The sequence below is a fragment of the Lentzea flaviverrucosa genome, assembly GCF_003350445.1.
Lineage (GTDB): Bacteria > Actinomycetota > Actinomycetes > Mycobacteriales > Pseudonocardiaceae > Lentzea > Lentzea californiensis.
In genome coordinates this window covers 229,315-680,982 of record NZ_QQAU01000003.1, presented here as the reverse complement: position 1 = coordinate 680,982, position 451,668 = coordinate 229,315, and the positions used below count along the sequence as shown (strand labels likewise).

The 451,668-nt window shown below is 69.1% G+C and carries 446 protein-coding genes, 1 tRNA gene and 5 pseudogenes (2 of these 452 cut by a window edge); 227 read left to right on the top strand and 225 right to left on the bottom strand.

Features of this window, described 5'->3' with window-relative positions; all coding sequences use genetic code 11:
- Window positions 1-53 carry the final stretch of a hypothetical protein gene (locus tag DFR72_RS13245; protein WP_090062293.1) on the top strand. Its footprint begins 235 nt before the window's first position, so only the last 53 of its 288 coding nucleotides appear in the window; its start codon lies beyond the left edge, outside the window; it ends in the stop codon at window positions 51-53.
- A gap of 109 nt (window positions 54-162) precedes the next feature.
- Here the strand turns inward: DFR72_RS13245 and DFR72_RS13240 are convergent, their stop codons facing one another.
- From DFR72_RS13240 to DFR72_RS13230, 3 genes are all read right to left on the bottom strand, one after another.
- Window positions 163-579: an ankyrin repeat domain-containing protein gene (locus DFR72_RS13240; protein ID WP_090062295.1), complete on the bottom strand. Its 417-nt coding sequence runs from the start codon at window positions 577-579 to the stop codon at window positions 163-165.
- Complete coding sequence (locus DFR72_RS13235) at window positions 576-2,774, bottom strand: catalase (protein WP_090062296.1); 2,199 nt, start codon at window positions 2,772-2,774, stop codon at window positions 576-578. Before DFR72_RS13235 ends, DFR72_RS13240 begins: the two co-directional genes overlap by 4 nt.
- Before the next feature lie 135 nt (window positions 2,775-2,909).
- Window positions 2,910-4,100: a zinc-dependent alcohol dehydrogenase gene (locus DFR72_RS13230; protein WP_090062298.1), complete on the bottom strand. Its 1,191-nt coding sequence runs from the start codon at window positions 4,098-4,100 to the stop codon at window positions 2,910-2,912.
- A gap of 113 nt (window positions 4,101-4,213) precedes the next feature.
- Here DFR72_RS13230 and DFR72_RS13225 point away from each other — a divergent pair, with 113 nt between their 5' ends.
- Both DFR72_RS13225 and DFR72_RS13220 read left to right on the top strand, forming a co-directional pair.
- Window positions 4,214-4,903, top strand: a complete 690-nt coding sequence (locus DFR72_RS13225; protein ID WP_090062299.1) for a HemK2/MTQ2 family protein methyltransferase — start codon at window positions 4,214-4,216, stop codon at window positions 4,901-4,903.
- Window positions 4,845-5,072, top strand: coding sequence for a CDGSH iron-sulfur domain-containing protein (locus tag DFR72_RS13220; protein ID WP_090062301.1), 228 nt, complete (start codon window positions 4,845-4,847; stop codon window positions 5,070-5,072). The genes DFR72_RS13225 and DFR72_RS13220 overlap by 59 nt, the downstream gene beginning before the upstream one ends.
- Here DFR72_RS13220 and DFR72_RS13215 read toward each other — a convergent pair.
- The gene (locus DFR72_RS13215) at window positions 4,994-5,983 is read right to left on the bottom strand and encodes an iron-containing redox enzyme family protein (RefSeq protein ID WP_090062302.1); all 990 of its coding nucleotides are present in this window, start codon (window positions 5,981-5,983) and stop codon (window positions 4,994-4,996) included. The genes DFR72_RS13220 and DFR72_RS13215 overlap by 79 nt on opposite strands.
- Before the next feature lie 7 nt (window positions 5,984-5,990).
- Window positions 5,991-7,046, bottom strand: a complete 1,056-nt coding sequence (locus DFR72_RS13210) for a carboxylate-amine ligase (protein ID WP_211335407.1) — start codon at window positions 7,044-7,046, stop codon at window positions 5,991-5,993.
- Window positions 7,047-7,064: 18 nt separating this feature from the next.
- On the opposite strand from DFR72_RS13210, the gene DFR72_RS44970 reads away from it, so the two are divergent.
- Together DFR72_RS44970 and DFR72_RS47475 are read left to right on the top strand one after the other, a co-directional pair.
- Window positions 7,065-7,466 (top strand): hypothetical protein, encoded by a 402-nt coding sequence (locus DFR72_RS44970; RefSeq protein WP_143086551.1) that lies wholly within the window; start codon window positions 7,065-7,067, stop codon window positions 7,464-7,466.
- 251 nt (window positions 7,467-7,717) lie between these two features.
- On the top strand, window positions 7,718-8,299 hold the full coding sequence (locus DFR72_RS47475) for a LysM peptidoglycan-binding domain-containing protein (RefSeq protein ID WP_090062306.1): 582 nt from the start codon (window positions 7,718-7,720) through the stop codon (window positions 8,297-8,299).
- A 40-nt stretch (window positions 8,300-8,339) separates the two neighbouring features.
- Here DFR72_RS47475 and DFR72_RS13200 read toward each other — a convergent pair whose 3' ends face one another.
- From DFR72_RS13200 to DFR72_RS13190, 3 genes are read right to left on the bottom strand one after another with little or no spacing between them, the layout of a single operon-like run.
- Complete coding sequence (locus tag DFR72_RS13200; RefSeq protein ID WP_245982876.1) at window positions 8,340-9,671, bottom strand: sodium:proton exchanger; 1,332 nt, start codon at window positions 9,669-9,671, stop codon at window positions 8,340-8,342.
- Window positions 9,668-9,880 (bottom strand): DUF2795 domain-containing protein, encoded by a 213-nt coding sequence (locus DFR72_RS13195; RefSeq protein ID WP_090062308.1) that lies wholly within the window; start codon window positions 9,878-9,880, stop codon window positions 9,668-9,670. Before DFR72_RS13195 ends, DFR72_RS13200 begins: the two co-directional genes overlap by 4 nt.
- A 38-nt stretch (window positions 9,881-9,918) precedes the next feature.
- Window positions 9,919-10,605, bottom strand: coding sequence for an ankyrin repeat domain-containing protein (locus DFR72_RS13190; RefSeq protein WP_245982874.1), 687 nt, complete (start codon window positions 10,603-10,605; stop codon window positions 9,919-9,921).
- 48 nt (window positions 10,606-10,653) lie between these two features.
- Here DFR72_RS13190 and DFR72_RS13185 point away from each other — a divergent pair, with 48 nt between their 5' ends.
- Window positions 10,654-11,067: a hypothetical protein gene (locus tag DFR72_RS13185; protein WP_090062310.1), complete on the top strand. Its 414-nt coding sequence runs from the start codon at window positions 10,654-10,656 to the stop codon at window positions 11,065-11,067.
- Between the two features lie 30 nt (window positions 11,068-11,097).
- Here DFR72_RS13185 and DFR72_RS13180 read toward each other — a convergent pair whose 3' ends face one another.
- Window positions 11,098-12,054 carry a threonine ammonia-lyase gene (locus DFR72_RS13180; RefSeq protein ID WP_245982872.1) on the bottom strand — a complete coding sequence of 319 codons (957 nt, stop codon included), beginning with the start codon at window positions 12,052-12,054 and terminating at the stop codon, window positions 11,098-11,100.
- Between the two features lie 169 nt (window positions 12,055-12,223).
- On the opposite strand from DFR72_RS13180, the gene modA reads away from it, so the two are divergent.
- From modA to DFR72_RS13135, 10 genes are all read left to right on the top strand, one after another.
- The gene (gene modA, locus DFR72_RS13175; protein WP_090063522.1) at window positions 12,224-13,000 is read left to right on the top strand and encodes a molybdate ABC transporter substrate-binding protein; all 777 of its coding nucleotides are present in this window, start codon (window positions 12,224-12,226) and stop codon (window positions 12,998-13,000) included.
- Window positions 12,997-13,794: a molybdate ABC transporter permease subunit gene (gene modB, locus DFR72_RS13170; RefSeq protein ID WP_090062312.1), complete on the top strand. Its 798-nt coding sequence runs from the start codon at window positions 12,997-12,999 to the stop codon at window positions 13,792-13,794. The genes modA and modB overlap by 4 nt, the downstream gene beginning before the upstream one ends.
- Entirely contained in the window at window positions 13,791-14,837 is a 1,047-nt protein-coding gene (locus tag DFR72_RS13165; RefSeq protein WP_090062313.1) for an ABC transporter ATP-binding protein, read from the top strand. Before modB ends, DFR72_RS13165 begins: the two co-directional genes overlap by 4 nt.
- An 84-nt stretch (window positions 14,838-14,921) precedes the next feature.
- On the top strand, window positions 14,922-15,053 hold the full coding sequence (locus DFR72_RS47470; protein ID WP_256237061.1) for a hypothetical protein: 132 nt from the start codon (window positions 14,922-14,924) through the stop codon (window positions 15,051-15,053).
- Window positions 15,053-16,144, top strand: coding sequence for a YeiH family protein (locus DFR72_RS13160; protein WP_090062315.1), 1,092 nt, complete (start codon window positions 15,053-15,055; stop codon window positions 16,142-16,144). Before DFR72_RS47470 ends, DFR72_RS13160 begins: the two co-directional genes overlap by 1 nt.
- Before the next feature lie 67 nt (window positions 16,145-16,211).
- Complete coding sequence (locus DFR72_RS13155) at window positions 16,212-16,841, top strand: hypothetical protein (RefSeq protein ID WP_090062316.1); 630 nt, start codon at window positions 16,212-16,214, stop codon at window positions 16,839-16,841.
- Window positions 16,838-18,007, top strand: a complete 1,170-nt coding sequence (locus DFR72_RS13150) for a PrsW family intramembrane metalloprotease (RefSeq protein ID WP_090062318.1) — start codon at window positions 16,838-16,840, stop codon at window positions 18,005-18,007. Before DFR72_RS13155 ends, DFR72_RS13150 begins: the two co-directional genes overlap by 4 nt.
- A 58-nt stretch (window positions 18,008-18,065) precedes the next feature.
- Complete coding sequence (locus tag DFR72_RS13145; protein ID WP_177224478.1) at window positions 18,066-18,842, top strand: HD domain-containing protein; 777 nt, start codon at window positions 18,066-18,068, stop codon at window positions 18,840-18,842.
- Window positions 18,843-18,868: 26 nt separating this feature from the next.
- Complete coding sequence (gene paaK / locus DFR72_RS13140) at window positions 18,869-20,167, top strand: phenylacetate--CoA ligase PaaK (protein ID WP_090062320.1); 1,299 nt, start codon at window positions 18,869-18,871, stop codon at window positions 20,165-20,167.
- 59 nt (window positions 20,168-20,226) lie between these two features.
- Window positions 20,227-21,249 (top strand): LLM class flavin-dependent oxidoreductase, encoded by a 1,023-nt coding sequence (locus DFR72_RS13135; RefSeq protein WP_090062321.1) that lies wholly within the window; start codon window positions 20,227-20,229, stop codon window positions 21,247-21,249.
- A gap of 70 nt (window positions 21,250-21,319) precedes the next feature.
- On the opposite strand, the gene DFR72_RS13130 is transcribed toward DFR72_RS13135, so the two are convergent.
- Complete coding sequence (locus tag DFR72_RS13130; protein WP_090062323.1) at window positions 21,320-22,075, bottom strand: NYN domain-containing protein; 756 nt, start codon at window positions 22,073-22,075, stop codon at window positions 21,320-21,322.
- A gap of 13 nt (window positions 22,076-22,088) precedes the next feature.
- The gene (locus DFR72_RS13125) at window positions 22,089-22,664 is read right to left on the bottom strand and encodes a TetR/AcrR family transcriptional regulator (protein WP_211335406.1); all 576 of its coding nucleotides are present in this window, start codon (window positions 22,662-22,664) and stop codon (window positions 22,089-22,091) included.
- 78 nt (window positions 22,665-22,742) lie between these two features.
- On the opposite strand from DFR72_RS13125, the gene DFR72_RS13120 reads away from it, so the two are divergent.
- From DFR72_RS13120 to DFR72_RS13090, 7 genes are all read left to right on the top strand, one after another.
- Entirely contained in the window at window positions 22,743-23,633 is an 891-nt protein-coding gene (locus DFR72_RS13120) for a DMT family transporter (RefSeq protein ID WP_090062324.1), read from the top strand.
- A gap of 119 nt (window positions 23,634-23,752) precedes the next feature.
- Complete coding sequence (locus tag DFR72_RS13115) at window positions 23,753-24,145, top strand: hypothetical protein (RefSeq protein WP_090062326.1); 393 nt, start codon at window positions 23,753-23,755, stop codon at window positions 24,143-24,145.
- A gap of 30 nt (window positions 24,146-24,175) precedes the next feature.
- Complete coding sequence (locus DFR72_RS13110; RefSeq protein ID WP_090062327.1) at window positions 24,176-25,024, top strand: hypothetical protein; 849 nt, start codon at window positions 24,176-24,178, stop codon at window positions 25,022-25,024.
- A gap of 32 nt (window positions 25,025-25,056) precedes the next feature.
- Window positions 25,057-26,424: a flavin monoamine oxidase family protein gene (locus DFR72_RS13105; protein WP_211335405.1), complete on the top strand. Its 1,368-nt coding sequence runs from the start codon at window positions 25,057-25,059 to the stop codon at window positions 26,422-26,424.
- A 74-nt stretch (window positions 26,425-26,498) separates the two neighbouring features.
- Complete coding sequence (locus DFR72_RS13100) at window positions 26,499-26,744, top strand: Rrf2 family transcriptional regulator (protein ID WP_090062330.1); 246 nt, start codon at window positions 26,499-26,501, stop codon at window positions 26,742-26,744.
- Between the two features lie 265 nt (window positions 26,745-27,009).
- Window positions 27,010-29,262: a cellulose binding domain-containing protein gene (locus DFR72_RS46325; protein WP_245982870.1), complete on the top strand. Its 2,253-nt coding sequence runs from the start codon at window positions 27,010-27,012 to the stop codon at window positions 29,260-29,262.
- Window positions 29,262-30,932, top strand: coding sequence for a cellulose binding domain-containing protein (locus DFR72_RS13090; RefSeq protein WP_090062333.1), 1,671 nt, complete (start codon window positions 29,262-29,264; stop codon window positions 30,930-30,932). Before DFR72_RS46325 ends, DFR72_RS13090 begins: the two co-directional genes overlap by 1 nt.
- Window positions 30,933-30,983: 51 nt before the next feature.
- Here DFR72_RS13090 and DFR72_RS13085 read toward each other — a convergent pair whose 3' ends face one another.
- From DFR72_RS13085 to DFR72_RS13070, 4 genes are all read right to left on the bottom strand, one after another.
- Window positions 30,984-31,445, bottom strand: a complete 462-nt coding sequence (locus DFR72_RS13085; protein ID WP_090062335.1) for a P-loop NTPase family protein — start codon at window positions 31,443-31,445, stop codon at window positions 30,984-30,986.
- Between the two features lie 27 nt (window positions 31,446-31,472).
- Complete coding sequence (locus DFR72_RS13080) at window positions 31,473-32,882, bottom strand: sensor histidine kinase (protein ID WP_090062336.1); 1,410 nt, start codon at window positions 32,880-32,882, stop codon at window positions 31,473-31,475.
- Window positions 32,879-33,550 carry a response regulator gene (locus tag DFR72_RS13075; RefSeq protein WP_090062338.1) on the bottom strand — a complete coding sequence of 224 codons (672 nt, stop codon included), beginning with the start codon at window positions 33,548-33,550 and terminating at the stop codon, window positions 32,879-32,881. The genes DFR72_RS13080 and DFR72_RS13075 overlap by 4 nt, the downstream gene beginning before the upstream one ends.
- A 183-nt stretch (window positions 33,551-33,733) precedes the next feature.
- Complete coding sequence (locus DFR72_RS13070) at window positions 33,734-34,666, bottom strand: EamA family transporter (RefSeq protein ID WP_090062339.1); 933 nt, start codon at window positions 34,664-34,666, stop codon at window positions 33,734-33,736.
- A gap of 87 nt (window positions 34,667-34,753) precedes the next feature.
- Between DFR72_RS13070 and DFR72_RS13065 the strand changes: the two genes are divergently transcribed.
- The 3 genes from DFR72_RS13065 (at window position 34,754) to DFR72_RS45495 (ending at window position 36,005) form a co-directional block, all read left to right on the top strand.
- Complete coding sequence (locus tag DFR72_RS13065) at window positions 34,754-35,308, top strand: CGNR zinc finger domain-containing protein (RefSeq protein WP_090062341.1); 555 nt, start codon at window positions 34,754-34,756, stop codon at window positions 35,306-35,308.
- 46 nt (window positions 35,309-35,354) lie between these two features.
- Entirely contained in the window at window positions 35,355-35,660 is a 306-nt protein-coding gene (locus tag DFR72_RS45500) for a LysR family transcriptional regulator (RefSeq protein WP_170176242.1), read from the top strand.
- 90 nt (window positions 35,661-35,750) lie between these two features.
- Entirely contained in the window at window positions 35,751-36,005 is a 255-nt protein-coding gene (locus DFR72_RS45495; protein WP_090062344.1) for a hypothetical protein, read from the top strand.
- Here DFR72_RS45495 and DFR72_RS13055 read toward each other — a convergent pair.
- Together DFR72_RS13055 and DFR72_RS13050 are read right to left on the bottom strand one after the other, a co-directional pair.
- Window positions 35,989-36,681 (bottom strand): hypothetical protein, encoded by a 693-nt coding sequence (locus DFR72_RS13055; protein WP_090062346.1) that lies wholly within the window; start codon window positions 36,679-36,681, stop codon window positions 35,989-35,991. The genes DFR72_RS45495 and DFR72_RS13055 overlap by 17 nt on opposite strands.
- 55 nt (window positions 36,682-36,736) lie before the next feature.
- Entirely contained in the window at window positions 36,737-38,155 is a 1,419-nt protein-coding gene (locus DFR72_RS13050) for an aldehyde dehydrogenase family protein (protein WP_090062347.1), read from the bottom strand.
- A 66-nt stretch (window positions 38,156-38,221) separates the two neighbouring features.
- Between DFR72_RS13050 and DFR72_RS13045 the strand changes: the two genes are divergently transcribed.
- Window positions 38,222-38,818, top strand: a complete 597-nt coding sequence (locus DFR72_RS13045; RefSeq protein WP_170176241.1) for a TetR/AcrR family transcriptional regulator — start codon at window positions 38,222-38,224, stop codon at window positions 38,816-38,818.
- A 1-nt stretch (window position 38,819) separates the two neighbouring features.
- Here DFR72_RS13045 and DFR72_RS13040 read toward each other — a convergent pair whose 3' ends face one another.
- The 5 genes from DFR72_RS13040 to DFR72_RS13020 all read right to left on the bottom strand — a co-directional run bounded on the left by DFR72_RS13040 (window position 38,820) and on the right by DFR72_RS13020 (window position 43,835).
- Window positions 38,820-40,112: a putative glycoside hydrolase gene (locus DFR72_RS13040; protein WP_114773668.1), complete on the bottom strand. Its 1,293-nt coding sequence runs from the start codon at window positions 40,110-40,112 to the stop codon at window positions 38,820-38,822.
- A gap of 153 nt (window positions 40,113-40,265) precedes the next feature.
- Window positions 40,266-41,063, bottom strand: coding sequence for an ion transporter (locus DFR72_RS13035; protein ID WP_245982867.1), 798 nt, complete (start codon window positions 41,061-41,063; stop codon window positions 40,266-40,268).
- A gap of 54 nt (window positions 41,064-41,117) precedes the next feature.
- Window positions 41,118-42,245, bottom strand: a complete 1,128-nt coding sequence (locus DFR72_RS13030) for a BMP family lipoprotein (protein WP_090062352.1) — start codon at window positions 42,243-42,245, stop codon at window positions 41,118-41,120.
- Window positions 42,246-42,327: 82 nt separating this feature from the next.
- Entirely contained in the window at window positions 42,328-42,852 is a 525-nt protein-coding gene (locus DFR72_RS13025) for a GNAT family N-acetyltransferase (RefSeq protein WP_245982865.1), read from the bottom strand.
- On the bottom strand, window positions 42,849-43,835 hold the full coding sequence (locus DFR72_RS13020; protein WP_090062353.1) for a hypothetical protein: 987 nt from the start codon (window positions 43,833-43,835) through the stop codon (window positions 42,849-42,851). The genes DFR72_RS13025 and DFR72_RS13020 overlap by 4 nt, the downstream gene beginning before the upstream one ends.
- 50 nt (window positions 43,836-43,885) lie before the next feature.
- On the opposite strand from DFR72_RS13020, the gene DFR72_RS13015 reads away from it, so the two are divergent.
- The 12 genes from DFR72_RS13015 (at window position 43,886) to DFR72_RS12950 (ending at window position 59,056) form a co-directional block, all read left to right on the top strand.
- Complete coding sequence (locus tag DFR72_RS13015; protein WP_245982900.1) at window positions 43,886-45,157, top strand: RNA-guided endonuclease InsQ/TnpB family protein; 1,272 nt, start codon at window positions 43,886-43,888, stop codon at window positions 45,155-45,157.
- A gap of 196 nt (window positions 45,158-45,353) precedes the next feature.
- Window positions 45,354-45,932, top strand: coding sequence for a MerR family transcriptional regulator (locus DFR72_RS13010; protein ID WP_090062355.1), 579 nt, complete (start codon window positions 45,354-45,356; stop codon window positions 45,930-45,932).
- The gene (locus DFR72_RS13005; protein ID WP_090062357.1) at window positions 45,929-48,304 is read left to right on the top strand and encodes a VIT domain-containing protein; all 2,376 of its coding nucleotides are present in this window, start codon (window positions 45,929-45,931) and stop codon (window positions 48,302-48,304) included. The genes DFR72_RS13010 and DFR72_RS13005 overlap by 4 nt, the downstream gene beginning before the upstream one ends.
- A 44-nt stretch (window positions 48,305-48,348) precedes the next feature.
- The gene (locus DFR72_RS13000) at window positions 48,349-50,283 is read left to right on the top strand and encodes a GH36-type glycosyl hydrolase domain-containing protein (RefSeq protein WP_090062358.1); all 1,935 of its coding nucleotides are present in this window, start codon (window positions 48,349-48,351) and stop codon (window positions 50,281-50,283) included.
- Window positions 50,270-50,641, top strand: coding sequence for a hypothetical protein (locus DFR72_RS12995; RefSeq protein ID WP_090062360.1), 372 nt, complete (start codon window positions 50,270-50,272; stop codon window positions 50,639-50,641). The genes DFR72_RS13000 and DFR72_RS12995 overlap by 14 nt, the downstream gene beginning before the upstream one ends.
- 64 nt (window positions 50,642-50,705) lie before the next feature.
- A complete protein-coding gene (locus DFR72_RS12990) occupies window positions 50,706-52,103 on the top strand; it encodes a fatty acid desaturase (RefSeq protein WP_090062362.1) in 1,398 nt (465 codons plus the stop codon).
- A gap of 10 nt (window positions 52,104-52,113) precedes the next feature.
- Window positions 52,114-52,719, top strand: coding sequence for a TetR/AcrR family transcriptional regulator (locus tag DFR72_RS12985; RefSeq protein ID WP_090062363.1), 606 nt, complete (start codon window positions 52,114-52,116; stop codon window positions 52,717-52,719).
- 12 nt (window positions 52,720-52,731) lie between these two features.
- Window positions 52,732-53,676, top strand: a complete 945-nt coding sequence (locus tag DFR72_RS12980; protein WP_245982863.1) for an SDR family NAD(P)-dependent oxidoreductase — start codon at window positions 52,732-52,734, stop codon at window positions 53,674-53,676.
- A gap of 950 nt (window positions 53,677-54,626) precedes the next feature.
- Complete coding sequence (locus tag DFR72_RS12965) at window positions 54,627-56,096, top strand: FAD-dependent oxidoreductase (protein ID WP_090063529.1); 1,470 nt, start codon at window positions 54,627-54,629, stop codon at window positions 56,094-56,096.
- Window positions 56,093-57,139 (top strand): hypothetical protein, encoded by a 1,047-nt coding sequence (locus DFR72_RS12960; RefSeq protein WP_090062367.1) that lies wholly within the window; start codon window positions 56,093-56,095, stop codon window positions 57,137-57,139. The genes DFR72_RS12965 and DFR72_RS12960 overlap by 4 nt, the downstream gene beginning before the upstream one ends.
- 28 nt (window positions 57,140-57,167) lie before the next feature.
- A complete protein-coding gene (locus DFR72_RS12955; RefSeq protein ID WP_090063530.1) occupies window positions 57,168-57,764 on the top strand; it encodes a TetR/AcrR family transcriptional regulator in 597 nt (198 codons plus the stop codon).
- Window positions 57,765-58,252: 488 nt separating this feature from the next.
- Window positions 58,253-59,056, top strand: coding sequence for a hypothetical protein (locus tag DFR72_RS12950; protein ID WP_143086554.1), 804 nt, complete (start codon window positions 58,253-58,255; stop codon window positions 59,054-59,056).
- 523 nt (window positions 59,057-59,579) lie between these two features.
- Here DFR72_RS12950 and DFR72_RS12945 read toward each other — a convergent pair.
- Window positions 59,580-59,936 (bottom strand): 5-carboxymethyl-2-hydroxymuconate Delta-isomerase, encoded by a 357-nt coding sequence (locus DFR72_RS12945; protein ID WP_090062370.1) that lies wholly within the window; start codon window positions 59,934-59,936, stop codon window positions 59,580-59,582.
- A 58-nt stretch (window positions 59,937-59,994) separates the two neighbouring features.
- Window positions 59,995-60,759: an SDR family oxidoreductase gene (locus tag DFR72_RS12940; RefSeq protein ID WP_090062372.1), complete on the bottom strand. Its 765-nt coding sequence runs from the start codon at window positions 60,757-60,759 to the stop codon at window positions 59,995-59,997.
- Window positions 60,760-60,860: 101 nt separating this feature from the next.
- On the opposite strand from DFR72_RS12940, the gene DFR72_RS12935 reads away from it, so the two are divergent.
- A complete protein-coding gene (locus DFR72_RS12935; RefSeq protein WP_090062373.1) occupies window positions 60,861-61,700 on the top strand; it encodes a helix-turn-helix transcriptional regulator in 840 nt (279 codons plus the stop codon).
- Here DFR72_RS12935 and DFR72_RS12930 read toward each other — a convergent pair.
- The gene (locus tag DFR72_RS12930; RefSeq protein ID WP_245982861.1) at window positions 61,693-62,169 is read right to left on the bottom strand and encodes a GNAT family N-acetyltransferase; all 477 of its coding nucleotides are present in this window, start codon (window positions 62,167-62,169) and stop codon (window positions 61,693-61,695) included. The genes DFR72_RS12935 and DFR72_RS12930 overlap by 8 nt on opposite strands.
- Window positions 62,166-63,188, bottom strand: a complete 1,023-nt coding sequence (locus tag DFR72_RS12925) for an alpha/beta hydrolase-fold protein (protein WP_090062375.1) — start codon at window positions 63,186-63,188, stop codon at window positions 62,166-62,168. The genes DFR72_RS12930 and DFR72_RS12925 overlap by 4 nt, the downstream gene beginning before the upstream one ends.
- Window positions 63,189-63,241: 53 nt before the next feature.
- Here DFR72_RS12925 and DFR72_RS12920 point away from each other — a divergent pair, with 53 nt between their 5' ends.
- The 5 genes from DFR72_RS12920 to lnt all read left to right on the top strand — a co-directional run bounded on the left by DFR72_RS12920 (window position 63,242) and on the right by lnt (window position 69,314).
- Window positions 63,242-63,823 (top strand): TetR/AcrR family transcriptional regulator, encoded by a 582-nt coding sequence (locus DFR72_RS12920; protein ID WP_090062376.1) that lies wholly within the window; start codon window positions 63,242-63,244, stop codon window positions 63,821-63,823.
- A gap of 46 nt (window positions 63,824-63,869) precedes the next feature.
- A complete protein-coding gene (locus tag DFR72_RS12915) occupies window positions 63,870-64,640 on the top strand; it encodes an SDR family NAD(P)-dependent oxidoreductase (protein ID WP_090062377.1) in 771 nt (256 codons plus the stop codon).
- Between the two features lie 91 nt (window positions 64,641-64,731).
- On the top strand, window positions 64,732-66,318 hold the full coding sequence (locus DFR72_RS12910) for a sigma-70 family RNA polymerase sigma factor (RefSeq protein ID WP_090062379.1): 1,587 nt from the start codon (window positions 64,732-64,734) through the stop codon (window positions 66,316-66,318).
- A 67-nt stretch (window positions 66,319-66,385) separates the two neighbouring features.
- Complete coding sequence (mptB, locus tag DFR72_RS12905) at window positions 66,386-67,837, top strand: polyprenol phosphomannose-dependent alpha 1,6 mannosyltransferase MptB (RefSeq protein WP_090062381.1); 1,452 nt, start codon at window positions 66,386-66,388, stop codon at window positions 67,835-67,837.
- On the top strand, window positions 67,824-69,314 hold the full coding sequence (gene lnt / locus DFR72_RS12900; protein WP_090062382.1) for an apolipoprotein N-acyltransferase: 1,491 nt from the start codon (window positions 67,824-67,826) through the stop codon (window positions 69,312-69,314). The genes mptB and lnt overlap by 14 nt, the downstream gene beginning before the upstream one ends.
- On the opposite strand, the gene DFR72_RS12895 is transcribed toward lnt, so the two are convergent.
- The 4 genes from DFR72_RS12895 to DFR72_RS12880 all read right to left on the bottom strand — a co-directional run bounded on the left by DFR72_RS12895 (window position 69,214) and on the right by DFR72_RS12880 (window position 73,061).
- Complete coding sequence (locus tag DFR72_RS12895) at window positions 69,214-69,894, bottom strand: class I SAM-dependent methyltransferase (protein ID WP_090062384.1); 681 nt, start codon at window positions 69,892-69,894, stop codon at window positions 69,214-69,216. The two genes, lnt and DFR72_RS12895, sit on opposite strands and share 101 nt — an antisense overlap.
- A 57-nt stretch (window positions 69,895-69,951) precedes the next feature.
- Complete coding sequence (locus DFR72_RS12890) at window positions 69,952-70,857, bottom strand: ArsR/SmtB family transcription factor (RefSeq protein ID WP_245982859.1); 906 nt, start codon at window positions 70,855-70,857, stop codon at window positions 69,952-69,954.
- Between the two features lie 200 nt (window positions 70,858-71,057).
- Window positions 71,058-71,516, bottom strand: a complete 459-nt coding sequence (locus tag DFR72_RS12885) for a peptidase inhibitor family I36 protein (RefSeq protein WP_143086555.1) — start codon at window positions 71,514-71,516, stop codon at window positions 71,058-71,060.
- Between the two features lie 99 nt (window positions 71,517-71,615).
- On the bottom strand, window positions 71,616-73,061 hold the full coding sequence (locus DFR72_RS12880; protein WP_090062388.1) for a phenylacetate--CoA ligase family protein: 1,446 nt from the start codon (window positions 73,059-73,061) through the stop codon (window positions 71,616-71,618).
- Window positions 73,062-73,151: 90 nt separating this feature from the next.
- On the opposite strand from DFR72_RS12880, the gene DFR72_RS12875 reads away from it, so the two are divergent.
- The 3 genes from DFR72_RS12875 (at window position 73,152) to DFR72_RS12865 (ending at window position 76,956) form a co-directional block, all read left to right on the top strand.
- Entirely contained in the window at window positions 73,152-74,849 is a 1,698-nt protein-coding gene (locus tag DFR72_RS12875; protein ID WP_245982857.1) for a choice-of-anchor B family protein, read from the top strand.
- Between the two features lie 53 nt (window positions 74,850-74,902).
- Entirely contained in the window at window positions 74,903-75,766 is an 864-nt protein-coding gene (locus DFR72_RS12870; protein ID WP_090062390.1) for a hypothetical protein, read from the top strand.
- Window positions 75,767-75,840: 74 nt separating this feature from the next.
- The gene (locus DFR72_RS12865; protein ID WP_090063533.1) at window positions 75,841-76,956 is read left to right on the top strand and encodes a glycosyltransferase; all 1,116 of its coding nucleotides are present in this window, start codon (window positions 75,841-75,843) and stop codon (window positions 76,954-76,956) included.
- Here the strand turns inward: DFR72_RS12865 and DFR72_RS12860 are convergent.
- The 6 genes from DFR72_RS12860 to DFR72_RS12835 are packed head-to-tail and all read right to left on the bottom strand — an operon-like array spanning window position 76,931 to window position 84,969.
- The gene (locus DFR72_RS12860; RefSeq protein WP_090062391.1) at window positions 76,931-78,205 is read right to left on the bottom strand and encodes a cation:proton antiporter domain-containing protein; all 1,275 of its coding nucleotides are present in this window, start codon (window positions 78,203-78,205) and stop codon (window positions 76,931-76,933) included. The genes DFR72_RS12865 and DFR72_RS12860 overlap by 26 nt on opposite strands.
- Window positions 78,206-78,221: 16 nt before the next feature.
- Entirely contained in the window at window positions 78,222-79,517 is a 1,296-nt protein-coding gene (locus DFR72_RS12855) for a cytochrome P450 (protein ID WP_245982855.1), read from the bottom strand.
- Window positions 79,511-80,497, bottom strand: coding sequence for an alpha-hydroxy acid oxidase (locus DFR72_RS12850; protein WP_211335403.1), 987 nt, complete (start codon window positions 80,495-80,497; stop codon window positions 79,511-79,513). Before DFR72_RS12850 ends, DFR72_RS12855 begins: the two co-directional genes overlap by 7 nt.
- A 5-nt stretch (window positions 80,498-80,502) precedes the next feature.
- Complete coding sequence (locus DFR72_RS12845; protein WP_090063534.1) at window positions 80,503-82,053, bottom strand: NAD(P)-binding domain-containing protein; 1,551 nt, start codon at window positions 82,051-82,053, stop codon at window positions 80,503-80,505.
- An 11-nt stretch (window positions 82,054-82,064) separates the two neighbouring features.
- Complete coding sequence (locus DFR72_RS12840) at window positions 82,065-83,438, bottom strand: class I adenylate-forming enzyme family protein (RefSeq protein WP_211335401.1); 1,374 nt, start codon at window positions 83,436-83,438, stop codon at window positions 82,065-82,067.
- Complete coding sequence (locus DFR72_RS12835; protein WP_090062396.1) at window positions 83,425-84,969, bottom strand: NAD(P)-binding domain-containing protein; 1,545 nt, start codon at window positions 84,967-84,969, stop codon at window positions 83,425-83,427. Before DFR72_RS12835 ends, DFR72_RS12840 begins: the two co-directional genes overlap by 14 nt.
- A gap of 63 nt (window positions 84,970-85,032) precedes the next feature.
- Here DFR72_RS12835 and DFR72_RS12830 point away from each other — a divergent pair, with 63 nt between their 5' ends.
- Window positions 85,033-86,529, top strand: coding sequence for an aromatic amino acid ammonia-lyase (locus DFR72_RS12830; RefSeq protein WP_211335400.1), 1,497 nt, complete (start codon window positions 85,033-85,035; stop codon window positions 86,527-86,529).
- 143 nt (window positions 86,530-86,672) lie between these two features.
- Here DFR72_RS12830 and DFR72_RS12825 read toward each other — a convergent pair whose 3' ends face one another.
- From DFR72_RS12825 to DFR72_RS12805, 5 genes are all read right to left on the bottom strand, one after another.
- Window positions 86,673-87,920: a sensor histidine kinase gene (locus DFR72_RS12825; RefSeq protein ID WP_245982853.1), complete on the bottom strand. Its 1,248-nt coding sequence runs from the start codon at window positions 87,918-87,920 to the stop codon at window positions 86,673-86,675.
- Entirely contained in the window at window positions 87,917-88,606 is a 690-nt protein-coding gene (locus DFR72_RS12820) for a response regulator transcription factor (RefSeq protein WP_245982851.1), read from the bottom strand. The genes DFR72_RS12825 and DFR72_RS12820 overlap by 4 nt, the downstream gene beginning before the upstream one ends.
- A 203-nt stretch (window positions 88,607-88,809) precedes the next feature.
- Complete coding sequence (locus DFR72_RS12815; RefSeq protein ID WP_256237108.1) at window positions 88,810-89,601, bottom strand: glycoside hydrolase family 20 zincin-like fold domain-containing protein; 792 nt, start codon at window positions 89,599-89,601, stop codon at window positions 88,810-88,812.
- 34 nt (window positions 89,602-89,635) lie between these two features.
- Window positions 89,636-91,333 carry a HAMP domain-containing sensor histidine kinase gene (locus DFR72_RS12810; RefSeq protein WP_090062399.1) on the bottom strand — a complete coding sequence of 566 codons (1,698 nt, stop codon included), beginning with the start codon at window positions 91,331-91,333 and terminating at the stop codon, window positions 89,636-89,638.
- Window positions 91,323-92,018 carry a response regulator transcription factor gene (locus tag DFR72_RS12805; protein WP_090062400.1) on the bottom strand — a complete coding sequence of 232 codons (696 nt, stop codon included), beginning with the start codon at window positions 92,016-92,018 and terminating at the stop codon, window positions 91,323-91,325. The genes DFR72_RS12810 and DFR72_RS12805 overlap by 11 nt, the downstream gene beginning before the upstream one ends.
- Window positions 92,019-92,097: 79 nt before the next feature.
- Here DFR72_RS12805 and DFR72_RS12800 point away from each other — a divergent pair, with 79 nt between their 5' ends.
- From DFR72_RS12800 to DFR72_RS12785, 4 genes are read left to right on the top strand one after another with little or no spacing between them, the layout of a single operon-like run.
- The gene (locus DFR72_RS12800) at window positions 92,098-93,132 is read left to right on the top strand and encodes an efflux RND transporter periplasmic adaptor subunit (protein WP_170176240.1); all 1,035 of its coding nucleotides are present in this window, start codon (window positions 92,098-92,100) and stop codon (window positions 93,130-93,132) included.
- Entirely contained in the window at window positions 93,129-93,845 is a 717-nt protein-coding gene (locus DFR72_RS12795; RefSeq protein ID WP_090062404.1) for an ABC transporter ATP-binding protein, read from the top strand. The genes DFR72_RS12800 and DFR72_RS12795 overlap by 4 nt, the downstream gene beginning before the upstream one ends.
- A complete protein-coding gene (locus tag DFR72_RS12790) occupies window positions 93,842-95,011 on the top strand; it encodes an ABC transporter permease (protein WP_090062405.1) in 1,170 nt (389 codons plus the stop codon). The genes DFR72_RS12795 and DFR72_RS12790 overlap by 4 nt, the downstream gene beginning before the upstream one ends.
- 17 nt (window positions 95,012-95,028) lie before the next feature.
- Window positions 95,029-95,565: a hypothetical protein gene (locus DFR72_RS12785; RefSeq protein ID WP_090062407.1), complete on the top strand. Its 537-nt coding sequence runs from the start codon at window positions 95,029-95,031 to the stop codon at window positions 95,563-95,565.
- 36 nt (window positions 95,566-95,601) lie between these two features.
- On the opposite strand, the gene DFR72_RS12780 is transcribed toward DFR72_RS12785, so the two are convergent.
- Together DFR72_RS12780 and DFR72_RS12775 are read right to left on the bottom strand one after the other, a co-directional pair.
- A complete protein-coding gene (locus DFR72_RS12780; protein WP_090062408.1) occupies window positions 95,602-96,624 on the bottom strand; it encodes an LLM class flavin-dependent oxidoreductase in 1,023 nt (340 codons plus the stop codon).
- Window positions 96,621-97,205, bottom strand: coding sequence for an NADPH-dependent F420 reductase (locus DFR72_RS12775; protein ID WP_090062410.1), 585 nt, complete (start codon window positions 97,203-97,205; stop codon window positions 96,621-96,623). The genes DFR72_RS12780 and DFR72_RS12775 overlap by 4 nt, the downstream gene beginning before the upstream one ends.
- A gap of 95 nt (window positions 97,206-97,300) precedes the next feature.
- Between DFR72_RS12775 and DFR72_RS12770 the strand changes: the two genes are divergently transcribed.
- The gene (locus tag DFR72_RS12770) at window positions 97,301-98,053 is read left to right on the top strand and encodes a class I SAM-dependent methyltransferase (protein ID WP_090062411.1); all 753 of its coding nucleotides are present in this window, start codon (window positions 97,301-97,303) and stop codon (window positions 98,051-98,053) included.
- Here the strand turns inward: DFR72_RS12770 and DFR72_RS12765 are convergent.
- Window positions 98,037-98,816 (bottom strand): alpha/beta fold hydrolase, encoded by a 780-nt coding sequence (locus DFR72_RS12765; RefSeq protein WP_170176239.1) that lies wholly within the window; start codon window positions 98,814-98,816, stop codon window positions 98,037-98,039. The two genes, DFR72_RS12770 and DFR72_RS12765, sit on opposite strands and share 17 nt — an antisense overlap.
- A 67-nt stretch (window positions 98,817-98,883) precedes the next feature.
- Here DFR72_RS12765 and DFR72_RS12760 point away from each other — a divergent pair, with 67 nt between their 5' ends.
- From DFR72_RS12760 to DFR72_RS12750, 3 genes are all read left to right on the top strand, one after another.
- Complete coding sequence (locus DFR72_RS12760; protein ID WP_090062414.1) at window positions 98,884-100,353, top strand: ABC transporter substrate-binding protein/permease; 1,470 nt, start codon at window positions 98,884-98,886, stop codon at window positions 100,351-100,353.
- Window positions 100,350-101,117 (top strand): amino acid ABC transporter ATP-binding protein, encoded by a 768-nt coding sequence (locus DFR72_RS12755; RefSeq protein ID WP_090062416.1) that lies wholly within the window; start codon window positions 100,350-100,352, stop codon window positions 101,115-101,117. Before DFR72_RS12760 ends, DFR72_RS12755 begins: the two co-directional genes overlap by 4 nt.
- Before the next feature lie 107 nt (window positions 101,118-101,224).
- On the top strand, window positions 101,225-101,533 hold the full coding sequence (locus tag DFR72_RS12750; RefSeq protein ID WP_090062417.1) for a DUF1540 domain-containing protein: 309 nt from the start codon (window positions 101,225-101,227) through the stop codon (window positions 101,531-101,533).
- On the opposite strand, the gene DFR72_RS12745 is transcribed toward DFR72_RS12750, so the two are convergent.
- The 3 genes from DFR72_RS12745 to DFR72_RS12735 all read right to left on the bottom strand — a co-directional run bounded on the left by DFR72_RS12745 (window position 101,530) and on the right by DFR72_RS12735 (window position 103,567).
- Entirely contained in the window at window positions 101,530-101,955 is a 426-nt protein-coding gene (locus DFR72_RS12745; protein ID WP_090062420.1) for an MgtC/SapB family protein, read from the bottom strand. The genes DFR72_RS12750 and DFR72_RS12745 overlap by 4 nt on opposite strands.
- Window positions 101,956-102,147: 192 nt before the next feature.
- On the bottom strand, window positions 102,148-102,735 hold the full coding sequence (locus DFR72_RS12740; protein ID WP_090062422.1) for an SMI1/KNR4 family protein: 588 nt from the start codon (window positions 102,733-102,735) through the stop codon (window positions 102,148-102,150).
- A 7-nt stretch (window positions 102,736-102,742) separates the two neighbouring features.
- The gene (locus tag DFR72_RS12735; protein WP_090062423.1) at window positions 102,743-103,567 is read right to left on the bottom strand and encodes an aldo/keto reductase; all 825 of its coding nucleotides are present in this window, start codon (window positions 103,565-103,567) and stop codon (window positions 102,743-102,745) included.
- Window positions 103,568-103,597: 30 nt separating this feature from the next.
- On the opposite strand from DFR72_RS12735, the gene DFR72_RS12730 reads away from it, so the two are divergent.
- Complete coding sequence (locus tag DFR72_RS12730) at window positions 103,598-104,239, top strand: TVP38/TMEM64 family protein (RefSeq protein WP_090062424.1); 642 nt, start codon at window positions 103,598-103,600, stop codon at window positions 104,237-104,239.
- A gap of 70 nt (window positions 104,240-104,309) precedes the next feature.
- On the opposite strand, the gene DFR72_RS12725 is transcribed toward DFR72_RS12730, so the two are convergent.
- Together DFR72_RS12725 and DFR72_RS12720 are read right to left on the bottom strand one after the other, a co-directional pair.
- On the bottom strand, window positions 104,310-104,654 hold the full coding sequence (locus DFR72_RS12725) for an RNA polymerase-binding protein RbpA (RefSeq protein WP_030475310.1): 345 nt from the start codon (window positions 104,652-104,654) through the stop codon (window positions 104,310-104,312).
- Window positions 104,655-104,891: 237 nt separating this feature from the next.
- Window positions 104,892-105,647 carry a thymidine kinase gene (locus tag DFR72_RS12720; protein WP_090062426.1) on the bottom strand — a complete coding sequence of 252 codons (756 nt, stop codon included), beginning with the start codon at window positions 105,645-105,647 and terminating at the stop codon, window positions 104,892-104,894.
- 713 nt (window positions 105,648-106,360) lie between these two features.
- Here DFR72_RS12720 and DFR72_RS12710 point away from each other — a divergent pair.
- Together DFR72_RS12710 and DFR72_RS12705 are read left to right on the top strand one after the other, a co-directional pair.
- Window positions 106,361-106,708, top strand: coding sequence for a PadR family transcriptional regulator (locus DFR72_RS12710; RefSeq protein ID WP_342768646.1), 348 nt, complete (start codon window positions 106,361-106,363; stop codon window positions 106,706-106,708).
- Entirely contained in the window at window positions 106,690-107,589 is a 900-nt protein-coding gene (locus tag DFR72_RS12705) for a hypothetical protein (RefSeq protein ID WP_090062429.1), read from the top strand. Before DFR72_RS12710 ends, DFR72_RS12705 begins: the two co-directional genes overlap by 19 nt.
- Here the strand turns inward: DFR72_RS12705 and DFR72_RS12700 are convergent.
- Both DFR72_RS12700 and DFR72_RS12695 read right to left on the bottom strand, forming a co-directional pair.
- Complete coding sequence (locus DFR72_RS12700; protein ID WP_090062431.1) at window positions 107,586-108,998, bottom strand: MFS transporter; 1,413 nt, start codon at window positions 108,996-108,998, stop codon at window positions 107,586-107,588. The genes DFR72_RS12705 and DFR72_RS12700 overlap by 4 nt on opposite strands.
- 54 nt (window positions 108,999-109,052) lie before the next feature.
- Window positions 109,053-109,814, bottom strand: coding sequence for a glycerophosphodiester phosphodiesterase family protein (locus DFR72_RS12695; RefSeq protein WP_245982849.1), 762 nt, complete (start codon window positions 109,812-109,814; stop codon window positions 109,053-109,055).
- A gap of 295 nt (window positions 109,815-110,109) precedes the next feature.
- On the opposite strand from DFR72_RS12695, the gene DFR72_RS12690 reads away from it, so the two are divergent.
- From DFR72_RS12690 to DFR72_RS12680, 3 genes are all read left to right on the top strand, one after another.
- Window positions 110,110-110,451 (top strand): hypothetical protein, encoded by a 342-nt coding sequence (locus DFR72_RS12690; RefSeq protein ID WP_030475304.1) that lies wholly within the window; start codon window positions 110,110-110,112, stop codon window positions 110,449-110,451.
- A 72-nt stretch (window positions 110,452-110,523) separates the two neighbouring features.
- Window positions 110,524-112,524, top strand: coding sequence for a putative bifunctional diguanylate cyclase/phosphodiesterase (locus DFR72_RS12685; RefSeq protein WP_245982846.1), 2,001 nt, complete (start codon window positions 110,524-110,526; stop codon window positions 112,522-112,524).
- 15 nt (window positions 112,525-112,539) lie between these two features.
- Window positions 112,540-113,211, top strand: coding sequence for a VOC family protein (locus DFR72_RS12680; protein ID WP_342768645.1), 672 nt, complete (start codon window positions 112,540-112,542; stop codon window positions 113,209-113,211).
- Window positions 113,212-113,215: 4 nt separating this feature from the next.
- Here the strand turns inward: DFR72_RS12680 and DFR72_RS12675 are convergent, their stop codons facing one another.
- Window positions 113,216-113,680, bottom strand: a complete 465-nt coding sequence (locus DFR72_RS12675; RefSeq protein ID WP_090063540.1) for a PPOX class F420-dependent oxidoreductase — start codon at window positions 113,678-113,680, stop codon at window positions 113,216-113,218.
- 10 nt (window positions 113,681-113,690) lie between these two features.
- Here DFR72_RS12675 and DFR72_RS12670 point away from each other — a divergent pair, with 10 nt between their 5' ends.
- Window positions 113,691-114,533 (top strand): alpha/beta fold hydrolase, encoded by an 843-nt coding sequence (locus DFR72_RS12670; RefSeq protein WP_090062436.1) that lies wholly within the window; start codon window positions 113,691-113,693, stop codon window positions 114,531-114,533.
- Between the two features lie 10 nt (window positions 114,534-114,543).
- Here DFR72_RS12670 and DFR72_RS12665 read toward each other — a convergent pair whose 3' ends face one another.
- The 3 genes from DFR72_RS12665 to DFR72_RS12655 form a co-directional block, all read right to left on the bottom strand.
- Window positions 114,544-115,752 (bottom strand): GGDEF domain-containing protein, encoded by a 1,209-nt coding sequence (locus tag DFR72_RS12665; RefSeq protein WP_090062437.1) that lies wholly within the window; start codon window positions 115,750-115,752, stop codon window positions 114,544-114,546.
- Between the two features lie 258 nt (window positions 115,753-116,010).
- Window positions 116,011-117,210 carry an MFS transporter gene (locus tag DFR72_RS12660; protein WP_090062439.1) on the bottom strand — a complete coding sequence of 400 codons (1,200 nt, stop codon included), beginning with the start codon at window positions 117,208-117,210 and terminating at the stop codon, window positions 116,011-116,013.
- Between the two features lie 3 nt (window positions 117,211-117,213).
- Complete coding sequence (locus DFR72_RS12655; protein ID WP_245982844.1) at window positions 117,214-118,713, bottom strand: carboxylesterase/lipase family protein; 1,500 nt, start codon at window positions 118,711-118,713, stop codon at window positions 117,214-117,216.
- Window positions 118,714-118,855: 142 nt separating this feature from the next.
- Here DFR72_RS12655 and DFR72_RS12650 point away from each other — a divergent pair, with 142 nt between their 5' ends.
- From DFR72_RS12650 to DFR72_RS12640, 3 genes are read left to right on the top strand one after another with little or no spacing between them, the layout of a single operon-like run.
- Window positions 118,856-119,515, top strand: coding sequence for an HAD family hydrolase (locus DFR72_RS12650; protein WP_245982843.1), 660 nt, complete (start codon window positions 118,856-118,858; stop codon window positions 119,513-119,515).
- Entirely contained in the window at window positions 119,512-120,516 is a 1,005-nt protein-coding gene (locus DFR72_RS12645) for a phosphotransferase family protein (protein ID WP_090062442.1), read from the top strand. The genes DFR72_RS12650 and DFR72_RS12645 overlap by 4 nt, the downstream gene beginning before the upstream one ends.
- Window positions 120,516-121,727 (top strand): acyl-CoA dehydrogenase family protein, encoded by a 1,212-nt coding sequence (locus DFR72_RS12640; RefSeq protein WP_090062444.1) that lies wholly within the window; start codon window positions 120,516-120,518, stop codon window positions 121,725-121,727. Before DFR72_RS12645 ends, DFR72_RS12640 begins: the two co-directional genes overlap by 1 nt.
- A gap of 71 nt (window positions 121,728-121,798) precedes the next feature.
- Here DFR72_RS12640 and DFR72_RS12635 read toward each other — a convergent pair whose 3' ends face one another.
- From DFR72_RS12635 to DFR72_RS12625, 3 genes are all read right to left on the bottom strand, one after another.
- Complete coding sequence (locus DFR72_RS12635; RefSeq protein WP_245982841.1) at window positions 121,799-122,161, bottom strand: VOC family protein; 363 nt, start codon at window positions 122,159-122,161, stop codon at window positions 121,799-121,801.
- 205 nt (window positions 122,162-122,366) lie between these two features.
- Entirely contained in the window at window positions 122,367-123,080 is a 714-nt protein-coding gene (locus tag DFR72_RS12630; protein WP_090062446.1) for a poly-gamma-glutamate hydrolase family protein, read from the bottom strand.
- 54 nt (window positions 123,081-123,134) lie between these two features.
- The gene (locus DFR72_RS12625) at window positions 123,135-123,566 is read right to left on the bottom strand and encodes an Hsp20/alpha crystallin family protein (RefSeq protein WP_090062448.1); all 432 of its coding nucleotides are present in this window, start codon (window positions 123,564-123,566) and stop codon (window positions 123,135-123,137) included.
- A gap of 104 nt (window positions 123,567-123,670) precedes the next feature.
- Between DFR72_RS12625 and DFR72_RS12620 the strand changes: the two genes are divergently transcribed.
- Complete coding sequence (locus DFR72_RS12620) at window positions 123,671-124,222, top strand: HSP18 transcriptional regulator (protein ID WP_114773666.1); 552 nt, start codon at window positions 123,671-123,673, stop codon at window positions 124,220-124,222.
- 4 nt (window positions 124,223-124,226) lie between these two features.
- Here the strand turns inward: DFR72_RS12620 and DFR72_RS12615 are convergent, their stop codons facing one another.
- Together DFR72_RS12615 and DFR72_RS12610 are read right to left on the bottom strand one after the other, a co-directional pair.
- The gene (locus DFR72_RS12615) at window positions 124,227-125,075 is read right to left on the bottom strand and encodes a S66 peptidase family protein (RefSeq protein ID WP_090062449.1); all 849 of its coding nucleotides are present in this window, start codon (window positions 125,073-125,075) and stop codon (window positions 124,227-124,229) included.
- The gene (locus tag DFR72_RS12610) at window positions 125,072-126,958 is read right to left on the bottom strand and encodes a dipeptidyl-peptidase 5 (protein WP_090062450.1); all 1,887 of its coding nucleotides are present in this window, start codon (window positions 126,956-126,958) and stop codon (window positions 125,072-125,074) included. Before DFR72_RS12610 ends, DFR72_RS12615 begins: the two co-directional genes overlap by 4 nt.
- A gap of 78 nt (window positions 126,959-127,036) precedes the next feature.
- Between DFR72_RS12610 and DFR72_RS12605 the strand changes: the two genes are divergently transcribed.
- The 5 genes from DFR72_RS12605 (at window position 127,037) to DFR72_RS12580 (ending at window position 130,986) form a co-directional block, all read left to right on the top strand.
- Window positions 127,037-127,603, top strand: a complete 567-nt coding sequence (locus tag DFR72_RS12605) for a DUF3090 domain-containing protein (protein WP_090062452.1) — start codon at window positions 127,037-127,039, stop codon at window positions 127,601-127,603.
- Between the two features lies 1 nt (window position 127,604).
- Complete coding sequence (locus DFR72_RS12600; RefSeq protein ID WP_090062453.1) at window positions 127,605-128,390, top strand: SCO1664 family protein; 786 nt, start codon at window positions 127,605-127,607, stop codon at window positions 128,388-128,390.
- Between the two features lie 642 nt (window positions 128,391-129,032).
- On the top strand, window positions 129,033-129,461 hold the full coding sequence (locus tag DFR72_RS12590) for a hypothetical protein (RefSeq protein ID WP_143086556.1): 429 nt from the start codon (window positions 129,033-129,035) through the stop codon (window positions 129,459-129,461).
- 5 nt (window positions 129,462-129,466) lie between these two features.
- Complete coding sequence (locus DFR72_RS12585; protein ID WP_090062456.1) at window positions 129,467-130,168, top strand: fructosamine kinase family protein; 702 nt, start codon at window positions 129,467-129,469, stop codon at window positions 130,166-130,168.
- 11 nt (window positions 130,169-130,179) lie between these two features.
- Complete coding sequence (locus tag DFR72_RS12580; RefSeq protein ID WP_090062458.1) at window positions 130,180-130,986, top strand: DUF3097 domain-containing protein; 807 nt, start codon at window positions 130,180-130,182, stop codon at window positions 130,984-130,986.
- Window positions 130,987-130,993: 7 nt separating this feature from the next.
- Here DFR72_RS12580 and DFR72_RS12575 read toward each other — a convergent pair whose 3' ends face one another.
- Together DFR72_RS12575 and DFR72_RS12570 are read right to left on the bottom strand one after the other, a co-directional pair.
- Window positions 130,994-131,398, bottom strand: coding sequence for a DUF3592 domain-containing protein (locus DFR72_RS12575; RefSeq protein ID WP_143086557.1), 405 nt, complete (start codon window positions 131,396-131,398; stop codon window positions 130,994-130,996).
- Between the two features lie 8 nt (window positions 131,399-131,406).
- A complete protein-coding gene (locus tag DFR72_RS12570) occupies window positions 131,407-131,847 on the bottom strand; it encodes a DUF3592 domain-containing protein (RefSeq protein WP_090062461.1) in 441 nt (146 codons plus the stop codon).
- Window positions 131,848-131,956: 109 nt separating this feature from the next.
- On the opposite strand from DFR72_RS12570, the gene DFR72_RS12565 reads away from it, so the two are divergent.
- The 5 genes from DFR72_RS12565 to DFR72_RS12545 all read left to right on the top strand — a co-directional run bounded on the left by DFR72_RS12565 (window position 131,957) and on the right by DFR72_RS12545 (window position 136,701).
- On the top strand, window positions 131,957-132,382 hold the full coding sequence (locus tag DFR72_RS12565; RefSeq protein WP_090062463.1) for an NfeD family protein: 426 nt from the start codon (window positions 131,957-131,959) through the stop codon (window positions 132,380-132,382).
- A gap of 35 nt (window positions 132,383-132,417) precedes the next feature.
- Window positions 132,418-133,632, top strand: a complete 1,215-nt coding sequence (locus tag DFR72_RS12560; RefSeq protein WP_177224495.1) for an SPFH domain-containing protein — start codon at window positions 132,418-132,420, stop codon at window positions 133,630-133,632.
- 181 nt (window positions 133,633-133,813) lie between these two features.
- Window positions 133,814-134,236 (top strand): YciI family protein, encoded by a 423-nt coding sequence (locus DFR72_RS12555; RefSeq protein ID WP_090062466.1) that lies wholly within the window; start codon window positions 133,814-133,816, stop codon window positions 134,234-134,236.
- Window positions 134,237-134,265: 29 nt separating this feature from the next.
- On the top strand, window positions 134,266-135,561 hold the full coding sequence (locus DFR72_RS12550; protein WP_090062467.1) for an RNA polymerase sigma factor: 1,296 nt from the start codon (window positions 134,266-134,268) through the stop codon (window positions 135,559-135,561).
- 63 nt (window positions 135,562-135,624) lie between these two features.
- On the top strand, window positions 135,625-136,701 hold the full coding sequence (locus DFR72_RS12545; RefSeq protein WP_090062469.1) for a hypothetical protein: 1,077 nt from the start codon (window positions 135,625-135,627) through the stop codon (window positions 136,699-136,701).
- 36 nt (window positions 136,702-136,737) lie between these two features.
- On the opposite strand, the gene DFR72_RS12540 is transcribed toward DFR72_RS12545, so the two are convergent.
- Window positions 136,738-138,162 (bottom strand): amidase, encoded by a 1,425-nt coding sequence (locus DFR72_RS12540; protein ID WP_090062470.1) that lies wholly within the window; start codon window positions 138,160-138,162, stop codon window positions 136,738-136,740.
- 50 nt (window positions 138,163-138,212) lie between these two features.
- Here DFR72_RS12540 and DFR72_RS12535 point away from each other — a divergent pair, with 50 nt between their 5' ends.
- Window positions 138,213-138,725 (top strand): hypothetical protein, encoded by a 513-nt coding sequence (locus DFR72_RS12535; RefSeq protein WP_211335399.1) that lies wholly within the window; start codon window positions 138,213-138,215, stop codon window positions 138,723-138,725.
- A 40-nt stretch (window positions 138,726-138,765) separates the two neighbouring features.
- Here DFR72_RS12535 and DFR72_RS12530 read toward each other — a convergent pair whose 3' ends face one another.
- Window positions 138,766-139,269: a CGNR zinc finger domain-containing protein gene (locus DFR72_RS12530; RefSeq protein ID WP_090062474.1), complete on the bottom strand. Its 504-nt coding sequence runs from the start codon at window positions 139,267-139,269 to the stop codon at window positions 138,766-138,768.
- Between the two features lie 25 nt (window positions 139,270-139,294).
- Between DFR72_RS12530 and DFR72_RS12525 the strand changes: the two genes are divergently transcribed.
- Both DFR72_RS12525 and DFR72_RS12520 read left to right on the top strand, forming a co-directional pair.
- Window positions 139,295-139,501: a hypothetical protein gene (locus DFR72_RS12525; protein ID WP_090062475.1), complete on the top strand. Its 207-nt coding sequence runs from the start codon at window positions 139,295-139,297 to the stop codon at window positions 139,499-139,501.
- On the top strand, window positions 139,488-140,102 hold the full coding sequence (locus DFR72_RS12520) for a TetR/AcrR family transcriptional regulator (protein ID WP_245982840.1): 615 nt from the start codon (window positions 139,488-139,490) through the stop codon (window positions 140,100-140,102). Before DFR72_RS12525 ends, DFR72_RS12520 begins: the two co-directional genes overlap by 14 nt.
- Here DFR72_RS12520 and DFR72_RS12515 read toward each other — a convergent pair.
- Genes DFR72_RS12515 through DFR72_RS12505 form a run of 3 tightly spaced genes read right to left on the bottom strand, consistent with a single transcriptional unit; the run spans window position 140,056 to window position 142,106 of the window.
- Window positions 140,056-140,700, bottom strand: coding sequence for a hypothetical protein (locus DFR72_RS12515; protein WP_090062477.1), 645 nt, complete (start codon window positions 140,698-140,700; stop codon window positions 140,056-140,058). The genes DFR72_RS12520 and DFR72_RS12515 overlap by 47 nt on opposite strands.
- Before the next feature lie 4 nt (window positions 140,701-140,704).
- Window positions 140,705-141,232 carry a P-loop nucleotide/nucleoside kinase family protein gene (locus tag DFR72_RS12510; RefSeq protein WP_170176238.1) on the bottom strand — a complete coding sequence of 176 codons (528 nt, stop codon included), beginning with the start codon at window positions 141,230-141,232 and terminating at the stop codon, window positions 140,705-140,707.
- A gap of 10 nt (window positions 141,233-141,242) precedes the next feature.
- Window positions 141,243-142,106: a ferredoxin family protein gene (locus DFR72_RS12505; protein WP_090063544.1), complete on the bottom strand. Its 864-nt coding sequence runs from the start codon at window positions 142,104-142,106 to the stop codon at window positions 141,243-141,245.
- A 109-nt stretch (window positions 142,107-142,215) separates the two neighbouring features.
- On the opposite strand from DFR72_RS12505, the gene DFR72_RS12500 reads away from it, so the two are divergent.
- Entirely contained in the window at window positions 142,216-142,587 is a 372-nt protein-coding gene (locus DFR72_RS12500) for a DoxX family protein (protein WP_090062480.1), read from the top strand.
- Here the strand turns inward: DFR72_RS12500 and DFR72_RS12495 are convergent.
- Together DFR72_RS12495 and DFR72_RS12490 are read right to left on the bottom strand one after the other, a co-directional pair.
- Window positions 142,578-142,901 carry a hypothetical protein gene (locus DFR72_RS12495; protein WP_090062482.1) on the bottom strand — a complete coding sequence of 108 codons (324 nt, stop codon included), beginning with the start codon at window positions 142,899-142,901 and terminating at the stop codon, window positions 142,578-142,580. The genes DFR72_RS12500 and DFR72_RS12495 overlap by 10 nt on opposite strands.
- Window positions 142,898-143,485: a PadR family transcriptional regulator gene (locus DFR72_RS12490; RefSeq protein ID WP_170176237.1), complete on the bottom strand. Its 588-nt coding sequence runs from the start codon at window positions 143,483-143,485 to the stop codon at window positions 142,898-142,900. The genes DFR72_RS12495 and DFR72_RS12490 overlap by 4 nt, the downstream gene beginning before the upstream one ends.
- A 42-nt stretch (window positions 143,486-143,527) precedes the next feature.
- On the opposite strand from DFR72_RS12490, the gene DFR72_RS12485 reads away from it, so the two are divergent.
- Window positions 143,528-144,226 carry an SDR family oxidoreductase gene (locus DFR72_RS12485; protein WP_090063545.1) on the top strand — a complete coding sequence of 233 codons (699 nt, stop codon included), beginning with the start codon at window positions 143,528-143,530 and terminating at the stop codon, window positions 144,224-144,226.
- Between the two features lie 57 nt (window positions 144,227-144,283).
- Window positions 144,284-144,913: a class I SAM-dependent methyltransferase gene (locus DFR72_RS12480; RefSeq protein ID WP_090063546.1), complete on the top strand. Its 630-nt coding sequence runs from the start codon at window positions 144,284-144,286 to the stop codon at window positions 144,911-144,913.
- A 12-nt stretch (window positions 144,914-144,925) separates the two neighbouring features.
- Here the strand turns inward: DFR72_RS12480 and DFR72_RS12475 are convergent, their stop codons facing one another.
- Genes DFR72_RS12475 through DFR72_RS12465 form a run of 3 tightly spaced genes read right to left on the bottom strand, consistent with a single transcriptional unit; the run spans window position 144,926 to window position 147,130 of the window.
- Window positions 144,926-145,285: a VOC family protein gene (locus tag DFR72_RS12475; RefSeq protein ID WP_090062485.1), complete on the bottom strand. Its 360-nt coding sequence runs from the start codon at window positions 145,283-145,285 to the stop codon at window positions 144,926-144,928.
- 7 nt (window positions 145,286-145,292) lie between these two features.
- Window positions 145,293-146,042: a ZIP family metal transporter gene (locus DFR72_RS12470; protein WP_090062487.1), complete on the bottom strand. Its 750-nt coding sequence runs from the start codon at window positions 146,040-146,042 to the stop codon at window positions 145,293-145,295.
- Between the two features lie 2 nt (window positions 146,043-146,044).
- On the bottom strand, window positions 146,045-147,130 hold the full coding sequence (locus DFR72_RS12465) for an epoxide hydrolase family protein (protein WP_090062488.1): 1,086 nt from the start codon (window positions 147,128-147,130) through the stop codon (window positions 146,045-146,047).
- Between the two features lie 52 nt (window positions 147,131-147,182).
- On the opposite strand from DFR72_RS12465, the gene DFR72_RS12460 reads away from it, so the two are divergent.
- On the top strand, window positions 147,183-148,127 hold the full coding sequence (locus DFR72_RS12460; RefSeq protein ID WP_090062490.1) for a helix-turn-helix transcriptional regulator: 945 nt from the start codon (window positions 147,183-147,185) through the stop codon (window positions 148,125-148,127).
- 2 nt (window positions 148,128-148,129) lie between these two features.
- On the top strand, window positions 148,130-148,396 hold the full coding sequence (locus DFR72_RS12455; RefSeq protein WP_090062491.1) for a hypothetical protein: 267 nt from the start codon (window positions 148,130-148,132) through the stop codon (window positions 148,394-148,396).
- On the opposite strand, the gene DFR72_RS12450 is transcribed toward DFR72_RS12455, so the two are convergent.
- Entirely contained in the window at window positions 148,397-148,948 is a 552-nt protein-coding gene (locus DFR72_RS12450) for a cadmium resistance transporter (RefSeq protein ID WP_090062493.1), read from the bottom strand. It lies immediately after the preceding gene.
- Between the two features lie 95 nt (window positions 148,949-149,043).
- Between DFR72_RS12450 and DFR72_RS12445 the strand changes: the two genes are divergently transcribed.
- Together DFR72_RS12445 and DFR72_RS12440 are read left to right on the top strand one after the other, a co-directional pair.
- Window positions 149,044-149,910: an SDR family NAD(P)-dependent oxidoreductase gene (locus DFR72_RS12445; RefSeq protein WP_090062494.1), complete on the top strand. Its 867-nt coding sequence runs from the start codon at window positions 149,044-149,046 to the stop codon at window positions 149,908-149,910.
- 10 nt (window positions 149,911-149,920) lie between these two features.
- A complete protein-coding gene (locus tag DFR72_RS12440) occupies window positions 149,921-150,481 on the top strand; it encodes a TetR/AcrR family transcriptional regulator (RefSeq protein WP_090062496.1) in 561 nt (186 codons plus the stop codon).
- Here the strand turns inward: DFR72_RS12440 and DFR72_RS12435 are convergent.
- From DFR72_RS12435 to DFR72_RS12425, 3 genes are read right to left on the bottom strand one after another with little or no spacing between them, the layout of a single operon-like run.
- Window positions 150,470-151,264 (bottom strand): LLM class flavin-dependent oxidoreductase, encoded by a 795-nt coding sequence (locus DFR72_RS12435; RefSeq protein ID WP_090062497.1) that lies wholly within the window; start codon window positions 151,262-151,264, stop codon window positions 150,470-150,472. The two genes, DFR72_RS12440 and DFR72_RS12435, sit on opposite strands and share 12 nt — an antisense overlap.
- A 36-nt stretch (window positions 151,265-151,300) precedes the next feature.
- On the bottom strand, window positions 151,301-152,101 hold the full coding sequence (locus tag DFR72_RS12430) for an LLM class flavin-dependent oxidoreductase (RefSeq protein ID WP_090062499.1): 801 nt from the start codon (window positions 152,099-152,101) through the stop codon (window positions 151,301-151,303).
- 15 nt (window positions 152,102-152,116) lie between these two features.
- Window positions 152,117-152,611, bottom strand: a complete 495-nt coding sequence (locus DFR72_RS12425; protein ID WP_090063547.1) for a DinB family protein — start codon at window positions 152,609-152,611, stop codon at window positions 152,117-152,119.
- A gap of 776 nt (window positions 152,612-153,387) precedes the next feature.
- Between DFR72_RS12425 and DFR72_RS12420 the strand changes: the two genes are divergently transcribed.
- The 5 genes from DFR72_RS12420 (at window position 153,388) to DFR72_RS46840 (ending at window position 158,557) form a co-directional block, all read left to right on the top strand.
- A complete protein-coding gene (locus DFR72_RS12420) occupies window positions 153,388-154,365 on the top strand; it encodes a tyrosine-type recombinase/integrase (RefSeq protein WP_090063548.1) in 978 nt (325 codons plus the stop codon).
- 129 nt (window positions 154,366-154,494) lie between these two features.
- Window positions 154,495-155,316 (top strand): non-homologous end joining protein Ku, encoded by an 822-nt coding sequence (gene ku, locus DFR72_RS12415; protein WP_090062500.1) that lies wholly within the window; start codon window positions 154,495-154,497, stop codon window positions 155,314-155,316.
- Window positions 155,317-156,759: a non-homologous end-joining DNA ligase gene (gene ligD / locus DFR72_RS12410; protein WP_090062502.1), complete on the top strand. Its 1,443-nt coding sequence runs from the start codon at window positions 155,317-155,319 to the stop codon at window positions 156,757-156,759.
- Between the two features lie 7 nt (window positions 156,760-156,766).
- Window positions 156,767-157,621 (top strand): non-homologous end-joining DNA ligase, encoded by an 855-nt coding sequence (gene ligD / locus DFR72_RS12405; protein WP_090062503.1) that lies wholly within the window; start codon window positions 156,767-156,769, stop codon window positions 157,619-157,621.
- Between the two features lie 33 nt (window positions 157,622-157,654).
- Complete coding sequence (locus DFR72_RS46840; RefSeq protein ID WP_090062505.1) at window positions 157,655-158,557, top strand: GrpB family protein; 903 nt, start codon at window positions 157,655-157,657, stop codon at window positions 158,555-158,557.
- On the opposite strand, the gene DFR72_RS12395 is transcribed toward DFR72_RS46840, so the two are convergent.
- On the bottom strand, window positions 158,535-159,506 hold the full coding sequence (locus tag DFR72_RS12395) for a GlxA family transcriptional regulator (RefSeq protein WP_090062506.1): 972 nt from the start codon (window positions 159,504-159,506) through the stop codon (window positions 158,535-158,537). The genes DFR72_RS46840 and DFR72_RS12395 overlap by 23 nt on opposite strands.
- A 53-nt stretch (window positions 159,507-159,559) precedes the next feature.
- On the opposite strand from DFR72_RS12395, the gene DFR72_RS12390 reads away from it, so the two are divergent.
- Window positions 159,560-159,946, top strand: coding sequence for a cupin domain-containing protein (locus DFR72_RS12390; protein WP_090062508.1), 387 nt, complete (start codon window positions 159,560-159,562; stop codon window positions 159,944-159,946).
- Between the two features lie 27 nt (window positions 159,947-159,973).
- Here DFR72_RS12390 and DFR72_RS12385 read toward each other — a convergent pair whose 3' ends face one another.
- Window positions 159,974-162,091, bottom strand: a complete 2,118-nt coding sequence (locus DFR72_RS12385; RefSeq protein ID WP_090062510.1) for a choice-of-anchor P family protein — start codon at window positions 162,089-162,091, stop codon at window positions 159,974-159,976.
- Window positions 162,092-162,249: 158 nt separating this feature from the next.
- Here DFR72_RS12385 and DFR72_RS12380 point away from each other — a divergent pair, with 158 nt between their 5' ends.
- Window positions 162,250-164,982 carry an AfsR/SARP family transcriptional regulator gene (locus DFR72_RS12380; RefSeq protein ID WP_090062511.1) on the top strand — a complete coding sequence of 911 codons (2,733 nt, stop codon included), beginning with the start codon at window positions 162,250-162,252 and terminating at the stop codon, window positions 164,980-164,982.
- Between the two features lie 684 nt (window positions 164,983-165,666).
- Here the strand turns inward: DFR72_RS12380 and nikE are convergent.
- The 4 genes from nikE to DFR72_RS12355 are packed head-to-tail and all read right to left on the bottom strand — an operon-like array spanning window position 165,667 to window position 170,719.
- On the bottom strand, window positions 165,667-167,199 hold the full coding sequence (gene nikE, locus DFR72_RS12370; protein WP_090062514.1) for a nickel ABC transporter ATP-binding protein NikE: 1,533 nt from the start codon (window positions 167,197-167,199) through the stop codon (window positions 165,667-165,669).
- Window positions 167,196-168,014: an ABC transporter permease gene (locus DFR72_RS12365; protein ID WP_090062515.1), complete on the bottom strand. Its 819-nt coding sequence runs from the start codon at window positions 168,012-168,014 to the stop codon at window positions 167,196-167,198. Before DFR72_RS12365 ends, nikE begins: the two co-directional genes overlap by 4 nt.
- A complete protein-coding gene (locus DFR72_RS12360) occupies window positions 168,011-168,961 on the bottom strand; it encodes an ABC transporter permease (RefSeq protein ID WP_256237173.1) in 951 nt (316 codons plus the stop codon). Before DFR72_RS12360 ends, DFR72_RS12365 begins: the two co-directional genes overlap by 4 nt.
- Entirely contained in the window at window positions 168,962-170,719 is a 1,758-nt protein-coding gene (locus tag DFR72_RS12355; protein WP_245982839.1) for an ABC transporter substrate-binding protein, read from the bottom strand. It lies immediately after the preceding gene.
- A gap of 44 nt (window positions 170,720-170,763) precedes the next feature.
- On the opposite strand from DFR72_RS12355, the gene DFR72_RS12350 reads away from it, so the two are divergent.
- Together DFR72_RS12350 and DFR72_RS12345 are read left to right on the top strand one after the other, a co-directional pair.
- On the top strand, window positions 170,764-171,591 hold the full coding sequence (locus DFR72_RS12350) for a M55 family metallopeptidase (RefSeq protein WP_090062517.1): 828 nt from the start codon (window positions 170,764-170,766) through the stop codon (window positions 171,589-171,591).
- A 79-nt stretch (window positions 171,592-171,670) separates the two neighbouring features.
- Window positions 171,671-172,957, top strand: coding sequence for a M20/M25/M40 family metallo-hydrolase (locus DFR72_RS12345; protein ID WP_090062519.1), 1,287 nt, complete (start codon window positions 171,671-171,673; stop codon window positions 172,955-172,957).
- Here DFR72_RS12345 and DFR72_RS47880 read toward each other — a convergent pair.
- From DFR72_RS47880 to DFR72_RS12330, 3 genes are all read right to left on the bottom strand, one after another.
- Window positions 172,934-173,230, bottom strand: a complete 297-nt coding sequence (locus tag DFR72_RS47880) for a hypothetical protein (RefSeq protein ID WP_425459882.1) — start codon at window positions 173,228-173,230, stop codon at window positions 172,934-172,936. The two genes, DFR72_RS12345 and DFR72_RS47880, sit on opposite strands and share 24 nt — an antisense overlap.
- 267 nt (window positions 173,231-173,497) lie before the next feature.
- Window positions 173,498-174,073 carry a pyridoxamine 5'-phosphate oxidase family protein gene (locus DFR72_RS12335; RefSeq protein ID WP_090062520.1) on the bottom strand — a complete coding sequence of 192 codons (576 nt, stop codon included), beginning with the start codon at window positions 174,071-174,073 and terminating at the stop codon, window positions 173,498-173,500.
- Window positions 174,066-174,992 (bottom strand): helix-turn-helix transcriptional regulator, encoded by a 927-nt coding sequence (locus DFR72_RS12330; protein WP_090063551.1) that lies wholly within the window; start codon window positions 174,990-174,992, stop codon window positions 174,066-174,068. Before DFR72_RS12330 ends, DFR72_RS12335 begins: the two co-directional genes overlap by 8 nt.
- Window positions 174,993-175,055: 63 nt before the next feature.
- Between DFR72_RS12330 and DFR72_RS12325 the strand changes: the two genes are divergently transcribed.
- Window positions 175,056-176,126, top strand: coding sequence for an epoxide hydrolase family protein (locus DFR72_RS12325; RefSeq protein WP_090062522.1), 1,071 nt, complete (start codon window positions 175,056-175,058; stop codon window positions 176,124-176,126).
- 94 nt (window positions 176,127-176,220) lie between these two features.
- Here DFR72_RS12325 and DFR72_RS12320 read toward each other — a convergent pair whose 3' ends face one another.
- Genes DFR72_RS12320 through DFR72_RS12310 form a run of 3 tightly spaced genes read right to left on the bottom strand, consistent with a single transcriptional unit; the run spans window position 176,221 to window position 178,131 of the window.
- Window positions 176,221-176,799, bottom strand: coding sequence for a DinB family protein (locus DFR72_RS12320; RefSeq protein WP_090063552.1), 579 nt, complete (start codon window positions 176,797-176,799; stop codon window positions 176,221-176,223).
- Window positions 176,800-176,804: 5 nt separating this feature from the next.
- Window positions 176,805-177,395, bottom strand: a complete 591-nt coding sequence (locus tag DFR72_RS12315; RefSeq protein WP_090062523.1) for a DinB family protein — start codon at window positions 177,393-177,395, stop codon at window positions 176,805-176,807.
- Window positions 177,396-177,408: 13 nt separating this feature from the next.
- Window positions 177,409-178,131, bottom strand: coding sequence for a class I SAM-dependent methyltransferase (locus DFR72_RS12310; RefSeq protein ID WP_090062525.1), 723 nt, complete (start codon window positions 178,129-178,131; stop codon window positions 177,409-177,411).
- 104 nt (window positions 178,132-178,235) lie between these two features.
- Here DFR72_RS12310 and DFR72_RS12305 point away from each other — a divergent pair, with 104 nt between their 5' ends.
- Window positions 178,236-179,897 (top strand): M14 family metallopeptidase, encoded by a 1,662-nt coding sequence (locus DFR72_RS12305; protein ID WP_090062527.1) that lies wholly within the window; start codon window positions 178,236-178,238, stop codon window positions 179,895-179,897.
- An 11-nt stretch (window positions 179,898-179,908) separates the two neighbouring features.
- On the opposite strand, the gene DFR72_RS12300 is transcribed toward DFR72_RS12305, so the two are convergent.
- Window positions 179,909-181,114, bottom strand: coding sequence for an FAD-dependent monooxygenase (locus DFR72_RS12300; protein ID WP_090062528.1), 1,206 nt, complete (start codon window positions 181,112-181,114; stop codon window positions 179,909-179,911).
- 85 nt (window positions 181,115-181,199) lie between these two features.
- Here DFR72_RS12300 and DFR72_RS12295 point away from each other — a divergent pair, with 85 nt between their 5' ends.
- The 3 genes from DFR72_RS12295 (at window position 181,200) to DFR72_RS12285 (ending at window position 183,102) form a co-directional block, all read left to right on the top strand.
- Window positions 181,200-181,733, top strand: a complete 534-nt coding sequence (locus DFR72_RS12295; RefSeq protein WP_090062530.1) for a TetR/AcrR family transcriptional regulator — start codon at window positions 181,200-181,202, stop codon at window positions 181,731-181,733.
- A gap of 72 nt (window positions 181,734-181,805) precedes the next feature.
- Window positions 181,806-182,255 (top strand): hypothetical protein, encoded by a 450-nt coding sequence (locus DFR72_RS12290; RefSeq protein WP_143086558.1) that lies wholly within the window; start codon window positions 181,806-181,808, stop codon window positions 182,253-182,255.
- Window positions 182,256-182,337: 82 nt separating this feature from the next.
- Complete coding sequence (locus DFR72_RS12285) at window positions 182,338-183,102, top strand: alpha/beta fold hydrolase (RefSeq protein ID WP_090062532.1); 765 nt, start codon at window positions 182,338-182,340, stop codon at window positions 183,100-183,102.
- Here the strand turns inward: DFR72_RS12285 and DFR72_RS12280 are convergent.
- The 4 genes from DFR72_RS12280 to DFR72_RS12265 form a co-directional block, all read right to left on the bottom strand.
- Window positions 183,099-183,644, bottom strand: a complete 546-nt coding sequence (locus tag DFR72_RS12280) for a TetR/AcrR family transcriptional regulator (RefSeq protein WP_090062534.1) — start codon at window positions 183,642-183,644, stop codon at window positions 183,099-183,101. The two genes, DFR72_RS12285 and DFR72_RS12280, sit on opposite strands and share 4 nt — an antisense overlap.
- A 7-nt stretch (window positions 183,645-183,651) precedes the next feature.
- Window positions 183,652-184,590, bottom strand: a complete 939-nt coding sequence (locus DFR72_RS12275; RefSeq protein WP_211335397.1) for an agmatine deiminase family protein — start codon at window positions 184,588-184,590, stop codon at window positions 183,652-183,654.
- Between the two features lie 198 nt (window positions 184,591-184,788).
- Window positions 184,789-185,577, bottom strand: a complete 789-nt coding sequence (locus tag DFR72_RS12270) for a pentapeptide repeat-containing protein (protein ID WP_090062535.1) — start codon at window positions 185,575-185,577, stop codon at window positions 184,789-184,791.
- A gap of 6 nt (window positions 185,578-185,583) precedes the next feature.
- Window positions 185,584-185,988 (bottom strand): winged helix-turn-helix domain-containing protein, encoded by a 405-nt coding sequence (locus DFR72_RS12265; protein ID WP_090063553.1) that lies wholly within the window; start codon window positions 185,986-185,988, stop codon window positions 185,584-185,586.
- A gap of 48 nt (window positions 185,989-186,036) precedes the next feature.
- On the opposite strand from DFR72_RS12265, the gene def reads away from it, so the two are divergent.
- The gene (def, locus tag DFR72_RS12260; protein WP_090062536.1) at window positions 186,037-186,615 is read left to right on the top strand and encodes a peptide deformylase; all 579 of its coding nucleotides are present in this window, start codon (window positions 186,037-186,039) and stop codon (window positions 186,613-186,615) included.
- On the opposite strand, the gene DFR72_RS12255 is transcribed toward def, so the two are convergent.
- From DFR72_RS12255 to DFR72_RS45490, 3 genes are all read right to left on the bottom strand, one after another.
- Window positions 186,555-187,529: a coiled-coil domain-containing protein gene (locus DFR72_RS12255; protein ID WP_211335396.1), complete on the bottom strand. Its 975-nt coding sequence runs from the start codon at window positions 187,527-187,529 to the stop codon at window positions 186,555-186,557. The two genes, def and DFR72_RS12255, sit on opposite strands and share 61 nt — an antisense overlap.
- Window positions 187,530-188,107: 578 nt before the next feature.
- The gene (locus DFR72_RS12250) at window positions 188,108-188,287 is read right to left on the bottom strand and encodes a hypothetical protein (RefSeq protein WP_090062539.1); all 180 of its coding nucleotides are present in this window, start codon (window positions 188,285-188,287) and stop codon (window positions 188,108-188,110) included.
- A gap of 32 nt (window positions 188,288-188,319) precedes the next feature.
- Window positions 188,320-188,478, bottom strand: coding sequence for a hypothetical protein (locus DFR72_RS45490; protein WP_170176236.1), 159 nt, complete (start codon window positions 188,476-188,478; stop codon window positions 188,320-188,322).
- A gap of 186 nt (window positions 188,479-188,664) precedes the next feature.
- Here DFR72_RS45490 and DFR72_RS12240 point away from each other — a divergent pair, with 186 nt between their 5' ends.
- A complete protein-coding gene (locus DFR72_RS12240; protein ID WP_143086559.1) occupies window positions 188,665-189,843 on the top strand; it encodes a hypothetical protein in 1,179 nt (392 codons plus the stop codon).
- Window positions 189,844-190,040: 197 nt separating this feature from the next.
- On the top strand, window positions 190,041-191,021 hold the full coding sequence (pip, locus tag DFR72_RS12235) for a prolyl aminopeptidase (RefSeq protein WP_090062544.1): 981 nt from the start codon (window positions 190,041-190,043) through the stop codon (window positions 191,019-191,021).
- Here the strand turns inward: pip and DFR72_RS12230 are convergent.
- Window positions 191,006-192,277, bottom strand: coding sequence for an ArgE/DapE family deacylase (locus tag DFR72_RS12230; protein ID WP_245982838.1), 1,272 nt, complete (start codon window positions 192,275-192,277; stop codon window positions 191,006-191,008). The two genes, pip and DFR72_RS12230, sit on opposite strands and share 16 nt — an antisense overlap.
- A gap of 122 nt (window positions 192,278-192,399) precedes the next feature.
- Here DFR72_RS12230 and DFR72_RS12225 point away from each other — a divergent pair, with 122 nt between their 5' ends.
- Entirely contained in the window at window positions 192,400-192,837 is a 438-nt protein-coding gene (locus DFR72_RS12225) for an Lrp/AsnC family transcriptional regulator (RefSeq protein WP_090062546.1), read from the top strand.
- A 9-nt stretch (window positions 192,838-192,846) separates the two neighbouring features.
- Here DFR72_RS12225 and DFR72_RS12220 read toward each other — a convergent pair whose 3' ends face one another.
- Window positions 192,847-193,338 carry a MarR family winged helix-turn-helix transcriptional regulator gene (locus DFR72_RS12220; protein ID WP_090062547.1) on the bottom strand — a complete coding sequence of 164 codons (492 nt, stop codon included), beginning with the start codon at window positions 193,336-193,338 and terminating at the stop codon, window positions 192,847-192,849.
- Window positions 193,339-193,399: 61 nt separating this feature from the next.
- On the opposite strand from DFR72_RS12220, the gene DFR72_RS12215 reads away from it, so the two are divergent.
- Window positions 193,400-194,593, top strand: coding sequence for an FAD-dependent monooxygenase (locus tag DFR72_RS12215; RefSeq protein WP_090062549.1), 1,194 nt, complete (start codon window positions 193,400-193,402; stop codon window positions 194,591-194,593).
- 2 nt (window positions 194,594-194,595) lie between these two features.
- On the opposite strand, the gene DFR72_RS12210 is transcribed toward DFR72_RS12215, so the two are convergent.
- Entirely contained in the window at window positions 194,596-195,339 is a 744-nt protein-coding gene (locus DFR72_RS12210; RefSeq protein ID WP_090062550.1) for a M15 family metallopeptidase, read from the bottom strand.
- Window positions 195,336-196,307 carry a helix-turn-helix transcriptional regulator gene (locus DFR72_RS12205; RefSeq protein WP_090062552.1) on the bottom strand — a complete coding sequence of 324 codons (972 nt, stop codon included), beginning with the start codon at window positions 196,305-196,307 and terminating at the stop codon, window positions 195,336-195,338. Before DFR72_RS12205 ends, DFR72_RS12210 begins: the two co-directional genes overlap by 4 nt.
- A gap of 62 nt (window positions 196,308-196,369) precedes the next feature.
- Between DFR72_RS12205 and DFR72_RS12200 the strand changes: the two genes are divergently transcribed.
- Entirely contained in the window at window positions 196,370-196,768 is a 399-nt protein-coding gene (locus DFR72_RS12200) for a VOC family protein (protein ID WP_090062553.1), read from the top strand.
- On the opposite strand, the gene DFR72_RS12195 is transcribed toward DFR72_RS12200, so the two are convergent.
- Window positions 196,719-197,285: a TetR/AcrR family transcriptional regulator gene (locus DFR72_RS12195; protein WP_090062555.1), complete on the bottom strand. Its 567-nt coding sequence runs from the start codon at window positions 197,283-197,285 to the stop codon at window positions 196,719-196,721. The genes DFR72_RS12200 and DFR72_RS12195 overlap by 50 nt on opposite strands.
- 67 nt (window positions 197,286-197,352) lie before the next feature.
- Between DFR72_RS12195 and DFR72_RS12190 the strand changes: the two genes are divergently transcribed.
- Window positions 197,353-197,844, top strand: a complete 492-nt coding sequence (locus DFR72_RS12190; RefSeq protein ID WP_090062556.1) for an FBP domain-containing protein — start codon at window positions 197,353-197,355, stop codon at window positions 197,842-197,844.
- A 3-nt stretch (window positions 197,845-197,847) separates the two neighbouring features.
- On the opposite strand, the gene DFR72_RS45485 is transcribed toward DFR72_RS12190, so the two are convergent.
- The 5 genes from DFR72_RS45485 to DFR72_RS12165 form a co-directional block, all read right to left on the bottom strand.
- A complete protein-coding gene (locus DFR72_RS45485; protein ID WP_170176235.1) occupies window positions 197,848-198,024 on the bottom strand; it encodes a hypothetical protein in 177 nt (58 codons plus the stop codon).
- Window positions 198,025-198,120: 96 nt separating this feature from the next.
- Window positions 198,121-198,882 carry an isocitrate lyase/PEP mutase family protein gene (locus tag DFR72_RS12180; protein ID WP_090063555.1) on the bottom strand — a complete coding sequence of 254 codons (762 nt, stop codon included), beginning with the start codon at window positions 198,880-198,882 and terminating at the stop codon, window positions 198,121-198,123.
- 23 nt (window positions 198,883-198,905) lie between these two features.
- Window positions 198,906-199,367 carry an SRPBCC family protein gene (locus DFR72_RS12175; RefSeq protein WP_090062560.1) on the bottom strand — a complete coding sequence of 154 codons (462 nt, stop codon included), beginning with the start codon at window positions 199,365-199,367 and terminating at the stop codon, window positions 198,906-198,908.
- Window positions 199,364-199,726, bottom strand: a complete 363-nt coding sequence (locus DFR72_RS12170) for an ArsR/SmtB family transcription factor (protein ID WP_090062561.1) — start codon at window positions 199,724-199,726, stop codon at window positions 199,364-199,366. Before DFR72_RS12170 ends, DFR72_RS12175 begins: the two co-directional genes overlap by 4 nt.
- Window positions 199,723-200,187 (bottom strand): SRPBCC domain-containing protein, encoded by a 465-nt coding sequence (locus DFR72_RS12165; protein WP_090062563.1) that lies wholly within the window; start codon window positions 200,185-200,187, stop codon window positions 199,723-199,725. Before DFR72_RS12165 ends, DFR72_RS12170 begins: the two co-directional genes overlap by 4 nt.
- Window positions 200,188-200,345: 158 nt before the next feature.
- Between DFR72_RS12165 and DFR72_RS12160 the strand changes: the two genes are divergently transcribed.
- Window positions 200,346-201,392, top strand: a complete 1,047-nt coding sequence (locus DFR72_RS12160) for a M4 family metallopeptidase (RefSeq protein WP_090062565.1) — start codon at window positions 200,346-200,348, stop codon at window positions 201,390-201,392.
- On the opposite strand, the gene DFR72_RS12155 is transcribed toward DFR72_RS12160, so the two are convergent.
- The 3 genes from DFR72_RS12155 to DFR72_RS12145 all read right to left on the bottom strand — a co-directional run bounded on the left by DFR72_RS12155 (window position 201,389) and on the right by DFR72_RS12145 (window position 203,081).
- The gene (locus DFR72_RS12155) at window positions 201,389-201,556 is read right to left on the bottom strand and encodes a DUF397 domain-containing protein (RefSeq protein WP_090062567.1); all 168 of its coding nucleotides are present in this window, start codon (window positions 201,554-201,556) and stop codon (window positions 201,389-201,391) included. The genes DFR72_RS12160 and DFR72_RS12155 overlap by 4 nt on opposite strands.
- Window positions 201,534-202,397, bottom strand: a complete 864-nt coding sequence (locus DFR72_RS12150; protein ID WP_170176234.1) for a helix-turn-helix domain-containing protein — start codon at window positions 202,395-202,397, stop codon at window positions 201,534-201,536. The genes DFR72_RS12155 and DFR72_RS12150 overlap by 23 nt, the downstream gene beginning before the upstream one ends.
- A 96-nt stretch (window positions 202,398-202,493) precedes the next feature.
- Window positions 202,494-203,081 (bottom strand): TetR/AcrR family transcriptional regulator, encoded by a 588-nt coding sequence (locus tag DFR72_RS12145; protein WP_090062570.1) that lies wholly within the window; start codon window positions 203,079-203,081, stop codon window positions 202,494-202,496.
- Window positions 203,082-203,172: 91 nt separating this feature from the next.
- Here DFR72_RS12145 and DFR72_RS12140 point away from each other — a divergent pair, with 91 nt between their 5' ends.
- Complete coding sequence (locus DFR72_RS12140; RefSeq protein WP_090062571.1) at window positions 203,173-204,204, top strand: NAD(P)-dependent alcohol dehydrogenase; 1,032 nt, start codon at window positions 203,173-203,175, stop codon at window positions 204,202-204,204.
- Between the two features lie 25 nt (window positions 204,205-204,229).
- On the opposite strand, the gene DFR72_RS12135 is transcribed toward DFR72_RS12140, so the two are convergent.
- Window positions 204,230-204,589: a hypothetical protein gene (locus DFR72_RS12135; RefSeq protein ID WP_090062573.1), complete on the bottom strand. Its 360-nt coding sequence runs from the start codon at window positions 204,587-204,589 to the stop codon at window positions 204,230-204,232.
- A gap of 57 nt (window positions 204,590-204,646) precedes the next feature.
- On the opposite strand from DFR72_RS12135, the gene DFR72_RS12130 reads away from it, so the two are divergent.
- From DFR72_RS12130 to DFR72_RS12110, 5 genes are all read left to right on the top strand, one after another.
- Window positions 204,647-205,213 carry a TetR/AcrR family transcriptional regulator gene (locus DFR72_RS12130; protein WP_090062575.1) on the top strand — a complete coding sequence of 189 codons (567 nt, stop codon included), beginning with the start codon at window positions 204,647-204,649 and terminating at the stop codon, window positions 205,211-205,213.
- Window positions 205,214-205,296: 83 nt separating this feature from the next.
- The gene (locus tag DFR72_RS12125) at window positions 205,297-206,700 is read left to right on the top strand and encodes a carboxylesterase/lipase family protein (RefSeq protein ID WP_245982837.1); all 1,404 of its coding nucleotides are present in this window, start codon (window positions 205,297-205,299) and stop codon (window positions 206,698-206,700) included.
- A 56-nt stretch (window positions 206,701-206,756) separates the two neighbouring features.
- Window positions 206,757-207,128, top strand: a complete 372-nt coding sequence (locus DFR72_RS12120; RefSeq protein WP_090062578.1) for a hypothetical protein — start codon at window positions 206,757-206,759, stop codon at window positions 207,126-207,128.
- Between the two features lie 52 nt (window positions 207,129-207,180).
- Window positions 207,181-207,777, top strand: coding sequence for a DsbA family protein (locus DFR72_RS12115; protein ID WP_090062579.1), 597 nt, complete (start codon window positions 207,181-207,183; stop codon window positions 207,775-207,777).
- On the top strand, window positions 207,774-208,310 hold the full coding sequence (locus DFR72_RS12110) for a vitamin K epoxide reductase family protein (protein ID WP_090062581.1): 537 nt from the start codon (window positions 207,774-207,776) through the stop codon (window positions 208,308-208,310). Before DFR72_RS12115 ends, DFR72_RS12110 begins: the two co-directional genes overlap by 4 nt.
- Window positions 208,311-208,357: 47 nt before the next feature.
- Here DFR72_RS12110 and DFR72_RS12105 read toward each other — a convergent pair whose 3' ends face one another.
- Both DFR72_RS12105 and DFR72_RS12100 read right to left on the bottom strand, forming a co-directional pair.
- The gene (locus DFR72_RS12105; RefSeq protein WP_090062583.1) at window positions 208,358-208,909 is read right to left on the bottom strand and encodes an HAD-IA family hydrolase; all 552 of its coding nucleotides are present in this window, start codon (window positions 208,907-208,909) and stop codon (window positions 208,358-208,360) included.
- Window positions 208,906-209,643: a DeoR/GlpR family DNA-binding transcription regulator gene (locus tag DFR72_RS12100; RefSeq protein WP_245982836.1), complete on the bottom strand. Its 738-nt coding sequence runs from the start codon at window positions 209,641-209,643 to the stop codon at window positions 208,906-208,908. Before DFR72_RS12100 ends, DFR72_RS12105 begins: the two co-directional genes overlap by 4 nt.
- Window positions 209,644-209,717: 74 nt before the next feature.
- On the opposite strand from DFR72_RS12100, the gene DFR72_RS12095 reads away from it, so the two are divergent.
- From DFR72_RS12095 to DFR72_RS12075, 5 genes are read left to right on the top strand one after another with little or no spacing between them, the layout of a single operon-like run.
- A complete protein-coding gene (locus DFR72_RS12095) occupies window positions 209,718-210,878 on the top strand; it encodes an MFS transporter (protein ID WP_245982834.1) in 1,161 nt (386 codons plus the stop codon).
- Window positions 210,879-210,888: 10 nt separating this feature from the next.
- Complete coding sequence (locus tag DFR72_RS12090) at window positions 210,889-211,560, top strand: RraA family protein (RefSeq protein ID WP_090062588.1); 672 nt, start codon at window positions 210,889-210,891, stop codon at window positions 211,558-211,560.
- A 4-nt stretch (window positions 211,561-211,564) separates the two neighbouring features.
- Entirely contained in the window at window positions 211,565-212,137 is a 573-nt protein-coding gene (locus DFR72_RS12085) for a TIGR03086 family metal-binding protein (protein ID WP_090062590.1), read from the top strand.
- A 44-nt stretch (window positions 212,138-212,181) separates the two neighbouring features.
- Window positions 212,182-212,580: a VOC family protein gene (locus DFR72_RS12080; RefSeq protein ID WP_090062591.1), complete on the top strand. Its 399-nt coding sequence runs from the start codon at window positions 212,182-212,184 to the stop codon at window positions 212,578-212,580.
- 8 nt (window positions 212,581-212,588) lie between these two features.
- Window positions 212,589-212,999 carry a YciI family protein gene (locus DFR72_RS12075; protein WP_211335419.1) on the top strand — a complete coding sequence of 137 codons (411 nt, stop codon included), beginning with the start codon at window positions 212,589-212,591 and terminating at the stop codon, window positions 212,997-212,999.
- A 39-nt stretch (window positions 213,000-213,038) separates the two neighbouring features.
- On the opposite strand, the gene DFR72_RS12070 is transcribed toward DFR72_RS12075, so the two are convergent.
- The 3 genes from DFR72_RS12070 to DFR72_RS12060 form a co-directional block, all read right to left on the bottom strand.
- Window positions 213,039-216,194: a S8 family peptidase gene (locus DFR72_RS12070; protein WP_090062595.1), complete on the bottom strand. Its 3,156-nt coding sequence runs from the start codon at window positions 216,192-216,194 to the stop codon at window positions 213,039-213,041.
- A gap of 96 nt (window positions 216,195-216,290) precedes the next feature.
- Complete coding sequence (locus tag DFR72_RS12065) at window positions 216,291-216,983, bottom strand: aspartate/glutamate racemase family protein (RefSeq protein ID WP_090062596.1); 693 nt, start codon at window positions 216,981-216,983, stop codon at window positions 216,291-216,293.
- Window positions 216,984-216,991: 8 nt separating this feature from the next.
- The gene (locus DFR72_RS12060; RefSeq protein ID WP_090062598.1) at window positions 216,992-217,546 is read right to left on the bottom strand and encodes a TIGR03086 family metal-binding protein; all 555 of its coding nucleotides are present in this window, start codon (window positions 217,544-217,546) and stop codon (window positions 216,992-216,994) included.
- Between the two features lie 231 nt (window positions 217,547-217,777).
- On the opposite strand from DFR72_RS12060, the gene DFR72_RS12055 reads away from it, so the two are divergent.
- Window positions 217,778-218,548, top strand: a complete 771-nt coding sequence (locus tag DFR72_RS12055) for a helix-turn-helix domain-containing protein (protein ID WP_090062599.1) — start codon at window positions 217,778-217,780, stop codon at window positions 218,546-218,548.
- Here the strand turns inward: DFR72_RS12055 and DFR72_RS12050 are convergent.
- Window positions 218,541-218,963 carry a VOC family protein gene (locus tag DFR72_RS12050; protein ID WP_090063556.1) on the bottom strand — a complete coding sequence of 141 codons (423 nt, stop codon included), beginning with the start codon at window positions 218,961-218,963 and terminating at the stop codon, window positions 218,541-218,543. The two genes, DFR72_RS12055 and DFR72_RS12050, sit on opposite strands and share 8 nt — an antisense overlap.
- A gap of 124 nt (window positions 218,964-219,087) precedes the next feature.
- Here DFR72_RS12050 and DFR72_RS12045 point away from each other — a divergent pair, with 124 nt between their 5' ends.
- A complete protein-coding gene (locus DFR72_RS12045) occupies window positions 219,088-219,678 on the top strand; it encodes a LysE family translocator (RefSeq protein ID WP_090062601.1) in 591 nt (196 codons plus the stop codon).
- On the opposite strand, the gene DFR72_RS12040 is transcribed toward DFR72_RS12045, so the two are convergent.
- The 10 genes from DFR72_RS12040 to DFR72_RS11995 form a co-directional block, all read right to left on the bottom strand.
- Window positions 219,675-220,919, bottom strand: a complete 1,245-nt coding sequence (locus tag DFR72_RS12040; protein ID WP_090062603.1) for an RNA polymerase sigma factor — start codon at window positions 220,917-220,919, stop codon at window positions 219,675-219,677. The genes DFR72_RS12045 and DFR72_RS12040 overlap by 4 nt on opposite strands.
- Window positions 220,920-220,926: 7 nt before the next feature.
- Window positions 220,927-221,157, bottom strand: coding sequence for a YciI family protein (locus tag DFR72_RS12035; protein WP_143086560.1), 231 nt, complete (start codon window positions 221,155-221,157; stop codon window positions 220,927-220,929).
- Window positions 221,158-221,237: 80 nt separating this feature from the next.
- The gene (locus DFR72_RS12030) at window positions 221,238-222,077 is read right to left on the bottom strand and encodes an NAD(P)H-binding protein (RefSeq protein WP_090062606.1); all 840 of its coding nucleotides are present in this window, start codon (window positions 222,075-222,077) and stop codon (window positions 221,238-221,240) included.
- Window positions 222,074-222,829 (bottom strand): TetR/AcrR family transcriptional regulator, encoded by a 756-nt coding sequence (locus tag DFR72_RS12025; RefSeq protein ID WP_090062608.1) that lies wholly within the window; start codon window positions 222,827-222,829, stop codon window positions 222,074-222,076. Before DFR72_RS12025 ends, DFR72_RS12030 begins: the two co-directional genes overlap by 4 nt.
- A gap of 62 nt (window positions 222,830-222,891) precedes the next feature.
- Entirely contained in the window at window positions 222,892-223,560 is a 669-nt protein-coding gene (locus DFR72_RS12020) for a hypothetical protein (RefSeq protein ID WP_090062609.1), read from the bottom strand.
- 68 nt (window positions 223,561-223,628) lie between these two features.
- Window positions 223,629-224,138, bottom strand: coding sequence for a YflT domain-containing protein (locus tag DFR72_RS12015; protein WP_090062611.1), 510 nt, complete (start codon window positions 224,136-224,138; stop codon window positions 223,629-223,631).
- 57 nt (window positions 224,139-224,195) lie between these two features.
- Window positions 224,196-224,954 carry an arylamine N-acetyltransferase family protein gene (locus tag DFR72_RS12010; RefSeq protein WP_090062612.1) on the bottom strand — a complete coding sequence of 253 codons (759 nt, stop codon included), beginning with the start codon at window positions 224,952-224,954 and terminating at the stop codon, window positions 224,196-224,198.
- The gene (locus DFR72_RS12005) at window positions 224,932-225,441 is read right to left on the bottom strand and encodes a GNAT family N-acetyltransferase (protein ID WP_090062614.1); all 510 of its coding nucleotides are present in this window, start codon (window positions 225,439-225,441) and stop codon (window positions 224,932-224,934) included. Before DFR72_RS12005 ends, DFR72_RS12010 begins: the two co-directional genes overlap by 23 nt.
- A gap of 45 nt (window positions 225,442-225,486) precedes the next feature.
- The gene (locus DFR72_RS12000) at window positions 225,487-226,743 is read right to left on the bottom strand and encodes a hypothetical protein (protein WP_090062615.1); all 1,257 of its coding nucleotides are present in this window, start codon (window positions 226,741-226,743) and stop codon (window positions 225,487-225,489) included.
- Window positions 226,740-227,318, bottom strand: coding sequence for an RNA polymerase sigma factor (locus DFR72_RS11995; RefSeq protein WP_090062617.1), 579 nt, complete (start codon window positions 227,316-227,318; stop codon window positions 226,740-226,742). Before DFR72_RS11995 ends, DFR72_RS12000 begins: the two co-directional genes overlap by 4 nt.
- A gap of 85 nt (window positions 227,319-227,403) precedes the next feature.
- Here DFR72_RS11995 and DFR72_RS11990 point away from each other — a divergent pair, with 85 nt between their 5' ends.
- Window positions 227,404-227,739, top strand: a complete 336-nt coding sequence (locus tag DFR72_RS11990; protein ID WP_090062618.1) for a hypothetical protein — start codon at window positions 227,404-227,406, stop codon at window positions 227,737-227,739.
- A 493-nt stretch (window positions 227,740-228,232) separates the two neighbouring features.
- On the top strand, window positions 228,233-228,964 hold the full coding sequence (locus DFR72_RS11985) for an SDR family oxidoreductase (protein ID WP_090062620.1): 732 nt from the start codon (window positions 228,233-228,235) through the stop codon (window positions 228,962-228,964).
- Here the strand turns inward: DFR72_RS11985 and DFR72_RS11980 are convergent.
- Both DFR72_RS11980 and DFR72_RS11975 read right to left on the bottom strand, forming a co-directional pair.
- Window positions 228,946-229,449, bottom strand: a complete 504-nt coding sequence (locus DFR72_RS11980; protein WP_090062621.1) for a DUF2087 domain-containing protein — start codon at window positions 229,447-229,449, stop codon at window positions 228,946-228,948. The two genes, DFR72_RS11985 and DFR72_RS11980, sit on opposite strands and share 19 nt — an antisense overlap.
- A gap of 65 nt (window positions 229,450-229,514) precedes the next feature.
- Complete coding sequence (locus DFR72_RS11975; protein ID WP_090062623.1) at window positions 229,515-229,991, bottom strand: hypothetical protein; 477 nt, start codon at window positions 229,989-229,991, stop codon at window positions 229,515-229,517.
- A 48-nt stretch (window positions 229,992-230,039) separates the two neighbouring features.
- Between DFR72_RS11975 and DFR72_RS11970 the strand changes: the two genes are divergently transcribed.
- Window positions 230,040-231,005: a helix-turn-helix transcriptional regulator gene (locus DFR72_RS11970; protein ID WP_090063557.1), complete on the top strand. Its 966-nt coding sequence runs from the start codon at window positions 230,040-230,042 to the stop codon at window positions 231,003-231,005.
- Between the two features lie 43 nt (window positions 231,006-231,048).
- Here the strand turns inward: DFR72_RS11970 and DFR72_RS11965 are convergent, their stop codons facing one another.
- On the bottom strand, window positions 231,049-232,341 hold the full coding sequence (locus tag DFR72_RS11965) for an FAD-dependent oxidoreductase (protein WP_090062624.1): 1,293 nt from the start codon (window positions 232,339-232,341) through the stop codon (window positions 231,049-231,051).
- A 102-nt stretch (window positions 232,342-232,443) separates the two neighbouring features.
- On the opposite strand from DFR72_RS11965, the gene DFR72_RS11960 reads away from it, so the two are divergent.
- Entirely contained in the window at window positions 232,444-233,442 is a 999-nt protein-coding gene (locus tag DFR72_RS11960) for a helix-turn-helix transcriptional regulator (RefSeq protein WP_090062626.1), read from the top strand.
- Between the two features lie 108 nt (window positions 233,443-233,550).
- Here DFR72_RS11960 and DFR72_RS11955 read toward each other — a convergent pair whose 3' ends face one another.
- Genes DFR72_RS11955 through DFR72_RS11940 form a run of 4 tightly spaced genes read right to left on the bottom strand, consistent with a single transcriptional unit; the run spans window position 233,551 to window position 237,770 of the window.
- Window positions 233,551-234,168: a DUF2238 domain-containing protein gene (locus DFR72_RS11955; RefSeq protein WP_245982832.1), complete on the bottom strand. Its 618-nt coding sequence runs from the start codon at window positions 234,166-234,168 to the stop codon at window positions 233,551-233,553.
- The gene (locus tag DFR72_RS11950; protein ID WP_090062628.1) at window positions 234,158-234,697 is read right to left on the bottom strand and encodes a sugar O-acetyltransferase; all 540 of its coding nucleotides are present in this window, start codon (window positions 234,695-234,697) and stop codon (window positions 234,158-234,160) included. The genes DFR72_RS11955 and DFR72_RS11950 overlap by 11 nt, the downstream gene beginning before the upstream one ends.
- The gene (locus tag DFR72_RS11945) at window positions 234,694-235,452 is read right to left on the bottom strand and encodes an SWIM zinc finger family protein (protein ID WP_090062630.1); all 759 of its coding nucleotides are present in this window, start codon (window positions 235,450-235,452) and stop codon (window positions 234,694-234,696) included. The genes DFR72_RS11950 and DFR72_RS11945 overlap by 4 nt, the downstream gene beginning before the upstream one ends.
- Entirely contained in the window at window positions 235,449-237,770 is a 2,322-nt protein-coding gene (locus tag DFR72_RS11940) for a DEAD/DEAH box helicase (protein ID WP_090062632.1), read from the bottom strand. Before DFR72_RS11940 ends, DFR72_RS11945 begins: the two co-directional genes overlap by 4 nt.
- A gap of 41 nt (window positions 237,771-237,811) precedes the next feature.
- Here DFR72_RS11940 and DFR72_RS11935 point away from each other — a divergent pair, with 41 nt between their 5' ends.
- The 7 genes from DFR72_RS11935 (at window position 237,812) to DFR72_RS11905 (ending at window position 245,253) form a co-directional block, all read left to right on the top strand.
- Complete coding sequence (locus DFR72_RS11935; RefSeq protein ID WP_211335395.1) at window positions 237,812-238,567, top strand: TetR/AcrR family transcriptional regulator; 756 nt, start codon at window positions 237,812-237,814, stop codon at window positions 238,565-238,567.
- A 106-nt stretch (window positions 238,568-238,673) separates the two neighbouring features.
- Complete coding sequence (locus DFR72_RS11930) at window positions 238,674-239,915, top strand: hypothetical protein (protein WP_245982830.1); 1,242 nt, start codon at window positions 238,674-238,676, stop codon at window positions 239,913-239,915.
- A complete protein-coding gene (locus DFR72_RS11925; protein ID WP_090062634.1) occupies window positions 239,912-240,865 on the top strand; it encodes a glutamate ABC transporter substrate-binding protein in 954 nt (317 codons plus the stop codon). The genes DFR72_RS11930 and DFR72_RS11925 overlap by 4 nt, the downstream gene beginning before the upstream one ends.
- 13 nt (window positions 240,866-240,878) lie before the next feature.
- A complete protein-coding gene (locus DFR72_RS11920) occupies window positions 240,879-243,011 on the top strand; it encodes a serine/threonine-protein kinase (protein WP_090062635.1) in 2,133 nt (710 codons plus the stop codon).
- Complete coding sequence (locus DFR72_RS11915; RefSeq protein WP_090062637.1) at window positions 243,011-243,979, top strand: PP2C family protein-serine/threonine phosphatase; 969 nt, start codon at window positions 243,011-243,013, stop codon at window positions 243,977-243,979. Before DFR72_RS11920 ends, DFR72_RS11915 begins: the two co-directional genes overlap by 1 nt.
- 58 nt (window positions 243,980-244,037) lie before the next feature.
- Complete coding sequence (locus DFR72_RS11910; RefSeq protein ID WP_143086561.1) at window positions 244,038-244,469, top strand: hypothetical protein; 432 nt, start codon at window positions 244,038-244,040, stop codon at window positions 244,467-244,469.
- A 16-nt stretch (window positions 244,470-244,485) separates the two neighbouring features.
- The gene (locus DFR72_RS11905; RefSeq protein ID WP_090062640.1) at window positions 244,486-245,253 is read left to right on the top strand and encodes an alpha/beta hydrolase; all 768 of its coding nucleotides are present in this window, start codon (window positions 244,486-244,488) and stop codon (window positions 245,251-245,253) included.
- Here DFR72_RS11905 and DFR72_RS11900 read toward each other — a convergent pair.
- A complete protein-coding gene (locus tag DFR72_RS11900) occupies window positions 245,246-246,277 on the bottom strand; it encodes a LacI family DNA-binding transcriptional regulator (protein WP_090062641.1) in 1,032 nt (343 codons plus the stop codon). The two genes, DFR72_RS11905 and DFR72_RS11900, sit on opposite strands and share 8 nt — an antisense overlap.
- Before the next feature lie 144 nt (window positions 246,278-246,421).
- Here DFR72_RS11900 and DFR72_RS11895 point away from each other — a divergent pair, with 144 nt between their 5' ends.
- Genes DFR72_RS11895 through DFR72_RS11885 form a run of 3 tightly spaced genes read left to right on the top strand, consistent with a single transcriptional unit; the run spans window position 246,422 to window position 249,204 of the window.
- Window positions 246,422-247,438 (top strand): sugar ABC transporter substrate-binding protein, encoded by a 1,017-nt coding sequence (locus tag DFR72_RS11895; RefSeq protein ID WP_090062642.1) that lies wholly within the window; start codon window positions 246,422-246,424, stop codon window positions 247,436-247,438.
- Window positions 247,439-247,441: 3 nt separating this feature from the next.
- Window positions 247,442-248,443 (top strand): ABC transporter permease, encoded by a 1,002-nt coding sequence (locus tag DFR72_RS11890; RefSeq protein ID WP_090062644.1) that lies wholly within the window; start codon window positions 247,442-247,444, stop codon window positions 248,441-248,443.
- The gene (locus tag DFR72_RS11885) at window positions 248,440-249,204 is read left to right on the top strand and encodes an ATP-binding cassette domain-containing protein (RefSeq protein WP_090062645.1); all 765 of its coding nucleotides are present in this window, start codon (window positions 248,440-248,442) and stop codon (window positions 249,202-249,204) included. Before DFR72_RS11890 ends, DFR72_RS11885 begins: the two co-directional genes overlap by 4 nt.
- A gap of 95 nt (window positions 249,205-249,299) precedes the next feature.
- Here DFR72_RS11885 and DFR72_RS11880 read toward each other — a convergent pair whose 3' ends face one another.
- Together DFR72_RS11880 and hrpA are read right to left on the bottom strand one after the other, a co-directional pair.
- On the bottom strand, window positions 249,300-249,809 hold the full coding sequence (locus DFR72_RS11880) for a hypothetical protein (protein ID WP_090062647.1): 510 nt from the start codon (window positions 249,807-249,809) through the stop codon (window positions 249,300-249,302).
- Window positions 249,810-249,857: 48 nt separating this feature from the next.
- Window positions 249,858-253,724: an ATP-dependent RNA helicase HrpA gene (gene hrpA, locus DFR72_RS11875; protein ID WP_090062649.1), complete on the bottom strand. Its 3,867-nt coding sequence runs from the start codon at window positions 253,722-253,724 to the stop codon at window positions 249,858-249,860.
- Window positions 253,725-254,133: 409 nt separating this feature from the next.
- Between hrpA and DFR72_RS47465 the strand changes: the two genes are divergently transcribed.
- The gene (locus DFR72_RS47465; protein ID WP_256237254.1) at window positions 254,134-254,268 is read left to right on the top strand and encodes a hypothetical protein; all 135 of its coding nucleotides are present in this window, start codon (window positions 254,134-254,136) and stop codon (window positions 254,266-254,268) included.
- Window positions 254,268-254,606: a hypothetical protein gene (locus tag DFR72_RS44965; protein ID WP_090062650.1), complete on the top strand. Its 339-nt coding sequence runs from the start codon at window positions 254,268-254,270 to the stop codon at window positions 254,604-254,606. The genes DFR72_RS47465 and DFR72_RS44965 overlap by 1 nt, the downstream gene beginning before the upstream one ends.
- On the opposite strand, the gene add is transcribed toward DFR72_RS44965, so the two are convergent.
- Both add and DFR72_RS11865 read right to left on the bottom strand, forming a co-directional pair.
- Window positions 254,522-255,550: an adenosine deaminase gene (add, locus tag DFR72_RS11870; protein ID WP_090062652.1), complete on the bottom strand. Its 1,029-nt coding sequence runs from the start codon at window positions 255,548-255,550 to the stop codon at window positions 254,522-254,524. The two genes, DFR72_RS44965 and add, sit on opposite strands and share 85 nt — an antisense overlap.
- A 54-nt stretch (window positions 255,551-255,604) precedes the next feature.
- A complete protein-coding gene (locus DFR72_RS11865) occupies window positions 255,605-256,312 on the bottom strand; it encodes an alpha/beta fold hydrolase domain-containing protein (RefSeq protein ID WP_090062653.1) in 708 nt (235 codons plus the stop codon).
- A 218-nt stretch (window positions 256,313-256,530) separates the two neighbouring features.
- On the opposite strand from DFR72_RS11865, the gene DFR72_RS11860 reads away from it, so the two are divergent.
- The 6 genes from DFR72_RS11860 to DFR72_RS11840 all read left to right on the top strand — a co-directional run bounded on the left by DFR72_RS11860 (window position 256,531) and on the right by DFR72_RS11840 (window position 261,483).
- Window positions 256,531-256,902, top strand: a complete 372-nt coding sequence (locus DFR72_RS11860; protein WP_090062655.1) for a DUF4180 domain-containing protein — start codon at window positions 256,531-256,533, stop codon at window positions 256,900-256,902.
- Between the two features lie 52 nt (window positions 256,903-256,954).
- Window positions 256,955-258,001, top strand: a complete 1,047-nt coding sequence (locus DFR72_RS11855) for a threonine aldolase family protein (RefSeq protein WP_090062656.1) — start codon at window positions 256,955-256,957, stop codon at window positions 257,999-258,001.
- Window positions 257,998-259,116, top strand: a complete 1,119-nt coding sequence (locus DFR72_RS11850; protein ID WP_245982828.1) for a site-specific integrase — start codon at window positions 257,998-258,000, stop codon at window positions 259,114-259,116. The genes DFR72_RS11855 and DFR72_RS11850 overlap by 4 nt, the downstream gene beginning before the upstream one ends.
- A gap of 365 nt (window positions 259,117-259,481) precedes the next feature.
- Window positions 259,482-260,378, top strand: coding sequence for a M4 family metallopeptidase (locus tag DFR72_RS46310; protein ID WP_211335394.1), 897 nt, complete (start codon window positions 259,482-259,484; stop codon window positions 260,376-260,378).
- Window positions 260,375-260,998 carry a M4 family metallopeptidase gene (locus DFR72_RS46305; protein WP_245982898.1) on the top strand — a complete coding sequence of 208 codons (624 nt, stop codon included), beginning with the start codon at window positions 260,375-260,377 and terminating at the stop codon, window positions 260,996-260,998. The genes DFR72_RS46310 and DFR72_RS46305 overlap by 4 nt, the downstream gene beginning before the upstream one ends.
- A gap of 107 nt (window positions 260,999-261,105) precedes the next feature.
- Complete coding sequence (locus tag DFR72_RS11840; RefSeq protein WP_143086562.1) at window positions 261,106-261,483, top strand: hypothetical protein; 378 nt, start codon at window positions 261,106-261,108, stop codon at window positions 261,481-261,483.
- A gap of 34 nt (window positions 261,484-261,517) precedes the next feature.
- On the opposite strand, the gene DFR72_RS11835 is transcribed toward DFR72_RS11840, so the two are convergent.
- A complete protein-coding gene (locus DFR72_RS11835) occupies window positions 261,518-261,967 on the bottom strand; it encodes a YybH family protein (protein WP_090063562.1) in 450 nt (149 codons plus the stop codon).
- 115 nt (window positions 261,968-262,082) lie between these two features.
- On the opposite strand from DFR72_RS11835, the gene DFR72_RS11830 reads away from it, so the two are divergent.
- Window positions 262,083-262,457: a YciI family protein gene (locus DFR72_RS11830; protein WP_090062660.1), complete on the top strand. Its 375-nt coding sequence runs from the start codon at window positions 262,083-262,085 to the stop codon at window positions 262,455-262,457.
- Window positions 262,454-263,632, top strand: a complete 1,179-nt coding sequence (locus DFR72_RS11825) for an RNA polymerase sigma factor (RefSeq protein WP_245982826.1) — start codon at window positions 262,454-262,456, stop codon at window positions 263,630-263,632. Before DFR72_RS11830 ends, DFR72_RS11825 begins: the two co-directional genes overlap by 4 nt.
- On the opposite strand, the gene DFR72_RS11820 is transcribed toward DFR72_RS11825, so the two are convergent.
- Genes DFR72_RS11820 through DFR72_RS11810 form a run of 3 tightly spaced genes read right to left on the bottom strand, consistent with a single transcriptional unit; the run spans window position 263,604 to window position 266,179 of the window.
- Window positions 263,604-264,296 carry a histidine phosphatase family protein gene (locus DFR72_RS11820; protein WP_177224481.1) on the bottom strand — a complete coding sequence of 231 codons (693 nt, stop codon included), beginning with the start codon at window positions 264,294-264,296 and terminating at the stop codon, window positions 263,604-263,606. The genes DFR72_RS11825 and DFR72_RS11820 overlap by 29 nt on opposite strands.
- Before the next feature lie 9 nt (window positions 264,297-264,305).
- Complete coding sequence (locus tag DFR72_RS11815; protein WP_090062663.1) at window positions 264,306-265,133, bottom strand: undecaprenyl-diphosphate phosphatase; 828 nt, start codon at window positions 265,131-265,133, stop codon at window positions 264,306-264,308.
- Window positions 265,130-266,179: an LLM class F420-dependent oxidoreductase gene (locus tag DFR72_RS11810; RefSeq protein WP_090062665.1), complete on the bottom strand. Its 1,050-nt coding sequence runs from the start codon at window positions 266,177-266,179 to the stop codon at window positions 265,130-265,132. The genes DFR72_RS11815 and DFR72_RS11810 overlap by 4 nt, the downstream gene beginning before the upstream one ends.
- A 72-nt stretch (window positions 266,180-266,251) precedes the next feature.
- Here DFR72_RS11810 and DFR72_RS11805 point away from each other — a divergent pair, with 72 nt between their 5' ends.
- From DFR72_RS11805 to DFR72_RS11795, 3 genes are all read left to right on the top strand, one after another.
- Entirely contained in the window at window positions 266,252-267,217 is a 966-nt protein-coding gene (locus DFR72_RS11805; RefSeq protein ID WP_090062667.1) for an aldo/keto reductase, read from the top strand.
- 225 nt (window positions 267,218-267,442) lie between these two features.
- A complete protein-coding gene (locus DFR72_RS11800; protein WP_245982823.1) occupies window positions 267,443-268,075 on the top strand; it encodes a YncE family protein in 633 nt (210 codons plus the stop codon).
- Window positions 268,072-268,284 (top strand): DUF5703 family protein, encoded by a 213-nt coding sequence (locus tag DFR72_RS11795; protein WP_090062670.1) that lies wholly within the window; start codon window positions 268,072-268,074, stop codon window positions 268,282-268,284. Before DFR72_RS11800 ends, DFR72_RS11795 begins: the two co-directional genes overlap by 4 nt.
- Here DFR72_RS11795 and DFR72_RS11790 read toward each other — a convergent pair.
- Window positions 268,277-269,209 (bottom strand): aldo/keto reductase, encoded by a 933-nt coding sequence (locus tag DFR72_RS11790; RefSeq protein ID WP_177224482.1) that lies wholly within the window; start codon window positions 269,207-269,209, stop codon window positions 268,277-268,279. The genes DFR72_RS11795 and DFR72_RS11790 overlap by 8 nt on opposite strands.
- 69 nt (window positions 269,210-269,278) lie before the next feature.
- Here DFR72_RS11790 and DFR72_RS11785 point away from each other — a divergent pair, with 69 nt between their 5' ends.
- From DFR72_RS11785 to DFR72_RS11775, 3 genes are all read left to right on the top strand, one after another.
- Window positions 269,279-270,001: a helix-turn-helix domain-containing protein gene (locus tag DFR72_RS11785; RefSeq protein WP_090062671.1), complete on the top strand. Its 723-nt coding sequence runs from the start codon at window positions 269,279-269,281 to the stop codon at window positions 269,999-270,001.
- Between the two features lie 46 nt (window positions 270,002-270,047).
- A complete protein-coding gene (locus DFR72_RS11780; RefSeq protein ID WP_090062673.1) occupies window positions 270,048-273,686 on the top strand; it encodes an nSTAND1 domain-containing NTPase in 3,639 nt (1,212 codons plus the stop codon).
- Window positions 273,687-273,855: 169 nt separating this feature from the next.
- The gene (locus DFR72_RS11775) at window positions 273,856-274,317 is read left to right on the top strand and encodes a hypothetical protein (protein WP_090062674.1); all 462 of its coding nucleotides are present in this window, start codon (window positions 273,856-273,858) and stop codon (window positions 274,315-274,317) included.
- Here DFR72_RS11775 and DFR72_RS11770 read toward each other — a convergent pair.
- From DFR72_RS11770 to DFR72_RS11725, 10 genes are all read right to left on the bottom strand, one after another.
- Window positions 274,298-275,398 carry a hypothetical protein gene (locus tag DFR72_RS11770; RefSeq protein ID WP_114773663.1) on the bottom strand — a complete coding sequence of 367 codons (1,101 nt, stop codon included), beginning with the start codon at window positions 275,396-275,398 and terminating at the stop codon, window positions 274,298-274,300. The two genes, DFR72_RS11775 and DFR72_RS11770, sit on opposite strands and share 20 nt — an antisense overlap.
- A gap of 12 nt (window positions 275,399-275,410) precedes the next feature.
- Window positions 275,411-276,502, bottom strand: a complete 1,092-nt coding sequence (locus DFR72_RS11765) for a hypothetical protein (protein WP_090062678.1) — start codon at window positions 276,500-276,502, stop codon at window positions 275,411-275,413.
- 11 nt (window positions 276,503-276,513) lie between these two features.
- Complete coding sequence (locus DFR72_RS11760) at window positions 276,514-277,347, bottom strand: alpha/beta fold hydrolase (RefSeq protein WP_090062679.1); 834 nt, start codon at window positions 277,345-277,347, stop codon at window positions 276,514-276,516.
- 64 nt (window positions 277,348-277,411) lie between these two features.
- A complete protein-coding gene (locus DFR72_RS11755; protein WP_090062681.1) occupies window positions 277,412-278,200 on the bottom strand; it encodes an SDR family NAD(P)-dependent oxidoreductase in 789 nt (262 codons plus the stop codon).
- A 10-nt stretch (window positions 278,201-278,210) separates the two neighbouring features.
- A complete protein-coding gene (locus DFR72_RS11750; protein WP_177224483.1) occupies window positions 278,211-279,536 on the bottom strand; it encodes a M20/M25/M40 family metallo-hydrolase in 1,326 nt (441 codons plus the stop codon).
- A gap of 19 nt (window positions 279,537-279,555) precedes the next feature.
- Complete coding sequence (locus DFR72_RS11745) at window positions 279,556-280,446, bottom strand: glutaminase (protein WP_090062683.1); 891 nt, start codon at window positions 280,444-280,446, stop codon at window positions 279,556-279,558.
- Between the two features lie 26 nt (window positions 280,447-280,472).
- Window positions 280,473-281,066, bottom strand: a complete 594-nt coding sequence (locus tag DFR72_RS11740) for a DUF6801 domain-containing protein (protein ID WP_143086563.1) — start codon at window positions 281,064-281,066, stop codon at window positions 280,473-280,475.
- A gap of 144 nt (window positions 281,067-281,210) precedes the next feature.
- Window positions 281,211-282,368 carry a PucR family transcriptional regulator gene (locus tag DFR72_RS11735; RefSeq protein WP_090062686.1) on the bottom strand — a complete coding sequence of 386 codons (1,158 nt, stop codon included), beginning with the start codon at window positions 282,366-282,368 and terminating at the stop codon, window positions 281,211-281,213.
- 58 nt (window positions 282,369-282,426) lie between these two features.
- Window positions 282,427-283,095: a GAP family protein gene (locus tag DFR72_RS11730; protein WP_090062688.1), complete on the bottom strand. Its 669-nt coding sequence runs from the start codon at window positions 283,093-283,095 to the stop codon at window positions 282,427-282,429.
- Window positions 283,092-283,658: a TetR/AcrR family transcriptional regulator gene (locus tag DFR72_RS11725; protein WP_090062689.1), complete on the bottom strand. Its 567-nt coding sequence runs from the start codon at window positions 283,656-283,658 to the stop codon at window positions 283,092-283,094. Before DFR72_RS11725 ends, DFR72_RS11730 begins: the two co-directional genes overlap by 4 nt.
- A 67-nt stretch (window positions 283,659-283,725) precedes the next feature.
- Between DFR72_RS11725 and DFR72_RS11720 the strand changes: the two genes are divergently transcribed.
- Genes DFR72_RS11720 through DFR72_RS11705 form a run of 4 tightly spaced genes read left to right on the top strand, consistent with a single transcriptional unit; the run spans window position 283,726 to window position 287,115 of the window.
- Window positions 283,726-284,670, top strand: coding sequence for an ABC transporter ATP-binding protein (locus tag DFR72_RS11720; protein WP_342768644.1), 945 nt, complete (start codon window positions 283,726-283,728; stop codon window positions 284,668-284,670).
- On the top strand, window positions 284,667-285,374 hold the full coding sequence (locus DFR72_RS11715) for an ABC transporter permease (RefSeq protein ID WP_090062693.1): 708 nt from the start codon (window positions 284,667-284,669) through the stop codon (window positions 285,372-285,374). Before DFR72_RS11720 ends, DFR72_RS11715 begins: the two co-directional genes overlap by 4 nt.
- The gene (locus DFR72_RS11710) at window positions 285,356-286,513 is read left to right on the top strand and encodes a sensor histidine kinase (RefSeq protein ID WP_114773661.1); all 1,158 of its coding nucleotides are present in this window, start codon (window positions 285,356-285,358) and stop codon (window positions 286,511-286,513) included. The genes DFR72_RS11715 and DFR72_RS11710 overlap by 19 nt, the downstream gene beginning before the upstream one ends.
- Window positions 286,510-287,115 (top strand): response regulator transcription factor, encoded by a 606-nt coding sequence (locus tag DFR72_RS11705; protein ID WP_030475129.1) that lies wholly within the window; start codon window positions 286,510-286,512, stop codon window positions 287,113-287,115. Before DFR72_RS11710 ends, DFR72_RS11705 begins: the two co-directional genes overlap by 4 nt.
- Here DFR72_RS11705 and DFR72_RS11700 read toward each other — a convergent pair.
- Window positions 287,112-287,792, bottom strand: a complete 681-nt coding sequence (locus DFR72_RS11700) for a squalene cyclase (protein ID WP_342768643.1) — start codon at window positions 287,790-287,792, stop codon at window positions 287,112-287,114. The genes DFR72_RS11705 and DFR72_RS11700 overlap by 4 nt on opposite strands.
- A gap of 372 nt (window positions 287,793-288,164) precedes the next feature.
- Here DFR72_RS11700 and DFR72_RS11695 point away from each other — a divergent pair.
- Window positions 288,165-288,247 (top strand) — tRNA-Leu (locus tag DFR72_RS11695).
- Here DFR72_RS11695 and DFR72_RS11690 read toward each other — a convergent pair.
- The 4 genes from DFR72_RS11690 to DFR72_RS11675 all read right to left on the bottom strand — a co-directional run bounded on the left by DFR72_RS11690 (window position 288,229) and on the right by DFR72_RS11675 (window position 293,125).
- Window positions 288,229-289,977: a recombinase family protein gene (locus tag DFR72_RS11690; protein ID WP_090062698.1), complete on the bottom strand. Its 1,749-nt coding sequence runs from the start codon at window positions 289,975-289,977 to the stop codon at window positions 288,229-288,231. The genes DFR72_RS11695 and DFR72_RS11690 overlap by 19 nt on opposite strands.
- A gap of 150 nt (window positions 289,978-290,127) precedes the next feature.
- A complete protein-coding gene (locus DFR72_RS11685; protein WP_090062700.1) occupies window positions 290,128-292,206 on the bottom strand; it encodes a cell division protein FtsK in 2,079 nt (692 codons plus the stop codon).
- Window positions 292,203-292,796, bottom strand: a complete 594-nt coding sequence (locus tag DFR72_RS11680) for a hypothetical protein (protein ID WP_245982820.1) — start codon at window positions 292,794-292,796, stop codon at window positions 292,203-292,205. The genes DFR72_RS11685 and DFR72_RS11680 overlap by 4 nt, the downstream gene beginning before the upstream one ends.
- A complete protein-coding gene (locus DFR72_RS11675; RefSeq protein ID WP_090062701.1) occupies window positions 292,793-293,125 on the bottom strand; it encodes a hypothetical protein in 333 nt (110 codons plus the stop codon). Before DFR72_RS11675 ends, DFR72_RS11680 begins: the two co-directional genes overlap by 4 nt.
- A gap of 790 nt (window positions 293,126-293,915) precedes the next feature.
- Here DFR72_RS11675 and DFR72_RS11660 point away from each other — a divergent pair.
- From DFR72_RS11660 to DFR72_RS11650, 3 genes are all read left to right on the top strand, one after another.
- Window positions 293,916-294,299, top strand: coding sequence for a helix-turn-helix domain-containing protein (locus DFR72_RS11660; protein ID WP_090062704.1), 384 nt, complete (start codon window positions 293,916-293,918; stop codon window positions 294,297-294,299).
- Between the two features lie 128 nt (window positions 294,300-294,427).
- Window positions 294,428-295,999 (top strand): helix-turn-helix domain-containing protein, encoded by a 1,572-nt coding sequence (locus DFR72_RS11655; RefSeq protein WP_090062706.1) that lies wholly within the window; start codon window positions 294,428-294,430, stop codon window positions 295,997-295,999.
- Window positions 295,996-296,346: a signal peptidase I gene (locus DFR72_RS11650; protein ID WP_245982818.1), complete on the top strand. Its 351-nt coding sequence runs from the start codon at window positions 295,996-295,998 to the stop codon at window positions 296,344-296,346. Before DFR72_RS11655 ends, DFR72_RS11650 begins: the two co-directional genes overlap by 4 nt.
- Here DFR72_RS11650 and DFR72_RS11645 read toward each other — a convergent pair.
- Entirely contained in the window at window positions 296,335-297,885 is a 1,551-nt protein-coding gene (locus DFR72_RS11645) for a hypothetical protein (protein WP_090062709.1), read from the bottom strand. The genes DFR72_RS11650 and DFR72_RS11645 overlap by 12 nt on opposite strands.
- A gap of 345 nt (window positions 297,886-298,230) precedes the next feature.
- Here DFR72_RS11645 and DFR72_RS11640 point away from each other — a divergent pair, with 345 nt between their 5' ends.
- On the top strand, window positions 298,231-299,349 hold the full coding sequence (locus DFR72_RS11640; RefSeq protein WP_143086564.1) for a helix-turn-helix domain-containing protein: 1,119 nt from the start codon (window positions 298,231-298,233) through the stop codon (window positions 299,347-299,349).
- Window positions 299,350-299,414: 65 nt separating this feature from the next.
- Here DFR72_RS11640 and DFR72_RS44960 read toward each other — a convergent pair whose 3' ends face one another.
- Window positions 299,415-299,660, bottom strand: a complete 246-nt coding sequence (locus tag DFR72_RS44960; protein WP_143086565.1) for a hypothetical protein — start codon at window positions 299,658-299,660, stop codon at window positions 299,415-299,417.
- A gap of 166 nt (window positions 299,661-299,826) precedes the next feature.
- On the opposite strand from DFR72_RS44960, the gene DFR72_RS11635 reads away from it, so the two are divergent.
- Window positions 299,827-300,669 (top strand): helix-turn-helix domain-containing protein, encoded by an 843-nt coding sequence (locus DFR72_RS11635; RefSeq protein ID WP_090062712.1) that lies wholly within the window; start codon window positions 299,827-299,829, stop codon window positions 300,667-300,669.
- Between the two features lie 53 nt (window positions 300,670-300,722).
- Here the strand turns inward: DFR72_RS11635 and DFR72_RS44955 are convergent, their stop codons facing one another.
- Window positions 300,723-301,529: a hypothetical protein gene (locus DFR72_RS44955; protein WP_143086566.1), complete on the bottom strand. Its 807-nt coding sequence runs from the start codon at window positions 301,527-301,529 to the stop codon at window positions 300,723-300,725.
- On the bottom strand, window positions 301,522-303,213 hold the full coding sequence (locus DFR72_RS44950; protein ID WP_143086567.1) for a hypothetical protein: 1,692 nt from the start codon (window positions 303,211-303,213) through the stop codon (window positions 301,522-301,524). The genes DFR72_RS44955 and DFR72_RS44950 overlap by 8 nt, the downstream gene beginning before the upstream one ends.
- Before the next feature lie 619 nt (window positions 303,214-303,832).
- On the opposite strand from DFR72_RS44950, the gene DFR72_RS47875 reads away from it, so the two are divergent.
- Window positions 303,833-304,126, top strand: coding sequence for a DEAD/DEAH box helicase family protein (locus tag DFR72_RS47875; protein ID WP_114773660.1), 294 nt, complete (start codon window positions 303,833-303,835; stop codon window positions 304,124-304,126).
- A 76-nt stretch (window positions 304,127-304,202) separates the two neighbouring features.
- Here DFR72_RS47875 and DFR72_RS11620 read toward each other — a convergent pair whose 3' ends face one another.
- A complete protein-coding gene (locus tag DFR72_RS11620; protein ID WP_170176232.1) occupies window positions 304,203-307,433 on the bottom strand; it encodes an NACHT domain-containing protein in 3,231 nt (1,076 codons plus the stop codon).
- Window positions 307,434-308,157: 724 nt separating this feature from the next.
- A complete protein-coding gene (locus tag DFR72_RS11615; RefSeq protein WP_090062715.1) occupies window positions 308,158-308,988 on the bottom strand; it encodes a PIN domain-containing protein in 831 nt (276 codons plus the stop codon).
- A 235-nt stretch (window positions 308,989-309,223) separates the two neighbouring features.
- On the opposite strand from DFR72_RS11615, the gene DFR72_RS11610 reads away from it, so the two are divergent.
- Both DFR72_RS11610 and DFR72_RS11605 read left to right on the top strand, forming a co-directional pair.
- On the top strand, window positions 309,224-310,534 hold the full coding sequence (locus DFR72_RS11610; RefSeq protein WP_211335391.1) for an McrB family protein: 1,311 nt from the start codon (window positions 309,224-309,226) through the stop codon (window positions 310,532-310,534).
- Between the two features lie 116 nt (window positions 310,535-310,650).
- Window positions 310,651-311,694, top strand: a complete 1,044-nt coding sequence (locus tag DFR72_RS11605) for an McrC family protein (RefSeq protein WP_170176231.1) — start codon at window positions 310,651-310,653, stop codon at window positions 311,692-311,694.
- Window positions 311,695-311,896: 202 nt separating this feature from the next.
- Here DFR72_RS11605 and DFR72_RS11600 read toward each other — a convergent pair whose 3' ends face one another.
- From DFR72_RS11600 to DFR72_RS11590, 3 genes are all read right to left on the bottom strand, one after another.
- Window positions 311,897-312,202 carry an integrase core domain-containing protein gene (locus tag DFR72_RS11600; protein ID WP_211335390.1) on the bottom strand — a complete coding sequence of 102 codons (306 nt, stop codon included), beginning with the start codon at window positions 312,200-312,202 and terminating at the stop codon, window positions 311,897-311,899.
- The gene (locus DFR72_RS11595; RefSeq protein ID WP_170176230.1) at window positions 312,180-313,343 is read right to left on the bottom strand and encodes a pentapeptide repeat-containing protein; all 1,164 of its coding nucleotides are present in this window, start codon (window positions 313,341-313,343) and stop codon (window positions 312,180-312,182) included. The genes DFR72_RS11600 and DFR72_RS11595 overlap by 23 nt, the downstream gene beginning before the upstream one ends.
- Window positions 313,344-313,453: 110 nt before the next feature.
- Window positions 313,454-313,705, bottom strand: coding sequence for a hypothetical protein (locus tag DFR72_RS11590; RefSeq protein WP_090062722.1), 252 nt, complete (start codon window positions 313,703-313,705; stop codon window positions 313,454-313,456).
- 745 nt (window positions 313,706-314,450) lie between these two features.
- On the opposite strand from DFR72_RS11590, the gene DFR72_RS11585 reads away from it, so the two are divergent.
- From DFR72_RS11585 to DFR72_RS11570, 4 genes and pseudogenes are all read left to right on the top strand, one after another.
- Complete coding sequence (locus DFR72_RS11585; RefSeq protein WP_090062724.1) at window positions 314,451-316,322, top strand: DNA/RNA helicase domain-containing protein; 1,872 nt, start codon at window positions 314,451-314,453, stop codon at window positions 316,320-316,322.
- Between the two features lie 43 nt (window positions 316,323-316,365).
- On the top strand, window positions 316,366-317,793 hold the full coding sequence (locus DFR72_RS11580; RefSeq protein WP_143086569.1) for an EVE domain-containing protein: 1,428 nt from the start codon (window positions 316,366-316,368) through the stop codon (window positions 317,791-317,793).
- Between the two features lie 270 nt (window positions 317,794-318,063).
- Window positions 318,064-318,204: pseudogene (locus DFR72_RS47870) on the top strand (hypothetical protein); the annotation flags it as partial.
- Window positions 318,205-318,221: 17 nt separating this feature from the next.
- Window positions 318,222-319,202 carry a restriction endonuclease gene (locus DFR72_RS11570; RefSeq protein WP_170176229.1) on the top strand — a complete coding sequence of 327 codons (981 nt, stop codon included), beginning with the start codon at window positions 318,222-318,224 and terminating at the stop codon, window positions 319,200-319,202.
- Window positions 319,203-319,388: 186 nt separating this feature from the next.
- Here DFR72_RS11570 and DFR72_RS46830 read toward each other — a convergent pair whose 3' ends face one another.
- Window positions 319,389-319,499, bottom strand: coding sequence for a cyanase (locus DFR72_RS46830; RefSeq protein WP_245982816.1), 111 nt, complete (start codon window positions 319,497-319,499; stop codon window positions 319,389-319,391).
- Window positions 319,500-319,647: 148 nt separating this feature from the next.
- On the opposite strand from DFR72_RS46830, the gene DFR72_RS11555 reads away from it, so the two are divergent.
- From DFR72_RS11555 to DFR72_RS45480, 3 genes are all read left to right on the top strand, one after another.
- Window positions 319,648-320,046 carry a hypothetical protein gene (locus DFR72_RS11555; RefSeq protein WP_090062732.1) on the top strand — a complete coding sequence of 133 codons (399 nt, stop codon included), beginning with the start codon at window positions 319,648-319,650 and terminating at the stop codon, window positions 320,044-320,046.
- Between the two features lie 180 nt (window positions 320,047-320,226).
- Complete coding sequence (locus DFR72_RS11550; RefSeq protein WP_090062734.1) at window positions 320,227-320,619, top strand: hypothetical protein; 393 nt, start codon at window positions 320,227-320,229, stop codon at window positions 320,617-320,619.
- Window positions 320,592-321,287 carry a hypothetical protein gene (locus DFR72_RS45480; RefSeq protein ID WP_170176228.1) on the top strand — a complete coding sequence of 232 codons (696 nt, stop codon included), beginning with the start codon at window positions 320,592-320,594 and terminating at the stop codon, window positions 321,285-321,287. Before DFR72_RS11550 ends, DFR72_RS45480 begins: the two co-directional genes overlap by 28 nt.
- Before the next feature lie 243 nt (window positions 321,288-321,530).
- Here DFR72_RS45480 and DFR72_RS44945 read toward each other — a convergent pair whose 3' ends face one another.
- Together DFR72_RS44945 and DFR72_RS11540 are read right to left on the bottom strand one after the other, a co-directional pair.
- A complete protein-coding gene (locus tag DFR72_RS44945) occupies window positions 321,531-323,537 on the bottom strand; it encodes an NACHT domain-containing protein (protein ID WP_143086570.1) in 2,007 nt (668 codons plus the stop codon).
- A gap of 607 nt (window positions 323,538-324,144) precedes the next feature.
- A complete protein-coding gene (locus DFR72_RS11540) occupies window positions 324,145-325,590 on the bottom strand; it encodes a recombinase family protein (protein WP_245982814.1) in 1,446 nt (481 codons plus the stop codon).
- 794 nt (window positions 325,591-326,384) lie between these two features.
- Here DFR72_RS11540 and DFR72_RS11530 point away from each other — a divergent pair.
- Window positions 326,385-327,197, top strand: coding sequence for an NPCBM/NEW2 domain-containing protein (locus DFR72_RS11530; protein ID WP_245982811.1), 813 nt, complete (start codon window positions 326,385-326,387; stop codon window positions 327,195-327,197).
- 838 nt (window positions 327,198-328,035) lie between these two features.
- Here the strand turns inward: DFR72_RS11530 and DFR72_RS45475 are convergent.
- Window positions 328,036-328,596: a hypothetical protein gene (locus DFR72_RS45475; RefSeq protein WP_143086571.1), complete on the bottom strand. Its 561-nt coding sequence runs from the start codon at window positions 328,594-328,596 to the stop codon at window positions 328,036-328,038.
- A gap of 511 nt (window positions 328,597-329,107) precedes the next feature.
- Between DFR72_RS45475 and DFR72_RS47700 the strand changes: the two genes are divergently transcribed.
- From DFR72_RS47700 to DFR72_RS46295, 3 genes are all read left to right on the top strand, one after another.
- Window positions 329,108-329,761 carry a hypothetical protein gene (locus DFR72_RS47700; RefSeq protein WP_342768641.1) on the top strand — a complete coding sequence of 218 codons (654 nt, stop codon included), beginning with the start codon at window positions 329,108-329,110 and terminating at the stop codon, window positions 329,759-329,761.
- A 159-nt stretch (window positions 329,762-329,920) separates the two neighbouring features.
- The gene (locus DFR72_RS47695; RefSeq protein WP_342768640.1) at window positions 329,921-330,154 is read left to right on the top strand and encodes a hypothetical protein; all 234 of its coding nucleotides are present in this window, start codon (window positions 329,921-329,923) and stop codon (window positions 330,152-330,154) included.
- Between the two features lie 1,425 nt (window positions 330,155-331,579).
- On the top strand, window positions 331,580-332,944 hold the full coding sequence (locus tag DFR72_RS46295; protein WP_177224484.1) for an MFS transporter: 1,365 nt from the start codon (window positions 331,580-331,582) through the stop codon (window positions 332,942-332,944).
- A 203-nt stretch (window positions 332,945-333,147) separates the two neighbouring features.
- Here DFR72_RS46295 and DFR72_RS11500 read toward each other — a convergent pair whose 3' ends face one another.
- On the bottom strand, window positions 333,148-334,362 hold the full coding sequence (locus DFR72_RS11500; protein ID WP_090062741.1) for a saccharopine dehydrogenase family protein: 1,215 nt from the start codon (window positions 334,360-334,362) through the stop codon (window positions 333,148-333,150).
- Between the two features lie 547 nt (window positions 334,363-334,909).
- On the opposite strand from DFR72_RS11500, the gene DFR72_RS47865 reads away from it, so the two are divergent.
- A complete protein-coding gene (locus tag DFR72_RS47865) occupies window positions 334,910-335,119 on the top strand; it encodes a hypothetical protein (RefSeq protein WP_425459881.1) in 210 nt (69 codons plus the stop codon).
- A gap of 98 nt (window positions 335,120-335,217) precedes the next feature.
- Here the strand turns inward: DFR72_RS47865 and DFR72_RS11490 are convergent, their stop codons facing one another.
- On the bottom strand, window positions 335,218-335,619 hold the full coding sequence (locus DFR72_RS11490; RefSeq protein ID WP_090062745.1) for an MmcQ/YjbR family DNA-binding protein: 402 nt from the start codon (window positions 335,617-335,619) through the stop codon (window positions 335,218-335,220).
- Between the two features lie 57 nt (window positions 335,620-335,676).
- On the opposite strand from DFR72_RS11490, the gene DFR72_RS11485 reads away from it, so the two are divergent.
- A complete protein-coding gene (locus DFR72_RS11485; RefSeq protein WP_170176227.1) occupies window positions 335,677-335,928 on the top strand; it encodes an adenylyltransferase/cytidyltransferase family protein in 252 nt (83 codons plus the stop codon).
- A 41-nt stretch (window positions 335,929-335,969) separates the two neighbouring features.
- Entirely contained in the window at window positions 335,970-336,092 is a 123-nt protein-coding gene (locus DFR72_RS47460) for a nucleotidyl transferase family protein (protein WP_256237301.1), read from the top strand.
- Window positions 336,093-336,170: 78 nt separating this feature from the next.
- On the opposite strand, the pseudogene DFR72_RS47860 reads toward DFR72_RS47460, so the two are convergent.
- Window positions 336,171-336,284, bottom strand: a pseudogene (locus DFR72_RS47860) (DUF6892 domain-containing protein); the annotation flags it as partial.
- Window positions 336,285-336,392: 108 nt separating this feature from the next.
- Between DFR72_RS47860 and DFR72_RS11475 the strand changes: the two are divergent.
- From DFR72_RS11475 to DFR72_RS11460, 3 genes and pseudogenes are all read left to right on the top strand, one after another.
- Window positions 336,393-336,644: pseudogene (locus tag DFR72_RS11475) on the top strand (formyl transferase); the annotation flags it as partial.
- A gap of 369 nt (window positions 336,645-337,013) precedes the next feature.
- Window positions 337,014-337,291, top strand: a pseudogene (locus tag DFR72_RS11465) (integrase core domain-containing protein); the annotation flags it as partial.
- Window positions 337,292-337,376: 85 nt separating this feature from the next.
- Window positions 337,377-338,660 carry an IS256 family transposase gene (locus DFR72_RS11460; protein ID WP_425459887.1) on the top strand — a complete coding sequence of 428 codons (1,284 nt, stop codon included), beginning with the start codon at window positions 337,377-337,379 and terminating at the stop codon, window positions 338,658-338,660.
- Between the two features lie 16 nt (window positions 338,661-338,676).
- Here DFR72_RS11460 and DFR72_RS45465 read toward each other — a convergent pair whose 3' ends face one another.
- From DFR72_RS45465 to DFR72_RS46820, 3 genes are all read right to left on the bottom strand, one after another.
- On the bottom strand, window positions 338,677-338,817 hold the full coding sequence (locus DFR72_RS45465) for a hypothetical protein (RefSeq protein WP_170176226.1): 141 nt from the start codon (window positions 338,815-338,817) through the stop codon (window positions 338,677-338,679).
- Window positions 338,818-339,482: 665 nt separating this feature from the next.
- Window positions 339,483-339,746 carry a recombinase family protein gene (locus DFR72_RS46825; protein WP_245982809.1) on the bottom strand — a complete coding sequence of 88 codons (264 nt, stop codon included), beginning with the start codon at window positions 339,744-339,746 and terminating at the stop codon, window positions 339,483-339,485.
- 251 nt (window positions 339,747-339,997) lie between these two features.
- The gene (locus DFR72_RS46820; RefSeq protein WP_245982807.1) at window positions 339,998-340,417 is read right to left on the bottom strand and encodes a recombinase family protein; all 420 of its coding nucleotides are present in this window, start codon (window positions 340,415-340,417) and stop codon (window positions 339,998-340,000) included.
- A gap of 488 nt (window positions 340,418-340,905) precedes the next feature.
- Between DFR72_RS46820 and DFR72_RS11445 the strand changes: the two genes are divergently transcribed.
- Window positions 340,906-341,448 carry an SRPBCC family protein gene (locus tag DFR72_RS11445; RefSeq protein ID WP_090062748.1) on the top strand — a complete coding sequence of 181 codons (543 nt, stop codon included), beginning with the start codon at window positions 340,906-340,908 and terminating at the stop codon, window positions 341,446-341,448.
- Window positions 341,445-342,620, top strand: coding sequence for a zinc-dependent alcohol dehydrogenase (locus tag DFR72_RS11440; protein WP_090062750.1), 1,176 nt, complete (start codon window positions 341,445-341,447; stop codon window positions 342,618-342,620). Before DFR72_RS11445 ends, DFR72_RS11440 begins: the two co-directional genes overlap by 4 nt.
- A gap of 55 nt (window positions 342,621-342,675) precedes the next feature.
- On the opposite strand, the gene DFR72_RS11435 is transcribed toward DFR72_RS11440, so the two are convergent.
- From DFR72_RS11435 to DFR72_RS11420, 4 genes are all read right to left on the bottom strand, one after another.
- On the bottom strand, window positions 342,676-342,966 hold the full coding sequence (locus DFR72_RS11435) for an STAS domain-containing protein (RefSeq protein ID WP_090062752.1): 291 nt from the start codon (window positions 342,964-342,966) through the stop codon (window positions 342,676-342,678).
- A 106-nt stretch (window positions 342,967-343,072) separates the two neighbouring features.
- Window positions 343,073-344,113, bottom strand: a complete 1,041-nt coding sequence (locus DFR72_RS11430; protein ID WP_114773657.1) for a hypothetical protein — start codon at window positions 344,111-344,113, stop codon at window positions 343,073-343,075.
- Window positions 344,114-344,176: 63 nt separating this feature from the next.
- Complete coding sequence (locus DFR72_RS11425) at window positions 344,177-344,719, bottom strand: MEDS domain-containing protein (RefSeq protein ID WP_170176224.1); 543 nt, start codon at window positions 344,717-344,719, stop codon at window positions 344,177-344,179.
- Window positions 344,716-346,404 carry a PucR family transcriptional regulator gene (locus tag DFR72_RS11420; RefSeq protein WP_170176223.1) on the bottom strand — a complete coding sequence of 563 codons (1,689 nt, stop codon included), beginning with the start codon at window positions 346,402-346,404 and terminating at the stop codon, window positions 344,716-344,718. Before DFR72_RS11420 ends, DFR72_RS11425 begins: the two co-directional genes overlap by 4 nt.
- Before the next feature lie 180 nt (window positions 346,405-346,584).
- On the opposite strand from DFR72_RS11420, the gene DFR72_RS11415 reads away from it, so the two are divergent.
- The 13 genes from DFR72_RS11415 to DFR72_RS11355 are packed head-to-tail and all read left to right on the top strand — an operon-like array spanning window position 346,585 to window position 357,493.
- Window positions 346,585-346,992, top strand: coding sequence for an Hsp20/alpha crystallin family protein (locus tag DFR72_RS11415; protein WP_090062758.1), 408 nt, complete (start codon window positions 346,585-346,587; stop codon window positions 346,990-346,992).
- 9 nt (window positions 346,993-347,001) lie between these two features.
- Window positions 347,002-347,532, top strand: a complete 531-nt coding sequence (locus DFR72_RS11410) for a YflT domain-containing protein (RefSeq protein ID WP_211335388.1) — start codon at window positions 347,002-347,004, stop codon at window positions 347,530-347,532.
- Window positions 347,532-349,409, top strand: a complete 1,878-nt coding sequence (dnaK, locus tag DFR72_RS11405; protein ID WP_090062760.1) for a molecular chaperone DnaK — start codon at window positions 347,532-347,534, stop codon at window positions 349,407-349,409. The genes DFR72_RS11410 and dnaK overlap by 1 nt, the downstream gene beginning before the upstream one ends.
- A gap of 5 nt (window positions 349,410-349,414) precedes the next feature.
- The gene (locus DFR72_RS11400; protein WP_090062762.1) at window positions 349,415-349,906 is read left to right on the top strand and encodes a nucleotide exchange factor GrpE; all 492 of its coding nucleotides are present in this window, start codon (window positions 349,415-349,417) and stop codon (window positions 349,904-349,906) included.
- A gap of 6 nt (window positions 349,907-349,912) precedes the next feature.
- Entirely contained in the window at window positions 349,913-350,794 is an 882-nt protein-coding gene (locus tag DFR72_RS11395) for a DnaJ C-terminal domain-containing protein (RefSeq protein WP_090062764.1), read from the top strand.
- Window positions 350,794-351,087 carry a chaperone modulator CbpM gene (locus tag DFR72_RS11390; RefSeq protein ID WP_090063573.1) on the top strand — a complete coding sequence of 98 codons (294 nt, stop codon included), beginning with the start codon at window positions 350,794-350,796 and terminating at the stop codon, window positions 351,085-351,087. The genes DFR72_RS11395 and DFR72_RS11390 overlap by 1 nt, the downstream gene beginning before the upstream one ends.
- Before the next feature lie 7 nt (window positions 351,088-351,094).
- Complete coding sequence (gene clpB, locus DFR72_RS11385) at window positions 351,095-353,722, top strand: ATP-dependent chaperone ClpB (protein ID WP_090062766.1); 2,628 nt, start codon at window positions 351,095-351,097, stop codon at window positions 353,720-353,722.
- On the top strand, window positions 353,719-354,159 hold the full coding sequence (trxA, locus tag DFR72_RS11380) for a thioredoxin (RefSeq protein WP_090062767.1): 441 nt from the start codon (window positions 353,719-353,721) through the stop codon (window positions 354,157-354,159). The genes clpB and trxA overlap by 4 nt, the downstream gene beginning before the upstream one ends.
- Window positions 354,156-354,581 carry a hypothetical protein gene (locus DFR72_RS11375; RefSeq protein WP_090062769.1) on the top strand — a complete coding sequence of 142 codons (426 nt, stop codon included), beginning with the start codon at window positions 354,156-354,158 and terminating at the stop codon, window positions 354,579-354,581. The genes trxA and DFR72_RS11375 overlap by 4 nt, the downstream gene beginning before the upstream one ends.
- On the top strand, window positions 354,578-354,841 hold the full coding sequence (locus DFR72_RS11370; RefSeq protein WP_090062771.1) for a UBP-type zinc finger domain-containing protein: 264 nt from the start codon (window positions 354,578-354,580) through the stop codon (window positions 354,839-354,841). Before DFR72_RS11375 ends, DFR72_RS11370 begins: the two co-directional genes overlap by 4 nt.
- Complete coding sequence (locus DFR72_RS11365; protein WP_090062772.1) at window positions 354,819-356,498, top strand: FAD-dependent oxidoreductase; 1,680 nt, start codon at window positions 354,819-354,821, stop codon at window positions 356,496-356,498. Before DFR72_RS11370 ends, DFR72_RS11365 begins: the two co-directional genes overlap by 23 nt.
- Window positions 356,499-356,538: 40 nt before the next feature.
- Window positions 356,539-357,309, top strand: coding sequence for a cupin domain-containing protein (locus DFR72_RS11360; protein ID WP_090062775.1), 771 nt, complete (start codon window positions 356,539-356,541; stop codon window positions 357,307-357,309).
- Between the two features lie 10 nt (window positions 357,310-357,319).
- Complete coding sequence (locus DFR72_RS11355) at window positions 357,320-357,493, top strand: helix-turn-helix domain-containing protein (RefSeq protein ID WP_170176222.1); 174 nt, start codon at window positions 357,320-357,322, stop codon at window positions 357,491-357,493.
- A gap of 17 nt (window positions 357,494-357,510) precedes the next feature.
- Here the strand turns inward: DFR72_RS11355 and DFR72_RS11350 are convergent, their stop codons facing one another.
- The 4 genes from DFR72_RS11350 to DFR72_RS11335 all read right to left on the bottom strand — a co-directional run bounded on the left by DFR72_RS11350 (window position 357,511) and on the right by DFR72_RS11335 (window position 361,195).
- Window positions 357,511-358,668, bottom strand: a complete 1,158-nt coding sequence (locus DFR72_RS11350; RefSeq protein WP_425459886.1) for a glycosyltransferase — start codon at window positions 358,666-358,668, stop codon at window positions 357,511-357,513.
- Between the two features lie 110 nt (window positions 358,669-358,778).
- Entirely contained in the window at window positions 358,779-359,915 is a 1,137-nt protein-coding gene (locus tag DFR72_RS11345) for a glutathione-independent formaldehyde dehydrogenase (RefSeq protein WP_090062779.1), read from the bottom strand.
- A 22-nt stretch (window positions 359,916-359,937) separates the two neighbouring features.
- Window positions 359,938-360,198: an iron-sulfur cluster biosynthesis protein gene (locus tag DFR72_RS11340; protein ID WP_143086572.1), complete on the bottom strand. Its 261-nt coding sequence runs from the start codon at window positions 360,196-360,198 to the stop codon at window positions 359,938-359,940.
- 25 nt (window positions 360,199-360,223) lie between these two features.
- Window positions 360,224-361,195, bottom strand: a complete 972-nt coding sequence (locus tag DFR72_RS11335) for a S1C family serine protease (RefSeq protein ID WP_090062784.1) — start codon at window positions 361,193-361,195, stop codon at window positions 360,224-360,226.
- A 189-nt stretch (window positions 361,196-361,384) separates the two neighbouring features.
- On the opposite strand from DFR72_RS11335, the gene DFR72_RS11330 reads away from it, so the two are divergent.
- The 3 genes from DFR72_RS11330 to DFR72_RS11320 all read left to right on the top strand — a co-directional run bounded on the left by DFR72_RS11330 (window position 361,385) and on the right by DFR72_RS11320 (window position 365,144).
- Window positions 361,385-363,526 carry an amylo-alpha-1,6-glucosidase gene (locus DFR72_RS11330; RefSeq protein ID WP_090062786.1) on the top strand — a complete coding sequence of 714 codons (2,142 nt, stop codon included), beginning with the start codon at window positions 361,385-361,387 and terminating at the stop codon, window positions 363,524-363,526.
- Window positions 363,514-364,614: a glycosyltransferase family 4 protein gene (locus DFR72_RS11325; RefSeq protein ID WP_090062787.1), complete on the top strand. Its 1,101-nt coding sequence runs from the start codon at window positions 363,514-363,516 to the stop codon at window positions 364,612-364,614. Before DFR72_RS11330 ends, DFR72_RS11325 begins: the two co-directional genes overlap by 13 nt.
- 98 nt (window positions 364,615-364,712) lie before the next feature.
- Window positions 364,713-365,144, top strand: a complete 432-nt coding sequence (locus DFR72_RS11320; protein ID WP_245982805.1) for a DUF1931 family protein — start codon at window positions 364,713-364,715, stop codon at window positions 365,142-365,144.
- Between the two features lie 943 nt (window positions 365,145-366,087).
- Here the strand turns inward: DFR72_RS11320 and DFR72_RS47855 are convergent.
- Both DFR72_RS47855 and DFR72_RS44940 read right to left on the bottom strand, forming a co-directional pair.
- Window positions 366,088-366,225 carry a helix-turn-helix domain-containing protein gene (locus DFR72_RS47855; RefSeq protein ID WP_425459885.1) on the bottom strand — a complete coding sequence of 46 codons (138 nt, stop codon included), beginning with the start codon at window positions 366,223-366,225 and terminating at the stop codon, window positions 366,088-366,090.
- A gap of 18 nt (window positions 366,226-366,243) precedes the next feature.
- Complete coding sequence (locus tag DFR72_RS44940) at window positions 366,244-366,432, bottom strand: hypothetical protein (RefSeq protein ID WP_143086573.1); 189 nt, start codon at window positions 366,430-366,432, stop codon at window positions 366,244-366,246.
- Between the two features lie 88 nt (window positions 366,433-366,520).
- On the opposite strand from DFR72_RS44940, the gene DFR72_RS11305 reads away from it, so the two are divergent.
- Window positions 366,521-367,723 (top strand): DUF1963 domain-containing protein, encoded by a 1,203-nt coding sequence (locus DFR72_RS11305; RefSeq protein WP_245982803.1) that lies wholly within the window; start codon window positions 366,521-366,523, stop codon window positions 367,721-367,723.
- A gap of 361 nt (window positions 367,724-368,084) precedes the next feature.
- On the opposite strand, the pseudogene DFR72_RS46290 reads toward DFR72_RS11305, so the two are convergent.
- A pseudogene (locus tag DFR72_RS46290) lies at window positions 368,085-368,366 on the bottom strand (SDR family oxidoreductase); the annotation flags it as partial.
- 673 nt (window positions 368,367-369,039) lie between these two features.
- Between DFR72_RS46290 and DFR72_RS11290 the strand changes: the two are divergent.
- Entirely contained in the window at window positions 369,040-369,951 is a 912-nt protein-coding gene (locus DFR72_RS11290) for an AurF N-oxygenase family protein (RefSeq protein WP_090062794.1), read from the top strand.
- A gap of 4 nt (window positions 369,952-369,955) precedes the next feature.
- Complete coding sequence (locus DFR72_RS11285; RefSeq protein ID WP_090062795.1) at window positions 369,956-371,455, top strand: FAD-dependent oxidoreductase; 1,500 nt, start codon at window positions 369,956-369,958, stop codon at window positions 371,453-371,455.
- An 84-nt stretch (window positions 371,456-371,539) separates the two neighbouring features.
- Here DFR72_RS11285 and DFR72_RS45460 read toward each other — a convergent pair whose 3' ends face one another.
- Window positions 371,540-372,253 carry an integrase core domain-containing protein gene (locus DFR72_RS45460; RefSeq protein WP_245982801.1) on the bottom strand — a complete coding sequence of 238 codons (714 nt, stop codon included), beginning with the start codon at window positions 372,251-372,253 and terminating at the stop codon, window positions 371,540-371,542.
- A 438-nt stretch (window positions 372,254-372,691) separates the two neighbouring features.
- Entirely contained in the window at window positions 372,692-373,912 is a 1,221-nt protein-coding gene (locus tag DFR72_RS11275; protein ID WP_170176220.1) for a hypothetical protein, read from the bottom strand.
- A gap of 281 nt (window positions 373,913-374,193) precedes the next feature.
- Between DFR72_RS11275 and DFR72_RS11270 the strand changes: the two genes are divergently transcribed.
- A complete protein-coding gene (locus DFR72_RS11270) occupies window positions 374,194-374,484 on the top strand; it encodes a hypothetical protein (RefSeq protein ID WP_090062798.1) in 291 nt (96 codons plus the stop codon).
- A gap of 358 nt (window positions 374,485-374,842) precedes the next feature.
- On the opposite strand, the gene DFR72_RS11265 is transcribed toward DFR72_RS11270, so the two are convergent.
- The 5 genes from DFR72_RS11265 to DFR72_RS46800 form a co-directional block, all read right to left on the bottom strand.
- Window positions 374,843-376,657 carry an alpha/beta fold hydrolase gene (locus DFR72_RS11265; protein ID WP_090062800.1) on the bottom strand — a complete coding sequence of 605 codons (1,815 nt, stop codon included), beginning with the start codon at window positions 376,655-376,657 and terminating at the stop codon, window positions 374,843-374,845.
- A 9-nt stretch (window positions 376,658-376,666) separates the two neighbouring features.
- A complete protein-coding gene (locus DFR72_RS46815) occupies window positions 376,667-376,999 on the bottom strand; it encodes an integrase core domain-containing protein (protein WP_245982799.1) in 333 nt (110 codons plus the stop codon).
- Window positions 377,000-377,021: 22 nt separating this feature from the next.
- Window positions 377,022-377,777, bottom strand: coding sequence for a hypothetical protein (locus tag DFR72_RS46810; protein ID WP_245982798.1), 756 nt, complete (start codon window positions 377,775-377,777; stop codon window positions 377,022-377,024).
- Window positions 377,778-377,984: 207 nt separating this feature from the next.
- On the bottom strand, window positions 377,985-378,482 hold the full coding sequence (locus DFR72_RS46805) for a LysR family substrate-binding domain-containing protein (protein ID WP_245982795.1): 498 nt from the start codon (window positions 378,480-378,482) through the stop codon (window positions 377,985-377,987).
- Window positions 378,482-378,874: a LysR family transcriptional regulator gene (locus tag DFR72_RS46800; RefSeq protein WP_245982793.1), complete on the bottom strand. Its 393-nt coding sequence runs from the start codon at window positions 378,872-378,874 to the stop codon at window positions 378,482-378,484. Before DFR72_RS46800 ends, DFR72_RS46805 begins: the two co-directional genes overlap by 1 nt.
- A gap of 121 nt (window positions 378,875-378,995) precedes the next feature.
- On the opposite strand from DFR72_RS46800, the gene DFR72_RS11250 reads away from it, so the two are divergent.
- The 5 genes from DFR72_RS11250 (at window position 378,996) to DFR72_RS11235 (ending at window position 381,340) form a co-directional block, all read left to right on the top strand.
- Window positions 378,996-379,853: an NAD-dependent epimerase/dehydratase family protein gene (locus DFR72_RS11250; RefSeq protein WP_090063575.1), complete on the top strand. Its 858-nt coding sequence runs from the start codon at window positions 378,996-378,998 to the stop codon at window positions 379,851-379,853.
- A 79-nt stretch (window positions 379,854-379,932) separates the two neighbouring features.
- Window positions 379,933-380,259 (top strand): alpha/beta hydrolase, encoded by a 327-nt coding sequence (locus tag DFR72_RS11245; protein WP_143086576.1) that lies wholly within the window; start codon window positions 379,933-379,935, stop codon window positions 380,257-380,259.
- Window positions 380,260-380,500: 241 nt separating this feature from the next.
- Window positions 380,501-380,662, top strand: coding sequence for a hypothetical protein (locus tag DFR72_RS45450; protein ID WP_170176219.1), 162 nt, complete (start codon window positions 380,501-380,503; stop codon window positions 380,660-380,662).
- A gap of 71 nt (window positions 380,663-380,733) precedes the next feature.
- The gene (locus DFR72_RS11240; protein ID WP_090062804.1) at window positions 380,734-380,922 is read left to right on the top strand and encodes an alpha/beta hydrolase family protein; all 189 of its coding nucleotides are present in this window, start codon (window positions 380,734-380,736) and stop codon (window positions 380,920-380,922) included.
- A 154-nt stretch (window positions 380,923-381,076) separates the two neighbouring features.
- Window positions 381,077-381,340 carry a hypothetical protein gene (locus tag DFR72_RS11235; RefSeq protein ID WP_114773654.1) on the top strand — a complete coding sequence of 88 codons (264 nt, stop codon included), beginning with the start codon at window positions 381,077-381,079 and terminating at the stop codon, window positions 381,338-381,340.
- On the opposite strand, the gene DFR72_RS11230 is transcribed toward DFR72_RS11235, so the two are convergent.
- Both DFR72_RS11230 and DFR72_RS11225 read right to left on the bottom strand, forming a co-directional pair.
- Complete coding sequence (locus tag DFR72_RS11230; protein WP_090062806.1) at window positions 381,337-382,920, bottom strand: CocE/NonD family hydrolase; 1,584 nt, start codon at window positions 382,918-382,920, stop codon at window positions 381,337-381,339. The genes DFR72_RS11235 and DFR72_RS11230 overlap by 4 nt on opposite strands.
- 2 nt (window positions 382,921-382,922) lie before the next feature.
- The gene (locus tag DFR72_RS11225; RefSeq protein ID WP_090062808.1) at window positions 382,923-383,987 is read right to left on the bottom strand and encodes an aldo/keto reductase; all 1,065 of its coding nucleotides are present in this window, start codon (window positions 383,985-383,987) and stop codon (window positions 382,923-382,925) included.
- A gap of 112 nt (window positions 383,988-384,099) precedes the next feature.
- Here DFR72_RS11225 and DFR72_RS11220 point away from each other — a divergent pair, with 112 nt between their 5' ends.
- Entirely contained in the window at window positions 384,100-384,990 is an 891-nt protein-coding gene (locus tag DFR72_RS11220; RefSeq protein ID WP_090062810.1) for an AraC family transcriptional regulator, read from the top strand.
- A gap of 354 nt (window positions 384,991-385,344) precedes the next feature.
- On the opposite strand, the gene DFR72_RS11210 is transcribed toward DFR72_RS11220, so the two are convergent.
- Window positions 385,345-385,596, bottom strand: a complete 252-nt coding sequence (locus DFR72_RS11210) for a hypothetical protein (RefSeq protein WP_211335386.1) — start codon at window positions 385,594-385,596, stop codon at window positions 385,345-385,347.
- A gap of 532 nt (window positions 385,597-386,128) precedes the next feature.
- Here DFR72_RS11210 and DFR72_RS11205 point away from each other — a divergent pair.
- From DFR72_RS11205 to DFR72_RS11195, 3 genes are read left to right on the top strand one after another with little or no spacing between them, the layout of a single operon-like run.
- Complete coding sequence (locus tag DFR72_RS11205; RefSeq protein ID WP_211335385.1) at window positions 386,129-388,048, top strand: acyl-CoA dehydrogenase family protein; 1,920 nt, start codon at window positions 386,129-386,131, stop codon at window positions 388,046-388,048.
- 8 nt (window positions 388,049-388,056) lie between these two features.
- Window positions 388,057-388,935: an alpha/beta fold hydrolase gene (locus tag DFR72_RS11200; RefSeq protein ID WP_090063577.1), complete on the top strand. Its 879-nt coding sequence runs from the start codon at window positions 388,057-388,059 to the stop codon at window positions 388,933-388,935.
- The gene (locus DFR72_RS11195) at window positions 388,932-389,933 is read left to right on the top strand and encodes a zinc-dependent alcohol dehydrogenase (RefSeq protein WP_090062814.1); all 1,002 of its coding nucleotides are present in this window, start codon (window positions 388,932-388,934) and stop codon (window positions 389,931-389,933) included. Before DFR72_RS11200 ends, DFR72_RS11195 begins: the two co-directional genes overlap by 4 nt.
- A 296-nt stretch (window positions 389,934-390,229) precedes the next feature.
- On the opposite strand, the gene DFR72_RS11190 is transcribed toward DFR72_RS11195, so the two are convergent.
- The 7 genes from DFR72_RS11190 to DFR72_RS11160 all read right to left on the bottom strand — a co-directional run bounded on the left by DFR72_RS11190 (window position 390,230) and on the right by DFR72_RS11160 (window position 397,535).
- The gene (locus DFR72_RS11190; RefSeq protein WP_090062816.1) at window positions 390,230-391,255 is read right to left on the bottom strand and encodes a S1 family peptidase; all 1,026 of its coding nucleotides are present in this window, start codon (window positions 391,253-391,255) and stop codon (window positions 390,230-390,232) included.
- A gap of 190 nt (window positions 391,256-391,445) precedes the next feature.
- Window positions 391,446-392,906: a glutamate decarboxylase gene (gad, locus tag DFR72_RS11185; protein WP_090063578.1), complete on the bottom strand. Its 1,461-nt coding sequence runs from the start codon at window positions 392,904-392,906 to the stop codon at window positions 391,446-391,448.
- Between the two features lie 47 nt (window positions 392,907-392,953).
- Window positions 392,954-393,907 (bottom strand): aldo/keto reductase, encoded by a 954-nt coding sequence (locus DFR72_RS11180; protein WP_211335384.1) that lies wholly within the window; start codon window positions 393,905-393,907, stop codon window positions 392,954-392,956.
- The gene (locus DFR72_RS11175; RefSeq protein ID WP_090062820.1) at window positions 393,904-394,215 is read right to left on the bottom strand and encodes an L-rhamnose mutarotase; all 312 of its coding nucleotides are present in this window, start codon (window positions 394,213-394,215) and stop codon (window positions 393,904-393,906) included. Before DFR72_RS11175 ends, DFR72_RS11180 begins: the two co-directional genes overlap by 4 nt.
- A gap of 46 nt (window positions 394,216-394,261) precedes the next feature.
- The gene (locus DFR72_RS11170) at window positions 394,262-395,149 is read right to left on the bottom strand and encodes a sugar phosphate isomerase/epimerase family protein (protein WP_090062822.1); all 888 of its coding nucleotides are present in this window, start codon (window positions 395,147-395,149) and stop codon (window positions 394,262-394,264) included.
- Between the two features lie 20 nt (window positions 395,150-395,169).
- Window positions 395,170-396,501 carry a D-arabinono-1,4-lactone oxidase gene (locus DFR72_RS11165; protein WP_090062824.1) on the bottom strand — a complete coding sequence of 444 codons (1,332 nt, stop codon included), beginning with the start codon at window positions 396,499-396,501 and terminating at the stop codon, window positions 395,170-395,172.
- Between the two features lie 2 nt (window positions 396,502-396,503).
- Window positions 396,504-397,535 (bottom strand): NAD-dependent epimerase/dehydratase family protein, encoded by a 1,032-nt coding sequence (locus tag DFR72_RS11160; protein ID WP_090062826.1) that lies wholly within the window; start codon window positions 397,533-397,535, stop codon window positions 396,504-396,506.
- Window positions 397,536-397,828: 293 nt separating this feature from the next.
- On the opposite strand from DFR72_RS11160, the gene DFR72_RS11155 reads away from it, so the two are divergent.
- From DFR72_RS11155 to adhE, 4 genes are all read left to right on the top strand, one after another.
- Complete coding sequence (locus DFR72_RS11155; RefSeq protein ID WP_170176218.1) at window positions 397,829-398,530, top strand: NUDIX domain-containing protein; 702 nt, start codon at window positions 397,829-397,831, stop codon at window positions 398,528-398,530.
- A 70-nt stretch (window positions 398,531-398,600) separates the two neighbouring features.
- Window positions 398,601-399,332, top strand: a complete 732-nt coding sequence (locus DFR72_RS11150) for a cytochrome b5-like heme/steroid binding domain-containing protein (protein ID WP_090062829.1) — start codon at window positions 398,601-398,603, stop codon at window positions 399,330-399,332.
- Window positions 399,322-400,599, top strand: coding sequence for a PrnB family protein (locus DFR72_RS11145; RefSeq protein WP_090062831.1), 1,278 nt, complete (start codon window positions 399,322-399,324; stop codon window positions 400,597-400,599). The genes DFR72_RS11150 and DFR72_RS11145 overlap by 11 nt, the downstream gene beginning before the upstream one ends.
- A gap of 270 nt (window positions 400,600-400,869) precedes the next feature.
- Window positions 400,870-406,959, top strand: coding sequence for a bifunctional acetaldehyde-CoA/alcohol dehydrogenase (gene adhE, locus DFR72_RS11140; protein WP_143086577.1), 6,090 nt, complete (start codon window positions 400,870-400,872; stop codon window positions 406,957-406,959).
- A gap of 59 nt (window positions 406,960-407,018) precedes the next feature.
- On the opposite strand, the gene DFR72_RS11135 is transcribed toward adhE, so the two are convergent.
- From DFR72_RS11135 to DFR72_RS11110, 6 genes are all read right to left on the bottom strand, one after another.
- Window positions 407,019-408,134, bottom strand: coding sequence for a cytochrome P450 (locus DFR72_RS11135; RefSeq protein ID WP_090062835.1), 1,116 nt, complete (start codon window positions 408,132-408,134; stop codon window positions 407,019-407,021).
- A 160-nt stretch (window positions 408,135-408,294) separates the two neighbouring features.
- On the bottom strand, window positions 408,295-409,482 hold the full coding sequence (locus DFR72_RS11130; RefSeq protein ID WP_245982895.1) for a beta-ketoacyl-[acyl-carrier-protein] synthase family protein: 1,188 nt from the start codon (window positions 409,480-409,482) through the stop codon (window positions 408,295-408,297).
- A gap of 47 nt (window positions 409,483-409,529) precedes the next feature.
- Window positions 409,530-409,760, bottom strand: coding sequence for an acyl carrier protein (locus DFR72_RS11125; RefSeq protein WP_090062839.1), 231 nt, complete (start codon window positions 409,758-409,760; stop codon window positions 409,530-409,532).
- Window positions 409,761-409,769: 9 nt separating this feature from the next.
- Window positions 409,770-410,519, bottom strand: a complete 750-nt coding sequence (locus tag DFR72_RS11120) for an enoyl-CoA hydratase/isomerase family protein (RefSeq protein WP_170176216.1) — start codon at window positions 410,517-410,519, stop codon at window positions 409,770-409,772.
- Window positions 410,516-411,511 carry a beta-ketoacyl-ACP synthase III gene (locus DFR72_RS11115; protein WP_211335383.1) on the bottom strand — a complete coding sequence of 332 codons (996 nt, stop codon included), beginning with the start codon at window positions 411,509-411,511 and terminating at the stop codon, window positions 410,516-410,518. Before DFR72_RS11115 ends, DFR72_RS11120 begins: the two co-directional genes overlap by 4 nt.
- A gap of 123 nt (window positions 411,512-411,634) precedes the next feature.
- Window positions 411,635-412,429, bottom strand: coding sequence for an IclR family transcriptional regulator (locus tag DFR72_RS11110; RefSeq protein WP_256237736.1), 795 nt, complete (start codon window positions 412,427-412,429; stop codon window positions 411,635-411,637).
- 433 nt (window positions 412,430-412,862) lie between these two features.
- Between DFR72_RS11110 and DFR72_RS11105 the strand changes: the two genes are divergently transcribed.
- Window positions 412,863-414,179, top strand: coding sequence for a salicylate synthase (locus DFR72_RS11105; RefSeq protein ID WP_090062844.1), 1,317 nt, complete (start codon window positions 412,863-412,865; stop codon window positions 414,177-414,179).
- Between the two features lie 12 nt (window positions 414,180-414,191).
- Here DFR72_RS11105 and DFR72_RS11100 read toward each other — a convergent pair whose 3' ends face one another.
- Both DFR72_RS11100 and DFR72_RS11095 read right to left on the bottom strand, forming a co-directional pair.
- Complete coding sequence (locus tag DFR72_RS11100; protein WP_090062845.1) at window positions 414,192-417,062, bottom strand: ATP-binding protein; 2,871 nt, start codon at window positions 417,060-417,062, stop codon at window positions 414,192-414,194.
- Window positions 417,063-417,945: 883 nt separating this feature from the next.
- Window positions 417,946-418,677 carry an IclR family transcriptional regulator gene (locus DFR72_RS11095; protein ID WP_170176213.1) on the bottom strand — a complete coding sequence of 244 codons (732 nt, stop codon included), beginning with the start codon at window positions 418,675-418,677 and terminating at the stop codon, window positions 417,946-417,948.
- A gap of 561 nt (window positions 418,678-419,238) precedes the next feature.
- Here DFR72_RS11095 and DFR72_RS11090 point away from each other — a divergent pair.
- The 5 genes from DFR72_RS11090 to DFR72_RS11070 all read left to right on the top strand — a co-directional run bounded on the left by DFR72_RS11090 (window position 419,239) and on the right by DFR72_RS11070 (window position 423,706).
- Window positions 419,239-419,643 carry a hypothetical protein gene (locus DFR72_RS11090; protein ID WP_090062848.1) on the top strand — a complete coding sequence of 135 codons (405 nt, stop codon included), beginning with the start codon at window positions 419,239-419,241 and terminating at the stop codon, window positions 419,641-419,643.
- A gap of 7 nt (window positions 419,644-419,650) precedes the next feature.
- The gene (locus DFR72_RS11085) at window positions 419,651-421,273 is read left to right on the top strand and encodes a PPE domain-containing protein (RefSeq protein ID WP_090062850.1); all 1,623 of its coding nucleotides are present in this window, start codon (window positions 419,651-419,653) and stop codon (window positions 421,271-421,273) included.
- Window positions 421,260-422,018 carry an ESX secretion-associated protein EspG gene (locus DFR72_RS11080; RefSeq protein WP_090062851.1) on the top strand — a complete coding sequence of 253 codons (759 nt, stop codon included), beginning with the start codon at window positions 421,260-421,262 and terminating at the stop codon, window positions 422,016-422,018. The genes DFR72_RS11085 and DFR72_RS11080 overlap by 14 nt, the downstream gene beginning before the upstream one ends.
- A gap of 70 nt (window positions 422,019-422,088) precedes the next feature.
- Window positions 422,089-422,577, top strand: a complete 489-nt coding sequence (locus DFR72_RS11075; RefSeq protein WP_090062853.1) for a YbaB/EbfC family nucleoid-associated protein — start codon at window positions 422,089-422,091, stop codon at window positions 422,575-422,577.
- A 28-nt stretch (window positions 422,578-422,605) separates the two neighbouring features.
- Window positions 422,606-423,706, top strand: a complete 1,101-nt coding sequence (locus DFR72_RS11070; protein WP_143086578.1) for a WXG100 family type VII secretion target — start codon at window positions 422,606-422,608, stop codon at window positions 423,704-423,706.
- Window positions 423,707-423,756: 50 nt separating this feature from the next.
- Here the strand turns inward: DFR72_RS11070 and DFR72_RS45445 are convergent, their stop codons facing one another.
- Window positions 423,757-423,906, bottom strand: a complete 150-nt coding sequence (locus DFR72_RS45445; protein ID WP_170176212.1) for a hypothetical protein — start codon at window positions 423,904-423,906, stop codon at window positions 423,757-423,759.
- A 13-nt stretch (window positions 423,907-423,919) separates the two neighbouring features.
- Between DFR72_RS45445 and DFR72_RS11065 the strand changes: the two genes are divergently transcribed.
- Complete coding sequence (locus tag DFR72_RS11065) at window positions 423,920-439,369, top strand: glycosyltransferase (protein WP_211335382.1); 15,450 nt, start codon at window positions 423,920-423,922, stop codon at window positions 439,367-439,369.
- A 160-nt stretch (window positions 439,370-439,529) separates the two neighbouring features.
- On the opposite strand, the gene DFR72_RS11060 is transcribed toward DFR72_RS11065, so the two are convergent.
- Window positions 439,530-440,063 (bottom strand): recombinase family protein, encoded by a 534-nt coding sequence (locus DFR72_RS11060; RefSeq protein ID WP_090062858.1) that lies wholly within the window; start codon window positions 440,061-440,063, stop codon window positions 439,530-439,532.
- A gap of 16 nt (window positions 440,064-440,079) precedes the next feature.
- Between DFR72_RS11060 and DFR72_RS11055 the strand changes: the two genes are divergently transcribed.
- Complete coding sequence (locus DFR72_RS11055) at window positions 440,080-440,820, top strand: FadR/GntR family transcriptional regulator (protein ID WP_245982788.1); 741 nt, start codon at window positions 440,080-440,082, stop codon at window positions 440,818-440,820.
- 26 nt (window positions 440,821-440,846) lie between these two features.
- Here the strand turns inward: DFR72_RS11055 and DFR72_RS11050 are convergent, their stop codons facing one another.
- From DFR72_RS11050 to DFR72_RS11005, 10 genes are read right to left on the bottom strand one after another with little or no spacing between them, the layout of a single operon-like run.
- Window positions 440,847-441,104 carry a helix-turn-helix domain-containing protein gene (locus DFR72_RS11050; protein WP_090062859.1) on the bottom strand — a complete coding sequence of 86 codons (258 nt, stop codon included), beginning with the start codon at window positions 441,102-441,104 and terminating at the stop codon, window positions 440,847-440,849.
- Window positions 441,101-442,489, bottom strand: a complete 1,389-nt coding sequence (locus DFR72_RS11045) for an alkaline phosphatase family protein (RefSeq protein WP_090062861.1) — start codon at window positions 442,487-442,489, stop codon at window positions 441,101-441,103. Before DFR72_RS11045 ends, DFR72_RS11050 begins: the two co-directional genes overlap by 4 nt.
- Window positions 442,486-443,577, bottom strand: a complete 1,092-nt coding sequence (eboE, locus tag DFR72_RS11040) for a metabolite traffic protein EboE (RefSeq protein ID WP_090062862.1) — start codon at window positions 443,575-443,577, stop codon at window positions 442,486-442,488. Before eboE ends, DFR72_RS11045 begins: the two co-directional genes overlap by 4 nt.
- Entirely contained in the window at window positions 443,574-444,428 is an 855-nt protein-coding gene (locus tag DFR72_RS11035; RefSeq protein ID WP_090063581.1) for a TatD family hydrolase, read from the bottom strand. The genes eboE and DFR72_RS11035 overlap by 4 nt, the downstream gene beginning before the upstream one ends.
- Window positions 444,428-445,756 carry an EboA domain-containing protein gene (locus tag DFR72_RS11030; RefSeq protein ID WP_090062864.1) on the bottom strand — a complete coding sequence of 443 codons (1,329 nt, stop codon included), beginning with the start codon at window positions 445,754-445,756 and terminating at the stop codon, window positions 444,428-444,430. The genes DFR72_RS11035 and DFR72_RS11030 overlap by 1 nt, the downstream gene beginning before the upstream one ends.
- Window positions 445,753-446,532 carry an SCO3242 family prenyltransferase gene (locus DFR72_RS11025; RefSeq protein ID WP_090063582.1) on the bottom strand — a complete coding sequence of 260 codons (780 nt, stop codon included), beginning with the start codon at window positions 446,530-446,532 and terminating at the stop codon, window positions 445,753-445,755. Before DFR72_RS11025 ends, DFR72_RS11030 begins: the two co-directional genes overlap by 4 nt.
- 8 nt (window positions 446,533-446,540) lie before the next feature.
- Window positions 446,541-447,728, bottom strand: a complete 1,188-nt coding sequence (locus DFR72_RS11020; RefSeq protein ID WP_090062865.1) for a substrate-binding domain-containing protein — start codon at window positions 447,726-447,728, stop codon at window positions 446,541-446,543.
- 42 nt (window positions 447,729-447,770) lie between these two features.
- Window positions 447,771-448,754 carry an ABC transporter permease gene (locus DFR72_RS11015; protein WP_090062867.1) on the bottom strand — a complete coding sequence of 328 codons (984 nt, stop codon included), beginning with the start codon at window positions 448,752-448,754 and terminating at the stop codon, window positions 447,771-447,773.
- The gene (locus tag DFR72_RS11010) at window positions 448,751-449,719 is read right to left on the bottom strand and encodes an ABC transporter permease (protein ID WP_342768647.1); all 969 of its coding nucleotides are present in this window, start codon (window positions 449,717-449,719) and stop codon (window positions 448,751-448,753) included. Before DFR72_RS11010 ends, DFR72_RS11015 begins: the two co-directional genes overlap by 4 nt.
- A 38-nt stretch (window positions 449,720-449,757) precedes the next feature.
- Entirely contained in the window at window positions 449,758-451,272 is a 1,515-nt protein-coding gene (locus tag DFR72_RS11005) for a sugar ABC transporter ATP-binding protein (RefSeq protein WP_090062869.1), read from the bottom strand.
- Window positions 451,273-451,547: 275 nt separating this feature from the next.
- Here DFR72_RS11005 and DFR72_RS47455 point away from each other — a divergent pair, with 275 nt between their 5' ends.
- A protein-coding gene (locus DFR72_RS47455; RefSeq protein WP_256237363.1) for a hypothetical protein crosses the window boundary here: on the top strand, window positions 451,548-451,668 show its 5' portion. It continues 11 nt past the right edge of the window; only the first 121 of its 132 coding nucleotides appear in the window; the start codon lies at window positions 451,548-451,550; the stop codon falls past the right edge of the window.

Here is a 451,668-nt window from a genome sequence, read left to right as displayed (position 1 = left end):
GGAGTCTCGACATGGTGATGTGGCCGCTGGTCGTGGACATAGCTCCCAGTTAGTGGTGTGGCTCGGAAGCTCGGCTGGGTGCTTCGCCCCGGAAACCTTCCGAGTCACACCACCAGGTGCCGTGGGCGGGGCGGCGCCGTGCCGCCCCGCCCACGTGCGATCTCACCGCACGGGCGCACCCGTGACGGGCTGCAGCAGCGCCAGCATCTCCGGCAGGTCGAAGTGCCGGGCGACGTCGAGCGCGGACCTCGGCCCGAGAGCGGGGTCCGCCCCCGCGGCGAGCAACAGCTGGACGATGCGTTCCGAGCGCCGGAACACCGCGGCTCCCAGGGCGGTCTGTCCCCGGTCGTTGATCCGGCCGGTGTCGGCGCCCCGCTCCAGCAACGCCTCGACCGCGTCCGGATGGCGGTGGTAGGCGGCGAGGATCAGCAGGGAGTCGCCCGCACCGTTGGTGAGGTTGACCGGTATCCCCGCGTCGACCGCCTCGGCCAGCCGCGCCGCGTCCCCGGCGCGGGCCAGGTCGAACATCGACTGGAGGAAGGCGAGTTCCTCCTCGGTGAGCGCCTCCTGGCTGCTCATCCGATGACCGGGGGGAAGCGGTCCCACACGCGGTGGGCGCCGAGCAGCGTGGTCACCTCGGAGAGGACCTTCGACGGGTCGTCGTCGATCACGATGCCCGGTCCCGTCCCGCACCCGGCGGCCTCCACGGCGGTGCGCCCGGTGCCCCACGCCCCGATGGCCTTCGAGTGGCGGAAGCACTCCTGGATCATGAGGGTGGCGCCTGTGGCGGTGGCGTTGCCCGCGACCAGCAGCGCGTCGAACTCGATCGAGCGCGCGGTGAAGAACGTGCGCTGCGCGATCAGACCGCTGTCGCCGAGCGGCCCGCCGGTCGGCGCGATCAGCAACGGCACCATTCCGCCCGCCAGGACGGTCTCGCGCACCGTGCGGACGCCGTCGAGATCGGCCGGGTCGACCACAATTCCGATGATGCGGCCATCCGTGGGCCACGTCTGCCCGAGCTGCGACAGCGCCGGACTCGGCGTGACCTTCCTCAGCTTCGCCTTCGCCGGCACCGGAAGTCCCAGGCCCTTGGCGACCTCCGCGCACAGGACGGGGTCGACGTTGGCCAGCACGAGCAGTTGACGTTCCTTGATGGCCTGCTCGTAGCACTTGCCCAGTTCGAAGGTGAACGCGTTCACGACGTGTTCCTTCTCGACCGGCGTCAGGCTCTGCCAGAACAGCCTCGGCTGCGTGAAGTGGTCCGCGAACGACTTCGGGGCCTCGCGAACCTTGACGGCCCTGGGCAGCGGCTGCGCCACCTCGACGAGCGGCCGGTCCCCGGCCTTCGCGACGAACGGGTTGCCGCCGTCGAGCGTGTTCGGCCGGTAGGGGGCGACGCCCGCGTGCACCGCCTGCTGGTGGAACCCGTCGCGGAGCATGTCGTTGACCGGCACGTGCGGGCGGTTGATCGGGATCTGGTTGAAGTTCGGTCCCGCGAGCCTGGTCAGCTGGGTGTCCAAATAGGAGAACAGGCGGGCCTGCAGCAGCGGGTCGTCGGTGACGTCGATGCCCGGCACCAGGTTGCCGAGGTGGAACGCCACCTGCTCGGTCTCCGCGAAGTAGTTCTGCGGGTTGCGGTTGAGCGTCAGCACCCCGACCGGCTGCACCGGCGCGAGCTCCTCCGGGACGATCTTCGTCGGGTCGAGCAGGTCGATGCCCTCGAAGGTCTGCTGCGGGTTGTCGGGCATGATCTGCAGGCCGAGCTCCCACTGCGGGTACGCGCCGGACTCGATGGCGTCGGCGAGGTCGCGGCGGTGGAAGTCGGGGTCGAAACCGGCGGCCAGCTGGGCCTCCTCCCACACCAGGGAGTGCACGCCCAGCTTCGGCTTCCAGTGGAACTTCGCGAGCACGGTCTCGCCCTCGGCGTTGACGAGGCGGAACGTGTGGACGCCGAAGCCCTCCATCGTGCGGTACGAGCGGGGGATGCCGCGGTCGGACATGTTCCACATGACGTGGTGGGTGGCCTCGGTGTGGATCGACACGAAGTCCCAGAACGTGTCGTGCGCGCTCTGCGCCTGCGGGATCTCCCGGTCCGGGTGGGGCTTGCCGGCGTGGATCACGTCCGGGAACTTGATCCCGTCCTGGATGAAGAACACCGGGATGTTGTTGCCCACCAGGTCGAAGTTGCCCTCCTGGGTGTAGAACTTCGTCGCGAACCCGCGGGTGTCCCGCACGGTGTCCGCCGAGCCGCGCGAGCCCAGCACGGTCGAGAACCGCACGAACACGGGCGTTTCCACGCCGTCGCCGAGAAAACCGGCCATGCAGACGTTCGACGCCGTGCCGTAGCCGACGAACGTGCCGTGCGCTCCGTATCCACGCGCGTGCACGACCCGCTCCGGGATGCGCTCGTGGTCGAAGTGCATGACCTTCTCGCGCAGGTGGTGGTCCTGCAACAACGTCGGCCCGCGCTCACCGGCCTTCAGCGAGTGGTCGGTGTCGTGCAGCCGCGCGCCGGCGGAGGTGGTGAGGAACTCACCCTGCTGGCCCTGCGTCAGTTTGGGTGCCCCGGTCGGGGCGCCCGTCGGCGACACCGTCTCCGGGCCGGTCTGGTCGTGCTTGGGCGGCAACGGCCCTCGCGGCTCGGTCGGCTCCTCGAGCGACGGCGGTTCGCTGTTCGGAGCTCCGGGGATCGGCGGGTTCACCATTTCGGTGACCTTGTCGACCGCCTTCTCCACCGCCGCCTTCACGAGCTTGCCTGGCTTGTGGCTGGCCACTGCTTCCTCCTACGGCACATGAATGTCAGTCACGCAGTACCCGGTGGTTGACGAGCCAACCACTCGGGCGGGAATTCCCCGTGATGGCGAAACGGTGGGCACCGCGGACGCGATGCCCACCGTCCGGCGAAGTTCTCAGCTCGCCGGTTGCAACAGGACCTTCTGAGCTCCGTGGAGCTTCTTCTGGAACATCTCGTAGGCGCGCGGTGCCTCGTGCAGCGGCAACCGGTGGGTCGCGAAGTCGTCGACGCCGAGAGGGTCGTCGGTGCCGGAGAGCAGCGGCAGGATCTCGTCGACCCAGCGGCGCACGTTCGCCTGTCCCATGTGGAGCCTGACCTGCTTGTCGAACAGTTCCATCATGGGCATCGGATCGATCATGCCGCCGTACACGCCGGACAGCGAGATCGTGCCGCCGCGCCGCACCGAGTCGATGGCGGCGTACAGCACGCTCAGCCGGTCGATGCCCGCCTTCTCGGTGATCAGCGCACCCGCGACCTGCGGCAGCGCGGCCACCAGGTTCTGCGCGATCCGGGCCGCGGGCGCGCCGTGCGCCTCCATGCCCACCGCGTCGATGACGGAGTCCGCGCCCCGGCCCGAGGTGAGTGCGCGGACGGCGTCGCCGATGTCGTCGTGGTCGCGTGTGTCGATCACCGTCGCACCGTGCGCCTCGGCCCGCGCCAGGCGTTCGGACACGAGGTCGATCCCGATGACCTGGCCCGCGCCCTTGTGCAGGGCGACGCGGGCGCACATCTGCCCGATCGGCCCGAGGCCGAAGACGACGACCGAGCCGCCCGCCGGGATCTCGGCGTACTCGACGGCCTGCCAGGCCGTCGGCAGCACGTCGGACAGGTAGACGAACCGGTCGTCCGGCGGGCCGTCCGGCACCTTGATGGGCCCGTACTGGGCCTGGGGCACCCGCAGGTACTCGGCCTGGCCGCCGGGCACCTGCCCGTAGAGCTTCGTGTAGCCGAGCAGCGCCGCGCCCTTGCCCTGACTGGTGACCTGGGTCGTCTCGCACTGCGACTGCAGGCCGCGGTCGCACATGAAGCAGTGGCCGCAGGAGATGTTGAACGGGACGACCACCCGGTCTCCCGCCTTGAGCGAGGTGACCTCCGCGCCGACCTCCTCGACGATGCCCATCGGTTCGTGCCCCAGTACGTCGCCCTCGGTCATGAACGGGCCGAGCACCTCGTACAGGTGCAGGTCCGAGCCGCACACGCCAGTGGAGGTGACCCGGATGACGGCATCCGTCGGGGATTCGATCCGCGGATCGGGCACCGTGTCCACCCGGACGTCGCGCTTGCCGTGCCAGGTGACCGCCTTCATCGAGGCTCCTTCCCGAAAAAGTCACTGTTGTGGGGCGGGTGCCCTCCCGATCGGCTCGCAAACACGTGATTCCGGCTTGTTTCAAGGCGTTGTGGCAGGCCGATTCCACGTCTGTGATGTTGCTCAGGACGCGGGGCGTGTACACGCCCCAAGACGACACCGCGCTTCTGCTCGAAGCGCTCCACGCGGCAGCGATCCCCAGGGGCGCCCGCGTTCTGGACATCGGGACCGGCACGGGCGCCCTCGCTTTGGCGGCCAGGAGAGCCGGTGCCTCCGATGTGACCGCCGTGGACGTTTCCCGGCGTGCCGTGTGGACGGCGCGGATCAACGCGGTCATGAACCGCACGCCTATCCGCGTACGGCAGGGCAACGTGCTCGACGTCGTGCGGAACGAGACCTTCGACCTGGTGCTGGCGAATCCGCCGTACGTGCCCGCGAACTGCGTCGCACGAGGACGGGCGAGGGCGTGGGACGCCGGGCTGGACGGCCGCGAGCTCCTGAACCCCTTGTGCAGCAGGTCGTTCGACCTGCTCGAACCCGGCGGTGTGCTGTTGATGGTCCATTCCGCACTGTGCGGAGTGGACCAGACTTTGCGGCAGTTGCGCGACTGCGGGCTGAAAGCCTCGGTCGTGCAACGGCGCCGGGTGCCGTTCGGGCCGGTGATGCGGTCCAGGACGGCGTTCCTGGAACAGCACGGCCTGATCGATCCCGGGCAGCGAGACGAGGAACTGGTGGTGATCCGCGGTGACCGAAGCCCGCTCGCGCAGGGTGACGATCGTGCCGAACGGCCCTGTGCTGGTTGAAGGACCGGTCGAGCTCGTCACGGAGGACGGCACGACGCACACCAGCGACCGGTTCGTGGTCGCGGTGTGCGCGTGCCGGCGCAGCAAGCGCTATCCGTTCTGCGACACCAGCCACCGCAAGCGGGTCCGCAGTGACGACTCGCCCGAGTCCCAGGACGACAGCAGGTGAGCGGCGAGCCGTGACTCGAGGAGTTCCGTCGCTTGGACGCCGAAGACGACGTCGGCCCTGAGCGACGGTTCCTGCTCCAGCAATGAGCCGATGACGTCGTTGCGCATGATCTGCTCGTGCACGGCGTCGGCCTCGATGTGCTCGGTGAAGAACTCGACGCATCGCGGGTCGGCGCCGAGACGCTCCAACGCCTGCGTCATGCGCCGTGCGCTCGGTGCCGTGGTGATCTCGGCCGCGGCGAAGTGGCCGACCAGGGCGCCGCGCAACGACCGGTGCAGGCCGAACAGGGACATCATGTTGACGATCGCGATGGCGGGCGCCGGCACGTCGTCGAGGTAGTGCAGGTAGTCGGAGGACATCCCCGCGCCGTCGAGCAGGTCGGCGTAGAGCCGGGAGTGCATGCGGTCGGCCCGCCCGCCGCCGAACTCGTCGAACTCGACCGCCACCAGTGCGGCCTTCGCCCTGCCCCGCAACCGGGGGATGACCCACGCGTGCGGGTCGGCCTCCTTGTGGTGGTACACCGAACGATGCGCGAAGTACTCGCACATCTGGTCCCAGGTCCCGTCGTCGCGCAGGTGGTGTGACACCCCGCTGCCGGGAACGTGCTCGACCAGCAGGTCTCCCAGGGTGGCGTCGAGGTCCTCGCCACCGTCCACGTCGGACCGGAGCCGTTCGAGGAAGACGTTCTCGATCCGCGCCCGCAGCCGCAGCAGTTCCGGATCCCACTCCCAGGCCGGGTGCACGCCGTCGAAGCCGCCGTAGTGCAGCTCGTACAACGTGTGCAGGGCGATGGTCAGGTCCTCGCCGTACGGGTCGGCGTCGGAGAAGTCGATGGCGCGTCCGTCCGGGTCGCCCTTCAGCGTGGCGACGACCTGCTCGGACAGAGGACCGCGTGGCGATGGTAGGTGCACTCAGGAGTCATACCCGCGCGGCGACCAGCTCACGCACGAGCGCCAGTTCGCCGCGGTCCTCCAGCGCGGGCGTCACGTGCTCGACCATGTCGTCCAGCAGTTCGGTGGCGGGCACCCGGCACTCGCGCCACGGGTCGACCCCGGCGCCGTCGATGCCGTACCTGGACGCCGTCCACACGGCGGCGGCGAGCACGTCGTCACGCACCGCGGGAGGTTCCACGCCCTTGTGGACGTCCTCATGGGCGGCGTGCACCAAAGCACGCGACAGCGCGGCCTGCAGCACCGCCCCGTCGACCTCCGCGGCGGTGTCCGCCGCGCGGAACTCCACGGTCGGCAGCCGGGACGCCAGCCGCACGAGCCAGAACGACTGCGCCGCGTCCACGAGCGTCCCGCAGGTCACCATCCGGGCGACGTGGTCGTCGTAGTCCCGCGCGTCGCGGAACAGCGGGGGCACACCCGAGCCGGGGAACCGCGACTGCAGCACCATCCGCCAGCTCGCGTAGCCGTGGCCGGGGGAGTTGGCGGACAGGGCCAGCAGGGTCGGCAGCCACGGTCGCACGTGTTTCAGCACGGCCACCGCGGTCTCGCGGTCCGGCACACCGACGTGCACGTGACAGCCGCACGCCTCGTAGTCCTCGACCACGCCCGCGTACGTGTCGAGGACGCGGTGGAACCGTGCGCCGTCCGCGACGACCGAACGCGTCGCGGCTTTGACCGGCGTGCCACGGGAGATCAGCTCCAGGCCTTCCGCGCGAGCGGCCTCGGTGAGCATCGAGCGGGCAGCCGAGAGCGCCTCACCCAGGGCCGCCACGCCGGTGCACGGCCCGGTCGCCGCCTCCACCTGGGTTCCGGCCAGCTCCGCGTGGAACTTCGTCAGCTCGGTGTCCCGCACCCGCGCCAGCACGGCGTCGGCGCGCATCACCGTCCGCTGGGAAGCAGCGTCGACGAGCAGGAACTCCTCTTCCACCCCGACCGTGTCGGCGCACGCATCCGGCAAGTGCCCATCTCCGCTCTCCTGGACGTCGCCGCCGGAGTACCCGCGCGGGATAGGGGTGAACCACAACGGGGTACTCGGCCCCGTATGGACGACAAGACGATCGAGGCGCTCGGCAAGCTCCGCAAGGCCCTGGAGACCACTGAACGGGCCCGAGGTCACCTGTACTCGTTCCACCAGCTCACCGGCACCGCCGACTTCGAGCTCGGTGACGCGGTCGCGGCGCTGCGCGAGGCGGGGCACGCGGAGCACGCGGACCGCGTGCAACGGGACCTGCTCGGCCGCAACGTCCTTCCTGGACGGTGGACCTTCCAGATCGTCGAGGAGTACGACGACATGTACCACGACGTGTTCCGCGACGTCGAGCGCGCCGTGCGGGACGACTTGGCGGACGGCGAGCGGCACGGCTTCGAGAAGCAGCTCAAGCGCGAGCGCCAGCGGCTCAGCGCGGCCGCGTACTCCGAGAACCGCGGAAGGACCGACCAGTGAGCCGGCACGCGTTTTCGGCCTTTTACACACCGATTCCGGGATCTCGACCTATCGGGTGATCTTGCCCGCCTCCGGGCGTGCGGAACCGGCGCGACGTTCCTACGTTCCTGCCAGCGGTCGTGAGACCGCCGCACCACCAGGGTTCGCCGTTCGCTCACCTGTCCAGCGGCGGGCCCTGTCCATGTCATGGACGAATTCCCCGTCGGACAGGCGCCCTCGCGGGCGAGAGCGGGACGGGGTGCAAAAGGGACATGCGTCATCTTCGTGGCAACTTCACCGGTCGCGCCGTGCTCATCGCCTTCTCCGCGGCGGCTCTCGTCACAACGGGCGGCACGATCGCCTCAGCCTCGGCCCCCGTCGACTGGGACCGCATCGCGCAGTGCGAGAGCGGGAACAACTGGTCGACCAACACCGGCAACGGCTACTACGGCGGACTCCAGTTCAGCCAGTCGACCTGGCAGGCCAACGGCGGCTCCGGCCACGCCCACCAGGCTTCCCGCGAGGAACAGATCCGCGTGGCGGAAAGCGTTCTGCGGACCCAGGGGATCGGAGCGTGGGGTGCGTGCGGACGACGTGCCGCCGGCACCGCGCAACCAGTGCGCCAGGGGCAGGTCCCGGCCGGCCGCAAGGCCGCGTCGCGCGTGGTGCCGCTGGCCGCGCCGTCCACGAGCAATCCCGACGGCGACTACACGGTCAAGTCCGGTGACACGCTGAGCAGCATCGCCGAGGAGCTGCGGGTCGACGGGGGCTGGCAGGCGCTGGTGGCCAAGAACGCCCGGTTCCTGACGAACCCGGACCTCATCACGCCGGGCGACAAGATCGCGACGAAGTGACGTCCGGCGCGGGGCCTGTCCTGCGACAGGCCCCGCGCCGTCACGAGGACCGGCTCGCGAGTTCGGGCAACGGGGTCACCACTCCGTCGCGCGCGGTGCGGGCGCCGATGTGCCTGCGGCGCACCAGTTGCCCGACCGCCAGCGCGACGTAGAGCCCGGACAGCACGAGGATCACCACGCGGTTGGCGGCGTCGGACAGCGTGACGCTGGCGGTGAACTGGGCGGCGAACAGGACGAACAGCGTCGTGGCGCCGATCGTGGTGAGACCGAGGTTCGCGAGGATGCTCACCGCGAACAACGACTGGGTGGCGGTGATCAGCAGCTCCAGGCGCTGATGCCCGTCCAGCGGCAGGCCGTGGGTGCTGCCGCTGGAGATCGCGAACACGATCGGGATGGTGCCCACCAGCAGCGTCCACTGGTTGACCTTGCTGGACAGCAGCGTGCCGAGCGAGTGCGAGGCCATCAGCCGGGCGGCGTAGAGGCAGGCGACGATGAGCTCCGGTGACTCGCTCGCCAGCGGCGCCACCCACTGCACCAGCAGGAACTCGTCCACACCGAGGCTCTTCCCGGAGTCCACGAGGTTCTCGGCGAAGTGCTCGGCCGTGGCGAGGATGACGATGCCGGCGAAGGTGAACATGCCGACCACCCACCAGCGGCGCGGCCGCCGGTCCTGCCGCCCCACCCACTCGGACACACCGAGCAGGTTCGGCTCCTCCACGGGCGCCTTGGACAACCGCCAGGCGTACCCCGCGAAGATGGCGAGGAAGACCGCGGCGTCGACCATCGTGAGCGACGTGCGCAGCGGCAGGGTCAGCGAGTACAGGGTGGCCAGGCCGAGGAACACGACCTCGACCGACATGACCGGTGCGAGCGCGATCCGTCCCTCGTGGGTCGATGCGCTCTCCCGGTGCGCCCGCCGCACGGCGAGCGCACCCACGAGCACGACCAGGGGCCAGCCGAACCCGACGAGCACCCGGTTGGCGCCGGTCATGTTCGCGAGCGCGAGCGAACACGGGTCCGCCTCGCCGGGCGGCGGCACGCAGGTGCCCTCACGGGCGAACTCCTGGCCCGCCTCGAACGTGAAGACCAGGTCCACCGCGTACTCGGGCAGCACGGCCACGAGCGCGAGCAGGGCGATGGCCAGCCCGGCGCTGACGTCCACCTGGGCGGCCTCGGCGGCCCAGGCGAGCACGAACGCCGCACCCACGATGGCGATGCCGAACACCAGGGCCGCCAGCGGAGGAGCGACGTCGGGATGCGGCCACCCCAGGTACTCCGCCGCCCCCAGGTAGCTCCCCGGGAGTGTGGCGAGCGCGGCGAACGGGAGCCTTGCGGGAAAACGGCGCCGTTCGTCGTCCGCCAAGGGGGTCACGACCGGGTCGTGCCGGACGACAGCGCGTCCAGCACCTCGGACGGGGAACAGTAGCGGCGGTGGGGGAGGTGGTGCAGCCGGCGGCGGACGTCGGTGCCCAGGTCGTGCACTTCCGCGCAGACGACGATGCGCACCTTGTCGGCCGGATAGGACAGTTCGGCCAGCACCTGGCGCAACTCGGTCTCCTTGTCGTCCTCCGCTGTCTCCATGTCAGCCGAGTACCCAGCACTGAAGTGCGAAAACCAGCTCAGCGGTCGCGCAGCCACGCCGCCAGGTCGTCGAAACCGTTGCGCACAGCGGCATCCACCGGCGTGACGTGTTCCCACGGCGGCACCCAGTGCACGTCCGCACCCAGCGCCAGCAGACGCTCCGCGCACTCCCGCTGACCGCCGTGACACGCACCCCAGAACGCGATGTTCACGTCATCCGGAGTGGCACCGGCGAGGAGGGCGCCAAGTCGGTCGGACAGCCCGAGCGTCGCCGCGTCGGTGAGCGTGACCGCCGCGCCCCGCTCGACGAGCCGGCGCGCCGCACGCCACTGGGCGAAGGCCCGCGCGTCGGCCAGCGGGGTACCGCCGCCGATCACCGCTCCGTCGGCGTTGATGTCCGCACCCGCGTCGAGGAGCGCGTCGAGCACCTCGACGTCATCGGCGCTGGCGGCCCAGTGGAGCGGCGTCTCGCTGTGCGACCCCTGGAACCGTGCGTTGACATCGGCTCCCGCCTCGACCAGCACCGCCACGGTCTGTGCACCGCGTGGACACTTCGCGGGCCAGTCCGTCAGCACGTGCAGCAGGGTCCGTGCGTTTCCTTGCTCGTCGACGATCCGCGCGGTCGCCAAGCCTGCGTTGTCCGCCATGAGCCGTCTTGACGTGTCCAGGTCGCCGTCGCGGACAGCGGCGGTGATGGTCAGGGCCAGCGGGTCGTCGTGTCGCACTGTCGTCCTCTGCGGTCTGGACGGACAAGGCGTGAAAGCCTCACGTCCGTGGCTGCTGAAACCGATGTGGGAGAACTGTTGCACCAGCGCGGCTGGCGCACCGCGTTCACGGTCGGAGAAAGGGTGCGCGCGTGGGCGGCCCTGGTAGGCGTCATCGAGCGTGGCTACGGTGACGACGTCCACGAGTACACCAACGACCTCTACTGCCGGAACTGGCTGCACGAGGCTTGGCTCCTGCTGGACGACCACGTCGTCCAGCTTTGGACTCCGCAGATCAAAGCTCTGGACGACCGGTACGAAGCCGCGACCATCGACGATGACGGCCAAGCACTCGGTCGGTTCCACGAGTTGCCGGGTCTCGACCTGTGGTGGTGGCGACGTCACCCCCGCATCCTCACCGGACACCTCGGGCGTTCGCTTCGTTCGGCCGGCGCCGTCGGCACCGACCCGGACGCAGCATGACCCCGGCCTCCCGGGACCGTCGCGCAACCCTCAGGAGTTCGTCCAGCGGACCATGTCCGCGAAGGTCACGTTCCCGCCGCACACCACGATGCCCAGCCGCGCGCCGGGACCGACCCGTTCGAGCACGGCGGGCGCGGCCGCCACCAGGCACCCGGCGGCGGGCTCGGCCCACACCTTCTGCGTCTCGGCCAGCGTGACCGACCCGCGCACGGCGTCCGCGTCGGACACCACCAGGACGTCCTCGACCAGCGCGACGGCGTGGTCGTACGTCAGCTGCGACACGTGCGGTGCCGAGAGGGTCGAGACGATCGACGTGGGCGCGATCTCGACCGGACCACCGGCGGCGAGTGCGCGGTGCATCGCGTCCGCACCCTCGACCTCGACACCCCACACGCGCACACTGGGCACAAGCGCGTGGAACGCCGTCGCGACGCCCGCGATGAACCCACCGCCGCCGACGCTCACCAGCACGTCGGTGACGTCCGGCGCGTCGGTCGCGAACTCCAGGCCCGCGGTGCCCTGCCCGGCGACCACGACCGGGTCGTCGTAGGGGTGCACGAGCGTCGCGCCCGCCTCCACCAGGTCGTTGAGCAGCGCGAACGCCGCCGCCAGGCCGTCGGTGAGCCGCACGTCCGCACCGGACGCCCGAGCCAGCTCGACCGACCGCGCGGGCGCCGTGGAGGGCATCACGACGGTCGCGGCCACGCCCAGTTCGTTGGCGGCGGCCGCGAGCGCGATCCCGTGGTTGCCGCCGCTGACCCCGACCACACCGGCCGCCCGCGCCTCGGCGGGCAGCGAGAGGATCTTCGCGAACGCGCCGCGCGTCTTGAACGAACCGGTGCGCTGCAACAGTTCCAGCTTCACCGTCGTCGGGGCGCCCAGCAGCGCGGACAGTCCCGGCGAGGGGAGCGCGGGCGTGCGCAGCACCCGTCCGTCGAGCACCTCGGCCGCGGCCCGGACGTCGTCGAAGGTCAGCAGCTCCGCCATGGCCCCACCCTAGGGTGCGCCGTACCGCACGCCCCTCACGGCACGTCACAGCGGCGGTCCGCAGAAGCTCCTCCGGGGTGAGCATTGCATCCGCAGAAGCGGAACCTAAGATGGTCGAGTGCCGAATCTGCGGATCGGTGTCGCGTCGACCGCCTGGAGGCTCGAACCCATGTCCAGAATCGCGAACAGCGTGCCCGTGGTCGTCTCGGCCGCGCTGGTGCTCGCGGGGTGCGGCGGCCAGACGGCGACCTCGTCGGGCTCGGAGACGGTCACGGGGAACGTCACCGTGTTCGCGGCGGCGTCGCTGACCGAGACGTTCACCCGGCTGGGCGAGGACTTCGAGGAGGCCAACCCCGGCACGAAGGTCAGGTTCAACTTCGGCGGCAGCTCGGCGCTCGCGCAGCAGCTCGGCCAGGGCGCGCCCGCCGACGTGTTCGCGAGCGCCGCTCCGGCGAACATGAAGCAGGTGACCGACACGAAGACGATCACGGACGCGCCGAGGACGTTCGCGAGGAACAGGCTCGCCATCGCGGTGCCCAAGGGCAACCCGGGCGGGATCTCGCGACTCGCGGACTTCGCCGACTCCGGCAAGAAGATCGCGCTGTGCGCGGAGCAGGTGCCGTGCGGTGCCGCGTCGAGGAAGGTCTTCGAGCTCGCCGAGGTCACGCCCGCGCCGGACACGCTGGAGCAGGACGTCAAAGCGGTGCTCACCAAGGTTTCACTCGGGGAGGTCGACGGTGCGCTGGTCTACCGGACGGATGTGAAGGCCGCGGGCGACGAGGTGGAGGGCATCGAGTTCGCCGAGTCCACGCAGGCGGTCAACGACTACCCGATCGCCGCGCTGGCCAAGGCACCCAACGCCGTGACCGCCAAGGCCTTCGTGGACTTCGTGCTGTCCGACAAGGGTCGTGCGGTGCTGAGCGCGGCAGGGTTCGACAACCCGTGACGCGCAACCGGGTGCGCGGACGGCTGCCCGTCGTCCTCGTCCTTCCCGCCGTGATCGGCCTGGCGTTCCTGCTGGTGCCGCTCGCCGGGCTGCTCATCAAGACGCCGTGGACGTCACTGTCCACTTCGCTCAGTGCCGAAGTCGGTGAGGCGCTGCGGTTGTCGCTGATCTGCGCCTCGCTGGCGACGGTGCTGTGCCTGGTCCTCGGCATCCCGCTGGCCTGGCTGCTGGCGCGGTCCGGCTTGCCGGGACGAGGATTCCTGCGTGCGCTCGTCACCGTGCCGCTCGTGCTGCCACCTGTCGTCGGCGGTGTCGCGCTGTTGCTGGTGCTGGGCCGGCGCGGGCTGATCGGCGAGCACCTCGAGGCCTGGTTCGGCATCTCGCTGCCGTTCACCACGGCCGGGGTCGTCGTCGCGGAGGCGTTCGTGGCCATGCCGTTCCTGGTGATCTCGGTGGAGGGCGCGCTGCGGGCCGCCGATCCGCGTTACGAGGAGGCGGCGGCCACGCTGGGTGCCTCGCGGTGGCTGACGTTCCGGCGGGTGACGCTGCCGTCGGTGCTGCCCGGTGTGGTGGCGGGGGCGGTGCTGTGCTGGGCGCGGGCGCTGGGGGAGTTCGGGGCGACGATCACGTTCGCGGGCAACTTCCCCGGCGAGACGACGACCATGCCGCTCGCGGTCTACCTCGCCCTGGAAACGGATCCGGACGCGGCGATCGTGCTGAGCGTCGTGCTGCTGCTGGTGTCCGTCGGTGTGCTGGCCGGTCTGCGCGACCGGTGGATCAGCGGGCCGACATGACCCTGGACGCGGACCTGCGCGTCACGCGCGGCACCTTCAGCCTCGACCTCGGCCTGACGATCGCACCGGGCGAGGTCGTCGCACTGCTCGGCCCGAACGGCGCCGGCAAGTCCACCGCGCTCCGCGCCCTTGCGGGCCTGCTGCCGCTGACGTCGGGGCACATCACCGTCGGCGAGTCCACCTGGGACGGTGCGAACGAGTTCCTGCCCGCCGAGGAACGGCCGATCGGCGTGGTGTTCCAGGACTACCTGCTCTTCGCGCACATGTCCGCGCTGGAGAACGTCGCGTTCGGACTCAGAGCCCGCGGTACGCGCCGGAACGAGGCACGGGCCGAGGCGGCGCGCTGGCTCGGACGCGTCGGGCTGGACGGCTACGCGCAGACCAAGCCGCGTTCGTTGTCGGGCGGACAGGCGCAACGGGTTGCGCTGGCCCGCGCCCTGGCCACCGGCCCGAGCCTGCTGTTGCTCGACGAACCGCTCGCCGCGCTGGACGCGAGCACCCGCTTGCAGGTCCGCTCGGAACTGGGCCGGCACCTCGCGGACTTCGGCGGCCACACGCTGCTGGTCACGCACGATCCGTTGGACGCCATGGTGCTGGCCGACCGGCTGGTGATCCTGGAAGGCGGTCGTGCGGTGCAGACCGGGCCGCCCGCGGAGGTCGCCCGCCAGCCGCGCACCGACTACGTCGCCAACCTCGTCGGCCTGAACTTCTACCGCGGCACCGCGTCGGGCACCGAGGTCGGCCTCGACGGAGGCGGCACGCTCACGATCCCACGGCCCGTCAACGGTCCCGTGCACGTCGTGTTCCCGCCGAACGCCGTGAGCCTGCACGCCGAACGGCCGGGGGGAAGCCCGCGCAACGTCTGGCCGGTCACGGTCGACGCGATCGAACAGCACGCGCACACCACCCGCGTCCGCCTGGACGGCGCGCCGAACGTGCTCGCGGACATCACCACCGCCACCCTCGCCGATCTGCGTCTGCGCCCGGGAGACGCGTTGTGGGCGGCGGTGAAGGCGACCGAGACCCACGTCTACCCGGTCTGACCGTTCCACATCGCGGGAGCTCTTGCCGCTGCTGGTGTTCTGCTCCGACCATTGCCGCCACCACCGAGCGGATGGAGGGGCGGCATGAGCGCGGAGGAAGGCGTCGACCGCGAACGCGGGCTCGCGTTGAACGAGGACTGGGCGGCGACGATCGCCGGTCTGGTGCTGCTGGCACTGGTGCTGGCGCGGATCGTGCCCGGCTGGCTGGTGCCGTGATGGCGGAAGTCCAGACGCGGCAACGGTTCCGGGTGCTGTGGGCGGCCGGAGGTGTTGCGGTCGTCGTGGTGCTGGCCGCGCTGACCCGGTACCTCGAACAGCAGGTGCCGGTGTTCGCCAAGGGCACCTGGCTCGGCGGCGTCGCGAAGAGCGTCGAGTACCCGGTCTACGCGATCCTGCTGGGGTTGCTGGGGAACGCGGTGCTGACCGGGCTCGGGTTCCGCGACCGGCTCGCCGCCGGGTTCCGCACCGAGTTCTTCATCAAGACCGGTCTGGTGCTGCTGGGCGCGTCGATCAACTTCGCGGTGATCGTGAAGGCGGCCGGACCGGCCGTCGCCCAGGCGTTCCTGCTGATCACGCTGGTGTTCGGCTTCACGTGGTGGCTGGGCGGCAAGCTCGGCATCGACGCGAAGCTGCGGGCGCTGCTGGCCTCGGCGGTGTCGATCTGCGGCGTGAGCGCGGCCATCGCGGCGGCCGGCGCGGTGCAGGCCCGCCGTGAACAGCTCGCGTACACCGCGAGCATGGTCATCATCTTCGCGCTGCCCTCCATCTTCCTGCTGCCACTGGCCGTGGACGCGCTGGGCCTGCCCACCGCGGTGGCGGGCGCGTGGATCGGCGGCAACATCGACACCACCGCCGCCGTCAGCGCGGCGGGCGCGATCGTCGGTGAGGAGGCGTTGCAGATCGCGACGATCGTCAAGACGACGCAGAACGCGTTGCTCGGCGTCGTCGCGGTCGCGCTGACGGCCTACTTCGCGCTGAAGGTCGAGCGCACCGGCGACGCGAAGGTCAGCGGCCGGGCGTTGTGGGAGCGGTTCCCCAAGTTCGTGCTCGGCTTCCTGGCGGCGTCGGTCGTGGCGACGGTGTTCCTGGAGTCCGGTGGCGACAAGACCCTCATCACGACGGTCAACGACCTGCGCACGCTGTTCCTGATCCTGGCGTTCGTCTCGATCGGACTGGAGTTCCGGGTCGCGCCGCTGCGGGAGGCGGGGTGGAAGCCGATCGGGGTGTTCGCCGGCGCCACGGTGTTCAACCTGCTGGTGGGTCTGGGGCTGGCGAGCGTGCTGTTCGCGGGCTTCAGCAGCAGTTAGCTCGTCGTGCCGGATGCGGTCGTCTGTGGTCGAGTGGTGCCCGTCGTGATCGCGAAAGGGGCACGGGATGACGGACGCAGCACCGCCGGGGTGGGTGCCGGTCGAGCACCGGTTCCTCGGACTGGACCGGCGGACGTTCGCGCCCGCCCTCGGCGTCCTGGCCGTCGCGCTGCTGCTCCTCTACGGGCTGCCCGCCCTGAACGCCGCGATCCCGTGGCGCAGCGAGATCCGCGCCGGCGACGTCCTCGACCTCGGTGACGGCGCGACCGCCGTGCCGCCGGTGGGCTGGCAGCTCGAATCCGGCACTCTGACCGGCACCGGATCGGTGGCGCCGGCGAGCCTGCAGGTCCGGCTCACGACCGGCGGCGCGACGATCGCGGTGGTCGGCGCGTCGTTCGACGGCACCGCGGACGCCTTCCTCGACCAGGTCCTGCGGTCGGAGGGCGGCGCGACGGGCGTCGACGGCTCGCGCGGCACGGTGACGACCGCGTCCGGTCTGGTCGGCGTCGCCCTGGCCAGCACCGCGCCGACGGGGGACGGGCTCGACGTCGCGTTCAAGATGGCGAGCGCGGCCGGAGAGGCAGAGGGCGCCCCCGCGTTGCTGGTCAGGGTGCGCACCGCACCGGGACAGTTCGAACGCCGGCAAGAGGTCGTGGGGACCTTCCTGCGCAGCATCACCCCGGGAGCGGTTCGATGACGACGACGCCCGAGGCGCGGACCGCGCAGCTCGCCGCGATCGAGGAGTCGGGATGGGGCCGGCCGTTCCGGCTGGTGCAGCCGCGCAACCTGGCGTTCTGGGTCTACCTGCTGGGCGTCGGCGGCGGCGCGCTGGCGGTGGTGCGCTACTTCGGTCCCGGCGCGCACTTCTACCGTCCGGCGCTGACCGGCGGCGTGCTGCTGTTCGGCCTCTACCTCGTGCCGTGGCTGCTGCTCCTGCGCCACCAGAACCGCTACACCGCGCAACCGGCCACCCTCCTCGCGGCCGCGTTCGCCTGGGGTGGCCTGGCCGCGACGTTCTGGATCGCCCTGCCCGCCAACACCGCGCTGCTGGAGATCTGGACGAAGCTGGGCAGCACGGCCTTCGCCTCCGACTGGGCCGCCGGGCTGACCGCGCCGATCAACGAGGAGTTCGGCAAGGCACTCGGCTTGGCCCTGCTGATCGGCCTCGCCCCGAGGCTGGTGCGCGGCGCCTACGACGGCTTCATCATCGGCGCGTTCATCGGCCTCGGCTTCCAAGTCTTCGAGGACGTGCTGTACGTCTACAACGGAGCGGCGCAGACCTTCGGCACCGACCAGCTCGGCTCGTCGTTCCAGATCTTCGTGTTCCGCGGCGTGGCCGGCATCGTGTCGCACGCGCTGTTCAGCGCCATCTTCTGCGCCGGGCTGATGTGGGTGCTCGGCCGCACCCCGGGCGAGCGCAACGTGCCCCGCGGCGTCCTCACCATGCTCGCCGCGATGGTGTTCCACTTCGCGTGGGACGACATGGCGGGGCTGAGCGGTGGCATCGGTGCCGTGGCGGTCGTGCTGCCGTTCGCGATCGCGGCCCTCGAACTGATCACCCTGTTCTACGTCCTTCGGCACGCGGCCCGGCAGGAGCGGACCTGGATCCGTCAGCTGCTGCAACCGGAGGCGGACGCCGGCGTCCTCGATCCCGCGCTGCTCGGCGCGGTCAGCGGCCTGCGCAAGGACCGCAAGGCGTTCCGCAAGCTGGTGCACGGCCGCCGGCGGGCGCGGCACCTGCTGGAAGGGGCGTCCGACCTCGCCCGCGAGCTCGCCCGGTCGCGCGGAAGTGAGACGGGTGAAGTCGCCCACGCACGAGCCGAACTGCTCCGCCTGCGCGGCGGCGGCCAGGTCCCCATGTGATCCACACCCCGTAGAACGACGGTGGCCGAGGCGGTTCGCCAGAGCTTACGGTGGACGGGTGACGACCACGGCGGAGGTTGTGAGCCAGGCGGACGAGAAGATCCGGCGTCTGGAGTCCCAGCTGGTTCGCGAGTTCGGCGACGTGCCACCGAGCCTGGTGCACGAGTGGATCGAACGGGCGCGAGCGCGGTTCGGGGGCGCGCGGCTGCAGGACTACGTGCCGTTGTTCGTGGCCCGTGAGGTGCGGGCGTCGGCGCGGGCGTTCCCGGTAGAGGCGACGGCGGGGACGTACCTGTCGACCTGGGCGCGCAACACCGCCCGCCGCCTGCTCGCCGCCGAACTGCCACGGCGCTGGGCGCACACGGCCGGCGTGGCTCGCCGGGCCGAACACGTGGCGCGCGTCCTGCCGGAACAGGAACGCGAGCTGCTCGTCGCCGCGGCCTGGGTGCACGACATCGGCTACGCCGCCGAGGTGCACGACACCGGCCTGCACTCGCTCGACGGGGCGCGCTACCTGCGCCGGGCGGGCGTGCCGGAACGGATCTGCGGCCTGGTCGCGCACCACTCCGGCGCGTCGGCCGTCGCCGAGCTCGTCGGGCTGGCGGGTGACCTGGGGGAGTTCCCGGACCACCGCGGCCGACTGCGGGACGCGCTCTGGTACTGCGACATGAGCACCGGCCCCGACGGCAGCCCGACGACGGTGCAGGGCAGGCTCGCCGAGATCCGGCAGCGCAGGGGGCCGGAGGACCCGGTGGTCCGCGCTCTCGCGATGAACGGCGACGAACGCCTCGCGGCGGTCCGGCGCACCCACCGGCTGCTCCGCCGGACCGCCTGAGCCGGGCGGTCGTCTACGGTGGCGGCATGCTGGACCTGAGCCCGCAGCCGGGCGACCTGGAGGCCGTCGAAACCGCCTCGATCGACGAGCTGCGGGCGTTGCAGCTCGAACGGCTGCAGTGGTCGGTCCGCCACGCCTACGAGAACGTGCCGCACTACCGCGCCTCCCTCGACGCGAGCGGCGTGCACCCCGGCGACGTGAAGTCGCTTTCGGACCTCGCGAAGCTGCCCTTCACGACCAAGTCCGACCTGCGGGACAACTACCCGTTCGGCATGTTCGCCGTCCCGCGCACCGAGGTCGCCCGCGTGCACGCCTCGTCGGGGACGACCGGCAAGCCGACCGTCGTCGGGTACACCTTGGCCGACCTGGACACCTGGGCTCAGGTCGTGGCGCGCAGCATCCGCGCCGCGGGCGGCCGGGCCGGGCACGTCCTGCACAACGCCTACGGCTACGGGCTGTTCACCGGCGGACTGGGCGCGCACGCGGGCGCGGAACTGCTGGGCTGCACGGTCGTCCCGGTGTCCGGCGGCATGACCGAGCGCCAGGTCCAGCTGATCCTCGACTTCGAGCCGGACGTCATCATGGTGACGCCGTCGTACATGCTCTCGATCATCGACGAGATGGAGCGGCAGGGTGTCGACCCGCGCTCCACCTCGCTGAAGGTCGGCATCTTCGGAGCCGAGCCGTGGACGAACGACATGCGCCACGAGGTGGAGCGCCGCCTCGACATGCACGCGGTGGACATCTACGGGCTGTCCGAGGTGATCGGGCCGGGCGTGGCGAGCGAGTGCGTCGAGACCAAGGACGGCCTGCACGTCTGGGAGGACCACTTCTACCCGGAGGTCATCGACCCGGTCACCGGCGAGGTGCTGCCCGACGGCGAGGAGGGCGAGCTCGTCTTCACCTCGCTGACCAAGCAGGCGATGCCGATCATCCGCTACCGCACCCGCGACCTGACCCGCCTGCTGCCGGGCACCGCGCGGAGCATGCGCCGGATCGAGAAGATCACCGGCCGCACCGACGACATGATCATCCTGCGCGGCGTGAACCTGTTCCCGACCCAGATCGAGGAGCTGATCCTGCGCGTACCCGCGCTGTCGCCGCACTTCCAGTGCGTGCTGAGCCGCACCGGCAACCTCGACGACCTGACCGTGCTCGTGGAGCACCGCGAGGACGGCGCGGCCGGCGACGCGGGGGAGGAGCTGCGGCGGCTGGTGAAGAACTCGATCGGCGTCACCGTCGCGGTGGACGTCGTCGCGCCGGGCGGGATCGAGCGGTCCGTCGGCAAGATGAAGCGGATCGTGGACCGCCGGCCGAAGCGCTGATCAGCACGTGACGCACGAGTCACAAGCATTTACTTGAACGTTGAACTATCTTGGACGGCATGAAGAAGATCGGTTTTCTGTCGTTCGGGCACTGGACGGACAGCCCGCACTCGCAGACGAGGTCGGCGGCCGACACGTTGCTGCAGTCGATCGACCTGGCCGTGGCCGCCGAGGAACTGGGCGCGGACGGTGCCTACTTCCGCGTGCACCACTTCGCGCGGCAGCTCGCCTCGCCGTTCCCGCTGCTCGCCGCGATCGGCGCGAAGACCGACCGCATCGAGATCGGCACCGGCGTGATCGACATGCGCTACGAGAACCCGATGTACATGGCCGAGGACGCGGGCGCCGCCGACCTCATCTCCGGCGGGAGGCTGCAGCTCGGCATCTCGCGGGGATCGCCCGAGCAGGTCGTCGACGGCTGGCGGCACTTCGGCTACGGACCCGGTGAGGGCCAGACCGACGCCGACATGGCCCGCATGCACTCCGAGCTGTTCCTGAAGGTGCTGGAAGGCCGCGGCTTCGCGGAGCCCCACCCGCGCCCGATGTTCCCGAACCCGCCCGGCCTGCTCCGCCTCGAACCGCACGCCCCGGGTCTGCGCGACCGCATCTGGTGGGGCGCGGCTTCCAACGGCACGGCGGCCTGGGCGGCCCAGCAGGGCATGAACCTGATGAGCTCGACGCTGAAGTTCGACGAGGGCGGCGCGCCGTTCCACGTCCAGCAGGCCGACCAGATCAGGGCGTTCCGCAAGGCCTGGACCGAGGCCGGCTGGAAGCACGAGCCGCGCGTCTCGGTGTCGCGCAGCATCTTCGCGCTCACCACGGACCTCGACCGCATGTACTTCGGCGGCGACGGCAAGAGCAAGGACTCGCTCGGGTTCATCGACGGGCCGCAGAAGGCGATCTTCGGCCGCTCGTACGCGGCCGAGCCCGACGTGCTGGTCGAGCAACTGGCGGAGGACGAGGCGATCGCCGAGGCGGACACGCTGCTGCTGACCGTGCCGAACCAGCTCGGTGTCGAGTTCAACGTGCACGTCCTGGAGAACATCCTGACGCACGTGGCACCAGCGCTGGGCTGGCGCTGACGAGACCTGACCCGTTCGCCCGCGCGAACGGGTCAGCACTCTCAATTGCTTCAGTGTTGACCAAAAGCAATCATCGTCGGCGGTCTCGCACGTAGACCGCCGACTTCTTGCCCTGAACACGGCGGTCGACCTCGAACAGCGTCGTCGCGGTGATCAGGTCGCTGAGCTTCGAGTAGCCGTAGGTGCGGGAGTCGAACTCGGGGCGCTGCTTGGTGATGATGCTGCCCACCGCGGCGAGCGAGGCCCACCCGTCCTCGTCGGACGCCGCCTCGACGGCGTTGCGCAGCAGCTTGACCAGCGTGGTGTCGCCCTTGAGCTGCGCGACGGACACCGTCGACTTCCGCGCCATCGGCGTCTCGGCGGGGACCTCGGCCTCGGGGTAGGCGAGGTTCTCGACGTAGATGAACTTGTCGCAGGCCGCGACGAACGGCTTGGGCGTCTTGCGTTCGCCGAAGCCGTAGACCGTGAGCCCGGACTCGCGCAGGCGCGCGGCGAGGCGGGTGAAGTCGGAGTCGCTCGAGACGATGCAGAAGCCGTCGAAGCGGTCGGAGTACAGCAGGTCCATCGCGTCGATGACCATCGCCGCGTCGGTCGCGTTCTTGCCCGTCGTGTAGGCGAACTGCTGGATCGGCTGGATCGACTGGGCCAGCAGGTGGTCCTTCCAGCCCTTCAGGTTGGTGCCGGTCCAGTCGCCGTACGCGCGCTTGACGTGCGCGGTGCCGTACTTGGCGATCTCGGCCAGCAGCGCCTCGGTGATCGAGGGCTGGGCGTTGTCCGCGTCGATCAGCACCGCGAGTTTGACGGCGCTCTCATTGGCAGTGGCCACGGTCGTTCGCCTTTCAGGTGTCCAGCAGCCGGCTGAGCCACGTCAGCGAGGCGGTGATCTGGTGCGGGGAGAGGCCGCGGCGCCGTTGTTCCTGGTAGATCTCGGGGGCCAGCGGTGCGAGCAGGACCTCGACCAGCCCTTCTGGACTGGGCACGGCCGCGTCGCGCAGCAGTGTCAGCACGTGCAGCCGCCAGAAACCGTAGGCCCCCGTGCGGAACCGGGCGTCACCGGTCTCCGCTCCGAGCGCCAGGTGCAGGTGGCGCTCCAGCAGACCCGTCATGGCCGTGTAGAACGCCGCGAGGCGCTCTGAGGGCGCAGCCCCCGGTCCCAGCGGTGGCGGGCCGCCCATCAGCTGTTCCTGCAGGACGCGTTCGTGCTCGTCCAGCAGTGCGGCCGCGACGGAGGCCGGGTCGGGGTAGCGGCGGTAGAGGGTGGCGCGGCCGACGCCGGCGGCACGGGCGATCTCGTCCATCGTGACCTGGCGGGCGTCCTTGGCCGCGAACAGGTCCTCGGCGGCGGCCAGGACTCGCGCCCGGTTGCGCGCGGCGTCGGCGCGTTCCTTGGCCATGAGCGGATCGTACTCGATCATCAGGTAACTGGACAGCATGTCCACTTCATGCTTATTCTCGATTAGCGGACACAGTGTCCACTTATTTGGGGGTTTGTCGTGTACTTGGTGCTTCTGAGCTCCGCGCTGCTCGTCGGATGCCTGCTCGCCGTGCAGGCGTCGGCGAACCTGCAGCTCACCAAGGCGGCCGGCACGCCCTACGGAGCGTCGGCGCTGCAGCTCGGACTCGCCGCGGTGCTGCTCACGGTGCTCGCCGCGGCGACCGGAACGATCGGTGCGGTGGCGCTGGTACCGGACGTCGAGCCGTGGCACCTGGCCGGCGGGCTGGCCAGCCCGCTCTACATCACCAGCGGCATCCTGCTGTTCCCGAGACTCGGCGCGCTCGCCGCCGTGGGGCTCTTCGTGACCGGCCAGATGTTCGCGTCCGTCGCGCTGGACCTGTTCGGTCTGCTCGGCGTGCCGCAGAACCCGCTGTCCGCGGGAGTCGTGGCCGGTGCCGTGGCGGTGCTCGCGGGCATCACCGTGCTCTCCCGGCCGGTGCGGGCCGCGCGGGCCGGCTGGATCGGGCTCGGTCTCGCGGCGGGCGCGGTGCTGCCCGTGCAGGGCGCGATCAACGCCAGGCTGCGCGCCGACCTGCACGCGCCGCTCGCCGTCGCCCTGATCAGCTTCACCGTTGCGACCCTGGCCATCGTGGTGGTGTTGCTGTTCCACCGCACCCCGGCGCCGGAGCCGGTGACGCTCAAGAAAATGCCGTGGTGGGGCTGGCTCGGCGCCGGGTGTGCCGCGGCCTACGTCACCGCGACGTTCCTGCTGATCCCGGAGATCGGCGCGGCGACCACGGTCGCGCTCACCGTCACCGGCCAGCAGATCGCGTCGGCGGTGATCGACCACTGTGGACTCCTCCGGATGCCGCGCAGGCCGCTCACTTCCGCGCGGGTCACCGGCCTCACGTTGCTCGTGACGGGCTCGCTGCTCGTCCAGTTCGGATGACCGGCGGGTCTCGATCAGGTCGTCGAGCGGTACGACACGATCGGCCAAAGCAACACCAACGCCCTGTTCCCGCATTACGGTGGTGGCGGGGAACAGGCGTGAGAGAGGCGGAACCGGGCGTGACGTCCTGGGTCGAAGTGATCAACTATGTCCGGCTGCGGTACGAGGTGCTGGAGGAGACGGACGACTGGCTGCGCTTCCGCCTCGACACAGACGGCGAGCGGACCCAGCAGGTCTCCGTGCACCACCTGCCGGACCTCGGCGGAGCGGCGTGGGTGGAGATCTCCTCGCCGGTCGGCCGCGCCGCGGACGTCGACCTGCGCCGTTTCCTCGAGCTCGCGGGTGAGTCGCAGGTGGGCGGGGCGGCCGTGGTGGACGGCCTCGCGTTGCTCAAGCACGTGGTGCCGCTGGAGGACCTGAGCGTGCGGGAGGAGTTCGAGCGCCCGCTCGCGCTGCTGGTCGGCCGCGCGGACGCCATGGAGCACGTGCTGACGAGCGGCGACGACTTCTGATGCGGTGGCTCAGCCCGCCGCCCTTCTAGCGTGGACGCCGCGGACTGGGCCGGGCGGCAGGTGGCTGCGGTCCGCGACGACCCCGCCGGCCGCCTGGCGCTGATCGAACGCTGCCACCACGGCCCGTTCGGCCAGGCGCCGCGGCACCTGCCGTTCCGCCGGGCGGCGAGGTCGTTCATGCGCTGGCAGCTGCGCCGAGGGGTGCTGCGGCCGGCGTCCCACCCGCGGCCCGGCAGCCCGTGGTGGCGTGCGGTGAACGAGCGCATCCTCCGCGACGGGTGCGAGGCGGTGGCCTTGAGCGGCGGCCTCACCGGCCCGCCGTCGTCGCACACGGCCGCGCAATGGCTGGCCTTCGCGCGCGATCCCACGGCATCGGCGTGGTACCGCGCGCACAACGGCAGTGTCGTCGCCGCCTACCTGGAGCACCGCGACCTCGCGGAGGCGGAACGCGAGCCCGAGCGGTTCTTCAAGAACGTCATCCTGTGCCGGGTGCTCTACACGCACGCCCTGGTGGCCGCGCCCGCGCTCTCGCTCGGCCGGCTGCGCCCGCTCGCGCCGTTGTTCGGCGACCCCCGGCTCGGCATGACCGGCATCTTCCTGCAGCTCTCGCGCGTGCTGCCGGACGAGTACCCGCTGCGCGCCGGCGTCCGGTACTACCTCGGCGAGGAGCACGGGTTCGCCCGTCTCGTCGACTTCGGGATGATCGTGCCGCGGCTGCGGCGGCTCTACGAGTGGTCCGCCGCCGAGCTCTCGGCGCCGGGACTGCTCGACTGCGTCCGCGACGGGGCCCTGACCTACGCGTGGCCGTTCGAGGACCGGCACGTCTGGGACCCGCCGAAATCGGTCCTGCTGCCGGTGATCCACCGGCTCCTGCCTTGACTGGCAGGGCGGTTCTGCCCATCGTGTGCGTCGTGACCGAACTGGAGCAGCAATCGGCCGACGTCGTGATCGTCGGCGCCGGCTACGCGGGCCTGGCGGCCGCGTCCCGCCTCTCGGCCGCCGGACTCGGTGTGGTCGTCCTGGAGGCCGCGGACCGCGTGGGCGGCCGTGCCGTCAGCGAGGTGCTGTCGTCCGGCGTGCGCGTCGACCACGGTGCACAGTGGATCGGTCCGTCCCAGAAGCGGTTCCACGAGCTCGCTGCGCAGTTCGAGTGCGCGACGTTCCCGGCCTGGGAGACCGGCCGGCACGTCGAGGTCTGGCACGACGGCACCCGCGCCGACTACTCCGGCACGCTGCCGAAGTCCGGTCCCGGCATCGCCGAGCACGGTCGCGTCACCGCGCTGCTCGACGAGCTCGCGCTGACCGTGGACCTGGACCAGCCCTGGCTCACGCCCAACTTCGACGTCCTCGACTCGATGTCCGCCGAGGAGTTCTTCGGGTCGCAGACCGACGACGAGGACGCGCTGCGCAGGCTGGCACTCGTCGTGCAGGGCGTGTGGTGCTGCGAGCCGCGCGAGATCTCGTTGTTCCACGTGTTGTTCTCCGTCGCCTCGGCCGGTGGCTGCGAGCAGCTGGCGGGCACCTCAGGAAGCGCGCGGGACTCCCGTTTCTCCGACGGCGCGGACGCTCTCGCCCTGGCGATGGCGGCGCCGCTGACCGTCCGGCTGGACGAGCCGGTGCTCACGATCCGGCACACGGCCGACGGTGTCGAGGTGGTCACCGGCAAGGCGGTGGTGCGGGCGCGGCGGGCGATCGTCACCGTGCCGCCGGCGGCGTTGGGACGCATCGGCTTCGAACCTGCCCTGCCGCCCGTGCGCCGGGGCTGGACGGGCCACACGCCGATGGGACGCGTCGCGAAGGTGCACGCGGTCTACGAGGAACCGTTCTGGCGCAAGAAGGACCGCTCCGGCATCGCCACCCTCTACGGCCGCAACCCGGTGGGAGCGGTGTTCGACAACTCGCCGCAGGACGCGTCACGAGGCGTGCTCGTCGCGTTCGTCCACGGCGACCGCGTCGACCGCTGGGCCGCCGCGCCCGACGACGTCCGCCGGGCCGACGTCCTCGCGGCGCTGGCGGAGGTCGCCGGCGCCCGTGCGCGCATGCCCGTCGACTACGCCGAGATGGCCTGGTCCGAGGACGGCTGGACCATCGGCGGCTACGCGTGCTTCGTCTACCCCGGCGGCTGGACGCAGTACGGCGAGCACGGCTGGCGCGCCGCCATCGGCACCGTGCACTGGGCGGGGACCGAGACCGCGTCGGTCTGGAACGGCCACGTCGACGGCGCCCTCACCTCGGGCGACCGCGCCGCCGACGAGGTGATCGCCGCTCTGAGGAGCTGAGCCTCCACTGTGGAACGTCTGCTCCGGTGGCGGGGAAACTTGACGTTCGATGTCCAGGTTCCTGGCATCGGCCGGTGCGGATGAACCAGGGTGTCGAGTGGGCCGTGCACGTGCTGCTCTCGCTCGCCTGGGTCGACAACGACCGCCCGGTCAGCACCGCCGCGCTCGCCGCGAGCTACGACCTGCCGCCGGCGTACCCGCACAAGCAGATGCAGGCGCTCGCCAGGGCCTCGCAGATGATCGCCGACGTGAAGGCGGAGGCGGACGCCCACGCGCCGTCCGCCGCCCGGATCGCGCGGAAGGCCTACGGGCGGGACTGAGCGGAATCCCGAATTTCCATTCCGGGAGTCGCGAAAGCGGTCGGACAGTCTTCTGCAAACGTTGCAGATTTCCTATTTCACATATCTGAAGTTCACATGCTCGAACATTTCTGCGAATTGCGCGCGAATTGTTGACGGGGACTTCGTGGACTATTCACAATTCGACTCCGCGGTGTGAGCCGCCACACAACCGCGGTCCGAAGAGTCCCTGGAGGCATGCGTGTCCCGAAGTCAAGGCCTACGCCGGGCAGCTGTGCTCGGCATCGTGGGCACAGTCGCCGCGGCGGGCATCGCCGTGCTGGTGAACACGGCCGGCGCGGCCCCTGGCGCGGGCGCGCTCACCGGTCTGGACACCTCGGCGGGCAACCGCCGGGCACCCGTGGGCGGCTTGTACGACTGGAGCAGGGCGGGTTATCGCGGAGGCCAGAACCTCCCGGGCCCGAGCGAGATCAACACCAGTGCCGCGTGCCAGATCACCGCCGCCGAACTGGCGGGCCAGTTCGCCGTGAAGCCGAACGACGGATTGGACGACTCGGCGGGTCTGCAGGCGGCCATCGACTCGATCAGGACGACCTGCTCGCCGTCGGCCGGCTATTCCAAGCTCAGCCTGATCACGCTGCCCGCCGGTGAGTTGGCGGTCTCGCGCGAACTGCACGCCGACGCCGACTTCCTGGTCATCCGCGGGGCCGGCAGGGATGCCACGAAGATCACCTTCCGGCCGGACGCGAACACCCTGTACGACTCCCTGACGCCGGACGGCTCGGACTGGGACGAGGACGGCATGACGTCCGGGCAGGGCAAGGGCGGCTGGCTGTGGCCCGGCCGCGGCCTGTTCCGGGTGCAGTCGCGCGGCGTCGACCAGAGCTACGCGAGCGATTACGCGGCGGCACCGGAGAACCGCAAGGACCTGTTCGAGGGCACGGTCAACGTGCACTGGAAGGTCGGCGCGAAGGTGGCGGCGGCCGCGAAAGCCGGTGACCGCACGATCAGCGTGCAGTCGGTGACGAGGATCAAGCCCGGCACGTTCGTCAACGTGCGCGCGGCGAACTCGGTGAAGTTCTACGAGCAGCAGCAGGCGACGGGCACGTCCTACCCGATGCTGAACATGCACATGCGGCAGCAGATCTTCACCGTCACGGCGGTCTCCGGCACGACGGTGACGCTCGACAGGCCGCTGGAGTTCGACGTCCCGGTCAACTCCACCTCGGACGGGTCCGCGCCGATCGGCGGCACGCCGTACGACTCCAAGGTGTCGCCGCTCGTGGATCCGGTCGAGGGCGTCGGCTTCGAGGACTTCGGCTTCACCCAGGCGATGCCCGGCCTGAACCAGCCCGACTCGGTCAACAACTACGGCAACATGGCCCCCGCCGCGGAGATGCACGGCATCGTCTTCAAGTGGGCGGCGAACTCGTGGGTGAAGGGCGTCCGCGCCGAGATGACCGGGTCGCACCCGATCGTCACCGAGGAGGCCAAGAACCTCCAGATCGTGAACAACGAGCTCGACGGTTCGTGGAACAAGGGCAAGGGCGGCAACGGTTACTTCCGCGGCTCGCGCGTCTGGGACTCGCTCTACGCCGGCAACACCTCCCGCAACCTGCGGCACTTCACGTTCCAGTGGTCCGCCGCGGGCAACGTCGTGATCGGCAACGACTTCGACTCCGACCTGAACCTGCACGGCGGCTGGGAGCGCAACAACCTCTTCGAGCTGAACACCGTCCGGGTGCCCTACGCCCACCGGTCGGCCAACTGCCGCGCCAACTGCGGTGAGGAGGGTGGCGGCGGTCCCGACAGCTCGAACTGGTTCCCGATCTGGTGGGGCGCGGGCAAGAAGGCCGTCAAGTGGTCCGGCGCGTCCGGTCCCCGCAACGTCTTCTTCAACAACACCATGACGAAGCAGACCGCGACCGGCGGCCCGTTCACCGGCTTCTACGCCGACCGCGCGCGGATCTACCAGTTCGGCTGGAACGGCTCGGCCTACCAGCACCTCGACATCGGCGGCACGCCGATCGCCGACTGGGCCTCCAACGAGCAGCGCGACTACACCGGCGGCCACGGCGTGGACGCCACGAAGACCGACTCGGCGGCGTCGCTGTTCCTCAGTTCGATCAGCGGCACCCCGCCCACCAGCACCACCACGTCGACCACGACCACCACCACTACGACGACCACGAGCACCACGACCACGACGACGACCCCGCCGCCGGGCTCGTGCCTCACCGCCAAGATCACCCAGACCTCGGTGTGGAGCAGCGGTTACGGCGCCGACGTGACGCTGACCAACGGCTGCGTCACCGCGACGTCGTCGTGGACGGTCGAGTTCGACCTGCCGTCGGGCACCACGGTCAGCAGTTCGTGGAGCTCGGTCCGCACGTCCACGGGCCAGCACCACAAGTTCACCAACGTGGGCTTCAACGGTGCGGTCAAGCCCGGTGCCAGCACGAAGTTCGGCTTCAACGCCTCGGGCACCGGTCTTCCCACCGGCTGCACCGTGAACGGCAACTCCTGCGGAGGCAACTGATGCGCACCAGGGCACTGGCACTGGCCGGGGTGGCCGCGACCGTCGCGGCACTGCTCAGCGGCGCGTCCGCACAGGCCGCGGCACCCGTGCTGAAGGCGGCGGTCACCCAGACGTCGGTGTGGAACGGCGGTTACGGCGCGGACGTGACGATCACCAACTCCGGTGACGCCGCGAGCACGTCGTGGACGGTCGAGTTCGACCTGCCGTCCGGCACCACGGTCACCAGTTCGTGGAGCTCGGTCCGCACCTCCGCCGGTCAGCACCACAAGTTCACCAACGCGGGCTTCAACGGTGCCGTCAAGCCCGGTGCCAGCACGAAGTTCGGCTTCAACGCCTCCGGCGGGAGCCTGCCGACGAACTGCACGATCAACGCTGCGCCGTGCGGCGGAGGCACCACCCCGCCCGTGGACACGCAGGCGCCCACCGCGCCGACCGGCCCGCGGTCCACCGGGGTGACGTCCGGTTCGGTGTCGCTCGCGTGGACGGCGTCGACCGACGACGTCGGCGTCACCGGGTACGAGGTGCTGCTCGGCAACGCGGTCAGCACGACCGTCACCGGCACGTCGGCGACCGTCAGCGGCCTGTCCCCGGCCACCGCGTACTCCTTCACGGTGCGCGCCAGGGACGCGGCGGGCAACAGGTCGGCGGCGAGCACCGCCGTGAGCGCGACGACCAGCCCGGACAGCGGCGGTGGCGGCACCGTCGACGTGTCCACCGCGGCACAGCTCCAGGCGGCGCTGGCCGCGGCCGGCCCCGGCCAGACGATCAGGATGGCGCCGGGCACGTACCGCGGTTCGTTCGTCGCCAACGGCCGGGCGGGCACCGCGTCCCAGCGCATCACCCTCAGCGGACCGCGCGATGCCGTCCTCATCAACGACGGTCCCACCGGCGTCGCCCCGTCCTGCCCCGCGCCCACCGCGGGCTGGGACTCCGGCTACGGCCTGTGGCTCTTCGGCTCCCCGTACTGGAACCTCACCGGGTTCACCGTGCGGGAGTCGAAGAAGGGCATCGTCCTCGACGACTCGCACCACGTCACGATCGACGCGGTCTCGGTGCACCACCTCGACGAGGAAGCGGTCCACTTCCGCCGTTCCTCGGCCGACGGCGTCATCCGCAACTCCACGATCACCGACACCGGTCTCGTCCAGCCCGGCTACGGCGAAGGCGTGTACCTCGGTTCCGCCAACTCGAACTGGGCCTGCCACGGCAACAGCGGCGGCATCGACCGCAGCGACCGCGTCCAGGTGCTGAACAACAGGATCGGCCCGAACGTCACGGCCGAGGCGATCGACGTCAAGGAAGGCACCTACGAGGGCGTCATCCGCGGCAACACGTTCGACGGCCAGGGCATCAGCGGCCAGAACTCGGCCGACTCCTGGGTCGACGTCAAGGGCATCGGCTACCTGGTCGAGGACAACACCGGCACGTTCCGCAGTCCCGGCACCTTCGCCCACGGCTACGAGACGCACAACACCAGCACCACCCCGGCCCTGCCCAACGGCTGCGGCAACACCTGGCGCGGCAACCGTTCGGACCTCGGCGGCGTGGGCCAGTACGCCATCAACATCACCTCGGTGTCGAAGTGCGCGGCGCTGCCCAACGTCGTGCACGCCTCCAACACCGTGACCGGGGCGGTGAAGGGCCTGACCAACGCTCCTGTCACCCCGTGACACCCCTGTCCCGTGCCCGGCGCTCCACTGTGGACGCCGGGCACGGTCGTGTCACGAGTGCTGTGCGAGAAAACGAGCTGTCGCGCGCGGGCTCCGGAACACGTGCAGCCGTGCTTCTCCGGCGTGTGCCGCGATCGCGTTCTGCAGGAGCGGCCGGTACCTGCGGCGCCACGACCACACCCAGCGCCAGAACTCGGCGCTCTCGCGGGACCTCAGCAGCGCGCGCCAGGCGCAGCGCGGGAAGGAGTAGTCGAGCAGCAGCACGGTGTCCGCCCTGCGCAGGCGGACCTCGAGGACGTCGTGGGGGCCGAGGTCACCGTCCATGATCCACCGGTCCTCGGCGGCGAGCTCGCCCTGGACGATGGCCCAGAGGTCGTGCGGGGTCGGCTCCAGGTCCGGTCCCCAGAAGTGCTTGTCGAGCTCGATGACGGGGAGTCCGGTCGCGGTGCCGAGGGCCGTCGCGAGGGTGGACTTCCCCGCGCCGCCACGGCCGAGGATGACGACGCGTTCCATGTCCGTGATCGTGTCAGGCGCCCCGGCTCACGCGTGCACCGGCTGGTGTTCGCCGAAGATGAGCGCCCAGTCCAGCTCCGGCTCGGGGACCGGGCGTGGTTCGGGGATGTGGCCGTGGGCCGGCACGATCGAACCGTTGAGGAACTGCCACACCTCGTCGCCCAGGCGCTGCTGCCCCAGGGCGGTGGCCTTCCTCGGTTGCGGGATGCCGGTGGGAATCGTTGCCACGAAACGGATTCCGCGGAACCCCTCGGCGTCGGTGGCGTCGAGCGTGCCGTGGTGCCGGGTGGCGATGCGGCGGGCGATCGCGAGACCGAGGCCTGCACCTCCCGCGGCACGGGTGCGGGCCTCGTCGAGCCTGGTGAACCGGTCGAAGACGCGTTCGCGGTCCGCCTCGGGGATGCCGGGGCCGTCGTCGATGACCTCGAGCGTGGCGGTCTCGCCGCCGCGCAGGCGCACGACGACCTCGGTGCCCGCGTGGCGTTCGGCGTTGTCCAGCAGGTTGCCGAGCAGCCGCGACAGCTGGGCGCGCCGGCCGGGGACGAGCACCTGGTCGTCGGCCTCCAGGGTGACCGCGGCCCGGCGGGAGACCTCGCGCCGCACAACGGCGGTGAGGTCGACGGTGTCCTGCTTGTCCAGCGCGTCGGCGTCCAGCCGGGCCAGCAGCAGCAGGTCCGTGGTCAGCTCCTGCAGCCGTTCCGCGTCCTCCAGCGCCGACTTCACGACGGTGGGCCAGTCCGCGAGGTACGGGTGCGACAGCGCGATCTCCAGCTCGGCGCGCAGTGCGGCCAGCGGGCTGCGCAGCTCGTGCGAGGCGTCCGCGACGAACCTGCGGGTGTCCTCGACGGTGCGGTGCATCCGGTCGAGGGTCTCGTTCAGCGTGGCGGCCAGCCGGGCGATCTCGTTGTCGGAGGACGGCACCGGGACGCGCCGGGTGAGGTTGTGCTCGTTGATCTCGGCCACCTCGGCGCGCATCGTCTCCACCGGCCGCAGCACCCGGCTGGTCGCGGCCAGCACCGTGACGGACACGAGCGTGGTGATCGACGCGAGCACGGCGAGCAGGGCCAGCGTGGCGCTGTCGAGCTGCTCCTGCGCCCGCGAGGCGATCGCGCGGGCCTCGTCCTCGTCGCGGCGCGGTCCTTCCCCGACCTGCTGGGACCGGGTCGCAGCGCTGTCGCCGAACGGCCACAGCGACAGGGCCGGCCGCACCTCCGTGCTCGCGTACCGGACGAGCACCCCCGGCGTGGCGGCGGTCGCGTACGGCTGCAGCGGTACGCACCGGGTGCTGGAGCACATGTAGTGCACGCGCGAACTGTCCGCGGTCTGCATCGCGATCTCCGCGCGCTGCGACACCAGCATCAGCATCCCGGCGAGGCCGACCAGCAGCGCGGTGGCCACCGTGGCCAGCACGGTCACCCTGGCCTGCAGGGACTTCACCGGTCCACCAACCTGTAGCCGACACCGCGCACGGTGGTGATGCTCCGCCGGTCGAACGGCGTGTCGATCTTGCGGCGCAGCGCGCTGATGTAGACCTCGACCAGGTTGGGGTCGGGGTCCTGCGCCGCGTCCCACACGCCGTCGATGATCTCCGACTTGGTGACGACCTCACCCGCGTGCCTGAGCAGGAAGTTCAGCACCGAGAACTCCTTCGCCTTCAGGTCGATCCGCGCGGTGCCCCGGTGGCACTCCCGGCTGACCGGGTCGAGCACCAGGTCACCGGCCCGCAGCAGCACCGGCTGGGCGGTGCGCGACCGCCGGGCCAGCGCCCGGAGCCGGGCCACCAGCACCACGTAGGAGAACGGCTTGGTCAGGTAGTCGTCCGCGCCGGTGTCGAGGCCCTCCGCCTCGTCGAACTCGCCGTCCTTCGCGGTGAGCATCAGGATCGGCGTCCACACACCCGCGTCGCGCAACGCCTGGCAGACCCGGTACCCGTTGAGACCGGGCAGCATGATGTCCAGGACGATCACGTCGTACGGGTGCTCGCGCGCCCGCCACAACCCGTCCGTGCCGGTGCGTTCCACGTCGACCGCGAACCCCTCCGCGGTCAGGCCGCGGGTGAGCAGGCCGGCGAGGCGGGGGTCGTCTTCCACCACGAGCACGCGCATGGCAGCAGCCTGCCGCATCGATCATGATCGCGTCCTGAAATCCGGTTCAGGATCGTTCAGCGTCCCTTCAGGTTCACCCTGGCAGGCTTCGCAGCGTGGATCGGGGGATTCCACGACAGGGGGAGCAGGTGGCGGTGCCGCTGGGGGGCGGCGCTGCCACCTGCTGGTCCGCGGGGCGACGCCCTAGGCGTGCACGGGGACGGGTTCCACCTTCTGGCGCTCGGCGCGGACCGAGGCGATGCCGCCCAGGATCAGCAGGCCGCCGAGCAGCTGCAACGGCGAGAGCCCCTCGCCCAGCAGGAGCCAGGCGAACAGCGAGGCGGAGACGACCTCCAGCAGTGCGATGAACGACGCCAGCCGTGAGCCGAGGATGCCCGAGGCGGTGATGCCGCTCGCGTAGGCCAGCGCGGTGCCGATGACCGCGACGACGAGCAGCGGCACCCACCAGGCCGTGGGGGTGCCGAACAGCGGCACGTCGCCGAACGTGGCGGTGAACGGCAGCAGGCCGGTGGCTCCCACCAGGGCCAGGACCGGCACGGCGAGCAGCAGGCCGGCGCCGGCGAGTGCCACCGGCGGCAGGCCGTTGTTGGGGCGGGCGGCGATCACGAAGTACACGGAACACCCGATGGCGGCACCGAAGGCGGCGGCCAGGCCGATCGGGTCGACGGCCTGGATCGCGCCGGGGCCGATGACCAGCACCAGGCCGCCGACCGCGAGCACCGAGCCGATCAGGACGACGGGTGCCGGCGTGCGCCTGCTGACCGCCCAGGTGAAGCCGACCAGGATGAGCGGGGCGAGAAATTCGATGAGCAGCGCCGTCGCCACCGGGATCCGCTGGATGGCGGCGAAGTAGAGGACCTGGGTGACCGCCACGCCCACCAGGCCCATGCCCAGCACGGGCCAGCGCGCCTGCCACAGCAACGTCCAGCGGCCGCGCATCAGGACGATGACGAACGGCAGCAGCACCAGACCGGCGGTGAGCGCGCGGGCCGTGACGGCGGCGGCGGGGGACCAGCCTGCCTCCAGCAACGGTTTGACGAACGCGCCGGAGGTGCCGAACGAGATGAACGAGACCGCGGCTGCGATCAAGCCCGTGGACTTCGACGGGGTCCCCATGGTCGCGTGCCTCCCGGATCCAGACGGTGTCATGGCCTAACCTGGCTCATGACCCTGACGCTAGGCCGGTCTCGGTAAGGAGTCAATTTGCGTTTTGCCCCTGACACGGAGGAGTCGCTCGCGTTCGTCGTAGCGCTGTGCAACACGGACCCGTCCGCGTCGCGCGGTGGCGACGACGAGCTGGCCACCGTCGACCAGTTGCTGGCCCTGCTCGGCCGGTTCCACTACTCGGGGCGCATCGACGGCGACGAGGCGGAACTGCGGGACGTCCACCTGACACGCGCGCTGCTCAGGAACGTGTGGTCGCTGGAGCGCGACGACGCCGTCGAGGCCGTCAACAAGATGCTGCGCGACGCGAAGGCGCTGCCGCACCTCGTCCGGCACGACGACCTCGACTGGCACATGCACGCGACCGAGCCCACCTCGCCGCTCGCCGAACGCATGCGGGTGGAGGCGGCGCTCGCGCTCATCGACGTGATCCGGATGAACGAGATGGACCGCCTGCGGGTCTGCGCGGCCGACGACTGCGCAGGGCTCCTGCTCGACCTGTCCCGCAACGGGTTGAAGCGGTTCTGCAGCGTGCGGTGCGGCAACCGGATGAACATGATCGCGTTCCGCGAACGGCGCGCGGACGGCCGGTGAGATCGGCTGATGCCCACTGGGCATCGGACGTGGTCGGCCGGCGGGTGTGGAACTGCGGCAACTGCGTTACGTCGTGGCGGTGGCGGAACACCGGCACTTCCGGCGGGCGGCACTGGCGCTCGGCATGACCCAGCCCTCCCTGTCGCGGCAGGTGGGAGCGGTCGAGCAGGAGCGGGGGACCCGGCTGTTCGAACGGACCGCGCGCGGCGTGGTGCCGACGGCGGCGGGTGCGGTCTACGTCGTGCACGCACGGCGGTGCTGGAGCAGATCGAGACCGGGGCGACCGAGGCGCAACGGGCGGCGCGCGGACTGGCCGGTTCGTTGCGGCTGGGCTTCGTCGGCGAGGCGCTGATCGAACTGCTGCCGTCGTTGCTGGCGCGGTTCCGGTCCGCGCACCCCGGAGTGGTCCTGGAGTGCCGCGAACTGTCGACCGCCCAGAGCGATGGCCGACGGCCTCGCCTTCTACACCCAGTTCGAGTCCTACCGGCGCGTGCTCGCGCTCAACGGCACCGAGAACCCCGCGGACCTGGCGTTGATCGGCGACGAGGACACGGTGGCCGCCGGGCTGCGCGCCTACGCGGAGGCGGGTGCCACGGAGATCGTCCTCACCGCGCACCACGACCTCGACGCGGCCACCCAGAGCAGGACGCGCCGTCTGGCCGGGATGCTCGCCCAGGACGCTAGTCGCCGAACGTGAACCCGGTGCGCACGCGCAGTTCCGTGGTGGCGCAGTCCCCACCCGCGCGCTCGGCGACGAAGGTGTACTCGCGGTCGCTCGTCATCGGGAACTCGTTGCGCACCAGGACATCGCGCGACACGCCCTCGGCGACGGTCCTGCCGTCGAGCACGACGTGCCACCTCACCTCGGACTCGCAGCCGGGCAGCTCGACCGACAGCCCGCCGTGTCCCGTGCGCGCCGGAGTGCGGCCGACACCGCCGAACCGCGTCTCCACCTTCGCCCCGGCGGCCAGTTCGTACACGTGCACGGGAGCGCAGACCGTGGCTTCCCCGCCGCCGTTGCACTCCTGCACGGTCCGGGGAGCGTCACCGCCCACGACCTTGGTGTTCACGTGGTCCGGCAGGTTCGCCAGCATGACGGCGGCGAAGGCGATGGCACCCAGGGAAGCGATCATCGTCACCGTCGACACCACCACGGTGCGCACCCGGCGCTGCACGGCCTCCGAACGCTCGCGCGCCTCCAGTTCGAGCTTCTGCAGCAGCTCCGGCTTGTCCGTGGCCGCCGCGACGAGCATCGTCATCTGGCGGGTGGCGAGCGCGGCGGAGCGGGACGCCATCAGCGACGCGATGAGCGCGATGACGGCGCTGATGATCCCCGCTACCCACGACACCCGTTCGACCCAGTCCCAGAACACCGCGCAATCCAAGCAGAACAACGGGATTCAGCGGACCGGAACGGTGATGATCACGTCACCCGCGGCGCATCACGCGCTGGGCGAGGCGCGTTCCGAAGCCGCCGAACGGGGGCTGGGCGAGGCGGAGCGTGTCGAACGCGAGCGGCTTGCGCAGCACGGGCTTGAGGTGGGAGAAGGCCTTCCACGAGTACTGGCCGTGGTAGGCGCCCATCCCGCTGGCACCGACGCCGCCGAACGGCAGCCCGCTCGCCGCCACGTGGATCAGGCCCGCGTCGTGGACCACGGCACCGGACGACGTGTGCTGCTCGAACAGGCGGCGGGTGCGGGCGGACGACGTGAACACGTACAGCGCGAGGGGCTTGTCCCAGGCGTTGACGACGTCGACCGCCTGCTCGGCCGAGTCGACCGCGACGACCGGCAGGACGGGGCCGAAGATCTCGTCGCGCAGCACCGGGTGGGCCGCGTCCGGGCCGACGGACGGGCGGTCGCCGCTCAGCGTCACGACGGTGGGCGCGAGGTACCGCTCCGTCCGGTCGTGCTCGCCGCCGACCACCACGTTCGTGCCGTCCAGCAGGGACACGAGCCGGTCGAACTGCCGTTCGTCCACGATCCGGCCGTAGTCCGCGCTCGCCCGCGGGTCCGAACCCCACAGGTCCGCGATCGCCCTGCCGAGCGCCTCCACGAGTGCGGGGACCCGGTCGGGGGTGGTCATCACGTAGTCGGGGGCGACGCACGTCTGGCCCGCGTTGGTGAACTTCGCCCACACCAGCCGCCGTGCCGCCTGGTCCAGGTGGGCGTCGTCGTCGAACCAGGCGGGCGACTTGCCGCCCAGTTCCAGCGTCACCGGCGTCAGGTGCTCGGCCGCGGCCCGCATCACGATCCGGCCGACCGTGCCGCTGCCCGTGAAGACGATGTGGTCGAACCGCTGCGCCAGCAGTTCGGTGGTCTCCGGGACGCCGCCCTGCACCACGCGCACGGTGCCGTCGGGGAAGTAGGCGGGCACGAGCCTCGCGATCAGCGCCGACGTCTCCGGCGCGAGCTCACTCGGTTTGAGGACGGCCGTGTCGCCCGCGGCCAGCACGCCGGCGAGCGGGTCGAGCAGCAGCTGCATCGGGTAGTTCCACGGTGCGATCACCAGCACCACGCCGAGCGGTTCGGGCACCAGCCGGGCTCGCGCCGGCCACAGCCCCAGCGGCACCGGGCCGCGCCGGGACCGCGACCACCTCCGCAGGTGGCGCAGCGCGTGGCCGATCTCCGCGAGCACCACGCCGATCTCGGTCAGCTGCGCCTCGCCCGAGCCCTTGTGCAGGTCGCTCCACAGGGCGGCCTCGAACGCGGCCTCGTTCTCGGTGAGCATCGCGCGCAACGCCCGGAGACCGGCGGCGCGGGCGGCCAGGGGACGGGTGGCGCCGGAGTCGAACACCTCGCGGGCGCCGGAGACGGTCGCGGCGATGTCAGCTGTCGTCGAGGGCATGCGCCCCACCGTACCGCATTACGAAACAGATCCTTTTCGTTTCTTGGCTCGAGTATGCTGGACGGGATGACGACGAAAGCCGACGCGGCACAGGGGCGCCCCAAGGACCCGCGAGTGGACGCGGCCCTGATCACCGCGGCGATCGAGGTCCTCACCGAGTCGGGGTGGGCCTCCTTCACCACGACCGCCGTCGCCAAGCGCGCGGGCGCCTCCACCGCGTCGCTCTACCGCCGCTGGCCCTCCAAGCAGGCCCTCGCCGGAGCCGTGGCCCGGCACATCGCCCAGGCCGAGCTGACCGGGATCGACACCGGCGCCCTCGAAAGCGATCTCCGGGAACTCCTGGCGCGCAAGCGGAAGATCCTCGAAGCCGCGACCGGTCCCGCGCTGCTCTCGCTGATGGGCCAGGCCGCACACGACCCGGAACTGCGCCGGATCCTGCACGACGACGTCTACCTGGCGGTCCGCGGCGAGCTCGGCGCCCTCATCGACCGGGCCACCGGCCGCGGGGACATCGCGAACGCCGTCGGCACCGCGCAGGTCGACGTGCTGACGCTGGTGCTGATCGGCACCGCCCTGGCCCGATCGGTCTTCGTCGAGTCCGGCGCCCACGACGCCGCCGAGACGGAACTCCACCTGCTGCTCGCGGCGATCAGCCTCGCTTGATCTACGGCCGTGGAAACAGGTCTGGTGGAAGCAGGTCTGGCGGGAGCAGTGCCCCTGGTGCCGTGGCGGGGCAGTTCGCCCGCAGCAGCACACCGGTGGTGCCCGGCAGGCTCACCGAGGTGACCGTCTTGCCCTCGTGGTCCTGGTACGCGCGGTGCAGCGGCACCTTGACCGCCGGGCTTCCGGTCGGGTTGGCGTTGACCAGCGCCATGCCGCAGGTGAAGTCCCGGCGGAACACCTTGCTCGCGACCGCGCGGTAGGCCCCGACGGGGTGCCCGAGGTGCCAGTCGTACTCGGGATGCCACGGCGTCGGGTCCCCGTAGCCGTCGGTCTTCGCGATCTCGGCGATCGCGGCCTGCCCGCTGGTGGTCATGTACAGGCTGGCCAGCGCGTACCGGAAGGCCTTCGAGTCGCCCACGTCGAAGTGCGGCTGCACCCAGGTCATCTTGTCGTTCGCCTCGTTGACGGCGATCTCCGCGACCTGCCGGCGCCAGCCCTCCGGGTAGTCCTCGAGGAGCCGGGAGCTGGAGAACGCCAGCCACCACTCGTCGAACGCGCCGTCGAGATAGGCGCCGTACGCGTCCCACCCGCCCGCCTGCAGCCGCGCGTTGGTCAGGTTCCCGACCGAGAGCAGCCCCGCGGCCGCGAAACCGCACTTCATCTCGGCGAGCATGCCTTTGTAGGCCGCCTGGAACGACGCGTTGTCCGGGTATTTCGCCGGGCACACGCCGGAGTGGTAGGCGTCGCAGGTGTAGAGGGCGTTGTCGACGAACACGCCGTCGAACCCGGTGGCTTTGGAAGTGGCGACGACGTTGCTCACCCAGGCCTTGCGGTATTCGGGGTTCCCGACGTCCATCTGCCAATGGCCCTCGTAGCCGGAGTAGGAGAGTTCCTTCCCGCGGGAGTCCTCCAGGAACCACTCGGGGTGGTTCTTCCGGACATCGCAGTACCCCAGGCCAGCGGGCAGGTGCTCGTCGTCCCTGCCCTTCTTGCACGCGTAGGAGCGGGTGGAGGAGAGGTCCTTGTAGACGTACACCTTGACCTCGGGGTTCACCGCCTTGATCTTCTTCAGCAGGTCGCCTTCCCAGGCGTTGAGCACGATGTGCGCCCGGCGTTTGGCCTCGACCGCGATCGTGGCGTCGGACACCGGGGTGCTGTTGAGGTGCAGCCAGAAGGACTGGGTGCGGCCCACGGGAGCGCCTTCGCCCGCCTCGGCCGCGGGCGCGGGCGCGGCGAGTCCGATGAGGAGGAACGCCAGCAGAACCCTCGGCAGCCTGCCTGTTTTCTCAAGCATCGCCTCTCCTCGCTCGGAAGTCCTGTGAGCGAGGTACCCGGTCCGGTGCGCGGAAGTGTCGTAGAGGTCGTAAACCACCTGTTGTGGTGCGGGACTGTCCTGAAAGGACACGGTGAGTACCACCGCTGGTCTGGTCGGGTGATCGTTCCCGGCTCAGACCTGCGCCTTGCCGCGCAGCGCTTCCACGTCGGCCCGGAGGCGGCGCACCTCGGCCAGGATCTCCATCGTCGCCGCCATCTCCTCGCGGTCGTGTTCCGCGTGCTCCTCGGTCATCTGGCTCTGCATCGCGGTGACCGCGACCGCGATGAACAGGTTGAGCACCGTGAACGAGGTGACGACGAGATAGCCGACGAAGAAGATCCACGCGAACGGCTTCTCCTCCATGACCTGCCGCGCGACCTCCGACCACGCCTCGCCGGTCATCACCTGGAACAGGGTGAACAGCGAGTCGCCGAGGTCCCCGAAGTACTCCGGCGCGACGGTGCCGAACAGCTTCGTCGCGATGACGGCCGACACGTAGAGCACCAACGCCAGCAACGCGGTGATGGACGCCATGCCCGGCAACGCGGTCAGCAACGCGGACACGACCCGCCGCATGCTCGGCACGACGGACACGAGCCTCAGCACCCGCAAGACCCGCAGGGCGCGCAGCACCGAGAAAGCACCTGTCGCCGCCGGCAGCAGCGTGATGACGACGACCACGGTGTCGAACCAGTTCCACGGATCGCGGAAGAAGCTCTTGCCGTACGCGCCGAACCGCAGCAGCAGTTCGACGACGAACGCCGCCAGCGCCAGCCGGTCGACCACGTGCAGGGCGTCGCCGTAGGACGCGAGCAGCTCCGGCGAGGTCTCCGCACCCAGCGTGACGGCGTTGACCAGGATCACCGCGGTGATCACCTTGTTGAACCACGGGGCGTCGACCACGACGCGCAGCCCGCCACGGGAAAGCACGAAGATCAACCTATCGAGGTGATCTTCGTGCCCGGCGGTTCGCCCGTTCGGCCGCTACACCGCGTCCGCGACCTTGATCTTGCCCTCGACGATCTGGGCCTTGTACCCCTCGAGGATGCCCTGCAGCTTCGCGTCGATCTTGCCGCCCGACGTCGCGTAGCCCATGCCGTCCGACTTCAGGTCGAAGATCTTCGGCAGCGACGCGAGGTCGTTCGCCGCGGCGGCGTGGAAGAAGTCGTAGACGGCGACGTCCACGCGCTTGAGGCTGGAGGCCACGATGACGTCGCGGTTGGCCGCGAGCGCGGGCTGGTTGTACTGGTCGGCGTCGCAGCCGATCGCCAGCACGCCCGCCTCCTTCACCGCCGCGAACACGCCGATGCCGGACGCGCCCGCCGCCGGGTAGACGACGTCGGCGCCCTTGTCGATCAGGCCCTTCGCCGCCTCCTGGCCCTTGGGCGGGTCCTGGAAGCCGGTGAAGTCGCCGGCCGGGGTGATGTACTTCTTGTCGATCGCGACCTTCGGCGCGGCGGTCTTCGCGCCCTGGTTGAAGCCCGCCTCGAACTTCTGGATCAGCGGGATGTCCACGCCGCCGACGAAGCCCACGTGGCACTTCTTGCTCTGGTACGCGGCGACGACGCCCGCGAGGAACGCGCCCTCCTGCTCGGCGAAGACGAGCGGCGTCACGTTCGCCACACCGTCCACAGCGGAGTCGACCAGGCCGAACTCGACGTTCGGGAACTCCGGTGCGACCACCTTGAGCGACTCGGTGTAGGCGAAGCCGACGCCGACGATCGGGTTGAAGCCCTCGGACGCGAGCTGGCGCAGGCGGGTCTGCTTCGCGGACTCGTCCTCGTTCGGTGCCGCGGACAGCTCGCGGGTGTTCTCCTTCTTCACGCCCATGTCCGCGATGGCCTTGTCGAACCCGGCGGCGGCCAGGTCGTTGAACGACGCGTCACCGCGGCCGCCGATGTCGTAGGCCAGGCCGATCTTCAACGCGCTGCCGTCGACCTTCTTGCCGTCGGCGGCGCTGGTGCTCGACGTGGCGGGCGCGGTGGGCGGCGCCGAGAACTCGCAGCCACTGCCCGACGCGGCGGGCGTGGTGCCACCACCGGAGTCCTTCGCACAGGCGCTCACCGCCATGAGGCTGGTCAGCGCGATCGCGGCCACGGCGGTGCCACGCATACGACGACGCACGGTTCGTCTCCTCCAACTCGGCTTTGAGAGGCGGACGCTACCTCGCGCCCCGGCCAAACCGGTTGAGAGTTCACTTACTGGGATCGAGGATTTTACGAAACACCAGGAAGTCGCACGGGCAGGCGAGATGGGGCACCAGGAACGGATAGGCGGTTTCCAGGTCGTCCTTGCGCACGAGCCGGTAACCGATGCGCGTGTACCAGCCCCGGAGGAACTCCTTCACCGGGTGCTCCCACGTCTGCGGGACGAGCAGCTCCAGCTGCATCTGCGCGAAGCCCCGCTCACGACCCCAGTTCTCGGCGAACGACACGAGGTCGGTGCCGATGCCGGTGCCGCGCTCCTCCGGCGCGGCGACCAGCATCCCGAACTCGCCCACACCGTCCTCGATCTCGTGCACGCGCACGGAACCCACGACGCGGTCGCCCGACCGGGCCACCGCGATCTGCCCGGTGGCGATGAGCTCCGCCACCTCGGCTTCGCTCGTCCGGGACTGGCCTTCGAGCCAGATGCCCTTCTCCGCGTCGGAGTACACGCGGTTGATCAGGGCGGCGACCTCGGCGGCGAGCCCGGTGTCGGAGATGAGGACCGGAGTCACCACGGCGACGGCTGGGTGGTCTTGGCGAGCTCGTCGGCGTGCTGGAGCACCCCGAGCTCGCGCAGCATCCGGTCGCGCTGCATCGGGTCGTGCGCGACGTGCGAGGCGTGCAGTGCCTTGCGCAGCCGGGCTTTCCGGCGCGGCGTCCACGGGCCGGCGACGGCGAGCTTCGCCGCGCGCAACGCCGCCTTGTCCCGGGTGCGCGCCAGGGCGTCGCGGCCGTCGTCACCCAGGCCCAGCAACGACAACACGCGTTCGCGCAGCTCCCGTCCGACGCGAGCCCACGTGGTCGTGCGCTGACGCGAGGCGCGGATCTCGATGCCGAGCGCTAGGTGCAGCATCACCAGGCCGAGAACCGGTCCGAGCAGGACGCGGGCGGTGCCGGCGACCGGACCGGACAGGCTGAAGGCCGCGAACGCGGCGAACGCCGTCAGCGCCCACGCCACGAGCCGGGCGGGACCGGGACGGCCGTTCTGGCGCACGCCACCGCGCATCGCCCAGCCACACGCGACGAGCGCCGCCTCCATCACGGAGAACAGGACGACCCGCTCCACGACGTCGGTGATGCCCAGTCGCTGCTCGAAGAACCGCCACGAGGTGTCGACGCTGACACCGATGCTCATCAGCGCGACGGCGTAGAAACCCTTGGCCCCGGCGGGCTTCGCGGGCTCGGCGGCCGGTTCCGGAGCGGGGGAGGAGGTCTCCACCTTGTCGAGCTCGGCGATCAGTTCCGGCGTCAGCAGCGCAAGACCGTTCGTGTCGGCGAGGTTGTTGGCGGCACGCCACTCGTTCACGATCGCCCTGGTGTGGGAACTGGTGGGCACCGCTTGGCCCTGCTTGTGCAGCCAGCGGCGGACGTCCTCGACCGTGCAGTTGCGCGGAAGGCGTTCCAGCGCGTACTGGATCTTGGCTTTCTGAGTCCTCAGCTGGGTCAACTCGGTGCTGTGGCCGGTCAGGGCGCCGACCTCGTCCGTGGTCACCATGGCCTCCAGCGGAGGCCATGGTCTTCAGTCCGGGGCGGTCCAAGTACGCGGTGCGCAGGCCGGCGGTCCTGCGTCGTGGTCGTCATGGTGCTCCCAGTAGGTTGTGGTTCGTGCGAACGGCGTACAGGTGCCGGGCTTACCCGACTCCTGAGCAGGCTGTGGTGTTGAATCGCACGTTCGGGTGTGTGCGTCTGGTGTGGAACAAGACCTTGAGCGAGCGGAACCACCGCTACCGCACGGAGGGTGTGCGCACGTCGTACCGGCAGACCGATGCGGCGCTGACCGGGTGGAAACGCACCGGGGAACTCGCGTTTCTGTCGGACGTGTCCTGCGTGCCGTTGCAGCAGGCGCTGCGTCATCAGCACACCGCGTTCGGCAACTTCTTCGCCGGGCGGGCCCGTGTTCCGAGGTTCAAGTCCCGTACCGGGCGGCAGAGCGCGCACTACACCCGCTCGGCGTTCCGGATGCGTGAGGGTGTGCTGACGCTGGCCAAGACCAGCGCACCGCTGCGGTTCGTGTGGTCCTTCGGCGAGGTGGACCTGGCCGCGCTGGATCCGACGATGGTGGTGGTGTCCCGGGAGCCGGACGGCCGCTGGTACGTGGCGTTCGCCGTGGACGCTGATGCGCCCGTCTCGGCCGAGCCCGCCGGTCATGCCGTCGGGGTCGATCTCGGTTTGACCGACTTGCTGGTGACCAGTGACGGTGAGCGGATCGCGAATCCGCGGCACCTGGCCCGCAAGGCCGCGAACCTGGCCCGCTACCAACGACGGATGGCCCGCTGCGCGCGTGGTAGCGGCAACCGGCGCAAGGCCAAGGCCAAGGTTGCCCGCGCGCATCGCAAGGTCCGCACCGCCCGGCAGGACTTCTTGCACCGCATTACCACCGGCTTGGTGCGTTCGGCCGATGTGATCGCGATCGAGGACCTGTCGGTCACGAACATGGTGCGCAACCGCCACCTGTCCCGCGCCATCTCCGACGCGGGCTGGGGCGAGTTCCGCAGGCAGCTGGAGTACAAGTGCGCTCGCGCCGGCCGCACGCTGGTCGTGATCGACCGCTGGTTTCCGTCCAGCAAGACCTGTTCGGTCTGCGGGCATGTGCTCGCCGAGCTTGCTTTGTCCGCCCGGCACTGGACGTGTCCGGGCTGCCGCACCCGGCACGACCGGGACCTCAACGCGGCCAAGAACATCCTTGCGGCTGGTCGAGCCGCAACCCGAGACGCTGTCCCGGGTGATGCCTGCGGAGCTGATGTCAGACGGCAAGGGCCCTCCCTTCCGCGATCGGCAGTGAAACAGGAACCCCGTGCCGTGAGGCACAGCGCGTAAGCGCTACCCGCCACAAGGCGGGTGGGAATTCCTGTCCGTGTCAGGACAGGAATGAAGCCAATCGTGCTCTCCGTCCTCATGTGGGGGTGGCTTGCAGGGGCGCGCGGACGCGCCGGACCCTACCCGGCTACCACGCGTGAACATCATCAGGTTTCCGACGTTGACACTGTCACGGTTGCAGTGTCAGTATCAGGGGGTGTGGACGCTCGACGAGTTGCTGGACCGCGTCTCCGCCGCGTTGACGGCGGAGTACTCGGGCGCGCCCAACGGCCGCGTCCGCGACGTGCCCGACAAGCGGGCCGTCCGCTGGTACGCGACGACGGGGCTGGTCGACAGACCGTCCGCGATGCGCGGCCGCACGGCGTTGTACGAGAAGCGCCACCTGCTCCAGCTGGTGGCGGTGAAGAGACTGCAGTCTCAGGGGAGGACGCTGGCCGACGTCCAAGCCGAGCTCGCGGGTGCCACCGACACGACGCTGGCGGCCATCGCCCGCGTGCCGGAACACCTGCTCTCCACGGGTGAAGCACCACCTCCGGAGGCCGTTCGCCCGAGGTTCTGGGCCGAACCCGCGGCAGAACGCGCTGCCGCACCGGCCGCGCCACCCGCACCCGCCGAGGCGTTCGCGCTGAACGGCGTCGCGCTCGGGGGAGGTGCCGTCGTCCTGGTGCCGGGGACGCCGACCGCCGCCGACCGCGCGGACATCGCCGCCGCCGCCCGGCCACTGCTCGACCTGCTCGCCGCCCGCGGCCTGCTCAACGAAAGGGAATCGTCATGACCATCTCCGTCGCCCCGATGAAGGCCGCCGAAGCCGACCGCATCGGCCGGACGACCGAGGACGCGGGTCTGGGCGCGCTGCGCACCGAACGAGGCAACCTGCCGCTGGAGCAGCTCGGCGTGCGGGCCTCCATCACCGGTCTCGTCGGCCGTGTGGTCCTGACGACCGGGTTCGTGAACACCCACGACACCGCCCTCGAAGCGACCTACGTGTTCCCGCTGCCGGACCGCGCCGCCGTCACCGGCATGAAGATGACCGCCGGCGACCGCACGGTGGAGGCCGACCTGCAGGAACGCGCGCAGGCCCGCCAGATGTACGACGACGCGATCGCGGCGGGCAAGAGAGCGTCCATCGTGGAGGAAGAGCGTCCGGACGTCTTCACCATGCGCGTGGGCAACATCCCCGCCGGTGAACGGGTGACCGTCGAGCTGACCCTGGTGGGGCCGCTGGTGTTCGAGGACGGCGCGGCCACGTTCCGGTTCCCGCTCGTCGTGGCGCCTCGCTACGTGCCGGGCTCGCCGCTGCCCGGGCCGTCCGTCGGCGACGGGCACGCCCAGGACACGGACGTGGTGCCGGACGCGTCGCGGATCTCGCCGCCGGTGCTGCTGCCGGGCTTCCCGAACCCCGTGCGGCTCGGCATCGACGTCGAGATCGACCCCGCCGGGCTGGAGCTCGGCGAGGTGCGGTCGAGCCTGCACACCGTGGTCGCCGAGGGGAACACCGTGTCGGTCTCGCCGGGCGAGCGGGTCGACCGCGACTTCGTGCTGCGCCTGGCGTACAGCGGGAACAGCTCCGCGGTCGTGTGCGTGCCCGACGAGGACGACAGCGGTGAGGGCACCTACCAGCTGACGGTGCTGCCGCCCGAGTCCGAGGCCCCGGTCCGGCCGCGTGACGTCGTGCTGCTGCTCGACCGGTCCGGCAGCATGTCGGGCTGGAAGATGGTGGCGGCCCGCCGTGCGGCGGCCCGCATCGTCGACACGCTGACCGCGGACGACACGTTCTCCGTGATCACCTTCGACCACCAGGTGGAACGGCCGGACGCGCTCGGTTCCGGGCTGGTCACGGCCACCGACCGCCACCGGTTCCGCGCCGTCGAGCACCTGGCCGCCATGCAGGCGCGCGGCGGCACCGAGATGTACGAGCCGCTGCGCCAGGGCCTGACCCTGCTCGCCGACGCGGGCCCGGAGCGCGCCCCGGTCCTCGTGCTGGTGACGGACGGCCAGGTCGGCAACGAGGACCAGATGTTGCGCGACATCGCGCCGATGATCAACCGGACGCGGATCCACGCCGTCGGCATCGACACCGCCGTCAACGCGGGCTTCCTCGGCAGGCTGGCCGCCGCCGGGGCGGGCCGGTGCGAACTCGTCGAGAGCGAAGACCGGCTGGACGAGGCGATGACGCACATCCAGCGGCGGATCGGCGCGCCGGTCGTCACCGACGTCGTGGTGTCGCCGGGTTCGGACCTGCCGCGGCTGCCCACCGCGATCTATCCGGGTGTGCCGCTGGTCGCCTTCGGCCGGTACCGCGGCGCCGCACCCGACTCCTACGTGGTGCACGGCCGGACCCGGGACGGCGGCGACTGGCAGGAGACGGTGGCGGTGCGGCAGCACACCTCGCCGGCCGTCCGGTCGCAGTGGGCCCGTGCCGCACTGCGTGACCTGGAGGACCGGTACGCGGCCGGCGACCGGACGCTGGAGTCGTCGATCGTGGAGACCTCGCTGCGGTTCGGCGTGCTGTGCCGCTTCACCGCGTTCGTGGCGGTGGACGAGCGGGTCGTGACCGACGGGACGGTGCACCGGGTGGTGCAGCCGGTCGAACAGCCCGCGGGCTGGGAGATGCAGGCTCCGGGGAGTCCGATGCCGATGTTCGCCGGTGGTGCGCCCGCGTTCGCCGCTGCTCCGGCGCCGTTCGCCGCCGCGCCCGCCTACGGCGGTGCGGTACCGCCGCCTCCCTCCGCACCGCGGGCCGTGCGCTCTCGTTCGGGTGCCCGGTCGGTCGCGCCTGAGGGGGCGCCGGTCGCTCCGCCCGGATCGATGCCGGTTCCGCCGCCCGGATCGATGCCGGTACCTCCGGCCGTCGACCCGGCGGACCTGCGCGAGGTCGTGACGCTGGAGATCCAGCGCCTGGAGGCGGACGCGTCCCTGCCGTCGTGGGAACGCCGTGACCTGCTCGCCGACCTGGCCAGCCGGCTCGGCATCCTCGTCGCCGGCCGGACCGGCCCGGCTTACGAGCCGATGCGCGCCCTGTTCGCGGAGATCACGGCCGGCGGTGACGTCGAGAAGCTGTGGGCGCGGACGCTGGAGGTGCTGAGGGAGTTCGTCTCGGACGGGACACCGTCCGAGCCGGAGCGGCGCAGGAGGTTCTGGCGCTGAGTGGGCGATTGCCCGTGTGAGGGTTCTGCCGCAACGCTTCCACTGTGAGCGCGTTCGGCGAATGGACGACAGTCGAGGGCCTGCCCGCGTTCGAGTACCGGGCAGGCCCCCGGCTGTGGGATCCGATCATCGACCCGCCGACGTCGAGGCACTGGGTGCACCTGGGCAACCGGCGGATCACCCTGGCGGCCGACAGCGACGGGTTGACGGGCGTGTGGGACGAGCACCTCGGCTGCCGATGGCTCGCTGAAAGGACGGGCATCGCCCGCTTCGGTGCGCTGGCAACGGACTCCGCGGCGGTGAAGCTGTTCGGGCCGGCGTTCTGCCGGACGGCGGTGGCGTCGGACTCCGTCGGCGTCGAGCGGACCGTGCTGTGCCCGGAAGGCGCGGTGCCGTGGGTGGTGATCAAGATCGACGTGCTCAACCGGGGTGCGGAGGTCGTGCGCGGGACGTTGACCGAGGAGTGGGACGTGCGGCCACGCCTGGTGGACCTCGAGTTCGGGCCTGTGCGAGGTGACGCTCCGCCGGACGCACCCGTGGTCGCGCTGGAGCACTTCGGCGGCGGACGGGCGGAGACCACCGCCGGGCTCCTGGCCGTCGAAGCCGGGCTGGAACTGGCGCCGGGGGAGCGGACGACCGAGTGGTTCCGCTTCGGGCTGCTCGACGGGCCCGCCGACCCCGAGGCCGTCTACTCGACAAGCCTGGCGGGCCTGCGTGCGCGCCTTCCGTCCATCACCCTTCCGCGCGCACCGGAGGCGGCCGCCGAGATCGCGTGGCACCTGGCACTCCTGACCGGTGGAGCCTGCGAGGACGGGGTGCTCGGCGGACACACCCTGAACCAGGGGTCCGCTTACTCGTTCCGCCACGGCTTCAACGGCGCCGCAAGGGATCCGCTGCAGCACGCGCTGCCGTTGGTCCACTTCGAACCCGACCTCGCCTTGTCGGTGCTGCGCAACACCTGTGCCTGGGGCAGTCCCGACGGCGATCTGCCGTACGCGCTCGACGGCCGCAAGCAGCCCTGGACGCAGCTGTTCCGCCCGTCCGACCAGAACCTGTGGGCGCTCTGGCTCGCCGCCGAGTACGCGGCGGTGACCGGCGACCTCGCCGCGTTCGCCGAGCCCGTGCCGTACCACCCCTGCCACGGCGCCGAACCCGTTGCGCTCGCCGAGAACCTGCGGCGCCAGTTCCGCTTCTTCGTGGACGAGGTCGGCGTCGGCGAGCACGGGCACGTGCGGATCCTCAACGCCGACTGGAACGACCTCGCCGTCACAGAGTCCGGAGTGGACCGTGAGGTGATGGTCGAGCGCGGCGAGTCGGTCCTGAACTCCGCCATGGCCGCCTGGGTGCTGCCGGTCTATGCGAGCCTCGCCGAACGCTTGGGTGACGCCGCAACGGCTTCCGAGGCACGGCAACGCGCGGCAGGGTTCCGCGAACTGGTGGCGGGGGAGTGGAACGGCCGTTGGTTCCGGCGCGCGCACGGCCCCGGCGGCAAGGTCGTCGGCGACCACGACCTGTGGCTCGAGGTGCAGCCGTGGGCGATCCTCTGCGGCGCCGCCACCGCGGACCAGGCGCGTGCGTTGCTCAAGACGATCGACGAGACCTGCCGGGCCGGTTCGCCGCTGGGCGCTCGCCACCGCTGGCCCGTTCCCGAAGGCGCGCAAGGACAGGTGTGGGCCTCGGTCAACATGACGCTGGTCTGGGCGGCTTCCCTTCACGACCCGGAACTGGCGTGGGACGAGTGGCGGCGCATGACCCTGCACGCGCACACGGCCGCCTATCCGGAGGTGTGGACGGGGACCTTGTCCGGCCCTGACTGCTACCTAGCGCCGGACAGCGACCGTCCCGGCGAAACGTGGGCGCTACCGGACTTCGGCACCGCGATGCAGGCCTACCCGGTCGCGAACCTGCACAGCCACTCCCAGCCGTTGATGGCCTACCTGCGGTTGCTCGGGGTACCTCGATTCGGTGAACGAGCGTGACGAACCGGGAACCACCGTGGTCCTGACTGTCACCCCGCACGAGTCCCCCGAGGAGCTCCCGTTGTCCAGCCCCAGCCACCGAGTCGTCCAGTTGCGCACGCCCCTGACCGAGGACCAGAGGCTGTCGCTCGTGGAGCAGACCGCCCTGTGCCACCCGGCGGTGCACAGCGCCGAGCTGTCGTCGGACGCCGAGATCCACCTGGAAGTCGTGGTGTGGCGGGGAAGCTCGCCTCAGCGGGCCGTGCACGACATCGCCGCGGCGCTCGACGCCGTGCTCCCCGGCGTGCCGGTGTGCGTGTCGGTGTCGGCCGTCGCCTACCGCAGGCGCGCGACGACCCTGCTCGCGGTTTACAAATAGCGCTCTCTTGTCAAACTGACTTTACGTGCCCTACCGTTCTGTCAACCTCCCGGAGGAGCGTGGCATGAGCGACAAAAAGGCAACGGTGCCCGTCGGCTCAACCGAGCAGTGGACGGACGGCAAGCGGTACCTGTGGCTGCTGGGGCTGGTCGTGCCGTCCCTGGCGTTCCTGGCGATCGGGATGCACGCCGCGACGGGCTGGGGCGTGTGGTTCTGGATCGGCCCGATCGTGGTGCTGCTCATCGTCCCGGCGATCGACCTGGTCGCCGGGCTCGACCGGAGCAACCCGCCGGACGACGTGATCGAACGGCTGGAGAACGACCGCTACTACCGCTGGATCACGTACCTGTTCCTGCCGATCCAGTACGTCGGGTTCGTGGCGGCGTTCTGGCTGATCGCCCGCGGCGATCTGTCCGTCGTGGACAAGATCGGCCTCGCCGTGTCGATCGGGTGCATCGGCGGCATCGGCATCAACACCGCGCACGAGCTGGGCCACAAGAAGGAGAGCCACGAGCGCTGGCTGTCGAAGATCGCGCTGGCGCAGAGCTTCTACGGCCACTTCTACATCGAGCACAACCGCGGCCACCACGTGCGGGTCGCGACGCCGGAGGACCCGGCGAGCAGCAGGGTGGGGGAGAGCTTCTACCGGTTCTGGCCGCGCACCGTCCTCGGCTCGATCGCCTCGGCCTGGCGGCTCGAACGCAAGAGGTACGCGCGGCGCGACCGGCACCCGTACCGCCTGGGCAACGACGTGCTCAACGCGTGGCTGATGTCGGCGGTGCTGTGGGCGGCCATGATCGTGTGGCTCGGCGCCGGCATCGTGCCGTACCTGCTGGTCCAGGCGGTGATCGGCTTCTCGCTGCTGGAGGTCGTGAACTACATGGAGCACTACGGGATGCTGCGGCAGATGGTCGGCGCACCGGGCCGCAGGCGGTACGAGCGGGTCGACCCCAGCCACAGCTGGAACTCCAACAACATCGCCACGAACGTCCTGCTCTACCACCTGCAGCGGCACAGCGACCACCACGCCAACCCGACCCGGCGCTACCAGACGCTGCGCGACTTCGCCGAGTCCCCGGTGCTGCCGACGGGCTACGCGGGCATGATCCTGCTGGCCCTGGTCCCACCGCTGTGGCGGCGCGTGATGGACCCGCGGGTGCGGGGCCACTTCGGCGGGGACATCGGCCGCGCCAACATCCAGCCCGGCAAGCGCGCGAAGGTGCTCGCCCGCTACGGCGGCACCGACTCGGGCTCGACCGTCGCCGCCGACAGCCGAGGTGACGCGACCGCGGGCGGCATGTGCCCCGGCTGCGGTTACGTCTACGACGAGAAGACGGGCGACCCGCGCGAAGGCTTTCCCGCCGGAACACCGTGGGCGGACATCCCGGACACCTGGTGCTGCCCGGACTGCGGGGTGCGCGAGAAGATCGACTTCGTCGCGCCGGGAAGGGTCACGGCCTAGGATCGTGACCATGGGTTCTCCAGCGGCGGCCTCGGGTCGCCGGCAGCCGATCGTCGAGGCGGCGATCGAGATGACGGCCCGCGACGGCTGGGCCGCGGTCACGATGACGCGGCTCGCCGAGCAGGTCGGCGTCAGCCGCCAGACCGTCTACAACGAGATCGGCTCCAAGAACTCCCTCGCCGACGCGATGCTGGCGCACGAGCTCGACCGGTTCCTCACCGCGATCAGCGCCGCCTTCGACCGCCACGCCGACAACCTCGTCGAGGCCGTCCACGACGCCGTGCGCGACGTCCTCGAACTCGCCCGCGGCAACCTCCTGGTCCGCGCCATCGCCTCGGCGACGCACGGCGCCGACACCGAACTGGTGCCGCTGCTGACCACCCAGGCCGAAACCCTGCTCACCGACGTCAAGGCGATGCTCGCGGCACGGGTCGAGTCCTACCGGACCGGCCTGACGGGCGAGCAGGTCGAGGTGCTGGTCGACCTCATGACGAGGACGGTGCTCAGCCACGTCGTCCAGCCGACGGGCACCCCGGCCGGCACCGCCGACGGGCTCGCGTGGCTGGCGTCACGTGTGCTGGACGAGCCCGCGAGGAAACCGCTCCGCTTCGGCTGACGAACACCAGAGGTGAGCGAACTGATCAGCGTGCTCGACACCGTGGCCGACCGGCTCGTGGTCCCCGGCTACTCGAAGTGGGGCTACCGGCTCCGCAGGAGGAGCTGGTCCGACCTGGAACCCGGCGCGCTGCACGGCGCCAGGGCCGTCGTGACCGGAGCCGGTTCGGGCATCGGCAAGGCGGCGGCACTCGGCCTGGCCCGTCTCGGCGCGGACGTGGTGCTGGCGGTGCGCGACGAACGCAAGGGCGAGACGGCCCGTGCCGAGATCGTCGCCGCGGCCCCCGGCGCCAGCGTCCTGGTACGGCACTGCGACGTGTCGAGCCTGGAGTCCGTGCGCCGGTTCGCCGCGGAGATCGACCGCGTGGACGTGCTGGTGCACAACGCCGGGGTGCTGCCGCAGGAACGCGCGGTCACCGCCGAGGGGCACGAGCTGACGTTCGCCACACACGTGCTGGGCCCACTGCTGATGACCGAGCTGCTGCGCCCGCTGCTCGCGGCCTCCGCGGACCCACGGGTCGTGCTCGTCTCCTCCGGCGGCATGTACACCCAACGCCTCCGCGCCGACGACCCCGAATACCGTGAGGGCACCTACAAGGGCGCGACCGCCTACGCCCGCACGAAACGCATGCAGGTCACGCTCGTCCCGCTGCTGACGAAGCGCTACGCGGCCGATGGCATCGCCGTGCACGGCATGCACCCCGGCTGGGCCGACACACCGGGCGTCGCCGGCTCGCTGCCGGGTTTCCACCGGCTGACCGGCGCGTTCCTGCGCACCGCCGAGGAAGGCGCGGACACGGTCGTCTGGCTCGCCGCCACGAAACCCGCTCCCCGCGCCGGACGTTTCTGGCACGACCGCCGTGAACGTCCGGCGCACCTGCTGCCAGGCACCGCGGAGAAGCCGGAGGACGTGGCCGCGTTCTGGCAGTACTGCGCCGGCGCGGCGGATCTCAGATGACGAACAATACTTGCTGCAGTCCATGATCAACGTCAGGGCGATGTCCGGGAAACGGGCCTTGAAGGCAGCCTTGGTGCCGTCCTGCTGGGTCGGTGTGTCGCCGCCGGCGTGGATGACGAGCTTGCCACCTTCCCTGAGCGCGGCCTGGTAGAGCTCGTCGAGCGTCCTGGCCTCCTCCGGCCCGCCGGGGTGCCCCGTCGGGCGAAGCCGCGGCGCCGAAAGCGCTGAAGCCCAAGGCCGCGCCAGCCCCGGCGGCAAGGACACGTCGTCTGCTGAGGGAGCTTGACAAGGTGAGGAAGCCTCTCTGCGGGGGACGTACACGGTCAGGCGACTGCCATCCTCGTGTGACCGAGAGGATTTCCGCGTCATCCGGACGGAGAGAAGAACGCGCTGGAGATGGACGCCGCGTTCAACCGAACGGTTGAACGCCCATGGCAACGGCGTCTCTTCGAGTCACCGCAGGACGTGCTCACCGTCGCGTGGGACGTGGTCGACGGCCTCACCGGAGGAGCGCGTCGAAGTTGCGGAGCCACCGCCGGCTGTCCCAGCGGTGACGGCCTTTCGGCCGTCGCGGAAAGCATTCCCAGACCGAGGGACTCGGTCGCGAACCTCTTGATGTGCAAGGAGCTCGGCTGCAAGTCGTCGGCAGGTGGCATCGCGGCGCGGTGGTCGCGGCGCTGCCACTGGCCCGTGCCGCTGATCTGCCGCAGATCGATCCCGGTGCCCTGTGCGTGCAGGACGGTCAGCACGATGCGGCTGCCGTCGTGGCGGGCAGTGTCGCGAGTGCCTGCCCGATCGCCCGCAGGGCGTCCTCGAGTGGAAGAGGGCCCAGATCATCGAGGGCAGGATCAAGGTCGCGGGCACGGCGTAGCCCGTAAGCCGGATTGACGCCACCCCTCGTCATTCATACATTCGAGTCCTGATTGTATGAATGACGAGGGGTGGTCCGCGTGACGCTGGGCAGAACCGCCGTCGTACTGGGGGGCAGCACCGCTGGTCTGTGCGCCGCCGGGGCGCTCGCCCCCTACTTCGACCAGGTGGTGGTGCTGGAACGGGACGAGCTCCCGGCCGCGGCGGAGCACCGGCGTGGCGTGCCGCAGAGCAAGCACCCGCACTTCCTGCTGAACTCGGGACGGCGCGCGATCGGAGCGCTGTTCCCCGGATTCGAGGACGAGCTCATCGCCGCGGGCGGGTTGCACCTGATGCCGTCTCTGGACGCCGCCTACCTCGACGGGGAGGGCTGGTCGGCGCGCAAGCGCGGGGCGATGACGATGATCTACGGGTCGCGGATCCTCATCGAACGCGTGTTGCGCGACGCGGTTCGAACTCTGCCCAACACGACCATTCGCGAGGGTGTCCCGGTGCACGGCCTCACCACGCGGGACGGGGCGGTCACCGGGGTCGGCCTGTCCACGTCCGCCGGCGAGGAGCACCTCGACGCCGACCTCGTGGTGGACGCGATGGGGCGCGGGTCCTCGGTCAGCGGCTGGCTCGTGGCCGCCGGATGGCCCGAGCCCGAGGTGCGCACGCTCGACGCCAAGGTCACCTACACCTCGCGCTGGTACGAGCTGCCGTCACCGGCCGAGCGACCGGCGTCGTGGTGGTGGCAGCACCTGGTGATCATGCCCACCCCGGACAAGGGGGAGCACCCCGCCGAGCACGAGTTCCTGGTGAACTTCTTTCCCGTCGAGGGGAACCGCGTCATCGCCTGCATGGGCTCGTGGGGCATCGACATGCCCCGCACCACCGAGGCGTTCGTCGAGTCGGCGCGCCGGGTGCGGACGCCGTTGTTCGCGGCCGCGATGGACCGGTGTTCACCCACCTCGGAGGTGCACCTGACCCGGTCGACGGGCAACAAGTGGCGGCGCTACGACCGCTTGAGCACACCTGGTCTGGTGTTCGTCGGCGACTCGATCTGCGCCTTCAACCCTTTCTACGCACAGGGGATCAGTTCTGCGGCGATGTCCGCACTGTTGCTGCGCGAGCACCTGTCCCGCGCGCAACGCCTCGACGCGGAGTTCTACGCCCAGTTCCTCGTGGCGCAACGCAAATCGCTCACCGTGCCCTGGTCGCTGGCCATGGCGAGGGACCAGGGCTACGAGTGCGCGGTGGGCACCGAGAAGGTGCCGGAGTGGTGGCGTCGCGTTCTCGCGGCCATGTCCGGCCCGGCTTTCAGTCTCATCGTCGGTGCGGCGCGTGAGTACGAGGTGGTCGACGAGCACTTCGCGAAGGTGTTCAACATGGACGAGTCGCTGGGCGAGATGATGCGGAACCCGAGGGTGCTCGCGGCGCTCGTGCGCTACCGGATCCGGACAGCGTTGGGACGGCAGCGGATTCCCTTCGGGTTCGATCCCCAGGCGGAGCCGCCGGCCACGGACTACTCGCCGGACGGTGCCGCGGCAACGGTCGCCGCGCGATGAGCGCCGTGTGCGGGCCGGAGGCGGAAGCCGTCGCCCGCGGTCTCGGCTTCGACTGCCACGACGTGTCACCCGTGGTCTCGCTGCGGTCTCCGTGGGATCTCGTGCACTGGACGATGCCGCTGCTCGAGCTGCTCATCATCGGCGGCGCCGTCTTCGCCCTGGTGCACGCGTTGCGCCGCTACCGCCACGGCGACCCGATCAACCTGGCGCTGTGGTGGACGTCGCTGGTGTACCTCGCGGTGATCGAACCACCGCTGTACTTCCCGGAGTGGTTCGGGCTCAACGAGATCTACGGTTTCATCTTCGCCCACAACCAGTTCACCGTGCAGTTCATGTGGGACAGGTTGCCGCTCTACATCATCGCGTTCTACCCGGTGATCAGTCAGCTCGCCTACGAGCTGGTGCGGTCGCTCGGCATCTTCCGGCGCCGCGGCGCACTCGTCGGGTCGGTCGCCGTCGCCTTCGCCTGCCAGGTGTTCTACGAGGTGTTCGACCACATCGGACCACAGCTGAAGTGGTGGTCCTGGAACCCGGACAACCACATCGTCAACCACCCCGCGCTGGCAGCGGTGCCGATGACGAGCATGCTGCTGTTCGCGTCCGTTTCGTTGGGGGCCATGACTTACCTGGTCGTGCGCCTGGTCGGCGAGCGCCGCGGGCGGTCGTTGGTGCCGCGCGTTCTGCTCGCCGGCGTCCTCACGCCACCGACCATGGCGATCGCGGGCATTCCGTCGAGCTTCTTCAGCGGCAACCCCACCGCCCAGGCCTGGGTTCTCGGCGTCGAGCTGGCCCTGGTGTGGCTGGCCGGCGGCTGGATCGTCCTGTCGCAGCTCAGGTCGCCGGGGCCCGGTGAACCGCTGTCCGACTTCGTCCGGATCTACCCAGCCGTCTACCTGGGCGGGATGGCGGTGTTCTGGATCAGCGCTCTTCCTGACGGCCCACCGATCGCAGGCGCGCTCTACGCGCTCGCCTGTTTCCTCGGGGCCGGTCTGTTGCTCGCGGCGCTGCGGCGCGTGCACCGGAAAGCACCTTCCACCGTCTGAGCCGGCGCCCTCAGGGATGATGGTGCGCATGGGGTACCACGGCTGGCAGGGCAACCCACCCGGCACCGAGGACGAGGCACGCCGCCGGATCGTCAAGGCGGCGATGGCCTGTGTGGACCGCGTCGGGCTCGCCAAGACCAGCATGTCCGTGGTCGCCTCCGAGGCGGGCGTGACGCGGCAGACCGTCTACCGCTACTTCCCACGCCTCGCGGACATCCTCAGCGCCGTTGCGCTGGCAGGCGTCGAGGACTTCGCCGCGCGGATGGCACGGCACCTCGCCTCGTTCGGCAGCCCGGCCGAGGTGGCCGTGGAGTCCGTGGTGTTCGGCGTCCTGGAGGTCCCGCGGGAGCCGTACCTGGGCTTGCTCCTGCAGGCAGGCGAATCCGACTTCTTCACCGTCGCGGTGACCTCCCCCGAGTCCTTCGCGCTCGGCGCGCGCATCCTCCGCGACGTGCCCGTGGACTGGGCCGGCGCCGGGATCGCCACCGACGACGAGCTCCAGGGGCTCGCCGAGATCCTGATGCGGCTCTTCCTGTCGTTCCTGCAGCACCCCTCGACGCCGGCGCTCACCGATGACCGCCTGCGGGCTCTGGTCCGCCGGTGGATCGGGCCTGCTCTTCAGTAGCCACCGTGTTCGTGTGCGGTGCCAGAACTCTGCATTCGCTCGCTGCGCTGCCGTGGTCAGGTTCTGTCGTTCGGGCGGCATCGTCGTGGGCGTGGCGCTGCGACTGCTACGGGCGTGGGCTGCCAGTCGGACAAGGGCGCCGGTTCGAGCACCGTGGCCGGCGTCGATCGCGGGCCGACGGCCACGACGAACATTCGCGGGATGTAGAAGCGAGGTGGTGGGCGAGGCCGGTCGTCATAGCTCTCCGAGATACCCGACGGGACGGACTCGTCGCCGTCCTCGCGATGTCGTTGTCCGCTCTGGCTCCGCCCGAGCACACGATCTGCGGCGTGCCGTCAACCGGCTGTTCGACCCACATCATCCGGCGGACGGCGCTGATAGTTTGGGGCCGTGCCGCCGCGGACCGCTGCCGGATGGCGAGCGGGTCCGGGGTGCGGCGCCACTTCAGCTCAGCCGGACCAGCGGCTCGAACAGGGAGAACAAGTCCTTTGCGGAAGCTCAGAACGGCTGTACTCGCCTTTGGCGTCACGGCTGCGGTCGTCGGGGGCGGATCCGCCGGCGCCCCCGCCGCCCAGGCCGCGGCCACCTGGAAAGCCTTCGACAAGAACTGCGTGACCGTCATCGCCGGCGGCGGCGCGATCGCCGGTTCGGTCTGCGCGCAGGTGCAGAAGCGCGTCACCGACACCGGTTCGACCAACGGTTACCGCGCCAGGGTCACCGTCACCCCCGCCGCGGGTCACTCGTTGAAGCCGACCACCCACACCTGGAGCTCGGACGGCGCCACGAACCAGATCTGCACGGGCGGCTGCGCCCCGCAGACCTCCGAGTGGACCTCGGCGTGGACTCCGGTCAAGACCTCCTCCGGGACCTACACCGCCAGGGGTGAGGTCTTCGGCAGCAGTTCCATCTTCTCCGTCTCCGCCTCCTGGAGCGACTGGACGCAGATCGCCAAGAAGTGCGTCAGCGAGGCCGCCGGCAAGCTCTGCGTCTACCGGCATGAACGCGCCTACCGGGACACCTACGAGGAGCGTGCCAAGCTGACGGTCGCGCCGTCCGCCGGCAACTGGCTGGAGCCGCGGTGGGTCCGGGTCGGCATCGTCTCGGACGGCGTCGACAGCCACGAGACCCGCGACCTCTGCGACCCGTCCTGCACCCGGCGCACCGTCACCTGGTCCGCCACCGTGAGCCGGACCATCGGCAACATCGGCAGCACCTACCAGCTCTACGCGTCCGCCCAGGTCGCCCTTCCCTCCGGCGACGTCGAACTGATCAAGGCATCGCTGTCCGGCTGACCTCGTCAGCACAGCGGGGCCGGATGTGCGTGACGACCTCGTCGCTCGAGGCCGGGCGGGCGTGGAACACCGCTCCGGATCGCGTCACGCACCGATGTAGACCCGGTTGATCGTGCCCGGAATGCTTCGGCGGTGTCCGAGCCGAGGCGGCTGGCAGGTCGTAACGCCGTAGCGGCTGCCTCCGAATGTACGAATGCCGGTCCGGGGATCCCTCGCGACGTCCCAACGGAGCGCGTCCCGGACCGGCGCTCACCCAGCAATCGCAATCACGCAGACGTCCGCCAGGCATGTCGGCCACGCACCGCCGCCGGCCGGAATCACGCCGTATGCGTCCTCGGTGTGCGCGTCGAAGGTGCCGAGGTGCGCGCCCGTGTGCACGTCGATCAGGTGATGGCGGAACCAGTGCTCGTCATCGTTCTGCGGTCGGTCTGAAACGCCCCGTCATTACGTCCCTCAACGAATTCGAACGGAGCCGCACTGACCTGCGAGAGTTGCATTTCCGCAGGTCGGCGCGGCATTAGTGCTACAGAACGAACTTCTGGTACTGCTCGCGGTCCATGTCGTACACCTCGAGCGTCACCTGGGTCGGAAGCCCTTCCACCGGCTTGAGGTGATCGCGCGCGATCCCGATGACCACCTGCCCGACCTCCTGCTTGAGTTCGACCGACCGGCCCGTCAGCAGCCCCATCCTGATGTGGATCATCGCCGCGGGGGAGCCGTCGCCGATCACGGACTCCTCGATCGTGCGGAACCGCGTCTTGAACGCCGGCACCTCCGCGCTGACCAGCGGCCCCACGGTCCGGTGCAGCGCGAGGGCGAAGGCGCGGCGGTCGAAGGCCTCGCCCAGTTCGGCGGAGTGCTCGACGGTGATCTGTGGCATGGGCCCACGCTACCGGCGCGGCGACGATGAGCAGCTCCGTCTCAGATGCCTTGAGACGTCACTTCCCGTGCGGGTCCTCGACGTTGATCGCGGCGACCACCTGGTCGTAGTCGCCGCGCGCCTCGCCGTAGCGCAGGAACTTCACGCGCTCGACCTGGATCTCACGGGCGTCGGGCCGGGTCTCGATGATGCTCATGACCTCGGCGACGTACTCGCTGAGCGGCATGGCGTGCTCGTTCTCGGCGTGGCCCGGCAGCAGGTCCGTCCGCACCGCCGGCGGCTCCAGCTCCACGACCTTCACCGACGTGTCGGCGAGTTGGAGCCGCAGCGTCTCGCTGAGCATGTGGATCGCGGCCTTGGACGCGTTGTAGCTCGGCGTGATCTTCAGCGGCGCGAAGGCGAGTCCGGACGAGACGGTCATGATCGTGGCGTCCGGCAGCGTCTGGAAGTGCTCGACGAACGCGGCGATCAGGCGGATCGGGCCGAGGACGTTGGTCGTGACGGTGCCCTCGGCGGACTCCAGGAACGACTCGGGGCGGTGCCAGTCCTCTACGCGCATGACACCCGCCATGGTGATCAGCACGTTGACCGACGGGAAGCGGGCGATGACGTCCTTGGCCGCGGCCTGGACGCTCGCGGCGTCGGCGGTGTCGATCCGGACGGTCTCGACACCGGGGTGCTCGGCCGCGATCCGGTCGAGCAGTTCGGTGCGCCGGCCGCCGACGACCACGGTGTTGCCGCGCTCCCGCAGGGCGAGGGCGAGCGCCAGGCCGATGCCGCTGGTGGCTCCGGGGATGAAGACGGTGTTTCCGGTGATGTCCATGGCACTGAGCTTCTGCCGGTGTCCGCCGGTGCGGCAGAGAGCCCTTGTCGGGGGATCGGCGATCCCTGGTTCACGGCGCGCGGGCCCGGATACTGGGGTTCATGGATCGGGTGGAACTCGCGGGATTCCTCAGGCGCCGCCGGGAGGAACTCAGGCCGGAGGACGTCGGCCTGCCGGTGGGCGCGCGCAGGCGGGCGCCGGGGCTGCGGCGCGAGGAGGTCGCGGCGCTGGCCGCCATGTCCACCGACTACTACACGCGCCTGGAACAGCAACGCGGCCCGCAGCCGAGCGAGCAGATGCTGACCGCGCTGGCCCGCGCTCTGCGGCTGACCGACGACGAACGCGACTACCTGTTCCGCGTCGCCGGTCGCAACGCCCCGTCACCCCGGACGGGCGCCACCCACGTGGTGCCCGCGCTGCAACGGGTGCTGGACCGGCTCGACGACACGCCCGCGCTGATCCTGTCGAACCTCGGCGAGGTGCTGATGCAGAACCGGTTCGCCGAGGCGCTGTACGGCGACTCCTCGCGCTTCACCGGGTACGCCCGCAGCGGGATCTACCGCTGGTTCACCGACCCGGACGAGCGCCTCGTCTACCCCGAGCACGACCGCGAACGGCAGGGCCGCACCCAGGTGGCGAACCTGCGCGCCGCCTACGCCTCGATGGGCCCGCGCTCACGGGCCGGTGAGCTCGTTCGCGCACTGCAGAAGGAAAGCGCGGAATTCGCCGAACTGTGGGAACGGCACGAGGTCGCGAAGCGGTTCGAGGACCACAAGGTGCTGATCCACCCCCAGCTCGGGGAGATCGAGGTGGACTGCCAGGCGTTGTTCACCGAGGACCAGTCGCAGGCGCTGCTCGTGCTGACCGCGCCGCCGCGCACCGAGGCGTTCGACAAGCTGCAGCTGCTCGGCGTGCTGGGCACGGAGAAGTTCGTCAGCTGAGGACGAGGATCGTCTCCTCGATCTCGGCCTTCCGGGCCGCCGCGTAACCGACGTCGGTCCCGACCGGCTTGAACCCCGCCCTCGTGAGCACACGCATCGACGCAGGGTTGTCACTGGCCACGCGGGCGTGCAGCGGCCGGACCGTCACCTGCTCCAGCAGCAACGCCACCGCCCTTCCGGCGACGCCCTGACCCCACACCGCGCGGTCGACCCAGTAGGTGATCTCGGTGTCGCCCTCCATCACGAAGCTGGCGATGCTGCCCACGACCACGCCGTCGCCGAGGATGACCTGGTTCAGGGTCTCGGGATTGCCCCGGATCCTGCGCATGTGCGCGTCGAACGCCTCACGGTCGTCGGGGTCCTCCGCGGTGAACGCGGCCATCCGCACCGATTCGGGATCACGCATGAACTCGAACAACATGTCCAAGTCCGCGTCTTCAACGCCTCTCAGAGCCACTTCGCCGATCATCGAGCGAGCCTAGTCGCGAGCCACGCCAAAGACAGCGGATAGCGATGATCGATCGCGCCGTGTCCCGCGTCGAAGAGCTCGAAGTGCACGCGCTCGTCCGGAATCCCGGCCGCGGCGATCTCTTTGCGGAACGCCTCCGCGCCCAGGTCGAGGAAGTACTCGTCCCGTTTGCCCGCGTCGATCCACACGGCCCTGAGCGAGCGGATCGCCTCGGCGTGACCGGCCACCATCCGCACCGGGTCCCAGTCGAGCCAGCGCTGCCACACCTGGGGGACCGGCGCTCCGGTGACCGGGTCGAACGGCAGTTCCGGCGTCCCGTCCTCCCGTGCCGAGAAGCACGCGGCGACACCGAACATCCCGAGCAGGTCCGTGTCCTCGGGCTTCGTGAACGCGGTCCGGCTGGTGAAGTCCGTCCACCACTTCTGGACGTCGTGGTCGTAGCCGCGCAACGCCCGTGCGGCCTTGCCGAAGTCCGCGAGGTAGCAGAGTTCGTAGAGCGCGTCACCCGCGTGCGTGGCCAACGCGCCGAACAGGTCGGGCCGCAGCATCGGCGTGATCATCGCGCCGAACCCGCCGGAGGACTTGCCCGCGATCGCCCGCGACTCCCGGTCCGGGATCGTGCGGTAGTGCTCGTCCACCCACGGCACGATCTCGTCGCACAAGTACGAGTGGTAGCGGCCGGTGCCGGGGGAGTCGACGAACTGCGACCCTCCGTAGGACGTCCACGCGTCGACGTAGACGACGATGCAGCCAGGGGCTCCTTGAGCGAACACCGCGTCGGCCGTCTCGATGAACGGCTGGCGGAACGGCATCCGGTTCGCCCACATCGCCACGTGCCCGGTGTAGCCCTGGATCACGTAGACGGTGGGGTGGCGCTCGGTCCCCGAGTCGTAGCCCGGCGGCACGTACACCCACAGCGGCCGCTCGTGCGGATCACCGAGCGGGTTGTCGCGCAGCAGCGCCGAGTCGACGGTGTGCCGGTCCAGCCGACCGGCGAGCGGTCCCTCCCAAGGCAGCATTTCCCCAGTCAACCACAGTGGACTCGCCGGTCCAGAAAACTTAGGCTCGGGTCATGGCACTGACGACGAAGGGGCGCGCGACCAGGCAGCGCATCATCGAGGGCGCCGCGGCCTACCTGCGCGGCGACGAGCCCGCGGGCGTGACGCTGGACGACATCCGCGCGATCACCGGGACGAGCAAGAGCCAGATCTTCCACTACTTCCCGGACGGCAAGGAGGAGCTCTTCCTCGCCGTGGCCCGCCACGAGGCGGACCGCGTGCTCGACGACCAGCAGCCGCACCTCGGCGCGCTCACGTCGTGGGCGGCCTGGGAGCGGTGGCGCGACTCGGTGGTCGCCCGGTACCGCGCGCAGGGGCGGCACTGCCCGCTGGGCACGCTGATGGGGCAGGTCGGCAGCACGCCGGGTGCGCACGAGGTGGTCAGCACGCTGCTGGGCCAGTGGCAGGCCCACGTGCGCAAGGGGATCGGCGACATGCAGGCGGCCGGGCTGGTCCGGGAGTCCGTCGACGCCGACCGGGTCGCCGCCGCCTTCATCGCGGGCATCCAGGGCGGGGTCCAGGTGCTCATGTCGACCGGTCACGTCGGGCACCTCGAAGCGGTGCTCGACACGTTGATCGACTACCTGCGAGGCTAGATTTCTGGACTTGCCGGTCCAAAAAAGTGCTCGTAGCGTCGAGGACATGACACAGCGACTGGAGGGCAGGACCGCCCTCGTCACCGGTTCCACCAGCAACATCGGCCGCTCGATCGTGGTCGCCTTCGCCCGCGAGGGTGCGCACGTCGTCGTTTCCGGCCGCGACGAGACCAGGGGAGCGGAGGTGGTCGCGCAGATCCGAGCGGACGGCGGGAAGGCCGACTTCGTCCGCGCCGATCTCGACGGCTCCCCGGACGCGAGCCGCGCGCTCGCCGCCGAGGCCTCCGCGCTGCTGGGAGGTCACGTCGACGTCCTCGTGAACAACGCGGGCATCTACCCGCCCTCCACCACCCCGACGACGGACGAGGAGACCTTCGACCGGGTCTTCGGTGTCAACGTGAAGGCGCCCTTCTTCCTCACCCAGGCCCTCGCTCCCGCGATGATCGGCGCCGGCGGCGGCGTGGTCCTCAACCTGGGGTCGTGGATCACCAGGCTCGGCGTCCCCAGCGGGGCGATCTACAGCACGAGCAAGGGCGCGATGGAGACGCTCACGCGGGCGTGGGCGGCGGAGTTCGGGCCGCAGGGCATCCGGGTCAACGCCATCTCGCCTGGCGTCATCGCCTCGGCGGGCTGGGACGACACGACCCGCGGCATGGCCGACGGGATGATGCGCGGCACGCCCGCCGGACGGTCCGGGCACCCGGACGCGATCGCCGCCGCGGCGGTGTACCTGGCCTCGGACGAAGCCGAGTTCGTGCACGGCATCGTGCTGGACGTCGACGGCGGCCGGACCGGGGTGGCGGTCGTCGCCGTGTGACCCCGGTCACCATCCGGCCCGGTTTCTGTGACCTGAGGTGAGACTCGCCGGTCTCCCATGACGTACAGGACAGTCGGCGAAGGGTGCGGAAGTGACGGGTCGGGAGTGGCTGGGGCAGGTGGACGCGGGGCAGGTGCAGGCCGCGCGGGCCGGTGATCGGACGGCGCTCGACGCCGTGGTCGCGGGTTGCCTGCCCCTGGTCTACAACGTCGCCGGTCGGGCGCTGCACGCCGATTCCGACGTCGACGACGTGGTGCAGGAGACGATGGTCCGCGTGATCCGCGGCATCGACGCGCTGCGGGAGCCGGACCGGTTCCGGTCGTGGCTGGTCGCCGTCACCATCAACCAGGTCCGCGACCACTACCGCCGCCGCGACCTGGCCCCGGCCCCGCTGGAGGAGTACGACAGGGCCGATCCGGGCGCCGAGTTCGTCGAGGTCGCGTTGTCCCGGCTGCACTTCGCCCAGCAGCGCCGCGAGGTCGACGAGGCCGCGCGCTGGCTGGACCCGGCCGACCGCGAACTGCTGGCGCTGTGGACGCTCGAACGCGTCGGGCAGCTGACCAGGGCCGAGGTCACCGACGCGCTCGACCTCGGCGCGCACGCCGTCACGGTGCGCGTGAGCAGGCTGAAGGGCCGCCTGGAGACGATCAGGCACCTCGTCCGCGCGTTGTCCGTGGAGCCGCGGTGCGCCGGGCTCGACCGGGCGGCGCAGGGCTGGAACGGCGAGCCCAACCCGTTGTGGCGCAAGCGGCTCCTGCGGCACGTCGACGACTGCGGGCGCTGTGGACGAGGCGTGGACGACGCGATGCCCGTCGAGCGCGTCCTGACCGGCGCCGCGCTGCTCGTGGTCCCGGCCGCCTACCTTCCCCGGCTGCTCGAGACCCTCACGGACGTCACACCGGACCCCGTCGCGTTCGAGTCCGACCTCGGCACGGTGCCCACGCACCTCGCCGAACCGGCCGGCGTGTTCGGCAAGCTCGCGGGCATCGCCAGCACCAAGCCCGTGCTCGCCGTGGCGGGCGCCGCGGCCGTGTGCGCGCTCGTCGGTGTGGTCGGCACGATGGTGCTGCTGCCGTCCGACCCACCGGCGGCCGTGGCCGGGCCGAACACCACGCAGGGACTGGCCCTCAGCACGTCCTCGTCGCCGCCGGCGGAGACCACGTCCGCGACGTCGAGCGCACCGCCGTCCACCACGACCACGACGACCACCACCACGACGACGACAGCGCCGCCCGAGCCCGTCCGCGCCGCCACGCCGGAGGAACGCGTCCTGGCGCTGATCAACGAGACCAGGTCGAAGGCCGGCCTGGCACCGCTGACGGTCGACCCGGCGCTGGTCACCGCGGCCGACCGGCACACCAGGGCCATGATGAGCAACGGCTGCGGCCTGTCGCACCAGTGCGCCGGTGAGAGCGGCCTCGGCGAGCGCAGCACCGCGGCCGGCGTGAAGTGGAGCTCGGTAGCGGAGAACGTCGGCATGGGCGGCCCGGTCAAGGACAACGTCGAGGCGATCTCCAAGATGGCGCTCGGCCTGACCCAGGGCATGATCGACGAGAAGCCGCCGAACGACGGCCACCGCAAGAACATCCTGAGCAAGTCGTCCACCCGCATCGGCATCGTCGTGATCCGCGACGCCAAGGGAACCGTGTGGATGACGCACGACTTCGCCGGAAGTTGAGCTGAGACGCCGGTTTAAAAAAGATCATCCTCAGGTAGTACGTGGGAACGCGACCACAGTCGGACGCGTGACGATCCGTCCGGAAAGCACTGTCTCCACCGTGCAGACCGTCACCTACCGCTGGCCGACCGCCGTCACCACCGACACCCCGGAACTGCTGCGCTGGACGGGTTCCGGTGGTGCGCTCCTGCTCACCGCCGGTGCCTGGGCCGTGAGCGCCAGAACCGGCGGCGCGGTGGCGCTGGGCGTCGCGATCGCGGGTGCCGGTCTGGTCGTGCTGACGTGGGCGCTGCTCGGCCGCACGAGGCCGGACCCGGGATGGCTGCGCCGGACGCTGGCCTGGTGGTGCGCGCCGCTGCTGGTGGCGCCGCCGCTGTTCAGCGCCGACGTCTTCAGCTACCTGGCCCAGGGCGAGGTAGCCGCGAACGGGCTCGACCCCAACGTGGTCAGCCCGGCAGCCGGCGCGAGCGCGGAGGCCGTGGCACGCGTCGGCGTCTACTGGCGCGAGACGCCATCGCCGTACGGGCCGTTGTTCACCGCGGTCGAGCGGGCGATCACCGAGGTCACCGGCGGCGACCCCGTCCTGGGCATCGGGTTGTACCGGCTGGTCGCCGCGCTGGGACTGCTGCTCGTCGTGTGGGCGGTGCCCAGGCTCGCCGCCATGACGGGTGTGCGGGAGCGCACGGCGTTGTGGCTGGGTGTGATGAACCCGTTGGTGCTGTGGCATCTCATCGGCGGTGTCCACAACGACGCGCTGATGCTCGGCCTCATGCTGTCCGGCACCGTCGTCGCGTTGCACGCGCTGCCCGAACTGAAGTGGTGGCAGTACACGGCCGGCGTCGTCCTCATCGGACTGGGCGCGCAGGTCAAGCTGCCCGCGCTGGTGGCGCTCGCGGTCGTGGGCACCGCACTGGCACGCAGGCTGGGCGGCGGCTGGGCCCGGTTCGTCACGGCGGGTTTCGCCATGGTCGCGGCCACCGGGGTGGTGTCGGTCGTGACATCGCTGGCCGGCGGGTCCGGTTTCGGCTGGGTGCAGGCGCTCGGCACGCCGTCGAAGGTGAACAGCTGGATGGCTCCGACGAACTGGCCCGGCTATCTGGCGGGTGCGGTGTTCGGCCCGCAGGCCGGGCAGGCGATGATCTCCTCGGCACGGATCGCGGGGCTCGTGCTGATCCTGTGCGGCGTGGCGGTGGTGTTGGGCCGCCAGCTGCGCGGACGGATCTCCGAGGTGACTTCGCTGGGAATGATGATGAGCCTGATCGTGGTGCTGGGGCCGGTGATCCAGCCGTGGTACCTGCTGTGGGCCGTGCTGCCGCTGGCCGCGTGCCTGCCGGTGGGGCCGTGGCGGACGCGGGTCGCCGTGCTCGCCGGGGTGTTCGCACTGCTGGTGCCGCCGCTCGCGGGCAACTTCGCGGGCCGCGTGCCCGAGCTGGTCGGCGCCTACGTCGTCGGGATCGCTCTCGTCGGCGGCGCGTACCTCGTCCTGCGCCGGGCGAGGGTGTCCGTTGCGCAAGCCTGATCTCGCCCGCTACGGCGCGGCGGCGGTGGCCGGCGGCGCGCTGGCCCTGAGCTTCCCGCCGCGCACGCTCTGGTGGCTCGCCGTTCCCGCGTTCGTGGTGTTCTGGCTGGCGCTGAAGGGCGCGGGCGCCCGCCGCAGCGCCGGTCTCGGGTTCGCGTTCGGGCTCGCGTTCTTCCTGCCGCACCTGTGGTGGATCCAGCACTTCCTGGGCAACGACTTCGGGCCGTGGCCGTGGCTGGTGCTCAGCGCGTTGATGGCGTTGTTCATCTGCGGTGTCTGCGCGCTGTTCCCGCTGGTCAACCGACTGCCGGCGGCTCCGGTGTGGGCGGCGCTGCTGTTCGTGCTGCAGGAGACCCTGCGCGGGCTGATCCCGTTCAACGGCTTCCCGTGGGGCCGCGTCGCGTTCGGTCAGGTCGACGGGCCGTTCGCGCGCCTCGCCGTGCTCGGCGGCGCGCCGCTCGTGACGTTCGCCGTGGTGTTCACCGGGTTCGGCCTGGCCGCCTGGTTCCCGAGGTGGACCCGCGCCTGGGCGCTGGTGCCGATCGTCGCCTCGCTCGTCGTGAGCCCGTTGATCTCGATCGAGGCGCAGACCGGCCGGCGGACCGTGGCGGTCGTGCAGGGCAACGCCCCCGACCTCGGCCTCGGACTGCTCACCGAGGGCGCCACCCTGCGCGACAACCACCTGCGCAAGACCGCTGAACTGGCCGCGCTGGTCCGCGGCGGCGCATTGCCGAAGCCGGACCTCGTGGTGTGGCCGGAGAGCGCGACCAGGACCCGTGACCGCGACCCGGTGCTCGACGCCGCCATCGCCGACCTCGGCGTGCCGACCCTGGTGAGCGCGCTGCGCGACGGGCAGAACTCCGTCATCACCTGGGACCCGAAGACCGGCGCGGGGGAGTCGTACGCGAAGCAGGAGCTCGTCCCGTTCGCCGAGCACATCCCGCTGCGCCCGCTCGCCCGGATCTTCACGCCGTTCGCCGACCAGCCCGACCTCGACGCGGGCACCGAACCGGGCGTGCTGGACATCGCGGGCACCCGAGTGGGCGTCGGCATCTGTTACGAGGTCGCCTACGACTACGTCCTGCGGGAGAGCGCCGCCGACGGTGCCCAACTCCTGGTCGTGCCGACGAACAACGCCTGGTACGGCCGCGGCGAGATGACCTACCAGCAGCTCGGGATGGCACGCCTGCGCGCGATCGAACACGGCCGCGCGGTCGTGGTCGCGGCGATCAGCGGCGTGAGCGCGGTGGTGCGGCCGGACGGCAGCGTCGTGCGGTCGACCGGGATGTTCACCGACGACCTGATGGTGGACACCGTGCCGTTGCGCACGGACGTGACGTTCGCGACGCGGTTCGGCGCTGCGATCCACGTCCTGCTCACGGGCTTGGCGCTGGCCGCGTGTGGGGTGGCTTTGTGGTCGCGGCAGCGAGCACGACGGGTACCGGAGTCCCGCCCTCGGCGAACCGGCGAGGAGTGAGCCCCGCGTCGAGGAAGGCGTTCAGCAGGGTCGGCAACGGCCAGTGCGACGCGCCGACCTTGTCCCGCAAGCCCTGATCGGTCCACGACTCCCTGGTGTGGTGGACGTCGAGGTAGCCGGGCCGGACCACCACCGCGGCGGGGTCGCCGCGATCGGCGAACCCGCCGCAGAAGCACGGGTGCACGCCGACGTGCACGAACATGCCGCCCGGCCGCAGCACCCTGGCCACCTCGCGCAGGACGTCCGGATAGGCGGGCATGTCGGTGTGCACCATCACCGCCACCGCGGCCGGGACGCTGTCGTCCCGCAACGGCAATCGGCTCGCGTCCGCCCGCACGACCGGCAACCGGGCTCGGGCGTGGCGCAGCATCCCCGCCGACAGGTCGACGCCGACGGGCGTCCACCCCAGCTCCCGCAGGAGCGTGGCGTGCACGCCCGTTCCGCAACCGATCTCCAGGCAGGTCCCGGCACCGTCACCGAGCAGGTCCCTGACCGTGCGGCCGATCCCGAGCGGATCGCCGCGCTGCGCGGTCAGGAACCGCTCCTCGTACCAGTCCGCGATGTCGTCGTAGGCAGCCACCTTCCCAGTGGACCGGCGGCCCGGTCACGTCCGCCACCGGTTCCGCGCGCGGCGAACTCAGTTCTTGCCGAGCAGGGCCGACCCCAGCAGCGTTCGCTGGTGCAGCACGGACAACCCCTGCCTTTCCGTCGTCAGCAACCCCGCCTCCCGCAGCACCGTCGTGTGCCGGCTGACCGACGACGGTGACGCGCCGAGGCGTTCCGCCAGTTCGGTCGTCGTGGCCCCGGCACCGACGGCCGCCAGCACCGCTGATCGGGTCGTGCCGAGCAACGCCGCGAGCGCGCCCTGCTCACGCCGTCCGCTCGCGAGCTGGCGCTGCCACGTCCAGTCGTGGTGCAACGGGTACACCACGGTCGGCGGCAGCCCCGGATCAGCGAACGCGACCGGTGTGCGGCGGCAGAAGTACGACGGCACCAGCCGCAGCCCGCGCCCGTTGAGGTACAGGTCCCGGTCGTGCGCGTACTGGACCTCCAGCACCGGCGCCCGCCAGTTCATCAACGGCCACATGCCCCGCAGCAACCCCTCGACGTCGCACGCGAGACCGTTGCGGTGCACGCGGTCGGTCTCGACCGCCTCGTCGATCAGATCGCCGTACGGCTCGATCACCTCGCGGTGGTACCGGATGAGCGCCTCGGTGAGACCCATCAGGGACTCGCCGTCGCCCGCCGCCAGTGGACGCGTCCACTCCGGAACCGGCCGCACCTCCTCCAGCCGCCCGAACTCCTCTCGCAGCCGGTGCCGGGGTGTGGACCGGATCGCGGCGAGCGCGCTCCCCAGTCCTTGCGCACCCTCGGGCGGTGTGAGGAAGTCCGGGAAGTACGGACCGAGCGGTGCGAGCACGGACAGCATGCGAACGCCGGACGTGATCACCTGCCGGTCCCCGTTGCGGCGGACGTGACGAAGCCACGGCTGCAGCAACAACCCGCTGTCCAGTTCGGTCAGCCGAAGCCAGCTGAACACCATTTCCCAGAGTGGATCCACCCTTTCCGCTACCTGCGTACGCTCCAGATCACCAGTGGAAAAATGGATGCGCAACACAGCAACCTCCCCAGGCCAGGTCACCGCGCATAACGATACTGGGCGTGTCACTCCGCCGAATCGCGCAACGAAAACCGGACGCGAGGCGAGTGCCCCGCGTCCGGTTCTGTGCTACTCGGCCATGATCAGCCGCAGCTGGTGCTGACCCACTGGTGCGAGCGGACCTGGTAGGTGCCGGCGAGGTCACCCTTCTGGCCCTGCTTCGTGCAGCCGATCGATCCGTTGTAGCCGGTGTTGCGGTAGAACCTGACGCCCTTGGCGGAGGACGTGCCGCGGTTGTAGACGGACTTGACCTCCCGGTCCGTGGCCCAGGAGCACTTGTAGGTGCCCGAGGTCCAGTCCGAGTCCGCCACGTCCCACATGCAGCGGCTGCCCTTGCCGCCGAAGCCGTCCCAGAAGCAGATGTTGCCGGTGTTGCAGTCCCAGGCGGCGAGCGCCTGGCCGGTCTCGGAGTCGAAGGCCGCGCCCACGGCGGCGGCCTCGGCGACCGGTGCCTCCGCCTGCGCGCTCGGGGCAGCGAGAGCGACGGTGAAGAGCATGGCGAGTGGCATCAACGCCAGCAAAATACGCCGAACGAACCTCAAAGGATTCCTCCCTAACCCAAAATTAATTCCGCCGGGCGCCACTTTAAGCAGGGAGGGGAAGCGGAGAAAAGCTATTGCTCCGTGGCGCAATAGCGCTTTTCAGGGTCGTCGGGTGTACCTGTGTTTCACCCCGGCCGGGAAGTACTCCGGATCGCCGTGCGGACGCAGCACGACTTCGGGCGTCTGCCGTTCGGCCGGGACGTAGTGGGCGTACTCGCTGTTGAGCCGCAGAAGCTGGGCCCGGACCGCCTCCGCGATCACCGCCGCGTCCGCCGTGGCGCCCGGCGCGGTCTCGACGGTGATCCGCAACAGCCGGTCGCGATCGTCGTCCTCGACCGACTCGATCACGAACTTCCCCGTCACCACGTCGCTGATGCCGGGCTGCTCCAGGCCGACCGCCACGTTCTCCGGGTAGACGTTCGCGCCGAAGAACGACACCGTGAACAGCGACCGCCCGAACAGGAACACGAACGGCAGCTCCGGCCCGGCCGGGGGAGTGAAACCGTTGCGGGCGCAGTACTCCAGCAGCTCCGCGTGCCCGAGGACCCCGCCCTCGTCGGCGATCCGGTAGCGGATCAGCGGGATCCCGCCGTCGGCGGTGAACACCAGCGTGCCGTCGTGCACCTCGAAGAACCGGCTCGCCGGGTCGTACTGCACGAGCGTCGGCAGTCGCGAGTCCCCGAAGACCTCCCGGGCCTTGTCCGGGTGGGCGGCGAAGAACCCGCGGATGCTCGCCGACAACGCGGTCTCGTTGCCCAGCACGCCGGAGTCCGCTGTGCCGTAGAGGGAAGCGACGTCGGTGACGGGGTCCGCGATGCCGGCGCGCCGCGACACCAGGTCGCGCCACTGCTCGCTGAACACCTCACCGGCCAGTACCAGCTTGATCCGGTACGCGGGCCAGTCGACGCCCTGCGCGAGCCCGGTGTCGACGACGTCCTTCACGAACGGCGGGTAGCCCAGCAGCACGACCTGCTCGAAGTGCGGCGCCAGTTCGGGGAGCACCCGCAGGATCTCGGCCTTGTTGTTGCCCGGCGCCACCACCGTGATCGGGCAGCCCTTGGCCGCGAGGTGCCGGACGCACGCCTGCGTGAACAGGCCGCCCACCCACGTGCCGAGCGGGAAGCACACCACGGCCAGCGTCCTGCGCTCGTCCGCGTGGAACCCGTCCACCAGCACCTGCTCGAACCGGCGCGCCACGTGCAGCTCGTCCTCGACACCGCGCGGCCAGATCGTCGGCCTGCCGCTCGACCCCGACGACACGGCGATCATGTCGCAGTTGTCGAGCTTCCCGTCGCGGCACAGCTCCGGCAGCGGGTACCGCTCGTGGTAGCCCGCCTTGTCGAGCAGCGGCAACCGCTGGAAGTCCTCGAACGTCCGGATCGTGGCCGGCTCGATCCCGTTGTCGCGCAGGAGCTTCCGGTAGGCGGGCACCGTCTCCGCCGTGCGCTGGAACAGGTCCAGCACCCAGCTCCCCGACTTCGGCTCACCCGGCGCGAAGAAGTCGTCGAACGCCTGGCGCACGCGGTTCTGGCGGCTGCTGTCCATGGGCCGAGCGTATCGAGCTGATCGACATTCCACCCCGAACCAGACGAACGACGCTTCACGGGGAGTACCTGCCGCTTCTACCGTCTGTTGGTGACCGGGAACCCCCTGCTTCCCGGTGCGAAGGAGTCCAACTACATGAAATCCCTGCGCATGGGGGCGCTGGCCGTCTTGACGGTCTCAGCGGTCGCCCTCTCGATGACGGGCGCCTCAGCCCACGACCCCAACACCGCGGAGGGCCAGGCCGCCGCCAGGACGTTCCTGGCCGACCACCTGCCCGCCGACCGTCACGCCGTCTCCGGCCAGGCCGCCGGCGTGCCGTGCGTCAACGGCAAGGCCGACATCTACCCCTGCAAGAACGTCGACCTGCTCAGCGTGCTGCCCCTGTCCGCGATGGGCGGTGGCAACGGCAACGACATCTGGGGCTGGACCGACCCGTCCTCCGGCAAGGAGTACGCGGTCGTCGGCCGCACCAACGGCACCGCGTTCGTCGACGTCAGCACGCCGACGGCACCGAAGTTCCTGGGCAACCTGCCGTCCAACGGCGGCAGCAGCTCGTGGCGCGACATGAAGGTCTACAAGGACCACGCCTTCATCGTCGCCGACTTCATCACCGGCCACGGCATGCAGGTGTTCGACCTGACCCGCCTGCGGACGATCACCACACCGCAGACGTTCACCGCCGACGCCCTGTACAAGGACTTCGGGCCGGCGCACAACATCGCCATCAACGAGGAGACCGGGTACGCGTACGCGATCGGCTCCAACACGTGCAGCGGCGGCCCGCACATGGTCGACATCCGCACGCCGAAGTCGCCGAAGAACGCGGGCTGCGTCTCCCAGGACGGCTACACGCACGACAACCAGTGCGTCGTCTACCGCGGACCGGACGCGACCTACCGCGGCCGGGAGATCTGCTTCAACTCCAACGAGGACACGCTGACGATCGTCGACGTGACCGACAAGACCAGGCCGGTCCAGATCTCGCGCAAGGCCTACTCCGGCGCGCAGTACTCGCACCAGGGCTGGCTGACCGAGGACCAGCGGTACTTCCTGCTCGACGACGAGCTGGACGAGTCGCGCGGCACCGACAAGCGCACCAAGACCTACATCTGGGACCTGGCGAGCCTCGCGAACCCGGTGCACACGGGCGTCTACAACTCGCCGGCCACCGCGATCGACCACAACCAGTACATCAAGGGCAAGTACTCCTACCAGGCCAACTACCAGGCCGGGTTGCGCATCCTCGACGTCAGCGGTGTCGCCTCGGCGCAGCTGACGGAGGCCGGGTTCTTCGACATCTACCCGGCGGCGAACGAGGCGAAGTTCAACGGGGCGTGGAGCAACTACCCGTACTTCGCCAGCGGCATCGTCCTGGTGAACGGCATCGAGCAGGGCCTGGTCGTGGTCAAGCCCAACCTCGGGGCCGTCGAGCCGCCGCCGGTGGGCGGCAAGTTCGAGAACACCGCGGACGTGCAGATCCCGGACAGGGGAGCGGCGGTCACGTCCTCCGTCTCGGTCTCCGGCGTGTCCGGCAAGGCCCCGGCGGCGCTGAAGGTCAACGTCGACATCAAGCACCCGTACCGCGGGGACCTGGTGGTCGACCTGGTCGCGCCGGACGGGACCTCGTTCCGCCTCAAGGGGTCCGGCAACGACTCCGGTGACAACGTGCTGACCACCTACGAGGTCAACGCCGCGGCTGAGGACGCCGTCGGCTCCTGGCAGCTCAAGGTGCAGGACGTGGCCAGCTCCGACGTCGGCTACATCGACGCGTGGAGCCTTCAGTTCTGACCCTGACGCGGGTGGGCGGCCGTCGCCGCCCACCCGCGCTGCGAGGAGTTGTCATGCGCAAGCTCAGCCTCGTCGACTGGATGTTCGCCCTGCTCGCCGTCGCGGTCGTGGCGGGCGGCGGAATCATGGTGTTCGCCCGGTCCGCACCGCCGATGCAGCACCAGAACATGGGCGCCGTGGTCCCCGCCGCGCACAGCGACGGTCTGTCCGATGTGGAGAGCGGCTACCGCTTCGAGCCGGTCACCACGCCCGGCACGCGAGGCACGGCGGTGCCGGTGGCGTTCCGCATCCTCGACAGCACGAACAAACCCGTCACCAGGTTCCTCGACGACCAGACCAAGCAGATGCACTTCTTCTCCGTGCGCGAGGACATGTTCGTCTTCGAGCACCTGCACCCCGTCCTGGACGGAGACACCTGGCGCACCGAGCTCTCGTTGCCCGACGGCGGCGTCTACCGGATGTTCGCCGAGTTCGTGCCGCTCGACACGCAGGACCCCCGCCACCCGGTGGTGCTGGGCGTGCCGTTCAGCGTTCCCGGTGACACGACGGTGGTCCCGGTTCCCGCCCCCGAGGCCGGCGCGACCACCACCGACGGCTACACCGTGGTGCGCGTGGACGAGGGCCGGCCCAAGCCGATGAGCACGCACGTGCTCCGGCTGTCGATCCGCGGGCCGGACGGCAAGCCGGTGAGCTCGTTGGAGCCGCACCTCGGCGCCAACGGGCACATGACCGGCTTCCACACCATGCTGCTGTCGGCCACGCACCTGCACCCGGTCGAGCTGGCGGGGATCCCGTTGGACAACGGCGAGCTGAGCTTCCAGGCGGTGTTCGCCGATCGCGGCGAGTACCGGCTGTTCCTGGAGTTCGTCCACGGCGGCAAGCTGCGCAGGGCGGCGTTCACCGTCGGTATTGTTTAGCTCTATGACTTCAGTGTTGACCAAAATCAAGCTTCGGCGGTGTGCGGTGCCAGAAGATCGTTAGCCTCGACGAGGTGCGCATCCTCTTCTCGTGCCGTCCCGCCTACGGCCACCTGTTCCCGCTGATCCCGCTGGCGCGCGCGGCACAGCGGGCCGGGCACGAGGTCGTGTTCGCGACCGGTGCGGGCTTCGTGGAGAAGGCGCGTGCGCTGGGCTTCGAGGCCCACCCGTCGGGCATCTCGATCGCCGAGGCCGAGGCGGAGGCCCGCAGGCGGCACGGCGACGCGGACGTCCCGCGGTTGCTGATCACGATGTTCGCGGACCTGGTGCCGCGGGCGACGGTCAGGGACCTCGGCGCGCTCCTGCCGAGGATCCGGCCCGACCTGGTCGTCTACGAGCAGAGCGACACCGGTGCCGCCAAGGCGGCGCGCGACGCTGGGATCCCGTTCGTCGCGCACGTGATCGGCCGCTCGATGCCTCCCGCGATCCAGCGGATGGCAGCGGAGGAGATGGCGTGGATGTGGGAGGGTGCCGCACCCGCCGACCTGATGCTGGGCGACGTCGCGATCGACCTGTGGCCGGACACCGTGCGCGATCCGGTCGTCGCGGCGCTGCCCACCGTGCTGCGGCAGCGGCCGGCGGCGTTCGACCTGGACGTGCCGATGCCCGAGTTCGGTTCGACGAAACCGTTGGTGTACCTGACGCTCGGCACGGTGTCGTTCGGTACGACGGACGTGCTCCGCAGGGCGGTCGACGGCCTCGCCCGGCTGCCGGTGAACGTCCTGGTGGCCGTCGGACCGGGTGATCCCGCGTCGCTCGGTGACGTGCCGGCGAACGTGCACGTCGCCGGTTTCGTGCCGCAGGCGGAGGTGCTCCGGCGGGCCGGACTCGTGGTGCACCACGGCGGAACGGGCACGGTGCTCGGCGCGCTCGCTGCCGGGCTGCCGCAACTGGTGCTGCCGCAGGGCGCCGACCAGTTCGTGAACGCCGACGTGCTGGCCGAGACCGGCGCGGGTGCGAAGCTCGTCGGCCAGGAGATCACCGCGGACGCCGTCATGAGCGCGGCGGGCCGTCTGCTCGACGACCCGTCGGCACGGGAGGTCGCCGTGCGGGTGGCGGCCGAGATCGCGGACATGCCGGCCCCGGCCGCCGTCGTCGAGCGGCTCAGCGCACTGGTGACGGGGTCCTGACGTCGGCTCCGGCCTCGAGGTGGTCGGGCAGCGACGCCCGGTAGATCGGCATCGCCGCGGCCGTGGTGACGATCGCGACGGCGACGAGGATCGCGAACATCTCCGGTGTCACCAGGTCGTAGGCGAGGCCGATGTTGATGAAGATGAGGATCATCAGCCCGCGGGCGTTCATCAGGCCGCCGACCGCGGAGGCGTAGCGCCACGAGTAACCCTGCGCGCGGACCACGAGTCCGCAGCCGAGGTACTTGCCGGCGAACGCGGCCAGCATGATCACCGCGAGCGGGAACCACAGCGCGCCGCCCGAGCCGAAGCCGTCCAGCCGCGTGTTGAGGCCGCTGAACGCGAAGAACACCGGCAGCAGCAGGATGGAGTTGAGGTCGGAGAGCTTGGTCTCCAGCTCGTGGCGCACGACCGGTGACTTGGGCATCGCGAGGCCGGTGATGAAGCCGCCGAACACCGAGAACACGCCGATGAGGTCGGTGTACCAGCCTGCGAGCAGGACGAGCAGCAGGATCACGGCCACCATGTCGCGGCTGAGCTCGCCGTCGCGTTCGGCTCGTTCACCGAGCTTGGCCAGCAGCTTGCGGCCCACCGTGAGCATCAGCACCGCGAAGAGCGCCGCGCCGAGGATGGTGCGCAGGGCGCCGGACGGGCTGCCGGACGCGCCCACGGCGATGATCAGCGCGAGGAACGCCCACGCCACGGCGTCGTCGATCGCGGCGGCGACCAGGGTGAGGCCGCCGATGGGGGTGTTGGCGATGCCGCGTTCCTGCAGGATCCGGGCGAGCATCGGGAACGCGGTGATCGACAGGGCGCCGCCGACGAACAGCATGAACACCCACAGGCTGGACCCCTCGGGGCTCAGCGAGTCGAAGAAGAGCAGTGCCGCGCCCGCGCCGAGCAGGAACGTGGGCACGATGCCGGAGACGGCGAGCACGGACGCCTTGCGCGCGTTGGCTCCCGTGGTGAGGCCGTGGTCCAAAGAGGACCCGACGAGGAACATGTAGAACGTCAGGCCGATCGTGCTGAGGACGTACAGGGTGCTCTTGACGTCGGCGGGGAAGAGCTGGGCCTGCACGCCGGGGGCGACGGCGCCGAGCAGCGCGGGGCCGAGCAGGACGCCGGCGACCATCTCGCCGACGACCCTGGGTTGTTTGACCAGCATGGCGAGCCGTCCGCAGACGGTGGTCGCGGCGAGCACGACCGCCAGCGCGGCGAAGACCTGCAACGCGAAGTGGATCTGGTTCACCGTGGATCTCCTGGGGTCAGTGCCGGACCGGGCAACCCTGCGTGTCGTGCGTGTCGAAGTAGCGCCCGGCAGGCCGGAGCCGGTGGGCGTGCAGCACCATGGCGGTGCCGAGCACGAGCTGGACGACGCTGCGCCAGACGTCCTCCCAGCGGTCGCGCACGCGCATCAGCGCCAGCCTGGAACGCGGTACCGGGCCGTCGCGGACGAGCAGGCACGGTCCGCGGCTGGGCAACGAGCGGGTGTGCGTGACGGAGGAGTGCGGGGTGACGCGGCGCAGCACCTCCCGGGCGGACGCGCGCATCACGATCGGGGACAGGCGCCACGCCGGGCAGGGGCGGTTGGCGGCGACGCCGAACGGGATGTGGTGTTCGTTGCGCGCCGCCGTCGTCTCCCAGCGGCCGGGGTCGAACGCGTCGGGGTCGTCGTAGCCGGTGGCGTGGTAGGCGGGGTAGTTGAAGCACAGCACCGAACCGGCGGGGAAGAACGTGCGGTCGTCCAGTTCGACGTCGGCGGTCGTGATGCGGTGGGCGATGCCGAACAACGGGTAGAGCCGGAAGGTCTCGTCGAGGACGTGGGCGAAGTACCGGTCGTCGTCGACGCGCCGGATCGCTTCGGGGTGCTGGGCCAGTGCGAGCAGCAGGTGCGCCATCGCCTCGGCCATCTGCACGACGGCGGTGTTGAAGTAGGTGCCCTGCAGGTAGTGCACCTGCTCGGTCTCCGACAACGTCCGCGGCAGCGGGTGCACGACGTCCGCGAGCCGGACCCGCAGGTAGCGCGTGAGCCGGGCACGGCGGGCGGGATGGCGCAAACCCGTGCACTTCAACGAGGTCACGACGTCGGTGGCGTGCGCGACGATCAGGTCACGCGCGTGGCGCGGGCACGGTTCGCCGAACACCAGCTCGTAGAAGTACTCGGCCCACACCGGCATCATCAGCTCGCGCAACCGCACGGAGGTGACCCGGCCGGTGATCACCTCGTCCAGCACCTTCGCGGTGCACCGCGTCGCGGCCGCCGCCAGGCTCTCGCTCGACCCCGAGAGGAACGTGCGGGTCGCGCGGGCCACGTCGTCGTAGCGCGGCCCGGCCTCCAGGTGCTCCTGGTGCACCTCGGGACCGGGGGAGAGCCAGTACCAGAACAGGTCCGAGAGCCCGGCGCCCCTGCTGCGGCCGTTCGCGGCGGGGTGGCTGTAGAGCTCCTGGAAGCGTTCGGGGCCGACCTGGTCGTTGGGGAAGGTGATGGCGTTGTCGCCGTTGACCTTCTCGAACACCTTGGCGCGCAACGCGACCACCCGTGCGGGCAACCAGTTCAGCACCGGGCCACCACCATGTCCCTGGACAGTTCGCCGCCGCACATCGCCAGGACGTGCCGGAACTCGTCGCGCAGCACGTCGAGCACCCGCCGCACGCCCTGCTCGCCGTCCGCCGCCAGGCCCCACAGCACGGGCCTGCCGATGCCGACGGCCGACGCTCCCAGTGCCAGCGCCAGCGCGATGTCCCCTCCACTGCGGACACCGCCGTCGAGCACGACCGGGACCCGTCCGGCCACCGCGTCGACCACGGCGGGCAACGCGTCGAGCGACGCCGGCACGAGGTCGAGCTGGCGTCCGCCGTGGTTGGACACGACGATGCCCGCCACGCCGTGCCCGACCGCGAGCACCGCGTCCCGCGGGTGCAGGATCCCCTTCACCCACAACGGAAGCGTCGTCATGTCCCGGATCCGGTCGAGGTGCTCCCACGACACCGCCGGCGACATCTCGATGTTCCGCAGGGCCTCCCCGGCCAGATCGCGCATGTTCTCCGCGGCGAGACCGGCGGGCAGGTCGTGGAAGCCGTGCGCGATGTCTCGCCGGTGACGGCCGAAGACAGGGGAGTCGACCGTCACGACCAACGCCGCGCAGCCCGACCGTTCCGCGCGCCGCACCAGGGCTTCCGTGACGTCCATGTCGGGCTGGACGTAGAGCTGGAACCACACCGGCCCGCCGGCGGCCGCCACGACACCGGCGATGGGCACGGTCGAGGCCATGCTCGACACGAGCGTCGTCGCGCCCGCCGCCCGCGCCGTGGCCAGTTCACCGTCGGGGTGGGCGAGCCGGTGGAACGCGGTGGGCGAGATCAGCACGGGGAACTCGTCGCTGATCTCGTTGCCCCGCAACACCCTCGGCAGCAGGGCGAGGCGCCGGAAGGCGGCCTCGTTGTCCGCGAGCACGACCTCGTCCCCGACCCCGCCCGCGAAGAAGTCGTAGTGGACGGGGTCGAGCACCGCGCGTGCCTTGTCGTGCAGTTCCGCGAGCACCGGGTTCACCTCAGGTACTCCCGCAGCGGCGCCTTGTGCACGGCCTCGCTGTCCCACTCGTTCTCGAGGTTCTCGGTGATGTGGTGCTCGTCGACGAGCACGCCGGCGCGGAACCGCCGCACCACCGGGTGCAGGTAGCGGCCGTCGAGCCCGCTGGTGTCGTCCTGCGAGGTGCGGCCGGCGGTGATGTCGAACGGGTTGACCTTGTCGTGGTCCTCGCCGTACTCCAGCGTCACCGTCAGGTACGAGGCGACGTCGCCGAACTCGCCGCGTTCCACGGCCTCGTGCAGGTGCGCGACCGGCACCTCCTCGACGTAGCGCACCGAGCCGTCCTCGCCGGTCAGCACGGCGTCGGCGAGGAACGAGAACAGCTGCCACAGCGCGGAGGTCCGGTTGACCCGTTCGACGACCGCCTCGGTGACTGCCTCGGGCGTGGGGTCGACGGAGCGGCTGGGCCAGTCGACGCCGTGGTAGCGCTGTTCCGCGATCCGGTGCAGGGCGCGCACGCCGTAGCGGAAGCCGTGGATGAACCCGCTGGTCGACTTCTTGAAGTCGCGCATCTGCGTGATCGTTCCCGCGAAGAACAGGTCCGGGACGTTCACCGACTCCCATGCCGCGGTCTGGTCCGGGAAGCGCGAGTTGATGGTGAGCTGCGGCCGGCACTCCGGGGCGAAGATCGAGGCGTCGAACCGGAACCCGGTCGCGAGGATCACCCGGTCGTAGCGGATCTCCTTGACCACCTCGTCGACCCGCTGGAAGCTGACCTTCACCAGGTAGTCGTCGCCGTCGCGGCGGATGCCCCTGATGTGCCCGTCCAGCACGGCGTTCTGCGACTTGAGCTGGTAGGTGTCGAGGAAGTTGTTGTTCACGGCCCGCAGGTGGCCGACGAAGTGCGTCTGCCACGCCAGCTTCAGCGAACCGGGCCCGGCGACGTGGATGACCGAGGCTGTCTCGACGAGGGCGTCGGCGGTCTCGAACGCCGAGTTGCCGCGCCCGATGATCAGCACCTTCTTGTTCGTGAAGTCCTGCGGGTCGACGGAGACGTCGTAGTAGTGCTCGGCGTGCTCGACACCCTCGATGTCCGGCGTGTACGGCTGCGAGACGCCCGTCGCCACGATGACCCGCTTCGCGCGGTAGGTGCCGCCGTGCTGGTCACGCACCACGAAGTCGTCCGGCCGCGTCACCGTGACGACCTTGGTGTCGTAGCGGACCGGCAGGTCGTTCTTGACGGCGAAGTCGCCGAGGTAGCGGACCATGTCGTCGGCGTTCGGGAAGTAGCGCGGGGTGTAGCCGGTGAACAGCAGCGCGGGATCGTCGGAGAGCAACGAGTTCCAGTCGACGCGCAGGTTCAGCTCGGGGTCGTCCCAGCCGGTGTGGATCTTGTTGATGGAGATCAGCTGCCGGTGCCGGGGGAAGCGGGTGAAGAACGTCCCCGCGGCCTGGCCGGACTCCAGCACCAGGTGGTCACGTCCCGCCTGTTTGAGCAGGTAGGACGCCTGCAGCCCTGCCGGACCGGCGCCGATCACGAGACACTCGGTCGTTACCTCGCTGGACACGACGTTCTCCTTCACGCAGTCAGCTGACGCTTGTCGGGTTTGCCGCTGGGAGCGACGGGTGGTTCGGAGATCGCGGTGACCCGCACGGGAGCGCAGGCCGCGCCCAGCCGTCCGGTCACGAGCGCCTGGAGCTCGCCGAGCCCGGGAACGCGATCGGCTTGGGGGACCACGAAGGCGTGCACGGCCTCGCCGGTCTCGTCGTCCGGTACCGCGACGACGTAGGCCTCGGCGACGTCCGGGTGCTCGGCGATCGCCTGCTCGATCGGGCCGATGTAGTGCAGGTTCGCGTTGACGATGACGACGTCGCGGGCCCGGCCGGTCAGGCGCAGGTAGCCGAAGGCGTCGAACCGGCCGAGGTCGCGGGTGCGGACCCAGCCGTCGACGAAGACCTCGGCGGACTCCTCCGGGTTGCCCCAGTAGCCGCAGGCCTGGCCCGGTGTGCGGACGAACAGCTCGCCGTCGCGCAGTTCCACGTCCACCGGCGGTCTGCCGACCGTGCCAGGAGGATCGTCCGGCGTGGCCATCGAGATCATCCCGGTCTCGGTCTGCCCGTAGCCGTGGAACAGAACCGGTCCCAGGGTGTCCAGTGCCTCGCGGTGCCGATCGGGGGTCAGGGGAGAGCCGGACACCAGCAGGGCTCGCAGGGTCGACAGGTCGGCGGGGTCGCGTTTCTGGGAGGCGACGAGTTTCGCCAGGCCGGGCACGGTGATCACGCGTGCGGTGGCCTTGAGGCGGGTGATCGCGTCGGCGGGGTTGTCCGCGACGACGACCGTGCCACCGGCCGTGAGGGTGAGGACCGCGTACTCGAACATCACCTGGCTCGACAGGGATCCGAACACGAGGTACCGGTCGAGCCGTGCCGCCAGCTCCCGGATCGCGGGAGGCCAGGCAGCGGGACGGGCGGTCCAGGCGTCGGTCATGGACGCGTACGTCTGGGCGCAGGCCTTCGGAGCGCCCGTGCTGCCGCTGGTGTGGATGAGCCGGGCGATGTCGCCGGGACGGCCGTCGCAGCGCAGGGGTGCGGGGGAGGAGGCGAGCAGGTCCGCGAGGTCGGCGTCCCGCAGCACCAGCTTGATGTCCAGGCTCAGCAGGTGCTCGACCTGCGCGTCCGTCAACCCCGGCCGCACCCCGGCCACCCGCGCGCCCACGGCGTGGGCCGCCAGGATCGTCGCGAACGCCTCCGCGGTCACGCCGAGCAGCAGGGCGACGCCGTCCCCGGGGCCAAGTCCCTTGCCGCGCAACCCGTTCGCGATGCGCGCGACCATGTCGAGCAACTCCGCGCCGGTCACCACGCGGGTGCCGTGCTCGAACACCGGCCGGTCCGCGGCGGCGCCGAGCACGTCGAGCACGGCCCGCGGGAACGGCTCGGTGTCACGCGCCGGCAAGGCATTCCTTCACGAACACGCCGAGCGGCTGCTGGTGGACCTCCGGCAGGTCCCAGTGGTTCTCCAGGTTCTCCGCCAGGTGGTGCGTCGCCGCGAGCACGCCGTGCCGGTAGTGGCGGACGACCGGGTGCAGGTAGCTCGCGTCTGCCGCGGTCACGGGGTCGTTCTCGGCGACACGGGGGATGCTGATGTCGAACGGGTCGACGGTGTCGTGCTCCGGCCCGTACTCCAGCGTCGCCACGAACCGGTGCTCGGCCGGGCCGAGACCGCCGTCCGCCACGAACGCGACCGGCACCTCCTCGGAGTACCGGGCGGTGTCGCCGTCGACGCTCACGACGTCGCCCATGACCGCGAACTGCTGCCACAGGCACGAAGACCTGTTCACCCTGGCGATGACGGCCTCGCTGATCGCTTCGGGTGAGAGCTCCAGATCGGTGCCCTGCCAGGGGGTGCTGTGGTTGCGGGCGCTCAGCACGCGGTGCAGCGCGCGGGCGCCGTAGCGGAAGCCGTGGATGAACCCGCTGGTCGACTTCTTGAAGTCCCGCGACTGGGTGATCGTGCCGGCGAAGTACAGGCCGGGGACGGTCGTCGACTCGAACGCCGAGGTCAGCTGCGGGAAGCGGTCCTTGATGACCAGCGCCGGCCGGCAGTCCTCCGCGAAGATCGAGGAGTCGAACCGGAATCCGGTGCACGCGATGACGCGGTCGTACTCCAGCTCGCGGGTCCTCTCGACCGAGCGCGCGTAGCGGAACTGGATCCGGAACCCGCCCTCGGGCCGTCGCTCGACGCGTTCGACACTGCCGTCGATGACCGCGTTCTCGGACTTGAGCTGGTAGGTGTCGAGGAAGTTGTTGTTCACCGCCCGCAGGTGCCCGACGTAGTGCGTCTGCCAGGCCAGCTTCACCGAGCGCGGCCCGGCGACGTGGATGACGGCGGCGTGCTCGACCAGCGCGTCGGCGGTCTCGAAGCCCGAGTTGCCCTTGCCGATCACCAGCACCCGCTGGCCGGTGAACGACTCCGGGTCCGTGTCGAAGGTGTCGTAGCGCTCGGCGTGCTCGATGCCGGGGATCGGCGGCACGTGCGGCTGGGACACCCCGGTGGCCATCACGAGGTTCTTCGCGTGCCAGGTCAGTCCACTGTGGTCGGTGACCGCGAACCCGTCGTCGTCGCGCGCGATGCTCGTGACATCGATGTCGTAGTGGACCTTCAGGCCCGCCGCGCAGTCCTGGAAGTAGCGGACGATGTCGTCGGCGTCCGGGAAGTACCGGGGCGTGTAGCGGGTGAAGAGGAGCTCGGGGTCGTCGAGCAGCAGGGAGTTCCAGTCCATCCGCATCCGCTGCTCGGGATCGGTGGATCCGGTGTGGACCTTGTTGATGGAGATGAGCTTGCGGTGCCGCGGGTAGCGGGTGAAGAACGTGCCGGCCCCGCTGCCGCGCTCCAGGACGGCGTAGTCGCGACCGTCCCGCTCGAGCAGTGCGGCGAGCTGCAAACCGGCCGGTCCCGCGCCGATGATCAGGTAGTCGTGAGCCATGGACGGGGAAGCTACCCACGCGATCTCAGAACTTTCTGAGATCGGCTGCCTACCGTCCGTGCGGTGACCACGACCGCCTCAGACACGTCCGTGGACCTGGGTTCGCCCTTGACCGTTCCGCACCTTCAGCGCGCTTCCGGGCCGCTCCCCGTTCTCGTCGGCGCCGACGTGCTCGACCGAGTCGAACGAGGCCGCGCCTACCTGCGCACGGTCCTGGCCGACGACGAGCGCCCGGTGTACGGCGCCAAGACCGGGTTCGGCGCCCTGGTGGGCTTCGCGGGCAGGTCCTCCGAAGCCGATCAATGCGACAACACCCTCGCACACCTCGGCGCGGGCCAAGGCCCCGACCTGCCCCTGGACATCGCCAGAGCCTCACTGCTCGTGCGCACCTGGTCCCTGGCGCAGGGCCTGTCCGGCGTCTCCGCGCACGTCGTCGAGGGCCTGTCCGCGATGTTCGCGACGACGTTCGTCCCGGCCATCCCGCGCTACGGCTCCGTCGGCGCCAGCGGAGACCTCATCCCGCTCGCGTACGCCGCCCAGGCGTTGCGCGGCCGCGGGCACGCCTACCTCGACGGCGTCCGCCGCCCCGCGGCCGATGCTCTTTCCTCCGCAGGACTCTCGCCGTTGCAATTGGACGGCCGCGACGCCCTGGCCCTGGTCAACGGCACCTCCGTCACGACGGCGGCGCTGGCCCTCGCCCTGTCGTCCGTGCGAGCCTCACACGTCGCTTTGACCGACCTGACGTGCCTGCTGGTCGACGTCGTCGGCGCCGATCCCGGCTTCACCGACCCGCGCCTGATCTCCGCGTTCGGCCACCCCGGTGCCGTGACGGTGGCGGGGTGGATGCGCTCCATGCTCGGCGGCACCACACCCAGCGGCCTGCGCGCTCTGCAGGAGCCGTACAGCATCCGCTGCGCACCCCAGCTCCTCGGCGCCGCCGAGGACGCCCTGCGCTACGCCGACAGCGTCGTCGCCGCGGACCTGGGCGGTGTCAGCGACAACCCGCTGTTCTTCCCCGAAGACGACCTGATCGCCCACGGCGGCAACTTCTTCGGCCAGCCCGCGGCCTTCGCCGCCGACGTCGTCGCCATGGTCACGGCCTCACTCGGCAACCTGGCCGAACGCCAGCTCGACCTGCTCGTCGACCCGGTCCGCAACACCGGCCTCCCACCCATGCTCGCCGCCGGACCAGGCCAGCAACACGGCTTGCAAGGCGTCCAACTGGCCACAACGGCGTTCGTCGCCGAGATCCGCCGCGGCGTCCTGCCGGCCAGCACGCAGAGCCTGCCGACCAACCTGCACAACCAGGACGTGGTCCCGTTCGGCACACAGGCCGCGTTGCGCGCCTACGACCTCGCGGAACTGCTGCGCCTGCTGTGCGGCTCACTCGCCCTGGGCCTGCGCCAGGCCGTGCACGTGGGTGGCCGCCGCCCGACCGCACCCCGGTGCGCGGCGTTGCTGGACGCGCTGGCCTCGGCCATCGAGCCGGTGGACCCGGACCGCCCGCTGGACGAGGACGTCCGGGTGGCGGCGGAGGTGGTGGTCAGCCGGCAGTGGTGAGGGGAGTGCGGCGGCGTTCGAGGGGGAGCGCTGGTGAGGTGAGCGGTGGTGGCGTCGCCTGGGTGGTGCCGAAGGCTCTCGCCGGGCGGCGGCCACGTGACCGCCCCAGCGACCGCCACCGCTGCCACGCGACCGCTGCCGCGTCACACCACCGCTGCCACGCTGCCACCACTCTGCTGCCCAGCCGTCACGCCGACTTGCCCCACCACCGGAATCCGCAGCGTGAACCGAGCTCCCAGCCCAGGCCGCCCCACGGCCTCGACCGTCCCACCGTGCCCGGTCACGATCTCCCGCACCAGCGCGAGCCCCAGCCCGAACCGCCCCTCACCCGCACCCCGGTGGAACCGGGCGAACAACCGCTCCGCCTCACCGGCCTCGAACCCCTCGCCGTCATCGGACACGACGAGCTCCGCCATCCCACCGCCGACCCGCACGGCCACCGAGATCCGCCCGCCCTCCGGCGTGTGCCGGACGGCGTTGGCCAGCAGCTCGTCGACGGCCCGCCGCAGCCCGGTTTCGATCCCGTGCACCACCACCGGGTGTCCGGGGTGGTCCAGGGCCAAGGTGATCCGCCGCTCGGCAGCGCGTTCGGTCTCGCCCACCACCGCGGCTTCCGCGACATCGGCCAGGTCCACGGGCCGGCCGTCGAGGCGTTGTGGGAGCTGCGCGGAGGCGAGCAGGTCGTCCACCACGTCGGCGAGGCCGCGGATCGACCTGGCCAGTGCGTCGAGGTCGGTGCGCTGGTCGGCGGGCAGGTGGGAGGCGAGCAGCTGGGCGCGCAGGTAGGCGCGGGCTATCGGGGTGCGCAGTTCGTGGCTCGCGTCGGTGACGAACCGGCGTTGTCTCGCCAGCGCTTCCGCCAGTGGGCCGACTGTGCGGCGGCTGATGCCCAGGCCGATCAGCGCTGCCACGAGCAGGCCGCAGACCAACGCGATCACCAGTGCCTGCAGCAGGTGCGCGCGGTCGGCCAGCTGGTAGCGCATGTCGAACACCGCCTGCACCGTCGTGCCGTCCGCGCCCGGTGCGGTGAGCACCCGGTACTGCGTGCCGTTCGCGGTGACGTCACGGGGCAGGGCGGTGCCCGAGCTGTGGACCGCGTCGATGTCGTCCCGCAGGGGGAACCCGCCGGGTACCTGCAGATCACCCTCGTGCAGGACGCCGTCCTCCAGCACGAACACCCACGCGCAGCGGGGGGCGATGCCCGGCACGCCGTACAGGGCGTTGTAGCGGAGTTCGCGCGACACCTGGGTTTCCTGCGCGTGCGCGATGACGACGTACGCGATCGCGCCGACGAACGCGATCATCAGCGTGATCGCCAGGCCCACCAGCACGCTGACCCGCAGCCGCGCCCGGCGGACCTCCGCCCGCTCCGCCTCCGCCCACGACCTCACAGCGCCCCCAACCGGTAACCGATGCCCTGAACGGTCTGCACGACCGAACGTCCTACCTTCGAACGCAGGTAGTGCACGTAGGTGTCCACAATGGACTGGGATGGCGCGTCGCAGAACACCGTGCGCCGCAACGCCGCCCGCGTGTGCACCGTCTCCGGGTGCGTGGCGAGCACCCGCAGCAGTGCGAACTCCCTGGTGGTGAGCGGCACCTTCTCGCCGTCGGGCAGCACGACCTGGTGCTGTTCGAGCTCCAGGCGGCCGGCGCCGATGCGCAGCACCGCGGCCAGTTCCGCCGCCCGCCGGCACAGCGCCCGCAGTCGCGCGGTCAGCTCGCCCAGGTCGAACGGCTTGGCGAGGTAGTCGTCGGCGCCGGCGTCGAGGCCGTCGATCCGGTCGTGCACCGACCCCATCGCGGTGAGCATCAGGGCCTGCGTCCGCACGGACCGGGAACGCAACCGGGACAACAGGTCCAGCCCGTCGACGACCGGCAGGACGCGGTCGATCACGACGATGTCGTAGGGCCGGGTGAGGGCGAGGTGCAGTCCGCGTTGCCCGTCGAAGGCGATGTCGACGTCGTACCCCTCACCGCGCAGCACCGCGGCTAGCAACTCCACCAGCTCCCGGTCGTCGTCCACGAGCAACAGCCGGAACCGGTGGACTGCCCGCGACTTCGTTGAGGCCCGCACGACAGCCACGATCGCACGTGATCAGCGTCGATTCAGGAGCCAACAGCCAACGGACAGGTTCACGGACGCGCCGAGAAGGCTTGGGGTGGCGCAACTTCCCCGGTCGGACGGCTTCGGCGCCCACTGAGCGCCCGCTGGTCAAAGATAAACATGTGAACCGCGGTCGTCGCGTGACCTGCGATCACGCGACGACTGTGAACGACCTACCAGGCGGGTGCCACGGCCGAGGCGGTGCGCAGTTCGCCCACCCAGCCCGCGGTCGCGATGGCGCGCAGCACGTCGTCGCCCTCCGCGAGCTTGCCGTGCGGGCCGAGAACGGCCGCGTCGCCGTCGTGCCAGCGCACCGGCAGCTTGCCGTGGCGTTCGAGCAGACCGGCGAACTTCGTCGTCAGCTTGGCGGTACCGATGTGCACCCAGCGGCTCGGGAACAGCTCCAGCAACTCCACCGTCGCCGGACCGAGCTCGGGCACCACGGTGATGCCGTGGTCGCGGCCGTATTCGACGAGGTCGCGCAGCGCGTCGGGGTCACCGTCGGGGAAGACGTGCAGGACGTTGAGCTTGTAGGCGGCCATCCGGTCGATCGCCCTGCGCATCTCGGCGGGCGGGAGCAGCGCGCTCGACACCCCGCGCCACGCGAACGCGGGGGAGTCGCGCACGTCGGCAGCGCGGACCGTGCCGTCGCGGGTCATCAGCTGCCGGAACGTCTGCACGCCGTGCCGCAGCCCGGCCTGGGTGCCCGCGCGCAGCATGATGGCGTCGTTGCTGACCAGCAGCGCGTACCCCTCGGGGCCGAGCCCGCGCATGGCCGGGTCGTGCGACACCATCAGCATGCCGTCGGGCGACTCCGCCAGCAGGTAGCCGGTCTCCCGGAAGACGTGCTCGCGCAGCATCGCCGCCGCGGTGCGCGCCTGCCCGGTCACCCGGACGGTCACGTCTTCGGTCAGTACGAACGAGCCCGTGCGACGGGGCGCGCTCGTGGGCATGGGAACAATCACCGGTTTCCTCTCCAGCGAGCTAACGCTGGGTGTATCAGCTGAGTTCCGGCAATCGGACGCGGAACGTGGTTCCGACGCCTGTCGCGCTGGTCACATCGACCGTTCCGCCGTGCGCCTCGGCGAGCTTGCGGACGATCGCGAGCCCCAGTCCGCTGCCGCCCGTGCTGCGGCTGCGGGACTTGTCCGCGCGCCAGAACCGGTCGAACACGTGCGGCAGGTCGTCCGGCGCGATGCCCGGACCGGTGTCGGTCACGGTGATCACGACCTCGCCGTTCCCGGCCGTGCCCTCCACCGCCACCGACCCGCCGGCGGGCACGTGGCGCAGCGCGTTCGAGACGAGGTTGTCGAAGATCTGCCGCAACCGCAGGGCATCGGCGCGGACGGTGAGCGAGGGGTCGGCGGACACGGTAAGAGTGACGCCGGCTTGTGCGGCTCTTGCCTCGTGCGCGGCTTGGAGCTGCTCCAACGCGGTCGCGACGGTGAGCCGTTCGAGTGTCAGGCGCAACGAGCCCGCGTCGGCGACGGCGAGGTCCTGCAGGTCGTCCACCACGTGCTGCAGCACAAGCGCTTCCTTCAGCAGCAACGCCACCAGTGCCGGATCGAGGTCGCTCACCCCGTCCTCGGCCGCCTCCAGCCAGCCGCGGATGTTGCTCAACGGCGTCCGCAGTTCGTGCGCGACGTCGCCGACCATCTCCTTGCGCGCCCGTTCCAGGTGGGCCCTGTTCGCCGCCATCGTGTTGAACGCCCTGGTGAGCCCCGCGATCTCGTCCTGCCCGCGCACCGGCACCGGCGGGATGTCGCTCCCGCCGGACAGGTGCGTCGCCGCGGCCGTCAACGCCCGCAGCGGCCGGGTGATGCGGGCCCCCGCGAACGCCGCCACCCCGATCGCCGCCAGCAGCACCGCCGCCGCGGCTCCCACGACCTGCCAGCCGTTGCCCGACAGCGAGATCGCGGTGGTCGGCGTGCCCGCCGGGTTCGTCAGGTACAGCAGGACCGGCGGCGCCACGTACGGGGCGAGCTGTTCTCTGCGCGACGCGGCCACGCACGCGGCGACGGCCGGTTCGTCCGGCGGCGGCACGCCCGAGGACTGCTTGCGCGCCGGGGTGAAGTCGGGGTCGAGGTCCACCGGTGGCAACGAGCGGCGTGCCAGGCAGGCGTTGGCCAGGTCCTCCAGGTCGAGCAGCGCGAAGAAGTCGGCCGCGGTGTCGAACGGCAGGTCCCGCTCCCGGCAGTCCAGCCGGGCCTGCTCCTTCCTGACCAGCCGCAGGCAGTACAGCGCCCCGGTCCGGTCCTCCCGGTCGCGGAAGTCGATCGGCGTGCGGAACGGCCCCAGCACCCGCTTGTCGATCCGGTCGGCGGGCGCGCCGGGCACCAGGACCGGGTCGACGGCCAGCGGGTCCACCACGGCCGCGGCCCCGGACGGCAGCTGGCCGCCACTCCCGCCCAGGTCGGCGACCGTGCGGCCGTCCTTGGTGACCAGCGCGACGCGCCGGCCAGGGTGCTGCGACACCAGTCCCTCGACGTAACCGTCCACTTCGGACCAGTCGCGGTGGCCGGCCGCGTAGTCGAGCAACGTCGTGTAGATCCTGTGGTCCGAGGCGAGCTCACGGCCCTGCTCGCGGGCGATCGACGCCTGGGTCAGCTGCGTCGCCAGCCACGCCGTCGCGGCGATCGAGCACACCGCGATCAGCACCGCCACGACGAGCAGGCGCGTGAAGACGCTACGGCGCATCAGCGCGTCCGGCCGTGAGCTTGTAGCCGATCCCGTAGACGGTCACGAGGTGCGCGGGCGCGCGCGGATCGGTCTCGATCTTGCGGCGCAGGTTCTTCACGTGCGTGTCGATCGTCCGGGCGGTCAGGAAGCTGTCGAGGCCGTGCATCCGCCGCAGCAGCTGCTCGCGGCTGAACACCCTGTCCACTTCGGACGCCAGCACCTCCAGCAGCCCGAACTCACCGGGCGTGCACTCGACCGCCTCGCCGCGCACCCGCACCTCGTGCCGCAGCTGGTCGACCACGATCGGCCCGACCTGCAGCACCGGCTCCGGTCTCGCCACGGGTACGCGCCGCAGCAACGTCCGCACGCGGGCCACCAGTTCGCGCGGGCTGAACGGCTTGGTCATGTAGTCGTCCGCGCCGAGCCCGAGCCCGTGCAACAGGTCGTCCTCAGTGGACCGTGCCGTGAGCATCAGCACCAGCACGTCCGACTCGGCCCGCAACGCCCGGCACACGTCCAGCCCGCCCAGGCCCGGCAACATCAGGTCCAGCACCACGAGAGCGGGGCCGTGCGCGCGGACCACGTCGAGCGCGTCCCGTCCGTCGTGGACCACGAGCACCCGGTGGTGGTCCTGCTCGAGGTAGCGGCGGACCAGCTCGGCCTGGTTCTCGTCGTCCTCCGCGACCAGGATGAGAGCGCTCACCGGCCGATCATATGGACGCCCTCACGGCGATCACCGGTTCGACACAGGATCCTCACAAGTGCCTCCGAAGATCCACGGCATGCGCAGGACAGTCATCGGGGCCGCGGTGCTCGTCGTGGTCGTCATCGCCGTGGTGCTGGTGGTGCGGGCCCGGCCGCCGGAGCCCGCCGCGGCCCCGCCACCGGCGGTGCAGACCACGACCGTGAGGAAGGGAGACCTCACGAACACCCGCACGCTGCAGGCCCAGCTCGGCTTCGGCGCCGCCCGCCCGGTGAAGGGCGCCGCGGGCATCGTCACGAAGCTGCCCGCCACCGGCCAGGCCACCGAGCTCGGCAAGGAGCTCTACCGCGTCGACGACCAGCCCGTCGTCGTCTTCTTCGGTGCGACGCCCCTGTTCCGCGCGCTGGACACGCCCGGTCTCAAGGGGTCGGACGTGGCGGTGGTGATGGACAACCTCGCCGCCCTGGGCTATCAGGTCGGCACCCGCCCCAAGGACGTCACCAAGGCCGAGTTCACCCCGCGAGTCGTCGAGGCGCTCAAGAAGTGGCAGAAGGCCCTCGGCGTCGAGCAGACCGGCACCCTGGCGCCGGGCCGTGTGCTCGTCCTGGACCGCCCGATGCGCGTCGGCACCGTGAAGGCCCAGCTCGGCGAGCAGGCCACGGAGGAGCTGTTCGAGGTCACCCCCACCACGCGCCTGGTCACGTTGCAGGTGCCGGTGACCGAGGCGGGGGTGCTGAAGGCGGACCTGCCGGTCACGATCATGCGTCCGGACAACCGGCCGGTCCCCGCCAAGGTGACCTCGCTGACCCAGGTGGCCGCTCCTGCCGAGAGCGGCGGCGGCCCGAAGGCCGACGTCGTGGTCACGCCGGACAACCCGGAGGACGTCGCCGACCTGGACACCGCGCCGGTCCGCCTCATGGTGACCACCGAGAGCCGCACCGGCGTCCTGACCGTGCCGCTGGCCGCGCTGGTGGCGCTGAAGGAGGGCGGTTACGCCGTGCAGCTGCCCTCCGGCGGCCTGAAGGCGGTCAAGACCGGTCTCTACTCGCAGGACAAGGTCGAGATCTCCGGTGACGGCATCGCGGACGGCCTGGAAGTGGTGACGGCCCAGTGACCCCGGTGCTCGCCCTGCGCTCGGTGACCAAGCGGTACCCCGGCGGCGTGACGGCGCTCGACGACGTGTCGCTGCAGGTCGCCTCGGGTGAGCTGCTCGCGATCGTGGGACCGTCCGGCTCCGGCAAGTCCACGCTGCTGCACCTCGTCGGCACCCTGGACCTGCCCTCGTCCGGCACCGTGGAGATCGACGGCCAGGACGTGTCCCTCCTGCCGGACCGACGCCTGTCAGCGTTGCGCGGCAGCCGGCTGGGGTTCGTGTTCCAGCAGTTCCACCTGTCCGACGGCCTCACCGCGACCGAGAACGTGGCCACCGGCCTCCTCTACGCCGGTGTGCGCCGCAAGGACCGACGCCCGCTCGCCGTGGAGGCCCTGAACCGCGTCGGCCTCGGCCACCGCACCGACCACAAGCCGCAGCAGTTGTCCGGCGGTGAACGCCAGCGCGTCGCCATCGCGCGTGCCGTGGTGAACAACCCGGCCCTGGTGCTGGCCGACGAGCCGACCGGGGCGCTCGACACGGTCACCGGGCTCGCGGTGCTGGATCTGCTGCGCGAGCTCAACGGACAGGGGACGACCATCGCGCTGATCACGCACGACCGCGACATCGCCGCATCGCTGCCCCGCCGGGTGGAACTGCGGGACGGCCGGATCGTCGCGGACACAGGAGACCAGCCCACCGTCACGTTCCCGAGCCTGAACGGCCTCACCGGATGAGCCGCCTCTCGCCCGCCGACCTGCTCGCCCTCGGCTCCCTGGGCATGCGCACCCGACGACTCCGCGCCGCGCTGTCCGCCCTCGGCATCGCCCTGGGCATCGCCACCGTCGTCGTGGTCACCGGCATCCCTGCCTCCAGCCAGCAGGCACTGCTCGACGAACTGACCGCCCTGGGCACCAACCTCCTGCGCGCCCAGCCCACCCCGCGCCAGGACGACCCCGTCCTGCTGCCCGAGTCGTCCGTCGCGATGGTCCAGCGCATCGGCCCGGTGACCGCCGCCGCGGCCGTCGCCAACACCCACACCCGAGTCCGCCGCAACGACCTCCTCGACCCCGGCCACAGCTCCGACATCACCGTCCTCGCCGCCACCCCCGGCCTGCTGGACACCGTGAACGGCCACGTCCAGAGCGGGGAGTTCCTGTCGCGGCCGGACTTCCCGGGCGTCGCCCTGGGCCACGTCGCCGCCCAGCGACTCGGCATCCCCGACGCGGGCGACCGTCCGGCGATCTTCGTGGGGGAGAGGTGGTTCACCGTGACCGGCGTGCTCGGCCCCATGCCACTGGCCCCCGACGTGGAACGCTCGGTGCTCGTCGGCTGGGACGCGGCCCGCACGCACCTGGGCTTCGACGGCCACCCGACCGTCGTCTACGTGAAGGCCCGCGAGGAGTCCATGGAGGACGTCCGCGCGATCCTGCCCGCCACGCTCCACGGCGAGATCCCCGGCCTGGTGCAGGTGAGCCGCCCGTCCGACGCGCTGGCGGCGAAACGCGCCACGCAGAACTCCTACAGCGCGTTGTTCCTCGGCCTCGCGGGCGTCGCACTGCTCGTCGGCGGCGTCGGCGTGGCGAACACGATGGTGATCTCCGTGCTCGAACGCCGCAGCGAGATCGGCCTGCGCCGCGCCCTCGGAGCCACCCGCGGCCACATCCGCGCGCAGTTCCTGACCGAGGCGGTCCTGCTCTCCGGCCTGGGCGGGCTGGCGGGCACCGCGCTGGGGGCACTGGGCGTCGCGGGTTACGCGACGCTGCACCGCTGGCCGCTCGTCATCCCGCTCGAAGTGCTGGCCGCGGGCGTGCTCGCCGCGTTCGTCGTGGGCGCCGCCGCCGGTCTCTACCCCTCCATCCGCGCCTCCCGGCTCACCCCGACCCAGGCGCTCGCCGCGTGACGAAAGGAAGACCCACGATGAAGAAGGCCGCCCTGACCCTCCTGCTGCTCCTGGCCGCGTGCTCCAAACCCGAGGCACAGCCCCAGGTCGCCTCGATCTCGACGCCGCCGAGCAGTGCGGCCGCGACGTCGGCCGCCCAGGAACAACGCCCCCGCGAACGTCTCGACATGACCCCGGAGGACCTCGAGGCCCTCAACGTCCCGTACGACCAGTGCATGGCGAGCCACGGCCTGGACAAGAAGGGCCGCGCCGCCGAGGGCAGCGGTCACCCGCAGCCCACCAAGGAGGAGCTCGACAAGGCGCTCCAGGCGTGCGAGTCGAAGACCCCGCTGCCCCCGTGGGAGAAGGACTCCTCCAACCCGGAGGCGGTCGACTTCGCCAACCGCGTCGTGCAATGCCTGCGCGGCAAGGGAGTCCGTTACGTCGAGGTGCACAACGAACCGGGCGCGGAGATGGTCAGCTACGCGCTGGGCGGCCCGAACAACGACGCCGCGTCGATCACGCTCGGCCTTGAGCACGCCAAGGACTGCGAGATCGCGAGCTCCAAGAAGTGACGCGTGGAGCGGGGGCCGCGACGGCCCCCGCTCACCTCAGGCGAGCATGTCCTGCACCAAAGGCACGACCTTCGTCCCGTACAGCTCGATCGTCCGCATCAGCGACTCGTGCGGCAGCCCGCCGATCCCGTACTTCAGGTCGAACCGGCTGGCGTCGAGCTTCTTCATGGTGCGCGCCATCTTCTCCGCGACCGTCTCCGGCGACCCGACGAACAGCGCGCCGTGCGGCCCCACCTCGTGCGCGTACGACTCCGGCGTCGGGGTGGCGAACCCCCGCGTCTTGCCGAGCCGGCCGATCATGTCGAGGTAGTGCGGCCAGAACTCCTCCCGCGCCTGTTCGTCGGTCGGTGCCACGTGACCGGGGGAGTGGATGCCGATCGGCAGCGGGTCGCGGCCGAACTTCTCCAGCGCGTGCCGGTAGAGCTCCGAGAACGGCGCGAACCGGCCGGGGTGGCCGCCGATGATCGCGAGCATCAGCGAGAAGCCGTAGGAGGCCGCGCGCACCACGGACTGCGGGCTGCCGCCTACACCGATCCACGTCGGGAACGGTTCGGTGTAGGGCACGACGTCCTGCTCGTGCAGTGCCGCTCGGGTCTTGCCCTGCCAGGTGATCGGGCCGCCCTTGAGCAGCTCCGCGAACAGGTGCGTCTTCTCCTCGAACAGGTCCTCGTAGTCCGCGAGGTCGTAGCCGAACAGCGGGAACGAGTCCACACTGGACCCGCGGCCCAGGATGACCTCCGCGCGGCCGCCGGACACGGCGTTCAGCGTCGAGAAGCGCTGGTACACGCGCACCGGGTCGTCCGAGCTGAGCACCGTCACCGCCGAACCGAGGTGGATCGACGACGTGCGGGCGGCGATCGCGGCCAGCACCACGTCGGCCGCCGACAGCGGCATGTCCGGGGTGTGGTGCTCGCCGATGCCGAAGAAGCCGAGGCCGACCTGGTCGGCGAGCACGCCCTGCTCGACGACGTTGCGGATGGTCTGGGCGTGCGAGAGCGGGGTGCCGGAGGCGTCCTGGGTGACGTCGCCGAACGTGTCGAGTCCGAACGTGGTGGTCATGACTGCTCCTTGACGAAGTTCTCGAATTCCTGCCTGCGGGCCGCGACGCCGAATAGAGGGCTGCCGGGTTCCAGCAGCCGTCCCGCGGCCAGGGGTCCCACCGGCACCGGGTCGAACCCGATGCGTTCCAGGAACTCCGCGACGGCCCGCACGGCGTCCGGCGAGTCACCGGCGATGCCGACGGCGCGGCCACCGGCGGGTTCCATGTCCTGGTAGGCGACGTGGTTGAGGGTCTTCACGACGTCGGCGCCCGCCAGCCGGCGCGCGACCTCCTCGCTCGTGCCCAGGGGAGCCTCGGCGGGCGGCCAGTGGTTCATGGAGTCGATGACGACCTTGCCCGCGAACATCCCCGGTTCGAGCGCGGGGAACCGGTGCCACGGGATGGCCAGCACGACGAGGTCCGCGTTCGCGACCGCGTCGGCGGCCGGCAGCGCGACGGCGCCGGGGGCGAGGAACTCGGTGATCATCTCGATCCGCGCCGGGTCACCCGACCCCGCGATGCCCACCTCGTAGCCCGCCGCCAGGGCCAGTCGCGCGAGGACGGGACCGACGTGGCCCGCACCGAGAACAGCGATCTTCACAGCACACCCGACCTCGCTAGTTGATGTATCACCTAGCTTAACCGGACCAGCCCCCGTTTATTCCGGTGGGGTGCCGGGCGGGTTATCTTCGAGTCGTGTGGGCTTTGGGTGACGCGTACGAGCGCTACGTCGGCCGGTGGAGCCGGCCCGTCGCGGCGGAGTTCCTGCGCTGGCTGGACGTGCCGCACGGCCGCACGTGGCTCGACGTCGGCTGTGGCACGGGCGCGCTGACCGAGGCGGTGCTGGCGCACGCGCAGCCGGCCGCGGTCACCGGCCTGGACCCGTCCGAAGGCTTCCTGGAACGCGCCCGGGACCGCGTCCCCGACGCCCGGTTCGCCGTCGGCGATGCCACCGACCTGGGCGGACGCACCGCCGACGTCGTGGTCAGCGGGCTCGTGCTCACGTTCGTGCCCGACGCAGCCCAGGCAGTGCGGGAGTTCGCCCGCGTCGCTCCGTGCGTCGCCTCCTACGTGTGGGATTACGCGAGTGGCATGCAGATGATGCGGCTGTTCTGGGACGCCGCGAAGGACGTCGACCCCGCCGCGGCGGCGCACGACGAAGGACTGCGCTTCAGCGACGTGAGCGGTGCCGAGCCCTTGCGCGCCCTGTGGACCGGCGCCGGGCTGCGCGACGTCGAGGTGACGGGCATCGTCGTGCACACGGTCTTCCGCGACTTCACCGACTTCTGGGAACCGTTCCTCGGTGGCACCGGCGCCGCACCCGCCTACGCCGCGAAGCTGCCGCCGGAGCAGCGCGACGCCGTCCGCGACCTGCTCCGCTCCCGTCTCCCGGCGCAGGGCCCGATCAACCTGACCGCGAGGGCCTGGGCCGTCAGAGGGTCGCGCTGAGGAACCGCTCCAGGTGCGGGTTCACGTCTGCGGCGTGCGTGAGGCTCAGGAAGTGCGCGCCGCCCTCGACGAGCACGAGCGGCTCGGCCTCGGGCAGCGCCGCGACGAGTGCCTCGGCCTTCGCCACCGGGTAGGCGAGGTCGGCGGTGCCGTGCAGCACCAGCGCGGGTACGTCGATCCCGGTGACCCGGTCCAGCACGCCCTCACGGCCGACCAGGGCGTTCATGATCAGCCGCAGCCGCTCGGGCTCGACCTCGCTCCACTTCGGCGTCCACTCGGACGGGTCGTACTCGCCCAGGCAGATCTTCGCGACGGCCTCGGTCACCGTCTCCGGGCCCTGTGCGATCCAGACCTCGGCGAGCTGCTGGTAGGCGTCGGAGATCTGCTGGTCCTCGGTCTCGCCGGACGTGCCGAGCAGCACGAGCGCCGTCACCCGTTCCGGTGCCAGCAACGCCATCCGCAGCGCCACGAACCCGCCCTGGCTGGTGCCGGCGACAGCCGCACTGCCGATCTTCAGCTCGTCGAGCACGGCGAGCGCGTCGCGGGCGACGTCCCAGTGGTCGAACGGCGCGGTCGCGGGCGTGGCGCCGTGGCCGCGCTCGTCGATCGCGACCAGCCGGTACCGGTCACCGAGCGCCTCGACCTGCGGCGCCCACATCGACGCGTCCATCAGGAAGCTGTGCAGCAGCACGACCGCCGGGCCGTCCCCGCCGTGGTCCACGTAGGACACCAGCTGCCCGTCCGCAGTGGTCACCGTGGTCATGCCGCACACCCCGTCCCGCATAGTGGATCTTCAGCACCGCCCGCCCGGTTCGCTCTACCCTGCCCGGATGCGACAAGTGTTCAGGAGCGCGGTGCTGCTCCTGCTGCTGGTGATCGTCGTCCCCGCACCGGCGTACGCGCAACAAGAGCAGCCACCGCTGGTCCGCGTCGGCACGGAGGGCACCTACCCGCCGTTCTCGTTCCACGACCCCCAGACCCAGGAACTCACCGGCTACGACATCGAGGTCGTCAAGGCGATCGGCGCGAAAGCGGGCTGGCGGCTGGAGTTCGTCGAGACGCAGTGGGACGCGATCTTCCCCGCCCTCGACGCCCAGCGGATCGACCTCGTCGCGAACCAGGTGTCGCGCAACCCCGAACGCGCCGCGAAGTACGGCCTGTCGAGCACCTACACCTACTCGCGCGGCGTCATCGTCCGGCGCACCGGCGACGACCGGATCAAGTCCACCGCGGACCTCAGCGGCAGGACCACCGCCCAGTCCAGCACCAGCAACTGGGCGAAGGTCGCCCGCGACGCCGGCGCGAAGGTCGAGGCCGTCGAAGGGTTCGCCCAGGCCGCCGCGCTGCTGCAACAGGGCCGCGTCGACGCCATCGTCAACGACAACATCGCCGTGCTCGACTACCTCGCCACCACCGGCTCCAAGGACGTCGAGATCGCGGGCGACGCCGGCCAGGCGGGCAGCGAACAGGTGCTGGCACTGCGCCAGGCCGACGCCGCGCTGCTGTCGCAGGCGAACCAGGCGATCGACGCGCTGAAGGCCGACGGCACGTTGCGCGGCATCTCCGAGAAGTACTTCAAGGCCGACGTGTCCGTGCGGGACGGCGGCGCGGCGGACCTGTCCGAAGGCCGTGGCCCGCGCAGCACGTGGGACGTCCTGCGCTCGACGGCATGGCCGATGTTCGTGGGCCTGGTCAAGGTCACCGTCCCGCTGACCGCGCTGTCGTTCGCGATCGGACTCGCGCTCGCGTTGCTGGTGGCGTTGGCCCGGATCTCGCCGTACCGGGTGCTGTCGGGCCTCGCGCGGGCGTTCATCTCGGTCATCCGCGGCACCCCGCTGCTGCTGCAGCTGTTCATCGTCTTCTACGGCCTTCCGCAGATAGGCCTGAAGTTCCCGCCCTTCACCGCCGCCGTCATCGCGTTCTCGCTGAACGTCGCCGGCTACGCGGCCGAGGTGATCCGCTCGGCGATCCTGTCCGTGCCGCGCGGCCAGTTCGAGGCGGCGTCCACGATCGGCTTCGGCTACGCGCAGACGTTGCGCCGCATCGTGCTGCCCCAGGCCGCCCGCACCGCCGTGCCGCCGCTGTCCAACACGCTGCTGTCGCTGCTGAAGGACACGTCACTGGGGTCGGTCGTGCTGCTGACCGAACTCTTCCGCGAATCCCAGCTGGCCGCGGCCGAGAGCAACGAGTTCCTCGCCCTGTACTCGTTCGCGGGGCTCTACTACTGGGTGGTCTGCGTGGCGCTGTCCGCCGCGCAGAAACGACTGGAGACCAGGCTGAACAGGTACGTGATCGCATGAACGACATCCGCATCGAGGTCTCCGGGCTGCACAAGTCCTTCGGCGACCTGGACGTCCTGCGCGGCATCGGCTTCAGCACCCCGCGCGGCACCTCGACCGTCCTGCTGGGCCCGTCCGGCTCCGGCAAGACCACCCTGCTGCGCTCGCTCAACGCCCTCGACACGCCCGATCGCGGCGTGGTCCGCATCGACGACGTGTCGGTCGACTTCTCCGCCCTGCCACCGGGCAAGGCGGGCCGGGCCGCGGCCGCGCGCCTGCGGTCGCGCAGCGGCATGGTCTTCCAGTCGCACAACCTCTTCCCGCACCGCACTGTCCTGCAGAACCTCACCGAGGGGCCGGTCGTCGCCCAGAAGCGCCCGCTGGAGGAGGTGGTGGGCGAGGCACGGGGGTTGCTGGACCAGGTGGGCCTCGCGGACAAAGCCGATTCGTACCCGTACCAGCTTTCCGGCGGCCAGCAACAACGCGTGGGCATTGCCCGTGCGCTGGCTTTGAAACCTCGAGTCGTGCTGTTCGACGAACCCACGTCGGCACTCGATCCGGAACTCGTGGGGGAGGTGCTCGCCGTGATCAAAGATCTCGCCACGGAAGGGTGGACCACGGTCATCGTCACACACGAGATCCGGTTCGCCGAGCGGGTCGCCGACCAGGTGTTGTTCCTGGACGGTGGCGTGATCGTCGAGCACGGACCGCCTGGTCAGGTCATCTCCGACCCGCGGGAAGAACGCACCCGGCGGTTCCTGCGGCGCGTTCTCGACCACGGCTGAAATGATTCTTGAGGATAGGCTCGCCTAATTCCTTTCGAATTGCGGGGCTCCTGCGGTGGTGGCATCGTCGCGATTACCGAACCTTTCCCACCACGGCAGGAGCGGACATGACCACCCTCGAGAACCCGGCGATGCCCGCAGTCCACGATTGCACCGTGCACGACTGCTCTTACAACCACGACGGATGCCACGCGTTCGCGATCACCGTGCGCGGTGACAACGGGGCCGCCGACTGCGGCACCTTCATCCCGTTGGGCACGAAGGGCGGCCTGGACAAGGTCGTCGCGCAGGTCGGCGCCTGTTCCCGCACCGACTGCACGCACAACGCCTCGCTGGAGTGCACGGCACAGAGCGTGCGAGTCGGTGCCGGAACAGGTGACCACCTCGCGAACTGCCTGACGTACCAGCCGCGTTAGCCCTCGTCGTCCTTGCGGTCGACGGCCCGGCCCAGTTCTCTCAGGCCGACGTTGACCGCAATGATCGCCACCGTGCCGGCCGCCGCCACGACGTGCAGGCCGGCACTGGCGAGCGAGCCCACCGCGGCCGCGCACCACAGCGTGGCCGCGGTGTTCAGCCCGCGCACCGAGAGCCCGTCGCGCAGGATCACGCCCGCGCCGAGGAACCCGATGCCGGACACCACCTGCGCGGCGACGCGCGTGGGGTCGCCCTGGCCGTCGAAACCCTGTGCGGACAGCAGGACGAACAACGCGGCACCCACGGCCACGAGGGCGTTGGTCCGCAGGCCTGCCATGCGTGAGCGGTACTGCCGCTCGAAACCGATCAGCGCGCCGAGGCCCATGCTCTCGGCGATGCGCAGCGTCATGTCGAAGACGTGCATCGTGTGACTCCCCTTGTGTGCAGGGGTGTGCGTCACACGCCAGAACTGGAGCGTGCGAGGTGAGTTGACCCGCGCTGGCTACTGTGGCCTGGCATGTGTCGCTCACCTCGCTTCCTCGTGTCTGGTTGATGGGACCGGGGAGTCACGCTACCGAGCGGGCCGTGAGCCCGGAGTGAGAGTGGGATGCGCGTCTCATTCCCAGTGGAAGTCGTTGTGCGCCAGCACGACGCGGTGCCCGGTCTCGCCGCGCAGCGCACGCGACGCCTCGGAGAACATCGCGGTCACGCTGGGCCACAACGGATCGCCGTCCGCGCCGCTGTACTTCCCCCACTCCATCACGCACCCGTTGCGCGGCCCGCCGCGCAGGTCCACGAAGAGCTCGTACCCGGAACCGTCCGCGGCGACCGGCAGCCACGCGGGCAGCCAGAGGTCCACGCAGGGCGTTCCGGCGGGCTCCCGCAGCGCGGCGGCCTCGTAGTCCTTCTCCTCGCCGAGCGTGGCGAAGGCGATGCCGCTGATCGCCGCCATCATCAGCGTCCGCAGGTGCAACGCCCGGTCCAGGCCGTGCGGCTGCCAGCTCGTGGGGATGAGCGGCCAACGCGAGTACGTCACGCCGACGCCACCGAACCGCCGCCACCACGCGGACACGTCGGGCGGCAGCGCGTACCCGATGGACTCCTCCGCGTCCGCGACGTCCATGGCGGACGACGGCGGGAGCAGCGCGGCGTGCAGCGCCGGGGCGTGCTCGCCGATCCAGCTCTCGATGTCGGTCCAGCTCATCGCGGAACTAAAGCACGGCGAGCGGCGAAGGCCCAGCAGGAGGAGGGAAGGCGCGGTCGAGGTCGGCGAGGTCCTCAGGGGACAGCCGGAGCTCCAGCGCCCGCGCGTTCTCCCGGACGTGATCCGGCGAGCCCGCCTTGGGGATCGCGTTCACGTGCGGCAGCCGCAGCACCCAGGCGAGCGCGACCTGGGCGGGGGTGGCGTCGTGCCGTGCCGCGACCGAGGCCAGTGCGGGGGAGTCCAGCAGCCTGCCCTGCTCGACGGGGGAGTAGGCCATGACCGGGATGCCGGTGGAGGCGTGCCACGGCAGCAGGTCGTGCTCGGGGCCGCGGCGGGTGAGGTTGTAGAGGATCTGGTTGGTCTGGCAGTGGCCCGGCAGCGCGGTGAGCTCGCGCATGTCGTCCAGGTCGAAGTTGCTGACGCCCCAGTGCCGGATCTTGCCCGCGTCCCGCAGCGCCGCGAACCCCTCCAGGGTCTCGGCGAGCGGCACGCCGCCACGCCAGTGCAGCAGGTAAAGGTCGAGCCGGTCGGTGCCCAGACGGCGCAGCGACGCCTCGCACGCGCGCACGGTCGCGGCGGCGGACGCGTTGGACGGCAGCACCTTCGACACCAGGAACACCTCGTCACGCCGGCCTGCGACGGCCTCGCCCACGAGCGTCTCGGACGCGCCGGAGCCGTACATCTCGGCCGTGTCGACGAGGGTCAGGCCGAGGTCGAGGCCGGTGCGCAGCGCGGCGATCTCGGCGGAGCGCCGGCCGGGGTCCTCGGCCATCATCCAGGTGCCCATGCCGAGTGCGGGGACGGTCTCGCCGGAGGGGAGGAGCACGGTCATGCGCTCCAGCTTGCCGGGTACTTTGGTCTGATGCGACGTGCGGGCCTGATCGTGCTGGTGCTGCTCGTCGTCGCGCTGGCGGTCACGGCGCAGCTCGTGGACCTGCCCGACGGCGCGGAGCTCCGCGCCCTGGTCGGCCGTGCCGGGACCGCGGCGCCGTTCGTGTTCGTGGCCGTGTGCGCGCTCGGCACGGCGGTGTTCTTCCCGAAACCGGTCCTCGCCACGGCGGCGGGGCTGCTGTTCGGCGTGGGGTGGGGGAGCGCGCTCGCCATCGCGGGGTTCACGGCCGGCGCGATGATCGCGTTCTCGATCTCCCGCGGCCTCGGCCGCGAGACGGTCGAACGCCGGCTCGGGGAACGGCTGGCGGTCCTCGAACGGGTCTTCGAGCGCCGGGGAGTCGAGGCGACGCTCGTGATCAGATTGTTGCCGATCTTGCCGTTCGCCCTGGCGAACTACGGCGCTGGAGTGACGTCGGTGCGCGGCAGGGACTTCGCGCTCGGCACGGCGCTCGGGCTGGTGCCCTCGACGGTCCTCGCCGCGGTGCTGGGCGACGCCTTGAGCGATCTCGGCTCGCCACGATCGATCGTCGCGTTGTCGATCTGGGCCGTGCTGGCGGCCGTGGGCGTGTGGTGGGGCCGGAACTTGATCACAGGAGCCTTGCGGGCCTCCTAGACGCCCTTATGAGGTGCGCAAAAAGCCGCCCCGGCGGGAGACCGGGACGGCTTGACGCGTCTGGTGTGGATCAGGCCGTGCGAGTACGGCGTCCGCGAAGCTCTTCGAGGCGCTCATCGAGCAGCTCTTCGAGCTCGGGGATCGACCGGCGCTCCAGGAGCATGTCCCAGTGCGTACGCGGCGGCTTGACCTTCTTGATCTCCGGCTCGACCCCGTCGATGATCTTCGACTCGGTGCCGTGGAGACGGCATTCCCAGGTCGGCGGCAACTCGGCGTCGTCGGAGAAGGGGACCTCGAAGTCGTGTCCCTTCGGGCAGGCGTACCGCGCTGCCCGGCGCGGAGCGAGATCGTGGTTGCGGTCGGTCTCGTAGCTGACTGCTCCGAGCCGGCTTCCACGCAAAACGCGGTCGGCCATGGCGGTGTCCTTTCGCTCGGCTCAGGGCCGGGGCCCAGGCTGCTTGCTCACCGTGTGCAACGCCCGGATTGCTCCGTTTGTTTCCGGTTCGCTCTCATGGTCGCCCACAGTGACGTCGTTCACTCGTCAACGAAGGCTTCCTACTAATGGATGCGATCGCCACAGGATCGTGACGCGTTATCAAGCTCCTGCGCTCATGCATCACTCTAATGGCCCAGTGGGCCCTGTGGGTAGTCGCTATGCCAACCGAAGCTGACCACTTTGTGCGACGTCAGGGCCCAGGTCGCCCAACCTAAAGTGACGCCTGCAGAGCACCTGGTAGCGGACAGTAGTTTCCGTGTTGTCCGTTACATTGTCGCTCTCTGTACCCGATCGGTGCTGTTCCGTGTCCGACGCCGTGTCGGCGACCAGAACCGTGTCCCCGGCGCGGATCACCCGTCCGGCCCGCACCCGCGCGTTGAACCGGCCCGGCACCCCGCACCAGCACAGCACCTCGACCTGAATCGCCTTCAGCTCGTCGGCGAGCTCGAACAACCGCTGAGACCCGGGGAACATCTCGCCGCGGAAGTCCGTGGCGAGCCCGAAGCAGTACACGTCGACCTGGACGTCGTCCGCGAGCTCCGCCAGCTGCTCCACCTGTTCGGGTGACAGGAACTGGGCCTCGTCGACGATCAGGTAGTCCACCCGCCGACCCTCGGCCCACTCCGACCGCACCATCTGGCGGAGATCGTCGTCGCTGATCTCCGCTGCCTCGCGGGTGATGCCGATCCGGCTGGAGATCTGCGGCTTGCCCGAACGGTCGTGCCGCACCAGCAGCAGCCCGCGCCGACCCTGGCGCGAGTTGTTGTGGTCGATCTGGAGCGCGAGCGTCGACTTGCCGCAGTCCATGGGACCGAAGAAGAACTTGAGGTGCCCGACCACCGGCGTCGAGCGCCGGGAACCAGCGACAGGGACAGCGGAGAGGGCGTCTGTCGGATCGGGAAGGGCGTCCACGGCGGGTCACCCTAGTGCCTGGATCACGATCATGAGGAATCCGCACGGTCTGCCTCCCTCCTGGTTCCGGTCTTTTCCTTGCGACCTGCTGTTTCGGGACGACATAGCCGCTGCGGGGCCGCCTCAAACCTCACTTTCACTCGGGTCACTCGATAGTTTCAGTGTCGACTGAGGGCCGGACGGTTGGAGTGGCGCGGAACGTCGGGGGAGAAAGACGCATCGGCGGGAGCGCGGGAAGGCCGTGTCGCGCCGGGTGGGGAGTCGGGGTGGACGGCGAAGTGGTGGAGGCGGTCTGCCTCGAGCGGGGCATCGCGCAGCGCGAGATGCCCCGCTCGAGGGGAGTGCGGTGGCCGAGGGGAGTGCGGTGGCCGAGGGGAGTGCGGTGGCCGAGGGGAGTGCGGTGGCCGAGGGGAGTGCGGTGGCCGAGGGGAGTGCGGTGGCGTGAGTACGGCTCCGTCGACCTCCAGTGCGCCGCCACTCGCGATCGCCCCGGCGTCGGAGCGCTGAATGGCCGGCCCTGGAGGAGGGCGCGCCCGGCATTCAGTGCCCCGAAAGAAGAACCGCCATCCACCGCAGGCTCGCCTCCAGCCGACCAGCAGCCCGCTGGACAGATCGTCCTTCGGGCAACTCGATAACTTCAGTGTTGACTAAAGTCAACCTCATCCGGTTGTTCCGCTTCCCGATATAGCTCGCGCCGCGATATATTCAGCGACATGAGTGGTCGGGTCATGTCCGAGCAGACGTTCCTAGTGCTCACCGCACTGGCGGAGGAGCCGTTGCACGGTTACGCGATCGTGCAGGCGGTGGAACAGCTGTCCGAGGGGCGGATGGTGTTGCGGGTCGGCACGCTGTACGGGGTGCTGGACCGGCTGGTGGCGGACGGGTTCGCCGAGCGCGACCGGGAAGAGGTTCATCAGGGGCGGTTGCGGCGCTACTACAAGCTCACCGACTCCGGGGTGCGGGCGTTGCAGGCGGAGGTCGCGCGGCTGAGCGCCAACGTGCGGGCTGCCAGTGCGGTGCTGCGGGGGAGGGGTGTCCAGGCATGGGCGGGTCGGGCGTGAGGAACCTGGAGCGGCGGTACCGGACGCTGCTGAGGGTGTTGCCGCGGTGGTACCGGCGGGACCGCGAGGAGGAGATGGTCGGGATCTTCCTGACCGAGCGGGACGACGACCTCGACCTGGAGCACAGCTGGCCTGGGTGGGGGGAGACCTGGGCGGTGCTCGGGCTCGCGGTGCGCACGCATCTGGCGGCGGGAGCGGCTCTGACGAGTGTGCCGGCGAAGGTGGTGTGGCGCGGCGAGGTCGTGCGCGCGCTGGGGATGCTCGGGTTGTTGCTGGGGCTGTACTACGCGACGTCGGCGGTCGTGCAGGTCTTCACGCTGTTCGGCGGGCCGGAGGCGGTGCCGTGGTGGCGTGTGCTGGAACTGGCGCCGTTCGTGGCTTTTCCGGCTTTGCTGAGCGGGCGGCGGACGCTCGCGAAGGTGGCGGCGGGGGCGCCGGCGTTGTTGTCGGTGGTGGCGCTGGGTCAGCCTGGGCCTGCCGTGCTGATGTGGACGGTGTTCCAGTTGCCGTCGCTGGTGACGTTCGCGTGTCTGTGCCTGGGTTTTCACCGTGAGGCGCCGGTTCCGCCCGCAGGCAGGTTGCTGTGGTGGGGTGGGGGAGCGGTGACGCTCGGGGTGGTCGGTGGCGTCGCGGCCGGGACCGGGTTGTTGTTGCTCGGCCTGGTCACGGCGGGGGCGCGGGTCTTCGCGTTCGTGCGGGGTGATGCGGTGTTCGGGCGGGCGTTGTCGTTGTTCGCGTTGCTGCAGCTGGTTCCGGTGGTGTTGCTGGCGGTCGCGTGGGACGAGGTCGTGATGTCGCGGGCCGTGCTGGCGGTACTGCTGGTGCTGGCGGTGGTGTTGCCGGTGCGGCGCCGCTCGAAAGCGGCGCCGCAGGTGGGCTAGACGAGTACGGGTTCCTTGTTGCCCACGGCCTTGATGGCGCGGCGGACGGGCACGAAGATCAGCAGGACGAAGCCCGCGACGAAGAAGATGATCAGGGCGAGGATGGCGGGCCGCAGGCTGCCGGTGGCCTGGCCGACGCCGGCGAAGACCAGTGGGCCGAGCCAGCTGGTGGAGCGCTCGCCGACCTCGTAGAGCGAGAAGTACTGGGCTTCGCGGCCGGGCGGGACCATCTGGCTGAACAGGCTGCGGGACAGGGCGTTGGTGCCGCCGAGCACGATGCCGATGCCCGCGGCGACGAGGTAGAACGACGTCTCGTCGCCCGCCTGGACGAAGAACGCCGCGGTGATCACGACGATCCACACGACGAGTGAGCCGAGGATGGTCTTCTTGGCGCCGATGCGCTTGGCGACGAAGCCGTGCAGGACGCCGCCGATGAACGCCACGAACTGCACGATGAGGATCACCGTGATCAGCGTCTGCTGGTCGAACTTGAGCTCGACGCTGCCGTACTGGGCGGAGACGTTGGCGACGGTGGCGATGCCGTCGGTGTAGATCAGGTAGGTGCCGAGGAACGCGAGGGTGAGCGGGAAGGCCTTGGCCTGCCTCAGGGTCGTGCCGAGTTCCTTGAAGCCGCCGGAGATCACCGAGGTGCCCTGCTCGTCGCCGTGCGGGCGCTGGTGCTCGGTGAGGGCGCGCAGCGGGATGATCGTGAACGCCGCCCACCAGATGCCGGAGATGACGAACGCGATGCGCGCGGCGTCGCCCGAGCTGATGCCGAGGGAGTCGGCGGAGAGCGTGATGCCGAGCTGGATGGCGAGGGCGACGCCGCCGCCGAGGTAGCCGAAGGCCCAGCCGCGGCTGGAGACGGCGTCTCGTTCGTCGGGGGTCGCGATCTCGGGCAGGAAGGCGTAGTAGACGACGACGCTGGAGCCGTAGCAGATGTTCGCGATGATGAAGAGGAGGACGCCGAGCTTCCAGTTGGTGCCTTCGACGGTGGCGAGCGCGATGGTGGCCGCGGAGCCGGTGAAGGCGAAGAAGCCGAGCATCTTCTTCTTGTTCTGGGTGCGGTCGGCGATGGCGCCCATGACGGGCAGCACGATTACCTGGACCACGGTGGCGATGGAGAGCAGGTAGCCCCAGAGCGAGCCGGAGGGGAACTGCAGGCCGAGGATCGTGACGTCGCAGTTGGTGAAGGCGTTGTCGTTGGCGCACGGGTTGGCCCCGTTGAGCGCGTTGTCCGCCTTGGCCGCGTTGGTCGCGATGCTCGTGAGGTACAGCGAGAGGAAGACGGTGATCACGGACGTGGGGAACACGGAGTTCGCCACGTCGTACCAGACCCAGCCGCGTTGTTCTTTCTTGCGGCGCCCGGCGTTGTTGGCGTCGGCGGCGTCGTCGCCCTTGACCTTCATGTCGGCGGACTGTACTTGTCCGCCGACACGGCCGATGATCGACTGCCCAAGCTGTTACCAGCTGTTGCGCGACTGGAGAACTTCGCGCAGGACGTCGGGCCTGTCGGTGACGAGGCCGTCGACGCCGAGGTCGAGCAGGGTTCGCATGTCGGCTTCGTCGTCGACGGTCCAGACGTGGACTTCGAGGGACCTGCGGTGGGCTGCCTGGACGAAGCGGCGGTCGACGATCTGCAGGCGGCCCTGGCTGACGGGGACCTGGGCGACCTGGCCGCGGACGGCGAGTCCGGCGAGGGGGATGCGGCCGGCGGCCCAGAGGGCGCCGGCGGAGCGGGGGCCCATGGAGGTGAGCAGGCCGGGGCCGGCGAGCTTGCGCAGGCGGGCGAGGCGGTTGTCGGAGAAGCTGGCGAGGCAGACGCGGTGCAGTGATCCGGCCTTGCGCAGCAGGGTGATGATGGGTTCGACGGCGTTCTCGGACTTGACGTCGATGTTGAAGAACGTGTCGGGGAGTTCTTCGAGGACGTCGGCGAGGCGGGCGATGGGTTCGCGGCCGCCGACGCGGGCGTGCTGGACCTCGGTCCAGGGGAGTGCGGAGACGACGCCTTGGGCGTCGGTGGTGCGGTCGAGGGTCTGGTCGTGGTGGACGACGACGTGACCGTCGCTGGTGGCGTGGACGTCGGTCTCGATGTAGCGGTAGCCCTCCTGCACGGCCCGGCGGAAGGAGCTCAGGGAGTTCTCCATGCCGGTGAGGTCGTCGACGTGCCAGCCGCGGTGGGCGAACGCGCGGGGGCGCGGGCCTGTGAGGTAGGGATGTGTCACGTGCTGGAGTGTGCCTTCCGGTGGTGGCTCTGGGGTGGACGGTGGGTGGCGACACACTTTCTTTCTGACTTCTATTACTTCAGTGTTATCTGAAATCAACCCTGTCGGTCTCGGCGTCCCCACGCGACCACCGACCAAATCAGCAAAGGAACACGCGAAAACAACGGAAGTCGATCAAACCTCACCCGAAAGCGACACGAACGGCCCTGCGGGTACTGTCCGGTTCCCTACGAAGGTCTGGCTTTCTGGCGCGTCGCTGGAGACCACCCACCAGCATTCGCTACCGTCGCGCGCCATGGAGCGCTCCATGGAGGCGGATGAGCCCAGGCACTGTGCGTGGTGCGGGAGGCGGTTGCCCGGGAGCGGGCGGATCGGCCGGCCGCGGAGGTACTGCGCACAGCCGTGTCGTCAGCGCGCGTACGAGCGCAGGGCGGCGTTGCAGCGTGGTGGTCTGCCGGAGGACGCGGTGGTGCTGAGCACCGCCGAGCTGGCGGATCTGCAGGACAGGTTGTTCCAGCTGCGGTGTGCCGCGGAGGATGTGGTGACGGCGGCGCAGGACGGGGCCGAGAACGAGGAGCTGAGGAAGCTGGCCGCGGAGCTGGTGGAGTCGGCGAAGGGTCTGGAGCGGCTGAGATAGCCGTTCGCACATCAGCGAACTGACCGGCGTAGCGGGTTGCTTACGTCCGGTGATCGGACGATCATGACGCGCGTGACCTCCTACTGCCGCACGGTGCTGGACCGAGCGGGTGTCGGCTATGCCGTGACGGATTCGCGCGGGAACCTGTTGTGGTGCAACCGCGCGTTGGGTGTTGTGCTGGGAATTCCGGTCGAGCAGGCGTACGGGCGGTCGTTGCCCGCGCTGCTCCCGGGGGTGCCCGAGGTGCCCGCTCCGGTGCGGGAAGTGCTGGTGCCGGGGCCGAAGTGGCTCGAGGTGCGGTGCTCGAAGCTGGGTGACGACCTGATGTACGAGGTCGTGGACGTGTCGGCGTGGCGTGATCGTGAGTTGACGGTGACGCAGGAGGCGGACGCGTTGCGCCGGGCTCAGGCGCTGGGGCGGATGGGTACGTGGGAGTGGTCGATCCGCGAGGACCGGGTGACGTGGTCGGACACGTTGCTGGAGATGTTCGGGTTCGCGGCGGGGACGGCGTTCGACTTCGAGATGTACTCGCGGCTGGTGCACCCGGACGACCTGCCGATGATCGAGGAGACGCTGGACACGGCGCTCAAGACGGGTTCGGTGTTCACGTACACGCATCGGATGTTGCGGCCGGACGGCAAGGAGCGGGTGTTCGAGTGCTTCGGTGAGGTCGTCGTGGGGGACGACGGCACGCCGTTGCGGGCGCTGGGGACGGCGCACGACGTGACGCAGTCGTCGCGGGTGCATGACGAGCTGGTGCGGATGGCGGAGCAGGATCCGTTGACGGGTCTGCCGAACCGCAGGGCGTTGACGCGTGCGCTGGAGCAGGAGCTGGCGAACAACGGTTCCGGTGCGTTGCTGGTGCTGGACCTGGACAACTTCAAGGACGTCAACGATCTGCGTGGTCATGCGGTGGGTGACCGGGTGATGCGGATGCTGGCGAGTGCGTTGCAGTCCCGTTTGGGTGACAGGTTGATCGCTCGTCTGGGTGGTGATGAGTTCGCGGTGGTGTTGCCGGGGGCGTCGCCGAAGGACGCGTCGGAGGTTGCTGACGGGTTGCGGGACGCGGTGGCGGGTTTTCCTCTGGCGGGTATCGGTACGCCGGCGCGGATCACGGTGAGCACGGGGCTGGCGGAGTTCGGTCCGGGTGACTCGTGGGAGCTGGTGCTGGCGAACGCGGATTTGGCGTTGTACGCGTCGAAGGCGGCGGGCCGGGACCGGGTGACGGTGTACGAGCCGAACCATTACGCGGACACGGTGAAGCGGGTCAGTGTGCTGGACCGGTTGCGGTCGGCGCTGGTGGGTGGCGGTCTGGCGTTGTACGGCATGCCGATGGTGGAGTTGGCGACGGGGCGGGTGCTCGGGCACGAGTTGTTGTTGCGGCTGGAGGACGGGCAGGAGCCGTATCTGGGTCCGGCGGACTTCCTGCCGGTGGCGGAGCGGTCGAACCTGATCCTGGAGGTGGACCGGTGGGTGCTGACGACGGCGATCGACGCGTTGGTGGCGCAGCCGGATCCGTTGTTGCGGTTCAACGTGAACGTGTCGGGGCGGACGCTGGAGGATCCTGATTTCGGGGACTTCGTGCTGGACAAGCTCGGTTCGGCGGGGGTGGCTCCCGGCCGGTTGGGGTTGGAGATCACGGAGACGGCGGCGGTGACGAATCTGGACGCGGCGGTGACGCTGGCGACGCAGCTGCGCGGTTTCGGGTGCCGGATCACGCTGGACGACTTCGGTTCGGGGTTCGGGTCGTTCGTGCACCTGAAGCACCTGCCGATCACGGGGATCAAGATCGATGGTGAGTTCGTGAAGGGCATCGAGACCAACGCGGCGGACGCGGTGCTGGTGTCGGGGATCGTGCAGATCGCGAACGGTCTGGGGTTGTCGTCGGTGGCGGAGTGGGTGGAGCGTCCGTCGCAGGTGGACGCTTTGCGCAAGCTCGGGGTGCGGGTGGGGCAGGGTTTCCACCTGGGCAGGCCGGTGCCGTTGCGTGACGTGGTGAGTGCGGAGCGCATGCCGCCGAATGGTGCATTGTCGTCTCAGGTGGTCGGAGCAGAGGATGGGGCGCGCTCCTGATTTCCGCCTGATGGGATGCCCGTGTCGTCTTGTGGTCTTCGTCGTCTCGAGTTGAGTGTTGCCGAGCCTGAGTCGTCGGTGGATTTCTTCGCCGGTGTGCTGGGGTGGACGGTGATCGCGGAGCCGGGTGGGTCGTTCTCGGGCTGGGTGGGTGATCGGCTGGCGGCTCAGGTCGTTGCGGGGGACCGTGGTTGGCACGTGTTCTTCGGTGGTGATGAGCCGCGTGGGTTGACGGATGATTCCTCTGTGGACTCCGGGCGGGTGTTGCACGGTCCGTGGGCGCCGCCGCCGAGGCATGGTGAGCCGTGCTGGGTCGAGTACTTGACGAGCACGCCGGACGAGAGCGCCGGGTACTGGAAGCGTGAGCTCGGCTGGGAGGCCGCGGCCGGGGGCCGGGGTCTGGGGTTGTACACGTCGTCGCGGCACGGTGATCCGCGGCCGGTGGCGGGCAGCATGTCCTCGTGTTCCGAGGGGATCGCCGGCTGGAGCGTGTATTTCGCGGTCGACGACATGGAAGCGGCGTTAGCGCGGGTGTCCGAGTTGGACGGTGTGGTGCGTTCGGGACCGTCGCGGTTGCGGATCGGGTCGATCGCGTCGATCGAGGGGCCGCACGGCGGTTCCTGCGGGCTGTTGGAGCAGCCCGCAGGGTGGGGTGGGGCGTGGTCTTCGAAGCCGGCGCCCAGCTAGCGGGTCATGCGTCCAGTTCGGGTGGGAAGCCGCCGGTGGCGATGGGGCCCCAGCTGTCGATGGTGACGCGGATGAGGGATTTGCCCTGGCGGAGCATGGCGGCGCGGTACTCGTCCCAGTCGGGGTGTTCGCCTGCGATGCAGCGGTAGTACTCGACGAAGTCGTCGAGTGCTTCGGGGAGGTCGAGGACTTCGGCGGTGCCGTCGATCTGGACGTAGGCGTCGTTCCAGTCGTCGGAGAGCACGCACAGGGTGACGTGGGGGTTGCGGCGGGCGTTGCGGACTTTGGCGCGCTGGGGGTAGGTCGCGATGACGATGCGGCCTTGGGTGTCGACGCCGCAGGCGACGGGGGAGACCTGCACTCCGTCGGTGGAGGAGCGGCGGGTGATCAGGACGCCGTGGTGTCGGGTGGAGAGGAACTCGAGCAGCTGCGGCCGGTCGACGAGGTCGGCCGTGGCGATCTTCGGCATGATGTGCAGCATGGCACGCTTCACCTCGTTCGACGGCACGGAACTCGCTTATCGGGAGATGGGTGAGGGGGCTGTGCTGGTGGTCCTCGCGGGTGGTCCCGGGAGAGCTTCGGAGTACCTGGGGACGCTGGGCGGGTTGGACGCGTCGCGGCGGCTGGTGGTGCTGGACAACCGGGGTACGGGGTCCTCGGACGAGCCGGTGGATTCGTTCACGTACCGGCGGGACATGCTGGTGCGGGACGTGGAGATGTTGCGCCGGCACTTGGGGCTGGACGTGGTGGACGTGCTGGGGCATTCCGCCGGTGCGGGGATCGCGATGGGGTATGCCGCGGACTTCCCCGATCGTGTGGGGAAGCTGGTGTTGCTGACGCCGGCGTTGCGCAGTGTCGGGTTGTCGCCGGAGCAGAGCGACTGGGACGTGTTCTTGGCGGCGCGGGAGGATCGGCCGTGGTTCGAGGCGGCGACGGCGGCGCTGGCGCGCAACGCGGCGGGGGACGACTCGGTGGAGAACCGGGTGGCGGCGTCGCCGTTGCTGTACGCGCGGTGGGACGAGCGGGCGCGGGCGCATGCGGAGGCGGAGCTGGGTCAGTGGAAGTACGAGGTGGCGCTGGGTTACAACGCCGAGGGGGCGTTCGTGCCGGGGGTGTTGCGGCGGGCGCTGGCGGACTTCGGGCATCCGGTGCTGGTGTACGCGTGTTCGGAGGACCCGATCTCGCCGGTGCGGCGGTGTGTGCAGCTGGCGGAGCTGTTCTCGGACGTGACGGTGTACGTGCACGAGGGTGTGGGGCACTACCCGTGGGTGGAGGACCCGCAGCGGGTGTCGGCGCGGGTCGCGGCGTTCCTGGGGGCGTGACGGGGGTGGGTCAGCGGGTGGCGGCCGCGGTGGCGACGCGGTCGCGGCCGTTGTTCTTGGCCTGGTAGAGGGCTTCGTCCGCGGCGAGGAGCAGCGGGGACAGGTCGGTGGCGCTGTCGGGGAACACGGCGGCGCCCACGGAGGCGGTGAGTCCGGCGACGACCTGGCTTTCGCCGAGGCGGTCGAGTGCGACGATGTGCAGGCTCGCGATCTCGAAGCGGATGCGTTCGGCGGTGGCGCGGACCTCTTCGGTGCTGACGCCGGGCAGCAGGACGGCGAACTCCTCGCCGCCGAACCTGCCGACGAGGTCGTAGGAGCGCACGGAGTGTTTGAGGGCGTCGGCGACGGCGCGCAGGACTCTGTCGCCGGCGAGGTGGCCGTAGGTGTCGTTGATCTGTTTGAAGTGGTCGAGGTCGAGGATCAGCACGCCGACCGTGGACAGCAGGCGGCGGGCGCGTTCGATCTCGCGGCCGGCGACGTCGTGCCAGAAGGTGGCGTCGACGAGGCCGGTCTTGGAGTCGGTGCGGGCGGCGACGCGGAACTGGGGCAGCAGCAGGCCCATGTGCAGGGCCAGGACGGTGAGCAGCAGCAGCGGGGTGAGCCAGGGGCGGCTGGTCATCATGATCGCGAGCACGGAGCCCAGGCCGATGGAGGCGAGGATGATCAGCTGGTCGGAGGCGTTGCCCAGGGCGGCGCGGGCGGGCTGGTCGCGGTTGGTCATGACGATGGCGCCGACGACGAGGGCGTAGTTGACGAGCCAGTAGACGAGGCCGGCGCCGGTGAGCGCGAGCAGCCCGAGTGGACCGTCAACGTCAAGGGGCCGGTTCGAGAAGAATCGAAGAATGAGTTGCGCCGCGGCGCATGCGAGTACGACAGTGGCCGCGGAGAACACCTTGCGGAACAGGACCGCCCGCCGTTTGTAGACCCGAAGCCATGCGTGCAGGTAGCTGATGCAGATCAGCGCGACCAGCAGCGGCGTCGGTAGTACGAGCACGCCCGCGAACAGCCACACGGACTGCATGTGGGCGTGCGGCGAGCCCTCGCGGGAGATCTCGCGGATCCGCTCGATTCCCTGGGCCGCTTCCAGGTGCAGCACGGCACCGCCGGCGAGCAGCAGGAACGGGGTCCAGGTCAAGGCCTCGGCCGGGGTACGCCATGCGGTGGCGAGCGTGACGAGGGACGCCAGAACGACCACCGTCACGACGTAGGCCAGCACCACCGGAGGAAGCGACCATAACCTCCATCGGCGCGGGTCGAGCCAAGGCACGCTGCCACCCCCACACCACCGTCAGGAAGAAACAACTGTAGCTACCGGGTAACTCAAAGTCGTGGCTCCATGTGGGGGACCTCACCCTGAGTAGTACTCACGATTTTCCGCACCCCTTTTTTTCGAAGGAGATCGTCATGATCGTTCGTTCCGGCTCCCCGCGTCCCGTCCGCCCGAACGACTGGCAGCGTCCCAACGACTGGCAGCGCCCTAACGACTGGCGTTCGAGCGAGACCCGCTGACCCACCAGACGACCGCCGCACCGCCTGCCGCGAGCACGCCCAGTGCTCCGGCGGCGGCGATGACCAGGTGCACCGCGATTCGTTCCGCCGCCACGCCGGCCAAGGCCACCCCTACGCCTTGGGACACCCGCAGTGCGGTGACGGCGAGACCGAACGCCTGCCCGCGTGAGGAGTCCGGAACCGAGCGCACGAAACTCGTGTTCGCGACCAGGTGGTAGGCACTGGCCGCTCCGGACAGAGCGAACAACCCGACACTGACGACCAGGCCCGGCCGCAGCGCGGCCGGGACGAGCACCGCGCAGGCGGCGATCGCGAGCCACGGCATCAGCCGCAGCTGGCGGCGTTCGTCGAGCCGTGCGACGAGCAGCATGCCGGCCGCCGCGCCGGCGGCGTAGGCGCCGAAGATCGCTCCGACCCCGGCGGGTCCGGCGCCGATCTGTGCCGAGTAGGGCGCGGCGAGTGCTTCGCCGGTGATGTAGAAGCCGGAGACGCAGGCGAGTGCGACGAGGGCGCGCAGCCGCCGGTCGCCCCACACCAGTCGTGCCCCTCCGACGAGGTCCGCGGGCCACGCGCGTGCGTGCGGGCTCTGGGGTGCGGGCCGGTCGAGCAGGAACACCCCGGTGAGCAGTGCCGCGATCAGGAAGGTCGTGGCGTCGGCGACGAGGACGAGTGCCGGTCCGAGCAGGGCGACCAGTGCGCCGCCTCCGACGAACCCGGCGACCTGTGCGGCCTGGGTGAGGGTGCCGAGCACGGCCTGGCCCATCGGGTAGCGCTGGTCGGGCAGGATCTGCGGCAGCAGCGCCGCGCGTGCCGCGCCGTGGGGTGCGCCCGCGAGTTGGACGAGCACCAGCAGCGCTGCGAGCAGCCACAGGGGCAGTCCGGGTACGGCCATGAGCAGCAGCAGTGCCGCGCGCACGAGGTCGGCGGCGACCATGACCTCTTTGCGGGCGAAGCGGTCGGCGAGCCCGGAGAGCAGGGGCCCGCCGATCAGGTCGGGCAGGAACGTCAGGGCGTAGGTCAGGGCGGTGAGGCTCGCGCTGGCGGTGCGGTCGTAGACGTGCACCGTCAGCGCGACCCTGGCGAACTGGTCTCCGGCCACCGACACCACGTGTGCCACGACCAAGGCGCGGAACTCGCGGTCGCGGGCGAGGTCGCGGTAGCCGGGCATGCGCTACAGGATGGACGACCAGAACCGGCACTGGTGGTCGCGGGCGAAATCGGCGGGGCCGATCTTCCTGGCCGCCAGCGATTGCACCTGTGCCCGCCATCCCGGGTCACCGGTGCGGGCGAAACGCCCCCACGCCGTGACCATGTAGTCCGACAGCTGCTGCTGGGCGGGTGTCAGCGGTACCCCGAAGTCGAACAGCAGTGGCAGCTCCGAGGCGTGGAACGCGCCGTAGCCGCCGGGGAACGGTGGCATGCCGGGCAGGAACATCGGTACGTCGCGGTCGGCGAACTCGTAGCCGGACACGCGTGCGTGCCTGTCCAGTTCCCTGCGGGTGACCTGGGCGGTGCACGACCACGACTTGTCGGTGAGCAGCCGGGCGATCTCGTCGCGGGCGTCGCCGTTGCCGTTGACCGGGTACCTCGCCGCGACCTTGTCCGCGTTCGCGGCGAACAGGGAGGTCAGTGTCGTGGCGTAGGCCTGTTCGGGGATGGGCTGGGGGAAGGCCAGTGGTGCGAACAGCGTCATCTCGTCGTGCGTGGTGCCCACCATGGCCGGTACCCGGTGCATGCGGCCGGTGCGTTGTGCCACGACCGGGTCCACGGGCAGCAGTGCCGTGTCGTAGGCGGGGGAGGAGAACGTGTCGTGCACCGGCAGCAGCTTCTCGACCGGCTGTGCCCGCAGGCAGGCGAGGTCGGCGCAGCCGGCGGTGCCCACTCCGAGCCGTTCCACCTCGGCACGAGGCTTCCACAGGTGCTCGAACGTGCCCGGCCGGGTGGAGGAGGGCGAGTCGATCCCGCACGGCCCGGACTGGATGATCGCCTTGGCGAACAGTCCTGCCGCCCGCGGTGAGGCGAGCTGGGCGCAGATGCTCAACCCGCCCGCCGACTCGCCGAACACGGTGACGTTGCGGGCGTCGCCGCCGAACGCCCGCGCGTTGTTCCGCACCCACTTCAGGGCCGCCTGCTGGTCGGCGAGCCCGAACGTGCCCGAACCGGGCAGGCCGGGGTGGCCGAAGAACCCGAACACGCCGAGCCGGTAGTTCACGGTGACGACCACGGCGTCGTTGCGCGAGGCCAGCCACCGCGCGTCGTACATGGACGCGCCGCCGCTGGTGAACGACCCGCCGTGGATCCACACCATCACCGGCCGCGGCCGGTGCGCGCGGCCGGCCGGGGTGGTGACGTTGAGGTAGAGGCAGTCCTCGGTGAGGGACGGCGGGGCGCCCAGTCCCGCTGCCTGCGCGCACATCGGCGCGGGTGTCGTGGCGTCCCGCACGCCCTGCCACGGCGTCGCCGGCTGCGGGTCGCGCCACCGGTTCTCACCCACCGGGGCCGCGGCGAACGGGATGTTCCCGAACGTCCGCACCTGCTCGGTCACCGTTCCGCGCACGGCGCCTTTGTCCGTGCGCACCACCTGGGCGTCGCCCTCGGCCGCGGCCGAGGGCGTGGTGATGACGGCGAGTGTCATCGCGGCGGCCAGTGCCGCCGTTGCGATCTTTGCCATGAGTTTCCCCCTTTCGGACTCGAACGTATCGAGGTCCGTGGTGCCCGGACACCCCCGCGAATACCAGTTGCCGGATACGTTGCAGGAGGGACACGGGCGTCACCGGTTGCCGACATACCGACCGGTCGGTACCCTCCGGGTCGTGGGTGACACAACGCTTCCCGAGCCGCAGCCCCTCGTCGACGCGCTGATCTTCGACTGGGGCGGCGTCCTGACCGTCTCCGTACCCGAGTTCGTCGGCGCCTGGCTGCACGCCGAGGCCATCGACCGCGAGGTCTACGGCCGCATCATGCGCGACTGGCTGGGCCGCGACGCGCTCCCGGACAACCCCGTGTTCCGCCTGGAGACCGGCGAGCTCACCGTGCCGGAGTTCGAACGGCTGCTCGCCGCCGAGCTGATCACCACCAGCGGCGCGGGCATCGACGAGAACGGGCTGCTGAGGCGCATGTTCGGCGGCGCCACCCCGGACCCGGCGATGGTCGAGCTCGTCCGCAAGGCCCGCGCCGCCGGGCTGCACACCGCGCTGCTGTCCAACAGCTGGGGCGAGGGTTACCCGAAGGACCTGCTGCTCGAGCTGTTCGACACCGTCGTGATCAGCGGCCGCGTCGGCCTGCGCAAACCCGACGAGCGCATCTACCTGCACACCCTCGAGCAGGTCGGCGTCCCCGCCGCGCGCTCGGTGTTCTTCGACGACGCGCCCGTCAACGTCGAAGCCGCCCAGTCCGCCGGCATGCACGCCTTCCGCCACACCAGTGCGGAGAGCACCCGCGCCCACCTTGCCACCCTCGGAGTGAACCTGTGACCGACCTTCCCGGCCTCGACCTGCAGGCACTGGCCGCACACCTGGGCACGGGCCCGCTCACCGGCGAGCTGTTCCGCGGCGGCCGCTCCAACCTCACCTACCGCGTCAGCGACGGCACCCGCACCTGGGTGCTGCGCCGCCCGCCCCTGGGCCACGTCCTGGCCACCGCCCACGACATGGCCCGCGAGTTCCGCGTCATCTCCGCCCTCGCCGACACCACGGTGCCCGTGCCCGCCGCCCACCAGCTCGTCGAGGACACCTCCGTCATCGGCGCGCCCTTCTACCTCATGCAGGAGATGCCCGGCGCCGCCCTGCGCGAACGCGGCCAGTGCCCGTGGCTCACCCCCGACGACGCCCGCGCCCTGTCCGAACGCCTCGTCGACGTGCTCGCCGACCTGCACTCCGTCGACCCCGCCTCCGTCGGCCTGCAGGACTTCGGCCGCCCGGAGGGGTTCATGGCACGGCAGGTCAAGCGGTGGGGCAAACAGCTCGACGCCTCCCGCAGCCGCGAGCTGCCCGGCATCGACGAACTGCGCGACAAGCTCGCCGCCACCGTCCCGGACTCCCCGCGCGCCGCGATCATCCACGGCGACTACCGCCTCGACAACGCCCTGGTCACCCAGGACCCGCTCGCCATCAGCGCCGTCCTGGACTGGGAGATGGCCACCCTGGGCGACCCACTCGCAGACCTCGGCCTGCTCTACGTCTACTGGGCGGGCCTCGGCTCCGACAACGACCCCATCACAGGAGGTGTCACCTCCCTGCCCGGGTTCCTCAGCGCCGACGAGCTCGTCGCCCGCTACACCGCCCGCACCGGCACCGACACCTCCGGCCTGGGCTGGTACATCGCCTTCGGCTACTTCAAGCTCGCCGTCATCGTCGAAGGCATCCACTTCCGCTTCGCCAGTGGCAAGACCGTCGGCGCCGGCTTCGAAAAGCTCGGCGCGTTCACCGTTCCCCTCGTGCGGCAGGGACTCGCCGCCGCCCACAAGGAGCTCTAATGGACTTCGCCTACGACGCCAAGACCGAGGAACTGCGCACCAAGCTCCTCGCGTTCATGGACTCCCACGTCTACCCGGCCGAAGCGGTCCTCGAACAGCAGCTGCACGCCGCCGCCGACCCGTGGGAACGCCAGCCGATCCTCGAAGAGCTCAAGGCCGAGGCCCGCCGCCAGGGCCTGTGGAACCTCTTCCTCCCGGACCCCGAGCACGGCGCGGGCCTGACGAACCTGCAGTACGCGCCGCTGGCCGAGATCACCGGCCGCAGCCCGCACCTCGCGCCGGAGGCGTTGAACTGCGCCGCCCCCGACACCGGGAACATGGAAGTGCTCACCATGTTCGGCACCGACGAGCAGAAAAAGCAGTGGCTGCAGCCCCTGCTCGACGGCGAGATCCGCTCCGCGTTCTGCATGACCGAACCCGAGGTCGCCTCCTCCGACGCCACCAACATCGCCACCCGCATCGAACGCGACGGCGACGACTACGTCATCAACGGCCGCAAGTGGTGGTCCTCCGGCGCGATGAACCCCAACTGCGCCATCTTCATCGTCATGGGCAAGACCGACCCCGACGCCGAACGCCACCGCCAGCAGGCCATGATCCTCGTCCCGCGCGACACCCCCGGCGTCACCGTCAAGCGCGCCATGCACGTCTTCGGCTACGGCGACCACGCCCACGGCGGCCACGCCGAGATCGAGTTCACCGACGTCCGCGTCCCCGCCTCCAACCTCATCGCCGGTGAAGGCGAGGGCTTCGCCATCGCCCAGGCACGCCTGGGCCCCGGCCGCATCCACCACTGCATGCGCCTGATCGGCATGGCCGAACGCGCCCTCGAGCTGATGTGCCGCCGCGCCTCGTCGCGTGTCGCGTTCGGCAAGCCCATCGCCGCGCAGGGCGTCGTGCACGAGTGGATCGCCGAGTCCCGCGTCCGCATCGAACAGGCCCGGCTGCTCGTGCTCAAGACCGCGTGGCTGATGGACACCGTCGGCAACAAGGGCGCCCACACCGAGATCCAGGCCATCAAGATCGGCACCCCGTCGATGACCGAATGGGTCCTCGACAAGGCCATCCAGGCCCACGGCGGCGCCGGCGTCAGCCAGGACTTCCCGCTCGCCGAGCTGTGGGCCGCCACCCGCACCCTGCGCCTGGCCGACGGACCCGACGAGGTCCACCGCATGTCGCTGGCCAAGAGGGAACTCAAGAAGTACCTGTAGGGACATGGCGGTGCCACCTCGACACCTGTGGCCGAGGTGGCACCCACGTCAGAGGTGCTCGCCCGGTACCTCTAGTCCACGAACAGGCAGAACGGGTGCCCGTCGGGATCGATGAGCACCCGCACGGTGTCCTGCGGCTGGGCCTGGGCGAGTACCGCCCCGCACGCCACCGCGTGCCGCACAGCGGCGTCGAGGTCGTCGACCTGCACGTCGAGGTGCTGCGACGCCGTCTGCTCACCAGCGGCACTCGGCCACACCGGCCGGCGGAAGTGCCGCTCGCGCTCGAAACCGAGCGAAAGCCCGCCCTCGACGCGCACCAGCGCCCAGCCGTCGTCCGCCGTCTCGACCGTGGCGCCGAGCAGCCGCGCGTAGAACGCGGCGAGCTCCCGGGGCTGCGACGTGCCGACCGTGACCGAGGTGAGGGAGAGGCGCACCCCGCTCACGCTAGTGGTGTGGCTCGCAACGTTGGCGAGGTGATCCACGCTCAGCAGGGCACCTCGTGGTGCCGCCCCCATGCCCCCGTGCAACCAGTACGACGACGTGGGGGCGACACCACGACGCACCCGTCTGACCGCGAATTCCCCCGGCGACCTTCCGAGCCACACCACTAGAGCAGCGTGGCCGTCAGTTGTCGAGCGTTCAGTTGTTCAGCGCCTCACGCGCGGCCACGGCCGCCCGGCAGGCGTGCACGAAGTCCCAGAACACCTCGGTCGTCGTGTGCCGCCGCGCCGGCCGCGTGTTCTCCTCGAACATCGCCGAACGCAGGGGAGTCGTCAGCTCCAGCTGCCCGCCCTGCCGCCCGCGGGTGCGGTTCGCGATGTTCGCCCGGTCGTAGCCGCCCAGCACCGGGTGGTCCACCGCGTCGATCGTGTGGAAGCCCGCCCGCCGCAGCCGCGTCAGCAGCTCCAGGCGCAGCAACGCGTCGCGGCCGCCGACGAGCACCGCCCGGTCGTGGTCCTCCAGGCCCGCCGCGGCCGCCGTGCAGCCGTGCAGGCCCAGCGCGTGCGAGGCACCCGACACCAGCTGCCGTGCCATCCGGTCGTCGCAGTTCGACGACGTGACGTGCAGCTCGTCGTTGGAGTTGGTGCGCAGGCCCTCGAACATCCAGTAGTCGTGGGTCTGCCCGATCGGCACCCGCGTGGAGGGGTGGTAGCCCGCGATGGCCAGGCACAGCTCCGAGGTGCCGACCTCGATGCCACCGCCGTGCGGGGCGAGCACGACCGACGGGGTCCGGGGCCGGTGGCGCTTGAAGCGACGCCGGTAATCCACCCGGTGCACCAGCCGGGGATCTGCGTACAGGTCGGAGTTGGACGCGTAGACGTCCAGCGCCGTCCACTGGGGCTGCGGTCTCATGGCGGGCGGAAGCCTACCGGGCGTCACCCGGACGGCCGCCGCCCGCCGGGTGAGTCACGCGTCGATCTGCCTCGGCGAGTCCTCGCCGGCGGAGACCGTGATCCTGCGGGGCTTCGCGCGTTCCGCGATCGGGATCCGCAGCGTCAGCACGCCCGCGTCGTACTGGGCGCCGATCCGGTCGGTGTCGAGCGTGTCGCCCAGGAACAGCTGCCGCGAGAACACGCCCTGCGGCCGTTCCGACACCTGCATCTCGACGTCTCCGCCCACCGGCCGCCGTTCCGCCCTCACCGTCAGCACGTTGCGCTCGACGCTGAGCTCGATCGCGTCCGCCGCCACACCGGGCAGGTCGAAGGACACCACGAACTCGTCACCGTCGCGGCAGGCGTCCATCGGCATCGCCGACGGCTTCGACCACGTGCCCGCGGTCCCTGCCACCTGCTGCGTCAGCCGGTCCAGCACGCGGAACGGGTCAGTGCGCATCAACATCTGACACCTCCAGTCATCACTCGTAGGACTGTCAATGCGCTGCCCTGCCGTTGTAGCATGTCGTCGAAACGATGACAAGCGACGAGCGTCGTCGAGAGGATGACATGACGAGCGACTACGACGCGGTCCGGTCCGCGGCCGCCTCACCCAGCGACGCCACCGAGGTCCTCGCGGCATTGATGCTGCTCAGGCAGCTGCGCGACGAACTGTCCGGGTGGGAGCCCCAGCTCATCGAGGCCGCCAGGGCCCTGGGCACGAGCTGGGCCGACCTCGCCCCGGCCCTCGGCGTCGCCAGCCGCCAGGCCGCCGAGAAGCGCTACCTGCGCGTGCGCCGCACCGGCGAGACCGGCACCGGCGACGAACGCGTGCAGGCCGAACGCGACCGGCGCGCCGGCGACAAGGCCGTCGCCGCGTGGGCGCAGAAGAACGCCGGCGTGCTGCGCAGCCTGGCCGCCCAGGTCGGGCCGCACGACGCCGCGGTGCAGCACGCGCTGGGCGGGCAGGACGTCACCGACCTGCTCGCGCCGCTGGCGCAGGCCGGGCCCGGCCTGCGCGACGGGCAGCCCGGCCTCGCCGACCGCATCGCCGACATCGGCCAGCACACCGAACAGCTGCGCGCCGGCGCACGCCTGCAGCAGCGTCAGCCCCGCGACTGACGCCTCACACCAGCGTCAGCGACCGCGCGCCGGCGTCGAGCACCGCCGGCACCCCCAGCGGCAACGACCACGAGCCCGCGCAGTGCCCGAACCCGAAATCACCCAGGACCGGCACCCCCAGCCCCGACAGGCGGTCCGCCAGCACCGCCGACACGTCACCGCAGTCCGTCCACGACCCCAGCACGATGCCCGACACCGGCTCGAACCAGCCCGCCCGCAGCAACTGCGTCAGGATCCGGTCCAGCCGGTAGGGCTCCTCACCGATGTCCTCCAGCAACGCGATCGCCCCCGGCACCGGCGGCGCCCACCGCGGCCCGCCCACCGACGCCGCCAGCAACGCCGCGTTGCCGCCCGTGAGCACCCCGCGCGCCGTGCCCGCCACCACCGGCGTTCCCGCCGTCCACGACCGCGTGCCGGTGAACAGCACCTCGCGCAGCCGTGCCTGGGCCAGCGGGTCGTCGACGAAGTCCGAGGTGCCCGGCATCGGCCCGAACACCGTGGCCTGACCCACCGCGTTGAGCTCGGCGTGCAGCACCGTCACGTCCGAGGACCCCACGAACACCCGCGGCGGCAGGTCCTTCCACGGCACCAGGTCCGTCATCCGCAGGCACCCGTAGCCGCCGCGCACGCAGAACACCGCCGCCACGTCCGAGCACCACGCCGACACGAACTCCGCCGCCCGCGCCTTGTCCGACCCGGCCAGGTACGGCAACGACCACGGGCCCACCTCCGGTGTGACCACCCGAAGGCCCCACGACCGCAGCACCCCCGCGCCCGCGGCGATCCTCGAAGCCAGGGCCGGGCCGGCCGGTGACACCAGCGCGACCCGGTCCCCGGCGCACAGCGAACTCACTCCGACAGGTCCAGCACCGGCACACCCGCGGGCACGAACCCGAACGCCTGCCCGTAGAACGACAGCTCCGCCTCCAGCGCCGCCTTGATGTTCTCGGCCATGCGGAACCCGTGCTGCTCACCCGCGAACCGCAGGTACGCGTGCGGAATGCCGGACCCGGCCAGGTCCGCGGCGAAGCGGTCCGCCTGCTCCGGCGGGCAGATCTCGTCCTCCAGGCCCTGCAACAGCAGCACCGGCCCCGACACCTGACGCGCCTTCGTCGACGGCGACCGGTCGCGGTAGCGGTCCGCGGCCTCCGGCAGCGTCCCGACCAGGCCCTCGACGTAGCGCGACTCGAAGTCGTGCGTCTCGCCGCCCTGCGACGTCCACCCCGCCAGGTCCAGGATCGGGAACGCGACCATGCCGCACCGGTAGACGTCCGTGGACGTCAGCGACGCCGCCGACGTCCAGCCGCCCGCCGAACCACCCCGGATCCCCAGCCGCTTCGGGTCCGCCGTGCCCTCCGCCGCCAGCTGCTGGGCGACGAACGCGCAGTCCTGCACGTCCACCACACCCCACTGCTCGCGCAGTCGCTCGCGAAACGCCCGCCCGTACCCGGTCGAGCCGCCGTAGTTCACCGCCACCACACCGATGCCGCGGCTGGTCAGGTAGGCGATGTCGCTGTCGAGCTTGGGCAGCGCACGCCCCGTCGGCCCGCCGTGCACGTGCACCACGTACGGCGGCAACTCGCCCTCGGGTCCCGCGAAGTCCGGGTTCGACGGCGCGTACACGTACGCCGGGATCTCCCCGAACATCCGCTCCACCGGCACCGGCAGGTACGCGGCCTCAGGCGACTCCTCGCCGCCGGTCAGGTAGGTCAGCTCACCGTTGGACAGGTCCAGGCGCACCACGGCGAAGTCCGACGTCGGCCCCGCCGCCGCACACACCACCACACCGTCGCGCACCGACAGGTCCGGCACCCACGTCGGCAGGTCGGTCTGCACGTCGGTCACCGTCGCGGACCGCTCGTCGAGCACCGCCAGCTGCCCCGAGCGCACCACCAGGTACCGGCCCGGCGACAGCGTCGCGAACCACCGGTTGCCCAGCCGCCACATCGGCCCGCCCAGCTCCTCCTCGCACGGCGCCAGGTTCGTGCGCGTGCCGTCGGGGGAGACGCGGAACAGGTTCCACCAGCCGTCCGGGTCGGTCAGCGCCAGCAGCGAGTCGCCCTCCCACTCGAACTGGCACACCGCCTCCGTCGCCGAGCCCGAGACGACCTCGTGGGTGTCCGAACCGACCTCGGCGACGCACAGCTCGGTGCCGTCCCATGGCATCTGCGGGTGGTTCCAGCCGATCCAGGCGAACCGGGTGCCGTCCGGGCTGATCTTCGGGCCGGTCATGAAGTGGTGCGAGGCACCCAGCACCCGGACCTCACCCGACCGGGTGATCGCCACCAGGTCGCGGCGCACGTCGGTGCGCGCGTCACCCGTGACGCTCTCCCGCACGCACCACACCTCGCCGTCCGGGCCCGCCGACAGGTCGGAGTACCGCACCCCGTGATGGCGCCCGGGTTCCTCGGTCAGCGGCTTGGGCTCGGGGGAGTCCGGGTCGAACACGTACACGCGCTGGTCGTCCCAATGCGTGAACGCCACCCGGTCCGGCGCCAGCACCACGAACGGCCGGCCGCCGTACTCGTGCACCCGGTTGCGGGCGTTCCACGGCGCGGGCAGCACCTCCACACCGTCACGCACCAACGCCACCCTGCCGCCCTGGGCAGGGCGGCTCTCCGCCCACCACACCTGCTCGCCGTGCAGGTCGGCCCACTGGAACCCACCCCCCGGTTTCGAGGTGTCGCCGGCGCTGATCGGCGAGGTCCAGGTCCCGTACGAAGCGATCTTCACCACAGCCCGACCCTATACGCGGAGTGTTTGGTGGGGGAGGACCTGCCGACGATCTCCGCGTGGCCTAGGGTCGTATCTGCCATGGCTCGTGTCATTCACGTATTCCGCGCACCCGACCGGTTCATCGCAGGAACCGTCGGGCAGCCCGGCGACCGCACCTTCTACCTGCAGGCCTCCGAGCAGAGCAGGTTGATCAGCGTCGCCCTGGAAAAGCAGCAGGTCCAGGTCCTCGCCGAGCGCATCGGCTCGTTGCTCGAGGAGGTGCATCGCCGCTTCGGCACCGACGTGCCCGAGGACGCCCCGCCCGACGACCTCGACACCCAGCCCCTCGACGTGCCCGTCGAGGAGGAGTTCCGCGTCGGCACCATGGGACTGGGCTGGGACGCCGAGTCCAAGGCGGTCGTCATCGAACTCCTCGCGGTCTCCGAGGAGGAGGTCGACGAGGCCGTCGTGCTCGACGACACCGAGGAAGGCCCCGACGCCGTGCGGGTCTTCCTGTCCCCCTCCGCCGCCCGTGCCTTCGCCGACCGCGCCGACCGCGTCGTCAACGCCGGCCGCAAACCCTGCCCGCTGTGCAACGAACCGCTCGACGCGGACGGCCACATCTGCCCCCGGCAGAACGGCTACCGCCGCACCGAAGAAGACTGACGTGGACACCTCCGCGGCCCTGCGGTTGCTCGAACACGGTCGCATCGAGGTGGAAGGCCGCCTCGTCGACGCCTCCAACGCGACCTTGTTCTGCAAGATCTCGCTGGACGGCGTCGACGCCCAGTGCGTCTACAAACCCGTGCGGGGCGAACGGCCGCTGTGGGACTTCCCCGACGGCACGCTCGCCGGCCGCGAGGTGGCCACCTACCTGATCTCCGCCGCGTCCTTCGGCGTCGTGCCGCCCACCGTCCTGCGCCCCGGCCCGTTCGGCAGCGGCATGGTCCAGCTGTGGATCGAGACCCGCGAAGAGGACGAGCTCGTCGACATCATCGGCGTGGACGACGTCAAACCCGGCTGGATCCCCGTCTTCCACGCCCACGACCGCTTCGGCGACCCGGCCGTGCTCGTGCACGCCGACCACCCGCGCATCGCCGAGATGTCCGCCTTCGACGTCGTCGTCAACAACGCCGACCGCAAGGGCGGCCACGTCCTGCACGCGCTGGACGGCGCCGTGTACGGCGTCGACCACGGCATCTGCCTGCACACCGAACCCAAACTCCGCACCGTGCTGTGGGGCTGGGCCCGCGAACCCCTGCCCGACCACGTCGTCGAGTCGCTGCGCCGCCTGCGCTCCGAGCTCGACGGCACCCTGGGGGAGTCGCTGCACGAGCACCTCACGCGCGCCGAGGTCCGCGCCGTGGGCGAACGCGTCGACAAGCTGCTGGCCGCCGGGGTGTACCCCGAGCCGTCCGGCGACTGGCCCGCCATCCCCTGGCCCGCGTTCTAGGGCGTGTCCCGTAAGTCTCGTCCGCGACAGTCGCGGCCGAGGGACCCGGAGGCGGCACCGCCGCAACACCCGAATACGCCCGGTATGAGGGCGTCGCGGCGTCGCTACGCTCGGCGTCCATGCAGTTGATCAACCCGCCCAAACCCCGCCCCGGCGACCGTGTCGCGATCGTCTCCCCGGCCTCGCGGGCCTGTTCCCCCAGCCCCACGAACTGGGCCTGCGGCGCCTGGAACAGGACTTCGGCCTCATCCCGGTCGAATACCCGGCCACCCGCAAGATGGGCTCGCCCCCGCGGGAACGGGCGGACGACCTGCACGCCGCGTTCGCCGACCCCGCCATCAAGGCCGGTCGTGGGGCGGCAACCTGGAGATCCTGTCGTGGCTGATGATGGCCGGCCGGGAGATCAACGCCCCCGAGCACTACGACGGCACGGTGCTGTTCTTCGAGACCAGCACGGCCCGGCCCGCACGATCACCGTCACCTGCTGACCGTCGCGGTCATCGGCGAACTATTCGTTGCCCATTGACATTCCCTCCAATTGAGACAGTGCTGGGGTTTGACGGGACATCATCGTGCCCCTATGTTCTGGGAGGCGTTCTGACCTGCGCAAACATTCAAATATGAATGCGGGACACGGGTGACATGACCTATTTCGAACGAATCGTCGTGGTCGGCACCGCCGAACTCGGCGCCTGGGCGGCGACGTGCCTGGCGCGCCGGTTCGGGCCCGTTCACCTGATCGGACCCGGCGCCGAGACGCTGACCGACGTCGGCGTCCGCCGCTACCCGCACGCGGTCGTGCGCGACCTCGACCTCGACACGCCCGCCGTCATCGTCGACAACGACGGCGGACGGCTGCAGCGGCTGGTGTGCGACCGGCTGCTCATCGCCGGGTGGCCCGTGCCGCTGCTGCCGGTCAACCGGTGGGTCGTCGACGGCAAGGTCGTCGTCGCCGGCGACGGGGCGGACCTGCGGCTGCTCTCGACGTGCTTCGACGCCAACGGACTGTGGCGCCCAGCGCTCGCGGACTACCAGATCCGCCGCCAATCGGGAGCGAACTCGCTAATCTGAGTTGAGTGATCGATGACGAGGACAGAACCCGGCTGATCCGGCGTTTCGGCACCGGCGTGACCGGGTGGATCGACGCCCTGCCCGACCTGGTCGCCACGCTCACCGCCCGCTGGGGCCTCACCCTGCTGCACCACATGCCCGGCGGCACCGGCGCCACGTTCCTGTGCACCAACGCCGTCCTCAAACTCACCCCCGAGCACGACATCGCCGTGCACGAGGCACGAGCCCTGAGCGCCTGGGCCCACACGCCCGCCGTGGTCGACCTGCTCGACGCCGACCTCACCCGCGGCGCGCTGCTGCTGGCCCGGATCCGGCCCGGCACCCCCGCCACCGACCCCGCCACGGTCGTGCCGCACCTGCACGAGGCGAACCCGGCGGGGTTCCCGCCGCTCAAAGCCCGCGTCGACTTCCTGTTCGAGACCGTGCTCACCCGCCGCACCGGCACCTACTACGCCACCGAGCACCACCGCGCCCGCAAACTCGCCGCCGACAACGTCCCACCGGTGCTGCTGCACGGCGACATGCACCCCGGCAACGTCCTGCAGGGCCCGGCCGGACCGGTCGCGATCGACCCGCGGGCCTGCGTCGGCGACCCGGCCGTCGACTGGCTCGACTTCGTGCACGGCGGATACGACCTGCACGGCGCCGACGTCGATCTCGACCGCGTCCACGAGTGGCTCACCGCCTTCAAACCGTTCTACGGCTAACGTTGCCAGCCGTGCGTTCCCACGACTACGGCCGCGACGTCCTCTCGACCCGCAAGCGCAAGAAGGTCCCCGAGATCGCGGCCGAACCCGGCCTCGTCGTCGAGGACCCCGCCAGCGGCTTCTGCGGAGCCGTCGTGAAGTTCGAGTACGGCCACGTCGTCCTGGAGGACCGCCACGGCCGCCACCGCCTGTTCCCGCTCAACCCCGCGGGGTTCCTCCTCGACGGACGACCCGTCACCCTCATCAAGCCCGCACCGCAGCCGCCCAAACCGAAGATCACCGCGTCCGGCTCGGTCAAGGTCGAGGGCCTGCGCGCCCAGACCGCCAAGGCCAGCCGCATCTGGGTCGAGGGCAAGCACGACGCCGAACTCGTCGAACGCGTCTGGGGCCACGACCTGCGCGTCGAAGGCATCGTCGTGGAACCCCTGCACGGCGTCGACGAGCTCCCGCGGCGCATCGCCGAGTTCGGCACCGCCGGGCACCGCCGCCTGGGCGTGCTGGTCGACCACCTGGTCGCGAACTCGAAGGAACAGCGCGTCGTCGAGCAGATCCGCGACGACAACGTGCTCGTCACCGGCCACCCGTACGTCGACATCTGGCAGGCCGTGAAACCCCAGGCCGTCAAGATCAAGGCCTGGCCGGTCGTGCCGCGCGGCGTCGACTGGAAGACCGGCGTGTGCGCGCAGCTGGGCTGGGGCGAGACGTGGGAGGGCTGGCAGCGCGTCCTCGGCGCGGTGTCCAGCTACCGCGACATCGAGTCCGACCTGCTCGGCGCCGTGGAGCGGCTCATCGACTTCGTCACCGTCCCCCAGGACTGAACGCGTCTCACCCGGAACGGCGCTGGGCAGCCCACGCGACGAGGTTCATGCCGAGCGCGCCCAGCGCCACGACGCCCAGCATCACGCCCAGCACCCAGAACGCCTGGTCGTTGTCGGCCAGCGCGGAGTCCACGACCCGGCCGTCACGCAGGTCGTAGCGCACGGCCACGCGGGTGCCGGGCTGGTGCGCGGACCCGTTCTCCGACAGCGTCTCGACCTGCTTGGAGCCGTCGGGCAGCGAGTACTCGATCTTGAGCGACACGCTCTTGCCGGACTTCAGCCGCTCCAGCACCGTCGCCTCGGCACTGGCCCACGACCTCTGCTCGGCGGCGGACTGCAGCACGACCACCAGGCCCACGACCGCGCCCGCGAGCACGAGCCTGGACACGAACCGGCCCCTGCGCGACTTCATCGGCTTCGTCACCGTGCCCCCGGGCTGATCCACTCGGGCCGCCGCGCGGGAGTCCAGGCGATCAGGTTCATGCCGATCGAGCCGGCGATCAGCACGCCCAGCATGACGCCCATGACCCAGAAACCCTCGTCGTTGTCGGCGAGCGCGGCGTCGACGACCTGGCCGTCGCGCAGCTCGTAGCGCACGGTCACCCGCGAGCCGGGTTCGCGGATCGGCCCGTTCTCCGGCAACGTCGCCACCTGCACGCGTCCGTCGGGCAGCGGGTACTCGACCTCCACCGACGCGCTCTTGCGCTTGTACCGCTCCGTGACCGTGCCCTCGGCGCTGGGCCACGACTGCTGCTCGGCGGCGGACTGCAACACGACCACCAGGCCCACGACCGCGACGGCGAGCACGAGTCCGGAGACCAGCCGTCCCGACCTCGAGCGCACCTTCAACGCCTTCGCCATCACGCCTCCCTCGCCGGAATCATCTCCCGTTGATCGATTTCGTTACGGTCCGGGGCTCAGCACGGTGAATCTCGGACCCGGCCGGTCCCCGTTGGTGTATGCATGGGCCATGGCCGCCCTGATCTGGCTGATCGTCGGGATACTGCTCGTCGTCGCCGAGGTTCTCTCCGGTGACTTCGTGCTGGTCATGCTCGGCGCCGCCGCGCTGGCCGCGGCAGGCGTGTCCGCACTGGGTGCCGCCGACCTGGTGAGCGTGCTCGTCTTCGCGGCGTCGTCGGTGGGCCTGATCGTCGCGGCCCGGCCGCTGCTCAAGAAGCGGCTGCAGCTCGGGTCGGGCATCCGGATGCACCACGAGGCACTGCTGGGCGGCAGGGCCGTCGCGGTGACGCAGGTGACCGAGCACGGCGGGCAGGTCAAGATCGGCGGCGACACCTGGAGCGCGCGCACCCTCGACGGGTCCGTGGTCGAAGAAGGCGAAGCCGTCACCGTTGTCGAGATCTCGGGCGCCGTCGCCGTGGTGATAGCCGCGGTGTGAGCGCCCGCAGGAGGGTGTGAACCGAGTTGGACCCGATCACCGCTGTGATCGCCGCCGTCATCGCGATCTTCGTGCTGACCATCGCCGTCAAATCCGTGCTGGTCATCCCGCAGGCGCAGGCCGCCGTCATCGAACGCCTCGGCCGCTACCGCAACACCGCGGCACCCGGCCTGAACATCATGGTCCCCTTCATCGACAAGGTGCGGGCCCGCATCGACCTGCGCGAGCAGGTCGTGTCGTTCCCGCCCCAGCCGGTGATCACCCAGGACAACCTGACCGTGTCCATCGACACCGTCGTGTACTTCCAGGTCACCGAACCGCGCTCCGCGGTGTACGAGATCTCCAACTACATCGTCGGTGTCGAGCAGCTCACCATCACCACGCTGCGCAACCTCGTCGGTGGCATGAGCCTCGAAGAGACCCTGACCTCGCGTGACCACATCAACGGTCAGCTGCGCGGGGTGCTGGACGAGGCGACCGGCCGCTGGGGCCTGCGCGTGGCCCGCGTCGAGCTCAAGTCCATCGACCCGCCGCCCTCCATCCAGGACTCGATGGAGAAGCAGATGCGCGCCGACCGCGAGAAGCGCGCCATGATCCTCACCGCCGAGGGCCAGCGCGAGTCGTCGATCAAGACCGCGGAAGGCCAGAAGCAGTCGCAGATCCTCGCCGCCGAGGGCGGCAAGCAGGCCGCGATCCTGTCCGCGGAGGGTGAGCGGCAGTCGCAGATCCTGCGGGCGCAGGGTGAACGTGCCGCCCGCTACCTGCAGGCGCAGGGCCAGGCCAAGGCCATCGAGAAGGTGTTCGCCGCGATCAAGGCGGGCAAGCCCACGCCGGAGGTGCTGGCCTACCAGTACCTGCAGACGCTGCCGCAGATGGCCCAGGGCGACGCGAACAAGGTCTGGATGATCCCGTCCGACTACGGCAAGGCCCTCGAAGGGTTCGCCCGCATGCTGGGCGCGCCCGGCGACGACGGCGTGTTCCGCTACGAGCCGCCCGCCGCCGAGGAGGGGGAGACCTCACGCCCGGAGGACGAGGACGAGTCGGTCGCCGCCTGGTTCGACCTCAAGTCCGATCCGAAGGTCGCCGAGGCCGTCGCCGCCGCGGAGGCCGTGGCACGCCAGGAGGTGCCCGGCCCGCTCAGCGGCATGCCGCGCCCGGTCGCCGGCGCCGCGCCGCTGCCGGAACTGGGCCGGTCCGACTTCGAGGGCGAGCAGCCCCGGTCGCTGCACCAGCCGGGCGAGCACGCCTGACCGCACGACACACCGAGCGGCCCATCCCGATCACCGGGGTGGGCCGCTCAGTCGTCTCACCAGCGCGAACAGAAAACTTCAAGGAAATTCGGGGGCGTGTGTCGATCGAAGACCCCGCCGTTCGACCTGGGCGTGAAAGGGTCCACAACGGACCCGCACGAACCTACTGGGAGACACCGAAATGAAGTTCATGCTGATCTGGCGCGTGACCTCCGACGAGGCCTGGGGCAACCTCGGTGAGCTCGACTTCGACCAGATGCTCGAGACCGTCGGCAAGTTCAACGAGGAGCTGATCGAGGCCGGGGTCCTGGTCGCCGCCGAAGGTCTCGCCCCCGCCGAGGAGGGCGTGGTCGTCGACTTCTCCTCCGAGCCGCCCGTGGTCACCGACGGCCCCTACGGCGAGACCAAGGAGCTGTTCAACGGCTTCTACCTGATCAACGTCCCGACCATCCAGGACGCGGTCGAGTGGGCCAAGCGCATGCCGATGACCGCGGCCGGGTTCAAGACCGAGATCCGCCGCGTCCCCTCGATCGACGAGTTCCCGCAGGACAACGAGTGGATCAAGAAGGAACGGGCCTGGCGCGAGTCCACCGGCCAGCTCTGAGCTCACCGCTCTGATCTAGTTTGGGCGGTATGAGCGACCCCACGGGACGCAAGGCCGTAGCCGCGGTGTGGCGCATCGACTCCGCGAGGATCATCGGTGCGCTCACCCGCTACACCGGCGACTTCGCGCTGGCCGAGGACCTGGCGCAGGAGGCACTGGCCGAAGCGCTGGTGACCTGGCCGCGCGAGGGCGTGCCCAACAACCCGGCGGGCTGGCTGCTCACCGTGGGCCGGCGGCGCGCGATCGACGCGTTCCGCCGCCGCGGCGCCCGCGACGAGAAGTACGCCGCGATGGCGCACCACCTGCCCGAAGGCGGTGCGCTGACCGGCGCCGACCCCGGGCCCGCACCGGACGACGTGCTGTGGGACCCGGACCAGATCGACGACGACACCCTCGCGCTGATGTTCACCTCGTGCCACCCGGTGCTCTCACGCGAGGCCGGGGTGGCGCTGACGCTGCGGGTGATCGGCGGTCTGACCAGCGACGAGATCGCGCGGGCGTTCCTGGTGCCCACGGCGACCGTGCAGGCCCGCATCACCCGCGCGAAGAAGACCCTCGGTGCGGCGGGTGTGCCGTTCGAGGTGCCGCCGGTGGCGCAGCGCCCGGCGCGGCTGGCGCAGGTCCTCAGCGTCGTCTACCTGATCTTCACCGAGGGCTCGTCGGCCAGTTCCGGCGACGAGGTCATCCGCTTCGACCTGGCCGGGGAGGCGCAGCGGCTCGCGCGGATCCTGTCGCGGCTGATGCCGGAGGAACCCGAGGTCCACAGCCTGCTCGCCCTGCTCGAGCTCACCGCCGCCCGCTTCCCGGCCCGCCGGGGCCCTGACGGCGAGACGGTGCTGCTGGAGGACCAGGACCGGCGCCGCTGGGACCGCTCCGCCATCGCCCGCGGCCGTGCCGCGCTCGCGAAGGCCGCCGACGCCGGCCGCGGGTACGGCTACTACGGGCTGCAGGCCGCGATCGCCGAGTGCCACGCGCTGGCGTCGTCGGTCGAGGAGACGAACTGGGGCCGCATCGTCGCCCTCTACGACGGGCTGGGCCGCCTGGCCCCGTCGCCGGTCGTGGACCTCAACCGGGCGGTGGCCGTCTCGATGGCCCAGGGGCCCGCCGCGGCCCTGCCGATCGTCGACGCGCTGGCGCCGGCCGAGGCGTTCAAGGACTCGCACCAGCTACCGGGCGTGCGCGGGGAGTTGCTGCGCCGCCTGGGCCGTCTCGACGAGGCCCGCGCCGAGCTCGAGCAGGCGATTCGGCTGTGCGGCAATGAACGCGAACGGGCCGTGCTGACGCGGAAGCTGGCGGAACTGTCCCCATCTGACCACCGAGGGTGAACCTTAAATCCGTTAGGGCGACATCGGTAGCACTCGACCGGGTGACGCGGGAATGATGTTGTGATGGACTCGCTGCCCGACACCGTGGCCTCCGCGCTGGTCGAGGCCGACAGCGAGAGCACCGGCTGGCCGGCCCGCTGGCAGGCGCTGACCGCCGTGTCGGTCGAGCTGCAGTCGCTGCTGGTCACCGATCCCGGACCGCGGCTGGTCGCGTTGATCGAACAGATCGTCACCCAGCTCGCCGACGGGGTCGCCACCAGCCGCCGTCACCGCGTCGAGCTGGCCGAGCTGGCCCACCGCGTGCTGGGCATCCACGCCCGCGCGTGCGCCGAGACCGGCTCCGACCCGCGGCGGCTGGCCGACTGGCTGCTCGACCTGCAGCTGCAGCACCCCGACGCGCCCGACGTCAGTCTCGCCGCCTACGCCGGCGCCCTCGACGACGAGGGCCTGGCCCGCTACCGGGAGCGGGCGGTGGCGTTGTTCGAACCGCTGCCGGTGATCGGGTTCGGTGAGACCGGCCGCTACGACCGCGCCCGCTGGGCGCTGCTGCGCGTCATGGAGGAGCTCGCCGAGTACACCGAGGACGTCGACCTGCAGCTGCTCGTGCTGGGAAAGGACCTCTCCTCGGGCTGGCACTACCTGCAGGTCGCGACCGTGCTGCGCGACAACGGCCGCTCGGATGAGGCCCTGGACTGGGTGGAACGCGGGCTGCGCGCCGTGGGTGGGCGCGGGGCGGCGCTGCGGCTGATCGACCTCGCGGTGGAGGAGCACCTGCGCCGGGGCGCACCGCAGCGCGCACTGGAGATCTGCCGGGAGGCGTTCTTCGCGCGGCCCAACCTCGAGGTGTACCTCAAGATCCGGGCGCTGGTCGTGCACACCGACGAGTGGCCGCCGCTGCGCGCGGAGCTGGTGCGGCATCTCGTGCAGGACGGCAGCCGCCTCGCGGTGGAGGTGTACCGGCGCATCGTGGAGGTCGAGCTCGCCCGGCGCGGCATCGAGGAGCAGGACCTGGTCATGGACCTGCTCGAACAACTACGCGGCCTGCAGCCCGACGCGTTCGCCGACTACCTGGACCACATCAAGTCGCGGCACGTGGCCGACCGGGAACTGCTCGACGAGTTGTCCAAGCGCGGATTCTGACCATTCCCGGTTCGGATAGTCCGTTCTCGTAATATCCTAGTTCGCATGACCGAGGCCAGAGGGGATCCGGTCCGCCCACGGCCGGGCGCGCTCCAGCTGGGCGGACACCGACAGCAGCGTGCACTCGTCGTGCTGGCGGCCCACGAGCTGCACCGCCAGGGGCAGGCCCGCCGACGTGCGGCCGGCCGGAACCGAGGCGGCGGGGTTGCCGACGATGTTCCACAGCGGCAGGAACGTGGTGTAGTGCGCGGCCGCGAGCAGCGCCGTGACGACGTTGCGGCCGTCCCACTCGCCCACGCGGATCGGCGGGCGGGTCAGCGCCGGGGTGAGCAGCACGTCGATCGAGGCGAACACCCGGTTCGCGTACGCGGTGAGCGCCGCGTCGTCCTTGGCCGCCCACCGTGCGACACCGCGCGGCACGCGCCGGCCCAGCTCGCTGACCGCCCGGGTGCGGGGCTCGACCAGGTCCGGGAACTCCATGCCCATGCGCGCCAGGTAGGCGTTGTGCACGTAGCGGGCGGCGAACTGGGTGGAGGCGGTGACGTCGCGCATCGGCGGATCGAGCCGCACGACGTCATGACCGAGGTCGGTGAGCAGCGCGGCGGTGTCCTGCACGACGTCGCGGACCTCGTCGGCGATCGGGATGCCCGGCCCCCACGGCCGCAGCGACACCCCGATCCGCAGCCGCCCCGGATCCGTGCGCGCGGCCTGGACGAAACTCGTGCGCGGCGGATGCGCGACGTGCGCGTCACCGGGGACGGCACCGTGGATCTGGTCGGCGACCAGCGCCCAGTCCGCCACCGTGCGGGTGATCGGCCCCGCCACGACCAGACCGCCCAGCATCTGCGGTTCCGGCGAGAGCGAGACGCGGCCGCGCTGGGGCTTGAGCCCGAACAGGCCGGTCATGGCGGCGGGGATGCGGATCGACCCGGCGCCGTCCGTGCCGATCGCGGCCGCCGCCAGCCCCGCCGCCACGGCCGCGGCCGACCCGCCGCTGGACCCGCCGGGGGAGTGCGCGAGCGACCACGGGTTGCGCGTCGGCCCCGCCCAGGAGCTCTCGGTGAACGGCCACAGGCCCAGCTCCGGCATGCGGGTGCGGCCGATGATCACCGCACCGGCCGCGCGCAGCCGCGTGACGATCGCGGAGTCCGCCGGCTGCGGGGTGCGCGCGGCGTTCGTGCCCTGGGTGGTGGGCAGGCCCGCCAGCGCGATGTCCTCCTTGACCGCGATCGGCACCCCCAGCAGCGGCAGGTCCTCGCCCGCGGACCTGCGCTCATCGGCCCGCTCCGCCTCGGCCAGTGCCTGCTCGGCGAAGACCAGCCGGAACGCGTTGAGCCGCGGGTCGACGCGCTCGATGCGGCGCAGGTGCTCGGCGAGCAGGTCGCGGGCGGTCACCTCACCGGACCGCACGGCCTGGGCCTGCCTGCCCACCCCGGCGAAACACAGCTCCGTCAGCTCCATGAACCGACCCTAAGCGCCCGCAGCTGATCTACGGAATGGGAGAAGCGCACATGAGAGTCCTCGCGATCACGGCCGCCGCACTCGTCGCCCTGAGCACCCTGGTGGCCCCCGCCCACGCGGCCGGGGCGCCGATCTACCGCTACGAGATCATCGACCGCGCCAACAGCTGGCTGACGGCCAACAACGGCGTCCGGGTGCCCTACGACCAGAACCGCAAGTGGACCGACGGCTACCGCATGGACTGCTCCGGCTACGCCTCGATGGCCGCCCGGCTCGACAAGGACCCGGACGCGCCCAACACCCAGGCGCTCATCACCACCACCTGGACCTCGCCCATCTCGATGAGCCAGCTCACGCGCGGCGACCTGGTCATCGACGCGATCGGGGACGGCAACAGCCGCCACGTCGTCATCTTCGACCGGTGGACCGACTCGACCAGGACCCGCTACTTCGCCTACGAGCAGCGCGGCGACTGGGGCACCGACTGGCGCAGCCGCACCTACGGACTCGAGGCCAACTCCGAGTACAAGGCGCGGCGCCTGAACAACGTCATCGACAAGTGAGCCCGCCGGGCCCTGCCGCCTGGGTTCACGCCGACGCGGTTCACGCCGGTTGGGCCCGGCTGCGGTGGTTCGCGACGGCGACGCGGTTGGCGCATTTGGTCGAGCAGAACCGCCGCCGGCCGTTGCGGCTGGTGTCCACGAACACCGTGTCGCAGCCGTCGCGGCCGCACGAGCCGATGCGCCCCGCGTCCTCGCAGAACAACGCCGCCATGCCCGCCGCCGTGTACGCCTTGAGCCGCACGTCGGTCGGCGCGTCCTCGCGGGCGTAGTGCAGGTGCGGGGCGCGCCCGTCGTGCGTGGAGATGTAGTGCGTCGTGGACGACTGGGCCAGCAGCTCGTTGAGCAGCTCCACCGTGGGCGTGCGGAAGGCGATGCGCAGCCGTTCGATCCAGTCTCGTACGTCACGTTCCTGCCGTGCGTCCAGAGAGCCCAGGGGCTTGTAGTCCGACGCTTTCAGCACGTCGAGCAGGTGCGTGGCCGGGTCGGCGTTGACCAGCGTCGCGGCCAGTTCGGCGGCAGCCCCGCCGTAAGGGTTGAAATGCACTAGACCATGACATCAGGCTTGGCCCATGATCGCCACCTGCCCCGCCTGTCACTGGTCCGCCACCTCCGCCGTGTCCTGCCACGGCGCCGTCGCCTACGTCCGCTGCGTCTGCGGCCTGTTCCTCGTGCTCGAACGCGGCGTCGTCACCGCGACCGCGGGGACCAGCACGTTCGCCCCGATCCACCACACCCGTGGTGATCTTGCTAGTGTCCCGGACCGTGAGCCGTCGTGAGCTTCTGTGCGACACCGCGATCCAGATCCTCGCGGTGGAAGGCGGCCGTGGCCTGACCCACCGCGCGATCGACCGCGAGGCCGGCGTGCCCATCGGCACCACCAAGAACTACTTCCCGACCCGCGAGGCCGTCCTCACCGCCTGCGCCGGCCGCATGACCTCGCTGCACCGCGCCGCCGTGCAACGCCTGCGCGAGACGACCCCGCCCGACATCAGCGCCACCGACGTCGCCGAGCTCTACCCGGCCCTGCTGCGCCGCGCGGTCGCCGACGACCCGACGCAGATGCTCGCGATGGTCGAGCTCTACCTGGAGGCGGTCCGCCGTCCCGGTGTGCGCGAGGCGCTCTCGGGCATGGTCCTCGCCAACGCCGAGGCCGCCGCCGCGCTGCAGCAGGCCGCCGGACTGCCCTCGACGGTGCGCGACACGGGCCTGCTCGACGCCTACTTCCTCGGGGTGGCGATCTCGCTGCTCGCCCTGCCGGCGGAGACGCTGCGCACCGTCGGCCTGGACGACCCGTACGCGCTGGGCATCGGCGTGTTCTCCGCGACCGCGCCTAGCGCCGGCCCGTCACCAGAACGGCGATCATCAGGGTCAGGCTGATCACCGCCGGGATCGCGAGCGCCACCGCGGGCTGGGCCAGCTTGAAGGGATCACCGCTCAGCTGCGCGACGACCGCCCAGGTCGCGACACCGCCGCACACGAGCGCGACACCGCCCAGGACGGCCGCCCCGCGCCTCTTGTACCTCCTGCGCACCGGCTCCCGCCGGGCGTCCAGGCAGCGCGTGGTCAGAGCCGCGGCGATGGCGTGGCTGTTCTCGGTGAGCCCGCTGATGTGCAGGAGCTCCCCGTCGGCGAAGCGGATCATGCAGCCGGCCTTGGAGTGCTCTGCGATGTCGACTGCCCGCACCTGGTCCCACGCCCAGGACCGCCGCACATCGCCGAGAACGTGGACGATGCCGTCCTCGTGGAGCTCGACCACCTCGGGCGGGCCCGGCTTGAACAGCAGGACGGCTGCGGATCCGGTGCAGAACAGCAGCGGCATGAGGGCCAAGATCAGCCCGCGCTCGGCGCCGCCGAGGTCGATCACGAACGACAGGGCCAGCATCGCGGCGCTCACGAGCGCGACGATGACCGTGACGAGGCCCAGGACGCGTCGCCGGTCGCCGGCGACGGAGTGCGTGCTCAGCAGGGGACCCATTCGATCAACCTAGTCGGCGTGCCAGCGCCGCCGTGAGCGTGGCGTAGGTCTGGTCGACGTCACCGCCGGCCTCGATCACGGTGACGTGAGGGGTCAGGTAGGCGGTGATGCGGTCATGGCTGTGCCGGATCACTTGCGTGCCGCCGAGTGCTTCGACGACGTGGTCGATGTGGTGCTCGCGCCGCCGGTAGCGGTCGATCGCGGTCTCGGGTGCGGCGAGCAGCACGCACTCGAGGTAGTCCGCGCCCGCGGCTCGGGTCGCCGCGGCGAACTTGTCGCGTTCGCTGTGACGCATGATCAGCTGCGGCATCACGACGTCGTGGCCCGAGGCCAGGTGGGTGGCCGCCATGGCCAGAGCGAGGGGACGGACCAGGCCCACGGTGCCGTGGAAGTCCTCGCGCCAGCCGCCGACGAGCCGGACGACCTCGTCGGCGTCGAGGTCGAGCGTTCCGGGGTGGTCGGCGGCGTAGCGGGCGGCGATCGTGGACTTGCCGACGCCGGTGGGGCCGTTGAGGTGGATCAACCGAGGCACCGGCCCCAGGCTAGCGGTAGACCTTCGCCAGCTCGTCGATCGCCGTCGCCACCAGCGCGATCGCGATGTCCGGCGACTTGCCGCAGCTCGCGGGCCGCGCCGGCACGGTCTGCTCGGTCAGCGCCACCCGCCACTCCCGGCCGTCGGCGTGCCTCACGGTCGCGGAGTCCGGGGTCTCGGCCACGACGGTGAGCACGTCGCGGTGCTCGCTGATCTTCTCGCGCACGGCGACCTCGGCGACCTGACCTCGCGGGGTGAAGCAGGAACGGCCCCGGCAGCGGTCGGCGACGATGCCCTCGGTGACGACGCGCTGCGCCAACTGGTGGTCGAGTCGTCCGTACAGGTGACCGGTGGGCAGCAGCACGCCGGTGGGCGCGAAGCGGTGACCGCCGGTGTGGGTGCACTCCCACAGGTGCAGCGCGGTGGCGATCGGGCGGCCGTACAGCGCGCAGCAGACGTCGCGTTTGCTGTTCGTGCAGATCAGCAGCAGCGGGTCGCGGACCGGGGTGCCGAACGCGGTGGAGCGGCCCTGGCCCAGGGCCTCGAAGTCGAGCTCGAGGGCTTCCTCCGGTGAGGCCAGGTCGGCCTGCTCCAGCCACGAGGCGCCGGGCTTCGCCGAGGCCAGGTACAGGCGGCGCCGCGCGGGGACGTGGTCGTCGGCGTGCCTGCCGGGGCGGCGGATCAGCAGGATGCGCACACCCGTGCCGGCGGCGCGGCGCTGCAGTTCGGCGCCCAGTTCGGGGTCGAGGTGGCTCTCGGTCAGGGCGTCACGGCCCCACGGGCCCGGCTGTTCCAGGCACAGCCACGCCGTCGCGGTCGCAGCCGTGCCGGCCAGCGGTTCGCCCGCGAAGTCGGAGAGTGTCGAGCACCTCATCTGCACACTCTATACGGCCGTTCGGGTGATGACTAAGGCGACCCTTAGTTGATCTGCTGGTTCGATCATCGGTGGTTGTCTCCTCCGGGGCGGGGCTAGGTTCTCGTTCATGAACGTCGCGGTGTGGATCGTGTCGGGTGTGCTGGCTGCCCTGTACCTGATGGCGGGCTTCACCAAGCTGGTCAAGACCAAACAGGACCTGCTGACCGAGCCGAGGATGGCCTGGGCGGGCGATTTCACGTCCGGGCAGGTCAAGGGCATCGGCGCGGTCGAGGTGGCGGGCGCGATCGGGCTGGTGCTGCCGTGGCTGACCGGCGTCGCGCCCATCCTCACGCCGATCGCGGCGCTCGGACTGGCCCTGGTGCAGGTGGGTGCCGCGATCACGCACATCCGCCGCGGTGAGAGCGCCACGGTGCCGATCAACCTCGTGTTGTGCGCGCTGGCCGTGTTCGTGGCGGTCGTGCGCTTCGGTCAGCTCTGAAGGCGCCGCACCCGTTCCCGCATCGACGCCTCCAATTTCGCGCGGTAGCCGATGAACATCTTGTTCGCCAGGTAGGGCGCCCAGTTGCCCTGCCTGGCGATGTTGTAGACGCGGTGACGCACGAGCGCGCCCTCGGGGTGCAGGTGCAGCGTGTCCTCGCCGAAATACCACCAGTCGCCCCAGTAGGCGATCACGCCTTGTTCGCGGTCCACGAGCCGATGCGGCCCGGACTCGCCGGCGTCGGCGAACATCCGTGCGCGCACGTCCTCCAGCGGCGCGTGCACCACGCCGGTCACTTCGAACAGCAGTCTCATCGGTGTCTGTCCTCCCAGTCTTGGTAGCCGCCGACGGTGCCTTCGCGGGTGGCGGTGGCGAACCAGGCCAGCCAGGCGCGTTCGGCGCGCAGCATGGCCATCCGGTAGTCGAGCTCGATCCACGCGAGCTGCGGCAGCCCCATGCCGGCGAGCTTCTCCAGCAGCACCGCCAAGGCGGTGAGCTGCTCGCCGACCGCGGCTTCACGCTGTGCCACGACCTGCAGCGCGTCGGCCGGGGGCAGCAGGCCGACCAGGGAGATGCCGGCCTCGAAGCGCGGGTACTCCCTGGCGGGCACGGCGATCAGCTCGCGCAGCCAGTCGTGCAGCTCGGTCGTGCCCGCGGCGGTGACGGCGTAGACGGTGCGTTCGGGGCGGTTGCCGGCCTTCTGCACGGCGGAGGCGGTGATCAGCTCGTGCCGGTGCAGTGACTCCACTACCGTGTACAGCGAGCCGTAGTTGAGCTTGATGACCTCCTCCTGGTGGCGTTCCCGCATGGTCTGCGCCATCTCGTAGGGGTGCATGGGCCGCTCCGACAGCAGGGCCAGCACCGCGAGGGCCAGGGGGTTGGTGCGTTTGAACGTCATATCCGCTCCCGTATATCCGGCACCGAGTATAGGGTCTGCGGTATGACTACGGTGATCACCGGGGGAAGCCGGGGTATCGGTGCCGCGACCGCGCGCAAGCTCGTGCGCGACGGGCATCAGGTCGTGATCAGCTACCGCCAGGCCCAGGACGAGGCACGCGCGCTGGAGAAGGAACTCGGCGTGCTGGCCGTGCGGGCGGACACGGCGGACGAGAACGACGTGGCGCGCCTGTTCGACGCGGCCGGAGCCGACATCACCGGTGTGGTGAGCAACGCCGGCATCACCTCCCCGTCCGGCCCGCTGGCGCAGCTGCGCACCGAGGACTTGCGCCGCGTGGTGGACGTCAACCTCGTCGGCGCGATCTTCGTGGCCCGAGAGGCGGCCCGGCGGATGAGCGCCGGTTCGATCGTGAACGTCTCGTCCGGGGCGGCGACGCTGGGCAGCCCGGGGGAGTACGTGCACTACGCCGCCACCAAGGCCGCCGTGGACGCGCTGACGATCGGCCTGGCCAAGGAGCTCGCGCCGCGCGGGATCCGGGTCAACTGCGTGCAGCCCGGCACGGTCCGCACCGACGTCCACCGCCTGTCCGGCGACCCCGGCCGCCCCGACCGCGTCGCCGCCCGCATCCCGCTGGGCCGCCCCGGTGAGGCCGATGAGATCGCGAACGCCATCGCGTGGCTGCTGTCGGACGAGGCCTCGTACACCACGGGCGCGATCCTGCGGGTGGCCGGCGGCATGTGAACCTGTGGCCTTTCGCCTCTGCGAGCGGTGTCCGCGCTGCCCGTAGGCTTCTCCGTCATGTCCGCGCCCACGCTCACCGACTTCGTGCTCGCCAACACGACGCTGGCCCCCGTGCCGCTGGTGCCCGAGGTGCTGCTGCACAGCGCGGCCGAGGCGATGGACCTGTGGGAGCTGACCCACCACGACCAGCCGCCGTTCTGGGCGTTCCCGTGGGCGGGAGGGCAGGCACTGGCACGGCACCTGCTCGACAACGCCGGGCTGGTGCGCGACAAGAAGGTCTTCGACCTGGCCTCGGGTTCCGGGCTGGTCGCGATCGCCGCGGCACTGGCCGGTGCGGACGTGGTGACCGCCAACGACATCGACCCGCTGGCACTGGCAGCGGTGCAGCTCAACGCCGCCGCCAACGGCGTCACGGTGCACACCCTGGACGGCGACCAGCTCGACAGCGACGCGCACGGCGCCGACGTGGTGCTCGCCGGGGACGTGTTCTACGACGCGGAGATCACCGCGCTGGTGCTGCCGTTCCTGAGCAGGGCCGCGGCACGGGGCGCGGTGGTGCTGCTCGGCGACCCGGACCGCGCCCACCTGCCCCGCGACCGGTTCACCGCCCGCGCCCGCTACCAGGTGCCGGTACCGCTGACGCTGGAGAGCACCGAGACCCGTGCCGCCACGGTCTGGCGGGCCTAGTGCGGCACAGGCCTAGTTGGTCACCAGGCAGAACGGGTGCCCGGCGGGGTCGGCGTGGACGCGGAACCCGACGTGCTTCGACGAGCCTTCGAGCAGCGTCGCCCCCAGGGCGAGCACGAGCGGCTCGGCGACGTCGAGATCGGTGACCATGACGTCGAGGTGGACCTGCTGGGGGTGTTCCTGGCCGGGCCAGCGCGGCGGCGAGCAGTCCTCGACGCGCTGGACCGACAGGCGCCGGCCGTTCGCCGTGACGAGCGTGGACCAGTCGCCGTCGGAGTCGGCGATCTCACCGCCGACGACCTGCCGGTAGAACTCGGCGAGCGCGCCGGGGTCCGGGCAGTCGATCACCACGTCGTAGAACTCGCCGATCATCACACCGCTAGCCCAGCCGCTCGACCACGAACGCGGTGAGGAACCCGGCGGTGGTGCACAGCCCGGTGTAGAGACGGGCCCGCTCGTAGGCCTCGGGGATCATGGTGTCCGCGATCATCGCCAGGATCGCCCCCGCCGCGATAGCGGTGATCACGGCGATGAGCTGCGGCGACGCCCCGTCGAGCAGCAGGTTGCCCAGGGCAGCGGACAGCCCGCTCGCCACCGCGATCGCACCCCACACCCCGAACACGTAACCGGGGCCGCGGCCGGCCTGTTTCATGCCGGCGACGCTGGAGAGCCCTTCGGGGACGTTCGAGATGACCACCGCCGCCAGCATCGCCACCCCGACCCCGCCGCCGCTGAGCAGCGACACACCCAGCACCACCGACTCGGGCACGCCGTCGAGCAGCGCTCCCACGGCGATCGCCGTGCCGCTGCCCGCCTGGTCGTCCTCCGTCGGCTGGTTGCTGCTGCGCTTGCGGTGCCGTGCACCGCGCCGGGCGAGCAGCAGGTTCGCCAGCACGTAACCGACCGCGCCACCCAGGAACCCGGCGGAGGTGGCGAGCAGGCCGCCGGTCTTCTCCGCCTCGTCCATCAGCTCGAACGCCGCCGCCGCGGTCAGCACCCCGGCGCCGAACGCCATCACGACGGCCACGACGTCGCGGGGCACGCGCAGGAACCAGGCGACGAGCGCGCCCACCACGAGCGCGCCGCCACCGGCCAGTCCCCAGATCCCCGCCTCGATCCACTGCGGCATGGCTACATCTTGGCGAAGAACACCCTCAGGTCGCTCGCCAGCAGTGCGGGCGAGTCGTGCCCGGAGTAGTGCCCGCCGGTCTCGAACTCCGACCAGTGCACGAGGGTGTGGTGGTCGCGTTCGGCGAAGCGGCGGATGGTCTGGAAGTCGTCGGGGAAGATCGCGACGCCCATCGGCACCGTCGTCGGCTCGCTCGGCTGGTCCTCGCGGTGCGCGTCCTCGTAGTACAGCCTTGCGCTGGAGCCCGCGGTGGCGGTGAACCAGTAGATCGCCACGTTCGCGAGCAGGAAGTCCTTCGTCACGGCCGGTTCGCCCATCAGCTGCATCGTCCAGGCGAGCTGGCCGGCGGGGGAGTCCGCGAGCGCGAACGCCACGTTCTGCGGCCGCGACTGCTGCAGCTTCGCGTAACCGGACATGGTCTCCCAGAAGTTCTGCAGCACCCCGAGGCGGCGGAAGTCGTCCTCGGTCAGGCCTTCCATCTCCGCCGGGTCGCCCGAGGGGAAGGAGAAGATCTGCGTGACGTGCACCCCCGCGACGTGCTCCGGGTCGGCCCGCCCGACCTCCGGCGCGATGATCGCCCCCGCGTCGTTGCCGTGCACCCCGTAGCGCCGGTAACCCAGCCGTGCCATGAGCTGCGCGAACGCTCCGGCGATGCGCCCGGAGTGCCAGCCGGTCTCCGTGGTGGGCCCGGAGAACCCGAAACCGGGGATCGAGGGGATCACCAGGTGGTGGTCCTCGCGCAGGTGCTCGACCACGTCGACGAACTCCATGACCGAGCCCGGCCAGCCGTGGATCAGCAGCAGCGGCAGCGCGTCCGGGTTCGGGCTGGTGACGTGCAGGAAGTGAACGTTCGTGCCGTCGACCTCGGTGACGAACTGCGGGAAGGAGTTGAGCCGCGCCTCCACCGCCCGCCAGTCGAACTCCTCGGCCCAGTACCGGGCCATCTCCCGCACGTCCGCCACGTCGTCGCCGTAGCGCGCACCGGCCCCCGGCACCTGGTCGGTCCACCGCGTCCGCGCCAGACGAAACCGCAACTCGTCGATGTCGGCGTCCTCGACCGCGATGTGGAATTCCCTGATCTCCGTCATAACCCGAGGCTAACGACGCTTGCGGCCAGTCTCTGTCCTAAAGTCTGCGTCCATGTTGGAAACCTCGGCGCGCCTGCTGCGCCTGCTCGCCCTGCTGCAGTCACGCCGCGACTGGCAGGGCAGCGAACTCGCCGACGAACTGCGGATCAGCCCCCGCACCGTCCGCCGCGACGTCGACCGCCTGCGCGAACTGGGCTACCCGGTCAACGCCACCACCGGGTCGTTCGGCGGCTACCGCCTCGGCGCCGGCGCCGAACTCCCACCCCTGCTGCTCGACGACAACGAGGCCGTCGCCGTCGCCGCGGCCCTGCGCACCAACGCCGTCACCGGCCTCGAAGAGGTCTCCCTGCGCGCGCTGCTGAAACTGGAACAGGTCCTCCCGTCCCGCCTGCGCCACCGCGTCTCCGCCCTCGAACAGGTCGAATCCGTCCCACGCGACTCACCGGCCCCCGCCCTGGACCCGGAACTGCTCACCGTCCTCGCCGCCGCCTGCCGCGACAGCGACACCCTGCGCTTCGACTACCAGGCCCACGACGGCACCGCGACCCGCCGCCGCGTGGAACCCCACCGCCTCGTCAACTGGGGCCGCCGCTGGTACCTCGTCGCCTGGGACGCCGACAAACAGGACTGGCGCAGCTTCCGCGTGGACCGCATCACCCCGCCCCAGCCCCCGCACGGCCCGCGCTTCACCCCACGAGACCTCGACGCCACCACCTACGTCGCCTCCCGCGTCACCCAAGCCGCCTGGCGCTTCCAGGCCCGAGTCCTCGTCCACGCCCCGGCCGACGCCGTCGCCGCCCGCATCCACGCCGCCATCGGCACCGTCGAAGCCGTCGACTCGGAGTCGTGCGTGCTCGTGACCGGCTCCGACTCCGTCGAAACGCTCGCCGTGTGGATCGGCATGCTCGGCTACGACTTCGAGGTCACCTCACCACCCGAGCTCGTGGCACACGTTCGCACCCTTGCGGCCCGCTACGCCCGAGCCGTACAAGACTGAGCATGGCCATCACCGGACGGGACATCGAGCACCTGCTCTACACCGACACACCCGACCCGATCATGGTCGTGCACAACGGGCAGACGGAGATCGTGGCCGCCGCCCGGCTGGGCGGCCGGACCGGCGCCGTCGTGGTGTGCTCGCGCAGCGAGGTCCTGCGGTGGGTGGGGGAGCGAGACCTCACCGAGCAGGACCTCGCGACCCTGGCACAGGCGCTGACGGTGGCCGTCCAAGACCCGGATCAGCCGCCGCCGGCCTGGCCCGCCTGATCAGCCCGAGAACAACACCAGAAGACCGATCACGATCAACACGACCGGCAGCGCGACGTGACCCCACTTGGCGAGGGCACGGGCGACCACCTGACGTGAGGCCAGGAATCGACCCGTCCCGCACCACACGCCCACCAGCAGCAGGAACACCACGACGTAGACCCACGGCGAGTCCGTCACGGTGAAGACCGGCACGTAGACGCCGATGTTGTCGCCGCCGTTGGCCAGGGTCACGCCGGCCATCGCCAGCACGCCGGGGGCGGCGTCCGGCTCGTCCTCGTCATCCGCGCCGCGCCACAGGGACCAGGCGGCCTTGAGGCCGAGCGCCAGGGGGATGAGGCCCAGCCACGGGCGGAAGTGGGCGGGGAGCAGGGACGCGCCCAGCGCGCCGACCACGGCCAGCGCCAGGATGGCGGTGAAGCCCAGGTACTGGGCCGTCACCACCTGCCAGGCCGCCTTCGCCCGCGCGAAGAACAGCGCGAGGAGCACCAGGTCGTCGACGTTCGTCACCGCGAACATGCCTGCCGCCTGGCCGATCACCCCGAGATCCACTGCGGCATTCTCACGCACACGAAACGGATAGCTCATCCACATCTGTGCTAGCGTCGGTGACGTAAGCGGATCAGCTATCCGGATTGAGGAGTGTCATGGCACCCAGAGCAGTGGTCACCGCGGGAACCGGAGGCATCGGGCTCGAGACAGCCCTCGGGCTCGCCGCGGCGGGGTACGCCGTCACCGTCGTCGGGCGCAACCCCGAACGCGGCGCACGAGCCGTCGAGAGGATCAACGCAGGGGCAGGGGAGCCGGCGCGCTACCTGCAAGCCGACCTCGCCTCGCTCGACGAAGTACGCGCACTCGCCCCACGGATCGCCGCCGAAGGGGAGTTGGCCGTGCTGGTCAACAACGTCGGCGCCATGTTCCCCGACCACACCCGCATCAACGGCGTCGAAGCCACCTTCGTCGTCAACCACCTCTCGCCCTACCTGCTCACCGAATCCCTGCTCCCGGTGCTGACCGGCCGCGTCGTCAACGTGACCTCCGGCTCCATCACCACCGCCAGGAAGAACTTCGACGACGTCGAACCACCCGGCGGCTACTACGGCTTCCACTGGTACGGACGCGCCAAGCTCGCGAACCTCGCCTACACCCTCGACCTCGCCCACAAGCAGACCAACGTCTCCGTACTCGCGGCCGACCCCGGCGGCGCCGCCACCGACATGACCGACGGCACCCTGCGCACCCCCAAGATCGTGTCACCAGGCCTGCGACTGCTCTGGCCACTCGTCCGCCGCACCTTCGAACGCGCCACCTCCGGACCCGCCTCCGCCGCCGCCCGCCCCTCGATCCTCGCCGCCACCGACCACACCCTCGCCTCCGGCACCGTCATCGGCCGCCACGTCACCCCCGTGCGACCGAACCGCACCGCAGCCGACCCACGCGTACAGCAAGCCGTGCGCAGGCTCAGCGAGAGGCACGCACCACTCGTCCGCGTTCCGGATGGCGTATCCAATTAGTCTGGAGGACATGACGCCGCAGCGAAGGGACGCCGCCCGCAACTGGGAGCACATCCTCACCGTCGCCCGAGAACTCGTCGACGAAGGCACCCCGCTGCAACTCAACGACGTCGCCCGCCGCGCAGGACTCGGCGTCGGCACGGTCTACCGGCACTTCCCGACCACCGAAGCGCTCCTCGAAACCGTCGCCACGCCCTGCCTCGAAGCACTCGCCGGCTGCGGCGAACAAGGCCTCACCCACGACGACCCCTGGACCGCGTTCGCCGACTTCCTCACCAAGGTCGTCGAAAGCCAGGTCAGCGACCCCGCACTCGTCAAAGTCGCCGCCACCGCCCACGACGTGCTCCCACGCACCACCGAACTCAAAGCACAGATCCTCGACACCGGCGCCGAACTCCTCGCCCGCGCACGCGACGCCGGAGCCGTCAGACCCGACGTCGACGACGCAGACCTCGTACCCCTCATGTGCGGCATCGCCTACGCCACCTACGTCCACAGCGCAGGCCCCGCCGACCGCCTCCCCACCGCACGCCGCTACCTCGACACGCTGCTCCGAGGCCTACACACCTGAACGCGGGGGACCAGCCGCCACGAACGCCCGCAACTCGTCCAGCCCCTGAGCACCACCATCGGTCAGCATCCACGTCACACCGGCGCGCTCGTACTCGCCCGGCTCGGGTAACGCAGCGCCGCCCCACAACACGACATCACCATCAGCCGGACCACCCGACGCCACGAAATCCGCCTTCAGCCGAGCCGCGTCGGCGGGGGAGAGCACCACCAAGCCCTCAGGGCCGAACGTCGCCGGCACCACACCCGCCGCATGCTCCGCCGCACGGAACGGCGCCGACCGAGGCCAGTTCCCGCCCACCCAGATCGGCACCTCCACCGGCGCGAACCGCACACCCGACACGTCGAACAACGCACCGTGGTGCTCCACCTCCGCACCCGACAACAACGCCCGCAGCAACTCCACCCCCTCCGACAACGCCCCAGCACGCGACGCACGCTCGCCGAAGGGGGAGTAGTCCTGCGGCACACCCGCACCCACCCCCAGCACCAGCCGCCCACCCGACAACCGCTGCAGAGTCGACGCCTCCAACGCCACCTTCCACGGACGCCGACGCCCCAACGACGTCACCAACGGCCCCAGCACGATCCGCGACGTCCGCGCCGCCACCGCACCCAACGTCACCCAGACATCAGAGACAACAGGCTCACCCGGCACCACCACGTGGTCCCACAGGAAGAACCCGTCCCACCCCGCCGCCTCGGCCTCCACCGCGAGCGACACCAGCACGGACGGCTCACCGAGCTCCGAACCGAACGAAGGAACATAGATCGCACAACGCATGACCCGAGTGTGGCAACCACCCCCGACAAGATCATCTCAACGCGGCGGACCAGCGGAAACGTACGAACGCAGCTCACCGAGCGACGCCTTCCACCCGTCCAGCAACAACCACGTCGCCCCGGCGTCCTCGAACTCCGACACCCGCGCCGCCGACGGCCGCGCCCCACCACCCCAGATCGCCAGATCACCATCAACGGGCCCACCCGCCGCCACGAACTCCGCCTTCATCACCGCGGCCTGCTCAGCAGACGCCACCGCGAACCCACCCGACCCGTCCTGAATGATCGGGAACAACCCCGACGACCGCGCTGCAGCCAGGAACGGCACCTTCCGCGGCCACAACCCCGACGTCCACACCGGCACCTGCACCGGCGCCAACCGCACCCCGGACACCTCGAACACAGCACCCCGATGCTCCACCGGCTCACCCGAGAGCAACTCCTGCACCAACTCCACGCCCTCGGTCAACCGCGCCGCACGCGACCGCGCATCCGACACCTCACCGAACGACGTGAAATCCCGAGGCACCCCCATCCCCACCCCGAGCACCAACCGCCCACCCGACAACCGCTGCAGGGTCGACGCCTCCACCGCCAGCTTCCACGGACGCCGCCGGGGGACAGGCGTGATCATCGGCCCCAGCACGATCCGCGACGTCCGCGCCGCCACCGCACCCAGCGTCACCCACGGATCAGCCACCAACGGCTCCGCCACCAGGTGGTCCCACATGAAGAACCCGTCCCACCCCGCCGCCTCAGCCTCCACGGCCAACGAGCACAACACCGCCGGATCACCGTAGGTCTCGCCATAACAAGGCACGTAGATCGCAAAACGCATGCGGGGGAGTCTGCCTCAGCGCCCCTCACCAGTCGCGCCGTCGAGCTGCTCCCGCAAGATGTCCGCATGACCCGCATGCCGCGCGGTCTCCGTCACCACGTGCACCAACACGTTGAACAACATCACGTCCGGACGCGGCCACCACGGCACATGACCAGGAGAGTCCACCGCAAGAGAAGAAACCGTCGCATCCGAATGCGCCCACACGCGCCGATAGCGACCCACGATCTCCTCACGCGACTCGGACTCATCCGCCCGCATGTCCAGCCCACGCGCCGCCAAGTCGTCCCACCGGGGCAACGCCTCAGGAAACGGCCGCCCGAACACCTCACCGAAATACCGGGACTCCGACAACGCCAGATGCTTCACCAGACCCAGCAGGTTCGTCCCCGAAGCCGTCAGCGGACGCCGCACGTCCACATCGGACAGACCCTCCAGCTTCCACACCACCACCTCGCGCAACTCACGCAGATCCCCGAGCAGGTACTCCTTGGCGAACTCATCGATCATGAGCGCGCACCCTGCCATCTATCGCCACGGTGACGTAAGGGCACGAGCCACCAGAGCGGCGGTCACGGACATCGGCTCGGCCGGCTCAGGAAAACCGGCGGAGATCCGCGCGTTCGAGAAGCCAGCCGACAACGGCGTCGCCACACGGGCCACAGAAGCGCCGTGCGACACCGGAGACGCGATGTGAGTCGCGTACGGCGCAGACGGACGACGGGAGAGCGTCTCAGGCAACCAGATCCGCGTTACTTGACATAATGTAGATTATCGGCGAAACGGCGACCTGCGAAGATCGCGCCAGAAGGGGCCGAAACGCCCGTGTTGGCGCGTCTGCAAGTCACAGCCAACGGGCAGGCCGGCTGCGCTTGCAGACGCCACAACATCAGATCCACGGCGATGCCGGAGCGCGGTCGACACCGACGTGTCGTCAGAGAGACGTACGTAGCGAGGCGCCATTACGCTCACGATCCCCGACAAGTGACGCCACCTGGTCCAGCGTCGCCCGCAGCCGAATCAGAACCCGGCGAAACGGACATTTCATGCATAATCGCCATTATCCAGCAAAGAACAGGGTCTGAGACCCGAACGCTCACGCCGTCGTGCACCAACCGCGCTGCGACCTCTCAGCGACGCGTTCCCACGCTGCCCCGCCGCCGGGACGACGACCCCACGCCGCGCGCTGACCTGCGCTTGTGGACTCCTCTGCCGTACCTCGTGCACGAGGCTTGAGCGGCACTCCCCTCCCCTGGGCCGCCGCCGTGTCGGGGATTGTCGGTGGTGTGCGGTACAAGATCCATATGCACGTGCTCGCCGCTCAGGACGCCTTCTTCCTCGCCCGCCGGACTCGCAAGGACTCGCCGCACACGACGGCGGCCTACCAGCGGGATCTGGCCGGCGTGAACACGCTCCTGGCCGAGACCCTCTCCTGTGCCGTCGAGGACCTGGTCGTCGGCCAGTTGACCGGCGCGAACCTGCGTGAGGCGTTCGGGGTGTTCGCGGACAGCCATGCCAAGAGTTCGGTGCTGCGGGCCTGGTCGACGTGGAACCAGTTCCTGACGTTCTGCGTGGCCGAGGACCTGATCGCCGGTAATCCGATGGGTGCGGTGGCCCGTCCCAAGACGCCTCCGCTGGTGCCGAAGCCGTTGCGGGGTGAGGACACGCCTGAGCAGTTGCTGACGGCCGCGGCGGAGGGGGCGCGCAAGGGGCGTGATCCGTGGCCGGAGCGGGATGTGCTGGTGATCGCGTTGGGGCTGGTGGCGGGGTTGCGCAGTGCTGAGATGCGCACGTTGACGCTGGCGAGTGTGGTGGGGCGGGAGGGTGATCAGCGGTTGCACGTGCGGGGTAAGGGGAACCGGGATCGCAGTGTTCCGATCGAGCCGCCGATGGCGCGGATCGTGGAGGCGTATCTGAGGAGTTGCCGGCAGCGGTTTCCGCAGGGGCGTTTTGACCGGGAGTCGGCGTTGTTGCGGGATCGGCATGGGGAGCCGATCGGGCGGGGTGGGCTGGAGTACCTGGTGAAGTCGTGTTTCCGGTGGGCGGGGTTGAACGACAGGGTGCCGACGGGGGCGAACCTGCACGCGTTGCGGCACACGTTCGCGACGCGGTTGGCGGAGGACGGGGCGTCGGCGAGCGAGATCATGGCGTTGCTGGGGCATGCGAGTTTGGCGACGAGTCAGAACTACATCGAGGCGACGGCGCGGGAGCGGCGGGCTGCGGTGGCGAGCAACAGGACGTATCGGGCGCTCAAGGACATCTAGCGGTGCTCCACTGTGGTGCGGGACGCTCGGCGGGGTCGTGTGGGCCGGGGGTCGCTCAGTTGCCGGATCGTTAGGCCGAGTGGGTGACCTGGTGGTGCGAAAACCGCATTTCAGGGGTACCCAATGAGAATGAGATCCGTGTGGCGTGGGGCCATCTCCTTCGGGTTGGTGACGATCGCCGTGCGCCTTTACTCGGCTGTCGAGGAGCACGACTTCCGTTTCAACCAGGTGCATCGTGAGGATGGCGGGCGCATCAAGTACAAGCGCGTCTGTTCGGTGTGCGGTGAAGAGGTGGAGTACTCGGAGATCACCAAGGGCTATGAGCTGGACGACGGCCGCATGGTGATCATGGAGAACGAGGACTTCGAGAAGTTGCCGGTGAAGACCGACAAGTCGATCGACGTGCTGGAGTTCGTGCCGGTGGAGGAGATCGATCCGATCTACTTCCAGAAGACGTACTACTTGGAGCCGGACAAGGCGGCGGCGCGGCCTTATGTGCTGTTGCGGGACGCTCTCGTCAAAACCGGTCAGCTGGCGGTCGTGAAGATCACGATCCGGCAGAAGGAGACGCTGGCGACGATCCGGGCGCGGGATGACGTGCTGGTGATGCACACGATGTTGTGGCCGGACGAGATCCGCAAGGCGGAGTTCGACTTCCTGGACTCCGACGTGGAGGTGCGGCCGCAGGAGTTGAAGATGGCGACGTCGCTGGTGGAGTCGATGGCGGGTGACTTCGATCCGGACACGTTCACCGACGACTACCGGGACGCGCTGGAGAAGGTGATCGCGGCGAAGGCGGAGGGTGCGGAGTTGCCCGAGCAGCCGGAGGCCGAGGAGAAGGGCGATGTCATCGATCTGATGACGGCTCTGGAGCGCAGTGTGGAGAAGGCGAAGGCGGGGCGGAAGGGCGAGAAGAAGGCGCCGCCGAAGAAGAAGGCCTCGTCGGCGTAGATGGCCGGGCTCGACGAGTACCGGCGCAAGAGGGATCCGGCGAGGACGCCGGAGCCCCTTCCGAGTGCGGACGTGGTGCCGAAGGGCGACAACGACACGTTCGTGATCCAGGAGCACCACGCGAGCAGCCTGCATTGGGATGTGCGGCTGGAGCGTGACGGGGTTTTGGTGTCGTGGGCGGTGCCGAAGGGGTTGCCGCCGACGACGGATGTGGTGCGGCTGGCTGTGCACACCGAGGACCATCCGCTGGAGTACGCGCAGTTCTCCGGGGAGATCCCGAAGGGTGAGTACGGCGGCGGTGAGATGTTCATCTGGGATCGCGGCCGCTATGAGACGGTGAAGTGGTCGGACCGCGAGGTGGACGTGGTTCTGCACGGTGGCCGGGTGCAGGGTCAGTTCGTGTTCTTCCGTTCGGGGAAGGACGGGAAGAACTGGATGATGAAGCGCCGGCACGCGCCGGCGCGGCCGGGCTGGCAGGTGTTGCCCGAGCAGCTGAAGCCGATGCTCGCTGTTCCGGGTCCTCTCCCCCACGACGATGATGATCAGTGGGCTTATGAGTTCAAGTGGGATGGCGTCCGGGCGGTCTTGAGGGTCGAGGGCGGGCGTGTTCAGGCGTGGTCGCGGGTCGGCAACGACATCACGGTCGCTTATCCGGAGTTGCAGGGCGTGGGTGAGCAGCTGGGGTCGACGGAGGCCCTGCTGGACGGGGAGATCGTCGCGTTGCAGGACGGGCGGCCGAGTTTCAGCGCGTTGCAGAACCGGATGCACGTGACGAAGTCGGAGGCGGCGCGGCGGGCGGCGCGGCAGTATCCGGCGACGCTGTTGTTGTTCGACCTTCTGCACCTGGACGGCAGTTCGACGATGCAGCTGCCTTTCCGGCAGCGTCGTGAGTTGCTGCGGGGTCTCGAGCTGCGGGGTGCGCACTGGCTTACTCCTCCGTCTTATGACGAGGACGGGGCGTCGGTGCTGGCGGCGAGTCGTGAGCAGGGGTTGGAGGGTGTGGTCGCGAAGCGGCTGGATTCGCCTTATCAGCCGGGGACGCGGTCGCCGGTGTGGCGCAAGATCACGGACCTGCTGGCGCAGGAGGTGGTGATCGGTGGCTGGCGGATGGGTGAAGGCAAGCGTGCCGGGGTGGTCGGGGCGTTGTTGCTGGGTATTCCGCAGGACGGCGGGCTGGCGTTCGCGGGGTCGGTGGGCACGGGGTTCGGCGACGCGGAGCTGGCGGTGCTGACGCCGCGGTTGAAGGCGTTGGCGCGCAAGAGGTCGCCGTTCGTGACGGAGATGCCGCGGGAGCGGTCGAAGGGCGCGAGGTGGGTGGAGCCGGAGCTGGTGGCTGAGGTGGTGTTCCGGCAGTGGACGCCGGACGGGCGGATGCGGTTTCCGGCGTGGCGCGGGTTGCGGCCGGACAAGACGCCGGAGGAGGTGCGTCGGGTTGTCGAGTGATGCGACGGTGCGTGTCGAGGACCGGGTGTTGAAGCTGACGAACCTGGACAAGGTGCTGTATCCGGGGTTCGGGTTCACCAAGGGTGAGGTGATCGACTACTACACCCGGATCGCGCCGGTGCTGCTCCCCCATCTCAAGGACCGTCCGGTGACGTTGAAGCGCTTTCCGAACGGGGTGGACGGGAAGTGGTTCTTCGAGAAGAACGCGCCGGAGCACCGTCCGGAGTGGGTGCGCACGATGCGGTTGGAGTCGCCGGGCAGTACTAAGGGCAACGAGACCGTCAACTACGTGATGGTGGACGAGTTGGCGACGCTGGTGTGGCTGGCGAACTTGGCGGCGTTGGAGTTGCACGTGCCGCAGTGGACGGTGGGGCCGCGGGGTGGGAAGCGGGATCCTGATCTGCTGGTGTTCGACCTGGATCCGGGTGCGCCGGCGACGCTGGTGGAGTGTTGCCGGGTGGCGGAGCGGGTGCGGGTGGTGCTGGACGACGACGGTGTGGATTGCTGGGCGAAGACGTCGGGCAACAAGGGGATGCAGGTGTACGCGTATGCCCCGGCGAAGGACACCTCGGAGTACGCGAAGGCGGTGGCGCAGCGGCTGGCGCAGGAGCATCCGGAGCTGATCGTGTCGACGATGGCGAAGGCGCAGCGCACCGGGAAGGTGTTCATCGACTGGTCGCAGAACAATCCGGCGAAGACGACGGTGGCGCCGTATTCGTTGCGGGCTCGGGAGCGGCCGGCGGTGTCGACGCCGGTGACGTGGGACGAGGTCGAGGACTGCGAGGTCGTGGAGGATCTGCTGTTCACGGCGGACGAGGTGCTGGAGCGGGTCGAGAGCGCGGGTGAGTTGTTCGGGAGTTGATATCCTGGCCGACTGCCGATCTGGGGGGTTGCCGTGGATGTCGGGCTCGTCGAACGAGAGCGTGCGCGGGTGCTGGCGGTGTTGCCGGGTGCGGAGCTGGAGCACGTGGGGGCGGCGTCGGTGGTCGAGCTGGTGCTGGTGGTGGACGACCCCGCGGATGAGGCGTCGTACGTGCCTGCGTTGGAGGTCGCGGGGTTTCGGGTGTCGGTGCGGGAGTCCTGGCACGAGCATCGGGTGTTGACGCGGCCGGGTGTCGAGGTGCACGTGCATCCGCGTGGGTGTGCCGTGGTGTGGCGGCGGTTGTTGTTGCGGGACTGGTTGCGCGACAACCCTGGGGATCGTGGGCCGGGTGGGGAGCTGGAGGTCCTCGAACGTGCGTGGGCGGCGGTGCCGGAGGAACCGGCCGAGGTGGAGTTCGTGACGCAGGCTCCGCCGCACAACGCGCCGATCGTGCTGGCGGAGTACGACCCGGCGTGGCCGGGGTGGTACGCGGCGGAGGAGGCGAAGATCCGGGCCGCGCTGGGTGAGCGGGTGGTGCGGGTGGAGCACTGCGGGTCGACGTCGGTGCCGGGGCTGGCGGCGAAGCCGTTGATCGACATCGTGCTGGTGGTGCCGGATTCGCGTGATGAGGACGCTTATGTGCCGGCGTTGGTGGAGGCGGGTTACTACCTGTGGGCGCGGGAGCCGGGTTGGTTCGAGCACAGGTTGCTCAAGGGCGCGGTGCCGAACGTGAACATGCACGTCTTCTCCCCCTGGTGTGTGGAGGTCGATCGGATGCTGGCGTTCCGGGATCGGCTGCGGTCGCACGACGCGGATCGGGAGGAGTACGAGCGGGTGAAGCGGGAGCTCGCGGTGCGGACGTGGGAGCGGGTGCAGGACTACGCGGACGCGAAGACGCGGGTGGTGCGGCGGATCACCCTGCGGGCGCTGGGCTGAAGCGGCGCCGGTAGTCCGACGGGGTGAGGCCGGTTTCGCGGCGCATGAGGGCGCGCAGGTTGGCGGCGGTGCCGAGGCCGGTGCGGCGGGCGACGACGTCGAAGCGCCGCTCCCCCAGTTCGATGAGCCGGCACGCGAGGGTGATGCGTTCGGCGGTGAGCCAGGCGAGCGGTGTGGTGCCGAGTTGTGCCTGGAAGCGGCGGTGCAGGGTGGCCGGGCTGACGGCGGCGCGGGCGGCCAGCGTGGTCACGGTGAGCGGGGTGTCGAGGTGGTGCTGGGCCCAGGCGAGGACGGGGGCGAGTGACTCGTCGGGCAGGTGGGGTACGGGGCGTTCGACGAACTGGCGCTGGCCGCCGTCGCGGTGGGCGGCGAAGACGAGGCGGCGGCTGACGGAGCTGGCGATCTCGGCGCCGTGGTCGCGGCGGACGAGGTGCAGGCCGAGGTCGAGGGCGGCGGCGCTGCCGGCGGAGGTGAGGATGTCGCCGTCGTCGACGAACAGGACGTCGGGTTCGAGGTGCACGGCGGGGAAGCGGGTGCGGAAGTCGTCGGCCCATTGCCAGTGGGCGGTGGCGCGGCGGCCGTCGAGGACGCCTGCTTCGGCGAGGGTGAAGGCGCCGCTGCAGAACCCGACGAGGCGTGCGCCGCGGGTGTGGGCGCGGCGGATGGCGTCGAGGACCTCGGGGCGTCGTGGTGCGCCGACGTTGGGGCGGTTGGGGACGATGAGGGTGTCGGCGTCGTCGGCGGCGTGCAGGCCGGTGACTCCGGTGAGGGTGAAGAAGCCCTCGCGCATCGCCGTGTGCGGTTCGGGTGCGCAGAGGCGGAAGTCGTAGAGGTGGCCGCCGATCTCGGGGCGGTGCAGGCCGAAGACCTCGGTGGCGCAGCCGAGTTCGAACGGGTTGGAGTTCTCGTCGACGATGACGACGACGCGGTGCGAGGATTCTTGCGGCATGTGCGATTCCTAGCACTCACGTCCGGTCGGTGTCACAGGACAGGCTCGTTCGCATGAACCCCATCGCCCTGGACGACGCCCTGGCCTCGTTCGACGCTCTGTGGAGCCCGCGGATCATCACCCGTGTCAACGACTACGACGTGCGCGTCACGAAGGTGCGGGGCGAGCACGTCTGGCACGTGCACGACGACACCGACGAGTTCTTCCTCGTCCTGGACGGCGAGCTGCGCATCGGGTTGCGTGAAGCAGGCGGCGAGCGCACGGTCGTGCTGCCCCAGGGCTCGGTGTTCACGGTGCCGAAGGGAACGTTCCACAAGCCGTCGTCCCCGGACGGTGCGCGGATCCTGCTGTTCGAGCCCTCCGGGACCTCGACGGTCGGTGACCGGCACGACGAGGTCCCGGCGCACGTGGACGCGACGATCGGGCACGAACTGGGCTGACGCCGCAGGGGCGTCAGCCCAGCGAGGTCAGCCCAGGCGGCAGGCCGACAGGATGATCTCCTGGCCGAGCAGTGTGCGGACGCGGACGGCGTTCTGGATCAGCTGGCCGTTCGGTCCGGTCGCGGTCTCGTTGAGGTGCACGGTCGCGACACCGGGGATGCCGACGGTGGCGGGGCCGGTGCCGATGGGCTGGCCGTTGAGGGTGCCGACCTTCGACGAGCCGGTGACGCCGTTCGCGTCGCTTTCACACTTGGCCTCGATGGCGTTGAGCTTGATCACCCCACCGAGCAGTGACGCTCCCTCCACCCGTGCGGAGGCCACGGTGCGGCCGGTGTTCGCGTCGAGGGTGCAGTCGGTGTGCAGGGCGTTCACCGACGCCAGGCCCAGGACGTTGACCGCGGCGACGGTCTTGTCCTCGTTGGGCGGGCACTGGGCGTGCGGGGTCTTGGCGACGGTGATCAGGCCGGTCGCGTTGAGTGCCCACGCCTCGCCGCGCAGGTAGACGACGACCTTCACGACCGCGGTGGCGGCGGCGCCGTCATCGTCGGTCACGGTCACCAGGACGTTGTGCGCGCCCAGAGCGGTGAACGTGCGTGAGCCGGTGCAGGTACCGCTGCCGGCGCCTTGGGCGACGGCGCCGTTCACGACCGGGGAGCCGTCGTCGAAGTCGAACGTGCAGGTGTGCTTGTCGTTGGTGGCGATGTCGGTGAACGGCGCGGTGAAGTTGACCGTCGTGCCACGGGTGACGAGCGTCTTGTCCGCGCTCAGCGCGGCCTGCGGGGCGACGTTGGACAGCGTGAGCGTGGTGGTCGCGGCGACGGGCGGGTTGAGGCCGTCGTTCGCGGTCAGCTTCAGCTCCCACACGCCGTCATCGGTGCACTTGACCGTCGTGGTCTGCGCGGCGGCGTCGCCGAACGAGCAGGTCGCGCCCGCGTCCACCCCGGACTGCGGGGTCGCGGTCCACGCCGTGCCCAGCGATGGGCCGTCGGGGTCGGTCACCAGGCCTGCCAGGCCGACGTCGGTGCCTTCCTGGCCCGCGTAGGGGCCGCCGGGCTTGACCACGGGCGGGGCGTTGACCTTGACCGTGACGCACTCGGTCACGTCACCGGCTCCGCCGCCGTCGGTGCCGCGTGCGGTGACGCACAGCTGGTGGGTGCCCGGGGCCAGTGCCGGGGTGTCGACGGTGTAGTCGACGGTCGCGGGGCCGTCCTGCGGCAGGGCCGGGGTGATGGAGGTGATCGGGAGGTCCGCGCCGCCGTCGACCTTCAGCGTCAGCTGCGTGAGCTTGGAGGCGATGACACCGGGCACGACGTCGGGCAGCTGGGAGACGTCCGGGACCTCGGTGCAGGTGCCGCCGGTGGTCTCGGCGATCTTGCGCAGCGAGTCCGGGCCGATGTCGCAGCCGGAGCCGCTGGACACGGCGAAGGTGAAGATCTTGATGCCCGCGTTCACGGCCTGCTGCAGGGCGGCGTCGACGTTGCCGCTGCCGGCGCCGTCGGACAGGAACACCATCAGCTTGCGCTGCTGGGGTGCCACGACGGCCGAGGCGAGGCCCGCGTCCAGGCCCGCGGCGAAGTTGGTGCCGGTCGGGACGCTGTGGTTGGTGAACAGGTTCACGCCACCGATGCGGGCGCTGCTCAGCGCTTCGACGACGTCGGTGGTGCCGTTGCCGTTGGCGTCGGTGGCGGGCGCGACGACCTTCTGCTCGCCGGCCGCCGGGCTGACGTCGACGGTCGCGCCGGACGAACCGAACACCGCCCCGCCGACGCTGCCGACGACGGTGTTCGCGACCGCGGCCTTCGCGTGCAGGGCCTTGACGGCGGCGACCTCGCAGTCGAGGACCGTGTTGAGCGAGCCGTCGCCGTTCTGGTCGCCACCGCAGCCCGCGGCCACGCCGGCGGCGGTGGAGCCGGACACGTCCACGACGTAGGTCAGCGCGGTGTCGACGACCGCGGCGCCGGTACCGATGCTGGCCTTGCCGGTGACGGTGACCGGTCCCGGTACGACGACGGCGTTGTTCGCCGGGGCGGTGATGGTGACGCCGATGCTGGTGCCGCCGGGCAGGTTGCCGGTGGCCGCGTGCGCAGGGATGGCGAGTGCCACGGTGGCCGCTAGCGCGGCGCCGACCGTGATGCTGGGTCTCATGCTTCTCCGCTCGATGAGTTCGTCCCCGACCGAACGGAAGGAGACCGCACGGGGTGGCGCTGATACGCCCGGTCACCGGAATGCATCGATAGTCGACCTATTCAGAGCAGCGCCGGTTCCGGCCTCGTAGATCCCCCGGCTCGGGAACAATCAGGCCTGTGAGGTTCGGGGTGCTCGGTGCGGTGCTGGTCGACGGTGTGGAGGTCGCGGCGCCGCGACAGCGTGCGCTGCTGGCGATGCTCGTGCTCGACGCTGGGCGGATCGTGGGGCACGACCAGCTGATCGGCGGCTTGTACGCCGACCCTCCCGCCGGGGCGGCCAACGCCCTGCAGTCGCAGATCTCGCGGTTGCGGCGCGCGGTGCCGGGGCTGGTGGTCGAGCACCACCCGGCGGGCTACCGGCTCGTCGCCGCATCGTCCGAGGTGGATCACCTGCACTGTGCCGAGCTGCTCGCCGCCGGACGCGCCGCGCAGGCGCTCGCGTTGTGGCGCGGACCGGCGCTGGCCGACGTCGACGCGCCGTTCGTACCGGTGGCACGGCAGCACCTGACCGAAATGCTCATCGCCGCCACGCTGTCCGGTGGGACCACGGCACAGCTGCGGGACCTGCTCGCGCAGCACCCGTTGCGGGAGGACCTGCGGGCGGCGCTGATGCGGTCGCTGCACCACGACGGCCGCCAGGGCGAGGCGCTGGAGGTGTTCGCGCGGGGCCGGGAGCTGCTGGCCGCCGAGCTCGGCGTCGATCCCTCCCCCGCGCTCGCCGCCGCGCACCTGGAGGTGCTGCGGGCCCAGGCACCGCACCGGGGCGTGCCCGCGCAGCTCACCAGCTTCGTGGGCCGCGACGAGGACCTGCGGCGGGTGTCGAAGTGGCTGCGCGACAACCGGCTCGTCACGCTCATCGGCCCCGGCGGCACCGGCAAGACGCGGCTGGCCGTCGAGGTCGCGCACCGCGAACCGGGCGAGGTGGCGTTCGTCGACCTCAGCGCCACCACCGACGTCGCCCGCGCCCTGCTCGACGGCCTCGGGGTGCGCGAGGCCGGGCTGCTGGCGGCGGGACCGGTCGGGGTCGAGCTCCGGCTGCGGGCGGCGCTGGCGGCACGTGAGGTCGTGCTGGTCGTGGACAACTGCGAACACGTCGTCGACGACGCCGCCCGCGTGCTCGGCTCCGTGCTGTCCTCGTGCCCGCACGTGCGGGTGCTGGCCACGAGCCGGGAACCGCTGGGCATCACCGGCGAGACGCTGAGCCCGGTCGCCGCGCTGGACGACGCCGCAGCCACCCGCCTGTTCCTGGACCGGGCGCAGGCCGTGAAGCCGGGTTTCCACGCCGATCTGGGCGTCGTGGCGGAGGTGTGCCGCAGGCTGGACGGGATCGCGCTGGCGATCGAGCTCGCCGCCGCCCGCGTCCGCACCCTGCCGCTGACCGAGATCACGGCGCGCCTGGACGACCGGTTCCGGTTGCTGTCCAAGGGCAGTCGTACCGCCGCGCCGCGCCACCGCACGCTGCACGCCGTCGTGGAGTGGAGCTGGGACCTGCTCACCGACGCCGAACGCGACCTCGCCGCCCGCTTCACCGTGTTCTGCGGCGGCGCCCGCCTCGACGCCGTCACCGCCGTGTGCGAGTCCGATGTGGACACGCTGACCTCGTTGGCGGACAAGTCACTCGTCGAGGTCGCCGACGACCGCTACCGCATGCTCGACACCATCCGCGCGTTCTGCGCCACCCACGCCCCGGACCTCGCCGCACAGCACGCGCGCTGGTTCCTGCGGCAGGCGCAGCAGGCCGAACCGCACCTGCGCGCCCACGACCAGATCCAGTGGCTCGCCCGGCTCGCCGCCGAGCACGACAACCTCGTCGCCGCCGTCACCTGGGCCACCCGCCACGACGTGCCCCTCGCCCTGGAACTCGTCGCGGCGCTCGCCACCTACTACTGGTTCCGCGGCCTGCGCACCGAAGCGGCCCAGCAGGCCGACGCCGTGCTGCACGCGTGCGGCGAGACCCCGCCGCACGGCCGCGAGCAGGAGTACGCGCTGTGCCTGCTGATCGCCTGGCCCGTCGCGACCGGTGACCAGAGCGCCCGCATCCGCCAGGCCGACGCGATGATGGACAGGCTCCTCGACCCGCCGCGCTACCCGATCATGACCATGATGTGGGGCATGGCGCTGGGCGCGCCGGACGGCGACTCCGAGGTCTGGCACCGCCGCAACCGGCTGCTCGGCGCCGACCCGTGGAGCGCCGCGCTCGCGCTGGTCGGCGACGGTCTCGTGGCACGCATGGCAGGCGACCCGGTGGCGGGCGCCGACCTGCTCGCACGGGCCGCGGAGGCGTTCACGCGGCTCGGCGACCGCTGGGGCGCGGCGCTGGCGTTCAACCAGCTCGGCGAGATCGCCCTGACCCGAGGCGACGCCGCGGGTGCCCTGGCCCACATCGAACGCGGCCGGAGCCTGCTCGACGAGCTCGGCGCCACCGAGGACACCGCCGAAGCCGTCATCGGCCGCGCCCAGGCCACCCTGCTCGCCGGCGACCTCGACGCCGCACGCACCGACTTCGGCCTCGCGCTCACCCTGGCCCGGCGTGCCGGAGCACTCGTGGTGCAGGCCGGCGCCCACCTGGGCCTGGCCGAGCTCGCCCGCGTCACCGGCGACTACGCCACCGCCCGGCAGGAGTGCGACCGGGCGTGGGAGCGGTGCCCCGGCGGCTGGTACGGGCCCGACCAGATGCGCTGCCACATCGCCGTGGAACGCGGCCGCCTCGCGAAGGCCGAAGGCGATCCCGTCCAGGCCCGCCGGCACTTCGAGGACGCGCTGCGCCGGGCCCAGGGGCAGCGCGACCTCGTAACCGAGGCCTCCGTGCGCGAGGAGCTCGCCGCCCTGCCCCTGACCTGCGCGACCTGATCCGCCGCCACCACAGCCACGCCGGCAGCCCGCGGTGCGCGACGAACGTCCACAGGTCGTCCTCGGCCACCTCGTCGGGGTGGCGGCGCAGCACCTGCAGGCATTCGCGCGACACCACCCCGTGGATGCGGGCCACGTGCGCCAGCGCCGTCGCGCCCTGGCGGCGGACCTCGAGGCGGTTGTGGTCCAGCGCCCGGGCCACCCGCCGCAACGCCACCAGCGGGTCCGGGTGCGACAGGGCCAGGCCGATCACCGCCACCCCGACCATGTCCTCACCCCGGTCGAACGCCGCGTCGACCTCCTCCGGCCGGGCAATGCCCATCAGCGCCGAGTAGTCGTGCCAGTTCATGCCCTCACCACGCGTCGCCCTGTCCAGCAGGAACCGCTGCCTGCCGTCGGAGCGTTCCCCGGTGTGCTCGAAGTCCGCGGCCAGGTACCGCCACACCGCGGCGGTGTCGGCACGCGAGGTCGAGGCCAGGATCCGGCACAGCTCCAGCACGTGCTCGGGCTCGCTGGCCCCGGCGAGCTCACCCAGGACACCGGGCGGGCGGCCCAGGTCCTGCCACGCCAGCCGCGCCAGCGCCGGCACCTCGTCGACCGCCACCCAGCCCTCAGCGCCGCCCCGCCCGATCTCGGCGGGCGTCAGCGCGGCCCGGTGCCGGGCGTGTTCGAGCGGGATCACGCTCAGACCTGCGGCACCGCGCGCAGCAGGGCGCGCGTGTAGTCGTGAGACGGGGTGAGGAGGACTTCTTCCACTGAGCCTTGTTCCACGATTGTCCCCTGATGCATCACCGCGACCCGGTCGGCGATCTGCCACGCCAGCCCTAGGTCGTGCGTGATGATCAATGAAGCAAGGCCCAGCTCCCGGCGCAACCGGAGCAGCAGCGCCACGATCTCGCCCCGCACCGAGGCGTCCAGCGATGCGACGGGCTCGTCGGCCACCAGCAGGCGGGGCTGCAGCACCAGGGCCCCGGCGATCACCACCCGCTGCTGCTGACCCCCCGACAGCTCGTGCGGCAGCGACTCCAGGTACAGGCTCGCCGGACGCAGCTCGGCGCGTTCCACAGCGGCCGTGACCTGCGCTTCCTGGTCGTCGGCCAGGCCGTGCACGCGCAGCCCCTCGGCGACCGCGTCGAACACCGTGTGCCGGGGGTTGAGCGCGCTGGACGGATCTTGCAGCACCAGCTGCACCTGGCGCCGGAAGGCCTTGAGCGCCCTGCCCGAGCGGGCCACCTCAGCACCGTCGAAGATCACCCGACCGGAGGACGGCTTCCGCAGCCCCATTATGGTACGGGCCAGTGTCGTTTTGCCCGAGCCGGACTGGCCGACCAGCGCCACGATCTCGCCCCGCCCGATCGTCAGGTCCACCCCGTCGACCGCGCGGGTGCGCCCGTAGTCCACCACCAGATCCCGCACCTGCAGCAACGGCTCCGGCTCCGGCGCGGGCTCGGCCCAGCGGTGCGCCGGATCACCGATCACCGGGAACGCCGCCGTCAGCGCCGCGGTGTGCGGGTGGCGCGGGTTCGCGATCACCTCACGCGTGCGGCCGCGTTCGACCAGCTCACCGCGATGCATCACCGCGAGGTCGTCACAGGTCTCGGCCAGCACCGACAGGTCGTGGCTGATCATCAGCAACCCGAGGTCCTGCTCGGCGACCAGGCGTTTCAGCACCGCCAGCACCTGCGCCTGCACCACCACGTCCAGCGCCGTCGTCGGCTCGTCCGCGATCACCAGCCGCGGCCCGCACGCCAGCGCCATCGCGATCATCACCCGCTGCCGCTGCCCGCCCGAGAGCTCGTGCGGATACGCCCGCGCCTTCTCCCGCGGCAGCTCCACCTGCTCCAGCAGCTCGGTCACGCCGCCCCCGGTGCCGTGCAGCCGCATCGGCTCGGCGATCTGGTCACCGACGCGGCGCACGGGGTTGAGCGAGTGCATCGCGCCCTGGAACACGATCGACGCCGACGCCCACCGCACCGCCCGCAACCGGCCCCACGACATCGTCCGCACGTCGTCGCCGTCGAGCAGGATCTCGCCCTCGACCCGCGCGGTCTTGGGCAGCAGCCGCAGCACCGACATCGCCACCGTCGACTTGCCCGACCCCGACTCGCCCGCCAGCCCGAGCGTCTGCCCCGGCGCGAGCGTCAGGTCCACCTCGCTCACGACGCGTTTCGGTCCGTAGTGGACGGAGAGGTTCTTCAGCTCCAGCACCGGGTTCACCTCTTCGGCGTCACAACGGCTTCGAGCGCCCGCCCGACGAGGGTGAACGCCAGCACCACGACCACGATCGCCAGCCCCGGCGGCAGCAGGTACCACCACGCCTGCTGCGGCACCGCCCCGTGCAGCTGGGCCTGGTGCAGCATCGCGCCCCACGAGATCCGCGTCGGATCCCCCAGGCCCAGGAACGCCAGCGTCGACTCCGCCACGATCGCCGACGCCACCGCCAGCGTCGCGTTGACCAGCACCAGCGGCACCACCGACGGCACCACGTGCCGTGCGATGACGTGGCCGTGGCCGCCTCCGAGCGCCCGTGCTCGTTCCACGAACGGCCGGGCCTCGATCGTCAGCGTCTGCGCCCGCACCATCCGTGCCGTCGACGGCCAGCTCGTCAGCCCGATCGCCAGCACGATCGTGCCCAGCCCGCGCGGCAGCACCGTCGACAGCGCGATCGCCAGCACCAGCGCCGGCAGCACCAGGAAGAAGTCCGTGACCCGCAGCAACGCCCCCGCCAGCAGACCACCGAAATGACCGCTCACGATCCCGACGAGCGTGCCGATGCCGACCGACAGGATCGCCGCCGTCAGCCCGACGAACAACGACGTCCCGGTGCCCTGCGCCATCAGCAACGCCACCGACCGTCCCGTGTGGTCGGTGCCCAGCCAGTGCCCGGCGCCGGGCGCCTGCCACGCCTGCGCCGTCACCCGTGTGACGTCCAGCGAGTCCGCGTCGATCAGCAGCGGCGCGACCAACGCCACCAGCGCCGCCACCGCGAGGACCCCGGCACCAGCGAGGCCTGTTCTGCCGAACCTGTTCATACGACCTTCACCCGTGGATCGAGGACCCCGTGCAGCAGGTCGGCCAGCAGGTTCATCACCACGACCGCGCCCGCCGTCACCACCAGCAGCCCCTGCAGCAGGAAGTAGTCCGGCCCGGTCAGCGCGTCGTAGAACAACAGCCCCAGACCCGGCCAGGAGAACACCGTCTCCGTCGTGATCGCCCCGGCCACCACCAGCCCGAAGCGCAGGAACACCAGCGTGATCGCCGGCAGCACCGCGTTGGGCACGGCGTGGCGGCGCCGCACCAGGTCGTCGCGCAGCCCCTTGGCGCGCGCCGTCATCAGGTAGGGGGCGTGCATCTCCTCCAGCAACGACGACCGCATCACCAGCGCGTACTCCGCGCACACCACCGCGACCAGCGTTACCGACGGCAGCACCAGGTGGTGGCCCACGTCCAGGGCCTGCGAGACGAAGTCCGGCGCCGTGTCGGTGTCGCGCATGCCCCGCGACGGGAACAGGTCCCCCGTCAGCATCATCAGCAGCATGCCCAGCCAGAACGTCGGCACCGCCCACAACGTCAGCGACACCCCCGTCGTGACCTTGTCGAACACCGAGTCCCGCCGCCACGCCGCCCGCACCCCGAGCCACAGTCCCAGCAGCACGGCGATCAGCGTCGCCGTGCCCACCAGCAGCAACGTCGGCCCCAGCCGCTCCAGGACGACGTCGGAGACCGGGCGCCGGAACGTGAACGACGTGCCCAGGTCACCGCGCAGCAGCGAGGTGAAGTAGCTCCAGAACTGCTCGTGCAGCGGACGGTCCAGGCCGAACTGCGCACGCAGCTCGGCCTGCATCGCCGCCGTGGTCGGACGACCGCGCGTCATCGAGACCACCGGGTCGCCGGGCACCACCCGGAACAGGAAGAAACCCAGCACCGCCACCATCAGCAAGCTGAGCGCGGCACCACCGAACCGACCGGCCAGACGCACTTACTCGCGCTCCCCTGCCGTCGCCCTGCGCCGCCGCGCCAGCACCACGAACGCCGCCACCAGCGCCGCGACCACCCCGCCGGCCACCGCGAACCCGGTCCAGCCCGTGCTCGCGGCCTGCGCGGTGCGCTGCGCGGGTTCGGCGCCGTAGTACCCCCACATGCCGTTCTGCGCCATGATCACGCCACCCTGCGCGGGCTGCGTGGTGAACCGCGCGAAGTGGTCGGAGCGGTAGCCCTCCAGCGCGTTCTCGTAGGCGAGCACGACCGCGGGCACCTGGTCGTAGAAGCGGGCCTGCATCTGCTTCACGATCTCGACGCGCCTGGCCTCGTCGAACTCCGAGAGCTGCTGGGCGTAGAGCTTGTCGTAGGTCTCGTCGCAGAAGTAGGTGTCGGTGGTGCCGCCCTTGCCGTCGGCGCCCGGCCGTTGCGCGCAGGTGTGCAGGCTCAGCACGAAGTCCGGGTCGATGTTCGTCGACCAGCCCGAGAACGCCAGGTCGTAGGTGGCGGCGGTGGTGGACTCGTTGAGCTGGTTGTCCGACACCAGCCGCACGTCGAGCGGGACGCCGATGTCGCTCATCGACCGCTTGAGGTACTCGCTGGCCTGCTCGTCGTAGGCCCGGCCCGCACGGCCGATCAGCCGCAACGGGAAGCGGGTGCCGTCGGCCTTGCGCGGATACCCGGCGGCGTCGAGCGCCGCGCCGGCCGCGGCCGGGTCGAACGTGCGCGCCTCGGCCGCGGAGGGCTGCCAGTGGTACTTGCCGAACACCGGCGGCACGAGACCGGCGCCCTTCTCCGCGTAGCCGAGGTTCACCCGCGCCACCAGGGCGTCGAGGTCGATGGCCTGCGCGAGGGCCCGGCGCACCCGCACGTCGCGCAGCACCGGGCTGCCGTCGCCGATCGGCTCGCCGGTGCGGGTCTGCGCGCCGGGGTTGATCATCAGCTCGGTGAAGCGGCGGCCCATCGCCTTGTTGCGGGTGACGCCGGCCTTGCCCTGCAGCGAGTCGAACTGGGCCGGTGCCATCCGGTTGACCAGGTCGATCTCGCCCTTGGCCAGTGCCTGCACCGCGGCGTCGGAGTTCTGGAAGTACACGAAGTGCAGCTCGTCGTACTTCGGCGCGCCACGCCAGTAGGTCTTGTTGGCCTGGAGCTTGATGAACTGCCCCGGCACGTGCTCGGACAGCACGAACGGCCCGGACCCCACCACGGGCATCTTGTCGTTGGCGAAGTCCTTGATGCTGCCGACCTTCGACCACACGTGCTCGGGCACGATCGGCACGTCCAGCGCCAGCATCGTCACCTGCGGCGTCTTGGTCCTGATGACCACCGTCCGGTCGTCCGGCGCGGTGACCTCGGCGAAGTTGCTCACGAAGCTGCCGTTCGCGGTCCTCGCGACCTCGTCGGTCAGCATCAGGTCGTAGGTGAAGGCGACGTCGCGCGCCGTGATCGGCACGCCGTCGGACCACGTCTTGCCCTCGGGGACCGTGAAGGTCCACGTCAGCCTGTCGGGTGAAGGCTCCCACCTGTTCGCCAGGCCCTCGGTCACCGACTGGTCCTCCGCCGCGTAGGCGGTCAGGTAGTCGTACATCAACCGGCCGATCTCGGTGCTCGACTGGAACACCGCGAGGAACGGGTTCATCGAGTCGATCTGCTGCACGATCGCGACCTTCAGGACCACCGGCTGCTGCGCCGATGCCGGAGGCGCCGAAAGCCCCAAAGTCGTTGCTATGGCAAGCAACGCGCACAACTTCACCCGCACGAAAACCCCTCTTCCCCAGCAGCCCACCGCTAACTTACCGAGATGTGAGGATCATGATCTCGGCGGACATGGAAGGCGCCACCGGAGTCACCTGGACCGGGGACGTCGTCCCCGGCACCGAGCAGTGGCAACGGTTCCGGCGCATGTTCACGGCAGACGTCAACGCCTGTGTCACCGGCCTCGTCGCGGGCGGAGCGGAGCAGGTGGTCGTCAACGAGGCGCATTCCTCGCAACGCAACCTCCTGCTCGAAGACCTCCACGCGTCGGCGCGCCTGCTCACCGGCCGGCACAAGCCGCTGTCGATGATGCAAGGTATCGACTCCGATGTGGACGGAGTGGTGTTTCTCGGCTACCACACCGCCGCGGGCACCCGAGGCGTCCTCGCGCACACCTACCTGGAGAACTCCATCACCGGCGTGTGGCTCGACGGCGTGCTCGCCTCCGAAGGCCGCCTCAACGCCGCCCTGGCCGCCGAGTACGGCGTTCCCGTGCTGCTCGTGACCGGTGACGACCTCACCTGCTCCGACGCCGCGTCCTACGCGGGCTCGGCGTGGACCGTGGCCGTCAAGGAGTGCGTGTCGCGGTACGCGGCCGTGTGCCTGCCACCCGCCGTCACTTCTTCACACATCACAGAAGCGGCCACCGCGGCGATGGCCTCCGCAGGGCGTTGCGCCGGGGTCGTGGCACCGCACCGCATCGAGATCGAGTTCGACGCCTCGCACCTGGCCGACGCCGCCGCGATCGTGCCGACCGTGGACCTGATCGGGGTGCGCCGCGTCGGGTTCGACGCCGCGTCGATGACCGAGGCGATGAAGACGTTCAAGGTCGTCACGCACATCGCGGCCGCCGCGATCGAGGACGTCTACGGCTGACCCCTCACACCGGTGTCCTCCACCGATCGGCACGGGGCCGTCACAATTCCACACCAGGGCGCCGGATACGGTGGCATTCATGCCGCTGGACGTCGCGCAGGTGTGCGCGCAGCTGATCCGCTTCGACACCACCAACCGCGGTGGCGGCGACTCCGCCGGTGAGCGGGAGGCCGCCGAGCACGTCGCGGCGCTGCTGCGGGACAACGGGGTGCAGCCGATGCTGCTCGAACCGGCCCCGCGGCGCACCAACGTCCTCGCGCGCATCCACGGCACCGACCCGTCGCTGCCCGCCGTGCTGGTCCAGTGCCACCTCGACGTCGTGCCCGCCGACCCGGCCGAGTGGAGCTTCGACCCGTTCGCCGGGGAGATCCGCGACGGGTTCGTGCACGGGCGGGGCGCGGTCGACATGAAGGACATGGCCGCGATGACGCTGGCCGTGATCAACCGCTGGCACACCGAGGGCCGCCGTCCACGCCGTGACGTCGTGCTGGCGTTCGTCGCCGACGAAGAGGACCAGGGCGCCTACGGGGCGCATTGGCTCGTGGAGCACCACGCCGCCTACTTCGCGGGGGTGCAGGCGGCGATCAGCGAGTCCGGGGCGTTCTCCTACGACGTCGACGGCGTGCGGCTCTACCCGATCGGCACCGCCGAGCGCGGCACCTCGCACATGAAGCTCACCGCCACCGGCCGCGCCGGGCACGGGTCACGGCGCAACGACCAGAACGCGGTGACGGCGCTGGCCACCACCCTGGCGCGGATCGCGGCGCACCAGCACCCCGTGCGGCTCACCCCGACCGTCGAGGCGTTCCTCGTCGGCGCCGGCAAGGCACTGGGCGTGGAGGTCGACCTCGACGACGTCGACGCGACGCTGGCCCGGCTCGGTCCCGCCGCGAAACTGGCCGAGAACACCGTGCGCTGCTCGACCACACCGACGATGCTGCAGGCCGGCTACAAGGTCAACGTCATCCCCGGCACCGCCACCGCCCAGCTCGACGTCCGCACCCTGCCCGGCACCGTCGACGAGCTCGTCGCCACCATCGACTCGCTGCTGCCGCCCGGCGTGACCCGGGAGTTCCTCGAGCACCAGCCGCCCGTCGAGGCCCCCATCGACACGCCCTGGTTCACCGCGATGGCCGACGCCCTGCGCGACGAGGACCCCGCCGCGGCCGTCGTGCCGTACTGCCTGGGCGGCGGCACCGACGCCAAGGCGTTCAGCCGGCTGGGCATCCACAACTACGGCTTCTCGCCACTGCGGCTGCCCGCGGACTTCGACTACCGGGCGATGGCGCACGGCGTCGACGAACGCGTCCCCGTGCAGGGCCTGGAGTTCGGTGTGCGCGTCCTAGACCGCTTCCTGTCGAGCTGACCGGCGTTCGACGAGCTCCTGCACCGCGCTGGGCAGCGTCGTCTCGAAGTCGATCAGCTTCGCCCACGTCGGGGTCACCACGATCCGCACCATGCCGTCGTAGAGCGACCGCACCTCGCGCTCCCACTGCACCCGCTGCTCCGCGCTCATCTGGTAGCTGCCGTTCATCCGCAGGTACTCCTGCGGGATGCCGTCGACCTCGTCCAGCTCCACCGTGCCGCGGATCAGCAGGATCTTCGGCGGGTGCACCTCGGTGTCGATCGTCAGCGCCACCACCGGGTCGGGCCCGCAGCGCGTGCAGCTTCGGCGCGTTCGTCGAGGTGCACAGCACGATCTGCGCACCGTTCCAGGTGTGCGCGATCGGCACGGCGCGCGGCGTGCCGTCCTTGGCCACGTACGCCATCCTGAGCATGTCGCGGTGCAGCAGTTCCTTGCTGCACGGACGGTTCAGGACCTCGGAGATCTCGCTCTGCGTCATCGTCGTCATGCCCGGGGGACGGAGCCGCGACGACGTTCTGGACATCCCCGCCGAAGAGTTTTTCAGCGGGGCGGCAGTGGCAGCTCCATGGCGGGCAGGCCGTCGATGCTCGCGTTGTTGTAGGGCTTCTTGTTCGTGTACTCGCGGAACTCCTCGTCGCTCTTGCGGCCGAAGTAGTCCGCGTGCAGGTCGCGCTCCGAGCGGTAGTCCATGAACGGCACCGCGAACCCGCACGTGTCGCTGACCAGCTCCGCCGTCACCACGACGACCGCCCGCAACGCCGGCCCGTCCGCCTCCCCGAACCCCGCCACCAGCTCGGCGAAGCGCGGATCGTCGCGGAACACCGGCTCACCGCGGCCGTGCACGCGCACGATGTTCGGCGGGCCCTCGAACGCACACCACATCAACGTGACGCGCCCGTTCTCCCGCAGATGCGCGATCGTCTCGGCGTGGCTGCCACCGAAGTCCAGGTAGGCCACCGTGCGGTCGTCGAGGATCCGCAGCGTGCCCTGCCGGCCCTTGGGCGAGAGGTTGACGTGCCCGTCACCCGCCAGCGGGGCGGTGGCCACGAAGAACACCTTCTGGTTCTCGATGAACTCCCGCAGCCGCGGCTCGATCCGCTCGTATTCCTTACCCATGCTCAGCAGTATTGATCGCCTCGCGGAACCTGTCAGCCAACTTTCCCAGGTGCTGAACCAGCTCCGGCGGTCCGTCGACGGAGAACCCGCACCCCAGCACGCCCAGGTACACGGCCAGCATCTCCACCGTGTCCGCGCCCGCCGTCAACCGGCACGACGACTCACCCGTCGCCTCCACCAGCGCCGCAGGGACCTTCGCCGCCACCTCCGCGGCCGGCGCGTGCACCGTCACGGTCGCCCGGAACCGCCACGCCGCCGTCGCCAGCCCCTTCGCCAGGTGGGCCTCCAGATCCGGCAGCTCACGCGCGGAGAACCGCGGGCCGGTCGGCACGCGCGGGCGCACGCGGTCGGCCCGGAACGTGCGCCAGTCCTGTCTGCCCAGATCCCAGCCGACCAGGTACCAGCGGCCGCGCATGTGCACGAGCCGGTACGGCTCCACCTCGCGCCGGTCCTGCTCACCGTCGAACTTCACGTAGTCGAACCGCAGGCGTTCGCGAGCCCGGCAGGCGTTGACGATCTGCACCGTCACCTCGGGGTCGAGCTCCTCGGCCGTGCCGACCGTGTACTCCTGCAACGCGCTCACGCGGTGCTGCAGCCTGCCCGGCAGCACCTGCTCCAGCTTGCGCAGCGCCCGGCCCGCAGTGTCGGAGTCCTGCGTGCTCAGGCTCAGCGCGACCGCCACCGCCTCGTCGTCGTCGAGCAGCAACGGTGGCAGCGTCGCCCCCGCGCCCAGCCGGTACCCGCCCGCCGCACCCGGCGTCGCGTGCACCGGATAGCCCAGGGTGCGCAGCCGGTCCACGTCCTTGCGGATGGTCCGCGTCGTCACGCCGAGCCGTTCGGCCAGGTCCGGGCCCGTCCAGTCACGTGAGGCCTGCAGCAACGACAGCAGCCTCAGCAACCGTGCCGACGTCTCCAACATGAGCACCATCCTGCCGCACAACGCGGAACGAACCTTTCCGCAATCGCTCCTACCGTGACAGTCATGAACCCCTTCCGCGTGGACATCCCCGAAGCCGACCTCGCCGACCTGCGCCACCGCCTCAGCACGGCACGCTGGCCGGCCCAGGCCGGCACCGACGGGTGGACCAGGGGCGTGCCCGTCGCCGAACTGCGTTCCCTGGCGCAGTACTGGGCCGGCGGTTTCGACTGGCGCGCAGCGGAGGCCCGCCTCAACGCCTTCCCGCAGTTCGTCACCGAGATCGACGGCCAGCCGATCCACTTCGTGCACGTCCGCAGCACCCGCGAGGACGCCCTGCCGCTGCTGCTCGTCCACGGCTGGCCCTCGACCTTCGCCGACTTCACCGCCGTGCTCGCCGACCTCGCCCGCGACCACCACGTCGTCGTGCCGTCCATCCCCGGCTTCGGGTTCTCCACCCCGGTCACCGGCACCTGGGAGGTCTCCCGCACCGCCGCCGCGTTCGTCACCCTGATGGACTCCCTCGGCTACCGCCGCTACGGCATCCAGGCAGGCGACGTCGGCGCGGGCATCGCCGGCGCCATGAGCCGCCTGACCCCGGCCGTGACCGCGATGCACGTCAACGGCCCCAGCGCCCACCCGTTCGGCGGCCTGAGCGGGACCGAACTCACGCGCGCCCGGCGGTTCAACGACCTCGTCGCCACCGGCCTGGGCTACCTGCAGCTCATGTCCACCAAGCCCTGGACGATCGGCTTCTCCCTCACCGACTCGCCGATCGGCCTGCTGGCGTGGATCTTCGAGAAGTTCCACGCCTGGTCCACGACGGTCGACCACGACGCCCTGCTCACCGCCGTGTCGATCTACTGGTTCACCGGCACCGGCGCCACCTCGGCCGAGTTCGTCCACGAGTCGATGAACTCACCCGGCACCTGGGAAGCCGCGACCGCGCCCACCGGGTTCGCGACCTTCGCCGCCGACACCGGCATCCGCTCGCTGCTCGATCCCGGCCACCAGGTCGAGCACTGGACCGAGTACGACCGCGGCGGCCACTTCCCGGCCAGCGAGGTACCCGACCTCTACGTCGCCGACGTCCTCGAGTACTTCTCCGCCTTCCAGCCCGGCGAGATCCGTGGCTGACGTCCCGCGGCACGCGCGCGTCGCCCGCTGATCGTGGCCGGGTGCCGGGACGTTCCTGGGGGTGCGTCCCCGCACCCGGCCACCACCCGTGCGCTCATGCCCGGCCTGATGCCTTGCGCGCCTCCAGTTCCACCCGGTCCCAGTGCGCCTGCCAGTCCTGCTGCGGCAGGTTCGAGTTGCCCGCCCGCAGCCCGGCCACCCCGTCGAGGCCCTCGCGCAAGACGTCCGCGTGCCCGGCGTGCCGGTTCACCTCGGCGATCTCGTGCACCAGCAGCAGGTGCAGCGTCACGTACTTGCGCTCCTCCGGCCACCACGGCACCACACCGGGCGCGTCCAGCGGCAGCTCCTCGATGCTGGTGTCGGCGAACGCCGTCGCCCGCGCGAACAGCCCCAGCACGTCCTCACGCGACTCGTCCGCGGTCGCGAACATGTCCGAGTTCGGGTCGGCGTCCACGTCGAAGGGCAGCTTCTCGGGGAACGGGCGGCCCAGGCAGTCGCCGAAGTAGCCCGCCTCGACCCCGGCCAGGTGCTTGGCCAGGCCCAGCAGGTTCGTGCCCGTGGGCGTCAACGGGCGCCGCACGTCGTACTCCGACAGGCCTTCGAGCTTCCACAGGAACGCCTCGCGGGCGACCTTCAGGTAGCGGTGCAGGTCGGCTTTCGGGTCAGAGGCCATGCCCGTCACCCTGGCAGAGCGGGGTCGGAGGCGGCGGCGATTTCCTCGAGCCTGGCGTGGTGCCCGGCCCACCACCCGGCCGGCACCGAGGGCATGTTCGTGTTGCCGTCCTGCATGCCCACCGCGCCGTCGACCAGCTCCCGCACCACGTCCGCGTGCCCGGCGTGGCGGTGCAGCTCGACGATCACGTCCAGCAGCACCTCCCGCAACGTCACGTCGCGGCGGCTCTGCGACCACCACGGCACCACCCCCGGCGCGTCCACCGGCAACGCCGCGATCGTCTCGTCGGCGTAGCCGCGCACCCGCCCGTAGAAGGCGACGACCGACTCCCGGGACTCACCGGGCTCGGCGTACATGTCCGAGGCCGGCGACGCCTGCGCCGTCGACCACAGCGGCGGGTCGGGGAACGGCCGGTCGAACACGCGCCCGAAGTAGTTGAGCTCCACGCCGGCCGCATGCTTCACCAGACCCAGCAGGTTCGTGCCCGTCGGCGTCAACGGACGCCGCACGTCGTACTCCGACAGGCCATCGAGCTTCCACAGCAACGCCTCGCGCGCCTCGTTCAGATACCGGTGCAGCAGCGTCTTCTCGTCCACACCCGGAAGCGTCTCAGACAGCACCGGCAGTTTTCAGGACCAGCAGATCCAGGTGGTCCACCACCGGCCCGGACTCGACCGCGGCCGCCGCCAGCAACCGTTCCCTGCCCGCCGCGAACTCCTCGGCCGACAGCGCACGCAGCAGCGTGTCCGCCTCCTGCCGCAGCGTCGAGGCCTTGTCCGCCAACGACGACGCCGTCACCTGGGGCACCGCCTCCAGTCGCCGCACCGCGAACCCCAGGCCGCCGGCCACCTCGTCCACCGTCGGAAACCCCGACAGCGCCCGCACGGCCTCGGGGAAGAACCGGAACAGGCCGATCCCGCCGTGCCGCTCGCGGAACAACGACCGCAGCAGCACCACACCGCCCGGCCGCAGCACCCGCCGCAGCTCCGCCCCGGCGGCGGCCAGGTCGCGGACGTGGTGCACCACCGTCGACATCCACACCACGTCCACCGACGCGTCCGGCACCGGAATCGCGGCGGCGTCCCCGGTGAGCATCGGCAACCCCGACGCCCGCCGCATGTCCGCGGACGGTTCCACCGCCACCACGGACACCTCCGGGAACCACGTCCCGAACGCCCGCACGAACAAACCCGTCCCCGCGCCCAGGTCCAGCACCGTGCGTCCTGGCAGCAGATACGGCGCCACCGCGTCCCGCCACGGCGCCAGCCCTTCGAGCGAGATCTCGCGGGCCACCCGGTACGAGGAGGCCTCCACGTCGTCGTAGCGCGTCATCCCACCAGGTAACCCCATACGGATGGCGGGATGACAGTGAGCCTTCACACGGACTAAACATTGCGGAGCCATGTCCCTGCCGTGGTACGAAAGGGTTGCCCTGCATGCGAAAGAGCCATCTCAGACCTCTGATCGGGGTCACCGTCGCCGCGAGCGTCGTGTTCGCCATGGGAGGCGTGCCCACCGGCGCGGCCCCCGGCGCCCAGGAAACGACGACGAACTACCAGGTCAGCAACGTTCGCACCGCTGAACAGCGCACCAAGCTCGCCAAGTCCGGTGCCGCCATCGACTCGGTCGAGGAGCACGGCATCGTCGTGATCACCGCGACCGGGCGCGAGGCCCAGAACCTGAAGGCACAGGGCTTCGAGGTCACCGAACTGCCCAAGCGGATGGAGGCGAACTCGGCCGTCGGCCCGTTCGACTTCCCCGCGGCGGACTCGAACTACCACAACTACGCCGAGATGACGACGGCGATCAACAACGCCGTCGCGGCGTACCCGAACCTGATCAGCAAGCAGGTCATCGGCAAGACCTACGAGAACCGCGACATCCTCGCGCTCAAGATCAGCGACAACGTCGCGGTCGACGAGAACGAGCCCGAGGTGCTGTTCACCGCGCACCAGCACGCGCGCGAGCACCTCACCGTCGAGATGGCGCTGTACCTGGTCAACCAGTTCACGACCCAGTACGCGAGCGACGCGCGGATCAAGGGCCTGCTCGACACCCGCGAGGTCTGGATCATCCCGGACGTCAACCCCGACGGCGGCGAGTACGACATCGCGACCGGCACCTACCGGTCGTGGCGCAAGAACCGGCAGCCCAACGCCGGTTCCGCCAACGTCGGCACCGACCTCAACCGCAACTGGAACTACAAGTGGGGCTGCTGCGGCGGTTCCAGCGGCAGCACCGGTTCCGACACCTACCGCGGGCCCAGCGCGGAGTCCGCGCCCGAGGTGAAGGTCGTGGCCGACTTCGTGCGCGGCCGCAACGTCGGCGGCAAGCAGCAGATCACCGCGGCTATCGACTTCCACACCTACAGCGAGCTCATCCTGTGGCCGTGGGGCTGGACCTACGACGACGTCGCGCCGGGCCTGACCCAGGACCAGCGCAACACGTTCGCCACCATCGGCCAGTCCATGGCGTCGACCAACAACTACACGCCCGAGCAGTCCAGCGACCTGTACATCACCGACGGGTCGATCCCTGACTGGCTGTGGGGCACGCAGGGCATCTTCGCCTACACCTTCGAGATGTACCCCGGCAGCGCCGGCGGCGGCGGCTTCTACCCGCCCGACGAGGTGATCCCGGCGCAGACCGCCCGCAACAAGGAGGCCGTGCTGCAGCTGCTCGACCGCGCCGACTGCCCGTACGAGGCCATCGGCAAGGAAGCGCAGTACTGCGGCGTCACCCCGCCCGACCCCGGCGGCAAGTTCTTCGAGAACGCCGCGGACTTCCAGATCGCCGACAACACGACGATCAACTCGCCGGTCACCGCGTCCGGCCTGACGGGCAACGCCCCGTCGACGCTCAAGGTCGCCGTGGACATCAAGCACACCTACCAGGGCGACCTGAAGGTGGACCTGGTGGCACCGGACGGCACCGTCTACGTCCTGCACAACCGCTCCGGCGGCGGCACGGACAACATCAACACCACCTACACCGTCAACGCCTCCAGCGAGGTCGCCAACGGCACCTGGCAGCTGAGGGTCAACGACAACGCCAACCAGGACACCGGGTTCCTCGACAAGTGGAGCCTGCAGTTCTGACCGGCTGAGCGTCAGGGCGTCGCACTCGCGGCGCCCTGACGCCCGTAGTCCTTCACGCGCATGGAGTCGTGCATCCGCAGGCCCTTCGAGTTGAGCCTGGCCAGTGGTCGGATCAGCCACGACGGCAACGACGTCAGCAGCTGCGCACCTCTCACAAGTCCTGAGACACCCAGCCGGGTGGACGGGATCAACGTCTTCGCCGTGCCGAGCGCGAACGCCCTGCTGGCGTGCACGATCTCGCGCATCGCGTCCTCGTAGCGCGCGAACGCCGCCGGGTGGTCCGAGCCCGTGGACAACTCGCCCGCCAGCACGTACGCGCCCAGCACCGCGAGGCTCGTGCTGCCGCCGATCGCCGGGCCGGGGCAGTAGGCGGCGTCCCCGACCAGCGCCACCCGCCCGCGTGACCACGTGTCCTCGCGCAGCTGGGTGATCGAGTCGAAGTAGAACGCCCCGTCGCCGTCCAGGTGCTCCAGCCACGAGTCCACCTCGGGATGCAGCCCCGCGAACGCCTCCCGCAGAAGTTGCTTCTGCCGCGCCACGTCCCGGTGGTGGTACGAGAGCTCGGGCGAGCGGAACAGGAACACCGCGCGAGCGTCGTCCAGGTGCCGTGCGCCGTACACCGCCGCGGTCCGCCCAGGCCCGATGTGCCCGGCCATCTCACCCGGCACACCCAAGTACTCCGGCACGGACAACACCGCCAGATACGCACCCACGAACGTCTTGGCGACCTCGCCGAACACGAGCCGCCGCACGTTCGAATGCAGCCCGTCCGCACCGATGACCAGGTCGAAGCGCCGTGGCGCACCGGCCTCGAAGGTCACCTCGTCACCGATGGACGTGATCGAGTCGCCGAACACGTACTCGACGTCCGCACGCGTGGCGTCGTAGTAGATCTCGCTCAGGTCGTCGCGCATGACCTCGACGTGGCGGTCCGACGCGGCCGCGAACAACTTCGTCACGTCGGCGCTGATCGGCTTGCGCGTGCCCTCACGCAGGTACGTCAGACGTGTGGTCCCGGTCGCGAGCGCCTCGATGCGCGGCAGCACGCCCATGCGTTCGGAGATGTCCATGGCCGGCTTGAACAGGTCGACCGCGTGCCCGCCGGTCTTGCGCAGCACCGGCGACCGTTCCACCACCGTCACCTCGTGCCCGTTGCGCACCAGCCAGTAGGCGAGCATCGGACCGGCGATGCTGGACCCGGAAACGAGTATCCGCACGTCACATCCCCTTACTTAACGGTCGGTAAGTCACCTGGCCGACAGTAGCACCGCGACTTACCGATCGTTAAGTAACATTCCGCCCGTGGCACGACAGAGCGACACCAAGCAGCGGATCCTGCAGACCGCCCGGGAACTGTTCGCACACCAGGGCGTGCAGCAGACCAGCCTGCAGGAGATCGCCGACCGCCTCGGCATCACCAAACCCGCGCTCTACTACCACTTCGCCTCACGCGAGGAGCTCGTCCGCAGCATCGTCACCCCGCTGCTCGACGACGGCGAAGGCTTCCTCGCGCGCATGGAGCAACGCCACGACGTGTCACCGGTCGAGCTGATCGAGGGCTTCTTCGACTTCCACCACCGCCACCGCAAGGACATGATGCTGCTGCTCACCGAGCTGACCACACTCGCCGAGCTCGGCCTGATCGACGTCGTGCTGTCCTGGCGCGCCCGCCTGACCCGGCTCGTGTTCGGCCCCGAGGCGACGCTGGAACAGCAGGCCCGCGCGGTGCTGGCGTTCGGCGGCATGCAGGACTGCACCATGCAGTTCCCCGACACACCCGTCGAGGAGCTGCGCACGGCCACCGTGACAGCCGCACGCGCCGCCCTGGGTATTTGACTTCGCGATATCGCACCAAAAGCCGCCGTTCGGTCGCTGTCGGTCCGCCCCGGGAGGGACGAACATCACGCGGTGCCCCTCCGCCGTGCCCGGGTGCTGCCGCTGACACCGACCGCCGCCGTGCTCCTGATCGCGATCGCCCTCGTGCCGGTCACCGGCTCCCACGAAGCCTGGCTGCCCGCCGTCCCGATCACCGCCGCGCTGCTCGCCGCCGTGGTCGCCGCCGGCGCCGGACGCGTGTTCGGTGAGTCCACCGCGCATCCGTGGCCGATGGCCGTCGCCACCGGCGTGGCCACCTCCGCCGTGCCGTTCGTGGTCAGCGCCCTGCTGGGCAATCCCGCGCCGGCCCTCGTCGTGCTGCCCTGGCTGGTCTTCGGCCTCGGCGCCGGGTACTGGCAGCTGCAGCTGTGCGAGGGAGCGCGATCACGCCCGCTGCACGCCGCCATAGGATTCGGCTACACCTTCGTGTTCACCGCCGTGACGCTGCTGCTCGCAGTGGTGTCCGCGCGGCTCGTCGACTAGATGAGAACGGACTCTCGAAACCGCGCTCGGCCCGTCTGAGCGCGAGGTAGGGTCCTGAAACCGATTAACCGCCGGGAGAGACATGCGCGCCGTCGAGATCAGACCTGGGGTCCGGATCCGCTGGGTCGAAGTGCCGGGTGCCACACCGGCACGCGTCTACCTGCACGGACTGGGCGCCTCGTCGGCTCCCTATTACGCCGAGGCCGTCGCGCACCCACTGCTGGCCGGGCGCCGCAGCCTCATGATGGACATGCTCGGCTTCGGCATCAGCGACCGGCCCGCCGGCTTCGCCTACTCGCTGGAAGGCCACGCGGACGCCCTCGCCGTGGCGCTCGCGAAGATCGGGCTGCGCCGCTGCGAGATCATCGGCCACAGCATGGGCGGTGCCGTCGCCATCGTGCTCGCCGCACGCCACCCCGAGATGGTGCGCTCGCTCGTGCTCGTCGACCCCCACGTCGACCCCGCGACGCCGTCACTCGGTGCGCCCGGCAGCCGGGGCATCGCCGCCTACGGCGAGGCGGACTTCCTCAGCCACGGCTTCGACCGCGTGCTGCGCGACGTCGGCCCGCACTGGGCCGCCACCATGCGCATGGCCGGCCGCGAAGCCCTCTACCGCAGCGCCGTCGACCTCGTCCGCGGCACGTCACCCACGATGCGCAAGCTGTTGCTGGAACTGGAGATCCCGCGCGTCTTCCTGCACCCCGAGGACGCACCGCCCAGCGGTGGCCGCGAACTTGCCGCGTCCGGCGTGCAGGTCGTCTCCGTGCCGAACACCGGCCACAACATCATGATCGACAACGTCGAGGGCTTCGCACGCGCCGTAGCCCAGCAGCGCCTGTCGGTCTAGCCGAGCTCACGGGCGATCGCGCCGGCCAGCAGCTCGCGCGCTCGTTGCAGGGTCAGCGAGCCGCTGTGCCAGCGCTCGCTCAACCCCTCGACGAGCGCGGTGAGCCGTTCGGCGGCCGCCGCCGCGTCGAGTTCCGAATTGGCTTGGCGCACAAGGGTTTCCACGTCGGCGTTCCACGTCTCGGTCGCCGTGCGCAACGTCGCGCGCAGGTCCTCGTCGAACGCCGCGCTGGCCCGCAGCTCACCCCACGCGACGCTCGTCTCCCGCACGAACGCGGTGTCCTGCAGCTCGCCCAGCAGCATCTGCTCGACCCGTGTGCGCGGATCATCGGACTCCACGTCACCGGTGTAGGACTGCGCCCGGTGGTTCACGTGCTCCAGCGCGGCACGCAGGATCCCGGCGCGGTCCTTGAAGTGGTAGTAGATCAACGCCGTGGACACCCCGGCCTCGGCCGCGAGCTTCTCGACGCGCAACCCGCGCACGCCGTCCTGCGCGATCACGCGCACCGAGGCCTCGAGCATCCGGGTCCTGCGCTCCGACACAACGCCCTCACTTCGGTTCCTGCTGGGTTGTGCAGTGGATGCCGCCACCGCCCGACGCGATGCCGTCGATGTCGATCTGCACCACCGTACGGCCGGGGAACAACCACTCCATCGTCGCCTTCGCCGCGGCGTCGGCCCGCCGGTCACCGAACTCGGGCCCGACCACCGCACCGTTGCACACGTAGAAGTTGACGTACCCGGCCGCGAAGTCGTCATCACGCACCCGCGTCGTCTCCGGCCCTTCCATCACCTCCACCCGCAACGACCTGCCCGCGGCATCGGTGGCCGACCGCAGGACCTCCAGGTGGCGGCGCGTCACGTCGTGGTCGAACGACTCGGGGTCGTTGTCCAGCCCCGCCACCACCACACCGGGCCCGGCGAACCGCGCGTAGAAGTCGGTGTGCCCGTCGGTGATGTCCCGCCCGGCGATGCCCGGCAGCCAGATCACCTTCCTGATCCCGAGCAGGTGCGCGAGCTCCTGCTCGATCTCGCTCCTGCGCCAGCCGGGGTTGCGGTTGCCGTTGAGCACGCAGCTCTCGGTGATGATCGCCGTGCCCTCACCGTCGACCTCCAGCGCGCCACCCTCCAGCACCAGGTCCGTGCGCACCCGCTCGGCACCGGCCCGGCCGGCGACGAACCCGGCGACCTTCGCGTCGCGGCGGTGTTCCTGCTTGCCGCCCCAGCCGTTGAAGTTGAAGTCGACCGCGCCACCGCCGCGCACGAACACCGGCCCGGTGTCGCGCATCCACAGGTCGTCGATCTCCGCGGCCACCAGCTCGACACCCGGCATCAGCGACCGGGCCAGCTCCAGGTCCCCGGCCCGCACCAGCATCGACACCGGCTCGAACCGGGCGATCGTGGTCGCGATCGCCGCCTGGTCCCGCCGGACCCGGGGCAGCAGGTCACGCCCCCCCAGATCCGCTCGTCGGCGGCGAACGCCATCCACGTCCGCCGATGCGGCTGCCCCTCTTCAGGCATCACCCACGACCCGGTGTCACCTCGGCAGCCGGCGAGCAGACCGCTCACGGCCGCTGCCGCCGACTGCACGAAGTTGCGCCTGTTCAAGCCTCCAACGTACGCCTGACTAAATTTTCAGTCAAAGCAAAACCGCTGGTAGTGACCTCACACGCTTGCCGAGGAGAGATCAGCGGCGCTGAGCGGGCGCCGCCGTCCAGTGCGAGGGTCGCGACAGCGCGGCGGGCAGTTTCGTCTTCGCGTTGCCCTGCGCGGCGTTGACCTGAGGCTGGGTCAGGAACAGGCACGTGCTCAGGTCCGCACCCGACAGGTCCGCACCCCGCAGGTCGGCGCCGATCATGTCCGCCCGCGACAGGTCGGAGTTCGTGAGGTCCGCGCCGATCAGGTACGCACCGCGGAAGTCCGCGCTGCTCAGGTTCTTGTTGCGCAGCCGTGCGCCGATCAGGTCGGCACCCCGGTAGGACTTCGCGCTGGTCCGCAGCCGTTCGCTGGTGCGCAGCAGCAGGACGTTCACCTTCGCCCGGACCTCCGCGACGTCGAGCGCCAGGATGGTGTCGGGCGAGGCGACCGTGTGCTGCTCGACCTCGGCGAAGGCGTGTGCGAGGTCGTCGTGCGAGTCGAGGCGGCGCGCCTCGGCGAGGTACCAGAGCAGTTCGTGCAGCTGCCGGACCACCGGGAACACCGCGAACATCTTCTGCCGCTCGGCGACGCGCCAGTCGACACCGGCGAACACCGTCTGCGACACCCGCTGACCCGCGCCGAAGCAGTCGTAGACCGTGCAGCCGGCGTAGCCCTTCGGCCGCAGCTGGTCGTGGATGCCGCACCGGTGATCGGCCAGCAGGTTGCGGCACGGCGTGCCCGCGTCCTTGGTGGCCGCGAAGTCCGCCGACCTCGCGAACGGCAGCGCGACGCAGCACAACCCGAAGCAGTTGGCGCAGTCGCCCTTCAGCTCGTCCATCGCGGATCAGCCTACTGGGTCGCCGTTGAGCAACCGGATCTCCGCCGTCACGGCGACCGCGTCGGCCGGTCGCGTGCCCCGGTCGCGGTAGCGGAACAGCAGCCGCCGGATCGACGCGCCGAGCTCCGCCATCTCGCCGGGTGTCACGTGGATGAGCGCGCTGAACGACTCGTCCGTCGCCAGCGCGTCCTCGGTCTCCCACCGCAGCTGCCACGGCCGGGCCTTGCCGCCCTGGTGCGGCGCCTCCTCGATCAGGCCCAGTTCGGCGAGTTTGCGCAGGTGGAACGAGCACAGGCCTGAACTCTGCCCGAGCCGTGCGGCGGCCTGGGTAGAGGTGAGCGTGCCGTGCTCGGCCAGCAGGTCGAGCAACGCGATGCGCACGGGGTGGTCCGGAAGCGGCCGTCGAGACATGAACGGCACCCTACCGATAACTTTGCAAAGACTGCTACTTTGCAAAGCATGTCCGATCGAGGCACACCACGCCGCATCACCGTCGTCGGTGAAGAGATCCTGACCCGCCGCTGCCGCGAGGCCACCGAGTTCGGCACGCCCGAACTCACCCGGCTCATCGACGACATGTTCGCCACCAACCACGTCGCCGAAGGTGCCGCCATCGCCGCGAACCAGGTCGGCGTCGACCTGCAGCTGTTCGTGTGGGACATGCGCGACGAACGGGGCACCCGGCACACCGGCCACATCCTCAACCCCGTGCTCGACGACCTGCCCGCCGAGCAGCGCACGCTCCTCGAGGAACCGGAGGGCTGCCTGTCGGTGCCGGGCCCGTACCGCGTGGTGGCCCGGCCCGACCGCGCCGTCGTGCGCGGCCAGGACAAGGACGGCAACCCCATCGTCGTCGAGGGCAGGGGCTACTTCGCCCGCTGCCTGCAACACGAGACCGACCACCTGCACGGCCGGCTCTACCTCGACCGGCTCACCCAGCGCGAACGCAAGTCCGCGTTGCGCGAGATGGCCGCCTCTCAAGACGAGGTCTTCGCCCGTCGCGCCGCCCGGAGTTCCTCCGCCGCCTCATCCAGCTGACGCTCGGCGCGCTCGGCCCTGGTCAACGTCTGAGCGCGCGCGTCCTCCACGACCGCGAGCGTCTGCCGCACCGCCGCCACCTGCTCCGCGCTCTCCTGCCTGACCTGCGCGAACCGCGTCTCGAACTCCGCACGTGAACGCTCCAGCTCGGCGCGCGCGTCCGCGGCGGTCTGCTCAGCGCGTTCCGCCCGCACCACCGCCAGGTCACGAGCCTTCGCGGCCCGGCCGACGGTCTCCGCCGCCTCCACCCGCGCCTGCTCAGCAGCCTGTTGCGCGGCAACCACCTGAGCCTCGGCCCGCTCGGCGACCGCCTGTGCCTCCGCGCGAGCGCGGTCCACCTCGGCCTGCGCCTCGGCACGGGCCTGCGCGATCTCCGCCTGAGCTTCGGCGCGCGCCTGTTCGATCTCCTTGGCCGCCTGCCGCCGCGCCTGCTCGGCGTGCTTCACGGCGTCGGCCTTGACCTGCTCGGCCTCGGCCCGGATCTCCTCGATCAGGGCCGACGCCTGCACCCTGACCTCGGCGATCTCCGCCTCGGCCCGCGTGACGGCGTCGCGTGCGGCCTGCCGGGCCTCGTCCCGTTCCGTCACGGCCGTGTCGACGGCGTCGTCGGCTTCTTCCGCCGCCCGCACCGCCTGCTCAGTGGTCTCCTCGGCGGCCTTGCGGGCTCGTTCGGCCTCGTGCCGGCGTTGTTCGGCGGTGGCCAGTTCCGACTGCGCCTCCGCGACCCGACGAGCGGCCTCGGCTTCAGCGGCTTGAACCAGGCTTTCGGCGACGCTCGGGTCCGCCATCGCGTTCAGCTCGCCGACGGCCCGGCCGAGGGTCTGCGTCATCTGCTCCGACAGCACCCGGAAGCGGTCGAGGAGCTCTTCAGCCCTGATCTTGGCGGTACCGGAGACCCTGGGGAGATTCGTCACGGTGACGACCTCCAGGTTTTGCTCGGGGGTTTCCGCCAGCCGCTGCCGCTCCCTCCATGCCCGCCAGCGCGTGTGCTCGGGCAGGTCGCAGTACTCCGAGGGCCTGCCGGGCCCACCACCTCGAAAAACAGGCCGCTCGCAGCCGGGAAAGTTGCAGCTCGTCTCCACGGCGATATCGTAGCAGAATTACGTGTGCACTAACGTTATCTAACGCAACGCTACTCAATCGGGTGCCCAAAACCTGACCGCCGATAAGTGAACATTATCGGCGGTCAGGATCAGGAGGCTTGGAGTTCCGTTGTGTTTTCCTGCCTCAGTGGAGTTGGCACCGGTCTCACGAGGCCTGGCGCGAAGAGAAGAGAGGTGAACGTGGCAATGCTTCTCAGTCCACGTGGCGGCGAAGTGCGCGACCACACGCCGGTCCGCTGATCGTCGCCGACGATGCCCGCGGTCACGCCGTTGTCCCTGTGAGCAGTCGTCCAGAACGCGAGCAGGTGACCGTGACGGTGACCAGCAGAAGCCTGGTCCCCGGCAAACGGACGTTGCCGGGGACCAGAATCGGGAGTGGATCAGGCGAACTACCGGTGCGCCACCGCACCACGGAAGACACCGGCGTGATCAGCGAGTTCGACCATCAACATCAGCAAGATCGAGCCCATGAACATCGCCAGCAGCACCTCCGCGGCTGCGGTCTCGGCCAGGAACAGCGTGACGACGCCGAGCGCCAGCACCAGAACCGCCAGCACCGTCTCGGCCACGCCGACACCGTCAAATGTTTCGCCCCACCGCATCACGAGGAGGCCGCGACACCGAGCACGAGCCCGATTGCCGTCATCCCCCGCGGATCCTCGACGAACGGCATCTCACCGTTGATCAGGTACCCGACGTACGGAATCGCGATGAGCGCAACGAGAACCGTCGCGACGACGTCCCTCACTCCGAGCCTCATCGATCTCACCTCCTCCTTCCACGACACACTCTCCTCCCGAGACCCGGCCCCCCGTAGATGCGCAGGGCCCCTCGTGGCAGGGACGGGCACTGTCGGCATTGGGGACCTACGGCTCTGGAAGCTTGCACATGACAGCGGAACTATCGTTCGATGCGAAACGACAGAGCCGAGGGGTGTGTCAACGGCATGCGGTGGAGACTCCTGCGCAGGCGGTGTGGTCGGGCGGCGGCGGTGATGATGCTGTCCGCGAGCGTCGTCGGCAATGCGAACGCCGCCGACGTGCGCCTGGTTGAACTGTCGCTTCCGCCCGGCGCCATCGGCAGCGGGGCGTCGGCTGTCAACGACGAAGGAACGATCATCGGCACAGTCGGGTTCGCGGACCGCACGTGGCGGGCGGTGAAGTGGGATCGCCGTGGAGCCGTCACTGTCCTTCCCAGCCTGCCCGGTGCGATCGAGACGCTCGTCTGGAAGATCTTTGACGACGGTGTCGTCATCGGCACCGCCCGCGACGAGAACTACACCGCGCACGCCGTGCGGTGGGACCGAGCCGGCCGCATCACCGAGTTCCCGTCGCTCGGCAACGGCTCCACCGAAGTCGTAGGACGCAACGCGACGGGCACCTACATCGGCACGAGCGTCGCCGCTGACGGCAGGACACACGCCGTGCGGTGGGACAGCCGCGGACGGATCACCGACCTCGGCATCCCCACCGGCGCGACCGGCAGCGCACCCGCCGACATCAACGACGCCGGAGTCATCGTCGGGGTCGCCGATCTCGCTCCCGGCAACACGCAGCCGATCATGTGGAGTCGCCAGGGTGTCAGCGCGGAACTGCCGCGCTTGCACGGCTGGAGCACGTTCCCGGAGAGCATCACGAACGACGGCCACATCGCGGGCACGGCCACAGGTCCCACCCCGCAGGACCGCCTCGCCGTGCGCTGGTCCCGGCACGGATGGATCTCGGCACTCGACCTGCCGCCGAACGCGACCGCCAGCGCACTTGAAGCGGCGAACGCGCGAGGCGACCTCGCGGGCACCGCGTTCTTCGGTCCCGATCCGGTCTGGCACGGCACCCGTTGGGATGACCGCGGCCGAGCCGTCGACCTGGGGGTGTTGCCGGGCGGCACATCCAGCTTCGTCCGCGGTATGAACGACAACGGTCTGATCATCGGTGACGCGGAAGCGCCAGGAGCCTCCACGCGAGCGGTGTACTGGGATCGGAACAACCGCATCCACGACCTGGGGGCGTTGCCGGGCAGCACGTGGAGCTCGGCGACAGGCGTGAACAACCACGGTGTGATCGTGGGCTTCTCCAGCATTCCCGAGACGGGCTACGGACGCGCGGTCATGTGGCGCATCCGGTGACGTCAGGCCACAGGCCGGGAACGCAGCAGGGAGTCGAGGGCACGGAGCAACGTGGTCGACGATGCCTGGACAGAAGCCTCCGCCGATCGCCAACGCGCTGGCCACCTGGCCTCACGATGCGCGCAGAATGACACGCGCGGTGCGCATCACGTGTACAACCTCGTCCGCGCCGGCGACCGGTACGCGATCATGCCCCTATGACGAGCACGTCCGAAGCACGCCGCTATCCACCGAGCGAGCCGTACGAGTCAGGCATGCTCGACGTCGGCGACGGCCATTCGCTGTACTGGGAGGTGCTGGGCAACCCCGACGGCAAGCCGGCCGTCGCGCTGCACGGCGGCCCCGGATCGGGGAGCTCGCCGAGGATGCGGACCCTGTTCGACCCAGACCGCTACCGCGTGGTCCTGTTCGACCAGCGCAACGCCGGACGCAGCACCCCGTCGGCCACAGACCCGGTCGTCGACCTGTCGGCGAACACCACCCAGCACCTCATCGCCGACATCGAGGCGCTGCGGGAGCATCTGGGCATCGAGCGCTGGCTGGTCGAGGGCGGCTCCTGGGGCGTCACCCTCGCTCTGGCCTACGCGCAGGCGCACCCGGAGAGGGTGACCGAGATGGTGCTCGCGGCCGTGACCGACGGCGACCGCCGCGACACCGACTGGATCACCCGTGACATGGGCCGCGTCTTCCCGCGCGAGTGGGACCGGTTCCGCGACGGCGTGCCCTCCGCCGAACGCGACGGCGACCTGGCAGCCGCCTACAACCGGCTCCTGCACGACCCCGACCCGCAGGTCCGCGCCACGGCCGCGCACGAGTGGTGCCTGTGGGAGGACACGCACATGTCGCTGGCCCCCGACGCCGAGCCGTTCCTCTCGGTCGCCGAACCGGCGTTCCAGCTGGCCTTCGCCCGTCTCGTGACCCACTACTGGTCCCACGGCTGCTTCCTCGAAGAACGCCAGTTGCTGCGTGACCTCGAGCGGCTGCACGGGATTCCGGCCGTGTTGATCCACGGGCGCTACGACGTCAGCGCCCCGCTCGGCACGGCCTGGGCGCTGCACCGCGCCTGGCCGGGAAGCGAGCTCGTGGTCCTCGACGACACCGGGCACGGCGGTGGCAGCATGACCGCGGCGATCATCGCCGCCACCGACCGCTTCGCCCGCGGTCAGACCGCCGGGTAGACCGTCCGCAGCGTGGCCAGCACGAGGGCCTGGGTGACGGTGACGACCTCGCTGACGGAGACCTGCTCCTGCGGACCGTGCGCGAGCCGCACGTCGCCGGGCCCGTACTGCAGGGTCGGGATGCCGGCCCCCGCGTACAGACGCAGATCACTGCCGTACGGCGCGCCTTGCTCGGTGGGGCACGCTCCACGGGTGACGTCCGCGTGCGCGTCGCCGACCAGGGCCGCGAGTGGGTGCCCCGCCGGTAACCGGCCGCTGGCGAACTGACCGCCGGGCCACGTCACGACGGCGGGGTGGGCCCGCAGCCACGGGTCCGAGGCGCAGGCCTCGGCCACGCACGCCTCGAGTTCGGCACGGGCCTGGGCAGGCTCCTCCCCCAGCGCCACGCCCAGTCGTCCCTCGGCCACCAGCAGATCCGGCACGCTGCTCGCCCAGTCACCGGCCTGCAGCGTGCCGACCGACAGCGGGTACGCGACGGGGTAGGCGGACATCAGCGCATCGACGCCGGTGTTGCGGCGCGCTTCCAGCCGGGCGAGTGCGGCGTGGATCGGCAGGTAGGCGTCGATGGCACTGGTCCCGGCGTACCGGGTGCTGCCGTGCGTGGCCTGGCCGGGGACCTCGATGCGGAAGGTGAGGGCCCCGCCGTTGGCGATCATGAGCGCGCCGCCGGTCGGTTCGGTGATGATGCAGGCGTCGCCGGTGTGGCCGCGCTGCAGCGTGCCGAACGCTCCGAGCCCGCCGTCCTCCTCGCTGACGACGAAGTGCACGGACACCTGGCCCCGCAGCGTCGTCTGAGTCGCGCGGATCGCGGCCAGCGCGGCGAGGATCGCCACCACACCGGCCTTCATGTCGCACGCTCCGCGGGCGTGCACGGCGTCGCCCTCGACGCGCGGGCGGAAGGGATCACCATGCCACTGCGCCGGGTCGCCGGGCGGGACGACGTCGACGTGTCCCTGCAGGACCAACGTCGGCCCGTCGCCGTGCGAGCGTGTGTTGCCCACTAGTCCCCACGCCTCCGTGCGCGGCGCCTCGCCGCCGGGGAAGTCGGCGTGCGCACGGAGTTCGGGCAGGTCCATGGACCAGAGGTCGACGTCCAGGTCCATTCGTTCCAGGTGCCCGGCCAGCACGTGCTGCAGTTCGGACTCCGCGTCGCTGCCCGTCACGCTCGGCACCGCGAGCAGGTCCAGCAGCAGCCGGCCGATCGCGGCCTCGTCCACTGCGGCCAGCGCCGCCGCCTCGACATCGTTGATGGTCACGAGCCGGAGAGTAGGTTCGCCGGGCAGTGCAAACAATCGCCGAAACCGGCGCCTAGCAGCGGTTTCTTTGCAAAGATCACGGTGGCGTGGCAATTTTTTGCGGCAGGCCGGATCCTCTGGGCATGGACGACATCGACCAGGCGGTCATCCGGTGCGTGCTGCGCAACGCCCGCGCCACCTACGCCGAGATCGGCAAGGCGGCAGGGCTGTCACCGTCCGCCGCGAAGAGACGCCTCGACCGGCTGGTGGCCACCGGTGCGATCCGCGGCTTCAGCGCGCTGGTGGATCCGCAGGCGCTGGCGTGGCACACCGAGGCGTTCGTCGAGATCTACTGCAAGGGCAATCCCACCCCGGCCCAGCTGACCAAGGCGCTCGAGGACATCCCCGAGGTCATCGAGGCGTGCACGGTGTCCGGTGCCGCCGACGCGATGCTCTACATGCTCGCCAGGGACATCCCGCACCTGGAACAGGCCATCCAGCGCGTGCGTTCGACCGCTCCCGTGGACCGGACCGAGAGCGCGATCGTGCTGTCCCGGCTGCTGACCCGGCCCCGGCTGTAGCCCGGGCCGTCAGCTGGTCCGGCCGAGGCGCAGGACCGCCTCGTCGGCGGCCGCGGTCATCCTCGCCAGGAACGCCGCGACGGCGGCGAGCTCGGCCGGCGGTGTCGTGCGCAGGACCTGCGCGATCTCGGTACCGGCGAGGCCGAGGAACTGGCGGGCACGATCACGGGCGGCAGGGGTGGGCCGCAGGGTGACGCGGCGTCGGTCGGCGCTTTCCCGCGTGCGGCAGAGGTGCCCGGCGGCTTCCAGCCGGTTGAGCAGGATGGCGGTCGCGCCCGTGGTCATGCCGATCTGCCGGGACAGCTGGGCCGGGCTGAGCGGGGCGTCCGCCTCGGCCGCCCAGATGATCTGGCCCAGTGCGTTGGCGTCGGCTCCCGGCAGTCGCATCCAGGCGGCGAGGTGCTGGTTGAGCTCGCCGAAGTCGACCACCCAGTCGCGCAGGCGGTGCATCACCGCGGTCTGCGCCGACGTCCAGTCCGCGGTCAGCGGGTCGTCTGTCATGCAGGTGCCTTTGCGTCAAAGTAGCTTTGCAGCAAAGCTACCACTGACAGGGGAGTTCCCGATGGCTGAACGACACGCGGTGATCTCCGGTGCGAGCATCGCCGGCCTCTCGGCCGCCTTCTGGCTGCGGCGCACGGGCTGGCGGGTGACCGTGCTGGAACGAGCCGAGGCGTTCCGCGACGGCGGGCAGAACGTCGACGTCCGCGGCGTCGCCCGCGAGGTGCTCGCCCGGATGGGACTGACCGAGGCCGTGAAGGCGCAGAACACCACGGAGACGGGCACGGTCTTCGTCGACGCGGGGGGCCGGGTGCTCGCCGAGCTGCCCTCCGACGGCCCGGACGGCGCCACCGCCGAGCTCGAGGTGCTGCGCGGCGACTTCGCCCGCACGATCCTGGAGCACCTGCCGGAAGGGGTCGAGATCACCTACGGCGACACCATCACCGACGTGGCCGACACCACCGGCGCGGTCACCGTCACCACGGCCTCGGGACGCGTGCTGAGCGCGGACCTGCTGGTCGTCGCGGAGGGGGTTCGCTCGGCCACCCGAGACCGGCTCTTCGGTGATCTGGTGGACCGCCGTGACCTGGGCATCGCCATGGTCTTCGGCACGATCCCCCGCACGGCCTCCGACGACAGCCGGTGGCGCTGGTACACCACCACCGGAGGACGGCAGGTCCACCTCCGCCCCGACAACCACGGCACCACCCGCGCCATGCTCGCCCACGCCCGAGCCGCGGACCTGACCAGGCTCGACCGCGCGGACGCCCTGGCGAGGTTCCGGGAGCGCTTCGCCGACGCGGGGTGGGAGGCCCGGCGCGTGCTCGACGGGTTCGACACCTCCACCGACGTCTACGTCGACCAGCTCACCCAGATCCGCATGCCCGTGTGGCACCGCGGGCGGGTGTGCCTCGCCGGTGACGCCGGCTGGTGCGTGACCCCGATGGGCGGGGGCGGCGCCTCGCTCGCGCTCGTCAGCGGATACGTCCTGGCAGCGTGCCTGTCCACCACCGCGGACCGGTACGAGGAGGGGCTCGCGGCCTACGAGAAGTGGATGCGGCCGCTCGTCGACGACGTCCAGGGCTTCCCGCGCTGGCTCGTGCCGTTCGCCTACCCCCGCACCCGGCTCGGACTGGCCCTGCGCCGCCTCGTGGACAAGGCCATCACCTCGTCCCTGCTGTCACCCCTGACGGCGAAGCTCACCCAGGTCGCCGACACGACCAGGGCCCTTCCGCCCATCGGGGCCGCACACGCCTGAGGTCAGCGTGCGACGGGGAAGTCGAAGTAGGTGTCCGGGAACGGCTCGTCGTTGAGCGTGAAGTGCCACCACTCCTCGGGCAGGTTGCGGAACCCGGCCCGCGCCATCGCCGCCTTGAGCAGCTGACGGTTCTCCCGCGCCTGACCGGTCACGCGCGGGTCGTCGGTGTGCGAGAGCGTGTCGAAGCAGTCGTAGCCGGTGGCCATGTCGACGGTGTTGTCGGGGAACCGGCCGGACGCGTCGCAGTTCACCAGCCGCTCCCCCGGCACGTACGGCCGCTGGTGGCGCGGGGGCAGCTTCACGATCGTCAGGTCGAGCGTGGAGCCGCGGCTGTGGCCGGACTTCTCCGCGATGTAGCCGTCCTCGAACAAACGCGTCTTGTCGACCCGCGGGTAGAACTCGGTCTTCATCCGCTGGTCGGCGAGGTCGCGGGCCCACCGCACGAAGTGGTCGACGGCGCGTTGCGGGCGGTAGCAGTCGTAGACCTTGAGCGTGTAGCCCCGCCGCAGCACCTCGCGCTGCACGCCGCGCAACGCCTTCGCGGCCTGCCTGGTGAGGATGCACAGGGGCGCGCGGTAACCGTCGATGCGGGTGCCGACGAAGTTGTGCGCGGTGTAGTAGCGGATGTCGTGCCGGATGGTCGGATCGGCGTCGTGCAGCGCGACGAACCCGCTGGTGGCGTGGGCGGGCACGGCGAACGACACGATCAGGAGCGCGGACAGCAGCAGGGCTCGCATGAAGCTCATCCAAGCAGCGTGTCCGCGGGCCGGGAACCCGCACGAGCCGACTGCAGGAGTCTCTCGGCGAGCGCCACGACGAGGTCGCGCAGCGCGTCCGGCCTCTCGATGACGAACGGCAGGTCCAGCGACGCGAGGACACCGGGCAGCCAGTCGAGCCTTTCGACCCGCAGCTCGACGCGCGACCAGCCCTCGGGGAGGGGCTTTACCACCGCGACGCTCGCGGGAAGCCGCGTGCGGATCCGCTCAGCGGACCCCTGGATCCGCACCGTCACCTCGTGCCGGTGCGGGGCGGTCGCGAGCCCGGTCAGGACCCGTTGCGCCGCATCGAGGTCATCGGGCGGGTCGAACGAGCCGGGCAGCGTCCTGGCCGAGGCGATGCGGTCGAGCCGGAACGTCCGGTCCTCGCCGATCGAGGGGTCGGCACCGGTCACGTACCACCGGCCGGAGTGGGCGACGAGCCCGTACGGGTGCAGCGTGCGGTCGCTGTGCCGGCCGTCGGCGGCGGTGTACCGGACGGCGACGGGCCGGTGGTGGGTCACCGCGTCGGCGATCGTGAGCAGGACCGCGGCCTCCGGGGTGGCCGGCGAACCGGGCGGGCTGGTGAAGGCGAGCGAGCCGAGCACGGCATCGAGCCTGCCGCCGAGCCGGGCGGGCAGCACCCGGCGGACCTTCGCCGCCGCCGTCTCACTCGCGGTACCCGTCATCAGGCCCGTGACCAGGCCGATCAGCACCGCCAGCGCCTCGTCGTCACTGAGCATCAACGGCGGCATCCGGTAACCGGGAGCGAGCCGGTAGCCGCCGTACCGTCCGCGCACCGACTCGACAGGTATGTCGAGGTCGAGAAGGTGGTCGACGTACCGGCGCACAGTCCGTTCGTCGACTCCAAGCCGCGAGGCGAGCTCCGCCACCGTCCGAACGCCTCCAGATTGGAGGAGCTCCAACAAGGACAGCACGCGTGCGATCGGCCGGGGCATGGCCGGAATTCTCCCTCACATACCGGGCGGATTCTGTCCGGTATCGCTTCTAGCGTGTGCTCATGGACTTCGTATCGATCCGCATCATCACCACCGACGTCGCCCGTCTCGCCGGCTTCTACGAACGTGCCACGGGAGTGGACGCGACCTGGGCGAACGAGGACTTCGCCGAGATCAGGACCTCGACCGGCACCCTCGCGGTCGGCAGCATCCGCACCGTGGCGTCGTTCGCCGCCGGTTCGGCCGAACCGGGTGCCAACCGCAGCGTCATCGTCGAGTTCGAGGTCGACGACGTGGAGGGCGTGCACGCGAAGCTGGCCGGCGCCGAGGTCGTCCAGGAGCCCACCACGATGCCGTGGGGCAACCGCTCGTTGCTGGTGCGCGACCCCGACGGCAACCTGGTCAACTTCTTCAGGCGGGCCACGCCCGCAGTACCGAGTCCAGCGCGTCCAGGGCTCTGAGCCACGACGCCTCGACGCCGCGCGGGTGGCTGTGGAACGCCCCGGAGCGTTCCAGCGAGACGAACCCGTGGAAAGTGCTGTGCAGCAGCCGCACGGCGTCGGTCTGGTCGGGTTCCCACAGGTCGTAGCCCCGCAGCAGCGCGCGCGTCATCTCGGAGTGCTTGCCGGCCGCGCTCTCGGCGGCCACGTCCGGGTCGAGCGCCATCTGCGTCGCCGAGTACCGGCCGGGGTGCTCGCAGGCGTAGGCGCGGTAGGCGTTGGCGAACGCGACCAGGGCGTCCTTTCCCGAGCGGCCCGCGATCGACTCCGCCACCCGGTCGGCGAGTTCCGCGAGCGCGAGGACGGCCAGGCGCACGCGCAGGTCCTGGGCGTTGCGGATGTGCGAGTAGAGCGAGGCGTCCTTCACACCGAAGTGCCGGGCCAGCGCGGACACCGTCACGTTCTCGAAGCCGACCTCGTCCGCCAGGTCCGCCGCCGCCTGCGTGAGGCGGTCGGCCGTGAGCCCCGCACGTGCCATCCGTCACCCTTCCTAGGGTCCTTAATAATTTGCCTAGGACCTCTAGGTAAGCCTAGCGTCCCTGGTCATGAAGCCGCTGACCGAACACGACATCCGCGCGTCCTTCGTCAATTCCACCAAGGGCGAGGCGAAGCGCATGCACGTACCCAGGGATCTGGGCGCGCGGCCGTGGGACGACCTGGACTTCCTCGGCTGGACCGACTCGGCCGCGCCCGACCGCTCGTACCTGGTGATCGAGCTGGACGGACGGCTCACCGGCATCGCCCTGCGCAGGGCCGCGCAGGCCGGACGGGCGCGCAAGACGATGTGCTCGTGGTGCCTGACCACGCATTCCGGGGACGGCGTGTCGCTGATGAGCGCGCGCAAGGCCGGCAAGTCGGGACAACTGGGCAACACGGTCGGCGTCTACGTCTGCGCCGACCTGGCCTGCTCGCTGTACCTGCGCGGCAAGAAGAGCGCGGGACCGGGCTCGCGGTTCCACGAATCGATCACACTCGACGACCAGGTCGAACGGATGATGTCCGGGATCAGCGCGTTCCTGGACCGGGTGAGCTCGTAGGTCTCAGAGTTCGAGCACCAACTCGGCGGAGCACGCGCGGGCACAGGGCCACGGGTCTCCGCATTCGGTGCAGCCGGTCGTCGCGGGCAGGTGCGTGTCGAGCACCTGGACCGCCCTGGTCCGGTAGCGCTCCAGATCGGTCTCCCAGTTGTGGCGGGAGCCCGCGGTCGCACTCGTCATGGTCATCAGTCCTCGGGTTGAGCTGGTGCACACAGCATGCACCTGTGACGGCGCTCACGGGCGGCAATTACGCGAATACCGACCTTCGGCGGGTCGTCACGCAGCGGACCCGCCGAGCGGCTCGAGGTCAGCGCGCAGGTGGCCGAGCGCGCTGCGGTAGAGCTGAGGACCCACCGACACGCGCGCGACCCCGGCCGCACGAAGCGCCTGCAGCGACCCGCCCCGCAACGGCAGCCCGGCGTTCACCGGGGCGCCGACCTCGGTGACCACCGCGCGGAGGTCCTCGGGTCCGGCTCCCGGCACGAACACGCAGTCCGCGCCGGCCGCCCAGTACGCCCGCGCCCTGCCGATGGCGTCGATGAGCCTCTCGTTCCCGGAGAACGGCGAAGCGGGGAAGAACGAGTCGACCCGCGCGTTGATCACCAGCGGCACCCCGATCCGGTTCGCGGCCGCACGCATCTCCCCGATGTAGGCGGCGCGCACGCCGGCGTCCACCAGGCCGCCGTTCGCGTGGTCGGTGTCCTCGACGTTGCAGCCGGCGGCACCGATCCCGGTCAGCAGCTCGACCAGCTCGCCGGGAGCAAGTCCGTACCCGGCTTCGGCGTCGACCGTCACCGGGACGTCGACCGACGCCACGATGCGCGCGGCGACGAACATCATCTCGTCCCTCGGCGCCCCTTCACCGTCGTCGTGGCCCAGCGCCGCGGCGATCGCGTTGCTCGCCGTCGCGATCACCGGGAAGCCCGCGTCGACGACCGCGCGGGCGCTGCCGACGTCCCAGGCGTTCGGCAGCACGAGCGGGTCGCCCGGCACGTGCAGCGAACGAAGGAGATCGGCCTTGGCGGCCAGATCGGACATCACGTTCTCCTGTTCCTCGGTCGTCACCACGGATCCGGCAGGCCCTGTCCGGTGGTGACCAGGCTGCGCAGGCTGCCGTTGACGTAGTGCAGCCACGCCGTGGAGCACGCGCCGAAACACTCGACGTCCGGCACCAGGCCGACGTGGGTGAACCTCAGCTCCGCACCGCCGTCGGCGGGGACGATGTCGAACACGATCTCGCTGCCGGTCCACTCGGCCGGGTCCGAGACGAAGGACAGCAGACTGTCCGTGACCTGCCAGACCACGCGGCTGCCCGGCGTCAGCTCGGTCACGCGCTGACGGCTGTAGTGCTGCGGCGGATGCCGGTAGGTGAACTCGGCGCCCACCTCGTCGGCACGTCCCTCGACCTCGCCGGTCCACCAGGCTCGGACGTCCAGGACGGCCGCGTAGACCTCGTCCGGCGACTGCTCGACCGTGTACGAGGTGGTGTAGCCGCGCTCGGTGCGCGGCGCCTGCGTCGTCATGACTGGTCCGTTCCCGTCTCTCGATCCGCTGTGCCGCGCTGGATCCGCTCGGCGATCCGCTTGATCCGCTGCAGCCGGGCGTCCCAGGTGGTGCCGACCGCGGTCAGCTGGGCGACCGCGCGGGCGAGTTGCGCCTCGTCCACCTCGTAGCGGCGCTCGCGTCCGGCCGGTGTCACGTGCACCAGTCCGACGCGGTCGAGCACGCCGAGGTGCTTGGCGACCGCCTGCCGGGTGACCGGGAGCCGTTCGCTCAGCGTTGTCGCGGTGCCGCCGCCGTCACTCAGCAGCAGGTCGAGCATCCGGCGGCGGGTCGGGTCGCCCACCGCGGACCAGAGGTCGTCGTCGATCGCCGCGCTCACGGCCGCGCGACCAGCAGCTCGGCCCGCGCGACGAGACGCGGGAGGAAGTGGTCCCAGCCCTGGACGTGGTCGGCGTAGGCCTGCTCCAGCACGGCGGCCTCCCAACCGCGCTCGCGGAACCCGGTCTCCTTGAAGCGCAGCAGCGTGCCGCCACCGGAGGGCACGAGGTCGATCGTGACGAGCAGCGAGTTGCCCGGCGCCGCCGACGCGCCCTGGTCGTACACCCAGCGGAACGCGAACCGGCGGGGCGGGTCGGCCTCGACGACCGTGAGGTGTTCGACCTTCGCGTCCGGCGAGGCCGGGTCGCCGAAGGTGATCGTGCCGGTGCCGCCGGGCACGGGGTCGAGCTCGGCGTCGTCGGGCCACCACTCGCGCAGGTGCTCGGGAGAGCTGACCACCTCGTAGACCACCTCGGGGGTGGCCTCGATGTGCAGCTCGCGTTCGATGCTTCCGTGTTCCACGCCGGTTCTCCTCACTTGAAGTGCAACCATCGGTTGCACTTCAACCTAACCGGCACCTCCGACTTGCGCAACCTTTAGTTGCGCGAGCCGTCGGTGGGTGTATTCGAGCGCCGGGGCGGACCTCTCCCCTGGTACGAGAAGGAAAAGAGGGGAACGACATGGTCTGCTCGATCCTGCCCGCCCACCTGCTGATCGAACTCGCCGAAGCCGGCAACGTCGACCTCCGCGACACCATCGCGACCCTGATCGCCTCCGCCGCCCTGCGCACGCAACGCGAGACGCTCACCGAGGCCGTGCAGTTCCTCGACCTCAACGCCGCCCAGTTGCGCGGCCCGGCCGGCGAGTTCAAGGCCGTGCACGACGTCCGGGGCGGCGACGAGCGCACCCTGCCCGGCGTCCTGCGCCGCAAGGAGGGCGGCGGCGCCGCGGCCGACCCCGCCGTCAACGACGCCTACGACAACGCCGACAGGACCTACGACTTCTACCGCGACGTGTTGGGCCGCCACAGCGTCGACGACAACGGCCTCAGGCTCGTCTCATCCGTCCACTTCGGACGCGGCTTCGACAACGCCTTCTGGGACGGCACGCAGATGGTCTACGGCGACGGCAGCGGCGAGGTCTTCCAGCCCGGCGCCCTCTGCCGCGACATCACGGTCGTCGGCCACGAGATCACGCACGGCGTCGTCCAGTACACGGCCGGCCTGCGTTACCGGAAGCAGCCGGGTGCCCTCAACGAGTCGATGGCCGACGTCTTCGGCTCGCTGGTCAAGCAGCACTCGGCGGCCCAGCCCGCCGACCAGGCCGACTGGCTCATCGGCGCGGGCATCCTCGGCACCCAGCTGCAGGGCGTCGCGCTGCGGTCGATGAAGGACCCCGGCCGCGCCCACCAGTTCGACCGCCAGCCCGCCCACATGCGCTCCTACGTCGACCTGCCCGACGACGGCGACCCGCGCAACGACAACGGCGGCGTCCACATCAACTCCGGCATCCCGAACAAGGCGTTCCACCTCGCGGCGACCCGGCTCGGCGGCAACGCCTGGGACCGGGCGGGCAAGGTCTGGTACGACGCGCTCGCCACGAAACTGCGTGTGAACTCGAACTTCGCCGACGCCGCCGCGGCCACCACCGCGTCCGCGCAGGCGTTGTTCGGCAGCGACGTCGCGGGCGTGGTGCGCGGGGCGTGGGCCGACGTCGGAGTGAGCTAGACCGCGGGATGAGTCCTGACCAACCGCAGCAGCGGTGCCCACTGGTGAGCCGTGAGCGGGAGTTCGACGGAGGGCGCCTTGCTGTCGCGGATGCCGACGCCGCGCCCCACCTCGACGCAGTTGGTGTCGGTAGCGCTGTAGCTACTCTTCCGCCAGCAGGTCATGACAAGACTCCTCACCGATGATGTCGGTGATCAGCTTCCTGGTTTGCAGCTCGTCCAACGCCGTCCGTCCGAGTGACTTCAGCACGTCTTCGTAGAGACCGACCGAAGGCTGATCTTCGAGGAACACCGTAGCTCCCTCGCTCTCCACGTAGACGAGCGGCGGAATCTTCTTGAAGGTCAGCATGTCGAACGAGCCGGACAGACCGTCATGCGGCCCGATCGCCGTGGGAATCACTCGAATCGTCAGGTAGGGCCGGACCGACACGCGCAGCAGGTGGTGAAGCTGGTCTGCCATGACATCCGGACTCCCCACCGGCAGACGAAGAGCCTGCTCGTGAATGAAGAGCACGACGGTCCGATAGCCGTCAAGAGCGCCGTTCTGACGCTCAATCCGGTTTCGGATCGCGGCGGGGCGCTCTTCTTCGGACAGCTGCCGTGACGAGTTGACCATGGCGGCGATGTAGTCGGGGGCTTGCACCAGGCCGTGCACGACGTTCATCGACCAACCGGTGATGCCAGTCGCCTTTTGCTCCTGCTCGCGCAGCGTCCGCGCTCTGTCCTTGGTGCCGGCCTTGGGTTGCAGCCAATCTCGTTGGTGCGTTTCGTGGTGCAGCGCCATCAGGTGGTCGAACTCGTCGGGCGGCGTGCGCAGCAGGCCCAGCAACTTGGCCAGGTCGACGTCGCTCACGCCTTCCTTGCCGTTGACCAGTTCCGAGACCTTGGCTTCCTGCCAGCCCAGCAACTCGGCGGCGGCGCGGTTGGTGAGGTCGGCCGCTCGCAGCAGCGCCCGTATCGCGTCACCGAACTCGCGGCCGCGCACCGTTGATCTCCGCAAAGGCATGCGGGGGACGGTAGAGGCGGCGTTCCGTTTGGCTCCACCCATTCGCCGCAGGTCAACCTGAAAGCATGTCCTTTGGATGAGTTCCAAACCCCTGGCCTAGGACGGCGCGACCGCGCGGCGGACGCTCTCGCGCAGGAAGTCCCGGCGGCGGTCGTGGGTCTCGGCGGGTTCGTCGCTGGTGGCCGCGTAGACGTTGCTGACCGGTGACCACGCCATCGACATCGCGATGACCATGGCCATCACGTCGAAGGGGTCGCCGGCGCGGACCAGCCCCGCCTGCTGCGCGTCGGTGATCGCCTGCAGCTTGTTCTGGTCCAGGCGATCGGTGTCGGCGACCAGGTGGCCGGTGGGGCGTCGTTCCAGTCGGGCCCAGGTCGCGAGCCGGATGAGTTCGGGGCGCTCGATGTACTCGTCGTAGAGGCGCACGGCCCAGTCCGCCAGGTCGGTGGCGTCGATGGGCACGACGTTGACGATCCGCTCCAGCGAGCCGAAGAAGATCGCGTCGAACAGCCCTTCCTTGTTGCCGAAGTAGGCGTAGAGCTGCGCCTTGTTGGTGCGCGCCGCGGCGACGACCCGTTCGATGCGGGCCCCGGCGATGCCGTGCTCGGCGAACTCACGGGTGGCCACGTCGATGATGCGTTGCCGCGTGGCCGCGCCACGGGCGGTCAGCTGCTGGTCGGACATGACTGAACTGTACTGACAGAACAGTCGGTTTACTTTGCGGTCCCTCTGGGGGTAGCGTCAAATAGACCGAACAGTCTGTTTAAGGAGAGTCATGCGAAGCACCACCGGCTGGCAGGCCGACGGACACGCGCTGCACCGGGTGCCGCTGTCCCGCCGTGACCTGCGGCACGACGACATCGCGGTCCGCGTGGACTTCTGCGGCGTCTGCCACACCGACCTGCACTCGTTGCGCGCACACGATGGCAAGGGCGTGCTCGTGCCGGGTCACGAGTTCACCGGGGTCGTCCTGGACATCGGTTCCGAGGTGACCAAGTTCCGGGTCGGTGACCCGGTCGCCGTCGGCAACATCGTCGACTCCTGCGGCGTGTGCACGATGTGCGCGATGGGCCAGGAGAACTTCTGCCGCGAGTTCCCCACGCTCACCTACGGCGGGACCGACCGCCACGACGGGACGACGACGCTGGGCGGCTTCTCCCGCGAGTACGTGGTCCGCGACCGGTTCGCCCATCCCCTGCCGTCCGAACTCGACCCGGCTGCCGCGGCGCCGTTGCTGTGCGCGGGGATCACGGTGTGGGAGCCGATGCGCGCCCTGGGAGTGGGTCCGGGGACGCGCGTCGCGGTGGCCGGCCTGGGCGGGCTGGGCCACCTCGCGGTCAAGTTCGCGGCCGCCCTGGGCGCCGAGGTGTCGGTCGTGAGCCGGTCGGCCGACCGTGCGAGCGACGCGATCCGCCTTGGTGCCCGCGATGTCGTCGTCTCCACCGACCCGGAGAGCGTGGAGGCGTCCCGCGACCGGTTCGACGTGCTGATAGACACCATCCCCGTGGCCCACGACCTCGGCCCTTACCTCAGGTTGGTGGCCGTGGACGGGACGTTGAGCCAGGTCGGCTACCTCGGCGCCATCAGCCTGGAGACGATGGACCTGCTCGTCGGCCGCAAGAAGCTGAGCTCCGGTGGCAGCGGGGGTCTTCCCGCCACCACCGCCATGCTGGAGTTCTGCGCCGCCCACGGCATCACCGCCGACGTCGAGGTCCTGCCGTCGGCCCGCGTCGCCGAGGCCCTCGACCGGCTCGACCGCGGTGACGTCCGCCACCGGTTCGTCCTCGACCTGTCCGACCTCGGCTGACGTGCCGTGGCAGCGCTGATCGCTTTCAGGGCGTCCGGCGGCTGACCCGCGGCATCCTGGCGATCTTCGCCTCCGCCTGCTCCTCGTCGATGATGCCCGCGGCAGCCCGCCGCCGCAGCTTGCCGGCCACGACGTCGGCGAGTGGTGCGTCGGCGAGCTTGCGCCAGCGCTTCGACGGGAGACGCTCGCGCTTGAGTTCGGAGTCGATGTCATCGGGCCGGGCCTGGACGAGCACCACCTGCTCGCGGCGCCGGTCCGCCCGGACGTTGGCGCGCTTGTTCCTGGCGATGGCCTTGCGCGAGCCCTTGTCACTCTGTCCGTAGCAGTTGCGGGCGTCCCTTGCGTAGCTCAACGCCTTCTTCTCCTGCGGAGATCTCCTGGTCACAAGCCGATCCTAACTGCGTGCGCACCTCATTTTGCTCAGCCGTGCTAAGTTTTGCTCATGCGAGCAAAGTCCGTGACCGAGCAGGCCCGGCGGGCGCAGATCGTGGCGGCGGCGATCGCCACGATCGCGGAGCTGGACTACGCGGAGACGTCGTTCAAGGCCATCGCGGCGCGTGCGGGGCTGAGCAGCACGGGGCTGATCTCGTACCACTTCAGGAACAAGCAGGAGCTCGTCGACGTCGTGTTCGCGGACATCTTGGAGCGCTTCCAAGGGTTCGTGAGCACGCGGATGAACCAGGCGAGCGCCCGCCAGGAACTGAGGGCGTTCCTGGTCGCCAACATCGCGTTTCTGCGCGAACACCGCGAGGACATGGTGGCGTTCCTGCGCATCAAGGCACACGCGGCGGTGACGGACGGGGGCATCGCCGACTCCGATCACGCAGGGCTCGCCGACCTGCTGCGGCAGGGGCAGGACGCCGGCGAGTTCCGCGCGTTCGACCCGGACGTCATGGCCGTGTTCGTCCTCGCGCTGCGCAACAGCGTTGTGCAGCGGTCCGGATCACTCGATCTCGACGTCTGCGAGCAGGAGTTGGTCGCGGCCGTCGACCTGGCCACAAGGGGTTGACCATGCGTCGGGGGACGTTGCTAGTTGCCGCATCACTGCTGCTCAGCGCGTGCGGGAGAGGGGAAGCCATGCCATCGGACGTCGTGACGACCGATACGGGGCAGGTTCGGGGCGAGGTGCGGGACGGGCATCTGCGGTTCCAGGGGGTTCCGTACGCCCGCGCGGCTCGCTGGGAGCCGCCGGTGCGCGCGGCGGCGTGGAACGGGGTGCGGGACGCTTTCCAGCCCGGCAGTCCGTGTCCGCAGGTCGGATCGAGCTACTCAGAGACGAAGAGCACCGACGAGGACTGCCTGTTCGCCAACGTCACGACGCCTTCGGTGGCCGGCCGCAAGCCGGTGCTGGTGTGGGTGCACGGCGACGGCGCGATCGGGGCCGGGCACTTCTTCGACGCGGAACGCCTTGCGCGGCAGGGGGATGTCGTCGTGGTGACGTTCAACTACCGGATGGGTGTGTTCGGCGGCTTCGGCCTGCCGGGCCTCGAGCACTCCGGTGAGTTCGGGCTGCTCGACCAGCGCGCGGCGTTGGAGTGGGTCCAACGCAACATCTCCGGCTTCGGCGGGGATCCGGGCAACGTGACGTTGTTCGGGGTGTCCTTCGGGGCGACCGCGGTGAGCGCGCACCTGATCGGGCAGCGGCCCTTGTTCCACAAGGCGATCATGCACAGCTCGTTCACCTTGGTGGATGTGCCTCGCGGCGCCTGGTTCCCGGACCTGGAGGCGTTGCCGTCACTCGCGTGGCGGCCGGTGCCGGAGATCCAGGAGATCGGCAGGATGATCAGCGCCGAACTGGGCTGCACGGACGTCGAGTGCCTGCGGCGACTGCCGGTGGAGAAGCTGCTCGACCACCCGCAGATCATGAACATCTTCCAGTCCGTCGGCTACGGCGGCTCGTCGCTCCCCCGGCTCCCGGCCGAGTCGCTGGAGTCGGGCGAGTTCGCCGACGTGCCGATCCTGGCCGGCGCGACGCGCGACGAGCACAACAGCTTCGTCGGGCTGTTCCGGCCGGACCCGATGTCCGCTGAGGACTACTCACGGCTCGTGCGGGAGGCGTTCCCCGACCGTGCGGCCGAGATCGAGCGCGAGTACCCGGTCAGCGCGTTCGCGTCACCGAAGCAGGCATGGGCGACGCTGCTGACAGACCGCATGTGGGCACGGGCGACGTTCCAGCAGAACACGCTGTACGCGAAGAAGGCGCCCGTCTACGCGTTCGAGTTCGCTGACCGCAACGCGGCCACGGACCCGGAGTTCCCCAAGGAACTGCACGGCGCGAACCACTCGTCGGACATCGACTACCTGTTCCCCGACGAGGACTTCACGAAGGACCGCGGCCTGTCCGACCACATGATCAAGGCGTGGACGGACTTCGCCCGCACCGGAACGCCGGGGTGGCCGCGGTTCTCCGAGGGCCAGTACGTGCAGTCACTTGCTCCGGGCGCGATCGGACGCGTCGACTACGCCGCCGAGCACCGGCTGGCGTTCTGGCGCTAGGCCGTACCAGTGGGGCCTTCACCGGGGTCTGCTTCGATCATCGCTACCCTGGTGGAGTGCCCGGCACCCGCAGCTCGCGAACCCGCGCGTATCTCGCGCGGGTCTTCGCGGTGCTCGCGCTGGTCGCCGGGGTCGCGATGATGCAGGGCACGCCGTGTGAGACGGAGTTCGCCTGGACCGCGCAGTGCCCGACGTCGAGCACCCACGCGGTCGCCCACGCCGACCTGACCGACGACGGTGGCCTGGTCGAGGGCCTTCTCGTCGCCGGCGCCTGCCTGGTGGTGGCGCTGGCCGTGCTGATCGGGTTCGCCGTGCTGCGGCGGTCCGGCTCGTTCCAGCTGCTGCTGGTGCGCCTGCCCTCTGTGCTGTCTCCCCCTTCACGCCGGCTGGAAGTGCGGCTGACGCAGCTCTGCGTGCTGCGCGCCTAGACCGAACCCGTTCTCCGGGTCCGTCTTCCTTCGCCACACGTGGAGTTCTGCCATGTCCAAGAACGCTCGTCTGTCCCTGATCATCGTCGCCGTCGTGGCGGTCGTGGTCGCCGGTTTCCTCCTGTTCAGCCGCAACGACACCACCGCGGCACCCCAGTCCGCCGACGGCAGGGTGACCGTCGTCGAGTACCTCGACCTCGAATGCCCGTCGTGCCGCGCCGCCTACCCCGGCGTGGAGAGGCTGAAGACCGAGTACGGCGAGCGCGTGACGTTCGACGTGCGGCACTTCCCGATCCCCAGCCACCGCAACTCCGAACTGGCCGCCGTCGCGGTCGAGGCCGCGGGCGCGCAGGGCAAGCGGGACGACATGTTCCGGCTGATGTTCGACGCGCAGCAGGAGTGGGCCGGTCAGCAGACCTCGCAGCGCGCGGCGTTCACCGGCTTCGCCCAGCAGCTCGGCCTCGACCAGGCCGCGTTCGACAAGGCTCTGGACGACCCGGCGCTGCGCGAGCGCGTGCTCGCCCAGCGCACCGAGGGCAGCAAGGCAGGCGTCACCGGCACGCCGACGTTCTTCATCAACGGCACCAAGTTCACCGGCGCGCCCACCTACGACGCGCTGAAGGCAGCGATCGAGAAGGTGCGTTCGTGAACCGGATCGTCGCCTGGGTCCTCGCGGTCGGCGGGTTCGTCGGCCTGGTCGCGTCGTTCGTGCTGACGATCGAGAAGATCGCGCTGCTCAAAGACCCGTTCTACGTGCCGACGTGCAGCATCAACCCGGTGCTGAGCTGCGGCTCGATCATGAAGACCGCGCAGGCCGAGCTGTTCGGGTTCCCCAACCCGTTGCTCGGCATCGCGGGCTTCGCGGTGGTGACGACTCTCGGTGTGCTGCTGCTGGCCGGGGTGTCGCTGCCGTCGTGGGTGTGGATCGGGCTGCAGGTCGGGGTCACGTTCGGGGTGCTGTTCGTGCACTGGCTGATCGTTCAGTCGCTGTACGAGATCGGTGCGCTGTGCCCGTACTGCATGGTCGTGTGGGCGGTGATGATCCCGATCTTCTGGTACACGACGTTGCGCAACATCCGGCCGACGTTCCAGTTCCACAGCGTCGTGCTGATCCTGTGGTACCTGGTGATCATCGGCGGGGTGCTGCAGGCGTTCTGGTTCTACTGGTCGTCGCTCGTCTAGCACCAGTGGCCCGGCCGGCGTTCGCGGAGACGGCCGGCCGGGCCCTCCTAGGCATCTCTGGCAGCACCGAGTAGCACGGGACGCAGCCCGTCGATCCCCGTGAAGTGGTGCCCGCGCATCCCGGCAAGCTCCGCGGCCCGCACGTTCTCCAGCCGGTCGTCCACGAACAGGATGTCGTCGTCCCCCAACGCGTCACGGCACCACTCGAAGGCCGCGCGGTCCGGCTTGGCGTGACCGATCCGGCACGAGAACGCGCGCACCTCGAACAGGTCGAGCCACGCGTAGGTGCGCTCGAAGTTCTGGGCGTGATCCTCGGGGATGTTGGACAGCAACGCGATGCGCCGGCCCGCGTTGTGCAGTTCGTGCAGCAGCGCGACCATCTCGTAGTCGACGCGGTTCCAGCTGGCCACGTCCTCCTCGACCAGCGGCGGGTGGCCCACGAGGGCCCAGTACTCGCTCGCTGTCACGTCGCCGCGGTCGTAGGCGGGGCGGTGGGCCCAGTAGGCGTCCCAGAACTCCGGCTCGGTGCTCATCGTGGCCATGACCTCGGGTGACTGGTCGCGGGCGATGACGCCGAACATGTCGAACAGCACGATCATGCCGTCACCACCGCGACGCCGGCGGCGGTCAGGGCCTCGGCGCTGTCCGCGTCGGTGACCACGGCGTCCAAAGAGGACACCGGTGCCACGTGGGCCAGGGCGGTGCGGGTGAGTTTCGAGGCGTCCACGGCGGCGATGACGCGGTGGGCCGAGGTGATGGCGGCTCGTTTCACCGAGGCGTCCTCCAGGTCGAAGGCGGTCAGGCCGTGTTCCGCGGAGAGGCCACAGCAGCCGATGACCGCGGTGTCGAAGCGCAGCGCCTGCAGCGAGGCCAGGGTCAGCGGGCCGGTGAGTGCCAGTTCGCCGGGGCGTGGGCGGCCGCCGGGGACGAGCAACGTCAGAGTCGAAGAAGAAGACAGTGCGTTCACGGCGTGCAGGGACAACGGCATGACGGTCAGGCGTCGGTCGTGCAGCAGGCGGGCCACTTCGAGGCACGTGGTGCCGCTGTCCAGGACGACCGACTCGCCGTCCGCGATCAGGGCGGCCACGGCGGCGGCGATGCGGCGCTTGGCGGCCATGTTCTCGTCCGAGCGCAGCGAGAACGGGGGTTCGGAACCGCGCAGGAGCAGGCTCCTGGCGCCGCCGCGATAGCGTTCCAGGACGCCCTGAGCTGCGAGGACCTCCAGGTCGCGGCGGATGGTCATCTCGGAGGCGCCGGTCAGCGACGCCAGGTCCGCCACACCGAGCGAGCCGGCGTCGCGGACCGCCTCGGTGATCTGCTTCAGTCGGGACACAGTCGTGATTGAACATCAGTGATGTTCGAAACTCAATCTTTCGAACATGCGAATCGTTCGTTAGCGTGATGCAAGTGAACGCTCTCAAGGCCGCGCGGGTCGCCACCTTCACGTACTTCGCCCTCAACGGGTTCCTGCTCGGGCTGTGGCTCGTGCACATCCCGACGGTCGAGGACCGCACGGGCACAAGTCACGCCGAGCTCGGCCGGTTGCTGCTGCTGCTCGGGCTGGGCGCGTTCATCGGCATGCGGCTCGGCGGCAAGTTCACCGACCGCGTGGGCGTGAAGCTGGTCGTGCCGCTGGCCAGTGTCGTGTGCAGCGTGACGGCGTTCCTGCCCGGTGTGGCGGTCGACCAGTGGACGCTCGGTGCGGCGCTGCTCGTCTTCGGCTTCGGCAACGGCCTGATCGACGTCAGCATGAACGCGCACGCCGTGGTGGTCGAGCGGCACTACGACCGTCCGGTGATGTCGGCGTTCCACGCGACGTGGTCGCTCGGCGGTGTGGCCGCCGCGCTGACCGGTGCCCGCACGCTGAGCTGGGAACTCTCCCCCGCCACGACCCTCGGCGCCGCGGCCGTGCTCGGCGTCGTCGTCAGCCTCGTGACCGCGAGGTTCCTGCTGGCCGAGAAGGAGTCGCAGCACGCCACCGAGCAGACCGGCAAGCGCAAGGCCCCCCGCCGGATCTGGATCATGGCGGTGCTCGCCCTGCTGGTGATGCTGAGCGAGGGTGCCGCGAACGACTGGAGCGTGCTGCACCTGCAGGACGTCCTCGACGCGTCCCCGCAGATCGCCGCTCTCGCCTACGGCGCGTTCGCCACGACGATGACCGTCGGGCGGCTGCTCGCGGACCGGGTCAGCGCGAAGATCGGGCCGATGGCGGTGCTGCGCTGGGGCTCGGTGATCGGCGCGGCGGGCATCGCGACGGCCGCGCTCTCGCCGTGGATCTGGCTGGCGCTGGTGGGCTGGGCGATCGCCGGCATCGGTCTGTCGGGCACGGTTCCGCAGCTGTTCAGCGCGGCGGGCCACGCGGAACCCGGTGCGGCGGGTGTCAACGTCTCGCGCGTCGCGGGGCTCGGCTACCTCGGCGTGCTGGCCGGGCCTGCGGTGATCGGCTGGCTGACGCACTTCGTGCCGCTCAACATCGCGTTCCTGCTGCCGGTGGCGCTGTGCCTGGTCGCCGCACTGTCCGCGGGCGTGTTGCGCACCGATTCCGCCGAGGAGAAGGTCTCGGCGTAAGAATGCGCGCATGGATCTCGCCACTCTGGATCTCACCACCGCACACCTCGCCGACGCGTGCATCCGGGCCGACATCCCGGTCCGCACCGTCTCCCTGACGCCGGTCATCCCCGGCTCGAAGACCGGCGGCCGCGTGCTGCCCGCCCGGCACGCGGGCAGCGTCGACGTCTTCCTGGAGGCCATCGAACGCAGCGAGCCCGGCGACGTGCTCGTCGTCGACAACGACGCCCGCACCGACGAGGCCTGCGTGGGCGACCTGATCGTGCTCGAGGCGCAGAAGGCCGGGCTCGCGGGCGTCGTCATCTGGGGTCTGCACCGCGACACCCAGGACATCAGGGCGATCGGGCTGCCGGTGTTCAGCCTCGGCGCGAACCCGACGGGGCCGCTGAGCCTGCGTGACCGCGCACCCGAGGCCCTCTCAACGGCCGAGATCGGCCAGTGGACCGTCACGTCCGACGACATCGTGTTCGGCGACGACGACGGCGTGCTGTTCGTACCTGCGTCCCATGCCGGCGCGCTCATCGAGAAGGCGCGCGGTATCCGGGATGTCGAACGAGCGCAGGCGGACCGCGTGCGGCAGGGTGAGTCCCTGCGCGGCCAGCTGCGGTTCGGCGAGTACCTGGAGAGCGGGCTGACGTTCCGCGAACACCTGCGCAAGATCGGCGGCGCCGTCGAGGAGTGAGGCCATGACATCGATTTCGGCCAGATACCGGGTCCGGGCGGACGCGTTCGAGGCGAAGGTCGCGCAGGTGAAATCCGACGCGTGGACCAACCCCTCGCCGTGTGCGCAGTGGACGGCACTTGAGGTCGTGGACCACGTCATCGACATGCACGGCGTGATGCTCGGCCAGCCGATCCCACGCACCGAAGACCCGCTCACGGACTTCCGCGAGACCCGTCGCCAGGTCCAGGAGGCCCTGGACTCGGACCGCGCCCGCAGCGAGGTCTCCACACCCGCCGGCCCGATGACACTCGAAGAGCACGTCGACCAGGTCGTCAGCGACGACCTGGTGCTGCACGGCTGGGACCTCGCCCGAGCCACCGGCCAGGACGAGACGATCCCCGCGGCCGACGTGGAACGCCTCTGGGCGACGGCGACGTCGGTGCCCGCCGACCTGATGGAACGCTTCCGCACACCCGGCGCGTTCGGTCCCGGCATCGAGGTCTACGGCGCCGAGATCCCGGTGCCCGACGACGCTTCGCTGCAGGACCGGCTGCTCGGGTATGTGGGCCGGGACCCCATGTCGAAAAGTCCCTGAGCACTTCGACGGGTGCGTGAAGGACAGCCGCTGAGAGGAATGACATGGACTGGACCCTGGAAGTCGTCGTCGTACCGGTGTCGGACCTCGACAGGTCGAAGCGCTTCTACGAGGAGCAGCTCGGTTTCAAGGTCGACCACGACACGACGTTCAACGAGGACACCCGCGTCCTGCAGCTCACCCCGCCCGGCTCCGGCTGCTCGATCGTCATGGGCAAGGGCATCGTCAAGGGCGAACCGGGGACGCTGAAGGGCGTGCAACTCGTCGTGTCGGACCTGGAGAAGGCCCGCGCGCAGCTCGTCGAGCGCGGCGTCGAGGTCGGCGAGATCGTGCGCATGAACGAGGCGGACGGAGGGTCGTTCATCTTCTTCGACGACCCGGACGGCAACAGCTGGGCCGTGCAGGAGATCAAGGCCCGCGCGACCGGTGGGGAGTGGAAGTAGTGAAGTACATGCTGGTCAGCTACGGCGGCAGTCAGGAGGACTGGGAGGGCCTCGCCGCCTGGTCCGACGAGGACATGCACCGCATGATCGCCTACATGCGCGACCTGGACGCCGAACTGCGCGCCTCCGGTGAGCTGCTGCAGTCCGAGGGTCTGAGCGGCCCCGCGCGGGCGTTCGTGGTGCGGGGCAGCGACGACGGGCCGGTCGTGGTCGACGGTCCGTTCGCGGAGTCCAAGGAGGTCATCGCCGGGTACTGGGTGGTCGACGTCGACAGCCACGACCGGCTGCTGGAGATCGCCCGCAAGGCCTCGGCGTGCCCTGGGCCCGGTGGCAAGCTCCTGAACCAGCCGATCGAGGTGCACCCGATCATGGGAGCGCCCGACGTGGACTCGGAAACCCTGGCACCGTACGAGAAGTAGCAGTGAGGGGCCGGGCACGAAGCCCGGCCCCTCACGCGGTCACCTCAGGTCGTACGCGCGGATGATCGTCTGCTGGACGTCACCGCCCGCGTCCGCCGCCCGAGCCTTGAACGACACGTTCTTGGCTCCGTGCGGGTGGATCAGCGTCATCTGCCAGCCGGCGCGCGTCTTGCGCAGCGGCACCGGCTTCCACGTCTTGCCCTCGTCGTAGGACACCTGCACCGCAGGGTCCTTGATGTTCGTGACGGGGCCCGTTCCGTTGCGTTCCACCGTGATCGGCACGGTGGCGACGCGGCCGGCGCGGTTGTTCTCGTCCAGCGCGGGTGCGAACCGGACGGCCAGCAGCGGCACCGACTGGTAGAGGTCGCCGGGGACGTGCTCGGAGTAAAACGACCAGTCCGCGGTCACCTGCGACGAGAACGAGTCGCGGGTCGCCTCGGTGTGGACTGTGTAGCGCTTCTTCTCCGCCGGCAGGTTCGGGATGTTGGCGTAGCCGGCCTCCGGGAGGTCGGAGATGACCTTGCCGTCCAGCGTGACCGTGGTGCGGCCGGTGGTCGGCGAGGAGTACCCGTACATGCCCTGCGAGCTGTGCACGGGCAGGTCCAGGCGCAGCGAGTTGCCCACGCGTCCGGCGAAGCGCACAGTGCCGGGGGCATGCGGTACACCGGGGCCGTAGACGGCGCTGTTCCAGTGCTCGGTGGTGGTGCGGCCGAGCTTGAACACCCGTGGTGCGACCGAGTACTGCGAGCCGAGGGCGGGCCACTCGCCGAGCTTCGTGAACTCGGTCAGACCGCCGGACCACTCGACGTCCGGCGTGTAGAACTCCTTGAGCCGCAACGGCAGCGGGCCGGAGGCGCCGTTGTCGCGCTGGCCGATCGAGCCCGGCACGCGGGCGTGCGTGACGGAGTTGACGCGAGCCAGTTCGCGGTCCTTGACGGAACGCTGCAGGTTCGCCGGCACGCGGGTCTTCTCGCTGATCCTCACGTGGTACTGGTACGGGCTGCCGTCGAACTTGCCGTTGGCGTCCGGCTTGGCCATCACGGACTCGGCGTAGAAGTCGAACTTCGGCCACGACGTCGTCGACGGGCGGACGCGGATCGAGTCGAAGCTGTTGAGGTACCAGGTGCCGCCGGTCTCGCCCCAGTTGGCCTGCATCAGGAACCCGAGGCCCGCGGACGCCGCCTTGGCGTCCTTCTGGTCGACCGCGATCACCGGCTGGGTGCCCTGCCGTGCGTCGAACACGATCTCGGTGTTGCCGCTGACCTCCAGCGCCGGTTCGGTCAGCGCGGTGGTCAGGCCGCCCTTGGTCGGGTCGGGGTCACGGGTGCTGATCGTGCCGTCGAGGAAGTACTTGCCCTTGGGCAGGCGCTGCACGAGCGTGCCGGACGGGTCGTGGCGGAAGTACGCCTGCGGCTGGTCGAGGCTGACGAACCGGTAGTCGTAGTACTGCGTCGCCGCGCCGTTGTGGTCGAGGAACGTGAGCTTCACGTCGTAGCTCTCGACCTCCTTCACGACGCCGATCGGCACGCGCACGCCGTCGGAGGACAGGACGACCGCGCCGTAGACGCCGTCCGCGATGGCGGCCTTGGTGTCGGCGGTGACCGTGGCGTCGGCCGTGCCGCCGGCCGGGATGGTGAGCTTGGCCGGCGAGACGCTGAACAGGCCGGCTCCGGCGGGCTTGACCTCGGCGATGCTGAGGTCGAGCGTCACGTCGGACGTGCCGTTGTTGCGGTAGGTCAGCTTCTTCGTGATGGGCTTGTCGTCGTCGTGCGGCCACTGCGCGGTGCCCAGCGAGATGCTGCCGTGGTCCGTGGAGACCCCGGCGGACGCGGCGCGGCCGATGTCGAGACGTCCGGCGCCCTGGTCGTAGATGGTCAGCGACGGGTTGGGCTCGGCGCTGTTCATCAGCGCGGCCTTGATGTCCTCCGCCTTCCAGGCGGGGTGCTGGGAGGCGAGGATCGCCGCCGCTCCCGCCACGTGCGGGGTGGCCATCGACGTGCCGGACAGCGCGACGTGGCCGTCGCCGACGGGCGTGCCGATCTGGCCGTTCTTGGCCTTCGCGGCCACGATGTCGACGCCCGGCGCGGTGATGTCGGGCTTGACGGCGTTGTTGATCCAGCGCGGGCCGCGCGAGGAGAACTCGGCGAGGGTGTCGTCACGGTTGACGGCGCCGACGGTGAGGGCCGCGTCGGCGGAGCCGGGTGAGCCGATGGCGCTACCGGAGTTGCCGGCGGCGACGACGAACAACGCGCCGGTCTGCTCGGTGATGCGGTTGAGCGCGAGCGACATCGGGTCGGTGCCCTCGTCGGGCCACGAGCTGCCGAGGCTCATGTTGACGACCTCGGCCTTGGCCGCGGCCCACTCCATGCCGGCGATGATGTCGCTCTCGCGGCCGCCGCCGAAGTCGCCGAGCACCTTGCCGTTGATGAGCTTCGAGTCGGGCGCGATGCCCTTGTACTTGCCGTCGCCGGTGACGGTGGACGCGACGTGCGTGCCGTGGCCGACGCGGTCGTCGGTGGTGTCGCTGTCGGAGAAGTTCTTCGACTCCACGACGGCGCCCGCGAGGTCCGGGTGGGTCTCGTCGACGCCGGTGTCGAGGATGGCGACGGTGACGTCCTTGCCGGTGAAGCCCTTCTCCCACGCCTGGGGCGCGCCGACCTGCGCGGCGCTGCGGTCCAGTGACGCGGTGACCTTGCCGTCGAGCCAGATCCTGCCGGTGCCCGCCGCCCGGGCACCGGCCCAGAACGAGCCGTCCTTGCCGATCGTGATCGCGTGCGCGCCGATGCTCGGCAACGACTCGGCGTTCGCGGCGCTGATCGCCTGCCCCTGCACGATCAGCGGAATCGTCTTGCTGGACCTGTCGTCGTAGCCGGATCTGGCGAGCAGCGAGACGTCGAACAGCCGCTCGTCCAGCTGGCCGGAGTTGAGCCCCGCCTGGACGTCGAGCGGGACCACGTGCAGGTCGCCGCGCGTGTCCTTGAAGCTGCGGAACCCGACGTCTTCCCTGCCCTGCGCCCCTCTGGCGTTGACCTTGCCGTTGCTGACGGTGACCTCGTCACCGGTGATGAGCGTGACCTTGGTGGTCAGCCCGTCGGCGCGTACCTGGTGTTCCTGCGGTGCCGCTGAAACAGGAACGGCTGCCGTGGCGGCAACCACGACAGCCGTCAGACCTGCGGCGATGTGCGTTCGTTTCAAAGCGAACTCCCCTTAGTTCACCGAGGAGGGAATAGCCCTCAGTGACTAAGACACTCCTCACGGTGGCCGCGTTGCTGGGTGGCCCGCATCACATGTTCACAGAATGTTCTGGATTGCCCGTTCGACGGCCGCCTCGACGTGCAGGCGGGTCGTCGGGAACACCGGAAGCTGCACGTCAGCCTGGGTGATGAGCAGTTCGATCTCGGTGCAGCCGAGGATGACGCCCTGTGCCCCTTCGAAGCGTGAGATCACGTCTTGATAGGCGCGGCGGGACTGCTCGCGGACGATGCCGAGGCACAGTTCGTCGTAGATGACCCGGTGCACCATCGCGCGGTCCTCGGCGGACGGCAGCAGGACCTTCAGGCCGTGCGACTCGAGGCGTTCGCGGTAGAACTGCTGGTCCATGGTGAAGCCGGTGCCGAGCAGGCCGACCGTGGTGAAGCCGGCCCGCTTGATGGCCTGCGCCGTCGTGTCGCCGAGGTGGATCACCGGGATGTCGACGGCGGCCTGGACCTGGTCGAACACCTTGTGCATGGTGTTCGTGCAGATCAGCAGGAAGTCGGCGCCGCCGGCCTGCACCTGCGCGGCGGCTTCGGCGAGTGCCTTGCCCGCGTCGTCCCAGCGGCCCTCGACCTGCATGCGTTCGACCTCGGCGAAGTCGACGGAGTGCAGCACGACCTTCGCCGAGTGCAGGCCACCGAGGTGTTCGCGCACCAGTACGTTCGCCAGCCGGTAGTACTCCGCGCTGCTCTCCCAGCTCATTCCGCCCAGCATCCCGATCGTCAGCATGGGACCAGTCAAGCACTCCAGCGCGGGTCACGGCCGGTGGTGGCCAGCAACTGCTCGAACGGTGACGCGTCGGCCGGTGCCTCGGCGGGTTCCTTGAAGACCTTCCACTCGACGGCCATCGGTCCCATCTGGGCGACGAGGCCGGCGACCTCGGCGAACACCTCGGGGTCGGGTTCGAAGCGCTGACCGGTGGCCTGGGCGAGGTCGGAGGCGTGCACGGTGAGGTCGAGCAGCGCCAGGCCGCCGACCGTCTGCGCGGGCATGTTCATGTTGCCGGCGATGCCCTCGGTCGCACCGGGCCGGCCCCAGGCCTCGACGAGCTTCGCGGACTCCGCCGGGTACCGGTCGCGCCAGTCCGGGTAGGACGGGGTGCTGCTGAAGTCGGCGTCCTGCTTCGCGGCGAGCTTCTGGAACTCCACGACGACGTGCAGCAGGTGGTCGAGCAGGGCTCGGACGTCGTAGTCGGCGCACGGCGTGGGCTTGGACAGGTCGTCGTCGGTGATGTTCGCGATGACGGGCAGTGCGTGGTCGCGGGCTCGGTCGAGCAGAACGCTGAGCTTCATGGGTGCGAGCCTATTTCCGGGCGTCTCGCCGCTCTTGAAGAAACGCGCCAACCCAGTGCCGTGACCGGCAACCTTCGCCGCGTCTTCCGGCGCTCAGCAGGGCGCCTCGCGGCACCGGCCCCACGCCCGAATCCAACCAGGATGAGGGCGTGGGGCCGGCACCACGATGCACCCGTCTGACCACCGAAATACGGGGCAAAGGCCGCCGGCCACGGCACTAGGATTCGCGCTGTGCAGGGGCCACGTCGTGACACTCGGGGGATCATCGACGCGCGCGAGCTGTTCGCCCGCGTGCGGTTCCGCCGGCGCATGCCGTGCGCCGAGCTGCGGCCGTACCTGGAGCACTACTGGCTGATCGACGGGCAGCTGGACGCGCCGTACACCTCGCACGTCGTGCCGCACCCGTCCGTGAACATCGTCTTCGAGCGCGGGTTCGCCCAGCCGGAGATCGCCGGGGTGGGCCTGGGGCTGTTCAGCCGGGTGCTCGACGGGCGGATCCGGGTGGCGGGCGTGCAGTTCCGGCCCGGTGGGTTCCGGCCGTTCCTGGCCGACCCGGTGTCGCAGTGGACCGGACGGCACGTGCGGCTCGACGTCCCGTCGTCGCTGGTTCTGGACGTGGAGGACGAGGACGAGCGGGTGGCCGCGCTCGACGCGTTCCTGCTGGGGCTCGGACCCGTGGCCGACGCCCAGGCGACGCTGGCGATGGAGCTGGTCCAGCGGATCCGGGACGACCGGGAGATCCGGCGGGTGGCGGACTTCGCACGGGATTGCGGCGTGGCGGTGCGCACGATGCAGCGGATGTTCGCGGACTACGTCGGGGTGAGTCCGAAGTGGGTCATCCTGCGGTACCGCATCCACGAGGCGCTGGAACGGGCCGAGGCGGACGTCGAGTGGGCGCATCTGGCCGCCGACCTCGGCTACAGCGACCAGGCCCACCTCGTCCGGGACTTCACGCAGACCGTCGGCGTCTCCCCCACGGCGTACGCGCGGGCGCTCAGCTGAAGTACTGGCACAGCTCGACGAGGACGCCCTCAGGGCCGCGGACGTAGCAGGTCCGCAGCATGTCCTCGTAGGTCTCGACGTTCCTGACCAGCTCGGCGCCGTGCGGTTCGAGGCGGGCGAGCGTGTCGTCGAGGTCGTCGACCACGAACGCGACGTGCCGCAGGCCCAGGGCGTTGATCGGCGCGCGGGAGCCACCGTCGATGCTCCGCGGGGTCTGGAACTGGCTGAACTCGATGCGGTACCGGTCGTCCGGGGTCTTCATCATGGCGATGTCGCTGCGGGAGCCGTCGAGTCCGACGACACCGTCGACGAACTCGCCCTCCATGTGCGCCTTGCCCTCCAGCTCCATGCCCAGTGCCTCGAAGAACGCGACGGCGGCCGCGAGGTCGGTGACGGTCATTCCCACGTGGTGCATGCTCTTGATGCTCATGCCCCTGGGACGGAGCCGCCGCCGTGTTCTCGACACCCGAAGTGGTCCAACTTCAAGGGCGGTTTGTGGCTCTGTCAACTGGACCGGTTGCGCGGCAGAGTTCACCGGCATGAGCCTCGCCTTCCTGATCACGACGTTGATCGCGGTCGCCACCCCCGGCACCGGTGTGCTGTACACGTTGTCCGCCGGTCTCGCGCACGGGCGCAAAGCGAGCGTGATCGCCGCGTTCGGCTGCACGCTGGGGATCGTGCCGCACGTGCTGGCGACGGTGACGGGGCTGGCGGCGTTGTTGCACACGAGCGCGCTGGCGTTCGAGGTCGTGAAGTACCTGGGTGTCGCGTACCTCGTCTACCTGGCGTGGGCGACGTGGCGGGACAGGAGCGAACTGGTCGTGGACACCGCGGCGGCGCCGGCGTCCGCGCGCAGGGTCGTGGTGTCGGCGGTGCTGATCAACCTGCTCAACCCGAAGCTGACGATCTTCTTCGTGGCGTTCCTGCCGCAGTTCGCGACCGGGTTCGGGCAGATGGTGACGCTGAGCGCGGTGTTCATGGCGCTGACGTTCGCGGTGTTCGCCGTCTACGGGGTGTTCGCGGCGTCGATGCGCGACCGGGTGCTGGCGCGGCCTCGGGTGATGGTGTGGCTGCGGCGGTTCTTCGCTGCCTCGTTCGCCGCGCTGGGCGTGAAGCTCGCGCTGACCTAACAGGCGGCGGCGCGTTCGAGCAGCAGGGTCCGTTCGCGTTCGTTGCGGGTGAGGGCGGCGGCTTTCTCGAACTCGGCCTTGGCCTCGGCGCTGCGCCCGAGCTTCACCAGGAAGTCGCCGCGCACGCTGGGCAGCAGGTGGTAGCCCTGCAACGCCTTCTCGCCCGCGATCTCGTCGACCAGCGCGAGACCGGCTGCGGGCCCGAAGGCCATCGACAACGCCACGGCGCGGTTGAGCTCGACGATCGGGGACGGCGAGATGCTCGCGAGCACCTGGTAGAGGGTGGCGATGCGCTGCCAGTCGGTGTCCTCGGCCCTGCGCGCACGGCCGTGGCACGCGGCGAGGGCGGCCTGCACGTAGTAGGGGCCGGGTGGCTGGTTGAGGGCTTCGGCGCGTTCGAGGGCCTTCAGGCCGCGGCCGATGAGCAGCCAGTCCCAGCGGCCCCGGTCCTGCTCGAGCAGCAGCACCGGTTCGCCGTTCGGGCCGGTGCGGGCCTTGGTGCGGGAGGCCTGGATCTCCATCAGCGCGACCAGGCCGTGGACCTCGGCCTCCTTGGGCGCGAGCTCGGCGAGCACGCGGCCCAGCCGCAGCGCCTCGGCGCACAGTTCGGGGCGCAGCCAGTCGTCGCCCTGGGTGGCGGAGTAGCCCTCGTTGAAGATCAGGTAGATGACCTCGAGGACGCTGGCGAGCCGGGTGGCGAGTTCGGGGCCTTCGGGCACCTCGAACGGCACCCCGGCGTCGGCGAGCGCCTTCTTCGCGCGCACGATGCGCTGCGCCACGGTCGCGTCGCTGACCAGGAACGCGCGGGCGATCTCCTCGGTCTTGAGGCCGCCCAGCATCTTCAGCGTGAGCGCGACGCGCGCCTCGGTGCCCAGGACGGGGTGGCAGGCGGTGAACATGAGGCTCAGCAGGTCGTCGCCGATCTCGTCGTCGATGCCCTCGCTGGCGTCCGGCGTGGCCTCCTGGACGTCGCGGCCGATCTCCTCGACCTTGCGGTTGAGGTTCTCGCGCCGGCGGATCTGGTCGATCGAACGCCGCTTCGCCGTGGTCATCAGCCACGCGCCGGGGTTGCGCGGCACGCCTTCGACCGGCCACTGCTCCAGGGCCGCGACCAGCGCGTCCTGGGCCATCTCCTCGGCGAGCCCGACGTCGCGGGTGTACCGGGCCAGGGCGGCGATGACCTTCGCCGACTCCATCCGCCAGACCGCGTCGATGGTGCGGTGCACCGAGGTAGCCCCCATGGGGGAATCAGACCACAGCCACCTGACGTATTTCCACGACGCACGCCGGGAGGGCGATGCGCTTCATCCGCGCGACCGCTTCCTCGCGGTCGCGCACGTCGATCAGCCAGAACCCCGAGACCCCGCAGGCGTCCGGCACGAAGTCGCCCGCGTCCAGGAGCACGCCTGCGCGCAGCAGTTCGTCCCCGTGCAGTGCCGCCAACGGACCCGAACTCCTGACGAACACCATGAACCGCACCTGGCCTCCTCGCTCGCCATCTACGAGGACGTCGAACGAGGAGGTGCCGGAATCGACGAGGTGATCAGCGGCCGAACGGGTCATTCCGCGGTGAAGTCACCGGCGTGATCGCGGGCCCACTGGGCGAACGTCCGGTACGGCCTGCCGGTGAGCTTCTCGTAGTCGGGCGACACGACGAACTCGTAGTCGGCGAAGTCGTCGGGGTCGCCGCCTTCGTAGCCGGCGATGCCGAGGACGTAGCGTGCGATCTCCTCAGGCCAGCCGACGCTCACGTAGTAGGCGAGCGCCTCCTCCACGGTGACGTCGCGGAACGACAGCGTGCGGCCGATCGCGGCACCGATGTCACGGGCCATGTCCCGCTGGGTGATCTGCGGCGGGCCGGACAGGTCGTAGGCCCTGCCGCCGTGGCCGTCCTCCCGCAGCACCTTGATCGCCACGTCGGCGATGTCGGCCTCGTGGATCGGCTGCCCGAACGCGTCCGGTTCGGGGTGCACGATCGTGCCGTCCTCGCGGATCGACGGTGCCCAGAGGTCGATCTTGTTGACCGCGAACTCGCCGGGCCGCAGGTGGGTCCACTCGACGCCGGACGCCTCGACCGCCTGCTCGACCGGCAGGTGGTGGCTGGTGTCGTAGCCGTAGGTCACCGCGCCCGAGGACAACGTGACGATCCTGCGCACGCCTGCCCGCACCGCTCGCTCGACCACCTCCCGCGCGGTCGGCGGGTGCACGAACAGGTAGAGCTTCTCGACGCCGTCGAACGGGATGCTGTCCGGGTCGTCGAGGTCCGCCTTCACCGTCTCCACGTGGGCAGGGAAGTCCGCCTTGGCCGGGTCGCGGGTGATCGCCCGCACCGGACCGCCGAGTCCCCGCACCACCAACCGGCCGACGTTGCCCGTCGCGCCGGTGACCAGCGTCGTCATCGCATGCCCCCTTCGATGCCGTCCAGCAACCTGTCGAGCCCGTAGTTCCACGAGTGGTGCATGTTCTGCGCGAGCGTGCCCTCGGTGTCGTAGGCGCCGGCGTTCCACAGCGCCGTCATCGCCGGGTAGCGCTCGACGTCGAAGTAGTCGTCCCAGAACACCTGCCGCGCGCCCCACCACGAGTCACCGGACTCGCCGGTCGACGCCGCGAGCTGCTGGTCGTCCACTTCGGACGCCGCGGCGCCGTGCACGAAGCCCTCAACCGCGACGTGCGCGACGGTCACCTGCCGCGGTTCCAGGCCAGAGTCGGCGAGTGCGGCCAGCACGAACTCCTGGCCGTCCATGAGTCCCGGGCCGAGCGGCGGCCGCACCATCGACACGTCCCGCATCCACGGATGTGCCTGGTAGACCGCACGCGTGCGGTCGGCGTAGTGCTTGATCCGCTCACGCCAGGTGCCCTCGGGTGTGAGCTCGCGTTCCTGCAGCACCGCGTCGGCCATGAGGTCGATCAACTCGGCCTTGCCGGGCACGTGCGTGTAGAGCGACATGGTGCCGACGGTCAGCTCCTGCGCGACGCGGGCCATCGACATCGCGCCGAGCCCCTCGCGGTCGGCCACCGCGATCGCCGCGGTGACGATCTGGTCGACGCTCACCTTGGGCTTCCTGCCGACCGGCTTCGGCTCCTGCGGCGTGCGCCAGAGCAGTGCGAGCGTCCTGACCGGGTCTCCCCCGCCACTGCGTTCGGCGGCCATCCGTCCACCCCATTTCCGTAGGCCATACGGAAACAATACCGTATGTCGTACGGAAATGGTCGTCAGTTGATGTACCAGGTCACCTCGACCTTGTCGGCGGAGATCGTCCTCATGTCCGCGCACACCTCGTGCGTGTACACGACTCCGACCGCCCAGCACATCCGCTCCGGTGATCGGGCCATGTACCCCCGCGACTCCAGGTGCTCGCGCACCACCTCGGGCGCGCGGTCCCCGGTCATGACCGCATCGCGGGAGCAGTTGCCGGAACCGCAGTAACCCGCACCTTCGACCACCTGCAGCCCAGACGGTCCTGGAAGCACACCCTCGTCACGGGGCTTGGCCTCCAGCGCGTCGAACAGCAGGACCACGGTGATGAAGAAGCCCGACCCGATCATCGCGAACAGCCACCCGAGGCCGGCCAGGAGCCAACGTTGAACGGCCAGGCCGACGGCGCAGACGAACGCCGTGACCACCGCGTAGAGCCAGAACCTCTCGATGTACGACGGCACCCACGGCCCGGACCACCCCAGCTGGCGCGGCACGACGAACCACGCGTGCACGGCCACCAGGCTCATCCCCACGACGAACCCGCTCCGCCAGGTGCGTGCGAGCACGCACCACAGCACGATCGGGACCATTCCGAACAGGCTGATGCCCGACGCCACCACGCTCACCAGCAGTCCCGCGGCGAGCGGCACGATCCGCCACCAGTGCGTCCCCCAGGTCGACATGGCGCCAGTAAAGCGGAAACGCCGCCCCGAAGATCGGAACGGCGTTTCCTGTGGTGGGAGCTGTAGTTCTACGAGCGCCAGGCCAGCGCGGTCAGCATCTCCTTGCCACGCTCGGCGCTGCGCGGGTTGCTGAGCACGTCGTAACGACCGGCCACGAGCTGCGTGACCGAGGCGAAGTCGCGGCGGCCGCGCGTGGCCGCGTACCGGGTGGCGGCGCTGGCCAGGCCGAAGACCGTACCGACGACCAGACCCGTGACGATCGGGGCGAGGGCGCCGCCGGTCGAGAACAGACCCAGCAGCAGACCGACGAACAGACCGAACCAGGCACCGGACGCGGCGCCGCCGCCGAGGACGCGGCCCCAGGTCAGGCGACCGGTGACGCGTTCGACGATCATCGGCTCGATGCCGACGATGGTGACGTCCGCGACCGGGAACTTGTTGTCCGCCAGGTGGTCCACGGCCCGCTGTGCCTCTTCGTAGGTCCCGTAGGAACCGATGGGCCAGCCCGTGGGCGGGGTGGGCAGTGCGTTGACGCCCGTGGAATTCGTTCCCGTGGCGAACGGAGTCGCGGTGGTCATTTCCAACACCTCCGAATTGCGATCCCCTTGCACCTGGTACTACGAACGCGGTTCCGTTTATGTTCCCAAGGTTGAGCCGATGTGACTCAGCTCCCTGTCGGTAAGCGTGATGTCCAGCGATTCCAGTGTTTTCTGGAGGTCGTCCACCTGAGAATTCTCAGGTTTCTCCCCTGCGCGTTCGACGGTGAACTGAGTGCCGACGAGACGGCGGCTCAGACCCGGTTCGAGACGCATGACGACGAGCTGGCGGCTGAACGGCGACCGTTCGTGCGTGGCGACGTAGTAGTTGGCGGCCGCGTAGTCGACGGGCCGCTGCTCGATGCCTGTCTCGAACGCGTGTTGCAGGTCCCAGCCGTCCGCCGACCGCTTCTCCAGCACCCAGCGGCCGTCCTCGCGGCGCAGGCGGTGCGGCCACCCGGCCTGGTCCACGACCGCGCCGTCGACCAGGGGCATCGGGTGCAGCATCCCGGCACCGAACCCGACGTCGACGAGCTGGTCGTCTACGATGGACATGAAGTGCGTGCGCGGCCCGGTCATCACACGGCTCATCTGCCTGCTCACGGTGTGGCCCAGACGTTCCAGCACGGCCGTGAACAGCAGCTGGTGCTCGTAGCAATAGCCGCCGCGGCGCCGTCCGAGCAACTTGTCCTGGATGTCACCGAGGTCGAGTGACGGCACGTGGCCGAGCATCACGTCGATGTTCTCGAACGGAATGGCGCGCACATGCGCTTCGTGCAACTCCGTCAGCGAACTCGACGCCGACGCCCCCGTACGCGCTAAGTACGCACCCAAATCAACTGATTCCGTCTGCCACATGCCGTTCCCCCTGAGCTCGCTGCCATTCCTCTTTCGTCAGCGCGTACTCGACCTCTCCGTATTCCGCGCCGGGCAGCGGATCGGGGAAGTCGACGTGGAACGTGCGGACGTGCCGCAGCCCGCACTTCTCCATCACGCGCCGCGATCCGGCGTTGACGAACATCGTGGTGGCGACGACGCGCTGGACACCACCGGTGGTGAAACCGCGTCCGATCAGGGCTTTCCCGCCCTCGGTGGCGTAGCCGAGGCCCCAGAACGCGCGGTGCAGCCGGTAGCCGAGCTCGACCTCGGTCGTGCCCTTGAACTCGAACCAGCCGGCGAACCGGCCGGTCGCCTTCTCGACGGCCGCGTGGAAGCCGGCCGCGAGGTAGTTCTCGGCCGGTGCCGGGTCCAGGTACCGCATGACCTCGGGGTCGGCGTGCAGCGCGCGCAGTGAGTCCAGGTCGGACGGCCCGAGGGGCCGCAGCGTCAGGCGTCCGGTTTCCACGAGGAGATCCTGACGCGGCCGTCCACCGCTTTTACCGCTGAGCGGCTACGACGGGTTCTGCGGTGTGATCGTCTCCAGGACGGTTCCGGCGGCGTCCCGCACGACCACGCGGGCGTCGGGGTGCCGGTCGAGCAGCCGGGCCGCCAGCACGAACGTGCCGTTGCCCATCGTGGCGGGCACGTCCGCGGCACCGGGGCTGGTGTAGGTGATCGACGCCGCGCGGGGGTCGAGGACCAGGCCGACCGCCGCGGTGCTGGTGCTGCCGCCGTCGTAGTACTCCCCCTGCTCGTTGACCTTGAAGGGCTTGAAGTCGTAGAACACCGACTTCGCCGCGACGGTCGTGCCGCGGATCTCCGTCAGGTCGTCGAGGTCGTGGACCGAGCCGGGAGCCGGTTCGTGGTCCGCCTCGCGGCAGTAGAGCAGCAGGTCGCCGAAGCGGCCCGTGATGATCGTGTCGGTGGCGCTGACCTGGGTCGTGAGGCCGTGCGCGAAATGGTCGGGATCCGGAACCGCCCGCCCTTGGAGGCAGGCGCCGAACCGCACGGTCTCGGGGGTGTCGCGGACAGCGGGCGCCAGCGGCCGGTCGACGACGGACGTGGTAGGCCTCGGCACGCCCCGCACAGCGAACTCCTCGCCGTCGACCAGCGCCTTCGTGCCGTTCTCCGCCTTCTGGAAGCCACTGGGAGCGAGGAACAGACCATCCACCAGCGCGGGCAGCGTGGTGCTCCGGCCGGCGTCGGCGATCTGGGACAGGCTGAGGAACCTGACGTCGGAGGAGACCAGGCCCGCCATCGTGCCGCTCGGCGTGGTGAACAGGATCTCCACCTGACGGCGGCCCTCGAGCACGGCCGGGTTCGGCACGGAGATCGTCGTGGTGGTGGCGGTGTTCGCGCAGAAGAAGACGCCTGCCGGCACGCGGAACGCGGTGAGGACCGTGCCGTTCTTGGAGCTGGTCGCCATCGGCTGCCACTCCCCGGCGGGCGGGTGTTCCTTCGCGGCGGCGGCGCAGCGGGCCAGCGCCTCCGGGGCGACCTTGCCGGTTTCGACGTGGTTGACGAGCTTGCGGTCCTTGCCGACGAACTCGCCGTTGTACTGCACCGGCGGGGCCGCGGGATCGGCCGAGCCGCCGAGCAGGGCCTGACTGGCGAAGACCGCTCCGGCGGCGAGCACGCCGACGCCGGCGGCGATCAGAGCCGGCCTGCCGCTGCGGGCGGCCGGGCTCATTCCCTCGGACAGCCGCCGGCGGGCCCGCATGCGGACGTCGTCGGGCATGGTGCGGTGTTCGGGCAGCTGGTCGATCATCCGTTGTCCTCGGGGGTCAGGTCGCGCAGCCGGGCGCGGGTGCGGGAGACGCGGGCGCGGACGCTCGACTCGGCGATGCCGAGGAGCGCGGCGGCGTCGGCGGTGGACACGTCGCCGAGCAGGCAGAGCTGGGCGATCTCGCGTTCGGAGGCGGGCAGCTTCGCGATGGCGGTCACCACCTGGGCCAGTCGGCGCTGGGCGTCGGTGCGCGCGGCGACCTCGTCGGCGTGGTCGCGTTCGTCCTGCGGGGTCAGCTTCGCGACCAGCCGCAACGCTCTGCGCGAGGCCCGCCATTCGGTGCGGGCGCGGTTCGCGGTCACCGTGTAGAGCCACGGCAGCGCCGAGTCGCGCACCAGCTGGGCGTCGCCGCGCTTGCGCCAGGCCGTCAGGAACGTCGCGGAGAGCAGGTCCTCGGCCTGCGACCAGGACGCGGTCAGGCGGTAGGCGTAGTTCCAGACCGCTTCGGCGTGGCGTTCGAACAGCTCGGTGAACGCGGCGTGGTCGCCTTTCGCGATCTGCTCCCAGAGGCGCGTGTCGGGCGGCCCGACGTTCGCGCGCTCGGTCGTTTCAGTCATCACACTCCGCCTGGGGCCGTCACAGGTCAGTGTGCTGCGTGACGCGCGTCACCGAACTGGGAGGGAGCTGCCCCTCATTCGAGGCGTGAATGACGCCGATGGCAAGATCTTCGGCGTGCCGATCGAGCAGAAGCAGCCCGGCAATGTCGAGGCGGAGACCCAGGTGTTCGCGAAGATCACGATCCCGCAGCAGGACGCGGCGACGATCCCGGGCGTTTTCCCGGTGATGCCCGCACCCGCGGCGGCCACTCCACCAGCGCCCGTTCCACCAGCGCCCGCTCCGGCGGCACCCGCTCCGGCGGCACCCGCTCCGGCGGCGGCCACCGCGGCCACGTCCGCGGCCGCGGAGCGCAAGGCCAAGTCGCTGACCCGGCGGTTGGCCCGCCGGATCCTCGGCCCGACCTTGATGACGAAGAGATAGGCCCTGCGACAGCTATCGGTCCGGAACCTGCCCCAAGCCTCCGCAGACTCGGCAGGCGGACCGGTCCTCGTTGAGCCCAGAACCAAGGCAACGGCTGCACTCCTTCACAGAAGAACAGTGTCCGCTTCTACTCCAAGTGGCGGCATCCGCCAAGCAGGGACCCTCCCGGCAATAATGGGTGACCCCCATCGTTCACGCTCGGTGATCAGGCCTGGGTGGACGGACGGGCTGGAATCTCGTTGGCACGTGCGACATTGCCTGCGACGATGCCTCTGCGTTCGCCGTGCGGGAGCCTCCACCAGCCGGAGCACCCGCGCGGGCACGGGTGCGACATCTCGTGCAGCACAAGGCCTTCCGGGCCGGGAACGGGTTGCTGCCACGACATGGTTCCGGACCCCGCGCACAACTGGCAGGTGTCCTCTTCGCACTCCACACCTGTAGGTACTCCACACGGGACACTTCAGGCAATCGCTGGATCGAGGGGAGATCGCCGATGGCAGTCGCGGTCGTGACGGGAGCGGGTTCCGGGGTGGGGCGCGCGGCGGCGCGAACCCTTCTGGGGGCGGGGTTCCAGGTGGCGCTGGCGGGCCGGCGCGAGGCCGCGTTGATCGAGACCGGAGAGGGCTTTCCCGATTCGGCGCTCGTGGTGCCGGCCGATGTGTCGCGTGAGGACTCGGTCGTCGCGCTGTTCGAGGCGGTCGTCGCGCGCTTCGGCCGTGTCGACGTGTTGTTCAACAACGCCGGCATGAACGTGCGCGCGACACCGATCGAGGAGTTCAGCCTCAGCGCGTGGGAGAAGGTCGTCGGGGTGAACCTGACTGGCGCCTTCTTGTGCGCGCGCGAGGCGTTCAGGGTGATGAAGACGCACGGTGGTGGCCGGATCATCAACAACGGCTCGATCTCGGCGTCGGTGCCCCGCCCGCACGCGGTGGCCTACAACGCGACCAAGCACGCGATGACGGGGCTGACCAAGTCGTTGTCGTTGGAGGGCCGTGCGTTCGGCATCGCGTGCGGGCAGATCGACATCGGCAACGCCGCGACGGAGATGACCGAGCGGATGGGCGCCGGTGTGCTGCAGGCGAACTTCGAGGTCGAGCCCGAGCCGACGTTCGACGTGCGGCACGTGGCCGACGCCGTGCTGTACCAGGCTCAGTTGCCGTTGAACGCCAACGTGCAGTTCATGACCGTGATGGCGACGACGATGCCCTACATCGGGAGAGGCTGAGCCTGGTACATGCCGCCGCCGCGCTCGAGCAGGCCGAAGTCGACGAGGTAGCGGCGGATGGTGACGTGGTCGACCTCTCCCCCGTCGCACCACGCCGCGAGCCGCTCGTTGATCTCCTTCTCCTCGTAGTACGTCCGCGCGGTGAAGGCCTGCGCGGCGACGTGTTCGAGGATCTTGCGGCGGCGGTCGTGGGCGACCGGCAGTGAGATGAGCTTGTCGCCCCTGATGAACGGCGCGAGCCCGTCCGCGGGCATCGCCTCGGTGAGCGTCGCCGCGAGCGGTTTGAGGTCGGCGGGCCGGGCCGGTTCCCCCTCGACCAGCCCGGCCTCGCGCAGCTTGCTCAGCGCGGTGCCGGCGTCCTTGACCTTCAGCCCGGAGGCGGCGGCGACGTCGGCCAGGGTGCCCGCGCCGAGGACGACGGCGGCGAACGCCCGCAGCCTCGTGGGTTCTGCCAATGCGCGCACGACGGATTCCGGAGTGGTCATGCCTGCGAACCTAACGCCGCCGTCCATCCGTTTTCAGCGGGCAGCGGCCCCCTGCCACTCCTCGCTCATCGGCCGACCAGCCCTTCGGCCATGACGTCGGCGAGGTAGCCCTCGAAGTCCGGCGTGTCCGGTTCGAGCACGTGGCGCACCCACGCCGCGCGTTCGTGGGCGAGCGGCGGAAGCTCCCAGACGCAGCCGATGAGGTCCTTCGGGATGACGGTGAAGTGCGTGAGGTCCGGGTCGGTCGAGCCGAGGAACGGCTGGTCGCCGGACACGGCGGTGCGGCAGTGCAGGACGTTGTCCCAGACCCAGTTGTAGGCGTTGAGGTACATGCCGGCGGCGCTGCGGTGCAGGACCGTCACGGTCGCGGGCGGGGTCGGGTCCTCGAAGTCCGGGTAGATCTTCGGCAGGAACGCGTAGGCGGCGTCGCGGATGTCGTCGGTGATCTCCAGCCCCGGGGTGACCACCTCGTAGCGCTTGACGTGCCTGCCTGCGACGACCAGCGGTTCCCTGACCGCCAGCTCCTTCTCGTAGAAAGCCATGGGTCGAACGTATGAGCTAACCCTGACAGCCTGTGTCAGTGTGTGCCGGTGCGTGCGAGTCGATTGGTGTCGTTGCTGCTCCTGCTGCAGAGCAAGGGGCGGATGACGGCGCAGGCGCTGGCGGACGAGCTGGAGGTGTCGGTCCGCACGATCTACCGGGACGTGGACTCGCTGCACGCGGCCGGGGTGCCGCTGTACGGCGACGCGGGCCCGGCCGGGGGCTACCAGCTGCTCGACGGCTACCGCACGCGGCTGACCGGCCTGACCGAGCAGGAGGCGGAGTCGCTGTTCCTGGCCGGCCTGCCGGGACCGGCGGCGGAGCTGGGCCTCGGGGACGCCGTCGCGGCGACGCAGCTCAAGCTGATGGCGGCGCTGCCGTCGCCGATGCGCGACCGGGCCTCGCGGATGGCCACGCGGTTCCACCTCGATGCCCCCGCCTGGTACTACGACCCGGAGCGTTCGCCGTTGCTGGCGGTCGTGGCCGACGCGGTGTGGCGGGAACGGCTGCTGGAGGTCAGCTACCGGCGGTGGCGCGCGCCCGAGGAGGTGACGCGCGTGCTGCGGCCGCTGGGGCTCGTGCTGAAGGCCGGGCGCTGGTACCTGGTCGCGCAGGGCTCCACGCGGATCTCCACGTACCGGGTGTCGCAGATCCAGGCGGCCACCGTGTCGGAGGAGTCGTTCACGCGGCCGGAGGGGTTCGACCTCGCGGCGCACTGGACGGCGTCGTTGGAGGACTTCCAAGCACGGCAGTACACGGGTTCGGCGGTGATCAGGCTGTCGCCCGCCGGCTGGGAGGCGTTCCCGTCGCACGTGCTGCCGGTCGTGGCACGGGCGGCGGAGGAGTCCGTCGCGGACGACGACGGCTTCTTCGTGGCGACGATCCCGATCGAGTCGGTCGCGCACGCGACCGGCATGTTGCTGCGGCTGGGCGGTGAGGTCGAGGTGCTGGAGCCCGCGGAACTGCGGGAGCGGATCGCGGACGCGGTGCGCCGCCTGGCCTCGATGTACCTGTGAACCGAGGCTCAGGGCAGCCCACCGACGACGCGACTGCGGTGCTTCACATGCCGTTCCGATCGGGTACCGGCGCCGCCCGGACAGGACTGGAGGGTGGCCGTCGAAGCCGGGCAGCCGCGGCCACGACCGGGCTGAGCGCGGCGGTGGCCAGGGCGCCGAGGGTGGTGTCGGTGGCCAGGATCAACCGGACGGTGCTCATGGCGGCGGAGAGGACCTCACCGCCGCGCCGGCGCAGCTGTGCCTCGTAGCGGCCGATCGCGTCGGTGATGGCCGTGGTGGTGCCGTCGGGGAGGGCGTCGAGTTGGGTGAGCAGGTCGGCGGCGTCCTGGATGGCCGCGCCGGCGCCCATGCCCGCGGTGGGTGGTGTGGCGTGGACGGCGTCGCCGAGCGCGGTGATGCGGCTCGCGGCCCAGGGGGCGAGGTCGCCGGCGCGGGTCGACGCGGCGTTGAACCGGAACGCGGCGACGCTGCCGGGGTCGGTCCGCGCGATGACCTCCAGCGTGTGGCCGGCCCACCGGTGGTCCCGGAACCGGTCGAGCAGAGCGGTTCGCAGCGCGGTGCCGTGCAGGTCCCGCAGGAAGTCGGTCCGGGCGGACTCGGGGAACATCGCTCCCCAGATGTAGGTCGGGCCGGTGGTGATCGACGCGCTCAGCTCGGGGGCGTCGAGCGCGGCGTTGCCGACCGGGTCGAGGAACCCGACGTAGAGCGCGGCGCCCCTCGGACCGATCGCCATCGACGAGCGTGTTCCGAGCCGGTGCTGCTCGGCGGCGGTGAGGTCGGCTCGCGGGGTGCGTCCGGAGAACCCGATGATGCCGGCCGGGTGGCTGGTCGGGCCTGCCGCCAGGTGGCGGGCCACGACCGAGTGGGTTCCGTCGGCGCCGACCACCAGGTCCGCGGTGACCGACGTGCCGTCGGCGAACGTGACCTGTGGCATGCCGTGTTCGTCGACGCCGACGCCTGACACGGCCCGCCCGAGGTGGAGGTCCTCGCCGACGGCCTCCGCCAGCAGCGTGCGCAGCGTGATGCGGTCGACGTCGATGCTCGCGCTGCCGGACAGGTCCGGGCCGTGTCCGAGCACGCGGCCGCGGTAGTCCCAGAACAGGTCGCGGTCCCGCAGGCGCAGCGCCGAACCCGAGGCCAGCAGCCGGCGCATGACCTGCGGCGCCACCAGCCGCCGCAGCGCCGACTGGGCTCGCTCGTCGAGGGTGATGTGGTAGCCGCCGGTCGCGGCGACGTCGGTGTCGCGGTCGAACACCGCCACCTCATGGCCGCTCCGGCGTGCTCCCGCTGCCAGAGCGAGTCCACCGATCCCTCCTCCTACCACCACAACGCGCATGCTCGACTGCCCTTCCGCCGCTCGACGACCTTCAGTTGCCGACGCAGACGGTGCCTGCGGTAGTGGACACCGGATGGCCAGTACTGCTGGCACGATGACGCAATGGCGAGTACGTCACACCGGGCGCTGCAAGTGCTGTCCCTGCTCGGCTCGCGCCGGACGTGGCGGTTGCGTGATCTCGCCGCCCGCCTCGCGGTCAGCGAACGCACCGTGCGACGCGACCTGGACACCTTGCGCGAACTCGGATACCCGGTCCTGACCGTCCGCGGTCCCGACGGCGGTTACCGGCTCGGCACCGGCCACGCACTGCCGCCCCTGCTGTTCGACCACGACCAGGCACTGGCGATCGCCATCGCGCTGCAGACCGCACCCAGTTCGGTGTTCGGCCTGCAGGACGACACCGCCAGAGCCCTGGCCACCGTGCAGCAGGCCATGCCCGACACGCTCCGCGCGGCCATGGAATCCCTGCGTCTCACCGCTCTGCGCAACTACTGGGAGTTCCCCGCACCCCCGATCGACCCCGCCGCGCTCACCACCGTCGGCGCCGCTGTGCGCCTGCGCCGTGTTCTCGTCACCGAAGTCCTGCGCCCGGACGGGACGCGCGCCGCTCCCGGCGAGGCGGACTTCGCAGCAGCCCGCCGGCTCGAGCCGCACCACCTCGTGGTGTGGGCAGGACGGTGGTACCTGGTCGCCTACGACCTGGAGGACCAGGACTGGCGGGTACATCGGGTGGACCGGCTGCACCCGCGGCACACCACCCGTGCCTTCGCACCGCGCGAACCCCCTGGTGAGGACCTCGGGCACTTCGTCATGAGCAGTCACGACCGCGGTGACACCCCCGCGGCCTGGCAGTGCACCGGCAGCGCCCGCCTCAACCTGCCCGCGCACGTCGTGGCCCGCTGGGCGCCCGGCGGCTCCGTCGTCGAACACCTCGACGCCGACCACTGCCGCCTCACCCTCGGCGCCTGGTCCTGGGCCGGCATCGCCGGGATCCTCGCCACCTTCGACACCGACCTCACCGACCTGCACCCGCCCGAACTCCTCCAAGCCTGCCGTCACGTCGCACGTCGCTACGCCGGCATCCGCCGGAGGCAAGCCTGACGAGACCGACTCAGGTGTGCGGTCGTCCGCGTGCCGCAGCAGGTCCTGTGTGGACAGCCGGAAACCGGCCCACCGGCCGACAGGGCGTCGACGTGCGCGATGGCTTGCTCAACGCTCACGCGCGAGCTCCCGGTCGTGCACCCGCCTCAACACCACCTGCGCGACCACCGCCCCCACCAGAGCCATGAACATGTCCCACTGCGTGTCCCAGACATCGCCCTGTGTCCCGAGGAAGTCCCCCGCAGCCGATCCACCGATGACCGCCGAAGCCCACTCCAGCAACTCATAACAAGCGCTGAACGCCAGGCACACCGACGTGACGAGCACGAACAGCCACCCACCGGGCCGCAGCGGCGTCCGGCGCAGCAGGACCTCGCGGGCGAGCACGGCGGGCACGAACCCCTGCACGAGGTGGGCGAACCGGTCGTAGTGGTTGCGCGCGAGGTCGAACCAGTCCTGCACCCAGAACCCGGCCGGCACCCGCGCGTAGGTGTAGTGGCCGCCCAGGATCAGCACCAGCGCGTGCAGGAAGATCAGCCGGTACAGCAGCGGCGTGAGGCGGAACCGCCGGTAGGTGGCCACGAGCAGCGCCCCGCCGATGACGACGGGGGCCACTTCGAGGTACCAGGTGGTGCGGTCGTGGGGGCTGATGCCCGACGCGATCAGGGCGACGGCCGTCAGTCCCAGCAGGACCAGCGGTTCCAGCGGTCGTTCGTCATAGCTCACGGATCACCTTGCAGGGATTGCCGACGGCCAGTACGCGCGGCGGGATGTCGCGCGTGACGACGCTACCGGCTCCGATGACCGCGTTGTCGCCGATGGTGACGCCGGCGCAGACGATGACGCCGCCGCCGAGCCACACGTTGTTCCCGATGGTGATGGGGGCGGCGGACTCCCAGCGCTGGCGGCGGGCCTCGTGGTCCTCGATGGGGTGCAGGGCGGTGAGCAGTTGTGCGCGGGGGCCGATGGAGACGTCGTCGCCGATGGTGATGGTGGCGCAGTCCATGAGGATGGCGTCGTAGTTGAGGAAGCTGTTGGAGCCCATGTGGATCTGGTAGCCGTAGTCGCACTGGAACCGCGGCATGACCCACGAGCCCTCGCCGAGTGAGCCGAAGAGCTTGGTGATGACGTCGCCGGAGCGGGTGGCGTTGAACTCGTCCACGAGCCGCTGGGCGGAGAGGCGTTCCGCGACGAGTTCGGGGTCGGAGTCCTTGTAGAGCTCGCCGGTCATCATCTTCTGCTTCTCGGTGATCATCCTTCGAGAGTGCCCGAACGCAGCAGTGCACGTGCGCGGGATGCGGCGATCTCCATCAGTGCCACGACGTCCGCGGCTTCGAAACCGGGTGGCGGCTCGACCGCGAGCACCACAGGTGTGGTGGTCGGCAGTACGGGGCGAGGGGGTAGTTGACCTGCTGGTTCGACGGAAACCACCACAGGTGTTCTGGTTCCGAGGGGGCCGGCGACGCGCCGTCGCAGGGCATCGAGGAGTTCCTGTTCCGGTTTTCCCTTGAGCAGCAGCAGGACGAACGGGTCGGCGTCGAGCAGCCAGCCGACCTGCAGGGCCAGGGCGGCGCCGTGACGGCACGGCAGTTCCCAGCCGCCGCAGTCGCAGTCGGCTTCGAGGTCGCCGATGCCGGGCAGCAGGTCCACTCCGGACTCTTCCGCGGCCAGGACGAGGTCGCGCGGCATGTCGTTGTCCAGCAGGGCGGCGATGTGGCCGGCGTGTTCGGCGACGCGGTCGAGGAACCGTCCCCATTGGACCTCGGAGAGCACCGGGAGGCTGACGGTGGTGCTGTAGACGGTGTCGTCGTCGTGGACCTGGGCGTGCAGGCGGCCGGGGCTCACGGTGATCGGGCCGACGACGCCGGCGTGGGCGTAGCGGCGGGCCAGGCGGATCAGGCCGGTGTCGAGGGCGGTGTCCGCCAACGCCTTCACCCACGCCTTGCCCCACCAGGTGGTGGCGACGCGGCGCGTCACCTTGGGGAACGCGGCGAATCCGCGTGCGGTCACGGTGCGCTCCTCAGCTGGACGAGCTCGGCCAGTTCGGCGTCGGTGAGTTCGGTGAACGCGGACTCCCCGCCGTGCAGGACGGCGTCGGCGAGGTCGCGCTTGTCCTGCAGCAGCGCGGCGATGCGTTCCTCGACGGTGCCCTCGGTGACGAGCTTGTGCACCTGCACGGGTCTGGTCTGGCCGATGCGGTAGGCGCGGTCGGTGGCCTGGTCCTCGACGGCGGGGTTCCACCAGCGGTCGAAGTGGATGACGTGGTCGGCGCGGGTGAGGTTGAGGCCGGTGCCGGCGGCCTTGAGCGAGAGCAGGAACACGGGGGCGCGGCCGTTCTGGAAGTCGTCGACCATCCGCTCGCGCTGGGGCACGGGTGTGCCGCCGTGCAGGAACCGCGTGGGCTGGGTGATGTGCTGCTCCAGCAACCGGGCCATGCCGACGTACTGGGTGAAGATCAGCGCCGAGCCGCCCTCGGCGACGATCGTGGCGAGCAGTTCGTCGAGCAGGTCGAGCTTGCCGGACGTGCCCCCCAGCGTCGGGTGGCCGAGGTAGTGCGAGGGGTGGTTGCAGATCTGCTTGAGCCCGGTCAGCAGCTTGAGCACGAGGCCGCGGCGGGCCATGCCGTCGCTCGACGCGATCTGCTCGAGGGTCTCCCTGGTCAGCGCCTCGTACAGCGCCGCCTGCTCCACGCTCAGGGAGACGTAGCGGTCGGTCTCGGTCTTGGCGGGCAGTTCGGGGGCGACGCCGGGGTCGGACTTGCGGCGGCGCAGCAGGAACGGCCGGACGACCTTGGCCAGCGTGTCGTCGGGGTGCGGCCAGCGGGTGCGGAACGCGCGGTGCGTGCCGAGCAGGCCCGGTGTCGTCCAGTCCAGGATGGACCACAGCTCCGACAACGAGTTCTCGACCGGGGTGCCCGACAACGCGACGCGCGCGGCGGCGGGGATCGAGCGCAGTGCCTTGGCGGTACCGGAGTGCGGGTTCTTGACGTGCTGGGCCTCGTCGGCGACGACCATGCCCCACGGGTGCGCGCGCAACGCCTCGGCGTCCAGGCGCATGGTGCCGTAGGTCGTGAGCACGACGCCTTCGGTGGCGAGGGTCCGTTGTGGACCGTGGTAGCGGGTGACGGGTGTGCCGGGGGCGAAGCGGTGGATCTCGCGTTCCCAGTTGCCCAGCAGCGAGGCCGGGCAGACGACGAGCGTGGGGTGGTCGTGGCGGCGGTGCAGGTGCAGGGCGATGAGCGTGATGGTCTTGCCCAGGCCCATGTCGTCGGCGAGGCAGGCGCCGAGTCCGAGGCCGGTCATGTGGGCGAGCCAGCGCAGTCCGTGCAGCTGGTAGTCGCGCAGCCGGGCCCGCAACGCCGCGGGCTGCGGGAACTCCGGGACGGTCGTGATGGCGGTGGTGAGGCTGTGCGGGGCGACCTCGACGTGTTCGCCGCCGATGATCGCCACCCCGGTGAGCGCGGCGGTGACGGCCTGGGCGGCGGTGATGGGGTCGAGCCGCTGCCGGGCCTTGCGGCGCAGCTTCGGGTCGACCAGCACCCACTGGTCGCGCAGCTTCACGATCGGCCGCGAGGCCTCGGCGACGAGGTCCATCTCGGCGTCGGTGAGCTCCGCGTCGCCGAGCGCGATCCGCCAGTCGAACGAGAGCAGGTCGCCCGCGTGCAGCGGGCCGCTCGGTTCGCCGATGACGGCCTTCGCGGACAGGGTGGTGGCGAGTTCGCGCGGCCAGTGGACCTCGATGCCGGTGCCGAGCAGTTCGCCGACCTCGTCGTCGGTGAGGTCGGCCTGGTCGAGCAGGCGTTGCAGCGGCGGCCAGTCGATGCGGGCCATGGCGCGGATGGCGTCGAGCTCGCGGCCGGAGCCGCGCACGTCGCGCGGGTAGGGGTCGGTGACGGCACGGACCTGCACGATCGCCCGGAACCGCAGGTCGTCGCTGATCTCGATGCGCAGCGACAGCGTGATCTGCTCATCGGCCCAGGTCTTGAGCCCGGAGACGTCACAGGCATCGATGCCCGCGAACGGGCCTGTGCCGGTGCGGGGCAGCGTGTCGGCGACGGCGTCGAGGAACTGGCGCAGCAGGTCGTAGTCGCCGTGCGCGGCGAGCTGGCGCAGGTGCAGCTCGTCGGCGTGGTCGAGCGGTCCGGCGCGCCAGGTGTCGTAGCCGCCGGCCGTCACGCCGGGCACGATCCGGCCTCGGGCGACCAGGGTGAGCGCGGTCGCGGCGGCCACCGCCCAGTAGCCGTCGCCGGACAGCACCTCGGGCAAGGCTTCGAGCAGGGGTTTTCCGTGGAGCTGTCCGAATCTGGGCGGGTCGGCAGGCACGAACATACCCTGTACCGTACACCATACGGTACGGTAGTGTGCGGCTCGTGATCGAACACACGGGCAGCGGTGACCCGGCGCGGACGCTGGCGTTGCTGTGGCGCACCCAGGAACGCGTGTCGCGCAAGGGCAAGCCGGACCTGAGCGTGGACCGCATCGTTCAGGCGGGCATCGCGCTGGCCGACGCCGACGGGCTCAAGGCGCTGTCGATGCGGCGCGTGGCCGAGTCGCTGGGCGTGGGGACGATGTCGCTCTACACGTACGTGCCGGGCAAGGGCGAGCTGATCGACGTCATGGTCGACACGGTGCAGGCCGCGACCGGGCGGGAACCCGCGCAGGGCTGGCGCGCGCACCTCGCCTACGTGGCGCGGGAGAACCTGGCGCTCTACCGGCGGCATCCGTGGTTGCTGCAGGTGGCGCCGTCGCGCACGGTGCTGGGCCCGCAGGTGGCGGCGAAGTACGACTTCGAGCTGCGCGGGCTGGACGGCATCGGCCTGTCGGACGTGGAGATGGACTCGGTGCTCGAACTGGTGCTGGGCCACGTGCAGAACGCGGCACGGGGGCTGACGGCGGCCGCGGTGACCGAGAAGGAGACCGGGCTGACGGATCAGCAGTGGTGGGACGCGGCGGCGCCGGTGCTGATGACCGTGTTCGACCCGGCCCGCTACCCGGTGGCGGCACGGGTGGGCGGCGCTGTCGGGCAGGTGCACCAGAGCGCGTTCAGCCCGGAGCACTCGTTCGAGTTCGGGCTGGAGATGATCCTGGACGGGGTCGAGCGGCTGATCGGGTCGCGTGCGCTGTAACTGCTGAGTGACACCTGCCGGGATGCGTCGTTAATTCCCACGCGGTGCCCTTGAGGTGCCTACAGTTACGCCACGCCGATCAACTTCACCGCTGGGAGGCCCGCTCGTGGTGATCGACTCGCAGCCCCGGCAGGCGCTGGTGCGCCGGTTCACCGGCCTGGCGCGGTCGACCCCTGGGCGGCTGAGCCTGATCGTGGTGGTGCTGGTCGTGGCCAGTCTCGCGAGCGGCTGGCTGACGACGTGGAGCGTGAACCGCCAGGAGCGGGCGCTGGAGGACCTGGCGACGCGGTCGGAGCCCCTGGCGCACGCGGCGCAGGAGGTCTACCGGGCGTTGCAGGACGCGGACGCGACGGCGGCGAGCGCGTTCCTGTCCGGCGGGCTGGAGCCCTCCCAGCTGCGCGAACGCTATGAGAAGGACATCGCGCAGGCGCAGGCGGCGCTGTCGGTCGCGACGGCCTCCTCCCCCGACCTCACGGCCACGCTCGCGGCGCAGCTGCCCGTCTACACGGGGCTGATCGAGACGGCGCGCTCGAACAACCGGCAGGGTTTCCCGGTGGGTGCGGCGTACCTGCGTGAGGCGTCGGGACTGATGCGCACGCAGCTGCTGCCCGCGGCGCAGGAGCTGTACCGGGCGGAGACCGACCGGGTGGCCCGCGCGCAGGACGAGGCGAACTTCCCGGTCGTGCCGGTGCTGGTGGCGCTGGCGTTCGTGATCGGACTGGTGCTGATCCAGCGCTACCTGACCCGCAAGACGAACCGGCTGCTCAACGTCGGCCTGCTGGTGGCGACGGGGGCGGCCGCGGTGTCGTTGTTGTGGGTGACGACGGTGTCGGTGCTGGTCATGAACGACGTGGCGGACTCGCGCGACGCCTCGGAGAAGGTCGACGTGCTGGCGCAGGCGCGGATCGCGACGCTGACCGCCCGCGGCGAGGAGACGCTGACGCTGGTCGCGCGGGGTGCGGGCCAGTCCTACGAGAAGAACTTCGTCGAGGTCTCCGAACGCCTCGAAGGCCTGCTCGAGCGCGCCAAGGCGCTGGAGAGCACCGAGGCCGTCGACCAGGCGATGCGGGAGTTCCGGCAGTGGCAGCAGGTGCACCAGCGCATCCGCGAGGCCGACGACGCGGGGCAGTACAACGACGCGGTGGCGCTGATCGGCAACCCGCACTTCGACTCGCTGGACCAGTCTCTGGTGCGGTCGATCGGCGAGGCGCGGCAGGACTTCAGCGACGAGGTGGCGGTCGCGCGGTCGTCGCTGGCGGGCACGGCGGTCGGGGTGCTGGTGCTCGCGCTGATCAGCGCGGCGGGATCGACGATGGGGCTGTGGCAGCGCCTGAAGGAGTACCGATGAGGCGACTGGCGCTGGCGGCGGTGCTGCTGCTCGGTGCGTGTTCGGCGGGACCGGCGCCGAGCGAGGTGGTGCCGCGCAGTGCGGCGGCTCCGCAGCCGGCGAACGCGAGCACGGTCTCGGCGGCGCCGAGCAGTTCGGCGGGTGCGCCGTCGTGCGACGCGACGGCGAGCCTGCGGCCGGGACCGTTGCCCCAGGCCGGTCAGATGCCCGCGGGGTCGACGATGGCGAAGATCGCGCAGCGGGGGCGGTTGATCGCCGGGGTGGACCAGAACTCGTTCCTGATGGGGTTCCGCAACTCCTTCACCGGCGAGATCGAGGGCTTCGACGTCGACGTGGCGCGCCAGATCGCCAAGGCCGTGTTCGGCGACGAGAAGAAGGTGCAGTTCAAGGTCGTGACGTCGGCCGAGCGGATCCCGATGCTGCAGAGCGGCGCGGTCGACGTCGTGGTCCGCACCATGACGATCACCTGCGACCGGCTCGAGGACGTGGACTTCTCGCAGGTCTACTACCAGGCGGGGCAGCGGGTGCTGGTGCGCCGCAACTCCGGGATCACCGGGGTGGAGGGGCTCGCGGACAAGCGGGTGTGCGTGGCGTCGGGGTCGACGTCGCTGGGCAACGTGGTCAACCGGGCGAAGACGACGGTGAGCGTGCCGAACTGGACGGACTGCCTGGTCATGCTGCAGCAGGGCCAGACCGACGCGATCTCGACCGACGACACGATCCTGGCGGGGCTGGCGGCGCAGGACCCGTACACCGAGGTCGTGGGGGCGCGGTTCACCGACGAGTCCTACGGCGTCGGGGTGCCCAAGGGTCAGGAGGACCTGGTCCGGTTCGTCAACGGCGTGCTGGAGCGGATGCGCACCGACGGCACGTGGAGCGGGATCTACGGGCGGTGGCTGACGCCGCTGGGTCCGGCACCGGCGCCGCCGGTCGCGCGTTATCGGGACTAGGAGGGGTCCGCCGATGAGTGATGAGCTCGATCTGCCCGAGACCGGGCCGTCGACGGCGCCGGGGACGGCACCCTGGTCGGTGTCGCAGGAGGTGTCGCGGTCGAACTCGGGACGCACGCGCCGTGGCAGTGCCCGGTCGATGAGCCGCGGCCGGCTCGGTGCCGGGCTGGTCGAGGTGCCGCGGGTGCCCTACCGGGATCCCAAGACCGCGGTGCTGGAGAACCCGGAGGTCCCCGAGGCCAAGCGGTTCTGCTCGAAGTGCGGCAAGAAGGTCGGGCGGCGCAAGGACGGCAAGCCGGGCCGGGTGGAGGGGTTCTGCCCGCAGTGCGGGCACGCGTACTCGTTCACGCCGAAGCTCGCGCCGGGTGAGGTGCTGCACGACCAGTACGAGGTGCTGGGCTGCCTGGCGCACGGCGGCCTGGGGTGGCTGTACCTGGCGCTCGACCACGCGGTGAGCGACCGGTGGGTGGTGCTCAAGGGCCTGCTCGACTCAGGTGACGCGGACGCGATGGCGGCGGCGCTGGCGGAACGGCGGTTCCTGGCCGAGGTCGAGCACCCGAACATCGTGAAGATCCACAACTTCATCCGCCACGAGAGCAGCGAGAGCGGCAAGCTCGTCGAGTACATCGTGATGGAGTACGTCGGCGGCGAGTCGATCAAGGACATGATCACGTCGCGGCGCCGCGACGGCCGCGGCGACGAGGCGTTGCCGCTGGCGCAGGCCATCGCCTACGTGCTGGAGATCCTGCCCGCGGTCGGCTACCTGCACGGCGTCGGGCTGCTGTACTGCGACTTCAAGCCGGACAACATGATCCACACCGAGGAGCAGCTCAAGCTGATCGACCTGGGCGCGGTGCGGCGCATCGACGACCACCACTCCCCCATCTACGGCACGATCGGCTACCAGGCGCCGGAGATCCGCGCGATCGGGCCGTCGGTGTTCTCCGACATCTACACCGTCGGGCGCGCGCTGGCGGTGATGAGCTTCCCGTTCGACTTCCGCGGCCGCTGCAAGGACCGGCTGCCGACGGTGGGCGAGCAACCGCTGCTGGGCCGGTTCTCCTCGTTCCACCGGCTGCTGCTGCGCGCCACGAACCCGAACCCGGAGCTGCGGTTCTGCTCGGCGGAGGACATGGCCGAGCAGCTCACGGGCGTGCTGCGCGAGGTGCTGGCGATCGAGGACGGTGTGCCGCGGCCGGGCCCGTCGCGGCAGTTCACGCCGGAACGCCGCCGCTTCGGCGTGGAGGGCGCGCTCGACCTGTCCGAGGTGGCGCTGGCGTTGCCGGCGCCGAGCGTGAGCACCTCGGACGCGGCCGCGTCGTGGCTGGCGACGGCGACGGCATCGGATCCGGTGGGGCTGCGCAAGGCACCGGAGGTCACGGTGGAGGTGCGGCTGCGGATCGTGCGGGTGCTGATCGAGTCCGGTGACACCGAGGCGGCGCTGCGTGAGCTGGAGTCGCTGACGGCGCCGTCGATGTTCGACGAGCCGGAGCTCGACCCGGCGGAGGACTGGCGCCCGGACTGGTACCGGGGCCTCGCGGCGCTGGCCGACGGGCGGCCGGGGGACGCGCTGGGGCTGTTCGACGCGGTGTTCTCGGCGGTGCCGGGTGAGGCGGCGCCGAAGCTGGCGCTGGGCGTGTGCGCGGAGGCCGTCGGGGACCTCGAGGGCGCGGCGGGCTGGTACGAGCTGGTGTGGCACACGGATCACTCGTACGTGTCGGCGGCGTTCGGGCTGGCGCGGGTGCTGCTGGCGTGCGGTGACCGCGCCAGGGCCGTCGAGGTGCTGCTGTCGGTGCCGGACACGTCGTCGCAGCACCTGGCGGCGCAGATCGCGGCGGTCCGCGCGCAGCTCGGCGACTGCGGCGCGGAGGACCTCGTCGCGGCCGGGGAACGGTTGCGCGCCTTGGACATCGACGTCCATTCGCACACCCAGCTCTCAGCGGAGGTGCTGGAGGCGGCGTACGACTACGTGACCCGCAATCAGGCCGCCGAGGGCAAGGTGCTGGACTGTGCACTCTCCGAACACGAGCTTCGGCTGGGTCTAGAGGCGCGCTATCGCACGCTGGCCCGGTTCGCTGCTACGCCGGAGGAACGGATCGCATTGGTGGACCGCGCGAACGCGGTAAGGCCTAGGACGTTGGTTTGATGGACACCCTGAAGTGCCCGGAGTGCTTCGCGCCCGTCGCGGCGGAGGACCGGTTCTGCGAGGCGTGCGGACGCAACCTGCTGGTCCGCCGCACGCCGCTGGGCGGACCGACCGGTCCCGCGCAGGCCTCGTGCATCCTGTGCGGGTCGCCCGACATCGACGACGAGGACTACTGCACCCAGTGCGGCCGGCACCAGCCCTCGGCGCGTGACCGGGTCGAGTACGCGCTGGGCGCGGTCTCGGGTGTGTCGGACCGCGGCAAGCGGCGGGCGCGCAACGAGGACTCGATGGCGTTCGGCCACGTCGCGGGCAAGGGTGTCGCCGCCGTCGTCTGCGACGGCGTGGCCTCGTCCGAGCGCGCGGAGCAGGCCTCGCAGGCCGCCGCCGACGCCGCGGTGGACGTGCTGCTCAACGCTCTGATCGACACCGCGGACGCCGAGCAGGCGATGGTCGACGCGGTCGCCGCGTCGTGCTCCGCGGTGGAGCAGCTGGTGGAGAACGAGCCCATGGAGCCGGGTGCCCGCGGTGTCGCACCGTCGTGCACTTTCGTGTCCGCGCTGGTCACGGGGTCGTCGGTGACGATCGGCTGGGTCGGCGACTCGCGCGCGTACTGGCTGTCGGACGAGGGCTCCGAGCAGCTCACGACGGACGACACGTGGGCGGCGCAGCTGGTGTCGGAGGGTGTGCTGACCGAGGAGCAGGCGCGCACGGACCGCCGCGCGCACGTGCTGTCGCGGTGGATCGGCGCGGACGCCGGCCTGGTCGAGCCGCAGGTCGTGACGCTGAAGCCGACGTCGCCGGGAGTGTTCCTGCTGTGTTCGGACGGGCTGCACAACTACCGGCCCGAGCCCGAGGACCTGCAGCCGCTGCTGCCGTGCGGGCCGGAGGAGTTCGTGAAGGTCGCGCTGGACGCGGGCGGGCACGACAACATCACCGTGGTGCTGGTGCCGTTCGCACCGGAGCCGTAGAAGTTCACTCGTTGTAGTGATTTACCGCTGGCTAACCGGGAGCGGTCACCGTCGGGGCGTGAGATTCGTTTCTGTCGCGGCGGTGGCCGCTTTCGTGCTGGCGGGGTCGTCCTCGGGGGTGGCGCACGCGGAGTCGGCGCCCGGCTGTGGCCCGGTGACGCAGATCGGGAGCACCGCGTACATCCAGACCGGCACGAGTTCGAGCTCGATCGTGGCGTCGGTGAAGCAGTTCAAGGGCTGCGGGAAGAACTGGTCGTACGTGTGGGTGTGGGACTCGTGGATCAGCAAGGGCCGGGCGTTCGAGGTGGGCACGGCGATCTACCCGGACGGCGCGAACCCGGCGGGGTACGTGAAGACGCGCAACAAGCAGGCGACCTGGTCGAAGGGCACGGACACGCTGTCGAAGTGCACGCGGGCCTCGGGCACGTTCGTCGACCTGGTCAACGACCCGAGCTACGGCTGGCAGGAGTTCACCGACAAGCGCTGCTGACCGTCATCATGGTCCGATGAGGAGGGCGGTGTTGATCGCGTTGGCGGTGGTTGTCACCATCGTCGCCGTGGTCTTCACCTTCCAGCGCAAGCTCGTGTACTTCCCCTCCCCCGGTCCGCTGCCGAGTGCGGACGAGGTGCTGCCCGGCGGGCGTGACGTCCGGCTGGTGACGGCGGACGGCCTGATGCTCGACGGCTGGCACTTCGAGTTGCCCGACGCGCCGGTGACGGTGGTGGTGTTCCCGGGCAACGGCGGCAACCGCGAGGGCCGGGTGTCGCTGGCGCGGGCGCTCACCTCGCGGGGGTTGTCGGTGCTGCTGTTCGACTACCGCGGCTACGGCGGCAACCCCGGCCTTCCCTCGGAGGAGGGCCTGACCTTCGACGCGCGGGCGGCGCTGGACCTGATCGACGGGCCGGTCGTCTACTTCGGCGAGTCGCTGGGCGCGGCGGTGGCCGCGGAGCTCGCGACGTTCCGCGCCCCCAAGGGCATGGTGCTGCGCTCACCGTTCACCTCGCTGGCCGCGGCCGGGTCGCACCACTACCCGTGGCTGCCGGTGAAGATGCTGCTGCAGGACAAGTACCCGGTGGTGGAACGGGTGTCCAGCCTGGACGTTCCGACCGTGGTGCTGCTGGGGACGAGGGACTCGATCGTGCCGCCCGCGCAGAGCCGCGAGGTGGCGACGGCGGCGCGGGCGAGGCTGATCGAGATCGACGGCGCGGACCACAACGACGAGGTGTTGCTGTCGGGGCCGCAGGTCATCGACGCGGTGCTGTCGGTCAGCTGAGCGGCGCGATCTCACCGGAGCCGCGGGGCACGAGGGCGGCGGGGACGACGGCGTGCACGGGCGGTGAGGTGTCGCCGTCGATGCGGGCGAGGATGAGCTCGGCGGCCCTGCGGCCGATGCCGGGGACGTCCTGGCGCACGACGGTGACGGCGGGGTCGAGCAGGTCGGCGAGCGGGAAGTCGTCGAAGCCGATGACGGCGACGCGCCGGTGCAGGTCACGGGCGCGCAGCACGCGCATGGCGCCGACGGTGACGAGGTTCTGCGCGGTGAACAGCGCCGTGGGCGGCCGGTCGAGGCCGAGCAGCGCGGCGGTGGCGGTCTCGGCGACGTCGACGCCGTGCAGGCCGGTGCGCACGAGCTCCTCGCGCAGGGTGAGACCGGCCTGGGCGAGGCCTTCGAGGTAGCCGGTGTAGCGCTCCTGGCTGGTCCACAGGGTGCTGCGGTCGCCGAGGAACGCGATGTCGCGGTGGCCCAGGGCGGCGAGCTCGAGCACGGCGGCGCGGGAGCTGTCGCGGTTGGTGGTGGTGACGCAGTCGGTGCCGCCGAAGGTGGGCGGCCGGTCGACGAGCACCATCGGGGTGCCGCGTTCGCGTTCGTGCTGCAGGGCGTCCTGGTGGCCGCCGGCGGCCATGACGACGACGCCGTCGACTCGGCGCGCGGACAGCGACAGGAGCAGTTCGCGTTGCAGGGTGTGGTCGTCCTCGGTGCTGCCGGCGAGCACGAGCACACCGCTGCGCCGGGCGTGGTCCTCGACGGCGCGCAGCAGGGCGGCGTCGAAGGGGTTGGAGAGGTCTTCGAACAGCACGCCGATGGTGGCGCTGCGGCGGTCGGAGCGGCGCAGGCTGCTGGCGGTGAGGTTGGGCCGGTAGCCCAGGCTGCGGGCGGCGGCGCGGACGCGGTCGGTGACCTCGGCGCCCGCTCCGGGCAGGTCGTTGATGACGCGCGAGACGGTCTTGATGCTGACCTTCGCCAGCGCCGCGACGTCGCGCATCGTGGGTTCGCGTCTCTCGCCGGTCTGATCCATGTCCCGCCCCGCTCACGTCCTACGACTCTTGCGTCAACGATGACGCAACGGTATACCGAACTCCATCAAAACGTAGCCGCTCCACCGCAACTCGCGGTGAGTCCGCGTAGGGCCGGTTACGTCAACGTTGACGTAGGAGTTGTCATGCGCAGAACGGCCGGGGTTGTCGGCGCAGCGGCGTTGCTCGTGTTCGCCACCGCGTGCGGGGGTGGTGGGTCCTCCGGCGGTGCGGCGACGCTGGTGGGCCTGGTGACGAAGACGGACACGAACCCGTTCTTCGTGAAGATGAAGGAGGGCGCGCAGCAGGCGGCGACCTCGTCGGGGGCGACGGTGCAGTCGTTCGCGGGCAAGCAGGACGGCGACAACCAGTCGCAGGTCGACGCGATCGAGAACCTGATCGCCTCGGGCGCGAAGGGCATCCTGATCACGCCGAGCGACTCGAAGGCGATCGTGCCGTCGGTGGACAAGGCGCGGGCGGCGGGCCTGCTGGTGATCGCGCTGGACACGCAGCTGGAGCCGGCGAACGCCGCCGACGCGACGTTCGCGACCGACAACTACAAGGCCGGTCTGCTGATCGGGCAGTGGGCGAAGGCGAAGTTCGCCAAGGACGGCAAGCAGGCCAAGATCGCGCTGCTGGACCTCAACCCGAACCAGGTGTCGGTGGACGTGCAGCGCGACCAGGGGTTCCTGGAGGGCTTCGGCGTCGACGTGAAGGACAAGAACCGCATCGGCGACGAGTCCGACCCGCGGATCGTGGGCCACGACGTGACCGACGGCGCCCCGGAGGGTGGCCGCACGGCGATGGAGAACCTGCTGCAGAAGGACCCCGGGATCAACCTGGTCTACACGATCAACGAGCCCGCGGCGGCGGGCGCCTACGAGGCGCTCAAGGCGGCGGGCAAGGAGAAGGACGTCGTCATCGTCTCGGTCGACGGCGGCTGTCCTGGCGTGGACAACGTGAAGGCGGGCGTGATCGGCGCGACCTCGCAGCAGTACCCGCTCAAGATGGCGCAGCTGGGCGTGGAGGCGGTCTCGAAGTTCGCCAAGGACGGCTCCAAGCCGCAGAACACCGACACCGGCGTCACGCTGATCACCGACCAGCCGGCCGAGGGCGTGGAGTCGAAGGATTCGGCGTTCGGCCTGCAGAACTGCTGGGGCTGAGCCATGACGGCCGTGGTGGAGCAGCGGGACCGCTCGCTGCTGACACGCGTGCAGCACGTGCTGCACGCCCAGGCGACCATCGGCCCGGCGGTGGTGCTGCTGACGTCGGTGATCGTGTTCGCGCTGTTGTCGGAGCGGTTCCTGACGCCGGGCAACATCTCGCTGATCCTGCAGCAGGTCGCGGTGGTGGGCACGCTCGCGGTGGGGCAGACGATCGTGATCCTGACGGCGGGCATCGACCTGTCGTGCGGGGCGATCATGGTGCTGACCTCGATCGTGATGGCGAAGGTCGCCTCGGAGACCGGCCTGCCGGGGCTGCCCGCGCTGCTGCTGGGGTTCCTGGTGGGCACGGTGTGCGGCCTGCTCAACGGCATGCTGGTGACGCGGCTGAAGCTGCCGCCGTTCATCGTCACGCTGGGCACGCTGAACGTGTTCTTCGCGTTGAACCTCTGGTACTCGGGCAGCGCCACGATCCGCGGCTCGGACATGCCCTCGCTGCTGCTGTGGACCGGGCAGACGTTCACCGTCGGCGGCACGCGCATCACCTACGGCTCGATCCTGCTGGTGGTGCTGGTGGCGGCGATGGCGTTCGTGCTGAAGAACACCGCGTGGGGCCGGCACGTCTACTCCACGGGTGACGACCTGGAGGCGTCGCGCCTGTCGGGCATCCGCACGGCGCGGGTGCTCTTGAGCGTGTACGCGACGGCGGGGCTGATCTACGCGGTGGCGGCGTGGACGCTGATCGGCCGGATCGCCTCGGCGAGCCCGCAGGCGGGCCAGACCGACAACCTGGACTCGATCACCGCGGTGGTGATCGGCGGGACGTCGCTGTTCGGCGGCCGCGGCGCGGTGGTGGGGTCGCTGATCGGCGCGCTGATCGTCGGCGTGTTCCGCAACGGCCTCGCACTGGCCGGGGTGGACGTGCTGTGGCAGACGATGGCGGTCGGTGTGCTGATCATCGTGGCGGTGTCGCTGGACCAGTGGATCAGGAAGGTGAAGGCATGACCACCCCGATCCTGCAGGCGACGGGCCTGGTCAAGCGGTACGGGAGGGTGACGGCGCTGGCGGGCTCGGACCTGGAGCTGCTGCCGGGCGAGATCCTCGCGGTCATCGGCGACAACGGCGCGGGCAAGTCGTCGCTGATCAAGGCCCTGTCCGGCGCCGTGGTGCCCGATGAGGGCGAGGTCCTGCTCGACGGCTCCCCCGTGTCGTTCTCGACGCCTCTGGACGCGCGCAACGCGGGCATCGAGACGGTGCACCAGTCGCTGGCGGTCTCCCCATCGCTCGACATCGCCGCGAACCTGTTCCTGGGCCGGGAGCTGCGCCGCAAGGGCGTGCTCGGCTCGGTGTTCCGGATGCTCGACCGCGCCGGCATGCGGGAGGAGGCACGCCGCCAGCTCGACGCGCTGGGGATCATGACGATCCAAAACCCCGGCCAGGCGGTGGAAACCCTCTCGGGCGGCCAGCGCCAGGCCGTCGCAGTGGCACGCGCGGCGGCGTTCGGCAGCCGCGTCGTGATCATGGACGAGCCGACGGCGGCACTGGGCGTGCGGGAGTCCCGCGCGGTGCTGGACCTGATCCTGCAGGTCCGCGACCGCGGCCTGCCGGTCATCCTGATCAGCCACAACATGCCGCACGTGTTCGAGGTGGCCGACCGCATCCACATCCAGCGCCTGGGCCGGCGCAAGGCGGTGGTGGACCCGAAGTCGGTGTCGATGTCGGACGCGGTGGCGATCATGACCGGCGCCATGGAACCGCCTGACTGACTCCGAAGGGGTTGTCGATCACGTACCGCCACCGGCCGTCCGCGCCTCTGCGTGCGACGTCGGTGGCGGTACGGCTCCGCCCCACGGGGGACGCGCTACTGGGAGAGCTCGCGCAGGACCGACTCCAGCGGCGCGAGGACGTTGCGGGAGGCCTGCAGCTCGTCGGACACCAGTGCGGTGCGCTTGTCGACGCGGCGCCAGAACTGGCCTTCGACGGGGATCTGGACCAGCTGGACGTCGAAGACGGGCGGGTGACCGAGTTCGCCGGTGAGCTGGTCGACGATCTCCTCGAGCACGACCTGGAAGCCCGCTCTGGCGTCGTCGCGCGCCCCGCTCCGTGTGGGCGAGGCCTGGTTCGGTGACCACTGGGCGTAGGCGGCGCGCATCTGCTGGGGCAGGCCGACCGGCGGGCGGCCTCCGCCGCCGTGGTCGTAGGACTGCGTCCACCACCGGTCCCACGCCGCCCCGAAGGTCTCCGGCACGTACGCGTCGCGCATCCGCGGGACAGGCGGGGTCAGGCGTGGGATCGAGTCGGCGATGGGTGTGCTGATGCCGAGTGCGTCGCGGGTGTAGAGGGCGAAGGTGTTACCGCTGCGGCAGGACACCTGCCATGTGGAATCCCCAGGGAAGTGCATGTTCCACGGTAGCGAGGTCTACAAGGGCACGGCGTCCAGCGCCTTGTAGATCCGCTTATCGCTGATCGTGTACCGGGTCTTGATGGTCTGAGCGAAGTACGACAGACGCAGCTCCTCGATCATCCACCGGATCTCGTCGAGTTCCGGCGAAGGCTCGTCGGCCGGCGTCTGCGCCCGCAACTCCCGGTACTCGGCGTGGACCTGGTGCACCTGCGCCGTCCAGTCGAGGTCACGGCGCGGGTTCTCGGGCAGCTTCTCGATGCGCCGCGCGATGCCCTTGAGGTAGCGCACCAGGTCGGGCAGCCGGTCGTAGCCGGTGCGGGTGACGAACCCCTTGTACACCAGCGAGTTGAGGTGCGCGCGGATGTCGTTGGCCGAGTCCGGTGCGCCCTTGAGACCGCTCAGCGCCAGTTCGGCCTCGTGCGCGGCTTCGAGGACCTTGCGGACCTCCTGCACGACGACCCAGGTGGTGTCGTTCAGCGCGGCCTGGACCTTCTTGAGCTGGGCGGCGTAGGACTTGGCGTCCCAGGCGGGCTCGCCCATGAGCCGGTCGACGGCGGCCATGATGCAGTCCGACAGCAGCGCGGCGACGCCGCCGTGGGGGTTGCGGGTGAGCGCGAGCTTGGCCGCGTTGTCGAGGTGGCGCTGCAGGTGCTTGACGGGCGAGTTGACGCCGAGCAGCAGGAGTCTGCGCACACCGCGGCGGTGCGCGTAGGCCTGCCGGCCCGGGGTGTCGAGGACCTTGATCGCGACGGTGTCGCCCCGGTCGAGCAGCGAGGGGTAGGCGGTGACGGTGATGCCGGACTGCCGTTGCTCGACGGTCTTGGGCAGGGCGTCGAAGTCCCACGTCGTCAGGCCGGTGCGTTCGAGGTGGCCGGCGGCCTGGCTCAGCGACGCGCGGACCTCGTCGCGCAGCTTCTCCTTCAGCGCCGCGATGTCCTTGCCTTCGGCGAGGGTGCGGTTCTGGTCGTCGACGACCTGGAAGGTGAGCTTGAGGTGGTCGGGAACGGCGTCGAACTGCCAGTCCTCGCGCTGCACGGTCACGCCGGTCAACGCCCGCAGCTCCCGCTCGACACCGCTGAGCAGGCTGGTGTCCTTGGGGTTGATGCGCGAGAGGACGGCGGTGGCGACGTCGGGGACGGGCACGAAGTTGCGGCGGATCTGCTTGGGCAGCGAGCGGATGAGCGCGACGACGAGGTCGTGGCGCAGGCCGGGGATCTGCCAGGAGAACGCGTCGTCGTCCAGCGCGGTGAGCGCGGGCAGAGGGAGCTGGACGGTGACGCCGTCGTTCTTCGTGCCGGGCTCGAAGTGGTAGCTCAGCGGCAGCGTGAGCTCGCCCTGGCGCCACTGGTCGGGGTAGGCGTCGGGGGTGACGTCGGCGCGGTCGTTGACCAGCATGTCCTTGGTGAAGGTCAGCTGGTTCTTGTCCTTCTGCTTCTTCCACCACGAGTCGAAGTGTCGGGCGGACACGACCTCGGGGGCGACGCGTTCGTCGTAGAAGTCGTACAGCGTCTCCTCGTCGACGACGATGTCGCGGCGCCGTGCCCGGTTCTCCAGTTCGCCGACCTCGTCGAGCAGCGCGCGGTTGGTGTGGAAGAACCGGTGGTGCGTGGTCCACTCCCCCTGCACGAGCGCGTGGCGGATGAACAGCTCACGGGAGAGCTCGGGGTCGATGCGGCCGTAGTTGACCTTGCGACCGGCGACGATCGGCACCCCGTAGAGCGTGACCTTCTCCAGGGCGACGACACTGCCGCGTTTGCTCTCCCAGTGCGGCTCGCTGTACTGGCGTTTGACGACGTGCTCGCCGAGGCGTTCTGCCCACTCGGGTTCGATCTTGGCGGCGATGCGGCCCCACAGGCGGCTGGTCTCGACCAGTTCGGCGGCCATCACCCACTGCGGTGGCTTCTTGGCCAGCACCGAGCCGGGGAAGATCGCGAACTTGGCGTTGCGGGCGCCGAGGAACTCCGTGAGCGGACGCCGTTTCTCGCCGGGGGCCTGCTTCTTGAGGACGTCCTGGACGCCGATGTGGCTGAGCAGCCCGGACAGCAGCGCGATGTGGATGTTGCGCGGGTCGCCGGGCTGGTCGTTGACGTGCATGCCGATCTGCTTGGCGACCTGGCGCAGCTGCAGGTAGATGTCCTGCCACTCGCGCACGCGCAGGTAGTTGAGGAACTCGGCCTTGCAGCGCTTGCGGAACTGGTTGCCGCTCAGTTCCTTCTGCTGTTCCTTGAGGTACTGCCACAGGTTGAGGAACGTCGTGAAGTCGGATTCCTTGTCGACGAACCTCGCGTGCTGCTGGGTCGCGGCTTCCTGCTGGTCGGCGGGGCGTTCGCGGGGGTCCTGGATGGACAGCGCCGCGGCGATGATCATGACCTCTTTGAGGCAGCCGGTGGTGTCGGCCTCGAGGACCATGCGGCCCAGCCGCGGGTCGACCGGCAGCGCGGCGAGTTTACGGCCGGTCGCGGTGAGCTTCTTCTCGGCGGCGTTGATCGCGCCGAGCTCCTGGAGCAGGCCGATGCCGTCGTTGATGTTGCGGGAGTCGGGCGGGTCGATGAACGGGAACGCCGCGACGTCGCCCAGGCCGATGTTGGTCATCTGCAGGATGACGCTGGCGAGGTTGGTGCGCAGGATCTCCGCGTCGGTGAACTCCGGGCGGGCCTCGAAGTCCTCCTCGGAGTACAGGCGGATGCAGATGCCTTCGCTGACGCGGCCGCAGCGGCCCTTGCGCTGGTTCGCCGACGCCTGGCTGATGGGCTCGATCGGCAGGCGCTGGACCTTGAGGCGGTGGCTGTAGCGGGAGATGCGGGCGTTGCCAGGGTCCACGACGTACTTGATGCCCGGCACGGTGAGGCTGGTCTCGGCGACGTTGGTGGCGAGCACGACGCGGCGGCCGGTGTGACGCTGGAACACCCGGTGCTGCTCGCCCACGGACAGGCGCGCGTAGAGCGGGAGGATCTCGGTGTTGCGCAGGTCCTCCTGCTTGAGGGCGTCGGCGGTGTCGCGGATCTCCCGTTCACCGGAGAGGAACACCAGCACGTCGCCGGGGCCTTCGGCCTGCAGTTCGCGGACGGCGTTGATGATGCCCTGGGTCTGGTCGTCGTCCTCCTCCAGCGGCCGGTAGCGGGTCTCGACGGGGTAGGTGCGGCCGGAGACCTCGATGACCGGGGCGTCGCCGAAGTGCTGGCTGAAGCGCTGCGGGTCGATCGTGGCGGAGGTGATGACGACCTTGAGGTCGGGGCGGCGCGGCAGGAGCTGCTTGAGGTAGCCGAGCAGGAAGTCGACGTTGAGGCTGCGTTCGTGGGCCTCGTCGATGATGATCGTGTCGTAGCGCGACAGGGTGGCGTCGGTCTGGATCTCGGCGAGCAGGATGCCGTCGGTCATGAGCTTAACCAGCGTCTCGTCACCGGACTGGTCGGTGAACCGGACCTTGTAGCCGATCGTGTCACCGAGCTTGGTGCCCAGCTCCTCCGCGACGCGTTCGGCGACGGTGCGCGCGGCGATGCGGCGCGGCTGGGTGTGGCCGATCTGGCCGGTGATGCCGCGGCCCAGTTCCAGGCAGATCTTGGGCAGCTGCGTGGTCTTGCCCGACCCGGTCTCGCCGGCGACGATCACGACCTGGTGGTTCGCGATCAGCTCTTTGATGTCGTCCTTGCGCTGGCTGACCGGCAGCTCGGCCGGGTAGCTGATCTGGGGAACGGACTCCCTGCGCAGCGCGACCTTGAGCGCGGCCTCGTCGATCTGGGCGGCGATCTCCTCGGTGATCTTCTTGCGCGCCAGGGGGTCTTTGACCTTGCGTGCGCCGTCGAGGCGCCTGGCGAGCCGGCGTTGATCACGCGGCATGAGCTCGGGCAGGCGTTTGTGCAGTTCAGCGTGCGGGGTGTCCATTTGGGTTCAAGGATAGACAGGGCGTGCGGGTTCGCTCGCGTCAATAACCGCCAGACCCCGTCACCGGCGTGGCGGCACGGTCGTGGCGGGCTCCCGGAAGCGGGTCGGTCACGCGGTGTCGTCCGCGTCTGAACTGGGGAAACACCGGGAGTGGCCGGTCGGCCGGCTCGTGTTGCCGCCTGCGGGTGAGATCGCCTACTTCGCGGCGAGACGTGGTTCGCGGCGCAGCCGAGTTCCAGGTCGTGTGTTCTCTTCAGGTCGCCCGGCCCGGCCCGGCCCGGCACGTCCGGCCCGGCACGTCCGGCCGGGTTCATGGCCTGCGGGACGAATCACGGCATCGGGTGGTTTCTGACCTGCGGTGATGTCGACGCTTCAAAAATTGTCAGACCCTCTCGCTAGCGTTCTCGGCATGGACCTGAACGCGTTCTGGGCCCTGGCGGAATCCTCCGGTCAGGACGGCCGGCTGGGGTGGCGCATCACCGCCCTGGCCGTGGTGCGCGCGCGGGTCGCGCGGACGAGTGCGTTGTTCGGGGAGGTGGCGTGATGGCCGTGCCCGTGGAGGTTCCGGTCGACGTGGTGGTGTGGCGGGCTCCCGGCCCGGCGTCCTTCCCGGAGGCGGCGGCCCGCTATGCGGAGTTGCGTTCCTCGCCGCTGGGCGCGTTCGAGCCGGCGGTGGCGGCGTTCGTGCGGGAGTTGCGGCGCACGTCGCCTGATCCCGGGTCGCCGGTGTCGTGGGACCAGGCGCTGACGGTGGGGGTGGACGCGGTGATCGTGCACGTGGTGTGGCCGGGGCAGCGTCAGGTGCTGGATCTGGTGGCGTTGCTGGCGTCGCGGCACGGGCTGGTGTGTTTCGAGCCGGCCCGCCAGGCCGCGATGTCCTGACGCAGCGAGGTTTTCGTGTCCTGCGGCGCGAAGGACGCGTCGACGGCGTTGGTGGCGATGCGGGCGAGGGCGTCGTCGTCGAAGCCGAGGTGCTCGCGCAGCAGGCGGTATTCGCCGGTGAGCGTGGTGCCGGTGGAGGCGGGGATGTCGGTGCTGAGCGTGACGGTCAGCCCGGCGTCCATGAGCAGTGGCAGCGGATGAGAGGAGAGGGATTCGACCAGTCCCAGCGCGACGTTCGACGACGGGCAGGCTTCGAGCGGTATGGCGCGGTCCCGCAGCAGCGCGACGACTTCCGGGTCGTCGAGCGCCCGGAAACCGTGCCCGATCCGGTCGGCGAGCCCGACGGTCACGGCCTCGGCGACACTGGGTGCTCCGCAGCACTCCCCGGCGTGGTGCACGAGTCCGACCCCGGCTTCGCGGGCGGCTCGGAACACGGCGGCGAACGGGGTGAGCGGGTAGTCCTCCGCGCCGGCCGTCCCGATGGCCACGACCTGCGGGTGCGCCAGAGCGAGCCGCAGTGAGTCGCGCAGTCGCGCAACCGATCGCTTCCTGGGGTGGTCCACGATCACACGGCATTCGATGCCGTGGGCGGCCTGTCCTGCGGCGAGCCCGGACAACACCGCCTCGAGCGGCATGTCCGGATCACCGAGTCGTTCTCCGTGCGCTGCCGCGGTGAACGTGACTTCGGCGTACCGGGTCCCCTGCGCTGCTTCCTCGGCGCAGAACTCGTACGCGATCCGGTGGAAGTCCTCGGCTCGCCGCAGGCAGTCCCGCACTGCCCCGTTGTGGGCGGCGAACTGCGCGAAGCCGTCGAACGCCCCGGCCTGCACGGCGGGGACGTCGACGCCGTGGTGCTCGGCGAGTTCCGCGAGGGTGTCCGTGCGCACGGTGCTTTCGAGGTGCACGTGCAGGTGGGCTTTGGGCAGCGCCGCGAGGTCATGCATGGGGCGCGACGCTACCCAAGGCCCGTCAGCGGGCGCCCGGCATTTTCGCGGGCGTCACCCGGCCAGGAACGTCACCGCGCCGGCCAGTTCGTGCTCGGGCACGTCGCCGTGCCCTCCGGGGTTGGCGTGCAACGACTTGCGAGGCGCGGCGAAGGCGTCGAACAACGCGAGACCGGCGTCCCGCGCGACGAGCCGGTCGTCGCACTGCAGCAGGAACCGCACGGGGACGGTGATCGCCGCCGCCGCGCGCACCAGCGGTCCGGTGGCGCCGATCAACCCGAACACGGCCGCGCGGACGCGGGGCTCGGCGGCGACGAGCGGGATGCCGAGAGCGCTACCCATGGACACGCCCCAGAACCCGACCCGGTCACCGAGGGCGGGCAGGGCGTCGAGCACGGACCGCCACTCCGGGATCGCGCGCGAGGCCTGCAGGGCGTTGTACTCGGCGACGAGCGCGCCGGCGTCCTGACCAGCGGCCATGCGGGAGCGGATCTCGATGGCGAACCGCTCGTCCTCGGCGGTGCGGACGCGGTCACCGTGGCCGGGTGCGTCGAGGGCGACGACGGCGAGACCGGCGGCGGCGCAGCGGTGCGCGCGGGCGAGGATGCCGGGGGCTCGTTTGTGCCGGCCGCCGCCGTGGGCGCTGAGCACGAGCCCGGCGGGGTCGTGGCCGGGGGTCCAGAGCACGCCGGGGACGCCGTCGTGGACGAAGTCGCGTTCGGTGATGCCGTCTGCGGAGGTGGTGTGCGAGGTGAAGCGCATGGCTGGTCGCCTTCCGGGTGGCTGCCGGAGCGCTCCCGTGGCGACGCGTCGAAGGCGTCAGGCTGTGAAGGGGAGGGAGCGCCCATCTGGGTTGACCGCGTTGATGGGACTCACCTCCTCGCACTGATCGCGTACGCCGAGCCTAGCAACCGGTGATCACCGGGCGCGCCGGTATTCGGGGCGACATCGGGTGTGCGCCGCTACTAGGTTCCGGTGCCATGCCTGATGTTGTGCAGACGCGCCACGGCGCGACGGTGCTGATGTGCGCCGAGGACGGTCCCCTGATCACCGGCGAGCAGTCCGCTGTGGACCTGATCGGCACATTGTGGGGTCAGGACGTGCGGTGGCTGGTGTTGCCGCTGGCGCGGTTGTCCGAGGACTTCCTGGTGCTGCGCACGCGGGTGGCGGGTGCGGTGGTGCAGAAGTTCCAGCAGTACGGCTTCGCGGTCGCGGTGGTCGGCGACATCACCGAGCAGGTCGCGGCGAGCTCGGCGTTGCGGGACTTCGTGTACGAGTCGAACCGGGGCCGGCAGCTGTGGTTCGTCGCGGACGAGGCGGAGCTGGACGCGCGGCTGAGCGCGGCGGCCTGACCACGCCGAACAGCCCTATTGCACATTGATTGCAATAGGTAGTGTCGCGGGTATGGACATCCGTCGTTCGCTCTCGCAGCACAGTGGCCCGCGCAGGTCGCCGCACGAGGTCCTCCGCCGTCTCGCCGACTGGGTCACGCCGCGGACGCGGCCGGAGGACCCGGTGCGGGAGCTGGAGCAGCGGGTCGCGGCGCTGCTGGGCAAGCCCGAGGCCTTGTTCTTCCCGTCGGGGACGATGGCGCAGCAGGTGGCGTTGCGGGTGCACGCCGACAGGACGGGCCGCCGCTCGTTCGCCGGGCATCCGCAGTCGCACCTGCAGGTGTGGGAGAACCAGGGCTACAACGCGCTGCACGGCCTGCGGTTCCACCCGGCGGGCGACCGCAACGAACTGTTCGGTCTCGAGGATCTGCAGGCGGTGGGCGAGCCGCTCGCGGCGGTGGTGTTCGAGCTGCCGCAACGCGACATCGGCGGTGTGCTGCCCGCGTTCGGGGACCTGGCGGCGCAGACGGCGTGGGCGAGGCGGTCGGGTGCGGCCGCGCACTGCGACGGCGCGCGGCTGTGGGAGGCGCAGACCGGCTACGACGCCACGTTCGCCGAGATCTCCGCGTTGTTCGACACGGTGTACGTGTCGCTCTACAAAGGACTCGAAGGGGTGCGGGGCGCGGTGCTCGCCGGCGACGCCGAGACGATCGCGCAGGCGGCGGTGTGGCGGCGCCGGATGGGCGGGGCGATCGCCGACGCGTGGCCGCTGGCCGCGATCGCGTTGATGGGCATGGAGGTGAACCTGCCGCGGATGGCCGAGTTCCGCGACCACGCCCAGGCCCTGGCGCGGGCGATCAACGCCGACGGGTTCGCGCACACGACACCGGACGTGCCGGCCACTCCCCTGTTCCACGTCCACCTGCCCCTCTCGCGCCACGACGCGCAGCGGGCTGCTCAGCACCTGCTGGAGGAGACGGGGATCAGGTTGTTCCTGTACGCGCGGTCGAATCCGGATCCGCGGCGGTGCAGCTTCGAGGTGAGCGTGGGGATCAGCGGGCTGGAGTTCACGCCGGGCGAGGTGGTGGAGTTGATCAGAGGACTACCATCGCGGGTGTGAGCCTGCCCGAACCCGTCCAGCACGCGCTGGTCAGGGTCTCGCACTCGGTGCTGATCGACGTCGACGCGCTCGCGGGGGTGCGCGAGAGGTTCGACGACGAGCAGGCGGCGTCGCTGGCGGGGTATCTGCGCAACGCGCAGTCGCCGAACACGGTGCGGGCCTACCGGTCGGACTGGATCGCGTGGGCCGGGTGGTGCCAGGCGGAGGGCCGTCAGGCGTTGCCGGCCGATCCGCTGGACGTGGCGGTGTACCTGGCGGTCGCGGCGGACACGGTGAAACCGGACGGGTCGCCGGCGTTCGGGGCCTCGACGCTGGAACGCAAGTCGGCGGCGATCTCGGCGGTGCACGCGGCGAACGGCCTGCCGAGCCCGACGCGCAGCGACGTCGTGCGGCTGACGTTGCGCGGTGTGCGGCGCACGCGCAAGTCGCAGCCCCGGCGCAAACGGCCGGTGCTGCTCGACACCCTCGAAGCGCTGCTCGACGAACGGCCGCAGGCCGGTCCCGCGCGCGCGAGGGACGCGTTGCTGCTGCTGGTGGGGTTCGCGGGGGCGTTGCGGCGCAGTGAGCTGGCGCAGATCGAGTTCTCCGACGTCACGGTGGACGTGGATCCGCGCACGCACGAGCCGTTGCTGCTGATCCGGCTGGGGACGACGAAGACCGACCAGACGGGCAAGCACCAGCAGTCGGTGGTGCTGCCGCGCGGCAGCAGGCGGCCGACGTGCCCGGTGTGCGCGTTCGCGGACTGGGCCGACGTGCTCGACGGCAAGGAGCTCTCCGAGACCGGTCTGCACCGCTGCCACGGCTTCGAGCCGGGCAGCCGGCAGGGGCCGGTGTTCCCGGTGGTGAACCGGCACGGCGGCATCGGCGCGAAGGCGATGTCGGGGCGTGCGGTGGCGGAGCTGGTGAAGCGGTACGCGGTGCGGGCGGGGCTGGATCCGGCGTTGTTCGGCGGGCATTCGCTGCGGGCGGGGTTCGCGACGCAGGCGGCGCTGGGCGGGGCGAGCGACCGGGAGATCATGCGGCAGGGCCGGTGGACCAACCCGCGCACGGTGCACCGCTACATCCGCACCGCGAACCCCCTCGAGGACAACGCCGTGACCCGTCTGGGCCTCTGAATCTGTGAGCCAGCTCTCACTCTGCGTAGTTAACTGTAAACAAGATCCCCTCCGGTAGGGCTGCGCCACCCGGAGCAGCGCGCTACGCCGGAAGCAGGTGCGCACCGGGAAGTTTCCGTCGTGTTTCCACGCCGTTTGAGCTGCTCTTTTGTTCCACCATTCGGACAAAAACCGGTGTCCTGACCAGCGACTCAGCCCAATTCGTGAACCGATCTCGCATTCTGGGAGCGGGTGGTCGTATGCACTGAGAGCAATACGATCGCCACGCCCGGTCATCGACGATGGTCGGGCTGTTCCACGGTGTTCACCCCGGCACCCCTGTAACGCCGGAGCGAACGCCCCCTGCACCGGAACAAGGAGCGTTCATGAAGCGCAAAACCCTGGGCATCACCACCGCCCTGGTGGCCGGGGCGGCTCTGGCCGCCACGGGCACGCTGGGAGCCAACGCCGCACCGCAGCCGAGGAACCCCACCCAACAGGAAGCTCTGCACGCCGCGGCCGGGCAGGCGGGGACGATCTCCTCCGCCCTCGGCCTGTCCGGCGGCGAACAACTCGTCCCCCGCGACGTCGTGCGCGACGCCGACGGCACCCACCACCTCCGCTTCGACCGCACCCTCAACGGCCTGAAGGTCATCGGCGGCGACCTCGTCGTCGCCCAGAAGTCCGGCCGGGTCACGGACGTGACCAAGGCGTCCGAGGCCTCCCTCGCCGGCCTCGGCACCGCCGCGCCCGCCACCGCGTCGAACGGCACGCTCGTCGTCTTCGCCCTCGACCACGCGCCCGTGCTCGCCTGGGAGACCGTCACCCACAGCGTCAAGGACGACCAGACGCCGAGCGAACTGCACACCTTCACCGACGCCCGCACCGGCCACACGCTGCTGACCTACGACGGCGTCCACCACGCCGAAGGCACCGGCCAGTCCACCTACACCGGCACCGTCGCCCTCAACACCACCCAGTCCGGCTCCACGTTCCAGCTCAAGGACCCCGCCCGCGGCAACCAGGCCGTCAACAACCTCAACAACGGCACGGGCACCGGCACCCTGTTCACCGACGCCGACAACAAGTGGGGCAACGGCACCTACACCGACAAGGCCACCGCGGGCGTCGACGCCGCGTTCGGCGCCGCCAAGACCTGGGACTACTACAAGACCGTCCACGGCCGCAGCGGCATCAAGAACAACGGCCAGGGCGCGCTGAGCAAGGTCCACTACGGCAACAACTACAGCAACGCCTTCTGGTCCGACTCGTGCTTCGCATGACCTACGGCGACGGCGCCCAGAACCGCAACCCGCTGACCAGCATCGACGTCGCCGCACACGAGATGTCGCACGGCGTCACCTCCGCCACCGCGGGCCTGGTCTACTCCGGTGAGTCCGGCGGCCTCAACGAGGCCACCAGCGACATCTTCGGCTCCACCACGGAGTTCCACGCCGCCAACACCACCGACCCAGGCGACTACCTCATCGGCGAGAAGATCAACATCCGCGGCGACGGCAAGCCGCTGCGCTACATGGACAAGCCCTCCAAGGACGGCAAGTCACTCGACTACTGGTCCTCCAGCGCCGGCAACGTCGACGTCCACTACTCCTCCGGCATCGCCAACCACTTCTTCTACCTGCTCTCCGAGGGCAGCGGCCAGAAGACCATCAACGGCGTCGCCTACGACTCCCCCACCGCCGACGGCCAGCCCGTCACCGGCATCGGCCGCGACAAGGCCGAGAAGATCTGGTACCGCGCTCTGACCACGAAGTTCACCTCCAGCACCAAGTACGCCGCCGCCCGCACCGGCACCCTCGCGGCCACCGCCGACCTCTACGGCGCCTCGTCGCCCGAGTACGCGGCGGTCAACCGGGCCTGGGCCGCGGTGAACGTCAAGTAGACCCCGCCGCCGCAGAAGCGCCGAGGCCCGGACCGACCCCCTGCACGGTCCGGGCCTCGGCATAATGGTGTCGCGGCCACCCACTGCACCTGGTTCGCTTGCACGTCATGGGGATGTACAACTACCTGGTGCTGCACGGCCTGACCTGCCCGCGCTGCGGGCACACCGCCGACCACACCGTGCAGTTCCACTTCGGACACGTCACCCTGCACGACTACGAGATCGGCGACACCCTGCGGTGGAGCCCCCGCCAGCGCGACAACCGGGGCGAGCCAGGCCACCACCGGGTCGTCACCGAAGGACTCACCGGAGCCCACCCCGATTGCGACGGGCCGTTCGGGCCACGGAGGTGGCCCGATGACGACCTGATCGACATCTACCTCGACAACGACGTCATCACGCACGCCACCTGGCACGACGGCACCGTCGTCTACCCGGAGACCGACCGCCGCAGAAGCACGTTCCTCGTGCTCGACACCCCGTGATCCAGTCGCGAACACCCCCTGCCGGGCGCGCTGATCACGGCTCCAGATCGGTCGCCGCCAGGAACGACCCGTCCATGTGGAACGGCACCGAGTCGTGCGAGTGCGTCACCAGCCACCGCCCGTCACGCCGCTGCAACCCCACCGTGGTGCGCATCCACATGGAGAACCCCTCGGGATAGCCGGCGGGAACCGCCGCCAGCCGCGCCAGCCCGTGCGCGAACGCCACGTCACCGGACACCACGATCGTCAGATCCCGGTGCTCCAGCGTGATCGGCCCCTCGAACCCGGCCATCCACCCCGCCAGCGACTCCACGTCCCGCGCGTCCGGCCCGGCGTTGCGCAACGGAGGCGCCAGCGTGCACGTCACCACGTCCTCGGCGTAACGCGCCACGATCCGCGCGGGATCACGCAGCCGCATGCCCTCCTCGTGCTCGGTGAACACCGAGCGGATGGCGACCTCGTCCTGCACCAGCGTGCGAGTCATCTCGAAACCCTCCGTCGAAATCGGCTGACACACCGGTGTCGAGACACGGCCCGCGGTCTCGACATGACGGTGAGAAGATCTTTCCGCCAGCCAGCCACGAGCCGGGAGGCCGCACGTGAAGTACCTGATCCTCATCTACAGCAACCCGAAGTCACGGGCCGCGTGGGACAAGCTCACCGAAGAGCAGCAGGCGCAGTTCGGCAAGGACCACTACGACCTGTCCGACCGGCTCCGCGCCTCCGGTGAGCTCATCGTCAGCGAAGGCCTCCCCGGACCCGAGACCGGCAAGGGCGTCAGCATCAAAAACGGCGAGGTCGTCGTCACCGACGGGCCCTTCGCCGAGGCCAAGGAGTACCTCGCCGGGTTCTACCTCGTCGAAGCCGACTCGATCGACCAGGTCATCGCCCACGCCGCGACGCTGCCCGACGCCCACAACGACGGCATCGAGGTCCGCCCGGTCTGGGACACGTCCATGCTGGACGGCCTGTGAACCCTGAGGTGGAGGGCCTGCTGCGCACACTCGCGCCGCAGGTCCTCGGCGTGCTCGTGCGCCGCCACGGCCAGTTCGACATCTGCGAGGACGCCGTGCAGGAAGCCCTGCTCGGCGCCGCCCGGCAATGGCCGGCCGACGGCATCCCGGACAACCCCAAGGGCTGGCTCATCACAGCGGCGTCGAGGAGGTGGATCGAGCAGTACCGCTCCGACACCGCCCGCCGCCAGCGCGAGGACAAGGTCGTCGCCCTCACCCCGGCACCACCCGACCCGGTACCGGCACAGGACGACACCCTCACCCTGCTCGCCCTGTGCTGCCACGAGTCCCTCACCACCGCCTCGCAGATCGCCCTGACCCTCAGAGCCGTCGGCGGACTCACCACCGCCGAGATCGCACGAGCGTTCCTGGTACCCGAAGCGACGGTGGCACAACGCATCAGCCGCGCCAAGCAGAAGATCAAGCAGTCCGGCGCCAAATTCCGCCCACCGCAGGACCTCACCGCCGTCCTGCACGTGCTCTACCTGATCTTCACCGAAGGCTCCACCGCCAGCTCCGGCAACGACCTGGTACGCGTCGACCTCACCGCCGAAGCCCTCCGCCTCACCCGCCAACTGCACAAACGCAGGCCGGCCGACGGCGAACTCACCGGCCTGCTCGCACTGATGCTGCTCACCGACGCACGCCGCCCCGCCCGCACCGACACCAACGGCACCCTCATCCCGCTCGCCGAACAGGACCGCACCCGCTGGGACACCCGAGCGATCGACGAAGGCACCACCCTGATCAGCACCGCGCTCGAGACCGCCCAGATCGGCCCCTACCAGCTGCAAGCGGCCATCGCCGCCGTCCACGCGGAAGCCAAGACCGCCGACGACACCGACTGGCACGAGATTCTCGGCCTCTACGACCTGCTCACCGTCACCGCACCCGGCCCGATGGTCTCACTCAACCGCATCGTCGCCGTCGCCATGGTCCACGGCCCGCACCGAGCACTCGACGAACTGTCCACACTGGACCTCGACCACCACCGCGTGCACGCCGTCCGCGCACACCTCCTCGACCTGCGAGGAGACCACGACCAAGCACGCCAGGAATACGAGAAAGCCGCCAAACTCACCCTCAGCGCACCAGAACAGCGCTACCTCAGATCCCGGTCGCGCCACCCACGGTAGCGTCCGACGACGGAGCCTCCTGCGGCGGCGCCACCGGCACCACACCCGACAGATCCCCGCCGTTGTCGTTGGAGCGCAACACAAAAGGCCGCGTCTGCGTGTACTGCACCACCGAGATCGAACACGGATCCACCACGATCCGCTGGAACCCGTCCAGATGCACACCCAACGCATCCGCCAGCACAGCCTTGATCACATCACCGTGCGAGCACAACACCCACACCGCACCAGGACCGTGCTCCTCGGAAATACGCGCGTCATGCGCCCGCACCGCCGCCACCGCACGAGCCTGAACGTGCGCCAAACCCTCACCGTCCGGGAACACCGCGGCGGAAGGATGCTGCTGCACGACCGCCCACAACGGCTCGTCGTACAGGTCCTTCAACGCCTTTCCGGTCCACGCCCCGTAATCCACTTCGGACAGATCCGGCTCCGCCACGGCCTCCAAAGACCGATCGGCCAGCAACGGCGCCAACGTCTCCTCACACCGCTGCAAAGGAGACGACACCACCGCACTGACCGGAACGTCCTTCAACCGCGACACCAGAGCAGCCGCCTGCGCCCGCCCCCGCTCGTCCAAACCCACACCCAGCGAACGCCCGGCGAGCACACCGGAACCGTTGGCGGTCGAACGCGCATGCCGAAGCAGGATCACCGTAGCCACGACCCCACCTTAGATCGGCTGCAACAACCCCATCGACAGCAGCCCCATCAGCACCAGACCCAGCATCAACCGGTACCACACGAACACCGAATACGAATGCTTCGACACGTACTTCAACAACCACGCGATCGTCGCGTACCCCACCACGAACGAGATCAACGTCGCCACGACCATCTGCGGAATCGACGCCTGCACACCCGTACCCGAACGCTCCAGCACGTCCGGAATGGAGAACAACCCCGCCCCGAACACCGCCGGAATCGCCAGCAGGAACGAATACCGCGCCGCCGCCTCGCGGTTCAACCCCAGGAACAGACCCGCCGTCAACGTGCCACCCGAACGAGACACACCCGGGATGAGCGCCAGCGCCTGCGCCAGACCCATCCCGATCGCGTCCTTCATCCGCAACTCGTCACGCTGCTGCTTCGCCAGGTGGTCCGCCAGACCCAGCAGCAGACCGAACACGATCAACATCGTCGCCGTGATCCACAGGTTCCGCGCCGACGTCCGGATCTCGTCCTTCAGGAGATAACCGAGAACCGAGATCGGCACGGAACCGATGATCACGTACCAGGCGAGCTTGTAATCCCTCTCCTTGCGCGCCTCCGCGCTGAAGAGACCGCGGAACCAGGCGCTGATGAAGCGCCCGATGTCCTTGGCGAAGTAGATCAACACCGCCACCTCGGTACCCAACTGGATCACCGCGGTGAACGAAGCGCCCGCGTCGTTGCCGAAGAACAGCGTCGACGTGATGCGCAGGTGCGCACTGCTGGAAATCGGCAGGAATTCCGTCAGTCCTTGGACCAGTCCGAGGACCAGAGCCTGCAACCAGCTCAACTACCCACTCCTGCCAGATCCAAAGCCTCGGCCGCGGTCCGAAGACCCGCGATCCCCTGCTCCAGATCTTGCAGCATCGGCGAAACGGACAGCGTGGTGACCCCCGCCGCGGCAAGGGCCTTCATCCGGTCTGCTATGCGCTCCTTCGGGCCCAGCAACGACGTCGCGTCCAGGAACTCCAGCGGAATCGCCGCCATCGCACCGGCGTAGTCACGAGCCAGGTACTTCTCCTGGATCTCCTCGGCCTGATCCGGGAAACCCATGCGCACCATCAGGTTGTTGTAGAAGTTCTGCTTGCGCGAACCCATGCCCCCGACGTAGAGCGCCGTGTACGCCCGAACCGGATCCGCACACGCCTTCCAGTCCTCACCCACCACCAACGGCACCGTCGGCACCACGTCGAAGCCGTCCATCGTCTTCCCGGCCTTCTCCCGACCGGCCCTCACCGACGCCAGCGACTCCGCCGAGTACTCCGGCGAGAAGAAGATCGCCAGCCACCCGTCCGCGATCTCCCCCGTCAGCTCCAGGTTCTTCGGCCCCACAGCCGCCAGGTAGATCGGAATCTGGTCACGCACGGGGTGCACGGTCAGCTGCAACGCCTTACCCGGACCATCCGGAAGCGGGAGCGTGTAGTGCTCACCCTCGTACCGCAGCTTCTCCCGCGACAACGCCTTCTTCACGATCTCCACGTACTCACGCGTGCGCGCCAAAGGCTTGTCGAACCGCACACCGTGCCAGCCCTCCGACACCTGCGGACCCGACACACCGAGACCCATCCGGAACCGGCCACCCGACAGGGTGTCCAAAGTGGCCCCGGTCATCGCGGCCATCGCCGGCGTCCGCGCCGGGATCTGGAAGATCGCGCTACCGACGTCGATGCGTTCGGTCTGCGCGGCCACCCACGCGAGCACCGTCGGCGCATCGGAGCCGTAGGCCTCCGCGGCCCACACCACCGAAAAACCGAGTCGGTCGGCCTCTTTGGCCAGCTCAAGGTTCGCGGCGTCGTTGCCGGCGCCCCAGTATCCGAGGTTCAGTCCGAGCTTCACACGGCGAGACCCTACCGGTCAGTAACACCGATTGCCAGGCTCAGCCGATGATCACCCCTTAGCATCGCGCACGTGGAACAGCGATACCTCGGCCGCAGCGGCCTCCGCGTGTCCAGGACGGCACTGGGCACGATGACGTGGGGCCGCGACACCGACGCGGACGAGGCAGCCACCCAGCTCATGGCCTACGCCGACGCCGGCGGCACCCTCGTCGACACCGCCGACGTCTACTCCGACGGCGAAGCCGAACGCATCCTCGGCACCCTCCTCGACGAAGTCGTCCCCCGCGACGAACTCGTCCTCGCCACCAAAGCCGTCGCCCGCCGCACCGAAGGCCCCTTCGGAGGAGGCGCCTCCCGCGGCGCACTCCTCTCCGCCCTCGACGGCTCCCTGCGCCGCATCGGCGTCGACCACATCGACCTCTGGCAACTCCACGCCTGGGACACCGGCGTCCCCATCGAGGAATCACTGTCCGCCCTCGACCACGCCATCACCTCAGGCAAGGTCAGATACGCGGGCATCTCCAACTACAGCGGCTGGCAACTCGCCACGGCAGCACTCACGCCCACCACCTACCCGCTGATCTCCACCCAGGTCGAGTACTCCCTGCTCGAACGCGGCATCGAACGCGAAGTCGCCCCCGCCGCCCGCCACCACGGCCTCGGCCTCCTGCCCTGGGCACCCCTCGGCCGCGGCGTCCTCACCGGCAAGTACCGCAACGGCACCCCACCCGACTCCCGCGGCGCGTCCGCCCACTTCGCCGGCTACGTCGAACAACACCGCAACGACCGCGCCGCCCGCATCGTCCAGGCCGTCTCCACCGCCGCCGAAGGCCTCGGCACCTCCGCGCTGTGCGTCGCCCTGGCCTGGGTCCGCGACCGCCCCGGAGTCGTCGCACCCGTCGTCGGCGCCCGCGACACGAACCAGCTCCTCGCCTCCCTGGAAGCCGAGGAGCTGACGTTGCCCCCGGCGATCAGGGCCGCGCTGGACGACGTCAGCGCCATCGAACTGGGCTACCCCGAACGCCCCATGCCCTGACCCTCTTCTGTCCTTGCGGGTGTTGTGACCGATGTTTCACGAGGTCGGGACAACGGTTGAGTACTAATTTTTGTCTACACTGAAACTATAGAGAGAAGTGCGGCCAAGCAGCCGAACGAGGTTTCACCCCACCCCTTGCGTGACCTTCGCCCGAACGTCGTGGATGCTGGAAGACCACGACGTTCTACGGAGGAACCGCTCTTGCGCCGGCTCGCTGCTCTGATCTTGACCACCGCCGCTCTGACAGCGTGCGGCCAGAGCGAGGGGTCGCAGGATCCGCTGCAGGTCGCCGAAGTCCTCGAGGCGGCCAAGCCGGCCCGCTCCCCCGCCCAGACCGGCACGCCGCCCGGTGCCATCACCCCCGGCGGCACGTTCCAGGAGACCGGCACCACGCTGAAGTTCCAGGTCAACGGCCGCAACGTCGAACTCGACCGGCTGCGCAGCGCGGTCTTCGAGATGACCACCGACGACAAGGGCACCGAGAGCAGGGGCGCCGGCCTGCGCGCGGGCGACGGCGCCACCAACGGCGTCCCCGATCGCTTCGGACGCCTGCTCGTCGTCGACACCCGCGGCGGCGAGTTCATCGCGTTCTCGATCAACCCGCTGATCATGCGTCAGCGCTACCCGATGCCCGGCACGCCCTACGGCATCGCCTACGACGCCAAGCGCGACATCGCGTGGATCACGCTCACCGAGCGCAACGAGGTCGTGGGACTCGACGTCGCCGCCGGAGAACCGGCCGAGAAGCACCGGTTCCCCACCGTGCGCCAGCCCAACACCGTCAGCGTCGACCAGGAATCCGGACGCGTCACCGTCACGTCCGGCGACAACGGAGGGGTACAGGTGATCTCACCATGACCGAAGGGGTGATCGACGGGGACTGGGAATACCGGCCGCTGCGTCTGCCGCCCGGCATCTCCCGCCGCACCGCGACCACGCAGCTGGCCATCCAAGCCGAGTTCGCGGGCTGGGAACTCTCCAGAACGCTGCTCTACGGCGACGGCTCCCGCAAGATCTGGCTCCGCCGCAAGCGCCAGCCCGCCCTGGTGCCAGGCCTCATCATCTGACCACCAGCCCGTCGCCGAACGCGGCAGGCTCGCACTCGGCGATGAAGTCCGCCGGAAAGCCCCGCTCGAACGGGGCCGCCGCCTCCAGGCGCGCGACCGCTTCCGGCGGCAGCACGACCTCGCCCAGACAATCCAGCACCTGCTCCGGCGTGCGCGCACCCACCAGCGGCAGCGCCCCGGACGCGCGCACCCACGCCAGCGCCACCTGAGCCGGCGTCGCACCCAGCTCCTCCGCGACCGCCCGCACGGCCCGCGCCCCACCCTCCTCCCGCTCGGACAGGGGGCCGGACCGCTGCGTGCCGCCGGAGAGCTTCCCCGCGGCCAGCGGCGCCCACGCCGCCACCGTCAGCCCCAGCGCCGACGCCATCGGCAGCAGCTCCCGCTCCACATCGCGCTCGAGCAGGTTGTACGGCACCTGCAACCCCGCGAACGCCGTCCAGTCCCGCCACTCCGCCAGCGCGTTCGCCCGCGCTACGAACCACGCCGGCGCGTCCGACACCCCGACGTAGAGCACCTTCCCCGCCCGCACCACGTCGTCGAGCGCCCGCATCGTCTCCTCGACCGGCGTGTGCCGGTCCCACAGGTGCACCCACAGCACGTCCACGTAGTCCGTCCGCAACCGCCGCAACGACTGCTCCAGCGACAGCACCAGGTTCTTGCGGTGGTTCCCGCCCGCGTTCGGATCCGCCGCGTCCCGCGACAGCGCGTACTTCGTCGCCAGCACGAACCGGTCCCGCCGCGTCAGCACCGCGCCCAGGACCTCCTCGCTCTCGCCGTAGGCCGAAGCGGTGTCGAGGAAGTTCCCACCGGCGTCGGCGTATGTGCCGACCACCCGCCGCGCGAGGTCCTCCGAACGCAACGTCATCGTGCCCAGCAACAACTCCGAGACGCGCAGGCCGGTCCGGCCGAACAGTCGATATCTCATGATCCACAGCATCACCGCCGGCGGCGAACCGAGGGAGACCGGCTCAGGGCCCCTCTAAACTCGTCGATCATGGCCGACAACGCACTGGGCCGCTTCCTGCGCGCCCGCCGTGAAGCCACCACTCCCCCGGCCACCGGCCGCCGCCGCACCCCCGGCCTGCGCCGCGGCGAGCTCGCCGACCGCGCCGGCATCAGCGTCGAGTACCTCACCCGCCTCGAACGCGGCACCGACCGCTCCCCCTCCGGCCAGGTCCTGTCCGCCCTCGCGGACGCCCTGACCATGACCGCCGACGAGCGCGTCCACCTGTACCGCCTGATCAAGGCCGGCACGACCTGCTCCCCTCCCCCGCCTCCGCCGCTGCGCCCCACGGTCAGGGCGATGTTGGACACCCTCGAACCCGCCGCGGCCGCCGTGCTCTCCCCCGCCGGCGACGTCCTCGCGAGCACCGCGCGGTTCCGCGAGGTCTCCGGCCTGGACGACGAACGCAACCTCATCCGCTTCGCCTTCAGCCCGCGGGCCAAGGCCCACTACCCCGACTGGGACCAGGTAGCGCACGACCGCGCCACCACTCTGCGCGCGGCCGCTGACCTGGGCGATCACACCGCGGCCGCGCTGGCGTTCGAACTCTCCGTCACCGCCGGCGCCGCCTTCTCAGACCGCTACGACGCCGCGTCGTCCCTGCCTCCCGCCATCGGCACCGAGCGCTGGGGCTCCCACCTCCTGGCGTTCGAGACGCTTTACCTAGCCGGTGAAGGTGAGCACCGGTTGATGATCTATTTCAGTCAACACTGAAGCCATAGCGGTAACTAGAACTTGTCCGGATGAAAGAATCGCCGTCATGCCCCGCCCGGAAAAACCGCTCGACCCGTTCGCCGGGCCCGTTGAACAGTTCGCGTTCGACCTGCGCAAGCTCCGCGAGAAGGCCGGCTCCCCCGGCTACCGCGAACTCGGCAGGCTCAGCCACTACTCCGCCAGCACCCTCGCCGACGCCGCCCGCGGCCAGCGGCTGCCCAGCCTCGCCGTGTCGCTCGCGTTCGTCCGCGCCTGCGGCGGCGACGAGGAGATGTGGGAACAACGCTGGCGCGAGATCGGCGAGGCCGACCCGCGGCACCCCGAGGGCGACTCCCCCTACGTCGGCCTCAAGGCGTTCACCGAGCACGACGCCGACCGCTTCTTCGGGCGGGAACGGCTCGTCGGCAAGCTGCTGGGCAAGCTCGAGCACCACGACGCGGTGCTCGTCGTCGGCGCCTCGGGATCGGGCAAGTCCTCGCTGCTCAGGGCCGGTCTGCTGGCCCGCGTGCAGGGTGAGCTGATCACGCCGGGCACCCACGAGGTGCTGCCGGACGTCGAGGGCCTGCTGGTGGTCGACCAGTTCGAGGAGATCTTCGCGCTCCCCCACCGCGACGAGTTCATCGCCGCTCTGACCCGCCGCGAGGGCCAGACCGTCATCGGCATGCGCGCCGACTTCTACGGCCACTGCGCCCGCTACCCCGACCTCGTCGGGGCCGTCGAGAACGCCCAGGTCCTGGTCGGCCCGATGAGCACCGACGAGCTGCGCAAGGCCATCACCCAGCCCGCCGTCGAGGTCGGCTGCGCCCTCGAGACCGGACTCGTCGCCCGCCTCATCGCCGACGCCACCGGTGAACCGGGCGTCCTCCCCCACGTCAGCCACGCGCTGCTCGAAACCTGGCGGCGCAAGCGCGGCAACACCCTCACGCTCTCCAGCTACCACGAGAGCGGCGGCATCGCCCGCGCCATCGCCAACACCGCCGAGAACGCCTACACCGGCCTCGACGAGCAGCAGCGCCTCCGGGCCCGTCAGGTCTTCCTGCGCCTGGTCACCCCCGGTGAGGGCACCGAGGACACCAAACGGCACGTCAAACGGTCCGAACTCGCGGCCGACGACGTCGTCGAGCACCTCGCCGACGCACGCATCCTCACCGTCGACGACGACAGCGTGGAGATCAGCCACGAAGCCGTCATCCGCGGCTGGCCGCGCCTCAAGGACTGGCTCGCCGAGGCACGCGACGACCTGCGCGTGCACCGCCGGCTCACCGTCGCGGCCGCGGACTGGGAGTCACACGGCCGCGACGACGGCTCGCTGTACCGAGGGGTGTCGCTCACCCAGGCCACCGACTGGGCCCAGCGCGAACCCGACGCGCTCAACGACGCGGAGAAGTCGTTCCTCGACGCCAGCAAAGCCGCGGCCGAACACGAACTGGCCACCGCCAAGCGCCGCACCACCAACCTGCGCCGCGCGGTCGCGTTGCTCGCCGTGCTGCTGCTCGTGGCCACCACCGCGACCGTGTTCGCCGTGCGGGCGCAACACCAGACCACCGAGCAACGCACCATCGCGCTCGCCCAGAAGGCCATCGCCGAGGCCAACGGCCTGCAGGACCGAGACCCCGGCCTCGCGAGCCAGCTCCGTCTCGCCGCCTACCGCCTGACCGGCCTGCCCACCGCCCGCGACAGCCTGCTGAGCACCTTCGCCGGACCCCAGATCTCCATCGCCAGGGGCCACGCGGAGGCCACGTCGTTCGCGTTGTTCAGCCCCGACAACAAGCTCATGGCCTCGGCCGCCGACGACAGGTTCGTGATCATCTGGGACGTCTCCGACCGCTACCACCCGGTCGAACTCGGCCGGGTGCACGCCGGTGAAGACGCCACCCACGGCATGGCGTTCAGCCCGGACAGCCGCACCCTCGCCGCGGCGGGCTGGGACGGCAACATCCGCATGTTCGACGTGTCCAACCCGCGCAAGCCCGCGGAGAAGGCCCGCCTCACCGGGCACGCGGGCCAGGTCGCGGCCGTCCAGTTCACCCCGGACGGCCGCACGCTCGTCAGCAGCGGCGAGGACGGGACCGTCCGGCTCTGGGACGTCTCCGGTCCCGCCACCCTCGTGCGCACCATCAAGGCCCACGACAACGTCGTGCACGCCATTGCACTGAACGCCGCGGGCACCACCATCGCGTCGGTCTCCTGGGACGACACCGCCCGGCTCTGGGACCTCGCGACCGGCGAGAACCTCTTCACGCTCACGTCCGCCATGGGCAACGGCTCCTCCGACGCCATCGCCTTCTCCCCCACCGGCCTGCTCGCCACCGGCGGCGAGAACGGCGGCCTGCGGATCTGGGACGCCAACGACCCGCGCAACCCCGTGCTGCTCGGCGTCGCGCCCGGACACATCTTCTCCGTGCACACGATGGCGTTCTCCCCCGACGGTAGGTTCCTCGCCACCGGCGGCGGCGACAAGACCACGCGCCTCTGGGACATCACCGACCCGCGCGACATCCGCCTCACCACCGCCATCGCCGGCCACACCGACATGGTGTGGTCGGTCGCCTTCAGCGCCGACTCCCGGCAGATGGTCACCGCCACCAACGACGCCGAGGTCCGCGTGCTCGACCTCGCCAACCTCACCCCACCGCGCCACCGCGAGACGGCCTGGAAACTCGACTACGACCCGGCCGGCGAGTTCTTCACCACCGTCTCCTCCGACGGCGACATCAGGCTGTGGCGCCAGGAGGACCTCCACGCCGAGCCCGTCTCCACCTTGCCCAGGCTCCCCGCCACCGAGGAGACGGCCACCGTCGACGTCCACCCCGGCGGCAAGCTGCTGTTCGCCTCGACCTACACCGCCAGCGGCCTGTGGGACGTCGGCGACCCCGCCCGACCGCGGTTGCTGAGCAGCGCGATCACCGGCACCCAGGCGATCGAGTCGGTGTCGTTCAGCCACGACGGCACCACGCTCGCCGCCGCCGAGCAGAACGGCGTGGTGGGGCTCTGGAACATCAGCGACCCCGCCCGACCGGTGAAGGTGGGCAGCTTCGCCGTGCCCGAGGCCGACACGGTGTGGCAGATCGAGTTCTCGCAGGACGACCGCACGCTCGTGATCGCGAGCGGCTCCCGCGAGCTCCAGCTGTGGAACGTCAGCGACCCGGCCTCGCCCCGCGCGTACCCCGCGCTGCGCACCGACGACAACCCGAACCCGATCCGCCGTGGCGGCCAGGCCGGGCGGCACGAGGTCATGACGGTGGTCATCCACGGCAACGTCATGGCGTTCGCGAACATGGACTCCAGCGGCGCGCTGTACGACATCAGTGATCCCGCACAGCCGCGCAGGCTGGGTTCCCTGCCCAATGACGGCGGGCCGCTGCAGCGCCTCGCCTTCTCCCCCGACGGCACCCTCATCGCGGCCGGGACGACCGACGACCTGGTCCGCGTGTGGGACGTGCGCAATCCCCGAAACCCCCAGGTCCGGGCAGTGCTGCACGGTCACACGGAACGGGTGTGGGGTGTGGGCTTCGCGCCCGACAACCGCACCCTGGCCACCACCGGCGCGGACCGCACCGTCCGCGTGTGGGACATCGACGTCGACGCCACCGCGGCCCGTGTGTGCGCCACTACGACGGCGCACCTGTCCACTCGTCATTGGGAGCAATACTTCCCCGGCGTGGAGCCGAGGCCTCTCTGCTGAACAACACCCTCACCTTTTCCTCTCACCGTATGTGTAGTGCGAAAACGTTGTGTGGTGTCGATGTCCGGGCGTCGTACAACAACGTTCGTGCAACGGGAGCGGCCAACCGGCCGAAGGTGACTCTTCAGTCAACACTGAAGCAATAAAATTTACCGAACTGGTTGTCGATATGATCAGATTCTGGGTCATGGAGTTCGTGCCGCACGAAGTCGGGGTCGCTCACAGCGCACTGCCGCACGACGAAACGTCCGCCCGTGCCCTGCTCGCGCATGCCGCGGCCCAGGGCCTGCACACAGTCGTCGTCACCGCCGAGGAGGGTGACGAACGCGCGATAGCCGTGCTGCGCGAACTGCGCGCGGAATGGCAGACGGAGGGCGGCCGCATCACCGCCCAGCTCGACACGGACGCAGAGGGCCAGTTGCAGCACCTCTGGGGCCTCACGGCGGACGAGCGGGCCGCGTGGCTCGCCGCGTTCCCCCGCCACGACGACCCCAACTGGTGGATGCACCGGCTGCTGGTCCTCAACCACCACCCGGAGTGGTCGCCGCTGAAGGACTGGCTGGTCGACGAGCACGTGCGGCTCTTCGGCCGCCCGCCCGGACGCCGCCGGTCTAGCGCGGCAGGCCGCTGAAGTCGGGCTGGTGGAACCGAAGGATCGGGGGGATCGGGTCCTCCTGCGGGATGTCCCGATCCGGCTGGACCGCGGCGAACGTCAGCACCGGCCCCCTCGGCACGCCCACCGCGATCACGTCCCCGTGCGTCCCGGCGATCCACATGACGCCGGTGTCGGCGATGTTCGCGACCACGGTGAGGTCCGGTAGCACGAACTGCACCAGCGCGAGCCCGCCGGGCATCTCGGCGAGCCCGGCGACGTGCTGGTTGGGCTGCCACGGGAACAACGTGATCGCGACGGGCATCCACCCCGCCGAGTTCTGCACCGCCTGCACGGCGTCGCGGTACCAGCGGCTGATCTCGACCGACGTCGGGATGCCGAGCAGCCCGAAGGCCAGCACGAGCCCGCCCACGACCAGCCCGGCCGGGGCGAACGGGAACAGGCTGAGCAGGACGAGCACTCCCCCGGCGACCGCGGGCACGGCGGACCACAGCCAGGCCCGCACACCCCACCGCATGCCCTTGAAGGCCCGCAGGGTGGCCGCGTCGTCCAGAGGCCTGCCGAGCGGCCGCTCCACGCGCTTGCGAACCGGGTGCTTCGCGGCGTCCTCACCGTGATCGACCTTGGCGTTCTCCATCTTCGCGAACCCCGCGGCGCGCAGGACGGCCCTGCCCCCGATGTCCGGGCCGCAGACGAAGACCTCCTGTCGTTCCAGCACCATGTCCGGCAGGTCCTCGAGCCAGCCCTTGAGCACGACGCCCTCGAGCAGCAGCCGGTCGGTCCCGTCGGCGTGCTTCTCCAGCACCTCGGCCGGAACCCGGCGCCACGGCCGCTCCAGCAGGCCACGCCGTTCGGCCCTCGTCTCCACCCGGTACATCAGCGGCGCCAGTCCGCCCACGAGCGTGATCAGCGCCAGCACCACGAACGCGCCGATGTTGCCCGGCGTCGACGGCAGCAGCCAGCACGTCACCGCGCCGGCGCCCGCCACGACGGCGATGCCGCCCAGCGTCCTCGCGCCCCAGCGCAGGTCCTGCAGGATCAGCCCGGTGGACCAGTCGTCCTTCGCGGGCACGTCCGTCCGCGGTTCGAGGTACTGCACCCGACCTCCCGGTTAGTGCGGCAGCGCGCTGTAGTCGCGCGGGCTGGTCCTTCGCCACCACGACATCGGGTCGCTCGTCCGGTCGGCCCGATCCGGGTCCGCGACGGCGAACATCAGCTGACCCGTCCCGGGCACTCCCACGGCGAGGATGCCGCGATGCGTGCCCGCGACCCACATGGCACCGGTGTCGGCGACGTTCGCGACGATGTCGTACAACGGAGCCGGGAACCGCACCAGCGCACGGCCCTCCGGCAGGTCCGCGATCCCGGCGACGTGATGCCCGCGCCGCCACGGGAACAGCCTGACCGGCACCGACGTCCAGGTTTCCGCGGTCGCCACGGCTCGGGCCACGTCCCGCTGCCGGCGAGCTATCTCGACCGCGGCGGGAACGTCGAGCAGCACCGGCGCCACGAGAGCGGCCGCGACCAGGCCCGTCGGCGCGAACGGCGAGATGCTCAACGCGACCAGCACGCCCGCGACCACCAGCGCCACCGCCGGGAAGACCCAGAACCAGCGCACCAGTGCTCGGGACAGGACCAGGCCGTCCCGGACCTCCTCGTCGTCGCCAGGACGGCCGAGCACCCACTCCTCGCGATCCCTCGCCTGGAAGTGCCCCTCGTCTGCCACGGCCTTGTTCATCGACGTCGACCCGGCGGCCCTGACCATCGCGCGGCCGTCGGCGTCGGGGCCGCACACGAAGACCTCCCCCCGGTCGAGCACCACCGGGATCAGGTCGTGGAACCACCCCTTGAGCACCAGCCCGCTCAGCAGCAGGCGGTGCACGGGGTCGTTCTCGTGCTCCCGCGCCACCGCCGCCGCCTCGCGTCGCCACGGTTCGTCCAGCAGGCCGCCGCGCAGCGCAAGGCGCACAGACCGGTTCGGCAGCAACGCCAGCAACGACATCACCACCATCACGCCGAGCACGATCCGCGCCGCCGTGTTCCCCGGTGTACCCGGTACCAAGAAGGTGACGACGAGTGCGACGGCCGCGAAGAGCGACTCCACGCGCTGGCGCACACCGATGCGGACGTCGGCGAGCGCGAGACGGGTCGACCAGTCGTCCTTCGCGGGCACGTCCGTCCGCGGCTCCAGGTAGTGCAGCACCAGCCCCCCAGCTATGCCTTGGCGGCGACCTCCCGGATCAGGTTCGCGAGTTCGGCCGGCCGCTCGAGGGGAAGCATATGGCCCGCGTCCGACAGGATCACCGACGTTCCGCCGAACTTCACCGCGTCGGATTCAGGGACCAGCCGGTCCTCGTCCCCCACGACGGCGACGACGGCCTTCTCCTTGGCCACCATCAGCCCGGCCTCGCGGTCGTAGCGGTCCACGGTCGGCCGGAACAGCGCGATCGTCTCCGGCCAGTGCCCCCACACCACGTCCGCGGTCAGCTCGACGTCCTCGTCCGACGGCTCGTCGCCGAACAGCCACCAGCGCAGCCCCGCCGTCTTGGCCGGCTCGATCTTCTCCCGCACCGCGCGCACGATCGGCCCGAACGCCCGTTCCAGCTCCCGCACGAGCTTCCCGACGGCCTTGGGCCACGCCAGCGACGTCTCGGACATGCCGCTCGCCGCCGTGGACACGAACACGTTACCCAGCACCCGTTGCCGGAACAGCCGCGGCCTGCGTTCGGCCATCGCGAGTGCCGCCATGCCGCCCATCGAGTGCCCGGCGATCACGACGTGGCCCTGCGGCACCGCGCGTTCGATCAGCTCGCCCAGGTCCTCGCCGAGCTGGTCGATCGTGGCCGTCTCCTTCGACGCGCCGCCCGACCCGCCGTGGCCGCGGTGGTCGTAGGCGATGACCTGGAACTCGGGGCTCAGCTGCTCCACGACCTTGTGCCAGGTGCGGTGGTCGAGGGCGTAGCCGTGCGCGAGCACGACCGTCACCGGTGAATCAGGGTCGCCCGCGCGCAGCACGTTGAGCTCGGTTCCGTCTTCCAGCCGCACCATGCGGAGTTCCTTTCGCCGTGTCGTCTGTTCGTCCTAACGAGACGACACGGCGAAAGGACACGCCCTAAACGCGGCCGAGCACCACAGGAGGTGGCAGCTGCCCGCCACCGACGCCCGGCACGCCGCGGAAGTCGTAGGCCGTCGCCTTGCCGCCGGGCTGGATGATCCACGCCTCCCCCGGCCCGCCGCCGGCCAGCACCGACTGCACGGCCTCGGCGACGTCCGAAGGCGTCAGCAACGGGAACCCGGCCGCGGCGAACTCCTCCTTCGCCCCGCCCAGCAGCAACGTGTCGACGAACCCGGGGCACAGTGCGGAGACCGTGATGTCGTCCCCTGCCAACGCCTTGCCCGCCGCCCGCGCGTACCCGACGACCGCGTGCTTGGTCAGCGTGTACAGCGGATCGGAGGGCATCGCGGTGATCCCCGCCAGCGACGCCGTGATCACGACCTTCCCGCCGCCCTGCCGCCGCAACGCCGGCACGGCCGCGCAGAGCCCGTACACGACGTGGTCGACGTTGACGCCGACCAGTTTGCGGTAGCGGGCGACGTCGAGCGCGTCGTCCACACCGGCCTGGCCGCCGCCGATGCCGGCGTTGAGGTGCACGACGTCGAGGCGTCCGAGTTCCCTCTCCACCTGCGCCACGGCGGCGGGCATGGTCTCGGGGTCGCTGACGTCACCGGCGATGGCGATGCCGCCCACCGCGGACGCGACCCGGTGTGCGCCGGCGGCGTCGAGGTCGAGCACCGCGACCTGTGCCCCGAGCTTCGCGAGCCGGCGCGCCACGGCGGAGCCGATCCCTCCCGCGCCGCCCGTGACCAGCGCGACCCGTCCAGTCAAGTCCACAGTGGACATGGCGGTCTCCTCAGCTGTTGCGCAGGAATCGGTCGAGGACCCGGACACCGAACTTCAGGGCGTCCACCGGCACGCGCTCGTCCACGCCGTGGAAGAGCCCGGAGAAGTCGAGGTCGGCGGGCAGCTTCAGCGGCGCGAAGCCGAAGTTGCGGATGCCGAGCGTCTGGAACGACTTGGCGTCCGTGCCGCCGGAGAGCATGTAGGGCAGCACGCGCGCGCCGGGGTCCTCGGCGATGATCGACGCCGTCATCGCGTCGACCAGGGCACCGTCGAACGTCGTCTCGACCGGCGGCAGGCCGACCCACTCGCGTTCGACGTCCGGGCCGAGGAGCTCGGCGAGCTCGCGGTCGAACGCCTCCTCGCGACCCGGCAGGATCCGGCAGTCCACAGTGGCCTCGGCGGTCGACGGGATGACGTTCGCCTTGTACCCCGCGGAGAGCATCGTCGGGTTCGCCGTGTCGCGCAGCGTCGCGCCGATCATCCGCGACAGCGCGCCGAGCTTGCCGATCGAGCCCTCGACGTCGTCGTCCGGGAACTCGAGGCCGGTGATCTCGGTGACGCCGTCGAGGAACTCGCGCACGGACGGGCGGATGATCAGCGGCCACCGGTGCTGGTCGAGCTTGGTGACGGCGGCGGCGAGCTTCGCCACGGCGTTGTCGCGGTGGATCATGCTGCCGTGCCCGGCGGTGCCCTTGACGCGCAGCTTGAGCCAGCGGATGCCCTTCTCCGCGGTCTCGACGAGGTACGCGCGGACGTCGTCCTTGAGCGTGATCGAGAAGCCGCCAACCTCGCTGATCGCCTCGGTGACGCCCTCGAACAGCTCGGGCCGGTTCTCCACCAGCCACTTCGCGCCGTAGAGGCCGCCCGCCTCCTCGTCGGCGAGGAACGCGAACACGATGTCGCGCGGCGGCACGACGTTCTCGCGCTTGAAGTGCCGGGCCAGGGCCAGTGTCATGCCGACCATGTCCTTCATGTCGACGGCGCCGCGGCCCCACACGTACCCGTCCTGCACGGCACCGGAGAACGGGTGCACCGACCACTCCGAGGCGTCGGCGGGCACCACGTCGAGGTGGCCGTGCACGAGAAGTGCGCCACGGCTGGGGTCTGCGCCCTGAAGGCGCGCGACGACGTTGCCGCGGCCCTTGGCCCCGGACTCCACGTAGGTCGTCTCGTAGCCGACCTCGGACAGCTTCTCGGCCACCCACTCGGCGGCCTCGCGCTCGCCCACGACCGTCGCGGGATCACCCGTGTTCGTCGTGTCGATCCTGATCAGCTCACTGACGAGGGTGATGACCTCGTCCTCCGCCAGTGCCAGTGCGTTCCCCGTTGTGCTCACCCCGTCTTCCTACCACCAGTCAGAACACCGACCAGCCCGTGAGAGTCGTGAAACGGTCCAGCGCGTCGAGACCCGCGACGGAGTTGCCGCGTGCGTCCAATGCTGGACTCCAGACGCAGATCGCGCACTTCCCGGGCACGACGGCGATGATCCCGCCGCCGACGCCGCTCTTGCCGGGCAGGCCGACGCGGTAGGCGAACTGGCCGGCGGCGTCGTAGGTGCCGCACGTGAGCATCACGGCGTTGACGCGCTTGGCGCCGCTGACGCCGAGCAGCCGGGTGCCGTCGTTGCGGACGCCGTGGCGGGCGAGGAAGAGGGTGGCGCGGGCGAGATCAGCGCAGCTCATCGCGATCGAACACTGCCGCACGTACTCGTGCAGCACCACGTCGACGGGATTGCGCATGTTGCCGTAGGAGGCCATGAAGTGCGCGAGCGCTCGGTTGCGGTCGCTGTGGTCCAGCTCGGACTTGGCGACCTCGGGGTCGACGCCCAGGCCTGGGTTGCCGCTCTCCTGCCGCAGGAACTCGAGCAGCCGGTCCGCGGCGCCGAGGCCCAGGTGGTCGGTGACGACGACCGCGCCCGCGTTGATGAACGGGTTGCGCGGGATGCCCTGCTCGGTCTCCAGCTGGACCAGCGAGTTGAACGGCGACCCGGACGGCTCGCGGCCGACGCGGGTCCACACGTCGTCGTTCTCGGCGAGGGCCAGAGCCAGCATGAACGCCTTGGAGATGCTCTGGATCGAGAACGGCCTGTCGTACTGCCCCGCGCCGAAGACCTCGCCGTCCAGGGTGGCGACGGCGAGGCCGAAGGCGTGCGGGTCGATCCTGGCCAGTGCGGGGATGTAGTCGGCTACGGCACCACCTGGCGTGACCTCTGAGGCGATCTGGTCCACCAGCTGCTGCAGCTCCATGCGCTCATCCCATCACGGGATGAGCCCTACGCCACCGTGAACTCGTAGAACTTGGTGGGCTGGCCCGCGACGACGGTGCAGGGGACGTGGACGACGCCGATCCAGGTCGGCTCGCCGTTGTCGTAGCGCGGCGTCAGCGCCAGGTCCGCGTTGCCGAGGTTGATCGACGTCGTGCCGGCGTTGGCCAGCGTCAGCGCGGGCAAGGTGCCGCTGGCGACGACCTGGAACGTGCCGGACGAGGGAACCGGCGTGTTCGGGATGGTCAGCGTCGACGACAGGTTCTGGACGCTGCCGGCGTTGTCCACGGCGATGTTCGTGGTGAGCGTGCCGTCGACGGAACGGCCGCCGATCCACCACAGCGTGTTGCGGACGTCATCGGACACGGTGGACGTCACCGTCGCCGACGCCGGCGCGGTCGGCACCCCGACGGCGGCCGAGTCCGGCAGGTTCGGTGAGCTGACCACGGTCGGCACGTCGTGCGTGCCCGCGACCGAGAACTGGCACGAATAGGTGAGGCTCAGCTCGGCGGTCGCGGCGGAACTCGTGCCGGCCGTCGCCACGCTCAGCGCTCCGGCAACCATCAGAACTGCGGCTGCGCGCGTGAAAAGTCCGGTCTTCATCTGCAGGGACCTCCTGAAGTACGTCATTGAACTGCAAGAAGGCGGTGTTGCTTTACTCGCCAGTAAAGTAGCCAGCTTTGATTCGGCAAGGCAAGCGAAAACCGGCTTTTGTCACCTGCGTACGAAATGGCTTCCTGGTCTTTGTCAGTCGCGCAGCAACAAATAGTGCGCCCGCAGTGCCAGTTCGAGGTTGAACCGCTCCTCGGCGTCGTGCATTCGGTCGCCGAACAGTTCGTCCAACTGGTTGACGCGGTAACGCACGGTCTGCGGGTGCACCTTCAGCCGGGCGGCGACCTCGGGCGCTCCGCCCCGCGCCGACAGCCACACCAGCAGCGTCTCGGCGAGCTTGGTGCGTTGCAGGTCGGTCAGCGGCGCGAGCGGCGCCAGCGCCCGTTCGGCGAGCTGGCGGGCCAGGAACTCGTCCGCCAGCACGGTCAGTTCGACGATGTGGTCGGCGCAGTCGAGGACCGGCCGGTCCGGCAGCACGTCCTCCCTGGACAGGGCGAGGACCCGGCGTGCACAGGCCAGTGACCTGGGCGCGTCCTGGGGAATCACGGGCAGGCCGACCGCCGCCCGCCATCCCGGCAGTGCCCCGCGGAGCCACCGCGTCACCGCGGCGGGGTTCGGCACCAGCAGGTACGGCGTGGTGTCCTCGAAGTTGACCAGCACGTCGGCCGGCAGGTCGTCGGCGGGCGCGGCGGACGGCTCGAGCGCCACCGCCACCAGCCGGTCCGGCATCGGCCAGGCCGCCGCCCGCGCCGCGTCCAGCACCGCCTGCCAGTTGCCGGCGGAGTCGGCGACGAGCAGCTCCATCAGCTTGCGCCGCTTGCGTTCCAGCGTGCCGGCCGCACTCGCCTGCGCGGCCGCGTACCCCTCGACCGACAGGCTCACCAGCTCGTCGACGTGGGCGAACATCGCCTCACCCAGCACCGACATGAGCCGCAGCGACAGCTCGCGCCGTTCGGCGAACCCGCAGACGTGCCGCCACGCCACCCTCGCGCCGATCCGGTAGGCGGCCTGCAGGCTGTCGAGGCTGCGCCCGGACTTGAACTCCCACGCGCCGAGCTTGCGATGGATGTCGTCGTGCGGATCGGGTTCGGAATCCGGCGCGGCGATGCGGTCGACGAACTTCACCAACGCCTGCCGGATTCCGTCGACCACGTTGTCCCGGAACGTGCTGTATTCCGGAATCGATTTCTCGATCGCCTCGAAAATGCTCACCGAAACGGGCGCGACTTCCATTCGGAGCAACGGCGCCAGCTCCCGCGGGACCGATCTGCGCGGATCGTCCAGCCCAGTCATCCTGGCGAGTGTAGGAGGAAAACGGAACCGGGTCGTTCAGCCAACCGGGCCAACCGGTTCACACGAAGAACAGCTTGGCGACAGCATCGCGGGCGACCAGGAATCCGGCGATGCCGAGGATCCAGCCCGTCGTGCTCGCCCCCTTCTCCGCGAACCACGTGCTGATCCTCGTGAGGAACGGCTCGACCCTCTCCCGCACGGCCAGCCTGGCGCCGAGCAGGAGGAGGGCCGGCAGGATCATGACCAGGCAGTACCCGGCGAGCAGCAGCCCGATCTGCCCCGCGTCGAGGTCCGCGGTGCTCATCATTCCGATCGCACCGAGGTACGGCAGCATCGTCGCGAGTTCGACCACGCCCGCCAGCACCGCGACTCCCGCCAGCGCGGCCGCAGACCCGTTGGCGTTGATCCGGTTCTGCCACTTGCCGGTGTCCGGCTTCTTCTTGCCGTCGAACCGGAAGCTGATCACGAACAGGAAGACGCCGATCACCAGCTGGATCCACAGCGCGACCGGCCCGTCGAGGTGGCCGACCACCTGCGACGCCCCCAGCACGATCAGAACGCCGACCACGAAGTAGAAGACCGTGATCGTGCCGAGGTAGACGGCGAACCTGCTCACCTTCAGCCGCCCCGGCGTGAGCATCAGCCAGATCGGGATGAACAGCGTCCCGATACTCGTCGAGTCGAGCAGCGCCAGCCCCGCCAGCGCCGCCACCAGTCCCAGTGTCATGTTCTCCCCCACAGTCGTTCGAGCTGACGGCCGATCACGCGCGCCGCCACCTCCCCTGTCATCACTTCCGGCTCCAGCGCCCGTTGCGCCGTCACCCCGTCGACCAGTGCCGCGAGCCCGACGGCCTCCCCGCCGTCCACACCCGCCGCTTCCAGCACGTGCCGGCACAGATCCCTGATCACACGTGCGCCCTCCACGTGCCGTTGGAGCAGCACAGGATTCGCAGCCGCACGAGCAGCGAACGCAAGCCACACACGTGCGCGCGGCGCATCGTCCACGAGCGCGATGGCACACAACGCCTTGTGCAGCCGTTCCTCGTGACTCCCCTCCTGCTCCAGAACTGTCGTCACGCTCGCCGTGAGCTCCTCGGTGAGCTGGTCCTGCGCGAACAGCAACAGCTCGTCCTTGCTGCGGAAGTACTTCTGCAGCAGGCCCGTGGTGGCACCCAGTTCCCTGGCGATCCTGGGCAGGCTCGCCGCGTCCAGCCCCTCGGCGTCGACCACCCGGTAGAGGGCGGCGACCACCTGCTGACGCCGTTCGGCGGGATCGGCGCGTTTTGGCACAGTCGTAAGATTACGTCCTTGATCTGATCACGGCAAGTCCGCGCGTCCGTGCGTCATGACATCTGTCATGGGGAACTGGTGTGTGGCCGCACTGCCGACACACCGTTTCTCCGGAGATCGTCAAGGCATGACAGCGATCGAGGTGCGGGGGCTGACTCGCCGGTACAGCGGGGGTTTCGAAGCTGTACGGGGCGTGTCGTTTGATGTGGAGCGAGGCGAGATGTTCGCTCTGCTCGGCACGAACGGTGCCGGGAAGACCTCGACGGTAGAGGTGGTGGAAGGGCTCTCACGCCCGGCCGAGGGGTCCGTGCGCGTGCTGGGCCACGACCCGTTCGCGGAACGCAAGCTGGTCCGGCCGCGGATGGGTGTGATGCTGCAGGAAGGCGGCTTCCCGCCCGACCTGACCGTGAGCGAGGCGGCCCGGATGTGGGCGGGAACGCTGACGTCGCCGCGGCCCGTCGACGAGGCGTTGTCCCTCGTCGACCTGGCCCATCGGGCGGCGGTGCGGGTGAAGCAGCTGTCCGGCGGTGAGCGGCGGCGGCTGGACCTGGCCCTGGCGTTGCTGGGCAAGCCGGAGGTGTTGTTCCTCGACGAGCCGACGACCGGACTCGACCCGGAGAGCCGGCGCAACACGTGGGAGCTCATCCGCGCCCTCTTGCGCGAGGGCGTGACCGTGCTGCTGACCACGCACTACCTGGAGGAGGCGCAGGCGCTGGCCGACCGGCTGGCGATCATGCACCGCGGCCGGATCGTGGCGCAGGGAACGGTGTCCGAGGTGGTGGACGCCTACCCGTCGCGCATCTCGTTCGTGCCGCCGCCGGGGATCGCGCTGCCCGTCGTCGCCGACGTGGAGTCGTCGGGGCGCGTGACCGTGCGGACCAACGAACTGCAGTCCACCCTGCACGAGCTCCTGGTGTGGGCTCAGCACAACAACGTCGAACTGTCCGGATTGGACGCCCGGTCGGCGTCGCTCGAAGAGGCGTTCCTGGCGATCGCGGAGGAGGCGGCATGAGGGCCGTGGCTGTGGGACAGGCCGAGCTGAAGTTGTTCTGGCGCAACCGAACGGCGCTGTTCAACTCGTTGCTGCTGCCGTTGCTGCTGGCGCCGGTGCTGTACTCGGTGGACGCCGACGGCGTGCCGCTGGTCGTCGGGCTGATCGGGTTCGCGCTGCTGATGGCGGTGTACTACAACCTCGTGACCACGTTCGTCGCGCGGCGTGAGGAGCTGGTGCTCAAGCGGCTGCGCGTCGGCGAGCTGACCGATCCGGAGATCCTGGCCGGCGCCGCCCTGCCGTCCGTCGTGGTGGCCTTGGGCCAGATGGTGCTCTACACCGTGGTCGTCGGGGTGATCACCGGCGTGTCGCTGCCGACGCGGCCGTGGTTCCTGCTGCTCGGCGTGCTCGGCGGCATCGCGGTGTTCGTGCTGCTCGCGGCGGCGTCCTCGGCGTTCACCCGGACCGTGGAGATGGCGCAGGTGACGTCGTTGCCGGTGCTGATGGCGTGCATGGTGGGCTCCGGCCTGATTTTCCCGCTCTCGGTGCTGCCCGAGGTGCTCGCCTCGGTGCTGGAGTACCTGCCGCTGACGCCGGTGCTCGAACTGCTGCGCGCCGGGTGGGCCGACGGCCCCGTGCTGAAGCCGTTGATCGTCCTGGCGGTGTGGATCGTCCTGGGGACCTACGCTGTGCAGCGGTGGTTCAGGTGGGATCCGCGGAGGTGAACTTGCTCGGCTGGTGGCGGTCGCGTGGCAGCGCGGCGCGGTTCGACCTGTTCGTCCGCTACACGTTCTACCTCAGTTACGTGTTCCTACCACCGCTGCTGCTCACCAGCCTCGCCTCGGAGATCAGCGCCGCCGCCCTGGTCGTGCTCACCGCGGTGGTGCTGATCTACGTGGCCCTGAGCTGCCGCCTGGTCCACCTCGGCATCGAGCACCACCTCGGCCGGGGGCCGTTCCCGCGCACCCTGCTGACGACCTTCCTGGTCGCCACCTGCGCGGTGCTGGCCGCCGGCGCCCTGACGTACCCGGATCCGTTGCCCGGCAAGTCCGACAGCCCGGGCGACGGCATCTCGGTGATCTTCCTGGTCCTGGCGATCACGACCCTGTCCGCCGTGCTCCGCCCGCGCTACGTCGTGCTGGCGGCCGCGGCGGGCGGCGTCTGGATGCTGCTCACCGCACCGCCGGGCCACGCCCTGTTCATCACCCTCATGCTGCAGTTCCTGGTGGCCGCGTTCCGCTCGACCCTCTGGATGCTCGCGATCGTCTGGGAGCTAGACCGCTCCCGCGAGGTCCGCGCGAACCTGGCCGTGGCCGAGGAACGCCTCCGCTTCGCCCGCGACCTGCACGACGTGGTGGGCCGCAACCTCTCCGCCGTGGCCCTGAAGGCCGACCTGGCAGCCCAACTGGCCCGCCGCGGCCGTTCCTCGTCGGCGGTGGACGAGATGCTCGAGGTCCGCCAGATCGCCCAGGACTCCCTGGACGAACTCCGCGCCGTGGTCAGCGGCTACCGCACAGCCGACCTCTCGGTGGAACTCGCGGGCGCCCGCTCACTCCTGGCCTCCGCGGGCATCGACTGCCGGGTGATAGGCGACGTGACGTTCGACGGCGAACCGGCCGGCGCCCTGGGCTGGGCGGTCCGCGAGGGCGTGACCAACGTCCTGCGCCACAGCGAGGCCAAGACGTGCACGATCACGTTGCGCGGCAAGGTCCTCACGATGACGAACGACGGCGTCCCGCCGGACCCGTTCCGCTTCGGCAGCGGCCTGACAGGCCTGCACGAACGCGTAGCGGCCCTCGGCGGCTCCGTGACAGCGACCCCGGAAGCCCCCAACCGCTTCGTCCTCACCGTGGAGCTCCCGTGATCCGCATCCTCCTGGCCGACGACGAACACCTGATCCGAGGCGCCATGGCAGCCTTGTTGTCACTGGAAGACGACCTCGAGGTAGTAGCCCAAGCAGCCACCGGCGCCGAAGCCATAGCCACCGCCCGAGTGGTCCGCCCGGACGTGGCAGTGATCGACCTGCAAATGCCAGACCTCGACGGCGTGGCGGTAGCCCAGTCCCTGGCCCTCGAGCTGCCGACGTGCTCCACCATGATCGTCACCAGCCACGGCCGCCCAGGCCACCTGAAACGCGCACTGGCAGCAGGAGTACGAGGCTTCCTGCCCAAAACCGTCTCCTCGGACGTCCTGGCCACAGTGGTCAGAACCGTCCACACAGGAGGCCGCTACGTGGACCCGGCCCTGGCCGCCGAGGCCATCAGCGCAGGCGACAGCCCCCTGACCCCACGAGAAGCAGACGTCCTGGAACTAGCACTGGAAGGCGCCCCCATCGAGGAAATAGCCCGCCGCGCCTCCCTCTCCCCAGGCACGGTCCGCAACTACCTCTCCTCAGCAGTGGGCAAAACCGGCGCCTCGAACCGCCACGAAGCAGCCCGCTTCGCCAGGGCAAAGGGCTGGATCTAACTCTCCCACCACCGAAGAACCCTCATCGCGTAAAAGGTGAGCCACTTGGACGGCACCCCCTTCTCAACATCGATCTCGAACCACACGCGCCCAGGATGCCGCCCACCCTGCAACCAGGTCCCATCCGCCTGCCGAGCAGCCCGAACCACCTCAACAGCCTCAGCCATCCGAGGATCCTTCACCCCGGCGGCCCGGAAGTAGTCCAACGCGTTGAGCACGCTGTACCCCCACCGAAACGGCGACCGGAACTCAAAGGCCCACTCCCCCACAGCAACCCCGGTCGACAACCGCTTATAGAGCGCCCGCTCCAACAGGTACTCGCCCCCACGCACCCGAGCAGCCCGAGTCCCCACAGTCCCGCCAGTGGCAACCTCGTGAGCCAGCAACCCTTTCAACGAGTTGAGCGTCGAGTGGAACGAAGACCGAACGGACCCCTCAACCCACTCGCAGTTCCACCCACCATCCTCGAGCTGATGCTCGACGAACCACTCAGCAATCCCCTCAACCGGCGCCCCAAGCCACACCCCGTTGGCCAAGGTCCAGGAGTTGATGCAGCAGTCCACCTCACCACCCCAATAGGGCAGCCCTTCGTACTCCCACCGACACCCAGCCGCAAGCAGCTCAACGGTCCCCTCAAGCACCGCCGCGTCAAGCCCCCACTCCCGCAACGAGGTCAACGACCAGGTAGTGGCCGTCCAGGGCTGCCCCTCCTCCTTCCCGTCGAACCCAGCGGGAAAGAAGGCCCCACCACCCCACATCCCATCGGCACCCTGAAGCCCGACCAACCGAGCCCCAAAGCCCTCACGACCAACCCGAGCCCGAGTGGCACGCCACACAGCCTCACGCGCCCCCACCAGATCCCGCTCGACCTGCCACCGCAACGCAGGGTCGGAGTCAAGCAACCACCCAGTAACCTCAACCACACAACGACCCTAACCCGCAGCCCGCCACCAGCACAGACACACCCCGGTCCCCCCGATTTTGGTGCGCGCTGACGATCATGTAACCTATGCACACACCACGGCGCGAGCCGGGGCTCAACTGAATACGTCCGGGTGGCGGAATGGCAGACGCGCTAGCTTGAGGTGCTAGTCCCCGAAAGGGGGTGGGGGTTCAAGTCCCCCCTCGGACACGAGCGTTATTCACCCCCACGGGGTTGATGGAGACATCAGCTTCGTGGGGGTTTTGCTTGTACCGAACTTGCAGGTCTATCGCTTCGTACAGCTCTTCCAACCTCGTCGGCGCGCTGCCTCTCAGTGCCGCGCTGACGTCTCCTATCAAGTCGATCGCCGCGTAGATCTCGGCTACATCCACCTCAACTGGTGCTGGAACGTTGTCCAGGGCTGCTCGTGACGCAAGCCTCTCGGCCTGCGCCTCGTTGATCGCCTCGACCAGCGCAGCAGGGTCCACACCGGCCATGATCGCGTTCTGAAACCTGGTCAGCTTGGCTTCCGCCTCAGCGAGCCTCTTCTTCGCGGCATCGCGACCGATCTGGATGACCGGCTCTTGCGAATCTATCAACGCGGCAACGGTCCGGTCGCGGTTCTTCCGGTCGAAGACGTTCCCCAGCCAGCCATTCACCGCATCCTGAAGAGCGTCCTCCCTCAAATAGACCGCGCCAGGATGTGACGCGAGCACAGGAGATCCCGGAGTCAAGGTGCGCGCCGGACACCGGTAATACATCGCCTTCTTACGCGGGCTGCCCTCCATCTTCCGCCCGCAGATGTCACACCGGATCCGACCGCGGAACAGGTAGCGGTGTTTCACTGCTCGTCCGGACCGCTCTGTCTTCCGTGCGGTCCGCAGGCTGCCCTTCGACTTCCGCAGAAGCTGAGCGGTCGTGAAGTCCTCGATCTCCACAATCTTCGGATGCGCCGGATTACGCGACCGGACCACTCGATCCGGACTGGCCTTCCGGAACCGCACCACGTGACCGGCTGATACGTCGTCAGGATCGAGCAGCGTCTCGTACTTCGTGGAACGGCCGAAGAACGCATAGCCGGTGTAGCGGGGGTTCTCCAGGATCGCCCGCACCGTGCTGCCTTGCCAGCCATCCGCGGGCCGATGCCTGTTCTGATCCGGACGTCGCGCGGACGGACACTGAATCCGATCGTGGTTGAGGCCGTTGGCAATTGCCCGGTCGCCCTTGCCGCTCAGGTACTCGGCGAAGATCCGCTGCACTACCCACGCGGACTCGTCGTCGATCACGAGCACTCGCAACCGGTACCCCTCCGCCGATTTGCGCGGATTCGGATGCAGGCCGCCGTCCACCGTGACGTACCCGTACGGCGCTCGGCCGCCCTGGTGCCGTCCTTCGTTGAGCACCTGGGTGTCCATCGCGGCCCGAACACGAGCCTGCACGTGCTGGCGCTCGGACTCGCTCATGCCACCGAGCACGCTCATCAGCATCTTGTGCGACGGGTTACGTGGGTTGTACTTCCCGCCCAACTCCGGCACCCACAGGTCAACGCCGTATGCCTCGAACCGAGGAGCTATCAACGAGAACTGGTTACCGAACCAGCACCTCGTCCCCTCCCCCACCACAACGGCGTTCCAACCACGGTGCGGGTTCTTCAGCGCTGCCAGCAACCGCGAAGCCTCGTCACGCCGTTCCCACGGCACGGACCGCGACTTGCCGATGTCGAAGAACTCCTCAACGATCCGACCACCCAACGGCCCGACGAACTTGTCCGCGTTGCCGAACTGCCAGCCGCGCGACGTCTCAGGGTCCTGGTTGTCCTCAGTCGAGCACCGGCCGTAGCCCGCTACCGGACCGATGCCGTCGTCCACGACTTCGCTGACCTCGATGCCCCACAGGTCATCGAGGGTTGCCCACGGGTCCCGGCTGATTTCAACAGTCATCGCACCTCCCTCCCGGGGGCCCGTTCAGGGCCTCCGCCTCGCTCAGCTCGAACAGGATGTCTAGCAGTATGCGGCTTACTCGCCTGGTGAGAACAGGTAGCTCCACCGGAAGGTTGACCTTCAGCTCTCGGCGTTCCGCATCGTCGCCGGTCATAGCTGGTCCACTCCCGGCAGGCCAGACGAGCCGATTTCAACGATCGCCGCTCGGATGTTCGCCGTTAGGTAGCCACGGACCCGCCGCGTGCCCTCTTCCTCCTGGACGTACTGCCTTGTGGGCCGGCAGCCAAGGTCGCCCATGTCCTTCCCGAACGTCGTGGGCTCGACGTTCAGCGCCTCCACCAGCTCGGCCGTGGGCACGAACTCCCGCTCGTCCAGCCCGTCCCCGAGGTAGTCCACGACCGCAGCCAACGGCTCCGGCAGCTCGATCTCGTCAAGACTCGCTCCACTGATCTCCCGCGCGGCCTCAGCGCGATGGACCAACGGCGTCTCCTGACCAGCGGCCTGCCCGGTCAACGTGCCTTCGGCCTCGCGGAGCGCACGACCTCGTTCGCAGATCGCCCGCCAGTCCTCGTTGGGCATGTAGAACGTCCGCACGGTCAGCGCGAGCACATCGGCCCCGGCTTGCGTCTCTCCGTCCGGCCGCAGGATGCCGACGCCCTTGTGCGACGGGAGCAACCGACTGCTGTCGTACCCGCGGGTGTTCATCTGCTCTCCGAGCACGATGTTGCTGTCCCGCCAGTCCATGACCCGCAACGCGAATCGTGACCCGAGCACCGCCCGCAACTTCGACGGAATCGTGTTGCTGTCCGGCCGCTGTGTAGCGAGCACCAGGACCAGGCCGGCCGCCGGAGCCTTCTTTGCGAGCCACGTCAGCAGCTCGCCGATCTGCTCCCCTGCCGTGAGCTTCTTCCCTTGCACCACAACAGGAGTGCGATCCTCCAGTGCAATGTGGACCTCGTCGACGATCAACGCCGTGATCGGCATGTCCAGCGACGGATCACGCGACATCGCCGGAGTCACCTTCGACTCAGGACACGTCACGTCGTCCAAGTCCTGCATCCGCCGATACCGCCGCTGAACGTCCGCGACCAACTCAACGAGCCAGTCCAGGAACGCCAACACGTGCTCGCTGTCGTCACCGGCCATGAACCGGTGTGCAACTTGCTCCGCCGCCTGCCAGTCCTTCCCATTCTTGAAGTCGGCGACGTACAGCCGCGCATACGGATCGAGGATGAGCCCCGCCGCAGCCAACCGTTCGGCCATCGTCTTGCCCTGCCTGGGAATCGCGCCGATCAACACAGACGTCCACACCAACGGCAGGTCGATCCGCCGGCCGCGAGCGTTGGTTCCGAAGGGCACCGGCCGCCACGCGTCCCACCGCTCGACCGCGAGCAACGGCGTTCCGATCGGCGGTGAGGCGTACGGGTCCTCATCTGCCACCCACATCGCCACACGACCGGCGTGGCCGCCGTTGCCGCGCACACGCTCGACACTCAGCTGGATTTCGTCCACTGCCAGCGCCGACGCCAGGTCCTCGCGATGCTTCACGACGTCGGCCGCCTTACGCGTGGCAGGCAGATCCACCGTGATCGCCCAACCAGCACCCTGCCGAGACGCGCGGTCGACCAACCGCAGCGACTCGTCCTTCCCGATCAGCTTGGCGTCCCGGAACGCGTCGACCAGCACCTGAGAGTCCATCGTCCACGTCAACGTGCGTGGTCCGGCGAGCACGGACTTCCGTCCTGGTGAGCCGTCCTTCGCCCGCCCGACGATCGCCAGCACGGCCGCGCCGACGCCTCCAACACTCCACAACACCAAGTCGCCGTAGAGCACCCAGGCCACAGTGATCACCGCACCACCAGCGAGCAGCACGGTCCCGGTGACCTTCCACCGGAACAACGTCAACGCGCGGATCTCAACGAACTTGTCCGCCAGCTTCTCCGACTGCTCGGCAGCGTCGCGGTAGTCCCGCACCCGAACCCAGTTCCGCCAGCCACGCGCCGCAACCACCAGGCCACGACCGACCGCACTCACACACCGGAGCGGAGCCCGAAGCACCCAAGCGAGCGCATCCTTCGCGGCGAGCTTCAACGCCTCGCGAGACTTCAGCGCCGGAGGCACCACACGCGAGTAGCGCCAGGTGGTCTCGACCCGCCGCACGAGCGCCGCACGCTCGTCGACCAGCTCACCTTCGAAGACCTGCTCGGCAGGCACCAATTCGCCGCTCATCGCTGGTCCCCGTTCAGCGCGGCCGCCAGCTTCGACGACAACCCGCGCGAACAACCTGTGACCTCACGGACCCAAGCCGGCGAGACCTTGGCGCTCGACTTCCGAGCCTTGCGAGCCACCGCCAAGTACTCCGCGAACGACGTCCGCGGAGCGGATGCCACGGCCTCCACCGTGGCACCAGCAGCGGTCCCAAGCTTGTCCCGCAGCTCCGTCACGGCCTCCGCAGCAACGAACACAACGAGCGGCGGCACCGAGTGCAACACCACAAGCGCCGCAGACCCGGCCACGAACGCACTCCAGGTGTTCATGACGTACGTAGCCCCGAGCGTGAACCACTTCGCAGCCCGCACCCATCCACCAAGCCGCACCCCGTGCCGAGCAGTCACCTGCTCGGCACGGAGGATCGCCAGCAGCACCAGCGACACCATCGGGTCCAACAGCCACGCCGCGGACCAGGCCAGCGACCACACCGCCGCACCAGCCGCCGCGAACTGCTGAACGTTGGTCATCGTGAACGCGAGCCCCAGCAGAATCCCGGTCCAGCACAACCGGTCCACCTGCACAGCAACCCGCTCGATCGGCTCACTCACTTCCGATCACCACCACGGCCGCGAGGCTCGTACGTGGTCACCGTGAGCGCCTTCGTCAGCGTGTACGACGCGAGCAACGCCGGCACCCCAAGCACCGCGAACAACAGCCAGCCGCTCCCGCCGTGCGTCACGACCACCCACTGAACGATCACGATCAGCACGGCGTTCACGACCACACGCCCACCGAGCGACATCAGCCGAACGCTCGTCCGCGCCGCGTTCGCCGCAGCCTTCGCCCGACGAGAACCAGCCCGCCAGACCAACACCAGAACCAAGAGGACACCGACCGCGGCCAGCACCTGAGTGGGCGTGACGCTGATGGCGTTCATGAACGCGGCCCCCTCTCGGCCCGTTCACCGCGCTGAAGCCAGTGCCGGTGCACCTCGCGCCGCTCGTCCTCCGGCTGCGCACCCCACACACGACCGTCTCAGCGCCAGCAGTGCGCAACTCCAGTTCCAAGCACTCGTCCCGCACGGGACACCCGGAGCACTGCCGCTCAGCCAGCTCCCGATCGGTCAATTCCTCGTCCGCCCACGGCGGTTCGCCCGTGAACGCCCACATGCACAGCCCGTCGCTCTCGACGACGTCGGTCAACTCATCGATCGGCACCCATCGCAAGTGGTCCAGCAACCAGGCAATGCCGACCAGCCGCAGATCAGTCACGAAGCCCCCCCCCCCCCCCCCCCCCCCCCCCCCCCCCCCCCCCCCCCCGGGGGCGGGCCCCCCCCCCCCCCCCCCCCCCCCCCCCCCCCCCCCCCCACCCCCCCCCCCCCCCCCCCCCGGCTCCGAGAGCACTCGCCGAAGCGAGCTTCCGGAGACGACGAGACGGCCGTACTGGCGCTCAGCCGTCAACAGCCCGAGCCGGATCGCCCGAAACACGAGTCCCTGGCTGATACCGAGCACCCAAGCGGTCTCGCGGATGGTGTGAACAGAAGACAAAGAAGTACGCATAGGAATAGGCCCTTCAAAGAGTGAGCTGACGATTTCAGCTCTAATTGATTGATTTCAGCGCGCACGAGGGCGCACTTGATCCCGCACAGCGCGAAATGCGCCGTGTCACGTCTCCAAACAGCGCAAGGCGGCTAATATCAGCGCCGAGGCGGAACGCGGAGGAATTACGTGTCGGAGGATTGGGCGGCAGTCGCCAGAGCCATCAACGAGCGCGTGAACGAGCTCGGCTGGCGTCAACGCGAGCTAGCAGAACGCTCGAACGTCTCCCAGGCGATCGTCCGCGAGATCCAACACAACACAGTGGAGCGCCGGCGGGGGCCGCGGACGCTGGAGTCCTTGTCCACAGCCATGGGCTGGCATCCGATGCACCTCGACGCGGTGCTGCACGGCCGCCGCCCACCCGAGCGAGACGAGCCGATCACCGACCCCGGCGACTCGCTTTGGTCGCGTTTGGACAGTGTCGAACAGCGCCTGATCGACATCACCGAACGCCTCGACGACCTGAAGTCGGACCTCGCGTCGGTAGCGAAGCAAGTCCGCGAGAACCGGTAGCGCGGTGCGTTTCTGCTGGTTGAGCGCTTTGATTTCCATGCACCAATTCCAGCGTGAATCGGCGCCCGAACCCATGCATGTCCAATGCAAGTTCAATGCAGGTTCTGCGCTCCGGGGGTAGCGCGAGCATGAGCGTGAACGACGAGTGGACCGGCCAATCAGCGCGCTGCCTCCAAGCAGCACTGCGCATGACCCACGAAGCGTTCGCCGAACATCTAGGCATCGGCGTTCGCACAGTGGCCTCCTGGCACCAGAAGCCGGACACCAAACCGCGCTCCGGACTCCAGCGCGAACTCGACAAGGCCCTGACGGCCGCGCCAGCTGACGCGGTCAACCGCTTCCACGAGCTGGTCAACGGCGGCCCGCTGGAACTCCCGGACGGGGCGTCCGCAGACGCCGAACTCCGCCTCAGCGAAGACGCGACGATCGTCGCCGCTCTGAACTGGCTCGACACCCACGCAGGCTGGGACCCCGGCACAGCCCGCCGCGAAGTAGCCGCACGCCTGGCAGCCCTCGATCTGCACGCACTTCAGGACCGCGGAGTACTCCGCGGTCGCGTGAACCAACGAGACACCGCCAGTGCACTCGCGGACTACTACGGCACCTCGACCACCGGCCACGGCCGCTACTCAGCGACGTTCGGCACGAACACCGCAGCCTCCACGACCGTGCTGACGCACCCGGACTGGCTGGACCTCGACTGCCCGCTGTTCCCCAAGCACGACAAGCTGAAGCTCGCCAGCGTAACCCCAGCCGACAACATCACGATGGACGAGGCAAGCGCAGACCGCGCCGCGCAACGGCTGGCCGAAACGCTGGCCCTGGGACACCGCATGGTGAACATGCCACTGTTCCGCTTGCTCGACGTGGACATGCGCAAACACCAGCTCGCGGGCACCGTGGGCGTGACGGACTTCGTGGGGTACGTAGTGACGATGGACCTGCTCGAGGGCGAGCTGGTTGACGCACTCACAACCGACAAGCCGACGAGCCGAGGCTCACTCCCCCTCCGCGACACCTACATGCCGAACCTGACGGCCGCGCTCAACGTCGGCGACCGAATGTGCGCAGGCGGAGCCCTCGCGCTCACGGCCATCGCCCGCCCCGACGACTGGGTCCGCAGCGAGCCGGACTACCTCCTGCTCGTCCAGGAACGATCAGGCCATGTGATCAACGCGGCCCGCCGCCTGGCCGTGATCCCCAAGGGCTTCCACCAGCCGCTAACGGACTTCCGCGCCGACACACAGGTTGGTGCGACCCTCCGTCGCGAGATGGAGGAGGAACTGTTCGGCCGCGACGACGTGGACAACACCGTCGGCGAACAGCGCCATGCTGACCCGATGCACCCAAGCCGGCTCTCCGAGCCGATGCGCTGGCTACTGGCCGAACCTGGCCGCCTTCGCATGGAGTGCACAGGCTTCGGCCTCAACCTCGTGAGCGGCAACTTCGAGTTCGCCAGCCTCATCGTCATCGAGGACGAGGAGTTCTGGACGCGCTACGGCGGAGACGTCCAAGCCAACTGGGAAGCGACCCGTCTGCACCAGTACTCCAGCCGCGACGCGGAGCTCCTGGACGAACTCGTGAACGATGTAGCTTGGAGCAACGAAGGGCTCTTCGCCCTTCTGCAGGGCCTACGCCGCCTCCGCGAGATCGGCGGCAGCCGCGTAGACCTGCCAGAGATCGAATGGGAGATCAGGTGACCGCCAACTGGCAAGCCGGCAACGCCGCGGACGACAGCACGGAGACCCGCGGCTGGCTGGTCGGACACTTCATCGACCCGTCGATCGGCGTCCGCTCCCAAAAGGACGTCGAAGTGAAGTGGGGAACCCACCCCGCCGGCGACAAGCGTCCAGATTGGACCGCAGACGACCAGCGCACGACCCTGGTCCTGTTGGTAGAAGGCAACTTCCGAGTAGACACCACCGACGGCAGCAAGACCATGAGCCGTCAAGGCGACTACATCATGTGGGGACCGGGCGTCGACCACTCCTGGGAAGCCCTCGCGGACTCCGTCGTCATGACCGTCCGCTGGCCGTCACAGACCTGACACCTCAAAGCTCGGCAGCTTCACCCGCGAGCTACCGACCTCACGCAACCGCCGGAGCCCTTGGAGCAACGCGAACAACCCTTCGTTGCTCCAAGCCTCCTTCTTCACCAGGTCCGTGATGAGTTCGCCGTCCAGGCTGGAATACAACGTCAGGCCGGACGCCTCCCAGTTCGCCTCAAGCTGCCCGCCGAATAGTGGCCAGAACCCCTCGTCCTCGATCACGACGAGCGTCGCGAACTCATAGTTTCCGCTCACGAGATTGAGCCCGAACCCGGTGCACTCCGTCCGCATCCGGCCGGCTTCGTCCTCCAACCACCGCATCGGCGCAGACCAACGCCCAGGATGCATCGGCGAGGCCACCCGCGAGGCACCCGCAGTCACGTCCACATCGCCGCGCCCGAACAACTCTTCTTCCAGCTCTCGCCGGAGCGTGGCACCGATCCGGACATCAGCCCGAGGATCGGTGAGCGGCTGGTGGAAGCCTTTCGGGATGACAGCGAGCTTCCCAGCAGCGTTCACCACCTGGTCTGACCGTGTCTGGACGATCAACGCGTAGTCCGCAGCGCCGCGGAACGGGTCCGCTGGCCGCGCAATCGCCACGAGCGACAGAACCCCACCCGCACACACGCGCCCGGCAACATCGAGCACAGCATCCATGTCCGGCAAGTACTTGTCCCGCAACGGGTTCAGAGCCCTAGAGCCGCTCACCACCGCGTCCGTCAACTCCGCTTCGAGCAGGTCCATTGTCAGCGCGTACTCGACAAAGCTCCCCACGTCGACAGCCCCACCAATGCCGCGTGCACTGACGTCGATCTCCGCCAACCGGTACAGCGGCAGGTTCGCAAACCGCACGTCAAGAGCCGCGGCCATCACGAGCCGCTGAACAGCCGCCTCTGCGCAACCCGCGCTCAAAACGGGTGCCGCCGCATCTCCCTGCACGAGGGTCAGCCGCTCATTGTCAGCATCGAGCGGCAGCCCAAGGCCGCCCCATTCGGACCGCGTGAACACGCTAGTCTCCACGTCCAAGCCCAGGCCTCGAACCCCGAACGTGTCGTTGACTCGGTAGTACCGCCTCACCGCGTCCGCGATCTGCCGCCGGCTGATTCGACCACGCAGTGCCCGCTGTCCCTGGAGCACTCCGACGTCAGCGAGCTTCAGCCCAGCACTCACCTTCGCCGCGGAAGAACCTGACAGCCAGCCAGCCGCGCCGTCCAGCCACTCGAACGCCCCCGCCAGGCCCGGATGAGCCGATATGCCGACTGAGCTTCCCCCAGAGCTGCCCTCCATCGGCGGAGACAGCAACACCTCGACCGTCGACCCGAACATGTTCTCCAGCAGCCGTGCGGTACTCGCTTTCACCTGGCCCAGAGGCTCGTCAGCAGACCGACGTCCAGCAACGAGCCGCTGAAGGTGCCGAAGCCCAAGCGTGCCCGGCTCCCTGTGCTCCCGCGCGTACAGCTCGGCTTCCTCGACAAACTCCTCCAGCGTCAGCCGGCGTTCCCAAATCCGCTGCTCAAGCACGGTGCGAAACGTCCGCATCGCCCCTCCCAACTCGCCAGGTCGCATCAGGACGTCCCCCGGTCGCCCACAGGCCGTTCCGCTGACCGAGCGCTGATGAAATCTTGATTTCAGTCTGACACGCCCACTCAACACCCGTCAGACCGTCCGGTGGCGTGAGGACTCCGCGTCCGCCTCAGACACATCACCGGACACCCCAAACGCACACCTTCCGGGAAGGGAGCGCCGTTGATCGCAATCACGATCGCCCTCAGCCTCGTGGCAGCGGCGACATGGACATGGATCATCGGCGACCACCTCGACTGGTGGCAGCGAGCAGCCGCACGCCGCCGTCACCAGAGGCCCAGCCACTAACCGGGCGCTCGGATGGACGACCTAACACCCGAAGCACTTGCCGAAAAGTGGTTGTCGTTCACCAACGAACAGCGGTCCGAGTTGCTGTCACGTCGACGTGAGAACCAGCTCAACGAGAACGCGCTCGACAAGGCACCCACCAACCACGGCGAGACCGCACAGGCTTCCAGACCCACGAGCGCCCCGGTGCCGCGTATCTCGCCAAGCTTTCGCTCCAGAACGAGGAATCCGGACATGCCTCTTAGGTACTCAACCGTGCGCGGCCGAGCGTTCGGCGAAGGCATACGAGCAGCAATCGCACAGTCGGGGATGACCGGCCGAGAGCTTGCCGACGTGCTGGGCTGGCAGGAAGCCAAAGTCTCAGACATGGTGAACGGCAAAGGTGGGATCACCTTTCAGGACGTCGTGCTGGTGCTCGGCGCCTGCCGAGTCCCCGAGCCCGAGCGCGAACGCCTGCTCGACCTCTTTCCCGACAGAGAGCTGGATGGCTGGTGGCAACCGCACGGCAAGCACATGCCGATCCGACCGCGCACCGCCCGGACCCACCTCGCCGCGGCCGAGTCCCTGGTCAGCTGGCATCCGCATGCAATCCCAGATCTCCTCCAGACGACTGACCACGCCCGCGTCTGGTTGACTGCCTCGGCAACGGTGCCGGCGACCGAAGTGGACGAACGGTTGCGCGCGCTACAGGAGTTGCAGGAACTGCTCCGCAACGGCGTCGACTGCACCTTCTACATCCACGAGTTTGCGCTCGTGCTTCAAGTCGGCGGACACGAAGTGCACGTCACCCAGCTGTGCCACCTCATGCTCATGGCCAACTGGAAGAGGATCAAGGTCCTGATCGTGCCGGCTGCAGCCGGTGCGCATGCCGGCATCGCTGGTCCATTCACACAGCTCAAGTTCCCCAAGTATCAGCCGCTGATCTGGGCCACGACCGAGAACTCCAGCCTCTTCGTCGAAGAGAAGTCTGCGACGGACAGCTACGAGTCGGTCATCCAGGCACTCGGCAAGATCAGCCTTGACCAGGACGAGTCAACAGCCTGGCTCAGCCGCCTGTGCGTGCGCCTCCAAGAAGCCAGCGGAGCCGAACGCGTGACCGGCGAAGACGACGAACCCTTTCCGCCGCTATAGACGCGAAGCACACCGACACCGACACAAGAGCGAACACCGTGATGAACCAGGACAATGGACCTGCCCTAAAGTCCGCCGCGATCAAGGCCGTGGCGACGCAACTGAACGGGGCGTTGGAGAGCGGCCGGCACCAGAAACACAACCTCGTCCAGGAGATCAGGTGCAACGTCGACCGGCACGCTCAGTTCGGCCCGAGGCGACTCAGTCTCGCCGCAACGCTTGTGATTCTCGCTGTCCTCGTGATCGGCGGGACCGCCAGTTTCCTCGGAGGTCGCCACGGCAAGAAACTGACCGATGGCTGCCCTCCTCACGGTTCTCATGATCCTCGGAGTCTTCCTCGTCGATCAAGTCCGGCTGACGCAACCACGAGACGGCTCACTCAAGGCACGCCTGTACGTCGGCGCTACGAATCACAAGGTCCGCCCAGTAGCCGAACTCGTTCAGGACGATACCAAGGCATGAGGTGTCGACTCCTTCATGCCTAAGGACTTCCAGGCCACCGCGCTTGAACGCGCCGTCGGCCCAAAGCTGGCCGACTGGCGAGAGGAACGCGGCCTCAGCCTCGTCGAAGCGGGCCGACTCGTCGGCTTCAGCAGCGCCAAGTTGTCCATGATGGAGAACGCGATACAACCCTCGCCGACCGTTGACGTCATGGCCCTGGGCTACGTCTACAGGGTGCCTACACCTGAGTGGCAGTTCGTGATGTCGCAGGCGCAACACGCGGCCGACCTGAGGATGTTCCAGCAGCCACTAGCGGCCATCTTCGACCCGACTGACGACTTCCCTCTTCTCATTGCTGACGCGACACGACTGCGGACGTTCACCACGGACACTGTTCCGACCATCTTCCAGCTCGCCGACTACACCGCAGCAATCACGAGGCGGAACGACCCAGCCAAGGCCGCACAGCTCTTGCGTGTCAGGAAAACATGGACAACCCGATCAGGCGGCGACGATCCCCTTGCCGTCGAAGCAGTGTTCCCTGAAGCGGTGCTGCGACAGCTAGTAGGCGGAAGGCGCGTGCTGAAGGCGCAACTGCTTCACCTCATGGAGGTGAGCGAGCTGCCAGAGGTGAGCCTTCGGGTGGTAGCGCACTCGGCTGGCGGCTACCCGGCGATGAGCTGCCCCTTCACGTGGTTGAGTTTTCCGCACCGACAGCACAACGACGTGGTCTACACAGAAACGTTCCTACGTTCCGAGTATATGGAAACCCGCGCTCAGGTCGAACAGACGGCGGAACGCTTCTCCGCGCTCCGGACGATAGCTCTCGACGAAAACCAGTCGATGGAGCTCATCACTGAAGCGGCCACTCTCATCTAGCCGACGCGGCCCAGCGCACACAGAAATAAGCAATCTAACCCTGCTGCTGCACATCACGAGAACAGAGCGTCGTACGCAGCTCTCGGCGCCAGACTCTTCGATTCAGAATCCTTCTTGCTTCGAAACAACGAGTATAATTTTGAAAAGGTGGCCTGATCAACTGGGTAATCACGAGTCAGCAGTCCAGCATTTCTCCAGCGCTCGAACGTCCTGATAAACAAAACCTGATTGATCTCCTGAGCGAAGCTTCGACAAATCATTGCCGCTTCGTGAAGTCTCGCCAGGTTTATTTCCAGACTCAGGCGCCCACTACTACTGACTACACCTAGAGCTGTAGCGTTCGCAGTTCCAATACTCCCATGCGCGTGCACGGCCGCATGCCTAAGATGACAAAGCTGATCAAACTTATTCAGCACGTCATTACAAGCACCACTTGTCTGAACATCAATATCCGTCAACTTCTTCACGGCCTTCTTGACCTCACCTGCTCCGGCCAAACTTGTGCCGTCAAAAAGTCCATACGCCACTTCTTCTTCACCGTAGTAGCCGAGGCTCGCAAAGGGAACCATCTGAGTCCCAGCATGTGCGCGCGAAAGAGGGCAAACGTTGAGTAGCCCTACGAGGATAGCCCGCAAGAAGGTCTCGGCTGCACTTACATGCCCCAGAAGCAAAAGGCGCCCCAGGACTGGTGACTGCTCAAGTAATTCTAGCTGGCCAACAAGTGTGATCGCTTCAGCAGCCTCGTAGTAGTTGTCGATCGGCGCCTGCGGGTTCTGTTTGTGCGGCTGACAAGCAGCTTGCACATCTAGCACTACACCCGGACCAGCAGCGCAGGCACGTACGTCACCAGTTTTAGACACTGACATACTCCTCCGCAGCGGAGTAAATCCTCTTCGCCCAGACTGCGCCAATGTAGTGGCCACGCAGAAGCTCTTTGTAGTCAACGTCTAGCAGTACGTCTTGCACAGAGCGCAAATCTGTCTTCGCAAGGGCACTCTTCTTCTTTTCTGGAATCGGAAGGTCACTCAGAGGCCGCTGCAATATCTCGTGATAGAGCGACTTGTCGCTTAGCGGCTTTCCGCACTTCATACAGAACTGGGCATCCTCACTGACCCGTGCGGCACCGCAGTTATTGCACGGCGTAAGGTTCAATGTGCAACGCGCCCTGTAACCGTCACCAAGGAAAGTTTCCGGTCGCCCACGAACGAGGCCCGCAGCAGGTCGCTTAAGCAGTGACGTCACAATGTCGCGCGCGGCAGGGTTGCGCCCAAGAGCAAGCGCGTTCGACGAAATGACAAATCCAGCGTGTACCTCGTACCGCTCGTACACCCACCCAGCGCCGCGAGACTGGGAATCAAGAGTACGGATGATTCCAGCGTACGCCATCAGGTCGATAACCTGCTCGAACTCTTTCGTGATCGGCCGACGAACACCGACAGTAACGATCTTCTGCCCGATACCCTTAGGGGAATTAAACTTCTGCAGCGCGCCAAGAAAAGCATCCTCAAGGCGACGGCCCTCAGTAATTAGATTCAGATACCGGGGGATCTTCTCTCCTGTGCTCTCGAATACCGTCCGCACAATGGAGACGTTCTTTTCAATAGCGGAGTCGGCACTCCGACGCGTGGGCGGCGAATGCGTGCCTTCGTCCTCGTCATACTCCAAGACTTCTTGAATCATCGCCAGGAAGCTACGAGGCATACCAAAAGATGCCAACGCCAAGTAATTCAGCAACTCAGCACGGTCACCGTCAAACTCCTCGCGCATCTGCGCAGGCAGTCTGCGAGTAAGAACCTCTTGCATTGTTTCAAGGTATGCAGGGTCGTCAGCGCGGTACCACGCCTCCAAAACTTCGGCATCATGGCCGACATGCATGTTGGCGGAGTAATTCGTAACTCCGGGATATACCGCAGCCTTCGGCGCCACGGTTCGAGTTCGCAACTGACGGAAGATTTCAAAAAATTCTCGCTGCTGCTGGGCCGAGAATGCATGCGCGGCATCATCGAAGAGAAGAACCGCTCGTTTTCTTCCCGCCTCAGAAACAAAAGAGTTGATCTGCGATATCAGCTGCGTCGGCGATACTCGACCAAAGCTGTCCGGGACCACGCCTACTTCGAGGTTCTCAATCAGATTCTGAGACCCCTCCAGGAGATCACGTACGCCTGCGGCTACGGCAGGATCCAGATTAGCGTCGGACGCCACCTCGCGAAGGCCAATCACAACTTTTGCAATTACCCACTGCCGAAACAGATCTGTAGCGTCCGGCCTAATCTTGAATATCGGCTCAATTGCAAGATGCTTCGCATAGTTGACGTAAACCGGAAGTGCTTCTTTACTTTCGAGCAACTGAAAGTACGCGAGCCTCATCAAGGTCGACTTACCTGACCCACGTGGGCCGGTCAGGAGCTTCGCTCCCGTTCCCTTTAGTTTGGCTACCACTTTCCGTTCACGAGCTGACAACGCCGTCCATGATTCAAGCTGCCCGCGGGTGAGGTGCTCCGCCCGTGTCTCGAAGATGCTGCCACTTCGGTCGTCCTGCGTCATCAACCCTCCTTCGGGTGCAAACACAGTACTGCACTCGCATCTGTGGTCACGTTCTAGGCGAGGAAGACTCGGAAGTAGTCAGACAGCGATCTGGCGTCCACATCGCTGCCTACCCAAAGTTCAGCGTGTGCCGCGGGGCAGAGAGTCGTTTCCATTCCGTGTCCAGCCACGAGTTGCACCAGCGCGCTGGTTCGCGGGCACGAACGGCGGCCGGTCTGACTTAACCTGCTCGATGGGCACCGGCTCGACTACAGACGTTGACGGTCCCCGTCTCGTGAGCCGCCCCGGTGGATGCTTCTCCGGTGCTGCTGCCGGCAGCTCGTCGACCGTGCCGCCTGGTCGGGTCACCATCACTGGGCTTGCCGGAGGTACGTCATACGAGCGCAAGCCCTTAGGCGACTTGCTGTGATGCCGCCCCGTGCGGCCTCCGCGGCCTGTGCGGCGAGCGTGTGGCGACATAGCAAACCTCCAGCTCATCTAGCAAACGCAAGTTCTACACCGCAGCGGTCGCACGGTTGGCGTCCGACACGCGCGCACTGGTCGTCGTCTCCGCGTTCTCGGCTGCGAGGCAGTCTTAGGAGACGTCCAGTGCCAGGTGCTCGGCTAGGGCCCCGAGTCGCTGTGGTTCCACCAAGGCACAGTCCTGCTTGACTGGCACAAGAACCACTCCGGACAGAACTCGGCCGACGGCGCGATCGAGTTGCCGACTGGTGCCGGCAAGACGCTAGTCGGTGGACTCATTGGCGACTTTCGTCGGCGAGTGACGGGCGAGCGGGTCGCGTACCTGTGTCCGACTAAGCAACTGGCCCGGCAGACTTCGCGTTGGTCGCGACAAGACCTAACCCGCGTCGTGCTCCCCCTACCGCGCTGGCGCCTCTCGCCGAGCTCGCGGGCTGCACCACATCCCAGCTGATCCGCGCACCGCGTGATCTTGCGACTGAACGGAGCTGACCGTGTCCAACGTGAACCACTACAGGTCATTCCCCATACTACATCTCCACACCCTCTATTTCGATGCCCTCTCCCAAGTTCTCTATTCCGTCATGCGAAAAGCTCTTATCCAGCCGAAGCTTAATCTTCAATCCAGCAAGCGGGCTCAAATCCCAAGGTTCAGCACACTTGGCGATTTTCAACTCGGTAAGACTGCCTAGTCTCGTCAGCGGCTCCAAATCTACCCGACTGACACTTACCAGGCTCAAAACTTTCAAAGACGGCAGCGCGTCAGCGATTCCACTTAGCGAAATGGACTTCGTCCAGCCAACGTACAGATTCTGAAGCTGATCCAGATGCACAAACTCACCAAACCCCCTAGGCAGGGACAACTCATACAGACTGAGGTTAGTAAGGTGCGCCAAAGAAGAAAGAAATGAGAAATCTGAAATACGGTGGACAAAATCGAGCGTTAGATTATGAAGCGGAGTTAGATTCTCCAAGATCTTCAGACTGCGCCAGGGTGACGACTTCTTCCTAAAAAGAGTGGCGCTGTCAAGATCAGTCAGCTTACCTAAAGCCTGGGTGCTCGTAAATCCACTAGCCGAGTAGAAGCCGATCTGGCGAACTTCAGAATGTTCCGCAAGCGGCCTGAGGTCCAAGGATTTGGAAACCTGTGCACTGACCGCCCATAAATGCGGTACGCCTTCCAAGAAATTTACATTATCCACCACCTCGCCCGAATCAATACTAGAACGCGACAATCGCTGAAGCTCACTCAAGAATGGAACAAGACGCAGTTGTCGCACATGGATAAACCCCCTAATCAACGGCGCATCAGACAAGACCTCAACAGCATAAGATTGCGGATCGAAATACTGCCACGCGTCAATTAGCTCACGCTGCACGCCCTCTCGCGGATCTGTACTGTATAGCGCAAGCCGACGCAGGACATCACTTCCTCCCGATTGCCATGCCGCTCGCACAGTAGCTTGAGCTGACGTTTCGCTGAGTTCAGATAGATCAGTAGGCAAGTATCTAATGAGACGTTGGCCGATTGCCCCTAATGATCGCGTTTCCCGCGCACTTCGCGGAGGTACTAAATGTTCTTTGATTTCTCCTTCGATTCTACCGAGAAGCCTAGGATCGATTTCCGTAATTGTCTCCAAGCAAGCTGAAGCAAGCAGCCTCAGTCGCCGAGCGTAACGCGACTCGCGCTCCGCTCTTGCCAGTATTTCAGATAACAGCTCACTTAGTTGCGGCCTTTTCGCGTGCCCACACGCCATCACAATTGTTTCCCACCATGAATCACGATGAGCGTTGTCAACTAGCGTATGTATCTGATGATCCTCTGTAGCCTCTTCAGCAGCCAGGAACTCCTGGAAAGTTCGGTGAACAAAGTCCATTCGTCCCGGCGTTGGCTCGCGGATTACACCACTTCTAGCCAATAAGTGCTGCGCCAGGTCGACAGGTGATACGTCTACATTCGGCATTGCAGGCAACTTAAGTTCAATGTATCTCAGCATTGTTTCTGCCGAAATTTCCGCCCGGTTTCCTGTGGTTAGCCGCCAGGCGAGATCCCGCAGTATGGCAGTCTTCTCAGTGGTGTCAAGCAAGCTCGCAATTCCCCGCTCGCTATCTCGCATATGCAGAAGCATGTCCAGCGCTTTGCGGTACAAGTCAATTCGGTTGCGCGGCAGTTCAGAAGTGCGCTCTAAATTCAAGGCGCACAACATTGCGCAAAGTAATGGATTAGTGGCCAGCACTCGCAAATGCGGCCTCGCCGCCAATTGACGTCGCAATCTTTCTTCCGCAATAGGCAAATCTGAAGGGGAGCACGGTAGCGATCGAGCATGCTTTGCAGCATCGTGCCAGCGATTCAGAAATACAATGACTTCGCCTGGCGCCATTTGCTCTAGCATAACTGAGGTAAAACCTTCTTCGGCCAACCATTTCCGATCGGCGGCGGCAGGCCGAGAAGTAACGATGAACTTAGCTTTAGGAAAAGCGGTAGTGAGATTTTGGAGCCACGTTCGTACTGCACGCCTCTTAGGCGGAGGAACTTCGTCAACTCCATCGACCAACACTAAAGCATTACCCAAATGAAGCTGAGATCGAACCCATCCTTCTGGCTGCTCAGCCGCGAGCAGTTTGGCGGCGTGCAGAATAAATTCTTCTGGTTCCGGAAGGGGGTCATCGGAAAAGCTTCGAAGACGTATTGGGAACGGCGTATGACTGTTCCACGCCTGTAGCTCGTCTTTGAACCCGGATTGCGCCGCAGTTACTGCCAACCAGTCAAGCAGAGTGGTCTTCCCTGATCCTGCTTCGCCACGCAGAAGGACGCGCGGTGACATCGCTAGCGCTGTCTCCACTTGCATTGTCCCGCTAGCGGATTCACGAATCGAAGAAATGAGCCAATCCTCAATGATATCCGAGCGACCGCGACCGCTACCTCTATACTTACGCGAGACAGAATCTATTGAGGTGACACTCAAACTCAGGTAAGCCATACTAAGCGCAAGCTTAGGCCGGTGGCGCATCGACAACCCAAGCAGGTCAAGCCGATCAAGCGATGACGAAATGTAGTTCATATAGTCGGCGGAGAACTGCTCTACGTTACTGCTACTCTTCCGATAAGGTAGACGATCAAGAATCTCGTCCAGCTTTACAGAAATAGAGGTGAGTCGCCGCAAAGATTCAACCGCCGAAACAGCTTGGAACTCGGGAAGCTCTCTTGCGAGATGCACAAGCACTATACATGCCCTCCGCAGAGCGGCATCGTACAAGGCTGCGGATCGGCTACTTAGGCCGGCCCGCTCGATAGCCAAAGGCTGACCGCGCCGAATCTCGTGATATACACGGATTGGATCAAGATCTTGACCAAGAAGGGCCGCATCTGAAATGTCTGCCTCTTCTAAGGTATCCGTGACCGCTTCAAGCGATGCAATGACCTCGTTCTGAGGAAGGCCGTGTGAAAGTCTGGCGCAGGTCGGCGCAAGTTTGCGCGCCACCTCGTCTTCTACTTGCCATAGCGTTTCTAAAACCTCTCGCTCTCGGCGAGGAAGAGGAAATCTAGATCGAATTAGACTTGAGAGATCGCGGCCTCGCCGATTTTCTGCCTTTTTCTCATTGAACCAACCTAATGCAAGTTGCTTCACGAGAGCCTGACCAATCCTTCCGACTGCGATCTCGATGCTGGTGATGACATCCTCCTCAGTTGCCGGCCAACCAACGGAGGCTCGTTGACTGTTGCCACGGTCGCAAGCAGGCAAAAGGGTGACAGTTGGCAAGTCACCTGCTCCCCAGCCAGGTTCCTGACCTGAGCGAGGCCGACTCGGACGGCCCCTGGGCTCGCACATCCACAGCTGAGTGGAGTGGTAGGCCACCGCAGCGTCTCCGGTCAGGATCGCTTGCAGTACGCACTTGTTGGACGCGATAGAGACGCACTGTCACGTATCCGGTTCACGTACTTCAGCAACCCTCCCAGCAACACGACTCTCACCTACCCGCCCTAGACACCTCATTTCTGCGCCGGGACACATCTGGAGCAGGCTGTCCCTCGTCCCCTTTGCAGATACCTGCAGGTCGGCCTCAGCCGCAGTACGTGAGACCCGTCCCGCACAACCATCGGCGGGACGGGTCTCACGTACTGAACGGGCCAGGTGAGGCTACTCAGGGCCAGGAAGGGCTACGTGGGTGAATAGTGTGCGACTTCGTCCTCGGACATCGAAGTTGATCAAGCGGATGAGGATTTTTCAGTCCTCATCCGCTTTTTCCTTCATGGCGTCTACCGCTGGGCACGTAGGCCCGCGATCGAGCACACATCTCGACGCAATGCGGTACCGCATCATTCTGGAGAGCGTCAGCTCTCTATCCGAGCCATTGAAGGGCAATCACAAACCAGCCATGGGATCCGGTCGAATCCGACTCCCAGGCGGGCGGCTCGCTGGGCGTGCATACACAGGATCCTTCGACCGTCCTCCAAGGCTCCTGAGACATGCCGGTTGGAGGGCTTCAGCCGTCGTCGCGGTCCCGTCTAAAGGCCATGGGCAGCTCGACAGCGTCGACGCCAGCGGCCCGCGCCCGGAGCCCCAAGTTGAGGTCATGGGTTAACAGGCGGACCGGTGTGCCGCTCAGACCAGCCAGAACCACCGCCTGGTCCACAAGTTCGTCGTCGACTTGCGGCAGCCGCCGGTGCCCGCGCTCCTCCAGGAGTACCTCGAGCGTGGCCCCGAGCACGGCGCCGGTATCGGGATGCACCAGCTTCGCCGCGCGGCCGGCCGCGACTGCATCGGTGATCTCGCGGAGGGCCCGGCTTGCTGCCCTGGCGCGCTTAGCCATCGCTGCGCTGCCGGTGTGGCCCTTCTCGTCCAGCTCGGCGATGACGCAGAGTGGCACCACGAGCCGCACGAGGCCCGGTGCGTCGAAGAGCCGGGACCACGTGATGCGGTTAGGGGGCTGGTAGTGCATGAGGCTGTTGGTGTCGTAGACGAGGATCAGGTCGCCCGGCCGCCGGGCGAGGTCCAAGAGCCGTGCCAACTGTTGCTGAACCTCGCTGAGCGCCGCGTACTGATGCTCGATCTCCTGGTAGAGCGGCATCAAGCTCATGTCGCTGGCCGCGGCACCCCGCAGGTTCAGGATGGCCACGTACCGCGCGCTGCGCACGCCTTGGGCAAGATCCGGTTCGACGAAGAGTTGCTGGAGCTGACGCTCGGCGTCGCCGGCCCACCGCAGGTACGCCGTGGCCGGGTCGTTGCGGTGGCCGCGCAGATTGCCCAGCGCGGTGAGCACGCGGCCCAGCGTGTCCGCGGCGGCAGGTGCCGTAACTCCCTGCTTGAGCCTCATCTGCCGATCATGACATCTAGCCGTCTGGGCGCTTCAACAATCAGCGTGTCGACACGTTGAGCGAACCGTATCGGGCACCATCACCTCAACGGCTGGACGACATCCTGTGCGACTTGCCGCGATGGACGACCACGGCAGGTGGCGGCGGACCGCAGGCGACGGCACAGCGTCTCACTTGCAGGCAAAGTCGACTCGCGCCCGTAACCTCATCATGCCCGCGAGCGATGATCAGGGTGTGCAGGCGACGGATGACACAGGCGAGGTCCTCGACGCGGACTTCGAGGTCGAGTCGGACGGTGACGGACTCGCATTGGTCATGAAGAGCGCGAGTGGCAGGTCCACTGGAAGACCGAACGGACGCAATCCGCAGTACAACCGTGCTCTTGAACTGTTACTCAGTCGACTTCGCCATCGTGATGCCGTACTGGTGAGCGGGATAGTTGACTCCAGCAGCGTCCAGAATCTACCCGAAGCGGACCGCACGATTCTGGATGAGTCTGTCTCGCTGGCCGACTTGACAGACATCGAGCAGTTTCGAAAGAAACTGAGCGGCGCCCAACACAGGATCACCAATTCGGCGGGTCGCAACTCCACAAAGCAGATCCGTTTACGGTTACGGGTTCCTGGTTACACCGCGAGCGACGCGAACCGTCTGGCGACAGACCTGTCACAACCTGTTACTCAGCCAGCAGGCGGGGTAGAACTGCCGCCCGCGACCCTGGACTTGGCCGATCGATTGTATTTCGAGCAACCTTGGCTAGAGAAGCTAATTACGCTGTTGCAACACCGTAAACAGGTCGTGATGTATGGACCTCCCGGAACCGGGAAAACCTATGTTGCTCGGGAGCTGGCGCGCCATATCACAGACCCTGGCGCGATCCGCCTTGTACAGTTCCATCCCTCCTATACTTATGAAGACTTCTTTGAGGGGTTCCGCCCCCGCCTCGATGGAGGGACAGCAGCTTTCGACCTTGTACACGGCCCACTGCGCCGGCTGGCCACGGACGCCGAGGCAGATAAGGGCAGGCCATATGTCTTAATCATCGATGAGATCAACCGCGCAAATCTGCCGAAAGTGTTCGGGGAGCTATATTTTCTTCTGGAGTACCGCGACGAGGCTATTGACCTCCAGTACTCCCCCGGCGCCCGATTCAAGCTTCCGCCGAATGTGTTCATAATCGGTACAATGAACACAGCCGACCGTTCTATTGCACTTGTGGATGCCGCCATGCGACGCCGGTTTGCGTTCGTCGAACTCCACCCAGACCATCCACCAGTCAGCGGCGTGCTGTCGCGGTGGGCCAAGACAAACGGCAAAGGCAGCGAACGAGCATCTCTACTCGATAAACTCAATCAGGCGATCGGAGCGGACCATGAGTTCAAGATCGGTCCTGCCTATCTGATGAAACCAGATGCGGACCACGGCCTCGACCTCGTGTGGGAACACTCCATCTTGCCGCTCCTCGAAGAGCACTTCTATGAAAGCAAATCCCGGCGACAAGTGCACGATACCTTCAGCCTCAACGCCATCCGCAACCGCCAATGATCGTTCTGAAAGAGAACGACCAATCAGGTGCGACGGTCTCGCTCACCCCTGCGCAGGCGGCCTATCTACAGGACTGCAGTTTGGTTGAAGTCCGGCCTAGCGGTTCAATTTACCGGTTGGTTCCGAAGGTCAAGCGAGTCGGTGCGGTGCACGCCCACGGGCTTGACGTCGTTGTAACACCCAAGGTCACGATCTCTCGCCTGCTCTTCATGCTTGGATATGCCATGAATCCTGGCTTCCTACCCGAGAACGTTGAGGGTGTGACCGCCGCCGATCTCTGGGCAGCCGTCGCGGAAACTTTATGCCGCAACGTCGAACGCGCGCTCGTACGCGGAGTGCTCCTTGGCTACACCACCGAGCATGCGACAAGCACCGTGATCCGCGGCCGCATACGAGTCGGGGACCAGATCACTAGCCGCCCTGGCCGGCTGATGCCTGTGGAGATCACACACGACGAGTTCACCGTTGATATCCCCGAGAACCGCCTGCTGCGGGCAGCAGTGAGCCGCATGATCTCTGTCCCCCGCGTCGATCCGATGATTCGAACTCGGCTACGCCATCTGCTGAATCGCCTGGCGGACGTCTCCCCGCTGACACACGGTGCGCCCTCGCCACATTGGAGAGCAACCCGACTCAACGCTCGCTACCATCCCGCGCTACGGATCGCACAACTCGTCTTAGACACGCTCTCGTTTGAGGTCGGCGAGGATGGCCTGTCCATCGCCTCATTCGTTGTCAACATGGAGAAGGTATTTGAGGACTTCGTGACCACCGCGCTGACCGAGGCGTGGAACGGTGGTCGAGGCCGAACCGAACGCCAGTACCCCGCCAAGCTTGACACTGACAAAGCGATCTCTATGACCGTCGACGTCGTCCACCTTGTAGATGAGGTGCCTCAGGTAATCGTGGACGCGAAGTACAAGCTGGAGACCGCATCTGGACGGTACCCGAACTCTGATATCTACCAAGTTCTCGCGTACTGCACCGCACTCCAGGTAAACCACGCTTGGCTTGTCTACGCCGGCGACAGTGCCAAGATCACATCACACTGCATCCTCAACTCGTCTATCACAATCACGACGTGGGCCCTTGACCTCCAAGCTTCCCCACAGGACCTAGTCGCTCAAGTTGAGCGACTAGCTCAGATCGCTCTAACATAAAGTCATTGCTGCTGAATCAGCTCAGTCCGGTATCTTGCGAACCTAATCCATCCCGCCGAGCTTCCCCGTGGGGTGCCAAAACGGCTCAACGGGCCTGACCTGCGGATCACGCTGCTGCCGGTTCATACTCGTTGATCAAGCCGCCAAACACCTGCCGACGACGTACGGATCCACAGCCTGGCTCTCTGGTCGGGTGATCAGGTCATGGCGCTATATGGCGCAGCGCTCGATGTGGTCGCCGGTGGTTGTAGTGGGCGAGGTAGCGGTTTAGCACTGACGTCAGGTGCCGCTCGTTGATGATCAGCAGCCGATTCGTGAGCTCGCGCCTGACGGTGCCGACAAAGCGTTCCGCGTAGCAGTTGGACCGCGGACATTGCGGTGGGATCTTCAGAACGTCGATGCCGGCGTCCGCGAGAACGGGATCGAACGACGTCGTGAACTGGCTAGCCCTATCACAAACCAGGAAATAAAACTCGCTGGCCTGCTCACTTCGAACTGCGCTGCTCATTGACTTTATCTCGTAGGTCCGCGGGGAGTTCTGCCAGATCGTCAATTTGCGCTTCCAGTAGCTGGTCAACGGTTAGGTCTTGCACTGGCGCTGACCTACCTGACTTGGCCGTAGCCAACCGCGCTCCGTTGAGTCGCGCTCTTGTCAACTTGGCATCTTTCAAGCACGCACCACCGACGTCTTCGCTCAGGTATCGCTCCCTGCTGTGAAACCCCTTCGAAGCAAGCTTCACCCGGCCGCTTATCCAGCCGCCCGCCAAATTCGCCTCGTCGAGACGCGCGTCAACTAGATAAGCGCCTTCGAGCGATGCCCCTGCCAGGTCGGAACGACTCAGATCCGCCCGAAGCAGGTGCGCACCCTTCAAGTTAGCGAGAAGCAGTCGCGCGCCTCTCAGTTCCGCCCCACCCAAATTAGCCTGTTCCAGCTCGGCACCGATGAGATCGGATTCGGACAGACCAGCACCGACTAGCCATGCGTGCTGTAAGCGAGCACCTCGCAGGTGGGAGTCCTTAAGGTCTGCCGAAGACAGGTTGGCAAACTGTAGCCACGCCCGCGTAAGATACGCACCTTGCAGTCGAGCCCATCGCAAGTCAGCACCGCGAAGGTCGGTATTGGAAAGATCAATATATCCAGATTCGGGACGCACTGGACGACGCACTAAAACGGTCAGCGCCGCCTGTACATCGGTCCTCGGACGCGGCTCTGACTCAACCTCAGCATCCACATCGCCACTCTTCGAGACAATTTCGATAGCGGCATTCTCGCGAATAAATGCGGCCAGTACGGCGACAACTGTGGCATGATCAGCCTCAGACTCGCGCATCAGATGATCCAGCGCGTAGATACCACCGAGACGCTCGGCAAGCTTTTCCGAAGCTAGCTGAGCTATCGCTTTGGTGTACCTGTCGGTCAGCTGACCGCGTTTCGATAGAAAGTACGTACGCGCAGTGAATCCTAGCCCAACTAATACCGCACTGCCACCAGTGGCTGCAAGGAGAACTTGACGAGTGGCATTAATCGCATCCGCTCGCTCTTTACCCAAAAGCTTATCTTGCCCCACTGTAGCCCACTGCGATATAGGGCCAAGCACGACGACTAGAAATCCGAAGACCATAAGGATTCCCAGCATCACTAGCAGCACTCGCAATACCGCCGAGATTGTCGACCGATAGCTTGCGCGGATCGCCGATGGGCTAGCATCTCGACCAGGCTTTGCGCGGCGATTCTGCCACCTTATTAGACGCTTGATCATCAGATTCCCCAGCTCGGGATAACATTCGCCGCGACTAGGCGCACAAGGCCGAGCAGCGAGACCAAGAACGTGCCGGAGCTGGTCAACATCAGTCCGACGAGGAGCCGCCGTTGCCGGCAGTGCTTCTGGAAGCAGAGGTCGGCCCGTTTCTCATGGATCTTGTGGGTGTAGGCGGCACGGCCATACGCCTCACGAACCTGCACAAGCAGTAGATCGCCGCTGGCACCGTCCGGAATTGGCTCCTCGCTCACCTTCTACCCTCCGTCCCTGCCGACCAAGCGCACGGCGACCACGAGTCAGCCGAGGCGGATCGAACACGGGTTCGATTCTGCGCCGCAGTCTGCGACCGTTCAAACCGACGCGCCGGAGAGCCGTCTACAGCGCGTGTCCGACCACAACCAGGTCTGCGATCTTGTACCGCTCGAAAGTGATCACTGCAGGTAAACCTGTGTAGGTCTCCGCCCGTGTCTCTGTCGTTGCCAGTACGCGAGGTGAAGTAGCCGTCGGGACGAGGTGCCGCCTCACACGTCCCGTCTCCCGATATTCCGGTTTACGCAGGCAGCTCCCCAAGCTTGACACCGTGAGGCCCGTCCCACGCGCAACCGCTGCGGAACGGGCCCACACCTCAACGGGACGGCGGTCCTACTCGTGTCCGGGGAGGGCTACGTAGGTGAATAGTGTGCGACTTCGTCCTCGGACATCGGAGTTGATCAAGCGGATGAGGAGTTTTCAATCCTCATCCGCTTTTTCGTTCATGGCGTCTACCGCTGGGCGCGTGGACCCGCTATCGAGCACACATCTCGACGCAATGCGGATTCCGCGCCATTTCGGACAGCGTCAGCTCACGGTCTGAGCCCGCTGAAGAGCAACTACAAACCAACCATGGATCAGGTCGAATGCCGGCTCCCGGACGGCCGGCTCACTGGCCGCCCATGCACAGGATCCTTCGGCCGTCCCGCCACAGCTTGAACTGTGGTGATCTGGTAGCTCTAGATCATGTACGTCTTCGGGGGAACGGTCAGCGGCGCACGTACCGCCATGCAGGAGTCACTCGATGGCTTCATCGACGGTTGTGTCGCCGAGTTCGAGCGGACGAGAGCCGAGGAGCTCAGCAAGTCGGAGAAGGCCAGTTGGCGCAACAGCTGGCCCGAGCTGCTCGGCGCGCTGACGCGGGCTGGGCTCGGCGACTTGCGCCTGTTCCTCGAGTACGAGTTGCCAGGGACCGGTCAACGCGTGGACGCGCTGTTGCTGGGCGCGCGCGAGGATGGCGGGCTTGCCGCGATCGTCGTCGAGCTGAAGCAGTGGGACAGCTGTGAGTGGGCCGACGCGCTGCTGGTCGCCGTCAAGGGACGTGAGTACACGCACCCGTGCCGCCAGGCTGCCGGGTACGTCGCCTACTTCGCCGACTGGCTGGACCATCGGGCGCTCCGTCTCCAGTTCCGTGCCGTCGCCCTGTTGCACAACGCACCACCCGCGACCGTCGAACAATTCCGCGACGCGGTACGTACGAGCGAGGGCAGCCGCGATGTGGCGTTGCTCGGCCGAGCCGACATCGAGGAGACCGCCGGCCCCGCGACGTTGGCCAAGGCGCTCCTGTCCAACGACCTGGCCGCACCGAGCGACGAGGCTGTCGCGCGATTTCTGGCAGCGCCGCATGCGCCCTCGGGACGCGTGTTCGACCGGCTGGCGGCGGTTCTGGCGGGCCAGCCGTCCTTCACTCTCGTCGGGGCCCAGCAGGACGCACAACTGCACGTGCTCGGCAGGATCGGTAAGGCTGTGCGCGACCGACGCAAGGCCTCGCATCTCGTCGTGGTCCGGGGAGGGCCGGGCACCGGCAAGACAGTCATCGCCGCACGGCTGCTCGCGGACATCCCGAGAATGTTCCGCGGGGTCGAAGCCCGCTACCTCACGCCGTCGGGAACCCTGCGGTGGCAACTGGAACGGGCAGCCGCTGACCCCGCAGCCAAGGGCCTATTCGGCAACCTGCAGACCTACCTGGGCAAGCAGCGGCCCACGGTAAGGGAAGTTCTGCTCGTCGACGAGGCACAGCGCATGAAGCGCGGAAACCGGTGTGTCGAAGGGCTGCTGGACCGCACCTCGGTGGTCGTGCTGTTCCTCGACGAACGGCAGATCGTCAACCCCGGTGAGGGCTTCACCGTCGAGGAACTGAAGCAGCAGGCTCACCACCTGGGCGCGCGGTTCACCTCGTTCGACCTGACCAGCCAGTTCCGGTGCGGCGGCTCGCAGCCCTACCTCCGCTGGCTCGAAGGGCTGCTGTTCGACCAGACGCATCCTCAGTGGCACGGCACCGACTACGACCTCGGCATCGCGGCCGACCCAGGCGAGCTGGCGCGCTGGGCCGACGAGCACGTCCGCGGCGGCCACAGCGTGCGGATCACCGCAGGCTTCTGCTGGCCATGGACGAAGAAACCACGCGGCCGCTCACTGATTCCAGACGTGTCGATCAGCTGGACTGATCCGGCCGGCGCGCGGCGCAGCTGGGTCCGGCCGTGGAACGCGTTCGACACGCACCGCGACGGTGCGATGGTTCTCGCGCCGCGCAAGGAGTACTGGGCCACGGATGCCGGCGGCGAGAACCAGGTCGGCTGCATCTACACCTGCCTGGGACTCGAGTACGACTACGCCGGCGTGATCATGGGACCGGACCTCGTTCGCCGTGGCGACAGCTGGGTGGCTCGCCCCGAGTACAGCCACGACCCGGCGCTGAAAGACGTGAGTCCTGGCGAGTACCTCCGGCTCGCAGCGAACACCTACTGGGTCCTGGCCAGCCGCGGAGCCAGAGGGTGTCGCCTGTACTCCACCGACAACGACACCCAGGCCTACCTGCACGCAGTGCTCGGCCGGTGACGCGCGCCCGAAATTGTCGGTGCCCGTCCCTATTCTCGTGATCATGACCAACGCCCAGCTCGTCTTGCAGCCCCGCGGCGGCTCGCGGCACAACGGGCCGCAGAACTTCGAGCGGTCCGTCCGCCGCGGGGTCCGGATCTCCGACATCGCGTCCGAGCTCGGCGACGACCTCGCCGCATTGAGTCGGCTGTTCCCGGACGGGATTGCCAGGCTGTGGGGCTCCACCCCCACCGCGTCGACCGGCAACGCCAAGGCCGTCGCATTGCGGAACCGGCGAGCGGGCGACCGGATCCTCTTCTACGCCGACATGGGTTTCCTCGCCGAAGCCACCATCCTGCACGTGTTCCGCAACGCGGACGTTGCGAGGGCCGTGTGGGGCGCCGACGAGGAAGGCGCGACCTGGGAGCACATCGTCGCGCTCGGCGACGTCCAGGAGTACGAGCCAGCGATCCCGGCCGACCGCGTGTTGACACCGCTGGGCCTGTCCGCGCCGCTGCGCAGCATCACGCTGATTCCCGCGGACCGGCACGCACGCCTCGGCGAACTGCGAACCGAACAGGCGACTCAGCCGCGGTACTGGCTCCTGCAGTGCAACCCGGCCGTGTGGGACGTCTGGGCCTGGTATCAGGACAACACGATGGAACTCGACCGGTGGACTGTCGCCATCCACCACCAGGACCTACGGCCCGGCGACCGCTTCGCGTTCTGGATCTCCGGCGCGGCCGCCGGCGTCTACGGACTGGGCGAGATCACTTCAGCGGTCCACCGCACGACCGACTTCGACTCCTACTGGAAGGAGCAACCGCCGTCGGAGGCGGACGTTGTCGACCTGCGGTTCGACCGCTACCTGTTCGACGCACCGATCACCAAGCAGCGCCTCCAGTCCGACCCGGCCTTCGCGCGGGCGAGGATCCTGCGGATGCCCGGCGGCGCCAACCCGTTCCCGCTCACTCCGGCCGAATGGCACGTGCTCGAGGCGAGCGCGGCCCGCGGCCGGACGAACCGCCCGCGCCGCTCCGAGACCGTGCTGACCTCCCGGCCGGTCGGTGACGTTCCCGAGGACACGACGTCGAGCAACAACGGCGGACCGCGCACCGTCACCTACCCCGAGGCGAGGCTGATCAAGCAGTACAGCGAGTTCCTGGGACGGGAGTTGCGCTGTCTCGTGGGCAGGCTGCCCACGGGCGAGGAACTCGTCTGCGACGTCTTCGACGACCGGCAGACGATGATCATCGAGGCCAAGGCGTCCACCAGCAGGCAGGACGTCCGCATGGCCATCGGCCAACTCCTCGACTACCAGCACCACCTGCGACCCGACGCGAGCCTCGCGGTTCTCCTTCCCGCCCGGCCAGCGCCGAGCCTGATCGACCTTCTGAAGGCCACGGGGATGGAGCTGATCTATTGCGAGGACGGAACCTTCCACTCGACGCGAACGCCGCTGACCGCTCAAGGAGCTCCAGTTGAACGATGACGCCTACCGCGAGCGCGCGAGACCGTTGCTGAGTCCAGGCCAGGTGCACTCGAGGGACGAGGTGCTGGCGCGCGATTCGGCCATCCCAGCCAGGCCTGGGGTCTACGCGTGGTACTTCGACGAACTACCACCGGGTGTCCCCCGCTCAGGGCTGCATTGCCGGCGCGTTCGGCACGCTGCTCTACGTCGGAATCGCACTGAAGCTCCCGCCGTCGAACGGCCGGGCCTCCGAGCAGGCAGCACCTCCGCCAACGCGTCAGGTACCACTTCCGAGGCAACGCGTACGGCTCCACGCTCCGCTTGACCCTGGGATGCCATTCGTCAGCAATCGTTCGACATGACTCGCCTCGTACATCGACAAACTACCTCAGACAGCGCAAAGCCAGCGCCACATTTCCGATCGAGCGCTAATCAAAGGAATGTTCTCCATGAGCACTAAGGCGGAAATCGAGTCGGAACTCGAAAAGTGGATCACCCAGCGAGTGACGACAGAGCCTTCACTACTTTCCGACCTTAGATTTCCCAATGACGAAATGCTTGAGCTTTACTTGACGACTATCGGCGATCGCGACGAACTCGAAGTTCGGAGGCTAGTGATCGCCATGCTGTTCCAGCCACGCGCCACCTACTCCGATCGCCAAATGCACGAAATATACCGCAGGGAAATTGAGCTTCATGGAAGCCCGGAAGGTACCAGAAGCTACTTTAAGGCACTGGAGGAGAGTCCACATTTCCAGCGAGTCCTTGCATATTACGAAAAGGAAGGACCCGAGCCACGAGAAGGAATTAAATGGATAGGACAGCTACTTCCCAACCATCCTCGACAGGCGATCCAGGCGTTAAACGCATACTTCGACGCGTACTTGCGACACATTTCGGATGACGAGATTCACGGCCTTTCTGACATCGAGGCGATTATTCGCGCTAAGTACATCGGCATTCCGGAAGCAGTCAACGATCGCAGGAAGACGTTCTTCGACATCAGTCCACGCCAATTCGAACGCCTCATCGAGGAACTCTACCGAGACCTTGGCTACCAAACTTCTCTAACACGCGCAAGCCGAGATGGCGGCCGCGACATTGAAGCAAAGCGCGAAGAAATGGGGCGTCGCGAGTACTTGCGAATCGAATGCAAACGCAAGTCAGGCAACGTCGGCGTACGCGACGTGCGGAACCTACGAAGCGTTGTGGAGAACTCATCCGGTGCATCGAGTACCATCTTTAACGGGCCAGTCAATAAAGGGGTTGTGGTATCGGCTTCCGGGTTCACAAATTCGGCTCGACAAGAATTCGCCACTGATGCAAGAATGGAGCTAGTGACGGGGAACGAACTGGTGGTCCTGCTGAATGAGCACATGGGTTGGACCTGGCCAGCACGAGTGCACGCAATCACTGCTGAGCGGCCCTGACTACAAAGTGTCACACCTGCCCCGCATACGACGGTTGAGGTGCACAACCTCGACGAGTATCAGCGTCTTGCCAACCTCGCTCGGCGAGTGCTCGAGGTCTGAGTGAGTCTGCTGTTCCCTGCCTCCCGTACGTTGGCCTTCAGCTAGGGCGAAACACTCGAACAGCCCGGCCGCGTCGCTCATCGACTACTTCCGGAAATCGCTCACGATCTCATCGCCGAATTGCTCGTGGATCAGTTCCTTGATCGTCGGCCCGTAGACCTGCAGCACCTCGTAGATCGTCGGACCGACCGGCACCGCGGTCGCCAGCGCATGTCGAGCTCCCGCTCGACGCTCTCGGGCAGGCGGTGCCGGTCGGTGTCGTGCCTCAGTGACCTGCAGTCTAGCCACGCGCGCATCTTCTGGTTGTGGAAGCCAGCCGTCCTACCAGGACTACGCTCTTTCAATGATCGGTGAGTCCTACCCGCGGGCGTACGAGCACCTCCGCTCCGCCCTGAACGCCAAGGCAGAGTTGAACACCTTCTGGAGCGAGCTTCTCGACGACGAATTCCTCGACCAGGGCCTGGTCACGGAAGCTGACGGCACCGGCTGCCTCACCGTCTACGCAATGTGGCCGTACGACGCCCGAGAGGAACTCACAAAGTTCTTCCGGACTTTCATCAACGAGCTGTGGGGGTGCCTGGACACACTGGTCATCGAGTCGGCCGAGAACTTCTCGGTGCAACAACGATTGCAAGCCTCCGAACGCCCAGGTTCTTTCCCATCGCCGACTCGCAGGAGTCGTTGGAGAAACTGCTCGACGAGTCCTGCCTCGACGGCGTCCTCGCGACGCAAGCACAAGTGATCATCGACTGCCAGCCGTTCCGAACGGAACCGGACCACGAACGAGTGCAGCTCTTCCGGTCAGGCCTGAAACAGTTTGCTCGACTGGACGCAGAGCCTCGAAGAAGGTGCACAGGTAGGGGCATGGGCCACGCCTGTTGAACCACAGATCTTCGTACCCACCCCGGGACGACTGCTCAGCTTGCAGCCCGCCGAGGCGGGCGAGCTCATCGACGTCCTGGAGGTCGCCCACTTCCGAATCGACAGTTACACGCAGGACACAGACCTCAGCGGCGCTCCAGGAACCCACATCGACCTCGTCTTCGCGGACGGCTACAGGCCCATTTCTCCGGAAGACACCTTCAGCGAGCGCGTCGATTTCGTCCTCGACGTGGTGATCCGGTTCGCGTTGTCGTTCGAGTGGCTGGCTGCACAGGTTCCTGACGCACGCACGCTCACCGGCTCGCAGGAACGCGCACCGGTGTGGCGAGACGGGACGCTGTCCCACGACGGTGGACAGAAGAAGAGCTCGAGCAACTCGCACAGTCCGACATTGGCGTCGGCGTCGTGCGCGGAACCGAAGACCGCACCCTGATCATTCGCACCACTCAAGGGATCTTCGAGCGCACGATCCCACCACCAGCACCTCTGCATCGCCACGCCAGTCACGGGGCCGCAGCCGAGCTCGCGATCCAGGACGCCGCAGCGACTTGGGGACTCCCCGACTTCGTCATGTCCCCGATGGTCGAGCGGAAGGGGCGCGAGGTTCGCGAGATCAGCGACGGCGTGATCATCACCGGTACCCGAGGTCTCATCATCCAAGTCAAAGTTCCGCGACACCCAACCCGCAGACACCGCCAAGGAGACCAGCTGGCTGAACAAGAAGATTGTCGCCGGCCACAAGCAGTGGAAGGCCCCGCGCGCCGTCTGTCGAGCAAGACCAAGACGATGACCAACGGCCGCGGCAGACAGGTCACAATCGATGGCCCGACCATCATCTGGACCGGAGTGGTCATCATCGACCACCCATCCCCTCCCGCCGGCATGCCGCATGCGGACCTCTCTGGCCGCGTCCCCACCGTTGCGCTTCTCAGGCAGGACTGGGAGTTCCTCTTCGACCAGTTGCGGTCGTCGCACGCCGTTATCACGTACCTCGCCCGCGTCGCTGGCACGTCCGGAGCACTCGGAGAGGAACCCTGGCGATACTCGTGGATGACTCCGCCGAGACGGTCTTGCCGATCTACGCCGAAGCGTTCGATCTGATCGGGTTCGAGAGGCTGGGGCCGGACCCCGCAAGGCTGCCGCGCCGACGAGTGATCGGTGGGTGCGGTGCTCGTTGTAGTGCCGCTCGTACTCGCGCAGCGCGTGCCGTAGGCGGGTCTGATTCCAGATCAGCGTGCGGTCCAATAGTTTGGTGCGAAGGGTCTTGCCCAGCGTTCGATGACGGAATTCATGCGGGGAATCCGGACACCAGCCAGCAACGCTGAGCCGGCCCAATTAGCAGGACTACTTAGCATACGAATCCGCCAAATAGTCTCGCAGACTCTCATGACGAAACTGATAAGACGCCCCAGATCGACGCAGAAGTCCACGATGATGGGCGTCGTCGAGAAAACTCAGGAAATGCCATGGCACACGTCTCCAGGCAAACAGCAGCAAAACAATCAAGAACCGACCACCACGCCCTCTTGACACCGCAGCCACAACCAGAACCAATACGAACACACAAAGCAAGCCCCACGACCAACCCGAGAAATAAATTGCAAGCACGACTAGTACCAACATAAAAGAAGAAGAAAACAATAGAGATCGCAGATCGCTTCTTAAAGACTTCGACGAGTCGGTTAAATCATCCCTAGTCACAGCATGAACAAAACTGTCTTCTATCCCGTAAATCACACCCCCTACCACACCAACGAACAGCAGGGATACCGTGCTAAAAAGCAATGAGTAGACGGCCACATGTCCGACAGTTCCGCCTTTGATTATACCCGCAACCACACCTATAAATGCCGAACCTAAAGCCAGTCTTCGGGACTTCTTCACATTCAACCAAAAGGATAGAGCAAACTTTTTCGGAGCGAAGTGAAAGCCATGCACGTCAGGGCGATTACCGCCAGCTTCGAATCCCGCCGCTCCACCAATCGCACCAGCCAGCGAAATTGACCACCATTCAGGATAGATGGCCGTCACAAGAGTCGCCGCGAGAAACATTAGCGATATACCTAGAATGCCGCGAAAGAGCCTAGATGGCATCACTTCTTCCAGTCGCCACCATGAGATCTCCGCCACGCCTCGCTTGCGCATTCCGTGAGCGATAAATTGCAGCCATTGACGATGATTTAAAATCCTATCTGCGCCAGCCCATCGTGGCTCACCTGCCTTCCCGGCCTTCTCCAGATCGCGATAGACTTCGGCCAAGTATGTATCAAATATGCTACTTCGAAAGCTTTTCTTATCCCCTAGCGCTTGGTCCCAATTGACATCTGGATCTCGCGCAAGAACGCCCACAAGATAGATCGAAAGCGGAGTGCGCGCGTCCTCTATCCGATCCAGGACCTGAGCCCATTTCCCTGCACCCGCCGGCGCGGCAGTGGTGAGATAATTTTCGGCGACCTCCCGCTCCACCGCACCCAACTCAGCTACCAACGCACGAGGGAACGGCTTGCCATGTGCTTCAACTGCATCAGTGAACTCTTTAGTCCTCGACGTCAGCACGAATGGTCTAGTAGATCCAAATTCCTCGCTTATCATCCTGATTGCCTTGACGTGACTTCCGATGGGTAGCTCATCAAATCCGTCAAGGACTGGCAGAACCAAGCCCCTAACCATAAGATCACGAACAATCTGTGTGTCGTCAACAAATTCTGCTAGTCGATCACGCAGCCAATCTCCTAGGCTATCTCTGAATGGATCCCAAGACGCCAGCTGGAGAAGCACTGGCACCGGTCTATCGTCGACAGAACGCCGTTCAGCTATGCCAAGTGCGAGCAACAACGCCGCCGTGGTCTTCCCGGACTCCGCTGGACCAAGTAAAATAAACTGCTTACGCGGAATTCGTTCCATGAGTTCCGCAAGTCGAGTGACGTCACCTGACTGCAGAGCCTTTTGCCTGTTACGCACAGAGTTCTTGCGACCGAAGACGCTATTAGCGCCAGCTGCGATCCGTCCAGATACGGCAAGTACCGGTATTCGCATAGGTGGAGTATCCCGTAATCCGCGTTGGCGCACCTCGTCACTAAGGTAACTGATACTGGCACGGCGCAACGCACCGGCCGCGTCCGCAATTTGCTCGCTTCGCAGCGGCTGGGCGGTGGCTAAATTCGCCGTTGCGCGTTGACGTCTCAGATCCACGAGGAGCATTCCGATCGTCAACAAACCTACCGCCGACCAGACGGCGTACGGCCACCAATCCTCCTTGACAGTTACCGTGTTTGTCGCCATGTTGCTGGCCAACGCTAACGCCACCGCAATTATTGACGCCAAAATGGTGAAGATAGATGGACGTCGCACAGCTAGGATCCTCCTCAATCATTGACTACAGCTGAGTGTTGATCGCTCGGCTTCGTGTCGCCGTTACCTCGACGACAGTTCGCACGTGCGCAGCGGTGCCAACCGCACAGACGTTCCAGTTCAGCATCAATGGTGAGCATCCTGGCGCGCCTTAGACAACTACATGCTGATCACGGTCGAAAACGCTAAATGGCCTGGCTCTGCAGCGGTGTTGTCTGCCAGCAGTCCGTCTCCGATCGGGCATGTTAGGGGTGCCAGATCGGAGACCTATGGTCTGGCCTTCATGGCGGCAGCAGGCTGCGTCAAGGCTGCTATGCCGCAACGGCCGTCCCAGAGCGGAGTCCCTTACCGGGCTCGACAGGGATGTCCACGGGGTCGGAGACGGGACAGAGAGGGCTGTCCCGCAGCCTGCACAGGCACATCTGCTAGTAGCGGGTGCGAGCGCAACGTTTAGGCCCGTCCCACGTGGACCATGTGGGACGGGCCTACGAGAGACCGTGCGGGCCAGATAGCTACTCCCGACCACGGAGCGCTACATGGGTGAATAGTGTGCGACTCGGACACGGAATTACCCCACGTGAGCTATTTTCCCAGTGGGGTAATTGCTTTATAAGGGCACTTTTGGCGTCCCCGATCCCCAATCCAACGCAAGCGCCGCTTGCGTTGGACGTTGAATTTGCACGTGATTTCGACTGGTCAGCCAGGGCCTTAGTCTCAGATCAGACCCTACGCAGGTGATTTCTATCTGTAGCTCGTGGAGTTGTGCTGTCGGATCAGGCTCCGGATTGTGCCCGCGCTCAGTGATCAGTCTCGGGAGCGTCTGAAGCACGACGTCCTCGCGGACGTAGGTGTTGGCCGGCTTATCCGGAGGCCGGGTCGACGCGCTGTTGAAGCCGTGGCGGCACCGGTAGGCAGGCCTGCCGTGCACCCAATGAGCGTCCATCCTGCGGTCACACACCCCACATACGATCAGACCAGCCAGCGCGTATCTGCGTGTCCCGCCGTCTTTGGCCGGTCTTGGCGCCCTGATCCGATGAACCGCCACGAAGGTTTCATCGTCGACCAGAGGCTCATGCGAGAGCTTCTCGGACACCTCCCACACCGTGACCGGGTTGCGGGTCACCCGGCCCGCGGCACGACCACCCCGCCGGCCTCCAGGTCCCCTCCCCCGCGTGCCATGCCGATTCCACACCTGCCGGCCCGTATACCGCGGGTTATCCAGAATCGCCGCGACCGCAGTCACCACCCACCGCGCGCCCGTCCTGTGCGAGTTGCGCCCTGGGTCGGCACTCGACGGACATGGCACGCCGCGGTTATTCAGCTCGCGGGCGATCGACGCCAGCGCACGACCACCCGCACGCTCACGGAACATCCACCGCACCCACGGCGCGGTCACAGGATCCGGCGCCAGCACCTGCAACCGCCGACCCCACTCGCTATGCCGGGCATTTGGATGCGCGCCACCGTCGACCAGGCGGTACCCGTAAGGCGGACGGCCGCCCAGGAACCGGCCCTGCTGACTGGCCTGCGCCCGCATCGCCGCCAGCACACGCTGACGAGCACGGGCCACCTCCCGCTGAGCCTGCGCACCAAGCAACACCATCAACGCCTGATGAACCGGGCTGTCCAGTTCGACCGGACCGCCAGCCTCGGGTAACCACACCGCGACGCCCAGCTTCTTCAACCGCGAGACCACATCGCGGAACTGGTCTCCGTAGAAAGCGCGCTCGTATTCACCGATCACCACAGCGTCGAACACACGGTCCGACCGGGCAGCCGCGGCGAGCAACGCAGACGCCTCAGGACGGTCCCACCACGACCAACGACGTGACCTCCCCACGTCAAAGAACTCCACAACCACAGAACCGACACCATCGATCAACTCATCAGACACCGCCCGCTGCCACGCTCGCGAGGTCTGCGGATCCTGAAACTCACTCGTCGACATCCGGCCATAGAACGCGAACCTCACACCCGCCTCGGGCACCGACGTTGCCACCGCTCGGTGGTTTGCCACCACAGCCAGCAATTCGACATTCGTCAGCACGGTCATCATCAGCTCCTCAGGTCAGAGCCGAGACCGCAGACCCACGGGCGCGTGACGAGCCCCGGCTCACGTCCACCCAAACAGCGCAGTCCGCCATTTCCGGACTGTTCTTCGCCGACATCGGGCACGAGGTCCCGACCGCACTGATGGCCAGCCCGGTCACCGGCACCCTCGCGCCCGCCCCAACGCTCGGGCTGACCGAGGGCATCTGCATCGGATAGGCGGCGCAGGCCGGTTCGTCGGTGGTCCCCTTGGCCGACGATGTCGGGCGGCACCGCCGCCTGGCGGTCGGCGGCTACACCGCCACTGGCGAGCTGTCCTCGCTGATCGGCACCTGTCGGCGTACTGCGTTGTTTGCTCAGCCGTGTACGGGTGACGAACGTACCCAGCATCGTCGTTCGAACAATCACCCTCCGGACGGCGCCCTGTGAGCCGACGCCGCCAGCGTCCCCTCATGCCGATGAGCGGACGAATTCTGAGCGTTGCCGCACCGCCAGCCACGCGCCGAAGCTCACAACCTGCACGGATGTATTTTCGGCACTCATAGGGTTCGCGCCGCAGAATCGCGGTAGCCGTCCGGCACTCGTCGCGCCCCTCAGATCCGCACCACGCGTAAACGCAAACGGAGATCCGAGCGCCACTTCACGAATTCCAGGCCATACGAACAAAGTCAGTCGCCGGCTTGTAACGCATCCGAAGGCGCCACGATCAAATCAGTCATGACAACGACGCCGCCCACGCAGAGCCAAGGTGCCGGTCACGGAAGGTGGATCCTCGCGGGATGCGGGACGATTGCCGACGTGGCGGCCCTGGTCACCCTGGTCAAGCAGGGCGCGGAGTTGATACCGGTGACGGTGGTGTGCGTCGCGTTCCTCGCAGGTGTCGCAGGCCTACTCGCTCCGCCAAAACCCGTGAAGGCAGCAGGGATCATCCTGTTGGTGGGCAGCCTCATCGGCACGGCGTTCCTGTTCAGCGAATCCGCTCAGGGCACTGGCCGCAACAACGCGGCCGGTCCCACCGACGCCGCTCCAGCTGTCGGCCCCAGCACCAGTCAAACGCTGACCGGCGACCGTACGACGCCCGTCTCTGAGTCGCTTGTTCCAGACACGACCACGACGACCACCACTACCAGCACTGCGGCGTCAACGCGATCCACAGGCTCTCCGCGCGGTGCCGGTGGCTCGTACGAGCTGACGGCCTACGAGCCAGTGTCGTTCGGTAACGGGCACAGCTCCGTGAACTCGATCAGCATCGGAACCGGACCGGATCCATTTCCGAGCAGCATCAAGGGTTACTACTCTTCGTCGGCCTCTGACCCGAACAACCGGAGAACGTGGCTCACTGGCGGAAAGTGCACCAGGCTGACCGTGTGGGTGGGCAAGGACGCGGCCTCGTCCAAGACTGGTGGAACCGGGCGGTTCGCCGTCAAAGCGGAGGATGTGGAGATCGCATCCAGACAGGCGACCATCACCGACGCGCCTCAGCAGATCGACGTCGACATCACCAGCGTCATCCGCTTGACCTTGCTCGACACTCGTAGCGGCCAGGACGCCAACAACGCTTGGGGTACTCCCCAGGTGCAGTGCACCTCACCTCCTGGCAAAGCAAAGTAGTGACACGGGCACTCACGGCGCTATCGTCGCCGTGAGTGCCCGGCGGGATCTACCGGCGGAACGTCAGTCAATCCAGTTGGCGACGGGCCTGGTCGACATCGATCCATGGACAGTTCACAGCTCTAGCATCCGTCAATGGCAACTGATTTGCCCACGCACGCGCACATCCCTCGGCTGGGGCGTTCGGGGAGTAAGCGGGAGTCCTCAACGTGACAACTGCTCACCGACCAGATCCGGGCCCGGGCCCGGGCCACCCCCACATCCTGACCACCCGCAGCAACCTCGCCTACTGGCGGGGGAAGTGTCGAGCCCTACATCCGATTGATGCGCGACCAGCATGCCAATCGACGCCGCATCGCGCGGCGGGAGCGTGCCGCGCTCTCGACACCGCTTGGAGATCAACCAGACGCAGTTGTACACGGCTCCGGCGGTCCAACGCACTCTCATGCCGCCGAGCGCGCTGGCGTCATCGAACGGCGGTTCAGGTTGATGTGCGGATAGGGCTCCATAAGCCACCTGAGTGGCCGGGCTACGCCAACTCGTCCTCCAGACACCGGCACTCGTGATCGCGGAGGCGCTCGGCTTGCACAGCAAGCACGTCACCCGAATCTAGGCCGATGCAGGTGGCGTCTGGAAGACCTACACCCCCGGCGATCACAGCAGGCTCGGGCAGTCCCACCCACGTCGTGTCGTGCGAAGGCTTCGAGATCCGCTCGAAGACCGCACATCTTGATGTAGTCCGCGGTCCACTGGGCACCTCGAGCAAGAACGCCGCTGAAGGTGTGACACGTTGCCCGGTGCAGGACCAAGTACGACGGCCTCGGCGTACGCTCGGCGTTCAGCACATATAGAACCGAGTGCACATCCAGCCAACGCTGGTAGCCGGGATCGTCATCCACGAACCTCTCACCTGACCATCATGCTCGCCACTGCTACCGCTGACGCTCATCCCTTCAGGCCCCTCAACACTCGGCGGTTTGGATGACCCACGAGCGTCACCCGTCGACATTGCGTCCCAGAGCGAGTAGAACGCCGAGCGGGAAACAGGCGAGAGACCTGGTTCAACAAGGTCGAGTGGCTGATCCGTGAGCCCGCCGACATCGTCCTCCACACGCCGCCACCAGTAGCAGTGAGCAACCCCGGACGGACCTAGTTCAATCTGCTTGATGGCCATTGTCTCGCCATTGACCGCGATGGCCTCCCACAGCCAGCGAGATCCTTCCTCGACCAAGCCTTCACGGTCCACGTACTCGTAGTACTGACGAGGTTCCGAGCTCTCCTCCAACGCCCGATACCACGCGACACTTGCCCGGAACGCAGCTTCAGTCGCCGCCGGCCAGCTCCGCTGCGCCGACAGACACCGGTAGTACGCCTCCACGTCCGCCGGAAACTCGATCACGATCGGAGTATGCCAGCGGCGCAGAGCGTCGCTCTCAACGCCGAGCATGCACGCCGCCTCAGGCGGAACCGAGCCGATCAGCCTAGGAAACACGCAGCGGAAGCTCCACACGCATTGAACAGGCAAAAACGTCCTCAAAGGACCCGCGTCGACCTGCAAGAATCCTGATCTTGCAGGCGGCACGCCCACAGCGCCAGAGCTCACACCTAGCAGCTCTGACTCGTCGTCACCTCCGGTTTGATCGCACCAGGCGACGTAGGCAGGCCGCCGCACAACGACCTGTCCATTGGCGTCATCCGCTGCCCGCACAGCCAACGCTTGGCCGATCCATCCCAGCGATTCGCCAACCGTCGAGCGTCTCTCCTGCCACGCAAGCGCAGAGCCAGGACGAGCCCCACGATGATGGTGCTCCATATTCCCGCCGGTGCCGCGAGAATGGACGGCAGGCACGACGTTCAGAGCTAAGCCTCACTCGCGTCTCACACCGGCTGACACAGCCTTGAGGCGCACCATGAGCACTAACACCGACACACTCCAGGCAGCGCGGCTACTTCTCAGTCGGCTCGGTCTCTCGCCCGAAGATCTTCTCCGAGAGCCCGCACAAGTCCCCACCTTCGCCGAGTACATACCCAAAGTCGCCCTCGCTGCCGGCCCAGGAGCACGTCGCACCTACTCGACCTACTGGGCACAGATCATCGCCGCGTTCGGAGACAGGGGACTCGATCAGTGCGACGCCACCGACATCGAGATCCTGATGCGCCATACCATGCGAACGCGCATCCTTCGCCGTACTGACCGCGGCGGCCACAGCACAGGCGAGCATCTCCTCGCCGCGATGCGCACGATCTACACACACGCGATTCGCGACGAACTCCTTCCGCTGCAGAGCAACCCCGCCGCAGCCATACCGAAACCCAGCCGACAATGCTCCCTGCGCAGAGCACTCACCAACCCGGAACTGGCCGCGATCAACGACATCGCCGCCACGACAGGTAACGACACTCCACTCGACACACTCATCCTGCGACTGCACACACCGAGACCGCCTGTCGCCGCGGCGGTGCACTGGCACTCCGCGAGGACGACGTCGATCCTCAATGGTGCCTGCTTCGCCTGCGGGAAAAGAACAACACGATCCGCTGGCAACCCGCCAGCCCCACCCTGATCGGTGCCCTGCATCCACCACCGCGATCAACGCGGCACCGGCAGGCCCTCACCTGGGCAACTGCTTCGCTACCACGACGGAACACCGATCACCAGCCGCCGCTACGACGGACTATGGCGCCGAATCGGCGACCACCTGCCATGGGCAGCCGTGCAAGGCGTGTCCACCCACTGGCTTCGGCACACCACCCTCACCTGGGTCGAACGCCACTTCGGCCACGCCATAGCCCGCGCCTACGCCGGCCACCACGACCACCCCGACGACAGCACCAGCATCTACACCCGCGCACAACTCCCCGAACTCGCCACCGCACTCGCCACGCTCACCGGCGAACCCCACCCACTCACGCTCGAACAACCAGACACACACCCGCCTGCCGACCGCACGAGGTGAGCACCATGACTGACTCGCCTACCCCACTATTCGTCCCACCCTGCTCACCGCAATATCCAGCGCTACCCGCGGCCGTCCCCATACCCAGCCGGTCCCCGCTGCCTCTGAGCCCTCTCTGCACATGACAATCGCGAAATCGACCACTCCGGCCGAGTTCCTGCAACCGACCTACTCACTGTCTTGGGCTGGAACACCGGCGACCACACCTACACATCGGTAGTCGCCGACGCCATCATCGTCCACAAAGCACGTGACGAACGGCCAAGCTGGCCGATCGATTTACGACGACAAGTCCTCATCCCGGCAGGTGCCCAAGCGCACTTCAACCTTCACGCGGGCGACGGCCTACTTCTCGTCGCACTCCCCCTACCCGGAGCAGCGCTGCTGGTACATCCGATCGCGGCGGTCACGTCCATACTGACCGCGCACTACGCCGTCTCCGGCGACCTAGCAGGCACGTACCTACGATGGCCACGAGCACCACGAGAGCGATCAGGCTGAGCATCGACGTCGCGGCCATCACCGCACTGCCGGTCGCCGAACGTTCCACAGCGGTTCGGCGGCAAGCAGTTCCAGCGCTCGACGCTCGAGGTTCACGGCTGAGGCGCGATCGGCTGTGCACGCCCAGCTCACATACAGGTCAACCGCGTCGATCGCCGACCGAGCCCAGCTCCGTGCCGTACTTGGCTTACCCGCTTCAAGATCCGCGAGCCGATCACGTATCCAACACGGGTCCGCAACCGCCCGGTTGAAGGCAGCTTCACCCAAGCCACTCACCGCGGCCTTGCCACTCGCGTAGACGGCAAGGCGTCCTCGAAGTCCTCGACCATGGCGTTCTCCAGCCATGCCCACATACACCACCGGACCAGCTGCCCCAGTTCGAGCCAAATAGACACCAGGGCATGTCGGCGCATGAGCGACAGCATCGGCGAACCTAAGCCACTCAGACCAAGCGGCGAGTAAGGCGAGCTCCACAAACACCCTCTAACGGTTTCACATCCTGATCGAGTAGAGCATAGGTAACGAGCGGGCTCGCGTAGATGGTCGCGCAGTGCCGGTCCGACCCAGAAATCCGATCGGCACCAGCGAGCAGGCGACACGACCGAATCTGACAGCTCCGGACGCACGCTCATGCCGATGAGCGGACGGTCGGCGCTACCACAGGGACCGCGATGGCGGTTGCAGCTCTATCGTTCGTTGTGCTGCATCCATCGGACGGTCTTGTTTGCGGAGGTGGTCGATGGAGCGATCTTCGCTCGCGCGCCAACAGCTCATCGAACGCACTGGCCAGAAATAGGCCCAAGCGCGGTGCAGGCTGGTTGCCGATCATTCGTGAACTCTGTCCGCATTCGCAGTGGCGGGCGTTCGCCGACGGGCCCGCCGGGTGGACGGCCGCCCGGCCGGGATGGCAGCAGGGAGGACAGCGTGCGCCACGTCGAGCAGAATTGGACGGACATGCGGCCGAGCCGCTCATTGATGCCGTGGCGGAGGGTGCGGATGCAGGAGGCGAGCGAACTGGCCGCCGAGGCTGAGTCCACCGGCGCGGCGTCGCCGCAGCCTCCTGGCAGGCACGATCTCGCCCTGCTGGCGGTCGGTGCTGGACTTTCCAACGCGAGTTCGATGCTCACCCTCGTCGGTCTCACCGTCCGGCTGTACGATTCTGGTCCGGGTGCCGTTGCCATCATGTTCGCGGCAGGCACGGTCGGTGGCGTTCTCGGTACCCCCATCGGGGGCTGGCTCGTGGACCGCTACCGCAACCGGCCGCTTTACGTGTGCATCCTGGTCGCGCAGGCAGTGACGTTGTCCGCGCTGGTCGCGGTCGCCTCGGTACCCGCCGCGATCATCGCCGGCCTGGCGATCATGGGAATGCTCGGCGCGATGGCCACGACCTGTACCTCCGTGCTCGTCGCGAGGATCAACGCCGAGGACGACGGTGTGCGCGGGTTCTCGTGGGTCAGCACCGCCCGCACAGCAGGAGCCATGGCCGGAACGCTGCTCGGTGGCGTGGTGGCCGCAGGACCGGGTCTCGAGGTCGCGCTGGCGATCGACGCCGCGGCGTCCTTCCTGCAGGCCTTCCTCATCTCGCGCATCCGCACCGACCGCGACCCTCGGGTGCACGACCGCTTCGCGGGCACGTCGCGCCGCTCGCTCGCCGGGCTCGCGCAACTGGGCCGGGACAGGGTGCTGACCGTCCGGCTGGTGGCTCACGTCGTGACGATGACGGCGATGACGATCGCCCTGGCGAACGAGATCTTCCTCGTTACCGGGGTGATGCGGCAGAACGAGGTGGTCTACGGAGTCGTGGTCACGTGCTGGGGCATCGGCGTCTTGGCGGGTGCCGTGGTGACCAGGCGGCTCAAGGGCATCGACGCGTTGCTGCGCGCGTACCTCATCGGCACCGGCGTGATGGCGGCGGCGTTCGCGGTGACAGCTCTGTTCCCCCATCCCGTCGTCAACGCGATCGCGTGGATCACCTGTGGCGGCTGCGCGGCCGTTCAGAACATCACCCTCATGGCCTTGGTGCAGAAACGCACCCCGGAGGCCTACAAGGGCCGTGTCTACTCGGCGGCCGGCACTACTCTGATCATCGCGAACACCGTCGGCTACCTGTCAGCCGGCCCGGTGATCGCGCTGGCGGGACCGAGGAACACCCTCTTCATCGCCGCGGCCCTGATCGTCCCGGCGACACTGGCGATGGTGGTCGTCGTCTTCCGCGAACGCGTCGGGAGCGAGCCCGCGACAGCTGCCGAGACCGAGAACACCTCCGCGACGAAGAACGGCGCGACCTGACCAGTCTTCAGCTACCGCACCGCATCGGACAAATTCACGCCCATCACCCTGTGGGGTGCCGAAACATGGCTCAACATGCCTGACCTGCGGATCACGCTGCTGCAGGCTCGTACTCGTTGATCAAGCCGCCAAGCACTCGCCGACGACGTACGGATCTACATCCTGGCCCTCTGCCGGCGCCCAACCCCGCAAGGTGGCGTGGGTCAGGCGTTCGTGATGTCGTAGGTGTGGCCGGCGAGCCGCAGGCGATCGATCAGAGGCCGGCCCATGGCCGTCGCAGGCGTGAGCGAGCCGGACCGCGGCGGGAGGTCGTCGAGGGCCAGGCAGAGGGCGCTCTGCCCGAGCATGACGGCCGTGGCGGCGTAGCCGGGATCGCCTGGTCCGGCGACGGTGGCCCGGTAGCGGCGCCCCGAGCTGGTGGTGGCGTGCAGCACCGAACGGAACCAGCCCTTCGCACGAGCTTGTTCGCTGGGCCCGGTACCGGGCGCGGGCAGCACCCGGTCGAGCAGGCTGCGGACGGGCTTGACCGACATCGCGCCGACCAGCCCGGCCAGCCCACCGGTGATACCGGCCGCCATGAGCGCTCCGGTGACGCCCTGCCCCGCGCCCATGACCTCGCTGTAGCGCAGCTCCGGCCCGTAGGCCCAGTCGAGCAGGGCGTTGCTGCGCCGCACGATGCGGGTGTTGAACGGGGCCATCACGAACGGTGCCTGCCACGTTCCGTCGGCGGCGCGGGAGGGCACCCCCGCGTCGCGGGGCTGGGCGGGCGTCGGCTCTGCTGCGCGGTCGGGGCTGAGCGCATGCGGATCGGCGGCGACGCGCCGCAGGCCGGGATTGCTCTCGTAGGCCTCGATCTGCGCCCGCAGCGAGTCGATCGTGCCGCCGCTGAAACCGCCGCGGACCGTAGCCACCAACCGCACGTCGGTGAGCGGATCCGCGCCGTCGGCCACGGCCCGCTCGTGCAGCAACAGCATGCCCAGGTCGGACGGGATCGAGTCGTAGCCGCAGGCATGCACGATCCGGGCTCCGGACTCCAGGGCCAGCTCGTGCACGGCGTCGATCGCGGCGCGGACGAACAACACCTCGCCGGTCAGATCCGCGTAGTGCGTGCCGGCCCGCGCGCACGCCTCGACGACCGGGAGCCCGTAACGCGCATACGGGCCGACGGTGGTGGCGAGCACTCGCGTCGACGCGGCCAGCGCCGCCAGCGCGACCGGGTCCCCCGAGTCGGCGACGACCAGCGGCCACTCCCGCGCCGCCGCAGGCAGCCCGGCCCTGGTGGCGGCGAGCTTGTCCGCAGACCGCCCGGCCATCGCGATCCGTACGCCCTCAGGGGCGTGCCGGGCCAGGTATGCGGCGGTCAGCGCCCCAACGAACCCGGTGGCGCCGTAGACGACGACGTCGTGCTCACGATTCATGGCCGTCAGCTTGCCCCCAGGCTCCGGCCACCGCGCCGACCGGGTGGCCTGGGCGAGGTGTGGGAGAAACACGATCTTGTTCTCCTGTCTGTTGCCAAAACATGGCTCAACGTGCCTGACCTGCGGATCACGCTTATGCAGGTTCGTCCTCGTTGATCAAGCCGCTAGGCACTCGCCGACGACATACGGATCTACAGCCCGGGACTCCGGTCGGGTGATCGGGTCGTAGTGGGATACGCAGCGGTACAGCACTGACGTCAGGTGCCGCTGGTTGACGAACAGCAGCCGGTCGGTGAGCTCTCGTCTGACAGTGCCGACAAACCGTTCCGCGAGGCAGTTAACCCGCGAACACCTCGGCGGGATCTTCACAACATCAATGCCGGCGTCCGCGAGAACCGAGCCGAACAAAGACGAGATACAGCAGTCGCAGCGCCACGCCCACGATCATGCCTGCAGGATGACAGAACCTGATCACCGCAGGTCAGCGTGTGGCTGCAGAGTTCTGGCACTCCACACCGTTCCACATGGACTTGCCGGTGTCCGAGCAGTGGCCGCAGGCGCACGGCACGCACTCGCATTCCGCACCGATGGCACCGTGATCGCATGGGGCAGAAACGATCTCGGCCGGGCCACGGTCCCGGCAGGGCTGAACAACGTCGTCGCGGTGTGCATGCCGAAAAGTACGTCCGCACAGGTCAAGCGGCATGCCGATACTCATGAAGGACTCCACCGAGACGGTTCCGCTGAGTACCGCTAGGCGTTCGATCCGTTCAGTCTCAAGGGGTTGAAGTCGGGCTCGCAAGGGTGCTGCGGCGGCGAGGGTGTGCCTGGCAGCTGGAAGACTTCGACCGCTGCTCACGGAAGGAGGCGCGCGAGCTTCGCCGGGGCGAGCTCGCGGTAGCTCTCGGTCAGCAGCTCCTTGATCTCGGTCCAGTCGGCGTCAGGTTCGATGATCATGCCGACGACCTGGGTTCCCCAAGCGGCGCGGAAGAACGGGTGGCCGGCACCGACCAGCGAATCGAACTCCTCGGCCTGGGCCCGGAACGTCATGACCACCGCGGGCTCGGTCAGTTCGGCGGCACGGCTGAACGCGCCGGTACTGCCGGGCTGTGCGGTGAAGACGTGCAGGACAGTGCGTTGCCGGATACGCCATCTCGTCCCGACCCAGGCCGGTTCCTCGTAACTCTCGGGCAGGCCGGCGCAGATGCCGCGCAGGGCAGCCAGCACCTCGGGTGGCACGTCGGCGCGGTCGGTCATGGTCGGCAACGCTAGCCGGTGGCTCGGAAACCGTTGCCGTCACTGGCATCGGTGGGCGTGCGCGCCGTGTTCCCGGGCTCCTTCGACCTCGCCACCCGCGGCCACCTCGACGTGGCCCGGCGGGCCGCGGGTCTCTTCGACAAGGTCGTTGTGTGCGTCCTGACCAACCCGAAGAAGACCGGCCGCCTTCCCCTGCCGCAACGGCTGGCACTGCTCGCGAAGATGACCGCCGACCTCGACAACGCCACGATCGAGTCCAGCGCCGGCAGCTCCTCGTCGACTACTGCCGCCAGACCGGCATCAGTGTGATCGTGCGAGGCACACGCACACCGGGCGTCCTGGAGCACGAGGTGACGCTGGCCCTGGCGAACCGCGACCTGGGCGGCATCGAGACGCTCTTCTTGCTGGCCGATCCCACACACACGTACGTACCCTCGACGCTTATCACCGCCACCACATCCTTGCTGCCATGAGTCCCCAGTTCGCGGCGGGCGAGGTGAGGAAGAAGTCGACTTCAGATTTGGAAAGTGCTGCACGTCGGCGAACTCGTGGATATCAAACAGCCTGTCCTCGCCGTCCCAGTTCGACGCGATCTTGAGGTAGATCTCGTTGCCACCATCCATATAGATCTCGGTGGCCTTCTTCTCGAGCTCGACCGGCACCTCCGGCGCCGCGAAGTTGGCGAGTGCATCCGGTACCGCCTCGAAACTCCCGTCGTCGTAGGTGAGGCCTTGCTCGGCGGCTTACTCCGCAAATCGAACCGCGGCAAGAGCCCGCCGCAGATCTTCGCGCTGCCCAAGCGCGGCACGTTGAACGTGCACGACTCGGTACTGCCGAAGTACGCGGGCTTCTTACCGTTGATCTGGGCACTTCTCAACGACGAGAAGGAAGTCGGCGTGCCAGCCCACATGATGGACGACACCCTCGACGCCGGTGACATCGTGCTCCAGCAATCAGTTCCGGTCGGCCCGCGCGACACGACCGCCGTCCTGTTCGGGAAGACGCTAAAACTCTTCGGCCCGGTTCGCCTGCGCGCGGTGTAGTCCCACTTGCCGGCGATGAACCTGCGGTGCCAGCCGAGCAACGTCCCAGGGGCAACTGGGAAGACCTCCTGCCAGCGCGAGCGCAGCACCAGTCGCGACAGCGCCGCAAACCAGAACCGGTCCGCGGGCTCGTAGCGAACCGACCCGGTCAACTGCCGACGAAGCACAACGTTCTCGTGCCGCAGCACCAGGAGCTCCGCATCCTTGGCCGCCTCACCTCCAAGCAGCACCGCCGGAACAGACAACAACTTGCAGACCACCCGGTACAACAGCGAACCGACCACCCAGACATGCTCGCAGCCGGTACAACCTCACCGCTCAGAGCACCGATGACTTTCCGGACGGCACAGGGTCTTCGGCGAAAAGATCCGCTCAGCAGGCCTCCTGCCATCCTTCGGAACCGTAGGCGACGGTCTCGACAACGCGATGATGGAATCCTTCTGGTCATCAATGCAGATCGAGCTACTGAACCGCCAACGCTGGAAGACCGCCTGGAGCTGGCCAACGCGATCTTCGACTACATCGAGATCTTCCACAACCGCCGCCGGCGGCACTCCGCCCTCGGCTACCTCACCCCAATCGAGTACGAACTACGCTCCGACCACAACGCCGTCACCGCTGCCAGTTAGCCACAACGACTGGACCCCTTCCGGTGGGGGGACTGTAAAACGTTCGGTGTAACTCCCGATCATGGAAGTGCACCTGATGACCGACATGATGTCCGGCGTGGAGAACGCCGAGGACGCGAAGCCCGCTACTGATCGGGATGGGCTGGACGAGCAGCTCGTCGCGCAGCTGCTGAGCAGTGCCAAGGCGAGCGGGTTGAAGCTGACCGGTGAGGGCGGGGTGCTGCAGCAGCTGACCAAGCGGCTGCTGGAGTCCACGCTCGAGGGCGAGATCACCGATCACCTCGGCTACGACAAGCACGACCCTGCCGGCCGTGGGACCGGTAACTCACGTAACGGCACCCGGTCCAAGACCGTGCTCACCGATGTCGGCCCGGTCGAGATCGACGTGCCGCGGGACCGGGACGCGAGCTTCGAGCCCAAGATCGTCGCGAAACGGCAGAGGCGGCTGGGTGGCGTGGATGAGATGGTGATCTCGTTGGCGGCCAAGGGATTGACCACCGGGGAGATCTCCGCGCACCTGGCAGAGGTCTATGGCGCCGAGGTGTCACGGCAGACCATCTCCACGATCACCGACAAGGTGATCGAGGGCATGATCGAATGGCAGAACCGGCCTCTCGACGCGGTGTACCCGGTGATCTTCATCGACGCTATCCACGTCAAGATCCGTGACGGTCAGGTCGCCAACCGGCCGATCTACGTCGCGCTCGCGGTCACCTGCGAAGGACGGCGCGACATCCTCGGGTTGTGGGCCGGCGATGGCGGCGAGGGCGCCAAATACTGGCTGCATGTGCTAACCGAGCTCAAGAACCGGGGCGTGGCCGACGTGCTCATGGTGGTCTGCGACGGGCTGACCGGCCTGCCGGACGCGATCACCACGGTCTGGCCTCAGACGATCACTCAGACTTGCGTGGTTCACTTGCTGCGCAACAGTTTCCGCTACGCGGGCCGGCAGCACTGGGACGCGATCGCCAAGGCCCTCAAGCCGGTCTACACCGCGCCGACCGAGGCCGCCGCCCGCGAGCGGTTCACCGAGTTCACCGACGCGTGGGGCGCCCGCTATCCGGCGATCGTGCGGCTGTGGAACAACGCCTGGGCCGAGTTCGTGCCGTTCCTGGCGTTCGATCCGGAGATCCGGCGGGTGATCTGCTCGACCAACGCCATCGAGAGCGTCAACGCCCGCATCCGCCGCGCCGTCAAGGCCCGCGGCCACTTCCCCAACGAGCAGGCCGCGCTCAAGTGCGTCTACATGGCCATCATGAGCCTGGACCCGACCGGCACCGGCCGCAAGCGCTGGACCATGCGCTGGAAACCCGCACTCAACGCGTTCGAGATCGCCTTCGACGGCCGCCTGGCCGCCGGACGGAAGTAGTTTCCTTCAACCCGAGTTACACCGCTCGTTTGACAGACCCCCGCTCGTGGTACTCGGCGTCATTGGTGAACAAGGCCTCGATGTCACCCCGGTCGCTGGTCGACCAGGCGTGCACATAGCGCTCGACCCAGTTCTCGACAATCTCGCGGTTCGGCATGCCGATCCTCTCTTCCTCGTCGATGCGGCGCGAATCTGAGTCGATCCTCGAACTTCACGAGAACGTGGAGAAGGCAGGCGTTTCCTGGGTGTGCGGCACCTAGTGTCTGAGTCGCTAATTTCGCTGGCAGTAGGCGGTGAGAGACGCGAGGATCTGGTTCTGCGCGTGCCGAAAACCTCATCCATGCAGGTTAAGCAGCATGGCGGTACTCGCGGATGACTCCGCCGAGACTTTCCTGTCAATCTACGGTGAGGCGTTCGATCTGGGCGGGCGCAAGAGGCTGGGGTCGGGCTCGCCGGGGTTGTGCGTGCCGAAAACTACGTCCGCGCAGATTGAGGCGCGTACGGCACTCGTGGTGCCGCGCCATCGAGTGATCGGTCGGTGCCGTGGTCGTTGTGGTGCCGCTCGTACTCAAGCAGCGCTTGCCGCATGTGGGCCTGATTCCAGATCAACGTGCAGTCCAACAGGCCGCCGCAGAGGTTCTTAGACCCAGTCGATAAAACTTAGCGACGAAAGATTGAATCGCGTCGACTGGCCCTCCATATTAGGTTTGAGCTATCCAATGGCGCATGAACACACGAACTGCGCAAGCTTGCTACATATGGGGACTCAAGTCTCGGACATTCTCTTACTCCACGGGATTCCTCGGGATCCCGTGGAGTAATTTATATTTCGACCGCTACTCCTGAACCGCGGCCACCCGTACGTCCACCTGCTCCGTGGCCTATCGTGCTGCTGCGGTTCCACACTTGCCGGCCGGTGTAGCGCGGGTTCTCCAGAATCATCGCCACCGTCCGGACAATCCACCGCTCCCCCGACCTGTGCGCATTCCGCTCAGGATCCGCACCTGACGGACACACCACGCCACGCTCGTTGAGCTCCCGTGCCAACGACGCCACCGTCCGCCCGCGAGCACGTTCGGCGAACATCCACCGCACCCCACGGCGCTGTCACCGGGTCCGGTGCCAGCACCTGCACCCGCCGGTCCCATTGACTTTGCACCGGATTCGGATGCCGACCACCATCCACCAGTCGATATCCGTATGGCGGCCGACCACCCAGGAACCGGCCCTGGACTCAAGTCTGCGCCCGCATCGCCGCAAGCACTCGTTGGCGCGCTTTGGCCACCTCACGCTGCGCCTGAGCACCCAACAGCACCATCAGGGCCTCGTGCACCGGGCTACCCAGTTACACCGGACCACCCGCCTCCGGCAACGCCCAGAGCATTCAGCCCTGACACAACCTCACGGAACTGATCACCGTGAAACGCCCGCTCGTACTCCCCCACCACGACCGCGTCGAAATCACGACCAGGGTCCGCAGCGGCGGCCAGCAACGCCGCAGCCTCCGGACGGTCCTGCCACGACCATCGTCGCGACACACCCACATCGAGGAACTCCGCGACGACCGAGCCAACGCCGTCGATCAACTCATCCGACACCGCACGCTGCCACGCCCGCGACGTCTGCACGTCCTGGAACGTGCTCGTCGACATCCGGCCGTAGAACGCAAAGCGCACGCCAGAGTCCTCTACCGATGCAGCCAGACGGCGCGGTTCTGTCAACGCAGCGAGCAGTTCGGCGTTCGTCAGCGTGGCCACAGTCAGCTCCCTCAGTCAGAACCGAGACCCCGGCACCGAAGGCATCGTGACGAAGGGGCGCCCATTTACACCCGGACAGCGCAGCCCCGTGCCGGTTTCGGGTCCAGGGCACTCGCTCGGACGGGCTGCCGGAACCGCGCCGCGAACCGGAAGCCGCGTCAGGGTCGAGGAACGTCTCGCGCTCCGGGGATCGCCTCGAAAACGCATGGCGGCATCGATGCGCAGGTCATGGAGCCGCAGCCGAGCATCTGGAGCCGGTGCCTGGTTAGGCGGGCTTTCCAGGGGTAGTTCGGGGAGGACGCCCCCTGGTTCGGGCGATGTGGTGGATGTGATCGCGTTGGAGACGGCCATCTCCCACCGTTGCGTGCGATGGCAGGCCACCGACGGCGTTCGTCGGGATGACAGTGCCTGTGGATCACCGTGCGGGCCACCTGGCCAGGGCGAGCTGCTCCGTGCCTGTGGTGCGGGGATCACGCGAAGGAGGATCCATGGAACTGACGGCTACGACCACGATTCGCAAACCCGTGTCGGAGGTGTTCGCGTTCTGGCGTGAACTGGAGAACCTGCCGACGTTCATGGCGCATCTCGACGAGGTCCGTGCCACCGGTGACCGGACTAGCCACTGGGTTGCCAGCGCTCCGTTCGGTGCGAACGTCGAGTGGGACGCGGAGATCGTCGAGGTGGTGCTCGCCGAGAAGATCGCGTGGCGGTCGACCGGTAAAGCGGACGTGCCCAACGCCGGTGTGGTCCGGTTCGTGCTCGCCCCGGATGGTGTGAGCACGGAGGTGCACGTCGGACTCGTGTACGACATTCCGGGCGGCGCGATCGGCAAGGTGGTCGCCAAGTACTTCGGCGAGGAACCGCACCAGCAACTCGACGACGACCTGCGCCGGTTCAAGCAGGTGATGGAGACCGGTGAGGTCATGCGCTCCGACGGTGCTCCGTGGGGCAAGCGGGCCCGCAAGGAGTTCCCGCAGCGCCCGGCCCAGCCGTTGTCGGACGCCGAACTGGAGAAGGGACCGGACGCATGAGGGCCAACACCTGGGCGGGCCGCAACAAGGTCGAGGTCCGCGACGTGCCGGACCCGAAGATCCTCAACGGCCGTGATGCCATCGTCCGGATCACCTCCACCGCGATCTGCGGCTCGGACCTGCACCTGGTCGACGGGTACGTGCCCACCATGCAGGACGGCGACGTCCTGGGGCACGAGTTCATGGGCGAGGTGATCGAGGTCGGCTCGGGCGTCGATCCTGGCCGGCTGCGCGTCGGGGACCGGGTCGTCGTGCCGTTCCCGATCGCCTGCGGGGCGTGCGGGGCGTGTGCCGCCGAGCTGTACTCGTGTTGCGAGAACTCCAACCCGAACGCCGGGATCGCGGAGAAGATGTTCGGGCACCCGGTCGCGGGAATCTTCGGCTACTCGCACCTGACGGGGGGCTTCGCCGGTGGTCAGGCGCAGTACGCGCGGGTGCCGTTCGCCGACGTCGGGCCGTTGAAGATCGAGTCGGATCTGACCGACGAGCAGGTGCTGTTCCTCTCCGACATCCTGCCCACGGGCTACATGGGTGCCGAGATGTGCGACATCCAGCCCAGCGACGTGGTGGCGGTCTGGGGTGCCGGTCCGGTGGGCCAGTTCGCCATGGACAGCGCCAGGATGCTCGGCGCCGCGAAGGTCATCGCCATCGACAAGGAGCCCTACCGGCTGCGGATGGCGGAACAGGCGGGCCACACGCCCGTGAACTTCGAGGAGGTCGACGTGCGGTCCCGGCTGCTGGAGCTGAGCGGTGGGCGCGGGCCGGACAAGTGCATCGACGCGGTCGGCCTGGAAGCCACGCACGGCAGTGCGCACATCGCCGCCTACGACCGGATCAAGCAGGCCGTGCGGTCCGAGTCCGACCGTCCGCACGTGCTGCGCCAGGCCATCATGTCGTGCCGCAGCGGCGGCGTGGTCTCGGTGATCGGCGTGTACGGCGGACTGATCGACAAGTTCCCCGCCGGTGCGTGGATGAACCGGTCGCTGACCCTGCGGACGGGGCAGTGCCACGTGCGGCGCTACATGAAGCCGCTGCTGGAGCGCATCGAGCGCGGGGAGATCGATCCCACCCGGATCATCACCCACACCCTCCCGCTGGAGGAGGCGGAACGCGGCTTCGAGATGTTCAAGAACAAGCAGGACGACTGCGAGAAGGTCGTCCTCAAGCCCTGAGGCACCAGACGGGTCCGGCCACCGAGGCGAGCAGGCTCGGTGGCCGGACCCGGCGTCACTCGCGCAGCATGTCCAGCACCGCCAGGGACCGCTTCACCGCGGTGTTCCCGCTGACCAGGCAGAGTTTCGACCCCATCCGGTTCGCGTGCCGCTCGGCCCGCACGAGCGCTCTCAGGCCCGCGGTGCCGAGGAACGTGACTTCGCACAGGTCCACGATGATCGTCCCCTGTGTCAGGTCCAGATGCGGTTCGATCGCGTGGACCAGCAGGTCCACAGTGGACGCATCGATCTCCCCGCTCAGACGGATCACACGGACTCTGGTCGCACTCGCAACGGGAACCACCATTGCTCACCTCCGGCAGATCTTCGAGGTGAGGACGGTGCCGCACCGCACGCGTGCGACGCTTCGGTCCACGAGACGGAAATCCCCGGCAGGCCATGGACCTGCGGGGTCACGCCTGGAGCTTCTCGCGGCGCTCCTGCTGGCGGTAGCCGTACGCGGCGTTGCGCACCGCGTCGTCGCTCTCGAGCCGCGCACCGAGCGCACCGGCCACGGTCGCGACCGACGCGGCGAGCCACGCCATGCCGAGGTAGTCGCGCATGGCCGGCGAATGACCGATCTCCTGTGCCAGCACGGAAGGTTCGAGCACGAGCACGGCCGACACGAGCACCACCAAGAACAACGCCAGGTACAGCGTGGAGATCCCCAGCACCAGGGTGACCACCGTGGTCAGGTTGTACAGCCGCGCCCGTTCTCTCCCGATCGCGTCGGACGGGCGCTCCCACAACTCGTGGGTGACGATCAGCCACACCACCATCGCCGCGATCGACAACAGCGTCGCCGCCACCAGCCTGACCACGCTCGAGTGGGTACCCAGCATCCACATGGTCGAGCTGATCAACGTGTACGCGCCCGTGCCCAGCGCCGCGACGAGCACGCTGGACAGACCCATGGCGAGCCGCCACGGCCGGTTCGCCCTGACCATGCCGGTGAACAGCCGCAGCCGGCCGCGAAAGCCCGGGGCCACGAACCGCACACCGATGTCGTCACTGGGCGAGTCGACCCGCTGGGCGAGCCGTTTCATCGGGACCTCACGGTCCCTGAGCTCGGCCACGAGGGCGCTGACCACGTCACCGGTCTTGCGGCGCAGACCCCAGCCGCCCAGCGCCGGAAGTGACGCCACTGCCAGCCCGTCGTCAGAGCTCGCGTCGGCGACAACCGGGTCGGTGCCGTCTCTGCGCGGCAGGTCCGTCAGGCACACCCACAGGTCACAACGTTCCTCCACGACCTGATCGCGCACCGCTTGCACGACGTGCCGCACGGTGCCGTGCTCGTCGGCGGCGAACTGGTCGCACACAGGCACCACTCGCCACTCCACGTCACCGTCCACGTCGCGGCTCAGCCGCCGCGGTAGTTCTTCTGCGAGATCCTCGACGATGTCGGTGGCCAGCCCGGGATCAGCGAGCAGGCCGAGCACTACGGTTTCCTGCATGCGCCGCCGAGTACCCCGCGAGAACCCGGATAGTCGGGAACCCGGAGATGAACGCGCCGCAGTCTAGTGGTGGTACGGGTTGTCGAGGAGCACGCCGGTCATCCAGATCTGCGGATGGGTCTTCACCATCGGGACGATCACGTCACCGTCGAACACGTCGAGGTCGTAGAAGCACAACGCGTACACCGGACGCCTGTTCGCCCACAGGCTCGCGTTCACCTCGTACCGGAAGAGCGCGTCGAGCTGTTCCGGGCTGCGCGGCGACCTTCCCACCCAGCGCATGTCCCCCGCGACCCGGCACGGTGTTCCCTCCCGCTGCGTCCACTCGTCCAGCTCGGCCAGGATCGCGTCGCCGTCCAGCACGTCGTCGCGCTGGTACCGGACTTCCGGTTCCTGCACCAGCAGTCCCGGTTGCGGACCCCCGAGTCGCTGTTCGACGTCGTCCGCCTCCCCCGCGACGCCGATGTACTGGCACGCCTCGCCGCGGCGTAGGCCGTCGGACAGGAACGGGATCAGCAGCTCGTCCCGTTCCGCGCGGCCGTGGTGGAACACGCACAGGTGTGAGTGCACCTGGAGCGTCCCGCCGTCGAACGCCGCGTTCGTCACCGGCCCTCCAGCGGTCGCCCCTGCAGGACCTGCCACGCACGGGTCGCGACGTGGACGTTCAGCCGGGTCTCCACGTCACCGAGGTCGAACCCGGTGATCTCCTTCATCCTGCCCAGCCGGTACCGCAACGTGCTGCGGTGGATCATCAGCGCGGTCGCGGTCCGGTCGTAGTTGCCGCCGCACTCCAGGAACTGCGACAGCGTGCGGACCATGTCCGCGGCCCGCTTGGTGTCGTAGTCGATCAGACCGCCCAGCCACTCCCACACGAACGACGTGATCTCCGCACGACTCTCCCCCGTGTCGAGGATCCGGTAGAGGCCGAGCTGCTCGAACGACGCCACACCGCTAGGACGGCGCGACGACCGCCGGATGCGCAACGCGCGCGAGGCCTCCTTGAACGACTGCGGCAGTCCGTCCGGCGCGGCGCAGGCGCGACCGATGGCGACCACGCCCGTGCCGTCGCCCAGCTCCTGCGCCAGTGCCCGGAACAGCGCCTCACCGTCCGGACGGCCGCGCACGACCACAACGCCGACGCCGGAACGCCGTGAGCACAACGCCTTCCACCCGAGCTCGGTGATCGCATGGGACAACGCGTGCGACAGCGCTCCGTCGGTCTGGGCGCCGCTCCACTGCACCATCACGACGTGGTGCGCACCGCGCAGGTCGTGGCCCAGGGCGCCGGAGCGTGCATAGGCGCTGTCGTTGTCCGTGCCGGTCACCAGGTCGTCCACGAGTTCGCGGTGCAACCGCAGTTCCACCTCGGCGAGGCTGCGCTGGTGGGCGAGCTCGGACGCGAGCACGACCGTGCCGTACTCCAGGGTGAAGGTCTCGTACTCCCGCGAGGTCTTCGCCGGATCGATCAGGGAGACCACGCCCAGCACCTCGTGGTGCGGTTTGACGAGCGAGACCAGCCGGTCTCGTTCTCGCAGCGGGGAGGTCAGGCGGGCGGCTCGGCGAAGCAGGTCCTCCCTGCGCCGCGCGGGCAGTTTCGGATAGGGGTCGGGACGGCCCGGCCCTGCCCACGCGCGCAGGTTGCCGAACTGGTCCTCGATGGCCACGGGCAGCGCGGTGAGTTCATTGAGCGCGTCCGCGATTCCCTGTTCACCGGCACCGCTGGCGCTCACCCGAGTCAGCACCTCGTGCACTCGTTGTTGTTGCCGCAACTTGGTCACCGTCGCGGTCAGCTGCGCGTTCACCTCGGACCGCTCGTCGTTGGACCGGCGCAGTCCGTCGGCGTACGCGTCCTCGTCGCGGTGCAGGGTCGCGTTCGCCAGCGCGGCGGTGGTCTGCTGGCCGAGCACCTTGAGCAGGAACATCTCGTCGACCGTCGGTTCCGACCGCGCCACCACGACCAGGCAGCCGGCCAGACCGCTCGTCCCTCTCAACGGGAACGCCCAGCGCCACGTGCCGTCGGCGAGCACCACTCCGGAGCCGGGGTCGTCGAGTTCGGACACGAACGGATCGGCGGGCCCTCCTGCGGGTTGCAGCTCGAGGCTGCCGTTGGTCATGAGGTAGGTCGCCACTACCGTGCACGGCCCCAGTGACGGCACCGAAGTCGCCGCGAGGGCGAGGATCTCCTGAGGATCCCTGCCGCTGAACATCTTCATCGACAGGACGAACAGGCCGTAGAGAGTGGACAGTTGGGCGCGAGCCCAACCATCCAGTTCTCCGGTTCCCGCAGCCATGCCTCCCCCGCGCAGTCACTCGACTGCGGCCCAGCCTAGTGCCGTTGCCGTAGTACTGCCGGGTCTAGTGCACAGGACGGGTTTCGCCCTCGCAGGGCGACGCGCCACACGCACGCCCTTCGTCAGGGTGGAGCCGATGCACGTCCCCGGAACACGAGATCCAGAAGGGCATGAGCCCAGATGACATTGATGCGTTTCGACCCGTTCCGCGAACTCGACCGGCTCTCCGAGCAAGCAGTCCGCACGCCACGCGCACTACCGATGGAGGCGTTCCGCCGCGGTGACCGGTGCATCGTCGCACTCGACCTGCCGGGCGTGGACAGAAAAGACGTCGACGTGACCGTGGAACGCAACGTGGTCATGGTCAAGGCCAGGCGCGACCCGCTGCGGCACGAGAACGACGAGGTGCTGATCGACGAACGGCCGCACGGGGAGTTCAGCCGTCAGTTCTTCCTCGGCGACATGCTCGCCGCCGGTGACCTGACCGCCGAGTTCGACCGCGGCGTTCTCGTGCTGACGATCCCGATCGCCGAGTCGAGCAAGCCTCGCAAGATCGAGGTTTCCGAGCAGACGACCATCGACGCCTGAGGGGTAGCCATGACCACCCATCACAGCGGTGCGCATACACGCGTTGACACCAGCAGTGCCGTCGCGCAGAGCGCGTCGCAGCGGCGCACGATCGCGTCGTTCACCAACTACCGCGACGCCGAGCGCGCCGTCGATTACTTGTCGGACAACAAGTTCCCGGTCGGCCGGACCGCGATCGTCGGCGTCGACGTCCGCATGGTCGAGCAGGTCGTCGGCCGGGTGAACTGGGGCCGCGCCCTGCTGAACGGTGCCACCTCCGGCGCGGTCCCCGGCCTGTTCTTCGGCTGGATCTTCGGGCTGTTCGACCTCATCAACCCGCTGGTCGCCGCGTTCACGCTCGCTCTGTACGGCCTGGTGTTCGGCGCGCTCATCGGCGCTGTCATGGGCGCGGTCTTCTACGCGCTGCAGCGCGGCAGGCGCGACTTCAGCTCCGTGACCATGATGGTGCCGAGCCGGTACGACCTGGTCGTGGACGAGGAAGTGGCGGACGAGGCACAGCGGCTGCTCGCCGGCATGACCCCCGCCGGGGGTGCTTCGTAGTGGCCACGGCAGTGGGGATCGACCTGGGCACGACGAACTCCGCGATCGCGGTCGTGGAGGGCGGTCAACCCGTGGTGATCGCGAACGCCGAGGGGGCCAGGACCACGCCGTCCGTCGTGGCGTTCACCGAGAGCGGCGAACGGCTGGTGGGTCAGCTGGCGAAGCGCCAGTCCGTGCTGAACCCCCAGGGCACGATCTACTCGGCCAAGCGCTTCATCGGCCGCCGTTTCGAAGAGGTCGACGAGGAGGCGAAGACGGTCACGTTCGACGTCGTCCCCGGACCGAACGACTCGGTGCGCTTCAAAGTGCGCGACAAGCTCCACGCGCCAGAAGAGATCAGCGCACAGGTGCTGCGCAAGCTGGTCGACGACGCGAGCAACTACCTCGGCGAGAAGGTGCGCGAGGCGGTGATCACCGTGCCCGCGTACTTCAACGACTCGCAACGCCAGGCGACCAAGGACGCCGGCAAGATCGCGGGTCTCGAGGTCCTGCGGATCGTCAACGAGCCGACGGCGGCCGCACTGGCGTACGGCCTGGACAGGAAGGGACACGAGACCGTACTCGTGTTCGACCTGGGCGGCGGCACGTTCGACGTGTCCCTGCTGGACGTCGGCGATGGCGTGGTCGAGGTGCGCTCCACCTCCGGCGACACCCACCTCGGCGGCGACGACTTCGACCGCAGGCTCGTCGACCACCTGGCGGACAAGTTCAAGAACGACACCGGAATCGACCTGCGCAACGACGCCCAGGCGCTGCAACGGCTCTACGAGGCGGCGGAGAAGGCCAAGGTCGAGCTCAGCTCGGTCGCCCAGACCCAGGTGAGCCTGCCGTTCGTCACCGCCGACTCCACCGGACCCAAGCACCTGACCGAGACCGTGACGCGGTCGACGTTCGAGCAGATCACCGCCGACCTGGTGGAGCGCTGCCTCGCCCCGGTCGAGCAGGCGATGGCCGACGGCAAGGTGTCCGCGAACGACATCGACGAGGTCGTCCTCGTCGGCGGTTCGACCAGGATCCCGGCCGTGCAAAAGCTCGTCCGCCGCCTGACCGGCGGCAAGGACCCGAACATGAGCGTCAACCCGGACGAGGTCGTGGCACTCGGTGCCGCCGTCCAGGCCGGGGTGCTCAAGGGCGAGGTCAAGGACGTGCTGCTGCTCGACGTGACTCCCCTGTCGCTGGGCGTGGAGACCCGCGGCGGCGTGATGACCCGGATCATCGAGCGGAACACGACGATCCCGGCCCGCCGTTCCGAGGTGTTCTCCACCGCCGAGGACAACCAGCCCGCCGTGGACGTCGTGGTGCTGCAGGGCGAACGGGAACGCGCGGCCGACAACCGCGTGCTGGGCCGGTTCCAGCTCACCGGGATCAGGCCGGCACCGCGCGGCGAACCGCAGGTCGAGGTCATCTTCGACATCGACGCCAACGGCATCCTCAACGTGACCGCCCGCGACAAGGACACGGGAGCGGAGCAGGGCATCACCATCAGCGAGAGCTCGAACCTCGACACGTCCGACATCGAGCGGATGGTGACCGACGCCGAGGCGAACCAGGCGGAGGACCGGAGGCTGCGCGAGGCCGTGGACGCCCGCAACACGCTCGACTCGATCGCCTACCAGGTCGAGAAGACCCTGTCCGACCTCGGCGACAACGCGCCCGCGCACGAGAAGGCACGCGCCGAGATGCTGGTCTCCGAGACGCGCGAGGCGTTGCAGAACGAGGCCCCGCTGGAGCGAGTGCGGGAGCTGACCGACGAACTCACCCAGGTGCTGAACGGCCTGATGGCGGCACGGTCGTCCGCGCCACCGCCGTCTTCCGGCACGAGCTCGGCCACGGCTTCGGACGACGACGTCATCGACGCCGACTTCGACCGGGTCTGACCACTATGACCACCCAGGGGAACGCCGCGAACTCAGCGGCTGGTTCCGGGGCCGACCCCGCCCCTCCTCAGGCGCCGGCCCCGGAACGGGACACCGCCGAGCTGGAAGACCGCTGGCTGCGTGCCATGGCGGAACTGGAGAACGTGCGCAAGCGGCACGACCGGGAGCTCCACCGCGAACGCACCGCCGAACGCGGGCGAGTGGCGTCGGCCTGGCTACCGGTGCTCGACAACCTGGAACTCGCGCTCGGGCACGCCTCCGACGACGCGTTCGCCGAAGGCGTGCGGGCGACCCTCGACCAGGCCGTCGAGGCGCTCGCCCGGCTCGGCTACCCGCGCCACGACGCCACCGGCGTGCCGTTCGACCCGGCCGTGCACGAGGTCGTGACGGTGCAGGACGACCCGGACGCGCCGGCGAACACGGTCGTGCGCGTGCTGCGGCCGGGTTACGGCGATCTGCGTCCCGCCGCGGTCGCGGTGTCGCGCCGGCGGGAGTGAGCCGGCGTGGCCACGGACTTCTACGACGTGCTCGGCGTGCCCCGCGGCGCGGGCGACGACGAGATCGGGCGGGCGTACCGCAAGCTCGCGCGGCAGTACCACCCGGACGTCAACCACGACCCCGGCGCCGAGGACCGGTTCAAGGAGGTCAGCGAGGCCTACGAGGTCCTCTCGGACCCGGCGCAGCGCAAGCGGTACGACCGGTTCGGCGAGGACTTCCGCCGCGTCCCGGAGGACTACGGCGAACGCGCTCCTCGGGGACGCACGGTGTACACGAGCGGACCTAGTCACGGCGGGTTCGAGGACTTCGACTTCGAGGACCTGTTCGGCGGGGTCTTCCGCCGTGCCGGCCGCGGCGGTCCGGTTCCCGGCGCCGACCAGGAGGCCGAGCTGACGCTCTCGGTCGAGGACGCCTACCGCGGCGGCCCGCGCAGGCTCACGATCGGCGGGCGCGACCTCGACGTCACGATCCCGCCCGGTGTGGTGGACGGCCAGCGCATCCGGCTGTCCGGCCAGGGCGGGCAGGGCTCCGGCGGTGCCACGTCCGGGGACCTGTTCCTGGTGGTGCGGATCGCGCCGCACCCCCGGTACCGGCTGGAAGGCCGCGATGTCGTCGTGGACCTGCCGGTCACGCCGTGGGAGGCGGCCCTCGGCGCCACCGTGCCGATCACGACACCGGGCGGCGAGGCGAAGGTCCGCGTGGTGGCCGGCTCGTCGAGCGGCCGACGGCTGCGGCTGCGCGGTGAGGGCATGCCGAACCCGCGAGGCAAAGCCGGTGACCTCTACGCGGTCGTGAAGGTCATGGTCCCGAAAAAGCTCGGCAGGCGGGAACGGGAGCTCTTCGAGGAACTTGCCGCGGTCTCCGACTTCGACCCGAGAGGCTCGTGATGTACGTCCTGACGAAACCGGCCAGGCTGAGCGCCGACCGCGTGTCCGTCCACACAGGACTTCACCCGGACCTGGTGCGCCGGTTCGCCGCGCTCGGGCTGATCGAGTGCGCGGTGGACGACGGCGGACGGCTGTGGTTCCCACCGGACACCGCCGCCCGCATCGCGCGGATCCAGCGGCTGCGCCGCGGGCTCTCGCTCAACTACAACGCGATCGGGCTCGTGCTGGACCTGCTCGACCGGATCCGAGTCCTCGAAGCACAAGTGCACGGGAGTGAGACATCATGGAGGTGAACCGGCTGTGGACCCGAACCGGCTGACGCAGAAGTCGCAGGAGGCGCTGCAATCCGCCCAGGAGGTCGCCCAGCGGCTCGGGCACACCGAGACCGACGGCGAACACCTCCTGATGGCCCTGGTCGAGCAGCCCGACGGCCTGGTGTCGCGTCTGCTCACCCAGGCGGACGTGAACGTGCAGGCGCTGACGGAGGACGTGCGGACCGCGCTCTCCCGACGCCCGAAGGTGACCGGACCGGGTGTCCAACCAGGACAGGTCAGCGTCACCCGCCGGCTGATGGGCGTTCTCGACGCCGCGGAACGGGAAGCCAAGCGGCTCAAGGACGAGTACGTCAGCGTCGAGCACCTGCTGCTCGCACTGGCCGAGGAGGGCGAGAGCACCAAAGCCGGCCAGGTCCTGGCGCGGTACGGCATCACCCGGGACCGGTTCCTGGAGGGCCTGGCCAGGATCCGCGGCAACCAACGCGTGCGCAGCGCCACGCCGGAGGGGACCTACGAGGCCCTGGAGAAGTACGGCCGCGACCTCGTGAACGACGCCAGGACCGGCGACTTCGACCCGGTGATCGGCCGGGACGCGGAGATCCGCCGGGTGGTCCAGATCCTCTCCCGCAAGACGAAGAACAACCCTGTGCTGATCGGCGAGCCCGGCGTCGGCAAGACCGCGATCGTCGAAGGGCTCGCCCAGCGGATCGTGCGCGGCGACGTGCCGGAAGGCCTGCGGGACAAGACGGTCTTCTCCCTCGACATGAGCTCCCTCATGGCCGGCGCCAAGTACCGCGGCGAGTTCGAGGAACGGCTCAAGGCCGTGCTCGCCGAGGTCAAGGCCGCCGACGGACGGATCCTGCTGTTCGTCGACGAGCTGCACACCGTCGTGGGCGCGGGCGCCGCCGAGGGATCGATGGACGCGGGCAACATGCTCAAACCCATGCTCGCGCGCGGTGAGCTGCACATGATCGGCGCCACCACGCTCGACGAGTACCGCAAGCACATCGAGTCCGACGCCGCGCTGGAACGACGGTTTCAGACCGTGGTCGTGGCCGAGCCGTCGCCGGAGGACGCGATCTCGATCCTGCGCGGGTTGCGGGAACGCCTCGAGGTCTTCCACGGTGTCAAGATCCAGGACGCCGCGCTCGTGTCCGCCGTGGTGCTGTCCCGGCGCTACATCACCGACAGGTTCCTGCCGGACAAGGCGATCGACCTGGTGGACGAGGCGTGCGCACGGCTGCGCACCGAGATCGACTCGATGCCAGCCGAACTGGACGAGACGTCGCGGCGCGTGACCCGGCTGGAGATCGAGGAAGCCGCGCTGGCCAAGGAAACCGACCAGGCCAGCGAACAAAGACTGGCCGCGCTGCGCAAGGAGCTCGCCGACCTGCGCGCCGAGCTCGACGCCATGACCGCGCAGTGGGAGGCGGAGCGGCAGGCCATCCGGCGCGTGCAGGACCTGCGCGGCGAACTGGAACGCGTGCGCCGCGAAGCCGAGGAGGCCGAACGCGCCTACGACCTCAACCGCGCCGCGGAACTGCGCTACGGCACGCTCACCGAACTGGCGACCCAGCTCGCGGCCGAGGAGGACCGGCTCGCCGGCAAACAGGGCGGGCACCGGCTGCTCAAGGAAGTGGTGACCGAGGACGAGATCGCCGAGATCGTCGCGGCGTGGACCGGCATCCCGGTGTCGCGGCTCCAGGAGGGCGAGCGGGAGAAGTTGCTGAAGCTGGACCAGATCCTGCACGAGCGGGTGATCGGTCAGGAAGACGCGGTGCGGCTGGTCGCCGACGCGATCATCCGTGCGCGGGCGGGGGTGAAGGACCCGCGCAAGCCGATCGGGTCGTTCATCTTCCTGGGCCCCACCGGGGTCGGCAAGACCGAGTTGGCGAAGACGCTGGCGGCCGCGCTGTTCGACAGCGAGGACAACATGGTGCGTCTCGACATGAGCGAGTACCAGGAGAAGCACACGGTCTCGCGGCTCGTCGGCGCGCCTCCCGGATATGTCGGCTACGACGAGGGCGGCCAGCTCACGGAAGCGGTGCGGCGCAAGCCCTACTCCGTCGTGCTGCTCGACGAGATGGAGAAAGCGCACCCGGACGTGTTCAACACGTTCCTGCAGGTGCTCGACGACGGCCGGATCACCGACGCGCAGGGCCGCACGGTCGACTTCCGCAACACCGTCATCATCATGACGTCCAACATCGGCTCGGAGCACCTGCTGGACGGCGTCACCGCCGACGGGGAGATCAAACCGGACGCGCGCGGGGCCGTGCTGGCGTCACTGCGCGACCACTTCCGGCCCGAGTTCCTCAACCGCGTCGACGACATCGTCCTGTTCACGCCGCTGCGGCTGGAACAGATCGAACGCATCGTGGACCTGCAGTTCGCCGAGCTGGGCGCCCGCCTTGCCGAACGCCGGATCGACGTCGAGCTCACCGAACCGGCCCGCGAGTTCATCGCCCTGCGCGGCTTCGACCCCGTCTACGGAGCACGGCCGCTGCGCCGCTACATCGCGCACGAGGTCGAGACGCGCGTCGCACGCGCACTGATCGCGGGTGACCTGGCGGAGAACACGACGATCCGGGTGGACGTGGTGGACGACGAGCTGTCCGTCATCACGTCCGGTGAGAGCAGGGCCGTCGCATGAGGACGACGGACATCGCCTGCCAGAACTGCGGCAAGACCAACCGCATACCCGTTGTCGCACAGGGCAAACCGAAGTGCGGCAACTGCGGCCGGCCGCTGCCGTGGATCGTCGACGCGCTCGACGACGACTTCGCCGAGGTGGCCGAGCAGGCGGAGGTTCCCGTCCTGGTCGACATGTGGGCGACGTGGTGCGGGCCGTGCAGGATGGTCAGCCCGGTGCTCGACCAGCTCGCACACGAACGGGCAGGCGACATCAAGCTCGTGCGGGTGGACGTCGACCGCGCACCCCGTCTGTCAGAACGGTTCGACGTGCGATCGATACCCACGCTGATGATCCTGCGCGCCGGCGAGGTGATCGCGCGGCAACCCGGCGCGGTGCCCGCACCCCAGCTGCGCGCCTGGCTCGACGAGGCTCTCGTTCCGGAGGTGAAGACATGATCAGCCGATATCTGCTGCGACAACTTCCCGTGCGCGTCACCACCGGTGCGTACGTGCTCAACTCGGGACTCGGCAAGCTGCACGCCGACCAGGAGACCGCGGAGTCCTTGCAGGGCTTCGCCGCGAACACGTACCCGGTGCTGGGCAAGCTCGACGCCCAGCGGTTCACGACGCTGCTCGCGGCCGGGGAGATCATGACCGGCGTGGCGCTGCTGGTGCCGCTGGTGCCCGCGGTCCTCGCCGGTGCCGCGCTCACCGGGTTCGCCGGCGCGTTGCTCGGGCTCTACCTGAAGACGCCCGGGATGCGACAGGAAGGCAGCCTGCGACCGACCGAACAGGGCATCTCGCTGGCGAAGGACGTGTGGTTGCTGGGGGTCGGTCTGTCGCTGGTGCTCGACGACGTGACACGGGAGGACCGATGACCACGATCGTGGACGAACACCTCGCGCTCGTGCGCGAGGTCGTGCCGCAGACTCCGCAGGGTTGCCGTGAGTGCCTCATCTCGGGCACACCGTGGGTCCACCTGCGACTGTGCCTCACGTGCGGACACGTCGGTTGCTGCGACTCCTCGCCGATGAAACACGCGCGCAGGCACGCTTTCGGCATCGGCCATCCGATCGTGCGTTCTTTTGAACCCGGCGAGAACTGGCGGTGGTGTTATGTCCACCAGGCTTTCGTCTGAGCAGCGTTCGTCCGGGCCGCAGGAGACACCGGACGAGCACGGTGCCTTCCCCCGCCTCGACGGCGACCAGATCGACCAGATCGCGCTGCACGGCACAAGGCGCCCGACACGAGAAGGGGAAGTGCTGTACGCCGAGGGCGACCGCGACCACGACTTCTTCGTGATCGTCAGCGGTGTCGTGCAGGTGCTGGAGGACGGCGAGGTCGTGCGGGTGCACGGACCGGGCCGGTTCCTCGGTGAACTCGGTCTGCTGGAAGGGCAACCGTCGTTCGTGACGGCCGTCGTCGCACAGCCCGGCGAGGTCGTCCGGCTGACCGCGGCCGAACTGAACGAGCTGGTGCGCAACGACCCGGTGCTGGGAGGCCTGGTCCTGCGCGCGTACCTGATGCGCCGGGCGGTGCTGATCGGCAGGGGTAGCGGCCTGCAGATCATCGGCTCGTGCTTCTCGCCGGACACCAAGCGGCTGCTGGAGTTCGCCGCGCGCAACCGAATCCCCCACCGGCTGGTCGACACCGACAACGACAGCGACGCCGAGGAACTGCTGCGCCGGTTCGGCGTGACCGTCGACGAGATCCCCGTGGTCGTGGTGCCCGGCGGCGGGACGCTGCGCAACCCGGGCAACCGGGAGCTGGCCCAGGCGCTCGGTCTGCACGCGTCGTCCCCGCCGGACGACCTCACCGACCTGCTCGTGGTCGGCGCTGGTCCCGGGGGCCTCGCGGCCGTCGTGTACGGCGCCGCGGACGGGCTCGGCGTGGTGGCCGTCGACTCGGTCGCCGCCGGCGGCCAGGCCGGGACGACGTCGCGGATCGAGAACTACCTGGGTTTCCCGGCCGGGATCTCCGGCCCGGACCTCACCGAACGCGCGGTCCTGCAGGCGGGGAAGTTCGGCGTGCCCGTGAACGTGTCCGCGGAGGCGGTCTCGTTCTCCGCGCACGACGGCCACTACGTGGTGGGCTTCGACGACTCGTCCCAGGTCAGGACGCGATCGCTGGTGATCGCGACCGGCGCGCGCTACCGCAGGCTCGACCTGCCCCGGCTCGCCGACTTCGAGTCGACCGACGTGTACTACGCCGCCACGATCCACGAGGCACGCGAGTGCCAGGCGAACCCGGTCGCGATCGTGGGCGGGGGCAACTCGGCCGGCCAGGCGGCCGTGTTCCTCGCTGACCGGGTCCCCCAGGTCCACTTGGTGGTGCGCGGCGGCGATCTGAACAAGGACATGTCCCGTTACCTGGTCGACCGCGTGACGAGCCATCCCCGGATCGAGGTGCTGCTGCACCACGAGGTCGTGGAGCTGCTGGGTGGCGACAAGCTCGACGGCGTCGTCGTGGAGGACAACCGCAACCACGACCGGCGCGCCCTGCAGGTGCGGGCGCTGTTCGTGTTCATCGGCGCGAAGCCGTGCACGACCTGGCTCTCGTCGTTGATCGCGCTGGACGACGACGGCTTCGTCCTCACCGGTGAACACGTCGCCACCGACGACTCCTGGTGGCACAAGGGCAGAAGGCCGTTCCCGCTGGAGACGAACCGGCCGGGCGTGTTCGCGATCGGCGACGTGCGCAGCGGGTCGATCAAACGGGTCGGCTCCGCGGTCGGCGAGGGCGCGATGGTGGTCCGGCTCGTCCACGACCACCTGTCGTTCGGCGCAAGCAGATGAGGCAGACGGGCGCAAGCACCCGTTTGGCATGCTGTGACGCGTGGAGAGACTACTCAACCATCCGGTGAGCCGCGCGACCCGGATCGATGAGGCGGAGGACTCGGTCACCCGTGTGTTCCTGCCGCACCAGATCGCTCCCACGGGCAGGGAGAAGCCGCTCGACATGCGGTTGAACGCGGTCCGCCTCGGTTCTCTGACGGCCGGCTACCTCGTGTACGGCCAAGAGGTCGACATGCGCACGACGAACGCGTTCGCGTACCACTTCAACATGCCGGTGCAGGGCCGCGCGCGGTCGTCGTTCGGCCCTGTGTCGGTGGACGCCGGTCCCGCCGAGGCGGTCGCGTACCTGCCGGACGAACCGGCGTCGATCAAGTGGAGCGCCGACTGCGCGCAGCTGTGTCTCATGGTGGAACGGGTGACGCTGGAACAACGGCTCGCGGCCATGCTCGGGCGCCCGGTGAGCCGGATCGCGTTCGCGCCCGCACCGCAGCAGGGCGTGCTGGACGTGCTGGCCCCGTTCCTGCGGGAGTTCGAGGGGCCGGCACTGCTGCGCCGCCACCCCCTCGCGGCCGCCACGCTGGAGCAACTCGTGCTGGACGGCCTGCTGCTCACGCTGCGGCACGATCACCGCGCGGAACTGGAGAGAGCGCACCACATCCCGCGGGGGCCGGTGCGCGAGGCCGTCGAACTGCTGGAGGAAAGCCCGCACGAGGCGTGGACGACCACTACCCTGGCCGCGGCGGTCGCGGTCTCAGCGCGGGCGCTGCAAGCCGGGTTCAGACTGAACATCGGGGTGTCGCCGATGACGTAACCTGCGCGACGTGAGGCTGGGTCGTGTGCACCGCGACCTCACCGCGGCGGCGCCTGGCTTGACCGTCACCGACGCGGCCGCCTCATGGGGGTTCGTCCATCTGGGACGGTTCGCGGGCACGTACCGCCGGCGGTTCGGCGAGTCGCCGTCCGAGACGCTCAGCAGAAGCAGCAGACACCGCTGATCGCCCGGCCGGCGACTTCACCGCCGCGGAGCAGAGTCCTGACCGGCTCGCCGCGCGGGACCGGCGGTCCGCACGCCCGCCCGTTCGTACGCCCGCAGCGTGTCGGCCGCGATCCGGTCCCACGAGTACCGCGCGCACGCTCGATCGCGGGCCGCGGCACCGAGCTCCTGGCGGCGGACGCCGTCCCCGAGCAGCCCGCACAACGCCTTCGCCAGCAGGCGCGGTCTCCCGGGCGGGACGTGCAGACCCGTCACCCCGTCGACCACCGAGTCCGCCAACGCGCCCACCGCGGTCGCCACGACGGGCACGCCACACGCCATCGCCTCGAGCGAGACGTGGCCGACCGGTTCACACCGCGCTGCGCACACCACAACGTCCGCGGAACGCAGCAATGCAATCGTCCGCTCCCGTGACACGGCTCCGGTGAACACGACCCGGTCCGCCACACCGGCGTCCACGGCGAGCGCGCGCAACCGCCGCAGTCCGGGGTCCTGACCGATCCGCCGCTTCCCCGGTCCGCCGATGATCAGCAACTCGGCGTCCTCCACGTGGGACAGCACCTTCACCAGATCCGCCAGACCTCTCTGCGGCGCGGCGGTCACGATGCGGCTCCGCGTGCCGCGTCGTGCCGTTCGTCCCCACGGGGTGAACATCTGCACGTCCACACCGGTCGGAACGACGGAGATCCGGCTCCGGCCGACACCGGTGCGGACGAGCGCGAGCACCTCGTTGGACGACATCGCGGCGACCCGCGCGACCTCGCGGCCGACGATGCGTTCCGCCAGCGACCTCCTGACCGAACCGCCGAGTCCGTAGTACGTCTGCACCACGGGAGTCCCCCGGTGCTCGGCCAGCACGCTGGCCAATCCCGATGTCCAGCCGTGCGCGTGCACGACGTCGGGCGGGGCGTCGCGCCACTCGCGTCCGAGGAGTTCGGCGAGCCGGCCGATCTGGGAGATCATCTCGTTCTCGTCGATCGGCACCACAGGCCCGGCTGAAAGCCGCACGACGTCGTAACCCAGCTCCGTGCGCTCGCGATCCGGCGAAAGCGCGCTCTCCAGGCGGGTGTAGGCCGTGACAGCGTGGCCGCGGCAGGCCAGTGCCGCCGACAGTCCCGCCACGTGCACACGCTGTCCGGCACTGGGCTCCTCCACCGACACCATCGCGATCCGCAACCGGTCGTGCTCCACGTGCGCCTCCTCGCGTCGAATACGGAGGCAATCGTCGACGAACCGGTCGCGGCGGCGCTTGGGCAGACGAGGACGAACTCAGCGACCGTTTCCGGTCATGGGTGCAGCACGACCTTGGTGAATCCGTCGACCCGCTTGTCGAACTTCTCGTACGCCATCGGGGCCTCGTCGAGCGACAGTTCGTGCGACACCACGAAGCTCGGCTTCGCCCGGCCCGCGATGATCAGGTCGCGCAACCGCGCGTTGTAGCGCTTCACGTCGCACTGTCCCGTGCCCATGCGCAGGCCCTTTTCGAACATGCGCCCGATCGCCACGAGCAACATGCCCTGCTTCGACTGCTCGTCCGGCGCGCCGGGGTCGGCGGGCACGTAGAGACCGGGCACGCCGAGCATGCCGGTCGCACGAACCGTCTCGATCAACGAGTTCAGCACGACGGCCGGTTCCTCCCGGGTACCGCTGTCAGAGTGCGCCTGGTACCCGACGGCGTCGACGCCCTTGTCCACACCGCCGAGATCACCGCACTGCTCGACGATCTGCTGCGCGGCGTTGCCCCGGCTGAAGTCGATCGGCACGGCGCCGATCTCCTCGGCCTTGCGCAGCCGTTCCGGGACGCGATCCACGACGAACACCTTCGCCGCGCCACGCAACAGCGCGGAGTAGGCGGCCATCAGGCCGACCGGACCGGCGCCGAACACCGCGACCGACTCGCCGAGAGTGACCTCGGCGAGCTCGCAGCCGTGGTATCCGGTCGGGAAGATGTCGGCCAGCAACACGAAGTCGAGCTCGTGGTCGGTTCCCGGCGGCAGTTTCAGGCAGTTGAAGTCCGCATACGGCACACGGAGCTTCTCGGCCTGCCCACCGGAGTACGGGCCCATGGACACGTATCCGTAAGCACCACCGGCGAACCCGGGGTTCACCGTGAGGCAGAACCCCGTGTAGCCGCGCACGCAGTTCACGCAGAACCCGCATGCGACGTTGAACGGCATCACCACCCGATCGCCCTGCTTGATCCCCGTGACACCGTCACCGGTCTGCTCGACCACACCCATGTTCTCGTGCCCGAACACGATTCCTGGTTCCGCGGCGGTCCGCCCCTCGTACATGTGCAGGTCCGATCCGCAGATCGCGGCCGAGGTGATGCGGACGATCACGTCGTTGGAATGCTGGAGCTGCGGCTCCGGGACCTCTTCGACGGCTACTTCGTACGGCTTCTTGTACACGACGGCTTTCATGATCCCTGCCTTCCGGGAGTGCTCATCGGCGCGACACCCCGAAGACCGGGGTGCCGTCGGTGTCCGCGCGGGCGTCGAGAACCTTGTCGTCCAGGTAGTCCGCGGAATCCGGCGTGACGAAGACGCGTTCGCCCGAACGAGCCGTGACCACCTCGTCGCCCTCCTCCGGACCGGCGGCGCGCGTGACGTGCAGGTCACCGTCGGCGAAGTCGAGCCGCAGTCCCGCAGACCGCCCCTCCCCCTCCATCAGGTCCCTGATCACAGCAGCGGCAACAGACGTCATCTCCAGCACAGCGGCCTCCGAACGCTCATCGGCTGCCCAGGGCAACCGTCAACTGGGTCAACTCGTCCCCGCGTCGCACTGAGACGGGGATCCGTTCCCCGACGCGGGAGGACCGCAGCACGGCCTGGACGTCCTGGACGCCGCCGACCTGCTGGTCCTTCATCTCCACGACCACGTCCCCGGCGCGCAGCCCACCGGCCTCGGCCGGCCCCGCGGGCTCGACCTCCAGCACCAGGGCCCCGCGTTCGGTGGTGATCCCGAACCGCGAGCGGATCTCCGGCGTCAGGTCTCCCAACGACGCCCCGAGGTACGGGTGTTCGACCTTTCCGGCGGACAGCAACTTCTCCGTCACGTCCAGGGTCACGCCGGACGGAATCGCGAACCCCAGCGACACCGCGCCCTGCGAGGGCGGGATGTAGGCCTCGTTGATGCCGATGACACGTCCGGCCGAGTCGAGCAGTGCGCCGCCGGAGTTGCCGGGCGAGATCGGCGCGTCGGTCTGGATGAGCTCGACCTGCGGGCCGCCGGGCAACGTCCGGTGCAGACCGGACACGATTCCCGCCGTCACCGTGAACTCCAGCCCGAGCGGACTCCCGATCGCGAGCACCGTGTCACCCGGCCTGGGCAACTCGGTGCTGAACTCGGCGACGGGCAGGTTCTTCCGCTCGGTGCGCACCACCGCGAGATCCGACAACGGATCCGTGGCGAGCACCTCGCCACCGGACTCCTGCCCGTCGGCGTACCGGATGCGCACCTGCCGGTTGGTCTTCACCACGTGCTCGTTGGTCACGACGACGTCGGAACGCAGTACGACGCCGCTGCCCACACCGTCCTCGACCCGGACGGTCACCGCGGACGGCGCGGTGCGCGTGACCACGTCGGCGTAGGAACCGGCACCCTCGCTCTCACCCGCGCCGGCGGGTGGCGGGGACCGGTTGTCCGTGCACGCGACCAAACCCAGCAACAACAACAAGAACGCCAGAACTCTTGGGAACATGCGCCCGGCTACCCGTCGAAACCCGGCTCACACGGTCACCGCCGAGGCCTGACTCCGCAGGCCCAACGCGAGCGGGAAAGTTCGTCCTCGCAGGAGAAAGCGCGCTGCGCCGAAACCTTGCCAGCCTCTTGTGGTGCCCATCATGAGAGGCGGCAGGACGATGACGCTCGATCTCCACGCCCGGACGACATGACCGGGGGCTGGGCATTCGACGGCCACCCCGCCGCGCTCTCGGCCGGCACGGTCACCCTGGTCAACGGCACGTCGTTCTGCGTGTGCGGACACGACGGCGACATCCACGCCGAAGGGGCCCAAGGCACGTTCTTCATGGACACCCGGATCGTGTCCGGCTGGCGGCTGAGGATCGACGGCGCACCGGCCGAGCCGATCACCGCGGTGCCGGCGGAACCGTTCCGCACGACGTTCCTCGGGCGAGCGCTGCTCGGCCGTCACGGCGAGAGCTCCCTGCTGGTGGAACGCACCCGGTACATCGGCGCGGGCATGCGCGAGGACGTCGTGCTGCGCAACTACGGACCGCAGGACGTGTCGGTCACGCTGACCGTGCACGTGCACGCCGACTTCGCGGACCTGTTCGAGGTCAAGGAGGATCGCGTGCGTGCCGACCACCGCCGTCACGGCGCGGAGGCCCGCGACGACGGTCTCACGCTCAGCCGCGGCGGCCGGGGCGTGTGGGTGAGCGCTGATCACGCCGAGTACGACCTGGACCGGCTGACCTTCCGCGCGGTGGTGCCCGCGAGGGGTGAGTGGTCGACCCGCGTCACCGCGCGGCCTGTGGTGGACGGTGAGCTGACGGCCGCGATGTTCCCGCTCGACCTGCCGGTCGAGCAGTCGGCCCCCATGGCGCGAGCGCGTCAGTGGCACGAGACGGGGCCGGTGCTCCGGGTGTTCGGCGCACCGGCGCTGATGCGCACGCTCCAGCAGAGCAGGGAGGACCTGGGCGCACTGCGCATCTTCGACCCGGAACGGCCCCAGGACACCGTGATCGCCGCCGGAGCACCGTGGTTCATGACCCTGTTCGGGCGCGACTCGATCCTGTCGTCCCTGATGGCGCTGACGATCGACCCCACGCTCGCGCTCGGCACCGCACAGACGCTCGCGCGCCACCAGGGCACGACCGTGGAACCGAACAGCGAGGAGGAACCCGGCAGGATCCTGCACGAGATCCGGTTCGGCGCGGACTCCTCCCTCGCGCTCGGTGGACGCAACGTCTACTACGGCACCGCGGATGCCACACCGTTGTTCGTGATGCTGCTCGGCGAACTGAGCAGATGGGGCATCGGCGACGACCGGATGGCCGCACTTCTGCCGCACGCCGACCGAGCGCTCGAATGGATCGACCGCTACGGCGACCGCGACGGTGACGGGTTCGTCGAGTACCACCGCGCCACCGAGCGGGGACTGGTGAACCAGGGCTGGAAGGACTCGTGGGACGGCGTCAACTTCGCCGACGGCACGATCGCGAGCAGCCCGATCGCGTTGTGCGAGGTGCAGGGCTACGTGTACGCCGCGTTCCGCGCGCGGGCGGGTCTCGCAAGGGTCGCCGGTGACGATCCGAAGTACTGGGAGGATCGGGCCCAGACGCTGAAGGAGAGGTTCAACGAGGCGTTCTGGCTGCCCGAACTCGGCCGTTACGCCGTCGCGCTGGACCACGCCAAGCGACCGGTCGACTCGGTCGCGTCCAACATCGGGCATTGCCTGTGGACCGGCATCGTCGACGAGGACAAGGCCGGCCGGGTCGCGGAGTCGCTGATGTCGAAGGAGATGTTCACCGGCTGGGGTGTGCGCACCCTCGCGTCCGACATGGGCGCGTACAACCCGATGAGCTACCACAACGGATCGGTGTGGCCGCACGACTCGACCATCGTCGCGGCAGGACTCATGCGGTACGGGTTCGTCGAGCACGCCCAACGACTCGCGAGCGCGCTGTACGACGCGGCGGAGGCGTTCGGCGGCCGGCTGCCCGAACTGCTGTGCGGCTTCGACCGCACCGAGTTCTCCCGGCCGGTCCCCTATCCGACGTCGTGCTCGCCGCAGGCATGGGCTTCCGCGGCACCCGTGCACCTGCTGCGGGTGTTGCTGCGCCTGGAACCCGACGTACCGGACAGCACGGTGTTCCTCGCACCGGCGTTGCCGGAGCACTTCCTGCCGATCGCGGTCGACAACGTGCCCCTGGCCGGCGCACGGGTGACCGTCGAGGTCGACTCCGAGGTCCGAGTTGCCGGTCTGCCAACGGAAATAGTGCTCTCGAATGAGGTTCCGGATGGTTTCATCGCAAGCGCTGGGGAAACTCGTCCAGAATGGACGAACTGAAAATCGCGATGGTGGCGCCCCCGTGGTTCGAAGTCCCACCGAAGGCCTACGGTGGCATCGAATCCGTGTGCGCGGACCTCGCCGACCAACTGACCAGACAAGCCGTGCACGTGACGTTGATCGGGGTCGGACGCAACGGCACCAACACGAAGTTCGTATCGCTTTCCGAAGTGCCACAGGAGAAACGCATCGGCCTGAGCATGCCGGAGGTCGGGCACGCGGCCGCACTGCCGGACGTGCTCGCCGACCTCGACGTCGATCTGGTGCACGACCACTCGCTCGCCGGCCCTCTGCTGGCCCGCGGCCGTGCGCTGCCCACCGTGGTCACCGCGCACGGTCCGGTGACCGGTGAGATGGGACGGTACTACCGGGCGCTGGGCCGAAGTGTGCACCTCGTAGCACTGTCCGAAGCACAACGCGCGCACGCACCGGACCTCAACTGGGTGGCCACGGTGCACAACGCCGTGCGCGTGGCCGAGTTCCCGTTCCGGCAGAACAAAGAGGACTTCGCGTTGTTCCTCGGCCGCTCCTCACCGGAGAAGGGCATTCCGGAGGCGATCGAGGCGGCCAGGGCGGCGGGGGTGCGCCTGCTGATCGCGGCGAAGTGCCGCGAGCCGGACGAGATCCGCTATTTCGACGAGGTGGTGAAACCGATGCTGTCGCAAGGCGACGGCGTCGACTGGCTCGGCGAGGCGGGCCGCGAGCGCAAGCTCACGTTGCTCGCGGCGGCCAGGTGCCTGCTGTTCCCGATCCAGTGGGAGGAGCCGTTCGGCCTCGTGATGGCGGAGGCACTGGCGTGCGGCACGCCGGTGGTCGCACTGCGCCGCGGTTCCGTGCCCGAAGTGGTGAAACACGGCGAGACCGGTTGGGTGTGCGACGACTTGGACGAATTGGCAAGTGCGTTGACCCAGGTCGGCTCGCTCAGTCCGGCGCGGTGCCGGGCGGACGCCGAGGAACGCTTCGACGTCCCGTTGATGGCGCGACGCTACGAGGCGGCGTACCGATCGGTCCTCGGACGCCCCGCCACCAACGAGGAACGAGGCCTCCAGTTGGTCAGCACACCGAGACGTCCTGTCCCCGCAGGGTGAACCCGACGACCGGATCTCGTCCCGCGAGCACGTCGAGAGGGCAGCACGCGGCCGCAATGCTCGAAGGACCCCCAACCTAGGAGCCAACCGTGCCGGTCATGAACGTAGCCAGGTTCGAGCACTTCTTCCGCACCACGGCAGGCCTCGACGTCGACAAGGACGACCTCAAGCGCTACAACGACTTCATCGACCAGCAACTGCGGGACATGTACCTGATGGCCGGCATCACGGCGAAGACGAACGCCCGCGACGTGGTGCAGGCCTACGACTTCCCGATCACCAAGGGCCTGCAGGAACGCATGCGCGAGTTCGACAAGCTCTTCGCCGAACTCGAGACCGCCCTGGACACGATGGCGCCGCGGCCACCGGACATCACCCTCTCGGACGAGGCCGAGGCCCAGGTGCCGCACATCGCCGGCGGGATCAGCATCGGCCTTGCCCGCACTTTCAAGATCATCGAACCCGCCCTGGTCAACCCGCAGACCAAACACTGGGAATCGGCGTTCCGCCTGTTCGACCTTCTTCTGTAGCCGTCCTCGACGCTGCGTGATTGACAGGTCAGGTACGAAGATCCAGTCGCCTGCCATTCAGATGCGTCGGTGCGACACAAGCGTAGACGGCGTTCCCCTCGTGGCTGGGCAACCCGGCCGCCTCAGCCCTGCCGCGACGTTGCTGGGAAACCACCTGCGCTCTGCCGTACACGGTGACCGAGCGTCCCGTCAGCGCACCCTCAACGAAGCCATCGGCCTGAAACGCGACGAACTCGACCCCGCCGGCAACAACTTGGCCGCAGTAACCTGGTCGAGGCTGACCATGACCACCTTGTTGCGCACGACGAACCGCACGAGCTGAGCCACGCCAGCGCATACAGACGTGCGCTGAGCACGGTGTCGACGTGGAAGAAGTCCGCCGCGATGATCCCCTCGGCCTGCGCAGTCAGAAACTCACGCCACGTCGGACCACACCGCCGCGGCGCCGGATCGATGCCCGCGCGGTTCAAGATCTCCCAGACCGTCGAAGCACCCAGCCGATGACCAAGCCGAACCAGCTCGCCATGGATACGCCGATGTCCCCACTGCGGATTCTCTCTGGCAAGCCGGAGTACGAGCGCCCTGATCGCTGCCTAGGTGGAGGGACGCCCGGTTCGCCGATGTGCTGTGTAGTCCCACTTCGAGGCGATGAACCTGCGGTGCCATGCGACCAACGTGCCAGGAGTAACTGGAAAGACCCGCTGGCAGCGTGAGCGATGTACCAGTCTCGACAGCGCGGCGAACCAGAACCGGTCCGCAGGCTCGTAACGGAGCGGCCAGTCAACTGCCGACGAAGCACGACGTTCTCGTGCCGCAGCACTAGAAGCTCCACATCCTTGGCTGCCTCACTGCGAAGCAGAACCACCGGAACAGACAGCAACTTGCAGACCACCTTGTACAACAGCGAAACGATCACCCGAACATGCTCGCAGCCGGGAGAACATCATTGTTCAGAGCTACGATGACTTTCCGGGCGGCGCAGCACACCGCGCTCCAGCAGCCCGACCGCCTTCGCGCTGAGCCGGGCGCGCTCGGCGAGTTCCTCCTGCGTCAAGGAGCGGGCGGTCCGGTACTCCCGCAGCAGGGGTGGCGAAGGTGGTCACGCGGTCCGCTCAGGGGTTTTGTTCCACCGGCACGGCACGACCTCCGGAGTGCCGGAGAGCCGCTGCGAGACCGGTGGCCGGAACAGCCCGTTCTGCTCGCTCCCCGACCGAATGCGGCGTTCTCCGCGCGGGCCGCCCGCGTCAGGACAGAAGTTCCGGACGGAGATCCGTGCCGTGCTTGCCATGGCTTCTCCTGCCATTGGCATCAGCGGAACATTCCCGTGGCCCATGCCGGCATCCTGCCCTGCCTGCCTCCCGCCGCATCGCCCGACCGTGACGACCGGCGCCCGCGACGGGAGCGGCCAACGGCTTGCACGCATTGCCGACCGCGACGCCGCTGCCTCGGACCCAGATGCCACGGCGCAACAGGCGATGCGTGACGCGGGCCGGGAACCCGGCGCCAACGCGGATCCTGGATCAACAGGGATGCGCCGACACCACCCGAAGGTCCTTTTGCGACAAGGAATTCCCGTATCCACGCAAGGGCGGAGCCGCGCCTGCGCCCACCCGAATTCGGGACATCATCATGATGACGACGATCGGCGGAGCTGGACGCCGGCACTGTGGACGGTGAGGGAGAGCGCTTCCACCGATCTGCGATCATGCTGCGCCATGGATCGTCATGAGCAGTTCCGCAGCGCCGCAATCGATCGAGGCATCCCGCAGGACGAGGCCGACAAGTTCGCCGACCAGCTCCGCTTCGCGATCTGGGCGGGTCCAAGCGGTGCCGGGGATGAGGTCGTCGGACAATTCGGTGGGCTTCCTGAGTTACCGGCGGGCATGGAGTGGCCGGGCGACGAGTACCCGTTGCCGATCATCGGCTCCGTCGACTGCGCGGCCCTCCCGCGAGCCGAAGGGCTTGACCTGCCGGCGGACGGTTCGCTGCTGTTCTTCCTGCACCACGAGGAAGACATCGAAGAACATCCCACCACCGAGTTCTCGCGAGTCTTGTACGTCCCAGCCGGCACGGAAACGGAGGTGGCATCACCGCCGCCCGGCCACGACACCAGGACGTTCTTCATGGAGCCCATCCCGTTCCTCATTCCCGAGTGCAGGCTCACCGCATGGGTGCAACCGGTACTGCCCGACTGGATCGAGCGGCGCGATGTCCAGTCCGAATCGGACGCCGTGAAGCAGTTGTGCGAACTCGTCGACGATCTCTGGCCGTCTCAGGACCGCTTCTGCACGCTTCGCATCGGCGGGTACTGCCGGGAGATCGGCGGCCAGGACAACCCGTACGCGCAGATGGCGTTCGACGGCGCCAGGAGCCTGCTGGCAGCTGATGCCGACACGTCGGTGGAGGAGCGGTTCCGCCTGCAGGGCGAAGAGGAGCACCGGTTGATCCAGGAATGGGTGCCGCTCGCCCAGTTCCCCACGAACGGCGAGTTCTACTACGGATGCTTCCTGATCAGGTCCGATGATCTCGCCGCTCAGCGCTTCGACCAGATGCGTTCGTTCACCATGTTCACCGAATAGGGGTCGTCACTCGGTCAACGCGTCCACCGGCGGGCCCAGACCTCCGCAGGTGGACGCGGTGCGCTCGCGGCGACCAGCGCCAAGCCCGCCGCTGCGGACACAGCGATGCGCAGCTGTCCTTCGCGGCTTTCATGGCAAGATCGCGAACCGCATCGCACGCCCCACCGCCGCCTCGCTGTCGAACTCACGCGTTGTCGCCGCGACGTCGCCACGCGGTATCTGCGACAAGCGATCAGAAATTTTGGCAGGCGGCGCGACGGTTCCGACACCACCTCCGATCCAGCAGTCGGATGAAGGTGGCGATCTCGGCTCGACGGCACATGCGGTGCTTTCTCGCGTCCGAGATCTGGTCGACCTGAGGTCAGCCGAGTGACGCCCCGGCGCACACGACCAGCGCCTGGCCGGTGATGTTGCGAGCGTCTAATCCGAGCAGGAACGCAACCGTGCCCGCGATCTCAGCCGGGTCGATCAACGCGCCCATCGGCGGCAGCTGTGGAGGGGTGGTGGCCCGGCCGGGGTCGCACAGCATCGGGGTGTCGGTCGGACCGGGCGCCACTACGTTCACCGTGACCGCCTGGTCGACGAGCTCGGCCGCCCACGAACGCGCGAGGCCCACCAGTGCGGCTTTGGTGGCGGCGTAATGGCTTTGCCAGTCACGCCGGTCATCGTGCGGCTACCGATGAGCACCACGCGGTCACCACGCGGCATCCGTGCCACGGCCGCATCGACCCACACCGTCGTCGCCTCTACGTGTACCCGCCACATGTCCGCGCCATCCGCTGTGGACAGCGAGCCGAGCGCTGCCGAGCGCTGGAGGCCAGCGGCGTGCACGACGGCGTCCACTACGACAGGGATCGGACGAGGGAGCGCAGCGAGTCGAGGTCGCCGAGGTCGAGGGCATGCCATATGAGCCGTCCGTGGCGCAGCGGCGGTTCGCCCCAGCTGAGCCCGGTTCGACGAGGGCGGGCGGACCGGGCTGGCCCGCAGCCCGCACCGCTACGCGTGGCCCGCCGAACTAGACCTCATGGCCAGACTGGTGGGGTTCGAGCTGGAGAGCAGGCACGCGGACTGGACCGGTGCGGCGTTCACTGCCGGGTCGCGCTCCCCCGTGTCCGTCTACCGCCTCCCAGGCGAGGGCTGACCAGACCCCGTCTCCCCGACCACCGCTGACCCACCCGCACCCCGAACCGGCCGCTCGGTCCGGGGTGCGAGCACGTCCCCGCCTGCCGGTTTCGGCTCTCGCGGATCGGGGCAGGTTTCTGTTACCGTTAGTATCAGTAACTCCGGGTAACAGCTATATGTCATCAGGGAGCCCCATGACCAGCGTCGACACCCATGACCACGCGGGCGCGTCCGGCCGCCAGGCCATCGCACGCCGGTTGCTGGACTCGTCCGAAGCCGTGTCCTACGACCCCGTCCAGGAGGTCGACTGGGAGACCCCGCTCGACACGAGCTACCACGGCGCCAGCCCGGAGTGGAGCACCCTCTACGGCACGGCCTACTGGGACGAGATGACCCCGGAGCAGCAGCGCGAGCTGACCCGCCAGGAGGCGGCGTCGGTGGCGAGCACGGGCATCTGGTTCGAGATGATCCTCCAGCAGATGGTGCTGCGGGACTTCTACGCGAAGGACCCGACCGACCCGGCCTTCCAGTGGGCGCTGACCGAGATCGCGGACGAGTGCCGGCACTCGATCATGTTCGCGCGGGGCGCGGCGAAGCTGGGCGCCCCCGCGTACCGGCCGCGCCGCCTGGTGGTCGAGCTGGGCCGCGCCTTTAAGACCCTCGCGGTCGGCGAGGCGGCCTACGCGGCGATCCTGGTCGCGGAAGAGGTCCTCGACGTCATGCAGCGCGACTGGATGCGCGACGAGCGGGTGGTGCCCTTCGTGCGCACCATCAACAACATCCACGTGGTCGAGGAGTCCCGGCACATGAAGTTCGCCCGCGAGGAGACCCGCGAGCGGCTCAAGGGCGCGGGGTGGGTGCGCAGGCAGTTCAACGCGATAGTCGTCGCCGGCGCGTCCTACGCCATCGTCGGCAGCATGGTCAGCGACGAGGTCTACGCCAACGCGGGCCTCGACCCGCAGCGCGCCATCCGCGAGGCCCGCGCCAACGAGCACCACAAGTCGATGCTGCGCTCCAGCTGCGCCGGCCTGATGGAGTTCCTGGACTCGGCGGGCCTGCTCACCAAGGCCGCGACGAAGATCTACCAGCGCGCGAACCTGATCTGACGCCATGGCCTTCGCGATCACCCAGACCTGCTGCAACGACGCGTCCTGCGTCGCGGTCTGCCCGGTCAACTGCATCCACCCGACGCCGGACGAGCCCGACTTCGGCACCACGGAGATGCTGTACGTCGACCCGCGCACGTGCATCGACTGCGGCGCGTGCGCGGACGCGTGCCCGGTGGACGCGATCTTCCCGGTGGACGCCCTGTCCGCGCCGCTCCAGGTTTACGAGAAGATCAACGCCGACTTCTACGCGGACCGCGACCCGATCGCGGAGGCGGCGGACCCCACGCCGAACTTCCACGCCTGGGGCCCGCCGGTGTTCAGCCACACCATCCCGGCCGACCTCACGCCGCTGGACGTTGCGGTCGTGGGCAGCGGCCCCGCGGGCATGTACACCGTCCAAGAACTGCTGCTGCACACCAACGCCTGGGTCACCCTGATCGACCGGCTGCCCGTCGCGGGCGGCCTGCTCCGCTACGGCGTCGCGCCCGACCACCCGTCCACGAAGAAGATCGGCGCGGCGTTCGCGCGCTTCCACACGCACCCCCGGCTGCGCCTGCGGCTGGGCGTCGAGGTGGGCCGCGACGTCACCACCGCCGAGCTGGCCGCGCGGCACGACGCGGTGGTCTACGCCGTCGGCGCGTCCGACGCCCGCCGGCTGGGCGTCCCCGGCGAGGACCTGCCCGGCAGCCTCGCCGCGGCCACCATCGTGGCTTGGTACAACGGCCACCCGGACGTGCCCGCCGACGCCGTCGACCTGTCCACCGAGCGCGTTGTCATGGTCGGCACCGGCAACGTGGCGCTGGACATCGCGCGCGTCCTCACCACCGACCCGGCCGCGCTGGAGGGCACGTCCGTCGCCCCGCACGCCCTGGCCCGGCTCCGGTCGAGCAAGGTCCGCGAGGTCGTGCTGGTCGCCCGCCGCGGCCCGGACGTCGCCGCGTACACCCGGCCCGAGCTGCTGGCCCTGCTGGAGCACGACGACTTCGACGTGGTGGTCGACGCGCAGGACGAACGCGTCACCCAGGCGATCGACGAGGCCGCGCCCACGGCCAAGGCGGGACTGCTCCAGGGCGTGGCTCGGGAGGTCGTGGACTGGTCCGCGCCGCCACCGACCGACCGGCGGCGCATCGTGCTCCGCTTCCTCTCGGCTCCTGTCGAGGTCGTCGGGAACACCGAGGTGCGCGGCCTGCGCACCACCGGCCCCGACGGCAACGTGGAGATCATCGCGGGCCGCGTGGTGCGGGCCGTCGGCTACCGCGGCACACCGCTGCCCGGCCTGCCGTTCGACGAGGTCACCGGCACCGTCCCGCACACCGGGGGCCGGGTCGAGGGCCTGACCGGCGCCTACGCCGTAGGCTGGGCCAAGCGTGGCCCCAGCGGCGGCATCGGCGCGAACCGGGCGTGCTCCCGGGAGACCGTGGGCACGCTCATCGCGGACGCCGTCGCCGGGCGGCTGCCAGCGCGCCGCCGCCGCTTCCCGCGCCTGCCGCGGAGGTCGTGAGGCCCGCGCGTTTGGTGAGGTCGAGCCGTGTGGGGTGCCAAACTATGCCTGGCGGTCGGATCTGCGACTCAGGCCGCCGCGGGTTCATACTCGTTGATCAAGCCGCCGAGTACTCGCCGACGACGAACGAACCCACAACCTGACTCTGTGAGCGGGTACTCGGTTCGTGGTGGGGCTTGCTCCCACGCTGTGTGGCCGTCGGTGGTTGCAGTGAGCCAAATAGCAGTTCAGCACTGACATCAGGTGCCGCTCGTTGATGATGAGCAGCCGGTCGGTGAGCTCTCGCCTTACGGTGCCGACGAACCGCTCGGCGTAGCAGTTGGCCCGTGGACATCGCGGCGGAATCTTCACGATGTCGATGCCGGCGTCAGCGAGAACAGAATCGAACTGGCCCGCTCTGTCACGAACCAGGAATCGAAAGTCGTTCGCCCGATCGTCAAGCGTCATAAGGAGGTTGCGAGCCTGCTGCGTGGTCCACGGCCCGTCAGGGTTAGAGGTGGTCTCGAGGATATGGACGTAGCGGGTGCCGACCTCCATCACGAAGAACACGTACACCCGCTTCAAAGTGACAACGCAGTCGACATGGAAGAAGTCGCACGCCAGCATGCTCGCCGCCTGAGCACGCAGAAACCGCCGCCACGACGTGTCGGTATCCCGAGTCGGCGAAGGCGGTATCCGAAGCCGCTTGAGCACACGGCGAACAGTCGACGCGGCCGTCCGGTGGCCGAGCTTGAGCAGCTCACCTTGGATGCGGCGGTAACGCCAGCCCGTGTTCTCCCGCGCCATGCGCTCGATCAACGCCACTACGGTGCCGTCGACCGGACGGCGTCCAGTCCGGTTCGTTAGGTCCACTTCTTCGCGACTAGGCACCGATGCCACCGCAGCACGGTGCCTGGGGTCACCAAGCGATGATCCCGCAACCAGTCCGGTAGGCGCCGCACCAACGTAGCCAGCACCGCACGATCAGCCCAGTCCAACCGCGGACGACCGTGGGTACGGCGCAACACGGCGACCTCGTGCCGCAGAACGAGCAACTCCACGTCTTTGGCCGCCGAGGACCGCCCGAGCAGAACCAGCCAACCGACAAGCCGAACGAAGACGAAGTACAACAGCCGAAGCGCCACGTTCGGGATCATGCCGTCAAGGCGACAGCAAACGATCACCGCAGCTCAACTGGCGAGTGCAGAGTTCTGTCACCCCACACGCAGTGTGGCAACGTATCCAGGCAGTAGGCCGTCAGGTCCCGCCGGATGCGCCGTTCTGCCTGGTCGTGCTGGCGAACAAAGCCAGTAGCTCCCCCGGTGAATGAAGGAGGTGCGGGTTGGCGGTGATGATCGCGCGCTCCTCGTCCGTGGGTTCCCAGCTCAGCACCCGCGGGCCGATCTTGACCAGCAGGAGCGGCGGCAGGTAGACCAGCACCTCTTCGTGATCACGAATCGCCTCCAGCAACCGCGCCGCCGAGTCGACGAGGCGCTCCTCGCGGGTCGACTGAGGGTGTGACGTGACCAGGACTTCGCCGGCTTGGATCACTGAGCCGACCATCGCCGACTTCACCTCGTTGGTCACGGCGCATGCGATCTCCGCGGCCGACACCTTGGCCGCATCAGGATCTAGTGGCCGGACGAACATTCGCTGAAACCAAGAGCCGAGCTCGGGATTCTGCCGGTCAACGATCACGTAGCCGGCTGACTCCAGCAGGTGGACAACCGCGTCGCGGACAGACGTGCCGTCGTCACCGGAGGTATGGATCGTCACCTCATCGACGCTCGGGTCCTGCCAACGGAATCGCCCCGGACCCTCACCCGTTCCGACCAGCCGCAGCCAGGCTTGTCCGGTGAAGTTCTTGACCTGGACGTCGATTCGGCGGTAGGCCTCGGGAGAGGTGCCTGGCCTCCGAAGGATTGTCTCGGAGTAGAACGAATCAGACGCGATCAGGGCCACCACACCGTCAGAGCGCTGCAACGCCAGCTTGGCCTCAGGTTCGTCCAGCATCCGGAAGGCCAGCGCGACCTGCCCGCCCATCCATCCGTGCTCGTTTTTCCGGATCTCGCCCTCGTGCACCGCCACTCGCAGCTTGATCTTGGCCGCGTCGACTTTCGTCGCGTTGTACCTGCGGAGCTCGGCGACCAGCCGGTCGGGGAGCACGTCGACCAGTTCGCTCTTGGGAAAATCCTTGGGTATCAGGATCAGCGCACCGTCACCGCGATCTTCGATCACCCACGTGTCGACGTCGACGCCGATGTCGCTGAACGCACTCCGCAACACGTCGTAAAGACCGCTTTGCAGAGCGAGCTGGTGGGCCACGGTTCGATCCGGACGGGTGAACTCCGCAATGTCCACCACAACGATGATTCGACGCTGTGCCGACCCAGGTGTCACGAGTTCGTCCTCCAGACGACATGTCCCGGTTTGATCCGCCTGCTGGCGCTGCCATCGATTATCGGAGGACCAGTCCACACCACCACTGCTGGACGACGCCACGACATGAACCGGCTGGCGGCACCAACCCAAAGTCAGAGCCGAGCCCTCGTGGCCTGGTCGTGTTGGCGTCGACGACGCCAACACCAAGCCCGCCTCAGCCACTACAGACGACGCGGCTACCTACTCACATAAGTGCCGTTGCAGTAACGGTGCAGCAGACCCCAACGCACAATCGAGCAGTCTGGTGTACGGCCGTCGACCACGTCGAGGCGTCCCCGTTAGACGGGGACTCCTACCCCACTGGCGACCGCACGGAGATGGCGCCGGTTCAGCAAATCCACGAACTCGGCACTGCTGGTGGTGACATCACCACGATGATGCACGGCGGCTTCGACCACGACCACTGGTGGATCAAGATCAGCCGGACGGAGTTGGTCGCGATCGGCGCCGGCGCCGCGTGCCCTGCGATCGTCAAGGGCCCTTGGGCCTCAGTCGTCTGCCCGCCGCTGGTGGCCGCCCTCAACTGGGCCATCGGCCGGTTCCCTATCGCCAATGGCTTCTGGGCCGAGGTGTACACGAACGGCCGCGTCAACCTCAGTACCCGGTAGTCCGCGGCGAGCGTCGGTGTCGCCGACAAGGTGGCCTTGGCGGCGACACCGAGGGCCGAGCCCCTACCGGATCCCGACACGCACCGAACGGCGGATCATCAACGTCTGGCTGTCACAGGGGTCACGGCTACGCAGGCCGGCTTGCGTAGCCGCTCCGCACACCGCAACTCGGATCGGCTGCGCAAGAAGGGCTAGCGCTCGGGCCCCGGCTACAGCTACCCGCACAACGCCATAGACGACCACTCCCGCCTGGCCTACTCCGAACTTCACGAACCTGCAGCCGCCTGATTTGCAGGTAGACCGCTGAGCAGTGTTTGGCAGCTCAGAAGTCGTCGCCACGAGGTGGTGGCACCGAGCTTCAGGTCAGCACCGTCTTGAGGAACGCGTCGAACCGCGCTTTGACGGCAATCTTGTTCGACACGAGCCACCGAGCTAGATAGTCATCAGGGAGTTCATGACCGTTGGCATGCGCGATGTGGAGTGTGATCAGCCGCAGCACAGACTTGTTCTCGAAGTACGCCGTGTGCACCAACGGGTTTCCTCGGTAGACCTCGCGTGCTAGTGGTACGCCCTCCAGCGCTGCGACCATCAGCAGCTTACGGGCGTCCGCGCCGAGCTGCGCCGCCTGTTCGTTTGCGGCGAACCGAAGTTCTGCTGCTATTTCATCGGGAAGGCCACTGACCGGGCTTGCGAGCGGTAACGGCCACGGCGAGGCGTACACCATCGGCGCCTGCGGAAGATCGGCACCCTGTGCCTTGCGCGTGAAGGTCGTCTCGATCCGCCGCGCAGCCCATGGCGCGAGGAACCTGTTGTAGAACGGGATCACGGGTTTTGCCACCCGGCTCGGCGCCGTTAGGAGCACGTGCGGGATAAGGTGCACATCGGTGATCGGGACCTTGGCGATCGGCTGAAGCCGGTCGGCGAGAACATATTTCGGCACTTCAGGGCCGGCGCAATCCGATCGCACGCGCCACGGTGTGTACAGCCACTCGTAGTCGTGGCCACCGAGCCGAGGCGCCAGCCATTTCAACGCGGCGATGGCCTCGTCGTCGGGCGACCAGAGGCCGAGCCAGCGATCACCGAACCGGTCCATCGCGCGGACTGCGCTGTGCTCGCGGCTTAACAATGCGTAGGCGAAACTTCGGTTACCCAGGGCCAGGAAACAGATGAACCAGACAGCAGCGGCTAGAACTGTAAGCAGGTTCGCGTACCAGGTGTTCGGTGCTGCTCGAAGCATGTCACGGAACCATCCTGAGAAAACCAAAAGTGCGAAAAGGATAAAAGGAACCATCGTCACCAACTGGAGTCCGGAGTGCCTGAGCAGCCTCCAGTTCTCGTCCCGCATGTCAGGGTTCAGCGTGAACCTGCGATGCGGCCAGCCGCGTACCATGAACCGGTTCTTGGGCAGGTGCCGAAGGAACGGCGTGCCGATCGTGGTCCAGCTCCGCAGGCCGGGAAGCTCAATGAACGGTCGCACCTTCGCGAACTCGCCAGGCTTTGGCAGGTAACGCGTCTTGTACTTGAACCACCACGGGGCAAACTCGTCGTGGCGGAGCTCGACCAGCGGTTCGTCGTGCAGCTGAATCTCCGAGTTGAGCGCGCGACGTAGGTCAGGGTGCATCGTCCGATCGGCCAGCGTGACGTTGGCGCTAGTCAGAGCTTCCCAGATGACTGAACCGCCATGGCTGTGACCGACCAGGTGATAGGTCTTGTGCTGGCGCTCCAGCTCGATCATCAAGCCCAGCAGTCGATTGCTCGCCTCCAGCCGCTGGACCTGACTGTTGCGACCCGTCCAGTGAAAGATCACCTCATCGAACGGCCGGGTGCCTTCCGGCAGATGATGCTCGAACCATTGCCAGCTTTCGCTGTTGCGTTGCCACCATCTCGGTCCTTCGTCGTCTTCAGCGTTGGCGAAAGTACCGTGGACGAAGATGACTACGTCGCTGCTTGATCCATGCATCGAGACATGTTCGGCCCTGTCAGGCTTCAACGAACGCCGCCAGTCAGGTGAAACTGCCGACCGCATCATCATCTCCATCAGAACCTGGTTGCATTCGAGGACCTGCTGGCCGATTGTCTGCGGATACTCGCCAGCTGGGCCGCGCCGCAGGATCTCACCGAGGAGCAGGACACGACCTCGCAGCGCTGAGGCTGTGCGTGCCGAAAACCTCATCCATGCAGGTTAAGCGGCATAGCGATACTCATGGATGACTCCGCCGAGACGGTCCTGTCGATCTATAGTGAGGCGTGCGATCTGGGCGGGCTCAAGAGGCTGGGGGCGGGCTCTCAAGGGTGCTGCGACGGCGAGTGATCGGTGGGTGCGGTGCTCGTTGCAGTGCCGCTCGTACTCGCGCAGCGCGTGCCGTAGGTGGATGTGGTTCCAGATCAGCGTCCGGTCCAGCAGTTCGGCGCGAAGCGTCTTCACCCAGCGTTCGACGATGGAGTTCATGCGAGGCACCCGGACACCGGTCGGCACCGTAGCGGTCCCCGCTGAGCCGAGGATCTCGTCGATCAACGCAGGATATTTGGCGTCTCGATCACGGATAATGACCTGATCGCGCGAGGTGTCCGATGTCTTCGAGGTCCATGAGCAGGTTGCGGATAGCCTGGGTCACCCAGGCATGAGTGGGGTGCGCGGTGATGCCGAGTATCCACACACGTCGGCTGGCGTGGTGGATGGCGGCGAGAATGTACTGGCGCTGCCCGGTCAGCGTGACCGTCTCGACGAAATCCATCGCCAGGATCGCCTCCGCCTGCGAGCGCAGGAAGTCAGCCCAGATTACGGTTGTCCGGCGCGGGGCCGGATCGATGCCGGCAGTCTTGTGGATCTCCCATACCGTCGATGCGGCGATCGCGACACCGAGCAGCGCGAGTTCGCCGTGGATGCGTCGATAACCCCACGAGGGGTTCTCGGTTGCCCGGTGCAGGACGAGACGGCGGATCGAAGCGACAGTGCGCGGACGTCCAGGCCCTCGGTTAAGGCTCATGCGGGCATGACGGCGCTTGATCACGTCGCGATGCCACCTCAGCACCGTATCCGGGCTCACCAGGAGCCGGAGGCGGCACAGCGTCGCGCGGGCCAGGGGCACGAGCAAGGCTGCGAGCAACGCCCTGTCCTCGGGTAGCAATCGTGGGCGCTGAGCGCCGAGTTGCCGGTGCAGGACCGCGAGTTGGTGGCGTAGCGCGAGGATCTCGACGTCCTTCTCCCGATAGGTCATGCGCAAGAGCCACAGCGCGGCGAAGGTGTGGGAGACGGCGAGGTAGGCGAAGCGGACCAGCACGGCCGCGATCATGCCGGATGACGATCGGCAACTTGCCGATACCGCTGACCTGCACGGACGTACTTCTCGGCACGCACAGAGCCGTCGACAGTAGTCACGGTGGCGAGAGGCGGCGTCCAGTCACTTGTCGGGTGAGCTGAGTTCGGGGCCCGAGGGTCGGCAGCGCCCGGGGGGACCAGGCGGTGCGTTCGCGCAAGCCGACTTGCGTGCTTGTCGAGATCAGGGCAGCAGGCTTGCCGCGGCGTCGACGAAGGCGTCGATGAGGGGTGACCGGCGTGTCGCGAGCCAAGCCAGGCACACCTGGTTCGGTCCGATGTCCTCGACTGGGATGCCGATGACGTCCTGGCGGTTGTAGAACGTCGCCGTCGACAGGGGGAGAATACTGATCCCCGCTCCGGCGGCGACGAGTTCCAGCTTCTCTTCGACGCTGTTCACGTGTGGCACTTCGGGGCGGTCCCGCTTGCGCAGTTCGAGGGCGATGTCCCGCCACTCCGGGACGGCGGCGGGGTCCTGCAGCAGGTGCTCGTCGGCGAGTTCGGTGACCGACACGGACTCCTTCCCGGCCAGCCGGTGACCGGCGGGCACCACCACGACGCGGGGTTCGGTGAACAGCGGCCGCACGGTCAGCCCGCGCTGGTCGACCGGCAGCCGGACGATGCTGACGTCCACGCGGCCGTCGTGGACGACCTCCACCTGGTCGTGCCAGCTCGTGCGCATCAGCCGGACGCTGACGTCCGGCCGGTGGCGGACCAGCACTCGCACCGCCGGGGTGACCACGATGCCGGCATGAAACCGACGGTGAGCACCGGCTTCGCCTCGGCCGCGGCGGTGACCCGGCGGTGCGCGGCTTCTGCCGCTGCCAGCAGGTCGCGGGCGTCGGCGAGGAGCTGTTCGCCCGCCGCGGTGAGGACCGTGGTCCGGCGGTCACGGACGAACAGCGCCGTCCTCAGCGCGTCCTCGAGGGCGCGGATCTGGCGCGACAGCGCGGGCTGGGCGATGTGCAGCCGTGCGGCGGCCCGCCCGAAGTGCAGTTCTTCGGCCACGGCGACGAAGTACCGCAGCCTGCGCAGGTCGAAGTCCACGTCGCTCACCACTTCCGGTCCGATCACTCCCATCATCGCAGGCCGCTGATGCCGATGCGGCATCACAGCGCGCGGAACGGGTCTTGGACGCCCCCTGGGTGCCGGGGCCACGGTGGAGGAGGAACAGAACGCGAAGGAAGGGACAGTCATGAGGGTCTTCGTCACCGGTGGCTCGGGTTACATCGGCCGCGCGACGATCGGCGAGCTGGTGCGCGCCGGGCACACCGTCGAGGCGCTCGCCCGCAGCGACCGCGCCGAGGCGACCGTGGCCGCGGCCGGTGCGAGCGCGGTCCGGGGCGCCCTGACCGACCTCGACGTGCTCACCCGCGCCGCGGCGCGGGCGGAAGCCGTGATCCACCTCGCCCAGGCCACCAGCGGAGAGGAGGACCTGGCGGCCGCCACCGCGATGCAGGGCGGGGTCGGTGGCGGCACGTACGTGCACACCGGCGGCAGCTGGGTCTACGGCGACACCGACGGCGTGCAGGACGAGTGCGCGCCGTGGAACCCGCCGTCGATCGTGGCCTGGCGCAAGACCGTCGAAGACGCGGTGCTGGCCAGGTCCGCCGCCGGCGGACGGCCGGTCATCGTGCGCCCCGGCCTGCTCCACGGCGGAGACAACCGCCTGATCGACATCTTCTTCGTCCAGCCGGGCAAGGAAAACGGCGCGATCCCGTACATCGGCGACGGCGGCAACCACTGGGCCCTGATCCACCTCGACGACCTCGCCCGGCTCTACGTGGCGGCGCTGTCGGCCCCGACGGGCTCGGTGTACCTCGGCGTGAGCGGAGCCAACCCGACCGCCAAGGAGGTCGCCGAAGCCTGCGCCCGCGGCGCCGGGCTCGAGGGGAAGACCGTCTCCCTCAGCATCGAGCAGGCCCGCGAGCAGATGGGCCCCATCGCCGACGCCTTCGCGCTCGACCAGCAGCTCACCCCTGCCAAGGCGCAGCGCGAGCTGGGATGGACGCCGGTGCACATCGACCCGCTGACCGAGTTCGCCGCCGGATGAACCGGAAACCGGGACTGGACCGCGCGACGGTGCTGTAGTCCGAAGCGGAACACCCACGGAGTCACGGCCGCTGCTGGTGATGCTGCACGGCTGGAGCTACGACGAGACGCATCCACACCGGCTGATCACGCCGCTTTGTGCGTGGTTTCCCTGCGCGGGGAACCCGATCGGGGACGCGCGGCCGCAGATGGCGAACGCAGCGGCGCCGGATGTGCTCTCGTGGCTGGAGACGATCGAGGCGCCGTCGATCGGCCTGCTCGGCTTTTCGCAAGGTGGTGCAATGGCCCATCAGCTCATGCGGTGTGCGCCGCACCGGTTCGCCTACTGCGTGAGCCTGGCGGGGTTCGTCGTGCGGGACGCTCAGCCCGGCGACGCCGCGCTGAGCGTCATGCGACCACGTGGGTAATGGGGACGCGGGCGGGAAGACCGGGTCATCCTGCCCGCCGCGCTCGGGCGGACCGAGCGGTGGCTCGATACCCACGCCGCCGCCGAGGTGCACGTCTCCCCCGTCTGGGGCACGACGTCCGGGACCGGGAGAGCGATGATGGGGCACTACATCGAGCTCGATGCCGAAGGAGCGTTGCTGCGAGGCTGGTTCTACGACGCCGAAGGGGCCGGCGGACCGGCGCCGTGCGTCGTGTGTCGTGATGGCTCAGGGCTGGAGCTCTACGAGGCGGATGTGCCTCGACCGGTTCGCGGAGGTGTTCGCCACGGCCGGACCGGCCGTGCTGGTGTACGACATCCGCGGCTTGGACGATTCCGAGCCGGCGCCGGGACAGCCGCGGCACGAGATCGACCCGTGGGTTTAGGTCGGAGACTGCCGGCACGCCATCACCCACGCCCAGAACCGGTCCGAAGTGGACCCCGGCCGCATCGGTGTGTGGGAACCAGTTTCTCGGGCGCACACGCCTACGTCGTCGCGGCGATGGACCGGCGGGTGAAGACCGTGCTCGCGCAGGCACCGTTCGTCAGCGGCCGCGCGTTTTACGCGAACCTGGCCCGGGTCGACAACCAGATCGTCGGCCCGGACGTGTTCACGGCCGACCGCCGGGGCCTGGGCACGTGGTGATGCAGCCGCGACCATCCCGGTCGTGGGAGCCGACCCAGGCAACTGGTCGGACTGCCGATGCGGGACTCCCAGCAGTGGTTCACCACGCGCGCCGAGCTCGATCCGGGGTCGCCCAACGAGGTCACGATGCGCAGCCTCGACAACTACTACTGCTATGAGCCGCGAAGTACCTGCCGGAGGTCACGCCGACGCCGCTGTCGATGATCGTAGGCGGCCTCCCTGCCGAGGAGAGAGCCAGCGGGCCGCCGACACGTTCCTCGCGGGACTGGATGAGCGGACGCTCGACCGCGACACCGCCGCCACGAACGAGGCCATCGGGGCTCAGGTGACCGCGCTGGCCAACTGGGAACAGAGTTCGACGTCGGGTCTCGCCGACGTCCGGCAGCCGGTGCTGGTGGTCAACGGCGACGACGCCTAGTTGCGAACGGGGAGCGAGATGCGCGAAGGCCGTCCGGCGTCGTGGTGCACCACGTGGGCGGCCTCCCGCAGCGCCGTGCCGGTGCCGGCGTCCTCACCGGTGCCGAGGCTGCGGGCGAACCGGGGGAAGGCGCCGCCGGAGACCTGCAGCCGCACCTGGTGACCGACTTCGAACCGGTGGGCAGTGGGATCCAGCGTGACGCGGACGGTGTCCTGACCAGCGCAGCGCACGATCTGGTCCGTGACATTCGTGGAACAGCCGGACGGATCCACGTCGCAGAGCCTTGCGAAGAGGTTCGCGTTGACGTTGTCGGAGGTCACGTGCAGCTCCACGACGGGCGAACCGTGCACTTCGACGGGTGCGGCGAGCGGTTCGGACGTGAAGAACAGCACGTCCGGACGTGCCTCCAGCGCGCGGTTGTCCTTGGCACCACCGCTGAGCGCCATCAGCCGGCCACCGACGGACGGAGTCGGGTTGCGCGGGTCGTAGCGGAACGCCGTTCCTGCCGAGTCCTCAGTGGACGGAGTGTCGGCGAGCCGCTGTCCTGTGTGCAGGTACCAGGACCTCGACCGGGTGTCTTGCGGCGGCCACGCCTGATGGTCCTGCCAGGCACCACCGACGAACACGCGCACCGGCGCGCCACGGCCCGACGACGACCGCCCAGCGGTGTGCTCGTCGAACCAAGAGATGCCTTCTCCCAAAGAGATCCGGTTGTCCACGGTCAGGTGCGTCCACGGTCCGATGGTCATCGCGACGTCGACGTCCCGCGCGCGCAAGGCTTCGTACTGCTCGATCGTCTGGTTGAGGAAGAAGTCGTGCCACCCGCCGATGAGCAGTGTCGGCACCGTGGACCGCCGCAGTGCCTCGGTGACGCGGAACGGTTCCCAGTACGGGTCGGTGAGGTCGGGCCGCCGGGCCCAGTCGTCGTACCACGGCACGCCGGTCCCGCTCAAGGGCAGCCTGGCCATCTCGCCCGCCAGCCTGCGTTCCGCCCGCAGCACTCTGACCAGGCCCCTGACCGGCCCGGTGGACTCCTGGCCAACGACGAGGTCCGCCCAGGAGCGGCCGTTGTAAAGCTCCAACGGCCCCTGCCGGTACATGGCGGCGCCGAGGTCGTGCACGCCGATCATGACCACCATCGCGGTCAGCTCCGGCGGCGGGTCCGCGGCGAGCGCCCAGGCGGTGAACCCGAGGTAGCTGCCGCCGAGTGCCGCGAGCCTGCCGTCGAACCAGTCCTGCTCGCGCAGCCACGCCACGGTGTCCCGCGCGTCCTGCACCTCGTGCACCGCCGGGGTGAACACGCCGCCGGACCCGAACGTGCCGCGACAGCTCTGGAACAGCACGTGGTAACCGCGTTCGGCGTAGAAGCGCGCCTGCAGCAGGCTGTACGGCGCGCCTCGGCCGTACGGGCAGCGAACCAGGATCGTGGGTGCGCGCTCCGCGGTCACGGGCGCGTAGTGGTCGGCGAGCAGCCGCACCCCGTCCCGCATCGGCACCTCGACCGCCCGGTCCACCCGCACCCGGTTACGCCGCGGCGGAAGACCCCACACCCGCCCGAGCACCGCACTCGCCACGCTCATGGTCAGTACCTCGTTCCCGAAGCGAACATCGGCAGCACCATCGACGGCCGTCCGTCCACGGTGGCGCCCGCGAACTGCAGGTTCGGGGCCAGCAGCCGGTTGTTCTCCGCCGGGAAGTTCAACGCGGGCGCCGACACCTCGTCGAGTGCGGCCCGGTGCTCGTCGGTGAGCGTCACGCCGAGCGCGTCGAGGTTCGTCTCGAACTGGTCGAACCTGCGGGCACCGATCACGACCGAGCTCACCCCCGGCCGTCCACGCAGCCAGGCCAGCGCGACCTGGGACGCCGCAACGCCGAGGTCGGCCGCGACCGCGTTCACGGCGTCGATCACCACGAAGTCGGCCTCCGAGGGCACGCGGCCTCGACCGGAGACCGGGACGCCACCGGAGGTGTACTTGCCCGAGAGGAAGCCACCGCGCAACGGCGACCACGGCATCACCCCCATGCCCATGGCCTGCGCCATCGGGATGAGCTCGCCTTCCGCGGTGCGTTCGAGCAGCGAGTGTTCCAGCTGCAGGGCGATGATCGGCGACCAGCCGTGCCACTGCGCCAGGGTGGCGGCGCGTGCCGTCGCCCAGGCCGGCACGTCGGAGAAGCCGATGTAGCGGACCTTGCCCAGGCGCACCTGGTCGTCCAGGGCGCGCAAGGTCTCCTCGACCGGGGTGGCTGGGTCGAAGTTGTGCAGCCAGTAGAGGTCGACGTAGTCCGTCCGGAGGCGGCGCAACGAGTCCTCGAGCTGGTGCACCACCGCCTTGCGACCCGGTCCTCCGCCGTTCGGGTCGCCCGCGTGCAGGTTGCCGAAGAACTTCGTGGCGACCACGACCCGGTCGCGCGCGGACGGGCGTCCAGAGAAGAAGTCACCGATGAGCTTCTCGGAGTGGCCGTTGGTGTAGAGGTTCGCGGTGTCGATCGAGTTGCCGCCCCGGTCCAGGTAGGACGCGAGGATCTTCGCCGACTCCTCCTCGCTGCTCCCCCAGCCGTGGTCCTCGCCGAAGGTCATGGTGCCGAGCGTGAACGGGCTGACGCGCAGGCCTGAGCGGCCCAGGGTGATGTACGAATCAAGCGACATACCCCGATTCAAGGCCTCGTCGACGCGATCACCTAGGCCGATGGACCCGAACCGTTGCACGATCCGCTCAACTTCGCGCAGATCGCCGCACACCCCTGCAAGACTGCCGAACATGACGCACCTGGACGAGCTGCGCCGCCTGGTCGTCCGGCATGCCGGACCCTACGGCCGTCCACTGTGGAACGCGGGCGTACTGCTGTTCGCCGGCGACCGGGTGACCGAGCCGATGGGCACGGTCACCGAACCGGTCCTCACCCTCGTCGCGCAGGGCGCGAAACGAACCATGCTCGGCGACCACGTCTTCGAGCACGGCCCCGGCACGATCTCGGTCGTGACCGTCGACCTGCCGCTGACCGGCCACATCACCGAGGCGAGCCCCTCGAAGCTGTTCCTCGCCCTCGGACTCAAGCTGGAACCCGCGACCATCGCGCAGCTGCTCGTGGAAGGCGCGCCGAGCCCGGTCAAGCAGCACGAAGGGCCCGGCATGGCACTGAGCGTCGCCGACGACAAGCTGCTCGACGCCCTCGTCCGGCTGGTGCGACTCCTCGATGAGCCCCGTGACCTGCGGGTGCTCGGCCCCTCCGTGCGCCGCGAGATCCACTGGAGGCTGCTGAACAGCGCGCAGGCCGCGTTGATGCGCCAGGCGGGCACGGCCGACAGTCGGCTGGCACTCGTGGCGAGCGCCATCAAGTGGATCAAGGACCGCTACGACCGGGTGATCCGCATCGACGACCTGGCCGCTGACATCGGCACCAGCGTCTCCACCCTCAACCGGCACTTCCGCACGGTGACGGCGATGAGCCCGCTGCAGTACCAGAAGCAGATCCGGCTGCAACGTGCCCGCGCCGCGCTCGTCTCCGCACCGCACGACGTCGCCGCGGTCGGGCACTCCGTCGGGTACGACAACCCGTCGCAGTTCAGCCGCGAGTACCGGCGGATGTTCGGCGCGCCCCCCGGCCAGGACGCGGCCCGGCTGCAGGGCGCGTCCATCGTCCAGGAGTGACGGCTACCCGCTGACGGCGTAGGAGTGCGCGCCCGTGCCCGCGAGCCTTCCACCGGCCACAGACGAGTGCCGAGCACGGTGTCGATGTGGCAGAAGTCCGCCGCGATGATGCCCTCGGCCTGCGCGGTCAGAAACTCCCGCCAGGTCGGGCCGCCTCGCCGCGGCGCCGGATCGATGCCCGCGCGGCGCAAGATCTCCCAGACCGTCGAGGCACCCAGGCGATGACCAAGCCGAACCAGCTCTCCATGAATCCGCCGATGTCCCACCGCGGATTTCTCTGGCAAGCCGGAGTACGAAGGCCCTGATCACCGCCTGGGTGGAGGGACGCCCGGTTCGCCGATGTGCTGTGCAGTCCTACTTCGAGGCGATGAAGCTGCGGTGCAGGTCGAGCACCGTGCCAGGAGCAACTGGAAAGACCTCCTGCCAGCGCGAGCGATGCACCAGTCTCGACAGCGCGGCGAACCAGAACCGGTCTGCGGGCTCGTGATGGACTGGCCCGGTCGACTGCCGGCGAAGCACGACGTTCTCGTGCCGCAGCACGAGAAACTCCGCATCGTTGGCTGACTCACTGCGAAGCAGCACCGCCGAACAGACAGCAACTTGCAAGGGCCACACCCACCTCGCCGGCACTCTCCCAGAGCCAGACCTCGGTCAGCAGCTTGAGCTTTCTTTACGCGCGTACTTCTTTCAACGCCGATCGTCCCAACTTGCGGGACAGACGCTGTACAGCGAATAAAACGCGACGATATGGTCGCGTAGCTGCAGCTGTTCCATTTGCGCGAGGCTCCTCAACATTGGAACAACACCGTGAACTCTTCTCCGCCGTCCGTGCTCTCCAGATATCCGATCCACTAGCCGAACAGGACACGATGTCGAAGAGTTGCATCGGTCTCACGATCCAGCTGGCGACAGCGTTCGACGACCTGGCTGACCACTGCGTTCAGTTGTCGCCGCAGGTGACGACCACGCGTGGCAGTTGCTTAGAACCACGTGGAGCCCGCGCACATTTCACGAGTTCGGTCACGCCGGTCACCTGATCGAGAAATACGAGCCTCGCTGCCCTGTGGACGGGGCTCACCCAGGCTCGGCTTGATGGTCGTCGGCGATTCCCGGTGTTCGAGGTCGCTGTACTTCAACGGTGCGGTGGCCGTCGATGCCACAGACAACGAAGTCGGTCACCTGGCAGCCGCGCCTGGACCGAATCGACGATGAAAGCGCAACCGGGAGATCCGGCTGTCAGCGAGATCGCGATACCGCGCCACGACTCGAGACGGCTTCCAAGCACATCGATCAGCCACGAACCAGAGGATTCGAACACATGACCTCGACTGCAGGAATTCTTGGGCAACATCTCTCCGCACATGCACGTGCCACGCGGGCGGAGCGGTCGACTGCCACAGATGCGGAACAGGACATCTCTGCCCACCGGCGGACGATGCGTGAACTCCTGCGGCAAGATTTGTTCGATCCGCGGCTGCAGGACGATCTGCCCCTGCGCGACTACATGGACCTGACCATCGACCGGATGAAAGCGATCTTCCGAGAAGGGCTCATCGACAATGACATGTGGATGGGCCAGTCCCGGGAGCACGCGTTCCGCTCCATGTGCGAGGTGATGGGCCTGGCGGGCGCTTTCGACTTCTCGCTCGCCTCGACCATCACCGATCACCTCATCGCGGGGAGTGCGCTGTTCAACCACGGCTCTCCTGAGCAGGTTGCCCGGTACCACGAAGAGATCACGCAGATGCACCAGGTCTATGCCTTCTGCTGCACGGAGATCGGCGGTGGCACCAACCTGCGGGAGATCCGCACGACGGTCTCCTGGAATCGTGAGGAGCGGAGTTTCACGCTCGACACGCCCACGGACGCCGCGTGCAAGTTCTGGATCGGAAACATCAAACACGCTGCGACCGTCGGCATGGTCCTGGCCCGCCTCGTCATCGGGGGTGAGGACCTCGGCCACCACTGGTTCCGCGTCCCGTTGCGGGACGAGGAGAACGGTCCTCCCCTTCCCGGCATCACCATCCTGTCCTGCGACCCGAAGGGTGGTATCCAAGCCAACCAGGTCGGCGGTGCCCGCTTCACGGGGGTCCGGCTCCCCCGTGAGGCGCTGATGGGACGGTATTCGCGCATCGATGCGGACGGGCGCTTTTCCAGCACGCTCCCCGATGCCGGCGCCCGCTTCGTGAAATCGATCGAGACCTTCGTCCAGGAACGCATCTTCCCGCTCAGCACCGGGACACGGGCCTCCGAACTCGCGGCCCACCTCACCTGGCGGTTCGCCGCTCACCGGGAAACCCGCGGCACGCCTGCCCGCAGGGTGCTCCTGGACGAGCCGCTGTTCCTCGACCGCCTGTACCAGGTCCAACTGCGCTGCCTCGCGCTGCGACTGCTGGAACGCGCCGTCGTCAGGGGTGTCGAACGCGACTGGCACACCGACCCCGGTCGCAAGAACATGCACCTTCTCACCGCTACCGGGAAGTGCGGTTCCTGGCTGGTCCTCGACGTGCTGGCCGCGTGCCGCGAGATGTGCGGCTCCCAGGGGTTCCACTGCCACAACCAGATCGTCACCCTGCGGACCGACTTCGAGGTCAACGTGACCTTCGCGGGTGACAACTCCGTGATGGCCTATCAGGTGGCGCGCGATGCCATGAGGTTCGACCGGTTCGCCTCACGCCCGCCTGAGACGCTGCCCGAACGGGTCGAGAAGGAGCTGACCGAGGCGTGGCGCGGCCGTCGGGACGGATCGTTCACCCATGCCGAAGCCGTCACGCTCGTTCACGCCCGCATGCTCGACCTCGTCCTGAAGGAGCACGAAGCCGAGCAGCAGGTGCCGCAGCAGATCATCGACGACCTGGTGGCCGACTTCGCCGCACACCGGCTGCAGGAGCCGCATCGGCCCGTGCCGGCCGACCGGGAGAAGATCGACCTCCTGGCCGAGCTGCTCGCGCCCCTGCCGGAACTCGTCACCGCCCCCATGGTCGACGACGGTTACCTGGCGGAATTCACGTCCGCAGCGCAAGCCGTGGGCATTCCCGTCTCGGCACGGGGCAGGTGACCGCTGTGGTGACGCGCGTACGAGAAGAGACGCGTGCGGTGGGAGGCCTGCGTTTCCGCCTGCGGCGCGCGGGAGAGGGTCCGCTGGTCCTGCTCCTCCACGGATGGCCACAGACCGGTTACGCCTGGCGTCACGTTCTGCCCGCTCTCGCGCAGGACCACCTGGTGGTCGCGCCGGATCTGCGCGGCTACGGGGCGTCCAGCCGACCCCGTGGCGGGTACGACAAGCGGACCATGGCGGCCGACATCAGCGGAATCATGCACGAGCTGGGATACGCGCAGGCTGTTGTGGTCGGGCACGACCGGGGCGCACGCGTCGCCCACAGGTGGGGGCTCGACCGGCCGGACGAGATCAGCCGTCTGATGCTGCTGAGCGTCGTACCGACGCGGGAGATGTGGCGGCACATGGACGCACGCGTCGGCTCCGCGTACTGGCACTGGCTCTTCCACCTCGTTCCCGACCTCCCCGAGTTCCTCACCGAAGGAAAGGCCCGGGAGTACGTCCGGTTCATGCTGGCCGCCGGAGCGTTCCGGCACGAGGTGTTCGACGAAGCAGACCTGCGGCACTACGCGGAGGCTTACGCACAGCCCGGGGCGCTTCGTGCGAGCTTCGACGACTACCGCGCCGCTCGCCACGAGGATCTGGAAGCCGATGAGGCCGACGCGGTCGCGGGCCACCGTCTGACCATGCCCGTGCACGTGGCCTGGGGCGCCGAAGGACTGGTGGGGACGCTGCCCGTCCTCGACCTGTGGCGGGACTACGCCACCCGGCTCGAGGGTGCCCAGATCGCTTCCTGCGGGCACTTCCCGGCCGAGGAGCAACCAGACGTCCTGGTCGCGCGGATCCGGGCTTTCCTTGCCGACGAGAAAGCTGTGGAGGGCGAATGAGGGCGCTGGTCATCACCGAGGAGCGCGGGCTGCGTCTCGCGGAGGTCCAGGAGTGCGAGCCGGCACCCGGCTGGGTACGCGTCGACGTGGCGTTCTGCGCCATCTGCGGTTCCGACCTGCACCTGCGGGCCATGCCGCACCTCGTCCCGGCCGGCGCCGTTCTCGGACACGAGATCTCCGGACACGTCGCTGCCCCGGGCGGAGAGCGGCTGAGCGCGGGACAGGCCGTGGTGGTGTGGCCGAAGGCGGGCTGCGGGGACTGCGACGACTGCCGTGCCGGCGACAACCACCTGTGCGCTGTACAGCCCTGGTGGCTGAGCTCCCTCGGTCTGGGCACCCGCCCCGGTGGCTACGCGGACAGCGTCGTCGTCCCCGAGCACACCGTCTACGCGGTGCCGGCCGGCGTTCCACTGGAACACGCCGCGCTGACGGAACCGCTGTCGTGCGCGGTCCACGCGGCCGACCGCTCCGGAGTGTCGGCAGCGGACACCGTCACGATCCTCGGAGGCGGCACGATCGGCTTCCTGCTGGCACACGTGCTGCGATTGCGGGGAGTCGAGGACGTGCGAGTGGTGGAACCGAACGCCGTGCGGCGAGCGCGACTGTCGTCGACCGGGATCACCGCGGTGGACGTCGACGAACGGATCACGGACGCGGACGTCGTGTTCGAGTGCGTGGGCTCGGTGACCGCGCTCACCGAGTCGGCCCGACGTCTGCGGGCACGGGGAACGATCGTCGCGCTCGGAGTGAACGAGCGGCCCGCGGAACTGGACTCGGTCGCTCTCATCACCAAGGAGATCCGGATCGTGGGCAGCTTCGCCCAGAACCGGGGCGCGTTCGAGGCGGCCTTGGACCTCCTCGGAGGCGGCGAGGTCCCGCTCGAGCGGATCATCACCCACGTCGTCCCACTGGACGGTGGCCCGGTCGCCGCGATGATGGACGTCCTCTCCGGGCAGCCGGAGGACCACCAGGTGGTCATGATCGCTCCCGGCGGGTGACGGAGGCATTGACAGCACGACGAGGCTGCTGGCGTGTCAGAACAGCCTCGTCGTGTTGTCGTTGTCGCTCCACATCGCGTGTGGCGACGACACGTGCTACACGGAGTACTCGCCGGGCCAGTTCAGCGTGATGATCGGATTTCGACGCATGTCGTCCAGGGAGTTCGCGTACGCCAGGCAGATCCCGCCTGGCCGAGCAGCAGCCGGCGACCGTTCGGTGTCGCGGGATGCTGCTCGGCGCCGGGAAATTCCTTGTGGCCGGACCAGGCCGATGTCCCGGCCCGGCCACGACGTGGTCAGTAGACGGCGACTCCGTAGGCCCTGAGGGCTTCGGTGACGGGCTGGTAGAACGACCGGCCGCCGCTTGTGCAGTCACCGCTTCCGCCGGAGGTCAGGCCGAGCGCGGTGTTGTCGGCGAACAGGGGGCCGCCGCTGTCGCCGCCCTGGACGCAGACCGTCGTGCCGATCATGCCGGTCACGGTCGTGCCGTCGGCGTAGTTCACGGTGACGTTCAGGCCGGTGACCTTGCCGCGGTGGAACCCGGTGGTGCTGCCGCTGCGGCCGACGGTCTGGCCGACCACGGGGTTGCCGGCGCGGGCGATGTCGCGGCGGGTGCCGTTGTAGAGGTTGACCTCGCCGGGCCGGCTGATGTCGCTGGTGTAGCGGAACAGGGCGTAGTCGTTGCCGGGGAAGCTGGTTCCCACCCTGGACGCGACGACCTGGCCGCCGGAGGTGCTCCAGGTCGACGTGACGTTGCCGCAGTGACCGGCGGTCAGCAGGTAGGCGGTGCTGGTGCCCGGCGTCTTCACGTTGAAGCCGAGCGAACACCGCACGCCGCCGCCGAGGATCGCGTCGCCACCCGCGATCGCCGGCCGGAACGAGCCTCCGACGTGCTCCAGTCTCGCGGTGTCACCGAGGCCGTCGACCACGGACTTCAGCCGGGTGAGCGCGGGGCCGGTGACGGTGGCGTCGGCGGACACCACGACCTGGTTGGTGGCCGGGTCGATTCCCCAGGAGGTGCCGGGAATCCGCGCCGAGCGGTCCAGCACGCCGGAGCTGGTGCCCAGTGTCGCGGCGCTGTGCTTGACGACCTTCGCGCGCGCTCCGGCCGCGGACGCGGTCTTCGCCGCGGCCGCGTCGGTCACCGTGACGACGAGTTGCCCTCTTTCGTCCACATAGGATCCGGCACTCGCCGCTCCGAGCCGTGCGCCCAGGGTGTCGGCCAGCCGGGCCGGCTCGGCCTGGGCGGCCGGCGCGCTCACGACGAGACCGGCCACCAGAGCCGCGACCGTGGCCGTTGTGAGGGTGGAAGTGCGAACCATCGATTCTCCTCGACTTTTCCGTGACGGAAGGCGGGACGGAGCGCCTGGATACGGACAGACAGAGTCCTCGTTCCGGAGAAATGCGTCCAGACGATAATTTTATTTGGTCGCAAGACATGGCGTCTCGATTGGAGATGGCATTGTTCATCGTGCTCGCAACGTTTCCGCGGGGGTTCCTCCAACGCCGCGGTCACGCCCTGAGGCTCGCGGAAGCACCGTCGATCGCGACGAGTTCGACCAAGTCGGCAGGTCCCTTGCGCTCCGAGGTCCCCACCCCTTCCCCGTTGAGCGCTGGAGCGATCTCCGCACCCCACGGCACCACGTCGCGATGTCGCTGAGAGCGTGATCCACCGCAGCCGGCTCGGAGTGCGGTGATCGCGTCGGCCAGGTCGTCCGCGAGCCGACGGGCGAGGACGTCGGAGAGGTCGTTGCGACAGACGATCCTCGCGACGGTGACGTCGGCTTGGTCGGGAGGGAGTGTGTAGGTGGGCACCAGCCAGCCTCGGTTGCGGAGGCGGTCGGCCAGGTCGGTGACGCTGAAAACGGCGTGGTCGTGGGTCGTGAACGCGACCACGGGCAGGTGGTCGGCGGAGGAGATCAACCGCATCTCGTGGAACTGGCCCAGGTGGGCCGCCAGTGACCGGGCGAGGTCGCGACAGCGTTGCACGACGGCCCGGTAGCCCTCCGCCCCCAGCCGGAGGAACTGGTAGTACTGCGCGACGACCGGTGCGACGGGCCGGGTGAAGGTGAGGGTCTGGGTGGAGAGGCGGCCACCGGTGTAGTCGGTCGAGAACCCGAGCTCGGCGGGCACCACACGCTGGTCACGCCACAGGACCCACCCCAGACCCGGAGCGACCAGGCCGTACTTGTGTCCGGACGTGTTGATCGAGCTCACCCTGGGAAGCCGGAAGTCCCAGACCAGCGCGGGATCGAGGAACGGCGCCACCATCCCGCCAGAGGCCGCGTCGACGTGCACCTGCACGTCGACGCCGTCGCGGGCGCACCGCCGGTCCAGTGCGGCGCACACCTGCTGCACCGGTTCGTAGAAGCCGTCGTAGGTGGTGCCCAGCACGGTCACCACGCCGATGGTGTCGGTGTCGCACGCCTCGGCTGCGGCGTGCGGGTCGATGCCGGAGCCGCCGTCCCGCACCGGGATCTGCCTCGCATCAACGTCCCAATAGGCGCAGAACTTGGCCCAGCAGACGTGCACGGCGGCGCTCATGACCAGGTTGGGCCGCCCGCGTGAGTCACTGGTGCGTGAGCGCCACAGCATGAGCATCGCCAGCCCGGCGAGCATGCAGGCCTCGCTGGAACCGCCGGTCGACGTGCCGACCGCACTGTCAGGATCGGGCGCGTGCCACAGATCGGCGAGCGCTGCGACGCATCGCTGCTCCAGGTCGGCCGTGTGCAACGGCTGCACCCCGTCGACGGTGTTGTTGTAGAGGAAGTCGGCCATCAGCCGTTCCGCTTCTGGTTCCATCCCGGTGGTGATGAACGTCGCCAGGTTCAGTTGTGGCCGGACGTCCGGGCGCAGTTCGTCCTGCACCGCCTGGTACGCCGCGCCCGCCGTCGTCGGCTCCTGCGGCAGCCGCCAGCTCGCAGGCCTTGCGGGTACAGCGTTCCGCGTGGAGTTTCCCGGCAGATCAATCATCATCACACCCCAAGAAATAAGGATCGAGAAGCATTCTCGCCGCACCGTCACAGAGGGACGGGAACGTTCGAGGAGAGCAGGTCTTCGGCGCGCAGGTCGGACCAGAGGCCGGCGGGCACTTCGCCGGTGGCCATCGCGACGTTCTCGGTGAGCTCCGCCGCCGACCGGGCACCGACCGCGATCGCCCGCACCGCCGGATGCCCGAACGGGAAGTGCAGTGCCGCTCGCGGGAGCGGGACGCCGTGCCGCCGGCAGATCTCGGCGATCCTGCGGGCGCGCTCGACCAGCGCGGCAGGCGCCGCCGTGTAGTCGTGCGTGGCGTCAGCCGGGACCTCACTGCGGGCCAGCAGTCCGGAGTTGAAGACACCTGCTGCCACAACGGAAACACCACGTTCCGAACACCGCGAGAGGAAGTCCGCGGTCGTGGCGTGTTCCAGCAACGTGTACCGGCCGGCCAGCATGACGTGGTCCAGGGGATGCCCCGGCACTAACCGCTCCGCCACCTCCCACCGGTTCACACCCACGCCGATCCAGCGGATCACGCCCTGGGCCTTCAGCTCCGACAAGGCGGGCAACGCCTCGCGGAGGACCTGCTCGCCGTGGTCGTCCGGATCGTGGACGTAGACGAGGTCGATCCGGTCCAGGGCGAGCCGGGCCAGCGAGGCCTCCAGCGACCGGCGCACCCCGTCCGCGCTGAAGTCCCACACCCGGCGCTGGGTCGCGGGCACCGCGAAGCCGTTGGCCAGGTCGTCGCCGCCGCTGTCGCAGGGCTGCAGCAGCCTGCCGACCTTGGTCGAGATGACGAACTCCGAACGAGGTCGATCCGCGAGCGCTGCCCCGAGCCGTCGTTCCGACAGGCCGAGGCCGTAGTGCGGAGCGGTGTCGAAGTACCGGACGCCGGCTTGCCAGGCGGCGTCGACGGTGGCACGAGCATCCACTTCGGACACAGGACGGTAGAGGTTTCCCAGTGCGGATCCGCCGAGGCCGAGGCCGTTGATCACGGCAGCTCCCACACGAACTTCGCGTCCGAGCGGCCCGAGTCGTAGTCGAGTGGAGCGTCGAGGAACTCGTCCATCTTCTTCTGCCACGGGATGTCGGCCGGGTGCCCGTGCATCTTCTCCATCATGGCCGCGTAGTCGTCCACCTCGACGACGTGGAACAGGTCGAGACCGCTGCGCCAGATCCGCCAAGAACGCACCCCCGCCGCACGCAGCGCCGCATCGAGATCGTCGGGAATCTGGGCGTGCGCGGCCTCGTAGGCGTCTTCCTTGCCCGGCTTGAGCCTGGTGTGCAGGGCGACTGTCTCCATCGTGCCGGTACCTTCCGATCGGGTTGCTGGGCGGCCGGGCCGTGGTTCAGGGGTTGAGGTTCGTCGCGGCGGCGCGTTCGGCACACTTTCGTTCGACCAGCGGCTTGAGGAAGCTGAGCCCGGCCCGTGCGTCGTGGTCGGGGTCGATACCGCGGCGGTGAAATCCCGTCTCGGCCGTGAGATAGCCGTCGAAGCCCGTGTCGAGCAGGGCGTCGACCAGGCCTTCCCAGTCCTCGTCCCCCAGGCCCGCCGGCAACCTCGTCCGCGTGGCCGTCGTGTCGGAGATGTGGATCTGGTGCAGGTCCGCTCCCATCAGGTGGACGTGGTCGGTGAGCGACTCCCGCCGGTAGCGGACGTGGTTGCAGTCGAACATCACCTTCACGTTCGACCGTCCGATGTCCTCCATCAGCTCCATGGCGTCCTCGCCGCTCTCGCACAGGTTCGAGTTCTCCGCGAGCGGCTCGATCACCACGGTGACGCCGTGCTGCGCCGCGTCGTCGGCGACCCGGGCCAGGCATTCGCGCGACCACGCCCACGCTTGCCGCCGCCGGGTGCCGAACACGACCCAGCCGGGCAGGTAGACCATCGATCCGGCGCCCCAGTCGGCGCACAGTTCGCTGATCGCGCGGTAGTGCTCCACGGTCGCCTCGCGTTCCTCGGCCACGGGAGAACTCGGGTTGTAGCCCGGCCCACCGCCGGGCGCGGGGCCGATGCCCGAGACCTCGATGCCGTGGTCGTCGAGCAGGCCGCGTACCTCGCGTCGCCTGGCACGGCTCAGGTACGGCGGATAGGCGTGGGGTGCGGCGGCGCCGAGTTCGATGCCGTCGTAGCCGATCCGCGCCAGCCGCTTGATGGTCTCGTCCAAGGTGTACGCGGGAACCCAGCTGCCGAAGCTGGAGTAGGACCAGGTGTGGTAACCGAACTTGATCGCCATGAGCTGCCGCCTCTCGGGTTTCAGAGCTCGAAGAGATTGCGGAGATGACTTCCGAGGAAGACGCCGTCGGGATCCCAGGCTCTGCGCAATTCCTGGAACCGGCTCCACTCCGGGTACCGCGCGGCCAGCTCCTGGCCTGTCCTGAAGTGAACTTTGGCCCAGTGCGGACGGCCTTCGAAGTTCCACAGCACCGAGTCCACCGCGCGAAGCGGTGCGATCCACATCCGGGAACCTCGGGCAGGCACCGGGTGCGTCACTCCGATGTGGCAGGTGATGCCCCGCCTGCTCGGGCTGAGCCAGGCGCTGTCCGCGGCGGTGAAGCGAACGTCCACCGGCGCGGAGATGCGCAACCCGCCTCGGCGCACCTCCCGGACCAGAGCACGGATCGCGTCGGCTGCCTGTCCGAACGGGACGCTGTACTCGGTGCCCTGCACGGGCGGCGGGAGGTGGTGCAGGAGGGCATCGTCGCATCGCGTGACCTGTACACCGCCCGTACTGGCAGCCAAGGCGGCCGCGTAGTGCGCGGCACCCGCCACCCGAGGCGGCCACGAGTTGTTGCACAGCTTCGAAAGCAGCGCGCCGGGCGGTCCCGGCGACGAGGTGTGCGGCTCGTCCGTCGGCGCGGCCGACCACACGATCGCCTGGGAGGTGTGCGGGTACCACCAGAAGCCACCGAAGTGGACTTCCCGGAAGTCGTCGAGACTGGCCAGGACATCGGGCAGCGGCCTGCGGACGACGACTTTGCGCAGCCGGTGGCCGGGCACGATCGCGAAGGTGAGGTCCAGCACCACTCCGAGACACCCCAGGTGCACGCGGACGCCGTCGAGCTCCGGGTCGTCCTGCGTGATCGCGCGCACCTGACCGTCCGCGGTCAGGATCCGCGCCGACACGACGTGACTGGAGAGCGTGCCCTGCTTGGGACTGCTTCCGTGGGTGGCTGTGGCCACGACACCGGCGACCGTCTGTTCGTCGATCGCGCTCTGGTTCGGCAACGCGAACCCCGCAGCGGCGAGTTCCCAGTTCAGTTCGCGCATCGTCGTACCCGCCTTCACCGTGACCGTCATGGCCGTCGGGTCGACGGCGACGACGCCCCGGTGGTTGCGCAGGTCGACCAGCGTCCGACCGGCCGGCGCGACGAGATTCGCGTAGGAGTGCCCTGACCCCACCACACTGATGCCGCGTGCGCGTGCGCCGTCGTCGAGCACGACCTCGCGCAACTGTTCCGTGGTGCCCGGAGTGAGGAGGCGGTCCGCGACCCCGCGGACGGCACCGCTCCAGTTGGACCACGCCGTACCCCGGTGTCCTCCGGTCGTGATTTCCGGGCCTGGCGTCAACCGCCGTGCGTCGGTCATCTCTACCTCGTGGTCAGTCGCTCGGCGAACTCGTCCGTCGTCATGCGCTCCGCCAGACGCGACTCGAAGTACCACTCGGCGAGCCTCTTCAGGCCGGTGTGGAACGACACCTCGGGTGTCCAGCCGAGCCGCTCGTACGCCATGGCCGCGGAAGCGACCCGGTTGTAGGGGCCGGTCGGCTTGTCCGGCAGCGGTTTGATCTCCGTGTCGGCCTGGCCGGTGAACTCGAGGATCATCCTGGCCGCTTCCTTGACCTGGATCGGCTCCTCGGTACCGAGGTTGATCGCGCTGCCGTCGTGGACACGTTCCGCGGCGAGGACCAGGCCGCGCACGATGTCCGTGACGTACGTCCAGTTGCGGATCTGGGTCCCGTCGCCCCAGACCTCGAAGGGCTTCTGCTGGATGAACGCCCGGCCCACCATGGCGGTCAGGGCGTGACTCTCCGGGCAACGCTCGCCGTAGACCGTGAACAGGCGGCACGACACCGACGGGAACCCGTGTTCAGCGTGCAGCGCGGCGAGCCGCTGTTCCGTCATGAGCTTGGCCCAGCCGTAGATCCCGTCCGCCTGGAAGGGCGGTCCCACCTGAGGTTCCGTGAGCCGGACCTCCTCGTTCACGTCCGCCTGCAGGTCGACCGGGTAGACGCAGCCCGAGGAAGCGAAGACGAAGTTCTCCACTCCCTCGTCGACCGCCGCCTGGGAGACCACGCCGTCCAGGACGAAGTTGCGCGAGCAGGCGGCCTGGTACAGCTCGATGAACCCCCGTCCCCCGTGGATCGCGGCGAGGTGGAAGACCACGTCGACGCCTCGCATCACCTCGGCTGCGAGCCGCGGATCGCAGAGGTCGCCCTCCACGAACTCCCAGCTGGACTCCGGAACTTCACTGAGGTTCTCCAGGCGTCCCGAACTGAGGTCGTCGGCGACGCGCACCTTGGCTCCGGCACCGACCAGGTGCTCCACCAGGTGTGACCCGATGAACGAGCAGCCGCCGGTGACCAGCACTCGCTTGCCGCGCCAGAATTCCTGCTCGGTCATGAGGGATCTCCATTCGTGGGATTGGGCTGTCGCGTTCCTCGGTGCAGCTGCCGACGAGACTTCTCGGCCGGCAGTCACCTGGATGGATCCCGGCGGCCTGACCGTTGGCGCTGTCAGAAGTTCTCGATGATCGGGAGAGCTGTTCGCGACGGTGCCTCGGTGCCGATCGGATGCGGCGAGTATGTGACAGCCGGCATCGACGACCCAGAACCCGTTCCAGCGCTCGGGATGGAATTCCGTCCAGGTCGGACGGAGCGAAGTCGGTCCCAGCGCATGGGACGAGAGGTAGTCCGGTGAACACCCGGTCCATAACCTCCGCCGGGAATGTGCTCAGGGCAGCCGACTTCGTCATCGTCGTCGGCGGAGACCGTGAACCTCCCCTGTGCGCCGGACAAGAAAGCAGTGTCCGCACGAACCGCGATCATCATCGGAAGGCGAAGACGATGGCTGGACCGCTCACCCCAGTGCAGTCGGACAAATTGCCCACGTCGCCCGCGCTCGACTGGCGTGACGGCCGCGTTGCGGCGGAACATGCCTGGGTGCCGGAGCAGCTGTATCGCGACATTCTGGAACGCATGCCCATCGTCTGCGTCGACACGCTCATCATCCGTGACGGCGAGGTGCTGCTCACCCGGCGCAGCCAGGAACCTCAGGCAGGTTCCCTGTGGTTGCAGGGTGGCCGCATGCGCAAGGGCGAGCAACTCACCGAGGCCGCGTTGCGCACGGCTGAGCAGGAGTCCGGACTGAGCTTGACGTTGTGTGGTCTGCTGGGAACCTTCTCCACCGTCTTCGAGGCTTCAGCGCACGGTGACTCCACCACTCATACCGTCAACGTCACCTTCGTCGCCCTCGCCGAACACGACGCACGGCCACAGATCGACAACACGCATGACGACTTCGTCTGGTGGCCACTGAAGAAACCCACCGGAAACTCCTACCTCGACCAGCTCTTCGTCCTGGCGGCGAAGCAGTCGGACGTCGCCGGGCGAACCTGAAGCAGAGCAACCGGATCAATCCTGAAACCAGTCAGCGTCCTCCCGAACTCACCGTGCTTGGAGCATCAGCGTGGAGCGAATCGCCATGTCAATGGAGGATGTCCTCGAAAAATCGGATAAGTCGTGTCCGCTCATCGTGGTGGACAACCAGGTCGTCGACCTGAGCGAATTTCTGCGTTGGCATCCCGGAGGACTCGCGGTACTACTCGCGAACCTAGGTCGAGACGCGTCTGCGGATTTCCACCACGTTTCAGCGCATGCACGTCCTGGTGTCCGGAAGAAGCTACGACAACTCGTCGTCGCTGAGATCGACGATGTCCCGTTGCCCGAAGCGTGGATTTCCCTCGCTGAGCTGCTCGACTACGTCCGACTGGTGCGCAACTCCTTCGCGGTGCAGTTCGACACCGAGCGGAACCCCGTTCATGATCTGATCTATCTCGGCCAGTCCTGTTGTCACATGCTGGATGACCACGTCCGCGCACTTCTGCTTCGGTTTTCCGCCCTACTCGATCGGACCGCTGATCCGGTGCTCCTGCAGCAGCTGGACAACCTCTCAACAGACGCTCAGGCCCTCGTCGAGGTTTCGCTGGCGAAGGCCGATGCGATCACCGCTGCCTCGCACGCACGTTGGATCCAGCAACATTGCGTCACCCTGCTGGACGACGTGCTCGCCTGCAGCACAGCGGCCGCGCGCGCTCTTCGAACGTCTCGTGCCGAGACGGCACACCATGTCGAGCAGGCCATTTCGTTGATCGAGCACTGGATCCACAACACGACCGAGGCGATGCGCAATGATGCCTGACCCGAATTCACTCGTCCGATACGTCGCGAACAGTTCTGCAGATTCGGCCCTGCACCTGGACGGTGATCTCACCGTCGACCACGGGTTCATGCCTCGGACGGTGGCGAACTCACCGTTGACCGGTCCGCACGCGGCCTGGGAACAAGCGGCCGCGCGCCTGCCCGAGCTGGCCTTCTCCCCGAACGCTCAAGCGATCATCGCCGATCTGCCACCGCTGGCCGTGGGGCCAGATGACCTTCCTGACCACCAGGTCAAGCGGGCGGCAACCGTACTGGGCCTCTTGGCTCACTCCTACTGGCGGTTTGGCGTCGCGCGGATGTACATGTCCCGCAATCGCGACATCCCGGACCAGCTGCCCTCGGTGATCAAGCAGCCGTGGGAACAGGTGTGCCGGCGACTCGGGCGAGACGACACCGGGCTGACCCTTGAGGACTGGGTCTTCAACAACGTCACCTTCAGCGACCCCGGCCGCATGGGGCCCGGCGGGGAGTACCGGATCGAGGATGCGACGATCGAGAACCTGCGTCCCTCGATCCCGGTTTACGACAACCGGGCCGAGCAGGTTTTCACCTCGGCGTTCTTCGAGATCAACGCTGCGGTAGCACCGGTGGTGCGGGAGGTGTGCCGCCTGGAGCAGGTGATGAGCGAGGGCGGCCCGGATGCTCATGTCGAGGTGTCCCAGATCCTGCTGGTCGCAGCCCAGTGCGCCCGCGACGCGATGAAATCCTTCCGCCGCGTCAGCCCGCACAGCAACAGCGCGACCTTCTGCGATCCGGTCGACTGGGCCAAGACCCTGGTCACCTGGACGGTCCCACCGCCTGGGTACCCCACCGGACCGAGTGGCTCGGCGACACCACTGGTGCACTTCTTCGACGCGCTGATCGGCCGCGCGCGATACGACTCGGCCCTCGGCGTGTTCGCCCAGGAGTTGCGCGGCACCCAGCTGCCGCGGAAACACCGTGGGTTCTTCAACCTCGTCCGCGAACTCGACGTACGTGGCTACGTGCGAAGCCTGAAGGAGACAGCACCAGTTCAGCACGCCACAGTCGCCGAAGCGTTCAACGAGGTTGTCTCCGCATTCGCGGGCGACTCCGGTTTCCTGGGCGTGCACAAAGGCAAGGTGGTCAACTACCTCGGCGTCGGAACGATCGTCGGGCGCAACCAGTCGACCGCACACGACCAGACCTTCATCGCGGACGCGACCTGGACCGAGATGGCCGGCAAACTGCAGCACGCGCGCGACGAGCGAACAGGACTGACACTGTGAGCGCCGTGCCACTGCCTGACCGGTGCTGACGAGTAGTTCGCAGGCTTTTCCCTGCCTTCAGTCTTGTCTTCGGGTGTTCTGGCATGCCGCGAGTGGCGCCACCATCTGAATTCACGGGCCGTTGATCCGACGCTGCCCGGCGGCCTTCTTCAGAAACTGTCAGTCGACCCAAGGGCTGGAACGCAGGCTTCGGGTTTGAGCTTCGACGTCATTAGCGTGGCCTCGAATCTTGTTCTTCCCCATCACAGTCGCGTCGAAACGGAGTCCTCCGTGTCCACCGTGCACATCATTCCCGACGACCTCTCCTGGTTCGCCGAATCGTGCGGCGATCTCAACCCGTTGCACCTGGACCCGGACTACGCGGCCAGGAGCGGATTCGGCGCCGAAGTGGCACAGGGCGCGCTCACCGTCCTCCACGCACTAGCTCATCTGTCCACTGAGGACGCCATGTCGGTGAGGCGTGTCCGAGCGCGCTTCCACGCCCCGGTGTACCCGGGGCAGTCGTACTCACTGGACGTGGGGTCCGCGGAGAACGGGAACATCCGGCTCGAGATCTCCGACAGCGGGCAGCCGGTCGCGACCGTCGACGCGGGGCTCGGTGACACGAACAGCGCCGAGGTGGGCGAAGTGCGGGTGGGATCCGGAGATCGCGGCGAAGAGGTGGCTGACCGCGCACCGGCGGAACTCCAGGCGGGACAACGCATCCCGGTTTCCTACCGCAGCGGGCCCGGTGACTTCGCCGGTCTGCTCGGCCACATCCGCAGCGGGGTGCGGGAAGAAGTCGCACGACTGCTCGGCTGGGCGAGTTACCTGGCGGGCATGGAGGTTCCCGGCCGGCAGTCGCTCATCTCCTCCTTGACCGTCGAGTTCGACCCGGCCGCGGCCGGTGACGGCTCGATCCGGGTCGCAGCCGTGGACGAGCGCCGCGACATGGTGCGGTTCGGCGGTGCCCTTCCTGGCCTGGGGCGCGTCGAATTGGCCGTCGTCGCAAGGGCTGTCCCGTCCGAACCGGACGCGCACGCCCTGGCCGCCGCCCTCGTCGGCGGCCCGGACGTCGTCCTGACGGGCAAGGTCGCCGTGCTCACGGGTGGTAGTCGCGGCTTCGGAGCCGCGTTCGCTGCCGCCCTGGCTCTGCGCGGTGCACACGTGTACGTCACCCACCGCCGGGAGCCGGGCTTCCCGCCGGACCTGTTGGCCGGTCTCGGAACGGCTGCTGAGCGCGTGCACGCGGTGCGTTCCGACGCGGCCGATCCCGCGGAGTGCGCGCGGCTGCGCGAGCACGTGCTTGCTCGCGAGGGCAGGCTGGACCTCCTGGTGCTCAACGCGTTCCCGAGCTTCCAGCCGCTGTTGCCGGGGCCGGACACCGCCGACCGCGCCGCCGAGTACGTCACCTCGGCCGTCAACGCGGTCTCCGCACCGCTGTCCGCCCTGACCGAGCCGCTGTCGGTGTCCGGTGGTCAGGTCGTGCTCGTGTCCAGTGACGTGGTCTCCGGCGCCGCGCCGACCTGGCAGCACTACGTCGACGCGAAGCGCCGCTGCGAGGAACTGCTGCGCGCGACGCTCACCGAGAACCCCGTCCTCGGCGGGCTCGTCCTGCGGCCTCCGAGGCTGGACACGGGGTTCTCACCGACGGTGCGCGGAGTCGTCGACGGGCTCGCCGTCGAGGGAGTCGCCGCGGCCTCGGTGACCGGACTCGGTCAGGTGACCGCAGGCCAGGTCGAGGTGCTGGAGTCCTTCGCGCCCGTTGCCGAGCCGCCGGCGGCGAACCCCGAAGCGGCGGACGTCGGCGTGCTCGCCATCGCCGCGACCTTCACCACCGACCCGCTGGCGGAGCCGGTCGCCGCGTGGTGCCGCAGCCTCGGTTTCGGCCTGCGCCCGGTGCTCGCGCCGTTCGGCCAGGTCTTCCAAGAGTTGCTCGACCCCGCGAGCACCCTCGGGTCCGTGCGGTCGGGATGTGCGGTGGTGCTGGTGCGCTTCGACGACTGGCCGGTGGAGGAGACCGAGCGCAACCTGCGCGAACTCGCTGCGGCTGTGCGGTCGTTCACCGCTCGGACACGCGTCCCGCTGCTGCTCCGCATCTGTCCCAGCCCGTCGGTCGTCGGCGCGGATCCGCGCCAGCGAACGCTTTTCGACGACCTGCACGACACCTCGGGGGTGCACCTGCTCGGTGCCGAGGACTGGCACGGTGGCACCGATCCCGGTGACGTGCACGACGAGGCCCGCTACCGCATGGCGCACCTCGCCTACACCCCGGCGGGCTACGACGCCCTGGCCACGGGGATCGCCCGCTCGGTGCACGCCCTGCTCGCACGACCGTTCAAGGTGCTCGTCCTCGATTGCGACAACACGCTGTGGGCAGGTGTGGCCGGGGAGGACGGTCCAGAAGGGATCCGGCTGACCGACGGTCACCGCCGCCTGCAGGAGTGGGCCGTCGCCCTGCGCGAGCAGGGCGTGCTGCTCGCGCTCGCCAGCAAGAACGATCCGGAGACGGTGGCCGAGGTCTTCCGCGCTCGCGCCGAGTTCCCGTTGCGGTCCGACCACGTTGCCGCGCAGGCGATCGGGTGGGATCCCAAACCCGCCGGCCTGTCGCGGCTGGCGGCGGAGCTGAACCTCGGTCTCGACAGCTTCGTCTTCCTCGACGACAACCCGGTCGAAGTCGCCCAGGTCCGCGCTGGATGCCCAGGCGTGCTGGCGCTCACCGTGCCCGCCGAACAGGAGGCCATCAAGCCGTTCCTGGACCGCGTGTGGGCATTCGACCGCCTGGTGGTCACGGAGGAGGACCGCGGCCGCGCGGCCGCCTACGACGCCAACCGGGACCGTGGTGAACTCCGCCGGTCCTCACTGACCTTCGCCGACTTCATCGCGGGCCTGAACCTGGTCGTGGACATCACGCCCGCGACAGATGCAGACCTGCGGCGCGTCGCGCAGATGACCCAGCGCACCAACCAGTTCAACTTCAGCACCGTACGGCGGCAGGAGAACGAATTCCGCGCCTTGCTGGCGGAACCGGGCATGCGGTGCGACGTGGTGCGCGCCACGGACCGCTTCGGCGACCACGGCGTGGTGGGAGCGGTGATCAGCAGGCAGAACACCGACGAGCTGGTCGTGGACACCTTCCTGCTCAGCTGCCGGGTGCTCGGGCGGGGCGTGGAGCACCAGGTCCTGGCGGCGCTCGGATCGGACACGTCCACGAAGATCCGCCTGCCCTACGTTCCCACGGCCAAGAACGAGCCTGCTCGGCGCTTTCTCGACAGCGTCGCCGACGGAGTACCTGCGGCCGGCGGCACCGACTACCTGCTGACGGCGGAACGTGCCGCCGAGATCCGCTTCGATCCGGAGTCGGCCACTGCGACGGCCGATTCCCCGGCAGCTCCTGTGGCCGCGATGGTCGACGCGGGCCCGCGCCTGAGCACGCTTGTCGCGCTGGCAGAGAACTCGACGGGCGCACGCGAACTCGACGAGGCCGCGAGTGCCGGTCAGCGCGACGCTCTCGAAATCGTGATCGACGTGCTGACCGACGTACTCGCACTGCCACAGGGGGCGTTGACAGCGGACAGCGCGCTGGCCGGTCTTGGTGCCTCGTCACTCGCACTGGTCGAGGCCGCGGTCACGTTGCAGACGCATTTCGGTGCTGTGGAACTGGAAGTGTTCTACGAACACCGCACTGTCGGCGATCTTGCTGCCTCCCTCGGCCCGGTCGTCCATCGTCCGCCGTCTTCCGCCTCAGGCCAGGACGAGGCCGTGGAACCCCTCGTGAATGGTTTGGTCCGCGGCGCGCGGGAGGCTCTGGAGGCGTTCCACGCGCTGGACCAGGAGCAGATCGACCAGATCGTGGCGAAGGCCGCACGTGCCGCAGCGGCCAGTCATCTGGACCTCGCCGTGATGGCGGTCGCCGAGACGGAGCGCGGAGTCGTCGAGGACAAGGCGGTGAAGAACCTCTTCGCCGCGGAACACGTCACCAACAGCATGACCGGCCTTCGCACCGTGGGAGAGATCCGCCGCGACGAGCTCACCGGCCTGGTCGAGATCGCCGAACCCGTCGGTGTGGTGTGTGCGATCACGCCCGTCACCAACCCGACCTCGACCGTCGTGTTCAAGGCCCTGATCGCGCTCAAGACCAGGAATCCGATCATCTTCGCCTTCCACCACCTGGCTCCCGGCTGTGGTGCCGAGGCCGCCCGCATCGTGCGTGATGCCGCAGTCGCGGCCGGCGCGCCCGCTCACTGCGTGCAATGGGTGGACACGCCCAGGCGTGCGATCACCCAGGCGTTGATGAACCACGACGGCGTCTCGCTCGTACTGGCCACCGGCGGCAACGACGTCGTGCGCGCCGCACACTCAGCGGGCAAGCCGGCGATCGGTGTGGGAGCGGGCAACGTTCCGGCCTTCATCGCCGCCGACGCCGACCTGGCTCGCGCCGCGCACGACATCGTCCTGTCGAAGAGCTTCGACAACGGCATGACGTGCGCCGCCGAGCAGACTCTGCTGATCGACACCCAGGTGTACGACCAGGCAGTGGACAGGCTGCGTGACCGGCACGCACACGTGGTCTCCCTCCAGGAGAAGCGCGCTCTGGAGGACTTCCTGTTCGGCCCTGACGCGCGCAGGGACGGCAAGGTGTCCACCAACCCGGCCGCCTCCGGCCGTTCCGCGCACTGGATCGCCGATCGTGCCGGGTTCAGCGTGCCCGAGAACACTACGCTCCTGCTCGCCGAGGTCGGGGACATCGGCCCGGACGAACCGCTGACCAGGGAGAAGCCGTGCCCGATCGTTGCGGTGCTGCGCGTGGCCGGTTCTCGTGAAGGCATCAGGCGGGCTTCGGACGTCGTGGAGTTCCACGGCAAGGGTCACACGGCGGTCGTGCACACGGCCGACGAACGTCTGGCCGAGGACTTCGGCAACGGCGTCAAGGCGGTGCGAGTGGTGTGGAACTCCCCGGCCGCGCAGGGCGGCATCGGTGACCTCTACAACGCCTTCCTCCCCTCGATGACCCTCGGATGCGGCAGCTACGGCGGGAACTCGGTCTCCGGCAACGTGACCGCGGCGAACCTGCTCAACATCCGCCGCATCGCCCGTCGCAACAACAACATCCAGTGGTTCAAGGTCCCACCCAAGATCTACTTCGAACCGGACTCGATCCGCTACCTCGGCGAGATGGCCGGAGTGCACCGGGTGAGCATCGTGACCGGTCGCACCGTGGCCAAGCTGGGCTACGCGGACAAGGTGCGGTCCGTGCTGGCCGGCAGGCCCGGACCCGTGGCGGTGCAGCTGATCGACTTCGTCGAGCCCGAACCGTCGCTGCAGACGGTGCACCGCGGTGCGGAGATGATGCGCGAGTTCCAGCCGGACACGATCGTCGCCATCGGTGGCGGCTCCTCGTTGGACGCCGGCAAGCTCATGTGGCTGTGGTACGAGCACCCCGAGGTCGACTTCGCCGAGGCGAAGGGACGGTTCGCCGACATCCGCAAGCGCCTCTACCGCTTCCCTGAACCGAAGCTCGCCAAGCTCGTGTGCGTGCCGACGACTTCGGGCAGCGGGTCGGAGGTCACCCCGTTCGCGGTGGTCACCGACCGGGAGACGGGCCGCAAGTACCCGCTGGCGGACTACGCGCTGACCCCGAGCGTGGCCATCGTCGACCCGGTGCTCGTGCGTTCGCTCCCGGCGGGACTCGCCGCGGACTCCGGGTTCGACGCGCTCACCCACGCCACCGAGGCCTACGTCTCGGTCTACAGCAACGACTTCACCGACGGGCTGTGCCTGCAGGCGATCAAACTGATCTTCGAGAACCTCGAGGACTCCGTGCTGCTCGGCACGGAGAAGGCGCGAGAAGCGATGCACAACGCGGCCACGATCGCCGGCATGGCATTCGGAAGCGCATTCCTGGGCATCGTGCACGCCATGTCGCACACGCTCGGTGCGACATTCGGCCTGGCGCACGGCCGGACCAACGCGTTGTTGCTGCCGCATGTGATCCGCTACAACGGGCAGCCACCGTCGAAGCTCACCGGCTGGCCCAAGTACGAGAACTACCAGGCACCAGAACGGTTCCAGCACATCGCCCGCACCCTCGGGCTGCCCGCCGCCACGCCGGAGCAGGGAGTGAGCTCCTACGCCGCCGCGGTCGAACGGCTGCGCTCGGCGGTGGGGTTGCCCGCCTCGTTCGCGGAGGCCGGGGTGCCTCAGGCGCCGTTCATGAACTCGTTGGCGCAGCAGGCACTCAACGCGTTCGACGACCAGTGCGCTCCGGCCAACCCCCGTCAGCCGATGCTCACCGACATGGAGGAACTGATGCGCACCGCGTACACCAACGGTGTGGTGGAGCTGGAGAACATGCACGCCTCGGCCTACAGCCGCCGCTGAACGAAGTCCGGCGGGGTCCGCTTCCGCGGACCCCGCCGGGGTCGTGGACCGTGCGACGCCTACTTTTCAGCGTGCTGAGCTCCTGTTCGCACCTTCAAGCTGATGATGTCGGTGAAGGTCGGTCCAGGTTTGCGGATCACGTCCTGCGCCTGCCGCATGTGCGGCACGTGGGGCGATATCGATCGCATTCCTGCATCGAACTGCACCTTGGCCAAGGACGCGCCCACGCAGTGGTGCATCCCGAACCCGAACGCCAAGCTCTTCTCACTCTTCCGCTCCGGGACGAACACCCCTGGCGTCGAGAACTTCTCGCTGTCCCGACTTCCCGCGCCGACTCCGATGTGCACGAACTGGCCCTGTGCGATCGGACTGCCGTCGATCTCGGTCGGTCGGGCCGCATACCTCGACACCAGTTTCACCGGTGGGTCCCACCTGAGCACTTCGTCCGCGAACGCGGTGCGGTAGCCGGCGTCAGAGGACAACCGTTCGATCGGCGTCGCGTCCCTCGTCAGCACCTCGAACAAGGCGGACGACAGCAGCGCGCTCGACGTCGTGATCCCTGCCTCGATCAGGGTGTAGCAGTTCATCAGGACCTCTTCGCGCGGCCGGCCTCCCCACTGGTGCAGAAGGCTGCCAGGCTCGAACTCGTGGTCCTCGGACAACTTCGCTTCGAGGTACGACTTCAGCTCCACTGCGGAGCGATCGGCCTGCGACATCTCCGACGGACGTCTCGCGATGTCACCCACCGCGATGATCTGCTGTGCCAACAGACCGAGACGTGCCGCGTCGGCGACCGGTAGACCGATCATCCTCGCAGCCGTCTCACTCGCGAGCAGCCGGGAGAAGTCGCCCACCAGGTCGACCTGTTCGCCACGTCGGAGCCTGCCGACCAGGTCCGCGGAAAGGCGCTGGGCGACGTCGCCGATCATGCCGTAGAGTTCGCGCACCCGGCGTGCCGTCAAGCCGGCGGACAGGGGGCGCCGGCTCGCGGTGTGCAGGGGCGGGTTCTGCTGGATCGTGCTGTCGCACATCGCCACGGTGGCGAAGCTCCTGCGCCAGTCCGGCGTTTCCTCGTCGCGCCAGGTGGCGTCCGGGAGCAGGAGGCGCTCATCGGTGAACGCCTGCTGCACCCCGCGGTGGGACAGGACCAGCGCCCCGCCCCACGGAAGTTCCACGACGCGACCGTAGCCGCGCAGTTCGTCGTAGAGGGCCTGTGCGTCCCCCGGGTTCGAACATCTGACCCAGGCTTTGACCAGCTGAGCGGGCGGTCGCGCAAGCTGCGCGTTCGAATTCGACCACACGAGAGCACCTGACCTAGAAGTGGGTGAGAACGAATCACGGCTTTCCGAGCAGCACCGTCGAGTTGTGACCGCCGAAGCCGAAGGAGTTGCTGACGGCCAGTTCGACGCCGACGTGCTGCGCCTTCTCGCGGACCAGGTTCAGTGGTGCGGCCGCTGGGTCGGGTTCGTCGAGGTTGGCCGTCGGCGGCACGATCCCGTGATGAACGGCGAGGGCCGAGAACGCGGCTTCGACTGCTCCGGCAGCGCCCATCATGTGGCCGGTGACGCCCTTGGTGGAGCTCACCATCACGCTGGCCCCGAACACCTCCGAGATGACGCGGGCCTCGACGGCGTCACCTTCCGGTGTGCCGGTGGCGTGCGCGTTGACGTAGCCGACCTCGCCCGCGGTGACGCCGGCCCGGTCGAGTGCCTCGCGCACCGCGAGCGCCGCGAACCTCCCGCTCGGCTCTGGTGATGTCAGGTGGTACGCGTCGCAGGTGGACGCATGACCGAGCACTCTGGCGTACGGGACCGCTCCGCGTGCCCTGGCATCGGATTCGCGTTCCAGGACCAGAACGGCCGCACCCTCTCCGAGCACGAACCCGTCCCGCTGCCGGTCGAACGGTCGTGAGGCGGAACCCGGATGGTCGAGCCTGCGCGAGAGGGCACCGATCTTGTCGAACGCGGACGCCACCACGGGAGTGACGGCGGCGTCCGCACCACCGGCCAGCGCCACGTCGCACTGTCCCCAGCGCAGAGCGTCGGCGGCCGCTCCCAGGGCGGTGGTTCCTGCGGCACACGCGGTCGTCACGGCGAAGACCGGCCCGTGCAGGCCGAAACGCGCGGCAATCGCTGATGCGGCGCTGTTGCCGATGCCCATGGGGACCGTGAGCGGGTGAACTGCCCGGGAACCTCGGGCAGCCAGCCGTTGTGCCTGTTCCTCCCACGTCCCGACACCGCCGAAAGCCGTGCCCATGACCACGCCGGCCCGCAGGTTCACGCCGAAGCCGGGGAGGTGTCTCGAATCTTCGACCGCCTCCTGAGCCGCGGCGACCGCGAACTGCGTGAAGCGATCCATGCGGCGCGCTCCTGAGCCGAGCAGAGCGACAGGATCGAAGTCCGGCACGGCGCAGGACAACGTGACCGGCGACGACGCCAGCCTGGCGTCGGGTGCCGCGCGGGTGGTGCCGTCGCAGACAGCCGCCCAGCTGCTGGTGGTGTTGTTCCCCGCCGGTGTGATCATCCCGATCCCGGTGATCACGACGCTTTCGGAGGCCGAGACCAGGCGGCTCATGGCGCTGCGACGCCCGCCGAGGTGAGGAGATCGGCGAGGCCGTCGATGGTGGTGTCACCGGTGATGGCCCGGTCGTCGATGGTCGCACCCAAGTTGTCCTCGAGGTAGGCGCCCAGCTCAGCGCGCGTGAGCGAGTCGACGTCGAGCTCGTCGAGGGTGAGTCCGGGCCTCGGTACGGCCTCCATGTCGAACCGGTTCTTCAGAAGGTCGCTCAGGTACTCGTACATCTCTTCTCCTCACTGAATGTTGCGGAACTTGTTCACGAGTGCTCGTTCTTCCAGTGCGAGGCTGCCTTCCGGCAGGAGGCCGCGCCGGCATGAATCGAGGTGACGCTTGAACTCGGCCACGGCGGAAGGGGGGTAACGGCTGCACCGCGCGATCGCGCGGTTCACCGTGCTCTCCACCTCGTCGGCTTTGCCGTGGAAGTGCACGATGTTCTTCCTCTGGGCTTCCTCCGCGCTCAGCTGTCGTCCGAGGATGACCATCTCCCGCACGACGGAGGACCCCAGTTCGGCGTGGAGGCGTGAGAGCGCTCCACCCCAGGAGAAGGGGAAGCCGAGAACGAGTTCGGGCAACAGGTAGGTCGACCTCTCGTGGGCCACGCGAAGATCGCAGCACAGGGCGAGGACGAGACCCGCGCCGATCACCTTGCCGTGCAGGTCGGCGATCGTGACGCCCGGAAAGCGCTCGATGGACTGGCAGAGCTCGGATGCGTTCCCCGAGAGCAGCCGGGCCGTTGCCTCGAGTTCGCTCGTGTGGAACATCTTCTTCATCTCACGCCGATCCGCGCCCAGGCAGAACGAGTCACCCGCTCCGCTGAGAACCAGAACGCGAGCGGACCTCTCCGAGGCGTCTTCGACCGCCCGGGTCAACTCCTCGACCGTGCTCGTGTCGAGCACGTTCCCGTCCCGTCCGCCGTTCAGCCTCAACCGCACGACGCCGTCGGCCTCGCTCACCTCGACACGCTTCGAGACGTGACGGGTCACAGCTCGACCTCGGCGAGTTCGACCTCTCCCCAGCGAACTGCGGTGGACGCCCAGGTGAGACCTCCTCCGAAGGCGGTCATCACCACGCGATCACCGACGCGCAATGCTCCGGCGGTGATCGCGTGCGCCAGGGCGAGCGGAATCGAAGCGGCTGCCGTGTTCCCGGTCTTCTCCAGCGAGACGACGGCGCTGCCGGCTGACATCGACAGCTTCTTCGCCACCGCGTGGATGATTCGTTCGTTTGCCTGGTGAGGCACCAGAACATCTATCTCGTCGACTCTCCAGGAACAGCGTTCGGAGACGGCTTTCACCGATTTCGACATGGTGTCGATGGCACGGAGGTAGACTTCCGGCCCGCTCATGGCGAAGTAGTTTCGCGCCGCATCTCCGCAGTCGTCGACCGGCCCCACCCGGATCAGATCGCATCCGTTGCCGTCGCTGCCCCAGTCGCCGGCCAGGACCGTGCTGCCGAGCGGAGTTTCCTCCGCCGTCAGAAGAGCTGCGCCTGCACCGTCTCCGAAGATCACGGAAGTGGCCCGGTCGTCAGGATCCAGGATTCGGGAGTAGGCCTCGGAGGCGACGATGAGGATGTTCCTGAAGGAGCCTGACCGGATCAAGGACGAAGCGACGTTGGTCGCATACAGGAACCCGCTGCACACCGCCGAAATGTCGAAAGCGGGCACGAACCCCAGGCCGAGCCGGCTCGCGAGCTGTGGTGCCATGGCGGGGCTCGGGCGATCAGGGCTGGAGGTCGCGAGCATCACCAGGTCCACCGCGTGGCACCCAGCCGCTTCCAGCGCGGCGGCGCCTGCGGACGCGGCCATGGACAGGACCGGATTCTCTCCGGCGGCACGTCTCCTCTCCGCAATACCCGTCCTGCTCCTGATCCAGTGGTCCGTGGTGTCCAGCCTCTGCGACAGGTCGGCATTGGTCACCTTCGTCGCGGGAAGACACGTGGCTATCGCGGTGATCGCCGCAGTCGGCGGAGGCACAATCGTGGTCCTTGGTGTCGATTCCGGTGGTCAAGTCCGAGATCTGCGTGGAAGGCCGGCTTCACAGCCGTTGTGTCTCAACGAAGTCGTGACGATCAATGCGTTCGTGACGGACAGCCGGGGTCATCCGGCGACCTGGTGGCCGGAGGGAGTGGAGTGGAGTTCCCGGGTCGCGGTCTCGGCCGCCTGGTGGACGCGGCGCGCAATGGCGTCCGGGGTGAGGCGGTGCACGGGACCGATCGCGGAAATCGTGCCGATGAGAGCCGGGCCGGGCCCCCAGACAGGTGCCGCGACGCCGGTGAAGCCCGGGAGCCACTCACTGCGGTCGAAGGCGATGCCGTACTTGCGAATGCCGGTCAGCGCGGACTGAAGACCCTCCGCGGTGGTGATGGAGGCGGGAGTAAGGGCCTTCAGCCCCTGGGCGCACAGGACGGAGAACAGACCGGGGTCGCCGGCCAGGAGGATCTTCCCCGGGGCGGTGCAGTGCAGCGGAAGCGGGCCGCGCAGACGCGTCGCGAGTTCGCTCGACTGCCTGCCGTGCAAGCGTTCGACGATGCGGGCCTTGGTGCCGCACCGGATGGAGAACTGGACGGCCTCGCGGGTGGTCTCGTAGAGGTCCGCGAGGACGGGGAGCAGTAGTTCACGGGTGCGATCGGAGATGCCCAGAGGCACGGCACCGGACAGCTCGGTGATCTTGGCCGTGAGGAGGAACCTGTTGTCGATCATCTCGACGAGGCCCTCTGACCGCAGAAAGCCGACCATGCGGTGAACGGTGGACTTCGGGAGATCGGCGTGCCGGGTGAGTTCGGTGAGTGATGCCGCGCCTTCGCACAAGCCGAAAGCTTGAAGCACGGACAACACCTTCGTGGCCGCGGTGCGCGTTGAAGTCCGGGAGTCTCGCGGGGACTGCACCGTCATCACCGTGGCAGGGGGCGGAAAGGCGGTGGGTTGCTTGGTGATCACGACTGGTCCCTTCGCCTGTGGGTTCCTCCTCACCGTATGAAGGGTGCTGCGGCGTGGAACTACGGAGTTCCGCACCATTGAATCCGGAGGGATGAACCCGCAGATCGCAGGCTTACCGTTGTCGCCTCAGGGGTCCGCAGTGCTGCCGTGCTTCGCCCAGACATGTGGGTCACCTGTGGACAAGGGGTTGACATGCGAGAGATCCACTGGCTGGCATGGGCGGTGCTTCAGGTGGATGCATGAAGATCCTCGTACCATTTTTTCGGCGAATGCTCACACAAACGTGCCAACCCTTGGGACGTCCCCCAGCGTGGCACGCTTTCTTGGCATGGGGCCGATCACTGCCTAATTTCTGATCATCGTTCACATGCTCGCCGAGGAGCTTGTAATGGCCGTTCACACGGACCCCTCTCCCAGGTCGTCCGCCGAGTTCGCCGCTTCCCTGATCCGCACCGGGTTCTTCGACACGTACTTCGTCTACGAGCACGGCACGGTCTGGACGGTCGCCTGGGGTGTGCGTGTGGAGATCGTGGTCAACGCGACACGTGTGCGAGTTCGGCGCGACTCGGTGGAGGAATCGTGGCCGACCGTCGGCGGGCCCCTGCGGGCCGCACACGAGGCACTGGAGCGGCTGGCACTGAGTGATTGGACGGCGTGTGGCTGGATCGCGTTCGAAGCCGTGCACGTTCTGAACGGTCGTCCAGACCTCGCGGGCGACTCGGACGTCGTGCATCTCGTGGTGCCCGAGGTGGAGGTGCGCATCGAGCGCGGCAGGGCGAGTGTCGTACGAGGCGGCGACCCGCGGCTCCACGCGTTGCTCGAACACTTGCGCACGGCTCCCCCTGCGAACATGCCTGCTTCACGACGTGCAGACGTCCCGGTGGACGTGAACGCCGACAGCGGTCGGTACCGCGAGGCGGCGCTGGAGGCGCTGGAGGAGATCCGTTCCACCGAACTGCGCAAGGTGACCTTGTCGCGCAGCGTTCCGGTGGGCGAGCCCGTCGACTTCGTGGAGACGTACCTGGCCGGGCGTGCGGCCACCGCACCGGCACGATCGTTCCTGCTGTCGATCGGAGGGCTGACGGCGACGGGGTTCTGTCCGGAGACGCTGCTGGAGGCGCGCCCCGACGGAAAGGTGTCGACTCAGCCGCTGACGAGGACTCGCGCGCTCGTGGGCAACGAGCTGGAGACCGAGCGGTCGCGTGCCGAGATGTCAGCGGATGCGGAAGCGGTGTACGCGCACGCGATCGCGGTGAGCTCCGCGTTCGACGAGTTCAACGAGGTGTGCGAGCCGGGTTCGGTGGTGGTGGACGAGCTGGTGGCCTTCAGGACTCGGGGATCCGTTCAGCACCTGGCATCGCGGCTCTGCGGGCGGTTGGCCGGGGGGAAGACCTCGTGGGACGCGTTGGAGGCGCTGTTCCCCGCTGTCGCGACCTCGGGTGCGCCGAAGAGGGCAGGGTGTGAGTTCATCTCCCGATCAGAAGCCACTCCACGGGGCATCTATTCGGGCGCGGTGCTGCTCGCGTTGGACGACGGGTTTCTGGACGCCGGCTTGGTCTCGCGCGCGGTGTACGAGACCAGGGGACGGCGGTGGTTGCGCGCGGGTGCGGGGATCGTCGCCTCCTCGTCGCCTGAGCGGAAGTTCGAGGAGACGCGCGAGAAGTTGCGCGACATCTCCTCGTACCTCGTGACGGGCCCAACGTGACAGAGGCCGTTCCTACCCGCCGTTGCCGGACGAGTGGAGCACTGCGGCCAACTGCGTGCGCCGCCGGATTCCGAGCTTGCGGTAGATGTTCGTGAGGTGGAACTCGACGGCTCGTCGGGACACGGACAACTTGCGGGCTACCTCGTCGTTCGACTCGCCCGCGGCGACCAGGCCCGCCACGCGGTGTTCGTGCGGTGTCAGGGGAGAGTCTGCGGGAACGTGCAGAGCCGACAGGGCGTCGGACCGTTCCACCGCCTCCGGTGGCAACTCGGCGAGCTTGGCGAGCAACGGCAGCGATCCGCACTGCTGCGCGATGTCCTTCGCCTGAGCCAGCTCGTTCCGCGCGAGTTCCTGCTGCCCGTGGTGCCATCTCGCCGTCCCGAGTTCGACAAGGACCTCCGTGCGCAGCAGCAGTGCCGGTGCGTCGCGCAGAACCTGTTCGGCCTCGATGAGCCAGGGCAACGCCGCCGCGCCGCCGGTCGCGACGCCGACGCTGAGCAACGCGCGAGCCACAGCCGACGCCGAGGTCCACTTCTTGGCCAGCTCGAGTTCCTCGAGAGCGAGGTTCAGTGCCTCCCGTGACTGCCCCAGGCGGAGGTGCGCGACGACCGCGTGCGCCCGCCACGGCAGAAACGCAGGGCTGGTAGCACCCCACGACGTCAATCGTCGCCCGCACTCCAGCTGGTCTTCGAGCGCGCCGGCGGCGTCGCCCAGCTCCAAACGCAGGTGGCCGCGTCGGTGCAGGAGGTTGGTGTGGTGCCAGGTGGCCGGCAGTGGGCTGGCGAGGCCGATGGGGTCGACCAGCTCGGATGCCGTTTCAACGTCACCGAGGTGCAGCAGTGCGGGCAGGAGGGCGTCCAACGGCCAGGCGTAACCGGGGTGGTCGTGCTGCAGGTTCATCTGCTGGGCTTCGGCCAGCGCGAGCCTGCCTTCGTCGGCCGATCGCTCCAGCGCCCCGCGGAAGCGGTGCACTCGCGACCGCATCGTGTGCCCCAGAAGGGAGATCAAGTCCAGTTTCTGGCGCCGCGCTTCCTGGATCGCCTCAGTGGCGTACCGCATGGCCAGCTCGAACTCGTCGACCAGGATCAGTTGGTTGATCGCGGCCATCATCCGCGGGTCCTGCATGAACGACACCGCGCCTGCGGACAACGCGACCAGAGCGGCCTCGCGACATGTCGCGAGGTCTTCGCCGCGGTTGCCCAGATCCTGCGCGACCAGCGCCGCCAGCTTGCGCCCACGAGCGTCAGCACGCCGCCAGTCGCCGGAGAAGTCGGCCGGGACGAGGTCGGCCTGCTCGGACTTCTCGGTCGGCACGGTGACCCGGAGCACGAGGCGCAGCTGAGCGGAGAACTTCGGTGCGGAGGCGCAGATCCTGTCGATCGATTCGCGCAGCGCACTGCGCGCGCTTTCATCCTGCCCGTCGGCGTGCAGCAGATCGGACAGCACCGAGACGACGTCGAAGAGGAGTTCGGGCTCCTCGATGTTCTCCAAGGCCTGCTCGAAGTGCGTGGTCGCAAGACGGGTGTCGAAGTAGGTCTCGGCGCGACCGAGCTTGATGAGCAGCTTCGTCCTGAGCTCAGCCGGCACGTCTTCCTGCAGTGCCCTGGAGAGGAAACTCGCGGCCGTGATCACGTCACCGTCGTTCAGCAACTCGTCCGCTGTCCTGCGCAACGCGTCTGCGGCCCACCCGCCGAGTTTCGAGGTGGTGCACTGGACATGCCGTGCGATGAACGCCGCTTGTGCCTGGGACTCGTGCAGAAGTGCGGCGGCTCGCGCGTGGAGGTCGTCCCTGACGGCGTGAGTGATCGAGTTCGCGATCGCGTTCTTGATCACGGAGTGGGTGAAAGCCGGCTTCTCGGCATCGGTCATCAGCCCCATCTGCGCCAGCTGGCGAACGCCGTCGGCAGCAGCGGGCAACGGCATGTCCGCCACCTCGGCCGCGAGCTTGAGATCCAGCGGTTCCACCACCGCGATCGTCCTGGCGAGCTGGACCAGTTGGCTGGACTCGCGGTTGAGCCGGGCCAGCACCGACTCCCCCAGCTCCTGCGGCCCGTACGAGGTCAGGGTCTTCAGCGCGTCGGCATCAGGTCCGCACGAAGCCTCCCTCATCGCCGTCAGCAGGTAGCGGAGCACGAGGGGATTTCCCCCGGTCGCCGTGTGGCAGGCTTCGATGAACTCGGGTTCGGGCTGACGACCGAGCATCAGCTCGATGAACTTCGACAGCTCCTCCGTGCTGAACCCGCCGATCTTCACCCGCGTGGCGTAGATCTGCATCTCCGCGATCTGGAGCGGGTCCGCGGGATACACCCCCGTCGTGCAGCTGAGCAGGACTGCGAGTGGCAGCCTGGTTGCCCGGCGCACGAGGTAGTTGAGCCATCGCAGCGACGACACGTCGGCCCACTGCAGGTCGTCGACGATCAAGCAGACCGGTCCGCGATCCGCGAGCCCGCCCACGAGTTGGTACAGCTCGTAGTAGGTCTGGTGGACCGACAGCTCGTCGAAGCCCGCGGTGGTGCGTTTGCCCGCCCCGGACCTGTCTGCCGCGCCGCGGCCCGCGCCGATGATCGACCGCAGGGCATCCGACTCGGCCTCCGTGGCGAGCTCCTCGAACAGTTGCCGAACCACTGAGAACGACATGAACTTGTCGAGGTTGGACGTCACGGCACTGGCCACCTGGAACCCGCGCGCCCTGGCGACGTCGGCGGCCTCCTCCAGCAGTGTCGTCTTGCCGATCCCGGTGGCGCCCTCCAACAGCATCACCGTCGGCGCGCTCGCCTCCGCCGTGTCGAGTGCGCTGGCCAAGCGAGCCAGTTCACCGCTCCGCTGCGTGAGCCCAGGCGCGTCAGAGGAAATCTTGTGTGCCGTGTTGTACTGCCGAACCATCCACAAAGCTCCGTCGCGTGTTCGTCACTTCACCGACGTGCACAGTTCCGTGACCTCGTTCAGTTCCTCGTCGCGCCAGAGACTACGCACGTTCGCGTGCCAGAATCGATGTGAGTTGAAGTACCTGGGCAAGTCGCAAGCTGGAGTCGGGCAGGCTCGGCCCACCTTCTGCTCTGGTCTCCAGTCGTGCTGCTGACTCACAAAATCATCCGATCTCAGGCCTTAATTCCCTGCGACTCCGCATGGTTCGCCCAGTAAACGACTCAACTGATCCGATGAATAGCTCTCGCCCGTCTCACTACGAGACAAGGCCACAATGCCCGTGCGTGTTCGTATTATCATATTATCGGCCGAAAGGGTGGCCTGTCGATGTTCTGCCCTGAACACAGACCACGCTCAGTGCCCGAAATGGCGACCGAAATTCACCCCGGGTGTTCGCAACCAAATGAATCACGGTCAGGGTGAAACGGACAACGGATTGAAAAAGTCCGACGGGTGCACGCACTCTGTTCCGTGAATCGCTCGCCAAACTGCGCGAGGTCGTGTTGGACCTCTACTCCCACGCGAAGATGGCACCGCAGGCGGTGAGGTGTCACGACCAGTCGTGTCGCGCAACCACCTTGGAACGCGCAGGTGAGCGGGGGCTTGGCGGGCACCTGGGCTGGCGAAGAAGGTCGCCCAGTCGACACCGGCCCACGCACGCGCGCCATCGCACCGCCGTGGTCAGTGCGTCGAGGTCGGGACACGCAGCGCGTCACAGGAGCACGTCGATCCCCGCAGCTGCCGGACCCAGTGGTCGAGTTCGGTCATCTCTTCCGAGGCGAATCGCCCGGTCGGGGTGGACACGATCGGGATCGACGGGTCCGGGAGTCGGGCAAACGATTCAGTCAGATGCTGAGGCGCAGGCCGCGCTCTGCATCTCCCAAGTGGCGATCTCAGCCGCTTTGCGCACCTTGGGGGCGACTTCGTCCACCCGCAACCTGGCACTCGGGCCGACCACGGAGATGGCGCCGAGCAACACCCTGTCCGGCCCCCACACCGGAGCGGCCACACCGGCGAGACCGGAACGCCATTCGCCCCGGTCGAAGGCCACTCCGAACTTCCGCACGCCGGCCAGTTCCTCGTGCAACCGCGAGATCGACGTGATGGTCGCGGACGTGTGCTGTTCCAGGTTCGCGTCGATCCTGGACACCAGCAGGGGTGATCCGGCCAGCAGGACCTTGCCGGCCGCCGTGCAGGACAGGGGTGAGGCGTTGCGCAGCAGTCGCATCAATCCTGCTGATCTCCTGCCGTGCACACACGCCACAGTTCGAACCACGTCACCGGACAGAGCTGCCAGTTGCACCGCTTCACCGGACTGCCCGTGAAGATCAGTCAACCCCGGCATGAGCATTTCGCGCATGTGACGGGAGAACCTGCTCGGCACCGCAGCGGACAGCTCGGCCATCCTGGCCGTGAGCACGTAACCCTTGTCATTGACGTCCACCAGGCCCGCGGTGCGCAGAAAGCCGATCATCCGGTGCACGGTCGACTTGGGCAACTCCGTGTGCCTCGCCAGTTCCGCTGTGGAAGCCGAACCGTCGTGAGCTCCGAACGCCTGCAGTACCGTCAACACCTTTTCAGCGGCTCCAAGCGAGGCGGGCGTCTCATCACGCAGATTCCCTGCATCCTTCGACAGCCTCGCAGCCATGCGTTCCCCTTGCCGTGCGATCTGTTCGGCGCCGTCATCCCGGCCAGGACGTCTGGCTTCGGGCTGATCTCCGGCTCCACTTCCTCGAGTGAGTGGAAATCGAGCCGTTCACGAAGCCCTCGTCCCGCTCGATTTCGAACTTCCCGTTCCAATGCTATTCACGTTTGACCCGAGATGAACTGCGGAAATCCGCAGCGACCCTTTCGCACAGGCGAGATCAGCGAGACGTCCTCAACGGACGTAAGTCTGCCGCCGACCAGGTCACCGATCGACCGCAGAGCACCGGTCACCAGCTACCGCTGACCGCGACTGGTTCGCGATCCACAGCACCGAACTGCGGTTCTGCGTCCGGGCACTGCAGTTCTCCACAGTGCTCGGCAGTTCGTACTGCCGCACGGTGGAATCGCCGCCTGACTCTCAGCGCGCCACGAGCCAGCCGGGAGGAACCCCACCGCACGCAGGACCCACGCACATCTGGAGCAACTCATGGCAAACGACGGGAGCAGCTCGCCGGCCTCCGCGCGTCTGCGGGACGGCATCAACTCCGGTCAGGTGCAGATCGCCCCCTCCGCCGGAGAGGAACTCCGCAAGGCCCTGCAACACCAGATCGATCAGGTCGATTCCTGGTTGCACCGCGCCAACACCAGCATCGCTCGGCCCGCGGCTCTGGGTGCGAACGCGGTAGGTGACGCGATGAGGGAGAAGTTCACCACCAGAGCGACCGGTGAGCAGCACTCGTTCGTCAGCGTCATGACCGCGTACCGCACGGTCCTGGAACAGACGAAGTCCGCCGTCGTCGGAGCCATCGAGAACTTCACCGCACTGGACGAGGAGCACCAGGCCCGACTCCACCGGCTGTCGAACAGCGGATCCGACCAGAACGAGAGGTGAGCCGGCCATGCTCCCCGAGAACGTCCCGATCGAGCCCGACCGGGTGCTCACCGATCCGCAGAACTGGGCTGCGCAGTCACACCAGCAGCTCTACGACTCCGTGCACCACAACAACGATCCCGGTCAGTCGGGGGAGATCGGCGCCCAGTGGGCGAAGTACGCCTCGGAGCTCGTCGAGTGCGCGCGACAGATCACCGTGCACGTCACCGCGTCGGAGTCCCAGTGGACGGGTGACGCGGCCGACGGCGCTCGCACCGCGATGAGAAAGCTCGCCGACTGGGTGGACGAGACGGCTCGGACCGCGGTCGAAGTCGGTGACAAGGTCACCGAGCAGGGGCGTGTCATGGCGACCGCGCGTGCCCAGATGCCCGAACCGTTCGAGTTCGACTGGGCCGGCACGGCTGCTTTCCTCTCCCAGCCCGGCATCCCCTCGTTCGTGCGTGCCGCAGCCGACGTGTCCATCGCGAACTCCATCGCACGTGCCGTGCACGACCAGGCCGTCACCGTGATGACCGACATGGAGAACGACTCGCGGCGGATCGACAGTTCGACACCGGCGTTCAGAGCCCCGTTCAACCCGGTGACCGGGCAGGTCGAGGATCCGGCCATCGCGCTACGCGCGTTCAGCGGAGCTCCGGCCCCGTACACCGCCGAGGTACCTGTGGCCGAGCACCCGCAAGGCGGGAACAGCCACGTCATCTCCCCCTTGTCGCCCAGCGGCGGCGAACGCTCGGAACTGCCCCCGTCGAGCCCGGCCGGTCGAGGCCCGGGCGGGTACTCCCCTTCCTCCGCCGCGCCGGCCGGTGGCCACACCTACTTGACGCCACCTGTTCCCGGACAAGACGTGACTGCCGCAGCGTCCTACGCGCCATCGCAGCAGAACCAACAGTCGTACTCGCCCCAGGCCCCGGCTTCCGGCGTCACCCACACCGGCGGCGCGGACCACAAGCCTCACCTGCCCGCGAACGCCGGCCCCGCGGGTTTCACCCCGCAGACGCCGAAAGCCGGTGTCCGGACTCCCCCGCCGCACGTTCCGCAGAACGGTGTTCTCCCTTCCCGCCAGAACCCCGACGTGGTGCCGAAGCCGAATCCTGCTGCGAGCAGGGAGGCGCCGCTTCCCGCATCGACTCCACCAGCCCCCCGAGGCTCAGGCGGCGGGAGCGCGAACGGTGCGGGTAGCGGGAGCGGCCTGGGCAACCCGAACGGTGCGGGCGGCATGAGCGGCGCGGGTGGTCCGGGCGGAGGCGGCAGCGCTGGGCCTCTCTCGGCCGCGAAGGGCTTCGGTGGCGGAGGACCAGGTGGTGCCGCGAGTTCTGCTGCGACAGGCGCCGGGACGCAACCGGGCACCTCGGCTGGTGTGAACCCGGTTCAGGGGCGCTCCGGCAGCCCGTCGGGCATGACACCTCCCGGCGGCTCGTCCGCCGCCGTACCGGGCACCGGTGGCACAGGAGGCGCACCGCCCGGAGGTCCCGCCACCGGCAGGGGTGAGGAGGACAAGGAACACCGCTCGGCCGGTTACATCATCGGCGGCGACCTCTTCGAGGTACCCGGCAGTGACCTTCCACCGGCCGTGATCGGCGACACGAGGACGAAGAAGCAGTGGAAGGCCGACGGACGTGATCACTCCTGAGTTCGTGCTCTCTCAAAGGGAGTTCGACGTGCTGTGGCAGTCGCTGGGACTCGGCCGCACGCCGTACCCGCTCGACGTGCCGACGGAGGGCGCTACGGAGTCCGAGCGCAAAGCGTTGGTGCAGAACACCTTGGCGGGCCTGCGCGAACGCGGGCTGTTGCACGACGAGCGCCTGGAGGGACTCCTCGCCCTGCTCGGCGATCACGAGGTCTCCGTCGACGCGGTGGCAGGTCTGGGCCGCACCGTGCGTGCACTCGCGGTGGCGGCGGGTGAGCGTGCGGCGCTGGCGATCATCGACGACGACCAGGTCGGCTTGGTGACGATCCGCGCCACGGCCCTCGCCCGCGAGATCGTCGCGGTGCTACCACCTGGCACGCCCGGTCCCGGCAACGCCTTGTCCGTCCGGCTGCGGGCCCTCGAGGACGCCGTCAAGCTGCGAGACGACGAAGACGAGGACTCCGAGAGTCCCTGGCAGGAACCAAAAGCCGAGCTGGATGAGAAAGAGGCGCTACGCCGCTCCGGAATGTCCACTCAGGACGCTTTGGCGGTGAGCGAGCTCGCGGCGAACCGCACCGCCGGCGGCCAGTTCGGCGTCACCGTCCGGCAGCAACGTTCCGAGGTGCTGATCAACTGGTTCGACACGCCGCAGGGCCGTTACCTGATGGTCAACTCCGGTGGCTGGCTGAGCCTCTCACCGACCGACAACGACCGGATCGCCGTACGGATCGGCGCAGCCCTGACCTGAGGCGGATCCGACACCGGTCATCTCACGCACCACGCGCGCCGACACAACCGCCATCGTCGAAGGATCCACTTTGGACGCCACGCACCCGACCCGATGGGTCGAAGAGTTCGAAGCCAGGCTCGCAGATCTGCAGCAGAAGTCCCAGTCCCTGGAAGACGACATCGCTGCGTCGACCGCCACCGTGACGAGCAGGGACGGCGCCGTCACGGTCACCGTAGGCCCCAACGGCGGTCTGCAGAACCTCGTTCTTGGGCACCGCGCTGTCGAACTGGGCGCGGCACAACTGACCTCGCTGATCCTCTCGACCGCGCGGACGGCGCAGAAGGAGGCCGCGGGCAAGGTGCTCGAAGCCTTCAAACCGCTCGGTGAGGGCACCGAGGCCTATCAGATGGTCAGCCATGTGATCACCGCTGACGAAGAGCCGGAAACGGCCGCCGGTGACGAGGAACCGAACGAGCGCCGGGCACCGGTGAACACCCCCGCTCCTCAAGAGAGCCGACCGGTGCGCCGCCGGCGCCCAGCGGACGACGAGGACGGGGACGAGTCCCAGCCGTGGTGAACTCGCAGACAGGAAAGCAGGACCAGCGATGACGGAGACTCCGATCAGTTCTCCTCCGGGGATGGAGATCACCGAGGAGAACAAGTACAAGGGTTCGTTGTTCATCGAGGCCTACTCCGGCCTCATCGACAGCATCGGCAAGGACGCCGAGTCCGAGACCGAGAAGGCGCTGGACGTCACGTTCGGTGCCATCGGCGCCGCCTCGTCGACGGTGATGCTCGCGATCGACCCCCTGGGCAGCCTGTTCGGTGCCGGCGTCGGCTGGCTGATCGAACACGTCTCCTTCCTGCGCGATGCGCTCAACCAGGTGATGGGCAACCCCGAGGAGATCGAGGCCAACGTCGAGGCGACCAAGAACCTCGCGGCCGAACTCCGCGTGCTCGCCGAGGAGCACCGAAAAGGCCTGGCGACGTTCGACTGCTGGTCCGGTGCCGCGTCGGAACGTTTCGAGGGCTCCATGCGCAACTTCGGCCAGGAGCTCGACGAACTCGCCTCCGCCGTCGAGACGAAGGCCAAGATCGTCGCGATCATGGGCGTGCTCGTGACGGTGCTGCGCGACATCGTCCGAGACCTGATCGCCCAGTTGATCGGCTCGTTGATCGGCGGAGCGCTCCTCGCCGCGGCCACCATGATCCCGACGCTCGGCGCCTCGATCCCGGTCTTCATCGGTTTCGCCGTGGGCAAAGCGGTCGCATTGGGTGTGAACATCGCTTCGCGCATCGCCCGTGTCGTCGCCGCGCTGGCCCGCCAGGTCAAGCGGATCGGCGACCTCGACGAGATCATGAACAAGATCGGCAACGGCTGGGACCGCTTCGAGAACGCCGCTGACGTCGCCGAGATCACCTACGAGGGCGTCAAGGCCTCGAACAGCGTCGACAAGAAGATCGACGAGGCGCTCGAGAGCTCCGGGCGCGGCGACGGGCAGAAGCAGTCCGGCGGGCCTTCGGGTGGTGTGGGTGAAGACGACCTGGCCCGTCTGACACCGCTGGCCGACATCGCCCGAAGTGCCGGGCTGCCAGGACTCGCCGTGGGTGTCGCCATCGCCGCGAGTGCCGGTGAGAACGCCTCACCCGACGGCGGTTCGCAGCCCGCGCACTTCAGCGCGTCCGAGAACCCGGACGCCACCTAGGTCTTCCGATGGACGGGCCGCCTTCGAGCTGTCCGTCCGCGTCCGTCCCCTCACCGGAGAGAGCGCGCCATGGCCAAGGAACCCACCGATTCGAGCTCGTCGAACTCGTCCTCGAACCACGCGTCGAACCCGCCGTCGAGTTCGTCGCCCGGTTCCAGCGCCGGCAAGGCCGGGCCGACGGGCCGGTCGGGGTTCTTCATGGACCCCCACGGCATGCAGAGCCTGCAGAACAAGGCAGCCGACCTGGGCTCCCGGCTCTCCGGTATCGCAGGGGGCATGCGCGGCCTCACCTTCAGCGGAAACGCGCTCGGCCCCATCGGCGTGTTCGCCGTCCCCGGCCTCAACACGTCCACCGACAGCGCGGTCGCTCAGGCCGAACGCGGCTCCACGGCGTTCGGCAACGTCCAGTCCGGCATCAAGGCGACCGTGCAGACGACTGTCGGCGCGGACCAGCACAACAAGGCGTCGTTCAAGTCGATCGAGTCGCCAGGGGCCCCCAAGCCACCGCCCGGTGGTAGCGGTGCAGGGGCGTCGAAGTCCAGTTCTCCGAGCGGTCCCAAGGCTTCCGCTCCCGGATCGATCGCGGGCGGCGGCGGCCCTGCCGGTGCAGGCGTCAAGACCCCCGTTGGTCCCCCGGTCGCCAAGACGCCCGACATCAAGAGCGGTAGCGGCTCCGCCGGGCGCGGAGTCAACACACCATCCGGTCCAGCCGCCGCACCGGTGCCGAATCTCAGGAGCGGTGGCCCCGCGTCCGGCGGCGTCAAGGCACTTGGTGGGCAGGCTGCCGGCCAACCACCGAACCTCAAGCGCGGCAACGGCTCCGCCGGCGGCGTCAAGGCACCTGGTGGGCAGGTGGCCGGGCAGGTGCCGAACTTCAGGGGCGGCACCCCTGGCAGTGTGAACACGCCCGCCGGCCGACAGGGCACCTCAGGCGGCGGCAAGGCGGTCCAGATCCCGAAGGCCCCCAACGGAAGCGGCGCCACACCGGCCGGCAAACCCGGCTCCGTTCCCATCGGCACCCCACCGGTGTCCGGCGGCGTTCCCAGCATCTCGGGCAAGGGTGCCACCGGCACGCCGGGCAAAGGTGTCTCCGGCGCGCCGCCCGCTGCCGGAGGCGTTTCCGGCACACCGGGCAAGGGCACCACCGGCGGGCCGGCTGTTCCGGGCAACACCCCCGCCACACCCGGCGCCAAGTCCGCCGAGGCGGCCCCTGGGTCCCGAAGTGCGGTTGCACCGCCCTCGGCCGGAGGCGGCCCGCGCGGCGTTTCCGCCGCCACGCACAATCCGTCCGTCGCGACAGCTGCCGCGCCGCCTGCTGCCCCCGGCGCCGCGCCGGCCGCCGGCTCGCCGGGCGGCAGCGAGCGCGGCGGCAACAGGTTCGGTGCTTCCGGTGGGAACAAGGGCGTGTTCGAGGCGCCCAAACCGCCTGGGCCCAACGGCTCCATGACGAAGGCACCGCCCGCGCCCGCGCCGGGAGCGACCCCGGGCACCACCCCTGACGGCACATCGGCCAAGACCCCGGTCACTTCGAGCACGACTCCCGGCTCGCAGAACGCGGTGACCACCCCACCTCACGGCACCGCACGTGGTGCCAACCCGATGCCGGGCACCCCGGCGCCGGGCTCGAACGCCGGTGCCGCACCGCCACCGATGGCTCCGCCCAACGCCAACCCCGCGGCAGGTGGCCAGGAGAGGAGCGGAAGCAGGTACGGAGGACCGGGGGCGAACAAGGGCGTGTTCGACGCGCCCAGGCCGGTCGCACCGGACAAGACCATCAGCAAGGCACCGCCCGCTTCTGCATCGAGTCCGCCGCCGGCACCCGAACCGACCAGGCCACGTCCGGTCACAGACGCACCTCCCGCGGCGAGGACGCGTCCAGCTCCCGCACGTCCACACGTTCCGGGCGTCCGACCGCCGAACCCGGACACTCCGCCGAGCGCCCGTGCCCATCCATCACACCCTGACGGTCAGGGCCGTCCGGATCCGGCCGTTCTGCCACGGACGCACACCGCCGCACAGCGGTTCCAGGCACGTTCGAGGTCGAAGCCCGACGGCAAACGGGCCAGCGTCAAGAAGTTCTTCTCCGTCGACTTCCCAGGCTTGTTCAAGCACAGGCCGGAACAGCCGGCACCAAAGCCGAACACCATCCCTGCCGCACCACCCACCGTCACCGACTCGTGGGCCGAGCTGCTCCACCAGGGCACCAATCTTTCCACAATGGACACTGTGGACCTGCAGATACACGTCAACCGCGCGGTCGCCGAAGGCAAACCCGTCAAGGCACGTCTGCTGATCAGGCGGCTGCAGGGCTCGGACAGGCAGGCCGAACTCCAACGGCACTACGACGCCGCAGTCAGCACCAAAGGCGACGGGGGCAAGGTCGAGGTGCCCAAGGCGTTGCACTTCGCCTGGTTCGGCGGCACGCCGAGCGACGCAGCCGTGCAGAACATGCTCGAATGGGCCGCCAAGATCGCGGACAGCAACGGAAAGTCGGCTGATCCCGATCTGAACTGGAATGCCACGCTGTGGACCGACGGATCCTCCGCGAACTGGAACCAGGACGTCAAGCAGAGGCTGGAAGACGCCGGCATCTCGATCCGGGCCGATGTCGACTCGCTGGTGAACGACCTCTCCACAGATGTGCAGAACCGCACGGGGGACGCGACCACGATCAACGACGTCTATTCCGCGGCCAAAGATCCGGATGCCAAGGCCTACAACCTCCAGTCCGACATCGCGCGCTATGCGGTGCTGGCCAGGACTGGCGGGGTCTACGTCGACGTCGATGTCCGGCCCGGCTCCGTGTCGCTCGACGACGTCGGTGAAATGACGATGCATCCGTCTGACATGCCGTTGCTCGCGCCGCGCCTGCGTGACCAGCAAAGCGTCGACAGCGCGTTGACGCGCGTGGGGAACGTGGCTCCGGGCGCCGAGGTCGGCGTCGCTGCGGAGATCCAGTACGGCAAGGGAGAATTCGGCAACAGCTTCATCGTCGCACCACCGGACAACGACTTCATCAAGACGCTCACCGACGTCATCCCGAAGAAGTTCGACAGCCTGCGGAGCCACGGACTGCCGGAGACGGTCTTTCGCGCCCAGCTCAAGAAGCAGGCGCCGGACATCACCGGTCCCAACGTCCTGGTCGACGGCGGCCTCAACACGCAGAACGGTGTCATCAGCGAGTTCGTGATGGATCCGAACGGCCTTGGCTTGCAGGTGGAACTGAGCTATCTGTCGCAACCGGTCTCGTTGCTGGAGAAGAGCGACTACTCCGCGCTGTTCGACCCGGGCCTCAAGGACAGCTGGGCAGGTCTGCAGTGGGTGAGCCCGGAGAGCGAGGCCCAGCTCGACGACAGCACCAAGGCCAGCGAGAGCGGCATCAACGTCGAGGTGCGGCCGAGCGTGCCCGCGGTCGTCCTTTCCCCGCCCCCACTGGTGGCTCCTCCTGCCGCTCCCCCGCTACCGCCCCCTCGCAGGCACGAAGCCCCCGAAGTGAAGAGCGGTGGCGCACCGCCTCCGCTGACCCCACCGACACCGGAGTCGCACGAGGGCAAGGACGTCCTCACCGACCAGTCGTGGCGGTACGAACCCGCGGTGACGGCCGAGTGGTTCGCACCTGACACCCCGGCTTCGCCGGACACCTGGGCGGATCGGCGCGAACAGGCCGAGTCGCGAACGGTGGACCTGGTCGTTCCCGACATCACCACCGGCAGCACGCCGTCGAACCTGGAGAACTTCGACGGCATCGTGCGCTACGACCTGCGCCGAATCGAGACGAGTCCCGGCAGGTTCGTGCAGGAGTACACCGTCAAGGTGAGCCTGGACGCGAGTCCGTCCGTGGACCCCGACCTCGTCGAGCAGGTCAGTGCCAAGGCCATCTCAGGCGTGGACTCCCTGTTGAACCAGGGCTTCCGCCTTCCCAGTGGCGACCAGTTCCACCTCAACCTCGAGTTCACCCCCTTCTGGCACGCGCACACGACCATCCGGATCGACGACGACCACCCGATCAACCAGTCCGTCTGGAACACCACCTCCAGCCCGCAGGAACTCGCCCACGAGGTCCTGCACTACCTCGGCGCGCCGGACGAGTACCGGGATGGCAGGCGGGTCTTCCAGCAGCACAGCACCAGCACGGGCGTGCACCTGGACGACGGCAGCATGATGGGCCGGGACGTGCTCTACCCCGAGAGGAACCCAGGTCTGCGGCCGCGGCACCTGTGGCTGGTGGAGAACACCGCCAAGAGCCAGGTGATGGTCCCCGACACCCTGCTGGACGCGCCGAGGCCGCCAGAGGACGGATCCCTGGACACGCCGGGCTCCCGCTCTCGCGACTCCGGCTCGACCGGCGATCCCGGTGCACAGGACCCGCCGACCGCACGGACACGGCCCAGCCCGACGTCCCGGACACCGGACCCGGACACGGGAATCTCCCCGCGCTCCGGCGAGGGCACGACGCCACCACGTCCCGCTGCTCCTGCGGTGCCACCTCCATCGCCGATCCTCATGACCACCGTGGCACCGCAGCCGGTAGGTGAGATCCCGGGAACCGCTCTTCCCGGCTACTTCACGAGCAACCAGGCGCTCGGTGCGATCACGCCCACCGCCGTGGGAGGCGCGGACGCCGTGGTGGCCGAACTGCACGGGATCAGGCCGGGCGACGCGACGCGCATCAAGGAGGCGCTCGAGAACGACTTCGAGACGTTCCTCGGCACCGGCCGCAACTTCCAGGTCAAGGTCGGACGAACGTGGCACGAAGCGAACATTCGTGCCGAGATGCACGCGGACACCGCCCAACCCGGCACGCACTCCCCGGACACCAAGGTCGAACGCAACTTCCAGGCGACCGCGTCCTCCACCACCACCAACACCGTCGCCACCTCCAACGACGTCGGCGGCTCGGTGATGTTCGGGCCGACGACGGGCCCGTACGCCACGGTCGGCGGCAAGTCGCAGTTCGCGACACCGGCCGTGTCGCAGGCGACGACGACCTCGATCGCCGAGCAGCGCGCGATCAAGTCGGGTGAGGGTGCGAAGACCGTCACCGTGCCGGTCGCCTACGAGATCACGCTCACCGACGCGAACGGCGAGCCCGTGCGGTTCGCCACGCTCGCCACGGGCCCGGACGTGACGCTCGTGATCCCCGACGCCCTCACCGCGATCACCACCTCCGGCAACACTTCCGGCACCGTCACCCCGCCTGACGCGGACTGGGGCGTGCAGGTCGAGACCGCCGTGCCCGAGGCCGTGGTCGTCGACCACCCGTCGGCGTTCGACGACATCGCCGCAAAGCTGCACCCGTCCATCACGAAGATCGGCTCGCCCGGCCGCGAGGCGTTGCAGACGTTCCTCAGCCCGACGTCGATCCGCGACAACCTGCCCGCGATGCTGGGCGGTCACGTGACATCGCCGGACCTGATCAGCCCTCACGCGAGCAAGGGCGCGGCGGTCCAGATGACCGCGACGCTCAAGGACGCGAAGCTGATCGGCACGCACGACTCCTCGGTGCTGCAACTGCAGGACACCCTCTCCGGCGGCAGCAGCATCGCCGCCACGACGAAGACCGGATTCGACGTCACCGCGGGTGGCGGGGCGAACATCGGTGTTCCCGGCGCCGTAGTGGGTGCCGTCGGCGGCACGATCTCCTACAGCACGCGCACCGCGGAGGGGGTGAACGCGGGCACGGCCGTCACCCGGAGGTCGGGGGTCCAGGTCAAGAACGAGACGGGCCTGTACGAGGTGACCGCCGAGGTCGAGGTGCGCGCGCCCGCCGGCGGCAGTGTGAAGATCCCGGTGACGGCACATCTGAGGGTGGGCCTGCACGAGGCCGGTGCCGCCGGCCTGCCCACACCGGCCGGCACCAGGAACACGACCACCGATCCGGACACCGCCGGCACGAAGTACCCCCCGCCGTACCTCGCGGACAGCATCGCGGCCGGCAACGCCAAGGTCGGCGAGTTCGTGCCCGCCACCAAGGTCCAGGAGCAGGTCGAGCAGGCACTCCGCGAACTTCCCGGTTTCGAGAGCTTCCTGCCGACGTGGAACGACCCGGACGCGAATCCGCGCAGCAGCAAGGGCAAGGGGTACGCGGACTTCGCCGAACAACTGGCGAACCAGCGGAAGCTGACCGCTGCCCTCTCCCCCGCGGCGCTGAAGGCGACCATGGACAGCCTGCTGGGTCCCGGCGTCCAGGTGCAGGTCAGGAACACCGGCAGGACGACCAACACCTACGCCAACGTCACCGTCAGGGCGAAGGTGAGCAACCCGGAGCACCTCGGCAAGGCGGACGCGCGCCCGGTCGACGACCAGACCACCGCCGCTCCGAAACTGGACGCCGGCACCAGCACCACCAAGGGCTGGACCGGCGCGGTGCAGGGCCGGGTGGCCATCCCGGTCAAGACGGGAGTCGCCGCGCTCATCCCGCTCCCGCAGGCGAGCGCGTCCTACGGCACTTCATGGACGGAGAAGACCACGGCCGGCCCGACGGTCACCACCACTTCCGCGAACCCCGGTAGCGCCGACTCCCAGGTGTTCTCGCACGACGTCGAGTTCGAGGTCGAGATCTCCACGTTCACCCGCCCTCGGGCGTGGGTGCGCAAGATCGTGCCTGGCGCACCCGGATTCCACGCGCCACAGCCACAGGTCGTCGCGAGCACCGGCAACGGCTTGGACAGGATCGACGGCAAGGTGAACCTCTGGGTGTCGGACTCGTCGGCACTCGACCACGACCCCGGAGACGGCTTCAAGCCCGGCGATCCCGAGGCGGAACCGCTGGAGAACCCGCCCACCGTCAGGGAACTCCTCGCCCCGCGGGAGGCTCGGCCGAAGGCCCCGGAGTTCCTGCACGTCGAGACGATCGCCAACGCCGCCGCCCTGCGCGACCAGGCGATCGACGCGCTCAACCGCGCCGCCGGTGGCGACTCCGCGCTGACCGTTCCCGGCACCGCCTCGCGCGCCCAGATCGACAGGATGTTCGCCCCGGAGAACCTCAAGGCGAACCTGCGGACACTTGTGGAGACCGGCCTGCAGGAGAACGAGTTCAAGTACGACCGCCGCGTCACCGACCGCAGCGGTGCGGTCGGCGTGCACCTGCGGCTCGGCAAGCCGACGCTCGTGTCCATTTCGGACACGAGCGGTGCCGACCACTCCGTCACCGGGGGCTACAAGGCCGGCGAGTCGTACTCCACCAGCCGCACCGTCGACCTGACCGCCGGTGTCACGGTCCCGGTCCGGCCGAACGCCAGTCCGCCCACCGCCGGCGCACCCACCGCCCCCAGCGGATCCGGTGGCGCCGGAGTCGCGGGCAAGGTGACGCCCTGGTCGGACACCAGGACGGAGTCCTCGGAGGTGGGCGGCAGCGTCGACCGCGGCCGCAGCACACCAGCCGAGGCGCGCACGGCGCTGGTCCAGTTCGACGCGAACGCCACCATCGTGGGTGAGAGTCGTGCCGGGAACGTCCTGCACGCGGGTACGCCCCGCGCTGAGGGCGCCACGGTCAGCCTGCCCAGGTCGGTCTTCGTGAGGGTGTCCGAGGACGTCGCGCGCGACCTGGGCCTGCTGCCCACCGTGCGGCCGACGGTGCCCGAACCGGACTTCCCGGCGATGGCTCCGCCCTCCACCGTGACCGAGGGCGAACCCGGTGCACTCGGTCTGTCCGATGTGGAGAGCGTTCCTGACCTCTCCGGTGTGGTGCACGACCTGGCGGAGCAGCTGAGAGCGAACACGAAGAAGTTCGGCAGCGACTCGCTGGTCCCGGATTCCGTGCTCAAGGACTCGATGAGCAACTTCCAGCGCATCGTCGACCTCTCCTCCTCCAGCACCGTGACCGCACTGATCGACAGCGCGCTCGACGGCGGAGTGCCGCTGCTGGCTCACCAGCCAGGCACGTTCACCAAGGACTCCTACCAGGTCATCCTGCGAGCCAGGACCGGCACGCCCCGGTTCGACGGGGTCGTCAACGACGGGGCCGACCTGAGCCAGAGCCGCAGCGGCTCGCGCAAGGACACCGCCGCCATCGGACGCGGCACCGGCTGGGGCGCCGTCGTCCGCGCGCCCGGCCTGGCCGCTCCCGGTGGCGCGACGCCGAACGTCTCCGGAACCACGGGCGTGACCGCCGCCGTGAACGTCGGCGGCACCGCCGGCACCGCGCTCACCGAGTCCACCGCCGAGGCGTTCGGGCACTCGCTCACGGCAAGCGGACCGGCGGCGCGCTACACGGTGCCGATCGAGTTCGAACTCGTCGTCGAGCGCGGTGACTCGGTCGTCGCACGTGCCGGGAGCGGCGAGCAGGACATGACCGTCCGCCTCCACGCGGACAACCTGAAGATCGTCGGCGCGCCGGCGCCACAGCCGTACATGTCCGCCGCGTTCGCGAGGGGAAGCGAGCAGGCCACCCCCGAGGCGATCGCGCGCTGGCAGCGGTCGGACGACGCCCGGACGTTGCCGCCGACCGCGTCGGTGGAGAACCTCCGCGGTGCCGAGGACCTGCGCGAGGCCGGGGTGAAGGCGCTGATCCGGGCGGGGGCCGAGCAGGGGCTCACCGGCAAGGGAACAGGCGCGTTGAACAGCCTGCTGTCCACGCTGAGCGCAGAGAACCTGCACCCCCACCTGCCGAGCATGCTGACCGGCCCGCTGGCCGTGCCGGGCCTGCGCGAGGCGGCGCTCACTTTCGGGCAGAAGGCGGATCTCCAGGTCTACGCCAAGCTGGTCAACCCGCGGCTGGACGCGCTCAGCGACGGCGTCAAGCTCGACACCAAGGTCAGGACGAAGGCGACCGAATCCAGCAGCGAGGCCAAGGTCTCGGACACGACGGACCTCGCCGCCGGTCTCGCCACCGGCTCAGCGGCCGTCGTCCAGGGCGGCGATCCCCAGAACGCCGCCCGGTTCGGCACCACGGGAATCGAACTCCGTCAGGCGAACGAGGACTCCCCCGCCGTGTCAGGTGGTCTCGCCTCGACCTCAACCGGCGCCGTCAAAGCGAGCGAGGCGAGCCGCAGCGGCCTGGTCCAGTTCGACGTCGAGTACCGGGCCGTGGCCACGATCGGCGGCAGGACCGGTGTCGTCGACCTGGCCGTACCCGGTTCGGCCGGCGTGCGCCTGGCCGCGGCCGACGCGGAGTCCCTGCTGGGCAAGACCTTCAGCGACGAGCTCGACACCGCGCACACCGAGCTCAAGGAAGCAGCCGACAACTGGCGGGAAGCCGAGAAGGAGGTCGACACCGCCCGTCACGAAGCACAGGACAGGATCAACGATGCCGCCGCGGTACTCGCCAGGACCGACCGGCCTCACGGCGACGCTCAGACGGCGCTCAACGCCGCCGTGGAAACCCATCTCGGCGCGAAGGCCGCACTCGCGGGTGCGGAAGCCGCCCACCGCGACGCGCGAGCGGAGGTGGCGAGCACCCGCGCGTCGATCGAGGAACTCACACCGCGGATCGCCGAGCTCAGCACCATCGCGCTGGCGGCGAAGAACGCCCTCGGAGAGGCCCAGTTCGATTCCGACGCCAAGGCGGACGACCAGGCCGCTCTGGAGAAGGCCTTGACCACCGCGCACGAGTCCGCCGTGGATGACCTGACCGAGCAGCTGCAGCTCGCGCGCTATGAGGTCACCAGGGCGAAAACCGTTCTGCTCCAGAAGAGAAAGGAAGCGGACGACGCGTACAACGCCCTCGAAGACGGACAGCAGCGGCTGGCAGGAGCACACGCTCAGCTCACCGGTCAGCGTGAGAAAGCCGTCACGGCCCGCAAGGCCGTCGACACCGCCCGGCAGGAGCTGACCGCCGCCGAGAAGTCACGTGCGGGCGCCCAGGCCGAACACGACCGGCTCTCCGCGTTGCGCGACGACCAGGCGAAGATCGTCAGGGACGCCGAGACCGAACTCGACGGTGCACGACGTGAAGCCGACGCGAAACAGCGGCTGTGGTGGGACAAGAAAGCGACCGCCGATCAGACCGTCGCCGACTTCAACGCGGCGCCGAAGCCTCCGCCCGCACCAGAGGACGGGGCCGAGGCCGACACACCCGGCGTCGTTCCGCCCGCACCCGGCACGGATCACTCGCCCGGCACCACGACTGTGCGCACCGCGGAGCAGGAGCAGCGCGAGAACTCGGCACGACGAGAACTCGCCGACCGGTTCACCGCCCTGGGGCTCGATCCCGCCCCGGCGATCGCCACGTTCGACGACCTCGCCGTGCTCGGGTCGGTGGAGAACCACGTCGCGGACGTGATGTCCTCTCCCGCGGTGCGGGAGTCGGTGAACCGCGTCGTGGCAGCCACAGCCACCGCGTCGCCGGAACTGGCCGCGCGTGCGCGGTCGCTGATGTCCGACGCTCTCGTGACCACAAGCGCCGTTCCCGTGCGGCACCGCCTCGTCGGCGACATCACGAAGCTGAAGCTCGGCGACGTCCACGACTGGCGGGCCGCCCGGCCGCTGACGCCTGCGAAACTGGAAGAAGTACTGGCCTCGATCGCCGACGACGTCGAGGCAGGTCGCGCCCCCCTGCCCGATCTTCCCCACCGTGCAACGGATCCGCTGGCTCGCCGCATGGCCGTGCTGGGACTGGTCAACCTCGTGCCGCACGCACGGAACGATCTGCTCGCGAACCAGACCTTCGCCACGCTTCTCGGCTCACCTCGACTGCCGGATGCGCTGTTCGGCGGCATCGGTCTGGACGAGCAGCGATTCCTGAACACGTGCGATTCCGCCGCGGTCAACACAGGCCTGCGATCCACCTTGCCCACCATCGCGGCACAGGTGTACGCCGGCCGCGAGCTCGCCGACCGAGTCGAGGAGGCGCTCGGGCACGCCGTGACCCACGAGCCCGACCTGCTGGCGGAGAGGGACAAACCGGGCGGGCGAACCGTCGAGCAGGTGGTGCGCGACCGGATCGCCGAAGCGCGGTCCACCTTCGACCTGCTGGAGGACCGGGCGACCGGCCCCTCGCCGGACTGGGCGGTGATGAGCGACGACTGGGGCCGCGCCATGCAGAAGCTCTCCGCGGTCGCCGACCCGGCTGACGGCGCGGACTCCGTCCCCGTGCTCAGCCGCAAGGTGATCCGCGGGGCCTGGGCGGTCAGCGCGGCGATCGCGGTGCCGCTGGGATTCGACCGGCCGGGCAGGCGGGCCAACGGCGTGAGTCCGCAGTACCGCAACGTCGCCGAACTGGTGCTCGCCGATCCGACGCCGACGGACAGGACCGCACCGATCGCGCACGCGGTGAACGACGAGTTCTGGTCGCGCGTGCACCGCCTCGGCGTGCTGCCCGTGACGTTGGAGGGGCGGTTCACCGAACACGCCGTGACCGTGCAAGCGGTCCGTCACGAAGGCGCACAGGCCTATCTGGTCGGCGACCCGAAGAAGAAGTACTTCGATCTCCTGGGACCAGACGAGTTCGCCTCGTGGGCTGCGAAGAACAGCGCTTCGGCCTCGTTGCCGGCGAGGACGGTGCCGGACACGAACCCCGTGCCGCCGCCTCCGGCCGCGGGCTCCGGCGGCGCCGCGAGGGGGGACGTCGAGGCGCGTCACGCCGACGAGGCACCGGCGCTCCCGAACGGCCGGGACGGTGCTCCCCGGCCCGAACCGAAGCTGGTCCGGAACTACCGCTTCACCGGCGACCCGGTGCCCTTCACCGCGAACCAGCCGGACTCACTCGTGCGGGACGACGGCTTTCCGGCGTTCACCACCCCGTCGGGTCATCTCACCCACACGGCGCCGCCGCTGCGGACCTCGGGTGACGGCACCCTGGCCATCAACGGCACCAACTCGGTGGGTGGTGCCGGCGCCCCCGTCCTGCAGGCACGGGAGTTCTTCGCCACCACCGAGGTGCTGGAGCGAGCCCAGGTCGCGTTGCACCGGGCGAAGAGCAACGTCGCACTCGTCATCGAAGGACCCGATGTCGTCGTGACGGCCGAAGACGGGCATCGCACGGTGCTGCACCGCGTGGTGCCGCGGTTCGCCGGGCGCACGCCCGACGTGTGCCGGGACATGGCGGCGGAGGTGGCAGGAGGGCCGTTCGACTCGATGGTGTTGCGGGGACCGGACGGCAGCCCGGTCCTCGCACCGGTCGACACCACCTCCGGACTCGAGGTGAGCGGCACCCATCACCTCGCCGCACACCTGGCCGACCTGGCGCACGGCGAGACCGATCTGACAGCGGCAGGGCCTCGGTCGGCGGCTTGGGTCGTCAAGCTGGACGAGGAAGGCGGGGTCGACCTGCCGGGACGACCGCGACCGGGACTGCGCTACGGCGCGGCGCTCAACCACGAGCAGGACAACGCCGGCGCGCGCCGGCGGATGGACGAGCTCGCCCGCCGCACCGGCGTCAACCGATACGCCTCCGCCAGACCTGGCGAGGCCTTCATGGTGTCGTCGATCTCCTCGGAGCGTGCCGGGGGCGGGCGGGAACTTCAGGTCAACGTCGCACGCGGGGACACGTCCGCCCATCCCTACGGTTACCACTTCGCAGCTGTGGTGGCACGTACCCCGGACGGGACCGTCATCACCCTGGAGAACTACCGCCGCGAGGCGAAGACCGCGAGGCTGCTCGACGAGGCGGTGGACAGCAACCTCCGGCACCACGGCCCACACCTGGAGTCGACTGCGGCAGCACTGGATTCGGAGATCGAGACCGCCACGCGCGACGGCGACGAGGCGGCGGTCGAGGTCCTGCGGGCGAAGAAGGATCTCGCGACCGCGCTCATGTCGTTGCGAGACGCGGGCGACAACCCGTCTCCAGACGTGCGGAAGGCGGCGGTCCAGTCCATGGCCTCCGTCCTGCACCTGCCGAGGTTCGGCGACCAGTGGTACTTCCGCATGTACCGCGAGGCTCCCGGCGAGACGTTCTTCGACCAGTGGGCCATGCTCTACGACACCGACGTGCCCACGAATCTCACCAACCCCCTTGTCACCGTTGCCGGCGGCTACCACGCAGCCGGTCCGGTGCGGGTCTGGTTCGACGAGAGGAGCAAGGAGGTTTCGCCGGATCAGCGGGGCGGGCTGAGGGCCATCGCGAACCAGGTCGCACGGGCGGCTTTGTGGCGGCAGGACAACGGGATGCCGCTGCCGGCCGTGATCGCCACCGGGTACGGTCTCGGCGGCCGCGGCGGCGCGCCACGCGCACTCGCGACCGGCGAACAACGCGCCGCCAACGCCGCGGAGATCTTCCGCACCGAACTCCAGGCAGCACTCGGCTCACTGCAGGGTGACGACGTCACCCTGCGAGCCGACGACATCGGCATCGAGCTTCGCAGCGAGAAGGTGACCCCGGCAGCTGACGGCGACAACTGGAACGCTCGACGAGCAGAGATCCGCGTCGAGTTCGAAGACCACTCGCTGGACGCAGATCCCGACGAACGAACACCGACCGGCACGCATCAGCCCGGCACGACGACGCACCAGCCGACACAGAACTTCTTCAGCACGGCCGCACCGGATTTCCGCTCGTTCTCCCCACCGCGGCAGGCCGCCGTCTCCGCGCCCTCGGAACAGCCACCGGCATCCGGCGGCGCGGAGACGGGACACGATGCCTCGGCACAGCGGAGGACAGTGCTCGACGACGAGGGTTGGCGGCACTTCCCCGGCAAGACCGCGGACTGGATGGCCCCGGACGCCCGCCCCCTGCACCGCGATCAGTGGGAACACCTGCGCAGCGACGCCCCCGGCACCTTCACCCAGGTCGAGACCGAGCTGACCGCGATCGACACGGATTCGCCGTTGGTGACCGACGCGCAAGGTCGCGTGCGGCCGGACCTGCGGGCTCAGACGGTCCCGGTTCGTCACGACGTCCGCCGCATCGAGGTCGAACCCGGACGGTGGGTCAAGGAGTTCACGCTCAAGGTCCACTTCGACGTCCAGGACGGAGTGGAACCGGACGAGGTGGCAGAGCTCGAATGGAACACGCTGCGCGGTGTCGACCGGATGTACAACCAGGGCTACCGGATGCCGGACGGCGACCAGTTCCACGTCCGGGTCGAGTTCACCGACGACCCCGCACAGGCCTACCAGCACATCCGGGTGTGGCCGGAGAGGGAGCAGATCTTCCACGACCAGTGGAGCGCCGGGCTCAACCCGCAGGACGCGGCGCACGAACTCGGCCACTACGGCTTCGCCCTGCACGACGCCTACGAGTCCTCCGCCTCCTTCCAGGACAAGCCGGCCGGTGCGCGGCACCGGGGAGCCGGCGGCAGTGCGGTCGCGGAAGTCTCCAATCGCGTCGTGCGGGACGAGGACAGCGGCCTGATGTCACGGTCGTGGATGCCGGACACCGTGCTGCGCCCACGCGAGCTGTGGCAGATCACCCGAAACCTCGCCGACACCACGAAGATCGTCCCGGAGACGTCGTACGTGCCACCGGACGGCGACGCCCCCGCACCGGACGAGTCGCTGTTCGCCCGCGCTGCCATCGGCGACCTGGACGCCATCAGCGCGCTCGCCGAACAAGGACACCGGCACTCCCTGGACGAACTCACGAGGCGAGCCGGCGAAGGCGACGTCCTCGCGCACCAGGAGCTGGTCGATCTCGGGTCCGACGGCGAACTGCACGCACTGGACGGATTGGCACGCATCGGTGACGACGCCGAGTACGAGGACCTCGGCGACCGCACACCCGTGCAAGCGCTGTCCGAACTCGCCCACCAGCCGGTTGCCAACGAACTCGCGGCGGAGATGCTCAGGAGCCTGTCTGCCGGCGGACACCTGGGAGCCACGGCCGAACTGGCGCGCCACGGCGACTCCCCGGCACGTCTCCTGCTCCGCGACCTGGCCGAGGACGGCGACCCGGACGCCCTCGCGGTCATGGTCGAGAACGCGGACGTGCCCGGGCTGATGATGCTGTCCGACGAGGGGAACGAAGCCCACTCAGGGCTGAAGCACCTCGCCGGGCAGGGCAACGGCAACGCGATCTTGGCACTGGCCGGGGACAACGACGTCCACGCACTCGTCGACGCCGCCACCGGTAAGGGCCCCGCCTACGACGCCGTCATCTCCTTCGCGCAGGACGGAGACCCCGTCGCACTCACCAAGATCGCGGAGTCCGGCGACGTGCACACACTGACGACGCTCGCCGCAGAAGGCGTCCGAGGAGCTCAGGACCACCTCGATGCTCTCCCAGGCATGTTCGGCAACCGTGCCCACGACCCGTCGACCGAGCGTCCGGTGTCAGGAGAACCGAACCGGCGCGATCCGTACGTCGACCACGTCAGCGCGACGCGACGGCACCTGCGGCACCTGGCGCTCGACGTGCTCAACAGGCCGGTCCCACCGCCGGTCACGGCGGACGGCCTGTACGCGGCGGTCAGCGTGGTCGTGCGGCAGGCCCCAGCGGCACTGCGGGCACAGGTGCTCACCAGCGCTGCCACCACCGTCGCGGTGAGCCAGGCCGCGGCCGACTTCACCACCACCAGACCGGTGCGGACTACACACCTCACCGGCGCGCTCATCGAGAGCTCCAACTGGAGGATGCACTCCGACACGATCGAGAACACCGGCGCAGGCAACGCACGCGACCTGGCCGGGCATCTGATCGCGACCCATCTGGGCGTGAACCTGGTGATCCACCAAGGCACCGGCAAGCCTCCGCTGGTGCTGGCGCCCTCGGGCAACCGAGGCACGGGATCGGTGGAGATCGACATGGTGGTGCTCAACGGTCAGGTGACGTACCGGCCACATTAGACAGATGAGCGACGCCCCGGCACGTTCCTGGCCGAGGCGTCGCTCGTCGTCGGGATGAACACGGCCCGTTGGGCGCCACCTTCGCGGACGCTTCACGGTCACGCGGCACGTCGGTCTCGGCTGGGCCGATGCCCGATCCCACGCGCTTTACATGGATCGATCACCGACGCTCAACGCTTCGCTTGGCAAGTCGCGAGTACTTGACACGCGTGGCCTTCTCCCATGATGAGAACGTGGTCGAGAACCTCGCGGCGAACCGCTCAGAAACCTCCCATTCGCTGACCGGCTTCCACCTCAGCGCTCCCGAGCCGCGGACGCCGGTCCGCCCGCCAGGCCCGTGGCCGGTTGTGCTGTTCCGGTTCCACACCTGCCGACCGGTGTAGCGCGGGTTCTCCAGAATCATCGCCACCGTCCTCACGATCCACCGCTCCCCCGACCTGTGCGCGTTCCGCTCCGGATCGGCACCCGACGGGCACACCACCCCACGCTCGTTGAGCTCACGAGCCAACGACGACACCGCCGGCCTCACCGACCATGCACCGGCGAGCTCGACGCCATCAAATGAGCACGCTTGTCCGCGTACCGGAACGACGTTCGAACGCCGGCATTTCCAGCTTTGGTTCCTCGTTCGATGGACGGTCCTGCTCGTCCGGGGCGTCTGTACTCTCGTTGCCAGAAGCAAACTCGTACTCATGACGAGGAGTCCCTCGGTGGACGCTGAAGCCGCTCACGCACTGCCCACCTCCTACCGGCCGGGCTACGAGCTGGTGGCGGAGCGGATCCTGCAGCTCATCGCGGAGCTGGAGTTGCGTCCCGGCGATCGCATGCCGACCGAGAACGAGCTCGCCGGGCGGATGGGGACCAGCCGGACCGTGGTCCGGGAGGCGGTGAAAATTCTCTCGGCGCTCGGCAGGGTGCGTGCGCACAAGGGGCGCGGGCTCTACGTGGCCGACGACGACGGCATGCTGAGTTCGTCCCGGTGGGGTGGCTCCTTCATACCCACCGACCTCGACCACGTCTACATGCTCTTCGAGTTCCGCCGGGTCCAGGAGACCGCGGCCGCGCGGATCGCGGCCACCCGCGCGACCCCTGCCGAGCTGCGCGCCATCGAGGTCGCCGCCGAGCTGTGCCGGGAAGGGCATGTCACCGGGCAGGCGGCGTTGTTCGATCGCGGCGACGACGACTTCCACCTGGGCATCGCGGCCGCGTCGCACAACCAGTTCCTCCTCGCGGCGGTGCGTGAGGCGCGCCGCTTGCAGCGCCAGTCCAACGTCATCGGGATGAACGGCGCGGTCGGCAGTCACACCGCGGAGGCGGTGGAGGAGCACGCCGCGATCTACCGGGCCATCCGCGAGGGGAACGAGGACGCTGCTGCCGCGGCCGCTGCCGTGCACGTCGACAGGACCCTCGAGGACTACCGGCGGGAGATCCAGCGCCGCGTGTTCGGGTGACCGCCTGCTCAGGACCGGCGTCTCGTTCAACCCGGACGGAGCCACCCCAGCTCGGCGGCGAGCACGCCGAGCTGGAACCGCGACTGCACGCCGAGCAACGACTGCAGGCGGGCGATGCGCCGGTACAGGGTGCGCAGGCTGACACCGAGTTCGCGGGCGATCGCGGGGTCGGACGCGCCCGTTCGCATGAGCCTCAACAGGCGCTGGGTCGCCGCCGTGGGCTCCTCGGCCACCATCACGGAGTAGTCGCGATTCGGGTGTGCCCCGGTCGGGGAGCTGATCATCGGCTGCGGTCCTCCGCTGTCATCCCCTGCAGTTCGAGCAGGAGAGCGTGGACTTCGGTCGCGGTGATCCTGCCGGTGTGCTCGACCGATCGCGGTACCACCGGGTCCGAGCACAACAGCACCGGCCCGTCCGCCGCCCGGTCGGGCAGTCTGCCGTGCGTGCCGCGCACGCACGAAGGGTTCAGCGGCACGACGTTCATCGTGTATCTCAGCCCCAGCTTCTTGCGGGCCAGGTTCACCCCGGCTCTGGCCTTGACGAGCGGGTCGGCCGGGTCGAAGAACAGTTCCGCGGGGTCGTAGCCGGGTTTGCGGTGGATGTCCACACCACGGGCGAAGTCCGGTGCGCGCTGGTCGTCGGTCCAGTAGTAGTAGGTGAACCAGGCGTCCGGTTCGGCCACCGCCACCAGTTCACCGGACCGCTCGTGGTCCAGCCCGACGGACGCCTGCGCGTCCCGGTCGTACAGCACGTCGACACCGGGAAGGTCGGCGAGGACCGCCCTCGTCCTCGGGAGGTCGGCGGGATCGGCGACGTACACGTGCGCGATCTGGTGGTCGGCCACCGCGAACGCCCGTGACGTCCACGGATCCAGGTACTCCATGCCCGCCTGTGCGTAGACCTCGAGCAGGCCTGCGGCTCGCAACGCCCGGTTGATGTCGACTGGGCGGCGTGCGTCGGTGATGCCGTACTCCGACAACGCCACGATGGTGGCGTCCGACGCGTCGGCCAGCAGAGGCGCCAGCGCCCGGTCCACGTCTGCCGCCGCCTTGACCGCCTGCGGTGAGGACGGTCCGAACCGCTGCAGGTCGTAGTCCAGATGTGGCACGTAGACCAGCAACAGGTCGGGCCGCTTTTCGACGAGGACCTTCCGCGCGGCGCCGATGATCCACTCGCTCGACGCCAGTGACGCCGTGGGCCCCCAGTACTGGAAGAGCGGGAACTCGCCCAGGGCTCCGGTGAGTTCGTCGTGCAGGCCGGGTGGGCGGACGTAGCAGTCCGGGGACTTGCGCCCGTCCGCGTGGTAGATCGGCCGAGGGGTCACGGTGATGTCGGTCGAGGCGCCCATCGCGTACCACCAGCAGATGTTGGCGGCGGTGTAGCCGGGATGGGCGCGACGGGCGGTCTCCCAGAGCTTCTCCCCGCCGACGAGGCGGTTGTGCTGACGCCACAGGTGGATCTCGCCCAGGTCGCGGAAGTACCAGCCGTTGCCGACGATCCCGTGCTGTGCCGGGGTGAGGCCGGTGAGCAGCGTGGCCTGCGCGCTGCACGTCACGGCGGGCAGCACCGTGCCCAGTTCCGCCTGCCAGCCCAGCCGGGACAGAGTGGGCATGTGTTCGAGGAGCGCGGGGGTCATGCCGACGACGTTGAGGACCACCAGCGGTTTCACACCGCCACCCCCGTCCGCAGGTGCCGCGTCGCCCAGCGCAGTTCCGCCGCGATGCCGTCGGCGAGATCACCCGCACCAGGCAGTACGGTCCAGGTGTAGGTCTCCACTTCGACGTGGGTGCCGGGGTCCACCGCCGCCACCGCGGCCACGAGCACGTCCGTGGTCGACGTGAGCGGTGCGGGCGGAACAGCGTGCAGCGGCACGTGGAAGTGCACGCGCCACGGGTGCTCGGCGGGCAGGGTCTCGAACGCCTCCGGCAGGTCGTCCGCCGCCAGGACACCGCCGGGGGTGTTCTCCCGGACCTGGTGCAGGTAGCGGGGTTCGCTGTACGCGGCGACCGCCCTCCTGCCCGCCGCGGTACCCGGTTCCGCCACCTCCAGTGCCGCCGAGGCCTGCACTTTGACCACGTCCAGCCCCGCCGCGCGGATCGACGCGACCGCCTCGGCCGGATCGGCGAACGACACCGCGAGGTGACAGGTGTCCAGGCAGATCCCGACGTGGCCGGGATCGACCCGGCCGGCCAGCCAGCCGACCGCGTCGGCGACGGTGTCCAGCACACAGCCCGGTTCCGGCTCGACGGCCAGCCTGATCGGCCTGCCGTGCCGGTGGGTCTCGGCGCGCAGGGACAGGGTGAGCTCGGCGAGAGCCTCAGCGGCACGGTCGTCGTCGCGGCCCGTCCACGGCTCCCGCCAGGCCAGCGGCAGGGTCGAGATGCTGCCGTACGACGCGGAATCGGGCAGCAGGTCGGCCAGCACGGCCGCACAGTCCACCGTGTACCGCAGGCGGCGCGGATCGGTCCACGTCGGGAAGTACACCGCGTGTTTGACCACCTCGTCGTGGAAGTCGCCGTACGGGAACGCGTTGAGCGTCGAGACCGTCAGCCCTCTGCTCGCGAGTTCGGCGCGGAAGTGCTGCCGTGCGGTGCCGTCCTCCGCGAGTCCCCGTGCGACCGGCGCGGGCAGCCACAGTCCCAGTGCGAGCGTGTCCGCCTCCAGCGCCTCCCTCACCCGGACCGCGTGCCGGTCGAGCTGGACCAGGATGCCCGCGAGGTCGGGAGCGGGGTGGACGTTGGTGCAGTAGGCGATCACCGTTCACCCCGCAGCACCGAGCTGCCGGTGGCCACGTCGACCGCGCCCGCCGCCACCGGTTCGAGCGCCAGCCTGCCGCTCTGGCCGTAGAACTCGACCGGGTTGCGCCACAACACCGTGTCCACTTCGGACTCGGCGAACCCGGAGTCCAGCATCGCCAAGCCGGTCTTGCGGGTCTTCAACGGATCGGACCGGCCCCAGTCGGCAGCGGAGTTGACCAGCATCCGCTCGGTGCCGTACTCGGCGAGCAGCGCCACCATCCGCGCCTCGTCCATCTTGGTGTCCGGGTAGACGGAGAACCCCATCCAGCAGCCCGCGTCCGCCACCATCGCGACGGTGGTCTCGTTGAGGTGGTCGACCAGGACGCGGTGCGGCGCCAGGCCCGACTCGCGGACCACGTCCAGCGTTCGCTTCGTGCCCTCCTGCTTGTCCCGGTGCGGTGTGTGCACGAGGACCGGCAGGTCGTACCGCAGCGCCAGTTCCAGTTGGCGCGCGAACGCGTCGTCCTCCTCCGGCGTCATCGAGTCGTACCCGACCTCGCCGACCGCGACCACACCGTCCTTGGCCAGGTAGCGCGGCAGCACGTCCAGCACCTCGGCGCACCGGGGGTCGTTGGCCTCCTTGGGGTTCAGGGCGAGCGCGCAGTGGTGTGCGATGCCGAACTGGGCGGCGCGGAACCGCTCCCACCCGAGCAGGCTGTCGAAGTAGTCGATGAACGAGCCGACGTTCGTCCGGGGCTGGCCGAGCCAGAACGCGGGCTCGACCAGCGCTCGCACGCCGGCGTCGCGCATGGCCTCGTAGTCGTCGGTGGTGCGGGACGTCATGTGGATGTGCGGGTCGAAGATGCGCATCACGATGCCTTTCCGAGCAGGGCGAGAGCGTCGGCGGGCACGGGACGGCCGGCCGCGCGGCGTTCGTCGGCGAACGCGGCCACCATGCGCAGCAGCTCCGCGTCCGAGTGCCGGTCGAGACCGTCGACCACGGCCAGTGGAATGCCCATGAACAGGCACTTGAGCACGCCGTGCCGCCACGCGTGCCGGCCGAGGTGCCTGGTGGCGAACGGGCCGAGTGCCGCCGCGACCAGGCCGGTCTCGTTGCTGCGCAGGGCGTCCTCGACCAACGCGATCCCGGCGGCCGGAGCACGGTCCCCCATCTCGGCCAGCCCGCGCAGGACACCTCGCCGTTCCGCGGACGTGCCGTACCGGTAGAGCCTCGTGAGGCCGTCGACCGGATCGTCGGACACGTCGGCGAACGCGGTGAGCAGGCGGACCCGTGCGGCGTCCTGTCCCGCTCCGACCGCCCTTCCCGCCGCGGGGAAGAGGGTGTCGATCACGCCGGGATCGGCGCGGACCGCCCGTTCCGCGTCGGCCAGCCACTCCGCCGCGCGCAGCGCCCGCAGTGCCCGCGCCGCCACGTCCGGTGCGGCGTGGCTGTGCCGGGGCAGCTCCACCGCGGCGACGCCGGTGTAGCCGATGCCGGTCAGTGCGGCGAGTGTGGCGGGCAGGTCCAGCTGTCCCTCACCGAACTCCAGGTGCTCGTGCACATCCGGCAGCATGTCGTCGAGCTGCACGTTGACGAGCAGCTCGCCGGCTTGCCTGATGCACGCCGCCGCGTCCTGCGGCTCGACCGCGACGCAGTGCCCGACGTCGAGGGTGATCCGCAGCAGGTCCGGGTTCCCGAGCTCGATCCGCAGCCGCAGTGCCTGGTCCAGCCGTTCCACGACCATTCCCGGCTCCGGCTCCAGTCCTAGTGGGACGGACGGCCCGCTCTCCAGCACCGCGGCGACGCCCGACTTCAGGTGGTCCCAGGCGTCCGCGGATCCCACACCCGACCAGAACGACACGCAGTCCGCGCCGAGATCCAGCGCGATCTGCTTGGCACGCACCAGGAAATCGACCCGTACCGCCTGGCCCTCGCTCACCAGTGTCGGGTGGTGCTTGCGGCACGGGTCGAGCAGGTACCGCGCGCCGGTCTCCACGACGACGCGCAGTCCCAGTTCCTGCAGGCGCGCGGCGACCCGTTCGGTCTGTTTGACGACGTCGTCGGCGAATGGGTCCAGGTGGTGGTGATCGAGGGTGAGCGCCACCGCCGTGTAGCCGAGATCGGCGATCACGGCGAGCGCGTCGTCTAGCCGGTGGTTGGCGAACCCGTTGGTGCCGTAGCCGAGGTGGAACGTCATGTGGGACTCACCTTCCTGCTCAGCGCCTGAGCGAGCGGCAGTACCAGCGGCAGCGCGGCACCGTGCTCGGCCAGCGCGGACTGGAGCAGCACCATGCCGTGGACGCCCTCCTTCGTCGCGGCGCGGACGGACTCGGCCGACGGCTGCCGGACCACCTGCCACTGCGCACGCCCCACCGTGACCGCGTAGCCCAGCGCCGCCGCGATCCCGGTGAACCGCCGGGTGGAGGCGCCTGCCGCGACCGCCGTCAGCACCGTGCCCGTCAGCACTGCTTTCGCCGTGCCAGGTGTCGTGCCGTGCACCTCGCCTCGTGACAACACGGTCACGCCGAGGGTGTGCGCGGCCATCAGTCCGGCGGGCAGGACGGCCCGGCCACCCAGCAGGACGTCGAACGCCCGGCAGGCGGCCATGGCGAACGGCCCGGCGGGCGTGGCCTTCAGCACGGTGTCGTAGGCCCACACCGCCGCGGCGAGCGGCAGCGCGTTGCGGCCGGCCGCCGCGGCGAGACCGACGCCGAGCGCGGTGAGTCCGGCTGCGGCCGCCAGGGCGGCGTCCGGGCTGATCCGGCCGGACGGGATCGGCCGTTCCGGCCGTTCGGCCGCGTCCAGGTCGCGGTCGGCCCAGTCGTTGAGCGCCATTCCCGCCCAGTACAACGACACGGACGCCAGCGGGAGCAACAAGCCCTTGCCCCGCAGAGGTTTCCCCGCGCCGACCAGCGTGTCACCCAGCACCGTGAGTGCCGCCGGTGCCCGCACCAGGTCCACGTACGCCTTGATCATCACGGCTACTTCCAGGGCGCCGGGTAGCCGGGCATGGCCTCGCAGCCGCACATGGCGTAGTGCAGCGGCGGCATGTCCTGTTTGATGAAGTCCTCGAGGGTGTCCTGGGTGACCTTCGGCTGCGGCAGCACCCACTCCCGCGGCACCTGCTTGCCGCCGAGGACGCGCAGGGCGGCGATGATCGGGGTGCGCCACTGGTAGGTCGGATAGGTCGGGGCGACCGCGGTCATCTTCTCGTCGGCCCACATCCGCAGGAAGTCCTGCTGGTCCTCACCGACGAACGGCGGGATCGCCGCGCCGGCGTCCTGAAACGCCTCCACGGCCGCGACCGCCGTGGCGCCCGCGTCCATCCAGACACCGTCGATCTTGCCTTCGCGCTGGATGTACTCGTTGACGATGCTCTTGGTCTTGGCCGCGTCGCCGTTGGTGAACTCGACCCCCACGACCTTCACCTGGCTGCCGGAGAAGATCTCGTTCGCCGCCGCCCAGCGCTGTTCCAGGACGTCGACCCCGGGCAGGATGCGCAACGCGAGGACCTTGCCACCCGGCTTCACCTCGTCCTTGAGGAACTCGGCCCCGTCCGCGCCGAACGCGAACCCGCCGATCGGGTGGATGAACGTCACCGGGCAGCCGGTCTTGACGCCGCGGTCGAAGACGATCACGGGCACGCCCGTCGCGCAGGCGGCCTCCACGGCCGGGGTGAGCGTGGCGGTCGTGTTCGGCGAGACGATCAGCGCGCTGCACCCCCGCGACGCCAGCGACTGGATGTCGCTGATCTGCTTGTCGTCCTTGGCCTCCGCGTCCAGCACGGTGAAGTTGGTGATCTCCGGGTGCAGCTTCACCTCCTCCTTCATGGTCTTGAACCCCACCTGCCGCCACGGGTTGTCCACCGAGGCGTTGGAGAAGCAGAGGTGGTAGCCGCCGCCCGGCTTGGCGTACTTGGCCGTGTCGACCAGTTGCGGTTCTAGCGCCTGCTCCCAGGGCTTCGCGGCACCGTCCTGCGAGTCCAGCCCGACCGCCTTCGCGATGCGGAACCGCCGCTGGCGCTCGAACTCGGTCTGGTCGAAGAACTCCGACTTCGTCTTGGCGGACTCCGAGGTGCCGCCCGGGGCCGGGGCGGAGGGAAGGTCGCTGGAACAGCCGGCCAGCGTGAGAGCGCCCGCCAAGGCCGCGGCGGACCATTTCCTGTTCATGAGCTTGCTCCTCGGCTTCGTCGACGGGGGTACGGGCAGGGTTCAGGCGGGGTGGGGAACGGGCCGGCGCAGCATCCGCCGAAGACCGGCTCCGTGAGCGGCATAGGCCACGGCCGCGATGATGATCACACCCTGCACGGCGGACTCGAGCGCGCCCGAGACACCCAGCAGGTTCAACAGGGAGAAGAGCGCTTCGAGCGACAGCGCGCCCGCGGCCGCGGCGACCACCGAACCGCGGCCACCGCCGAGCAGGACACCGCCGAGCACCACCGCGGTGATCGCTCGGAACTCCAGGCCGTCACCGACCTGCGCCGACACCCCCGCGAACCCGGCGAGCAGGATCGCGGCGACCGACGCGAGCAGCGCCGACAGCACGAACGCGAGCAGGCGCAGCCGATCCACTCGGCCGCCCGCGAGCCGGACCACGTTCTCGTTGTCCCCCACCGCGAGCAGCATGCGTCCGGTGCCGCTGCGCATGAACCACGCCGCCGCGACGACCACCACCAGCAGCACGATCACCGACCACGGCACCTGGCCGAGGACCGGAACGTCGGCACTGCCCCGGCCGAGGACGCGAAACGACGGGGACAGGGCGCCGCGCGGTGCTCCGCCCGACCACAGGAACACCGCGCCGTCGAGCACGAGCAGCATCCCCAGGGTCACGATGAACGACGGCACCAGCAGTGTCGTCGTGATCAGCCCGTTGACCAGACCGACGAGGATTCCGCAGCCCAGCAGCGACGCGATCACCCACCAGGTGTTCGCGTCGTCACCGTCGACCAGCCGGGCGGCGACGACCACCTCGGCCGTGACCAGCGAGCCGACGGAGAGGTCGAAACCACCGGACGCGATCACGAAGTACTGCCCGACGGCCAGCACCACGAGTGGCGCCGCACGTTTGAGCAGCGCGAGATAGCCGCTGGGCTCGGCATACGCGGGACCGGCGAACGCCAGTGCCACCAACAGCACCAGCAGCACGACCAGCACTGGCCCGGTGCCGTCGGCCAGGCGTGGCCGCGCCCTCATGCCGACCGTCCGGCGGTCCTGCTGCGGGCGTACAGCGCCACCGCCGCGATGAGCACGACGCCGCGCACGACGTCCTTGAAGAAGGACTCCAGCCCGAGGTCGTCGAAGATCGTGTCCAATGTGGACAGGATCAGCACACCACCGATGGTGCCGGCCACACCACCGCGTCCACCCGCGAGGGCCGTGCCGCCGAGCACGACGGCGGCGATCGACTCCAGGTCGTACCCGGCGTCGGCACCGACGTACGGAGCGCCCGAACCCAGCCGGCCGGCCAGGAACACCCCGGCGAGGCCGGCCATGACCGCGCACAGCACGTGCGCGGTGACGATCGTCCGCCCGGTGCGCACGCCGGACAGCCGGGCCACGTCGACATCCCCGCCGACCGCGTACATGTGGTACCCGGTGCGGGTGCGCCGCAGGTACCACCACGCCGCCGCCGCGAGCAGCAACATCAGCAGCGCCGCCACCGGAACCGGCCCGATCCGGTCGTAGCCGATGTGCTGGAACGCGCGCGGCACGCTGCCCGCCGGACCGGTGTAGTTGTGCTCCAGGTAGCCGCGCAGCACCAGCGCGACGCCCAGCGTGGCGATGAACGCGTTGGCCTTCAGCACGGTGATGACCAGTCCGTTGACCAGCCCGACCACCGCCGCGACCCCCAGCGCCGCCAGCACACCCGGCACGATCATCCCTGGGCTTCCGGCCATCGTCTCGGAGGCCACCAGGGAGCACAGGCCGATCAGGTAGGCCACCGACAGGTCGAGAGAACCGGTGACGATCACCAGGGTCTGCCCGATCGCGACCAGTCCGAGCACCGTGCCGCGCGTCAGGATGTTGAGAATGCCTCCGTGGTCGAGAAGCACACCTCCCTGCACACCCACCAGCACACTGCCGGCCACCAGCAGCACGGCCAGCGCGAGATACACGACCAGGACCGGGGTGATCACGAACGTCCTCGTCCGCACCAGCGCCTCGCCGCGCCGACGGACCCGCTCGCTCACGGCGCTCACGCCACTGCCCCGTGCCCGGTGGCCAGTCCCATCACGGCTTCCTCGTCAGCACCGGCGGGCAGAACACCTGCCAGAGCGCCTTCGTGCATGACGAGGATCCGGTCGCTCATGCCGATCAGCTCCGGCAACTCCGAGGAGACCATGAGGATCGCCATTCCGTCGTCCGCCAGGTCGCGCAGCAACCGGTACAGGGTCTGTTTCGCGCCCACGTCGACGCCGCGGGTCGGCTCGTCCACGATCAGCACGCGCGGACGGACGGCAAGCCATTTGCCCAGCACCACTTTCTGCTGGTTGCCGCCGGAGAGGTAGCGCACTTCCTGATGCGGCCCGCGCGCGATGACACCCACCTCGCCGAGCAGTCGCGTCAGATCCGCGGTCTGGCGGGCCACCGCACCGCGGCACGCCGCACGGCGGACCAGCAAGGTGTTGTCCCGCACCGACTGACGCAGCGCGAGGCCCTCGCCCTTGCGGTCCTCGGTGACGTACCCGATGCCCTTGCGAACGGCTGTGCGCGGACCGGTGACGCGGGTCGGCACGCCGTCGAGCTCCACGGTGCCGGTGGTGAACGGCTCGACGCCCCAGATCGCCCGCGCGATCGCGGAACGACCAGAGCCCTGCAACCCCGCGAGGCCCACGATCTCCCCCGCCCGCACGTCGAACGTCAGGTTCCGCACCCGCTCGTTTCCCGCTCCCCGCAACGCGATCCGCACCGCACCGGGGTGGCTCGCACGTTCGGGGTACAGCGCCTCCAGCGGACGACCGACCATGTGCCGCACGACCTGATCGGCGTCCAGATCGGCGGTCGGCGCAGAGGTGACCAACGCACCGTCCTTCAACACCGTGATCCGTGAGCTGAGGTCGAACACTTCACGCATCCGGTGCGACACGTAGAGGATCGCGATACCACGATCCCGAAGCCTGCGCACCAAGCCGTACAGCAGCTCGACCTCGTTGTCCGCCAACGCCGCGGTGGGCTCGTCCATCGCGAGGACCCTGGCGTCCGCCGACAGCGCCTTGACGATCTCCACCACCTGCTTGCGGGCCACGGACAACCGGGCCACCTCGGTGCCGGGCTCGATGCCGTCCTCGCCCAGCCAGTCGAGCAGCCGCCGGGTCTCCGTCTCCAGCGCGCGCCGGTCCACCTGACCGCGCCGCACCGGTTCCCGGCCCAGGAAGACGTTCTCGGCCACCGTGCGGTGCTCGAGCAGGGTGAACTCCTGGTGGATGATCGCGATGCCCGCCGCCTGCGCGTCGCGCGGCGCGGCGAACGAGACCTCCTCGTCCCGCACCACGATCCGGCCCGAGTCCGGCCGGTGGACGCCGGCCAGCACCTTCAGCAGCGTCGACTTGCCCGCGCCGTTCTCCCCCACCAGCGCATGCACCTCTCCCGCGCGCAACGAGAGATCGACGCCGCGCAGCACCCGTACGCCGAAGAAGCTCTTCTCGATGCCCTCCAGTCGCACGACGGCCACGGGGTGCTCCACCCCCTGTGTTACGTGGGTCACAGCCATGATGCGAACGTAGGGCCGACTAATGGCGAGTGTCAATCAAAAGTTGAGGCTCCTCCGCCAAAGGGGTCCCGTCTTACGGATGAGCATCACTATTACTCGGAGTTCCTTGCCTCACCGGGCGCGTGCCGGACGTACCTCGGGCTCGTGCGGCTTCTCCAGGCAGCCGCTGCGGCTGCTGCTCGACACCGTGCCGCGTACACGTGCCGAACTGGCGAGCGAGACAGGCCTGACCCGTGCCGCGGTCCGAAGCAGGCTGAACCCGCGGCGAGTTCGACGTGCCGGCGCTGGTGGACGACGAGGTCAACCTGATGGCTCTGGGCGAGCACGCGCACTCGTTCCCCGGCACCGGCAGCGACGACGCCCTTGCGGCTGCGGCAACACCGGATGACCGGCCTT

What these genes read in the sequence shown, in the direction of transcription:
- DFR72_RS13050 (WP_090062347.1), bottom strand. Translation starts at nt 38,155, where the DNA reads ATGCCCTCGACGACAGCTGACATCGCCGCGACCGTCTCCGGCGCCCGC.
- DFR72_RS11585 (WP_090062724.1), top strand. Translation starts at nt 314,451, where the DNA reads ATGTACGTCTTCGGGGGAACGGTCAGCGGCGCACGTACCGCCATGCAG.
- DFR72_RS44965 (WP_090062650.1), top strand. Translation starts at nt 254,268, where the DNA reads ATGGCCGTGCCCGTGGAGGTTCCGGTCGACGTGGTGGTGTGGCGGGCT.
- DFR72_RS11555 (WP_090062732.1), top strand. Translation starts at nt 319,648, where the DNA reads ATGATCGGTGAGTCCTACCCGCGGGCGTACGAGCACCTCCGCTCCGCC.
- DFR72_RS12565 (WP_090062463.1), top strand. Translation starts at nt 131,957, where the DNA reads ATGGCCGCCCTGATCTGGCTGATCGTCGGGATACTGCTCGTCGTCGCC.
- DFR72_RS12000 (WP_090062615.1), bottom strand. Translation starts at nt 226,743, where the DNA reads ATGATCGACCAGCTGCCCGAACACCGCACCATGCCCGACGACGTCCGC.
- pip (WP_090062544.1), top strand. Translation starts at nt 190,041, where the DNA reads ATGACGAGCACGTCCGAAGCACGCCGCTATCCACCGAGCGAGCCGTAC.
- DFR72_RS12955 (WP_090063530.1), top strand. Translation starts at nt 57,168, where the DNA reads ATGGGGTACCACGGCTGGCAGGGCAACCCACCCGGCACCGAGGACGAG.
- DFR72_RS12760 (WP_090062414.1), top strand. Translation starts at nt 98,884, where the DNA reads ATGCGACAAGTGTTCAGGAGCGCGGTGCTGCTCCTGCTGCTGGTGATC.
- DFR72_RS46805 (WP_245982795.1), bottom strand. Translation starts at nt 378,482, where the DNA reads ATGCGCACGAGCTGGCACGACCAGGTGGAGGTCGTCCACGACGGCCGC.
- DFR72_RS12710 (WP_342768646.1), top strand. Translation starts at nt 106,361, where the DNA reads ATGAGTGGTCGGGTCATGTCCGAGCAGACGTTCCTAGTGCTCACCGCA.
- DFR72_RS12915 (WP_090062377.1), top strand. Translation starts at nt 63,870, where the DNA reads ATGACACAGCGACTGGAGGGCAGGACCGCCCTCGTCACCGGTTCCACC.
- DFR72_RS11755 (WP_090062681.1), bottom strand. Translation starts at nt 278,200, where the DNA reads ATGTCCACTGTGGACTTGACTGGACGGGTCGCGCTGGTCACGGGCGGC.
- DFR72_RS45495 (WP_090062344.1), top strand. Translation starts at nt 35,751, where the DNA reads ATGGCCGACGGCCTCGCCTTCTACACCCAGTTCGAGTCCTACCGGCGC.
- DFR72_RS12090 (WP_090062588.1), top strand. Translation starts at nt 210,889, where the DNA reads ATGGATCTCGCCACTCTGGATCTCACCACCGCACACCTCGCCGACGCG.
- DFR72_RS12430 (WP_090062499.1), bottom strand. Translation starts at nt 152,101, where the DNA reads ATGCGTTTTGCGATCTACGTGCCTTGTTATGGCGAGACCTACGGTGAT.
- DFR72_RS12385 (WP_090062510.1), bottom strand. Translation starts at nt 162,091, where the DNA reads ATGAGACCCAGCATCACGGTCGGCGCCGCGCTAGCGGCCACCGTGGCA.
- DFR72_RS12115 (WP_090062579.1), top strand. Translation starts at nt 207,181, where the DNA reads ATGTCCAAGAACGCTCGTCTGTCCCTGATCATCGTCGCCGTCGTGGCG.
- DFR72_RS12140 (WP_090062571.1), top strand. Translation starts at nt 203,173, where the DNA reads ATGCGAAGCACCACCGGCTGGCAGGCCGACGGACACGCGCTGCACCGG.
- DFR72_RS12735 (WP_090062423.1), bottom strand. Translation starts at nt 103,567, where the DNA reads ATGACCGTGCTCCTCCCCTCCGGCGAGACCGTCCCCGCACTCGGCATG.
- DFR72_RS13240 (WP_090062295.1), bottom strand. Translation starts at nt 579, where the DNA reads ATGAGCAGCCAGGAGGCGCTCACCGAGGAGGAACTCGCCTTCCTCCAG.
- DFR72_RS11720 (WP_342768644.1), top strand. Translation starts at nt 283,726, where the DNA reads ATGGGGAACTGGTGTGTGGCCGCACTGCCGACACACCGTTTCTCCGGA.
- DFR72_RS11170 (WP_090062822.1), bottom strand. Translation starts at nt 395,149, where the DNA reads ATGGCGATCAAGTTCGGTTACCACACCTGGTCCTACTCCAGCTTCGGC.
- DFR72_RS12455 (WP_090062491.1), top strand. Translation starts at nt 148,130, where the DNA reads ATGGCCATCACCGGACGGGACATCGAGCACCTGCTCTACACCGACACA.
- DFR72_RS47475 (WP_090062306.1), top strand. Translation starts at nt 7,718, where the DNA reads ATGCGTCATCTTCGTGGCAACTTCACCGGTCGCGCCGTGCTCATCGCC.
- DFR72_RS13070 (WP_090062339.1), bottom strand. Translation starts at nt 34,666, where the DNA reads ATGGGGACCCCGTCGAAGTCCACGGGCTTGATCGCAGCCGCGGTCTCG.
- DFR72_RS11840 (WP_143086562.1), top strand. Translation starts at nt 261,106, where the DNA reads ATGGGGATGTACAACTACCTGGTGCTGCACGGCCTGACCTGCCCGCGC.
- DFR72_RS12920 (WP_090062376.1), top strand. Translation starts at nt 63,242, where the DNA reads ATGGCACTGACGACGAAGGGGCGCGCGACCAGGCAGCGCATCATCGAG.
- DFR72_RS12045 (WP_090062601.1), top strand. Translation starts at nt 219,088, where the DNA reads ATGAGCCTCGCCTTCCTGATCACGACGTTGATCGCGGTCGCCACCCCC.
- DFR72_RS13165 (WP_090062313.1), top strand. Translation starts at nt 13,791, where the DNA reads ATGACCCTGGACGCGGACCTGCGCGTCACGCGCGGCACCTTCAGCCTC.
- DFR72_RS12705 (WP_090062429.1), top strand. Translation starts at nt 106,690, where the DNA reads ATGGGCGGGTCGGGCGTGAGGAACCTGGAGCGGCGGTACCGGACGCTG.
- DFR72_RS11110 (WP_256237736.1), bottom strand. Translation starts at nt 412,429, where the DNA reads ATGACGGTGCAGTCCCCGCGAGACTCCCGGACTTCAACGCGCACCGCG.
- DFR72_RS46825 (WP_245982809.1), bottom strand. Translation starts at nt 339,746, where the DNA reads ATGTTCGCCGAACGTGCTCGCGGGCGGACGGTGGCGTCGTTGGCACGG.
- DFR72_RS12485 (WP_090063545.1), top strand. Translation starts at nt 143,528, where the DNA reads ATGACTACGGTGATCACCGGGGGAAGCCGGGGTATCGGTGCCGCGACC.
- DFR72_RS12670 (WP_090062436.1), top strand. Translation starts at nt 113,691, where the DNA reads ATGGCACGCTTCACCTCGTTCGACGGCACGGAACTCGCTTATCGGGAG.
- DFR72_RS12030 (WP_090062606.1), bottom strand. Translation starts at nt 222,077, where the DNA reads ATGACGACGCTGGTCACCGGCGCGACGGGCAACGTCGGCCGGTTGGTG.
- DFR72_RS13020 (WP_090062353.1), bottom strand. Translation starts at nt 43,835, where the DNA reads ATGGTGACCACGGACGAGGTCGGCGCCCTGACCGGCCACAGCACCGAG.
- DFR72_RS13230 (WP_090062298.1), bottom strand. Translation starts at nt 4,100, where the DNA reads ATGAAGGCGGTCACCTGGCACGGCAAGCGCGACGTCCGGGTGGACACG.
- DFR72_RS13135 (WP_090062321.1), top strand. Translation starts at nt 20,227, where the DNA reads ATGAAGAAGATCGGTTTTCTGTCGTTCGGGCACTGGACGGACAGCCCG.
- DFR72_RS12285 (WP_090062532.1), top strand. Translation starts at nt 182,338, where the DNA reads ATGCGCGCCGTCGAGATCAGACCTGGGGTCCGGATCCGCTGGGTCGAA.
- DFR72_RS11645 (WP_090062709.1), bottom strand. Translation starts at nt 297,885, where the DNA reads ATGCGGACGTTTCGCACCGTGCTTGAGCAGCGGATTTGGGAACGCCGG.
- DFR72_RS12335 (WP_090062520.1), bottom strand. Translation starts at nt 174,073, where the DNA reads ATGGGTAAGGAATACGAGCGGATCGAGCCGCGGCTGCGGGAGTTCATC.
- DFR72_RS11330 (WP_090062786.1), top strand. Translation starts at nt 361,385, where the DNA reads ATGACCGGGGGCTGGGCATTCGACGGCCACCCCGCCGCGCTCTCGGCC.
- DFR72_RS11160 (WP_090062826.1), bottom strand. Translation starts at nt 397,535, where the DNA reads ATGACCGAGCAGGAATTCTGGCGCGGCAAGCGAGTGCTGGTCACCGGC.
- DFR72_RS12800 (WP_170176240.1), top strand. Translation starts at nt 92,098, where the DNA reads ATGCGCAGGACAGTCATCGGGGCCGCGGTGCTCGTCGTGGTCGTCATC.
- DFR72_RS11270 (WP_090062798.1), top strand. Translation starts at nt 374,194, where the DNA reads ATGGCGCCGGTTCAGCAAATCCACGAACTCGGCACTGCTGGTGGTGAC.
- DFR72_RS12490 (WP_170176237.1), bottom strand. Translation starts at nt 143,485, where the DNA reads ATGACGTTCAAACGCACCAACCCCCTGGCCCTCGCGGTGCTGGCCCTG.
- DFR72_RS11855 (WP_090062656.1), top strand. Translation starts at nt 256,955, where the DNA reads ATGGACATCCGTCGTTCGCTCTCGCAGCACAGTGGCCCGCGCAGGTCG.
- DFR72_RS12870 (WP_090062390.1), top strand. Translation starts at nt 74,903, where the DNA reads ATGCGCAAGCTCAGCCTCGTCGACTGGATGTTCGCCCTGCTCGCCGTC.
- gad (WP_090063578.1), bottom strand. Translation starts at nt 392,906, where the DNA reads ATGATTGATCTGCCGGGAAACTCCACGCGGAACGCTGTACCCGCAAGG.
- DFR72_RS11335 (WP_090062784.1), bottom strand. Translation starts at nt 361,195, where the DNA reads ATGTTCCCAAGAGTTCTGGCGTTCTTGTTGTTGTTGCTGGGTTTGGTC.
- DFR72_RS13005 (WP_090062357.1), top strand. Translation starts at nt 45,929, where the DNA reads ATGACCATCTCCGTCGCCCCGATGAAGGCCGCCGAAGCCGACCGCATC.
- DFR72_RS11960 (WP_090062626.1), top strand. Translation starts at nt 232,444, where the DNA reads ATGGCGAGTACGTCACACCGGGCGCTGCAAGTGCTGTCCCTGCTCGGC.
- DFR72_RS12810 (WP_090062399.1), bottom strand. Translation starts at nt 91,333, where the DNA reads ATGCGCCGTAGCGTCTTCACGCGCCTGCTCGTCGTGGCGGTGCTGATC.
- DFR72_RS11600 (WP_211335390.1), bottom strand. Translation starts at nt 312,202, where the DNA reads ATGAGCAGCGCAGTTCGAAGTGAGCAGGCCAGCGAGTTTTATTTCCTG.
- DFR72_RS12630 (WP_090062446.1), bottom strand. Translation starts at nt 123,080, where the DNA reads ATGAGACCGCAGCCCCAGTGGACGGCGCTGGACGTCTACGCGTCCAAC.
- DFR72_RS12010 (WP_090062612.1), bottom strand. Translation starts at nt 224,954, where the DNA reads ATGTGGCAGACGGAATCAGTTGATTTGGGTGCGTACTTAGCGCGTACG.
- DFR72_RS13150 (WP_090062318.1), top strand. Translation starts at nt 16,838, where the DNA reads ATGACGACGACGCCCGAGGCGCGGACCGCGCAGCTCGCCGCGATCGAG.
- DFR72_RS11985 (WP_090062620.1), top strand. Translation starts at nt 228,233, where the DNA reads ATGGCAGTCGCGGTCGTGACGGGAGCGGGTTCCGGGGTGGGGCGCGCG.
- DFR72_RS11735 (WP_090062686.1), bottom strand. Translation starts at nt 282,368, where the DNA reads ATGACTGGGCTGGACGATCCGCGCAGATCGGTCCCGCGGGAGCTGGCG.
- DFR72_RS11430 (WP_114773657.1), bottom strand. Translation starts at nt 344,113, where the DNA reads ATGCAGGAAACCGTAGTGCTCGGCCTGCTCGCTGATCCCGGGCTGGCC.
- DFR72_RS12175 (WP_090062560.1), bottom strand. Translation starts at nt 199,367, where the DNA reads ATGACGACGCAGGCGCCGCGCACCGAGCGCGGCTACACCACCTCGTAC.
- DFR72_RS11635 (WP_090062712.1), top strand. Translation starts at nt 299,827, where the DNA reads ATGCCTAAGGACTTCCAGGCCACCGCGCTTGAACGCGCCGTCGGCCCA.
- DFR72_RS11015 (WP_090062867.1), bottom strand. Translation starts at nt 448,754, where the DNA reads ATGAGGGCGCGGCCACGCCTGGCCGACGGCACCGGGCCAGTGCTGGTC.
- DFR72_RS12700 (WP_090062431.1), bottom strand. Translation starts at nt 108,998, where the DNA reads ATGAAGGTCAAGGGCGACGACGCCGCCGACGCCAACAACGCCGGGCGC.
- DFR72_RS12880 (WP_090062388.1), bottom strand. Translation starts at nt 73,061, where the DNA reads ATGGACAGCAGCCGCCAGAACCGCGTGCGCCAGGCGTTCGACGACTTC.
- DFR72_RS45490 (WP_170176236.1), bottom strand. Translation starts at nt 188,478, where the DNA reads ATGAGGCTCGGAGTGAGGGACGTCGTCGCGACGGTTCTCGTTGCGCTC.
- DFR72_RS13090 (WP_090062333.1), top strand. Translation starts at nt 29,262, where the DNA reads ATGCGCACCAGGGCACTGGCACTGGCCGGGGTGGCCGCGACCGTCGCG.
- DFR72_RS12240 (WP_143086559.1), top strand. Translation starts at nt 188,665, where the DNA reads ATGCGGTGGAGACTCCTGCGCAGGCGGTGTGGTCGGGCGGCGGCGGTG.
- DFR72_RS11740 (WP_143086563.1), bottom strand. Translation starts at nt 281,066, where the DNA reads ATGAAGACCGGACTTTTCACGCGCGCAGCCGCAGTTCTGATGGTTGCC.
- DFR72_RS11415 (WP_090062758.1), top strand. Translation starts at nt 346,585, where the DNA reads ATGACATTGATGCGTTTCGACCCGTTCCGCGAACTCGACCGGCTCTCC.
- DFR72_RS12155 (WP_090062567.1), bottom strand. Translation starts at nt 201,556, where the DNA reads ATGACCTGCTGGCGGAAGAGTAGCTACAGCGCTACCGACACCAACTGC.
- DFR72_RS12755 (WP_090062416.1), top strand. Translation starts at nt 100,350, where the DNA reads ATGAACGACATCCGCATCGAGGTCTCCGGGCTGCACAAGTCCTTCGGC.
- DFR72_RS45450 (WP_170176219.1), top strand. Translation starts at nt 380,501, where the DNA reads ATGGCTCAGGGCTGGAGCTCTACGAGGCGGATGTGCCTCGACCGGTTC.
- DFR72_RS45485 (WP_170176235.1), bottom strand. Translation starts at nt 198,024, where the DNA reads ATGACGAGTGCGACCGCGGGCTCCCGCCACAACTGGGAGACCGATCTG.
- DFR72_RS12925 (WP_090062375.1), bottom strand. Translation starts at nt 63,188, where the DNA reads ATGCTGCCTTGGGAGGGACCGCTCGCCGGTCGGCTGGACCGGCACACC.
- DFR72_RS11540 (WP_245982814.1), bottom strand. Translation starts at nt 325,590, where the DNA reads ATGACCGTGCTGACGAATGTCGAATTGCTGGCTGTGGTGGCAAACCAC.
- DFR72_RS12395 (WP_090062506.1), bottom strand. Translation starts at nt 159,506, where the DNA reads ATGCCGCAAGAATCCTCGCACCGCGTCGTCGTCATCGTCGACGAGAAC.
- DFR72_RS11250 (WP_090063575.1), top strand. Translation starts at nt 378,996, where the DNA reads ATGAGGGTCTTCGTCACCGGTGGCTCGGGTTACATCGGCCGCGCGACG.
- DFR72_RS12790 (WP_090062405.1), top strand. Translation starts at nt 93,842, where the DNA reads ATGAGCCGCCTCTCGCCCGCCGACCTGCTCGCCCTCGGCTCCCTGGGC.
- DFR72_RS11780 (WP_090062673.1), top strand. Translation starts at nt 270,048, where the DNA reads ATGCCCCGCCCGGAAAAACCGCTCGACCCGTTCGCCGGGCCCGTTGAA.
- DFR72_RS11400 (WP_090062762.1), top strand. Translation starts at nt 349,415, where the DNA reads ATGACCACCCAGGGGAACGCCGCGAACTCAGCGGCTGGTTCCGGGGCC.
- DFR72_RS12730 (WP_090062424.1), top strand. Translation starts at nt 103,598, where the DNA reads ATGCGACGTGCGGGCCTGATCGTGCTGGTGCTGCTCGTCGTCGCGCTG.
- DFR72_RS12060 (WP_090062598.1), bottom strand. Translation starts at nt 217,546, where the DNA reads ATGAAGCTCAGCGTTCTGCTCGACCGAGCCCGCGACCACGCACTGCCC.
- DFR72_RS11490 (WP_090062745.1), bottom strand. Translation starts at nt 335,619, where the DNA reads ATGACCGACCGCGCCGACGTGCCACCCGAGGTGCTGGCTGCCCTGCGC.
- DFR72_RS11345 (WP_090062779.1), bottom strand. Translation starts at nt 359,915, where the DNA reads ATGAAAGCCGTCGTGTACAAGAAGCCGTACGAAGTAGCCGTCGAAGAG.
- DFR72_RS12145 (WP_090062570.1), bottom strand. Translation starts at nt 203,081, where the DNA reads ATGTCCGACCAGCAGCTGACCGCCCGTGGCGCGGCCACGCGGCAACGC.
- DFR72_RS11885 (WP_090062645.1), top strand. Translation starts at nt 248,440, where the DNA reads ATGACCACCCCGATCCTGCAGGCGACGGGCCTGGTCAAGCGGTACGGG.
- DFR72_RS12210 (WP_090062550.1), bottom strand. Translation starts at nt 195,339, where the DNA reads ATGAGCTTCATGCGAGCCCTGCTGCTGTCCGCGCTCCTGATCGTGTCG.
- DFR72_RS12780 (WP_090062408.1), bottom strand. Translation starts at nt 96,624, where the DNA reads ATGACCACCACGTTCGGACTCGACACGTTCGGCGACGTCACCCAGGAC.
- DFR72_RS47470 (WP_256237061.1), top strand. Translation starts at nt 14,922, where the DNA reads ATGAGCGCGGAGGAAGGCGTCGACCGCGAACGCGGGCTCGCGTTGAAC.
- DFR72_RS12130 (WP_090062575.1), top strand. Translation starts at nt 204,647, where the DNA reads ATGCGAGCAAAGTCCGTGACCGAGCAGGCCCGGCGGGCGCAGATCGTG.
- DFR72_RS11925 (WP_090062634.1), top strand. Translation starts at nt 239,912, where the DNA reads ATGAGGCGACTGGCGCTGGCGGCGGTGCTGCTGCTCGGTGCGTGTTCG.
- DFR72_RS12505 (WP_090063544.1), bottom strand. Translation starts at nt 142,106, where the DNA reads ATGAGGTGCTCGACACTCTCCGACTTCGCGGGCGAACCGCTGGCCGGC.
- DFR72_RS12390 (WP_090062508.1), top strand. Translation starts at nt 159,560, where the DNA reads ATGAACCCCATCGCCCTGGACGACGCCCTGGCCTCGTTCGACGCTCTG.
- DFR72_RS12515 (WP_090062477.1), bottom strand. Translation starts at nt 140,700, where the DNA reads ATGGGTCCCCTGCTGAGCACGCACTCCGTCGCCGGCGACCGGCGACGC.
- DFR72_RS11090 (WP_090062848.1), top strand. Translation starts at nt 419,239, where the DNA reads ATGGCAAACGACGGGAGCAGCTCGCCGGCCTCCGCGCGTCTGCGGGAC.
- DFR72_RS45465 (WP_170176226.1), bottom strand. Translation starts at nt 338,817, where the DNA reads ATGCCGAACCGCGAGATTGTCGAGAACTGGGTCGAGCGCTATGTGCAC.
- DFR72_RS11290 (WP_090062794.1), top strand. Translation starts at nt 369,040, where the DNA reads ATGACCAGCGTCGACACCCATGACCACGCGGGCGCGTCCGGCCGCCAG.
- DFR72_RS11105 (WP_090062844.1), top strand. Translation starts at nt 412,863, where the DNA reads ATGGCCGTTCACACGGACCCCTCTCCCAGGTCGTCCGCCGAGTTCGCC.
- DFR72_RS12025 (WP_090062608.1), bottom strand. Translation starts at nt 222,829, where the DNA reads ATGGCCGCCGAACGCAGTGGCGGGGGAGACCCGGTCAGGACGCTCGCA.
- DFR72_RS12675 (WP_090063540.1), bottom strand. Translation starts at nt 113,680, where the DNA reads ATGCCGAAGATCGCCACGGCCGACCTCGTCGACCGGCCGCAGCTGCTC.
- DFR72_RS11365 (WP_090062772.1), top strand. Translation starts at nt 354,819, where the DNA reads ATGTCCACCAGGCTTTCGTCTGAGCAGCGTTCGTCCGGGCCGCAGGAG.
- DFR72_RS47465 (WP_256237254.1), top strand. Translation starts at nt 254,134, where the DNA reads ATGGACCTGAACGCGTTCTGGGCCCTGGCGGAATCCTCCGGTCAGGAC.
- DFR72_RS11785 (WP_090062671.1), top strand. Translation starts at nt 269,279, where the DNA reads ATGGCCGACAACGCACTGGGCCGCTTCCTGCGCGCCCGCCGTGAAGCC.
- DFR72_RS12190 (WP_090062556.1), top strand. Translation starts at nt 197,353, where the DNA reads ATGAAGCCGCTGACCGAACACGACATCCGCGCGTCCTTCGTCAATTCC.
- DFR72_RS11165 (WP_090062824.1), bottom strand. Translation starts at nt 396,501, where the DNA reads ATGACCGACGCACGGCGGTTGACGCCAGGCCCGGAAATCACGACCGGA.
- DFR72_RS11190 (WP_090062816.1), bottom strand. Translation starts at nt 391,255, where the DNA reads ATGGTTCGCACTTCCACCCTCACAACGGCCACGGTCGCGGCTCTGGTG.
- DFR72_RS12690 (WP_030475304.1), top strand. Translation starts at nt 110,110, where the DNA reads ATGGAGCGCTCCATGGAGGCGGATGAGCCCAGGCACTGTGCGTGGTGC.
- DFR72_RS12680 (WP_342768645.1), top strand. Translation starts at nt 112,540, where the DNA reads ATGCCCGTGTCGTCTTGTGGTCTTCGTCGTCTCGAGTTGAGTGTTGCC.
- DFR72_RS12835 (WP_090062396.1), bottom strand. Translation starts at nt 84,969, where the DNA reads ATGGCTCACGACTACCTGATCATCGGCGCGGGACCGGCCGGTTTGCAG.
- DFR72_RS12550 (WP_090062467.1), top strand. Translation starts at nt 134,266, where the DNA reads ATGAGCGACCCCACGGGACGCAAGGCCGTAGCCGCGGTGTGGCGCATC.
- DFR72_RS11070 (WP_143086578.1), top strand. Translation starts at nt 422,606, where the DNA reads ATGACGGAGACTCCGATCAGTTCTCCTCCGGGGATGGAGATCACCGAG.
- DFR72_RS12150 (WP_170176234.1), bottom strand. Translation starts at nt 202,397, where the DNA reads ATGCCTTTGCGGAGATCAACGGTGCGCGGCCGCGAGTTCGGTGACGCG.
- DFR72_RS11435 (WP_090062752.1), bottom strand. Translation starts at nt 342,966, where the DNA reads ATGGTGGTTCCCGTTGCGAGTGCGACCAGAGTCCGTGTGATCCGTCTG.
- DFR72_RS12180 (WP_090063555.1), bottom strand. Translation starts at nt 198,882, where the DNA reads ATGTCCGATCTGGCCGCCAAGGCCGATCTCCTTCGTTCGCTGCACGTG.
- DFR72_RS12940 (WP_090062372.1), bottom strand. Translation starts at nt 60,759, where the DNA reads ATGGACATCACCGGAAACACCGTCTTCATCCCCGGAGCCACCAGCGGC.
- DFR72_RS11220 (WP_090062810.1), top strand. Translation starts at nt 384,100, where the DNA reads ATGACGCACCTGGACGAGCTGCGCCGCCTGGTCGTCCGGCATGCCGGA.
- DFR72_RS11130 (WP_245982895.1), bottom strand. Translation starts at nt 409,482, where the DNA reads ATGATCACACCGGCGGGGAACAACACCACCAGCAGCTGGGCGGCTGTC.
- DFR72_RS44950 (WP_143086567.1), bottom strand. Translation starts at nt 303,213, where the DNA reads ATGACGCAGGACGACCGAAGTGGCAGCATCTTCGAGACACGGGCGGAG.
- DFR72_RS11980 (WP_090062621.1), bottom strand. Translation starts at nt 229,449, where the DNA reads ATGACCACTCCGGAATCCGTCGTGCGCGCATTGGCAGAACCCACGAGG.
- DFR72_RS11375 (WP_090062769.1), top strand. Translation starts at nt 354,156, where the DNA reads ATGATCAGCCGATATCTGCTGCGACAACTTCCCGTGCGCGTCACCACC.
- DFR72_RS11965 (WP_090062624.1), bottom strand. Translation starts at nt 232,341, where the DNA reads ATGCGCGTTGTGGTGGTAGGAGGAGGGATCGGTGGACTCGCTCTGGCA.
- DFR72_RS12330 (WP_090063551.1), bottom strand. Translation starts at nt 174,992, where the DNA reads ATGTTGGAGACGTCGGCACGGTTGCTGAGGCTGCTGTCGTTGCTGCAG.
- DFR72_RS12525 (WP_090062475.1), top strand. Translation starts at nt 139,295, where the DNA reads ATGATCGCCACCTGCCCCGCCTGTCACTGGTCCGCCACCTCCGCCGTG.
- DFR72_RS12065 (WP_090062596.1), bottom strand. Translation starts at nt 216,983, where the DNA reads ATGCTGACGATCGGGATGCTGGGCGGAATGAGCTGGGAGAGCAGCGCG.
- DFR72_RS11340 (WP_143086572.1), bottom strand. Translation starts at nt 360,198, where the DNA reads ATGACGTCTGTTGCCGCTGCTGTGATCAGGGACCTGATGGAGGGGGAG.
- paaK (WP_090062320.1), top strand. Translation starts at nt 18,869, where the DNA reads ATGCTGGACCTGAGCCCGCAGCCGGGCGACCTGGAGGCCGTCGAAACC.
- def (WP_090062536.1), top strand. Translation starts at nt 186,037, where the DNA reads ATGTCCGATCGAGGCACACCACGCCGCATCACCGTCGTCGGTGAAGAG.
- DFR72_RS11370 (WP_090062771.1), top strand. Translation starts at nt 354,578, where the DNA reads ATGACCACGATCGTGGACGAACACCTCGCGCTCGTGCGCGAGGTCGTG.
- DFR72_RS11020 (WP_090062865.1), bottom strand. Translation starts at nt 447,728, where the DNA reads ATGAACAGGAAATGGTCCGCCGCGGCCTTGGCGGGCGCTCTCACGCTG.
- DFR72_RS12305 (WP_090062527.1), top strand. Translation starts at nt 178,236, where the DNA reads ATGCGAAAGAGCCATCTCAGACCTCTGATCGGGGTCACCGTCGCCGCG.
- DFR72_RS11975 (WP_090062623.1), bottom strand. Translation starts at nt 229,991, where the DNA reads ATGGCTTTCTACGAGAAGGAGCTGGCGGTCAGGGAACCGCTGGTCGTC.
- DFR72_RS11235 (WP_114773654.1), top strand. Translation starts at nt 381,077, where the DNA reads ATGAGCCGCGAAGTACCTGCCGGAGGTCACGCCGACGCCGCTGTCGAT.
- DFR72_RS11125 (WP_090062839.1), bottom strand. Translation starts at nt 409,760, where the DNA reads ATGTACGAGTACCTGAGCGACCTTCTGAAGAACCGGTTCGACATGGAG.
- DFR72_RS12765 (WP_170176239.1), bottom strand. Translation starts at nt 98,816, where the DNA reads ATGACCACGGTGACCACTGCGGACGGGCAGCTGGTGTCCTACGTGGAC.
- DFR72_RS11085 (WP_090062850.1), top strand. Translation starts at nt 419,651, where the DNA reads ATGCTCCCCGAGAACGTCCCGATCGAGCCCGACCGGGTGCTCACCGAT.
- DFR72_RS12220 (WP_090062547.1), bottom strand. Translation starts at nt 193,338, where the DNA reads ATGACAGACGACCCGCTGACCGCGGACTGGACGTCGGCGCAGACCGCG.
- DFR72_RS47700 (WP_342768641.1), top strand. Translation starts at nt 329,108, where the DNA reads ATGAGCACTAACACCGACACACTCCAGGCAGCGCGGCTACTTCTCAGT.
- DFR72_RS12040 (WP_090062603.1), bottom strand. Translation starts at nt 220,919, where the DNA reads ATGGGGGCTACCTCGGTGCACCGCACCATCGACGCGGTCTGGCGGATG.
- DFR72_RS13040 (WP_114773668.1), bottom strand. Translation starts at nt 40,112, where the DNA reads ATGCTTGAGAAAACAGGCAGGCTGCCGAGGGTTCTGCTGGCGTTCCTC.
- DFR72_RS13125 (WP_211335406.1), bottom strand. Translation starts at nt 22,664, where the DNA reads ATGATCGAGTACGATCCGCTCATGGCCAAGGAACGCGCCGACGCCGCG.
- DFR72_RS11285 (WP_090062795.1), top strand. Translation starts at nt 369,956, where the DNA reads ATGGCCTTCGCGATCACCCAGACCTGCTGCAACGACGCGTCCTGCGTC.
- DFR72_RS12160 (WP_090062565.1), top strand. Translation starts at nt 200,346, where the DNA reads ATGGTCTGCTCGATCCTGCCCGCCCACCTGCTGATCGAACTCGCCGAA.
- DFR72_RS11745 (WP_090062683.1), bottom strand. Translation starts at nt 280,446, where the DNA reads ATGGAGCTGCAGCAGCTGGTGGACCAGATCGCCTCAGAGGTCACGCCA.
- DFR72_RS12540 (WP_090062470.1), bottom strand. Translation starts at nt 138,162, where the DNA reads ATGGAGCTGACGGAGCTGTGTTTCGCCGGGGTGGGCAGGCAGGCCCAG.
- DFR72_RS12470 (WP_090062487.1), bottom strand. Translation starts at nt 146,042, where the DNA reads ATGCCGCAGTGGATCGAGGCGGGGATCTGGGGACTGGCCGGTGGCGGC.
- DFR72_RS13030 (WP_090062352.1), bottom strand. Translation starts at nt 42,245, where the DNA reads ATGCGTGGCACCGCCGTGGCCGCGATCGCGCTGACCAGCCTCATGGCG.
- DFR72_RS11320 (WP_245982805.1), top strand. Translation starts at nt 364,713, where the DNA reads ATGAACGTAGCCAGGTTCGAGCACTTCTTCCGCACCACGGCAGGCCTC.
- DFR72_RS12465 (WP_090062488.1), bottom strand. Translation starts at nt 147,130, where the DNA reads ATGACGGAGATCAGGGAATTCCACATCGCGGTCGAGGACGCCGACATC.
- DFR72_RS44970 (WP_143086551.1), top strand. Translation starts at nt 7,065, where the DNA reads ATGGACGACAAGACGATCGAGGCGCTCGGCAAGCTCCGCAAGGCCCTG.
- DFR72_RS12985 (WP_090062363.1), top strand. Translation starts at nt 52,114, where the DNA reads ATGGGTTCTCCAGCGGCGGCCTCGGGTCGCCGGCAGCCGATCGTCGAG.
- DFR72_RS11900 (WP_090062641.1), bottom strand. Translation starts at nt 246,277, where the DNA reads ATGGATCAGACCGGCGAGAGACGCGAACCCACGATGCGCGACGTCGCG.
- DFR72_RS12935 (WP_090062373.1), top strand. Translation starts at nt 60,861, where the DNA reads ATGGATCGGGTGGAACTCGCGGGATTCCTCAGGCGCCGCCGGGAGGAA.
- DFR72_RS12930 (WP_245982861.1), bottom strand. Translation starts at nt 62,169, where the DNA reads ATGATCGGCGAAGTGGCTCTGAGAGGCGTTGAAGACGCGGACTTGGAC.
- DFR72_RS12460 (WP_090062490.1), top strand. Translation starts at nt 147,183, where the DNA reads ATGTTGGAAACCTCGGCGCGCCTGCTGCGCCTGCTCGCCCTGCTGCAG.
- DFR72_RS11005 (WP_090062869.1), bottom strand. Translation starts at nt 451,272, where the DNA reads ATGGCTGTGACCCACGTAACACAGGGGGTGGAGCACCCCGTGGCCGTC.
- DFR72_RS12015 (WP_090062611.1), bottom strand. Translation starts at nt 224,138, where the DNA reads ATGACCACCGCGACTCCGTTCGCCACGGGAACGAATTCCACGGGCGTC.
- modA (WP_090063522.1), top strand. Translation starts at nt 12,224, where the DNA reads ATGTCCAGAATCGCGAACAGCGTGCCCGTGGTCGTCTCGGCCGCGCTG.
- DFR72_RS11195 (WP_090062814.1), top strand. Translation starts at nt 388,932, where the DNA reads ATGAGGGCGCTGGTCATCACCGAGGAGCGCGGGCTGCGTCTCGCGGAG.
- DFR72_RS12435 (WP_090062497.1), bottom strand. Translation starts at nt 151,264, where the DNA reads ATGCGTTGTGCGATCTATGTTCCTTCGTTCGGTTCGGAGCTCGGTGAG.
- DFR72_RS11655 (WP_090062706.1), top strand. Translation starts at nt 294,428, where the DNA reads ATGAGCGTGAACGACGAGTGGACCGGCCAATCAGCGCGCTGCCTCCAA.
- DFR72_RS11145 (WP_090062831.1), top strand. Translation starts at nt 399,322, where the DNA reads ATGATGCCTGACCCGAATTCACTCGTCCGATACGTCGCGAACAGTTCT.
- DFR72_RS12050 (WP_090063556.1), bottom strand. Translation starts at nt 218,963, where the DNA reads ATGCACCACGTGGGAATGACCGTCACCGACCTCGCGGCCGCCGTCGCG.
- DFR72_RS12620 (WP_114773666.1), top strand. Translation starts at nt 123,671, where the DNA reads ATGACGAGCGACTACGACGCGGTCCGGTCCGCGGCCGCCTCACCCAGC.
- DFR72_RS46310 (WP_211335394.1), top strand. Translation starts at nt 259,482, where the DNA reads ATGAAGCGCAAAACCCTGGGCATCACCACCGCCCTGGTGGCCGGGGCG.
- DFR72_RS11795 (WP_090062670.1), top strand. Translation starts at nt 268,072, where the DNA reads ATGACCGAAGGGGTGATCGACGGGGACTGGGAATACCGGCCGCTGCGT.
- DFR72_RS11030 (WP_090062864.1), bottom strand. Translation starts at nt 445,756, where the DNA reads ATGACGTTCCACCTCGGCTACGGCACCAACGGGTTCGCCAACCACCGG.
- DFR72_RS11940 (WP_090062632.1), bottom strand. Translation starts at nt 237,770, where the DNA reads ATGTTCGTGCCTGCCGACCCGCCCAGATTCGGACAGCTCCACGGAAAA.
- DFR72_RS11890 (WP_090062644.1), top strand. Translation starts at nt 247,442, where the DNA reads ATGACGGCCGTGGTGGAGCAGCGGGACCGCTCGCTGCTGACACGCGTG.
- DFR72_RS11995 (WP_090062617.1), bottom strand. Translation starts at nt 227,318, where the DNA reads ATGACTGAAACGACCGAGCGCGCGAACGTCGGGCCGCCCGACACGCGC.
- DFR72_RS12745 (WP_090062420.1), bottom strand. Translation starts at nt 101,955, where the DNA reads ATGCACGTCTTCGACATGACGCTGCGCATCGCCGAGAGCATGGGCCTC.
- DFR72_RS12785 (WP_090062407.1), top strand. Translation starts at nt 95,029, where the DNA reads ATGAAGAAGGCCGCCCTGACCCTCCTGCTGCTCCTGGCCGCGTGCTCC.
- DFR72_RS11915 (WP_090062637.1), top strand. Translation starts at nt 243,011, where the DNA reads ATGGACACCCTGAAGTGCCCGGAGTGCTTCGCGCCCGTCGCGGCGGAG.
- DFR72_RS12215 (WP_090062549.1), top strand. Translation starts at nt 193,400, where the DNA reads ATGGCTGAACGACACGCGGTGATCTCCGGTGCGAGCATCGCCGGCCTC.
- DFR72_RS11410 (WP_211335388.1), top strand. Translation starts at nt 347,002, where the DNA reads ATGACCACCCATCACAGCGGTGCGCATACACGCGTTGACACCAGCAGT.
- DFR72_RS12625 (WP_090062448.1), bottom strand. Translation starts at nt 123,566, where the DNA reads ATGTTGATGCGCACTGACCCGTTCCGCGTGCTGGACCGGCTGACGCAG.
- DFR72_RS11265 (WP_090062800.1), bottom strand. Translation starts at nt 376,657, where the DNA reads ATGAGGTTTTCGGCACGCACAGCCTCAGCGCTGCGAGGTCGTGTCCTG.
- DFR72_RS11050 (WP_090062859.1), bottom strand. Translation starts at nt 441,104, where the DNA reads ATGATCAGCTCCCCGACCGGGGCACACCCGAATCGCGACTACTCCGTG.
- DFR72_RS11060 (WP_090062858.1), bottom strand. Translation starts at nt 440,063, where the DNA reads ATGAGTACGAGTTTGCTTCTGGCAACGAGAGTACAGACGCCCCGGACG.
- DFR72_RS12740 (WP_090062422.1), bottom strand. Translation starts at nt 102,735, where the DNA reads ATGAGCTGGACCGACATCGAGAGCTGGATCGGCGAGCACGCCCCGGCG.
- DFR72_RS11065 (WP_211335382.1), top strand. Translation starts at nt 423,920, where the DNA reads ATGCAGAGCCTGCAGAACAAGGCAGCCGACCTGGGCTCCCGGCTCTCC.
- DFR72_RS12325 (WP_090062522.1), top strand. Translation starts at nt 175,056, where the DNA reads ATGAACCCCTTCCGCGTGGACATCCCCGAAGCCGACCTCGCCGACCTG.
- DFR72_RS12660 (WP_090062439.1), bottom strand. Translation starts at nt 117,210, where the DNA reads ATGCCCGGCTACCGCGACCTCGCCCGCGACCGCGAGTTCCGCGCCTTG.
- DFR72_RS12475 (WP_090062485.1), bottom strand. Translation starts at nt 145,285, where the DNA reads ATGATCGGCGAGTTCTACGACGTGGTGATCGACTGCCCGGACCCCGGC.
- DFR72_RS12545 (WP_090062469.1), top strand. Translation starts at nt 135,625, where the DNA reads ATGGACTCGCTGCCCGACACCGTGGCCTCCGCGCTGGTCGAGGCCGAC.
- DFR72_RS11715 (WP_090062693.1), top strand. Translation starts at nt 284,667, where the DNA reads ATGAGGGCCGTGGCTGTGGGACAGGCCGAGCTGAAGTTGTTCTGGCGC.
- DFR72_RS11920 (WP_090062635.1), top strand. Translation starts at nt 240,879, where the DNA reads ATGAGTGATGAGCTCGATCTGCCCGAGACCGGGCCGTCGACGGCGCCG.
- DFR72_RS12345 (WP_090062519.1), top strand. Translation starts at nt 171,671, where the DNA reads ATGCCGCTGGACGTCGCGCAGGTGTGCGCGCAGCTGATCCGCTTCGAC.
- DFR72_RS11225 (WP_090062808.1), bottom strand. Translation starts at nt 383,987, where the DNA reads ATGTCGCTTGATTCGTACATCACCCTGGGCCGCTCAGGCCTGCGCGTC.
- DFR72_RS11905 (WP_090062640.1), top strand. Translation starts at nt 244,486, where the DNA reads ATGAGGAGGGCGGTGTTGATCGCGTTGGCGGTGGTTGTCACCATCGTC.
- DFR72_RS11390 (WP_090063573.1), top strand. Translation starts at nt 350,794, where the DNA reads ATGTACGTCCTGACGAAACCGGCCAGGCTGAGCGCCGACCGCGTGTCC.
- DFR72_RS11640 (WP_143086564.1), top strand. Translation starts at nt 298,231, where the DNA reads ATGGACGACCTAACACCCGAAGCACTTGCCGAAAAGTGGTTGTCGTTC.
- DFR72_RS12605 (WP_090062452.1), top strand. Translation starts at nt 127,037, where the DNA reads ATGGCTCGTGTCATTCACGTATTCCGCGCACCCGACCGGTTCATCGCA.
- DFR72_RS11865 (WP_090062653.1), bottom strand. Translation starts at nt 256,312, where the DNA reads ATGCGCTTCACCTCGCACACCACCTCCGCAGACGGCATCACCGAACGC.
- DFR72_RS12575 (WP_143086557.1), bottom strand. Translation starts at nt 131,398, where the DNA reads ATGAAGTCGCGCAGGGGCCGGTTCGTGTCCAGGCTCGTGCTCGCGGGC.
- DFR72_RS12200 (WP_090062553.1), top strand. Translation starts at nt 196,370, where the DNA reads ATGGACTTCGTATCGATCCGCATCATCACCACCGACGTCGCCCGTCTC.
- DFR72_RS12365 (WP_090062515.1), bottom strand. Translation starts at nt 168,014, where the DNA reads ATGAACAGGTTCGGCAGAACAGGCCTCGCTGGTGCCGGGGTCCTCGCG.
- DFR72_RS12480 (WP_090063546.1), top strand. Translation starts at nt 144,284, where the DNA reads ATGTCCGCGCCCACGCTCACCGACTTCGTGCTCGCCAACACGACGCTG.
- DFR72_RS11500 (WP_090062741.1), bottom strand. Translation starts at nt 334,362, where the DNA reads ATGAATCGTGAGCACGACGTCGTCGTCTACGGCGCCACCGGGTTCGTT.
- DFR72_RS46305 (WP_245982898.1), top strand. Translation starts at nt 260,375, where the DNA reads ATGACCTACGGCGACGGCGCCCAGAACCGCAACCCGCTGACCAGCATC.
- DFR72_RS12205 (WP_090062552.1), bottom strand. Translation starts at nt 196,307, where the DNA reads ATGCCCCGGCCGATCGCACGCGTGCTGTCCTTGTTGGAGCTCCTCCAA.
- DFR72_RS11100 (WP_090062845.1), bottom strand. Translation starts at nt 417,062, where the DNA reads ATGGTTCGGCAGTACAACACGGCACACAAGATTTCCTCTGACGCGCCT.
- DFR72_RS11790 (WP_177224482.1), bottom strand. Translation starts at nt 269,209, where the DNA reads ATGAGATATCGACTGTTCGGCCGGACCGGCCTGCGCGTCTCGGAGTTG.
- DFR72_RS11775 (WP_090062674.1), top strand. Translation starts at nt 273,856, where the DNA reads ATGATCAGATTCTGGGTCATGGAGTTCGTGCCGCACGAAGTCGGGGTC.
- DFR72_RS12270 (WP_090062535.1), bottom strand. Translation starts at nt 185,577, where the DNA reads ATGGACGAGCTGAAGGGCGACTGCGCCAACTGCTTCGGGTTGTGCTGC.
- DFR72_RS13155 (WP_090062316.1), top strand. Translation starts at nt 16,212, where the DNA reads ATGACGGACGCAGCACCGCCGGGGTGGGTGCCGGTCGAGCACCGGTTC.
- DFR72_RS11950 (WP_090062628.1), bottom strand. Translation starts at nt 234,697, where the DNA reads ATGATCACCGAGAAGCAGAAGATGATGACCGGCGAGCTCTACAAGGAC.
- DFR72_RS12960 (WP_090062367.1), top strand. Translation starts at nt 56,093, where the DNA reads ATGAGCGCCGTGTGCGGGCCGGAGGCGGAAGCCGTCGCCCGCGGTCTC.
- DFR72_RS11570 (WP_170176229.1), top strand. Translation starts at nt 318,222, where the DNA reads ATGAGCACTAAGGCGGAAATCGAGTCGGAACTCGAAAAGTGGATCACC.
- DFR72_RS12445 (WP_090062494.1), top strand. Translation starts at nt 149,044, where the DNA reads ATGGCACCCAGAGCAGTGGTCACCGCGGGAACCGGAGGCATCGGGCTC.
- DFR72_RS11035 (WP_090063581.1), bottom strand. Translation starts at nt 444,428, where the DNA reads ATGCGCATCTTCGACCCGCACATCCACATGACGTCCCGCACCACCGAC.
- DFR72_RS12440 (WP_090062496.1), top strand. Translation starts at nt 149,921, where the DNA reads ATGACGCCGCAGCGAAGGGACGCCGCCCGCAACTGGGAGCACATCCTC.
- DFR72_RS12750 (WP_090062417.1), top strand. Translation starts at nt 101,225, where the DNA reads ATGACCACCCTCGAGAACCCGGCGATGCCCGCAGTCCACGATTGCACC.
- DFR72_RS11245 (WP_143086576.1), top strand. Translation starts at nt 379,933, where the DNA reads ATGCTGCACGGCTGGAGCTACGACGAGACGCATCCACACCGGCTGATC.
- DFR72_RS11860 (WP_090062655.1), top strand. Translation starts at nt 256,531, where the DNA reads ATGCCTGATGTTGTGCAGACGCGCCACGGCGCGACGGTGCTGATGTGC.
- DFR72_RS11325 (WP_090062787.1), top strand. Translation starts at nt 363,514, where the DNA reads ATGGACGAACTGAAAATCGCGATGGTGGCGCCCCCGTGGTTCGAAGTC.
- DFR72_RS12725 (WP_030475310.1), bottom strand. Translation starts at nt 104,654, where the DNA reads ATGGCCGACCGCGTTTTGCGTGGAAGCCGGCTCGGAGCAGTCAGCTAC.
- DFR72_RS11440 (WP_090062750.1), top strand. Translation starts at nt 341,445, where the DNA reads ATGAGGGCCAACACCTGGGCGGGCCGCAACAAGGTCGAGGTCCGCGAC.
- ligD (WP_090062502.1), top strand. Translation starts at nt 155,317, where the DNA reads ATGGCCGGGCTCGACGAGTACCGGCGCAAGAGGGATCCGGCGAGGACG.
- DFR72_RS12425 (WP_090063547.1), bottom strand. Translation starts at nt 152,611, where the DNA reads ATGATCGATGAGTTCGCCAAGGAGTACCTGCTCGGGGATCTGCGTGAG.
- DFR72_RS12195 (WP_090062555.1), bottom strand. Translation starts at nt 197,285, where the DNA reads ATGGCACGTGCGGGGCTCACGGCCGACCGCCTCACGCAGGCGGCGGCG.
- DFR72_RS12105 (WP_090062583.1), bottom strand. Translation starts at nt 208,909, where the DNA reads ATGATCGTGCTGTTCGACATGTTCGGCGTCATCGCCCGCGACCAGTCA.
- DFR72_RS12495 (WP_090062482.1), bottom strand. Translation starts at nt 142,901, where the DNA reads ATGAGACTGCTGTTCGAAGTGACCGGCGTGGTGCACGCGCCGCTGGAG.
- DFR72_RS13075 (WP_090062338.1), bottom strand. Translation starts at nt 33,550, where the DNA reads ATGCGCGTGCTCGTGGTGGAAGACGACCCCCGCCTCGCCGGCCTGCTC.
- DFR72_RS11230 (WP_090062806.1), bottom strand. Translation starts at nt 382,920, where the DNA reads ATGAGCGTGGCGAGTGCGGTGCTCGGGCGGGTGTGGGGTCTTCCGCCG.
- DFR72_RS11730 (WP_090062688.1), bottom strand. Translation starts at nt 283,095, where the DNA reads ATGACACTGGGACTGGTGGCGGCGCTGGCGGGGCTGGCGCTGCTCGAC.
- DFR72_RS44940 (WP_143086573.1), bottom strand. Translation starts at nt 366,432, where the DNA reads ATGGCAAGCACGGCACGGATCTCCGTCCGGAACTTCTGTCCTGACGCG.
- DFR72_RS13180 (WP_245982872.1), bottom strand. Translation starts at nt 12,054, where the DNA reads ATGGCGGAGCTGCTGACCTTCGACGACGTCCGGGCCGCGGCCGAGGTG.
- DFR72_RS11675 (WP_090062701.1), bottom strand. Translation starts at nt 293,125, where the DNA reads ATGAACGCCATCAGCGTCACGCCCACTCAGGTGCTGGCCGCGGTCGGT.
- DFR72_RS11895 (WP_090062642.1), top strand. Translation starts at nt 246,422, where the DNA reads ATGCGCAGAACGGCCGGGGTTGTCGGCGCAGCGGCGTTGCTCGTGTTC.
- DFR72_RS12535 (WP_211335399.1), top strand. Translation starts at nt 138,213, where the DNA reads ATGAGAGTCCTCGCGATCACGGCCGCCGCACTCGTCGCCCTGAGCACC.
- DFR72_RS12320 (WP_090063552.1), bottom strand. Translation starts at nt 176,799, where the DNA reads ATGGCCTCTGACCCGAAAGCCGACCTGCACCGCTACCTGAAGGTCGCC.
- DFR72_RS11835 (WP_090063562.1), bottom strand. Translation starts at nt 261,967, where the DNA reads ATGACTCGCACGCTGGTGCAGGACGAGGTCGCCATCCGCTCGGTGTTC.
- DFR72_RS11690 (WP_090062698.1), bottom strand. Translation starts at nt 289,977, where the DNA reads ATGACTGTTGAAATCAGCCGGGACCCGTGGGCAACCCTCGATGACCTG.
- DFR72_RS11760 (WP_090062679.1), bottom strand. Translation starts at nt 277,347, where the DNA reads ATGGTGCGGCTGGAAGACGGAACCGAGCTCAACGTGCTGCGCGCGGGC.
- DFR72_RS13085 (WP_090062335.1), bottom strand. Translation starts at nt 31,445, where the DNA reads ATGGAACGCGTCGTCATCCTCGGCCGTGGCGGCGCGGGGAAGTCCACC.
- DFR72_RS12500 (WP_090062480.1), top strand. Translation starts at nt 142,216, where the DNA reads ATGAACGTCGCGGTGTGGATCGTGTCGGGTGTGCTGGCTGCCCTGTAC.
- DFR72_RS13045 (WP_170176241.1), top strand. Translation starts at nt 38,222, where the DNA reads ATGACGACGAAAGCCGACGCGGCACAGGGGCGCCCCAAGGACCCGCGA.
- hrpA (WP_090062649.1), bottom strand. Translation starts at nt 253,724, where the DNA reads ATGGACACCCCGCACGCTGAACTGCACAAACGCCTGCCCGAGCTCATG.
- DFR72_RS12085 (WP_090062590.1), top strand. Translation starts at nt 211,565, where the DNA reads ATGACATCGATTTCGGCCAGATACCGGGTCCGGGCGGACGCGTTCGAG.
- DFR72_RS11445 (WP_090062748.1), top strand. Translation starts at nt 340,906, where the DNA reads ATGGAACTGACGGCTACGACCACGATTCGCAAACCCGTGTCGGAGGTG.
- DFR72_RS11615 (WP_090062715.1), bottom strand. Translation starts at nt 308,988, where the DNA reads ATGAGGCTCAAGCAGGGAGTTACGGCACCTGCCGCCGCGGACACGCTG.
- DFR72_RS12310 (WP_090062525.1), bottom strand. Translation starts at nt 178,131, where the DNA reads ATGACGCGCTACGACGACGTGGAGGCCTCCTCGTACCGGGTGGCCCGC.
- DFR72_RS12555 (WP_090062466.1), top strand. Translation starts at nt 133,814, where the DNA reads ATGAAGTTCATGCTGATCTGGCGCGTGACCTCCGACGAGGCCTGGGGC.
- DFR72_RS12590 (WP_143086556.1), top strand. Translation starts at nt 129,033, where the DNA reads ATGACCTATTTCGAACGAATCGTCGTGGTCGGCACCGCCGAACTCGGC.
- DFR72_RS12945 (WP_090062370.1), bottom strand. Translation starts at nt 59,936, where the DNA reads ATGCCACAGATCACCGTCGAGCACTCCGCCGAACTGGGCGAGGCCTTC.
- DFR72_RS12990 (WP_090062362.1), top strand. Translation starts at nt 50,706, where the DNA reads ATGAGCGACAAAAAGGCAACGGTGCCCGTCGGCTCAACCGAGCAGTGG.
- DFR72_RS12080 (WP_090062591.1), top strand. Translation starts at nt 212,182, where the DNA reads ATGGACTGGACCCTGGAAGTCGTCGTCGTACCGGTGTCGGACCTCGAC.
- DFR72_RS12655 (WP_245982844.1), bottom strand. Translation starts at nt 118,713, where the DNA reads ATGGCAAAGATCGCAACGGCGGCACTGGCCGCCGCGATGACACTCGCC.
- DFR72_RS11685 (WP_090062700.1), bottom strand. Translation starts at nt 292,206, where the DNA reads ATGAGCGGCGAATTGGTGCCTGCCGAGCAGGTCTTCGAAGGTGAGCTG.
- DFR72_RS46810 (WP_245982798.1), bottom strand. Translation starts at nt 377,777, where the DNA reads ATGATCGCGGCCGTGCTGGTCCGCTTCGCCTACCTCGCCGTCTCCCAC.
- DFR72_RS11175 (WP_090062820.1), bottom strand. Translation starts at nt 394,215, where the DNA reads ATGGAGACAGTCGCCCTGCACACCAGGCTCAAGCCGGGCAAGGAAGAC.
- DFR72_RS12890 (WP_245982859.1), bottom strand. Translation starts at nt 70,857, where the DNA reads ATGGTGTTCAGCTGGCTTCGGCTGACCGAACTGGACAGCGGGTTGTTG.
- DFR72_RS13160 (WP_090062315.1), top strand. Translation starts at nt 15,053, where the DNA reads ATGGCGGAAGTCCAGACGCGGCAACGGTTCCGGGTGCTGTGGGCGGCC.
- ku (WP_090062500.1), top strand. Translation starts at nt 154,495, where the DNA reads ATGAGATCCGTGTGGCGTGGGGCCATCTCCTTCGGGTTGGTGACGATC.
- trxA (WP_090062767.1), top strand. Translation starts at nt 353,719, where the DNA reads ATGAGGACGACGGACATCGCCTGCCAGAACTGCGGCAAGACCAACCGC.
- DFR72_RS11580 (WP_143086569.1), top strand. Translation starts at nt 316,366, where the DNA reads ATGACCAACGCCCAGCTCGTCTTGCAGCCCCGCGGCGGCTCGCGGCAC.
- DFR72_RS11420 (WP_170176223.1), bottom strand. Translation starts at nt 346,404, where the DNA reads ATGGCTGCGGGAACCGGAGAACTGGATGGTTGGGCTCGCGCCCAACTG.
- add (WP_090062652.1), bottom strand. Translation starts at nt 255,550, where the DNA reads ATGCATGACCTCGCGGCGCTGCCCAAAGCCCACCTGCACGTGCACCTC.
- DFR72_RS12265 (WP_090063553.1), bottom strand. Translation starts at nt 185,988, where the DNA reads ATGTCTCGACGGCCGCTTCCGGACCACCCCGTGCGCATCGCGTTGCTC.
- DFR72_RS12020 (WP_090062609.1), bottom strand. Translation starts at nt 223,560, where the DNA reads ATGTCGACCTGGGGGACGCACTGGTGGCGGATCGTGCCGCTCGCCGCG.
- DFR72_RS12075 (WP_211335419.1), top strand. Translation starts at nt 212,589, where the DNA reads ATGCTGGTCAGCTACGGCGGCAGTCAGGAGGACTGGGAGGGCCTCGCC.
- DFR72_RS12225 (WP_090062546.1), top strand. Translation starts at nt 192,400, where the DNA reads ATGGACGACATCGACCAGGCGGTCATCCGGTGCGTGCTGCGCAACGCC.
- DFR72_RS11460 (WP_425459887.1), top strand. Translation starts at nt 337,377, where the DNA reads ATGATGTCCGGCGTGGAGAACGCCGAGGACGCGAAGCCCGCTACTGAT.
- DFR72_RS13195 (WP_090062308.1), bottom strand. Translation starts at nt 9,880, where the DNA reads ATGGAGACAGCGGAGGACGACAAGGAGACCGAGTTGCGCCAGGTGCTG.
- DFR72_RS12640 (WP_090062444.1), top strand. Translation starts at nt 120,516, where the DNA reads ATGGACTTCGCCTACGACGCCAAGACCGAGGAACTGCGCACCAAGCTC.
- DFR72_RS45445 (WP_170176212.1), bottom strand. Translation starts at nt 423,906, where the DNA reads ATGAAGAACCCCGACCGGCCCGTCGGCCCGGCCTTGCCGGCGCTGGAA.
- DFR72_RS12570 (WP_090062461.1), bottom strand. Translation starts at nt 131,847, where the DNA reads ATGGCGAAGGCGTTGAAGGTGCGCTCGAGGTCGGGACGGCTGGTCTCC.